Origin of the sequence: Sorangium sp. So ce362 (genome assembly GCF_051519845.1) — a bacterium.
Lineage (GTDB): Bacteria > Myxococcota_A > Polyangia > Polyangiales > Polyangiaceae > Sorangium.
The window spans coordinates 3,287,501-3,748,873 of record NZ_CP150332.1; the positions used below are offsets into that span (position 1 = coordinate 3,287,501).

Sequence of the window (461,373 nt, forward strand, 5' to 3'; positions counted from 1 at the left end):
TGCGCTACCAGGCGGATCGGGCCGCCGACGGCTACGGGGCGTCGCTCACGATCGAGCAGGTTCGACCCACGTGGGCTGGCATCTCGCTGAAGGGGGTGGACGTCCGGCTGCGGGGCGCGCCAAGCGTGGCCATCCGGCTGGACGAAATCGCCGTCGCGCTCGGCTTTTCCGGGCGCCGAGTGGCGATGTACGGGGGAACGGTCTCCGCCGTCGGCCCGCGAGAAGCGATCCTCCACGAGCTCGAGACATGGCGGGCTGGGCAGCCTCCTGGACGCGCCGGCGCGGCCCCGAGGGAGGGGGGCGGGAGCACCGAGCTGGAAGGGCTGAAGGTCGTCTGGACCGATCGGGCGGACTCGCCCAAAGAGAGCCTGTCCGCGACCGGAGTATACCTGTCGCGCGCTCAAGGGCGGACGTCCATCTCCGCGCACGAGGCGATGCTGTCCCTGGGGCGCGCCGCCTTCTCGGTTCGAGAGGGCCGGCTGGTGCTCGTCCGGGAACAGGCGCGGTACCAGGTGAGCGAGCTAGCGGCTGCAGCCATCGATGCCGAAGTGGCCCTCCCGGAGGTCGAGCCCGAAGCGCAGGTGGCGCCCGAACGGGGTGGGAGCACACGACCGGTTCAGGTCAAGACAGCAGCGGAGCCCGGCGACGGGTACAGGGCGGGCCAGGACCGCGGGGCTGCGTTTCGAGAGGCGATCGTGCGGGCGGCCCGGATGATCGATCTGGCGCTCGGCGAAGGGGCAAAGGTCGAGGTCGCAGGGGTCACCGCGCGCCTCAAGCGCAAGGCCGAAATGCTCAACCTGGGGCCGGGCAGCCTCGCCGTGCGACGGGAGGCTGGCTCGCTCGTCGTGGAGCTCTCGCCCGGAGAGGCGGCGATCGCGACCACCGGCGCCGATGCCCAGCAGGCGCTCAACTTCCGGCTTCGCGTGCCCATCAGCGACGCAAAGGAGACCCCGCAGGAGATCGTCGCCGACGTGCAGGGGGGGCCCATCTGGCTCTCGACCCTCGGCGTTCACGAGGGCGACATGGGGCTGTTCGATGTGGCGCGGACCTCGATCGTGAGCCGCGCGCGGGTCGTCCTGTCGGCGGACGGTCAGACACTGGGCGTCGACGGCGAAGGGAGGCTGAAGAACCTCTCCCTGCGGAGCACGGCCCTGGCGGACGAGCCCATCGCCGGGCTCGATCTGGCGTGGCGAGCCAAGGCGAACGGCAAGCTCGACGGGTCCAAGCTCGTCGCCGAGGACGCCGAGATCGATCTCGGCGCGCTGAGGCTGATCGCGCGCGGCGAGTACGAGCACGCCGGGGCTTCGCACCGGGTCCGCGGCAGCTTCGAGGTGCCTCTCTCGGCGTGCCAGTCGATGCTGGATTCGGTGCCCAAGGGGGTCGTGGCGAAGCTCCACGGGATGAGGCTCGCCGGCTCGTTCGGGATCGAAGGGAAGCTCCGCTTCGACACCGCCAACCTGGATCGGACCTTCGCGCTGGACTGGGGCATCTCCAACACCTGCCGCGTCACGGAGATGCCGCCGGAGCTGAGCGTCGACCGCTTCAAGCGCGCGTTCCGGCGTCTGGTCTACGGGCCACGCCGCCAGCGCGTCGAGATCGAGTCGGGGCCGGGGACCGCCGAGTGGGTGCCCTACGAGGACATCTCCCGCTTCATGGAGGTCGCCGTGCTGACCACGGAGGACGGCGGCTTCCATCGGCACCACGGGTTCGACGAGGAGGCCATCAAGAACTCGATCCGCGAGAACCTCCGGAAACGGCGGTTCGTGCGGGGCGCGAGCACTGTCAGCATGCAGCTCGCCAAGAACCTCTACCTCGAGCGGACCAAGAGCGTGGCGCGCAAGCTCCAGGAAACGCTGCTCACGATGTACCTCGAGCAGGAGCTCACCAAGGAGCAGATCATGGAGCTCTACCTGAACGTGGTGGAGTTCGGGCCGCTTGTCTACGGCATCGGCGCCGCCGCGCGGCACTACTTCAACGCGTCGGCGGCGCAGCTCTCGCTGGGGCAGGCGCTCTACATCGGGTCGATCCTGCCCAACCCGAGCGTGCAGCACTTCAATGCCAGCGGCGAGGTCACGCCCACGTGGAGCGGGTACCTGCGCAAGCTCATGCAGATCGCGCACAGGCGCCGTCGGATCTCCGACGAGGAGCTCGAGAAGGGGCTGCAGGAGACGGTCGTGCGGGGCTCCCCCGCGCCCCATCTTGCGCCCAGGCCGCCCACCGGGGACGGCAGCGAGGCTGTCGACGAGCGACCAGAAGAGGAGCAGGGCGGCGCCTGGGTGGCGCCCTGACCCGCGCCCGGGCGGGCCTGGACGTCAGCGCCTCTGGGCAGCGGTCCGGAGCTTCGCAAAGAACGCGCGGAGCAGGGCGGCGCACTCGTCCGCGAGCACGCCCGACGTGACCGCAAAGCGATGGTTGAGCCGGGTGTCGCGCCCGATCGCGAAGAGCGTGTCGACCGCTCCTGCCTTCGGGTCCGGACAACCGTAAACGAGCCGCGCGATCCGGGCATTGACGAGCGCGCCCGCGCACATGGGACACGGCTCGAGCGTCGCGTAGACCGTCGCGCCTTCGAGCCGCCATCGACCCAGCTGCCTTGCCGCGGCCCGCAGCGCGTCCACCTCGGCGTGCCCGGTCGGATCCTGATCGATCTCGCGCCGGTTACGGCCGCGCGCCAGCACGACCCCCTCCGCGTCGACGATGAGCGCCCCCACGGGCACGTCGCCGGCAGCCGCCGCAGCCTCGGCCTCCGCGAGCGCCTCGCGCATCCGCAGCGCATCGACGCCGCCGGCACCTTCGTCGCCGGCATCCTCCGATCGCGGTATGGCGGAGGAGAGCACATCGGCTCCGTCATCGATCATGACGGTCTCAGGATCTGTCACACAACCAATCAGGCGCGCCCAGGAAGATTCGAACTTCCGACCCCCGGCTTCGTAGGCCGATGCTCTATCCAGCTGAGCTATGGGCGCTCTGGTGAAACAAGTAGCAAGACGTGGCTACGCCACCGCACTCCTCGCGTCGCGCTCGTTTGCGCGAAGTGAGTGCCGGCGTTTATACGCCCCCGAGCGGCCTGTCAAAGGAAAAGTGATCGGAACCTGAGGGCGCTCGCTCAGGGGCGTGACTTTCGCGGGCAAATAGCGCCGATTCTCGCTGCTCCCTCGGGGGCTCTGCTCCCGCCTCGTGGCGAGCCACGCCTCCATGGCTGAGCTCGCCTTTGTCGTGAGCCGTCCACACGACCGAGCGAGCGAGCGGCCCGCGCCGTCCCCTGGCCGGCGATGCGCACGGAGCCGGCCGCCGGGGCAGCCGACCGCAGGACAAAACAATGGCGCGCGGCGATTCCACCACGGAATGGCCGCGCGCTCTCACACGCTCTCGAAGGCAAGCGAAGCTCTGAAACGCTAGAAAGGGCGAGCAGGCCAAGCAGACAAAACGGTAGAAGGCGTAAGCCAAGCAGCAGCTGAGCGATGGACGAGGCGAAACAGCGCCAGCCGAACGACGAAGCGCAAGCTAATGAGGCCCGTCAGGAGGGAGGAGGACCGCGACACGCTGCAGCCCACAGCGAAGAACACGGTCAATTCCGCCTTGAGCAGCCTCCGTGCCATTTCGCCGCGTCGGCCCCGGTGCGCCCTCGGCACGGGGCGTCCGGCGGAATAATCACGTTTCACCGCGGTTTCTTCGGTGGTCACGGAATCCCCTCCAACGAGAGCTCGGGCGGCGATGTCGCGCTGGGCGCCGTGCTTCGCAATCTTTGCGTAGTTGAGCCACCGACCGCCGGCGGGTCGCGACGCACTGCGCTATCGCGGGCCTCCGAAGAGACGATCGTGCGGGGCGTCTGCATGGCAACGTTTGCAGAGGGATAAGGCGCCGCGGTGGGTGGACGTGCCCTGCGGTGTGAGGACGAGGTACTCCCAGTCGCCGCCGTCAGGGTCGTAGCCGGCCGAGCGCTTCACCATGGCGAGCAGCGTCACCGGCTCCGACGCGCCCGCCGGGTAGTGGAGCTCGACGACGGCCGCGCCGGGCGGGAGAACGCGAGCCGGGCCGAGCGCCGGGTAGGGAGCGGCGGCCGCGTTGATCCGCACCTCGGCTTCCATCTCGCCGGTGAAGTGCTGGGAACGAGCCCGGCCCGTGGCAGGCGTGAAGCTCGCGAGCTGGCCGGCAAGCTCCCAGGCCGACGGCGCCGCGGGCGCAGGCGCAGCGGGCGCAACGGCCGATGCGCGCGGCTCGGCGGCGGCGCTGGAGCCGCGCCCGATCCACGCCGTTGCCCCCTCGGGGTGCGTCCGGGAACGCGTCGGCGCACACCCGAGCGGCAAGGGAGCCGACCCCCAGGGGGACCGCGCCCCCGTCGAGAGCATCGGCAAGGCCAGGGCCGCCGCAGCGAGCGCGCTCCACGCAGAGAGGCGGGGTCGGGACCGCACCGGTCGAGATGCTACACTGCCAGGATGCACCTGGCCTCTTCCAGGCGAGGCCGCGTCTGGCGCGCCCTCTTCGCTGCGACGTTTGTCGCGCTGTCGGGCACCGCGCTGATGGGAGGTGCCTCACAGGCGGCCGCCGAGGAGGCGCCCCGCCGCGCCTGGCTGGGCGTGGAGCTGGAGCCCGGGCCGGCCGGGGGGGTGCTCGCGAAGCACGTCGTCACCAGCTCGCCGGCGGCCAAGGCCGGCATCGTGGACGGGGATCAGGTCGTCGCGGCGGATGGCGTCCCGCTCGAAGATCCGAAGCAGCTTGTCGCCCGTGTCGCGCTCGCCGGGCCGGGCAACGTGGTGAACCTCCGGATCCGGCGCGGCGGCCAGGAGCGAGATGTCGCGCCGACGCTGGTGCCGTTCCCAGGGCGCGATCAGATCCTTCGCCTCGACAAGATCGGCACCTTCGCGCCCGCCTGGAAGCCGCTCGCCACCGTCGCGGGGACCGTTCCGGCGAACGTCGGGGCCCTGCGTGGAAACGTGGTGCTGCTCGATTTCTGGGCCACGTGGTGCGCGCCGTGCCGCCTGATGGCCCCGCAGCTCTCGAAGTGGCACGCGGCGTACGCCGCGCAGGGGCTGCGGGTCATCGGCCTGACGAGCGACAGCGTGGGCGTCGCCACGAAGACAGCGCAGGCCCTGTCCATGCGCTACGCGGTCGCCGCGGACGCCTCGGAGTCGACCTCCGCGGCGTACGGCGTCAACGCGCTCCCCACGATGTTCGTGATCGACAAGAAGGGCGTCATCCGCGATGTGGTGGTCGGGTACGACCCGTCCCGGCACGCCGAGATCGAGAAGCTCCTCAAGGCGCTGCTCGCGGAGCCTGCGCCGGTGCCGTAGCCGCCGCGGGGCCGGTAGCTCCCCATGCTGCTCTCCATCGACGAATTTCTATGGGCGCTGCGGCGCGACGGCTTCGCGGTGTCGACGGCGCAGGCCATCGACGTCGCGCGCGCGTGCGCCCTCGTCGGGTTCGGCGACCGCGCGCGGCTGCGGGACACCATCGGCGCGGTGGTCGTCGAGCGCGCCGCCGATCTCCGCCGGTACCATGCCTCCTTCGACCGCTTCTTCTCACCGGAGGGCGCGCACGTCGGCGATCTGTGGGCGCGCCTGCGGGAGCGCGGGTTCTCGGAGGGGGAGCTCTCGGCCCTGCGCGATCTGCTGAGCGCGGCCGCGGAGCGGAGCGGCGCGTTCGGCGACGCGATCGGGTTCCAGGCGCTCGCGGGGACCGCAGGGGAGCTCGACCAGGCGCTCCGGTCGGCGGGGATCGCGCGCGTGCTCGCGCCGATGACGAGCTCGCTCCAGGTCGGGTTCTTCGCGCAGCGGGTGATGGATCAGCTCGGGGTGCCGGCCGTCGCCGGCGCGCTGCGGAGGATCCGGAGCGCGCTCGAGGAGGCGCTCGGCGAGGACCGGGGGAAGGCCCTCGCCGAGGCGCTCGCCGCCGAGATGGAGCGGATGCGGCACCGCGTGCGCGAGCACGTGACGCTCGCGCTCCGGCGCCTCGAGGGGGAAGAGCCCGCGGCCCTCGGCCGCATGGACGTGCCGTTCGCCTCGCTCAGCGAAGGCGAGATGGACGAGGTGCGTCGCGCCGTGAGGGCGCTGTCCCAGAGGCTCCGGGGCGCCGAGAGGCTCCGGAGGCGCCGCGCGCGGCGCGGCAGGATCGATCCCCACCGGACGCTGCGGCGCAGCCTCCAGACCGGCGGCGTGCCCTTCCAGCCGGCCCGGCGGGCGCGCCGGCGCGACAAGCCGCGCCTCATGGTCCTCTGCGACGTGTCGGACTCGGTCCGCGTCGCCGCGCGGTTCATGCTCGAGTTCGTCTGCGCGGCGCAGGAGCTCTTCGACCGGACACGATCGTTCGTCTTCGTGAGCGAGCTCGCCGAGACGACCGAGCTCTTCGCGACGATGCCGGCGAGCGCGGCGCTCGAGCGCATCCAGCGCGGCGAGGTGGTGAGCCGCGCGCACAACTCGAATTACGGGCGCGTTCTCCACGCCTTCGAGGAGCGGTACGGGCGCGACGTGGACCGGCGGGTGACCCTCGTGATCCTGGGCGACGGGCGCACGAACTACTTCGCGGACGGGGCGGAGGCCGTCAGGAGGCTCCGCGACCGGGCGCGGGCGCTGCTCTGGCTGTGCCCCGAGGGGCCCGGCGCCTGGGGGACGGGAGACAGCGCGATGCTGCGCTACGCCGCAGCGTCGACCAAGGTGCTGGTGGCCCGGACCGCGCGGGAGCTCGAAACGGCGGCGCGGGAGGTGGTCGCCCGGCGCGCTTAGGGCTATGGGTCGCGCCATGTCGCTCGATCAGAAGCTGAGGGAGCTCACGGCGCGCATCGAGAAGGGGGGCGCGCAGAAGTACCACGAGAAGAACGCGGAGCAGGGCAAGCTGTTCGCGCGGCAGCGCGTCGCGCTGCTCCTCGATGAAGGGAGCTTCATCGAGGATGCGGCGCTCGCCAACGCGCTGGATCCCGAGCTGCCGGCCGACGGTGTCGTCACGGGCACCGGGACCATGGGCGGACGCCCCGTCTGCGTGATGGCGAACGACTCGACGGTGAAGGCCGGCTCGTGGGGGCGCCGCACCGTCGAGAAGATCCTGCGCGTGCAGGAGACCGCGCGGCGCCTCCGGTGCCCGCTGCTCTACCTCGTCGACTCCGCGGGGGCGCGGATCACCGACCAGATCGAGATGTTCCCCGGGCGGCGCGGCGCGGGCCGGATCTTCTACAACCAGGTCGAGCTGAGCGGCCTGGTGCCGCAGATCTGCCTGCTGTTCGGCCCGTCGGCGGCGGGGGGCGCGTACATCCCGGCGTTCTGCGACGTCGTGTGCATGGTCGAGAGCAACGCGAGCATGTACCTGGGCTCGCCGCGGATGGCGGAGATGGTGATCGGCGAGAAGGTCACGCTCGAAGAGCTCGGCGGCGCGCGCATGCACTGCTCGGTCTCGGGGTGCGGGGACGTGCTCGTGAAGACCGAAGAGGAGGCGATCGCGTTCGCGAAGCGCTACCTCGCGCTGATGCCGCAGAGCTCCGCGGAGGCCTCGCCCCGCGTCGAGCCGCGACCGGAGAAGCCAGGGCAGCGGCCGCTCGAGGAGGTGATCCCCGCCGACGAGAACAAGCCGTTCGACATCATGGCCGTGATCGACGCGGTCATCGACGAGGGCAGCTTCGTCGAGATCAAGAAGCTCTACGCGAAGGAGATCGTCACGGGGCTCGCGCGCATCGAGGGGCGCGCGGTCGGGATCGTCGCGAACCAGCCGAAATACAAGGGCGGCGTGCTGTTCGTGGACTCGGCCGACAAGGCCGCGCGGTTCATCTGGCTGTGCGATGCCTTCAACATCCCGCTGCTGTACCTCGCCGACGTGCCCGGCTTCATGATCGGGACGGTCGTCGAGAGGCAGGGGATCATCCGGGCCGGCGCGAAGATGATCGCCGCGGTGAGCGAGGCGACCGTGCCGAAGCTGTCCGTCGTCGTGCGCAAGGCGTACGGCGCCGGGCTCTACGCGATGTGCGGGCCGGCGTTCGCGCCGGACGAGTGCATCGCCCTGCCCTCGGCGTCCATCGCGGTGATGGGGCCGAGCGCCGCGGTGAACGCCGTTTACTTCAACAAGATCCAGGCGATCCCGGCGGGGCCCGAGCGCGAGGCGCTCGTCCAGAAGCTGCGCGACGAGTACCGCGCCGACGTCGACCTGGAGAAGCTCGCGAGCGAGCTCGTGATCGACGCGATCATCCCGACGGCGAACCTCCGCCGCGAGGTGGCGCGCCGCTTCGAGCGATACGCCGGCAAGGTCGAAGAGCGGCCGCGCAAGAAGCACCTCGTGCCGCCGGTGTGAGCGGCGCGCCCGCGCGTTGCGCGTGGCTCCGCGGCGCGATCCGGAGAGCGCGCGGCGCGGGCGACGCGCTCCGCGGGCCCGGCCGCGTGGGAAGAAGGTGGTGTAGACTCGTCGCGTGCTTGCCCGCAGGCTCCCGCTCCCCCTCGCGCTGCTCGGCCTCGCTCTCGCGGCGGGTGATGCGCGCGCCGACGTCCCGGCCCCGGCGGTGGCGCGCCTGCTCAGCTCGCGCCTTGGCCGGCACCCGCTCGCCGATCCGCGCGGGCGCATCCCCGTGCTGGTGCCGCTCCCCGCCGGCGCCGACGCGCGGTCGCTCGGGCTGCTCCCGGTCGCGCCGGGCTTCGGGGCCGTCCGTCTCGCACCCGGCGACGTCGGCGCCTTCGCCGCTGCGCGCCCGGAGCTCTCGCTGCTCACGGGACCGCCGCGACAGCCCCTCCTCGATCGATCCAAGAGGTGGATCCACCTCGAGCCGTACCGGAAGGCCACCGGAGCGGACGGCCAGGGGGTGATCGTCGGCGTGGTCGATACCGGGATCGACGTGGCCCACCCGGATTTTCGGGACAAGAACGGCAAGACACGGATCAGATGGGTGCTGCAGGCCGGGCGCCCCAGAGGGCTGCACGGATCGCTCGAGCAGCGCTACGGGTGCGATGATCCGGAGCAGTCCTCGTGCGCGATCTTCTCCGGCGCCGATATCGACGCCATGCTCGCGAAGGGGGATACGGGCATCCTCCGCGACATCGCGGGGCACGGTACGCACGTGGCCTCCATCGCGGCGGGCAACGGCGGGCCGATGCTCCCGAAGCTGTCGCGGTACGTCGGGGTGGCGCCCGCCGCGACCCTGATCATCGCCGCTCCGTCGCGGCCCGGTGAGGGCTTCGAGGATCCGGACATCCTCAACGCGGTGAGGTTCATCTTCGATCGCGCCGAGGAGCTCGGCATGCCGGCGGTCGTCAACCTGAGCGTCGGCAGCGACTTCGGGCCCCACGACGGGACGAGCCCGCTCGAGGCAGGGCTCGCCGCGATGGTCGGCGACGCTCACCCGGGACGCGCGATCGTCGTCGCCGCCGGCAACAGCGGCGCGATGTACGAGCTCGACGGCGAAGGACCGATGGGGATCCACACCGAGGCGCACATCTCGAAGTACGGCGAGACGCGCGTGCCCATCCGTACGCCGAGCGCGTCGAGCGGGCAGGGATACGTCTGGATCACCTTCAGGCCCGGGGACGAGGTGTCGGTCGGCCTCGAGGGGCCGGGCGGCGAGACGTGGATCGGCCTTGTCGAGCCCGGAGAAGACGCCGGCTACACAAGCGACGACGGCGAGACGACCGGCGCCGTGATCAACCGGCTCGCGAACGGGAAGTCGCCCATCACGGCGGACACGAACAGCGCCGTCGTGGCCTTCAGCGGGGCGTGGAAGGCGGGCGAGTTCGCGATCCGCCTGCAAGGCCACGGGGACGCGCAGCTCTGGGTGACGGGGCTCGGCGACGTCTCGGTAGCGCACGATCTCGGGCTCCAGTTCACGCGCGGCATCCAGCAGGGGACGATCAACGTGCCCGCGAGCCACCCCGGCCTGCTCGCCGTGGGATGCACCATCAACCGCGTCCGCTGGGAGCCGTACGAGAGCTCCACGAGCGTGCGCTTGACGAGCCTCGACGGCGAGGCGATCAAGGAGGGGAGCGCCTGCTACTTCAGCGCGACCGGCCCCACGCCGTTCGGGGTGGCCAAGCCCGAGATCAGCGCGCCCGGCGGCCTGGTCGCCGCCGCGATGGGGAGCGAGGTCGACCCCCGCGACAGACCCGGAGGGCTGTTCGATACGCCCGGGTGCCCCGACGACACACCCTGCTTCGTCGTCGACGACCACCACGCGATCGCGTCGGGCTCGTCGATGGCGGCGCCGCAGGTCGCAGGCGCGATCGCGCTCCTCTTCCAGAACAACCCGAACCTGAGCCAGGCAGAGGTCACGGAGGTGCTCCAGGCCGGCGCGCGGCGCGCAGAGGACGCCGAGCCGTTCGGCGCGCAGCTCGGGCCCGGCGTGCTCGATCTGGAGGGCGCGCGCCTCGCGCTGGAAGCCGCCGAGACCGGGGACACCGCGCCGGCGCTCGACAAGAGCTGGTACGTCCTGTCGAGCACCTACGCGAGGCCCGACCCGTCCTGGCCGGTCTGGGGGACGATCGAGCTGCGGCGCGCGGACGGAGCCCCGGTGAGGGTCCCCGCCGACAAGCTCACGGTCGCGCTCCGCGGCGGGGTGATGCACACGCCGCTCAGAGAGGTGCGCCGCGGGCTGTGGCGGTTCGCGTTCGCAGCGCCGCGCGGCTCCGGCGGAGCCGCGCTGGCCGTCGACGTGCTCTACGACGGCGCGTCGCTCGGCGCGCACGAGCTCTCGGTCGGGAGCGACGTGTGGATGGCGAACGGGGAGCTCGAGGCAACGAGCGGCGCGTGCTCCTGCGCTGCCGTCGGTGCGGACCGCGCGCCGCCGCCGAACCGCGTCGCCTTCGGGCTCGCAGGCGCCCTCGCCGCCGCGTTCGCGGCGCGACGGCGGCGCCGCGGCTGAGCGCCGGCCCGGGCCGGGGCCCGACCTCGGCCCCAGGAGCCCGCGCCCGGCTGCAGTCCGGCGGCGTCCGTGTCACCGTGGCCGGGCGGGCACCAGGGCAGGGCAGACCACGATGACGATGGAGCAAGGGACCATGGAGAGACAGGTGAGCGCCGATCGACCTCCCACGGCAGAGGCGGACACGGGGCGCATGCCCGCGCCGAGGCCGCTCCGGTTCGCGGCGCGCACCGGCTGGGACCTCTCGGAGAACCGGCTCGCGTCCGTCCTCGTCGAGGCACGCCGGGCAGGGCGCGCGCTCGTCGACTTCACCGAGTCGAACCCGACGCGATGCGGGATCATCGAGACGGCTCCCCTCATCGCGCGGCTGGGCGAGCCGCGCGGCTCCAGGTACGCCCCGCTGCCGCTCGGCGACCCCGCCGCGCGCGCCGCGGTGTCGCGCTACTACCAGGAGCGCGGGATCGACGTGGATCCGGCGGGCGTGGTGCTGACGGCCAGCACAAGTGAAGCGTACGGCTGGCTGCTCAAGCTGCTCGCCGAGCGCGGCGACGACGTGCTCGTCCCGGTGCCGTCGTACCCGTTGCTCGAGTACCTGGCCTGCCTGGAGGACGTCGCGCTCACGCCGTACCCGCTCCTCAAGGAAGAGGGGTGGCGCATCGATCTCGGCGCGCTGGAGCGCGCCGTCGGCGAACGGACGCGCGCGGTGGTGCTCGTCCACCCGAACAACCCGACCGGCTCCTTCGTGCGCCGCGACGACGCCGCGGCGCTCGAGGCGTGCGCCCGGGAGCGCGGCCTCGCGCTGATCGTCGACGAGGTCTTCGGCGACTACGCGCACGGAGACCTCGCCCCGGACCGCCTGCCGAGCTTCGCCGGAAGGCGGCAGGCGCTGACCTTCGTGCTGAGCGGGCTCTCCAAGGTGATGGCGCTGCCGCAGCTCAAGCTCGGCTGGATTGCGGTCTCGGGACCGCCGGAGCTCGCCGCCGCGGCGGTGGAGCGGCTCGAGATCATCGCCGATACCTACCTCTCGGTCGGCACCCCGGTGCAGCTCGCGCTGCCGGAGATCCTCGCCGCGCAGGCGCCCGTCCAGCGCGCGATCCTGTCGCGCGTTCAGGCCAACCTGGCGGCGCTCGACGCGGCGATCGCGGCGCGCGCCGGGGGCGCGGTCAGGCGGCTTCCGATCGACGGCGGATGGTACGCGACGCTGGAGGTCCCGCGCGTGCACGACGAGGACGGCTGGGTCGAGCTCCTCGTGCGCGACGAGGGGATCATCGTCCACCCCGGCTACTTCTTCGACATGCCGCGCGACGGCTTCCTCGTGGTCGGCCTGCTGCTCGAGACGGAGGTGTTCGCGGAGGCCGCGCCGCGGCTCGTGGACCGGATGGCGCGCGCGATCAGCGGTGAATGAGGACGACCGTGGAGCGGCCGGCGTCGCGAGAGGCCCGCAGACCGTGCCACCCATCCGGAACCGGCGGGTCGGTCCAGGCGAACATCTGCTTCGCGTCGATGGGGGAGAGGTTGACGCAGCCGCCGCTCTTCAGCTCGCCCCAGGCGTCATGCCAGTACGCGCCGTGCAGCGCGTGAGGGCCGTGGAAGTTCTGCACGAACTGCACCTCGGAGTGGACGATGTTGTCGTTCGAGCTCGACACCATCGTCGCCGTCACGAACTTCCCGTCGATGCGGAAGCGCCCCGTCGGCGTCGCCGCGGTCTCGATGGCGGGGATGCCCTTCTGCGGGACGCCGCCGCGCCCCGGTGAGATGAGCGTCGCGAAGACCGGGGTGAGCTCCTCGTAGGCGACGAACCAGCCGCCGAGCACGCTGATCTCGATCCACTTGCGCGGCGGTGAGGAAGGCTCGTTCTCGCCCTCGAGCGGCGAGCGCTTCGCCGCCTCGATCACCACGGCGTCGTCCGCGTGCACGTAGATCCCCGGCTCCTGCGTCTCGAGGAACCGCTCGCCGTCCTCGACCTCGGCGCGGCTCGTGAGTCCGACCGAGGCGAGCCGCGCGAACGACGCGCCCATGGGCTCGAAGCGGCCGCCGGCGCCCCGCTGGTACTTCGGTCGATCGGTCTTGCGGAAGAACGCGAGCGGGAGCGAACGCTCGCCCTTCAGCCACACACCCTGGAAGCTCGAGCGCGGGTACGGCCTCAGCCGATCCTTCGGCATGTACGCCTGGTCCGACGTCACCACCCAGGTCCGATCCTGCGCGTCGAACACCCGGGTGAACGCCACCGTCGAGCCGTTCACGATCCTGTCGCGCCCCTCGCGCACGAGAGCGCCAAAGGGAAACAGCGCCGGCGCGGCGACGCCCGCGGGCTTCAGATCGACCCCGACGAGGGCCTGGTCGATCTCCCCGATGGCTTCGTCGCTCAACCCCTCGGCGGCGCGCACCTTCGCGGCGTTCGCGAGGTGCTTCTCGATGTCCCACTCGGAGCGCCGCAGCTCTTTCGCGCTCGGGAGCTGCCGGTAGCGCGGCGCGCCGGTCGACTCCGCGTAGTCGTAGGGCCACGGCGAGTCGATCCTGGGCGCGTGCGGCCGCAGCGCGGCGACGACCGGGTCGTTCGGGTCGACCGTGGCGCTGGCGCCGGCGCAGACGTAGCCCCGCGGCTCGACTGCGTACCACGCGTCGCAGCCCTCGCCCGGCGTCCGCGCGGTCTCGACGCTGCCGCCGCGGAGCGCGACGGAGCCGCCGAGCCCCAGGTAGCCGCTCCAGCCCCGTGTCGGGTACGGGCCGGGGTTGATCCATGCAAACCGCGCCTTCGAGTGGATGCGCGCGCCTTCCTTCGCCGCGCTCGGCGAGGGCGTCGCTCCGGCCTCCGCCTGGACCGGGGTGGGTGCCGTCGCGAGGTGCGCCGCCTCGACGACCGCGGCGCGCGGCGCCTCGGCGGCGGCGGCGCGCGGCGCCTCGGCGGCGGCGGCGCGCGGCGCCTCGGCCGCGGCGGCATGCGGCGCATCCGCCTCGAGCGAGGCCGGCGCCGCCAAGGCGGGGCTCTCTTCGGAACAAGCCGCGGTGCCTCCCGACGCGATCACGCACGCCAGGGCGGCGAGGAGCAAGGAGGAAGGTGACCTAGCCATGCAAGCGGGAGAGACTACTTGCCGGAAGCCGCCGCGGACAAGCCAGCGGCGCCCGCGCCGCCCGCCTGTCCCAGGAGAACCGCCCTACAGCCTGCCGAGCACGGCCACGACGAGCAGGATCACCCCGACGAGCGCCGCGGTGAGCATCATGAACCTCGCCAGCCGCGGCTTCAGCCACCTCCACAGGACGAGGCGAGCCACCTTCCACAAGAGCACCAGGATCTGCCGGAGGACCTTGCCCACGACCGGAGCGTAGCTCAGTCGCGTGGCGCGCGCCCCCAGCAAGGGCGGGAGATTTCGCGCCCGATGGACAGGCCCAGCGACAGCCCTCCGCGCCGGACGGGGCCGGGACACAGCGGCAGGCGGCGCGCTGGCCGGCCCCTCCGCCGGCGCTGGCCAGCGGGCGGACGGCCGGCAGCGAGCGGCGTCAATCGATGTCGACGCTCACCTTCGAGGCGTAGCTGCCAGGGGAAGGGAAGGTGATCTCGCGGAGCGCGCCGGCGACACACTCGGCCGCCTCCTCGCCCCGTTCGTCGGCGCTGGAGACGCCCACGCTGAGCGGCTTGCCGTCGGTGTCGATGTAAAGCGTCGCCTTGAGCTGGGCGCCGCCCGCCTGGCTCCGGCAGGAGTTGAGCGCCGGCCGCGCCTTCTTGTACGGCGTCCCGAGCTGGTCGGGCGTCCACGGCACCGGCGGGCGCTCGTCGCTGCTCGGCTCGAAGGTGAAGCTGTTCTCCGCCAGGCCCTCTCCGCCGACCGGCTTCGGCCACCGCGCCGCCTTCAGGACGCCGAGCATGCACGTCTCGGTCTCGCGGTCTCCCAGGGTCGAGTCCTTCACGAACGCCCAGCGCGCCGTGCCCTCCTCGGTCACCCGGACCTTGAAGCGGATCTCGCCGCCGAGATAGGGGATCCGCTGGACGCCCCTGTGATAGCAACGCGAGAGCCGCGGAGCGGCGCGCTCGAACGCCGCCTGCACCTTCTCCTCGTTCATGCCGCCGATCTCGGACCGCGCGCTCATCGTCGAGCGCGACGCCTCGATAGGCTCGGCGTCGCGCATCACCGGCGCCGCGGGCGTGGGGTCGGCGCCGCCGCAACCCGGGAGGGCCGCGGACGACAAGACAGCAACGAGGGGGACGGTGCCCCTGAGCAAGCCAATGAATTTCATGATCCGGCGAGGACTCTATACGAGCCACGTCTCCGGCGAAAAGAGGGCGGTGAGGGGCACCGCGCCTCCAGTGCATGTGAGAGATTCTACGCCAGCGCGAACGCCGACGCGCCGCTCCGGACGCGCGCCCCTCCGCCCTGCCGACGACGAGGCGCGCCGTGACGCCCCCACCGCTCGCTCGCGACGCGGTTGTGACAGGGGCCGGCGGCGCTCTACCATCGGCCGCCATGCGGGGTGCCGCAACCATCTCGGACGTGCTCGTGCGGGTCGCGTCGTCGGGCGCCCTCGGGATCGGCATCGCCGCCGCGCTGCTCCTCGCGCTGCGGTTGCTGATGCCGCCAGCGCAGCGCGGGAAGCTGCGCCTGCCGGTCGCGCTGCTCGGCCTCCACGTGGCGGCGCTGCTCGCCCGGCTCCCGCTCGAGCCGACCTCGTCGCTTCGCGTGGGGCTCTCGGCCGTCGCGCTCTTCTTCCTCCTGACCGCGCTCGGTCGGGCCGCCTTCCTCCTCGTCGTCGACCTGATCTTCGTGGTGCGCCTCGGGCGGCCGATGTCCCGGATCATCCGCGACATCCTCCAGGGGCTCGTCTACGCGAGCGTCGCGCTCATCACGCTCCGCGCGGCGGGGGTCGAGCCGGGCTCGCTGCTCACCACCTCCGCGCTGCTCACCGCGGTGATCGGCCTGTCGCTCCAGGAGACGCTCGGGAACCTGTTCGCCGGGCTCGCGATCCAGGCGCAGCAGCCGTTCGAGGTGGGGGACTGGATCCAGATCGAGCCGGATCCTAGGCTCATCGGGCAGGTGGTCGAGATCAACTGGCGCGCGACAAAGGTCCTCACGAACGATCAGATCGAGTTGACGATCCCGAACGGCGCGCTCGCGAAGAGCACGATCCGGAACTTCACGAAGCCCACCGTGACCGCGCGGCGGACGATCGAGGTGCGGGGCCCCTACGACGTGTCGCCGCGGCTCGTGGAGCAAGCGCTGCTCGGCGCGGTGGCCTCCGCGCCGGGGGTGCTGCTCGCGCCGCCGCCCTTCGTGCTCGCGGCGAGGTTCGACGAGAGCAGCATCGGCTACCAGGTCTGCTTCTTCACCGACGACTTCGCCCGCCGCGACCGCGTCGATTCCGAGGTTCGTCAGCGGATCTGGTACGCGTTCCAGCGCGAGGGCATCGCGGTCCCGTTCCCCACCCGCACCGTCCGGATGGCCGAGACGTCGACCGAGTCGCAGGCGCGCAGCGCGGCCGACGAGCGGCAGCGCCGCCTGCTGTCGCTGCGCGTCGTCGACTTCCTCGCCGCGCTCCCGCCGCCGCTCCTCGACCAGCTCGCGAGGCTGTCGACGACCTGCAGCTACATGACCGGTGAGGTCGTGATCCGGCAGGGGGCCGCGGGGCACGAGCTGTTCATCGTGCAGTCGGGCGAGGTCTCGGTGATCGTGGGGCGGGAGGGCGGCAGCACGGCCGAGGTGGCGCGCCTCGGCCCGGGCAAGTTCTTCGGCGAGATGTCGCTGATGACCGGGGAGCCGCGCAGCGCGACCATCCAGGCGGTGATCGATTGCGAGCTCGTGAAGGTCGACAAGGAGGCTTTCCACGAGATCCTGGCGGCGGCGCCGGGCCTCGCCGAGAAGATCACCGAGGTGCTTGTCGCGCGCCAGTCAGCGCTCGACGAGAACGTGTCGGTGCGCCGCGCCCGCGCCGGCGCGGAGGAGGCCAAGACGACCGCGCTCCTCGGCAAGATCCGGCAATTCTTCTCGCTTTAGTTACACGGCGGGGGCGCGTCACGGGGCGGGCGCGGCGCTGCTCGGGACGGGGAGAGCGCCGGCGGTGACACGATCGCTCTCCTGGTTGCCCTCGAAGGTGTTGTCCTGCGAGAGCTTCGGCGCACGCGCGCCCTGAAGGACCAGGCCGAACCGGTTGCCCGTGGAGCGAGAGCGCGCGAGCGCACCGTGGCTGTCGCTGAAGAGCAGCCCGGCGCGCGCGCAGCCCTCCGCCTGCACCGAGCTCACCTGCGCCGCCGAGCGGAGGACGAGGAGGCCGTCGCCGATGTCCGGCACCGATTCCTCCTGCCCGCCGGCGCTCGGGGGGGAGAACGTCCCGCTCTCGACGCCCCGGATGACCGTGTCCTCCACCGTGCTCGGCGACGCGAGCAGCAGCATGCCCGCCACGCGGCTCTCCAGCACCGCCGACCTCCGGACGACGACCCCCGCCGCCCCGGCGCTCAGCAGGCCCACGCCGCCGGTGCCGTCGCGCTCCTCCGGCAGCGCGCGCTCGATGAGGCTGTCCGTGAGCTCGAGCTCCGCTCCCCGGGACGCGGCCACGCCGGCGACATGGGCCTCCAGGACATACGTCGACGCCAGCGTGGCCCGCGCGCCCTGCACCACCACGCCGGCTGCGCGATCCCGGTGGATCGGGCGCGCGCGCGTGCCCGCGATGACCACGCCCCTGGCCGAGAACGTCCCGCCCGACACGAACAGGCCCGCGTCGCCGGCCTGACGCACGAGGCTCGACGACAGCGAGAGCGCTCCGCCCCGCTGCTCGATGGCGTACCCGAGGCGGCCCTCCTCCGCGGTGGCCGCGCCCTGGAAGAGGGTCCCGGACACCTCGACCGCCGTGCCGGCGTCCGCGACCACGAGCTGCGCGTCGCACGCGCCGGACAGCACGCTGGACTCGAGCGTCGCGCGAGCGCCCTGCTCCACGATCACGCCGCCGGCCTCCAGCGCCCCCTCGGGCCGGGCGGCGATGAGGCTGCGCGTCGCCACGAGCTCGGCGCCGGAGCCCGTCACCAGCGCGCCCAGGCGGTGGTGGACGAGCGCGCTCGCGTCGAGCCTGAGCGTGCCCGCGTCGAGGAGCACGCCGACCGCATCGCTCGTCTCCGTCTGCAGGGCGGTGGCCTCCAGCAGGTTGCCCTCCGCGACCACCTCCGCGGCCTCGGAGGTGATCCGCAGGCTGACCGTGCCGTCGACCAGCGCGTTTTCCGTGAGCCGCGCGCGCGCCCCGGATGCGACCAGCACGTTCGTCCAGAGATCGCCCGTGCCCTCGCCCGCCCACGACGCCTGGACCAGGCTGCGCGACATGTCGAGGCTCGCGCCCGGGAGCGCGACGACGACGCCGTTGCCGCTCCCGCCCGTCACGCGGACGTCGCGCACCGATACCTCCGCTGCCTGGATGAACAGCCCGATGGAAGGGCTGATCACGCTCACGCCGCGCACGCCGGCGCCCTCGACGTCATGAATCCAGACCGCGCTGACGTTGCCGCTCGAATCGTCCTGCTCGCCCCGGAGCACGACCCGGGACGCGCAGCGCCCGACGAGCTCGATAGGCTTCATGATCTCGACCGGCTCGTCGTACTCGCCCTCGGCCAGGACGACGCGCCCCCCCGCCTGCGCCGCCGAGAGCGCGCCCGCCAGCGTCGTGAACGGCCTGTCCCGCGACCCGTCGCCGTCCCCACCCGCGTAGGTCAGATCGACATGGATGTCGCCGGGCACCTCGACGACTTGGCCCCACGGCCCCGCGCCGCAGCCGTCTGGGCCGTCGATGGAGATACACCCCTTCTGCGGGACCGCGAAGGTCCCTTCCGGGCACCTGGCCATGGTGGGATGACAGCCGCCGCCCTCCACGAACTCCGCCGCACAGCCGGGGATCCCGACTTCGACGCAACCCTCGTCCACCCTCGGGACCGTCCCGGGTGAACACTTCTCGAGCGCCGGACGGCAGAAGCCGTCCTCGCCGACGAAGTCGCCGGGGCAGCCCTGAATGCCCGCCGAGACACATCCGCTCACGCCGCTGAGTTGCCCCGGTGCACACCCGGGTCCGCCGGCGTCGTCCCCCGGCAGGTGAGAATACGGCGGGAGCTCGGAGCCCTCGCAACCGAGGAGCGACGCGGCGCACAGGCTGACAGTGAAAGAGAAGAGACACAGGAGCGCTGAGAGTCCAAGCTTTGCGCACAACACCCGATCAACGTAGCAGATGAGCCGACGCGCATGCCGGTAATGCGCTCTTTTCCTCGTCGCTCCCGGCCGCTCGAGACCGGACATTCACAGGCGTGACCCGGACAGCTGCACGTCGGCTCGCGCCCAGGCGCGCTCGAAGCGCTCGTGTGCGGCGGTTGCCTCCTCTTCCCTGCCCTGTGCGCGCAGGCTCTGCTCGAGGCCGCGGAGCGACAAGCCATTGTCGGGGTTCCGGGCCAGATCCTCCCGGTACGTCGCCTCGGCGTCGCGCGGGCGACCCGCCCTCGAGGAGCGCCGCGCCGAGCGTGTGGCGGACCGGCTCGGGCCGGCCGTCGAGCGTCCAGAGATCCCACGGGCGCAGGTCCATGAGCGCCTCGGCGAAGAGGGCGCTGGCATCGAGGTCGTCGGGGAAGCGGCGGGCGAGCTCGCACATTGCGCTCGCGTGGGCGCGATCGAGGGCCGTCCGCTGGAGCTCCGATCGACGCGGGCTCCGACGGTTGTACATCCCCTCGCGGGGTCGCTTTGCCTCGGCTCCGCTCTCCGGCGCGAGCGCGGAGGTCGAGCCGGACGACGGTCACGCACGCGCGATTCCCCACCGGCCGGGAAGGCAGCGCACAGAGGACACGGCGCGCGCCCGAGCCGATCCTCGCACCTGCTGCATCAGCGCGGTGTGCGATGGACGGACGGCGCGACTTGCGGCAACCTCGAGACATGACGACGTGCAGGGATGAAGCTCTTCGCTGGGTTCACCGCTACGCAATTGGCGGCGCTGCGTTCGCCGCGCTCCCGCTCCCGATCTCGACGTCCACCGGGCTCGTCGCGATCGAGACCCACATGATGGGGATGGTCGGCGAGATCTACGGCGAGACCGTCGGATCCGTGGCGACGACCGCCGCTGGCGGGAGCTTCGCGATCCTCGGGCAAGGCTTGAAATTCCTTGTCACCCGGGCCGTCGGCTTCGTCCCACTGATCGGGCCGGCCATCAAGATGGGCATCGCCGGGCTCACGATCGAGGCGATCGGCCGCGGCGTCGTGGGCCATTTCGAGCGCAAATATCCGGGCAAGCTCTTCCAGGAAAGGTGAGCTACCCGCGCGCGAGGGCCGCGCGCGGGACGGGGGCGCTGCGTGCGCGCAGCAGGTCGTCGCGGCGCGCGACAGGCCGGGAGGCCCGCGCACGGCACGCAACGCGCCGACGCGCTGCGCCCCCGGATCGTCCGGGCACGCCGCGCGCCGCCGCGTCGCTATCGATGTCCGTCAGCTCTCGCAGCCGCTGCAGGCAAGGGGACAGGTCCCGTTCACCGGCGCCTGGCAGTGCACGTCAGGCGCCTCGGCGCTGGTCCCGTAGTCGCAGCAGATCGTGCCGTCGTTGCAGCACGTCACCCCGCAGCAGATGCCCTCTTCGCACCCGAAGTCGGGGTCGCAGGGATCCTTGCACTCGCCCTGGATGCACGCCTGCGCCTCGGCGCAGCGCGTGTCGCACGAGCCGCAGTTGAGCGGATCGTTGGCCAGGTTGACGCAGGCCGGGCCACAGCACGAGAGCCCGGCCTCGCACGCGCACGCCATGCCTCCCGCGCCGCCGTCGCCGCCCGCGCTCGTCGTGGAGACGGTGGTGGTCGTCCCGACGTCCTCCCCGCCCGCGCCCCCGCCGGAGGAGCTCGATACGCTGATGTAGTTCGGCAGAACGTTCACGGTGCCCGGGTCCGCTTCACATCCAGCAACGGCGAACAACGCGGCCAACGACACCAATGCGATCACCCGATGACAGGGCATGAGCACCTCCAAACCAACCATGACACTACCACGGCGGGTCGCGGTCACACGAGGAGTATGGCGCAGGACGCGCGGCGCGCGCCCTGTGCACTGCGTCGCGCGGGGCGCGCCGCGCGTGACGCGGGCGAACGCAGCAGCGCCTGCCACATCAGGGGTTGATGAGCTTGCAATCCGACAAGAGCCCCGTGTACCAGTCATCGGTCCGGTCGAGCCATGCGCCCTCGCTGGTCCAGCGGATGCCGGGCCGCTTCATCTTGCCTTCGACGGTGTAGGTGCACTTCACCGCAAACCGTGCGGACGGCAGCTTGCCCGCGGTGAGGGCGGGCTCGCTCCAGAGGCCGGCGGCGAGGAACTGGACGCGGTCGGTCGTGGTGTAAGGACGGAGCAGCTTCTTGTCGTCCGCATCCCCCTTGGACCAGCCCTTGGTGGCCGACTCGAACGCACAGTGCCGGCCGGCGACCTCTTCGGCCGACCAGCAAGCGAGCTCCTTGATGTCGCTGGACACCAGGGTGACCTCGACCTGCGCCTTGTCCCCGGGCTTCCACTTGGGGCCGGCCGCGCCGGGCGCGGGCTCGCGCCCGAAGTAGGCGAAGGCCGCGGCCAGGCCGCCGATGATGATCAGGAACAGGATCATGCTCTTGCCGAGCGATCCGCCCTGCGGTTGGGTGGCCGCTCGCGGCCGCGCCCCGGGCTTCTTGCCCGCCGGGCGCCGGGCGGCGCCTGCCTGCTTCGCCGGGCGCGAGGCCCTGGCGGGGCTGGCGGGGGCCGCTGCGTCGGCGCGGGCATCGGCGCGGCCCTCGCCGTCGTCCTCCTCCCTGCTGGTGTCCTGCGCGTCGGCCTCGCCGGAAGGTGCGTCGTCCGTGTCGGGGCGGTCTTTGTCTTCGGAGCTCGTAGCCATCGCGGCGCTTTATGTACCGGAGCGCGTCCGCGACTCAAGCATTCCGTGTACCGGGCCCGGCGCTCGATCGCCGGTCCCAACGCGCAGCCCATGATGTAGGCTGCGCTCCCAATGACTTTCGATGCCAGAAATCCCCGCGCGCGCATCCTCGGCACAGGCCGCTCCCTGCCGCTCGCCGCCCCGGAGAGCGCCGCGCCCGCAGGCGCGCCGCCGGCGGACGGCGCGGCGCGCGACGCGAGCGCGGGGGGCGGCGCGCCTGCGGGCGCCCGCGCGGAGGACGCGCGGCGCCGCGGCCCGGCCGGCGAGACGACGAGCGATCTGGCGACGAGGGCGGCGAAGGCGGCCCTCGACGCGGCCGGCCTCGGGCCGCGCGACCTCGAGATGATCATCCTCGCCACGTCGAGCGGCGACGCGCCGATGCCGGCGACGGCGGTGTACGTGCAGCAGAAGCTCGGCGCAGAGCTCATCCCGTCGTTCGACCTCTCCGCGTCGCTGACGGGTCTCCTCTACGGGCTGTCGGTGGCGACCCAGTTCGTCACGGCGGGGACCATGAAGCACGTCCTCGTGATCGGCGCGGACCTGCTCTCGCGCCGCATGGATCCGCGCGATCGGGCCTCGGCCCAGCTCTTCGGCGACGGCGCCGGCGCGGTCGTGGTCGGGCCGGCGGCCGGCGACGGGCGCGGGATCCTGAGCGTCAGCCTCCGGGCCGACGGGAAGAGGGCCGACGTGCTCCAGGTGCCCGGCGGTGGATCCGCGGAGCCGCTCACGCTCGAGCGGCTCGCCGACCGGCGGCAGTACCTGCGCGTGAAGCAGCCCGAGCTGCGGCAGGCGGCGGAGGAGCACCTCGGCGCGCAGGCCCTCGCGGCGCTCGGGGCGGCCGGGCTCGCGCCCGCGGACATCGACTGGGTGATCCCGCACCACGCCGACCCCCAGCTCGCGGCGCACCTCGCCGATCGCCTCGGGTGCCCGCGGCAGCGCGTCCTCGGCGCGCTCGACGGCGAGGGCGCGGCCGGCGCCAACGCCGGCTCGGTCGCCGCGGTGCTCGACGAGGCGCTCCGCGACGGGCGGATCCTGCCCGGGCATCACGTGCTGCTCTGCGCGCTCGGCGGCGGGCTCACGTGGGGCAGCGCGGTCGTCCGCATGTGATCCGACCGGGGTGAGGTCGAGCGCGGCCCGCCCGGCGCGCGCGTCGATGCGGCGCGCCCCGGGCTTCGCTGAACGGCTGCTCGACGCCGATCGCCTCGGGTGCCCGCGGCAGCGCGTCCTCGGCGCGCTCGACGGCGAGGGCGCGGCCGGCGCCAACGCCGGCTCGGTCGCCGCGGTGCTCGACGAGGCGCTCCGCGACGGGCGGATCCTGCCCGGGCATCACGTGCTGCTCTGCGCGCTCGGCGGCGGGCTCACGTGGGGCAGCGCGGTCGTCCGCATGTGATCCGACCGGGGTGAGGTCGAGCGCGGCCCGCCCGGCGCGCGCGTCGATGCGGCGCGCCCCGGGCTTCGCTGAACGGCTGCTCGACGGCGGAGCGCGCGCAGCAGGTGTCGTCGCGCGCGACGTCCTCCGCGTACGCCGCGACCTCCGCGATGGACGCTGCGGGGCCACGCGTGCCCGGCTCGGCCTCGAGCCGCTCGTGCCAGAGCGTCCCGACCCGCGCGACGGCCAGCGCGCTCAGCGCGGGCGCGCGGGGTTGAGCGCGGGCGCGCGGGGCTGGAGGATGCAGAGCTCGCCGCCCGCCGCCGCGGGGGAGCGAGGCTGTCACGGCAGAAGCGATGACGCGCGCGGCGGCGGTCGAGCGCAGGGCGCGCGATCGTCTGTTGTGCTCACCCAGCCTCGCACGCCCGGCCCTGCACGGTAGAAGTCCCCCGTCTTGCGCCAGTGGGGGGACCTGTTATCGTGCGCCCTTCGTCCTGTTCAGGAGAACTCATGATCGACGCTCCCCTTTACAAAGATGCCAAGCAACCCGTGGGCAAGCGGGTGGAAGACCTCCTGAGTCGGATGACCCTGGACGAGAAGATCGGCCAGCTCATGCAGCTGGACGCGCAGGGAGATCTCGAGGACGCGATCGGGCGCATGAAGGTCGGCAGCCTCCTGCACTGCAACGGGAAGGACGCGGACGCGGCGATAACGCGCGCGCTGGGCACCCGGCTCGGCATTCCGGTGCTGATGGCCGATGACGGGATTCATGGTCACTCCTTCTGGGCGGGCGCCACGATCTTCCCGACGCAGCTCGGCATGGCGTGCAGCTGGGACACAGGCCTTCTGGAGCAGGTCGCCCGGGTCACCGCCGCCGAGATGCGGGCGACAGGGCTCAAGTGGACGTTCTCTCCTGTCCTGTGCCTGACGCGTGATCTGCGCTGGGGCAGGGTGGGGGAGACGTTCGGCGAGGATCCCTACCTCATCGGGGAGCTCGCGTGCGCGATGGTCAAGGGCTATCAGGGGAAGGGCCTCGACGATCCGGACGCGGTGCTGGCCACGGCAAAGCACTACGCGGGCTACTCGGAGACGCTGGGCGGCCGTGACGCGTCGGAGGCGAACATCTCGCGGCGCTACCTGCGCTCCTATTTCCTGCCGCCCTTCGAGAAGGCCGCGCAGAGCGGCTGCATGGCGTTCATGACAGGATATCAGTCCATGGACGGGATACCGGCCACCGCCAACCGCTGGCTCCTGACCGAGGTCCTCAAGGAGGAGTGGGGCTTCGCGGGGATCGTCGTGACCGACTGGAACAACGTGGCCAATCTCGTGCTCGATCAGAAGGTCTGCAAGGACATGGCCGAGGCGGCCACGGTGGCGATCCGGAGCGGCAACGACCTGATGATGGCGACCCCGCAGTTCCATGAGGGGGCGCAGGAGGCGGTGCGCCGCGGGCTCCTGGCCGAGGCCGAGATCGACGCGGTGGTGCGGCGCGTCCTCTCGCTCAAGTTCTCCCTCGGGCTCTTCGAGGACCCCGGGTACAGCAGCGAGCGGCGGATCGAGGAGATCATCGGGTGCGCGGCCCACCGGGAGCTCAACCTGGAGGTGGCGCGGGCGTCGCTTGTGCTGCTGAAGAACGACGGCCTCTTGCCGCTCGCGGACGGCGCGGGCTCCCCGGCGGCGAGCGACGCCGCTCGCGGGGCGGGCGCGGCGCCGGGGCCCTTGCGGCGGATCGCGGTGATCGGTCCCAACGCGGACGACCCGATCGCCCAGCTGGGCGACTGGTCGCTCGGGTCGGGCCAGATGAGCGGCGGCAACGGCCCCCAGCACCCTCGCTCGAGCATCGTCACGATCATGGAGGGGATACGGGAGCTCGCTCCCTCGGGGTGCGAGGTCGTCCATGCTGCGGGGTGCTCGGTCGTCAGCGAGGACGAGTCGGACATCCCCGTGGCGGTCGAGCTGGCCCGGGGCGCCGACGTGGTGGTCCTGGTCCTCGGGGATCGGATCGAGCTCATCGGCGAGACGAAGAGCACGGCGACCCTGGAGCTCATGGGCGGGCAAAGGGCCCTGGCGGACGCGATTGCCAGGACGGGCGTGCCCACGGTCGTGGTCCTCGTCAACAGCAAGCCGCTGGTGATGCCGCGCTCGGTGCTCGGCACGTCGGCCATCGTCGAGGCGTTCAATCCGGGGATGATGGGCGGGCGGGCGGTGGCCGAGGCGCTGTTCGGGCGGATCAACCCCTCGGGCAAGCTGACGATCTCGTTTCCCTACCACGTGGGCCAGCAGCCGGTGTTTTACAACCAGGCCCGCGGCCAGCACGGGAGCCGCTACGCCGACCTCACGCAGGAGCCGGCGTTCGCGTTCGGCTTTGGCCTGAGCTACACGCGCTTTGCGTACAGCGACCTGAAGGTCCTGACGCCCAGCGTGGGGCGAGGCGGCGTGGCCTCCTTCGAGGTGACGATCACCAACACAGGAGAGCGCGAGGGCGTCGAGATCGCCCAGCTGTACATCGAAGATCGGGTGACGTCGTCCACGTGGGCGCTGAAGGAGCTCAAGGCGTTTCGCCGGCTGCGCCTGGCCGCGGGCGAGGCGCGCACGGCGCGGTTCGACGTCCCCGCATCGGCGCTGTCCCTGATCGACGCCGAGGGGCGCCGCGTGGTGGAGCCGGGGGAGTTCCGCGTCCACATCGGCTCGTCGTCCCGGCCACAGGACCTGCTGAGCGCCGGCTTCGACGTGGCGTAGAGCATGAGGACGTGTGAAACGTCTCCGGGCCAATGACAGCCCCACCCTTCCGACGGCCTCCGGTAGATACGGGGGCTAGACGACGTTCAACGGCTCGATGCTCTAGCGCCGCCCTGCGCTCTCCGGCCGCGCCCCGGGTCCGGCCGCCGCCGCCGGCTGGCCGCTCATGTCCTGCGGCGTGGGCAGGTACTCGAGCGTCACCCATGTCTCGCCCCCCGCCGCGCGCAGCGCCCCGCGGTACAGGTGGTAGTCCACCGATTCGAACGTGGCCGTGACGGTCTCGGCCGCGGCGCCCGGCGCGGGGGCGAACGTGCCCTCGAACCGGATGCTGCGGTGATCGATCGGGGTCAGCGCCCCCTCGATGCGCCGGGGCTCCCCGACGCTCTCGAGCCGCCGCCCGCCATCGCCCGGATCGATGATCCGGCACGGGAGCCGCGGCTCCTCGCGGTCGCCGTGGTGGAACCGGCAGAAGAACTCGCCGGCCCTCACCTCGAAGAGAGGCCGCTCCGGCGGGCTGATCCCCCGCGAGTCCACGAGCGCCGCCGTGGAGGGCCGGGCCGCGGCGCAGCCCACGAGACCGACCAGCGCGAGCCCGGGCAGAGACCAGGGATGACCGAATGCCGTATTCTCCCGCGGCATCTCGGCTATTCTAGATGCCGCCCGGCCGATGTCGACCCCACGCAAGCGCACGCGCCTCGGGCCTGGCTCGCCAGCGCCCGTCCTGCTCGTCGCGCTCCTCGCGGGGTGCGCCGCCAGCCCGAGCAGCGCCCCCGGTCATCCGGACCGCGCGGCGCTCGCCGGGAGCAGGCCCGCGGCGCAGCGAGGCCAGGTGCCTGTGACGGTCACGGCCGACCGCGGCGCCCTGCGCGACGGCATCGTCTCCCTCGGCGTGCCGTTCCCGTCCGGCGTGCTCCTCGACCCGGCGCACCTCCGCGTCGTCGACCCCGCCGGCGCTGAGGTGAGCCTCCACGCCGCCTCGATCGCGACCTGGCCCGCGGACGGCTCGCAGCGCGCCGTGCTGGTGGCGTGGCGCGCCTCCCTGGACGAGGGCGCCTCGGCGACCTTCTCCCTGGAGTACGGCGCGCCGGGCCGCCGCGACGCCGGCGCGCTCGCGCCCAGCCCGGACGGCCCCGCGGTCGCCCGGCTGCCGCCGTCCTGGTACGCGAGGAGCCGCGTGATCGGCTACCAGATCACCGCGGACCAGAACACGGCGTTCAAGGTCTGGGAGGACAAGAGCGAGCGCTACCTCGCCGAGATGACGCCCGCCTGGCAGGCCTATGGCATCGGCTGCGGCGCGACGGCCATGGAGCGCACCTATTACGACGCGCCACACGCGCTGTTCCAGCGCTTCATCCACCACGGCACGCCCGGCGCGTACCGGCGCGCGCGCGAGGAGTCGACCTGGTACCGCGGGAACGAGCTCCGCTGGTTCGCGGGCGGCGAGGTGGCCCTCTACGCGTGCGCCGATCGCTGGGACCCGGCGACGCCCATGGCCTGGAGGCACCTGCGCAACATGCTCGGCCAGGGGATGCTCGACGACTACCTGCTCACGGGCGATCCGCAGGCGCTCCGCGCGCTCCGCGGGCTGGGCGAGGCGTACCTGCGGAACCTGCCCGCCCTGAGGGCAGGGGACAAGCCGCAGATCAAGGGCACCGAGCGCAACCTCGCGTGGACGCTGATGGGCCTCGCCAGCTACTACGCGGTCGAGCCGCGCCCCGACGTGCGCGAGGCCCTCGTCGCGCTGATCGGCACGGCCTTCGAGTGGCAGCGCGCGAGCCGGAGCGGCGCCTTCGAGCACGACATCCACGCTCCGGATCCCGAGGAGTGCGGGCGGGGCCCGCGCGGGGGCTCGCCGTTCATGACCTCGCTGCTCGTCGAGGGCCTGATGGACGCGTGGCTGCTCCTCCGCGATCCGCGCGTCCCCGAGGTCGTGGTCAGGGCCGCGGCGTGGTACCGCGACCACGCGATCAACCGCGATGGGGTCGCCTTCCAGTATCTCTGGGGCTGCGAGGACGTCGCGTACCAGAGCAGCGCGTGGGGGACGCTCAACCTGCTCATCTCGCACGTCTTCGGCGCGGCTTATCTGGTCTCGGGCGACACGTCGTGGCTCGACTTCGGCGATCGCATCGCCCGCCACGGCATCGATCACCTCTATGCCGGCCGCCCGAAGAACTGGACCCAGGGCACGCGCGGCTTCCTGAAGTACATGGGCTACCGCGCAGAGGGCCGTTCTCCCTAGCCATGCTGAACACCCTTCTCCGCCTCTCCCCGCTTCGCCCCGCCGTTCGCCTCGAGACCGTGCAGCGGCGCGACTTCACCGAGCAGCGCCTGCGCGAGCTCCACGCCCTCGCGAGCGCGCTCATGGCCGAGGACTTCGATCACTTCCGCGTCCACGCCGAGACAAACGATGTCGTTCATGTCTTCCGCCGCGTCGACTCGGGGGTGATCGTCGGATTCCAGTTCTGGAAGACCGCGCCCCTCGCCCTGCCGCGCAGCCGGGCCATCGTCGGCGGGAAGCTGCGGATCTCGCCCGAATTCCGGACCCGCGGGCTGCACCTCGCCTCCGGACTCCTGTTCTTGATCGAGACGAAGCGCCGCGCGCCGCGGACTCGCCTCTACCGGCTCTCGCTCGCCAGCCTCTTCGGGTTCGTCTCCATCACCGAGGCGCTCGCGCGCTACGAGCTCTTCGATCCGAAGCGCCGGGGCACCGCGGAGGACGAGGCCGTGCGCGAGGCGCTCCTCACGCTCGCCAGGGAGAGCGACTACCGCGTGGACGACGAGACCGGCCTCGTCTTCGTCGACATCTTCATCACCGAGGAGACGCTGCGCCGCTATCCAGCGCGCTACTTCGACCGCCCGGCCGCGAGGCGTTACGCCGCGGTCAACCCGGGCTTCCGCACGAACGGCTGCTACGTCGGCTTCTGGTTCCGCTTCACCGGCGATAACCTCCTCGCCATGACCCGCGCGGTCGTGAGGAAGCTCTTCCGCCAGGTCGCCCCCGTCAATCCGCCGCCCGACGCTCGATAGCGTATCGCGATGGTCCTGCAGAACAGGCGGCCATCCAATCCGGCCACCATGGGGTGGTGGGGGCATTTGCCCGGAGAGATGTCACATGAAGTCGGGAAGGCGGGAAGATCATTGACGATTTCCTTCCTGCCTTCCCGCCTTCGGGGGCAAATCGCCCCCCGCACCCACCCTTGCGCCGTACGGGATCGGCCATCCGGCGCGAAGATCCCCGGGACCTCCTCCGATCCGCCACATCTCGCGCGCGGCCCGGCCACGGCGCCGCGCCACGCTCCGTCTCATGACCGACCTCTCTTCCACCGGCGTCGTGGTCCGCCCTGGGGCCGCTGGCCGCCTGCGCCGGCTCGGCGCCGTCGCGCTGTCCCTGCTCGTCGCGACGGCCGTCTGGCTTCCCAGTCTCCAGCTCTTCTTCCGGCACGAGCCGGGCGAGCACCGCGCTTCCGGCGCGCTCTCGCCGCGCGGAGAGGCGCTGCTCGCGCATCAGCTCTCGCTCTGGGACGAGGACGGCGCCGCGCAGGACGCGGCGCTCGCGCGGATGCGGGCCACGAACGCCGAGTGGGATTTCATGGGACGGACCTTCCTCGTCCTCGGCCTCGCCAACGCCGCGCTGCGGGATCCAGGCGCCGAGGCGCGCCACCTCGCCGTCATCGACCGGATCGTCGACGAGACCCTCGCGCTCGAGCGCGAGCGGGGGATGCTGCACTTCATGATGCCCTACGCCACGCGGGGGCCGTTCGTGCAGCAGCCTGCGCGCAGCCTCTTCGTGGACGGCGAGATCGCGCTCATGCTGGGCGCCCGCGCGCTGGTCGCGCGGCGCGCCGATCTCGAGGCCGAGCTCGACGCGCGCGTCGCCGAGATGCGGTCCCGCATGGAGCGGAGCCCCATGCTGTCGGCCGAGAGCTACCCCGACGAGTGCTGGACCTTCTGCAACACGCTCGCCCTCGGCGCGATGCGCATGGCCGACGCGCTGCGCGGCGAGCGCCGAGGCCTGGATCTCGGTCGCCGCTGGCTCGCGGCGGCGCGCGCCCGCCTCGTGGACCCGAGGACAGGGCTGCTCGTGTCGAGCTACACCCACGACGGCAGGATCCTGGACGGCCCGGAGGGATCGTCCCTCTGGCTTGTCGCGCACGCGCTGCTCCTGATCGACCCTGATTTCGCGCGCGATCAGTACGCGCGGGCGCGCCGTGAGCTCGGCGCGGAGCTCCTCGGCTTCGGCTGGGCGCGCGAGTGGCCGCGCTCCTGGTCCGGCCCGGAGGACGTGGACTCGGGCCCGATCGTGCCCCTCGTCGGGGCCAGCGCCGGATCGAGCGGCCTGGCGCTGCTCGGCGCGGCGGCCTTCGGCGACGCGCCGTACCTCGGGGCGCTGCTCACCTCGCTCGACCTGGCCGCGTTCCCGATCCGCGAGGGCGGCCGGCTGCGCTACGCCGCGAGCAACCAGGTCGGCGACGCGGCGCTGCTCTATGCGCTGAGCTTCGGCCCGCTCTGGGAGCGGATCGCCGCCGCGGGAGGCGCCCCGTGAGCCGCCTGCTCGCCCTCGGCGCCGCGCTGCTCGTGGCCGCCTTCGCCGCCTGCCACCTGCTCGGCCTGCGCGAGCACGTCTCCGTGCTGAGCGGCACCGCCCCGCCCGGCAGCGGGGGCGACGCCTCGCTCGGCGTCGCCTACGCGCTCTCGTGGTTCGGCGGCGTGGTCTGCGCGCCGATCCTCGCGATCGCGGCGGGCGTGCTCGCGGCCGTCGATCGGCTCCGATCGCGATAGGCGGGCTGCTGTGCCCGCAGCACAGCGGCAGCAGCCTGCTGCCTGCGAAACAGGCGAGCCGCCGGGCGGGCTTGCGTGGCGCGATGCCGCCCGGAGGCGCGCCGCGCAGGACGACAGGGCGCCGCGCAGGCCGGCGTGTGTCATCTCACCTGCGGAGGTGGGGTGAGAAGAGCATGGAATGAAACGTGCTCTGCCGCGGCTCCCGCGACGCGCGACGACCCAGGCGTCGTGTCTGCGGATGAAAGGGAGCTGATCTTGGACCTCGAACTCACCGGCAAGCGGGCCATCGTCACCGGCGGTAGCCGCGGCATCGGCAAGTCCATCGCGCGGGAGCTGGCGCGCGAGGGCGCGGACGTCGTGATCGCCGCGCGCGGCAAGGACAAGCTGGAGGCGACCGCCGCCGAGCTCTCGGCGGAGACGGGCCGCCGCGTCGTCCCGCTGGTGGTCGACACAGGCAACGAGACCTCGGTCAACGCGCTCGTCGAGCGCGCCGTCGCCGCGCTGGGCGGCGTGGACATCCTGGTCAACAACGCCGCCTTGCCGGGCGGGATCTCGCCCGCCACCCGCCTCGACCAGATCCTCGACGCGCAGGTGATCGAGGACATCAACATCAAGGTCGTGGGCTATCTGCGGACCGCGCGCGCCGTCGCGCCGCACCTCATCGCGAACGGCTGGGGCCGCATCATCAACATCGGCGGGCTGGCCGTGCGCAAGACCGGCCGTCCGGTCGCCACCCTGCGCAACGTCGGCGTGGCGGCGATCACGAAGAACCTCGCGGACGAGCTGGGCCCGAAGGGGATCAACGTCACGGTCGTGCACCCCGGCGCGACGCGCACCGAGCGCACCCGGTCCGAGTCCGAGAAGGATCTCGCCGCCTCGGTGAGCATCGGCCGCATCGTGGACGCCCGCGAGGTCGCGTGGGTCGTCACGTTCCTCGCCTCGCCGAGGAGCGTCGCGATCAACGGCGATGCCGTCGTCGCCGGCGGCGGGAGCGTCGGGCCGATCTATTACTGATCTGCCGCCGCTCGGCCATCTCCTTTCTTCCCAAGGCGCTTCACTCCGCTCGGCGTGCCCGATTGACATCCCGAGCCACCCTGCCCACAACCCTACGGGCCACTCCCGAAGAAATCACGGAACACCATGACCCTCCCGACCACCCGCCTCGGCCGTACCGGCCTCACCGTTTCTCGCCTGTGTCTCGGCACGATGACGTTCGGTTTCCAGACGGACGAGGAGACCTCCCGATCCATCCTCGACAAGGCCGCCGGCGCCGGCGTCAACTTCCTCGACACGGCCGACGTCTATCCGCTGGGCGGCGGCCTGCCTACCGCCGGGCGCACCGAGGAGATCGTCGGCCGCTGGCTCAAGGGCAAGCGCGACCGCTTCATCCTCGCCACCAAGTGCGTCGGCCGCGTCGGCCCGAACGAGTGGGATCAGGGCGCCTCGCGCAAGCACATCCTGGACGCCATCGACGCCTCCCTGCGCCGGCTCGGCACCGACTACGTGGATCTCTATCAGCTCCACTCAGACGACCGCAACACGCCCATCGACGAGACGCTGGAGGCGCTCGACACCGTGGTTCGCTCCGGCAAGGCGCGGTACATCGGCGTATCCAACTACCTGGCGTACCGCCTGGCGCGCGCGCTCGGCCGCTCCGAGGCGCGCGGGCTCGCGCAGCTCGTGTCCGTGCAGCCGCGCTACGCGCTGCTGTTCCGGGAGATCGAGCGCGAGCTGCTCCCGCTCGCGCAGGAGGAGGGGCTCGGCGTCATTCCGTACAACCCGCTCGCCGGCGGGTTCCTCACGGGCAAGCACCGCCGCGGCGAGCCGACGCCGGGCACGCGCTTCACGCTCGGCGCGGCGGCGAGCAACTACCAGCAACGCTACTGGAACGAGCGCGCGTTCGCGACCGTGGAGAAGCTGCAGGGCATCGTCGCCGAAGCAGGCCAATCGCTCACGACCGTCGCCGTCGCGTGGGTGCTCGCGAACCCGGTCATCACCTCGGCCATCATCGGCGCCAGCCGGCCCGACCAGCTGGACGCCACGCTCGCCGCGGCCGAGCTCGCGCTCGATCCGCAGCTCAAGGCCCGGCTCGACGAGGCGACGGCGGAGTTCCGCCGCGGCGACGCGCAGCGCTGAGCCTGCGGCACCCCGCTCGACCCGCTCGTCAACCCCCGAGCGGCGTGTCGAGCGCCTGCCTGCGCGACAGCGTCCGCAGCTTGCTCAGCGCGTTCTCCTCGATCTGCCGGATCCGCTCCCGGCTCACCGAGAACATGCCGCCGATCTCGGCGAGCGTGTGCGTCTGCTCGCCGTCGAGGCCGAACCGGAGCCGGAGCACCTCGCGCTCGCGCGGCGTCAGCGACTCGAGCAGCGAGCGAACCTGCGTGTGGAGGCGGCGGTGGACCAGGAGCTCGTCCGGCGCCGCATCCTCGCTCGCGAAGGAATCGCCCGCGCGCGGGCCGTCGTCGTCGTCCCCGACCGGGGCGTCCAGGTACACGAGCGGCAACGCCATCTCCCGCAACGTCTGGAGCTTCTCCATCGACAGCCCGCTCCGCTCGGCGACCTCCTCCGGCGCCGCCTCGCGCGCGTTCTCCTGCTCCAGCTCCTTGCGCGCTTGCAGCGCCCGACGACGGGTCTCGGCGAAGTGGACCGGCACCTTGATGACCTGGCCCTGATAGATCAGCGCGCGCGCGAGCGACTGCTTGATCCACCACGTGGCGTACGTGCTGAACCGATAACCGCGCCGGTAATCGAACTTCTCCGCCGCGCGCATCAACCCGAGGTTGCCCTCCTGGATGAGGTCGAGCAGCGGCACGCCGCGGTGCCGCAGCTGCCGGGCGGCCGCCGCCACCAGCCGCAGGTTCGCGCGGACGATGTCCGCCCTCGCCGCCGCCGCCGCGTGACGGGCGACGCGCATCGCCGCCAGCGTCCCGTCGATCGCCTCCCGGCCGGGCCCGTCGGCCGCGGCCGCGGCCTCGCACAGCGCGCGCTCGAGGCGCTCCTCCACCGCGGGGCCCAGGCGCACGTCGGTGAGCCCGGCCGACAGGTCGGCCCGGGCGCGCTGCCCGCCCGGCTCGGTCTGGCCGGCCTCCGCCGCGGCTCGCGCGAGCCCGAGCAGCCGCGCGAGCCGCACGGACGCCGCGTCGCGCAGCTCGTCGTCCGCGTCCGCATTCAGCAGCAGATCGCCCACGCCCACCCGACCTTCCTGCAGGTCATCCGCGAGCGCCGCGAGCTCGCGCAGCGCGACGGGCGACGCGACCCAGGCCTCGATCCCCGCGCGATCCGCCGACTCGATCCGCCGGCCGATCTCCACCTCGAGATCCCGGCTCAGCGGCGCGTTGCGCGAGATCTCCTGAAGGTAGATCTCGGTCACGTCCTCGCCCGGCCGCGCGGACGGCGCAGCTTGCCCGCCAGCGGGCGCCTCCCGTCGCGACGGCGCAACCCGGCCGAACCCGGCGTCGAGCTGCACCTTGGCGCGCGCGTCCCGCTCCTCTGGAATTGTCGTTTCGGTCTCGCCCGCCAGGAGCGAGCTCATGGGCTTCTCCTTCATCTCGATCGCTCCACCAGGGTGCCGCGCCGCGGTGGTCCGCCCGGCCGCTCACCGGAGCACGAAGCCCTGGAGGACATCCCCCAGGAGAAACCACCAAACGACGCCGGCCGTGCCGCGGCAGAGCAAAGGGGCTCCGCCGGTCCGTGCACCGTAATCATTCGCCGCGCTCGGGAAAGGGGCCAGCGCAAGGAGGCTCCAGATTGCCTGTCAGAGCAGCCCCGCGCCAGGTCGCTCCTGGTTCGCGCTCGCGTTCGCGTCCGCGTCCGCCTTGGTCTGCCCGGTCGAGAGCCGCCGGACGTCACAGCAGCACGGCGAGGGGGAGCACGGCAGGGCGCCGCGAGGCCTCGCGCCGGAACACCCGCCGCACGCCGCGGCTGAGCGCGTCCTCCAGCGCCGGGCCCAGGGTGCGCGCCGCCGGCGACAGCGCCGCGAGCGCGTCGCGCGCGCTCGCGAGCGCGGCAGCGAACAGCGGGCCGCCCTCCTCGAAGTGCGCCACGCCGCGCCCGAGGAGCTCGGGGCCGCGCAGGACCTCGCCCGTCTTGCGGTCGGCGACCACGAGCACCATCACGAGGCCCTGATCCGAGATCTGCTCGCGCTCGCGCAGCACGATCTGGGAGACGTCGAGCCCGCCGCGCGCGTCGAGCCACACCCGCCCGCTCTTCACCGCGTCCCCGGTGCGCATCTGGCCCTCCTCGATGACCAGCGACTCGCCGTCCTCGATCACGAAGACCCCCGACGCCGGCACGCCCATCCGGAGCGCCGTGCGCGCGTGGGCGAGCAGCATCCGGTACTCGCCGTGGATGGGGACGAAGTGCTCCGGCCGGACCGCGTCGAGGAGCATCTTCTGCTCCTCGGCCTGGGCATGGCCGCTCGCGTGGATCGGATCGAGGCCGCGATCGATCACCACGGCGCCGCGCCTCGCCAGGCGGTTGGCGAGCTGGCTGACGGCGATCTCGTTGCCGGGGATCGCGCGCGACGAGAAGATCACCGTGTCGCCCGGGTCGACCCGCAGCCGGTGGTGGTCGCCCACGGCCATGCGCGCGAGCGCGCTGTTCGGCTCGCCCTGCGCGCCCGAGGCGAGCACGATGAGGCGCTTGGGCGGGAGCGTGGCCGCCGTGGCGTCGTCGACGAGCACGCTGGGGGGGATGGTCAGGATGCCGATCTCCTCGGCGATCCGCGTGTTTGTCGCGAGGCTGCGCCCGGCGAGCACGACCTTGCGGCCGAGCTGGGCGGCGAGGTCGAGGACGCTCTGGACCCGGTGGACGTTGGAGGCGAACAGCGCGACAAGGATGCGCCCCTTCGCCTCGCGAAACGGCCGGACGAACCCCTCGGCTACGGCGGTCTCGCTCACCGACCAGCCGTCGCGCTCGGAGTTGGTGGAGTCCGACAGGAGGGCCACCACGCCGGCGCGGCCGTACTCGGCGAAGCGGCCGAGGTCGAGCCGGTCGCCGCCCACGGGGGTGAGATCGATCTTGTAGTCGCCGGTGTGGATGACGATGCCCTCGCCCGTCTCGATCGCGAAGCCGACCGCGTCGGGGATGGAGTGGGTCACGCGCAGGGGCTCGGCGCGGAACGGGCCCGCCGTGAAGTGCTGCTGCGGCTCGACCTCGCGGAGCGGCACCTCGATGCCGTGCTCGACGAGGCGCTCGCGCACGAGCCGGAGGGTGAAGCGCGTCCCGTACACGGGGACCGGGAACTCGCGCAGCAGCGACGGCAGGCCGCCGATGTGATCCTCGTGGCCGTGCGTCACGAGCACCGCGTCGATCCCGCCCACCTCGCGCACGTAGCTGAGGTCGGGGATCGCGACCTCCACGCCGAGCACCTGGTCGTTGGGGAACATGACGCCGCAGTCGACGAGCACGCGGCGGCTCCCCTCCTCGATCAGCATCGCGTTCATCCCGACCTCGCCGAGGCCGCCGAGAGGAATGATCCGGACTCCCATGGGCGCGCAGCCTAGCATCGTCGATCGCGCGAATACTCCCCCACCGCCATCGCGGCGCGCGCGACCGGCCCTCGCGCCCGCTGCGGCCCGGTCGGCGCCGGCCCTCGCGCCCGCTGCGGGCCGGTCGGCGCCGGCCCACGCCGCGCCGCCGGCGCGGGTGAGCCGCGCCGGGAGAGCCGGCTCGCCCGCCTGGCGCGGGTGTGTGCTCCGGTCTGCGGATTACCTCTCCCGCCCCACCGGAGGGGCTCATCCTCGGCGCCCTGCCCCTCGCACGCATCGTCCCCAGGACGTCCACTCCGCCATCGATGGCTCGAATGACCTCATCGTCGCCCTCACCCGCCTGTCCGCGCGCAAGCCGTCGGCGAAGATCGCCGGTGTGATCCTCGGCGCGACCGATCTCTCCGACGTGCTCACTCGCCTCGATCCGAGGCCAACCGTTCTCTGGCTCACCCACGCTCCGCGAGCCGCGGTATCGCGCCGACCGGACTCGCGATAACCGCGCCGCGGCGAACATCACCCGCTTTGCCGCGGCGAGCTTACACGCTTGCCACAGGCGTTCTGCCCATGCAAGCATCGACAAACCATGCGCAAGACCAGGATCGGAGATCTACCCTTCACACTGGTTGAGCTGATGTGCGAAACCGCCGATACCGTAATCTACCGCGCACGACGCGACGCAGACGGTACCCCGGTGACGATCAAGGTGGTGAAGGGTGAGCACCCCGGTCAGCGGCACGTCGCGCAGCTCCGGCACGAGCTCGAGATCTCGCGCCACCTCAACCTCGATAGCGTCGTTCGCGCCGACCGGCTGGAGAGCATCCCGGGCGGGGCGGCGCTCGTCATGGAGTACTTCGCCGGGGTGCCGCTCGACAAGCTCGCATGTCCGAGTCCATGTCCGCTTCCACCTCCACGCCGCTGATGTAGGCGTCGACAGGAATGACGCGTCATCGCGGCTGGTCGCGTGTGTGAGGCGGGAGGCGGGAGGCGCGGAGGTGAGGAGGCGCGGTTGCTCGTCAACGTGTCAGTCGCGCGCACCGCGCGGATCGCCGGTGTTCCGCCTCGAGTCGCCTGTGCCCCGCCGCCTACCGGCCGCGGCGGGGCACAGGCAGGGCGGGGGGACGGGCTCGTGTGTGGTGGGGAATACGAATGGCGCTCACGGGTCGCGCCTCGGTCGAGGGCTCTCCGACGCGCGTCCCGCCCACATACCCCCCGGACGGCGGCGGGTGCAGGAGGGGATTGGATCCGGCCCGAGGACGCCGTAGGCTGGAGGGCTCGTATCGACCACCGGACCCAACATCTTCGATCGCCGACGCATGAGCCGAGAGCCTGAGGTCATGTCGAGGAAGCGCCGGACGATCGCGTTTCTGATCAACAACGTCGTCGGCGACTACCAGTCGGAGCTGCGCGCCGGGGTCGAGCGCGCCGCCGAGGTGCACGACGTCAACCTCTTGACGGCCTTCGGCGACCCGTCCAGCGGCCTCCGGCCGGATGAGGCGGACCGGAGCACGTTCTATCACCTCATCGGCCAGGACACGGCCGACGGCGTCATCGTCGCCTCGTCGACGCTCTCCCACCACTACGGCGGCGTCGACGTCATGCGGGCGTTCTGCCGGTCGTTCGCGCCGCTGCCGGTGTGCAGCCTCGGGATGGCGATCGATGGCGTGCCGAGCCTCATGGTCGACAACGCGCTCGGCAGCGAGATCTCGGTCGCGCACCTGGCCGATGAGCACGGGCGCCAGCGCATCGCGTACATCGGCGGGCCGGTCAACAGCGAGGAAGCGCAGCTGCGCGCCGGCGGGTACCGGAGGGCGCTCTCGACGCGGGCTCTCCCGTGCGACGAGCGCCTCATGGCGGTCGGCGCGTTCACGATACCGACCGGGCGCGACGCGATGCGCGAGATCCTGGCGCGCCGGGTCGGCTTCGACGCCGTGGTGGCCGCCAACGACAGGATGGCGCTCGGGGCGATCGAGGTGCTCAAGGAGGAGGGGCACCGCATCCCGGAGGACGTCCTCGTGTGCGGCTTCGATGACGTCGGCATCGCGCGCTTCACGAAGCCGTCGCTCACCACCGTGCACCAGCCCATCAAGCGGCTCGGGAGGATCGCCGTGAGCACGGTCCTCCGCATGATCGGCGGCGAGCCCGTCCCGGCGCTGGAGCTCGTCCAGGTCGAGCTCACGCGGCGCGAGTCCTGCGGCTGCTGGGTTCACGCGGGCGACACGACCCCGCCGCCGGCTCCGTCGTCGCGGGGCTATCCGGGCGCGGTCGCCGAGCAGCGGGCGTCGCTGGAGAGCGCGCTCAGGAGGAGCGTGGCGATCCCGATCGGCGCCCTCGACGGCTGGGCGGGCGAGCTGCTCGCCGCGCTGGAGGAGGAGCTCGCGGGCGACACGGGCCGGTTCCTGCGCGCGCTCCAGGAGCTGCTCGACGAGGCGAGGCACGAGGGCGTGCTCCTCGACCAGTTCCAGGCCGTGATCTCGCTCCTGCGCGCGCGGGTCCACCCGTCGCCGGCGGGCGGCGACGCGGCGGCCCTGGAGCAGCTCTGGCACGCCGCGCGGATCCTGATCGGGAGCGAGTCCGTGCACGTCGAGGGAGAGCAGCGGCTGAGCGTGGAGCTCGCCGCGATCGACGTCACGTACGGCGCGCGGGGCTTCGCCGCGTGCTTGAGCCTGCCCGTGCTCAAGGGCCTCCTGGCGTCGGAGCTGCCGAGGATGCAGTTCTCGCAGGTGGCCGTGTCGCTCTACGACGATGCCCAGCGCGCCACGCTGAAGCCGCTGTTCCTGATGGAGGACGGCCGCGAGGTGGAGGCGCCGCCGGTGAGCTTCCCGGCGCGCAACCTCGCGCCCCCGGGGTTCCTGGACGACGCGGAGCGCAGCAGCATGGTCCTCCTTCCGGTCGCGTTCGGCGATGTGGAGAAATTCGGCGTCGCGGTGCTCGACAGCCATGCCAGCGAGATGAGCTACGACGTGCTGCGCCTCCAGCTCGGCTCGGCGGTCAAGGCGGCGGCGCTGCACCGGGACGTCGTGCGGGAGGTGGAGCTGCGCGAGCGCCTGGAGCAGGAGCGGGTGCGCCAGGAGAGCCAGGTCGCGGCGCGCATCCAGACCACGCTGGTGCCCAAGCAGCTCTCGATCGAGGGGCTCGATCTCTGCGCGGTGATGAAGCCGGCGGCGGAGGTCGGCGGCGACTACTACGATGTCATCGCGACGCCCGGGGGCGGGTGGCTCGGGATCGGCGATGTCGCCGGGCACGGCCTCGCGGCGGGCCTCATCATGCTGATGATCCAGAGCATGGTGTCGGCGCTGACGTGCAACGACCCGAGCGCGAGCCCGGCGAAGATCGTCGCTGTGCTCAACAAGGCGGTCTACAAGAACGTCCGCGATCGCCTGGACCGCGACGAGCACGCGACGCTCGTGCTGCTCCGGTACGAGCGCAACGGGCGGGTGACGTTCGCCGGCGCGCACGACGACATGATCGTGTGCTCGGCGCGCACACGGCGCTGCGCGTGCATCCCGAGCTCCGGGGTCTGGATCGGGGCGCTGCCCGAGATCGGCGCGATGACGCGGGATGCCGAGCTCTTCCTGGGGGACGGGGACGTGCTCGTGCTCTACAGCGACGGCGTGACGGAGGCGCGCAACGCCCATCACGAGCAGTTCGGGCTGGAGCGGCTGTGCGCCGTCATCGAGGCTGTCCAGACGGCGCCCGTCGACGCGATCCGCGACCGGATCCTCGAGGAGGTCGCGGGCTGGTGCCCGAGCCCGGACGACGACATCACGATCGTCGTGGCGAGGTACCGCGCGCCCTAGCGCGCCCGAGCAGCGCGACGGGGGGTCGCAGCGGCCGGGATCGAGCATCGCGGCGATCGATCGAGGTGGCGCGGTGCGCCCGGCGCGCGGGTCACCGCGAGCCGGTGGTCTCCTGGATCAATCGACGATGGTGTGGCACCCGAGCTCTCTGCCGCGTTGATGGCAGGACGGGAAGTCCATCGGCGCCGAGCCGCCGAGGCGCATTCGCTGACAGACCCCCGGGGTACGCGTCATGTACACCTGCCCCCATTCTCTCCCGGTCGGGCTGAACCCCGACGACATGGTGCACTGGAGCCCTGCTTGCCGGAGCGAGGTGTCTTCGCTCGCAGGTGCGGCATCGTCTGCCGAGGCGGATGCGGTCAGGGACGCGAACGCCGTCACGAGCGCGAGCGCGAGCCCAGCTTGGATTTTCCGAGGAGTGCCCATACGTAACCTGCCTTTCGATGGAGGGACGGGGTGCGCGATGCAGCGCCCGCCGCATCGTCGCGATCCCTCGCCGTGGTCCCCCGCCGTGGTTCATTGCAACGGGAGTGCCCGGGGCGTGCGTCACCCGGAGGCACGGCGCCCGGGAGTCTCTCTCGGTGGTCGCTCCATTCGCTCAGCTGGCGAAAGCGCGTGATTGCCGGTGAGCGGCAGACGGGGAGATGCGTGGCGATTCGAGCGGACAGGGAACGTGGGTGAGTCCCGGAGGATGGGCCTTGATGTGGCGCCTCCAGCGCGAAGGGCAGGTCGACGGGGGGCTCTGGGCAGTCGAGGTCCTCGTCCGGGGTCGAAGCGCGATCTGCGCTGTCAACGCCGCTCGGCCCTGATTGCCTGGCGCGCCTCATGAAGCCGCGCTTTCCTGATTCAGCGCGAGGTGCGCGAGAAAGCCGCTCAGGCGCGGGCGATCCATCGATAGAGCTCCGCGGTGACTGTGCAGGCCTTGATTCGAGCCCGCTCCTCCGGCGTCAGCGACAGGCACGCGTGCGTCGAGCACAGCGAGCAGAGCCTCCTGCTTGCCTTCGATCTTGCCTTCAGCCTTGCCCTCGGCCCTCCCCCGTTTTTCAAAGAAGAGCCGGAAACGTCGAGACGCTGGGGCTTCAGGGGCTTTGCTCGGATCCATGGCCAGCTCCCTGAGCGAGGCGAGCATGGCCTCGCTCAGCACGGCGCGAATTTGGCGAGGCATCAAGTCTCGAATTCGATCCTCGTCCGATGAGGTCCGCCCATCAGACGAAAGATCCGCGAGAGCCTCTTTCTTGCTACTCCTGACGAAATAGGTCCGGCGCGCGTAAGACTTACGGAAGGCGCCAAGTCGCCACCCATCCGAGGAACGGCGAGCGGCGGCGCTGGCCTGTCGCGAAGCCGACGTTGGTTCGCCGGGCTGGGGACGAGCGCCTCGGTCACGGCGACTTCCCCTGGCGGCCGCCACCCCCTCCGCCGCGTCCGCCACCCCTGCCGCCTCGTAAGTCCCTGAAATCGCGTCCATCCGCGCCTGGCACGTTGTTCGCGAAAGGGGTTCGGCATGCAGGCCACGGCGCTCACGTTCTCTCTGCTCGGGCTCGACGCCCACCCCATCCGCGTGGAGGTCGACTCGGGCCGCGGTCCGTCGTTCTTCCAGATGGTCGGCCTCGCCGAGGCGAGCGTCCGCGAGAGCCGCGTGCGCGTCCGCGCCGCGCTCCAGCAACTCGGCGTCGAGCTCGACGAATACGTGATCACCGTGAACCTCGCCCCGGCAGACCTCAAGAAGAGCGGCGGCGCGTACGACCTCGCCATCGCCATCGCCGCGCTCGCGGCGCTAGGCAAGGTCCCCGCCGAGGGGCTCGACAAGATCGGTTTGCTCGGCGAGCTCTCGTTGAGCGGCGCGGTGCGCCCCGTGCGCGGCGTCCTGCCGGCGCTGCGCGGCGCGGCGGAGCAGGGGATCCTGCGCGCGATCGTGCCCCACGGCAATGCGCGTGAGGCGGCGAGCGTGGCCGGCGTCGACGTGCTCATCGCGGAGCACCTCGGCCACGTCGTCGCGCACCTCCGCGGCAACAAGGCCCTTCCCGGCGCCGGATCCATGGCCACGGTCGCCGCCGAGCCGGGCGGCGCGGCGGTGGACCTCGCCGAGGTCCGCGGCCAGCACGGGGCGCGGCGCGCCCTCGAGATCGCGGCTGCCGGTGGACATAACCTCATCATGATGGGCCCGCCGGGCAGCGGGAAGACCATGCTCGCTCGCCGACTGCCCACCATCATGCCGCCCATGTCCTACGACGAGGCGCTGGACATCACGGCGATCCACTCGGTCGCCGGGCTGCTCTCTCCGGACAGGGGCCTTGTCGCGGCTCGCCCCTTCCGCGCCCCGCACCACACGGTGAGCGCCGCGGGCCTCGTCGGCGGCGGAGATCCGATCCGCCCAGGCGAGGTCTCCCTGGCCCACCATGGTTGCCTGTTCCTCGACGAGCTCCTCGAGTTCCGCCGCGGCGTCCTCGAGGCGCTGCGCGAGCCCCTCGAAGAGGGCACGGTCGCCCTCTGCCGCGCCCGCGCCCGCGTCATCTTCCCTGCGCGTCCGGTCCTCGTCGCCGCCATCAACCCCTGTCCGTGCGGCTTCTACGGCGATCGCGGGAGCCGCTGCGTCTGCTCTCTCGACCGGGTGCGCGCCTATCGCGCGCGGCTGAGCGGGCCGCTGCTCGATCGCATCGATCTGCACATCGCCTTGCCTCCCGTCGATGTCGCTCACCTGTGCGCGCCGCTCCGGGCGTCGGGGGTCGACGGCCGGTCGTCGCTGCACGCGCCCGAGAGCTCCGCGGCGGTGCGGGCGCGCGTGGTCGAGGCCCGGGCCGCGCAGCGCGCGCGCTTCGAGGCGGGGGAGGTCGCGGCGACGCACAACGCCGAGCTCGGCCCGCGCGATCTCGCGCGCGTCGCCATGCCGGACGTCTCCGGTGCGCGCGTGCTCGCGTCGGCGGTCGAGCGGCTCGGCCTCTCGGCGCGGGCGTACACAAAGGTGCTGCGGGTCGCCCGGACGCTCGCCGACATGGACAGGACCTGCGCCGTGCGCGCGGCGCACGTGGCCGAGGCGATCGGCGCGCGGCTGTTCGACCGCGAGGCCGCCTCCGGCCCTCCGCCTGCCACCGCCGCAGCGGGCGCCTGAGCCTGCCGCGCGATCCAAGACCATTGCGCCCGCGGTGACGCAGGCGCGATCGCGGCCGCCCCGACGGCCGCGCTGAATCGGCTGTTCGCGCGCTCGGGGACGCGCACGTTCAACACGCAACACGCAACACGCAACACGCAACGAACGCACGTCGAGAGGAAGAGACCAACATGATGACCGAGATCGCTGAGAAGCTCCGCACCGTGAAGACCGTCGTCGGCAGCATCGAGAAGCAGTTCGGGAAAGGGGCAATCATGGTATTGAACGATGAGAACGAGACCCGCGACATCGGCCTGATCCGGACCGGATCGCTGTCGCTCGACGCGGCGCTCGGGATCGGCGGCTACCCGCGCGGGCGCATCGTGGAGATCTACGGCCCGGAGTCGTCGGGGAAGACCACCCTCACGCTCCACGCGATGCGGGAGGCGCAGCGGATGGGCGGCGTCGCCGCGTTCATCGACGCCGAGCACGCGTTCGACGTCACGTATGCGCGCTCGGTCGGCGTCGACATCGACAGGCTCCTCGTCTCGCAGCCGGACAACGGCGAGCAGGCGCTCGAGATCGTCGAGATGCTCGCGCGCTCGAGCGCCGTCGACGTGATCGTCGTCGACTCGGTGGCTGCGCTGACGCCCAAGGCCGAGATCGAGGGGGACATGGGCGAGTCGCACATGGGCCTCCAGGCGCGGCTGATGAGCCAGGCGCTGCGGAAGCTCACGGGCATATGTCACCGGACGGAAACGACGCTCATCTTCATCAACCAGCTCCGGCAGAAGATCGGCGTCGTCTTCGGCAACCCCGAGGTGACGACCGGCGGCAACGCCCTCAAGTTCTACGCGAGCGTGCGGCTCGACGTGCGCCGGGTGGGTCCGGTGAAGGTGAGCGATGAGGCCATAGGATCGAGGACACGGGTCAAGGTGGTCAAAAATAAGATGGCACCGCCCTTCAGAGAGGCCGAGTTCGACATCCGCTGGGGAGCGGGCATCGACGGCGCGGCGGACCTCATCGACTTCGCCTGCCAGCTCGGGGTCGTGGAGAAGAGCGGCGCGCACCTGTCGTTCGGGGGCGAGCACATCGGGCAGGGGAGGGAGCGCGCCCGCGAGGCGCTGATCGGCAAGCCGGCGCTCGCCACGTCGCTCCGCGCCGCCGTCGACGCGGCGGCGCCGGCGCGGCCCGGCGCCGCCCCGGCGATGGATGCATGAGCCCAAGCGGGCGGAAGACGACAGCAACGACAGCAAACGACAGCAAACGACGGCGACGACAGTAACGACAGCAAACGACAGCAAACGACAGCAAACGACGGCGACGACAGCAAACGGCAGCAACGACGTCAAACGACAACAACGTTACGATCTGGAGCACGTCATGAACGAAGGACTGAACAAGGTGATTCTCATGGGCAATCTCGGCTCGGATCCGGAGCTGCGCTACACCGGCAACGGCACGCCGGTGCTCCAGCTGCGCATGGCGACGAACGAGTCGTTCGTCGACAAGAACAAGGAGTCCAAGGAGCGCACCGAGTGGCACAACATCGTGTTCTGGGGGCCGCGCGCCGAGGCGCTCGCGAAGGTGCTGACCAAGGGCGACGGCGTGCTCATCGAGGGCGGGCTGCGGACATCGAGCTACGACAAGGACGGGATCCGGCGCTACCGCACCGAGGTGATCGCGCGGGATCTCCGCTTCACCGGGCGCCGGTCCATGGCGCAGCCGCCGCCGGGGCTGGAGGACGAGGGCGAGGCGACGCAGCCCGGGGTGGGGGTGCCGACCACCGCGCGGCTCGGGATGAACGGCGCGCGGGGACGGCCGCCGGAGGTGCCCGTGCTGGATGAGCTGCCGTACTGAGGGCGGAGAGACGGGCGGGGGCGGCTGTCGCAGGCCGCCTCGCGTGCCTCCGCTCACGCGGAGCGCGCCGCTGACCGGGAGCTCGCGCCCCGCTCGGGCGGCTGGAGCCGCGCGACTCACCGTCAACCGCCCCTCGCTCCTCTCGCGCCCTGGGACCCACCCCATCGCAGATCCATTGAGCCCCAGCGTACAGCGAGTGGAGTGTTGCTGGATTCCAGCGGGACCTGTTTCCGGGATCGATGTCTCACGAGGTCGTCCCTCACGGACGCCGGCGCGCGGCGTCTGCCGCAAGGTGCCAAAAGATGTCTGAGTCGATGACTCGCGGCGGCGATCATACGGTGGACACTATCCGGCGGTGCCGGCGGAAGAGCTCTTGTGTCCTACATGAGCGCATGAAAATGAATCAGTGAATCGGGAAATGCTCGAAGTGTGTTGACGGAGACCATGTTTGGGAAGTAAACATTGGACGCTAGGCTCGACGCGACCAGGTGCGATTCTCTGGCTACGACCGATCGACATCCTCTACCGAATCTGCTCGGCCTGCGGAACTGCAACGTAGTAACCGTCAACCGAGGTAATTCATGTTCAGCAATGTGGCTCGTTTCCTGATGGCGTCTGCTGCTGTTTCGCTCGTCGCTTTCGGCTCCGCCCCCGCGGATGCGTGCGCGGACATCTCCGACGGCGCGCTCGATATCATCAATGGTGTCCTCGCTCCCCCCACGGGGACGACGATCGGCGTCGGTGCTGGGTTCTTCACGTGGACTCAAAAGCTCGTGTACGGGGTCGGGGACGCGGATATCAACAACCTCTGGGGCTCGAATAGCCCGAGCTCGTTGACCTACTACGGCGAGTTCACCTCCGGGACCAACGGCTATGTCTCGCAGGTCACGAACGTCAGCAATATCGCGGCGGGCGACGTCCTCGTCATCGGCAGAGGCACGACGGGATCGTACAGCGGGCACACCGTGATCATCAGGGATGTGGCGACCGAGCTGCCCACGGCGTTGAACCCGAAGTATTCGAACACGAGGCAGTGGGCGCTGCCGATCGCCGACACCACCAGCTCAGTCCATGGCTGCAACGCCGCGTATCCCGACAGCCGGTGGACGGGCACTTGCGCCGGCGGCACGTTCACCCCGGGGGCGGGGACGGCGTCTATGCGGATCTACAGCGATTCCTCGGGAAATCTGTCGGGGCTCTCGGGAAATCTGCTGAGCACGCCGGGATCCGCGCCGGCAACTCTGACGGGCCAGGGCCACAGCTGGAGCGTCACCTCGGGCGCGACCGTTTACGATCCCACGACGCGACCCTACGTGATCGGTCGGGTGACGCCCTGTCCGCTCTTCCCGTGATCTGAGCCTCTCCTCCACGAGCCGCGTCGCCGCGCGTTCCAGGAGGCTCGCGCCTCCTGGAACGCGCCTCTCGTGCCCACTTCGACGGGAACAGGCGCTCTCCGGAGCGGCTCTCTCTGACGAACGCCGCGAGCGGTCCGAGACCGGTGCTCGTGGCACGACGTGCCCCGTCAGACGCGGCCTATCGCATGCCCTGCTTCTGATCTGCCGCGGGCACGCGGCAGAGCTGGGCGATGCCCTTCCCGCTCAGCTTCTCGCGCGTCAGCTCGAACTGCGGCACATACATGCAGAAGCGTCCGCCCTTCTCGGTCGCGATGCTCGCTCGACGCGCGATCATGCCCTCGAGCTCCGAGCGGGTGACGGCCGTGTCCGTCTTCAGCGTGTCCGTGACCCGGAGCTCGGGCGCATTCGGGCAGCTCATGGAGGCGGAGACGGTGAGGTTGGGCTTCACCCGCTCCTGCTCGCCAGCCGTCGATCCGGCCTGATCACCGCCTTGCGCTCCGCCGGCCTGGGCGCCTGCGCGGGCCTGGCTGCCGTCCTGAGCTGCGCCGGCCTGGTGGCCGCCGCCTTGAGCGCCGCCGGCCGGGGCCTGGCTCCCGCCGGTGTCGCGGCCGCGATCCTGAGCGCCGCCGGCCTGGGCCTGGCTGCCGCCGGCAGATCCTTGCGCGGCGCCGCCGGTCTGGCCCTGCGCACCCGTGCCGCCCCGTCCCTGGCTACCGCCACCGGGCTGGCCACCCGACGGCTGCTGCGCCTTGCCCGCCGCGGCGGGCTCGATCCGGCCGTTCACGGAGGCCGTGTAGGTGCACCCTTCCTCGACCTGGAACGAGATGTGCTCCTGGAGCTTCATCGCCTGCTTCTTCTGGCCTTGCCCCTGTTGCTGCTGCGCGCGCTTCCCGCTGCTCGCGCCAGGCTGATCGCCCCGCTGCTGCTGCGCGCCGCCACCCTGCGCCGCCCCGTGGGCGCCGCCCTGCTGCTGCTGCGCGCCGCCCTGCTGCGCGCCGCCCTGCGGCGCTCCCGGCGTGCCCGATTCGCGCTGCTGCGGCGGGCTGGTGCTGCCCGTCTGAGCGGCCGCGAGCGCCGGCGCGATCGCGAGCGCGCCCATGGCGAGCGCGAGCTGGATGGACCGATTCGATTTCATATTACCCCCGTGGAACCTGCTTCCGATCGTGTTCGTCGCCGTCGCGGGCCGAGCGCCCACTATGCAGCTCGCTCCCAGACCTTCCTCGACAGCGCGTCCTTGATCCACGCGAGGTGCCGCTGCTCATCGGTGTAGTTGCGCTCGACGATGGTCCGCGCCTCGGTCGTGAGCGTCTCGTCCAGCGCCGCCTGGTACTGCCGGTTCGTGAGCTCCTCGTTGCCGCGCATCGCGAGGAGCGCGCTCTGGTCTCCCATGCTCGTGATCGCCGTGAACCCTTCGATGAGCTTGCCCTTGAGGTCGCGGGCCTGCGGCGGGGTGCCGCCGAGCGACGCCACGTGCGCGCTCAGATCCACCACGTGACGCCCGTGATCGTCCCTGAACCTCGCGAGCATCTCCCTGGAATGAGCGTGCTCGCACGCCTCGATGGCCTGGTCGTAAGCGGCGATCGCGTCGCGATCGAGCTGGATGAGACCGTTGAGCACCTCGATAACGTCTCTCGCCATGATCGACACTCCTTTTCGGGGTCGCGCTCCGCGCACGGACCCCCTCGCCGACCACCTTGGGCATTTGCGCGGGGACGCAAGCCGTGCGCAGGCCGCGAGCCGAATCGGGCGCCGCTCTGGCCGCGCTCGGCTCGACGGCCCCGCGGGGCCGCGGGGGGCGGCCGGGAGCGGCGGCCCGGCGGTATGATCGGCCCGGCAGCCTCGACCTGGCACGGACCGTGAACCCTGTCGGGAAACCCTGACAGCTTCCGTGGACCGGCGCGACCAGCGCCGGCGCCGCGGGGAGATGGGATGTGCCTATGAAACGCTCTCTTGGCTCCTCGATCCGCGGCGCGCTCGCGTTGCTCCTCGTCGCCGCCTCCGCGGCGTGCGCCGAGGGGCTCGCGAACGCGCCCAGCATCAACCGCGAATGGACCCCGGACGACCGCGAGCACGACGCCATCGCGAACGGTCCGCGCTCGTGCCCGAGGGAAGGCCAGGATCCGCTCGCGCCCCCCGGCGAGCAACGCGCGATCTGTCCCAAGGTCGCTCCGCCGACGATGCCCAACATCGCCGCGTCGCCCTGACCGCCGGCGGCGCGCCGGAGAAGGCCTCCGGACGCGCCCGCTCGCACGGACGCGCCCGCTCGCGCGGGTGCAGGAGCTCGCCCCGAGCGCGGCAGCCGAGAGGCCCTTCTCATGCAGTGAGCCGGTCGCGCACCGCTGCGCCCGTCACACAAGGCAGAATGTCGCGGCTGAGGCGAACTGCCTCATGCAGCAGGAATGATCGCCTGGGGCTCTCGTCCCGCTCACAGCTCGGGCGCGCCGGCCTCCGCCGTGGAACCGGCCGCCGAGGGGCGGCTCCGCGGCTCGCCGGCGGGGCACTCGCGGAGCCCGGCGGCCGCGGCGGCGGGGGTGGACTGGCCGGTCCGGCGATGCTGCGGCGCGGCCGGGATCGTGACGGGCTGCTCGATGAGCTCCGGCGCGAGCGCGCCGCAGGCGGGGACGAAGCGCGGCTCGCCGGGCTTGCGATCCTCGGCCACCTTCCACGTGCGCGGCACCGCTCTCAGTCCGACGGGGTAGACGGTGAGCCCCTCGCGGTGGACGTGAATCCGCAAGAAGTTCTTGTAGTCCTCGATCTGGAGCGCCGAGAACGCCTCGTTCCCGTGTCGCCGCGCGAGGTTGAGCGAGATCAGGAGATAGACGCCCATCAACGTCGACCCGACCACGGCGCCGGTCACGCCGACGAAGAGCATCACGCCGACGAGGCTCCACATGGACTGGAGATCCCGGACATCGACGCCCAGCAGCGCGGCGCCGGCGTAGGCGAGCCCCAGCGCGGCCGCGAGGTGCGCGAGCGCGTGGAGCGAGCCGGCGAGGTAGCGATACCAGCTCTTGTGCGTGTCGGTGAAGACGATGAACACGAGCAGGACGACGAGGACCCACGCGACGGCGCCCGGACCGGGGCGGGGCAGCGTCAGCGAGGAGAGCATGTAGACGAAGGCAGCGGCGGGCCAGAAGCCGAGGTTGTACCGGGCGAACAGGAGGTTGCGCCAGGTGAGCCGGCGCGACTCCGACTCTGATGGAAACGAGGCCTTCAGGGTGTAGGGGCGCTCGTCCGCGCCCTCGCCGGAGCGGACCACGGCGACCGGATCGCCGTGGGTCGGGTGGAGGAACGCGCCGCCGCCGCCGGCGATGATGTTCTGCCGGCCGTCAGCGGACTCGTGGCGTCGATAGTGGTGCAGATCTCCGGCGATGCGCGCGACGATCTCGACCCCGGGCCGCGTGACCTTGAGCTGCTTCTCGAAGAACGCGAGGTTGTTCTGGAGATCGGTGCTGTAGAGCGCGCCCTTCACCCAGTCGGGCTCGGCGGTGCAGAGGACCACGCGATCGCCGTCGCGCATGTCGTGCCTCGCCAGCTTGCAGAAATACTCGATCTGCGGTTGATCGATGTCGGACTCCAGGTGGATGTCCACGCCGAGCAGCCAGAAGCCGTGGGGGAGCCTCAGCGCGAAGTAGCTGCGCGACTGGAGCGTCTTCCACGCGCCGAGCGTGCGCTTCTGGCCGAAGAGGCGCATGAAGCTCATCAGCCCGTCGTACCAGTCGTGGTTGCCGGGGATGGCGAACAGGTGCGGCGCCTCCGTCACGTCGCCCTTCGGGAGCGCGGCCGCGTAGGGCTCGACGAGGCGCGTCCAGTACGCCTGGCGCGTGGCCGAGGGGTACACCTGGTCCCCGCCCATGATCAGCACCTCTCCGCGCCTGGTCTCGCGGCCGTCGAGCGAGAGCGTCGGCCGGGCGAGCAGGCTCGCGATCGCGTAGGTGGGGTTGAAGCCGTCGCCCATGTCCGCCACGTAATCGATCCAGATCTCGTCGCGCGGGAGGCCGTTTCGGACGGCATAATCGAAGGGCGGCTGCGGTCCGGCGATCGCCTCGATGAGCCTGAAGTCGCCGCGCGCGCCCATCAGGTGGGAGACGGTCATGTCGAGCGCAGAGCGGGCCAGCTGGAAGGGGCTGTACCAGCTCGTCATGGTGCTCGCCTGGAGCCTCTCGAGCTGCTCGTGATCCGGGCGATCGGTCATCTATCCCCTCCCGTCGCTCGACGCTATCACCGCCGGAGCGCGGCGTCGCCTCCGCGCCGCGAGCCGCCACGCTGCGCGGCGGCATCGTCGTCAATCGCGCGACGCGAGCTCACCCGGGTGAGCCGGACGACCCAGGAGGCCGCGGCGGCGGCGCGCGATCAGGCGCCGTCCTTGAGGCAGCTGGCGAGCTCGTTGAGGAGCTTGTCGGCCGCCTCCAGCCCGCTCGTGAAGACCTCGCCGTCCCTGGCGCGACGGGAGAGCCGCATGTCGGGCGAGATCCGGTACGGCGAGCCCTTCAGCTGGACCAGCCTGAGGACCTTGGCGTGGTCGAGCGGGGTGTCCTCGCGCAGGTGCAGCGTGACCCCCTTGGCGCTCGCCTCGCACGCGAGCGCCTTCAGCCGGCGCAGCTCGGTCTTGAGCCGCATGAGATGCACGAACCGGCGCGCCTCGATCGGCGGCGCGCCGAAGCGGTCCTCCACCTCGACCGCGAGATCCTGCACGTCCTCGGCCGAGCCGGCGCCCGCAAACCGCTTGTAGAGGGAAAGGCGTACGCCTACGTCGGAAATGTACTCCTCTGGCAGAAGCGCGTCGGCGTCGAAGGAGAGCTCGGTGTCGACGTCGTGGATGACGGGCTCGCCGCGGAGCTCGTGGACGGCCTCGTCGAGCATCTGGCAGAAGAGCTCGAAGCCGACCTGGGCGACGGTGCCGCTCTGCTCGGCGCCGAGGAGGTCGCCGGAGCCGCGCAGCTCCAGGTCGAGCGAGGCGATGTGGAAGCCGGAGCCGAGCTCGGTGTGGCGCTCGAGGGCCTCGATGCGGGCGCGGGCCTCGTCGGTCATCGCGTTCGGGGGCGGGACGATGAGGTAGCAGTAGGCCCGCTCCTTGGCGCGGCCAACGCGGCCGCGCAGCTGGTAGAGCTGCGAGAGGCCGAACATGTCGGCGCGGTCGATGAGGATGGTGTTGGCGCGGGGGATGTCGAGGCCGCTCTCGATGATGGCGGTGGCGCAGAGGACGTCGTAGCGCCCCTCGACGAAGTCGAGCATGGCCTGCTCGAGGTTGTGCTCGCTCATCTGGCCGTGGGCGACGCAGATGCGGGCGCTCGGGACGAGCTCGGCGAGGCGGGCGGCGCGCTCGTAGAGGCCCTCGACGCGGTTGTAGACGTAGAAGACCTGGCCGCCGCGGCCGAGCTCGCGGAGGAGCGCCTCGCGGATGACGGCCTCGTCGTGGCGGGTCACCACGGTGCGGATGGCGCGGCGGTCGACCGGCGGGGTGGTGATGATCGACATGTCGCGGAGGCCGGAGACCGCCATCTGGAGGGTGCGGGGGATGGGGGTGGCCGAGAGCGTGAGGACGTCGACGTTTGTCTTGAGGGCCTTGATGCGCTCCTTGTGGGTGACGCCGAAGCGCTGCTCCTCGTCGACGACGAGCAGGCCGAGCCGCTTGAAGTGGACGTCCTTGGAGAGGAGGCGGTGCGTGCCGATCACGACGTCGACCCTGCCGTCCCGGAGGCCGCGGGAGACCTCGTCCTGCTCCTGCTTGCCCTGGAAGCGGGACATGGCGCGGACCTCGATGGGGTAGGAGGCCATGCGGGATTTGAAGCTGAGGTAGTGCTGCTGCGCGAGCACCGTGGTTGGGCAGAGGACGGCGACCTGCCTGCCGGCGCAGGCGGCGCGGAAGGCGGCGCGGATGGCAACCTCGGTCTTTCCGAAGCCGACGTCGCCGCAGACGAGGCGGTCCATGGGACGGCCGGACTCGAGGTCGGCCGCAACCTCGGTGATGGCCCGGGCCTGGTCGGGCGTCTCGTCGAAGGGGAAGGTCGCTTCGAAGGCGTGGTAATCGTCGTCCGTGGGCGGAACGGGCTCGGCGGTGGCGGCACGGCGCTCGGCGTACAGGCGCAGGAGCTCGTCGGCCATCTTGCGGACGCTCTTCTCGACCCGCGCCTTCGTCTTGGCGAAGGTCTGCCCACCGAGCCGGTCGACCTTGGGTGCGCCCTCGCCGCCGCTGAATTTCTGGATCTGGTTGAGGCGGTAGACCGGGAGGTAGAGCTTGTCGCCCCCGGCGTACTCCACGGCGATGAGGTCGACCGTGGTTGAGCCGACCTGCTTGTGGACGAGGCCGAGATACCGGCCGATGCCGTGCTCTACGTGGACGACGTAGTCGCCGACACCCAGGTTGCGGAGGTCCTCGAGGAAGGCCTGCGCGGGCTTCGTGGACGAGGCGGCGGCGCGAGCGGCCCGGCGGTGGGCGCGGGCGCCGAAGATTTCCTCCTCCGTGACCAGAGCGAGCCCTTCGGCCGGAGCGATGACGCCACGCGCAAGGGAGCCTGTGACGACGAGGGCGGTGTCGCGCGGAGAAGCCGAGCTGCTGCCATCGAGGAACCCGGGGTCGAACGGACCGAGGTTGGCCTTTACCCGCACGTCTCGGTGGCGGAGCAGGGTGACCAGGCGCTCAACCTGGGTCTGTGCGCGCGCGGCGATGAGCACCCGCAGGCCCGCCTCTTGCCAGGCGACCACGCGGCGGACGAGCGGGTCCAGGGCGCCGTGCTTGCCGCGTGAGGCGCGGGTCGCCTTGATGGCGCGCTCGAGGTCCGACTGGTCCCGCATGGCGAGCGAGGGGGCATCCTCAGGAACCACCTCGAAGCGCTCCAGCGAGTCCTGATTTTCCACAGCGCCCTCAACCCCGGTGCGGTGCAGCGCAACCCCGGTGCGGTCCCCTAGCCACGATGCGACGTGCGCCTCGTCCTCGTAGAAGGCCCCGAGCGGGAAGTGCGGCTCGCGATCCTTGTGGCTCCGGTCGGCGGCGGCGCGGCCGAGCTCGTCGCGCAGGGCGGCGGTGAGGGAGGCCGGGTCCTCGAGGACGACGAGCGCCTCGCTGGGCAGGTACGAGGCAAAGGGCGCGAGATCGACGTAGGCGGGCAGGTAGCCCTCGGCCCCGAAGAAGGCGCGGCCGCTGGCAACGTCGTCGACCAGGGCGCGCGCCTTGATCGAGGGAAAGTCGATGGCGTCGCAGGCGGCGCGGACACGCTGGCGGGCGCGCTCGACGTTGTCCGCCGTGAGGATTGCCTCGCGCGCCGGCGGGAGCCAGACCTCCTTCACGTCGGCGACCGTGCGCTGATCGTCGGGGTTGAAGGTCTTGATCGACGCGATGACGTCTCCGTAAAAGTCGATGCGCACCGGCAGCTCGGCGGAGGGCGCCCAGACGTCGAGGAGGGCGCCGCGGACGGCGAACGTCCCGGGGTCCTCCACGAGGGGGCTGCGCACGTAGCCGGAGGCGCCGAGACGCGCGGAGAGCGCGTCGCGATCCATCTCCTGTTCGGAGATGACGAGCTCGGCGTGCTCGGTGACCTCGTCCTTGGGAACGACCTTGCGGGCGAGCGCGGTGATGGGGCAGACGAGGACCGACCACGGTAGGTCCATGCCGAGGTGGAAGAGCGTGGCGAGGCGGGTCTGGGCGCCGCGGCGGTCGGGGTTGACGTCCGCGTAGGGGCTGGCCTCGTTGGGCACGTAGAGAAGGACGCGGCCGGATGCCATGGCGCCGGCGGCCTCGGCGGCGTCGGCGTCCCGGTCGGCGAGCAGGAACGAGGTGTCCGCCGCCAGGGCGCGGGCACTGTCGACGTCGGGGGTGAAGGCAACGATGGGGCGGCCGACGGCGGCTGCGGCGAGGCGACGGATGACGAGGGCGCCGGCCGAGCCGGCCGAGCCCGTCACGTGGCGTGTACCATGCGCCGCTGCGGCGAGCTCTGCGGCGAGATCGCGGGGCGTCACGACGCGGCGGTCCGCGGGGAGGTCGAACGACGGGAGCGGCTCGTGGTCGGCCGGCGTGGAGGCGAGGGGGCCGCTGGCGGCGGTGTCGTTCGAGGCGAGCTCGTCGAGGTCGCCTGCGAGCTCGCCCATCGTTGCGGTGAGTGGGGAGCTCGTGGAGGAGGGAAGGGAGCGCTCGGGGGGCATCGGCGCAGCGCGGTCTAGCATGGCGAGGGTGAGCTGTGAGCCGTGAGCCGACCGTGCTGGGCGCGTGGGCGTGTGAGTACGGCCGGACCGGAGCCGAGGAGGTCGACCTCGCCCCCGAGCCAGCCCCCCGACCCGAACCGCCCCGCCGAACCGACCGTGGTTGAACCGCCCCGCCGAACCGACCGTGGTTGCGCCCGCCCGTACCGCCCGCCCCGCCCGCCCCGACCGTGGTTGCGCCCGCCCGTACCGCCCGCCCCGCCCGCCCCGACCGTGGTTGCGCCGTTGCCGACCCGTGGTTGCGCCGTTGCCGACCCGATCGCGCCCACCCGACCGTCACCCCAACCCGGCCCGGCCCGGCCCGGCCCACGGCCCACCCGACCGTGGTTGCGACTCGAATTCGAATTCGGTATCCGGATCCGGGATCCGAACCGACCGTGGTTACGCCGAGCCAGCCAGCCTGCCTGCTTACGCCGAGCCCAGTCCCGATCCCGGTGCCCGGACCGAGTAAGGCGAACGGGTAGCTACGCCGACCCGCTATGATCACGCGGCCTGAAACGGACGTTGTGAGCCCATGAGCAAGCCTAGGTGAGCGTGAACGTGTGGTCCTGCGTGCCACCCCTACAGTACGGCAATACGACCTGGACCCTGGTTGTACGACGGGAGAGGCACCACCCGTGGCATCCGCTTACCCCTCGTCGATTTCGAGCCGTGCTCGCTCTGCGCCTATGCTGCAGCGCGCTCGCCCTCATCAACGGAAGCTCCGTGGAACACACGCATCCACCACGTCCCTGTAGGGAAGATTATGCTGCGCGCGCCCGCACGCCATTGCTCGAGTGATTTGCGATACGCGGCGCGGAAGGCGCGCACGGCGGCGATGGCATTGTTTAGCGCGTCGGTTCGCCCGCGACCAACCGCGAATGTCGGATTGAGTTCGCGAAGCGGCTCGATGGTCTTCGCGCGCTTGTAAGGGGAAACCTTGCTTGCACGTGCACGTCCGAGGAAGCCGAGCCCCTGTTGTTCCAGGCTCGCGCGAGCCCGTCGCTCGTATTGATCGAGCTTTGCCGCGACCTCGTGACGAAAACCATCCGTCTCGCTGTTCGCGATCACAGGTGGAATTGTGATCGAAATGGCAGCTTCCTCCGGCCATTCGGTGTTTTTCGAATTGAAATAAATCTCAGGGCGTTGGGCTCGCAGTGCACCGCAGCCGAGTTCTCCGACGAGTACCTTCGCCCCTGGCCATTGGTGTGCATGCTGCACGAGGCCAGCCACCACCGGATTCGCGAGCGTGTAGGCGATCTTCTCAACCAGCGCGTCCCTTGTTGTCAGGTGTACCGCGCTCGTCGCCCCGTGGTCCCATACCGGGCCTTCCCACGCTCGCAGGACCTTGGTCCCGAGCGCGACGAGGCGATGAAATCGCTGAAGAAATCGTGGGAGCTCGCCACGCGTGTCTGTGACGACAAGATGAAGATGCGTGGACATCACGCAGAGCGCATGCACGAGGATCCCATAGCGCTGGGCCGAGAGCGCCAGGGTATAGATCACGAGTTGTGTGATGGCGGAATCGGGGCGGAGGAGGAAGTGTCTCCGCAGGACACGGCGGGTGAGGAGGTAGGTAGCGCCGGGGACGATAGCGCGGGGCTGGCTCATGTTCATCGGCGATATCAAGAGCCGTGCCATGCGAGAATGCGGTTGTTCCGGGCGACTGCCGCGCTTGGGCGGGTGGCGGCCGCCACCCTTTCCGCCAGCTATCGCTGCTGTCGCGCAACATGGATCGGGTCCGGCACGGCACACGCGGCACACGGCACACGCACGGCACACGCAACGTGGGTCGGTTCCGGCAGGTCCGGCAACGTGGGTCGGTTCCGGCGCAACGTGGGTCGGGGATCCGGGGATCCGGGGTCGACCGCGCTGCGCCCCCGGCCTGCCTTTCTCTACAAGCGGACCCCGCCTCCCAGCGACGCCCCCCACACGGTTGCCCCTCGCTGGCCAGCCAGCCCGGAGGGGGCATCCAGGTTGACGGCAACCTGGGAGCGCACGAACATCGCGTCGAATTCTGCGTTCGCGTACAAGATCGCCGCCCACTGCGAGAAGTCCCGTCCGGCGAGCGGTGCCGTTTGGGCGAACATCTGCACCCGCAGCCCGGGCGTCAGCGGACCCATCCTGAAGCCCGCGTACGCGGCGGCCATGATCGCCAGCCGCGACGGATTGGAGTTCACGGAAATGAGCACGGCCGGATCCAGCTCGGCGCCAACGACCACCGGCGTAGACAGCTCCATCCGGCTGCGGAGCAGCAAGGCGATCGGGATCGCATTCGGCGCCCACAGCCAGTAATCCGCGAACCCGCGCGCTGCCGTCGCGACCGCGTAGTTATACTCGGTTTCCGTGTTCTCCGGGATCGTGCCAGGGAAAGTCGTCAACGGCGGTGCAACCCCGATCCCGGCGCGGAACGAGCGCTGGCGTTCCTCGACCAGCGCCGCCTGCACGGTAATGAACGGGTTCCCGAAGCGAAACGACGAGCGCCTCGTCTCGCCCTCCACCTGAAACGTGGTCCAGGCCGAGGTCACGTCCGTGGTTGCGCTCAGCCAGCCGTTCAGACGAACGCCCGCCGACACCTGCGGCGCGACATGGATCGTCGCCAGCTCCCTATCCTGCGGCGAGGCCGTAAATATGCCGTACAGCGCAACATGGCCGCGGTCCTCGAGCCGCTCCGGCATCTCGCCCGTCCCCTGCGCCCAGCTCGGCGCTGCCGCGAGGGCGCCTACTCCTACTACTCCTGCTGTGGCAACCACGGTCAACGCGAGCGTGCGCCCGCTCACCTCGTCCTCCTGAACTTCTGCACGCCGCGACCCCGCAGGCTGGTCACGTAGACGCTCCCGTCCTGCCCGACCGCGATCCCGTGTCCCCAGTCGATCTCCCCGGGGCCGTCCCCCGAGGTTCCCCATCGGTCCACGATCTCTCCATCGAGGTTGATCCGCACCACATGCCCCCGCGGCCGCTCCGGATCCTGGTCCCCCCCGTCGACCACATAGATGTGCCGATCGGGCCCGAAGGTGATCGCCCACGGTCGCCCCAGCGCGGCGCTCTTCCACTGCGCAAGGTAGTCGCCGTCTGCGCTGAAGACCTGCACGCGCGCGTTTTCCCGGTCCGCCACGTAGACCCGCCCCTCGTCGTCGGTGACGATGCCGTGGGGCGTGTCGAGCTGCCCACGCCCGAACCCCTTCTCGCCCCACTCCATCAAGAACTCGCCGTCCTCGGAGAAGCGCGCGATGCGAGCATGGTTGTAGCCGTCCGCCACGTAGATGTCGCCGTCCAGGCCGAAGGCGACGTTCGTCGGCCGGTCGAGCTGCTCCGGGCTCGCCGCGCACCCGAGCCCCGCAAGCGACGCGAGGATCCACGCGCCTCGTCCCCTCATGGCGCCTCGCCGAGGGTCATCACCGTCTTCCCCTCCGCCGTCAGCTTGAACACCCGGTTCTGCTCGGAGTCCGTCACCCACACGAAGTCGTTCCGATCGACCTCGATACCGTGCGGATAGACGAACAGCCCCTCTCCCCACGCATCGAGCAGCTCCCCCGTCCCGGCATCGAACACCAGGACGGTCGCCTCGCTGATCGGCGCGTCGTTTCCCGACGTGCGCCCCGCCGCATGGCTCACCAGCACGCGCCCGCGCGCGTCCACCGCCACGTCGAGCACTGGCCCGAACACCATCCCCTCCGGGACGCGCGGCCACCCGTCCACCACCTCATACGGCCCCGCAGGCGCGTCGTCCGCCATCGGGGGCCGCGACGTGCACGCTCCCGAGAGCGCGCCCACCGCGAGCGCCAACCCCACCGCCAGGCCGCGGCAGCCGCGCTGGGCCCCGGAAGCGGCCGTCTCGTCGTAAAGGAATCCCATCCCCTCCAGGGATAACAGTGTTATGCTGAGCGCGTCAACAGGCGAAGCGCGGACGTGGCAGGATCGTGGGTATGGGTGTGACGGAGGCAGATGAGCCGGTGGAGCGCGTGTTCCAGGCGCTCTACGACGGCCGGCTGGCGCGCGACGATCTGACTGCCCGCAAGATCGCCGCGTTCCTGGGCCAGACGACGATGGTGCTGTATCACCACTTCGGCTCGCTCGACGGGTTCCTCATCCGCATCGACGGGGCCGGGTGGCGGCGGCTCGCGGAGCTCCTCGAGGCGCGGGCGCGCGCCGGCGCCGACGCGCGGTCGCTCGCCGTCGGTTATGTCGAGTTCGCGCTGCGCCACCCGGATCTCTACTGGCTGATGGCCGAGCGCCGCTTCGACCGCGCCCGCCTGCGCGAGCAGGGGCGCCTGCGGCTCACGCGCCCGCTGTGGAGCGGCTTCGTCGAGCTCTTGCGCCGCTACGGCAGCGCGCGCCCTGCGGAGGACACCCACGTGCTCTTCGCGGGCCTCCACGGCATCGCGATGCTCGCGCTGAGCGGGCGCGCCAACCTCGGTGAGGGCTCCGTCAACCCCGGCGCGGGCCCCGCCAACCTCGGTCAGGCTCCCGCCAACCTCGGTCAGGCTCCCGCCAACCTCGGTCAGGACCTCGCCCCGGACGAGGAGGTGGCCTTCGTTGCGGCGCGCCGCCTCGCGGATCTCGTGCTCCCCGCCCGTCCCCCCGACCCGCCCGCCGCGCAGGCGATCGACGGCTGCGGCCCGCGGCGCAGCGCCTGAGCCGGCCCCCTCAGGCAACCGCCGGCGCCCGAGGACCCGACCGGCCATCCGCGCGCGACGCACGGGGCGCCCCGCTCTCCACGGCCGGGAAGAACGGGAAAGGACGTCGAGGCGAGCCTTCGCGCCGGGCGCATCTGCCGCGCCGACGCGCGGCCTGCGTCGATGTCGCCCGAAAACGACCGCAGCGCATCGGGCCGCGCCGCTGGACGGACCGTGCGATGTCGGGGAAATCGGCACGTCCTGCGAGCTCGCGGCATCTATCTCGGTTCGGAGGTGCTTATGCGCGCGCGACGCAGGGTCGCTTGGTTGCTCGGTGGGGGGCTGCTCACCGCCGGCGTGGGTTGCGGCAGCGACGAACTGGAGGCGTCCGGCGCAGCTCGGCTCGCGATCGCCGCGAGCGCGGACCGCGCCGTGCATTCCCCCGACGCGCTCGGAGCCCAGAACCAGGCGACGATCGCCGCGAACGCGGACGCGAGCATCCTCGTCGCGACCTACACCGATCCGCGCGGCGCGCTCGCGAGCCCGCTCAGCCTGTCCGGGGTTGCGCGATCCGCCGACGGGGGCAGGACCTTCGCCGAGGTGGTCGGCCCGAACGGCGAGCGCGCGCTGCCCTCGGTCCCCGGCGGCCAGGTGCTCGGCGCGCCCCGCGTCGTCCACGATCCGGGCCGCGACGTGTTCATCAGCGTCTCCACCTACGCTCGCCCGGCCGATGGCCTCCAGGGCCTCTGCATCCATGGCTCGAACCCCGGCAGCGCGGCCGGGACCTCGTGGTCCGCGCCGGTGGAGGTCACTCCCACGTTCGTCGCTGGGGAGAGCGCCGAGCAGGCCTCCATCGACGTCAACGGGGCGACCGGGCGCCTGTCCGTCACCTGGGTCCAGCGCGGCGGCGCGCCGCCGAGGATCCTCTACAGCCACTCCGACGACCTCGGCCTGACCTGGTCGCCCGCGGCCGTGCTCGCGCAGGCGCCGGCCGGCGGCGATCTCGACGGGCCGGGCGCGCGCATCCTCGCCGGGACGACCGACCGGGATTCGGTCGTCTATGCCGTCTTCCGCTCCATGGAGCCCGGGACCTCGCTGCGCAACCTCGGATGCCGCCGCTCGACCGACGGAGGCGCCACCTGGGAACCGCTCGTCCTCCTCGACGCGACAAGCTACCCCCCTGAAGACCAGGTCCTCGGCGTCGACCACGCAAGGAGCTCCCCGTCGATCGACATCGACCAGGTCACGCGGCAGGTCTACGTCGTCTATCAGCGGAGCGGCGACCGGGGGACGGGCGACATCGCCCTGCGCTCCTTCACGGAACGGTGCGCCGTCGGCAGCGCCGTCCTCCTCAACAGCGATCCGGGGCGCGATCGAGCCCAGTTCTTCCCCTGGGTCGCCGTCGACCGATCGACCGGCACCGCGCACGTCGTCTATTACGACCAGGATGTCGCCGGCTCGGGCGACCTCACCGAGATCATGCACACCGCGTCGAGCGATCAAGGCGCCTCCTGGAGCCCGCCGGCGCCGATCTCGGACCGCCCGTTTCACGCGGGCCACGGCAACGACGCCTCGCGGCAGAACCTCGGCGAGCGCATCGGCGGCGTGGCGCTCGGCGGCGAGCTCTACAGCGTCTTCAGCATGACGGCCGCCCCACCGCGGTTCGATGAGGGACAGCCGACGTCGACCTCCATGATCGCGCCGAACGTTTACCTCGATGTCCTGGACGAGTTCGCGCGCGTCGCGCCGCTGCGCGCCGCCGGCACCCGGGTCGCGGATACGGCGTGCGGCGCCCTCGCGAACGAGCGCATCGATCCGGGAGAGCTCATCGAGGTCGGCGTTTACCTGGAGAACTACGTCGCCAACCCGGTCTCCGGCAGGACGACCCTCTCCGAGATCACGGCCACGCTCGCCACGGAGACGCCCTCCGTGACCGTCGTGAGGGCGAGCGCGACCTACCCCGATCTCGAGCCGCTCCGCGTCGCCGCCAGCGACGCGCCGTTCCTCCTCACCACGGCCCGGGACTTCACCCCGGGATCGCCTATCGAGCTGACGCTCACGGTGCGCTCCGCTCAGGGCTCGATCGCGCTGCCCATCGAGCTCGAGACGGGCGTGCCGGGCGCCGCGGACGTCCTGCTCCGCGAGGACTTCGACGCCGCGAGCGCGCCCGCGCTGCCCTCCGGCTGGCAGTCGGTGCGCGACGGCGGACCGGCCTCCGCCGCGCCGTGGGTCGTCGCGCGGACGCTGACGCCCGACAACAACGCGGCATTTCACGACGAGGAGCCGGCGACGTCGCACGTCGCGCTGGTGTCTCCCGCCGTGACGATCCCGGAGAGCCCCGGGGAATCCCATGTCACGCTCGACTTCGATCTCATCTACGAGCTGGAGGACGATCCGCACAGGCTCGTCCAGGCGTTCGACGGCCTGACCTTGCGCCTGGAGGATCTCACGCCCGGCGCCGCGCCGCGGGCGGTCCTCGCCGAGGCGTTCGCCGAGCGGATCATGACCGGCGCGAGCCACCACTTCCCCAAGCACCTGCCCGCCCGGGACGACCCGGGCTACTTCGGGGATCACTCGGTCTGGTCCGGCAGCTCCGGCGGGAGCAAGCGCGTGTCGATCCGCTTCCCTGGCGCGGGGCTGCGCGGGCGGACCGTCCAGCTCCGCTTCGACTACACGCAGGACGACAGCCTGGTCTGCACGGACATCGGGCGTCCCGGGCCGTGCGGCGTCGCGATCGACAACGTCGTGCTCGCGGCGGTGCCGGTCGCGTCCGGGACCTGCGGGGCGGATCTCGCCATCACGCTGGCGGATGCGCCGGATCCGGTGTCGCCCGGCGCGCAGTTCGTCACGACGATCGGCGTCTCCAACGAGGGGCCGGGCGACGCGAGCGACCTCGTCGTGACGCACGTCCTGCCGTCCGGGGCGAGCTTCGCCAGCGCCTCCGGGACCGGCTGGACGTGCAACCCGACCACCGAGCGGCTCGTGTGCCGGCGCGCGTCGCTCGCCGCGGGGGAGAGCTCGTCGATCGCGGTCACCCTGGTCGCGCCCGCGCTCACCCCGCCCGCGGTCGCCCTCGAGATCGACGGCAAGGCGGAGGTCGCCGCGAGCGAGCACGATCCGGCGCCGGAGAACAACGAGGGCGAGACGCACACGACCGTCTCCGTGCCGACGCGCCTGATCGGCTTCCTGACCGTGCTCAGCGAGCGCACCGCCGGCGGGGAGGTCGTCTACACGTTGCTCATCAACAACACGGGCGGCCGCGCACAGCGCAACAATGCAGGGTTCGAGTTCGTGGACGTGCTCCCGCCGGAGCTCCTGCTGCAGGGTGCGGTCGCGGACGAGGGCGCGGTCACGTCCGACCCCGTGACCAACACGATCGGCTGGGACGGAGAAGTCGTGCCCGGGGAGTGGGTGATCCTCACGATGCAAGCGACGATCCGGCCGCTCACCGAGGGGCTCGTCATCACGAACCAGGGCACGCTCTCCTTCGACGCCGACTCGGACGGGGTCAACGAGTCGAGCGTGCTGACCGACGAGCCCCTGTTCGCCGGCGCGGCCGATCCGACCGTCTTCACGGTGAGGCCCGCGATCTGCGGGGACGGCGTGCTCGGGCGGGGTGAATCGTGCGACGACGGCAACCTCCTTGACGGCGACTGCTGCTCGGCGCTGTGCGCCGCCGAGCCGACGACGGTGCTCTGCCGCATCGCGAGCTCGCCCTGCGATCCCGGGGAGTACTGCGACGGCGCCGGGCGCTGCTCCGCGGACGTGATCCTGCCGGACGGGGTCATCTGCGACGACTTCGATCTCTGCAATGGCATCGAGCTTTGCTTCGAAGGGAACTGCGTGAGCGACATCCCCCTCGACTGCGATGATGGGGATCTGACGACCACGGACGAGTGCCACCCGCTCTTCGGCTGCCGCAATCTACCGATCACGTCGCCGGACACCCCCATTGAAGGGACCGGGGGCAGCGGCGCAGGCGAGGGCGGCAACGCAGGAGTGGGCGGCGGCGCGAGCGGCGGTGGCGGCGGCAGCGCGAGCGGCGGCGGCGCGAGCGACGGTGGTGGCGGCGGCGCGAGCGGCGGCGGCGCGAGCGGCGGTGGTGGCGGCGCGAGCGGCGGTGGTGGCGGCGGCGCGAGCGGCGGTGGCGGCGGCGCGAGCGGCGGTGGTGGCGGCGGCGCGAGCGGCGGTGGCGGCGGCGCGAGCGGCGGTGGTGGCGGCGCGAGCGGCGGCGGCGGCGGCGCGAGCGGCGGCGGCGGCGGCGCGAGCGGCGGCGGCGGCGGCGCGAGCGGCGGCAGCGCAGGACCTGGCGGCAGCGGCGCGAGCGGCGGCACGGGAGGCGGCGGCGGCATGGCCGCAGCCGGGGGAGAGGGCGCCGGCGATGGTGGCGGCGCCGAGGCCAGCGGAGCGGGCGGCGACGGCGGAGGCCGGGATGCGGCGGGCGGGGCAGGGGGAGGAGACCACGCCGAGGGAGGAGCGCCGCCGGGGGCGTGCAGGTGCTGCTTCAGCTTCAACTGCACGGTTGCCGCCGTGGGCGGCGAGGCGGGGCACGCGTCGGGCACCTCCCGCGCGCTCGCGCTCTTCGGCCTCCTCCTTTCGCTCGGCAACGCGCGCCGCGCCCGCCGCCGTCGCTGCTGAAGGCGGCGCCCCCCGCGCCCCCGCGCCGCGCGCGCCCCCGCGATCACTGGTAGAGGAAGACCCCCTTCAGGTCCTCGGTCTGCGAGATGGGCGTGCCGTCCTTCTTCGAGGTGGCCCTGAACTGATAGATCATCCCCGGGTCCAGCGCTGGACCGTCGTACGCGACAGAGACGTTCTTGCTCCCCGACACCCTGGGCACCTCGAGGTTCTCCCAGATCTTCGCCCCGAGCGCGTCGAACAGCGTCACCTCGTAGAGATCTTCGCTGGAGTCGTCCTCGAAGACGAACGTCGGTGCCCCGCTCACCTCGTCGAGCGAGCTCGCGCCGGGCGAGACGACGGCGAGCGCGCCGGTCACCTTGAACGACTCCTGGACAGGGTGGTCCTCGCCGGAGACCGTGATGCGCACGATCTCGGTCCCGCCGATCGACGTGTCAGGATCCCGCACGAGCGCGTCGTTCTCGAACGCGGCGAGGATCACGTAGTCGCCGTCAGGCACCCCGGCGATCGAGAACTCGCCGGTCACGTTGCCCTGCCGGAGCCCGCGCGGGGTCTCGCCGCGGGCGGTCCTCTCATCGAACGTATCGGCCACGACCAGGATGACCGAGGTCACGCTCCCGCCGGACGCATTCACGATCTCGACCTTGCCGCTCACGATCGCCGTGGCGTCTCCCGTGGCGTGCAGATCGACGCCGGTCGTCTCCTTGCCCGCGCTGACGGTCGCGCTCGCCGTGTCGAGCGCGAGGCCGGCGCCATAGCCTTTCACCGTGACCTCGCCCGCGGCCACGTTGAAGATCGTGTAGCTGCCGTCGAGATCGGCCGCGCCGGTGGCGCCGCCCGCGACGAGCAGCGTCCCGCCGGGCTGGTCGGCGAGGACGACCCCGGAGATGGAGCCGAGCCCCTCGCTGTCCGGCAGCGGCAACAGCGCGATCTCGGTGGCCGCCGACGCGACGGCGAGCGGCTTGCCCGACGCGGTCGAGAGGTCGATGGGCAACGCGACCCGCGGCGCCTTCGGGAAGGTCTCGTGAGCGAGCGCGTCGGCGCGCAGCGTGACATCGGTCTTGACCGGAGCCCCGCTCGCGTCGCGCCGCGCCGGCACGGCGAGCTCGTAGCTGCCGTCGGCCCCCGTGATCGCCACCCGGGAGATCACGGCGTCGTTCGGGTCCCGCGCGAGCACGCGCGCGCCCGCGATGCCCTTGTCGTCGAGCGAGTTGTAGACGCGGCCCTTCAGCGTCACCGGCTCGAAGCAGGCGGGCTCGGCGCCCTCCACCTCCTCGCACACCTGCGGCGCGGTGCACCCCGTCTGCTCGGCCACCGAGCAGCTCTTCGGCTGATCCTCGTCGTCGCCGCCACACCCCATCGCCGTCACGGCGCAGAGCATCCCAACAGCCATCGAGCGCATCCCCATTGACTCGTCTCCTTTCAAACCCTGTGTCGTCACCGCAGGCACAACTTCTCAGCTCGCGGGCGTTCAGCGCTGCGTCCTCGCTCACGAAACCAGGGATGATCGTGGGCGATGCGATCGCTAGTTCACGATGGGCTGGCAGCAGCCGGTGATGCAGTAGTGGTACGCGTCACAAGGCTCCTGGCCGGCGAGCCCGCACGGCTGCACATCCGGCGCGCACTGGCCTCCGCTGTCGCCGCCGGTCCCGCTGCCGCCGGTCCCGGCCGCGCCGCCGCCGGTCCCGCTGCCGCCGGTCCCGGCCGCGCCGCCGGCGCCGGTGCCGGCCTCGAAGCAGTCGGCGGGCAGCGTGTCCTTGCCGAGGCACAGCTCGCAGCGGCCGCAGTCGTTGAGGCAGGCGTCCACGGGCATGCACGGCTCGCAGCGGCTCGGGTCGGAGATGCCGTCGCGCGAGCACGAGCCTTCGCCGGTGCCGTCGGCGTCGGAGCCGAGCCAGACATACTCCCCGCTGCCTGCCGGCAGCTCGCAGCAACCGAAGCAGTCGCAGCCGTTCGGCGTGAGCGGACCGCAGACGTCGTGGCAGAGATCGGACTGCGCCATCTTGAGCTGGCTGCAGCTCCTGCCCTGGGCGCCCGGCGTCGAGGCCGCAGAATCATAGGCGCACATCGCCCCGTTGCTCGACTCCGGGTGATATCCGGGCGCGACCTCGTTCGGATCGCACTGATGGTTCCAGTGGCAATCGTCGTTGCCGGCCCCGGAGTCCTGGTCGAAATAGCAATCGACGGTGCACGCCGGCCCTGCCTGGCCGGGGATCCCGCCGTAGTAGCTGTCCTCGGTGTTGTCGCACGGGCCGAGGCAGTCCGGATCCTGCGCGTCGAGGAGCCCGTCCTCATCGTTGTCGATGAGATCCCCGCACTGGTACACCTTGCCCTGGCACTTCACGATGCTCGTCGGGAGCGCGACGCCTCCGCCGCCCGCGGCGCCCGTGCCGGCCCCGGCCCCGCCGCCGCCGCTCGCGCTGCCGCCGCTGCTCGCGCTGCCGCCGCCGCTCGCGCTGCCGCCGCCGCTCGCGGCGCCTCCGCCGCTGTCCCCTGCGCCTGCGCCCCCGGACGGGGCGGCGCCATCCACGGCGCTGTCGCTGCAGCCGGCGCCCAAGGAAACTCCGAACAGCGTGGTCATCAGCAATGAAAGAGAGAGCGGGAGAGCAAGGCGCATGGTGTCTCCAAAGGTGGCTCAAGCCGCCCCCGCTCGCAGCACGGGCTGCGCAGCGGGCGTACCGGCGCGTTCAGTCGGAGCAGTTACACCGACGCGACGTCACAGCTCAGGAAAATGCGCGGACCGAGATAATAGCGAAGCCCGCCCGGAACCGGCGTGGGGTGATGGGTGATAACCCACCCCGTGCTTGCAGCCATTCCCAGGTAGCCACCGAGCGGGCGCTCGCGTCGCTCCCCTCTTCCTTGTCGTGCAATAGGGAGGAATTTGAATCACAGAGGCACAGAGGACACAGAGTTTCCTTGTTCTCTCCTCTGTGTCCTCTGTGCCTCTATGGCTTCTTCTCTCAGAAAACCAGGAACGAGCGTGGATGATACGGTGTTAGCGTAACTCCTACCTTCTCGCCCTCGTGTCCATGGGACGGAGCTGCCGTGCCGCGCGCCGACAGCCCTTCAGGGCTCCTGGCGCAGCTGCGCGGCCGTGCCGCGCGCGACGGCGCTCACGCCGCCCGACCGCGACGCCGGCGGGAGCCGAGGCCCAGCGCGCCGGCGAGGAGCGTCACGAGGCCGACGAGCGCACCGCCGCTGCCGTCGCCTCGCTGCATCGCGCAGACGAAGCCGGACGAGACCTCCGGCGCAGTGGTCCCGCCGCCGCCCGTCCCGCCGCCGCCCACGCCGCCGCTTCCGTCGCAGACGTCGCCGAGCCCATCGGCGTCGCCGTCCGCTTGATCCGCGTTGGCCGTGAGCGGGCAGTTGTCGTCGCCGTCCGGGACGCCGTCATCGTCGTCGTCCGCGTCATCGACGTCGCAGGCGTCGCCCAGATCGTCGTCATCGCCGTCGGCCTGATCGGCGTTCGGGACGGCGCCGCAGTTGTCCGCCGCGTCGGGCACGCCGTCGTTGTCGTCGTCCTCGTCGCAGGCGTCGCCCTGCCCGTCCCCGTCGCTGTCGGCCTGATCGGGGTTGTGCTCCTCGTCGCAGTTGTCCGCCGCGTCGGTCAGGCCGTCGCCGTCGCCGTCCGCGCAGGCGTTGCCCACGCCGTCATCGTCGGCGTCCGTCTGATCGGGGTTCGGGACCTCCGGGCAGTTGTCGACGTCGTTCGGGATGCCGTCGCCGTCGATGTCGGCTTCGGCGTCGAAATCGCAGGCGTCGCCGCGGCCGTCGGCGTCGCCGTCGGACTGATCCTGGTTCGAGACGTGCGGGCAGTTGTCGCGCTCGTCCGCGATGCCGTCGTTGTCGTCGTCTTCCTCGCAGGCGTCGCCGATGCCGTCGCCGTCCGTGTCTTCCTGGAAGATGTTGGAGTCGACGGGGCAGTTGTCCTCCTCGTCGTCTTGGCCGTCGTCGTCGCTGTCCGGATCGCAGGCGTCCCCGAGGCTGTCGCCGTCCGTGTTCTCCTGGTCCGGGTTCCGATCCGCAGGGCAGTTGTCCTCGGCGTTGACGAGCCCGTCGCCGTCGGCGTCGACGTCGGGCTCGCAGAAGTCGCCGATGCCGTCGCCGTCGCCGTCCTCCTGGTGCGGATTGCGCGTCGCGGGGCAGTTGTCGCAGACGTCGCCGACCTTGTCGTCGTCCCTGTCCTCCTGGCGCGGGTTCGCCACGAAGGGGCAGTTGTCGACGTCGTTCGCGATGCCGTCGCCGTCGTCGTCCCCGGACTCACAGACATCTCCGATGTCGTTACCATCGGTGTCCGCCTGGTCGGCGTTCGCCGCGAAAGGGCAGTTGTCGTCAGCGTCGATGACACCGTCGTTGTCGTCATCGTCGTCGCAGCTGTCGCCGGTGCCGTCCCCCTCCGCATCGCCCTGGTCCGGGTTCACCGTGACAGGACAGTTGTCGCAGGCATCGCCGAATTCGTCTCCGTCGGTGTTCTGCTGGTCCGGATTGAATACAGACGGGCAGTTGTCGTTCGGATCGGCGATCCCGTCAGAATCTGCATCCACCCCCGCCCACCCCGCGACCGGCAAGATCAGCCCGATCACGCCCGCCGTGAGCCCCATCGCCAGCCGCCGCCCGCGCGACCGCACGCCCCTTGTCCCCGCACGTTTCATCGCGCCTCCATCCTTCCTGGCGACAGCCGCTTCACGGCGACAGCTTGGCCACGAACACGTCCGTCCCCGCGCCGCCCTCGAGCTGCTTCTCCCCGAACATCACCTCGCCGGTGAACGCCCCCGTGACGAACACCTGCCTCTCCCGGTCGATGGCCACCCCCGTCGCCCGGTCCGCGCCCGCCCCGCCGAAACGGTGGCTCCACCGGTAGCCGCCCTCCGGATCGAGCTTGGCCACGAACACGTCGTCGTCTCCCGCGCTCGTCACGGGCCCCTCCGCGAGCGACGCCTCCCCGCGGAACCCGCCCGCCACGAGCACGTCCCCCGTCCCGTCGACGAGCAGCTGGCCCAGCGTCGCGCCCTCCTCGCCGATGACCCGGCTGTAGAGGTGCTCGCCCCTGGCATCGAGCTTGGCCACGAACACCGCCGCGCGCGCTCCGGCCACCCGCGGGCCCCCGCCGAGGTCGATCGCCCCGGCGAACTCCCCGCCCACGATCACGTTGCCCGCGCCGTCCACCGCCACCGCCCTGGCCCGCTGCAGCGCCGCGTCGCCGAAGCGTCTGCTCCAGCGGTGCTTGCCGAGCGCGTCGAAGCTCGCCACGAACACGTCGAGATCCCCCGCGCTTTTCAGCGGATCGCCGCCGAGGTCGAGCGTCCCGGCGAAGTCCCCGACCACGATCGCGTTGCCGAGATCGTCCATCGCGACCGCGCGCGCCTGCTGATCGAAGCCGTCGCCGAACCGCTCGCTCCAGAGCGGCGTCCCGTCGGCCTCGAGGCTCGCCACGAACACGTCGCTGCCGCCGGCGCTCTGGAGCCGGTCCTTGCCGAGGCTCAGCGCGCCGGAGAAGCGGCCGGCCACGACGATGCGCCCCGTCGCGCTCGCCGCCACGCCCGTCGCCGCCTGGAAGCCGATGCCCCCGAGCGGCTGCAGCCACAGCTCCCGCCCCTCGGCGTCGAGCCGCGCGACGTAGCCGTCCCGCCCGCCGGCGCTCGTCCGCGGCGCGCCGCCGAACTCCAGCTTGCCGGAGAACTCGCCCGCGACAAGGAGGCCCTCGTTCCCGTCCGTCGCGAGCCCGTTCACGATCTGCGGATCGAACGCCCCGAACCGCTTCAGCCCGAGCCCCGCCCCGTCGCTCGCCGCGAGCCGCGCCCAGAAGACGTTCTCCACGCCGATCGGCGTCACGCGCTCGTCGTCGAGGGCCACGCCCTCCGCCGCCGTGAGCCGGCCGAGGAGCGCCGCGCTGCGGTCGTCCGCGACGGCCACGCTCGCCCCGGCCTGCTCCCCGTCGCCCCCGAGCGCGCGCGCCCACTGCACCTCGCCGCCCGACTGCGGCGCGCGGCCGCCCTCACCCCCGGAGCCTCCGGCACCCCCGGAGCCCCCCGAGCCCGTCGCGGCCGAGAGGCTGAGGTCCGGCGCGCAACCGAGCGCTGCGCCGCCGAGCACCACGCCGCCGAGCACAGTCGTGATTGCAATGATGGCGTAGTTTGACATTGACATCAGAACGCTCCCCGCCACACCACGCCCTGCGTCGTGGGGGTCAAGAGCGGCACGAGCGACGCCGCCGCCCGCTCGTCGCCCGTCCTGGGCCGCAGCAGGATGCCGCCGAGCGCCGCGCCGACGCCGGCGAGGCCGACCGCGCCGAGCGTCAACGACAGCCCGAGGCTCCGGTTCCACCGCGCCCGGAGCGCCTCCATGCTCTCGAGGTCGTGGGCGCGCCGATCGCACACGGACCCGGGGCAGTCCTTCTCGACCTTGTCGCGCGCGGCCGCGTGGTCGATCGCGAACGCCGCGCTCCCCGCGAGCGCCGCGAGGCCCACGCCGCCCGCCGCCCAGGCCCACATCGGCACGGGCGCGCGGGGCTCCGGCGGCGCGCCTCCGGGCGGCGGCTGCCCGCCACCCCCGGCGGCCTCCGGCTCGGCCCCGCGCCCGGGGACGAGGGCGATGCGGACCTCCACCGGCGCGCGCTCCGCCTCCTTCAGCGTGATCTCGCGCCGCTCCGTCTGGAAGCCGGGCGCCGCCACCACCACCTCGTGGCGACCGGGGTTGAGCTTGCGCGGGTAGGGGAGCGCCGCGCGGGGGATCGGCTGGCCGTCCACCTGCGCATCGAGCTGGTCCAGCGACGCGCCCTCGACGCGCAGCACGAGCGACGGAATGCGCGCGTCGAGCTGCTCGACCATGGCCGCGGCCGCCGCCCGCGCCTGCGTGAACGCCTGGGGCTCGTCCTTCCCGAGGGGCAGGTGGACGACCTCGTACGCCGTCTCCCGGGCCTCGAGCAGGCGGCCCAGCGCCTTGTCGGCGCGCGCCAGGTCGAGCCCCGTCGTGGGGACGCGCATGAGCGCGTGGGCGGCCTGGAAGTCGGCGCGGGCGGCCGCGACGTCCCCCGCGTCGCGCTTCTTGCGCCCCTCGATGAGGAGCGTCCGCGCTGTCTGTCGATCGGCCGCCGAGGGCTCGGCCCACGCCGGAAGCGCCCCGGCGACCGAGAGGACAGCCAGGGCCATGCCTGCGGCGCGGGAGGCACGAGGGCGCAGCAATTTCATCTCATCACCAAGCTGCCGGGAACCGTCCCGGACCACCTGGTCATGATCGCATGCGGCTCGCGCGGGGGTCAACTGCGCCCTCGCCCGCGTATCACGCGCAATCTCTCATGACGCGCTCAAGCATTCGTGGCGCGCTCATCCTGTGTCGTGCGTCGCGCGCCCGCCGATCAGCTGGCCGGGCGATTCTCGGGCAGGCTCACGGCCGTCACCGGGACGGCGACGACCTCCGGCGCCCTCGGCGGCGCCACGGAGTCTCCGGCGCCGGCGGGCGCCTCGACCGGCGCGACCGGCGCGAGATCGGCCGTCGCCGGCCCGCGGAGGACGCGGCCCATGGCGTCGAACCGGGCGCCGTGACAGCGGCAGTCCCAGCTGCGCTCCGCGGGGTTCCACGACACGATGCCGCCGAGGTGGGAGCACATGGCCGACCTCTCGTGGATCTGCCCCTGCGGATCGCGATAGACGGCGAGCTTCTTCAGGCCCCTGCGCACGACGGCGCCGGTGCCCGGCGCGATCTGCGCCACGTCGCCGACATCGCCCTTGCCGAGCCACGAGGCGTACTGGCAGGCGACATTGACGTTCTCCTTCACGAGCTCGGAGACCGCGGCCAGGCTCAGGTTGACGCGCGAGGGATCGAAGAGCGACGCCATCCGGTTCTCCCGGTCTTGCACGAGGTCCGAGATCACGAGCCCGGCGATCGTCCCGTGCGTCATGCCGTTGCCGCAGTCGCCCGTGGCGATCAGGATCCTCGAGTCCCTCTTGACGCGGCCGATGTACGCGAGCCCGTCGACCGTCTCCATCACCTCGCCGGACCAGCGGTGCAGCACCTCGCCGGCCTGCGTGAAGCGCTCTCTCGCCCACGCCTCGAGCCGCGCGTAGCGCTGGTCTGCGTCGCTGGCCTGGCCTGTCTTGTGGTCCTCTCCGCCGACGATGAGCACCTCGTCCGGGCCGTCGGCGCCGTCGACGTTGGCCAGGCGGACATAATGGAACGGCTCGGCCGTGTCCCAGTAGAGGCCCGGCGGGACGGCGTCCCGGGGCATGCGCAGGCCGATGACGTAGGTCCTGTATCCGGCCTGCTTCATGTGCACGCTGATGCGCGGGATGAAGGGGGAGCTCGTGGCGAGCACCGCCTCGCTCGCGATCACCTCGAGGCCCCGCGCCGTCCTGACGACGACCTCGTGGGGCAACGCGTCCTCGTCGACGTCGACCACGTGCGCCAGCGTGTAGAGCTTGCCGCCGTCGCGCTCGATCGCCCGCGAGAGCCCTGCGAGGTACCTGCGGATATGAAACTGCGCCTGATCGGGGAAACAGACGGCGGGGCCCGTGTCGAAATCGAGCAGCGGGGCCCGGTCGACGTAATGGGTCGAGCCGAGCCCGGCGCGGTGCGCGGCCTCGATCTCGTCGCGGAGCGTCATCGAGGGCGACCCCGGGGCCGCGAAGAGATAGCCGTGGACGCGCTGGAAATCGCAGTCGATCTCCTCTTCCTTGACGATGCGCTCGATGGTGTCGATGGCCGCCGTGTGGCTCCGCGCGGCGAGGCGCAGGCGGCTCACCTCGTGGAGCTTCGCGAGCGAGGCCCAGCGCCTGTCGAGCGCGTGGGTGATGTGCGCGGTGGTGAGGCCAGACTCGCCCCCGCCGACCGCGCCGTTGTCGAGGACGACGACGCGCTTGCCGGCCTTCGCGAGGAGATACGCCGTCGTCAGCCCGGCGATCCCGGCGCCCACCACGCACACGTCCGCCGTGTGGTCGGTCGCGAGGGGGGCCATGGGGGGGAGAACGGCGTGGGTCCAGGCGGTGTTCTTATCGCAGGCTCGATCCGTCATAAAATCTCCGCGTGTGGACGCCAAGGGCTGCATCCCGGCGCTCGGTCTCGGTGATCGGTCGTCTCGCCCGCCTCCCGCGAGGCGTGGTGCTCTGTCGCCGCCGGGGAGGCACGGTAGCAAGGCGTGCTGGGTCAAGCCGGCACAGGCCTGCGGCGCGACGCCGCCCTCGGGGGCGCCGACGCTCTCGCGGGCGCGGCTCTTGTCGCCGCTGCACGCGGAGAGCGCGAGCGCACAGAGGATCGTCGCGCGCTGAAGCCAAGCCGTCTGCATCGGGCTGCTGGACGATGCAGATCGCATACCGCGACCGCCCGCTGCTCCAGCACGGCGCGCTCGCCCAGAGTCGCCGCGCTTGTCGCGCGCCCGCGGTGAGGCATTCCGCCACGATGAGACAAACCTGCACCGCGCGGGGCGGACGTGCCTGTCGCGCGCCGGAGCGGATCACCTGTGTGGGGCGCGACGCGCGGGCGCGCTGTCGAGGCGGGGCGGGCTGTGGAAAAGGGATGTGTTGTGGAGGCGGAATCGAGAGGTAGCAGGTTGTCGCCCCGGATTTCGCCGAGACAGCTGTTGATTCGATCGGCGGGCACGCGTACTCCAGCTCCACGACACAGCGGATAGGACGTTCGACACCCCACAACGATGGGTACCGGACCATCCTCGGCTCCACCGAACGCCCCGCGGCGCGGGTTCTTCGTCGAGACATGGAGGAATGAGTGAGAGAGCACATCGTGACGAGAGTGGCCCAGATTGCTCTTCTGACGAGCATGGGGTTCCCCCTGGGCTGCGACGGCTGCGACTCGGAGCCTGGCGGCGGAACCACCGCGTCATCGAGCAGCGCCGGGGGTGCCGGCGGGGAGGGCGGCGTCGGCGGCGAGGGCGGTGACGGCGGCGCGGGCGGCACCGGCGGGCAAGGCGGCGCCGGCGGGCAAGGTGGCGCCGGCGGGCAAGGTGGCGCCGGCGGGCAAGGTGGCGCCGGCGGGCAAGGCGGCGCCGGCGGGCAAGGCGGCGCCGGCGGCAGCGGCGAGGGCGGAAGCGGCGAGGGCGGCGCCGGCGGGCCAAGCGGCGTAGGGGGCGCCGGTGGGCAAGGCGGGCAAGGGGGCGCGGGCGGCAGCGGCGAGGGCGGCGCCGGCGGGCCGAGCGGCGTCGGCGGCGCGGGCGGCAGCGGCGGCGCTGGCGGCGCGGGCGGCAGCGGCGGCGGCGAGCCTCCCGCGTTCCTCGGAGAGGCCCTCTGGGGGTTCGGCGTCGGCGAGGAGAAGAAAGAGAGCGTCGAGGCGATCGCGGCGGATCAGGACGAGAATGTCGTCCTGGTCGGCGGCTTCGAGTCGGCGATCAACTTCGGCGGCGAGGCCGACCGCCTCGTGAGCGAGGGCCAACACGACATCTTCGTGGTGAAGCTCGATGCGGCGGGCGGCCACGTCTGGAGCAAGCGCTTCGGCGACGGGTCCGAACAGAACGCGCTCGCGGTGGCCACGGACTCGAGCGGCAACGTCCTCGTCGCCGGCGAGTTCGAGGGGACCCTCAACTTCGGCGCGGACCCGAGCACGGCGCTCGTGAGCGCCGGCGGGCGGGACCTCTTCGTCGCCAAGCTCGATCCCGACGGCAACCACCTCTTCAGCAAGCGCTTCGGCGACGCGCTCGGCCAGTCCGCCACGGCCGTGGCCGTCACCGCGGAGGACGAGATCGTGGTCCTCGGCATCGTCGACGGCGCCATCAACTTCAGCGAGGATCCCGGGGCCGCGCTCACGGGCACCGGCAGCGCCAACGTCGTCGTCGCGAAGCTCGACGCCGCCGGCGGCCACCTCTGGAGCAGGCGATTCGGGTCGGCGAACAGCTGGCAGCGCTTCCGCAGCATCGCGGTCAGCGACTCGGCCCTCTACGCGACCGGCGCGTTCGGCGGCATCCTCGAGATCGACGGCCAGATCGTGGAGAGCGCCGTCGACGGCGAGACCTCCGGCGCCGGAGGCGCCGGCGGCGGCGGCGTCGAGCCGATCTACGGCATCGACGGGCTCGTCGTCCGGTTCGATCTGGCGTCGGGCAGCCTGGTCTGGGCGCGCCCGCTGGGCGCCGCCGGCGAGCAGTACGCGAAGTTCGTCAGCGTGGGCCTCGACGGCCATCCCGTCGTCCTTGGCAACCACGGGGCGGCGTTCCGGGTCGGCTCCACCGACGTCGAGCACACCGAGGCGGCGGGATACGACCTCTACGTCGCCCGGCTCGACGCCGCGGCGGGCGAGCCGCTCGCCGCGCGCGCGTTCCTGTCCGAGGGCGACGAGTTCGTCTGGGGCTTCTCGCAGGATCCCTGGGGCAACCACGTGCTGAGCGGCTACTTCACCAGGTCGCTGGCGCTCGGCGGAGCGCCCGTCTCGATCGGGGCGCCCGCCACGGGCGACGCGTTCGTCGCGAAGCTCAGCCCGGACTTCTCCGAGGAGCTCTGGTCCGATGTCTACCGGGATCAGTTCTTCTCGTACACCACCGCTCAGGCGATCACCGGCGGCGGGAACACGGTCGTGGCGGGCCTCTTCTTCGGCGAGCGGCTCGATCTCGGCGAAGGCCTCCCCGCCCTCGAGCACAGCGCGCCCGCGCGCAATCGCGGCAACGGCGACGTCTTCCTCGTCACCCTTTCGCCCTGACGCATCCGATCGAGGGCGCGGCGCTGCCGTGCGCTCCGGGCGCCGCATCGCGGCGGTGCACGCGAGCAGCTGGTGAATCCAGCTGCCGCGCGTACCCGGGCGCCGGCGTCCGCTGGGCCGCCGCGCGGATCAGTGGGCGCGGCTCTGCGGGCCGGCCTCGACGTGCTGCTCGTCGCCGTCGCCCTGCTCGCGCTCGCCCTCGCCGTCGCCCTGCGCGGTGCTCGCGTCGCTCGCGCCGTCGCCCCGCGCCTCGCCGCCCTTGCGGCCGATCTGGGCCATGTGCCCGCGGTTCTGGCTCACGGCCGCGCCACCCTTGCGGCCGATCGCGGCCATGTGCTCGCGGTTCCGGCTCACGGTCGCGCCGCCCTTGCGGCCGGCCGCGCGCGCCTCCTCGGAGCTGAACTCGTGGGCCGTGCCCTTCTCGTGCGCGGCCTTGCCGCCCATGCTCGCGATCGAGCGTTGCTGCTTCTGATCCATCGCCGCGAACCCACGACTGCTGCTCTGTCCTTGTTGCTGTGCCATGAGATGTCTCCTTGGTGTCTGGCGCATCGCTCAGCACCGTCACGGGGCAACCCAGGTGGCGTGCCCCGTCGGATCTCCGCTGAACGATGTCGGCGGGGAGGGGTGACTGCAACGTGGATGCCATGGAGAAGAACCCATGGATACTGGGCGCCTCCGACGCAGATCCTGCGAGGTGCCCCCGGATTTCCGTGCGAGCTCGCGCGTGTCCAGGATGCGTCCCGCCCGCCTCGAACGACAAGGTTGCGTGCGGGCGCAAGCGCGTCGCGGCCCAGATCGCGATCCCGCCGCCGGCCTGCGCTGCTCAGCTTGCGCCGCGCGCTCCTCAGCCTGGCTGAACCCGGTTTCCAGCCAAGGAGCCGCCACGCGGCAGACTGCCTCACCGGCCGTGGGCGCGCGGGCCATCGCGCCTCGTCCGCAGTGCGATCCGCCCCGAGAGCCGCGACGAGCGGATGAACCCGAGCTCGCGAGCTCAGCGCATTTCGTTGGACCTTCAGCGCGCTTCAGGCGCAGACGAGCCCGGCCATCGGCTCGCATCGGCGCCGCGCAGTCGCGGTGCGCGGTCGTTCGCTCGGAAAGATCTCACATGAAGACGATAAATAAGTAATGCATGAAATAATCGGAGTTTTATCAGCCCCCTCACCCTCCTGTCCTGTTCAAACCATGGTTGCTGCACAGCGCCGCCGTCACGGGGGTCGATCAGGAGCCGTTGACGATCTCGTGGGGCAGGGGCTCGCCGTCCACCTCGATGCTCGCGCTGGTCGGCCGATGGGAGAAGGCCGGCGTGGCCGCGACCGGGGGTGATCCAGACGTCATTGAGCTGTTCACGATCTCCATCACCGGTCTCCGACTGGCGCGGTGGGTGCAGCACGCGCGCAGATCCTGCGGAGCGCGCAGTCGCGCAGATTCTGCGCGCTCCGGAGCTCGGCAGCGCGGCGCCGGAAGCGAGAGAGCAAGGGGGAGAGACGCGTAGCAGCTGCTCCGCTGCGTCGCCGCGTTCGCACGCGCGCGAAGCGGCGTCCTGCGCGTGCGAACGCGCACGCGGCCCGCCGCGGCGGTGGTGGGCTGCGCCGCCGCGGCGATGGGCTGCGCCGGGGCCGACGCGCCGGAGCGCGGCGGCGCCTTGCGGCTGTCACGCAGCGCGAAGCAAGCCCGTCGAAAACTCGACGACCGCGTGGCCCCCGGGTTGCTCCCCCGAGCTGCTGGCGCGTCGCGGATGTCACGGCGACGCCACACGTGATACAGAGCGAGCTGACGCAACGGACGCACCTGACGCCAACTGACGCCAACTGACGTAAGCGACCCGCGCGCGCACCATGCCATCCCTGGAACCTTCCCGTATGCAAGAGAGGCTTACAACGGACTGTGATAAGGACGCCGGCTCCCGCGGCCTGGTCGACGTCGAGCGCGCCGGGGCGCTCCTCAGGGACGCGCTGCGCGGCCTGGTCGCCATGTTCGCCCTCCAGGACGCGATCCTCATCGGTTACCTCGTCGTGACGACGGTCTGCTTGCTCGGCGCGCCGCCGAGCGAGGTGCGAGCGGAGTGCGTGCTCCGCAATCTGGCCGGCATCGCCGCGCTCGTGTCCCTCTGCGTGTTCGTGCGCCGCGCGACGTTCGTCCCTCGCCTGCTGCGGAGCGTGGTTTACCGGCTCTCGCTCGTCGGCGCCTTCCTCCTCAACTACCTCTCGCTCCGGACCATCCTGCCGACGGTCCGGAGCGACAGCCTCGACGCGCAGCTCCTCCACCTCGATCTCCTCCTCTTCCGGGTCGAGCCGGCGCTCTGGATGGAGCGCTTCAACACGCGTCCTGTCGTGGAGTGGTTCTCCTTCTTCTACTTCAGCTACTTCTTCATCTGCTTCCTCTCGATGGCGCTGGCGGTCTGGGTCGCCCGCCTCGGCCGCGGCACGACCGAGTACGCGGTCGGCACCTCGCTCGTCTACTGCATTGGCCAGCTCGGCTACATGGCGGTCCCCGCCTACGGTCCCATCCAGGCGCTGAGCCACCTCTATCAGGGGCCGCTCGACGGCGGCTTCTTCTGGGGCTGTGTGAGCAGCGTCGTGCAGGCCGGCGGCGCCATGAAGGATGTCTTTCCCTCCCTGCACACGGCCGCGCCGCTCTGGTTCGCCCTGTACACGTTCCACCGCGCCCGCACCGACAGGCGCCTCTTCTGGCCGGCCGTGGTGGCCGCGTTCTTCTCCCTGAACATCATCATCTCCACCATGCTCCTCCGCTGGCACTACGCGGTCGACGTGGTGGCCGGCGTCGCTCTGGCCGTCGGAGTCGCGTGGCTCACGCCTCGGCTCGTCCGCTGGGAGGAGGGCTTCCGGGCCCGGATGGACCAGCCGCAGCCGTGGAGCTTCAGGTGAGCTCGGCCCATCCCACTTGCGCGCGGAGGCGGTAGGCCGACGGCCGAGGCGCGGCCCCGCCCGAGGCGCCCGTGGCTCCCGGCCTGCTCGGGCCGACGCCGCTCAGACGAGCGGAGCCTCCCACGCCTTCAGGGGCACGGACAGCGGTAGTCCGTCGGCGCTCCCGGCCGCCGGCTGCGGGCGCGGCGCCTCGTGGACGCGGACAGCCGGCGCCTCGCTCGGCGGCGCCTCGCTCGGCGCCGGCTCCCCGGTGGGGCTCTCCACCAGGAAGCCGTCCGACTGCTTGCTCCAGAGCCGCTGGTAGGCCCCGTTCCGCGCGAGCAGCTCGGCGTGGGTGCCGTCCTCGATGATCCGGCCGTCCTCGAACACAAGGATGCGGTCGAGGTGGACGATCGTCGAGAGGCGGTGGGCCACGACGAGCACCGTCTTGCCCTTCATGACCCCGTCGAGCGTGTCCTGGATGGCCTTCTCGGTGATCGAGTCGAGGCTCGACGTCGCCTCGTCGAGGATCAGGATCGGCGCGTCCTTCAGGATGACGCGCGCGATGGCGATGCGCTGGCGCTGGCCGCCCGAGAGCTTGACGCCGCGCTCGCCGACCATGGACCGATAGTGCTCCTTCATCTGCAGGATGAAGTCGTGCGCGCGCGCCTTGCGCGCGGCCTCGACGACCTCCTCCTCGGTCGCGTCCAGGCGCCCGTAGCGGATGTTGTCGAGGAGCGTCCGGTGGAAGAGGCTCGGGTCCTGCGGGATCAGGCTGAGCTGCGCGTGCAGCGCGTCCTGCGTCATGTCGCGGAGGTCCACGCCGTCGATCAGGATCTGACCCGAGTTGATGTCGTAGAGGCGCAGGAGGAGGTTGACGAAGGTGGATTTGCCGGAGCCGGAGAAGCCGACGAGCCCGACGCGCTGGCCGTGCGGGATCGTCACGTCGAGGCCCTCGAAGATCGGGCGATCGGGCGTGTAGCCGAAGGTCACGTTCCGGAGCTCGATCCGGCCGCGATCGAGGCTCGGCGCGACGGCCTCGGGGCGGTCGACGAGCTCGTGGGAGCGGACGATGGTGTTCACCCCGTTCGCGACGTTGCCGACGAACTCGAAGAACTCGAGGAAGCGGCGGCTGAGGTTGCGCGCCTCGTTGATGATGAGGAGCGACAGGCTTGTCGCCATGACGAACTCGGCGACGCCGATGGCGCCGCGCTGCCAGAGCCTGAGCGCGTAGTAGAGCGTCCCCACCTTGAGCAGCGCGGCCGACGCGAACTGGAACCAGCGCACGCGCTCGGAGTACCAGTTCGACCGGCGCACCGCCCGGAGCTCCCTGACCAGCTGCTCGTCCAGGTACTCGCGCTCGAAGCCGAGCCGGGCGAAGAGCCGCGCGCTCGTGAGGTTCGAGACCGAGTCGACGAGCTTGCCCGTCGTCTCGCTCCGCGCGCCGGCGGCGCGCACCGCGTGCGGCTGGCAGCGGGTCGCGAGCCAGTAGGAGATGCCGACGAACAGCACCGCCCAGACCGAGACGAGCGCCGCGAGCTCGGGGTGAGCGCGGTAGAGCAGGCCGATCGAGACGGAGAAGACGATGGCGATGGGCCAGAAGTCGAACAGGATGGCCCACAGCGTCTGCGAGACCCCCATCGACGTCTCGCTGATGCGGTGGGCGAGCGCCCCGGCGAAGTTGTTGCTGAAATATCGGTGGGAGTGGTGCTGGAGGTACGCGTAGAGGTTGCGGGTCACGTTCTGGCGCTGCCACGGCCCGACGAGGATCTGGCAGAGCCCCGCGACGCGGCTGAACAGGAACTCGCCCGCGATGAGCGCGACGAACAGCGCCAGCGCGTCGCGCAGCCGGCCGCTCAGCGCGGCCCGGCCGGCGCCCGACGTCTCGGTCACCCCCTTGATGACCTGCCCGATGGCGTAGGGGATCATGATCCCGAACGAGGCGTGGGCCGACTCGAACACGAACATCGCCAGATACCAGGCGCGGTAACGACCGACGAAGTGAACGATGAACCGGAAGGGCGTGTCCGGGAGCGCCGGAGCGCCGGGGGCGCGCTGCAGAGAGGTCTTGGGTTCCACCGAGTTGTCCTGGGCGGGACGGGAGCCCGCCGGTGCCGCCGTCGGCGTATGCATGAATCGGGCCAGTGCGGTCGCCGGCGTGGCGGAGCGGTGGGTGGCTCCGCTGCTGCCCTGGCAGCAGCCGGTGGTGATCGGCTGCTGCCCCGGGGGCGGCGGGGGCTATCCCCGGCTCGGAAGGCGAGCGCCCCGCGGGGGATGAGCCACGCTCGCCGCGCACACGCCCGAGGGCTGGGAGGTGGAGTACCGCGAGCTCGACGCCGTGACCGAGGCGGACGTCGCGCGCCTCGTGGACGGCCGCTACGATGTCATCGCCGTCTCGTCGCTCGCGGCGCGCGTGCTCGACGCGTACGCGCTCGCCGACCGGCTGCGCGCCGAGGGCGTGACCGTGGTCCTCGGCGGCCTGCACGCCTCCGCGCTCCCGGACGAGGCGGCGCGGCATGCCGATTCGGTCGTCCAGGGCGAGGGGGAGCTGCTCTGGCCGGCGCTGCTCCACGACCTCGACGAGGGCCGGCTGCGCCCCCGCTACAGCGCCCGGAGCGGCGCGTCGCCCGCGTTCTGGCTCGAGGATGCGCGGACGCCGCGCTACGACTTGCTCGATATCGCGCGGTACAATCGGCTCACGCTCCAGACCACGCGCGGGTGCCCGCTCGCCTGCACCTTCTGCGCCGCCTCCCGGCTGATCAGCCCTTACAAGCGCAAGCCGATCCCGCTCATCCGCCGCGAGCTCGACGCCATCGTCGCGGTGTGGCCGCGGCCGTTCATCGAGCTCGCGGACGACAACACGTTCGTGCAGAAGCCCTGGGCGCGGGAGCTCGCGCGGCTCTTCGCCGAGTACAACGCGCGGCGCACGCAGGCGATCGCGTGGTTTACCGAGACGGACATCTCGGTCGCCGACGATCCGGAGCTCCTCGACCTGCTCGCCGAGGCCAACTGCGCCGAGCTGCTCATCGGCCTCGAGTCGACCGACCCCGCCGCGCTCCGGGCCGCGGAGCCGCGGGGGTTCAAGGCCGCCGAGCGGGCCCGCTACGTCGACTCGGTCGGCCGCATCCAGGAGCGTGGGATCCCGGTGAACGGCTGCTTCGTGCTCGGCTTCGACGAGGACGACGGCGGCGTCTTCGAGCGCACGCTCGCGTTCGCCCGGGAGTGCGATCTCGCCGAGGTGCAGATCACGGTGCTCACGCCGTTCCCGGGCACCGCGCTCCACCGCGCGCTCGAGGCGCAGGGGCGGCTGCTCCGCCCCGTGTTCTGGGACGCGTGCACGCTCTTCGACGTGACCTTCAGGCCTGCGCGGATGAGCGTGGAGGAGCTCGAGCAGGGGTTCCGCTGGCTGATGGGCGAGCTCTATCGTCCGGAGGAGGCCGCGCGCCGGCGGAGCCGGTTTCGGCGCGCCACGCGCGCCCGCAGAGGACGACATGCGCAACCCTGATCGACCTTCGTTCGCCCGCGCTGCGGGGCTGCTGCTCACCTTCCGGCTCTCGCGCGAGGAGCTCGCGCGCCTCGACGGGCGGCACCTCGCGCTCGGTCTGGCCTGCACCTGGCTCGTCGGCGTCGGGCGGTACTGGGACGACCCGGCGGCCAGCGTCTGGCGCAAGACCGGCCTCGGCTCGATCGTCTATGCCGCCGTCCTGTGCGCGTTCCTGTGGATCGTCGTGGCGCCGCTCCGGCGCCCGGGCGAGCCGTGGCTCTCGTACACGAAGCTCCTGACCTTCATCACGATGACGGCGCCCCCGGCGGCGCTCTATGCGATCCCGGTCGAGCGCTTCGTCTCCATGAGCGCGGCCATCCAGGTGAACCTCTGGTTCCTCGCGGTGGTCGCCAGCTGGCGCGTCGCGCTGCTCGTCCACTATCTCTCGCGCGGTGTGGGGTTGCGCTGGCCGGCGGTGATCGTCGCGACGCTCCTGCCCCTCGCGCTGATCGTGACGGTCCTCACGTACTTCAACCTGGCCGACGGTGTGATCTCGATCATGGGAGGGTTGCGCGAGCGGGGCGAGAGCGCGGACGACGGTGTCAACGGCGTCCTTCTGGTGCTCGCGCTGCTCTCGTATCTCGCGGTGGTCCCGCTCCTGCTCGCGTACGGGGTGCTCGTCGTGAAGGCGCGGTGGTGGCAGGGCGGGCCGAGGCGCGCGCTGCCGCGATGAGCCCCGCCGCGTCAGCCATGCTCCGCTGCTGCGCGGAGGACCTGTCGGCATGCGGTGACGAGGGGCGCTGACCGCCTCGAGCGGCGGCGAAGGGGGTATTCAGGGCATCAAGTGGAGCATCGCCATCATCCCCATGTCCGCGTGATCGAGGATGTGACAGTGGAACATCCACATGCCGGCGCGGTCGTCGAACGGGATGGCGATCCGCACGGTCTCTCCGGGCACGAGGTTGACGGTGTCGTGCCATGCGCGCACGGGGGGCGCGGCGCCGTCGATGTCGAGCACTTGAAAGAAGAACCCGTGCAGGTGGAATGGGTGATCGTAGTTTGTGGTGTTGGTCAGCGTCCAGACCTCGACCGTGTTCGTCTCCGCAAACAGCATGAGCGAGCCGTCGGTCTGGCCGTTGATCCCGAGCACCGAGCCGTCGGCGCTGCCCTGCTCCATGAACTCCACCGCCTGTCCTCGCGCGCCCGTGGTGTCGATCGAGGCAATCTCGGTCAGACGCCTGGGAAGCGGCGGCGCGCCGTGCCCCGGAGGCTCGTCGACCAGCTCGAGACGCATGAAGTCCCTTGGCGCCTCCTCGGCCGGCAGGTGGAATCGGTTCGCGTCGAGGAGCGGGATCACCACCGACTCGCCCTCGACGGGCAGCATGTAGAGCTCCCTGCGCTCCCCCGGCACGAGCGTCACCTCGTCCACCGGTAGCGGGCGCTCCAGGAGGCCCCCGTCTCCGCCGATCTGCACGAGCGGCTGGCCGGGCACGGCGAAGCGGAAGTAGTGGGCGCGCGCCGCGTTCACGACGCGCCAGCGCTGCGGCACACCCGCCCGCGCCGCGATCGTCGGCAGGATCTTCCCGTTGACCAGCACGGTCGAGCCCTCGCGCCCGAAGTAATCGCCGAACCATCCGCTCTCGTCGGCAGGGGCGAGCGAGCCGTCGTCCTTGATGCCGATGTCGCTCAACACGAGCAGCAGATCGTCGCCGAGCTGCGCCTCCTCCGCGGCCTCCTCGACCACGAACGCACCGTAGAGACCCGCGCCGACCTGGGGGCTCGAGCGAATGTGCGGGTGGTACCAGAAGGTGCCCGCGTCGTGCACGTCGAAGGAGTACTCGAAGCCTTCACCCGGCTCGATGGGCTTCTGCATGTGCTCCGTCCCATCCATCGTCGCCGGCACGCGCAGGCCATGCCAGTGGACGGTCGTCGCCTCGGGCAGGTGGTTCTGGACCTTCACCACCACGCGGTCTCCCTTCTTCGCGCGGATGGTCGGGCCGGGGAGCATCCCGTTGTAGGTCCAGACCTCGGTCGTGAGCCCCGGAATCACCTCGATCTCGACCGCCTTCGCCTCGAGGTGCACCTCGACAACGTCGGGCGCGGGGTCGTGATCCTCGGCGTCCGGCAGGCGCAGCGCGTCGTCCCAGCCCGCCGGCTGCCGGAGGTCCGGCGGCGCGACTTCCTCGCCGCAACCGGCGAGCAGGGTCACGAGCAGCAGGAAACCCGCAATATCTGCGCCGTAGCGCGCCGGGGACACGCATCCTTTGCGCCTTGCGCGCGGCCCTTTGCGCCTTGCGCGCGGCAAGGCGCCTCCAATCCAAAGCATGCGCCTCGCCTCTGCAAGGCGTGATCCGCGCGCAGCTCGGTGAGCTCCGCCGCCGCGAGGGGCTGCACGAGGCTGTGCGTGTGGGGTCAGGGGGCGCAGCCGATCCGCTCCGACGCGACCGCCACGTCGTCGTACCACATCGAGCGCGCGGGGCCGTGGAAGCCGAGGTAGCCGAAGCTGAACGTCTTGAAATCGAGCTTCTTCCAGCCGGTCTTGTCGATGATCTTGTCGCCGTTGGCGTAGACTTGCACGTTGCCCTGGGGGCCGTCGAAGTAGGCCTCCATGCAGTGCCAGGTGTCCTTGGGGAGCTTCGTGCCGCTCCCGCACATCGCGGTGGCCCCCTCGGAGAGGACGAGTTCGTCGTGCAGGTTCAAGAGGATCTGGCAGAACTGCTCGGCGATCTCCACGTTGTCGCCCGCGTTGGGATCGCCGTCGCCGGTCATCGCCTGGAAGTAGGCGTTGTGACCGGACTGGCCGATATCCACGCTGCTGCGCATGTAGAGCCGGACCCAGAACGTCGGCCCGGGCGCATCGACGGAGAGCATCCTCCAGTCGTATCCGCTGCCGCCCGGCTTCACGTGCAGCGAGCTCGCGCCGGCACGGAAGGTGGCAGTGTCGATCACCATGTTGTTCGCCGCCTGATCCGCCTGGTACGAGGGGCGGTAGGTGGCGCCCTCGGGGAGCCCCGCATCCTCGAACCCGGAGCAGAACGTCGCGCTCGGCGGGCACGCGCCGGTCGGCGTCCCGCCGCCGCTGGTCGACGTGCTGGCTGCGCCCCCCGAGCCGCTGCTGGCGCTGCTGGCGCTGCCGCTGCTGGCGCCGCCGCCGCTGCCGGCGCTGGCGCTGCTGGCGCTGCCGCCGCCGCTGCTGGCGCCGCCGCCGCTGCTGGCGCCGCCGCCGCTGCCGGCGCTGCCGCTGCCCGCGACGGGGGTGCCCGAGCTCACGCTCTCGGAGCCGCCTGCGCCGCCTGCGCCGCCGTCCCCTCCGCCGCCCGATCCGTCGCAGCCCGCCGCGACGGACATCGCCCCGACGAGGGCAACACAGGAGATCCAACCCGAAGTAAAGCGTGCAGTCTCGCGATGAAAAGTCATGTGAATACTCGAAGGTGAAGGGACCCGTCGACCGAAGATGCGCGCTGCCGCAGCGCAGCACATTCGCCGGTAGGTCTGAGTGAAACCGCTGCTTGCGCCGGAGCGGGATCAGCGCTCCGGCGCGGCAGGCAGCTCTTAGCAGAACCGGCCCCTCCCCGGGAGTCGTTCTGGCGGGTTTGCGGCAGATCCTGGGGCGAGTCTACCCCCGCGCGCTCGCCGACACGTCGGCCGTGGACCGGGCCGCGCACGACGACCGCCCGCCGCAGCGCGGCGTCCGCCATATCGCGCGACGCGCCGTCGCGGAGCGCCTCCGCCGGCCCGCCAGGCGGCCGGCCGGGCCGAGCGCGCGGGGGTAGACTCGCCCCGATGCCCCGCCCGCCCGCGCGCCTCGGCGCAGGCCAACTCCACACAAGCTCGCCCGCCCGGGGCAAGGCGATCAGACCTTGCGCGGTTCTCCATGTCCACTATGCGCTTCAGGATGGGCTGTTTCCTCTGTGGGGAGCGATCGCAGGCGTGATGAGCGACGGGATGAAACAGCGGTGCAGCGAGGAACGAGCGGAAGGGCGCGACTTCATCGAACGCCTGGAAGACCTCACGATCGTGAGACCCGTGGACGACTCCGAGGAACGTCTCCTCCAGGACACCGAGCTCCTGAAGCAGGAGCTCACGCGCGCGAGCTCAGGGCGCGAGTCCGGGCTGATGCGGCTCCTCGCGGCGCGGGTCGCGATGAACTGCGCCTTCCAGTTCTGGGGCCTGCTCGACGCCGACGGCACGAACTGGGAGTCGAACTATGCCTCGGTCCGCGGCGCCGGCGTGGAGCGGAGGGAAGTGCACGGAGTGCCCTTCTGGGACTGCCGCTGGTGGCAAGGCGCGCCGGAGGCCCAGGAGCGGCTGAAGGACGCGGCGCGGCGCGCGGCGCGCGGCGAGTTCGTCCGGTACGACGTGGAGATCCTCGGGGGCAACGAGGGAGAGGAGATCATCACCATCGACTTCAACCTCAAGCCCGTCAAGGACCGTCAAGGCAACGTCGTCTTCATGATCGCCGAGGGGCGCGACGTCACCGAGCAGCGGCGGCTCGAGCGGGAGGTGGCGCGGCACAGGGACGAGCTCGCGACGCTCGATCGCCTCAAGACGGAGTTCGTGGCCAACGTGAGCCACGAGTTCCGCACCCCGCTCACCCTCATCCTCGGGCGCGTGGAGGACGCCCTCTCCCGCCCGGCGGGGTCGCTCTCGGGCGAGGCCCTCGCCGCCGTACACCGGAGCACCCTCCGGCTCCTCCGGCTCGTCAACACGCTGCTCGACTTCTCGCGCATCGAGGCGGGGCGCCTCCAGAGGTCGTTCGAGCCGACCGACCTCGCGCAGCTCACCGCGGAGCTCGCGAGCTCCTTCCGCTCGCTGGTCGAGGGCGCGGGCCTGTCGCTCGTCGTCGACTGCCCGCCGCTGCCGGAGCCCGTCCACGTCGACAGGGCGCAGTGGGAGAAGATCGTGTCGAACCTCGTGTCGAACGCCTTCAAGTTCACGTTCGAAGGGGAGATCGCGGTCTCGCTCCTGCCCCAGCCGGCCCACGTCGAGCTGTGCGTGCGCGACACCGGCACCGGGATCCCGGCGGACGAGCTCCCGCGCATCTTCGAGCGGTTCCACCGCGTGCAGGGCGCGCGCTGCCGGAGCATCGAGGGCACCGGGCTCGGGCTCGCCCTCGTCCAGGAGCTCGTCCAGGTGCACGGCGGCGCCCTGCGCGCCTCGAGCGAGCCGGGTCGGGGGAGCGCGTTCACCGTGTCGATCCCGAGGGGCCGCGCGCACCTGCCGCCCGAGCGGGTCGCCGCCGCGGCGGCTCCCGCGCCCTCGCCGGCGAGCACGAACCTCCACGTGATCGAGGCGTCGCAGTGGTCCCCGCGCGGATGCAACGGCGCGGCGCCCAGGGGCCCGGACGCGCGCGCCGGGGCCGCGCCGGGGCCGTGGCCGCGGGAGGGCGAGGGCCGGATCCTCGTCGCCGACGACAACGCGGACATGCGCGAGTACCTCGTCCACCTCCTCGCGCCCCGGTGGAGCGTGGAGGCGGCCTCCGACGGGCGGGCGGCCCTCGCGGCCGCGCTCGCGCGCCCGCCGGACCTCGTGCTGAGCGACGTGATGATGCCCGGGCTCGGCGGCGTGGCCCTCGTCCGGGAGCTCCGGGCCGACCCGAGGACGAGCATGGTCCCCGTGGTGCTCGTGTCCGCGCGCGCGGGCGACGAGGCCGTCGTCGAGGGGCTCGACATGGGGGCGGACGATTACCTGGTGAAGCCGTTCTCGGCGCGCGAGCTCCTCGCCCGCGTCAGGACGCAGATCGAGATGGCGCGGATGCGGCGGAGGGCGGCCGAGGCCGCGGAGCGGGAGCGCGCGCTGGAGCTGCCCCGCTTCCTGGACGCGGCGAGCGTGGTGCTCGCCGATTCGCTGGACTATCCGACGACGCTCGCCCGGGTCGCGCAGCTCGCGGTACCCGTGCTCGCCGACTTCTGCCTCGTCGACCTGCTCGACGAGGAGGAGGGCGCCTTCCGGCGGGTGGGCGTGGCCTTCGCGGATCCCGCGCAGGCCGCCCTGGCCGAGGAGGCGAAGCGCTTCACGCCCAGGTTCGACGGCAACCGCGCGCACCCGCCGACCCGGGTGTTCATCGAGCAGGAGTCGTTGCTCATCGAGCATTTCACGGACGATGACATGCGCGCCATCGCGCATGACGAGGAGCACCTCCGGGTGATCCGGGCCATGGGGGGGCGCTCGTCCATGTGCATCCCGCTGGCGCGGCGGGGTCGGCTCTTCGGGACGCTGACGTTCATCGCCGCGCAATCCGGGCGCCGGTACACCCGGGACGACCTCTCGGCCGCGGAGGAGCTCGCGCGCCGCTGCGCGCTGGCCGTGGACAACGCGCGCCTGTACAAGGACGCCCAGAGCGCGATCGCCCTGCGCGACGAGTTCCTCTCGATCGCCTCTCACGAGCTGAAGACGCCGCTCACCCCGCTCTCGCTGCAGATCCAGATCCTGGCGCGCCGGGCGCCGGAGCTGTGCCCCGACAAGGAGCGCCTCGCGTGGCTCACGGACCGGCTCGGGCTCGTTCGCCGTCAGGGCGAGCGGCTGAGGCGGCTCGTCGACAACCTGCTCGACATCTCCCGCATCTCCGCGGGGCGCATTGCCCTCGAGCTGGAGCCCGTCCGGCTGTCCGAGATCGTCCGGCAGGTTGTGTCCCGCTTCCACGAGGGCGGCGAGATCGCGGAGTCGGCCTCCCGGGTCACGGTGAGCGCGGACGACGACGCCGCCGGCAACTGGGATCGGCTGCGGCTCGAGCAGGTCGTCGACAACCTCGTCTCGAACGCGCTCAAGTATGGTCAGGGCAAACCCCTCGAGATCGTCGTCACCTCGACAGGCTCGATGGCCACGTTCACGATCGCGGATCACGGTATCGGGATCGCGCCCGAGCACCTCGGGCGGATCTTCGGGCGGTTCGAGCGGGCCGTGTCGGCGCGGCACTATGGTGGTCTGGGCATGGGGCTTTACATCACGAAGCAGCTGGTCGAAGCGCTGGACGGCTCGATCGAGGTGAGCTCGGTCCCTGGCGAGGGCTCGACCTTCAAGGTCACCTTGCCGCTGGCCGGCCCTGGCGCCTCGGGCCCGCGAAGCCGGCCGGACGCGGGGATCGGCTGAGGCGACCTTCGCGAGCGGGCTTCGCGGGCCCGCCCGCGGGCGCAGCGCCGCTGGACCCTGCTGCCTCGGGAAGAGAGCGACTGCGCATGACGATGAGCCGCCCCACCAAGCGCATCTTGATCGTCGATGACGACGCCGCGATCCGCCGGACATTGAGCGAGCTCCTGGAAGACGAGGGCTATGGGGTCGCGTCGGTCGCGAACGGGCGTGAGGCCCTGGAGTATCTGCGGGACGATCCGTCGTCGATCTCGCTGGTCCTGCTCGACCTGATGATGCCCGTCATGGACGGGTTCCAGTTCCGGGCCGAGCAGAAGAGCGACCCGATGCTTGCCTCGATGCCCATCGTGGTGATGACCGCGCGCGGCGGGACGGAGCGCGCCGGCATCGACGCGGACGCGGTGATCAGCAAGCCGTTCGATGTCCTGAAGCTGATGGACACCATCGAGCGGAGCTGTCGGAGGGCGTGAGAGCCGGCGGCGGAGGGGTCTCGGCTACAGTCCGGAGGGGTCTCGGCTACAGTCCGAGCTCTTCTGATCGCTCGTCGGACCGTTCCGCCAGCAGAGCAGCGTCCCAGGGCCTCCACGCCAATCCGGTCGGCGCCCTACGAGTCCCCCCTCGATCCGGCGATGTTCGCGAGCACCGCGAGCAGCTCCGCCGTCTCGATGGGCTTGGGGACATGGGTGTTGAACCCGGCCCGCAGGGCGCGCATGCGGTCCTCCGTGCGCGCATAGGCGGTGAGCGCGATCGCCGGGGTCCGCCCACCGCTGCTCGCCGGGAGCGCGCGGATCTCGCGGATCAGCGCGTAGCCGTCCTCGCCGGGCATGGCGATGTCGGACACGAGCACGTCAGGCCGCAGCGCCTTGAGCGCGAGCAGCGCCTCGGCGGTCGACGCCACGGCCGTCACGTGCGCGCCGCACTGCTCCAGCATCGTGACGAGGAGCTCGCGCGTGTCGTCCTCATCGTCCACGATGAGCACGTTCAGCCCCTCGATCTCCGGAGGACGATCGCTCCCGCCGGAGGTGCCCGGCAGCGACATCATCCGGCGATCCCGGGCGTGGCTCGGCACCACCGCGAGCGGCAGCCGGACGATGAACGTCGCGCCCCGCAGCTCCCCGTCGCTCAGCGCCTGGACCGTGCCGCCGTGCATCTCCACGAGGCTCTTCACGATCGTGAGCCCGAGGCCCAGCCCCCCGTGCTTGCGGGTGGTGCCGCTCTCGGCCTGCCGGAACTGCTCGAACACGTAGGGCAAGAACGCAGGATCGATGCCCTGACCGGTGTCGGAGACGACGATCTCGGCCGACGCCTCGGAGCGCTCGAGCCGGATGCGCACGACCCCGCCCCGCGACGTGAACTTCACCGCGTTGCTGAGGAGGTTCCAGATGACCTGCTGCAGCCGGCCCGCGTCCCCCGCGACAGGGCCCACCCCGGGATCGAGGAGCGGCTCCAGCCGCACCCCCTTGGCGTCGGCGGCCGGGCGCACCACCTCGAGCGCGGCGTCGATCACCGCCACGAGCTCCATCGGCTGGACCTCCAGCCGGAGCTTGCCGGCCATGATGCGCGAGATGTCGAGCAGATCGTCGATCAGCTGCGCCTGCGCCTGCGCGTTGCGCTCCACCGTCTCCAGCGCCTTCTCGCGACGATCCTCGGCGAGCTTGCCGGTGCGCAGCATCCGGATCCAGCCGAGGACCGCCGTGAGCGGCGTGCGAAGCTCGTGGCTCATCGTCGCCAGGAACTCGTCCTTCAGGTGGCTCGCGGCCTCGGCCTCCTGCCGCGCCGTCTGCGCCGCGGCGAGCAGGCCTTGCCGCTCCTCCTCGGCGCGCCTGCGCGCGGTGATGTCGAAGAACGAGGAGACGACGCCCACCACCGCGCCGTCCGAGCTGCGGAGCGGCTGCGCGTTCACCGACAGCCACAGGTCCGAGCCGTCCTGCCGCTCCAGGCGGAGCAGGACGGCCGACTGGGGCGCGCCGGTCCGGAGCGCGACCTGCGCGGGGTACATCTCGAACGGGAACAGCGAGCCGTCCTCGCGCACGATCTTGCTCGACGGATCCAGCAGCGTCGACCCGACGAGCTGCGCCAGAGGCCGCCCGAGGATCCGCTCGGCGCTCGCGTTCGCGGTGCGGATGACCCCGCGCTCGTCCTGGAGCGTGATGCCCTCCTCGAGCGCGCTGATGATCACGCGATAGCGCTCCTCGCTGTCCCGGAGCGCTCGCTCCGCCTCGAGCGCGTCGGTCTCGTCGCGCGTGATCAGCACGGCGCCGGCGGGCGATCCGTCGGCGTGCCGCAGCGGCGACGCGGTCCCGGCGAGCGCGCGGATCGAGCCGTCCGGGCGCGTCACGAGCCAGCGCGCGTTCTCGACCTTCTCGCCCTGGATCGCGCGGTGGAGCGGGTCCTCGTCGGGCCGCAGCGGCCGGCCGTCCAGCGCGAGCAGCCCGTTCGCCCGGAGCGCCTCGATCGCGGCGCTCGCGTCGCGCGCGTACACGCCGTGCTGGCGCTGGGCCTCCCCGTTGCAGATGCGCAGCGCCCCGCGCTCGTCCGTCGCCATGATGCCGTCGCCGCTCTGCTCGATGAGCGCGCGCAGCAGATCGCGCTCCACCGCCGCGATCCGCTCGGCGCGCTCGGCCCGCTCGCGGAGCCGCTTCGAGCGGAGGAGCGCGCCGACGCGCGCCGACAAAGCGGCCGCGGGGCAGGGCTTGACCACGTAGTCGTCGGCGCCCGCGGTGAGCCCCTCGACGAGGTCCTGCTCGTGCCCGGCCACGGTCAAGATGAGGATCGGCAGCCCGACCGTGGCGGGGCGCGACCGGAGCAGGCCGCAGATCTCGTTGCCCGACATCCCCGGCATCACCTGGTCGAGCACGAGGACGTCCGGGAGATCGCTCCCCGTCACGCGCTCCAGCATCACCGCGGCGTCCGTGAAGACCTGGACCTCGTAGCCGGCCGCGAGCGAGCACGCCGCCATCTCGGCCTCCAGCGGCGAGTCGTCGAGGATCCACACGACCGCGCGCGGCGCGCGCTCGCTCGGAGGCGGCTCCGTGCCCCCGCCCCGGGCGCCCCGCGCGGCCGGAGCCGCATGGCGCCGCGGCGTGGCGTTCGCTTCGCGCGTCGCGTCGGCGAGCACGGAAATCATCGTTGTCGGCCGATTCATCGTTCTCCAGGAGCAGCAGGGGCCGTGAGACTCCTCCTCCTCCTCCCGCGAGGAGCCGCTCTCCGGATTGAACCGGGGCGCGGAGAGGCATTGGCTCTCCAAGCGTCGTTGCCGCCCAATCTCATCTGATCGAGCGCCTGTGGCGATGCAAGCCCAATGCGCGGAAATGCGTGCTGTCGCGTTCTGCTACATTCCGCGCCCACCGCGCGCCGCCCGAGAACGCGCCTCTCCACCCCCGGCGCCGGCCGGACGCGCCGCCGGACGAGCGCGCCTCCGCCGCGCATCAAGCGCGGCGCTCGGGGCCGATCCGACGGGAATTCCCTGATTCGCTCGGGTGTGCACCGGCGGGCAATTGACACCCAGCGGGCATGCCAGCTATTCCCTCGACCGAGTACCGCTGTGGCAGAGATCCTCGTCGTCGATGACAGCAGGGTGATGCGTGAGATGGTCGTGGCCTGCCTGCGGGCCGAGCAGTACAGGTTCGCTCACGCGGCGAGCGGGCTCGAGGCGATTGAGACGCTATCGCTGAGACCGTTCGATCTCGTGGTGCTCGACCTGAACATGCCCGATATCGGGGGACTCGAGGTCATCGAGTTCGTCCGGGGCCAGGACAAGCTGCGGAGCCTGCCGATTCTGGTTGTGACCACCCGGGGTGATGAGGAGTCCCGGGCCCGCGCGCTCGGCGCGGGGGCCTCGGAGTTCATGACGAAGCCCTTCACTCCCGACGCCATCCTGGCCAGCGTGCGAGCGCTCCTGGGGGAGGGCGTCGCGAGCGCCGGATGAGCGACGGGCTCGATGTAAACGAGTTCGTGGCCGGCTACCTCGTCGAGGTGGAAGAGCACCTCTCCGCGTCCACCGCGAACCTCCTCGCCGTCGAGGCGGCCGTCCGCTCCGGGGAGTCGAACCCCAGGGCAATCCGCGAGCTCTTCCGAGCTCTTCACACCATCAAGGGCCTCTCCGCCATGGTCGGCGTGGAGCCGATCGTGGACATCGCCCACGCGATGGAGACCGTGCTCCGGGCGGCGGACAGGGCGGCCGGGAGCCTCTCCACGTCGTCGATCGAGGTGCTGCTCCGCGGGCTCAGGGCCATCGAGGAGCGGACCCGCGCTCTCGCCGGCAAGCAGCCGGTGCCGCCCGCGGCGCCCGCGCTCCTCGACGCGCTCTCCGCGCTCGAACTCGCCGCCTTGCCGTCGCCCCCCGCGCCGACGATCAGCGCCGATCCCGAGATCCTCGCGAAGCTCGGGCCCGGCGAGCAGGTGCAGCTCGCGCAGGGCGTGGCCGGCGGGCGGCGCGCGCTGCGGGTCGATTTCATCCCGTCGCCGGCGCGCACGGCCGAGGGGATGAACATCACGACCGTCCGCGAGCGCGTCGGCAAGCTCGCCGAGATCGTCAAGGTCGTCCCGCTCTCGGTCCCGGCCAGCGACAGGGCGCCGGGCGGCATCACCTTCGCGCTCCTCGTCCTCACGAGCGCGACCGACGAGGAGCTCGCGCGGGCGGCGGGCGCCGATGGCGTCCGCGCGCTCACGGTGGAGCCCCCCGTCCCGCTGGCCGTCGCCGCCTTCACGGCGGACGATCCGGACGATCCGGCGGACCGGGAGCCCCAGCTCCGCGGCGTCGTCCGCGTCGAGGTGGCGCGCCTCGACGACGCGCTCGACAAGCTGTCGGCGCTCGTCGTCACGCGGTTCCGGCTCGCCCGGGCGGCCGCGGAGCTGCGCGCCCGCGGGGTGGACACCCGCGACCTCTCGGAGATCCTGCGCGAGCACGACCGGCAGCTGCGCGACCTGCGCGGCGCCATCATGCGCGCGCGCATGATCTCGGTGACGGAGCTCCTCGAGCGCGTGCCGCTCGTGGTCCGCGGCCTCGGCCGCGCGACGGGCAAGCAGGTCCGGATCGAGATCGACGCGGGCAAGGCGGAGCTCGACAAGGCGGTCGCGGAGCGCATCTTCCCGGCGATCGTGCACCTGCTCCGCAACGCGGTCGATCACGCGATCGAGCCGCCCGCCGAGCGGCGGCGGCTGGGCAAGCCCGAGGAGGGCGTCGTCCGGGTCTCCTGCTTCGAGCGCTCCAACAACCAGCTCGAGCTCAGCGTCGCCGACGATGGGCGCGGCATCGACCGCGCGCTCGTGGCGGCGCGGGCCGGCCGCCCCGCGCCCGACGGCGACGCGGGCCTGCTCGATCTCATCACCTTGCCCGGGCTGTCGACGCTCGACCAGGCGACGAAGACCAGCGGCCGCGGCCTCGGGATGGACATCGTGCGGCGCATCGCCGTGGAGCAGCTCGGCGGCGAGCTCTCCGTCAGCACGGCGCGCGGCGCCGGCACCACCTTCATCCTGCGGATCCCGCTCACGTTGACCATCGTGGACGCCTTCTCTTTCCTGTGCGGAGGCCAGCCGTTCGTGACGCCCGTCGCCGGCGTGGAGGAAGTCCTGGAGATCGACGCGGCCCGCATCTTCCGCGGCCCGGTCGCGGGCGCGACCCGGGGCGGGGCGGAGCTGCCCGCCGCGGGCCGCGACCGGGGGCCTGTCGCGGGCCGCGCCCGGGGCGGGGCCGAGCTGATCGAGCGCCGCGGCGAGGTCGTGCCGCTCGTCGACCTCGCCGCGCTCTTCGAGCTCGGGGCCTCGTCCGCGAGCCGGGCGCTCGTCGTGCGGCGCAACGGCGCGCCCTTCGCGTTCGGCGTGACCCGCGTGCTCGGCCAGCAGGAGGTGGTCGTGCGGCCGCTCGAGGACCCGCTCGTCAAGGTGCCGGGCGTGTCCGGCTCGACCGATCTCGGCGACGGGCGCCCCACGCTCGTCCTCGATCTCGTGAACCTCAGCGGCAGGCTCTCCTCCGGCCACGGCGGCCGCGACGGCCTCGTCCGGGTGGCCTCATGAACGACCTGCACGTGGTCCTGAAGGTGGCGGACACCGAGTACGCGATCTCGGCGGCGGACGTGCTCCACATGGAGTCGTTCACCGGGGCGACCCGGGTGCCGGGGACGCGGTCGTACGTCGGCGGCCTCATCCAGATCCGGGGCCGCGTCGTGCCGGTCGTGGATGTGCGCACCCGCTTCGGGCTCCCGACCGTGGAGCCGACGCTGGACTCGCGGGTCATCGTCGTCCAGAGCGGCGGCCGCACCGTGGGCCTCCTGGTGGACAGCGCGCGGGAGGTCGTCAACATCGGCGCCGACGCGCTGCGGATGCCCCCCGAGGTCATGGCGGAGGAGAGCGCCGGGTTCGTGAGGGCGGTCGCGCAGCTCGGGAAGCGGCTCGTCATGCTCGTCGACGTCGGCAGGATCATCGGTGAGGAGCAGGATCATGGCAGTTGATGCAATCGCGGACATCGACGGAGCGCTCGCGCGGGCAGAGCAGACCGAGCACTCGTTCCGTCAGGCGATCACGGCCGTGGCCGGCGCCGAGCAGGCGGCCACGCGGCTCGCCGCCGCCGGCGCCGAGCACGCCGCCTCCGGCAGGCAGCAGGGCGCCGCGGCGGGGGCGCTCGCCGGCGAGCTCGAGGAGGCGGGGGCGGCGGCGCAGGCGCTCGCCCGATCGGGGCAGCGGATCAGCGACGCCGTCGCCGAGGCCGCGCAGGGGTCCGAGGTGATGACGAGCGGCCTCGGCGCGCTCGCCCCGGCGTTCGCCGGCGTGAAGGGTGACGCCGACGCGCTCGCCGGCTCCGCGGAGATGACGGCGGCGGCGCTCGAGGAGCTCGCCCGTTCGGTGAAGGCGGTGAGCGCCAGCGCCGAGGAGCTCGCGTCCTCCAGCGAGGAGCTCCTCGGCTCCGTCTCGGTGACGAGCGGGGCCGCCGACGAGGCGGCGGCCCGCGGCGAGAGCAGCGCCGCGGCGCTCGAGGAGATCGGCGCCACCATCGAGGAGATGTCGAAGGGCGTCGCGCGCCTCTCGGCCGACGCCAGGGCGGTCGGGGCGCAGATCTCGACCATGGCCGGCACCGTCGCGGGCGTGAGCGGCTCCCTCGACCGCGTCGCGCGGGACGCCGCCGAGATGGCGAGCGCGGTCGAGGAGACCGCCGCGACCGCCGAGCAGATGGCGCGGTCGATCCGCGGGGTGGCGGAGAGCGCCAAGGGGCTCGACGCGAGCGCCTCGCTGACCGCGAGCACGATCACCGAGATCGCGAGCTCGGTCGAGGAGGTCGCGGCCACGGCCGAGAAGAACGCGGCGACCATCGAGGCCAACGCGGTCGCCGCCGAGCAGCTCGCGCGGACCGCGCAGCAGGTCTCGCAGAGCGCCGAGCAGATCAGCGGGCTCGCGTCCGGCAACGCCGCCGCCTCGTCGCAGGTCGAGGCCTCCACGCGGCGGATCGTCTCCATCGTCGACACCGCGCGCACGACCGCCGAGCAGGGCATCGCGACCGCGCGCCAGGGCGCCGCGACGGTGGGCAGGTCCATCGCCGGCCTCGGGAGCATCCGGCAGGCGATGGCCGACTCCGCGGCGGTCATGAAGGAGATGGGCAAGCGGGCCGAGGAGATCGGCGACATCGTCCAGACGATCAACCTGATCGCCGACCGCACGAACCTCCTGTCGCTCAACGCGAGCATCGAGGCCGCGCGGGCAGGGGAGCACGGCCGGGGCTTCGCCGTCGTCGCCGAGGAGATCAGGAACCTCGCGGACCGCGCGGCTGTCTCGAGCGCCGAGATCGCCAAGATCGTCCGCGCGCTCCAGTCGAGCGCCCGCGAGGCGGTGGCCGCCTCGACCGAGGGCGTGAAGGTGGCCGACGAGGGGACCCGGCTCGCGGGCGACGCCGAGCGGGCGCTCGCGTCCATCCTGCAGGGGGTCGAGGAGCTCGGCCGATCCATCCGCGAGATCGACCGAGCGAACGCCGATCAGGTGCAGGTGGTGGGCTCTCTCACCCAGACCGCGTCGCGCATGAGCGAGGAGGGCAGGGCGGTCGCGCGCTCGGCGGCCGAGCAGACGAAGGCGGTCCAGGCGCTCGCGCAGGCGAGCTCCGAGATGCGGCGCATGGCCCGGCAGACGAAGGAGGCGACCGCCGAGCAGGCGCGCGCGCTGCGCGACGCCGTGAAGGCGAACGCGCAGCTCACGTCGAGCGCCGAGCGGGTGTCGCGGGCGATGGAGGAGCAGGCCACGGGCGCATCGCAGCTCGCGAAGGTCGCCGCGCAGATGCGCGCGCTGACCCATCAGACCAGCACCGCCATGGTTGAGCAGACCCGCTCCCTGGCCGGGATCACGGCGCTCACGCAGGAGGTCTCGGGCGCGTCGCAGCGGATGGTCGCCGGCCTCGCCGAGCAGGCCGGCGGCGCGACCGAGGTGTCGCGCGCCATGGATGACATCCGGAAGCTGTCGGTCCAGTCGGCGCGGGGGAGCGGCGAGCAGGCGCGGGCCGCGAAGCAGCTGGAGGCGTCCGCCCGCCAGGTCGCGCGGCTCGCGGCGACGGTGACCGCCGCCACGTCGGATCAGAGCAAGGCGACGGCGTCCCTCGCGAAGGAGGGGGAGTCCGTGCGCCGGATCGCCAAGCAAATGGCGCGGGCGGTGGCCGATCAGGCGGAGTCCGTCGCGGCGCTCGCGTCGGGCGCGAGCCGGCACGCGTCGTCGCTCCAGGGCATCGCCAGGGGGGCCGCCGAGCTCTCGGCCCGGAGCGAGCAGCACGCCGCGTCGCTCGCCCGCCTGCGCGACCCGGTCCGGGAGATCGTCGCCGCCGCGGCCAGGCAGGCGAGGGAATCCGGCGCGGTCGCGGCCGACGCCGGCCACGTGCTCGAGCAGGTCGGCAGGATCCGGCACGCGAGCGCCGAGCACGTGGACGCGGTCGCGGGCGTCGCCGCAGCGATCGCGCACCTCAGGGCGAACGGAAGGCAGCCCCACGCCGCGCCGGAGACCTCGTGATCTCTCGGCGGCCCGCGCTCGCGGTCTCGGAGGCGGAGCGGCGGCGCGTCGATCAGGTGGATCGGCTCGCCGCCTCCGGGACGCTGGGGGTGCCGTCGCTCGTCGAGATGCTCGCGGATCCGAGCTGGACCGTGCGGCGCGCCGTCGTCGCGTCGCTGGCCGCGCTCGGCGACGCGGCGGTGGCGCCGCTCTGCGCGTGCCTCTCCGCGTGGCGCGACAGCGAGGCGCGCATCGCCGCCGCGGTCGACGCGCTCGTCGCGTCGCTCGGCGACGTCGACGACGCCGTGCTCGCGCTGACGCGGGACCCTCGCCCCGCGCTCGTCGCCGACGCGGCGCAGATCCTCGGGCGCCGCAGCAGCGCGAAGGCGGTCTCCCGGCTCGCGGAGCTCACGTCGCACACCGACGACAACGTGGCGGTCGCCGCGATCGAGGCGCTCGGCCGCGTCGGCGGCAGATCGGCGGTCGACGCGCTCGTGGTGGCCGTCACCAGCGGAAATTTCTTCCGTGTCTTTCCGGCGATCGACGTGCTGGGCCGGAGCGGCGACCCGCGCGCGATCGACCCGCTTGTGGCTCTCCTGGACGATCCGCGTTACCTGCTCGAGGCGGCGCGGTCGCTCGGCCGCACATGCAGCCGGAGCGCCGTGGCGCCGCTGATGCGCCTCCTCGGGCGCCCGAGCGACGCGGTCGCGCGCGTCGCCGCGGTGGCGCTCGCCGAGCTGCGCGAGCGGTACCGCGAGCGCTACGGGACGGCCGCGCCGATCGACGAGGCGCTCCGGGGCGAGGCGCCGGCGCCCGGCGCGGCGCGGCGGCTCTCGCAGAGCCTCGCGGGGGCGGATCCGGCCGAGCAGGCCGTCATCTGCAGCGTGCTCGGCGCGATCGGGGGCGAGGACGTCCTGCTCGATCTGACCCGCCTGCTCGACGCCGATCCCCCCGTCGCGAGCGCCGCGGCGGAGGCGCTCTTCCAGCTCTCCCGGAGCGCGGACTCCCGGGTGCTCGCGGCGCTGCGCGACGGCGACAGCTCCCGCAGGCTCCTGCTCCTGCCGCTCGTCCGGGGCGTCGCGGCCGCGGGTGACGTGGAGCAGTGCCTCGCGGATCCGGACCCGGAGGTCCGCGCGGCGGCGTGCGACGCGCTCGCGCGCATCTCGGAGCCCGGCTCGGCGCGCGCGCTGTTCCAGCTCCTCGACGACCCGAACCCCCGCGTGGTCCACGCCGCGACGACCGCGATCCAGTGCCTGGGCGGCCCCGACGTCGAGGCGCTCGCGCTCGCCGCGGCCCGCGAGGGGACCCCGGCCGTGCGGCGGACGGCGCTGCGGATCCTCGGCTACTTCGCGCCCCCCTCGGCGCTGCCGGTCTTCCTCGACGGCCTCCGCGATCCCGATCTGCGGGCGCGCGAGCGGGCGATCCACGGCCTCGCGTCTTTCGCGCAGCCGGAGGCGATCGAGGCGCTCGCCGTGCTCGCCGCCGACGCCTCGGAGCGGGTCCGGGCGGTGGCGATGCGGGCGCTCGGGCAGGCGCAGCGGGCGCCACGCGTCATCGAGGTGCTCCTCGTGGGGCTCCGCGACGACGACGCGTGGGTCCGCTACTACGCGTGCCAGTCGCTGGGAAAGCTCGGGTGGGAGGCGGCGGCCGGGCTCATCGCCGAGCGGCTCCGGGACGAGAGCGGCCAGGTGCGCGTGGCGGCGATCGAGGCACTGTCGGCGATCAAGGGCGACCTCGCGCTCTCGGCGCTGGAGAACGCCGCCCGGGCGAGCGACACGGACATGCGGCGCTCGGCGCTGATCGGGCTCGGCATCGCCGGGCGGGAGGCGTCGCTGCCGACCTTGCTCGGCGCGCTCTCGTCCCCGGACGTGGCGACCCGGCTCGTCGCGGTCTCGGCGATCTCCGGCTTCTCGTCGCCCGAGGTCCTGCCGGCGCTCGTGCGCGCAGCGGGCGACCCCGACGAGAGCGTGCGCGCGGCGGCGACCAGCTTCATCGCGGGGCGGCCCGGGGTCGACGCGACGAGGAGCCTCATCGCGCTGCTCGTCGCCTCGCAGGCACAGGGACCGCTCCCCGCCGCGCTGTCCACGCCCGTGCCGGGGCGCATCGAGGGCATCCTCGACGCGCTCGCGGCGGCGGACGACGAGCTCGCGCCCGTCCTGACCGCGGCGCTCGCGCGGATGCGGCTGCCGGCGGCGCACACATCGCTCCTCGATGCGCTCCGGCTGCCGCACGCGCCGGCGCGGAAGGCGGCGGCCACGACGCTCGCCGCGGTGGCCACACGGGAGGGCTTCGCGGCGGTCGAGCTCACCTCGCGGGCCGATCCGGATCCGGAGGTGCGACGCGTGGCCGCGTCCGTCCTCTCGCAGTGGGCATGACGCCGTTGTCATGACGAGCCGCCTCCCCATCTCTCCGCAGGTCTTCGCGATCTTCAGCGCCCTCATCGCCGAGAAGATCGGCGTCCACTACGACGCCGGCGATCGCGAGCTGCTCGGCGACAAGCTCGCGGTGCGCGCCCTCGACGCCGGCTTCGACTCGCTGCTCGATTACTACTACTTCCTCCGCTACGACCCGGCGGGCGCGGCCGAGATGGACGCGCTGATCGACGCGCTGGTCGTGGGCGAGACGTATTTCTTCCGCGAGCTCGCGCAGCTCGAGGTCGCGGTTTCGGAGCTCGTCGCGCCCCGCGTGGCGGCGGGCGAGCGGCCGCGGATCTGGTCGGCGGCCTGCTCGAGCGGCGAGGAGCCGTTCACGATCGCGATGCTCCTGGCCGAGCGGGGCCTGCGTGACAAGGTCGATCTCGTCGCGAGCGACATCAGCCCGCGGGCGCTCTCGCGCGCCCGGGCCGGCGTGTTCGGGCCGCGCTCGCTCCGGAGCAACGCCCCGCCGCCTCCGTTCGCCCGCCGGTGGCTGGAGGTGACGCCCGAGCGGGTCGTCGTGCGCCCCGAGCTCCAGGGGGCGATCGACTGGCGGCGGATCAACCTGCTCGCGGCGCCCGACGTCACGTCGCTCGGGCCGTTCGACGTCATCGTTTGCCGCAACGTGCTCATCTATTTTCATGACAACACGGCGCGGTGGGTGATCAATAACCTCTCTGGGGCGCTCGCCGCGGGCGGGTTCCTCCTGGTCGGGGTCTCCGAGTCGCTGCTGCGGCTCGGCACCGCGCTCAGCTGCGAGGAGCGGGGCGGCGTGTTTTTCTATCGGAAGACCGCGCAATGAAGATCCCGCCTGTCCGCGTGCTCGTGGTCGACGACTCTGCCTTCGTGCGCAAGGTGCTGCGGCAGGTCCTCGGCGCGAGCGCCTCGATCGAGGTCGTCGATACGGCCATGGACGGCCTCGACGCGCTGGAGAAGATCGAGCGCTACAAGCCGGATGTGGTCACGCTCGATCTCGTGATGCCGAACCTCGACGGCATCGGCGTGCTCAGGTCGTTGCCGCGCGAGGGCGCGCCGCGGGTCGTCGTGGTCAGCAACTCCGAGGCGGACAGCGAGCTCGGCGTCGAGGCGCTCCAGCAGGGCGCGGTCGATCTCGTCGAGAAGCCGACGTCGCTCGCGACCGATCGTCTCTTCGAGCTCTCGGACGAGCTGGTCCGCAAGGTGCTCGCCGCGGCCGGGGCGAGGGTCCACCCGGCAGCGCCTCGCCCGCTGCCGCCGCCCCTGCCCGGCGCGATCCCCGCGCTGCCGCGCACGCGCCTCGTCGTGGTCGGCACGTCGACCGGCGGCCCTCAGGCGCTGACGCGGCTCTTCGCGGCGATGCCCGGCGATTTCCCGGTCCCTGTCGTCGTCGCGCTGCACATCCCCCCGGGCTACACGGAGTCGCTGTCGCGCCGCCTCAACGACGGGAGCGCGCTCGCGATCGTCGAGGCATCGGACGATCTCCAGCTCCGGCCCGGGCTCGCGGTCATCGCGCGCGGGGGGACGCACCTCGAGGTCCGGCGCCAGCGGGAGCGCGCCAGCGTCCGCTTCGCCCAGGCGGTCAGGGCGTCCCTTTATTGCCCGTCGGTCGATCTGCTCTTCGCGAGCGCCGCGGCCGAGTTCGGGTCGGGCGTCCTCGGGGTCGTGCTGACGGGCATGGGGGACGACGGCCTGGAGGGGTCCCGGGCGATCCAGAAGGCCGGCGGGAAGATCCTCGTAGAGGCCGAGTCGTCCTGCGTCGTCTACGGCATGCCCCGCCGCGTGCTGGAGGCCGGGCTCGCCGCGGCGCAGGCGCCGATCGACGAGATGCCCGCGGCCATCGTGCGGCACCTCTGACGCCGGGCGACGTCGCGCCCGTCAGAGCGGCCAGTAAACGACCTTTCCCTCGATCTCCTGGAACGTGGCCGCGTTGCCGTCCTGGGAGACGATGAAGGCGATCCGGTCCGGGTACCCGGCCACGAACGCCGCCGCCGCGCGGTGGCGGGTGCCGCGCGCGTCGAGGCTCAGGCTCGCATCCATCCTCTGGTCGGGGGTGGCGGCGAAGACCTCGGAGATGATCGCCCTCGGCGGGGGCAGCTTCGCCCCGAACGCGAGCACGTCGAGGGCATGGCTCATCACCACCGCGCCGTCGACGGTCGTCAGCCGCACGATGAGGTCGAGCAGCCGGTTGATGCGCTCGGCGCCCTCGATCGCGTGGTCCGAGCCGCGCGCCTGTCTGTGCGCCGCGGGCTGCTCTCCGTGCGACTGCCGCCGCTCGCTCGGCGGATGGCTCTCGTGGACGTCGAGGATGGCCGCGCCGAGGCACAGGGAAGGCTCCAGCCGCTTGACCTCGGTGTCGAGCTGATTCCCCTCCTCGCCGAAGAGCTGCGGCAGGCCTTCGCCCGGGCCCAGGACGGCGACGAGCCCGCCGCGCCCGAGCTCGACCATCCCGTCGACGATGCGCAGGAGATAGCTGCGCACCTGGCGGACGAGCGGCCTGCCGTGGTCCCCGAGGACGGTCCTCGCGATGGATTCCAGCTGCGGCCGGCTCTTGGACATCCATGTCCGCACGGCGCCGCGCTCGTAGCGGACGATCTCCCACTCGCCGCGGTACACGGCCACGACACCGGGCTTCGGGACGACGACGCGCACGAGCTGATCGCTGTCGAACGAACGCCGGCCGTGCGGCGTCGCGATGCCAGCGATCACGAGCGACCCGCCGAGCGGCACCACGGACAGGAAAGAGCGCGGCCATGCGCACGCGGAGGCGAGGTTGGCCACGTGCTCCACGTCGAACGCCACGGCGGACCCGAACCGCACGAGATCCCACGCGGGCTCGTCGAGCTCGAGGTCGGCGAGGCTCCCGGCGAACACGATGCCGACCGGGTTCAGCCGCCCCTCTTCCGTCGCCATGGACGCGAAGAACATCGTCTCGATCAGCTCGGTCAGGATCGTCGCGAAGGGGGGCGGCGACGCCGCGTCGGGGGCGACGCCGGCGCTGCAAGCCAGCTGCTGCGCCGTGAGCTCGGGCTGCTCCTGCAGCTCGAGAAATGCGGCCGTGACATCCGCAGGATACTTGAGGCGCATGAGCTCGTTCTATCATCCCGAGCGCCGCCGGTCAGGCCGACGGGCTGCATATGGGCTCGTTCTCAGCGTCGCAGCGCGGCGCGCTACGTCGCGATGCCTGCGCAGGCCGGTATTGTTACGCATTCTCACGAATCGTTACGAGACGAGCCGTGTGGCATCACGCGGCCCGGCGCGAGCGCTCCTCTTTACTCTTCGGGGTCTCTGCTTTTCGCACCTTCGAGCGGGCGTCGTCGGCCCGCTTGTCGTCGTTTGCGACGTTGGCAGCCTTCGCGCCCTTCTGGCCGAGCCTTCGCGATGCCGACCTTGCCCGTCTTCCGCAGGGCCTCGCGCAGGAGCACGTACGCCGTGACCGACGATTTCTTCTTGCTGTTCGGCGACGCGGGGGCGAGGTAGTACGGCTTCTCGTAGTACATCGGGTCGATCTTCGAGGCATCGACGAAGTCGAGGATATCCACGGTCTGCGTCGCCTCCACGTTCGCGCGGCGCAGGTCCTCGTCGGACATGACGACATACCCCGCGCGTCGCGCCCGTCCCGGCTGCTCGGCGCCCGCCGCGCCGCGGCGCCGCCGGGGCCGGCGTCGCGCTTCGCCACAGCGGGCCTCGGGCGTGGCGATTGCTGCCCCGCTGGTCCGGGCCCGCTATAAACAACGGTCGACATGCCGCGCCGGACCCACGACCTCCACGGAGCTGCGCCGGACAACAGCCGGACCGCGCTCCTCCTCATCGACGTCATCAACGACCTGGACTTCCCGGAAGGCGACCGGCTGCTCGCCCATGCCCTCCCGATGGCGCACCGCATTCGCGCGCTGAAGCAGCGGTGTCGCGACGCCGGCATCCCCGCGGTCTACGTGAACGACAACTTCGGCCGCTGGCAATCCAACTTCCACCGGCAGATCGAGCACTGCCTCGAAGAGGGCACCCGCGGCCGGGAGATCGCGGCGCTGCTGCGGCCAGGAGAGGAGGATTATTTCGTGCTCAAGCCCAAGCACTCGGGCTTCTACGGCACCACGCTGGAGATCCTGCTCGAGTCGCTCGGCGTGCAGACGTTGATCCTCACCGGCATGGCGGGGAACATCTGCGTCCTGTTCACGGCGAACGACGCCTATATGCGCGATTACCGGCTGCTCGTCCCGTCGGACTGCATCGCCTCGGAGGGCGAGGAAGACAACGGCTATGCGCTCCGCCAGATGCAGCGCTTCCTCAAGGCCGACATCACGCCGTCGGACGAGGTCGACCTCGAGCGGCTGCCCGCCTGACGCCTCCGGGGGGGCCGGGCGTCCGGCGGGCAGCTGCCCGAGGTCACGTGTCGCGTCAGGGCGTCACGCTCAGGCGAGCGCCCGCTGCTTCGACGAGATGCCCTCCTCGCTGAGGACCGCGATGTCGGTCGCGCCGCCCCGCTCCAGGACCTGCTTGGCGAGCGCGCGCTCGTTGCTGTCCTCGACGTGGACGGAGATGAGGATGTTGCCGCCCTTGATCTTTCCCTCGTACTGCTTGGCCTCGACCTCGGGGATGCCGAGCCCGATGAGGGCGCCGGTCACGCCGCCGACCGCCGCGCCCGCCGCGGCGCCGCTCAGCGCGGCCATGATCGGGCCGGCCGCGATGAAGGGCCCGAGCCCGGGGATGGCGAGCGCGCCGATGCCGGCGAGCAGGCCGATGGTCCCGCCGAGCGCGCCGCCCGCGCTGGCGCCCGCGGTCGCGCCCTCGGGCGCCTTCGTGTTCTTCTCGTGCGCGAAGTCCCGCGTCCCGTGCTTGTCGGGGAACAGCGCCGAGATATCGCTTGTCATGAAGCCGGCGCGCTGGAGCTCGCCGACGATGATGTCTGCCTGCGCGAGCGTGCTCACGAGGCCCAGGACCGCTTTCTTCGTTGCCATGGTGTCTTCCTTTCAGAGTGGTTCAGTCAACGTCAACTTCGAGCTGGTTATCGACCCGCTGGACGCCCGGGATCCCCTGCGCGATCGCGGCGATGTCGGCCTTCTCCTTGTCGCTCTTCACCGGGCCGCGCAGCGTGACGACCTGCCCGCTCGTGATGATCTTGACGTTCTTGGCGTTCATCGACAGCGCGTCGCTCGCGACCACCGCCTGGCGGATCTTCTGCGTGATCGTGCGATCGGCCTCGTTCTCGCCCTGATCCCCGGGGGTCAGCGCGGCCGGGTCGCGATCGCGATCGTTCTTGTCCGTGTTGTCGGCGGCCACCGGCGTGGGGTTGTTCGCGCGCTGGGCGACCTCACCCGGCACCGTCGCGGTGTTGTTGTTCGAGCGAGGCGTGCCTTCTGCTCTGTCGCAGCCGACCGCGGCAGCGATCGAGAGAGACGTCATGAAGAAGAGTTTCGCTGTGTCCATGACCCGATGCCCTCGCAAGCCTTGGGCCATCTCGGGCAGAGAGCGCCTGTCGGCGCACGGCTGCGGTCGGGGCGGACCATGAACCCCGTCACTTCTGATAATGAGTTGTCTTTTTCGCGCTGCACCGTGGACGCGTCGCCCGCGCGCGTGGCAGCGACGCGAAGCGACTGGCAGCCTCATGCGTGGATCGAGGCCGGGCTGCCCCAGGTGAGGCGAACTGCCCCGTGCCGGCCGCGCCAAGTCAGGAGAGCTTGACTTCTCGGACGAAGCGGAGCTGTGCTGTTATGCCTGCGGCGGACACGGACCTGCGCGCGGAGGCGCTCAGTCGTCGCGAGGGCTCGCCGGGCGGCCGCTCGGGTGCTTTGTCGGGCGTTCTTCTGAGCGGTCCGTTGGACGTTCGTGCGCCAGGCCAAGCCTGGGCGAGGAGGATGCGATCAGCTGAAACTTCGCGAAGAAACCCGGCGGGTGAGAGTCCCGCCCGGCAAGGTTGGCCCACCAGCCGGAAGCGAGTCTTGCGTGGCGCTGGGTGACCGGCGGCGCGAAGCGTAGACAGCGAGCGTGCGGGCCGTGGGATAGAGCCTCGAAAGAACGGAAGTCGTGGGGCCGACGTCGTGAGCGTAGCGGAAGGCAACATCGTCGCGTCAAGAGCGAGCCCGGGTAGCCCCCACTCGCAGGGCCTGGCGCGGCGACCCACCGGGGTCAGAGACCAGGGCACGTACGCAAGGGTTTCCCGAGGAACCTGGGAGGTCCCGCCGCCTCCACCGAGAGGTGGAACCGCCGAGCGGAGCGCAAGCGAGCGGAGCGGGGGCGACGGGAAGTCGGAGTGCACTCGTAGTACCGCGGAAGCGGGGGAACCAACCCGAGGGACCCCGTGGAGGGAAGGGGAGCACCGGGGCACGGGATCGTTGGAGGGAAAGATGAAGGAGACATCGGGCTCCGAAACCGTCTGCACGAAACTCGAACGAATAGCGGAGCTGGCGCGGCAGGCACCCACCATGGTGCTGACGACGCTCGCCCATCACATCGACCTGGACTGGATGCGCGAAGCCTACCGGCGAACGCGCAAGGACGGCGCGCCCGGCGTGGACCGGCAGACCGCGGAGCAGTACGCGGAGCAACTGGAGGACAACCTCCGGTCGCTGCTGGAACGAGCCAAGGCGGGCACGTACCGCGCGCCGCCGGTGAGGCGGGTCCATATCCCGAAGGGCAACGGGGAAACACGCCCGATCGGCATCCCGACCTTTGAGGACAAGATCCTGCAGCGCGCGGTGGCCATGGTGCTGGAGGCCGTCTTTGAGCAGGATTTTCTTGACTGCTCGTACGGTTTCCGGCCCGGCCGTTCGGCACACCGAGCGCTCGCGTCGTTCTGGGACAAGGCGATGGAGATGGCGGGCGGATGGGTCATCGAGGTCGACATCCGAAAGTTTTTCGACACGGTGGACCGTCAGCACCTGATGGATGCGCTGCGCCGCAGGGTACGAGACGGCGTGCTGCTCCGTCTCATCAGCAAGTGGCTGCACGCGGGCGTGCATGAAGACGGTAGCCTCAGCTACCCGGAGGCCGGCACACCGCAGGGCGGCGTGGTTTCGCCGATCCTGGCGAACATCTACCTGCACGAGGTGCTCGACACGTGGTTCGAGCGCGACGTCCGACCCCGGCTTCGAGGCAGGGTACACCTCATCCGCTACGCGGACGACGCGGTGCTGCTGTTCGAAGTGGAAGAAGACGCGCGCCGGGTGATGGCCGTGCTACCGAAGAGATTCGGCAAGTACGGGCTGAGCCTGCACCCGGACAAGACGCGCCTGTTGCCGTTCCAGCGGCCGCCGAAGAGACCCCCGCCGAGCGGCGGGGCGTCGCCGATGTGGCCGTCGACGTTCGAGCTGCTCGGCTTCATGCATCACTGGGGCAGGTCGCGGCGAGGCAACTGGGCGATCAAACGCAGGACCGCCAAGGACCGCTTCAGCCGCGCGCTGCGGCGCGTGGCGGAGTGGTGCAGGGACCACATGCACGATGAGCTGAGCAGCCAGCAGGAGGGCCTGGCCATGAAGCTGCGGGGTCACTACGAGTACTACGGGATCACCGGGAACTCGGAGGCGCTCCGTCGCTTCGCCTGGGAGGTCGTGGCGGTGTGGCGCAAGTGGCTCGATCGCCGCTCGCAGAACGCCAAGATGACCTGGGAGCGGATGCACCGATCGCTGGAGAGGTACCCCCTTCCGCGGCCGCGCATCACGCACCCCGCTCCTGCCCGCTCGTAGCGAACCCGTGTCCCGAAGAGCCGGATGCGGGAATTCCGCACGTCCGGATCTGTGGGGGGCCGGGGGGTAGTCGACCCCGGCCTACCCGACTGTCGGACGCTGGATCCCGAGGCGCCGCAGCTTCCGGTAGAAGGTCGCCCTCGACATGCCCGCCTCGCGCGCGGCCTGCAGCGCGTTCCAGCCGGTGCCCTCGAGCGCCGCGAGCAGCGCGGCGCGCTCGTCCTTCAGGGGGCGCGGCGCGCCGCGGCCGCTGCCTTCCCGCGCGCGGGGCAGATCCACGTCGTCGGGGCCGATCCTGCGGCCGTCACAGAGCACGACCGCCTTCGTGATCACGTTCTCCAGCTCGCGCACGTTGCCCGGCCAGCCGTGCTGGCTGAGGCGCCGCAGCGCCTCGCGGGAGAGCTGCGGGGCCGGGCGGCCGAGCTGCTCGGCGGCGCGGCGCACGAAGTGGAGCGCGAGCTCCGGCAGGTCCTCCAGCCGGTCGCGCAGCGGCGGCAGCTGGATCTGCACCACCGCGACGCGGTAGTAGAGGTCCTCGCGGAAGCGCCCGCGCGCGGTCTCGGCGAGCAGATCGCGGTTCGTGGCGCAGACGAGGCGGAAATCCACGCGCACGGCCTCGGCGCTGCCGACCGGGCGCACCTCTCGCTCCTGGAGCACCCGGAGCAGCTTCGCCTGCACCTCGAGCGGCATCTCGCCCAGCTCGTCGAGGAACAGCGTGCCGCCGCGCGCCGCGACAACGAGCCCGGTCCGGTCCCGGTCGGCCCCCGTGAAGGCGCCGCGGACGTGCCCGAAGAGCTCCGACTCGAGCAGCGCGGCGGGGAGCGCGGCGCAGTTGATCCCCATGAACGGGCCGCTCTTGCGCGGGCCGGCGAAGTGGATGGCGCGCGCGACGAGCTCCTTGCCGGTGCCGCTCTCGCCGGTCACGAGCACGCTGACCGGCGTGTCGACAACGCGGTCGAGCGTCGCGAACACGGCGCGGAGCGCGGGGCCGCGCCCCACGATGGCGCCGTAGTCGTAGCGGTGCTCCAGGGCCTGCTGGCGGACGAGCACCTCTTCTTGCAGCCGGTCGATCTCGGCGGCCTGGCCGCGCAGGAGCTCCTCGACGCGGCGCCGCTCGGCCTCGAGCTCCACGGTGCGGCGGCGCAGGTCGTCGACGAGCCGCGCGTTGCGCAGCGCGAGCGCGACCTGATCGGCGAAGGCGAGGAGCAGGTCGACGTCGTCGGGGGCGAAGCGTGCGCGCCGGAAGCGGTTGTCGAGGTAGAGCGCGCCGAGCACGCCGTCCGGCGAGCGGATCGGCACGGCGATCACCGACCGGAGCCGCATGGCGTGCACCGACGCGTGCTCGCGGAACCGCGGGTCGTCCTGCGCGTCCACGGTGACCACGGGCTCCTGCGTCGCGATGGCGCGCTCGGCGATGCTGTAGCTGAACTTGAGGTGGCTCCTGCCGACCTTCTCGCGGTCGACGTTGCGCGCGACCGTGACGCGGAGCTCGCCGCCCGGCTGCTCGAGCAGCAGGAACCCGCGCTCCGCGGCCGTGAGGTCGATCGCGGCGTCCATGGCCATCGCGAGGATGTCGGCGATCTCGACGGATGAGTTGAGCTTTCGGAACATCGCGAGGAGCCGCTCGAGCTTGGCCGCGCGCTCCGCCGCCGGCTGCGTCTGGGCGCCGGCGGCCCCGGGCGGCGCAGCTGCCTCGGCCGGCGCGGGCCGGGCGGCGCGGCGGCGGGGGTGCATCCAGAAGGCGTGCTGGAGCGCTTCCGGGAGCGAGCGCGCCATGGTGGTCCACGCGGCGGTCGCGCGCTCCCGCTGCGCCGCTGCGACCTCGGGCTCGCCCGCGAGCTCCTCGGCGTCGGCGAGCGCGAGGCGGACGTCCGCGACGAGGTCGGGCTGGGCTGCGCGCTCGGCGAGGCCGAGGGCGCTCTCGAGGAGCTCCTGGGCCGCGGCGAGGTCCTGACCGGGGTTGGGCTGACCGGGGTTGAGGCCGGCCTGACCGGGGTTGGGCCCACCCAGGTTGGGGTTGGCGCCGCCCTGACCGGGGTTGAGGCCGGCCTGACCGGGGTTGGGCCCACCCAGGTTGGGGTTGGCGCCGCCCTGACCGGGGTTGAGGCCGGCCTGACCGGGGTTGGGCCCACCCAGGTTGGGGTTGGCGCCGCCCTGACCGGGGTTGAGGCCGGCCTGACCGGGGTTGGGCCCACCCAGGTTGGGGTTGGCGCCGCCCTGACCGAGGTTGCCGTCGCCCTCGCCGTCGAGCAGCGCGAGCCGCCCCTCGAGCAGCGCCGCGCGCGCGCCGAGGTCGGGCGCCTCCCGGACCGCCCCGTGCTCGCGCGCCCGGGCCAGCGCGGCGCGCGCGTCGCCCAGCGCGCCCCGCGCGAGGTGCGCCCGGCAGAGCTCCAGCTCCTCCTCCACGACCTCGCGCTGCGCGCCCTGCGCCTCGAAGCCCCCCCGCGACCGCTCGAAGCAGCGCGCCGCCTCCTCGGCGTCGCCCGCCGCGAGCGCGCAATCCCCGAGGACCGACGCCGCGGCCGCCGCGAAGAACGGGGCCCCCCGCCGCGCGGCCTCCGCCTCCACCCGCGACGCCACGCGCGCGGCCCGCTCGAACGCCCCCACGTCCGCCCAGAGCTTCGCCAGATCGAAGTCGAGCACGAGGACCAGGTCCGCCTGGCCCAGGGCCGAGGCGAGCCGCGCTCCGCGCTCGTAAGCGGCGAGCGCCTCGCCCAGCTCGCCCGACTGGTGGCACGCCGTACCCACGTTGAGGCTGCAGCGCGCGACAAGGTCGCCGAGGCCGTGCTCCTCCGCCGTGGCGAGCGCCTGCCGGTAGCCGGCGAGCGCCGCCTCGACCTCCCCCGCGCGGAAGGCGTCGATCGCCTGGTACGACAGCGCCCGCACGAGCGCCCGCGGCGCGCGCCGGTCGCGGTGCAGCCCGGCGGCGAGCCCGAGGTGCAGCCCGGCGAGCCGCCGCTCGCCCAGGTAGCTCGCCGCGACGCCGACGTCCTCGTGCAGGCTCGCCAGCACCTCCGGGTCGTCGCACAAGGCGAGCGCCGGCTCGGCGCGGGCCCGCGCCTCCGCGTGGGACCCGAGCCGCAGCAGCGCCCGGCCCGCGAGGTCGGCGAGGCCGGCGCGCTCGCGCGGGCTGAACGGCGACAACGGCGACGCCTCCCCGCAGGCCTGCTCCGCCTCGTCGACCCGCGCGAGCGCCGCCGTCGGATCGCCCAGCTCGAGCAGGCACGCGCCCAGCCGGACGAGCGCCTGCCCCCGCCGCGCCCCGAGCGCGGCGGCATGGCCCTCCGCGAGCAGCTGCTCCAGCGCCTCGCGGGCCCGCGCCGCGCGGCCCCCGCGCTGCAGCGTGGACGCGATCTCCAGCCGCGTCTCCGCCGCCGTCGCCGTCTCGAGCAGCGCCTCGGCCGCCGCGGCCCACGCCCCCGGGTCCGCCTCGCGCTCGGCGCGGCGCGCGAGGAACAGGCGCTCGGCGGCCGCCGCGTCGCCCGACAGCGCGAGGTGCAGCGCCTGCTGCTCGACCCGCGCCGGGAACGCCGCCGCCGCCCGCGCGTGCGCCGCGCGGACCGCCTCGCCGCCGAGCGCCGCCAGCAGGGCGGCGCTCGGCCCGGCGCGCGTCAGCGTCCAGCCCCCTGCGGCGCGCGCGGCCACGCCGCGGGCGGCGAGCTCGGCCAGGTGCGCGACCGGCAGCCCGAGCGACGGCAGCTCCTCGTCGGCGACCGCGCCGCCCTGCACGGCCAGCGTGGCCACGGCGTCGCGCAGCGGCCGCCCCAGCCCCCGCAGCCGCAGCGCGTAGCGCGCGCTCGCCCCGGGCGTCGTCGCGTCGAGCCCCGCGATGTCCCCGCTCTCCGCGAGCCGCCCGGCGATCACCACGAGGTCGGCGGGCCACCCGGCGCTCGCCCGCAGCACAACCTCGGTCGCGTCGCCCAGCCCGATGTCGTCCATCCAGCGTTGCACCGCCTCGCGCCCGAGCGGCGGCAGCGCCACCTCGCGGGCGCTCCGCCCCGCCTCGGCGGCCACGGCGGCGAGCGGCGCCCGGCCGCCGCCGTGCGGGATGCGCTCGGCCGCCAGGACCAGCACCGGATCGTCGGGGCCCAGCAGCCGGACCAGCGCCTCGAGCATCTCCCGGTCCGCCCCGGTCACCTCGTCGGCGTCGTCGAGCACGAGCACGAGCGGCTCTGCCCCCGTGCCTGCCCGCGCGCGCGTGAGGCGCTCGTGCGCGCGCAGGGCGCCGAGCGCGCCGGCGGGGAGCGCCTCCTCGCCGGTCGCCCGGCCGAGCATCGAGGCCACCGGCGCGCCGGCCCGCGCGAACCCCTCCACGGCTTCCATCCTGAGCTCGGCGCTCCACTTCGCCTCGCGCAGCAGGCGGCTCTTCCCGCAGCCGGGCTCCCCGGCGATCACGCAGAGGCGCGGCCCGCTCTCCCCGCGCTCGAGCGCGGTGATCGCCTCGGCGACGGCGCGCAGCTCGGCATCGCGGCCGACGAGGTGGGGCGGCTCCGGCGGCGGCGGGGCCAGGGCGCGCGGCGACGCGCCCACCCAGTCGAGCGCCTCGCCCGCGTCGGCCGGGCGGTCGCGCGGCTCGGGCCGGACGAGGCGCTCGACGAGCGCGGCGGCCGCCTCCGGCAGCGGCTCCGCGAGCAGCGGGGCGATCGCGCCGAGGGTGCGGCCGAGCGAGAACAGGTCCGCGCGGCCGTCGGCCGGCTCGCCGCGGATCACCTCCGGCGCGACGAAGCCCTGGGTGCCGGAGACGCCGTCATCGGTCCTCCCGCCGACCCGCGCCGCGCACGACAGGTCGATCAGGACCGCGCGCCCCGACGCGCCGACGAGGATGTTGGCCGGCTTCACGTCGCCGTGCCGGATGCGCGCCCGGTGGAGGAAGCGCAGGGCGTCGAGCACGTCGACGATCGCGGCCCGCACCTCCTCGAAGCGCCGGCCTGTCACGTACGCGTCGAGCGGCGCACCGAGCACCGCCTCCGACGTGAAGTAGAAGCGCGCCTCTCCGGTCTCCCGGAGCATGCCGAAGTCGTGCACCCGGACGAGGTGCGGATGGAACAGGCCCGCCAGCATCCTGAACTCGCCGCGGAGCGCCGCCCGCTCCGCGGTGCGCGCGCGCCGGAGCAGCTTGAGACAGAGATCGCGCCCGAGCGCCTCGTCGCGCGCGAGCCACGCCGTCGCAAGGCCCCCTCGCCCCAGGGGGCGGAGCAGGCGGTAGCGGCGGGCGACAAGCGTCCCCTCGGCTGGGATCATCCGCACAGTGTCTCACGGATGTGCCATCTGAGACAATGAGACAGTCAACGAGACACCTGTGCCTGAGGTTTCACGATGATTTCTGCCGTTTTTCCGTCGTAACCTTGTTCGGCATCGTGTTTGCTGAGGGGGCAAGCATGGCGATGCGGACGACAGGCAGACACGGGGACCGGCGGGGCGCGGTCGTCTCGGCGCTCCTCGCGCTGCTCCTCGGCGGCTGTGTCGTGAGCCCGCAGCCGAGCCCGCCTGTCCACGAGCCGATCCTGGACGGGGGGCTCGTCGGCGTCTCGGGCGAGGTCATGCTGCTGGCCGACCAGATCTCGCTCCTGGGCCAGGCGGGCGCGGTCACGCCGGCGGGCGGCGTGATCGTGGTGACGAACCTCGACACCCTCGACGCGCCGGTGCTCGCCGACGTGAACCCCGACGGGAGCTTCGTCGCCACCTTGATCGCCCGGACGGAGCAGGTCCTGCGGATGCAGGTGAAGCAGGGCGAGCTCCGGTCCGCGCCGGCGGATCTGCTGCTCGCGGGGTCGCCCATCAGCGGGACCCACAAGACGCTCGAGCACCTGCTGTGCCTCGAGATCGAGCCGGCCGCCTGGGTCTCGTTCGAGGGCGCCGGCGGCGCGCGCGACGTGGTCGTCCGCAACACGTGCGCCGGCGACGTGTCCATCGACGCGCCGCGCCTGCGCCGCGGCGATGCGCCGTTCAGCGTCAGCCCGGAGGCGCCGTTCGTGGTGCCGGCGGGCGGGTCCACCGTCATCACCGTGCGCGCGGACGGCGGCGGGGACGAGCTCGAGGACGTGCTCTTCCTCGACGTCACGGCGCCCGAGCCCGGGCGCCGCGCGCTGACGCTCACGCTCCCCGACTGAGCGGTCGGGGGAGCGATCCACGGATCACGCGCCGCGCCTGTGCGCGGCGCAAGAGCGCCCTTCCTCACGAGGGGCTCGTGCATGTCGTTCGCCTCGCCGGTGACGGCGAGGCCATGTTGGAGGAACATCATGAACGTTCAGAATCGCATCAAGAGCAGCCGTATCGGTTCCGTTCTCTGGCTCGCGCTGTCGATGATCCCGCTCGCTGTGGGCTGTCAGGTCGAGATGACCGGCGACAACACCGGCTCCGACTCCGACGAGGTGCGGGGCGGCAGCCGTGCCTGCGGCGGTCTCCTCGGCCTCGAGTGCAAGAAGGGCTTCTTCTGCGACTACGAGCTCGAGGCCATGTGCGGCGCGGCCGATCAGACGGGCACCTGCGAGCGCATGCCGGAGGCGTGCACGGAGGAGTACAAACCGGTCTGCGGCTGTGACGGCAAGACGTATGGCAACGAGTGCGCCGCGAACTCGGCGGGCGTGTCGATCTCGTCGCGCGGCGAGTGCAAGCCGCCCCCGGAGCAGCAGTGCGGCGGCATCGCGGGCTTCGCGTGCGACCCCGGGTTCTTCTGCGACTATGCGCCCGACGCCATGTGCGGCGCGGCCGATCAGATGGGCAGCTGTGCGCCCATCCCGGAGGTGTGCACGAAGGAGTACAACCCCGTCTGCGGCTGCGACGGCAACACCTACAGCACCGCGTGCGTCGCGAACGCGGCGGGCGTCTCGGTCGCGTCGCCCGGCGAGTGCGAGAAGGCTCCGGGAGCGGTGTGCGGCACCCGCGGCGCCGAGGCGTGCGGGCCCGGGCTCTTCTGCAGCTTCCCGCCCGAGGCCGAGTGCGGGATCTCCGACAAGCCGGGCACCTGCGCGCCCATGCCGGAGGCGTGCACGTTCCAGTACGATCCGGTCTGCGGCTGCGACGGCAAGACGTACGGCAACGCGTGCTCCGCTGCCTCGGCGGGCATGTCGGTGGCGTCGCGCGGCGAGTGCGAGAAGGCTCCGGAGCAGCACTGCGGCGGCATCGCGGGCCTCGCGTGCGACCGCGGGGAGTTCTGCAACTACAGCCTGGAGGCCCTCTGCGGCGCGGCCGATCAGACGGGCGTCTGCGAGACCCTCCCGGAGGTATGCACGGAGGACTACACCCCGGTCTGCGGCTGCGACGACAAGACGTACAGCAACGCGTGCAACGCGCACGCGGCGGGCGTGTCGGTGGCGCTGCTCGGCGAGTGCCCTGAGCGCCGGTGAGCGAGCGCCGATAGCGGCCGGCCGCGCCGCGCTTCCCGTGACGCCGACGCGGCAGGTCCTGTGTCTCTTCCTTCGCGGGGCTCTCCGGCAGAGCCCCGTCCCCGCCTGATCGGGGAACGCCGGACCGGTCTGGGCGATTGAAACGGGGGGGCGCGCGGCGTATGCCTGCGTTGCCCTCCTTCTCCCATGCATCCCGTGCAGACCTCGTCCTCGCCACCGCCCCGGTCGCTGCGCCTCGGGCTGGTCTGGCTGATGGCGGCGGCCTCCGGCGCCACCGTCGCGAACCTCTATTACAACCAGCCGCTGCTCGGGGACATCGGCCGGGAGCTCGGCGCTTCGGGCGGCTCGCTCGGGCTCGTGCCCACGATGACGCAGGTGGGTTACGCGGCGGGGATGCTCCTGCTCGTGCCGCTCGGCGACAGCCACGAGCGGCGGCGGCTCATCGTCGTCATGGCGGCGCTGGCGAGCCTCGCGCTGCTCGGCGCGGCGCTCGCGCCGGATCTGCCGTGGCTCATCGCGGCGAGCTTCGCGGTGGGCATCACCAGCGTTGTGCCCCAGCTGCTCTTGCCGTTCGCGGCGCAGCTCGCGCCGGACGAGCAGCGCGGGCGCGTGGTGGGGATGGTGATGAGCGGTTTGCTCATCGGCATCCTCCTGTCGCGCACGGTGGCCGGCTTCGTCGGCACGCAGCTCGGCTGGCGCGCGATGTTCTGGATGGCGGCGGGGCTGATGCTCGCGCAGGGCCCGATATTGCGCCTGGCCTTGCCGGCGCAGCCGCCGGTCGCGGCGATGTCGTATCCGGAGCTCCTGGGCTCGCTCGGGCGCCTTGCCCGGACCGAGCCCGTGCTGCGGCTGCACTCCGCGCTCGGCGCGCTCACATTCGGCGCCTTCAGCGCGTTCTGGGCGACGCTCGCGCTCTATCTCCAGAGCATGCCCGAGCGCCACGGCCCGCAGGTCGCGGGCCTCTTCGGCCTCGTGGGCGTGGCCGGCGCCGCCGCGGCGCCGCTCGTGGGCCGGTACGCGGACGTGCGCGGCGATCGCTGGATCAACGCCCTCGCGATCGGGGTGCTGCTCGGGTCCTTCGGCGTGCTCTTCGGGCTCGGATCCTGGCTGTGGGGCATCGCGCTCGGCGTGGTGCTGCTCGATCTGGGGGCGCAGGCCAACCAGATCTCGAACCAGGCGCGCGTGTACTCGCTGCGTCCCGAGGCGCGCAGCCGGATGAACACGATCTACATGACCACGTATTTCGTGGGCGGGGCGGCCGGGGCGTGGCTCGGCACGGCGGCCTGGACGCGCTGGGGGTGGCTCGGGGTGTGCGCGGCGGGCGGGGCGATGTCGGCGACGGCGCTGGTCTGGCTGAGGCTCGGGGCGGCGCGGGGCGCGCGCGCTGCGCGCGGAGGGGGAGGGGCTGGCGCGGGCTGAGCAGGCATCGCGGTGACCTGCGCTTCTCCGGGTCGCCGCGGGTGAGGCGGCGGCCGCGACGTCACGGCGTCATCGGCAGCGCGACAAGGATGTTCAGGTTGCACATCTCGTTCTGCGTGCCCCAGCCGGGAAGGACCGGGGCCTCGGCGTCGCGCGTGTCGAAGGTGCATGTCACCTCGAGCGACGAGCTCGGGTCGAGCAGCGGCCGCGTGCGGTACCAGTACATGCCCTGCCAGTGGACGTCCCAGTCCTCCACGCGCGCGATGCAGCTCTCCTGCTCTCCCGACGTCACGCGCGTGTCGAAGGTGCGCCCGCGCTCGTGCATGTGCGGCATCACGCCGAGCACCTCGATCGGGGGCAGCGCCGGGTCGAGCGCGAGCTCCGCCCGCGTCCTGCGCCACGTGGTGCTGGCGTCCTTCTGGCCGGGCGGAAGCGAGTCCGGGCCGTCCGGCTCGAAGAGGGTCGTGAGGAAGCCGTCGTCCCCGAGGAACACGGCGCGCCGCTCCACGGTGTCCTCGTAGCGGAGCCGGACGCGCGTCGAGTCCTCGGCTCCGGCGCCCGCGTGATCGTGGATGTTGTAATGCACCTGGACGACGAAATGGTCCTTCGCGCCGACCGGCGCCCCGGTGCCGCCGGGGAGCTCGACAACGACCTGTCCGGGCGCCCAGGCGAGCAAGGGCTGGAACGGCATCCCCTCGGCCGGCCCGCCGAAGCACTCCCAGCCGGGCCGGTCCGGCGAGGCGTCGTCGAGCTCCGTCATCAGATCCTGGTTCGTCTTGCCCTCCACGAGGGACGCCTCCGTGGGCGTCACCCGGTAGATCGTGACGTGATGAACGATGGCCCGGACCCCGGGCGTCACCTGATATCCGGTGATGAAGCGGTCGGCGTCGAGGCCCGGGTCCACCTGAAAGCACCTCCACTCGTCGTGCGCCGCGAGGGGGTTCTCGGGGTCGGCCACGGGGGTTATCGGCGGTGTCATGTAGTCGACCCCGCCCTCGAGCGCGGGCGCGGGCGGGGCGGGCGGCGCGCCCGCGGGATCCCCCTCGGCGCGCGCCCCGGTCGCCCAGCGATGGATGATGTCGAGCTCCTCGGCGGTGAGCGTCTCCTCGTCCTCGAAGTCGCCGCACGAGCCGTCGTGCGTCACGAGGAACGGGGGCATATGGCCGCCCTGCACCGCGTCGTCGATCGCGCCGGCGCGCGCCTTCGCCGAGATGTAGTCGTCCAGGCGGAAGGGCGCGAGCCCGCCCTCCTGATGACATGCGGTGCACTTGGACGCCGTGATCGGCGCGACGTCCTGCCAGAACGTCGGCTCCGGCGCCGTCTCCGGCTCCTCTGCCGCGCATCCGAGGGAAAACGCGAGCGGCACGAGGGCCGCGAGGCCGCGCGCGTGGAGGGGCATGGTCGTCGTTCGCATCGATGGCCTCGGGTCGTGCAGCTTCAAGCGGACCTCCCTGGGCTGTGTATAATGTACACAGTTATGTGTGTGGTATACGCAGTTGAGCGATGGCTGTCAAACCAAAGAGGCGTCGAAAGACGGCGACGGAGTACAGCGGGGGCGGCGACGCCGTGCGCAGCCTCGAGCTCCTCTGGGGGGCCAGGAAGCGGCCGAACCGGGGGCCCAAGCCGGGCCTGAGCCTCGATCAGATCGTGCGGGCGGCCATCGAGCTCGCGGACGGCGAGGGGCTCTCGGCGCTGTCGATGCAGCGGGTCGCCGCGAAGCTCGGGTTCACCACGATGTCGCTCTACCGGTACGTGCCGAGCAAGGCCGAGCTCCTGGATCTCATGCTGGACGCCGTGGCGGCGGAGCTGCCCCTCGTCGACGGCGTCCCCGGGGGATGGCGGGCCAAGCTGGAGGCGTCGGCGCTCGCGGACTGGGCGCTCTACCACCGCCACCCGTGGTTCTTGCTCGTGACGCCGGTGCGCCCCGTGATGGGCCCGAACGGGATGGCGGCGTACGACGCGGAGCTCCGCGCGGTCTGCGGGATCGGCCTCACCGACCGCGAGGTGCTCGCCGCCGTCCACCTCGTCGACGGGTACACCCGAGGCGCGGCGAGGCTCTCGGTGGACGCGGTCGAGGCCGAGCACGAGACCGGCGTCACCGACGAGCAGTGGTGGTCCGAGCGCGCGTACTTCTGGGACAGGCTCTTCGACCCGGGCCGCCTCCCGACGATGGCGAAGCTGATGCGCTCGGGCGCCTTCGACGCGCACCCCTTCGCGGAGGACGTCTTCCTGTTCGGCCTGCAGCGCGTGCTCGACGGCATCGAGGCGCTCGTCCGGACGCGCGCCGGCCAGTGTGATGAAAGTCCCGAAGCGTCACGATCCCCGGCGCGCCTCTGTGACGAAACTGCCGACGATGCCTCTCCGCGTGACGAGGGGCCGACGTGCGCGCAGTGCGGCGGCGAGATCGCCCAGCCTGCCACGGGGCGGCCGCGGGCTTACTGCTCGCGGGCTTGCCAGCAGCGCGCGTACCGGGCGCGCAACGCGTCGGACGGACGGTGATCGTCGCCCGTCCGCGCCCGCCGCGCCCCGGTGGCGGGCGCGGCGGCGCCCTCTCAGCGCGCCGCCAGCATCCAGGCCGGCGCCCACCAGTAGCGGTGCAGCAGCCGGCGGTCGACGCGCGCGAAGCCGGCCTCGCGCAGCAGCGCCGCCCAGTCGTCGATGGGGTGCTCGAACGTGGTGCGGGTGGCGCCGCGGTCCGCATAGCCGAAGAGCACCGGCATCAGGAAGCCCTGCGCCACCGTGTCGAGGTCGGCGCCGGCATACTCGGCCAGCCCATCGCGGTAGCGCTCGAGCACGTGCCGCGCGGTGTCCGGCGACAGCGGCTCGTCCATGCGCGGCGCGTCGAACTCGGCGAGGAGCAGCAGATCGCAATGCGCGCGCGCCCAGCGGAGCAGCGCCGGCCTCTCCGCCGGACCGAGCGCGTGCAGGCAGAAGGTCGCCTGCGCCACCGCCCAGCGCCGCGACGCCATGTCGGGGTCGGCGACGAGATCCTGGAGACGCCCTGGGAATGCCTCGAAGTCGACCCCCCGCGCGGAGAGCGCCGCGGCACATCGCTCGAGCAGCGGCGCCGCCGGCTCCACCACGGTTGCCCGCCGCACCGCCGGCGTCAGCGCGGGTAGCAGCGCCATCCCATCGCCGGCGCCTATATCGAGCAGATCGAACGGCGCCTCCGGGTACTCGCTGGCCAGCGCCGCGCTGGTCTCCCGGTAGAGCGGCACGTTGCCGCCCCCGCGGATGAAGGCGGTGAATCCCTCCGCGGACACGTAGACGTTGCGCTTCCCCTCTTGGGCGACCCGCTCGAGGTGCGCCGCGGCCGCATGGAACAAGAGATCCCCCGGCGAGGCCTCGCGGGCGCGCGCGGCGAAGGCCGCGGCGTCCGCGTAGCGCTCGTCGGAGAACGCCAGCATCGCGAGGTAGCCAAGGTCCTCCGGCGACGGCGCGGCGACGGCGGCCGCCGCCTCGTCGAGCCCGGCGGCGCGGTAACGATCCCAGATCCTGTCCAGCATGGCGGAAGCTTACCGTCGCACCGGCGACCTCGTGGGCTGGATTCGGGGCCAATCGAGGCGGAGCCGAGTCGCCGGATCGATCATTCCGCCCGGCGAGCTTACCCGAAACGAGGTTCCCTCCGGCGTGATCCATGAATCCATGGAATCAGCGTCCCCATCCACAGCACGTGGACGGGCTGGCGCTCGGCGGGCGAGGGGACGCCGGCGCCCGCCCGCGACGCGCGCGTGACGCCATGACGGCACCTCGGGGCGGGTCGAATGAACCCCAAGGGTCGTGCCGCTCGCTTCCGCTTGCATCAAATATTTACACCTCGTACCCTCGGCGCGCGCTCGTATCGCGCCTGATGTGGGGGTGCCGTCATTTGCCCAGAGCGGTTCATATGAAAACAACTCCGACGATCGCCGAGCTCGAGCACGAGATTGCCGCGCTGCGGCAGCGCGTTGCCGAGCTGGAGATCCCCGCGCGCCGCTATCAGGCGCTGCTCGACGGGGGCATCGTGAGCATGATGATCTACGATCGCGAGAGCCGCGCGCTCGAGGTGAATCGCCGGTGGGAGCAACTCTGGAATCTGCGCCTCGGGGATCTCACCGAGTGGCGGTTGCTGGCGGATGAGCAGGTGTCCGCCAATGGGTCGATGCCCCTCGTCGAGCGGGCGTTCTTGCGGGGCGAGGCCACGGCGTTGCCTACCATACGCTATGATCCGGTCCAGGCGGAACCGCTCCAGGTCGATCCCGGCGGCCAGCCCCGAGATCAGCGCTTCACCACGGGTGACGCTCCGTGCAATTTCCGGATCGAAGCGGCCTGATCATCAAAACGAGAGGCCGGCGCCGAGGTGGAGCGTCCAGGTGACCGCGGGCACCTCGTGAATGAGCTGCGCCGGGCTCTCGAACACGAACGAGCGCCGCACCAGCGAGAACTGCGGTCCACCTTGCACGTCGACGCGCACGAGCGCGCCGGGCGAGACGGTCACGCGCGCGAGGAGCCCGAGGCTGGCCCAGGGCACGGTGACCTCGTTCACCTCGACGATCGTCGCGCCGACCAGCCCGCTGCCGTGGAGAAAGCCGGCCTCGGCGCCCGCGCAGGGCGCGAGCGCGAGCCAGCGCGCCGGGCGGAGGAGGTCCGCGCAGGCGTCGAGCCGGCCGATGCCGCGGGTGAAGCGGGCGCCGCCCGGCCCGGCGTCGACGGCGCCGGAGGCGGCCATCTCGGCCGCGACGCGGAGCGAGGCGCTGACGCCAAGATCGGCGCGCAGCTCGAGGAAGGCCCCCCCGCCGAGGAGGACCTCGGGGGCGACCCCGGTCGCCGCGCTCGCCTGGAGGCCGAGCGTCCACCGGCGCTCCTCCAGCCGCGGCGGAGGCGGTGGCGGGGAGCGCGGGGCGACGGCGGCCGGTGACGCTGGGCGGGCCGGGAGGGCGGCGCGCGGCGGGCTCGCCGGTCGCGCCGCGTCACCGCCGGCGAGAGCCGCCGCCCCGGCGGGGTTTGCAGCCGCGGCGGACCCGGCCGCGGCGCTCGCCGCCCCGGCGGGGTCCGGAACCTCGGACGAGCTCGGCTCCGCGGCCTGCAGCTGCGGGGCGAGGGAAGCGGTGGGGTCGATCCTGAGGGCCGTGATGAGCGCCAGCGCTGCGACGACCTCCGCGCAGGTGGAGCCGCCGACCTCCCGGACACGCGCTCTCTCCTCCCTGCCGAGGGTGATCCGGCCGCGGCTCGCGCCCCCGCTCCGCGTGATGTGCACGCGCACCTCGAGCGCCGCCTCGTCCGGCGCGGCGGCTCGCGCGCGGCTCGTGCGCGCGAGCAGCTCGCGCAGGAACGCCTCGGCGCTGGGACAGCCCTCGTGGGCCTCGTACGAGATGCGCAGGTGCGGGACCTCCGCGCGCGCGTCGGACCCGGCCAGGGCGCCGGCGAGCACGACGGCGGCTGCGAGCCAGCGCGGGTGGAGCACGGCGCTCTCGAACGGTCGCACGGCGGGGCAGGGTACACCGAGCCGCCGTCCGTGGCGGCGCCGATGCGACGGCAAGCGCGACAGGCCGCAGGAAGACGCCGTCCTCTCCCCGGGGCGTTTCCAGCACCTGATCCCACGTCGCCTCAACAATCGCTCGCTCCGGTGAGGCGCTCGAGCCGAGCCTCATGAAAGCAGAGGGCGCCGGCAACCTCCATCCTGTCTCTTCTCTCCTTCATCACGCCTCTGTCCACCAGCGTGCCCTCGTGTCTGGATCTCCTCTCCTGTTCATGTCGCGGCGCCAGAGCCGCGCTGACGAGGGCGGCTGCGCTCTGTGCGCATCACCCTGGCCGCGAGCTCCCCGCCAGCCATGGCCCCTGTTCCGTGCTCCGGCCTGCTGTGGCTGGAGCTGCAGGCCGCGCGCCGCGCAGGCTTGCGATGGGTTTCGAATATTCTGTACAGAGCGGATTGGTGGCGACCGCTGCCGCTCTGCGGCATGCCGCGGCGTTTCGAGGTAGGACCTGCGCGGGACACCGCCTCCGGAGGGAAAGCGCTGCCGTTCGATCGGCTCACGGTTTTACCGAAAGTGGCCGGCGGCGCGTGAATAGAGCATCCTCTCTGCGCCATGTCTGTTTTATTACAGCCGAGCGCCTCGCCCGAGCCCGGCATGAAGGAGGCGCTCCGCCAGAGCGAGGAGCGCTTCCGGCTGCTCGTCGAGAGCGTGAAGGACTACGCGATCTTCATGCTCGATCCGCAGGGCGTCGTCACGTCCTGGAACCTCGGGGCGGAGGAGCTCAAGGGCTACAAGGCCGACGAGATCCTCGGCCAGCATTTCTCGCGGTTCTACCAGGAGGCGGACGTCCGCGCCGGCAAATGCGCCTGGGAGCTCGCGACCGCCGAGCGCGATGGGCGGGTAGAGGATGAGGGATGGCGCATCCGCAAGGATGGCACGCGGTTCTGGGCCAGCGTCGTCATCACGGCGCTCCGCGGCCCGGGCGGGGAGCTCGTCGGGTTCGCGAAGGTCACGAGGGACCTCACCGAGCGGCGCCGCGCCGAGGAGGAGCGCCTCCGCCTCGCGCAGGAGCAGGAGGCGAATCGCATGAAGGACGAGTTCCTCGCGACGGTCTCGCACGAGCTCAGGACGCCGCTCAACGCGATCCTCGGGTGGTCGTCGCTCCTGTGCGACAGCGTGACCGACCCCGCGACAGCGAAGGCCCTCGAGACGATCCGGCGAAACGCGCAGGCGCAGGCCAGGATCGTGGAGGACGTGCTCGACGTCTCGCGCATCATCACCGGCAAGATGCGCATCGAGACCAGGCCGATGAGCCTCGCGGCCGTCGTGACCGAGGCGCTCGAGGTCGTCCGACCGGCCGCGCAGGCGAAGAGCATCGAGCTCTCGGTGCAGGGCGCCGAGCGCCCCCTCCTGCTCCTCGGGGACCCGACGCGGCTCCAGCAGGTGATGTGGAACCTCCTGTCCAACGCGGTGAAGTTCGCCGAGACGGGGGGACATGTCCGCGTGCGCCTCGAGCAGGTCGGGTCGAGCATCGACCTCGCCGTGCACGACGACGGACGCGGAATCGAGCCCGCGATGATCCCCCACGTGTTCGAGCGGTTCTGGCAGGCCGACAGCTCGATCACCCGCAGGCTAGGCGGGCTGGGGCTCGGGCTGTCGATCGTCCGCCACATCGTCGAGCTCCACGGTGGCACCGTCTCGGCCCAGAGCGCCGGGCTGGGCCAGGGGGCGAGCTTCTTCGTCACGCTGCCCGTGCGGGAGACGGCGCCCGTCGCCGAGCAGGGCCCGAACACCGTTGCCGGGGCGGCCGCTCGGCAGGCAGCGCGAGAGCAGCTGGACGGCCTCCGCGTGCTCGTCGTGGACGACGAGCCGGACGCGCGCGAGCTCGTCAACGCCGTGCTCTGCCAGAGCGGGGCGGAGGTGCACGTCGCGGGCTCCGCGTCCGAAGCGCTCGGCGCGCTCGCCGCGGCGAGGCCGCACGTCATCGTGAGCGACATCGGCATGGCCGAGCAAGACGGCTACGCGTTCCTGCGGAGCGTGCGGGCGATGTCGCGGGACGCCGGGGGGGAGACGCCGGCGATCGCGCTCACGGCCTACACGGGCGGCACGAGCCAGCGGCTCGCCTTCGAGGCGGGCTACGACGAGCACCTCGGAAAGCCGGTCAACCCGGAGGACCTGGTGAGGCTCGTCCAGAAGCTCGGGCATCGCGGGCCCTAGCCGGAGCTGTCGCGCGCGGGTATCGCCGAGCAACGCCGTGACGGTCGGCCGGTAGACGTCGAGGGGGATGCGGGGATCGAGCGCGATATCGCCGACGACCGCCGGCGTCCGATTCTGCATCACCCACCCGCTGACGCAGCTCGACATCGGGAATCGTCTTCCCTGCCAGAGCGAGGAAATCGCATCTTCCTGGGCATCATGGCAGAGCTCACCGTCGCGGAGGACGAGCGACGCACCGTCGGCGCCGGTGAGCTCCCTGACGGCTCGGGCTGCGATTGTCAGACGCGATCCATTGAATGGTATTTGTCCTTGGAGTTCGCTCACGGAACGTGCTATCGTGTCAAGTCAGCCTTCTTGATTCAAGAGTCCACCGGGGGTTCGCGCCTTCACGCCGGTCCCGCGCCTGATGTCATCGTGATCCTGGGGTCTGCGGTCCACGCGCGACGGTGAACCACGGTGAAAGGAGAGCTATGCTCAGGTCCTTTGCATTCGTGCTTGCTGGTACGGTAGTCCTCGGGGTCTCGTCGCCGGCACACGCGACGTCGTCGGTCCTCGTCGAGGGGGCGCGGCTGCACGGCGCCAACGGGATGAACGTGGGACCGGACGGCCGGCTGTACGTCGCGAGCCTGCTCGGCGATGAGATCGCCGTCGTGAACCGCAAGAGCGGGGCTGTCGTGGGGCGGCTCGACGGGTCGGACGGGGTCGACGGTCCGGACGACCTCACGTTCGGCCCGGATGGCTCGCTCTACTGGACGTCGCTCCTCACCGGGAACGTCGTGCGGCGCTCGCCGTCGGGCGCCATCACCCAGCAGCACGTCGCGCCGGGGGTCAATCCCATCACCTTCTCCGATACGGGGAGGCTCTTCGTGGCGCTCGACTTCCTCGGGGACGGGCTCTACGAGCTCGATCCGGATCTGTCGGATCCGCCGCGCTTCATCGCGGGGAACCTCGGCTTCCTGAACGGCATGGACTGGGGGCCTGACGGCAGGTTGTACGGGCCAATCTGGACGCAGGGCAGGGTGGTCAGCATCGATGTGGACTCCTGCACCGGCGCGGTCGACCCGGAGGTGGAGTGCGATCTCCAGACGGTCGCCGACGGCTTCTTCATCCCCGCGGCGGTCAAGTTCGACGGGCTCGGCCGGCTCCACGCGGTCGATCAGGACGGCGAGGTGGTGCGGATCGACGTCCTGACCGGCGACAAGGAGGTCCTCGCGGTGCTCCCGGTCGGCCTCGACAACCTCGCCTTCGACGCGCAGGACAACCTCTATGTCTCGAGCGCCGCCGACGGCTTCGTCGTCCGGATCGCGCCGGACGGGCAGGTGCGCACGCTGCTACGGGGCGGCCTTGTGCTGCCCGGCGGCCTGGCCGTGCTGAGCGAGGGAGGGGCCGAGTCGGTCTATCTCGGCGACACGGCCTCGCTCCGGAGGTTCGACGGCGACACGGGCGAGCAGCTCGGCGTCGAGCCGTCGTTCCTGGGCTTCTCGGAGCTGCACGGGCCCTCCACGGTGTCGGCCGACGGCCCGGAGTTGATCTTCAGCTCGTGGTTCGCCAGCGTGGTTCAGGTCTACGACACGACGACGGCCTCGGTCGTCGAGACCTACAGCGATTTCGCGACGCCGCTCAACGCGGTCCGGCTCCAGGGAGATCTCGTGGTGGCCGAGCTCGGCGCGGGGCCGGGCGCGGGGCGCGTCGTCCGCCAGACCAGCGGCGGGCGCGTGACGCTCGCGCCGGTGGCCGTGCCATCGGGCCTCGCCGTGGCGGGCGGCGACCTCTGGGCCGCCGACTGGGCCGCCGGCGCGGTCCTCCAGCTGGTGTCCGGCGGCGTGACGCTCTCTCCGCCGCTCGAGGTGGCCGCCGGCCTGTGGCAGCCCGAGGGAATGGCGGTCGATCTGGACGGCTCCCTGCTCGTCGTGGAGAGCGGGAGGCGCCGCCTCCTCCGCGTCGATCCGTCGACGGGACACACCTCGATCGTGGCAAAGCACCTCGCGGTGGGGCTCGAGGCGATCACCGGGACGGTGCCGACCTACGGGATGAGCAGCGTCGCCGTCGGCGCGTCGGGCGCGATCTACGTCTCCGGCGACAAGGGCAACGTCCTCTATCGGTTCTGAGCGGTCGGACCATCCGTACGGCGCGGCGATCGCGACGGAGCGCCTGCTCGGGCTCGCGGGCGGTCCCCCTGTCGGCCCGGGCCTCCACCACCCGGAGAGCGTGCTCGACCCCGCGAGCGTCGTCGCGCGGCTCGAGGAGCTCGGCGCGCGCGTTCGCCGCAGCGCGAACCGCCACGGAGCGTGACGCGGGAGGGTCCCGGCTTGACAGGTCTCGGCGGCGCGGAAGATCCTCCGCCGAGATCGCGCGCCACGTCGCCGCGATCGACCGGGGGAGGGATGCATGCGTGGCTTTGCTGTCGAGTGGCTTGCCCTGCGGGAGCCGGTGGACCAGCGCTCGCGGAGCGGGGACCTGTCGAGCGCGCTCGCCGCCCGCCTGGGCGCGCGCGCCCAGATCTCCGTGGTCGATCTCGGCGCCGGCACCGGCTCCAATCTGCGCGCGACGGCGCCGCTGCTCGGGCCTGAGCAGCGCTGGACGCTCGTCGACCACGACGGCGCGCTCCTCGCGGCGGCGCGGGCGGCGCTCACGCAATGGGCCGAGACAACCGTCGAGGACGGCGAGCCGCTTGTCGTCGAGAAGGCGGGCAGGCGCATCACGGTCTCGTTCCAGCGCGCCGACCTCGCCGCCGATCTCCCCGCCGCGCTGGGCCGCGCGCCGGACCTCGTCACGGCGTCGGCCCTCTTCGATCTCGTCTCCCCGGAGCGCATCGTCCACTTCGCCGCTCAGGCCGCCGCGCGCCGCGCCGTCTGTTACGTCGCGCTCACCTACAACGGCGTCCAGCGCTGGTCGCCGAGCCATCCGGCGGACAGCGCCATGGCGGCCGCGTTCCACCGCCATCAGAGGACGGACAAGGGCTTCGGCGCGGCCGCCGGTCCGGCGGCGCCCCAGCACCTCGCCGAGCAGCTCCGGCGGCGGGGCTACGAGGTGCTGGAGGGCGACAGTCCCTGGGTGCTCGGCGCCGCCGACGCGGCGCTCCTCGGGGAGCTGCAGAGCGGCTTCGCGCAGGCCGTCAGCGACGTGGGCACCCTCGATGCCCTCGATGCCCTCGATGCCAGAACGCTCGATGCCTGGTCGCGGCTCAGGCGTACCGGCGGGGTGGTCGGCCACACCGATCTGCTCGCGTTCCCGCCCTGAGCCGTCTTGCTTTTTCTCGACCCTCGGACTAGAGGACCAGGCCGACCTCGAGGCGTGGAATGCGTTCCGGCGCGCGCGATGCCGCCCGGGGGGCCCACGCGGGCAGGTGCGACGTTCGAGCGTCTCGGATCCGCGAGATGACCATGCCTGTCGGTCTCTGCTCGTCGCCCGCGAAGAGACTGCGACGGTCGGGCGGTTCGGGCTCAGCAAGGAGGCAATCGTGATGGATCGCCAGTTCATCCATGTGCGCGGCGCGCGCGAGAACAACCTCAAGGACGTCTCGCTGAACATCCCCAAGCAGAAGATCACGGTGTTCACCGGCGTCTCCGGCTCCGGCAAGTCCTCGCTGGTCTTCGACACCATCGCCGCCGAGGCGCAGCGCCAGCTGAACGAGACCTTCACCGCGTTCGTGCAAGGCTTCCTGCCGCACCACGGCCAGCCCGACGTCGATCACATCGAGCACCTGAACGCGCCGATCATCATCGATCAGAAGCGGGTCGGCGGCGGCTCGCGCTCGACGGCGGGCACCTACACGGACATCGCCGCGCTGCTGCGGCTGCTCTTCTCGCGGGTCGGGCAGCCCGCTGCGGGGGCGGCCTTTGCCTTTTCGTTCAACACCCCGCAGGGGATGTGCCCGGAGTGCGAGGGCATCGGCAAGACCGTCCAGCTCGATCTGGACAGGCTCCTCGACCGCAGCAAGTCCCTGAACGGCGGGGCGATCCTGCACCCGGACTTCAAGGTCGGGAAGTGGATGTGGAAGATGTACCCGCTCTCGGGCCTCTTCGACAGCGACAAGCCGATCGAGGACTACACCGAAGAGGAGCTGCGCGCCCTCTTGTACGGCGCTGACGTGAAGGTCTCGTTCGGCGAGTTCGGCTCGAAGTACGAGGGCCTCGTCGAGCGCTTCACCCGCATGTACATGAAGAAGGACGCGGCGGCGATGTCCGAGCGCAACCGGGCGGTCTTCGAGCAGTTCACCACCTCGCAGACGTGCCCGGTGTGCCACGGCGCGAGGCTCAACCAGGCGGCCCTGAGCTGCAGGATCCACGGCCGGAACATCGCCGAGCTCTCCGACCTGGAGGCGACGGAGCTGATCAAGCTCCTGCGAGACCTCACCGACCCGGTCGCCATGAGGCTGGCCGCCAGGCTCATCGAGCGCTTGCAGCACCTCGTGGACATCGGCCTCGGTTACCTGAGCCTCGGCCGGGAGACCTCCACCCTGTCCGGCGGCGAGTCGCAGCGCTTGAAGATGATCCGGCACCTCGGAAACAGCCTGACCGACATGCTGTATATCCTCGACGAGCCCAGCGTGGGGCTGCACGCGCGCGACGTCGCCCGCCTGAACCGCCTGCTCCAGGAGCTGCGCGACAAGGGCAATACCGTGCTGGTCGTCGAGCACGATCCAGACGTGATGGCGATCGCCGATCACGTGGTGGACATCGGCCCGAAGGCAGGAGTGCACGGCGGTGAGGTGGTCTTCGAGGGGAGCTACGAAACCCTCAAGAATACCGATACCCTGACTGGAAAATTCCTGAAACAACACCTGCCGATCAAGCGGAAGGTCCGGCAGCCCACCGGGCAGAGGGTCATCAAGAACGCCACCCTGCACAACCTGAAGAACGTCACGGTGAGCATCCCCACCGGCGTGCTGACCGTCGTGACGGGGGTCGCCGGCTCCGGCAAGAGCACGTTGATCAACGATGTCTTCCTGGAGCAGCACCCGGAGGCGATCGTGATCGACCAGTCCCGGGTGACGGCCAACAGCCGCTCTGCTCCTTGCACCTATACCGGGATCATGGATGATATCCGGCAGGCGTTCGCCAAGGCGAACAAGGTGAGCGCCTCGCTCTTCAGCTTCAACTCGGAGGGCAGCTGCCCGAGCTGCAACGGTCTGGGCGTGGTCTACACCGATCTCGCGTTCATGGAGGGCATCGTCTCCACCTGCGAGATCTGCGAGGGCAAGCGCTTCAAGTCCGAGGTGCTGGCGTACAGCCTGCGCGGCAAGACGATCAGCGACGTGCTGGACATGACGGTGGAGGAAGCCCTGGCCTTCTTCGCCGAGAAGAAGATCAAGGCCGTGGTGCAGGCCATGAACGACGTGGGGCTGGGCTACCTGAAGCTCGGTCAGCCGCTCAGCACGATGTCGGGCGGCGAGGGGCAGCGCCTGAAGCTCGCCACCGAGCTCCACAAGCAGGGCAGCGTCTACGTGATGGACGAGCCCACCACCGGGCTGCACCTCTCCGACATCGGGCTGCTGATGGGCATCATCGACCGGCTGGTGGACGCCAGGAACACGGTGGTCCTGATCGAGCATCACCTGGACGTCATCCGGCAGGCCGACTGGATCATCGATCTCGGCCCGGAGGGCGGCAGGGCGGGTGGCGAGGTGCTGTTCGCGGGGCCGCCGTACGAGCTGAAGGGCTGCGAGCGGAGCATCACGGCGAAGTTCATCTGAGGGCGCCTCCACGCCGGGACCCCCTGTGCGTGACAGGCACATGCCGACCCCATCGACCGCCGGAGACTCTGTTTCTTCCTGGGCAGCGCCGGGGAGCCGGCGGCCGCGACCCGACCGGGGTTGAGACGAGACCGGCCGGGCGATCACTTCCTTCGATACGCGCCGGGCGTCGTCCCCGTGCGACGCTTGAACGCCGTCGTGAGATGCCCCTGATTGGAGAAGCCACAGGCCAGAGCGATCTCGGCGATGGACAGCCGCTCGTCCCGGAGCATGGTCATCGCCATCTCGATGCGGCGTGAAAGCACGTACTGATAGGGAGTCTGGTGAAAGGCGTGCTTGAACAGGCGCGAGAAATGGTCCGGCGAGTAGCCCACCAGCCCCGCCAGGTCGACGAGCCCGAAGTTCGAGGAGAGCTCGCTGTCCACGAACTTCTCGATCTGAGCGCGCTGGCTGCTCGAGAGGCTCGCGGCGCGCAGCGAGATCTCCGCCTTGGCCCCCGCGCCGTACCGAGCCGAAAGGTAGGAAGCCAGCGCCAAGGAGAGCGACTGCACGTAGACGGCGCCAAAGTACTCCTGCCCCTCGGCCTGGGCCTGCAGGCGATGGACCAGGTCGACCACGTGGGCGTCGATCAAACCAAACCGTGGGCCCCGCTCCAGGACCAAGACGGCGGAAGGAGACGAACAAAGAGCCGACATGGAGGCCTGGGGAAAGTTCACCGACGTGCACACGGACGGCCGCCCCCGCCACGCGACGCTGTGGAGCGTGGTCCTCCGCGGCAAGAGGTCGATCATGCCCGAGAGCCGCTCGAAGGAATGCTCCCGGACCTCTCCCGAGTTCGGCTCCGCGAAGCGAATGTCGATCTGCGAGGGGCCTCCCGCCCAGACCAGGACCGCATCCGACTCGCTGGAGAGTCCCTCGACCCGGCCGCTTTCGCGCATGTACCCGATCCGGAGAGGCAGCCCCACCCAGTCCGATCCGGTGAGAGCCGCTCCGTACTTCGCTGAAATTTCCGCTGTCATGCTCGGGGTCGACCCAGAGCATCGTCGACCTCGAGGAACACAGGGGTCAAGCCTTTCAGGCACGGGGCGTGCCCCAGCCCGCGCCTCAGCCCGCTTGCGCCGAGCGGATCGGACCCCGCGTGTCGAGATCCTGAAAACCTTCGCCGGGAATTTGAACGACGTCGCCGCGAGCGCTGCGTAGCCTTCCGCCACTTCCTCACACAGGCCGCGCGGGCGGTGGGGCATCGAGCCAAGCGCTCGCCAGTCTTCTGCCCAATATACAATTTTCTACCTTCGGTCGCCTGCGACCGGGAGCTCTGCTCACATGTCTACCTCGACCTCTCCGCTGCTCGTCCGCCGTGGTGCATCCGGCGCCTTCGCCCGCGGGATTTCGCTCGCGAGCCTCCTCCTTGTCGGTTCCCTGGCCTGCTCCAGCTCTTCGGATGGGTCGTCCGATGGCTCGGGTGGGTCTGGAGCGGCCTCCTCCGGCGGCGCCACGACGGGCGGGGCTGGGGCCACGGGAGGCGCCTCGACCACGAGCGGGGCGGGCAGCACGACGGGGACCGGTGGCTCCGCTTCCAGCAGCTCGAGCGGAGCCGGAGGGGGCGGGGACGGAGGAAGCGGCGGCGGCGCGACGGGAACGTCGAGCGCGGGTGGGGGCTCTCCCGATCCAGGGTTCCAGCCTTGCCCCGCGACGGGCCCCTGCAAGGTCCTGCCCCTCGGGGACTCGATCACCTTCGGTCTCGGCTTCGATGGCGGGTACCGGGTCGAGCTCTTCCGCCTGGCCCGGCAAGACGACCACGAGATCACCTTCACGGGCACGCAGCAGATGAACGGACCGTCGATGGTCGATGGCGCGCCGTTCCCCCGCAATCACGAGGGGATCAGCGGACAGACCATCGCCCAGATCGCCGGTCGTGTGCCGAGCCCGGCGCTCAACGAGATGCCGCACATCGTGCTGCTCCACGCGGGCACCAATGACATGTATCAGTCCCCGAACGGCGCCGACACCCGCCTGGGCGCTCTCCTGGACGAGCTGATCGCCGAGGCGCCCGACGCGCTGATCGTCGTGAGCAACATCATTCCTTTTCCGGGCGGCGCAAGCGCGGTCAATACGTTCAACGCCACCGTCCCCGGGCTTGTCGAGGCGCGAGCCAGCGCGGGCGCGCACATCGTTTACGTCGACCAGTTCGCGGGTTTCCCCACGTCCGAGCTCGGCGACGGGGTCCATCCCAATCAGGCGGGTTACGCCCGGATGGCGGGCGCCTGGTACGACGCGATCTCCGACTACCTGAGGTGAGCCGGCCGGGGGTCGGAGGCGAGCGCGCCTGGGCCGCGTGCGGCTCACGGCGCCCGAGCCGCGGCCCTCGGTTGCAATTGCAATCGAGGCACCTCCACTCCACCTGGCCTTCGGCTGGCACGCCGAACCGCTCCGCCGTGTGCTTCTCGAGGTCGCTCAGGTCCCCCGACGGCCGGGCGTTCTGGGTGCAGCAAGAGGATGGACGCGGTGGGGCGTCGTGCGCTCTCGGAGCACCGGCTCAGCGGATCCTTGCGATGCAGCGCAATGAAGGGTGGATCCGCGCGATCACCCCCCCGGCGGAGATGGCTCGGCCAGCACCGGTGGGGCGATCTCCGGGATCGCCCCACGCTACCGCGCGGGCGCGATCTCGGCGAACAGCCGCTCGTGGGCGGCGAGCATCGCCCCGAGGCTGAAGCGCGCGTCGAACGCCTGCGCGTTGCGCGCGCCCATCGCGGCGGCGGCCGCCGGATCGGACAGCAGCGCGAGGAGCCGATCGGCGAGCGCCCGGGGCTCCTCGGGGGCGACGAGGTAGCCGCCCGCGCCGTCCTCGAGCGCCTCCGGGACGCCGCCGACGCGGGTCGCGACGATCGGCTTTCCGGCGGCCATGGCCTCGAGGACCGCGAGCGGGAGCCCCTCCCAGCGGGACGAGAGGACATAGGCGTCGAGGCTCGCCATCACGTCGGGCACGTCGCTGCGCAGGCCGAGGAAGTGCACGCGCTCACGCGCCGCCATGCCGGCGCGCCGGGCCTCGAGATCGGGCCGGGCCGGCCCGTCTCCCGCGATCACCAGGTGGACGCGCGGGTCGCGCGCGAGGACCTCGCCGGCGGCGTCGAGCAGGACGTCGATGCCCTTCTGGCGCGACAGCACCGCGACCGTGCCGAGCACACGGGCCCCCTCGGGCAGCCGCAGCTCGGCGCGGAGGCGGTCGCCGCGCCCGGCCCGGACGCGCGCGCCGTCGATGCCGTTGTGGATCACCCGGATGGGCCTCCGGACGCCGAGATCGCGCCGGAGCCTGGTCGCCAGATCGTCGGAGACCGCGATGACCGCGTCGGCGAGACGCACGTAGTACCTGAACTTGCGCAGCGAGCGGGGGCTCGCGCTGTTGATCTCGTTGTGCTCCGAGTAGACGACGCGGGGGCGCGGCAGGAGCAGGCGCGACGAGACGCCGCCGAAGATGAGCGGGGCGAAGTTGTGGACGTGCACGACGTCGGCCCGGACGTCGCGGAGAAAGCCGCGGATCGCGAGGGGCAGCTCGGGATCCACGCGGGCGAAGCCGAGGTTCAGCCGCGGGCGGCGCCGCAGGACGAGCCGGCGCTCGGGCGGGAGGTCGACCTGATCGAAGAGCTTGCCGGGGGCGTCCAGGCAGACGAGCGACGGGTCGAAGCGGGCGCGATCGAGGCCGTTCAGGAGGCTGACGGCGACCTTCTCGAGGCCCCCGACGTCGAGGTTGATGACCACCGTGCACACGCTGATCTTCCGCATGGGGCCCGCCTCCCGCGGTCGTACCATGGCGCCGCGGCGCCGGGGAAATCGGGTGCGGCGCGCGCGGCGATCATGTAAAGCGGGGGCTCTGCGGCGGCTCCGGATCCTCCACCTGATGCCCTGTCGCTTCTGGGGCGGCCCGGAGCGGCAGACCGTGCAATCGGCGAGGATCCTGCGCGATCGCGGCGCGTGCGACGTCTCGTTCGCCGTGATCCCGCACCGGCAGGCGAAGGTCGCGGACAACCCGCTCGTCGTGGGGGCGCGCGCGGAGGGGTTCGAGGCCGAGCCGCTCGCGATGGCGCGGGGCTACGACCTGCTCGAGGGGGCGCGCCGGCTCCGCGCGATCGCGGCGCGGCTCCGGCCCGACGTTGTCTGCACGGTGAGCTACAAGGCGGACCTCCTGGCGCTCGGGCTGCGCGGGCGCGGCGCGCCGCGGGTGCTGGCCGTGGCGCGCGGGTGGACGGGCGAGGACCTGAAGGTGCGGCTCTTCGAGTGGGCCGATCGACGGACGCTGCGCTGGCACGACGGGGTCGTCGTCGTGTCGGAGGCGCAGCGCGCGCCGGTGCGGGCGTGCGGGGTGAGCGAGGCCCGGATCTTCCGGGTGCCCAACGCGATCGACCTGGATCGGATGCCGCCCCCGGTCCCCCGCGCGCAGCTGCTGGCGGAGCTCGGGCTCGGCGCGTCGACGCGGCTCATCGGCGCGGTGGGGCGGATCAGCCCCGAGAAGGGGCAGCGCTCGCTCGTGGAGGCGTTCGCGGCGGTGGCGCGCGCGGACGCGCAGGCCGCGCTCGTGCTGGTGGGCGACGGGCCGGACGAGGCCGTGGTGCGGGAGGAGGTGGCGGCGCGCGGGCTCGGCGAGCGCGCGCGGCTGCTCGGCCTGCGCCGGGATGGCGCGCAGCTCATCGGGGCGCTGGACGTGCTGGCGCTGCCGTCGCGCACCGAGGGGCTGCCGAACGTGGTGCTGGAGGCGTTCGCGTACGGGACGCCGGTCGTCGCGAGCGCCGTCGGCGGCGTGCCGGAGCTCGTGCTGGACGGCGAGACGGGGTGGCTCGTCCCGCCCGGGCAGCCGGACGCGCTGGCGCGGGCGCTGCTCGACGCGCTCGGGCGGCCGGAGGAGGCGGGGGCGCGGGCGACCCGCGCCAGGGCGCGGCTCCTGTCGCAGTTCACGGCGGAGCGGCAGGCCGAGGCGTGGCTCGAGGCGTTCGCCGCGGTGACCGGCGCCGCGGTGACCGGCGCCGCGGTGGCCTGAGCGGGCGGCGGGCGGCGCCCGCGTCCGCCGCGGCGCGCGGCCGATCTCCCGGGGGAGAGCGGGTCAGCTGGGCGGCGCGGCGAGGCTCCCGTGCATGGACGCTGCGGGGGCGCCGCGGCGCTGCTCGGCCAGCTGCTCGTAGATGCGGGCGAGCGTGTCGCCCACCACGCTCCAGTCGTACCGGCTCTGGACGAGCGCCCGGCCGGCCGCGGCAAGGCGCGCCCGCAGCGCCGGATCCGCGTCGAGCTCGAGGAGCGCGCCGCGGATCTCCTCGACGGTCCGGGTGATGATCGCGTGCTCGCGATCGCGCAGCGCGAGCCCCTCCGCGCCGAGCTGCGTGGAGACGACGGGCACGCCGGCCGCGAGCGCCTCCAGGATCTTCAGCCGCGACCCGCCCCCGATGCGCAGCGGCACCACCGACGCGAGCGCGTCGGCATAGTAGGGCCGCACGTCGGGCACGGTCCCGGTCACCTCCACGCCGGGCAGCGCGCCGAGCGCGCGCACCTCCGGCCCGGGGCTCCTGCCGACCACGGTGAGGCGCCACGCGGGCCGCGCGGCGTGGATGGCGGGCCAGACGTCGCGCGCGAAGGCGACGATGGCCTGCGCGTTCGGGCGGTAATCCATCGAGCCGACGAAGACGATGCGGCGGCGCGGCTCGGAGCCGCCCGCGCCTGCGGGGAAGGCGTCGACGTGGACGCCGTTGTCGACGGCGAAGGCGCGCAGCCCGGGGCGGAGCGCGAGGAGCTTCGCGCGATCCCGCTCGCTGACCGTGAGGTGCGCGTCGAACTGCTCCAGCACCTTGCGCTCGAAGCCGGCGAGCTGCGAGGCCAGCGCGAACGCCGCGAGCCCGCGGAGGGGATCGGGCGCGTGCTGGCTGTAGCGAGAGAGCACCTCCGACTCGATGTTGTGCCAGTCGCAGAGGAGCAGCGGTCGATTGCGCGCCGCGCGCAGCAAGGGCAGGTAACCGGCGAGATGGACGCTCTCGACCTGCACGGCATCGAACTGGCCTGTGTCGAGGACGCGCGCGAGCTCCTGGCGCATTGCGTCCGTCGTGTAATTGAGGACGACGAGCGGCAGCTGCCCCACGGCCCCGCGCAGGATCTTGCCCAGGGAGTTCGGCCGCTCCTGGGTCAGCGTCAGCACCTGGTCGGTGATCTGCGCGATATCGTTCATCGATTGAGGAGCGGGGCCGGCTCCGCCCATCCGCGCCCGCCCGTTCCTGACGGCGCCGTCGTCGGCGAAGCTCAGGTAAGTGACCCGCGCAAAGCGCGACAATTGCCGGACAAAATGCCAGTTGCGTAGCTTGGCCCCGGTATCGAGCGGCCAGCAGGCGCGAGGTGCAAAATAGAGAATACGCATCTGTCGCATGGCGGTCATGGACACCTCCGGCTCGCGCGCGACGCGCAGGCGGGTTGGACCGGTGCCTCGCGGCGTCGCGCGGCACGTTCAGGGCGATGAGCGGTCCGAGCCTTCCGGCGCCGGCTCGGCGATGGGATTGGATGGTCAACGCCCAGAGAGCGGCGACCATGACCTGGAAAGCTAACATGGCTCACCAGTGCGATGTACAGAAATCAGCGCTGGTCGGGTCGCGTGAGCGTGCGTGGCGGCGGACGGAGGAGGCCCTGGCGCGTCGGCTGACGCTGGCATTGGGCGACGGAGGCGACGCTCGGCGACGTCGCCTGCTTGACGCGCCGCGTCCCGCGGGGCTCGCAAATGATACTGTGAGGAAACGTGGCTCTGCTCGGATCACCGCGGGGCCTCTCGGGCATATAGGACGCCCGCTCGCGGGCGCCTGCTTCGGGCACCGCCACGGGGCCGCACCCCTACGATTGAGGATTTCAGCGATGAACAGGGCACGAGGTTCGACGATCGGCGTATTGCTCGCGGTTTTCTTCGTGGCGTGCGGTTCCTCGAACAGCACGACAAAACCTGAGGGCTCGGGGGGCTCGGGGGCGGGGGCGGGCGGCTCGGGGGCGGGGGCGGGCGGCTCGACCGGCTCGGGCGGCTCGGGCGGCTCGACCGGCTCGGAAGGAACAGGGGCGGGCGGTTCGACCGGTTCGGGCGGTGCCGGCGGCGATCCGACCGGAGACGGCGGCGCTGGCGGCTCGTCTACCGGAGACGAGCCCCCCGTGATCGAGCCCGTGTTGGTCACTTCCGGGCCGAACGACTACTGGAAGACAGGGGCGCCGACGGAGGTGACGAGCGGCAATGCCGACGTGACCGTCAACGACGCGACGACGTACCAGCGATGGGACGGCTTCGGCGGCACCTTCAACGAGGCGGGATGGCACGTGCTCTCGATGCTCGGCGATGCCGAGAGGAGGCGAGCCATCAAGCTGCTCTTCGACACGCACGAGGGCGCGGCGTTCGCCTACGGGCGCGTCCCCATGGGGGCCAGCGACTATGCGATGGATCGCTATACCCTCAACGAGACGCCGAACGATACGACGATGGCGAGCTTCTCGGTCGCTCGGGACAGGGAGAGGTTGATTCCGTACATCAAGGCGGCGCTCGCCGTGAGGCCCGACCTCCACCTCTGGGCCAGCCCGTGGACGCCCCCCACCTGGATGAAGAGCAACGGCGCGATGGATGGCGGCCGCATGAAGGACGACGCGAGCGTCCTGCGGGCGTATGCCCTGTACTTCGCGAAGTTCGTGGAGGCGTACGCCGACGAGGGCATCACCATCGAGGCGGTTCACCCTCAGAACGAGCCGAACTACGAGACGAGGTACCCGAGCTGCCTGTGGACGGGGCCGCTCATGGCCAAGTTCATCGGCACCTACCTCGGGCCGACGTTCGACGAACGAGGGCTCACGACCCGGATCTATCTCGGCACGATGTCCAACGCCGACAGCGGGAAAGACGGGACGATCATCAGCGCGGTGACCGGCGATTCCACCGCGATGAAGTACGTCAAGGGCTTCGGGCTGCAGTGGAACATGCTGGGCAGCGTCTCCGGCTTGCGGTCGCGCGACATGCCGATCGTGCAGACGGAGCACAAGTGCGGCAACTACCCCTGGAACCCTGCGGGCATGCCGCCGTTCAACGAGGATATGCCGCCGAACGATCACGCCTACGCCGAGGAGAGCTGGAAGCTCATCCGCGACTGGATCCAGGCAGGGGTGACCTCGTACAGCGCCTGGAACATGGTGCTGGACACGGCGGGGAAGAACCTGGACTCGCAGCGGCCGTGGCCCCAGAACGCGCTTCTTACCGTGAACACGGGGACGAGCACGCTGAACGTGACCCCCGCCTACCACGTCTTCCGCCACGTCTCCGGATACGTCGATCCAGGCGCGGTGCGCGTCGGCACGACCGGCGGCGATGCGCTGGCCTTCAAGAACCCTGACGGCACCATCGTCACGATTCTTTACAATTCCGGCAATGCAGAGAAGACGACCGTCCTCGGCGTGGCGAGCAAGAAGCTCCAGTTCAGCATTCCTGCCCACGGATGGGCCACCGTCAACTGGAAGTGAGGCGAGCTCTGGTCATGGCGGCGGATCATGCCTAATGTCCGCCGCCGATGGCTTCCACCCCGCTCGGCCTGGCCGAGTCACGCGACCAGCGCATCGCCCAGGTCCTGCTGTTCGTCACCCCGGCGCTGTTCACGGCCAACATGGTGCTGGCGCGCGCCACGGCGGATTTCATTCCGCCGGTGGCGCTGGCGGAGCTGCGCTGGCTGGGCGTCGTGCTGGTGCTGCTGCCCTTCTGCGGCCGCGAGCTCTGGCGCGGCCGCGCCTCGCTGCGCCGCGACTGGGCCCGGTATGCCCTGCTCGGCCTGCTCGGCATGGGCATCTGCGGCGCTGGCGTCTATCACGGCGCCGCCAGCACCACGGCCACAAATATCGGCCTGATTTACGCCGCGTCGCCGGTGATCATCCTCCTGCTGTCGCGGGCCATGTTCGGCGACCGCCTCAGCCGGCGCCAGGGCCTGGGCGCCGGGCTGGCGCTCACCGGCGTGCTGGTCATCGTGTTGCGCGGCGACCCGGCGGCGCTGCTGGCGCTCAGCTTCAGCACCGGCGACCTTGTCATCCTCGTCGCCGCGATCTCCTGGGCGCTGTACACCGTGCTGCTGAAGCGCTGGCCCGATCCGCTGGGGGTCAGCGCGCGCCTCACCGCGATCGCGCTGGCCGGGGTGATCGTTCTGCTGCCGCTGCTCGGCTGGGAGCTGGCCACCCGCGGTCCGCCGGATTTCGACCTGCGCACCGTCGCCGCCGTGCTGACCCTGGTCCTGGTGCCAGGCGTCGGCGCCTACGCCACCTACGGCTACATCACCCAGCACCTCGGCCCGAGCCGCACCGGCCTGCTGCTCTACATGTCGCCGGTCTATACCGCCGTGATGGCCTGGATGCTCCTCGGCGAGGCGTTTGCCCTCTACCACTGGCTCGGCGCGGCGCTTGTGTTGCCGGGCCTCTTCTTCGCCACCCACAAGCCGGCGGCGACCTGAATGCCTGTGCCTCGCGGAGGGGCGAGCTTTGCGGACGCTGGGCTAGCCAGCTCGCCTCTCCGTCCTTCAGGACGTCACCGCAGGCCGTTCTTCACCGCCGCGATGAGCTCGCCGTTCGTCGTGTCGCCGCTCAGCTCCCAGAACATCGCGCCGCCCAGCCCCTTGTCCTTGATGTAGCGCATCTTGACCCCGAGCGACGCCGGGGTGTCGTAGCTCCAGAACTCGGTTCCATTGAAGGTGTAGAACGCCTTCGTGTCCGGGTGGGTGTAGCCGGGGTGCCCCTTGGCCTTCAGGATCTTGTAGTCCTCGATGCCCGCCTCGTACGTGCCCGGGGCGGCGCCGGCGGCCGACTGCCACACCCCCTGGCCGGCGCTCGTGACCCCGGTCCAGCCGCGGCCGTAGAAGGGCACCCCGACGACCAGCTTGCTCGCCGGCGTCCCGCCGTTCAGCCAGGCCGAGACCGCCTCGTCGGTGCTGTACTTCAGGGCCTTCGCGGGGTTCGAAGCGGAGTTGTAGAGCGGCGCGTGGAAGTTCGTGGTGCGCTCCCACGCCCCGTGCATGTCATACGTCATCAGGTTGATGAAATCGAGGTGTTGGTGGATCGCGCCGACCTGGATCTTCTCGATCTTGTCGAGTCCGGCGGGCGCCGCGATGGTGAGCTGCAGCCCGGGGCGCACCGCGTTGAGCTGGCTGCGGAACTCGGCGAGCAGCGCCGTGAAGTTCCGGGTGTCCTCGGGGCGCTGGTTGCAGGTGCTGCCGCACGCGGCCGGGTACTCCCAGTCGACGTCGATGCCGTCGAACACGCCGGCCCAGCGGGGATCCTTGATGAAGAGATCGACACACGAAGAGACGAACGAGGCGCGGTTCGCGGGCAGCGCGGCGTCGGAGAAGCCGGCGGACCAGGTCCAGCCGCCGAGCGAGATCATCACCTTGAGGTGCGGGTGCTTGCGCTTCAGCTTGCGGAGCTGGTTGAAGCTGCCGCGGAGCGCGCCGGTGTCCCAGGTGTCGGCGACGCCGTCGACGCTGTCGGCGGCGCTGTAGGCCTTGTCGTAATCGGCGTAGGTGTCGCCGAGCGCACACCGGTTGCCCACCACGTTGCCGAAGGCATAGTTGATGTGCGTGAGCTTGGCGGCCGAACCGCTCGTGTCGATGTTCTTGACGTGGTAGTTGCGGCCGTAGATGCCCCACTCCGCGAAGTAGCCAATCACCTTCTTGCCGCCGCCGCTGCCGCCGGAGCCGCCGCTGCCGCCGGAGCCGCCGACTCCGCCGCTGCCGCCCGAGCCGCCGCTGCCGCCGGAGCCGCCGCTGCCGCCTGCACCGCTCGTGCTGGCGCTGGTGGTGCTGCTGCTGGAGCTTGTGCCGCTGCCGCTGACCACCCGCCACAGCGCCGGGACGATCGGCGGCTCCCAGCCCGGAAGAGAGGTGTGCCCCTGAATGCAACTGTATGTGACGCCGCCGTAGGTCACCTCGGAGTTCACGGCATACGCGGTGTACGGCGCCCAGGCAGCGGCGAGGGCGGCTTGCTCCGTCTCCTCGATCTCTGCTCCATCCGGGCCGATGCGCCCCACGTCGTCGCCATCGAGGCCGCCGCACGCGGCCAGAGCCATCACGGCAAAGAGCGGCAGGGTCGTGAGAGGATAAAGCTTCATGGCAGATCTCCTTGAGTGTGCCGGTTTCCGGTCGTCGCAAACCTCATCAGCAACTGGCGTACCGCACGCGGCGATGACCTCGATGATCGATGCCAATGAGCCGCCTCAGCGCGTTTTGTGCTCCCCGAGGCGGACACACGCCGCGATCGCGCCCGGCGATCCCGGCGCGCACGGGGGGTGATCCGGGAGATCGCCGGGCGATCCTCCCGATCGCGGGAGAGCTCCCGGATCGCCCCCCGGAGCCTCCCGGCGATCCCCGGGAGATCGCCCGGCGATCGCCCGGCGCAGCGCTCTTCTTCGCTTCCTCCCTCCCGCAGCAAGCGGCCCCGGAGCAGGGCATGACGCTTGCTTTTGTCGGGATCCGTGGATGGAACCATCGAGCCCCTCGGCCAGGAACCTGTCGAGCCACATCCGGGTAGCATCGCGGTCGAAATGCTCACCAGCGAACCGCTGACGCTCCTCGCCCCGCTGTCCGGTCCCATCGTGCCCATCGAGTCGGTCCCCGACGCGGTCTTCGCCGACAAGATCGTCGGCGACGGCATCTCGATCGATCCGACCTCCCAGACGCTGCTCGCCCCGTGCGACGCGACGGTGACCCTGCTCCACGCGGCGCGGCACGCCATCACCCTGAGCGCCGCGGGCGGGGTCGAGATCATGATCCACGTCGGCATCGACACCGTCGGCCTGAAAGGCGAGGGCTTCACGGCACGGGTGAGCCAGGGAGACAGGGTCTCCGCCGGCCAGGCGCTCCTCGAGTTCGACGCCGATCTCCTCCTCCGCAAGGCGACCAGCCTGCTCACGCAGGTCATCGTCCTGAGCGGCGAGACGAGCGCCATCGTCGAGCGCGCGAGCGGCGTGGCCAGGGCCGGCGCGAGCCGCCTCATGACGGTGAGCCCCAGGCGGCGGACCGGCGGGGAAGCGCCACGCGCGTCGAGCGCGGGAGAGACGAGCGCGTCCAGGCCGCCGCCGCGGGCCACGGTCGGGATCACGTCCGCCCTCGTCGTTGTGCCCAACCCGCACGGGCTGCACGTGCGTCCGGCCGCGGTGCTCGCCACCGAGGCCAAGTCGTTCGCCGCCGACATCGGCGTGGAGCTCGCCGGCCGCAACGCCAACGCGAAGAGCGTCGGCGCGCTGATGAAGCTCGGCGCGGGCCCGGGCGCCGAGCTGCGCATCGTCGCGAGCGGCAGCGAGGCGGCGCGGGCGGTGGCCCGCCTCGTCGAGCTCGTCCGGAGCGGGCTGGGCGAGGATCTCTCCGCCGCGCGTCCTCCATCGCCCCCGGCCGATCCCGGGCGCGCCGCCCCCGCCGCCGCGCCGCGCCCGAGCGACGACGCGCGGCACCTCCACGGCGTGAGCGCCTCGCCGGGGCTCGCCATCGGCCCGATCTGCGCGATCGACCCGCTCGCCGCCCCGGTCGACGAGCACGCGACCGACACGGAGGCGGAGCTCGCGCGCCTGCAGAAGGCGCTGCTGCACACCCGGCTGGAGCTGAAGCAGCTCGTCGCCGCGTCGGGCAAGCGCGTCGAGCAGGCCCAGATCTTCAGCGCGCACCTCGCGATGCTCGACGATCCGGAGATGATCACCCGCACAGAGGTCGCCATCGTGGAGGGCAAGTCCGCGGCGTTCGCGTGGCGCGAGGCGGTGATGTCGTCGTACCGGGAGCTCGCTCGCCTCTCGAACCCGCTGCTCGCCGCGCGCGCCAACGATCTGCGGGACGTGGGCGGCCGCGCGCTGCGGCACCTCGTCGGCGTCGACGAGGCCCAGGCCGTGCCGGCCGGCAGCATCGTCGTCGCGGAGAGCCTGACGCCCTCCGAGGTGGTGCGGCTCGCGGATCAGCGGATCGCCGGCCTGGTCAGCGTGCTCGGCGGCACCACCTCGCACGCGGCGATCCTGGCGCGCTCGCTCGGCGTGCCGTACCTCGTCGGCGTTTCGCCGTCGCTGCTCTCCGTCGAGGCGGGGGCGGCGGCCGTGCTCGACACCGACGAGGCGGTGCTGCTGCTCCACCCGGGCGCGGCCGAGCTCGACGCCTACCGCGGCCGGCTCGGCGCGCGCCAGGCGCTGCGCGAGCGGCAGGAGGCGGCCGCGGGGGAGCGCGCGGTGACCCGCGACGGGGTCCACGTCGCGGTGCTGGCCAACATCGCGAGCGCCGACGACGCCCGCAAGGCCGTCCGGCTCGGGGCCGAGGGCGTGGGCCTCCTGCGCACCGAGCTGATGTTCTTCGATCGCGACAGCGCGCCGACCGAGGCGGAGCAGACCGCCGCGTACCAGGAGATCGCCGACGCGCTGGGCGAGCGGCCCCTCGTCATCCGCACGCTCGACGTCGGCGGCGACAAGCCGCTCTCCTACATGCCCTTGCCCGCGGAGGACAACCCGCTCCTCGGCATCCGCGGCCTGCGCATCGGCGCGCTCCACCCGACGATCCTGCGCAGCCAGCTCCGCGCCATCCTGGCGGCCCGGGCCCCGGCCGGGCACCGCGTCCTCTTGCCCATGGTCGCGGGCCTCGAGGAGCTCGAGGAGGCGAGGCAGGTGCTCGAGGAGGAGCGCCGGCGCGCCGGATCGCCGCCGGTGGAGCTCGGGATCATGGTCGAGGTGCCGTCGGTCGCGGTCCAGGCCGACCGGTTCGCGGCGGAGGTCGATTTCTTCTCGATCGGCACGAACGATCTCACCCAGTACACGCTGGCCATGGACCGCACGCACCCGCGGCTCGCCGGCCGGCAGGACGCGCTGCACCCGGCGGTGCTCCGGCTCATCGACGCGACCGTGCAGGCCGCCAAGAAGCGCGAGCGCCGCGTGGCGATCTGCGGCGCGGTGGCGAGCGATCCCGAGGCCGTGGCCGTGCTGATCGGCCTCGGCGTGACCGAGCTGAGCGTCAGCGTCCAGGCGATCCCGGAGGTGAAGGCGAGGATCCGCGAGCTCGACGCCGCGAGGTGCCGCGAGATCGCCAGGGCTGCGCTCGATCTGGGGACCGCGGCCGAGGTGCGGGCGCTGCTCTCGCCCGGCGCGCGATCCGGATGATCTCACCCGCGCAGCATGCAGGCCGGGGGCCGGCCGCCAGCGCGACGCGAAAACCGCCCCGCCCAACGGAGAAGGAGCTTCGGATGAGAGGATTCAACGAGCTGCAGCGCGTCGGCAAGGCGCTGATGTTGCCCATCGCGGTGCTGCCGGTCGCGGGCTTGCTGCTCCGGCTGGGGCAGCCCGACGTGCTGGACATCGCGTTCGTCGCCCAGGCCGGCGGCGCCATCTTCGACAACCTGGCGCTGATCTTCGCCGTGGGCATCGCGGTCGGCCTCGCGCGCGACATGAACGGCGTGGCCGGGCTCTCCGGGATGATCGCCTACCTGGTGATCACGAACGGGGTGAAGAGCATCGACGAGAAGGTCAAGATGGGCGTCCTCGCCGGCATCCTCGCCGGCGTCCTCGCGGGGGCGATGTACAACCGCTTCCGCGACACGAAGCTGCCCTCGTTCCTGGGCTTCTTCGGCGGCAGCCGCTTCGTGCCCATCGTCACCGGCGGCGCGAGCCTCGCCCTCGCGCTCGTCCTCGGCTTCGTCTGGCCGCCCATCCAGGCCGGCATCGACGCGCTGGGCGGCTGGGTCGTAGCCTCGGGGCCGATCGGCGCCTTCGGCTTCGGCGTCCTGAACCGCCTGCTCATCCCGACCGGGCTGCACCACATCCTCAACAACCTCGCGTGGTTCGTCGTCGGCTCGTTCCCGGGCGCCAAGGGGGCGGCGACCGGCGATCTGAACCGCTACTTCGCCGGCGATCCCTCGGCGGGCGTGTTCATGGCCGGCTTCTACCCGGTGATGATGTTCGGCCTGCCGGCGGCGTGCCTGGCGATCTACCGCACCGCCCGCCCCGAGAACCGCAAGGCCACCTTCGGCGTGATGTTCTCGGCCGCGCTGACCGCCTTCTTGACCGGCATCACCGAGCCCATCGAGTTCGCGTTCATGTTCCTCGCGCCGGCGCTGTACGCGGTCCACGCCGTGCTGACCGGCCTCTCGCTGGCGCTGCTCGACGTGCTCGGCGTGCGGCACGGCTTCAGCTTCTCCGCCGGGTTCATCGACTACGCGCTGAACTACGGCCTCTCGACCCAGGGCTGGATGATCGTGCCTGTCGGCCTCGCCTACGCGGTCGTCTATTACGGCCTCTTCGTCGTCTTCATCGAGCGGTTCAACCTGGCCACGCCGGGCCGCGAGGCCGCGGCGGGGCCCTCCGCGGTCCCGTCCGAGGGCGTGCCGGGGGAGGGGGCCGAGGCCGGCGCAGGCGGGCTCGCCGGGCAGCTCCTGCGGGCGCTTGGCGGCCACGGCAACCTCCGCGAGATCGACGCGTGCATCACCCGCCTGCGGCTGGTCATGGTCGACCGCGATCGCGTGAAGGACGCGGACCTGAAGGCGCTCGGCGCCAAGGGCGTGGTGCGCCCGGGGACCGACAGCCTGCAGGTGATCCTCGGCCCCATGGCCGAGTCGATCGCCCGGGAGATGCGGGAGCTCAGGGACGGCGCGCCGGCCGCGGCGCCGCAGCCCGGCGCGCCCGCGGCGCGGCCGGCAATGCAGCCCGGCGCGCCCGCGGCGCAGCCAGCAATGCAAATCGAGCGCTGGCTCGCCGCGCTCGGCGGCGCCGCCAACGTCCGGTCCGTGGAGGGGTTCTCGAGCGGGCGCGTGCGCGTCGAGCTCGCCGACGTGGACACGGTCGACGACGCGGCGCTGGAGGCCGCGGACGTGATGGGCGTGATGCGCCTCCCGGACCAGGTTGTCCACCTGCTGGTCGGCCCGGAAGCGCCGCAATACGCCGCCGCGCTCGCGCGGAAGCTCGAGGGGTGACGGGCGTGGAGCTCGAAGGCAACGTCCTCACGCCGGACGGCTGGCTCCGCGGGCGCGTCTGCTTCGACGCGCGGGTCCGGGAGATCGAGGGCGCGCCGGTCCCCGAGCCCGCCCGGGGGCCGCGGATCCTGCCCGGCTTCATCGATCTGCACGTGCACGGCGGCGGCGGCCAGGACGTCATGGAGGGCGGGGACGCGGCCCGGGTGATGGCCCGCGCGCACGCCACGACCGGGACCACCAGCCTGCTCGCCACCACGATGACGGCGCCCCTTCCGGACATCGTCTCCGCCCTGCGCGCGATCCGGGCCGCCATGAACGCGCGCCGCCGCGGCGAGGCGCGCGTCCTCGGCGTCCACCTCGAGGGCCCGTTCCTCAACCCGGGTCGGCTGGGCGCGCAGCCTCCGTGCGTGCTGGGCGGCGACCTCGGCGTCGCGCTCGCGCTCCACGCCGTGGCGCCGATCCGCGTGCTCACGCTCGCGCCGGAGCTCGCGGGCCACCTGGCGCTCATCCGCGACCTGTCCGCCCTCGGGGTGCGGGTCCAGATCGGGCACACGCTGTCCAGCTACGACGAGGTCGTGGCGGCCCTCGAGGCGGGGGCGAGCGGCTTCACCCACCTCTTCAACGCGATGAACGGGCTGCACCACCGCGAGCCCGGCGCGGTCGGGGCGGCCCTGGCCCACGGCGACTTCGCCGAGCTGATCCCGGATCTCGTCCACGTTCATCCGGGCGCCATCCGGGCCGCCCTGCGCTGCGTCCCCCGGCTCTACGCCGTGACCGACGGCACCGCGGCCTCGGGGATGCCGGACGGGCCGTACCGGCTCGGCGCGCACGCCGTCGCGAAGTGCCAGAACAGCGTGCGGCTCCCCGACGGGACCCTGGCAGGGAGCTGCCTGACCATGCACCAGGCCTTCAAGAACCTTGTCGGCCTCGGGCTCTCCGTGCCGGAGGCGTCGCGTCGCTGCAGCCAGTTTCCGGCCGAGCACCTTGGCCTCGAGGATCGAGGGCGCGTCGCGCCGGGCTGCTTCGCCGATCTGCTGGTCCTGGACGAGGATCTCGCCCTGCGGCAGATCCTCGTGGAAGGGGAGCCCCTTGAGTAATCGAACGAGCTCGATCATGGCCGAGGAGGCCCGCTCCGCCGCGCAGATCGTGGCGCAGCAGCTCACGCAGGACGAGCCTGCCTACCGTGACCTGGGCGCCCGCCTGCGGGCGGCGCCGCCGCCGTCCGTGGTCACGATCGCCCGCGGCAGCTCGGATCACGCCGCGGCCTACCTCGCTTACCTCGTGATGACGCAGCTCGGCTGTCCGGTCGCGAGCCTGCCTCCGTCGGTGGTGACCCTCTACCGCGCGCCGCTGCGGCTCTCGGGCAGCCTGGCGGTCGCTGTGTCGCAATCGGGGCAGAGCCCGGACGTGGTGACCACGCTCTCGGCGTGCGGCGCCGCGGGCGCGGTGACGGCGGCCCTCGTGAACCAGCTCGGCTCGCCGCTCGCCCAGGCGGCCGGGTCGACGATCCCCCTGCGCGCCGGTCCCGAGCGCAGCGTCGCCGCAACGAAGAGCTTCATCGCCAGCCTGAGCGCCATGGCCAGGGTGGTGGGGAGCTGGAGAGAGGACGCCGCCCTGCTCGACGCGCTGAAGGCGCTGCCGGACACCCTGTCTGCCGCGAGCGAGAGCGACGTGAGCCCGCTCGTGGGCGCGCTGGCCGGCGAGGAGCGCCTGCTCGTGCTCGGGCGGGGCCCGGGCTTCTCCATCGCGCTGGAGGCGGCCCTCAAGTTCAAGGAGACGTGCGGCGTCCACGCCGAGGCGTTCACTGTCGCCGAGGTGCAGCACGGGCCGATGGCCCTCATCGACGAGCGGTTCCCGCTCCTGATCTTCGCCCCGCGGGGCCCGGCGCAGGTCGGCCTCGCCAGCATGGCGGCGGAGTTCCGGGGGCAGGGCGCGAAGGTGATCCTCGTCGGTCCGGCCGGGCTGCCGGGGGTGGATCTCGTCGTGCCCGCGTCTCCCCACGAGCTGCTCGACCCGCTCTGTCAGATCCAGGCGTTCTATCTGGCCGCCGCTGCGTTGGCCGAGGCCAGAGGGCTGGATCCCGATGCGCCGAGGCGGCTCAAGAAGGTCACGAAAACGCTGTAGGAGTGCGTCATGAGGAGGCCTGTTTCCGATTTGGGCTGCTCACCGCCGCCCTGTTCGTGGCAGGGTGCGCCGGCGACGGGACGCCCTCGTCCACCGGGAGCACCACGATGAGCACCAGCACGGGCAATGAGGGTGGCGGCGGCGGCGCAGGAGGGGACGGCGGCGCGGCGCAGCAGCGCCCGTCGGGCGCCGAGCTCGCCGTGAGCTGGGGAGTTCTGGACAACACAAAGAACCCCGCGGTGAGCTTCGGCTCGGAGCTGACGATCACCAACCATGGGACGGTCCCGCTCGGGAACGGCGGCTGGACGCTCTATTTCAACTTCGCCCGCACGATCCTCCCCGAGAGCCTGCCGGCGGGGGTGAAGGTCACCCATATCAACGGCGACTTCTTCAAGATGGAGCCGACCGAGGCGTTCCAGCCGGTGGAGCCGGGGCAGAGCGTCGTCATTCCCTTCGATGGATCGTACTGGGCCATCAAGGAGACGGACGCCCCCGCGGGCTATTACTTCGTATTCACGGACGCCGAGGGCGTGGCCTCTGCGCCGGAGGCGGTGGGCTCCGAGACCGTCAAGCCGTTCCTGGAGGAGAAGCAGACGGACCGTTTCCCGGGCGACATCACGCCCGTGCCGACGGCGGCGTCTCGCCATGACGAGAACCAGGCGGTCCGCTTGCTCCCCGCGGGCGATGTCGACAGGGTCGTGCCCTCGCCGGTGCTCCTCGAGGCGGGCGCCGGAGAGCTCGTGTTGACGTCTGCCGTGCCCGTCGTTCATGCCGCGGGGCTCCAGGGCGAAGCGGCCTTTCTGGCAGAGGCGCTCGGGGTCCTCCTCGGCGGCGCGCCGGAGGTCCGCGAGGGCGCGCCGCCCGCGGGGACGACGGCGATCGTGTTGACGACAGGCGCGCTCGACGTCGGCGGCCAGCCGAAGCAGGCGGGCGACGAGGCGTATCGCCTCACGGTCACCGGGGAGGGCGTCGAGATCGTGGGCAGCGACGCGGCCGGGGTCTTCTATGGGATCCAGAGCCTGCGCGCCCTCGCGCCCGTGGAGGCCTACCGGGCCGCCCAGCCGGAGCTCGCGATCGGCGCGGTGACGGTGGAGGACGCCCCGCGCTTCGCGTACCGCGGCATGCACCTCGACGTCGCGCGCAACTTCCAGCGCAAGGAGGCCGTGCTGAAGCTGCTCGACGTCATGGCCTTCTACAAGCTGAACAAGTTTCATTTCCACCTGACCGACGACGAGGGCTTCCGCCTCGAGGTGAGCGGCCTGCCCGAGCTCACCGAGGTCGGCGCCCGGCGCGGCCATACCCTGGACGACCGCGACCAGCTCGTCCCCTCGTTCGGCTCCGGTCCCGACCCGGACTCTCCGGCGTCGAGCGGCAGCGGCCATTACACCCGGGCCGAGTTCGTGGAGATCCTGCGTCATGCCAGGGCGCGCCACATCGAGGTGATCCCCGCGATCGACATGCCGGGCCACGCCCGCGCGGCGGTCAAGGCGATGGAGTCGCGTCATGCGAGGCTCGCGGCCGCCGGCGACCTCGCGAAGGCCGAGGAGTTCCTGCTCGGCGATCTGGAGGACGCGTCCCGGTACATGTCCGTGCAGATGTGGCACGATAACGTGATGAATCCCTGCCGGGAGTCGACCTACAGGTTCCTGAAGGTGGTCGTGGACGACATCGTCTCCATGTATGCCGAGGCCGGCGCGCCGCTCACCACCTTCCACACGGGCGGCGACGAGGTGCCGGAGGGGGTCTGGGAGCAGTCCCCCTCGTGCCGCGCGCTCCTCGCCGAGGCGCAGGAGGAAGGCGTCGATTCCGTGGACGACCTGGCGAGCCATTTCCTCCGCAAGGTCAGCGCGATCCTCTCGTCCCACGACCTCGTGACCGGCGGCTGGGAGGAGATCGCCTTGAGCAAGGTGCAGGCGGAGGGCGGCGTCGACAAGGAGGCCAACCCCGAGTTCCTGAGCCGCCGTTTCAGGCCGTACGTGTGGAACAACGTCCGGGGCTGGGGGGACGAGGACAACGGCTACAAGCTCGCCAACGCGGGCTATCCGGTGGTCCTCTCCAACGCCACAAACCTGTATTTCGACCTCGCCTACGACAAGGATCCTTCGGAGCCGGGGTATTACTGGGCCGGGTTCGTGGACACGCGGAAGCCCTACGAGTTCGTGCCGTTCGACGTCTACAGGAGCGCCCACGCGGATCGCATGGGCAATCCGATCGATCTGGCGGCGATGTCCCGGGACCGCGTCAGGCTGACCGACGCCGGCCGGGCCAACATCCTCGGCATCCAGGGGCAGCTCTGGGGCGAGAACGCCAAGGGCCAGCGAGCGATGGAGTACCTGATCTTCCCGAAGCTGCTCGGCCTCGCGGAGCGGGCCTGGGCGCCGGACCCGGCGTGGGCGGCGGAGGACGACGGGGCGGCGCGCGCGTGCCTGCTCGCCGAGGCGTGGAATCGCTTCGCCAACAGCCTGGGGCAGCGCGAGCTGCCGCGGCTCGACCACCTGGGCGGCGGCGTGGACTACCGGCTCCCGCTGCCGGGCGCGCGCATCGAGGGCGGCCAGCTCGTGGCGAACGTCGCTTTCCCGGGGCTCCAGATCCGCTACACGACCGACGGCGCCGAGCCCGACGCCACCTCGACCCTCTATGACGGACCGGTGGCGGTGAGCGGCGTCGTCAAGCTCAGGACGTTCGACACGCGCGGTCGCGGCAGCCGCGCTTCGGTCCTCGATCCGGACGCGTCGGGTCGCGGGCGGGCGGTGAGGTGAGGGGCGGCTCGACGACCGCAGCGCAGCGGGGGGCCGCGCTGGCGCTCCTCGCGCTGCTCCCCGGCTGTTACATCGATCTCGACGGCCTGACCGGCGGGGCCCCGGGCGGCGCCGGCGGGGCCACGGGCGGCGCCGGCGGGGCCCCGGACGGCGCCGGCGGGGCCACGGGCGGCGCCGGCTCCGGCGACCCGGGTCGCTGCGCACCGGCGGGCTGCGATGCCCCGTGCGTGGTCGCCGCGGCCGAGGAGGCCGGCGGTCCTGCCGCCATCGCCGCGGCCGGGCCGCACGTTGTGTGGACGAGCCGCGCGGGCGATCGTGTCCGCCGCCTCGATCCCGCGACGGGCGCGGTGGAGGACCTCGTGTCGTTCACGCCGTCGCCGGGCCTGCTCGCGGTCGCCGGCGGGCTCGTCGTCTGGGTCGCCGCCGACGGGCTCTGGCGGTGCCCGGCCGACGGTTGCGCGGCGGGGGCGACGTCGCTCCTCGCCTTCGCGCCGGGCGAGGCCGAGGCCGTGCGCGGCCTGGCGACGGACGGGCGGCATGTGTACTGGACGCGCGACGAGCCGAGCGGCACCGCCGGCGAGCTGCTGCGCTGCCCCGTCGCCGAGGGCTGCGGCGCGACCCCGGAGGTGCTCGCGCCGAGCCAGTCCCACCCGCGCGGCGTGGCGGTCGCCCCGGGCGACGCAGGCGACGTCGTGTGGGTCCAGCACGGCACGGGCGCCGCCTTCGGCCGGGTGCTCCGCCTCGACAAGGGCGCTCCGCCGGGCGCCCTCGCGGCGCAGATCGCGGTGTTGCTGGATTTCCCGGACCAGATCGCGCTCGGCGACACCGACGTGCTCTGGAGCTGGGCCCACCCGGACGGGTCGGCGGCCGGCGTCTCCCGTTGCGACCTCGCGGAACCGTGCGCCGCGGAGCCGCTCGCGCCGCAGACCGAGCCGACGCGGCCGCTGCGCGAGCCCGCGGCGCTCGTGATCGACGGCGCGGACGCGTACTGGGCGGACCGCGGCGCGGGCACGGTCATGCGCTGCCCGGCCGCGGGCTGCCCCGGCTATCCCGAGGTGCTCGCCGAGGGCCTGACGCGCCCCGCGGCCGTGGCGGTGCAGGGCGCCTGTGTCTACGCGGTCGACGAGGCCGACGGCGGTCGTGTGGTGCGCGCGCCGCGGTAGCGCTGTGTCTGTCGTCCGAGCTCGTTGCGTGCCCGGATGGAGGTTGCGCCGCGTCCAGGTCGTTCAGGAGGCTTTCGCGGGGAGCCGCTCCTCCCCCTGAACGGCGGCGGCGGCGATCGTCCGGCGCAGCAGTGGGCCGATGGTCAGGCCCTGCAGCACGATGGAGACGACCACCACGACATAGGTGATGGTCAGCACCATCTCGCGCTCCGGCACGAGCGTGCCGTCCGCGAGCTTTCCGGGGATGGAGAGCGCGAGGGCCACCGAGACGCCGCCGCGCAGACCGCCCCAGGTGAGGATGCGGATCGCCCCCGGGGTGAAGAGCCTGCGCCTCTTCATGAGGCTCACCGGCAGCGCGACCGCGATGAACCGCGCGATCAACACGACCGGGAACGCGAGGAGCCCCGCGATCAGCGACTGGGTGTCGAAGGCGACGATCAGGAGCTCGAGGCCGATCAAGACGAACAGCACCGCGTTCAGGATCTCGTCCATCAGCTCCCAGAAGTCGTCCAGGTGCTCGCGGGTCTTCTCGCTCATGGCGCCGGCGCGCGCCTCGTTCCCGATGAAGAGCCCGGCCACCACCATGGCGATGGGGCCGGAGACATGGAGCGCGTACGCCAGGGCGTAGCCGCCCGCCGCGGTCGCCAGCGAGATCAGGACCTCGACCTTGTAGTCGTCGACCTTCCGCAACATGGCGAGCGCCGCGAAGCCGAGCGCGAGGCCGTACAGCACGCCGCCGATCGCCTCCTGGAGGAACAGCAGCGAGAGCCTCTGTGGATCGATGCCCGACGTCCCCGACGCGAGCTCCAGGAGCCCGATGAACGCCACCACCGCCACGCCGTCGTTGAAGAGCGACTCCCCGGCGATCTTCATCTCGAGCTCCTTCGGCGCCCCCACGTGCTTGAGGACCCCGAGCACCGCGATGGGATCGGTGGGGGAGATCAGCGCGCCGAAGAGCAGGCAGTAAATCGGCCGGATCTCCACGCCCATCAGCGTCATGAGGGCGTAGGTCATGCCGCCCACGAGCACGGTGGACAGGAGCACGCCCCCCGTGGCCAGGATGCCGATGATGAGCCGCTGCTTCTTCAGATCCGCCAGGTTGACGTGCAGCGCGGCGGCGAACAGCAGGAAACCGAGCATCCCCTGCATCAACGTCTTGTTGAAGTCGATGCCCGAGAGGTGCTCTCTCGCCTTGGCCTCCACCGCCGGAAACAGCTCGCCGATGGCCACCATGACGAGGGACGTCGTCATCGCGATCAGCATCAACCCGATCGTGGTCGGTAATTTCAGGAACCGATGGTTCACGAAGCTGAAGACCGCGGCGAGCGAGAGGAGCGCTGCTGAGACTTGGAATAGATCCATGCTCCCAGATCTACAGATCGACGCGCGTCGGTTCGAACGAGGCGCGGCGCTGTCCGGGTAAAAGGTTGGACGTCAAAGTACCCTTGAAGCGGAAGGAAATCCAAGTCGATTAAAAATGTCAAGGCTCGACCGCGGGACCTGCGCCAGGGGCCTGAAATCTCGGGGGGATCGCGACAGAGGGCCCCGCCGGCCGGATCGAAATCGAAAGCCCCGCCGACCGGATCGAAAGCCTCGCCCTGCCGGGGCTGCACGGAGGGCGGTACTCCTTCGCTGCAGGCGGTCCGTGCGGCCGTCAGCGAAGGAGACGTGATGAAGACGGACGAGCACGGAGAGCACGCAGTGACATTCGATCGGGCGCGAGCATCGAGCTACGACGACCACGTGCACCGCATGTGGGCGGCCTATGGCGCCATGCACCAGATCGTCGCCGAGGTGATCGTCGCGGCGCTCCCCGACAAGGAGGCCGCGTCGCTGCTGATGGTCGGCATCGGGACCGGGAGCGAGGTGACGCCGTTCGCGCGCTACGCGGGGGCCGGCGTTCGTTTCACCGGCGTCGATCCCTCGGCGGACATGCTCGCCGTGGCGAGAGAGCGGCTCGCGGCGGAAGGCCTCCTGGAGAGGACGAGCCTGCATGCCTGCGAGCTGCGCGATCTCGCGCGCGGGCCCTTGTTCGACGGCGCCCAGATGATCGGCGTCCTGCACCACCTCCCGGGGGATGAGGCTCGCCTGGAGCTCTTGCGGGAGGTCGCCGGGCGGCTGAAGCCGGGGGCGCCCTTCGTGATCGGCTGTCGGGCTGGGAGCGATCCGCTGCTGATGGCCGTCGAGGAGCGGCGGTCCTCCGCGGTCGCGTTGCCGCCCGAGGTGGCGGAGCAACGACGAAAGGCCATGGCGTCGTTGCGGGTCCCGGCCTCGGAGGCCGAGGTCTTCGCGCTCCTCGTCCAGGCAGGCCTCGTGGCGCCTCGTTTGATCTTCGGCGAGCTGCACTTCAAGGTCTGGGTGACGCGCCACGAGCCCTCCACGCTCGGCGCGTGACGTGGCGGCACGCGGGGGGCCGCGGCTCCGTGCGCCTCACGGGCGGAACCGCCCTCACAGCAGCTCGGCGATCCTCTCCTTGAGCTCCGACAGCTCACCACGGACCAGCGTCACGCCGTCGTCCTCCTCCAGGTAGTACCCCCCGGGATCCGCCGTCTCGTGCTGCTTCACCCAGAGGCGGAGCCAGTCGCAGCCCGCCGGCTCGGCGTGCATCAGCTCGAACGCCGAGGGGATCGGTCCGCCAAAGCCGTTGTAGGTCACGACGCACGTGCCCATCGCCACGTTGGCGAGACAGCGAGTCACTCGCCCGACTTCGTTCATGAAGCGGTGCCGGGAGAGCTCCACGGTATCGTCGAGGTGATCGTCGGCCGAATAGAGGTTCTCGGCGAACGGGTTATAGAGATAGAAGCCGTCGAACCCGAACCAGGCGGGGTCGGTCGCGTCGGCCCGGAAGAACCGGACGTTGTCGAGGCCGAGGCGCTCCGCAGCCGCCCGAGCGGCCTCGACGAGGTGAGCCCGCTGCTCGACACCCGTGAAGTCGAGGTCCGGCCGGGCGCACGCGGCGACGAGGCAGAACTTGCCGGGCCCGGAGCCGATGTCGAGCACCCGTCGGGCGTTGTAGCGCGCGAACAGCGAGGCCGCCTGGTGGGCAACCTCCGCGGTGGTCCAGTATCGCCTGGACTTCTCGCGGATCGGCGCGGCGTAGAGCGCGTCGAACGTGCCGTCGTCCACGGGGCCGTGGCGAAGGTCCTCCCGGAGCTGGGCGACCTCGTCGTCGGTCAGAACGCGCGTTCTCGTCGCATCGGCGGGGAGGAGATTGAATTTGACCATCAGGGTGGGTTCGGCGGCGGGCTGGGGGTTGCCCAGAGGCTCGACCTGGGAACGCCTGTGCCTGTTCCCTGGTGTAGCACGATCCTCCGGTGGCGGTCTCTATGTGCGGCTCGGCCACGTCCGGCTGAAGCAGCTGGACGCCCCCCCAGCGCCCTCGGGAGCCGCACCGGAGCGCCAGCGACCGGCGCATGGCGGGCGGTGTCACCGTGTCATCCCACGTGATACGCGCGCATTCCAGCGCGTGACCCCCCTCGCGTTCCACCTCACCCCCGCTTCCCCGGGGCTGTTCCCCCCGCAGAACGGCGCTTCGAGCGCAACACGTGCTCTGCGCACCTCCGGCACGTGGCTTGCTCTGCCACCGCTTCGAAGACGCCGCTGCAAGCGCACCACGGTACGCGATGGGCGCGAAGCGACGAGCGATGAACGACACGTGGAGACGGGGCTTCGTACGACCTGTTCTGAGCGCACGCCGCGCAGCGGCGGCCGTGCTGTCCGGGAAGCGGGCGAATCGAGCGAGCGATGGCCGGCTGACGCAGCGCCGCCATCGCTCGCTTCCTTCGTTTCTGGCGGGCGAGCAGGCCAAGCTCCACGGCGGCTCGCCGCGCTCCCCTCGGGCTTGACGAGGGCGAGGCGGAACGCCCCGGCCGGCAAGGACCCGCAGCACGCATGCCCGCGCGGCGACCGCATCGCGAGCGGCTCGTGTCCCAAACGTCGACCCGCGAGGCAAATTGAGCTCGTTCAAGGTAATGCATGCGGGGCAGCGGAAGCGGGGCATCCTGCGCGAGATGGCCGCGGTACCACCTCGACACTGTCGGCGAGCCGGCTATGGTCATCCGCAGGTGCCACCGATGATCGGTCGAATCCAAGCCATCTGCCCCTCCTGCAGGGTAGCTCCAAGCGGCCGGGTGTTCTCCCGCGCCGGTCGCATCCGACTGATCGACGCCGAGCCCGGCAACTACTGCGTCTGCGTCTGCGGCCTCGTCCTTGTGTTCGAGGAGCGCATGCAGCTACGACGACTGACGCCCGACGAAGAGCACGCGCTCGGTCCCCACGTGCGGCGCAGCTTGCGCATCTGATCCACGCCCCCCATGGGCCGGAGCTCCGGGCGGCCCGCGATGGGCTACTCGTGGACGGCGGAGAAGCGCCCGCTGGGCGTGACGATGACGTGGGCCTAGAGCGGGACGTTCAGCGCGTGCGAGAGGTCGCGCAGCTCCTGGGTCATCGCACGATCCACCTCGGTCGGTGTCGGGTCGCCGCTCGGGTGGTTGTGGACGAGGACGAAGCTCTGGGCTGCCATGTGGGCGAGCTTCGGGCCGACGTGTCGCGCCACGCGGGCGGCGTCGTCGAGGAGCGCGCCCCGGCGAGCGCGCGCGGCGTGGGTGCGGCGGCCGAGCTCGAAGGCGGCAGCGAGCCGGGTCGCGTCGAGGAGCGCGATCTGGGTGCGCTCGGCGAGGGCCGCCGGAGAGAGGCGACCGAGCGACGGGAGGGCGGCCGCGCCGAGGATGCGCGGCGCCACGCCGGGGATGCCGAGCACCATCTCGATGAGGGCCGTCTCGGTCGCGGTCGGGATCTCGGCCGCCGTCTCGGCGGGGGCGTCGACAGGGGCGCTGCTCATCGGGGCCACCTCCGAAAGCGGGTGAGCGAGCGGGCGAAGAGGCGGCGCGCGAGGCGGAGGCGGGTGGCCACCGTGGGGCGCGGGAGCGCGAGGGAGGCGGCGATCTCGTGTGTCGAGAGGCCGGTGGCGGCGAGCGACAGGATCTCGCGAAGCGCAGGACGGAGACGGTGGAAGGCACGGAGAAGACCGCGCGCGACGAGGCGATCCTCGGGAGACGGCGCGTCGAGGGCCGCGAGGCGGTCAGGAGCGAGCGCGGGCGCCTCGTGACGCCGGTGCGCCTTGTCGCGGTCGTGAGAGGCCTGTCGCGAGGCGATACCGGCGAGCCAGATGCGGAGGGCGTCGGCGGGAGGAAGAGCGGGGGACGGCCGGAAGCGGCCGGCGCGCATGCTGCGCCAGGCGCCGAGCACGGTCTCCTGCGTGAGGTCGTCGAGATCCGCAGGGAGAACGCCGCGGGCGCGCAGCGTGCCGCGGATGAGGGCGCGCTGCTCGAGGAGCGCGGCGGCTTCGACGTAGACGGCGGGGGGCGGTTCGCCGGATCGTTGCCTCAGATCGGTCAACCGTTTCGCACGGACATAAACTGTGATTCAAATTGCCTATTGACGCCGCGCTGCGGCGAGAAAAACGTCGCTGCCGCCGGAATGCATAAGGCGGGCGGCTTTGATGCGTGAATTGAATTACGTTTTTGGACGTGCGCGCGCCGGGCTCAGACGCAGCGCCGCTCTCTCGGACGACAGCGACCTGCTCAGGGCCAAGCGTTGTCGTTCGTCGCGAAGCGCGCGGGGCGCTAGCCTGGATTTTCACCGAGATAGTTTGCCTAACGGCGCAGCATGAGGCCGTCCCTCCGGCTGGGTAACCGGAGGACGCGGTTTCACGCCGAACGGCGTGAGCCAGGCAAGCGGCGGCATCAAGGACGTCATGAGGGAAAAGGATGCGCTATGGGCGAATTTCTCGTCCGTCAGCTTCTCCCCCTCGGTGGACGTAGTTGATGCATCAGCGGTGCAGATCAACCTTGAAATCCAGCAAAAATTGGCTGCATCGCCTCTCGACGCCGCTCTCCTTACCTTGACGAGATCCCTTATGTGTGGGTCACGTTTTTCACGATGAGCGCACCAACTCCACTAACTGACCCCGCCCGCTTCTTCCGGGTGCCCGCCCAGACGCGGCACCGCCAGTACGAGGCGCTGCGCGCGTACTTTGTGGAGCATCGCTCGAGCGCCGAGGTCGCGCAGACCTTCGGCTACACTCCCGGCTCGTTCCGCGTGCTCTGCCATCAGTTCCGGCACGATCCCGAGCGTGCCTTCTTCACCGAACCGATGCGCGGCCCGCACGAGCAGCCGAAGAAGTCCCGCGCCCGGCGCCTGATAATCGCGATGCGCAAGCGCAACCTGTCGATCTACGACATCGCCGAGGAGCTCCGGAGCCAGCAGATCGAGCTCAGCCCCACGGCCATCACCGAGGTGTTGCGCGAGGAAGGCTTCTCCAGGCTGCCGCGTCGGAAAGATGACGAGCGCCCCGCCAGGACGCGTCCCGAGCGCGCCAGCCGCGCCGATGTCCGCAACTTTCAGCTCGTCCCTGCGACGTTCGAGACCCATGTCGGCGGTCTGTTCGTGCTCCTGCCTCTGCTCGTCAAGCTTGGCTTTGATCGGCTCGCCGGCGAAGCTGCCCTGCCTGGCTCGAAGGCGATCCCGGCGACCCACGCGCTGCTCGCGGCCCTCGCGCTGAAGCTGACGTCCATCGAGCGCAAGAGCCACGTGATGGACCTGGTCTTCGACCAAGGCCTGTCGCTCTTCGCGGGGCCCAACGTCATCCCGAAGACAACCTTCCTCGCGCAGTACTCCGATCGCCTGGGACGCTCGAGCTCCGTCCGACTGCTGCGCGGCTGGCTCGATCACCTGCGCACTCATCTTGCGCTCGCGGGCGCGTCGTTCAACCTCGACTTTCATGCCGTTCCCTTCTTCGGGCAGGACGAGTTCGTCGAGCGCCACTACCTTTCCAAGCGCAGCCGCCGCGACAAGGCCGTGCTTACCTTCATCGCCCAGGACGCCGACGCCGATGTGCTCTGCTACGCGAACGCCGACCTGCGCAAAGGAGAAGAGAGCGATGAGGTCCTGCGCTTCGTCGACTTCTGGAAGAAGACGTACGGCAAGGTGCCCCCGCACCTCGTGTTCGACTCGAAGCTCACCACCTACAAGAATCTGGGCCGCCTGGATGCCCAGGGGATCACCTTCGTCACGCTGCGCCGCCGCACGGATGTCCTCAAGCGCCATGTGCTGAACGCACCGGCCGCAGCCTGGCGTCGAGTGGAGCTCGATGTACCGAACCGCAAGTTTCGCAACCCCAAGGTCCTCGACGAAACGGTGCGGCTGGGCAAGGACTATCCAGCGCCGATCCGGCAGATCTGCGCGCGCGATCTCGGTCACGACGAGCCCACGATCCTGCTGACCAACGACACCCGCTCGACGCCGCGCACGATCCTCGAGCGCTACGCTCGGCGCATGCTGATCGAGAACAACCTCGAGGACCAGGTCCACTTCTTCCACGTCGATGCGCTGTCGTCCGCTGTGGCCATGAAGGTCGACTTCGACGTGACCTTGACCGTCATCGCCACCGGCCTCTACCGGCTGCTCGGTAAGCACCTGCACGGCTTCGAGCACGCCAAGGCGCGGCAGATCTTCCGCCGCTTTCTCGACACGACGGCGAGGGTCGAGGTCAGCCCGCAGCGCGTCCACGTGCGCCTCCCTCGTCGGGCTCACAACCCCATGCTGCTCGAGTCCGGCGTGCTCGCGACGCCGGTCGCTGTCCCCTGGTGGGGAGGAGCTTCGCTCGAAGTCGCGTTCCCCTGACCGGTGTCAGTGGCCTTTGTGTTAACCGATCTTCTGCTGTGAAAATCCAGGCTAGGCGCGTCTGTCAGGAATCCCGCCAGAAGAACCGGTCGATAACGAGCCACGCATCGAGTGGGCCGCGTTCACTCCACAGCCTGCGGGAGCTCGTCCAAAGGTGGGTGTCAGCGAAATTCGGATCCTCCAGGCGGAGCCGGGCCACTCGACATAACACTCCTTCTGCGCGCCGGCCCTCCTGCTCCTGCTCCCGCCATGGGCGCGGGCGCTTTCAGCGGCGGCGGTGATGCTCGGCGCGCGCGGGATCGTGCGCCGGCGTGGGGGGTCGCCTGAGCGGCCGGGGGCGCACGGCAGCGCCGCCCGGCCGCCTCGGCGGAGGCCTCTAACCGCCCTCGGGCGCGTCGAGCGTAGCTTCGCGCTCGGCCCTGGCCCGGGTATCCTCCGCGTCGATGCGCTTGACGCAGTCGGATAGCTCGGCCATGGCCGCCTTGAAGACCTTGGTTTCCTCCGGGGTCTTCGGCAGTGCGAGGCCGATCTTGCCCTTGTAGATCGCGTTGGTGCGGGACCAGCACTCCCGGGTCTCGCACCGGCAGATGTCGTCACGAATGCGCAGCGCCAGGGCGACACCCCGCTCCACCACGGGCTCCGTGGACACAGGCTCCGTGGACGGCGCGGAGGACGTCGCCTCGATCTCCGTCGCTTCGACCTCACCGGCCGGGCGAGGCCGGGGCGTCGCCGCCGTGCTTCGCCTGGCGGCGGCGCCTCCGCCCGTGGCCGGCGGAGCGAAAGACACTGTGTGCGTCTGCCGCGGGGGTGGAGCACCACCCCGCCCGGCGAGGGCCAGGATCAAGGCCACCGCAGCGCCCACGCCCACGCTCACGCCCGTGATCATCCGCCTTCGCGTCATGGTCGTCTCCTAGGGATTGCAGCTGCCCTGGTACTCGAAGAATCCGGCGAGGTAGGCCCGCGCGGGGCTCTTCCAGAACCGCTCCAGCGTGACCTCGGCGTGGGGCATCTCATGGCTCCCGCAGATGTCGCCCATGATCAAAGGTTCCAGCAAGCGGAAGTCAGAGGCCCAGTTGAATGAGTAAATGCCGCTCTGGGAGGCGTGACAACCACGGCAGTACGGCGCGATGACATCTCGGTAGATCTTCGCGTCCGCCCTCACCATCGAGCCCGTGCTGCTCGGGTCGTTCTCCCACGAGGACGGGATGTACTCGTTGTTCTGCACCCTGAGCGGTGCGTTCACGTTGCCGCCGTACCAGCCCAGAATGAGCTCCTGGGTCCGATTGGAGGCCCCGGCCCCGAAAACCATCGCGTTCAGCTTGCGGAAGTTCTCCTCCTGATCGGCGCGCGTGAAGCCCGCCGCGCCCGAGAACTCGAAGGCGTCGAGGTCGAACGCCAAGAACCGCGGGCCCTTCGAGGCCGGGTTGGCCCCAGGCACGCCGTGGTTCGTGTAATCGTAGTCGCCGCCGCCATGGCAAGCAAGGCAGTTCTGGGGGACGCTCTTGTTGTGTCCCGAGGTATCGAGCGCCGCCTCGGGGTCCCTATTACCAAGGGCGTTATAAACGACGAACCGAACGCTGTTATTCGCCGAGATCGGCCAGGTGTACCACATGGCGACCGTGGCGAACGCGCCTTGGTGGGTGCCAGAGTTGAACCCGTCCACCGTATTATCGAGGATGGTATCCTTGTCCGCCGTGCTCCGGTCGCCTGCGAAGAAGGGAACAGCAGTGTCTACGTCGTAGTTGCTCACATAGCAGGCCACGCCGTGATCCGTGGTGGCCGTCACCGGGTCGTCCGCGAACGTTTTGCAGTGCATTTCTCGGCCGACGCCGAGATCGCCCGCGTTGTAGTAGACGGCCGACACCTCATCCGAGCCCGGCGTGCCGAACCCAAATCGCTGCTTGAAGCCGGGGTCGGTTGTGCTGGTGGCGTCGCTGAGCTTGGACGGCGCGCCTATCACGCCGTAGTAGGTATTCGTCTCGCCCACGCTGCCGACCGTCTTCCTCGAGATGTAATCCGGCGGGTCGCTGTCCTGCGTTGGCGACAGAGAAGAGCTGACGAACGCGGAGCCGGTCCACGGGGACTCGCAATTGTCCCTTATGGTAAGCCAGCTATTCGCCCCGTTCAGCACTTGCTCGTTGTAGCATTCATCATAGTCCTGACCGGCGGTCGCCTGCGCGCTGTCCGCCGCGTCGAGCACACGCCAGCGCAGGATGCCCCCCGCGGGCCAGCGGTCGGCAAGCTGGGAGCTCGGCACGGTGACTGACCACGCGTAGGAAGTAGTCCCGAACTGGTCAATAATGGGGGTACTCCCGGTGGTGGTGCTGACGACCTCCTCCCAGTTCCCGCCGTAGAAATCGACGGGACCCTCAGGATCGATCAGCATCTGGACGCTGATCCCATAGTTATACTCTGAATGGCGTCCGGAGAAGGTGATGTTAAAGCTTCCGGGGGTAGCGCTGTAGACTTCACCGTCCTTGTTCTCCACGCACGCCACGGATGCTGTGCAAAGCGCCGCCAGGAGAACGAAACGCGTGAGGAAGGAAGATCTGCGTATCAGCTTCATAAACACCTCTTGCTCTGGTTCGTGTTCACGTTTGCCCTTCGGCCTGGGTTCCAGGCGCGGAGGGCGCGGGGGGTCCGGCGCCACTCATGAGGACGATGAGGAGGGGCGGGCGCGCCGGCTCACGCCGTCGCGTGTTCCGGAAGCTCGACGCTGCTGGGCCCGCTCGGAGCCGTCAATGCACGCTACGTGCCGGGCGCAGCTGCCGCTGGATGTCTCGAGCGGTCGCGTTCCACGGGCCGGAAAATGAGCCGCCCACCGCGAAATGCGGCCCCATCCCTCCGTGACATGTCACGGATCGCAGCGTGACATGTCACGGATCGCAGCGTGACATGTCACGGATCGCAGCGTGACATGTCACGGATCGCAGCGTGACATGATCCACGCGTGCATCGCGCATCGCTCGATGCGCGACGGCGGCTCAGACGATCCACCCAAAGTCGTCGCTTTTATTGGTGATTTCGCAGAGATCGACCGCATGCGAAACAAGAAGGCCTTTGCCGCGCGCCGGTTCGAGGGGCGAGGCGCTGACAGCGGGCTGCGCCGCGCGGCAAAGGCCGGTTGAACGAGCCCCTGGTGGCGGGGGCGTGACTATGCAGAAGTTGACGCGACGGCGGGCGTTCGCGACGGGCACGAGGTGTGCGCGAGTGCGCGTCACGCGCGGGCTCGAACTTGTAGTCCGGGCTCTTGCTGTGGCCGTACCGCTTGACGACCATGCCGTAGTCGACGCAGCCGCGGAACGATGCGTCCACGGCGGGCACGTACACGTCGAGCCCATCGCTCGTGAGCTGCGGGACGACGAGCACGCGGGCGCGCAGGTCGGCCAGGAACGCGTCGGTCGTCACCTGGTCGCGCTTCCCCACGGCGTACGAGATCACGAGTTTCGACCGCCTCGCGAACGCGGTGAAGGTGAAGACGTCGCCGTACTCGGCCGGGTCCTTCTCCGTGACGCGCTTGTCCTTCTTGGCGATGAAGGACCACTGCTCATCAAGCTCGATGTCGGGCTCGCAGAGGCCCTGCACGAGCCGGTTGTGCAGGCGCGCGCAGCCCTCGCCGAGCTCCACGGCGAAGCGCAGGATGGTGCTCTTCGCGACGCCGGTCTGGCGCTCGACAGCACGCACGCTCGTCCCCTCGACCAACGCGGACGCGATGCGCACGCGGGTCTCCATCGGAAGCACGTTCGGCACGGCCCCTTGCCTCTCTCCGAACGGGGGCGCATGCTGCACATGCGACGTGCGCAGGGCGGCCCTACCGCTCGGCGTTCCGCAGCCTCCTTCCGGGTACCAGCCGGGGGGGAGGCGCCTTGCTTAGGACCTAAAATAGCACCGCAAGCCTATGTTTCCCGGCTTTTCTGCGAGGCTCGGACACGCACTGTCATAGCCGCAGTGCTGGATCCCGCGACAAACGTAGGCGTTTCGAGTCGGTCAAGTGGAGCGGCGCGCGTCACGCCGCGCGCCGCTCCACTGCGACGAGCGAACCAGCGCATGCCCGCTAGCGCTGGTCGGTGCGTCCGTGGCACCATCGATCGCGATGGCTCGAAAGTCGCGAGAAGAGAAGGACCGCGAGGAGGCTATGCTGGAGGAGCGGGCCGGGCGCACATATGCAGCCGGCTTGGCCAGGCTCGCCGACCTCGAAGCAGCGCAGCAATTCGCGAACAACGGGCCATCGGGTGAGGAGCCTGGTGCGGACTACTACCACAACCTAGGGTGCTTTCTGCACCGTAACCCCTTCCGTGCGCGCAGGTGGGAGTGGGAGGCGCTCGTGAGCTTCGCTGAACGCGCGGAAGCGGCAGGCAACGCGCCCGCCGGGTTCGCTGCCGCCGCGAGGGCGGAGATGCAGTACGCCGAGGAGACGCGCGACTTCAGGCGCGGTTAGCGCTTACGGCGAGGTGGTCGCAGTTGGCGCGGGGTGGTCGCGTTTCAGGCAAACGCGACCGACCACCTGTCGGGAGCCTCCCGGGAGAGTTGAAACTCAACCCGGAGGCTGTCGGGAGCCTCCCGGGAGAGTTGAAACTCAACCCGGAGGCTGTCGAGGGTGGTGGGGTAAGTACCCCAGTCGCTTGCAAATGACCCCAGTCTGAGGGGCACCAAACGACCCCACTATGTGTTCGTCTGGTCATTCGGCGACCCGACGAACGAGCTAGACACGTCCCTGGGCGCGCCGTCGCCAGGCGAGCGAATCGAGCTGACCCGACACTTCGTACTTGGCGGGCAGTGGCCGGACCTCACGCGGTCGGGTTCGGATCGAGTTGGTTCGGGCATTCCGCCCTCACCCGATAGGATGCGACCGTGGTGTTGTTTCTCTTGTCCCAAACCAAAATGTGGGTGATCCTCTGCCCTTTTTCGGGGTAGCCCTTGTACCAGCGCCCGCACCAGCATTCCCACGCCCCCTTACCGGGGTCGCCCACGGATCGGACCACGACTACCTTGCCACACGGGCACGCGACGGTGGCATTGTTGCCGTAGACGCTGATGGGGGTTGCGGTGGGTTCTCGGTCGGGCGGGTCGGGCGTGGTTCTCGTATTCATCCGCAGAACTTTACACGCGCCCCCGTCGCGCGCCTACTTGCGCGGCGGGTCGATGTCGAACAGCGTCAATTGCTGCGGTATCCTCGGCTTCGGACGCCAGGACAGGAGATCGAGTTGCCTGGGCTGGTCCGCCGCCAGCGCGGAGGGCTCGACATGAGCCAGCGCAGCGACGGGCTCGGGAGCGGGCGGAGGCGGCGCGGGGGCGACGGGCTCGGGAGCGGGCGGAGGCGGCGCGGGGGCGACGGGCGGGCTCGGTGCGGCGCCGCCCTGGACCACGCGCAGGAAGCCACGGTTGCCAGGGAGCTCCCGCGCGGTGCCCTCGGGCTTGCGCGGGGCGAGCGGCTTCGCGCTCGGCGCTGGCGTCTCGGGCACGGAGAGCAGCGCGTCGAGCAGCTCCGCGAGATCCCACACGTGGCGAGTCACGCCAGCTGCTACTGCGGGGGTGACGCGGATCGTGCTGACGATGTGGCACAGGTTGTAGTGCGTCAGCCCCAGGGCGACGGCCGCCCGATGGTGCTCCGGCGCCTTGCTGAAGGCGCAGACGAGCCGTCTCATGCGCCCGATGTGGTGCCGCAAGGTGCCGTTGTGCCGCTCGACGTGCGCGGTCGTTGCGGCGTCGATGTTCGGAGCGCCGAACACCACGCGCTTGGTCAGGAACGGCGAGCGAGGCGGTTCGTAGCGGTGGTCGTCGTCCCGCTGGCCGCCCCGCGTGTAGTTCTTGATGACCTGCCCGTAGTCGACGCCAGGGCCGAAGCTGGCCCCGATCGCGCCCGGGTAGGCGGTGAAGCCGTCGGAGGTGAGCGACGGCATGACGACCAGCCGCGCGCGCAGGTCAGCGACGAACGCGGCGGCGCTCGTCTCGTCGCGCTTGCCGACGTGCCACGTCACGACGTAGCGGCTCGGCATCGCCAGCGCCGTGAAGGCGTACGCCTCACCGAGGCCGGCCGCGTGCTCCGCCGGGGTCACCCGCGACTGCTTCTTCTTCACGAAGGACCAGACTTCATCGCTCTCGATGAGGGACAGCGCGAGATCGCGCGCCATGGTGTTGTGCAGGCTCTGCGCCGCGGTGCCGACCCGGAGCGCGAAGCGGCGGATCGTCTTCCGCTCGACGCCCGTCATCCGCTCGGCCGCGCGCTCGCTGTTGCCGTCTACAAGCGCCGCGAGCACGGCAAGCCGCTTCTCCGCCGGGAGCACGTTCGCCACGGGACCCTTGCCTTTCCCCGGCGGAGGGCCCACGATCCGGTCTGCCAGGACGTCGGACGGGTCGCACCGCTCGGCTTCTGCCGCCCTGCCTTCGGATACCAGCCGGAGGCGGGGCGTTTTCGTCTAAGGTCCTCTGATTATACGGCTTTTCAGCGGGAAAACCGCTCGAAACGGCTCGAAAGAGGGGGCGCTAGGACAGTGGATGTCATAGCCGCACAGGCGCGTTGCGCTGGGACCGCAGAGGTCTAGGTCGCATCGGACGAGATCCCGAGCTCCGCTCGTACCAGATCGATTAACCTATTGCACGACTCTATGGCACGGTTCAAAAACTCGACGTCTGACTTCTTGTCGAATTCCGCCCTGGCACGCATTAGACTCGGCGGGTACTCATGAAGAATCTTTAGAGCTTCTTTAGAGAAGAAGTGTTGCCGGCTCCTCACCGCATAAATAAACTCATAGACTTTCTGCATCGAATCTCTGTGATCGTCCATGTGGTTAGATCTGGCGTTGATGACGGTACGCAACAGCGGCTCGCCGATATCGACCAGATATAGCAGCGCCTCCACCTTCTTCGCCGCGGCCTGCCTCCGCACCTCAGCAGCCAACAGAAGCGACGCCTTGAACGATTCAAGCTGCTGCGCCGCGTGCACTCGCTCCCGCTCCAGATCACGCGCGAACCGCCGCCTGTCCTCTTCGAGCTCGCGGGAGAACTGCGCTTTGAGACGCTCCATTGCCTCGGCGTAGCCGGCCTGGATGCGCGCCTTCTCTACTTCTAGGTCCTTTGTAAAACTCTGGCGCGTGGCCTCGATGTCTCTCGCGAACTGCGCCTTAGATGCTTCGAGCTTCAGAGCGAGCTCGCCTTGGAGGTTGGCGATCTCGCGTTTTCCCGCCTGCTCGACAGCAGCCGCGATCGCAGACTTGCTCATGTACAGCAGCAGCGCGGTCACGCCGCCACCGCCCAAGAGAAACGCGATAACCAGACTAGCTTCTCGCAGTACGGTTTCCATCGGCGCGGACCCTAGCACCGGACTTTGTGGCTGGCAGGACGCGCTCGCGCAGCCGGCGCGCCTCGGCGGAGACCGCTGGAATGCGGCGCCCGCCGGGATGCCCGCGGCGCCCGTCAGGGCCCTTTTACAGCCGCGGGTTCCTCCGGTTGGTCATCTCCCGCCGGCCGCGCCATCGGAACCGGATCCCTCCGCCCTCAGAGCCGCCGCCAGCGCCTGGGGCGCGCAGGATGGTGCAGTTAGCGCTGTTCGACACGCGAATCGCACATGCGCCCACCTGAACCGGCGTAGAATCGATCAGTACTGCGCAGTTCAGTGCGCAAATCCCTTGCCGCACAAACGCACATGGGTATACATGTGCGTGTGGTCGGTCAGATTCGATCGGCCCGACTGAAATCCACATATACGAACGGCGAGTCGCGGGGCTCATCCCGCGCTCGCCGTTCGTAACCGACCCACTGGATCGGCTGTTCGACTTGGAACCCGAACAGCGCACACATACACCTCGTGTGCGTGCCAGTCAAGGGGGTCGGCGTGGATATCTATCGCCTTCGGGTGAGGATGGTCACGCCATGAGTGATACCAGTGAAAAGAGCCCGGCCGAGCGCCGGTCTGCGTTCTACAAGGCTTGGGAGGCCCACAAGAAAGCCGGTTTCGCGGAAACCCAAGAAGAGGTGAACCGCATCGCGGCGGAGTTCGGCGTTGAGGCTCCCCAGCTGGAAGACCATGGGACGGCCGTCGCGCATATCGCGTCGCCTGGTCGGAGCATGTTCAACGGCAGAGGAAGCTTCGGCATCTTCTGACGTGGTGAGCTGAGTGAGCAAGCCGCGGCCGCCCGCGGCTTGCTCACTTGGCGTGCCGCCATTTCGGCGTGTGTGCGCTCAGCGGCGCCATCGCCGGAGCTTCAAGGCGAGGGCTTCCCGGGCGATCCGCAAGCGGCTCGCCGCCGTGCCCGGGCTCATGCCGCGCCGCTTGGCGTACGCGACGAGTGACTCCGGGTCGTCGACGGAGAGCAGCGCCTCGGCTTGCCACGGCGGCAGGCTGGCGAGCGCTTCCAGCACCTCGCGCGCCTGGAGTTGCGCCTCCAGGCTCGGCCCGACGGGCTCGTGCAGCCTGCCGAGAGGCCGCGCATGAAGTACCGCACGCCGCACCCACGCGCTGTTGACGTAGTGCCCGGCCTTGCGCCACGACACGCCGTAGAGCCACTTCCGGAGCGCCCTGCGGGCGTCCTCTGTGGGGTCGGGCCGGTACCTTCCGCCCTTCACGGAGCGCCACGCCCCCATGAGCACCTGCTGCTCCACGTCGGCGCGGTCGCGCGACGGTACGCCGCTGGCGATGAGCACGGCGAGGATGACCGAGCGCTCCGCAAGGATCGCCTCGATGCTCGGCTTCTTCCTGGGATGTCGTGCGGCAGGCGGGCTCTGCGCCCCCTTCCGCGGGCGCCTCACCCGCTCCTCCCGCATCCGCAGCAGCGATCGGCCGCCACGGGTGGGCTCAAGAGGCGCTCGACGGACGTCTTTGCGACGCGCGCCGTGAGCAGCACGAGCGCGGGCGAACCGCGCTCCGCACCGCAGGCGACGCGGCACAGCGTGCGGATGTTCACGCCGTCCATGGCTTCGGAGACGGCGCGCCACGTGCCCAGGCGGGCCTTGACGCCGCGCAAGGCGGCGCGCAGCCGTCGGGTCTCGTCGGGGGTGAGGGAGAGGGAGGGGCTTCGGTGGTACGAGCGGCGTGTAGGTACACGTCCGCCTTGCCCACCGTCGGGTGGGATCAGGTATAGCTGCACTTGTCGGACCTCGTTGACGCGGGGTTCGGCCACGCGGGGCGGACGCTGGCAGGCGTCGCGCCTCGCACTACTTCGGCCGAACTTAGCCCGTCACGCGAGGGCCGGAGTCAAATGACCCCACTATTGGGCAAACGACCCCACCACCCTGTCGAGAGCCTCCCGGGAGAGTTGAAACTCAACCCGGAGGCTGTCGGGAGGTAGTGCTGCACTTTGGTTTTGAGTGCTGCACTTTGACGCCAGACCTCGCCTGACGGGCTAAGGTCGGCCGGAAGTAGTGCAGCCCGCGTCGGCGCCAACCGACCGGGCTGCGTGGCCGAACCCCGACCTAACCGGAGTCCGACAGTGCAGCTATACCTGATCCCACCCGACGGTGGGCAAGGCGGACGTGTACCCACACGCCGCCGCCCGTGTCTCTCCCTCACCCCGACCCAGCGCAAGCGGCTCCGCGCCGCACTGCGCAACCTGCGCGCCGCGTACGGCACGTGGGCATGCCTCGCCGAAGTCATGGGCATGTCCAAGTCGAGCCTCTGCCGCATCGCGAACGGCTTCGACAACGGCTCCCCCGCGACCGCGCAGCGCGCCGCCAAGGCGGCCGGCATCACCGTCGAGCAGCTCCTCGGCGGGCTGGCAGCGGCCGACCGCTGCCCCACGTGCGGGAGGAGCGGATGAGCCGCCCGCGGAAGGGGGCCGGACGCCCGCCTGCCGCACGACATCCCCGCAAGCGCCCGCCGATGGAGGCGCTCCTCGCCGAGCGCGGCATCGTCCGCTCCACGCTCGCCGGCATCCCGAAGCGCGACCGCGCCGACGTGGAGCAGGCCGTGTTCATCGGCGCGTGGAGCGCCATCCGGCGCGGCATGTACCGACCGAACCCGAAGGACGACCCGCGCGACGCGCTCCGGAAGTGGTTGCACGGCATCGCCTGGCGGCAGGCCGCGAAGTACCTCGACAGCGCGTACGTGCGCCGCTTCATCCTGGACCCGCAACCGCTCAGCAGGCTCCGCGGGATCGTCGGGCCGAGCCTCCACGCCCAAGTCGAGGCGCGTGACCTGCTCAGGGCGATCGAACGGCTGGAGCCGCGCCATCAGGAGATCCTCCTCGCCGTCGACACGCCGGAGACGCTCTCCGCGTACGCCGCGCAGCGCGGGATGAACCCGTTCACGGCGGCGTCGCGGCTCCGCATCGCCCGCGAGGCGCTCGCGCTCCGGCTCCGTAGGTGGCGGCGATGAGCAACCGCGAGACGCGCCGCGTGCTGACCCTGGAGGACATGGCCTACCTCTCCCAGCGGGTGCGCGCCCTTGAGCCCTACGCGCTCGGCATCTGGGAGCGCGACCGGCTCTGGGCGGTCGTGCTCGCCGCCCAGATGGAGGCGAAGACCCGCGCCGAGCGCGAAGCCGTCGCCGAGGCGCGCGGCGCCTTGCAGATCCTCGACGCCATAGAGCGGCACTTCGTCCGCAGGTAGCCCGCCTCTTCCCGCCTTCATTGCTCCCACCTCTCTCTCAACGCGCCACAGCCACATCCTGAACGCCTGCCGCTGGACGGATGCGGAGTTACATAGATCTTGCGTCAACTGTATACCCAGAATTGAGGGGTATACATGGGTCTTGATGACAAGCTTCGTAAAGACAGGGCTAGCTCCGTAGACGCCGGGACGTGGGCGCGGCGCCTCGACCAAGAGTTCGCGAAGATCGCTGCGGGTATCGAGCTCAAACCAGGAACCTACGGGCCCGCTCCCATTCCTGACAGGGACATTGGCGATGGACAGGTGCGCATCAGTGGCAGGGATAACGCAGTGATGGCATCCAACAACGCTGTGGCGCGCTACAGGATCAGCGTCGGCGGGAAGCCCGTGAATGTGGATCTGGCGCTCATGCAAAAAGAGGACGGAGGGTACCATATCGAATTTGCTGAGACTCTGCGGATAATGTGCCCGGACGACAGTTCATTCTACAGCAACATAGAGGATGCGCTAATCGCGATGTCTAAGCGTTAGCGGGCAGTAGCCAACGATGCGCCCGTGATACCAGATCGGTCGATAGGCCGACGGCGGTCCTTCGATCTGTATCATCGCGACCTGTCCGTGCTTGTTCCAGGCGGGCAAGCACCCAGTGTCGGCTCTCGCCTCTTCGGCGACCCTGGAGAGCATCTCGTCGCGACTGACCTCCAGTTCATAGCCATATCCACGCAAAGCGGTAGACGTCGCGATCATGGCCTTCCCCGCATTCACGAAGGGGCAGCGAGACGCGCTCATCGCGCCACCCATTCGCGATGCGCCGCGTCGACGATGACATTCACCTTCCCTACGGACCATCCTTTGAGCCGCCCGCCACGGCGAAACTCTGCCCCGTACGACATCCCCTAATATGGACTGCCGACGATCCACCCGCAAGCAACTGTTGCTCCGGTTCGCTGACCACGCTCAGCTGCTACGAACGTTCGGCCCTAGCGTGGGCGGCTTCTCTGTGCGGATCTGCCGGCCACACGATAACTGCCGCGCTGCTCGAAGGTGAGGTGCTCTACTTGCGCCCCCGCAGCCAGCGTTTGATGAGCATGCGCGAGCCTGTGCGCACCAGAGAATACAGCCTATTGTAGACGGGTGGGGTCGGCCGCTGAGCGGTCTTCGGACCGTCGGACAACCCCATAATCTGCGCCCACCTAACCACGATCTCCTCCTCGTTCGGTGGCCGCATCTCGACTGCGTAGTGCGGATGCTCTCGCATAAATGATTCTTCTACGGCAATCGCATCCACGATCCCAGTGTCACGCATGATCACTTTTTCGTAATAGTCGCGCCTGCGGTTTATCTGATCTATGTGCGCTGGTATAAATATATAAGGCTCGTCGTGTCCCTCAAGGGTCAGCAGTTCAATGACGAGCTCAAAAAACAGAATCAGCCGGTGGCAATCCTCTACGCGGTAGTAGCTGCTGGTGCCGAGCCCATGCAGCGCGTAGTGCCTGTTTAGATACGACAAGCCAAAGTTCGCTCTGTCCGTGTTGGTCCAGAGCCATTTCTCATGGAAGTCGGCTAGCGCTGATGCATACGCAGCATGAAGACTAGGCTCGTATTTCGGTTTCCCTGAGCGGAGAAGTCTACGAATCTCTGGAGATTTGATGTCCTTGTCGCCAAAGGACCAGCCGCAGTAGGAGCGCAACGTTCCCTCCACCGCTGGGAGCAGAGTGAGTACGCAGGACACAAAGTCATGCTTGAGGTAGTGCAGAACGCCTCTCTCAACAAGATGCGAGAACGCACGAATGTGTGGGAGTTGCGACGCTCTGTACACGTAGAACGCGCGAAAATTCGGATGGTAGATGTGGGCAACCAGTATTTCGTCGACTTTGCGCTCAACGGCCGCCACTTCGGCCGGTGATGACGGAGGTTTTGCTTGCACCGATTTGCAGTATGCCGCCAGAGCATTCCATTCCCCGCCGAGCAGAAATGGCGCCACTAGGCCGCCGTATTCCATCAAGAACTTGCTGACTGTACGGTATTCGCTTGCGTATTCGTCCAGCATGCTGCGCCCCATCTGCGGCCTATGCGCCGGAACCACCGTCGCGGCTGATGGACCAGGCTTCTGGTCCATGTCCCAAGTCCCTCCGAGCCACGCGCCATGTCGGCTATGACACCCGCTGTCCTAGCGCCCCCCTCCGCGCCCTTTCGAGCGGTCTTCGCCGGTAAAATCGCTATAATCAGAGGACCTTAGACGAAAGCGCCCCGCTCCCAGCGGCAAACTGAGAGCAGGGCGGCAGAAGCCGAGCGGTGCGACCCGTCCGACGTCCTGGCAGACCGGATCGTGGGCCCTCCGCCGGAGAAAGGCAAGGGTCCCGTGGCGAACGTGCTCCCGGCGGAGAAGCGCGTGCGCGTTCTGGCTGCCCTGCTGGATGGCAACAGCATCCGGGCGGTCGAGCGCATGACCGAGGTCAACCACCGCACCATCACGCGCCTCCTGCTGGCGCTGGGTGCCGGCGCGGTGCGCCTGCATGACCGCCTCGTGCGAGACGTGCAGTGCAGCCTGGTTCAGGTGGACGAGATCTGGTCCTTCGTCCAGAAGAAGCAGTCCCGCGTGACCGAGAAGGACCCGCCCGACGTGGGCGAGGCGTACACCTTCGTGGCCATCGACGCGACGAGCCGCATGGTCATCTCCTGGCGCGTCGGCAAGCGCGAGCAGGCGACGACCGACGCCTTCATCGCTGACCTGCGGGCGCGCATGCTGGTCATGCCGCAGCTCACCAGCGACGGGTTCGCCCCGTACATCTCTGCCGTCGGGGCGTCCTTCGGCAAGACCATCGACTACATGCAGACGGTCAAGAACTACCGCTCCGGCAGCCGGGGTCGGCGCGACGATGACCACCGGTACGAGCCGCCGCGCGACCCGTTCATCACGAAGACGACCGTCTACGGCGCGCCCGACCCGGCCAAGGCGTCGACGTCGTATGTGGAGCGCCTGAACGGCTCCACGCGCCACAGCAACGGGCGCATGCGTCGCCTCTGCTACGCCTTCAGCAAGAAGGCTGACCACCACGCCGCAGCCGTGGCGTTGAACTACGTGGCGTACAACCTGACCCGCGTCATCCGCACGCTGCGCGTCACGCCCGCGATGCAGGCCGGCATCACCGACCACGTGTGGACGCTGGACGAGCTCCTGGACACGCTCCTGACCGAGGCGGAGGGGGCCGCCCCCGAGGCGAAGCCGCTCACTCATCGCGAGCCCTCCGCGCCGGCGCGGGCGCTCCCGAACAACCGGGGCTTCCTGCGCCTCGTGACCGAGCCGACGCCCGCGTTGAAGCAGCGCCGCAAGAGCGAGCCACCGCCTCCGCCGGCATCCCCGGTCCAGGCCGTTCCTCCGCCTCCTCCCGAGCCGCCGCCCGGCCCGGTCCAGTTGTCCCTGTTCGATCCCCCGGAGGGGTCGTGAGTGCTGCACTTCGCTTCCGCAGAGTGCTGTACTTTGAGCGCGAGTGCTGCACTTTGGGGCAAAGTGCAGCACCACCTGTCGGGAGCCTCCCGGGAGAGTTGAAACTCAACCCGGAGGCTGTCGAGAGCCTCCCGGGAGAGTTGAAACTCAACCCGGAGGCTGTCGAGAGGCACCGGTCAATTTTGACCAACCCGCCGCGGCCGACCTTGACGACCGGCGTAATTACAGGGGAAACGTCGACCGATCACCGGAGCGAGCGCGTAGCGACACCGAAGGCGCTGGAACGTCGAGATACGACGGCCCCCTTTCCGGTTGTCTTATTTCACTCTGGATGAAATGCCCGGTCGTGACCGCTTCGGTAACCCACACGGCGAAGGCATCGCGGCGTCGCCGCCTGGCAGCGGTTGCGGCCGGCCTGGGCGCGGGCGCTGGCCGTCTTCGGGTCGAAGATCCGGGACATGCACGGTGATCGGCGAGCCTGGCACGGCCGGGTGACGCGATTTGTGTTCGGGCCCGGGTCTGCTGACGCGACAATTCCGCCGCATGCCGCCGCCCTCCAGACCCTCCTTCGAGCTCACGAGCTCCCGCGTTGCGCAGCGCCACCCTGGCCTGGGACGCGTCCTCGGGGCGCTCGCGCTGCTCTCGATCGCCGGCCCCATGCTCGTCAGCGAGCTCGCCGCCGTCCTCGGGCGGAAGCTCGCCTCACCGCTGTTCGGCCAGATCGCCCGCGACGTCGGGGCCTGGCGTGGAGCCGGCATGCTCGCCGGCATCTTCCTCGCGCTGCTGAGCGCCGCCATCACCGCCGCTCCCCTCACCCGGCGCGGCACGGTGCGCGTGGCGGCCTGCGCGACCGGCCTGCGCCTCACCCGCGGCGCCGCGGCTCGCTGGATCCCGCGCGCCGCGATCCGCTCCGGCCTTGTCGTGCCCGAGCCGCGCTCCCACGTCACGCTGGAGCTCCGCGGCGGGCGGCTGCTCGAGGTGCAGGTCGAGCGCGAGGAGGAGGGCGCGCGGCTGCTCGCGGCCCTCGGCCTCGGCCCGGCGGCGCGGCGCGTGGCGGTCTCGCTCGGCAGCGCCAGCCGCGAGCTCGCGGCCGGCTGTGCCTTCCTGCTCGTCTCCATGCTCTGCTTCCACTGGGTGTTCTTGAGGGCCGACAGCTTCCGCGGCTCGCCCCTCGACTACGCCGCGTTCGCGGCGAGATGGCTTGTGCTCTCTCTGCTGCCTGCCTGGCTCATCAGCCGAGGCGCTCGCCCCACGCGGGTCGTGGTGGGCAGCGACGGCGTGCTCGTCGAGCGCGACTTCTCGCGCGACTGGCTCCCTTACACCGAGCTCACCGCGATCCAGACGCGCGACGACCGCCTCTTCCTGTTCCGACAGGGTCACGATGTCCCGGCCGAGCTCCGGGCGGGGCGCAGCCTGGCCGAGGCGCTCGCGCAGCGCATCCGCGAGGCGCACGAGCGCGCCGCGGGGGGCGCGGCCCCGCCAGGCGCCGAGGCGCTGGAGCGGCGCGGCCGCGATCCCGCGGCCTGGCGCGAGGATCTCCGCAAGATGCTCACCGCAGGCGACTACCGCGCGACCGGCCTGACGCCCGAGGACGTGCTCCACACCCTGGACGACGCCAGCGCCCCGCCGGATCGCCGGATCGGCGCTGCCCTCCTCCTGCGCGTCACCGGATACCCCGAGGCGCAAAGCCTCATCCGCGTCGCCGCCGAGTCCACGGCCGATGACGAGCTCCGCGCCGCGCTCGAGCGCGCTGCCGAGGACGAGCTCGACGAGGCATCGCTCTCGCGGACCGCACGCTGAGCCCCGCGCCGGGGGCCAGCACGCGCGCCGCGCGGTCCGCTCCTGCCGGGAGCCTCCCGGGAGAGCTGAAACTCGACCCCGAGGCGAGCTCGGGCGATCCGGCGTTCGACGAGCTCGGCGCTGGTCGCCTCGGCGGGCTCGCCGTAGGATGGCCGCGCTGCGAGGCAGACCGCATGGCGACGATCGTTCCCGACAAGAACAAGATCAAGAGCTTCCGTACCGAAGCCGAGCTCGAGGCGTGGCTGGCCGTAAACCACGCGCAGGAGACGGAGCTGTGGCTGAGGATCTACAAGAAGGGCTCCGGCGTGCCGACGGTGACCAACGCGCAAGCGCTCGACGTGGCGCTCTGCTGGGGATGGATCGACGGGATCCGAAAAGCCCTGGATGAAGCCTCGTTCTTGCAGCGGTACTCGCCGCGCAAGGCGCGGAGCGTCTGGAGTCAGATCAACCGCGACAACATCGCCCGCTTGACCGCCGCGGGGCGCATGACGCCCCACGGGCAGCGGCAGGTGGACGCGGCCAAGGCCGATGGCCGCTGGGATGCGGCGTACGCGCCGATGCGCAGCGCAACCCAGGACACCCTCCCCGACGATCTTCGCGCCGCGATCGAGGCGAACCCACGAGCTCACGAGACGTTTCGGACGCTCGGGCGACAGAACCTGTTCGCGCTGGCGTTCCGCGTGAGCAACATGAAGACGCCCGCGGGGCGCGCGAAGAAGATCGCGGATCTTGTGGCGATGCTGGCGCGCGGTGAGACCATCGTGCCGGAAGGGCGTCGACCGTCAAAGGCGCCCCGGTCCCCTGCGGAGTGAGCCGCCCTCGCCGATTCCGTCGGCGCCTGTCAATCGCAGCGGCAGTACAGACACCCAGGGTGGTGCGGGCCGGTGCCGCGATATCCGGCCCACCCTGTATTGCTGCACGTGCAGGGGTCATGAGGGCGGAGACAGCTGTCCAGCTTGCACGGCTGGTCCGGCGTCTCGATCGGCGAATCGCCGCTCGGGGTGTCCGCCGACGCGCCGTTCGCCGGAGCCTCGCCGGATGCCGGACTGTTCGCCGCCGGCTCCTCCACGTGCGCCGCGGGGCCCGCGGCGCCCATCCCCAGCGCGGAGAAGAGCGCCACAATCGAGAGGATCCATCGATTTCCCGAGGTCGGATCGAGGGGGCGAAAGGGCTCCGCCGGGAAGACAGGGAAGATCTGCTGCGGGCCGTTTATCGCAAGTCGGCGATGCCGCAGCGGCATGCTGTGCGTGGCCAGGTCGATCCGTTGAAATCGAGCAGCCGCCCCTCAGTACCGGCCGCCGAGCGCCGCGGCGGCGCCCCCGGGCAAGAGGACCCCATGCACGGCGGCGGCGGGCGAGGCGGCGTCGGGGCGGCGCAGCAGGAGCGCGGCCACGGCGCCGCCGAGCGCCGCCACGCCGACGCCGAACGCGATGTTCGCGGCGAGGACCTTGGTCCGCACGGCGTCGACGTCCGCCTCGGTGCAGCGCGGCGCGCAGGTCGTCCGCAGGCGTTCGGTGTCGGCGCGCGCGCTCAGGCCGAACGCCGCGTAGGCGACCCCGCCGACGACCGCGGCGCCGCCGAGCGCGATGGGCAGGAAGAGCGCGCTCGCGGGCGACGACGCGGCTCGGTCCTCGCGGGGCGCGAGCGCGCCCGCTTCCGGCGCGGCCGACCGGGCGAGCCGGGCCGAGACGCGGCGCAGCTTCTCTCCCTCGCGCACCACGAGCCGTAGCTCCACGGGAGCGCTGCCCGCGCGCTCGAAGCGGAGCACGCGCTCGCCCGGGTCGACCTCGACGGCCTTGCCGTCCAGCCGCGCGGCGAGGGGCGCGCCGTCGATCGTCAGCCGCACGTCGGCCACGTCGTGGCCCTGCTCGTCCTGGGCGCTCACGATCAGCGTCGGCACGCGCGCGGTGACGTCGGAGAGCCAGCCCGCGCAGTCCGACTGGACGAGGGCGGGACAGGCGGCGCCGCCGCACGCGATGAAGCGCGCACGCGCCTCGCGCAGCCGGCCTTCGTCGCGCAGGCGCTGGCCCTCCTCGGAGGCCGTGAAGCAGGCCTCGGCGTCGCCGGCCAGGGCGCGGGCCGGGTGGAGGCAGGCGAGGGCCGAGAGGGCGGCGGCGACGACGAGGGAGCGGCGAGGGGTGCGCTGGTTCATCCGGCCTCCGTCAGAAGCATTCGCGCTTGTAGCGCTTGTGGCCCTGTCCATCGATGACGAACGGTGGAGTGCACCCGTCGCGCGCCGGCTCGCGGCGTGGCGGCCGGCGCGGGCCGGGGCGGGCGGCCGGCGCGGCCCGCGCGGCGGGCGCGGCCTGCGCGCTCGCGGTGCCCGGCTCGGCTGACGTGCCCTGCGCGCTCGCGGTGCCCGGCTCGGCTGACGTGCCCGGCGCCACGACCGCGGCCCGCGCCCCCGGCACGCCCGTGCTGGCGCCGCCGGCCACGGACGGCGCCTGATGCGCGAGCGCACCCGGCCGCGCCGCGCCCCGCGCCCGCGCCGCCGCCGCCGCGACGCCGGCCTTCGCGCGCACGCGCAGCGGCGCCTCGGCGCGCGCGAGGCCGATCGCCGCCGCCGCGATGGTGAGCAGCGCGCCCGTCGCCGCGACCGCGCCCCAGCGCTGCCGGCTCGCGGCCTGCGGTGCGCTCGACGCGGCGGCCTCCGCCGGGCCTGCGGCGGCCTCCGCCGGGCCTGCGGCGGCCTCCGCCGGGCCTGCGGCGGCCTCCGCCGGGCCGGTCCCGAGCTCCGGCGCCGCGCTCGGGGTCGACGCCCTCGGCTCGATCGCGGCGATCAGCGCCGCGCGCTGCGCCAGCGACTCGCCCGCGAGCGAGGACACCCACCCGCCCACCTCCGAGGTCGACGCCGCGAGGCCGGTCGCCTCCAGCGCGAGCGCCATCGCGCGCGCCGTCGGGAACCGGTCCTCCGGACCGCGCGCGAGCGCGCGCAGCGTGATCGCCTCCAGCTCCGGCGGCACCCCGGGCCGGCGGGCGCTCGGCGGATCCACGCCCGCCTGCAGCAGCCGCAGGATGGAGAGCGCCTCGCCCCGCCCCTCGAACAGGCGCTCGCCCGTCAGCGTCTCCCACAGCACCACCCCGGCCGAGTACACGTCCGCGCGCCTGTCGAGCGGCTCGCCCGCGATCTGCTCGGGCGACATGTAGGCCAGTTTGCCCTTGATCTGCCCGTCGCGCGTGATCTGCGCCCGCCCGGCGGACTTGGCCACGCCGAAGTCGAGCACGCGCGCCACCCCGTCCTCGCCGACGAGCAGGTTGTGAGGCGATACGTCGCGGTGCACGAGGCCGAGCGGAGCGCCGTCCTCGGTGGTGGCCTCGTGCGCCGCGTGCAGCCCGTGGAGCGCGCCGGCGAGCACCGCGCACGTGATGCGCGGCGGGGGCGCGCCGCCGTCCCTCGTCGCCGCGCGGAGCAGGCGCGCCAGCGACTCGCCGTGCACGTACTCCATCACGAGCAGCACCTCGCCCCCGCTCGACACGACGTCGATCGTCGAGACGACGTTCGGGTGCCGGACGCGGGCCGCCACGCGCGCCTCGTCGAGGAGCATGGCCACGAGCTCGGGATCCCGGACGAACTGCGGGTAGAGCCGCTTGACCGCGACGGTCCGCCGGAACCCGGCCGCGCCGTGCTGGCGGCCGAGATGCACCGTCGCCATGCCGCCGGCCCCGATCTCGTCGAAGAGCAGGTAGCGGACGACAGCCGACGCGCCGCCCTGGGCCCGCAACATCGGCGCGACGATACCACGCCCGAGGCGGAGGTCGCGGCGACATGTCGGGTCGAGCGCCGCGCGCGCCGCATCTTCAGGTGGAACGCCGCGCGCGCAGGATCTGGAAGTACCGCCGCGCGATGCCCGACGCGGCCGCCGCGCTCCGGACATTGCCCCCGTGCTGCGCGAGGACGCGCTGCACGTAGCGCCGCTCGAAGTGCTCGACGATCCGCTCCCGCGCGCGCGGCAAGGGCAGGTCGAGCGCGAGGATCTCCTCGATGATGTCGTCCGATGTCGCAGGCTCGGCGCCCTCGCCGGCCCCGGCGCCCGCGGCCGACGCCGGGGGCACGGGCGTGGACGGCGGCATCGCCGCGGAGGCGGGCCCGCCCGCCTGGGCCGTCGACGCGGGCCCGCCCGGCTGGGCCGTCGACGCGGGCCCGCCCGGCTGGGCCGTCGACGCGGGCCCGGCCGACGAGGCCGGCGCGCCCGCCGAGGTCAGCCCGGCCCGCGTGGTCTCGATCGGCGCGGCCTCGCCGAGCGCCACGCGGCGCGCCACGGCGTTGTAGAGCTCGCGCACGTTGCCCGGCCAGTCGTAGTCCGAAAGCCGCTCGCTGAACCCCTGCGGGAACGGCGCCCCGCGATCCGCGAGCTGCCGCCAGAGGTGGTGCGCGAGCACCGTCACGTCGCCCCGCCGCTTGCGCAGCGGCGGCAGCTCGATCCGGGCCACCGCGAGCCGGAAGAACAGATCATCCCGGAACCGGCCCGCCTGGATCTCGCGCTCCAGATCGCGCCGCGTCGCCGCGAGCACCCGGATGTCGACGCGGATCCACCGGTTCGAGCCGACGCGCTGCACCTCCGATCGCTGGATGGCGCGCAGGAGCTTGGCCTGCAGGGCGAGATCGAGATCGCCGATCTCGTCGAGCAGCAGCGTGCCGCCGTGCGCCTCCTCGAAGACGCCGCGGCGGGCCTCGTTCGCGCCGGTGAAGGCGCCGCGCTCGTGACCGAAGAGCGCCGACTCCACGAGCGTCGGCGGCACCGCTGTGCAGTCGAACACGACGAACGGCCCGGCCGCCCGCACCCCTTGCTCGTGGATCGCCTCCGCGAGCACCTCCTTGCCGGTCCCCGTCTCCCCCTCGATGACGACAGGGACGCTCGAGGCCGCGAGTCGCTCGCACAGCGGATAGAGCCGCCGCATCTCCTCGCTGGCGCCGACGAGCTTGCCGAAGCGCACGGCGCGCGACAGCTCCGCCGCCTGCGTCACGCCGAGCGCCTCGACGCGGAGCACGGTCTCGCCGATCCTGACGAGCTCGCTGCCCTGCAGGTACGCGTCGCCGACGCGGATCCCCTGGACGAAGGTGCCGTTTGTCGAGCCGAGATCGGTGACGCGCAGGCGGTCGCCGGCGAGCTCGAAGGCGGCGTGGCGGCGCGAGACGAGCCGGTCGGTCAGCGGGATGTCGCAGGCGGGGCTGGTGCCGGCGAGCACGCGCGCGGGCAGCCCCGGCGCCACGGTGAACCGGAGGCCCTCGTCCGGGCCGGCCATGACGGAGAGGGCGAAGCTCTCGGCCGCGGCCGCGGTGGGGCGCATCGGCCCCGGCAGGAGCTCGGTGGCTGCGGCGTCGTCGTCGTTCCACGGGGGCATACCCCCATCTCATCAGGCCTCCGCGCCGGCGTCACGCGGCGCCGCCGCGTGACCGTTCACACGCCGGCGAGGCGGGGCCCCGAGCGCAACGCGATCTCGCCGGGGTGTTACCGATCGTAACGCCACATCGCGGCATCGAGATCAACCGCGCCTCTTCCGGGAATGAAACATGTCGTCTCTTGAGCCCCGTTGTGGCACCGTGGGCGGCGAGTGTAAGTGACATAGCATTGGACGAGGATCATGCGGAAAATTCTTTACGCACTTCTGTTTCTATCGATCACCGCCTGCGGCGATGATTCACCCGGAACCGCGGCGACGAGCGGCGCGACGACCGGTTCGGGAGGCGCGACGAGCTCCAGCAGCACGGAGGCTTCCGGCAGCACCGGAGTTGGCGGCAACGACGCTGGAGGGGGCGGCTCGACCGCGACCGGGACCGGCGGAGCCGGTGGCGAGGGTGGCGCAGGTGGCGCAGGTGGCGAGGGCGGCGAAGGCGGCGGCGGTGAAGGTGAGAAGCGCTGGGTCGGGACCTGGACGACCGGTCCGCAGCTGACCGAGCCGGGCAACAACCCGCCCGCGCCGGGCCTCGCCAACAACACCCTGCGTCAGGTCGTGTACACCTCGATCGGAGGCAGCAACGTGCGGCTGCTGCTCTCGAACGAGTTCGGCGACGGGCCGGTGACGATGAGCTCCGTGCACATCGCCGACTCGACGACCGCCGACGGCATCGAGGCGAGCACCGACAAGGCTTTGACCTTCGAGGGCGCCGCGTCGGTGACGATCCCGGTGGGCAAGACCGTCTTTTCCGATCCGATCGACTACGCGCTCAAGCCCCTCAGCAAGCTCGCGGTGACCATCCGGTTCGGCAGCGTCCCGGCCGGCATCACCGGGCACCCGGGCTCACGGACGAACTCGTACATCCAGACCGGCGATGGGGTCTCGTCGCCGACGCTGTCGTCGCCGGTGAGCACCGCTCACTGGTACTACATCACGGGCCTCGACGTCATGGCCGGCCCCTCGGCCGCGGCGATCGCCATCCTCGGCGACTCGATCACGGACGGCCGCGGCTCGGTCACGGACGGGAACACGCGCTGGCCGGACTTCCTGTCTCGCCGGCTGCGGGCCAATCCCGGGACCGAGGACGTCGCCGTGCTGAACCTGGGGATCGGCGGGGGCACCGTGCTGGCCGGCGGGCTCGGGCCGACCGCCAAGCTGCGCTACCAGCGCGACATCCTGGACCAGCGCGGGGCTCGCTGGGTCATCATTTTCATCGGCGTGAACGACATCGGCAACGACAGCGCGCCGCCCGTCGCCGACGGTCTGATCGCGGCCTATGGCGAGTTCATCGACAAGGCGCACGCGAAAGAGATGCTCGTTTACGGCGTGCCCATCCTGCCGTTCAAAGGCAACGGGTACTACTCCGACGCGCACGAGGCCACCCGTAAGACGGTCAACACCTGGATCCGCACGAGCGACAAGTTCGACGCGGTCATCGATATGGATCCGGCGGTCGTCGACCCCAGCGATCCTACAAAGCTGCAGGATAGCCTCGACTTCGAGAATGATGGGCTGCACCTGAACCCGACTGGCCTGGAGGCGATGGCGAATGCCATCGACCTCTCGCTGTTCACGAGCAAGTAAAGCGGACGCCGATCGCGGGGGGAGCCCGGTCGGGCGCGCGGAGCTCCGAGCTCCCGCGCGCCCGGCGAAGACCCCCGCTCCGCCGGCGAGGAAGGCGCCTCGACCCTCGCGTGGCGCCACGATCGGTAACTCCCGGTGACCTCGCGCCAGGATCTGTAACGCAGAAAACTGAATTGTTTCACATTGACGCGTTGCGGCGTATTTCCGCACGTGTTCAGCCGTTCCGGTCCTGAGTAGCCTTGCTCCCATGCGCGGAGGAGACGACGCGGAGGCCGGCGCGACGCGCGAGCTCACGCCGCTCGTCCGGAAGGCGCTGCGCCGCGACGTTCACGCGGGCGCGCCCGGGGCACGGCGCGGGCCCGAGGTGGCGCCGTGAGCCGGATCCTGCTTGTCGAGGACGAGGTCGTCATCCGGACGGAGCTCCGGCGGCTGCTCGCGCGCCACGGGCACGACGTTGTCGAGGCGGGGTCGATCGCCGAGGCCGAGGCGGCCGACGATCTGCGCGCGTTCGAGCTGGTGCTCGCCGACGTGCGTCTGCCCGGCGCGCCGGGCACGGAGCTCGTCGGCCGGTGCGGCGGCGCGCCGGTCGTGCTCATGACGAGCTACGCCACCGTGAAGGCGGCCGTCGACGCGGTGAAGCGGGGTGCCGCGGATTACCTCTCGAAGCCGTTCGATCACGCCGAGCTCGTCGCCCTCGTCGAGCACCACCTCGCCGGCGCGCGCTCCGGGCAGAGCGCGCCCGCGGAGAGCGCGGCGCGCCCATCGTCGCCCGCGCCTTCGTACCCGCCTTCATCCATGCCGCTCGCGCCTCCCTCCATGCCGCCCCCGTCGGCCTCGATGGCGCCTGCGCCTTCGTACCCGCCGCCCGCGTCGGCCTCCATGCCGCCCGCCCCGGACGACGACGAGCTCGAGGGCATGATCGGCGGCTCGGCGGCCATGCGGGAGGTGTTCGCGCGGGTGCGCAAGGTCGCGCCGAGCGAGGCGACGCTGCTCGTGCTCGGCGAGAGCGGCACCGGCAAGGAGACGCTCGCCCGCGCCGTGCACCGGCTGAGCCCGCGGCGGCAGTTCGCGTTCGTCCGGGTCGACTGCGCGGCCATCCCGGAGGGGCTGATCGAGGGCGAGCTCTTCGGCTACGAGCGCGGCGCCTTCGCGGGCGCGCTCTCGGCGCGCGCGGGGCTCTGCGAGGCCGCGGAGGGCGGGACGCTCCTGCTCGACGAGATCGGCGAGCTGCCGGCGCGGGTCCAGGCGCGGCTCCTCCGCTTCCTGCAGACGGGCGAGGTGCGGCGCGTGGGCGCGACGCAGGCCCGGCGCGTCGATGTGCGCCTCATCGCCGCGACGCACCGGGATCTCGCGGCGATGGTGCGCCAGGGGTCGTTCCTGAGCGATCTCTACTTCCGGCTGCGGGTCCTCGAGATCCGCCTGCCGCCGCTGCGCGAGCGGCCGGGCGACGCGGTGCGCATCGCGGAGTCGCTGCTCACGCGGCGCGCGCGGACGACGGGCCACCTGCCGCTCGCGCTGTCGCCGGAGGCGCGCGCCGCCATCGCGGCGGCCCCCTGGCCGGGCAACGTCCGCGAGCTGGAGAACGCCATCCACCGCGCCATGGTCCTCGCCGAGGGCAGCCGGATCGGGGTGGCCCTGCTCGGGCTCGACGACGCGCCGCAGCCCGCGGCGCCCGCTCCCGCCTCGGCCGCGCACGAGAGCGAGCCCCCGTCCGACTCGCTCGAGGGCTATTTCCGCCGCTTCGTCCTCGAGCACCAGCACGAGCTGACCGAGACGGAGATCGCCCGCCGCCTGGGCATCAGCCGCAAGGCCCTCTGGGAGCGGCGCCAGCGCCTCGGCATCCCTCGGCCGCGCTCCTGAGCCGCCGGTCGACCGCGCCGCGCCGCGCGGGTCGCTGCGATCCGTGCGTTACCGATCGTAGCGCCGCGCCGACGGGTGTTACCGGACGTAGCGCGCCCTCGCCAAGCAGGATACTCCGCGCGATCTCTCGCCGGTAGAACGTGTATTCTCTCGGTCCCTCGGTGAATCGAAGACTCTTGGCTTGGCAGGGTCAACATGCGTAGTTTGCTTTTGATTTCAGGTGTCTGCGCGATCATTTTGGCGGGCTGCGCCAGCGAGCCGAGCGGCTCGGGCACCAGCTCGACGACCGGCGGTACGTCCAGCAGCGTGAGCGGCGGCACGCCCGGCTCCGGCGGCGGCGGCTCCGGCGGTCAGGCAACGAGCGCCAGCACGGGCGATGGCGCGAGCTCCTCTGGCTCCGGCGGCGGCGGCGGCGGCTCCGGCGGAAGCGGCGCGGGCGGAAGCGGCGGCAGCGGCGCGGGCGGCGCGGCTGGCTCCGGCGGAGGCGGCTCCGGCGGAGGCGGCTCCGGCGGAAGCGGCGCGGGCGGAAGCGGCGGCAGCGGCGCGGGCGGCTCCGGCGGCAGCGGCGCGGGGGGCGACGGTGCCGGCGGCAGCGGTGGAGACGGCTCCGGTGCCGGCGGCAGCGGCGGAGACGGCGGCAGCGGCGGAGACGGCGGCAGCGGTCCGGGCGTGCTTTCGGGGCTGCCGGTCCCGCCTGGCGGAGGCGTGGCCAGGCCGTCCGGCACCCCGGGGAACCTGGTCGTGATCAACTGGGCGGGATTCAGGGGCGCCGTCTCGTACTCATTCGACGATGCCCAGCCGTCGCACATCACCCATTACGCGGCGCTCCAGGCCGAGGGCGTCCCGATGACGTGGTACCTCAACAGCGGGAGGAGCGGCCTGGCGAACTTCGACGCGACGTGGACGCGGGCGGCCGCGGACGGCCACGAGCTCGGCAACCACACGGCGCACCACTGCCACGCCAACATGACCGAATGCGCGGGCGGGTCGGCCGGCAGCCTGCTCGCGGAGATCGACGAGTGCACGAGCTACATTGAAGAGCACTACGGTCAGCAGGTCTGGACGATGGCCTCTCCCTTCGGGGACGCGGGCTGGAGCAGCCCCGCGCAGTCAAGGTTCTTCCTGAACCGCGGCGTCCAGGGGGGGACCATCGCCCCGAACGACAGCTCGAACCCGTGGAATCTGCCGACCAAGATGGCGAACGGGGGAGAGAGCGCGAGCACGTTCAACGCCGACATCGACGCGGCGAGGTCGGGCGGCAGGTGGGTCATCTTCCTGTTCCACTCGATCCTCCCGGGGGACAACTGGTACGCGGGGGTCCAGCTGTCGAGCGTCACCGGGAGCATGAGGCACGGCAAGGCGCTCGGCGACGTGTGGCTCGACACGGTGGTCAATGTCGGCGCGTACTGGGCCGGCCAGAAGGCGCTCTCGTCGGCCATGCGCGCCACGTCCGGCAGCAACACGACCTGGACATGGACGCTGCCGGATCACTTCCCGCCGGGCAAGTTCGTGCGCGTGAAGGTGGACGGCGGCACGCTCAGGCAGGGTGGCCGCGCGCTCGCGTGGGACGACCACGGTTATTACGAGGTCGCGCTCGACGAGCGCTCGCTCACCCTGTCACCGTAGCGGGCCCCCACGCGAATCACGTTGATGAAGCGTTGTGCTGTCACCTTTCTGTTCGCGCTGGCGGGCTGCGGCTCATCGAGCGACAACGGCCCAGCTCGGGCGGCGCGGGCGGCGCGAGCAGCTGGGGCAGCCTGGCCAGCGCTGGGAGCGGGGGGTGAAGGTGGCTCGGCGAGCACGGGAGAAGGGGGGGCCAACCCCCCAGCCGTTCAACATCAGCGTGCAGACGGTCGTCGGCGAGAACGGGCAGGGGATTCGCGCCCTCAAGAAGGGCGCGACCGACACCGGCGAGATCGGCATGCAAGACCGTATCGGCGGGTCGTGTCGGTGGTCAGACGTCCGTGCGGGGGGCACCTTCGCTCCACGGCGCGCGCGGCGACGGGGTGACTTTCACCCGCTCCGTCGGTAACCTCTCCCGTCCCAGGGAGGAACTCTCGCGATGCCGACGCTGCTCATCGTCCCCGGCTACACCGGCTCCGGCCCTCGCCACTGGCAAACGCTCTGGGAGCAGAAGCTCGCTTTCGCGCGCCGCGTGGAGATGCCGGACTGGGATCACCCTGACCGGGGCGCGTGGGTCGAGGCGCTCGACCGGGCGGTCGCCGGCAGCGCTGAGCCCCCGGTGCTGATCGCGCACAGCTGCGGCGTGAGCGCGGTGGTCCACTGGGCGGCCCTGGGCGCGCGGCCCGTGCGCGCTGCGCTGCTCGTCGCGCCGGCCGACACCGAATCGCCGAGCTACCCGCGCGCAGCGCTGACGTTCCATCCCTTGCCCGGCGTCAGGCTCCCGTTCCCCTCGATCGTCGTCGCCAGCTCGAACGATCCCTACTGCACCCTGGGGCGAGCCGAAGCCCTCGCGCGCGTCTGGGGGAGCCGGTTCATCAATGTGGGGCCGTCCGGGCACATCAACGTCGACGCCGGCTTCGGGCCCTGGCCCGAGGGCGAGCGGATCCTCGCCGCGCTGGCAGGCGAGCCCGCTGACGTGGTGCAGCAAACCTTCCTCGTGGAGCCGGTGTCAACGCGTGTGTGCTCGTGATCTCCTCGTCCGGGGTGCTCTGGTGGAGGCGGAGGTCGCACACGGCAATTTCCGCTGCCGCTGGTGCGGTGCTCGTCCGTGCTCGAGGGCACGGCGCAGCTCCTTCACGAGGTGGGCGCGGTCACCCGGACGCTCCGCGTCGGCGCCGGCCTTTCGATTCGATGATCAGGTCGCCGCGATCCGGAGATTGCAGGAGGTGTGAGCCGTGGCGAAGCGCTGAACCTGGTGCATCTCCCTGCCGCCGTTCCACCCGAGCGCCTGGCGGCGACGGGGCGCCTCGCCGCGCTCGTGGCGGAGCACTCGACCTTCGTGTGGCGCTCGCTGGTGCGGCTCGGCGTGCCGCGCGCCGACGCGGAAGACGCGGTGCAGCAGGTCTTCCTCGTGGTGGCCCGGAGGCTGGGGGAGATCGAGCTCGGCCGGGAGTCGGCGTTCCTGTTCAGCACGGCGCTGCGGATCGCCTCGCGCGCGCGGAGGACGCAGCAGCGGCGCCGGGAGGTCTTCGAGGAGGAGCCCCGCGAGCGCGTCGACCCGGCGCCGGATCCCGAGGAGATGATGGATCGCGCCCGCGCCCGCGCGGCGATCGACGCCATCCTCGACACGATGCCGCTCGATCTGCGCGCAGTCTTCGTGCTGTTCGAGCTGGAGCAGATGACGATGGCGAGCATCGCGGTGATGCTCGATCTGCCGGCGGGTACGGTCGCCTCCCGCCTTCGCCGCGCGCGCGAGCACTTCCAGGCTGCCGTGCGGCGGCTCGAGGCGCGGGCCCATTTTCGAGGTGAGTGCAATGAGTGATCCTGAGCGCCTCCTGGACCAGAAGGAGAGTGAGCTGCAAACGATGCTCCTCCGCGCGGCGCTCGACGAGAGCCCGCCGATCGGCCTGACCCGGCGTACGCTCGTCGCGCTCGGCGTCACCGCCGCCGCGACGGGCGCGTGCAGCGCGGCAGCGGCGATGGGGGCGGGCGGCGCGGTGGGGACGGGCGGCGTCGCGGCGGGCGGCGCGGTGGGGACGGGCGGCGTCGCGGCGGGCGGCGTCGCAGGGGTGGGCGGCGTCGCAGGGGTGGGCGGCGTCGCAGGGGTGGGCGGCGTCGCAGGGGTGGGCGGCGCGGTGGGGGCGGGCAGCGTCGCGGCGAGCGGCGTCGCGGCAGGAGGCGCGGTGGGGACGGGCGGCGTCGCGGGGACGGGTGGCGTCGTGGCGGGCGCGGTCGCCGCGCTGAAGCTGGCGGGCATGGGCGGGCTCTTGAGCGCATTCGGCATCGGCGCGGTAGCGGGGATCATCTCGCTCGGGGTCGCGGAATGGACGAGCGTCGACGCGCCGGCGCCGGCGCCGGCGAACCAGGCTCAGAAAGCGCCCGGCGCGCCGTCGCCGCTCGCCGCGCCGCCCGCGTCCGGCCCGGCCAGGACGGAGCCGGCGCCCGTCCCGGAGGAGCGCGCGGCCGAGGAGCCGCCCCCGCCCGCCGCGACGGCGGCGGGCAGCCCCCGGGCGCGCGAAAGGAGCGCGCGGACGCTGGCCTCCGAGCTGGCGTTGCTCGACAAGGCGCGGCGCGCGCTGCGAAGCGGCGATACGGCGGCCGCCCTCGCGCTGCTGGCGCGCCACGCGCGCGAGTTCGCCGACCCTCAGCTCGCCGACGAGGCCGCCGTGATCCGCGTCGAGGCGCTGGCGAGCAAGGGAGATCGCGCGGGCGCAAACGCGGCGGCGCGGCGCTTTCTCCAGGAGCATCCAGGCAGCCCTCACGCCGATCGTGTCGAATCGGCAGCCGGCATCAACGCGCGCGGCGAGAGCGTGATCCCGAGGAAGAAGCTCGGAGATTGATCCGGCAGGACGCTCTGTCATGAGGCTCTTCCATGCCCTGACGCCACTCTGCTGCTCTTCGGCGCTCGCGCTCCTCAACGCCGCGTGCGGGATCTCGATCCTGGGCTATGGCCCCGGCAATGACGGCGGCGGCGGTGACCATGGCACCGGCACACGGAGCGGCCCGGGAGCCGGAGGCAGCACGGGCGCTGGCTCGGTGGAGATCTCGGACTGCGAGGCTGGGTACAACGAGATCAGCGATGGAAGAGGCGGCGTGAACGTCGAGCAGGTCTGCCCGCTGCTCGTGGACAGGTCGGTCTCGCTGGCGGCCTTCACGTCGGCCCTCTATCCGCTGCTGCGCGCGAGCTGCTCCAGCTGCCACAGCACCGAGACCCGCGCCACCGCGCCCCTCATCGCCGACGTCGACGCCGAGCTGGCGCACGAATACGCGCTCACGCGCGTGAGCTTCAAGCAGCCGGCGGACTCCAAGCTCGTCGTCCGCATGGGCGTCGACCGGCACGCTTGCTTCGGATCGAACTGCATGGATGCGAACCGGCAGATGCTCCAGGCCGTCCAGGCGTGGGCCGCCGCTGTCGCGCCGACCCTCCCGGAGGCGCCGCGCCCCGTCCCGATGGACGAGGAGATCTCCGGGATGGACGTGACGGGCTGGATCGAGGCGGACAGGGCCGGGATCCCGGCGGCCGACGCGGAGTTCATCAAGTACGCCTCGCTGCACGAGCTCCACAACGCCGGCGTCTCCGCGGACGAGCTCAACGTGGCTCGCGTGGCGCTGTCGAAGGCGCTGAACTCCACCGCGCGCTGGGCGCCCGAGGTCGCGAACCCGGTGGACATCAACGGCAAGGGCATCGTGTACCGCTTCGATACCCGCGACTACTGGGGCTACAACAAGGGCGTCACAAGGCTCCATTTCGGCGGCTCGGACGACGACGTCTTCTTCGGGTACACGACCGTCAACTACCTGGGCGAGCCGGTCGGCAGCGACGTCACGACGAAGGAGAAATACGGCTACACGGCGGAGGTCCAGCGAGACCCGAGCTTCGCGCGGCTTGTGTGGGGGCGCGTCCTCGCGGGCAACGTCGAGGGCGCCTCGGCCGGCAATCCGCTGCCGCCCTTCGTCGATGGGTTCAAGACGGATTACATCGAGGCCAGCCAGCTGGTGTTCACGCTGACCCGTCCGGACGTGTACAGCGCGATCATGGCCATCCCCTGGTACGCGCACGATCTCGAGGCCGAGCTCGGCGTGATCAAGGACGAGGGCATGAAGTCGTACGAGTACATGGTGACGAAGGAGGCCCACCCCATCGACTCCCGCATGTACTGGCGCGCCAGGACGACGAGCGGCGGGTATTACTGGAAGACGTGGGACGTCTGGACCGGGCAGCTCGCTGACGGCGTGAAAACGATCGAGGAAGCGTACGCGACGGGGCAGATCCGGTTCCCCTTCTGGGCGTACCCGATCCCGAAGTTCGTCAGCGGGACAGGCGGCGGCGTGGCGCCGGCGACGTTCAGCTTCATCGCGACCCTGGCGCAGCCGTTCAACTCGACACCGCCCGGGTGCGACCCGCAGCCGAGCTACGCCGGCGCGCAGTTCTCCAACTGCCGCTACTACACAGGGACCGACGGGATGCAGCAGTCCGAGGAGGCGGTCATCTGGGATCTGCCGAACGGCTTGCAAGGGTACGCCCTCTGGGGCGGCTTCGGCCAGCGCCGGATCGATTCGATGGTCAACGCCGTGCGAGATCCCCGCCTCCACCGGGGCCTCACGGACGCGAGGCTGGCGAGCGAGATCGGCTATGCCATTCCGGACCGCCGCCAGAACGTCGGCAGCTCGTGCATCGGCTGCCACGCGGACGGCGTGAGCCGCGGGGACAACGATCTGCGCGACTGGCTGGACAGCGGAGGCCCGCTCCCGGCCGGGGAGCGCGGGGTCGACCGGTGGATCGACGACGAGCAGACCGTGGCGCAGGTCAGGGAGCTGTACCCCCCCTCCAGCGTGATGAGGCCGAAGATGGAGGACGACCGTCGCGGCTTCCTGGCGGCGATGGCGAAGATCAAGCGCGACATGATCCTGGGCGAGGACAAGAACGTGTACGTGGAGCCCGCCATCTGGACCATCGAATGGGCGCAGAGCTTCTACCGCTACCCGGTCACCACGTCGAACTGACGTCGTTCGCCCGCCGCTCTCCCGTCGCCCAGGGTCAGTCCGGCGGGAGCAGGGCGAGCAGCGCCCTGGCGGTGACCTTCTTGTCGGAGACGAGCACGCTCCGGATGAGCCTCGGGCTCCCCGTGACCTTCTCGCCCAGCGCCTCGCCTGGAAGTTCGAGCCGGCAGGCCATGAGGCGCTGTCGGTACCGGGAGAGGAGCGCGTCGCAGTCGCGATAGAAGCGGGTGCTGCCATCGTTCGCGAGAAAGAGGAGGCGAGACGCGCGGGCGTTCTGCGGGCTCTCCGGGGCCTTCCTGGCCAGCGCATCCAGCCCCTTCTGCTCGCTGGCGAGCTTGTCGGCGATGAGCTCGAGGCCGTGGCAGGCGTGCTCGGCCAGGAGCGCATTGCGAAGCTCCGTGGCCAGCGCCTCGGTCATCGGGAGGCTCGCCACCCGGTTTCGACCGCTCTCCCACAGCAACCCTGCGTGCTTCGTGAGGAGGGTGGACACCGCGTCGTGGCGCGGATCGGCGACGAGATCTTTCGGCAGCTTGAGCACAGGCACCTCGACGCGTACGCTACCAGACCGGGCGCCGGCTGACGACCACCGCACCGGCGAGGCGCGCTTTTGCGCTCCCTCGCTTGCTGGGCGGCGCGGAGGCGTGGATTGCTGTAGAACGACGGCTCAAAGGACGCTGCTGGCTCCCACCCGCCACGAGGTTCGCCGATGAAGTTCGCCTTCGACAACACCTACGCCCGGCTCCCGGACCGCTTCTACGCGCGCGTCTCGCCCGCCCGGGTCCGCGAGCCGCGCCTCGTGAAGGTCAACCGCGCGCTCGCGGAGGTGCTCGGGCTCGACGCCGAGCAGCTCGCTTCGGCGGAGGGGGCGCAGGTGCTCGCGGGCAACGCGCTGCCGGAGGGCGCGGAGCCGATCGCGCTCGCGTACGCCGGGCACCAGTTCGGCAGCTTCGTCGGGCAGCTCGGGGATGGTCGGGCCATCCTGCTCGGCGAGGTCGTCGGCAAGGACGGCAGGCGACGCGACATCCAGCTCAAGGGCGCGGGGCGGACGCCGTTCTCGCGCGGCGGAGACGGGCGCGCCGCCCTCGGGCCCGTGCTGCGCGAGTACGTCGTCAGCGAGGCCATGGCGGCGCTCGGTGTGCCGACGACGCGCGCGCTCGCCGCCGTGACGACGGGCGAGCCGGTCTATCGCGAGGAGGTGCTCCCCGGCGCGGTGCTCACGCGCGTGGCCGCGAGCCACATTCGCGTGGGCACGTTCCAGTTCTTCGCCGCGCGCAATGACCGCGAGGCGCTGGCCACCCTCGCCTCGTACGCGCTCGCCCGGCACCACCCCGAGGCGGTGGGCAGCGGCAACGACGCGCTGGCGCTGCTCGATCGCGTCGTCGAGGCGCAGGCCAGCCTCGTAGCGCGCTGGCTGGGGGTCGGCTTCGTGCACGGCGTGATGAACACCGACAACACGTCGATCTCGGGCGAGACCATCGACTACGGGCCGTGCGCGTTCCTCGACGAGTACGATCCTGCGAAGAAGTTCAGCTCGATCGATCGGGGCGGTCGCTACGCCTTCGGGAACCAGCCGCGCATCGCCCAGTGGAACATGTTGCGCCTCGCCGAGGCGCTCTTGCCTCTCCTGGCCGACGACCAGGAGGAGGCCATCCGCGTGGCGACCGAGCGCGTGGAGCGCTTCACCGGCCTGTTCGTGGAGGCGCACGAGCGCGTCCTGCGCGCCAAGCTGGGGCTCGCGCGCGAGGAGGACGAAGATCCCGCGCTCGCCGCCGATCTGCTGGAGCGCCTCGCGTCGAACGGCGTCGATTACACGGTCTTCTTCCGCCGGCTCTGCGCTTCCGCGGCCGACCCCGCCGCCGACGCGCAGGTGGCCTCGCTGTTCGCGGAGCCCGGCGCCTTCCGCGACTGGGCCGAGGGGTGGCGCCGGCGGCTCGCCAGGGAGGACGTCGACGGCGGAGCGCGCGCGAGCGCGATGCGGCTCGTCAATCCGGCGTTCATCCCGCGCAATCATCGGATCGAGGCGCTCATCCAGGCTGCCGTTCTCCGGAACGACCTCGAGCCCTTCGAGACGCTCGTGCGGGTGCTCGCGCGACCGTACGAGGATCAGCCGGAGAACGCCCATCTGAGCGAGCCCCCGCGGCTGGACGAGCGCGTACAGCACACGTTCTGCGGGACGTGACGGCGGATCGCACCCGGGGGCCTCACTCCCTCCGGTCGACGTCTCGGGTGAGGGTGGCCGTCAGTCGGCCACGAAGCCTTTCCATCGCCGCAGGTACCCGGCGAACGTCTCGGAGACGCCGCGCTCGTACAGCTCGGCGCGCGTGAGCGGCGGCCGCCGCGGTTGCCACGCGGGGTCGGCGATCCGCTGTGGCCAGTCGGGGTTGACGATGGCGGCGCGCCCCAGCGCGACCGCGGTGGCGCCCTTGTCGAGGAGCGCCTCGGCCTCGGCGCGCGTCCAGACGCCGCCGGCGGCCACGAGCGGCAGGCTCGCCCCGACCGCCTCGCGGAACAGCGGCAGCGGGTGCGTGTCCGGGCGCTTCTGCGAGGGCTTGCTCGAGTCCCACAGCGAGAGGTGGAGGAAGTCGGCGCCGTCCTCGGCGAGCCAGCGGGCGAGCGTGAGGTTCTCGTCGAGGTCGAGCCCCCTGGCCTGGCCCCAGTCCTCGGGCGACAGGCGCACGCCGACCACGAAGGACGCGGGCACCGCGGCGCGGATCGCCCGGAGGGTCTCGCGCAGGAGGCGAGCCCGGTTCTCCCACGCGCCGCCCCAGCGATCCGTGCGGCGGTTCTGGGTGGCGGACAGGAACTGGCCGAGGAGGTAGCCGTGGGCCCCGTGCAGCTCGACGCCCGCGAAGCCGGCGGAGAGCGCCCGCGTCGCGGCGTCGCGGAAGCGGCCTTTGGCGAGGAGGATGTCCTGCTCGGTGGCGGCGCGGGGGACGGGGAGGTCCGGCTCGGCGACGGCGCTGGCGCTCCACGTGGGCACGCCGGATACCTCGGGATTGGCGCGGAGGCCGCCGTGAAAGAGCTGGACGAGGCCCAGCGCGCCGTGGGCGGCGATCTCGGTCGCGAGCCGGCGCAGGCCGGGCAGCAGCCGGTCGGCGAAGACGCCGAGCTCGCCCTGCCAGGCCTGGCCGTCCTCGGCGACGTGGGCGGCGCAGGTCTCGACGACGCCGAAGCCGCCCTGCGCGCGGCAGGAGAGCCAGCGCAGCTCGTCGTCGCCCAGGGAGCCATCGTCGTGGCTTTGCCCGTTCGTGAGCGGGGCGAGCCAGACGCGGTTCCTGGCGGTGAGGCCGTTCGGGAAGGAGAAAGGGGAGAGCAGCGGTGAGGTCACGGGCAGGTGTTTAGCACTCGCCCCGACCGGAGCGCTATCGCCGGCCGGTCTTGCCGAGCAGCTCGCCGAGAGACGCGACCTCGCGCTCCGGGAAGCTCCTCCTCCGGCTCGAGGAAGCATGCACGATGTCCCAGTCTAGAGCGTGCGGGCTCCACGCCGTCCGTCCGAGGTGAGCGCGTCCCGCAGCTTTGTCCTGTCGATCGCGGCGGACGGCAGCCACTCCACGATGCCGTCGATGGCCCGCTCGATGGCGATGGAGTCGGCGCCGTCGCTGAGGAGGTACTCCTCCGCGACGATCTGTCGTGGCACGTCGAGCGCGAGCAGCGCCGCCGCAATGACAACGCCGGTCCGGTCTCTTCCCGACGTGCAGTGTACGTAGACAGGCCAGGCGAGCTCGGGGGTCGCGAGCACCGAAAGGGCCTTGCCGAGCCAGCTCCTCACCCGGCGCTGCCGCGTGTCGTAGTTCTCGACGTCATCGTCCGCGGCGACATGTACATACGTGACCCCTGTGAGATGACCAGGATCGGGGCCGCGTCGGAGATTCAGTATCGTACCGGGGGAGCCGAGGTCGCTGGCCGTCGTCATGAGGTCGAATCGCCCGCCGCGGAGCAGTCGGCCCGCTGGGATCGGCGATACGTCGAACCAGAGGCCGAGGGCTTCGCCCACATCTCGGTAGTTGGTGGGTTGGAACATCGCGCTCAACCGCCGGCCTCCATGGCCGTCCGCCATATCGGCGGGGCCGGGGGGAAGCAAGATCCTCTCGCTCGAATGCGATGAACGGCCGGTGGACGTCGACTCTCACCATCGCGTCCTTCGCGGAAGCGCGTGGCGAAATGTCGCAGTGGGGCAGGTGTGCAGGTCGCGCGTGGGAGATGACGGCGGGGGATGAGGTGCCGTCGTCGGCCGCCGGCGCGTTCGTGCAAACTCCTCGCGTGCGCTTCATCCAGCCAGCGCTCGGCTCGAACGCCTGGATCGCGCTTTGCAATCGCACGCATCATGAATCAACACGCTGCGCTCGGATTGGGAGTCATGGGTCTCGCGCTGACGCTCGGCTGCGCCGGCGAGACTGGAACGGTCGAGGCGCTCGACGAGAGCGCCCATGAATTTTCGACGGCGCCGGGGGAGCCGAACCACGAGGAGATCACCAGCACCGCGCTGGCGTTCCTGAAGCCTGCCGTGCTGAAGGCCCTGATCGCCGGCAACGTGTCCACGGACCCCACGTTCCTTCTCTTCAATGCCGCCCACTTCGATGACTGCAACTTCAGCGGAGGCGCCGCCTTCGTCGCCGAGTACCAGGCCAGGGCCGTGAAAGCGCTGGGCCCGGGCATCGCGCTGCTGGACGGAGATGCCCTGGCCCTGCTGGCCTTCTCCCGCTCGCTGCACGCGGTGCAGGACTTCTACTCCCACACGAACTGGGTCGAGCTCGGCGGCGACGCCCTCGTGGATCAGTCGCTCACCGCTTTCCCCCGGCTCACGCCGTACTCGGCGATTCCGTCGACGGGCTTCGTCGTCGTGCAGGGCGACAAGCCGAGGCAGACGGCCTTGGTTCGCGACGCCGATGCCCCGTACCCGGAGTACGCGGTCGTGACGGTCCGCCACCGGCGGACGACCGCCCATGGGCTCGTCTCGGGTACGGTCCACTACGAGCCAGGCGACGACTGTCCGGCCCCTGTCGCGATGACGCACGACGAGCTCAGCAAGGACAAGAGCTCGTTGCCGGATCGCGCGGCGCAGCATGAGGCGGCGAAGTCGCTCGCGATCCAGCAGACACGCCATGAGTGGTGCCGGCTCAATCAGCTCGCTCACGATGCGTGGGGCGATGCCGGAACCGCGCGCCTCGCGACGTGGGTGGCCGACCCGAGCTCGGCGCCCGACTGCACCGCCGAGTGACGGTCCTCCCAGCCCGTCGAGCGGCCCGTCACAAGGGAAGGGCCATGTAGCGGGCGCCGGCGACCGGGTTGTGCCGGTAGGGCGGGACGTCCTTGAACCCGAGCGCCTCGTACATCGCCGCGGCACGCGCCATCGACGGCAACGTGTCGAGGTAGATACGCCGGTACCCGATCGCGCGAGCCTCGTCGAGCACCCGAGCAACGAGCCGCCGCCCGAGCCCGAGGCCGCGCTGCCCCGGCCGCACATACAGCCGCTTCATCTCGCTGTCCTCGGCGGTGATGGCGCGCAGCGCGACGCAACCATGCGGGACCTTGTCGACGGTGCAGAGCAGGAGTCGACCCGACGGCGGGGCGGCTTGCTGCCGCCGGCCGGGACCCTGGCGCGCGCGATCGGCGCTCCAGCTCACCGAGCTGCCCGCCGACCGGGCGCTCTTGGTGGTGCGCAGGCCGGCAGCGAGCGCCCACGCACACGCCTCGCTGACGACAAGGCGCCTCTGACGACTACATCACCGCGGCGCGCTGGGTCCTCAGCGGGGCGAGCACGCCCTTCAACGGTTCCGGATCGCTCCCGCGCTTCGTCAATCTCCGCTACCCGATTGACGCGCTGCTCGATTCCGCGTGACGTATCCTCGGGGCTTCGTGTTGCAGAGGCGACGGAGCTGACGTGTCGGGCCGCCGATCGTCGCTGACATCGATGTCCCAGGAGGATCATCATGAAGCGCATCTTCTGGGTGCGGTCCGCGATCGTGGCGGCCGCATGTCTCGCCGTGCTCTGCGTCGTCCTGGGCCGCACGGCCATGGGCAGGGGGGCCGGGCGCTGGACCGTCCACGGCAAGGATCTCGCCAACACGCACTACGCGCGCGGCGAGAACGACATCGGGCCAGCGAACGCCGCGTCGCTCACCGTGAAATGGGCCTTCACCACGAGCGGCATCGTGCCCGCGACGCCGGCCGTCGACCACGGCGCGATCTACTTTCCGGACGGGGGGGGCAACCTGTACAAGCTCGACGCCGAGACCGGGCTCCCGCTCTGGACGCGCACGATCGCAGGCCTCACGGGCACGCCCGGCGCCGTCGCGCGCACGAGCCCCGCGCTCCACGGCCACACGCTGTTCCTCGGCACCCAGGCCGGCGCGCACATGCTCGCCGTCGACAGCCGCACCGGCGATCTCCTGTGGAAGACGCAGCTCGACCTGCACCCCGCCGCGATCATCACGCAGTCTCCCGTCGTGCATGGCGGCCGCGTGTACGTGGGCGTCTCCTCGCGCGAGGAGCTCTTCGCGGCGGACAACGCCTATCCGTGTTGCAGCTTCCGCGGCAGCGTGGTCGCGCTCGACGCGGGGACCGGGGCGCTGCTCTGGAAGCGCTACACGGTGCCCGCCGGCTACACCGGCGGCGCGGTCTGGGGCGGCGCGCCCGCGATCGACCTCGAGCGCCGCACGCTGTACGTGGCCACCGGCAACAACTACACCGTGCCGCCGTCCGTCTCCGCGTGCGTGGAGGCCGCCGGCGACGACGCCATCGCCGCCGAGGCCTGCCTCGCGGAAGACAACTACATCGACGCCGTGCTCGCGCTCGACCTCCGCACCGGCGCGCTGAAGTGGGCGCGGCGGCTCCAGGGCTTCGACGCCTGGACGGGAGCGTGTTACTTCGGGGGCGACTGGTGCCCTGATCCGGCGGGCCCGGATTACGACTTCGGCACGGGCGCCACGCTCTTCACGGCCGGCGCGGGGGCGGAGCGCCGCGATCTGGTCGGCGCCGGCCAGAAGAGCGGTATCTTCTGGGCGCTCGACAGGGACGACGGGAGCGTGGTGTGGAGCACGCTGGTCGGCCCCGGCGGGGAGCTGGGCGGCATCATGTGGGGCGTCGCCGTGGACGAGAGCAGGATTTACGTGCCGATTGGCAACAACGGCCAGGTCGAGTACACGCTGCAGCCGTCCGGGGAGGTCATCCACTGGGGATCGTGGAGCGCGCTTGACGCCGCCACCGGCGACATCCTGTGGCAGACGCCCGATCCCACGCCGGGCGCGCAGACCAGGGGGCCGCTGACGGTCGCCAACGGCCTGGTCTACGGCGGCTCGATGAGCGGCAACGTCCACGCGCTCGACGCCGCGACGGGCGCCGTCGTCTGGAGCCATCCGGCCGACGGCTCGGTCAACGCCGGGCCGGCGGTGGTGGACGGCACGGTGTACTGGGGGAGCGGCTACGAGAGCTTCGGTATCGGCACGCCGGGTAACACGCTGTTCGCGTTCGGCTTGCCGGAGCGCTGCCCGGGTGGGAGGTGGTTCGGCTGTCGCGGTCCACGCTGAACGGAGCACGCGAGCGGCTCATCTCGCCCCTACACTGCATGCACGGCATGATCACTTCCGCTCTGTGAGGTCGGCGGACCGCTGATCGGGATGGGGGAGGCAGGCCGTGATGAACCCCGCCCGCGCCCGGCGCGTCACCCGCCCGCCCCGCGGAGCCCCGCCGCCGTCACCGCCCGCTCCACGAGGTCGGGCGACCACGCGCCGGCGTGGCGCGTGAAGAGCGTTCGCCCCTTGAACGCGCGCCCCGCGAGCTCCGCGGGCATGTCGGGCCAGCGCGCGACGAAGCTCCCCTTCGGCGCCCCCTTGCGCGCGGCGACCCAGGGAGGGGCCCCGCCCTCGATCGTGAACCAGTCGATCACGCGATCCACGTCCTGGGACGCCTCGAGCCGCCCGATGAGCTTCGTGCTCGTGTTGCCGAACACGTTGTAATCCACCGAGCGAGGGCTCTGGGTGCACAGCAAGCAGCCCACGCCGTACTTCCGGCCCTGGGTGAAGAGCCGGATGAGCGGCTGCTTGGCGGGTGGCTTGCTGCCGCCGGCCGGGATCCAGTCGCGCGCCTCGTCGATGTAGAAGAGCAGGTTCACGCCGCCGGAGGTCGCGTCCACCGTCGTGATCATCCAGCGGTACAGCTCGGTCGCGAGGGCCGCGAGGAAGAAATGCTTCTCGTCGTCGTTGCTGAGCGCGTTCAGGTAAACGATGTTGAGCGGGACGCGCCCCGGCTTCGAGGGCCGGAGCAGCTCGGTGAAGTCGAGGCGCGTCCCCCCCGAGAACAGCCGCGCCGACGGGCCCTGCACGAACGTGTTGAGCCGGCGCGCGAGCCGCTCGCGCTCGGACTTGCGGATGAGGCTCTCCACCTCGTCCATGCCCAGGTCCTCGGGGGCGGTGACGGCGGCCACGATGTCCCTCAGCCGGACCGGCGCCGCGCGCGGCAGGTGCCGCAGCACCTGATAGAGGAACGTCCGCTGCGACTCCTCCTCACCGCCGCACGCGCACAGGCTGACGAGGTTGGCCGCCACCGCCACGAGCAGGCCCTCCTCCTCCTCGGCGCGGAGCGCGGGGTTCGCGATGTGCGAGAGCTCGCTCGCGCTCGGGAGCCGCAGGGGGTCGAGGCAGAGCCTCTGGCCGTGCGAGGACCCGGGGGTGAGGATGCGCGGCTCCATGCGCTCCTGGAGCTCCTCCCACGCGCGGCGCAGCTCCGCCGGCACGTCGGCGGGCGGGCGCGCCTCCATCATCTGGACGAGATCGCCCTGGGGGTCGATCGCGAGGACGGGAACACCGGCGCGCAGCGCCTCCTCCGCGATGATCTTGGCCATCCAGGTCTTGCCGCTCCCCGCAGCGCCGACGACCGAGACGTGCGTCCGCAGCACCGCAGGGTCCATGCAGACGGGCGAGCCGCCGTCGTCGAACCCGAGGAGCATGCCGCTGACGTTCGCGGCCCGGGCCCCCGGCGGCCTCGCTGCCGTATCGCGCTCCGCGGGGGTCGCGCGCTCACCGCTCGGCGGAGCTTCCGCCGGCGCCTTGGGCCCACGGCCCGGCGCCGGCGCCGGCTTCGGGCGCTCGGCCGCCGGCTTCACGACCGCCTGCGCCTCGTCGAGCTCGGGATCGTCCTCCACCATCGGCTCGTCCGCCACCGGCTCGCCGGCCGTCGGCCCGTCCGCCCCCGGCGCGCCGGCCGCGACGCGCTCGCGCTCCTCCGGCGCGTCGCCGCCGCGGGTGGCCTCGAGCGCCGTCCAGCGGCGGTCCCACGCGCCCCCGTCCTTGGGGCCGAGCTCCGCGACGCACGCCCCGGAGCGCTCGTGCTTGCAGCCGTCGCAGCTCGCGCGGTCGCCCGGCGGCGCCAGCCCCCCGGCGCCCAGCGCGTGGTCGGACCAGGCCACCATGCTGGCGATGAGCTCGTAGACCTTGCCGCGCTTCGCCTCGATCTCCTCCCAGCGCGCCTCCCGGACGCTGCGCGTGGGGTGCAGATAGAACACCGCCACGTCCGGTTGCGTGCCGTGCTGGTGATGGTGCATCAGCGCGTAGGTGAAGACCTGGAACAGATCGCTGTTCGGGGAGGTCGCGGGCGTGAGCTTGTAGTCCACGATGCGGTGCTTCCCGAGCCGCGGATCGAAGTACACGTAATCGATCGCCCCGGTCACGTGGACGTGGACGTCCTCCCCCACGTGGAACGTCACGTCGACCCGCTTGCGCGAGTCCCCGAAGAGCTGGCTCCGGAGCTCCGCCGCGGGCAGGCCGGCCGCCCTCGCGTGCACCGCGAGCCGCGCGAGCTCCTCCATGTAGAGCTGGACCGCGGAGATGAAGCCGAGCCGCAGCGGCACCGGGCGCGCCGCGAGCGCGTCGAGGTTCAGGCACGAGGCGTTGAACCAGCGCATCAGCGCCTGCTGGAGGCTCATGGCGTCGCGGGCGGCCTCCAGCGCCGACAGCACCTCGTCCGAGCTCCGCGCGGCGGCGTTGAAGCGCTCCACAGCGGTGTGGAACAGCGCGCCGCAGCCGGGCGCCGCGCCGCCCTTGCGCCAGATGCGGCTCACGACCTTCTTCCCGTCCTGCCGCTCGGCCGTGGCGCGGGTGTCGAACCAGTGGAGCCTCGGGCACGTCGCCGCGACGCGGAGCTGGGTCACGTTGACGTGGACGAGCCTCACTTCCTGCTCCGGAGCTGGACGAAGAGGTCGTCGTCCGTCGCCGTGGCGTGGACGTGGCCCTCGTCATGGAGCGCCTGCGCCGTCTTCTTGAGGTGCGACCAGACCTCCGGGAAGCGCTTCTCCGGCAGCTTCTTGCGGGTCGCGAAGATCTGCGCGAGCTCCTTCGCCATCAGGCCGAGGCGCCACGACAGCTCGGCCATGATGTGCTCCCGCGTCTGCTGAGGATCCCACGCCGGAGGCGGCACCGAGTCCGCGCCGCCCTTCACGATCTCCTCGGTGAGCAGCTCGCGCAGCACCGGGGGCGCCAGCAGCAGGCTCTGGCGGTGGAACGACGCCATCACCTCGGCCTCGGTCACCTTGCGGTACTGCCCGCGCGGGTGCTCGATCTCGAGGTCCTGGCTCCTCGCGGCGCCGAGGAGCCCCGCGAGCGAGTCGAGCTCCGCGTGCCCGGAGAAGTCGAGGTGGAGGTGGAGGAAGCGCTGGCGGCCCAGCTTGCAGAGCGCGTCGTACGCGGCCTTGCCGGCGCCGCCCAGCCGCAGCGGGCGGCGCTCCTCGTCGGTGACAAGGATGCGCTTGTCCGTGTGCTTCGTGTCGTCGACCATGCGCTGGAGCGGCATCCGCGCGCCGTGCCCGCTCGGCGCGCAGAGGAACGTCACGCCGGTGCTCACGATCACGCCGTCGGCGCGCTTCTCCCTGGCCAGCAGGTGATACGCCGGGGCCTTGCCCCGCTTCTTCGGGGTGAGGTGCTCGACGCTCAGGAGCGTCGAGCCGCCCTGGCCGGCGCACCTGGCGAGCAGGTGGTGCGTCAGGCTCGCGAGGTTGTCCTCGTCGGGCGGGAGCGACGCCTGCTGCAGCCGGCGGCGGTTCTTGCCTTCCTCGAGCTTCTTTCTCACCTCGGCGTCGATGACGTCCTCGAGCTTCGCCACGGGCGGCCTCGGTCTGTCGTCGCCCGGGCCGGGCCACTCCTTGAGCCAGCGCTTGCCGCCGACGGCCGCGAGCCGATCTTGCTGTGCCTCCCAGCGGTCCCGCGCCCAGAGGATCGCGTCGCGCGGCCGGAGCTCCTGCACGCCGTCGAGGCGCTGCTCGAGCCACTCGCCGCCGAGCGGGAACAGCCGATCGCGCTTCCGCGCGGCGATGACCTCCTCGATCTCCTTCTCCTCGAAGCCGGAGAGCGCGGCGTCGAGCCGGCCCTCCAGGATGGCGCGGGCTTCCTCGGGCGAGATCATGTGCAGCTCGAGGATCCGCTCGGCGATCCGGTCCCAGGCGGCCGCGGGGATCACCTCGCCCGCGCGCATGGAGAGCATGGACTGCTTCACGCCGGAGACGATGACGACGAGGTGCTTTGCCCTGTCGAGCAGCGCGTGCGCGTACGACATCAGGGCGCGCACGGCGTCCGGATCGAGGTTGTCGATCTGGTCGAGGCAGAGCACGAGCGGGAGCTCGGCGAGCGCGCAGAGGTGCGCGAGGACGTGGAGCACGCGCTCCACCGCGGCGTCGTCCGCGAGGGCGAGGCCGTCGTCTCCGGCCGCCTGGTCGAGCAGGCGCGCCTCGTCGGGCCCGAGGGTCTCGCCGGAGAGCCAGAGCACCGCCGCGTGGGCGCGCCTCTCGGCGCCGGCGTCGCCGAGGCTCCCGTGCGAGGTCCCGGTGAGGAACGCGTTGAGCGCGGGGATGACCGCGTTCTGCGGGTCGATCTGGGCGCCGAGGCGGGCCAGCGCCTCCTTGCGCGCCTCGATCGCCTTGGGCCCCGTCATCATCTTGCGGCCCTTGAGCGCGCCCGTCCGGATGAGGGCGCGGTTGAGGATGGTGTAGAGGCGCGACTGCGTGTAGTCGCTCCCGCGGTGCCCCGCGAGGTCGCTGACGGTCGCGTTGAGCACGTACCGGAGCATCCGCTCGGGCGAGGCGAGGATGTTGTGCAGGTAGACGATGGTCGCCTTGTCTTCCCCGGCCCACTGGAACAGCCGCGCGAGCAGGTGGCTCTTGCCGACGCCGGGGGCGCCGATGAGCAGCGCGCCGAGGCTCGTCGGCTCCTTCGCGGCGTCCTGCACGACGCGCACGAGCTTGTTGAAGGCGTTCTTGTGGATCGACGCGACCGTGGCCTCGGTGCTGCCGACGTCGGTGATGCGGTGGCTGCGGAACGGGTTGGTGCCCCGGACCGCCGCGAGGAAGCGCTCGAAGGTGGGTTCTTCGCTGCTCATGCGTCGTGCCTCTGCGCCACGTAGACGAGCAGGTTGCCGGCCTCCATGATGCCGGCGTCGCGCTCCGCCTCGGCCATCTGGTGGTGGCGCCCGTCGGACGGGTCGAGCGAGTAGCGCCGCTGCCGCCGGAGCGCGGCGAGCTCCGCGTCGAAGACGGCGCGCGACACGTCGGGGAGAGCGGCGCGGAGGGCGTGGAGGGTGACGTAGTTGTGGCCGCCGGCGTCGCGGTCGAGGGCGGCGAAGGCGGCGTCGAAGCGATCGGTGAAGGGGGCGGGCGCGGGGGCGGCGTCGGCGTCGGCGTCGGCGGCCGCGGGGTGGGGAGCGGCGTCGCGGGGGGCGTCGGGGACCGTGTGGCGGGGAGCGCCGTCGAGGGCCGCGTGGCGGGGAGCGCCGTCGAGGGCCGCGTGGCGGGGAGCGCCGTCGAGGGCCGCGTGGCGGGGAGCGCCGTGGGGCGCGGGCGCGGCGGGGTGCACCGGCGCACCGGCGGCCGGGAGGACGGCGTCTGCGATGAAGAAGAACAGCGGCTTCTTACCGGTCAAGGCGCCCACGGTCCGGGGGAGCCGGCGCTCGGTGATGCGTTGATCGAGCGCCGCCTTGAACGCGCGGCTCAAGGCAGGCAGGAGCCCCTTGGGGAGCTGCGCCAGAGCGACCGCGGGGGCGCCGGCCGTGCGCGCTGACTGGAGCTGCAGCTCCAGGAGCCGGTCGGACTGCGCGACCGCCTGGAGGTCGTCCGCGAGCAGCACGAGCGTGGTACCGGGCGCTGGCTTCTTCTTGCCTCCCACGCCGCGGGAAAGCAGCAAGCGCGCCTTCGCCTCCCTGGTGGTCAGCGCCTTGGCCGTCACCGCGGGCGTGTCACCGGTCAGCTCCGCGAGTCGCTCGAGCGTCGGCGGGTACGACGCGCCGCCGAGCTGCTTCTGCGACTCGAGGACCCCGAGGAGCCTCGACACCGGCGAGGGCGACGGAGCCTTCTTGCTCGCCGCAGCCCTCGGCTTTGCAGGAGCCTTCTCCTTCGGCGCGGCGGCCTTCCGGGTCGCGGCGGCCTTCTTCGGCTCCTCGGCGCTGCTCTTCCGGGCTGCCGTCGTCTTCGTTGTCGTCGCCCGCGCGCGCGGGCTCGATATGCGGTTCGTGTTCGTGACCCACCTCCCTTGTGGCCGAGACTACCCGGGCGTCCAGCCATGGGAAGGGGCTCCGCTCCACCGCGCTGACGCGGGCGGCGAGCAGCGCGTGTCGCTGGCGCTGGGAGGTGCGCACCCCGCCGTGGAGCCCGGGGCGAGGCTACCGGGTGTCACATAGTGTCATTTCGCAGGCAGATCTGTAAACGGATGGGCACACGTAGTGTCATTTCGCAGGCAGATCTGTAAACGGATGGGCACACGTAGTGTCATTTCGCAGGCAGACCTGTGAACGGATGGGCACACGTCGTGTCATTCCGCAGGCTGCTCCGTGAGCGGAGGGGCCGGGGGGTCCAGGCCCATGCGAACCCTGCGGCCAGCGAGCGCCGCTCGACGGCGTCGCGACACAGGTCGTCGAGAAAGTCGATGGGACGCATTCACCGAGCCTGGGCGTAGAGCGAGAACGGGAAATTGCCCTGCCCGTCGACGAAGGTCGCGTCAGGGACGTCGATCACGAACTCGTGCATGCCGGCGCTCGCGGCCCCCCACGGGACGATCCGGGTGTCGATCACGTCGCCAGGGCACCAATTGCTGGACGACTGCCACACTTCGTCCGACCGCGGGGACAGCCCGTAGATGCCGTTGCTCTGGGTATTGTACTTGCGAAACGGCTCGCACGACGTGCGCCCGGGCTTGTACTGCAAGGCCAGCTCGCCGTCGACGTACACGTAATGCTCGCGGCGAATATACTCCTCGCCGCGCTGGTTGGCGCCGTGATTCGACGTGATCAACACGAGCTGTGCATTCTGTGTATCTGCCGGCAATTCGAAGCTGATGGTCTTGCGGGTCGTGCCGACCTTGTCGCTGGCGCCCACAGCGTAATTGTTGAAGTCTTCGCCGATCGCCAGCGGCAAAAGGACGCTGAAGTCCTGGGCCTCCTGCGTGCTGTCGGTATACAACAGCAGCGACCCGAGCTGCGTGTCATCGCGACCAGCGCAACCGGCGACCTCGTCGTTCGCGGCGTAAGGCACGCCGAAGATGCTCAATTCGAACCAAAAATCGTGATCGGCCAGGAGGTCGGGGTCTTTCAAGATCGGCACGAGGTTGCTGGCCTCCCATTCGTAGGGGACCGTCGTCGGCTGCTTGTTCATGTTCATGAACGGCGTGACGAACCGCGCGACCTCGATCCGGTCGACCTCGCTGGAGACGTAGGTCTGGGCACCCTTGGGGACCAGCGCCAGGTTGACCGAGCCGATTCGGTCGTAGTTGTCGCACAGCGCGCCCACGACCACGCGGACCTTCAGGGTGGTCTGGACCTTGGCGAGCTGCTTCTCGGTCAACCTGGTCGCGACCAGCGAGTTGTTGTGGCGGATCACGCCGTCCGGGATCGGTTCGTCCACCGTCGCGGCGTAGCCGTCGTAGAATACGATGTTCTCCAGCACCGGCACCTCCTCGGGTCCCAGGGCCGGCTCCTCGCCGCTGCCGCCCGTGCCGCCAGCGCCGCCGCTGCCGCCAGTGCCTGCGCTGGCCCCGGTCGCTGCGCTCGCGCTCCCGGTGCTCTCGGAGGTCCCGGTGCCTCCGCCAGTGCCCACGTCAGAGCGCTGTTCATTCGTGCACGCGGCGAGCAGGGCCGACAGACAGAAGGATGGGATCGCGCGACGCAGGTTCATTCGTCGAACTTATCAGATCGCCGGCTCGATGTCGCGCTGGAGCGGCGGACCCACCACGTCCAGGTGGGGGTGTCCTGATTAGGGCATTCGAGTTATCCAAGAAGGGTCTCAGTCGAGCCCTTCCTTGCCCGGTGCCCAATAAGCTCGCGTTCGGATCTGACGGCTCGAGAGACCGAGCGACCGCAGCTGCTTGTTCAATCGCTGGATGGAGGATGCCTTCCCCGAAAGAGCGCAGCCCTTGATGGACCTGGCCTGAAGGTGATCGACGGCGACGCTCTCGATCTCGCTCCGGTGCGATTCGTCGGACGTTCGCTCGATCACGTCGTCCGCTTCAGCTTTTGCTGGTCGCGCTCGGCGTGCCCCCTCGGGGACAATGGGCTCGTCTACGTTCTGAATCACAGTGGGCAGATGCTCTCGGCAGACGGCTGCTCGCTGTACGTCTTCACCGGTTTTCCCCAAGACTGCTTGATCGGCGACGACCGCTCAGTGGCGCGTCCTGAGCAGCTCGCTTTCGGTGGGCACGCCTCGCGCGCCCGTCGCGCGGGGGACGCGCGCGCTCCGCGGCGCCCGGCGGGGGTCGGCCGGGCGCGCGGCCTGCGCGGGGAGGGGGCGCGGCGCGTCCGCGAGGACGGCGGCCTCGTCGGGCGCGGGGACGGCGGCCCCCACCGCCGCGGCGTCACCTGAGCTCGCTGCCGGGCGTGGGCTCGCCTGGGCTGCGATGCGCGCTTGCGCGGCGCGAACGATGGAGGTGGCGCGCGCGTCGACGCTCGACGCCCGCAGCGCGGCGGGGACCTGGGCCTGTGCCCGTAGCGCGCCGGTCGACAGCACGACGCCAAGCGCCACGACGAGGCCGGCCGCAAGGCCCAGCTTGCCCCGGCGCGTGGGCTCGGCTCGCGCCGGCTCACCCGACGGGCCGACCGCGGCCTTGTAGGCGGCGACCATGGCCTCGATCGAGGGGAACCGCTCCGTCGGATCCAGGGCGAAGGCGCGCGCGAACCAGGCCGAGAGCGCTGGCAGCGCCTCCGGGTACAGCGCCGGCTGAGCCGGTTGCGCTCGGGCCAGGATCGAGGCGAGCACGTCGCTCATGGTGTGGCCCGGGAAGGGCAGCCGGCCCGTGAGCGCCTCGTACGAGACGACCGCGAGCGCCCACATGTCCGAGTGCGGGCTGGTGTCCCCGTCGCACGCGTGCTCCGGGCTCAGGTACGCCGGCGTGCCCAGCACCACGCCGTCGGCGGTTCGGCGGGGGAAGTCGGCAGGCAGCTCCTTTCGGATCCACTTGGCGATGCCGAAGTCCGCGACCTTGGCGCGCACCTCACCGCTGCGCTCCTCCTCGAGCAGCACGTTCGTCGGCTTGACGTCGCGGTGCACGATGCCGAGGCCGTGCGCGACCGAGAGGGCCTCTCCGATCTGGCCGAGGAGCGGGGCGAGCTCCGCCGGGGATATCGGTCCCCGCTCCTGCATGAGCTGCCTCAGGGACCGACCTCGAACGTAGCCCATGACGAGGTACGGACCCACGGCAGGATCGTCGCCGACGTCGCGCACGGCGACGACGTGGTCCGTCTTCTGCGCCAGCTGCGCCGCGACCTGGGCCTCGAACCGGAAGCGCTCCAGCGCGGCGCCCGCCTGGCGCTCGCGCTGGACCGCGAGGAGCTTGAGCGCGACGTCGACCCGCAAGGCCCCGTCGTGCGCGAGCCACACCTCGCCCATCGCGCCGCGTCCGACCCGCCGCAAGAGCTTGTACCGCCCGGCGACGAGCTGGTTGCGCCGCGGGTCCTGCGCCACGGCGCCCCGCCCGGCTGCGGAAGAAGCGGGACCGGCGTCGCCGGAGCGGTCAGAGCGCGCCGCAGCGGCACGCGCGCTGTCCGCCATCTGGAGGTTGGCGTCAGATCGTCCACCGGAAGCCGATGCTTGCCACACGAGCGGTACCCTCCGTGCCGTCGCCGTGTCCAAGCTCATTGACGCGCTGATGCGACAACGCTCCTGGGCACCGAGACCGGGGCATGTCGGTCACAGTACCACCGGGAGGGCGAAACTGACATCAGGAACGATGGAATCGCCTGGCTCGGGAGTCTCCGGATTCACCATAAGGTGCTCAAGGGTGGTGAATCGGCGCCATGGCGAGCGCCCTCGCCCAGGTCAGAACGTGATCTCGATAGCGTCCGCCGATCGGTTCGCCGGCCGTGGTGGACGACCTCGATGTTATTTCCGTCGGGAGCGAGCTCGGACGCAGCACGCTCCGATGACTCGATCCCAAGCGAGCAGGCTTGGACGATGGTCCCCATCTCTCGCCTCTCCCCCTTGGTCTGTAGTTCTATCTCTCCTCCCCGTCTCCCCGTCTCCCTGTGTACTCTCTCTTGTTCTGGCCGCGGCGCCCTTGGCCCTTGATGCGTCCGGGGCGCCGCGCGCGCAGGAACCGCGGCCAGAATCCAGATCATCGCTGGACGAACCGCGTTCTCCGTCTATCCTCGACGGGTGCGCTCGGGGGAGCTCTTGGGGGGGCGCTTCCGCGTCGAAGCGCTCGCGGAGACCGGAGGGATGGGGGCGGTCTACCGCGCCTGTGACGTCACCACCGGAAGGCGGGTCGCCGCCAAGGTGCTGCACGATCCGTCGCCGCACCACCTCGAGCGCTTCGCGCGGGAGGCGGAGCTCCTCGCCCGTCTCGCGCACCCGGGGATCGTCCGGTACATTGCCTACAACGCGGCGCGCGAGGACACGCCCTTTCTGGTCATGGAATGGCTGGAAGGAGAGGACCTCTCCCGCCTCCTCTCGCGGCGGCGGCTCACGGTCGACGAGGCGGTGGAGCTCGGGGCGCGCGTCGCTGCGGCCCTGGACGCCGCCCACGCGCGGGGGATCGTCCACCGCGATCTCAAGCCGGCCAACATCTTCCTCGTCGGCGGCCGGATCGCGGAGCCCAAGCTCCTCGATTTCGGGATCGCCCATTTCCCGGGCAGGGTCCCGATCACCGGCGCCGGGGTGCTGGTCGGCACGCCCGAGTACATGGCCCCGGAACAGGCGCGCAGCGGAGAAGATGTCGGCACGCCCGCCGACATCTTCTCGCTCGGCTGCGTGCTCTTCGAGTGCCTCACCGGCGCCCCGCCGTTCCAGGCAGATCACCTGATCGCCCTCCTCGCCAGGATCATCTTCGACGAGCCGCCGCGCCTGTCGGAGCGCTGCCCCGGCGCGCCCCTGTGGCTCGACGCGCTGCTCTCGCAGATGCTCGAGAAGGATCCGGCGCGGCGCCCGCGCGACGGGGCCGCGGCCCACGCCGCGCTGGCGACGCAGGAGGTCCACGGCGGGTTGATCCCGGCACCGGCGAGCTCCGCGCTCACCAGCAGCGAGCGCCGCTTCCACGGCGTCGCGGTGGTGGGCCGCGCGCCAGCTTCCGCGCTGGACGCCACCCTCTCGGTCGGCGAGGTGGGCGCGGACGACGGCACGCTCCGGGAGGTCGCCGCCCGCTTCGAGGGGCGCCTGGAGCTGCTCGCCGACGGTACTGCGGTGCTCATCTTCGGCCGCCCGCACGTGCCCACCGACGTCGCCGCGCAGCTCGCGCGCTGCGCGCTGGCCCTGCGGGAGCGCGTCCCTGATCGCCCGATCGCGATCACCGTCGGCTGGGGCGAGCTCGGGTGCGGCCTGCCGGTCGGCGACGCGATCCAGCGCGCGGCGGAGCTGCTCCGGAGCGCGGGCCGCACGGGCGCGCCGCGGATCCTCCTCGACAAGATCACGGCCGGGCTGATCGAGGCCCGCTTCGAGGCCGCGATCACCACGTCCGGCGCCCTCGAGCTCCGCGGCGAGCGCGGCGCCGCCGAGCCGTGGCGCCCGCTCCTCGGCAGGCCAACGCCCTGCGTCGGCCGCGATCACGAGCTCCGCCTGCTGGAGCAGACCTTCGCCGCGTGCGCCGGCGAGCCCGCCGCCCGGGCGGTGCTCATCATCGGCGCCGCGGGCATGGGCAAGTCCCGCCTCTTCCAGGAGCACCTCGCGGCCCTCCGGCGCGCCGGTGCGCCCGCGGAGATCTGGCCGGGGCTCGGGGATCCGCTGCGCGCGGGATCGATCGGCGGCCTGCTCGCGGAGGCGCTCCGGGGCGCGGCGGGGATCAAGGGCGGCGAGCCGATCGAGGAGCGGCGCGCGCTCCTCCGGGCCCGCGTCGCCCGCCGCGTGCCCGAGGCGGATCGGCGCCGGATCGAGGAGTTCCTCGGCGAGCTCGCCGGCGTGCCCTTCCCCGACGAGGACAGCCTCCCGCTCCGCGCCGCCCGGCAGGATCCCGAGCTGCTCGGCGACCAGATGCAGCGCGCGCTCCGCGATTTCCTGCGCGCCGAGTGCGCGGCCCAGCCGGTGGTGCTCGCGCTGGAGGACGTGCACTGGGCCGATCGCGCCTCCGTCGCGGCCATTGACACGGCGCTGCGCGAGCTCGCGGACCAGCCGCTCGTCGTGCTCGCCAGCGCGCGCCCGGAGATCAAGCAGGCGCACCCCGATCTCTGGGCCGAGCGCGGGCGGCAGGAGCTCTGCCTCAGGCAGCTCTCGACGAGGGCGTGCGCGCAGCTCGCGCGGGAGGCGCTGGGCGACGCGGCCGACGGGGCCGTCATCGATCGTCTTGCCACCCAGTCCGAGGGCCAACCCTTCTTCCTCGAGGAGCTGATCCGCGCGACGGCGGAAGGCCGGGGCGACGCGCTGCCCGAGACGGTGGTGGCGATGGTGCAGGTTCGGCTGGAGGCGCTCTCGCCCCCCGCGCGCCGGATCCTGCGCGCCGCCAGCGTGCTCGGCGAGGTGTTCTGGCGAGGCGCCGTCGCGCACCTGCTCGGGGGCGGCGAGGCCGCTCCGCTCGCGGATCACCTCTCCGCGCTCGTCGCCGGGGAGCTCTGCGTCCGTCACCGCGAGGGCCGCTTCCCCGGCGAGGAGGCGTACTCCTTCCGCCAGGCGCTCCTGCGCGAGGGCGCTTACGCGCAGCTCACCGAGGACGATCGAGCGCTCGGCCACCGCCTCGCCGCCGACTGGCTGGAGGCCGCGGGCGAGACCGATCCGCTGGTGCTCGCGGCGCACTGCGAGCGCGGCGGCCTGACCGCCCGGGCGGCGTCGCTCCTCGTCCGCGGCGCCGAGCTCGCGGCCGCGCGCCGGGCCTACCTCGACGCCGAGGGCTGCTACGGGCGCGTCGAGGCGCTGCTCGGCGCGTTGCTCCCCGCGGCGCGCCGCGCGCGGGGCCTCGCTCGCTTCCGGCTCGGGCGCCACACGGAGGCCCTCGCCGACCTCGCCGCGGCGCGCGACGAGGCGGCCGCGGCGTCGGAGCCAGGGGCGGAGATCGAGCTCCTCCTCGATGAGGCGATGCTCCTCGACTGGACAGGCGAGTACCGGGCCGCGAGCGAGCGGGTCGCGGCCGCCGAGCGCCTCGCCGACCGGGTGGCCTCACCCCTGCTCGGCGCCCGCCTGCTCCTCGGCGTGGGCCGCTCGCTCCACCGCGTCGACCGCGAGGACGAGGCCGCCGCGGTGCTGACGCGCGCCGCGGCGCAAGCTGCGCGGCTCGGGGACGAGGGGCACGAGACGCACCTCATCGCCCGGCTCCTTCTCGGCTTCATCCTGGCCAGCCTCGGCCGCGTCGAGGAGGCGGCACGGGACCTGGACGCGGTGATCCTCAGCTGCGAGGAGCGCAGCGATCTCATGCACCTCGGCGCTGCGCTCAACAACCGCGGGCTCGCGCGGGCCCTCCAGGGCGACCGCGCCGGGATGATCGCCGATTTCGAGCGCACCATCACGCTCGGGCACGACCTCGGCCAGCCCGCGCTCGAGCTCGTCGGCCGCTACAACCTCGCCGAGTACCTGTATTTGATGGACGATCTCGCGGCCGCGACGCCCCATGCGTGCGCCGTCCAGGCGACAGCGCCGCGCTGCGGCGATCGCCACGCGTCGATCGCCGTGGCGCTCCTGACCGCGCGCCTGCGCCTCTACCAGGGCGACGAGGCGGGCGCTCGCGGGATCGCCCTGCGGCTCCGCGCGGCGCAGGATGAAGCCGGCTGCGAGGCGCTGAAGCCTTCGGAGGACGTGCTCTGCGCGATGATCGAGCTCGCGACCCGCGACGACGACGGCGCCGCGTGGGCCGCGCTCGAGGAGCGGTCCGCGCGCTGCTCGGTAGGGCAGGAGCGGATCGAGGTGCTCGAGGCACGGGCCCTCGCCTCCCTCCGCCGCGGCCGGCACGTCGATGCCCGGGCGCAGCTCGAGCGCGGCCTCGCGGCCGCCGCCACCATTCCGACCGTCATGGGCGGTCGCCTCCGTCGCTGGTACGCGGAGCTGACGAAGCTGACAGAAACGGACGCTCCGGACACCCACCTTGCCGCTGCATCATCGCCTTTCACCGGCGCGGCAGTGCGGGAAAAAGTAGAATAATAACTCATCAGCGAATCGAGGGAGGTGGTTGGTGGGCCCGCGCGCGCCGCGCCGCGCGCAGGGAGCCGCCGGGTCATGCGCCAGGAACAGGGGGGAATCCATGTCTCTCAAGCGGACATTCATCGTGCTTGGTTGGGCTGGGGCGCTGTCGGGCTGCATCGCCGAGGTGGGGGACACCGGCGCGCGGGATGAGCTTGTGGGGGAATCCCAGGGGGCCCTCCTGGGCGGCAACGCGCTCAGCGCGAACGCCCTGAACCTCAACGCCCTGAACCTCAACGCCCTGAACCTCAACGGTCTCAGCGCGCAGAACCTCGCCACGATCCAGGATCCCGGGCCGAACGGCACGCTGGCGCGCGAGTTCGTGCGCTATGCGACGAACTGCGCCCTGAGCAGCGCGGGGTCCTTCGACTTCTCGTGGACGGACTCCAGCGGCAACATGCACCACGAGAGCTACCCAGGGCTGCTCGGCGTCGCGCCCACCTGGGCGAGCGGGCCGCTCGACGAGCTCGGGCAGCGCATGGTCTCCAGCTGCGTGGCGGCGCGCGTGAACTACTATCAAGTACCGGTCGTCGTCTCCGCCCGCTCGCTGCGGACTCCGCTGAAGACGCTCTCCTCCAGCCGGGAGCTCATCGATTATCCGGACGTCGAGGGGGCCTTCTGGGGCAACCTGTTCGCCGCGCAGCCCTACCTCAACGCCTGCTACAACAGCGCGACGGTCAACAACTCGCGCGCCTACCAGCGCGACTGCGCCGCGGGCCACCTGACCTCCGGGGACCAGGTCGTGGAGTGCGGGGTGATCCGCATCGCCGGGCCATGCGACCGGGTCTGCCAGAGCCTCAACGGGGCCGGCCAGTACTACCCGTCCTGCGTCGACCGCCCCGGCCAGAGCACCGCGACCACGAAGGAGGTGGTCACCACCGCCTTGCCCTGACCGACGCGCCGCCGCGACCCGCGACCGGCGATGACGTACGATGCTGAAATGAACCATCCAACAAGGGGACACGAATGCCGAGCAAGCCGAATATCTTGATCATCTGGGGTGACGACATCGGCATTTCGAACCTTAGCTGTTACAGCGACGGCTTGATGGGCTACCGCACGCCCAACATCGATCGGATCGCGGCCGAAGGCGTCCGCTTCACCGACTCCTACGGCGAGCAGAGCTGCACGGCTGGCCGGGCGGCGTTCATCACGGGGCAGAACCCGTACCGCACAGGCCTCACCAAGGTCGGCCTTCCCGGCGCCTGCATCGGGCTGCGCGCCGAGGACCCGACGATCGCCACCGCCTTGAAAGCCCAGGGCTATGCCACCGGCCAGTTCGGCAAGAACCACCTCGGTGATCGCGACGAGTTCCTGCCAACGATGCACGGGTTCGACGAGTTCTTCGGCAACCTGTACCACCTCAACGCCGAGGAGGAGCCCGAGCTCGAGGACTACCCGACGCCGGAGGACTTCCCGCAGTTCCAGGAGCGCTTCGGCCCGCGCGGCGTGCTCCACGCGTGGGCCAACGGCGACGGTACCCAGCGGATCGAGGACACCGGCCCGCTCACGAAGAAGCGCATGGAGACCTGTGACGAGGAGTTCCGCGACGCGGCGATCGACTTCATCAAGCGCCAGCACGAGGCCGGCACCCCGTTCTTCGTGTGGTTCAACAGCACCCACATGCACTTCCGCACCCACGGAAAGCCAGGAAGCAAGGGCCGGGCGGGCCGGTGGCAGTCGGTCTACCACGACACGATGTGTGACCACGACGACCTCGTGGGTGACCTCCTCGCTCTGCTCGACGAGCTCGGCATCGCCGAGGACACCATCGTCATCTACTCCACGGACAACGGACCGCACATGAACACCTGGCCCGATGCCGGGATGACGCCGTTCCGCAGCGAGAAGAACTCGAACTGGGAGGGCGCCTACCGGGTACCGGCCGTGGTGCGCTGGCCGGGCAGGATCCCGGCCGGTCGCGTGCTCACCGGCATCGTCAGCCAGAACGACTGGTTCCCCACGCTCCTCTCCGCCGCAGGAGTCCCTGATATCGTCGAGCAGTTGAAGGCGGGGGCCGAGCTGAACGGCACGCCGTACAAGGTGCATCTCGACGGTCACAACCAGCTGCCGTACCTCACGGGCGAAGCGACCGAGAGCCCGAGGAAGCACTTTTTTTACGTGTCCGACGACGGCGACCTCACGTCAGTCCGGTTCGACAACTGGAAGCTCGTGTTCCTCGAACAGCGCGCTGTCGGCACCTTGAAGATCTGGGCCGAGCCCTATGTGCACCTGCGCGTCCCGAAGATCTTCAACCTGCGCACAGACCCGTACGAGCGGGCTGACATCACGTCGAACATCTACTACGACTGGTTGCTCGACCACGCCTGGCTGCTTGTACCTATCCAGGCCTACGTCGCCCAGATGCTCCAGACCTTCGTCGAGTTCCCGGCCAGGCAGAGGCCGGCGAGCTTCAGCCTCGAACAGGTGATGGCCAAGATCGAGGCTGGTATCACGAGCAGCTGAACGAGCTCGAAGCCGACCACGGGGTCGGCGCCACAGCTGCCCCGCCGGAAGCCGGCAGCCCTCGCGCCGCCGCGGAGCAACACCGCCACGGGAGGGCCCGGGGGGCCCAGGCCCATCCGGTTGTGCCTTCCGCTGCTGTCCATGAACCCGGCGCAGGGCTCCCTACCAAGACGAACCTCAACAACGATGAGGGCACGGAGACGGTCGAGGAGGGCGCCCGCGAGGCGGTGCGCCTCGCGCTGCTCGGCCCGGACGGCCCGACGGGTACGTTCTCGCACGCAACACTCGGACGGCTCCCGTGGTGACGGAGTCTCCTGGGCGCGCGCATCCAGAGTACGGGTCGCGCGAAGTGGCGCTCGATGATTCCTGCTCCCGCGCGCCGTCTTCGACCGCCTCGCCGCGCAGGAGCCGGTGAGGGGCGACTACGGTCCAGGATCCTCCGTGGTCTGGGACTTCGGTCACCTCGACAAGTCGGCGCTCGCGCCGTGAGACGACCGCGGCGCGCCCCGGCCGGATCGAGGCCGAGCCGGGGCGCGCCACCTCGTGGCCCGCCCCGCCCCGCGACCACCTGCTCGATCAGGTTGAGCCGCGGCCGCGGCTCCGGCGCGACGAGCGCCCAGCCGCCGCCCACCTCAGGCAGGACCGCCGGTCGATGCCGCGGCCGTGGGACGTGCCAGACACGACACGGTACGCCCCGGCACCGTGACATGTCACGCCTGCAGCCGTGACATGTCACGCCCCGGCACCGTGACATGTCACGCCTGCAACCGTGATTTGCCCCAACCAGCAACGTAGGGTCGTGCGGACGCGCGGCGGCCGGAGTCTCGCCCCTGTGGGACGGTGGTTGGCTTGGTAGTTGCTATGGGTCGTCGCTGAAGAAGCGGTTCACCGGTTCCTGGTTCGGGGCTTTCGTCATCGACAACAGGGCCCGTTGGAAGGCTGCGACGATCGCGTCCCCTCCCAGGGGCCCCGGTGCGAACCGGCGGCCTCGTCACGCGGGCAGCCGGCAGCACGAAGGCGCCGTGGAGAGGCCCTCGAGCCGACGCCATAGCAACAGCTCATCCGAACGGCGAATGGGCCGCCCTCGCTCCACAGCCAGCCTGAAGTTCTAGAAAAGGAGACCAATGCGTCACTGGTTAGTATTGCTGGGATCCATCATCCTGGTCGGCGTTCCAATCGTCGCCGACGCGCAGAGCACCCAATGCCGAACCGAAGCTCAGCTCTTTGCGGTCTCGCGGTTCCGTGACACCGAAGCCCACCCGTCGATCTACGTGTACGACGGCGACCACGTCTTCACCGTGCGCGGCAACAACTACGGCGAGCCCCATTACGCCACGGCCATCACGTTCGCCAACATCGACGAAGATCCGCACCTCGAGCTCATCGCGGGGCGCAACTGGCGCAACTGCGCGAACTGCGACGTCGTGCCGCGCCTGGTCGTCTACGATGACAAAACCACCCACTTCAAGCAGATCGCGACGCTGGGCAACTGGAGCACGAGCAACGGTGTGGAGGCCCTGGCAGCCGGCGACCTGGACGGCGATGGCGACGACGAGGTCGTCGTCGGGATGAGCGAGAGCACCGATGCGCTGGCGGCCAGGGTGCTGGTCCTGGATGACTTCACCCATGAGGGCGAGAGCCCCCACTTCCAGACGATCCTCGAGCAGCGCTCGGACCCGGAATGGGGCCCGGACTACTACGTCACGGGGCTCGACGTGCGCGACATCAACGGAGACGGTCGCGACGACGTCGCCATCTCCAGGGACAGGCAGTGCGGCATCGGGTGCAGCGGCATCGGGCGCCGCGTCGAGGTCGCGACCCTGGTTGGCGGCAATCTCACCACCCTCTTCAGCGCGGGCGATAGCGTGTTCGGCGACGCCCCCGTCGTGTTCGGGGTCAAGCTCCTCGACTTCGACGGCGACGGCAATGGGGACCTCGCGGCGATCGCCGAAGGAGATCACGGCGACCCGCGCGTGTTCGTCTTCCCCGGCACGCACGACTTCTTCACGAGGGAGATCGCCTTCGGTGCTCCTTTCGACCCCGGCAGCGACAACTGGGACGGCGACCTCCAGGCCATCTCCATCAGCTCCGGGGACATGAACGGGGATGAAAGGGAAGAGCTGGTGGTCGGGCGGAGCGGGGGTGACCAGCGCTCGAAGCTCGTGATCTTCAGCAAGAACGCCGACGGGACCATCTCCCAGACCACCCGCGGTCAGGAGTGGGGCGAAGACGTCGGCGCGAGCGCGGTCGCGATCGTCGACACGGATCTGGATGGCCGGGGCGAGCTCGTGTTCGGCCGCACCGAGAGCCCGAACCCGAGGTGGGGCGTCTACGACGACCTGCTCGCAGACGTTGTCTACCAGAAAGGGGGTACCAGCGACTGGGACGAGGACTACTACGTCACCGACATCGCCGTCGGCGACAAGGTGTGCGTCGTCCACGGCGATCCGCACCCGATCCCCGACTCGGTCGCGGACGCCAACGCCGAGTACGCCGACCGCGTGGAGCGCCTCTTGAAGGCGTGGATGCTCACCTTCGAAGGCGACATCACCAACATCGGAACCTGGGAAAACGCGAAGACCGCAGGCTTCCGCCGCATCGCCGCGGGGCTCGCGGCGCTCGTCCATCTGGACCCGGAGGACGATCTCAGGCCGCCGGAGGACTTCCCGCAGATCGTCGAGGACTGGCTCGTCAACAACGCGCATTTCAGCGATGACGTCGGATCGGAGGCGGACTTCGATTTCTATCTCACGAGCGCGATGACGCTGCTGAACGCGTTCGGGAATACGCCCGAGGGCTCGCAGCCGCTGCTCACAGACAAGGCCGTCAACGCGCTCCTCTTGTACCCAAGGAGTACTCGGACAGAGTGCGCCAACATGGACCTGCCACACGACGATATTGAATACCAGTGGCACTGCACCCCCTTCGCCCTCTACGCCGGAGACAAGGTGCGCAAGCTGGAATACCCGACTTTCTGGGTGACCGTCCCGGAGACCGAGAACCACGTCCTCATGATCAACGCCTGGATCTATCTGGCGAATCAGTGGATCCGCAATAACCCACGACAGGATCCGGAGCTCCAGGCCATTCACGACCGGAGCCCCGAGAAGTTCGTCAACGACGGCACGGAGCTCGAGCAAGCGCTGCTCGCCATCCTCGGCCGGTTCACGAAGAACGGCTACTTCGAGACCAACGCGCGCCCGTACCAGGGCCTCACGCTGCGCGCCTTGATGCAGCTCGCGAGCCATGCCGAAGGCGAAAAGGTGCGGACCGCCGCGCGCAACGCCGTCGATTACACGGCGGCCATGATCGCCTTCCAGTCCCACCACGGCAAGCGCTATGCTCCGATGCGGCGTCGCTTTGAGTACAACAACGTCCTGGAGCTGTACACCTCCGATTATCCGCCCATCATGTTCGGCATCCTGACGGGCGCGTATTCGTTCAACGATGATCCGTTTTGCCCGAAGACGGCTCGCAACTGCATGTGGTGGAACGGCGGAGACCAGTACAAAGGGTTCGCCCTCGACGCCGTGCTCAGCGGCTACGAGGTGCCGGAGCTGATCCACCACTTCATGCTGAAGCCCGACAATGAACAGCCCGGGTTCGGCGCATACACGCGCGCCGGGTCGCGCTACTCCACGGAGATGTATCGGGTTCACGGAGCAGCGAACTACCCGGCGCCCAACGTGATGGGCGACGAGGATCTCGACGCCATCGCGCGTGACCTCGACATCAACCCGACCGAGCAGCCGCCCGGGACGACCGGGTCCTGGCGATACGAGCCCGCGGCCGAGCACTACTTCTCCACGAGCGACTTTCTGAGCAGCTCAGGCGGCAGGTACGGGCGTTTCGTCCACGCGGGGGTGTGGCCTCACGAGCAGCTCTTCGAGCCTGAGGACAAGAAGAACGCGCACGATTTCCTCGCGAAGCCGAGCGTGCTGTTGCTCCCCGGCGATCAGGGCAACTGGGGTGTGACGGAGGCTCAGCACCTCACGCCGATGATGAGAGGGAACGGCTATACTTCGAACAACGGGCCCGTGTACAAGAACGTCACGCTCGGCTTCGATCCCCATGAAGATTGGCCGACGCGGACTCCGGATGGCTGGGCCCAGAGCGACGTCGTCATGCTGGACAACGGATCGAGGGCCAAGGTGATCACCAAGCCGGGCGGCGACCTGCACCTCGTCGTGGTCTCCTTCCCCGTCCTGCACGGCGGCCTGTGGGAGGTCGTCCCTGGTCATTGGGGCTCAGGCACCGAGGAGGCGGGCGTTCCGGCCGCGGAGGTCCTGAGCGCCGTCGTGTCCAGGAACGCCGGCCTGACGGCGCTGGGCAGCATGCTCCCCTACCAGACGGTGGTGAGCAACGAGCGGCTTGACATCGGCTTCTCGGAGGAGGAGTCCCTGATGTGGATTGATCGGATCGCTGGCCTCTCCGCGGGCGCGTTCGACCCGCAGGAGCCGCAGGACGTCATCGATTTCCCGCTGCTGCTGGTCCAGGAGGTCGACGCGGACTATCAGTTCACGGGGGTCGAGTACGTGCGCGCCACGGGCGACGGGCTCGTTACGATCCACAACCCGCACCTGAGCTCGACGTTGACCCTCGACTCGAGGGACCACCACAACCCGACCCGCATCGCTGAAGGGGACGCAGCCGTGGACCCCCCCAGCCAGATCCGGTTCGACGAGAGCTGGCTGTTCCCCGATGCCGGCTCCGCCGAGCAAAACGCCGACGGCAGCGGCTTCACCATCACCCCGGACGGCGCTGGCAACGCCCGTATCGACCGCGAGTACCAGCGCACCGGGACGAACTGGACGCCGGGGTCGGTGTCGTTCTCGGTCGGGGTCACCGGCAACCCCACGCGCAGCGCCCGACTCAAGGTCACCCTGGAGTCCGCCTCGACCGGCACCGTCCAGCTCGGCTCGACCGTGGTGCTCGCCGATGTCGTCACGGCGGGCGAGACGGACGTGCTCTTCAACGTCCCTGCCGCCGCCCTGGAGGCGCTCCAGCAGACGCAGGAGTTCGTCAACATCGCCATTGACGTCGCGGGCGCTGCCGGCGCCGTCGTGCACATCAAGTCGCTGCGGGCCACCACGTACCGCGCCACGCCGCGCGGCCAGGCCAGGATCGGCACCTGGGACGGGCTCTGGGCGACCACGGCCAGCACCTCGAAGAGCCCTGTCGCGACCGTGGGAAAGACGTCGCAGCGGGTGTGCTCCTCGGGCTCCCGTACGCTCGAGAGCGATTCCTTCGTGCCGAAGAGCTTCACCTGGATCTCTCGCCACCTCGCGCTCGACGTCCGGATCCCCACCGGGCTGCCGAACCCGGCCTGGCAGGGCTCCCTCCAGCTCTACTACCATGATCGTCCCGAGGACACCGTCGCCCAGTTCGCCGGGCAGTTCGACCTGACGGGCTATCCGGCGGGCGAGTGGGTCACGGCGCACTTCACGCTCCCCGAGCCGATCTTCGAGGCCCTTCAGGAGACCGACCGCGGCTCCACCCTGCAGGTCTCGCTCATGGCGGAGGCGGCGAACGGCGACTGCTTCCAGTTCGACAACGTGCGGTTCATGGGGGAGCTGCAGTGGAACGGGGCGACGAGCCCCGGCTTGGGCGACGGGCCGTTCGTGCCGCTCACCACCGCCGAGCGCGTGCTCGGCTTCGAGACCGAGGACGCCTGGCACGTCGTGCAGGGCACCACGGCGAGCCTCGTTGAATCGCCGACGAATCCGGAGACGAACGCGCTCTCGCTCCCCGTGTCGAACTACACCGTCATCGAGAGCACGTCGTTCCCGACCAGCGAGCTCTTCACGTTCGGGCCGACGCTGAAGCTCGACGTTGTGTCGCCGCCGCCGGTCAACCCCAGCTGGTCGGGCGATGCCACGATGTTCCTTGCGTGCATGGGAGCGAACATGTCGCACCAGGAGGTCGCGACGAACACGGTCCCGCTCCCGCAGGGGTCGGGCGCCCACGTCGTCAACTTCGTCGTGCCTCCGGCGGGTCTCGCGCTCCTCGCCCAGGACAACGAGTGCCAGCTCCGGCTCGTGCTCAACGGCCCCACGAACGCAGGCACCTACGTGCTCGACAACCTGCGCTTCTCGCTCTGACACCGCGCCCCGCAGGGCCGCGCGACCCCGCGCGGCCCTGCGCGGCCCTGCGCGCTGACCGGCGAGACGAACGCATCTATGAGCTGGAGCGGGAGAACGCCGCGCTCCGTGCCCACGATCGCCCTCGTCGATGCCGCGCGCCTTCGCCTCGGCGATCGCCCCGGCGAAGTCGCCGTCGCCCACGCGCTCGCGGAGGCTCGCTCCCGCGCGCGCCGGGGCGGCGGCGACGCGCGCTGGAGGAGCGCTCGCGCCGGCCGTACCGGCGCCGGCCGCGTCCTCGCGCGCAGCAGATACGCGCGCGGAAGGCTCGTGCGCCGGAGGCGCGCCCAGGCCCGCGGCGGGCGGCGGCGCCGCGCTGGCCGGCACCCGGAGCCTGCCGGGACGAACCCCCTGGTCGAACTCGGTGCCTGTCACGGTGACCGTGAAGGGCCCCGCCTCCGCGGCTCACGCGGCGCCCGGCAGGTCCGCGACGCGAAAGCGCGCGCTGCCACCCTCGGTGCCGCTTGTCGGTCGCCGGCGATATACCCACCGCCTCCGCCGCTTCCGTGAGCTCCAGGCCCTGGATGTTGCGGAGCACGAAGAGGAGGCGGGCCTTGTCGTCCAGCCGATCGAGCAGCTGATAGAAGCGTTGGAGCGCCTGGCGGACCTCGGGCGCGGTCCCCTCCCGCGCCTCCTCCGGCAGAACGCCGTCGTCCGTGAGGAAGATCCAGCGACGAAGGCGGCGCCGGCGCAGGTCGTACCGCGCGACGCGCGCGGCGATGCCGAGCAGGAACGGCCGGAGCGCAGCGGGGTCGCGGATGTCCTTGATCTGGCGGAAGAAGAGAAGGAACGACTCCTGGACGAGATCCTCGATGTCGCCACCCGGCCCGAGCGCGCGGCGGAGCAGCCCACGCACGACCACGGCGTAGCGATCCCAGACCGCGGCGGGAGCGCCGGCCTCGCCCTTGATCAGGCTGCGCGCCAGCGCGGCGTCGTCGAGCTCGGCGACCCGGACGCTGCGCACGAGCGCGAGCCGGTGACCGGCGAGGGGGAGAGAGGTGGAGGACACGGTGGCGCGGGGGGAGTGGCTGCGGGCCGTGTCCCGTGGCTCAACGAAATGCTCCCGACCGGGCCGGCTCCGGAGCCGCGCACGGCGTGCACCCTCTTGCAGAACCGCGCCGCCGATCGGGAGCTTCGGGTCGTCAGCGGCTACGCCGTCAACGACGGCGCCGACCGGCCGCGGCGCTTCGAAGCGGGCTACCGCGACGGGCGCTACCACCGGCTCGGGCGGGGGGTTCTCGGGTTCGGGGAGCGCGTGGTCGTCGAGGTGGATCGAATCCCGTTCACGAAGCACCCTGGACGGTGTTATTCACAGGGCACCCGCTCCAGATTTCCCACCCTTCCGGGTGCCGCGCGCCCACCTTGCTGACCAGCGTCGCGCACCCAGCCAGGCTTTAACAAGTGCCGAAACCCGTTGGGTCTCTTTCCCCCGATCGAGGCGCGTGGTTGACGCCCGGTCAGTGCTTCAACGTCCTGGGAATCGCCGCGATCCACGCAGGCGCCGTGCTCGCCCTCGTCCGGGGGGGGACCTGGAAGCTCGTCGCGCTCGCCGCGGCGGCCTACCTGATCCGGCTGTTCGCGATGATGGCCGGATATCACCGGTATTTCTCGCATCGCACCTTCAAGACGAGCCGCGCGTTCCAGTTCTTGCTCGCGCTCGTCGCGACGACGGCCGCGCAGAAAGGCCCGCTCTGGTGGGCGTCGACCCACCGGGTGCATCACAAATACTCGGACACCGATCGCGACGTCCACAGCCCCACGCGCCGTTCTTTCTGGCATGCGCACATGGGCTGGTGGATGGGGCGGGAGCACGAGGCGACCGATCTCTCGCTCATCCCCGATTTCGCTCGCTACCCGGAGCTCCGCTGGCTCGACCGGTGGCACGCTCTCTCAATCGTGGCGATGGTCGCTGCGCTCCTGATCTTCGGTGGCCTCGACGTGGGGCTCTGGGGCTATTGCGTGTCGACCTGTCTCTTGCACCACGTCATCTATGCGATCAACTCCGTCGCGCATGTCAGCGGCTCGCGCCGCTATGCGACCACCGACACGAGCCGCAACAACCCGCTCCTCGGTCTGCTCTGCCTCGGGGAGGGCTGGCACAACAACCATCATCACTACCAGAGCAGCGCGCGTCAGGGGTTCTTCTGGTGGGAGATCGACATTACCTATTACGGGCTGAAGGCGCTCGAGAAGATCGGCCTTGTGTGGGACGTGCGCGGCGTCCCCGAGCACGCGTTGCGGCGCAACCTCGCCGCGAAGATCGGCGAATCCCGCGAGCTGGTCCCCGAGGAGGCGTCCGCGATCGGCGGAGACGCTGGGGTGGTGCAGAAGCTCGACTGATGTGGTGAGGGCCGCGCCCATGAGTCGTCTTGTGCCGTTTTGCGCCATATGCTCGAGGCTCCTGCCTGGGCGTCCGGGAAATTCGTTGGCATGATTATCGCTTGTCCGGCTGCTGCGTTGCCAGGAAGGGCTGACGCGCTGCCTTGAAGGAGGATTCAAATGCTCAGGCGATGGGTGGTGATGATAGGGATGGTGGTGGCAGGGTGGGCGGTCGCAGCGTGCGGCGACGGGACCGGGGGCGGGGCCGGCGGCGCGGGCGGGGCCGGCGGCGCGGGCGGGGCCGGCGGCGCGGGCGGAAGCGGCGGTGAGGCGCCATGTGCATCCGAGTGCTGTCCGAGGGAGCCGTTTGCGTGCGCGAGCGTCGATGAGGCGGCATGCCAGGCGAAGCCCGGCTGCGTGCCGGTGCACGGTGTGCCGCTCGGCGACGACGGTGAGCCGAGCGGGTCGGCGGTCTATCTTGGTTGCAGCTCGTGCACAGGCAGCGGCGATTACCAGACATGTGTCGTCGATCCGGCACAGCCGACCGCCTGTTATCAGGTACAGAAAGCGTTGGTGCCGGACGGGTGGCAGGAGATCTTCGAGTGCAACGCCTGCACACCCGGCGGCGAGTGATGCGCCGGCGACCGGACCCACGGAAGCCATAGCGGCGTATTTCTGGGGTATCCCCCGCGCCCGCTCATTCGACCTCTTCGTCTTCGTCGTCCTCCTCGTCGTCTTCGTCTTCGTCTGTGGTGTCCGGGGCCTCGCGCTCGAGCTGCTCGGTGATGGTCTTCACCTGGACCTCCGCGGCGTGGATCTTCCGGCGGCAAAGCGTCACCAGATCCGCCGCCTCCTTCACGAGCGCGGAGAGCTCGTCGATGTCGACCTGACCTTCCTCGATGTCCTGCAAGATCTCCTCGAGGCGCGACGAGGCCTCACCATAGGAGCGCTCCTTCGAGGCGTGCTGCGGGCTTGCCGTGCTCCCGGCGGACGGTTCCTTCCTCTCGCGCTTCGGCTTTGCCATGGTCCTATTTCTCCTCCGACCCGTCCGAGCGAAGCCGCAGCACGCCCTGCTTCAGCTCGGCCGTGAGCGTCGTCCCGCGGGGCGCGCGCGCCGCGTCGGTGAGCACCGTCCCCGCCTCCGTGCGCAGGATCGCGTATCCCCGCTCCACCACGCGCCGCGGGTCGAGGAGGCGCAGGCGCCGCCCGCGCGAGTCGACGCGCTCGGACTCGAGCGCGAGCCTCCGGGAGGAGCGCGGGCCGAGGAGAGAGGCCATCTCGCCGACGTGGTGCGAGGCGGCGTCGAGATCGCGCCTCGCTCCCTGGCGAAGCTGGCGGGCCGCCTCCTGGAGCTGGCCCGCTCGGCGCGCGATGAGCAGCGACGCGGTGCGCGGGACCCGGGCCGCCCCGCGGGTGAGATCCGATGAGGCGGACCGGAGGGCCCGCCGGCCCTGGTCGAGGATGTTCAGGAGGGACGATTCGACAGCATCCCTCGCGTCCGAGACCCGCTTGACGAGGGATGCGGCCGCGGCCGTCGGGGTCTTTTCGCGCCAGCCCACGAAGTCGAGCGCGGACATGTCTCTCTCGTGGCCGATCCCGACCACCACGGGGAGCGGGAATGTGGCGACGGCCCGGGCGATCGGCTCGGAGTCGAACCAGGCGAGGTCGGTGCGTGAGCCGCCGCCGCGGCATATCAGCAGCACGTCGAGCTCCGCGGCATGCGCCCGGAAATAGTCGAGCGCGTTCAGGACCGATGGCTCCGTCTGCCGCCCCTGGACTCGCACCCCGTGCGCCACGACGCGGAACGCGAAGCCTGACTCCTTGAACGTGCCGAGCACGTCGTTGTAGGCGTCCGAGCCCAGGCTCGTCACGAGGCCGACGCGGAGGGGCAGGGTGGGGAAGGGGAGGGAGCGGTTCTGCTCGAGGAGCCCTTCCTCGGCGAGCCGGCGGCGGATCTCGTCCCTCCGCCGGGCGGCCTCGCCGAGCGTGTAGCCCACGTCGAGATCCTCGACCATGAATCGGTACGATCCCCACGGGACGTACAGCTCCACGCGCCCGCGCACGCGGATCTGGATCTCGTCCTCGATCTGGAACGGATTGCCCGCCGCGGCGAGCCGCCGCTCGATCTCGGAGCGGGCGCGGTCGAAGAGGGTCGCCTTGATCTCGGCGATCGTCTTGCCATGAGCGTCGCGCTCGACGAGCTCGAAGCCGACGGTGCTCTTGTGGGCGGCCCGGTTGTAGCTGCAGACCTCCCCGACGAGCCAGATCGAGGCTGGAAACGCTGCTTCGAGGGCGGCGCGGACCGTTCCGTTGAGCTGCGAGACGGTGAAGTCGGAGGCGGCTGGGGTGGCTGGGGTGGTTGAGCTTGGCCGGGGGGCCATCCTGTCGCGCGGCGCATCGGCGCGGATGGGCTCCGCGGCGTGGACCGGCGCGACGCGCGCTTCGTCGAGGGCGAGGGCGCCGCCGCGTTCCCGGTAGAGGCGCTGCGTCACCTCGCAGAAGGCGAAACCCTCGAGGTGCAGCCTGTCCACCACCGCGACAACGTGCGCCTCCGGGACCCACCAGGTCTTCTGCTCGGGATTCCAGCGGCGGGCGGGGAGCAACTTCACGACCTCCACCAGCCTGCGATCGAAGGCGAAGTGGATCTGGAGGGTCCCGGTCCCGTCGTTGGTGACCCGGCGGCTCATCGCGCGACTCTATCATCGCGGGCGAGGAACGCGGGCGGGGAACGCGGGCCGGCATCGCTCGGCCGTGCGTCGAGGTGAGAAGGTCGCGACGTGGCGCCCAGGTGCCCCGCCGAGGCGGGCCTCGGCGCTGCGAGACGGGCGGTCGGCGCCGCGAGACGGGCGTCGGCGCCGCGAGGCGGCCGAGCGTGCGCTGCGCCGCGGTCCGGCGGGAGGCCATCGCAGGTCGCCCGGCCGCTCGCCGACGAGCTCTCTGGGCCGCGGCGGCTCGCCGCCTCTGCAATGCATGCACTGCATGATCACTTCCTCTGTCCGAAGTCGGCGGACCACGGATCGGAATGGGGGATGGCGTGAGACGGCGCGCGCCTCGGCGATCGACAGGCTCCCGCTGTGCTGCCCCGCGGTGCTCTGCTCATGACGTCGAGGTCGCTCCCCGCGGGGCTTGTCCCTGGCGAAAGCTCCACGGTTTCCTATCCGCGGAGCGAGCACGTTGCGGTCGGGATGGCACCGTCCCGACGATCCGATTCCTGCTTCGGGTGCCCCCGCGTCCTTGAACTCCGTTATGCTCGGCGGTGCTTTCCATCCCAGGAGGTCCAAGTTGAGTCGATCAGCACTTGTCAAGCTCGGGTTCGCGGCATTTCTTGCGGCAGCGCCGCTGCTTCCAGCATGTATCAGCGGTCCGGACGGCGCGGAAGAGGCGGAGCTCACCGGTCGCGCGAGCATGTCCCTGGTGACGCAGGCCAATGGACGTGTGTACCGGTTGAGCAACGCGCTCTTCGTCATCGATGGGCCGCTCTTCGGCTACCTCAGCAGCTCGGACAATCCAGGCGAGACGGCGCTCACGGCGGCGTTGCCCGTGGGCGATTACACGAGCTTTCTGGAGACGGGCTGGGTCCTGGAGCGCGACGACGGCGGTACGTTCGTGCCCGTGCAGGCGACGCTCGTCTCCGGCAATCCTGCGCTATTCACCGTTCACGCCGGGGCCACCACCGCGCTGGTTTACCAGTTCCAGACGGACGGCACGCTCGTCACCGTCGGGGATGGTCAGCTCGACATCTCCATCGAGGTGACCGAGGTCGGCGGTGTGTGCACGCCGTTCGGCGCGGGCTGCAGCGGCGGCGAATGGTGTGTTCCTGGAGAGGTGGCGGCCGGAGAGCCGATCTGCCTCGCGGAAGGCGATATCCCCGTTGGCGGCGCCTGTGACGACCTTTCCCGGTCGTGCGTGCTCAATGCGCTGTGCGGCGAGGTTGAAGGAACGGGCGCCACCTGCATCGCGCTCTGCCCGATGGGCAGCCTCGGATCGCCGTGCGCCAGCGGCGGGATCTGCACCGACATCGGCTACACCGAGTTCGGGATCTGCTTCTGATCGTGACCCGCCCCGTCAGGTGCCAGAGCCGCGACGTCGCCGCTCATGTGCTGCAGGCCGAATAGCCGCCCTCGCTGAGGTCGCCCGCGCAGTCCGCCGCTCCCCGCCCAGGTCACGACCGCGGTGAAGCCGTCGACGGGCCGCTCCGTGGTGGCGTGGATCCTGGAAGGGCGCCTCGCCGAGGCGCGATGTCGCCTGCGCGACACCGACGAGCTCGTCGAGATCATCGCCGAGCTCGTCGGCTGTGCCGAGTCCTGACTCTGTCATGTGACCTCCGCGAATTCGGGAGCATACCACGCCATCGTGCGTCGATGCGACCTCACGCTGAGAAGACCTCGTCCGTGCGCGCTTTCAATAGTGCGTGGGCTTCGTCGCGCAGCGGCTCTCCGTGCGCGCTGATCAGGTGTCGGAAGGGAAGCGCCAGCAGGCGGCGGAAGTCGTCAACACTCGGGTGGCACGCGAGCCGCCAGGTGGATGGGATGTTCGCGGCGCGGATCAGCCCTTGCTCCGCGAACAGCTCACCGCATCGGGGAGAGAAGAACTCATCGATGTGCGTCCAGTTCTGAACGGCGTCGCAGGTGATCAGGATCCCGCCTTCGTGGTGTAGCAGCACCGCTGCTTCGGGGAAACGCGCCGACGAAAAGACGAAGACCTCGCCGGTGCGTACTGGAAACGCTCCACCCGAGGCGAGCTCTCGATCGGGACCTCGACCGTCGAGAGGCGCTGCACCAGGTAAGGTCCACAGCGTGGCGCCGTAGCGATCCCGATAAAATGGATCGTCGCGACCATGGAAGGCGCCGAGCCGGACCACATTTCGCACCTCTCCGAGGCCTTCCAGGTCGCGCAACCCTTCCTCCGTGAGCCGCACCGTGTTCAGCAGTGTCAGCGCGCCGTCCTCACGCACGACGACCATGGTCCGACTGGTTTGGATCCCGACGCCGTCATGCTGCGTCTTGTTCGTACCGATAACGAAGAAGAGCTCGGGAAACGCGATCCGTAACTTGCCATGCGGCCAAGCAGGGCTGTACTCGAACATCTGAAGCTCCTCCACTCTCTTTGGGACGATACATTCCACGGTCGCTGCGACCCGGGGAAAAGTCGCCTCGTCTTCGGTCTGCCGTTCCATGACCAACGCCTCCAGCGCCCGCCGCATCGGCTCACGCGACCCGTTCCAGATGAGCTGAAACTAGACCATCGCGCGCTCCTGGTCGAGCCGGCCGAGGGCAACGAGCGCCGCCTGGACCACGGCGAGCCCGCTCGGCCCGTTGCCATGCGCCACCGCCGAGAGCACCGCGAGCTCGGTCTCCGCTTCCGCGTCGGTCGGGTCGGTGATCTCGGGTACGCTGGTCACCGTGCATCGAGCTTGTTGGTTCGTTCTCGTGATCATTTCGACACGGACCGGGCATAGACCGGGAATAAAAGGTGCATGCGCATGCGAACGCCAAGGCATCTGTCGTACATCGGTGCAGCAAGTTTCGCACCTCAGCACCTCTCTTCGCTGGCTGCACCGGCACCATCGCGGACAATGCCGAGGCAGGCGGACCTCTGAATCCGTGGAACGCCATGAAAGCTGAGGAACGTCGAACATGAGCAAGAAGCTGAACCGGAGAATCTTTCTTCGTGGCATGGGCGGAGCCGTCCTGGCTGCGCCGTTCCTCAGCTCCGTGTGGGAGCGCACCGCAAGGGGCGACACCCCTGCACCTGGGAAGTCGCTCATCGTGATGTTCACGCACTATGGGTGCATCACGAACAGCTGGTTTCCCGCGAAGACCCAGGGTGAGCTCACGGCGGATGACCTCACGCCGACGAGCCTCGCGCCCCTCGCTCCCCATGCGAAGAAGCTCCTCATGCCGCGCGGCATCCGCTCGATGAACGAGTGGACCGTCAACAGGTCGCGTGGACAGGGGAACGACCCCCATACACAGACCGTGGGGTCGTTCTTCACCTGCCAGCCGATCACTCCGAACAGCAACGACCCGTTCAGCTTCGACGGGGCGACTAAGTTCAATGCAAAGCCTGTCGGTCCTTCGCTGGATCACGTCATGGCCCAGCAGCTCAGCCCGCAAGGCGCTCCGTTGCTCTTGAACATGGCGGGTCAGAATCAACACCCTCAGTCGGCGATCTCCTACTCCGCCGCCGAGATCATGTACAGCGGCCTCGACGCGTCGCAGGCCTTCAGCAGCCTCACGGGCCTCTTCCACACGGGGATGCCGATGAACCCGGACACCTACGCGGCGATTCGCGGCAAGAGCGTCCTCGACCTCGTAAAGGATGATCTGCAGACGCTCCAGCGGTTCGACATGAGCAAGGCCGACAAGCAGAAGCTCGAAGCCTGGAAGGAGCTCCTCAGCTCGACAGGAGACGTGATGGTTCCCGCGCTGTGCAACGCGGAGCTCGCCGAGAGGCTCGGTGCGACGGCGGCGAACGCCTCCAGCGTGGAGGCGCATGTCCCGGGCAGTGACGCCCTCACGACCAAGGTCTCCGGCGATCTGGATGGAGCGGATATCTATTCGGCCATCGCAGCGCTCGCGGCCGCCTGCAACGTCAACCCCTTGATCTTCCTGAAATATCCGGCGAAATTACGTCTTCGCAGGGCTCGACATCCCTACGGAGTCGCACTCCCTCTCTCACCGCCTCGACAATGCAGGCATGCTGGGCGACTGCTGCGAAGGGCGGCTCCGCGGAAGTGACAAAGTTCGGCTATTCCGACAGGACCGAAGACTTCATCGGTGGCAAGGGCGCGGTCGCCGGCGCCACGAACCACGATCCGGGCGAGTTCACGGAGCTCAAAGCCTGAGCGCGCGCGGGGCGAGAGCCTGAGCACCCGGACGAGCTCGGGTCCAGAGACCCCTCTGCCTGAGCCTGGCGGCGGCGGTCCGACGTGCCGGTGGGATGCTCGCCCTCGCGCTCGCGGCATCGACTAGCGCGTGCGCTCGATCTCGGGGGTCGAGCGTCGCTTCATGAACGCGACCGGCGAGAGCCCCGCGAGCTCGCGGAACTCCCTGACCAGGTGCGGCTGATCGCAGTAGCCGCTCGCGAGGGCGACCTCCGACCACGACCCGCGGGGGACCTGCACGTTCGAGACGACGCGCTGGAAGCGGGTGATGCGCGCGTACTGCTTCGGCGAGACGCCGACGGTCGCCACGAAGGCGCGCCGCAGGTTCCGCGGGCTGACGTGGAGCGCGCTCGCCGTCTCTTCCACGGTGATCCCTCCGAGCGAGAGCTTCCGTACCGCGGCGCGCGCGACGGCCGCCGATGCCGGCTCGAACACGTCGGGACCGAGCATGCGGCCCTCGAGGGCGCGTTCGATCGCGTCCAGGCGAGCTCGCGTGGGGTCCAGCGTGACGCCGGCTCCGACCGCCACAAGCTGCTCGAGCAGGGCGTCGGCGTGTCGGCCCCAGAGATCGCGCGCCGGGACGAGGCGATCGGCGAGCTCGTCCATCGGCACACCGAAGAAGGGGTACGCGCCGCCGGGTCGAAAGACCACCTGCACCGCGAGCAGGAAGCGCGACATGCGCTTGTACACGGCCCGCGTCTGAGGCCCGAGGACGACGAGATCGGCGCGGTCGGCGTCGAGGAGGCGAAAGACCAGCGATGTCGTGCCATCGGGCAGCAGGTCGAGGCTCGTGACCGGCGGCGTTCTGGCGCGAACGTCGACGACGAGATTGCGGAGCACACGCGACGCCGGCGCGCCGACCGCCGGGGGCGAGGCGCGCCGCGCGATGGCCTGTTCGATCGAGCCCAGCACGATGCCATCGTGCGCTCGCCTTGGGCCGCCATCAACCCTCCCGGCCCCGTCCTGGCCGTTTCCTCCAAGATTGCACGCCGGCGCGGGCGCACGGTGGGGTCCAGCAAGGGCTCCTCAGCCGGAGCCCGCAGGAGAACCACGATGACCCTCGACAACTACGTCACCCTCGGCCGCTCCGGGCTGCGCGTCAGCCCCCTGTGCCTCGGCGCCATGACCTTCGGCGAAGACCTCGGCTTCGGATCCAGCGTCAAGGAGTCCGAGGCGATCCTCGATCGCTTCATCGAGCGCGGCGGCAACTTCATCGACACCGCCAACTTCTACACAAAGGGCCACTCCGAGAAGATCATCGGCGACCACCTCGGCCGCCACCCGAGCAAGCGCGACCGGGCGGTGATCGCCACGAAGTTCGCCGCCAACCTCTACCTCGGCGACCCGAACGGCGGCGGCGCCGGGAGGAAGGCCATCTTCGCGCAGTGCGAGCAGTCGCTGCGCCGCTTGCAGACTGACTACATCGACCTCTACTGGATGCACGTCTGGGACAAGAACACGCCCATCGAGGAGACGGTGCAAGCCCTCCACGATCTCGTGGCGGCCGGCAAGGTCCGCTACGTCGGCGTCTCCGACACGCCGGCGTGGAAGGTGGCGCAGGCGCACGGTCTGGCGGGCTTCCGCGGGTGGGCGCAGTTCATCGCGCTGCAGATCGAGCACTCGCTCCTCGAGCGCACGGTGGAGGGGGAGCTCATCCCCATGGCGCGCGAGCTGGGCCTCGGCGTCACGCCCTGGTCGCCCCTCAAGAGCGGCGTGCTCTCCGGCAAGTACACGCGGGAGAACGCCGGCAAGCACAAGTCCGATCGCGGCCCGTTCGTGCTCTCCGCGCTCACCGACAAGGCGTACGAGATCGTCGACAAGCTCGTCGAGATCGCCAGGGATCTCGACACGACGCCGGCGCGCGTGGCGCTTGCCTGGGTGGTGGCCCGGCCGGGCGTCACCTCCACGATCATCGGCGCGCGCACGCTGGCGCAGCTCGACGACAACCTCAACTCCCTGGAGGTCAAGCTAACGCCCGATCAGGTGGCCGCGCTCGACGCGCTCTCGGCGCCGGTGCTCGACTTCCCCGCCGGCTTCCTGCGCATGGCCGGCGCGTTCATGAACGGCGGCACGACGATCAACGGCGAGAGCGCGCCGGCGCTGCCGATGGTGCCGCAGAACGAGAGCGAGCGGTACTGAGCACGTACGCACGCCGCGGCGCTACGTGCGCCGCGTACTCCCGTTGCCTCGCGCCGACGCCTTTTTGGGCCTGACGACGCCACCGACGAACGCCGCCAGGTGCTCGCCGGTCAGCGTCGACCTCGCCGCCACAAGGTCGGCCGGGGTGCCTTCGAACACGATCCGCCCGCCGTCGTGGCCCGCGCCCGGCCCGAGGTCGATGATCCAGTCGGCGTGCGCCATCACCGCCTGGTGGTGCTCGATCACGATGACCGACTTGCCGGAGTCGACAAGTCGGTCCAGCAGGCCGAGCAGCTGCTTGAGGTCGGCGAGGTGCAGCCCGGTGGTCGGCTCGTCGAGCACGTAGACGCCGCCGTCGGCGCCCATGTGCGTCGCGAGCTTGAGCCGTTGCCGCTCGCCGCCCGACAGCGTGGGGAGCGGCTGGCCGAGCCGCAGGTAGCCGAGCCCCACGTCGGCCATGCGCTGCAGGATCGCGTGCGCGGCCGGCGTACGCGCCTCGCCGGCGCCGAAGAAGGCGACCGCGTCTTCGACGGGCAGGTCGAGCACCTCGGCGATGTGGAGCCCGCCGAGCCGGTACTCCAGCACCGACGCCTGGAATCGCCGGCCCTCGCACTCCTCGCAGACCGTGCTGACACCGGCCATCATGCCCAGGTCGGTGTAGATCACCCCGGCGCCGTTGCAGGTCGGACAGGCGCCCTCCGAGTTCGCGCTGAACAGGGCGGGCTTCACGCCGTTGGCCTTCGCGAACGCCTTGCGGATCGGCTCCAGCAGATCGGTGTACGTCGCCGGGTTGCTGCGCCGCGAGCCATGGATCGCGCTCTGGTCGATCGACACGACCCCGTCTCGACCGGACACGGAGCCGTGGATGAGGGAGCTCTTGCCCGACCCGGCCACGCCGGTCACCACCACCAGCACGCCGAGCGGGATGTCGACGTCGACGTTCTTCAGGTTGTGCCTGCGGGCGCCGCGCACCTTCAGCACACCCGACGGCTTCCGCACCGACGGCTTCAGGGAGGCCCCGTCGCTCAGGTGACGCCCGGTGAGCGTGCCGCTCGCCCGCAGCCCGTCGACGGTGCCCTCGAAGACCACCTTGCCGCCCGCGGTGCCGGCGCCGGGGCCGAGGTCGACGACGTGGTCGGCGATCACGATCGTCTCCGGCTTGTGCTCGACCACGAGGACGGTGTTGCCCTTGTCGCGCAGCCGAAGCAAAAGGTCGTTCATCCGCTGGATGTCATGCGGGTGCAGCCCGATCGTCGGCTCGTCGAAGACATAGGTCACGTCGGTGAGCGACGACCCGAGGTGGCGGATCATCTTTGTGCGCTGCGCCTCACCGCCCGAGAGCGTGCCGGACGGTCGGTCGAGGCTGAGGTAGCCGAGCCCGATCTCCACGAACGATTCGAGCGTGTGGCGCAGCGCCCCGAGGAGCGGCGCGACGGACGGCTGGTCCAGACCGCGCACCCACTCGGCGAGGTCGCTGATCTGCATCGCGCAGACATCGGCGATGTTCTTGCCCTTGATCTTGGAGGACCGGGCGGCCTCGCCGAGCCGGGTGCCGCCGCACTCGGGACAGGTGGTGAACGTGACCGCCCGCTCCACGAATGCGCGGATGTGTGGCTGCAGCGAGTCGACGTCCTTGGAAAGGAACGACTTCTGGATCCTCGGGATCAGACCCTCGTACGTCAGGTTGATGTTGTCGACCTTGATCTTCGTCGGCTCCTTGTGGAGCAGGTCGTGCAGCTCCTTCTTTGTGAACTTGCGGATCGGCTTGTCCGGGTCGAAGAAGCCGCAGCCGTTGAAGATGCGGCCGTACCAGCCGTCGATGCTGAAGCCGGGGATCGTGAGGGCACCCCCGTTGAGCGACTTGCTGTCGTCGTACAGCTGAGACAGGTCGATGTCGTTGACCGAGCCCCGGCCCTCGCAGCGAGGACACATGCCGCCGGCGCGGGTGAATGTCTGTTTCACGGTCTTGCTGCCGGCGCCGCGCTCGACCGTGATCTCGCCGCTCGCCCGGACCGAGGGGACGTTGAAGGAGTACGCGTTGGGCGAGCCGATGTGCGGCTTGCCGAGGCGGCTGAAGAGGATGCGCAGCATGGCGTTGGCGTCTGTGGCGGTGCCGACCGTGGAGCGGGGGTCGGCGCCCATCCGCTCCTGGTCGACGATGATCGCCGTCGTCAGCCCGTCCAGTACGTCGACCTCGGGCCGGGCCAGCGTCGGCATGAACCCCTGCACGAACGCGCTGTAGGTCTCGTTGATCAGCCGCTGGGACTCCGCCGCGATGGTGCCGAACACAAGCGACGATTTGCCCGATCCCGAGACGCCGGTGAACACGGTCAGCCGCCGCTTGGGGATCTCGACGCTGACGTCCTTCAGGTTGTTCTCCCGGGCGCCCTGGATGCGGATCAGGTCGTGGCTGTCTGCGGAGTGCTGGTTCTGGGAGGTCATGTTCGCAATCATGTCATCGAGCATCGACGGTTTGCGGTTGTGCGGTCCTGTCCGTGGAAGTCACTCGTCCATCTTCTCCAGCAGCTGTTCAAGGCGATCGACGTGCTCCGTCCAGAAGGCGCGGTAGTGCGCGATCCAGTCGATGAGCGGCTTCATCCCGCGCGGCTCCACCCGGTAGTAGACACAGCGCCCCTCGCGCCGGCCGTTCACCAGGCCGGCGTCCTTCAGCGTGGCGAGGTGCTGCGAGACCGCCGGCTGCGAGATGTTGAAGCGCGCCGTGAGCTCCTTCACGGCCGCTTCGCCACGCGTGAGCGACTCGAAGATCGCCCTGCGGCTGGGGTCCGCCAGCGCATGAAAGATCTTGTCCTCGGCCACGGCCGCGCTCTGCATCCCTTACGTATAAGCTGTCGCTTATTGGTTGTCAAGCGCGCATCGGGCTTCTCGGCTCGAAGGTTCACTCGTCGCTGTGTCCCTCTTGGACGGGACGCTCTCCTTCAGTCGTGTCGTCGAGCTGCTGCGCGCCGAGCTTCCTGTTGAGAGAGCGTCTCCTCTCCAGGAGGGCGGCGGTTCGCATAGACGGCATCTGCGCGTACAGCCTGCTTCATTGCAGCGCGGGCGCGGGCGACCCGATCCAGGTGGAGCTGCGGCGCCCCTCGGGGCTCGAGCTCGCCTCCACCTCGCGCGGGTCGGCCGCGCGTGATGCCGCGTACCCGCGCGGCGCGGACTCTCGATCGCGCGCCGCCGCTCGGCTCGGAAGGGGATTCACGCTAGCATGCCGCAAGGCTCATGCCCGAGGTCCTGCGCAACGCTCATTTCATCGTGGCCGTCGATCGCATCGCGAAGATCGTGAGGGTCACGCGGACCGCCGAGCCATTCGATTCCATCGAGCAGATCGAGCAGGAGTGTCTGGAGATCACCGCGGCGCTCGCGCCGGTCGACCGGAGCGCGATGTCGCTGCTCCTGGACATCCGGGCGGCCCCGGGGCGAAACGATCCCAGGTTCGAAGACGCGACGCTGCAGCTGCGGACCGCGGCCGTGCGCGGCTTCGGGTGCGTGGCCGTCCTCGTGGGGACGCCCGCCGGTGCGCTGCAGGTCCGGCGCCATAGCCGCGAGGACGGCATCGATCGCCTGATCAGCGACAACGAGGGCGAGCTGCTCGCCTATCTCGCCGCCTTGCCCTCGCGCCACCGCTGATCGCGGTGGCCGCGATTGAGCCGCGCCCAGCAGAGCGCCTCCGCGAAGGCGCTCGCGGAGGCCCTCGCGGCCCACGCGCCGCCGCGGAGCGACACCGCCACGGGGGCGCCATGAGCGACGCGGCCGACAGCCCCCCCGTCGCCACGCTCGTCGACGTGGCGACCGCCCCGGAGGCCACGCTCGTCGACCTGGTGCTCGGCACCGGCGCGGCCTCGCGCGTGCTCGGCATGCACGGCCTGCTGGAGCTCGGGCGCCTGACGCCCTACGCGCTCGCGCAGCGGACCGAGCTCGCGCTCCACGACGCGCAGCGGCTGCCCGCCGCCCTCGAGCTCGGCCGGCGCGTCGACGCCGCGCGCTCGCGCCGCACAAGGCGCCTGCGCTCGCCGCGCCACATCGCCCGCTTCTTCGAATCCATGCTCGCACAGCTCGTGCACGAGGAGCAGGTCTGGATTGACGGCGCTCGACGTCCATCACGGCGAGTGCAGCGTCCGCCTGCTCTCCCGCGGCGGCCTCGGCGCTACCGTGGTCCAGCAGAGCGACGTGCTGGCGAGCTGCGCGTCGCGCTCGCTGGCAACATGGTGGCGTCCGCGCACCATGCCCTCCTGAGACTGCAAGGGCAGACCGTCGTCGCTCACCACGCTAACGCAGCGTCCGTCAAAGGCTACGAGCTTACACCCATGGCAACGAACCAGGTGCTCGAGGAGCTCGGATCCGGTACAATGGATACATGCACATTGACGATCTCATTGAAGCCAGATGGCTGGTCTTGTATCGGTCATTGTCGTACCGTCTGGCCTACCCGGCTAACGTGATCGCGATGTGCCGTGGGTCGCCGTGCTGGGCGCAGCTCGGCGCGGGCGCATCGTCGGAATCAGCGCGCAACTGGGCGGCAATGTAGCGATGGCATCAGGAATCTCTCTTTCCTACGAGGATTCTGCCGATCGCTCGCGCATCGAGCGCATCGAGCACACCGGTAAGCTCGCGCAGCGACACCACGACGCGCTCGCAGAAGAGATCAAGCTCGCGTGTCGCCTGGCGCACGGCGCTTTGCAGCGCCTCGGGGTTCATGGCGAACTCCCTCGGATGCGTCGGCAGGTTGCACTCTGCTTCCTCTCGAATGTGCAGCATCGGGGCGTGGTACCAGACTGTGAGGCATGGGTGACCGATCCACAACATTTCCGGTAATTCAGTCCGCTGCTCGGTCGCGATCTGCCAATTGTCGAGAGCACCAAGATCCCCGCAACAGGTCGGGAGTATCAGTAATTCGCTGTCGTCGACAAGTGCGAGCCCGCCACAGAAGGGGTCGATTCCATCAAGATCGGCTGGAACTCCGCCGGCAAAGTGGACCTGCAAGACCCTGTGGAGCAGATCGGGGGAGTTGAGCGCGTCCAGCGCCACCAGCCACGAGCCCTGAACGACGGGGGCCACGCCGACGACGCCACCCGCTCGAAGGCAGGCCCGCCAGTAGGTATCACTCTCCTCTGCCGTCCATGGACTCGTGCCCGGCTGAGGCGCGGATCCATAAGCTCCTGGCTCGAGCTCGACGACGGGCAACAGGCGGAGGTTGTCCGAAATGGTGCGCACGCGGCGCTGCACGCCAGACTGGGCTTTACCTGAGGAAGCCATCATCTACGTCCGCCCAACACCATGGAAACCAGCCGTCGGCTGCACTGCCTTGTTGGGCGGCCGTTCCTGACACCGCCTTCAGCACGGCTCGGCGAGCGACGCGCGACGATGGTCCCGCTCATACCAGCGCTCCAGTTACTCGGGCCCTCGCCGAGCATGACCTTCCTGGCCGCTCGCATGGCACCGGCGTCCAGCACGTGACCGGCGCGGTATTCCCGGCGGGTTCTGGCTCGGCGTAGCCGGAGCATCGTTCGTGGGCCGGCCAGTCGTCAGCTCGGCGCTCCGACGCGAAACGAGAGCCACGCGGTGCTCGGATCGATGCCGAGCACGTCGAGGCGGGCGCGCAGTCGCCAATCGTGCTTCGCGTATTTGCCCTTGTAACTCGGCTGAACGCCGATCGGCAGTCGGAAGGTGCCCTTGAACTTGCGCTCCTCCCCGGGAGACAAGGTCATCCCTGGGGTCACCGCGACCTTTGCTTCGAACGTCGTCTCCGAATGTCGAGCTACCTGCGGGGTCGCTTGAGCTCGCGGTTTGGGCCCGGATTTCGCGGCGGCGTCTGCGAGCACGTTGGCCCAGCTCGCGTTTCGCGGCAGTTCGATCTCCTCGACTGATTTGACCTCGAGCAGCACTGCACGCACATCGAGCGCCGCAGGGCCGTTCTTGATGGTGATGTGGACCGAGATGGTTTGACCGGGGACAACGAACTGCGGTTCCATCTCCAACGAGACATTCGCTGCCGAGCCGGTCACCCGATCCACGGTCGTTCGCACAGAGTCCCAGAAGCCCATGTCTACCTCGTCCAGCCAGTATTACACCACCGCGCGTTCGGTGAAAAGACCGCACTCGCGAACGCGGCGCGGTGGCGCCTGGACGCACCGCGCCGGGTCGAGGCCGGCGGGCAGATTTCCCTTACCGATAAGCTTCTCCGCGCCGCCCATGTCGGGCTGTACACGTAGCGCGATGCTTCTCCCGAGGCTGGTCTTGATCTCGCCGGCACCGTGTTCCCTCTCCGAGTGCGCCGACAGTACACAGGAAACGGTAGGGGCCCAGGCGCGCCAGGATTTCGCCCTCCGGACCGGGCGTCTCGTTCGGCAGCGGTGGTAGCGGGCGGCGCCTCGGCGACTATATCTGCGCTCGTCACGCCTGGCGACTACGGCCTCTGTCTGCCTGACGTTGCAGTCTGCTGCGGGTGGGCGAAGGCCGACCGTCAGCAACAGTGCTGAGTTCGACGATGGTCCGTCGAGGCCGTCAGCCGCCACTGACGGACTGCGCCATCACCTTCACCAGCTTGGGGGGCGCCGTGCCCATGGAAGCGGAGGTGCTCCACGATCGTCCGGTGCCTGCTCCCCGGGCCTGGACGCGTCTCGGGCTCTCGAGGTTCAGGCGCCGGGGTCGCCCCGTGGCGGTCGTCGTGTCCCGGGAGTGGATCGACGAGCCACGGGGCCGGTATGCCGGTCGCCTTCGCGGGATCGTGCGTGTCGCTGCTGACGATCACGATGCGCCCTCCGGGCGTGAAGCAGGGCAGGAGCAGGTTGACGAGCAGGAAATGTCCGAGGTGGTTCACGGCGAAGGTGGTCTCCACGCCGTCGTCGGTGGCGCTCGCCTCGCTCACGAGCTGGACGCCGGCATTGCAGAGGAGGGCGCGGACCGGCGCGCCCTCGGCAGCGAGCTCCTGCGCGAAGCGACGCACCGACCGGAGCGACGCGAGATCGAGCTCCCGCGACCCTGCCCGCGCGCGGGCTGCGCTGCCGCAGACCGAGCTACGAGCGCTCGATCTGGCGCCTCTTTCATTCGCGGAGGCCGAGCGCACTGCGCTCATCCAATCGCTAAAGAAGCTCGGCACGTCAGCCGAGCAGCGGCTAACCAACCGGTCACGCCGTGCCACACGGACCGAGGAGCAAGACAATGTTCAATGGGCTCTCTTTGTCATCGCCTTACAACAGCCGCGCTTTCGCGCCGGTCCAGCAATCTAGTCATCGTGGACGCGACGAACTTTGGCGGAAGGCCACAGGCCATCATCGAGCTGCCGGCGCGCGTGCCCGCCGGCTTTCACGGAACCTGGGTTCCCGCCAGCTGATCCTGTCACTCGTCGACGGGCGAACAACAAAGACGCCGGGGGCTGCGCAGAGCGGGAGGGGCCGCGCCTACTCCCTGGTGAAGTCCGACAGGCGGCGCATCAGCCCGGAGAGCTGGGGATACATGTCCCTGTAGATCCCCAGCAGCGCCGCGTAGCGCCGCCGGCGCCCGGGATCGGGCTGGAAGGTCGCTGTCGCGGTCCCGCGCATCGCCTTCGCGGCCGCCTCGATGCTCCCGGCCAGTCCGGCGCCGGCGGCCGCGCACATGGCGGCGCCCAGGCAGGCCGCCTCGACCGTCTCGGACCGCTCGACGACGACGCCCGTCGCGTCGGCCATGACGGCGCACCAGAGGTCGCTGGCGGCCACGCCCCCGACCGCGGCGAACTCGGCGACCTCGATCCCCGCCGCGCCGCGCATCCGATCGAGCACCAGCGCCTGCTCCAGCGCCACGCCCTCGATCAGCGCGCGGTAGACGTGCCCGCGCCCGTGCGCGTCCGTCAGGCCCAGGATCGCGCCGCGGGCGTCGGGATCCCAGTGGGGGTTCATCGCGCCTTCCCAGTAGGGCAAGAGCAGCAGGCCGTCGCTGCCGGGCGGCAGCGACGCCGCCTCCGCCTCGATCGCGCCCATTGCGGCCTCATCGCGTGGATCGACGCCCAGGAGGCGGCGCAGGAACCAGTCCGAGAGCAGGGCCCCGCTGCGCAGGCTGCTCTCCAGCACGTAGCCGCGGCCGGAGGCGCTGGTCATTGTGCGCCACGCCGGGTCCTGCCGCGGCTCCGGGCAGAAGACGCCGAAGACCACGGCCGTGCCGAGGTTCAGGTAAGCGCGCCGCGGATCCAGGGCATCGACGCCGAGCCCGGCCACCTGGCCATCGCCACCGCCGGCCAGCACCGGCGTGCCCGCGCGCAGCCCGGTGGCCGCCGCGGCGGCCGCCGACACCGCGCCGAGCAGCGCGCCGGGGGGAAACACCTCGGGCAGGCGGTCGGGCGTGATGCCGACGGCGCCGCAGAGCTCGTCCGACCAGCGGTGCGCGCCGATGTCGAAGAGCGCGAGCGGGTCGGCGCTCGCCCAGCTGGTGCGGGCGCGCCCGGTCAAGGACTGCACGAGATAGGCCTGCACGTCGCAGAAGAGGGCGGTGCGGCGGTGGATCTCCGGCTCCTCCTCGGCCAGCCAGGCGATCTTGGGCAGCGCCGGACCGAAGTCCGCGGCCTTTCCGGACAGCGCCCTCAGCCGGCCTTCCCCGATGCGGCGGACCAGGGAGCCGAGGTGCCCCCGCGCACGCCCGTCCAGCCACAGCATGGCGGGGCGGAGCGGCTCGCCGTCAGGACCGAGGCAGGCGAAGGTCTCGCGCTGGTGCGCGATGGCGAGCCCCGCGATGCGCCCCGGGTCCACCGCGGCGGTGACCTCCGCGAGCGCCGCGCACAGGGCGCCCCACCACGCCCGGGGATCCTGCTCGAACCGGTCGGGCGCCGGACGCTCCAGCGAGAGCGGCGCCCGGCCGGCGGCCTGCAAGCGCCCCCCGGCGTCGAAGACGGCCGCCTTGGCGGCGGTGGTGCTCAGGTCGATTCCGAGGACGAGGTCGGCCCGCATGGCGAATCGGCCCCCTCAATCCCCGCCGCGCGCAGCCGGAGCGCCGCGGCGGTCGTCGAACCCGGTCAGCCGCACCGCCGTCATCAGCGCTCTCCCGCGCTCAGGCCATCAGCAACCCGGAACGTGTGTTGACAATCGATCACCGAGGCAGATTACATGCGGAGCCGCGCCGGCACAATTGTCCGCCTCGGCGCGGTCGGGTACCGGCGGGATCGCGAAAGGGAGAGTGAAGCTGTGCGCGCAACGTTCATTCACGGGATCCGCGACGTCCGGCTCGGCGAGGTCGAACCGCCGCAGCCGCGCGAGGGCATGGTGACAATCCAGGTCGCGGGCTGCGGGATCTGCGGCAGCGACCTGCACTATTACCTGGAGGGCGGGATCGGCTCGGCGAGGATCCACCACGCCTTCGTGCCGGGGCACGAGCTCGCCGGCTGGGTCCTCCAGGACACCCCGGAGCTGGGCCTGTCCAGGGGGCAGCTCGTCGCCGTCGACCCCGCGCACGCCTGCGGGCGCTGCGAGTGGTGCCAGCGAGGTCACGTGAACCTCTGCCCCTTCGTGGAGTTCCTGGGCGCGCCGCCGCTCCATGGCGGCATGGCGGAACGGGTGGTGGTGCATCCCGACCAGGTCGTGCCGGTTCCGCGCGGCTTCTCGGTGCGCCGGGCCGTGATGCTGGAGCCGCTGGGCGTCGCGGTCCACGCCATGGACCTGGCGCGGCCCCGCCTGCAGGAGACGGTGGTGGTGCTGGGCTGCGGGCCGATCGGCCTGTGCCTGGTCCAGCTCGCGCGCCGCTCGGGCGCCGACCGCGTCTTCGCCGTCGATCCCGTCGCCTACAGGGCGGAGGCCGCGCGCCGGCTGGGCGCGCACGACGCGGCGCCCACGTTCGAGGCCGTCGCGGCGTGGACGGGCGGCCGGGGCGTCGATCTCGTCCTCGAGGCGACGAACTCGCCCGATGGCTTCCACCACGCGGCCGAGTCCGCGCGCATCGGCGGGCGGATCCTGCTGGCGGGCATCCCCGACGGCGATCGCTATTCGCTGCCGGCGGCGCTGTGCCGTCGCAAGGGGCTGAAGGTCAAGTTCTCCCGGCGCATGGGGCATGTGTACCCGCGGGCGATCCGCCTGGTCGCCGAGGGGGCGGTGGACGTCGATTCCATCGTCACCCACCGCTTTGACCTGTCGAACGCCGAACAGGGCTTCCGCCTGCAGGCGGACTGCCAGGACGGAGCGCTGAAGTCGATCATCGTCCCGGAGGACGGGGACGCGCCGTTCTGATCCAGATCGACGGCAACTCCACGCATCGAGGGGGCCGCCTTCGCTCGACAGCCCGAGGGATCTCGCCCAGACAGAGCGTTTGCTCGAGCGCGCGCGGACGACTGCACGCCGGTTTCGGCCGAGCAAACGCCTGTCCGGTGGACGCCGCCCTCGGTCGCCCAGGATGACGCGGAAGGCTGCACAGCTGTCGTGTGCCTGTCTTCGCTCCACGACCTGCGGAACCTGCGGGCACGAGCCGGTGACAGAGAGATAGCGTGTGCCGTTGTCGCACCCTGGCGCGCGCTGTCCGCTCGCTCGATGTCAGCGCCCCCGGGACCAAAGGATCCTGCCATGTGTACGGCAACACACCGGAGACGGCGATCGACGCGCGCCTGGGAGCGAGGCGGACGTGCTCGCTGCTGCGTGTGGCCGCAGCGCAGCGGGCGAGCGGGCGAAAGCTCTCCAGGGGCGAGAGGCCGGGGCCTCACTCCTCGACACGGATCCTCGACATCGACAGCGTGATCGATGTAGTGTGTCAAGCTGGACATGGCGCAGCCCGACAGCACCACCAGCACGCTTGACGACTTTTTCCTGAACTGTACGGATCTGGTGTTCATCGCCAGCGAGGGCGGGGCGCTCCTCCGTAGCAGCCGCGCGCTCACGAGCGCGATGAGCGCCGAGCTCCTCGATGCGTCCTCGCGAGCGGGGCTCGCCCCGCTGGTCCACCAGGACGACAGGCGCTCGTTCGACGAGGCGTGGGAGCGCCTCCGCGCCGCGGCCGAGCCCATGGCCGTCGATCTGAGGCTGAAGACGGCGGATGGCTCATTCAGGTACTTCCAGTGCACCGCGCGATGGGTGCCCGAGAAGGAAGAGGTGTATGGAACGCTCCGCGACGCCGAGGAGCGGATCAAGCACGAAATACAGCTCAAGCTCCTCAACGCGATCAACGACCACCTCCCCATCTGCCTGTGGGCGATCGACGAGCGAGGGGTCTTCGTCCTCCACGAGGGGAAGGGGCTCGGAGCCGCCGGGCTCAAGCCGGGGCAGTTCGTCGGTCTCGACATCTTCGAGCTCTACCCGGTAGAGGGCTTGGTGATGGTGCGCAAGGCGCTCGAGGGCACGATGTCCTACTTCGTGGTCGAGATCGACGGCGTTCACTGGGAGTCCTGGTATCTGCCCATCCAGAACGAGCGCGGTGACGTCACCCACGTCGCGGGGGTCACCCTCGACATCACGGCCTCGAAGCGCACCGAGCAGGAGCTCCGCGGGAAGCTCCAGCTCATCGAGCGGCAGCAGCAGGTCATCCGCGCGCTGTCGACGCCGATCCTCCAGGTGTGGGACCGCGTGCTCACGCTGCCCCTCGTGGGCATGTTCGACACCACGCGCGCGGCCGACGTGATGGAGGGCGTCCTCCGCGAGGTCGTCCGGACGCAGGCGCGCTATGCCATCCTCGATCTCACCGGGATCGAGGCGATGGACACCGAGACGGCGAACCACCTCTTGAAGCTCTCCTCGGCCATCAGGCTCCTCGGCGCCGAGGGGATCATCACAGGGATCCACCCGGCGATCGCCCAGACCCTCGTCGGGCTCGGCGTGGATCTCTCGTCGATCGAGACGCGCTCGACGCTGCGGCAGGGTCTCGAGCACTGCATTCGAAGGATGGGCCGCTAGGTCAGGTAGCGCGGCTCACCGTCGCCGGCCGCCCGGCGCGAGCTCTCCCGCCTGCGTCCCCGCGTGAGACGCGCGCCTGCGCCCCCCGCGCGGGGGACGCGCGCCTGCGCGCCTGCGCGACCGCGCGGTCTGGCAGCGTGCGTCGACGTCGCCGGCCAGCGCCGCACAGGCGATGATCCCGCACGTGCGCCTGAACCGGCAGGGCGCCGATGTCGAATGTGCGATAGGAACATATGACAAGAAACCCTGGCGCCCGAGTCACGAGCATTCGTGATGAACTGTGCTTGACTCGATTTGTTAAGACATTTATATAATATCATTGTTCCTTGGCGACGTGCGCGCGCCCAGCGAAAGAGGTGAGATCTATGAGCACGAACGGCGGTCGTTTCAGCAGCTTTCTGCGTCGTGTCCTGCCGGTGGCCTCCACGCTCGCGCTGGCGGGCGCTGCCATCGTGTCGGTCGCGACGCCCGCGGAGGGCACGCCCCCGAACGGTCTCCCAGAGCTCAAGGCGCTGCAGGAGATCGAGCAGCTCGAGTACTGCTATGCGGCCGGGACCGACGCGATCGGTCGCGGTGATCTGGCGACGGGCAAGCAGATCTACGCGAAGTGCTTCGCGCCGGACGCCCCCGTCGTGATCTGGGAGGCCGGCGCCGCGCCGGGCGATCCGCCGGTGATCTCGGTGCCCAGCGCCGAGGCCTGGGCCGATCTCATCGACGTCCTGTTCGCTGACTCCGGTTATGTGGGCACGCAGCACCTGATCAGCAACGTTCGTATCGACATCCTCCCCGGCGGCCAGCAGGCGAAGATCACCTCCTACCTGATCGCGACGCACGTCTACGACCCGGTCAGCAGCGCCCATATCGCGTACGGCACGTACGAGAACGAGGCGGTCCGGACGCCCTCGGGCTGGAAGCTCAGCAAGCGCACGTTCCGCACCCTCTCGTTCATGCGCGTCGACTCGCCGCCTCCCTGAGCGCGCGCCGCGAGCGCCCGTGGCCGCCGCGCGCCGCCGGCGGTCACGGGACGAAGGCGATGTCGTCGACGAGCAGAGCGAACACGGTCGACTTCGCCGTGTGGAACTCCACCGAGTCGACGTGCGCGGCGTCGAGCGCGGAGGGCGCCGGCACGCCCCAGCCGTCCGGGCTGAGAGCGGAGAACATGACCGTGTACTGCGCCCACTCGGTCGTGAGGTCGAGCCCCTCGCCGAAGTGGTCGCCGCAGCCCGAGCCCTCGCACACGCCGCCTTCGCGATCGGTGTTGCGGTCGGGGAAGTTCACGTAAATGTGGGTCGGCGCTGCCGCCTTGGCCCAGAAGGTCAGGCCCGCGTAGGCGGAAGCGTCGTAGCTCGACTTCGCTCCCCCTGGGGTGAGGTTCAGGTCAAATCCCATCCCGGCCCCCCTCGAGACGAAGCCGCTTCCGGCGACGTGGGCGGCGTAGTTGCTCGGGTCGTGCCCGGGCGATACCGGCACGAACGGGCGGCCGGGTAGCGGCGTTTGCGTGCCGCTCCGGGTGCCGTCGTTGTACGTGTACCAGCTGCCGACGCGGCCCTCACACCGGAGGATCGCGCTGTCGCCGTCCTCCAGGTCATCCAGGAGCGCCGTGCAGGGAGGCGGCTCGGCCCCGGCGTCCGATGCGCCGGCGTCCGATGCGCCGGCGGCCCCCGCGGCGCCTCCGGCCCCCCTGGCGCCCCCATCGAGGTCGAACGGATCGGGGTCGTACTCGCCGGATGAGATGCCGAGGACGAGACCGCATCCGGCCGCGACCATCGACGCGCAGAGGCCGACGATGAGCGCCTGGAGACGCATCAGAAGCTGCCTTGCACGAGCGCGCCGCCCACCGTGGGCGTCAGCCCGACCGACGCGCCCTTCGTCGGGCTCTTCGCGGTCGGCCAGAGCACGCCGCCGCCGGCGATGGCCGCGAGGCCGACGCCGAAGACCACCGTCGCGACGTTCGCGCGCGCCACGGCGCTGTCGCGGATGTCCATGCCGCGCCGATCGCAGCGGTCGCCGTTGCAGAACGCGCTCGACTCATCGAACCTCGATTTGGCCGCGAAGCCGAGCGCCGTCGCGACGCCGACGGCCACGATCCCCGCGCCTCGTGCCGAGCGGCGCGATGGTGAGCGCTCCCCCGTCGAGGGGCATGGTCGCCGCGGAGATCGCCGCCCCGGCCGTCGAGGCCGCGAGGGGAGCGCCGCCCGGCGGGGCCGCGACCGGGAGCGCGCCGCGCAGCGCGCCGAAGACGCGCTCGGCGGTCGCTCGCAGGTGAGGCGGGGCGAAGGGCGCAAGCGCGAGCGCGAGGTCCGCGATGGTCTGGAAACGGCGATCGCGATCCCGCGCGATCGCCGCGAGGATCACCCGCTCCAGCGGCTCCGGGACGTCCGGGCGCAGCGCGCGCAGACGCTGCGGCTCACCCTGCGTGACCAGGTAGACGAGCTGCGCGAGCTCCTGCGCGACGAACGCTCGATGGCCAGGGGCACCTGGAGATATCCGCTCTCCGCGAGCACGGCGGCGAGGTCCTTCCCCTCGAGGTGGTCCATCACCATGTACGGCGCGCCGTTCTCCAGCGTGCCGACGTCGGTGACGCGCACGACGTGCGGGCTGCGAATGCGCACGGCGGCGCGCCCTTCTCTCAGAAAGCGCTGGAGGACCTCTGCGTCTTGCACGTACTTCGGCAGGAGCACCTTGATCGCGACGCGATCGTCGAGCGCGAGGTGGCGCGCAGCGACGACGAGCCCCATCGCGCCCCGTCCGAGGACGTTCTCCACGCGGTACTTGCCGAGGAGCACGTCTCCGGGGGCAATCGGGTACTCGTCGGGGGTGAACACGATGAACCGGGCATGGTGGCGAAGGAGCGTCCAATATGCTACGGTCAGAGGTTTTGGTAATTCCACCGCATCGGCTCCCTCCCTGTCTGAATCGCGGTCACGCGGCGCGCGCGCTGGACGAGAGCGAGCGTGAACAGGGGGGCGGACGCGAGGGCCGCCAGCGTCCTCCATCCGTGGTCATGGCTTCTTGCCAGAGGCCTGCTTCACGACCCAGGCGTCGACGGCGGCGAGGATCTCGGCGAGCACGCTGTCCCCCGTCCGGCCCGCAGATTTCAGGAGCTCGAGCGAATGGTCGCCGCCCTCCACCACATGCAGGCTCGCGCGCCTGCCGAGGCGCTTCAGCACCGGCCGGAGGAGATCGAGCTGGCACAGCGGATCGCGGGTGCCCTGGAGGAAGAGCATCGGCGCCTCGATGGTCGAGAGGTGCTCATCGCGGAGCGGGGCGCGCTTGCCCGCGGGGTGCAGCGGGTAGCCGAGGAACACGAGCCCGTCGCAGGGGACGGCCCGCGCCGCGAGGAGCGAGGCGATCCGCCCGCCCATGGATTTGCCGCCGATCACCAGCCGATCCGGCTTCTCCTCCCGTAGCCGCGCGATGGCCGCCTCGTAGGCGCTCTCGAGCTTCTCCGGCCTGTCGGGCGCCTTGCGGCCGAGCTCCTTGTACGGGAAGTTGAAGCGCAGCACGGTGTGCCCGCGGTCGTTGAGCCCCCTGGCGACGTCGACAAGGAGCGGCGCGTGCATGTCGCCGCCGGCCCCGTGGCCCAGCACCACGGCCACGCCGGAGCGCTTCGCGCGCGCAGCGGGCGCGTGGAGCACGCCCGAGACCGCGTTGCCGCCTGCGATGGGGATCGAGAGCGCTCGCTCGGGCATGGAGCCCTCATGCCATGGTGGAGGGGCCCATGTCGAGGCGTCGCTCGCGCGCGGCTCTGCTTGCCGATTCTACATGTCCGCGCTCTCGGGAGATGCGGAGATCGGCGTCTCGTCACGGCGCTATTTCCCCGGCGCGAACGGACCCATCGACGCCCGCCGCATCCAGGTCGCGCGCTCTCTCACCATGCGCCGCACGTGGATCTGATAGCTGACCTCGCCGCCCACGCCGTCGCGCGCGATCTCGAGCTCGTTGTACCCGTTGTGCTCCTGCACCTCGCGGCTCGAGAGCGACGGCGCCGCGGCGATCCGGATCGTCCAGTCCTCGTGCCGCTCCGGCCATTGCTCCTTGCCGAACCAGCCGGTGTGGCTGTGGCCGTGGAGCACCAGGCAGAACTCCCTGTGGGCCGAGGTCATCGTGGAGCAGATCTCCCGCGATGTGTTGGTCTTCTGCGTGGCCCGCGATCGCGCGGCAGAGCCCCCGTTCCTGTGGAACTTGTCGACTGGCCGCCCCACGGCCGCGCTCGACGGCCTGCGTTCAGAGGCGATGGCCGGCTGGCCCGCGGGCGTGTACGAAGGCCCGCGCCTGCTGCTGACCGCCGTCGTCGTGCTCGCCGAACTGCCCCGCGTGCGCTCGACCGTGCTGATCCGGCTGATGGGCGGTGGGCGTGTGCTGCGAGAGGCGATCGACGATTTCAGCCGGTTGCGGAGGATGCGCCGGAGCGGGCTGTCGCGCTCGGTCGTCTGCTACGCTTCCGCGCGGAGGTCGCCAAGCGCGGGCCGGCGACGCCGGAGGAAGCCGGAGGAAGCGGAGTTCGTGATGACCACCCAGGCGCTCGTCGAGCAGTTCATCGAGCAGCGCGCACGCAGGGGATCGCGCAGGGCGCCATCGCGCTGTACGAAGCTCGCTTCGGCCCCATGCCGCCGTTGCTGCGCTCCGCCGTCGAAGCCATGCGCGACCTGCCGACGCTGCGGACAGGGCTCGTCCTTGTCCGCACCGGGACGCGCGAGGAGGCGCACGACGCCATCACCGCCGCTCCCGCCGGGCATTCGTCCTGACCCCCGCGCCGGCGCCTCGCGCGCCGCCACGCTGCGAGGTGACGGCGCGCCCCTGCGCGGCTAAGCTCTCGCCCGTGCCGAGCCTCCGGAAGATGAACCCCCTGCGCCGCCTGCCCGCGCTCGCGCTCGCAGCGCTGGCGGCGATCGCCGGTCCCGCCTGCGTCAGCAAGCCGACGATGCAGCTCGATCACGCCGAGATCACCGGCATCCGCATCGCCTTCCCGCCGAGCCTCGGCGTCCTGATGACCGTGGTCGTCAACGTCCACAACCCGAACTCGTACGACGTCGCCGTGCGCGCGGTCCGCGGTCAGGTCGTGCTCGCCGGCCGCTACACGATGCCGGTCGACTTCCGCGCCAGCGGCGACGGGGTCTGGCTCCCCTCCGACCGCACGACCCAGGTCCGCGTCCCCGTCAACCTCCCCGTCGATCTCGGCTTCCAGCTGGTCCGCGAGTCGTTCTCCTCGCCCGTCATCCCGTACCGCTTCAGCGGCCGCGCGGACGTCACGGCCACGCGCACCTTCCGGCTCGAGGCAGACGATTACTCGGTCGACGACCACGGCGTCGTCTCCCGCCAGCAGATCGAGGCCGCCCTCGGCATCCTGCGATAGGCTCCGCGGCGCGCCGGGCGACGAGACCCGCACGACACGCTCTCCTGCCCGCAAGACACGCTCTCCTGGAGGACGTCAGTCCACTTCGCCGCTGTCCGGCGGCGGCGGCGCGCCTCGCGAAGAACGCCCGCGGCGCGCCTCGCACGGGCTGCTGGGGCCGCCGGGGGCGACCCGACAGCAGGGGTTGACGTCGGATCGAACAGCGCCGCAGTGGCGCCGTGGGCCCCGCAAGGGGACAAGAAGCACGCCCCTTCGTCGTGACGAGGAGCGTTGGTGCGCTGGGCGATGCGGTGCTAACGCGTGCCGGCGCCCAGGTTGGCGACCATGGCGAGGCGCTGAGGACCGTCGCCGAACCGCGCCTGTAGCCGGGCGAGGATCGCCTCGCCGAGCTCGTCCCAGCGCGCCGCGCCGAGCTTGTCCCGCAGGAGCACGAGCGGCGCGTTGCTCCGGCGCATCGAGCGCCAGAGCTCCTCGGTCGAGGTCGCTTCCAGCGCGTGCTCGACCTCGCGCACCGAGACGTCGCGAAACCCCGCGGCCTCCATCTCGGCGCGGAACTCGCCCAGGTCTCCGAGCGGCGCCTTGCCGTCGCCGAAGGGCAGCCCGGGCAGCTCGGCGCGGAGCGCCGCGAAGAGCTCCTCCAGGATCGGCGTCCTGTCCATCAGCGCCCAGCTCCCGACGACGGCCCGGCCGCCGGGGCAGAGCACCCGGAAGAGCTCGCGGAAGCCGCGGTCGCGTTCCGGGAAGAACATCAGCCCGAACATCGAGAAGGCGGCGTCGAAGGAGCCGTCCTCGAACGGCAGCGCCATGCCGTCACCGACGCGGGCGTCCACCGCGAGCCCCGCGCGCGCGGCGCGCTCGCGCAGCCGCTCGACCATCGCCGGGGAGAAGTCGATGGCGGTCACGCGCGCCTCCCCGGCGGCGAGGAGGGACAGGGTACCTGGCCCGGCCGCCACGTCGAGCACGCGGGCGCCCGGCCCGATGCCGGCCAGACGGAGGGCGTCGGCGGCGTACTTCTCGAAATGCGGGACGAGATCGACCGCATAGTCCTCGGCGACCATGTCCCAGGCGACGGGGATGGCGAGGGGGCTCGTGGGCTGGGTCATGGGCCACGTGCTACCACGTGCGCGCCGAGCAGATCCAGCCGGCACCGCCCGGCGACAGTCGCAGGATATCGAGAAGGAAGAGGAGAAGAGACCTACGGCAGAGATGCTGTATGGAACAGGGCGCTCACCGACATCGTGACGCTCCCTGGAACGCCCGCGACCGCGCGGGTGTCACCGCGCGGGCGCGCTCTCGCGCCGCTTCGCCACACGCGCCTGCGCCAGCGCCTTCGACCCGCCCCTCGCGCCGGCGGTGCCCGCGGCCGCCTCCGGCGAGCTCGGAGCAGCAACCGAGTCCGCGTCCTGCGCCTCATCCGTCTTGTCCTCCGTCTTGTCGGCGCCGGCCTCGGTCGCGTCGTGCGGCGGCAGCACGGCCTTCGCGGTCGACACGAGCAGCACGCTGGTCAGCCCGACGACGCTCGCCGATCCGGCGACGAACACCGCGATATGCATCATGGTGCGCTGGAGGAGGCTGCCTTCATTCAACTTCCGGAGGATCTTCAACATCGTGCTACCTGCCTCGTTCGCGAGCGTCCGCTCGCCGCCAGCGTCTCTGCGACATCTCCTGTGAATGCGAGCGTCGTGCCAGCAGCCATCTGCTGGATCCACCGCATGGGTCGCGGGGGTTTTGGCGCCGTTCTGCCAAAGTGGACACGTCGGCCGCATGTACAATGGCGCATCCTGCCAAAATGACAATCCGTTCTGCGGGAGCGTCGCCACCGCGGCGTGTCGAGCGTGGCGCACGGAACACGGCGTACCCCCGAGGGAGCTGCCAGGCCTTCCGTGCGCTCGGCGCGCCTCCTGTCCCGTCGACCTGACCCCCATCGACGAGGTGTCCGCCGGCTTCGTCGGGAGGTGCCTCTCAGCGCGAATTCGGGGGCTCGTCAGCCGCCGCGGGAGCGGCGGGTGAGGCGCCGGCGAACGCGCGCACGGCCTCCGGGTGCTCCGCGATGAGGCGGAGCGCGCGGCCGAGGAGCGAGATCCCCGGCTCGGTCTTGTGCCAGGTCGACGCGCCGCTCGGGTGCGGCAGGCAGATGACGTCGGCCTCGACGCCGTGAAAGCGAGCCCGGCGCGCCTCGCCGATCACGCCCGCGAGCGGCCCTCGGTGGCCGAGCACCTGCTCCACCGCCAGGCCGCCCACCGGCAGGATCAGCCTCGGCTCCAGGATCCCCACCTCCCGCTCGAGGTGCGTCCGGCAGCGCAGGATCTCCTCGGGATCGGGCTTCCGGTCGCCGCCGCCCTTCGCCTTGCCGGGGAAGCAGCGAGCGACGGCCGACATGTAGACGCGCCGCCGGAGCTCGTCCTCGCGCACGCCGAGCGCCGCCTCGAACCAGCGGAACAGGGTGCGGCCCGCGGTCCACGCGAACGGGCGGCCGAAGCTGCCCTCGCGCGGGCCGGGCGCCTGGCCGATGAGCAGGATCCGGCTCGGGACGGCCGGACCATGGACGACCGGGCCGATCATCTTCGGGCAGGCACGGCACGCCTCGAGCTCGCGATGCAGCGCCGCAAGCCTCTCCTCCGAGCTCAGGACGGGAAGACGGATCGCGGGGCCCCTCATCGCGCCGACATCAAGCGCCCTCCGGCGCCGGGGGCCTGCGCGGCCTGCGCGCGCAGGCGCCCCCCGAGGAGGCGCGCCGCGAGCACGCCGCCGAGGAAGCCGAAGAGATGGCCCTCCCAGGAGATGCCGACCTGCGTCGGGAGCACGCCCCAGAGCATCCCGCCGTAGACGAAGCCGACCACCAGCGAAAGCGCGATCGAGAGGACGCTCCGCTCGAACCAGCCGCGGAGGAGCAGGAAGCCGAAATAGCCGAAGATGACGCCGCTCGCGCCGATATGCACCGAGCTGCTCGACCCGATGAGCCAGACGCCGAGGCCGCCCACGAGCGCCGAGAGGAGCGTCACGAGGACGAGGTCGCTCGTCCTGCGGAGCAGGATGAGCCAGCCGAGCGCGACGAACGGGACCGTGTTCGCCGCGAGGTGGGCGAAGCCGCCGTGCAGCCATGGCGCGAGCGCAATCCCGAGGAGGCCCTGGATCGTGCGAGGGCGGATCCCCAGGGCATCGAGCGATCCGCGGAACATCAGAAAGTCGAGGATCTCGATGGCCCAGAGGAGCGCGACGAGGCCTCCGAGCAGCGCCGCATGCTGCTTGAGCTCACGGGTGATCGTCTTGGTTTCGCTTGTGCTCATGCTTGTCCTCGCCGGGCCGCTGGAGAGGGGCCCACCCCTCGAGCGTAGCTCCTGAAACCGTCACGCGCGCGTGGTCTTCCCGCGAGGCGCGTCCTCGGCGCCGATAGCTGCCCCGTCCGGCGAACGGCGGGGTAGAGATCGGGCGTCATGCTGCTCACCCGCGCCGAAGCCACCGGATTCCGCGAGACCTCCCTGCACGCCGACGTGATGCGGTTCGTCCGCTCGCTGGAAGCCCGCAACGACCCGCGCCTCTCCGTGACGACCTTCGGGACCAGCCCGGGCGGACGGGAGCTGCCGCTGCTCGTGCTGTCGAAGGACGGCGTGCGTTCCCCGGCCGAGGCCCGCCGCGCCGGACGCCCCGTGGTGCTGATGCTCGACGGGATCCATCCCGGCGAGGTGGAGGGCAAGGAGGCCAGCCTCGCGCTCGTCCGCGACCTGCTCGACGGCCGGCACCCCGACTGGCTCGACACGCTCGTGCTCCTCGTCGCGCCGCTGTTCAACCCGGACGGCAACGACGCGCTGGACCCGCGGAACCGCCGCCTCGACCTGAAGAAGCTCGCCGGCCAGCCCGGCCCCGTCGTGGGCACCCGCACGCAGAGCCAGGGCATCAACCTGAACCGCGACTACCTCCGCCAGGCCGCGCCCGAGATGCGCCTGCTCCAGGAGCGCGTGTGCATCCCGTGGGCGCCCGATCTCACGATCGACAACCACGCGACAAACGGCTCGGTGCACCGGTTCCACATGACGGTCGACGTGCCCCACACCCACGAGTCCGGCCGCGCCGAGCCGATCGCGATGATGCGCGATCGCCTGGTCCCCGACGTGATGGCGGCGGTCCGGAAGCGCGGCTTCGAGAGCGGCTGGTACGGCAACTTCGTCGAGGACGAGCGCGTGATCGACGCGGGCGGCGACGTCGATCCGACGGCGCCCGTCGGCCTCGGCTGGATGACGTACCCGCACCATCCGCGGTTCGGCTCCAACTACCGCGGGCTCACGGGTCGGCTCGACCTGCTGCTCGAGTGTTATAGCTACCTCCCGTTCGAGGAGCGCGTCCAGACCGCCTCGGCGTGGCAGATCGAGGCCCTCTCCTGGGTCGCCGCGCACGACGGCGCCATCCGCGAGGTCGTGGCCGCGAGCGCGCGGCCGCCGGAGCGCGTCGCGGTCCGGTACCGCCTCGAGCCGACAGGGACCCCGATCGACATCCTCACGCGCAGCCCGCGGGCGTTCGACGGCGAGCCCGTCACCGTGCGGATCCCGCACCACGCGCGCTTCGTCGGGACCACCGTGGTGGACCGGCCGCGGGCCTACCTCGTGCCGCCGGCGCTCGCCGAGGCCCTGCGCCGGCACGGCCTCCGCGTCGAGCTGGCCGAGGGCGTCCACGACGTCGAGGTGGCGCGGGTGGCGTCGCTCGGCGCCGAGGGCGGCCGCGCGATCCTGGAGGCGGCCCGGGTCGGCGAGGTGGCCGTGCAGTGGCGCGAGGAGGCCCGGCGGGCCCCCGAGGGCTGGTCCCGGGTCGACACCGAGCAGCCGCTCGGCGCGATCGCCGTGTACCTGTGCGAGCCCGAGAGCGACGACGGGGCGGTCGAGAACGGCCTCGTCGAGGCGCCCGCCGTCGGGGACGAGCACCCGGCCTGGCGGGTCCGATGAGCCCGGAGGCTTGGCATTTCTCCGGCGTTCTGCTTTTTCACGAGGCGGCGATCCGCTCCACGCCTCGCTGCTCGATGCTGCTCGCTGACCTGAAGCTGACCTGAAGGAGAGCGATGAAGGACCAGATTCCCGGCTTTCTGTTCATCGACCACATCGCCATGGCGGTGCCCGCCGGGCAGCTCGACGCGCAGGTGACGGCCTACGAGCTGCTCGGCTTTCGCGAGGTGCACCGGGAGGAGGTCCGGGGCACGGATCAGGTCCGCGAGGTGATGCTGCGCGTCGGCGACAGCGACAACCACATCCAGCTCCTCGAGCCCCTCTCTCCCGAGTCTCCCGTCCAGAAGCTCATCGACAAGAACGGTGGACGCGGGGGCTTCGCCCACGTCGCCTACCGGGTCGGCGACGTTCAGGCCGCCTTCGACGAGCTCAAGGCGCGGGGCTTCCGCATCATCGACGCGGCGCCCCGGCCCGGCTCCCGGGGCACAACGATCTTCTTCATGCACCCGAAGTCGCGCGAAGACGCGCCGTTCGGTCACCTCATCGAGGTCGTGCAGGCTCATGGATGACAGGCTCTTCGCCGAGTTCGCGCCGGTCGCGCTGGAGACCTGGAAGCAGGCGCTCCAGCGGGATCTCAAGGGCAAGACCGCGGACGATCTCTCCTGGGCGAGCGCCGAGGGGCTCCTCGTGCCGCCGATCTTCGGGCCGGACAGCCCCCCGCTCCCCGCGGCCGAGGGCGGACCGCTCGTTGCGTCGCTCGTCGCCGAGCTCCGGAGCGGCGCGCCGGAGCTGCGCTTCACGCTCGGCTGCAGCTACTTCTTCGAGATCGCCCGCCTCCGCGCCGCGCGCCTCCTCGCCGCGCGCCTGCGGCCGGGCGCCACCCTCACCGCCGTCATCCCGTCGGCCGCCGTGCCCGGCGACGAGCAGCACAAGAACCTCCTCCGCGGCATCGTGGCGATGATGGCGGCCGTCGCCGGCGGCGCGGACGACGTCGTGATCACCCCGCCCGAGCGCCTGCTCGGCAACGCCCGGGTCATCCTCCGCGAGGAGGCCCGCTTCGAGGCCGAGGGCAGCCCCGCCGCGGGCTGCTGGTACATCGAGCAGCTCTCGCAGAGCTTCGCCCGGGCGGCGATGCGGCAGCTCGATGACACCGTGGATCTCCCCGCGCCGGCCGCGGCCCCGCAGGACACCGCGCCTCCCGAGCACCTCGGCTTCTCCTCCGGCATTCCGCCGTTCCTGCGCGGGCCGTATACCAGCATGTACGTGGTCCGCCCGTGGACCCTCCGCCAGTACGCCGGGTACTCCACGGCCGAGGAGTCGAACGCGTTCTACCGGCGCAACCTGGCCGCCGGGCAGACGGGGCTCTCGGTCGCCTTCGACCTCGCGACCCACCGCGGCTACGACTCGGACCACCCGCGCGTGGTCGGCGACGTGGGGAAGGCCGGCGTGGCCATCGACACCGTGGAGGACATGAAGATCCTCTTCGACCAGATACCGCTCGACAGGATGAGCGTGTCGATGACCATGAACGGCGCCGTGCTCCCCGTCATGGCGTTCTACATCGTCGCCGCCGAGGAGCAGGGCGCGCGGCCCGAGCTCCTCTCCGGAACCATCCAGAACGACATCCTCAAGGAGTTCATGGTCCGGAACACGTATATCTACCCGCCGGCGCCGTCGATGCGGATCGTCGCCGACATCTTCCGCTATACGGCCGAGAAGACGCCGAGGTTCAACTCGATCAGCATCAGCGGCTATCACATGCAGGAGGCGGGCGCGACCGCCGAGCTGGAGCTCGCCTACACGCTCGCCGACGGCCTCGAGTACCTGCGCACCGGCATCGCGTCGGGCATGGATATCGATGATTTTGCCGGTCGATTCTCGTTCTTCTTCGGGATCGGCATGGACCATTTCACCGAGATCGCCAAGCTGCGGGCGGCGCGGCTGCTGTGGGCGAAGATCGTGAAGGGGTTCCACCCGAAGAACCCGAGATCGATGGCGCTGCGGACTCACTGCCAGACGTCGGGCTGGAGCCTCACCGAGCAGGACCCGTTCAACAACATCACCCGCACGGCCATCGAGGCGCTCGCGGCCGTGCTCGGCGGCACCCAGTCGCTCCACACGAACGCCCTGGACGAGGCGCTGGCGCTCCCCTCGGACTTCTCGGCCAAGGTCGCGCGCGACACGCAGCTCTTCTTGCAGAGGGAGACCGATGTCTGCCGCGTCATCGACCCGTGGGGCGGCTCTCACCACGTCGAGCGCCTCACGGAGCGGCTTTCGCGGAGCGCGTGGCGGTTCATCCAGGAGGTGGAGTCGCTGGGCGGCATGGTCAAGGCCATCGAGAACGGCCTGCCCAAGCTGCGCATCGAGGAGGCGGCGGCCCGCAAGCAGGCCCGCATCGACGCGGGCCGCGACATCATCGTCGGCGTCAACGCGTACAGGCTGGAGAGGGAGGCGCCGCTCGAGCTCCGCGAGGTGGACAACACCGCGGTGCGCGAGACGCAGGTCGCGCGGCTGGTCGCGGTGAAGGCCGCCCGCGCGGAGGCCGCGGTGGGCGAGTCGCTCGCCGCGCTCACCCGCTGCGCCGCGACGGGCGAGGGGAACCTGCTCGCGCTCGCCGCCTCTGCCGCGCGCCGCCGCGCGACGCTCGGCGAGATCTCGGGCGCGCTGGAGCGCGTCTTCGGCCGCTACGAGGCGCCTGTCCGCACCGTCAGCGGCGTTTACGGCGCCGAGATCCGTGAGGCGGGCGCGGGTCGCGAGGTGGAGGCGCTCGTCCGCGAGTTCGCCGCCCTCGAGGGCCGCCGCCCGCGCATCCTCGTCGCCAAGATGGGTCAGGACGGGCACGACCGGGGCATGAAGGTGATCGCCACCGCCTTCGCGGATCTCGGGTTCGACGTCGATATCGGCCCCCTCTTCCAGACGCCGGAGGAGGTGGCCCGGCACGCCGTCGAGAACGACGTCCACGTGGTCGGCATCTCCTCCCTCGCGGGCGGCCACAAGACCCTGGTGCCCCAGCTGATCGACGCGCTCGGGGCGGCCGGCCGCGGGGACATCCTTGTCGTGGCGGGCGGGGTGATCCCGCCGCAGGATTACCGTTATCTCGAGGAGCGCGGCGTCGCCGGCGTCTTCGGGCCAGGGACGGTCATCCCCGACGCCGCGGCGCGGATCGTCCGTACGCTCATGGACAGGCTCTCCTCGCAGGAGGCTCGCTAGGTTGAAGCCGGGTCCGAGACAGCTCGTCGACGGCCTCCTCGCGGGCGACCGCGCGGCGCTCGCGCGCGCCATCACGCTGGCCGAGAGCGCGCTCCCCCGCCATCAGGAGCTCGCCGAGGAGGTCCTGGAGCTCTGCTTGCCTCACGGCGGCGGCGCCGCGCGACTCGGCATCACCGGCGTGCCCGGCGCCGGCAAGAGCACGTTCGTCGACGCCCTCGGCGTGCACCTCGTGCGCGAGCGGCAGGAGACGGTCGCGGTGCTCGCGGTCGACCCCACGAGCCCTGTCCACGGCGGGAGCATCCTCGGCGACAAGACCCGGATGCCGCGCCTGGCCAGCGATCCGCGGGCCTTCATCCGCCCGTCGCCGTCGGGCGGCTCGCTCGGCGGCGTGGCGCGGGCCACGCGCCAGGCCATCGTTCTCTGCGAGGCGGCCGGCTACCGCAACATCCTGGTCGAGACGGTCGGTGTCGGGCAATCCGAGGTCGCGGTCGCCGACATGACGGATTGCTTTCTGCTCCTCCTGCTCCCCGGGGCCGGCGACGAGCTGCAAGGCATGAAGCGGGGCATCATGGAGCTCGTCGATCTCGTGATCATCAACAAGGCCGACGGCGGGAACGAAGGCCGGGCCGCGCGATCGCGCCGCGATTATGAGAGCGCCTTGCACCTGTTCCCGCCGGCGCCTCACGGCTTTCCGCCCGTGGTCTCCGTCTGCTCGGCCCAGGAGAACCGCGGCGTCCGCGAGGCGTGGGAGCTCGTGCTGCGCCACCGCGCGCACATGCAGGCGAGCGGCTGGCTCTCGCGCCGCCGGGCCGCGCAGGCGCGCCGCTGGCTCGTCGAGCTCATCGAGGGGCACCTGCGCGAGACGTTCCTGCGCAGCGCCGCCGTGCGCGAGCGGATGCCCGGGCTGGAGGGCCTCGTCGAGGCCGGCGCGCTCAGCCCGCTGCGGGCCGCGCGGCAGCTGCTGGCGGCCTGGGATCCGGCCGGAGAGGGCTGACGATGCGCGACGTCTGCTGGCGCTGCCGGCGCCCCGGTTCCGTCTGTTACTGCGCGCTCCTGCCCTCCTTGCCGACGAGGACGCGGGTCGTGCTCCTCCAGCACCCGCGCGAGCGGCGGGTGGGCATCGGCACGGCGCGCATGACCCACCTGTCGCTGCCCAACTCCGAGCTGCACGAGGGGGTGGTCTTCGAGGAGGACCCCCGGATCGCCGCCCTCGCCGCCGATCCGACGACGGCCGTGCTCTATCCCGGGGGCGACGCGCACCCGGCGGACGGGGCGCCGGTGCGCTCGCTCATCGTGGTCGACGGCACGTGGTGGCAGGCGAGGAAGATGCTCGCGCTGAACCCCCGCCTGGCCGCGGTGCGCCGCATCGGCGTGACGCCCCGGGCCCCGGGCAACTACCGCATTCGCAAGGAGCCGCGCCCCGAGTGCCTCGCCACGGTCGAGGCGGTGGCCAGCGCGCTCGGCGCGCTCGAGGGCGAGCCCGCGCGCTTCGACGCGATGCTGCGGGCCTTCGAGTTCATGGTCGACCGGCAGATCGAGCACCAGGCGAAGAGCGACGCCCCGCGGCGGCGGCGCGCGCAGGCCGCCCCGCCGCTCTCGCCGCTGCGCCCCTACCTCGCCGATCCGGCGAGGGTCGTGCTCGTCGATGGCGGCGCCAACGCCGGGTGGCCGGCAGCCGCCGGCGCGGCCGAGCCCAGGACCGAGCTCGTGCACCTCGTGGCCTGCCGCGCGTCGGGCGAGCGCTTCGAGGCGTTCCTCCGCCCGCGTCGCCCGCTGGGCGAGAGCGTCGCGCACCAGCTCGAGGTGCCCGAGGCCCGCCTGCGCGACGGCGAGGACGCGGGCGCGGCCGTGGCGCGGCTCCGCGCCTTCGTCGGCCACGGCGGCGTGCTGGCCACCTGGGGCGCCTTCACGGTGGACCTGCTCGCGCAGGAGGGCCTCGGGCGCGCGCCGTTCCTCGACCTGCGCGACCTCTGCGCGCGGCACCTGCGACGGCGGCCCGGCGGCATCGCCAACGGGGCGCGGGCGCTCCAGGCCGGGGAGCCGGCGGCGCGGGGCAGCGGGCGGTGCGGGCGCACGGTGGGGTGGCTCGAGGTCGTCCTCGCGCGGCTCTTCGACCTCGCGCGGGACGAGGGCGTTGCGGCGCCACGCCCTGCATGAGATGCTCCGGCCGTGGCATTCTCCCGGCTGCGCTGAGCTCGGCATCCTCGTCCTCCCTCTAGCCCCGGCGCGGCCGGAGCGACGTGGCGAGCGCGCGGGTGCCTGTCCGTGCCCTGTCTTCCTGGGATCCCCCCGCAACATGGAAGACCGGGGCGCGGAGCCTCACGCCCGGCAGCCTGGAAGGAACACGCCACGCACGCCTGAACGGTCGTGAGCTCGCGCCGCGAGTCTTCCCCATGCACGCGCGCCGTCGCCTGGCTCGACGGCGCGCGAAGAGGCTCGCGATCATGACCGAACGTACAAGCACCCCGTCTCCGGCTCCTTCCTCCTTCGCGCCGATCGACTCCGTCGGCGCGCTCCTCGATGCGGCGCGCCGCGAGGGGCTCCGGCTCGTCACGTCGCACGCCGACCTCGACCAGACCGGGCTCGACTTCCTCGTCGTGCACGCCCACGACGAGGAGGGCGTGCCGTGGGTCGTGCGCACGCCGCGCCGGCGCGCGGTCGTCGAGTCGGCCCGCGTCGAGGCGCGCGTGCTGGCCCTCGTGCGCAAGCACCTGCCGGTCGCCGTGCCCGACTGGCGCGTGCACACCGACCAGGTGATCGCCTATCCACGGCTCGGCGACGTCCCCGCGGTCTCGGTGGATCCCGAGGCGGGTGTGCGCTGGACCCGCGTCGATCCGGCGGCGCCCTCGGCGGCGTTCATCGCGTCGATGGCAGAGGCCCTGGCGGCGCTGCAGCGCGTGAGCGCGGCGGCGATCGAGGCGGCGGGCGTCCCCGCGAAGTCCATCGATGACGTGCGCCAGCTCCACGCCCGGGCCATGGACGAGACGCGCGCCGCGCTGGCGCCGCCGGACGTCCTGTGGGCGCGGTGGCAGCGCTGGCTCGCGAACGACGCGGTGTGGCCGCGCCACCTCGCCCTCGTGCACGGCGACCTCCACCCCGGGCACATGCTCCTCGACGAGGGCGGCCGGCTCACCGGGATCCTCGACTGGACCGAGGCCCACCTCGGCGATCCCTCGGTCGACTTCGCGCTCTTCGCCGGCGCCTTCAGCAAGGCCGCGCTGGACGCGTGCATCGCGCGCTTCGAGGAGGCCGGCGGCACGACATGGCCCGGCTTCGCGGCCCACGCCGCCGAGCGCTGGGCGGCGTGGCCCGCGCTCGCGGCGAAATGGGGGATCGAGTCGGGCAACGAGGGCGTGATCGCGTACGCGCGCTCGATGCTCGACCAGCTCGCGTCCGAGAGCGGGTGAGCGGCCCATGTTAGCTGGAACCAACGAAAATCATTGAGATTTTCCACCTATTTCGCCGCCTCCGAGTTCGCATGACAGCGCGACCCGGCCCTGGGTAGCCTCTTGCCCATGCGCGGAGGACACGACGCGGAGGCCGGGGCGGCGGATCGCGCGCTCGTGCTCGTGCTGCTGGGCGCGTTCCTCCTCGTGTCGCCGGCGCGCCTGCTCTGGGCGCGCGGCCCGCTCGCGGTGGCGGCCGTCTTCGCGGTGTGGATCGCGCTGATCGCGCTCGCCTGGCTCGCGACGCGCGCCGACCGCGGCGACGCCGGCCGCGGCGACGGCGCCCGCGGCGACGCCGGCCGCGGCGACGGCGCCCGCGGCGAGCGGGAGCCGCCGCCGTGATCGACATCGGCGTCCTCCTGTTCGCCACGGTGGCCTGGCTGGCCGTGCTCGCCGCCATCGCGCTCGCCGCGCAGCGCGAGCGCATCCCCCGCGCGCTCGCGCGGCACCCGCTCGTCCTCGCCCTCTCGCTCGGCGTCTACGCCTCGTCGTGGACCTACTACGGCGGCGTCGGCTTCGCGCAGCGCCACGGGCTCGTCTTCCTCGCCGTCTACCTGGGCCCGACGCTCGCGTGCGTGGCCACGCCGCTCCTCTGGTCGCGCGTCCTCCACATCACGCGCGAGCAGCGCCTCTCCTCGCTCGCCGACCTGCTCGCGTTCCGCTTCCAGAGCCCCGCCGCCGGGGCGCTCGTCGCCGCGTTCTCCCTCGTCGCCAGCGTCCCCTACGTCGCGCAGCAGTTCCGCGCGACCGAGCAGTCGGTCCGCGTCTTGTCCGGGCCGGGGCACGAGGAGGCCGTGGGCGCCGTCTTCTGCGTGCTGCTCGCCCTCTTCACGGCGTTCTTCGGCGCCCGCCCGTCCGCCGAGCAGGGGCGCGAGGACGGCCTCGCGGCGGCGGTCGCCTTCGAGTCGGCGGCGAAGCTCGCCGTGCTCGCGGCCGTGGGCCTCATCGCCGTGCTCGGGGCGTTCGGCGGGCTGAGCGGCCTCGCGGGCTGGCTCGGCGATCACGCCACCGAGGTCGAGGCGCTCGCCCGCCCCGTGCGCGAGGACAGCGGCTGGACCTCGATGCTCGTCATCAGCTTCGCCGCGGCCTTCCTCCTGCCGCGGCAATGGCACCTGGCCTTCGCCAGCGTCGCCGGGGACCGGGCGCTCGCGAAGGCGGCCTGGGCCTTCCCGCTGTTCCTGCTCGCGCTCAACCTGCCCGTGCTGCCCATCCTCTGGGCGGGGACCCGCATCGCCCCGACCGAGCCCGCCGACAGCTACGTGCTGCTCGTGCCCCAGCTGCTCGACCTGCCCTGGCTCGCGCTCGCCGCCTTCATCGGCGGCATCTCCGCGGCGAGCGCCATGGTCATGGTCACCGCCGTCGCCCTCGCGAACGACAGCGCGACGCACCTGCTCCTGCCGCTCGCCCGCAGGACGCTGCGCCGCAACGTCTACGCGCGCGTCCTGTGGATGCGGCGCGGGCTCCTGACCGCCATCCTCGTCGGCGGGTGGCTCTTCCACCGCGCGCAACCGCACCGCGGGCTGCTCGTCGAGAGCGGCATCGTGTCGTTCATCGCCTTCGCGCAGCTCCTGCCAGGGCTCTTCGCCGTGCTCTTCTGGGAGCGCGCGACGCGCGCGGGGTTCATCGCCGGGCTCCTCGCCGGCATCGGGATCTGGACGGCCATGTGCCTCGCGCCGCTCCTGCCCGGCATGCCAGGGCTCGATCCGGCGTGGGTCGATCTCCTGCGCGAGGGCGCGGACCACGGAGGCCGCGCCGCGCGCGCGGCGTCCCCGGACACCTGGTCGCTGCCGACGTTCGTGTCGCTCGCCGTCAACGGCGCGACGCTCGGGCTCGTCTCGCTCCTGCGCCCGCCGGCCAAGGCGGAGCGCGAGGCGGCGCGCCTGTGCAGGCGGCGCGAGATCGGCCCGTCGGTGGAGCGCGCGACCGTGGCCACGAGCGTCGGCGCGCTGGAGGAGCGGCTCGCCCGGCTGCTCGGCCGCGAGGCGGCGGGCATCGAGGTCACGCGCGCCCGGATCGAGCTCGACATCCCGCGCGACGAGACGCGCCCCACCGAGCTCCACGCGCTGCAGGAGCGCCTGCACCGCAACCTGTCCCCGCTGGTCGGCCCGGTGCTCGCGAGGACGGCCGCGGAGGAGGAGGAGGCGCACGCCCCCGCGGCGGCGCCGCGTGGGACCGTGAGCGGCGCGCTCACCGAGGAGCTCCGGTGGCTCGAGCGCCGGCTCGCGCGCGGGGAGACGCGGCTCGTCGGCGCGGCGCGGGAGCTCGACCTCCTGCGGCGGTGGCTCCGCTCGGTCCTCGCGCAGCTGCCGCTCGGGGTCTGCGCCGTGGGCTCCGACGGCGCGATCAGCCTCGTCAACCGGCGCCTCGAGGCGCTCGTCGGCGTCGAGGAGCGCGACCTCGTCGGGGCGCCGCTCGACCGGCTGCCGGCCCCGTTCGCGGAGCTGTTCGCCCGCGCCGCGCGCGCGGCGTCCGCCGGCGAGGCCGGCGCGGGCGCCGAGGAGATCGAGGCGCACGTGGCCGGGCGCGCGCGCTCGCTGCGCGTGCACCGCGCCGCGCTCGACCCGCTCGACGCGCGCGCCGCCTCCGGGGGCGTGGTCTTCCTCGTCGAAGATCGCACCGAGCGGCGCGCGCTCGAGGCGCAGCTCGCCCACCGGGATCGCCTCGCCCAGATCGGCCGCCTCGCCGCGGGCGTGGCCCACGAGGTCGGCAACCCGCTCACGGGCATCGCCTGCCTCGCGCAGAACCTCCGGGCCGAGGCCGACAGCGACGAGATCCGCGCGCGGGCGGGCCTCATCCTCGGCGAGGCGGCGCGCATCGAGGCCATCCTGCGAACGCTGCTCGAGCACAGCCGCACCGGCGCCGTGCCGTCGCCCGGCGAGAGCCCGCGCGCGCGGGTCGGGCGCGTGTCGCTCGCCCAGGTGGTCGCCGAGGCCGAGCGGCTGCTCCGGCTCGACCGCGCGGCGCCGCACGTCCTCGTGGAGCAGGCCTGCCCGGAGTCGCTCGTCGTCATCGGGGATCGGCGCGAGCTCGTGCAGGTCTTCGTCAACCTGCTCGCGAACGCCCGCGACGCCTCCGGGGCCGGCGCGACCATCGCCGTCCGGGGGCGGCTCGAGGCCGGCGAGATCGTCGTCGAGGTCGAGGACCACGGCAGCGGCATCCCCGAGGAGCTCCTCGCCGCGGTGCTCGAGCCGTTCGTTACGACGAAGCGCGATCCGAGCGGCACGGGCCTCGGCCTGCCGCTCTCGCGCTCGATCGTCCAGGATCACGGCGGCACCCTCACGCTGCGGAGCGCGGTGGGGCAGGGGACGACGGTCGTCGTGCGGCTCCCGCTCGCGGGCGCGACCGGGGCGCGGCGCGGGCCCGAGGCGGCGCCATGAGCCCGTGCCTGCGCGCCGACGACGAGAGGGGCACCTGGAGCGCTGCTGGGTGTTACCGATCGTAACGGAGCGTCATCGCACGAACCGGCCTACGTGATTGGCCGGTGACGGAACGGGTATTCTCTCGGCTCTTTGCGTGATATTCGGATCCTGGAGAGCTGGAGACGGAAAAGCGGGGTGACATGGCATCGCACCACGCGTTGCCGTGCGCTGCCCGGCCTCTCGTCCTCCGCGCGCGACGGGCACGCCGTCAACGCCGTCGCGCGCGGGGGACGAGAGGCCATGAACGACACCGTGGCTCTCTCTCCACGGCTCGACGCCGGCTCTAGGCCCGACTTCAGCCCTCCCGACAAGCGCTGGAACTCCTTCGAGGAACCGCTCCCATGGCACAGACGTCTCCCGAAATCCTCGCCGTGAACCCCACGAGCAGCGCCAGCAAGGGCGCGCGTGAGGTCGTCGACAGCCGCACGCTCTGGAAGGTCATCTTCGCGTCCGCCGGCGGCACAATGATCGAGTGGTACGACTTCTACATCTTCGGGAGCCTCGCCGCGATCATCTCCACCCACTTTTTCCCGAAGGACAACCCGACAGCGGGCTTCCTGCTGACGCTGGGCACGTTCGCCACAGGCTTCGTGGTCCGTCCCTTCGGCGCGCTCGTGTTCGGGCGCATCGGCGATATCGTCGGTCGGAAGTATGCGTTCCTCGTGACCTTGCTGCTCATGGGCGGCGCGACGTCGCTCATCGGCTTCTTGCCGACGTACGACAGCATCGGGATGCTCGCTCCGATCGCGCTCGTCCTGATCCGGCTCGTGCAGGGGCTCGCGCTCGGCGGCGAGTACGGCGGCGCGGCGGTGTACGTCGCCGAGCACGCGCCCGACGAGAAGCGCGGCTTCTACACCTCGTTCATCCAGATCACGGCGACCCTCGGCCTGTTCGTCTCGCTGGCGGTGATCCTCGGGACCCGCCTGCTCCTCGGCGAGGAGGCCTTCAAGGAATGGGGCTGGCGCGTCCCGTTCCTCCTGTCGGTCCTCCTCGTCGGCGTGTCCTTCTACGTGCGTGTCCGTCTCAAGGAGTCGCCGATCTTCGCCAAGCTCAAGGCGGAGGGGAAGACGTCGTCCGCCCCCATCAAGGACAGCCTCGGCAACAAGCGCAACTGGAAGGTCATCCTGATTGCCCTCTTCGGCGCCACGGCCGGCCAGGGCGTGGTCTGGTACACGGGGCAGTTCTACGCGCTCTACTTCCTGCAGAACACGCTGAAGGTCCCGTTCATCACGGCCACGGTCGTGATCGCCGCCGCGCTCGCCCTCGGCATGCCGTTCTTCGTGTTCTTCGGCGCGCTCTCGGACCGCATCGGCCGGAAGAAGATCATGCTCGCGGGCAACCTGTTCGGCGCGATCGGGTTCTTCCCGGTGTTCTGGTTGATGAAGCAGAACGCCGACAGCCCGGTCATCCTCACCGCGCTCGTGTTCGTGCTCGTGATCTTCGTCACGATGGTCTACGGCCCGATCGCGGCCTACCTCGTCGAGGCCTTCCCCGCGAAGGTACGCTACACGTCGCTCTCGATCCCGTACCACATCGGCAACGGCGTGTTCGGCGGGATGCTGCCGCTCATCGCCTCCTCGGTGACGGTCGCGACCGGCAACATCTACGCGGGCCTCCTCTACCCGATCACGGTGGCGCTCATCACGGTGGTCGTCGGTGGGATCTACCTGAAGGAGCGGAGCGACGTCCGCATCTGGGACGAGCTCGATCAGGCGCGCGAGTCCTGACGCCAGGACGCGACGCCTCGCCGGACGGCGCGCCGCCGCGCGCCGTCGCCTCCGCCTAGCCCCGAGATGACCGAAGCGGACCGCGCTCCCGCGGGACCGCAATGCGCCCGCCGAGATCAGCGGCATCGCGTCGCAGCGCGCTCGATGCCCATCCGCGCGCCATGCGCGCTCGCGAACCCGCGTGTCGAGAACATGGATTTCTCGAACCCGCAGGGCGCCCGTCTCGGGTTCGCTCCACGACTCCCCTCCGTCTTGCCGCGTCGCCGGTACCTCGTCACCTGAGTCCGTCCCTGGTTCCGTGGTGTAGAAGAAGTTGAACCACAGAGGCACAGAGGACACAGAGAGGAGAGGACAAAGAAACTCTGTGTCCTCTCGTGAACTACGCGGTGGCGTTCGAGATGCAGGTGCCCTGAGACGCGCCGGCAGGGCGGTTCCATCCAGATCTTCGCTGCCGAGCGCGGGCAGTCAGACGTCTGACCCCGGACGGCCAGATGTCCGACCCCGGACGGCCAGATGTCCGACCCCGGACGGCCAGACGTCGAATGATGGCATTGAGGTGCGCGCCGCGTCGCTGAAGACCGGCGCCTCGGCGCGCGCCCGCGGCAGGACCACGTCCCGCGAGCGAGCGCGCGTCAGGAAAGGGACATCAAGACGATTCGAGGATGTCGAGGGCGAAGCGCCACGCCAGCGTCACGGCGACAGCGTGACGGACTTCGGGTCGAGCGCCATTTCGTAGTAGCCGTGCGGATTCCAGCTGAGCGGGACGCCGTTCTGCTTGAGCGTGCCGCCGGTGACCGTCACGCGCACGTACTTGCCCGGCGGGAAGTGGTCGGGCAGCTGCCACGTCCAGGTCGTGTCGGTGCCGGACTGAGTGCCGGCGTTGGGCTTGATCGCCTTCTGGCCGAGCCAGTAGGCGCCGACGTTGACAATGCTGTCAATCCACACGTCGCCATGAGCCTTTGTGTGCTGGACGTGCTCGATGAGGCCCGCGAGCGGGATGGCGTTATAGGCGCCGTCGCTGCCGCCGGTGAAGCCGTGGATACAGAAGGTGCGCCACTTCTTTTCCGACCGCGCGCTCGTAACCTGCTGGTCCATCGTCGACGCGGAGGCGTTGGCCGGCGGAATGTAGCTGGGAAGCGTGAACGGATCGGTCGAGTCGTTCGGGGCGATCAGAGCGTTGGACACGCCGCGGTTGATGAGGAAGCGCGTCTTGGCGATGTTCGTGTACACCGACGAGCCGTTCGGAGCCGCCATCGTGTACGGCGTGATGCCGAACGTGTCCTTGATGAATTTCGTCGCGGCGTCCGTATCGGCGCCGCCGTTGTCCTGGTCCATGTGCCGCTGCGTGTGGTTGCCGAGCTCGTGCCCGTCCATCAGCGCCTTTTTCCACACCGGATCGTTCGATTCGCTCTTGCCGGTCTGGAGGTAGAAGGTGAACGGCACGTCGAGCGCGTTCAGCGCGTCGTAGTTCCGGATCTGGCTCGAGTTCGAGTCGTCGAAGCTGTACGACACGGCGCCCGCGAAGCCGGCCCAGTCGATGACCTTGAACCCGCCGACCGCGCCGGACGGCTTTGCCACGTTGTCGGGGCCGGGGGGCGTCGGAAGGCCGGAATCGACCGGCGTTCCACCGCCCGATCCTCCACCGTCCGATCCTCCGCCGCCCGTTGCGCCGTCGCCGCCGGTGCCGGTGCTGGTGCTGGTATCGGCGCCGGTGCTCGTGCTCGCGCCGCCGGTGCCTCCGGTCGACGCCGAGGTCGTGCTGCCGGGATCGCCGGTTGTGGCGCCTCCCGTCGTGCCGCTGCCGCTCGTCGCCGGCTGGCCGCCGCTGCCGCCGGCGCCTCCGTCACCCCCACCCCCACCGTCATCGCCGCAGCCGGTGCAGTGCAGCGCGCCTAACAACAGCATCGCACCGAGCACTGGTGACGATGATGCAGTAAAATTTCTGAGATGGCGAAATTGCGATCGTTTCAGCATAGTTTAACCGCAAAGATTCCCGCAAGGCGCTCGGATGATCATGGCGCATACGGATCGACGCAGCGCATGAACCGCTTGCAGGTGGCAGGAGGGAGCGAGGGCCGCGTCGACGGAGCGCGCCGTCGACTTTTTTCCAACGACACGGCGATTGCGGGAGCGTCCCGAGCTTCGCGTCGGCATCTTGTGCAGCGCCGTGCTCGGTCTCGCTACCTCGTTCGTCGTGCCGTTGTTGTCGCATTGTCGGCGCTCGAGGTCAAGAGGCGCTGCGGCGCAGGTACTGCCGTTCGGTGCGCGGCAGCCGCCGCCAGGTCGGACGGGGGGCGAGCCTCGTCAGCCGTCCGTCCGCCGATGCGGGGTGTGCGGCGGACATCATAGCTCGCGGCGGCGCGATCGCCGGGACGCCGAGGAGAGCGCCAGCTGCGCCAGCGCCGCCGCGCAACCGCGAATCCTGGCCCGAGCGTCGATCCCGGCCGTCGTTAGAAGCTCGAGATCACCCGCAACGCGCGCACCGCGTCCACGAAGCCGAAGCCGGTGTCGAAGTCGAAGCCGGGGGCTCCGGCGACCGGCGTGGGACCGATGTCGCCTCCGAGGTTCCGCAGCCGCATGTCGTCCGCGGTGAGCCTCAGCACCGAATAAACCAGGAACGGTGGGAGGCGCTCCGAACCGATGAAGTTCGTGCCGGCCGCGATGTCGCGCGCGTGTGCGTCGAGCATCAGGGCGGCCACGGCCGCGACGTGCGGTGCAGACGCCGAAGTGCCGAAGAAGTTCGGGAACCCGTCGGGCTCGGTGCTGCCGGGGATCTCCGTTGCGAGCGTGGAGAAGAAGAACGTCGTGTTTCCGCCGTCCGGTCCGGTCACGCCGGGCTTCAGCCGTACCTGGGGTACCGGCAGGCGCCTGCCGTGATCGTCGAACAAGACCGGCGTGCCGCCCGCTGAGGAGAAGGAGTTCAGGCATGCGGGCCGGCACGCCGGTTCGAGCGGGCTGCCCCACTCCTCCGTCTGGAACCACGCCGCCGCGCCGACCGCCTCGGCGCCAGCTGCGTTCGCATGACCGTACGTCGTGGCGCTCTGAGTGTCGAACTCCTCGACGCTGAAAGTGCCATTGAGCTCGAACCACACGTATTTCATGAGCCTCGGCGCCGGGCCCGCGGACAGCTCGAGACCGATCTGGAAGTCCAGATCCTCGTCAGAGTCGTTGATGAGCACGGCGACCTCGACCGCATCCCCGCCGAGGTTGTCGGCGACGCCTGGGATCTGGCAGACGACCTGCGAGACGTCCAGGGTGCACCCCTCCACGGGCTCGCCGTTCCTGTGATAGAAGATCAGGTCCATGTCGCTCTGAGAGCCGCGCCTGCCGTTGGCCGAGATCGAGGGTTGATCCCAGTTGAACGCCATCAGCGTGGTCGAGCCCGCGCCGGCCGAGACGCGCTGCAGGTCGTCGACGCCCGCGCCCGGATCGAAGTCGTGGCGCTGCCCGCCGAGCAGACCGAATCGGCCAGAGTCGCGGAACCTCGACTCATAGGACTGGCGTGCCAGGTTGCCAGCGGCTGAGAAATACGCCACGCCATGTTTGACCACCTCGTCCACCGCGTCGGCGACCAACCCGTCCTCGAACATCGGCTCGGCGAAATAAATGATATCGTCGACGATGACCTTCGCGCCGTCCTCGGCGAGCTCCACGATCCCGGCGGCGAAGTCCTCCTCGCTGATGGCCGCCGTGTGAAAGGACAGGCTCGCTCCCGGCGCGACGTCGTGAATGATCTGCATCATGGCGCGGCCTTCATCGATGCATTCGGCGTCCTCCAGATCCTCCAGGACGTGGATATCCGAAGGCAGGTCGCCGCGGGCGATGTCTAGAGCGGCGTCGGTGAACATCTGCCCGGGTACGAGCGGCCCACGCGCACAGTCGAAGCTGTCAGACAGCACACCGACGCGGACGCCTCGGCCGTCGACCCCGAACCGCTCGCGCGCGACGTCGCTCCGCAACGAGCGATCACCTTGCGTCGTGACCCGACCTGCGCTCGTCATCGCCATCGTGGGCCTAATGAACCTCAGGCCGCTCGTCGCAGCGATGGCGTCAAGGCCCGAGATCGGGGCGCGGCCCGACACGGACTGGCCATGGACCTTCGCGTCCAGCATGCCCTGGCCGACGAGCTGCGCCGCGAGCGCCACGCCGTCGTCACCATACGCGCTGATGTAAACATAGCCGTCCCGCACGCGGAGCTCCGGGAACTTACTGTCGAACGCGATCTCACTGGAATGCGGACGCGCCGCCGCGGCTCGTTGAAGCGCGAGAAGGTGAGGCCCAAGCTTCGCGCCCGGTCCAGACATCACGTCGCGCTTGAGCTGGCCCAGCCCCTGCGCGGTCTGCTGCAGATCCGTCGCCTCCTCTTCACCGCTGGGCTCAACCATGCACCCTATCAGTGCCATCGAGAGAGCACACGCAGAGATCCCCCCGAGCTTCATTGTAATCCCCCTTGGGCGGCTTGATTCGCGGTCGCGGACGACAAGCCTCGTTCAGTTCAAGGAATGATGTTCATCCAGGGCATCTCGGTTGTGTCATCACCGCGATGACAGGCTTCGACCCCCATGATGCCGGTTCATCATCCCACCCCTTCCTCCTCGTGCAACGGGTTTTCTTCGTTGTCCAAGGCGGCACGACCGGTACGGAATCGGCTGAGCCTCTCAGCGCGTTCACCGGCAATGCGAACGTCATGCTGAGGTGTTGAGCGGTCGGTGTCCCTGCGGAGTGTGGAGTGAAGGAGGCCCCTTCGGTGACGTGATCTGCACTGCTCTTTCGATGTGGAGGAGCAAGGTAGAGCGCCGAATCGGCTCACTCCCTCTCTCGCCCTCGGTCACAGCCGAGGATCGATGGGCTCGCTCTCCAGCGCGAGCACGCCGAACACGCACTCGTGCACGCGATAGAGCGGCTCGCCCTCCACGAAGCGGTGGAGCGCCTCCAGGCCGAGCGCGTACTCCCGGAGCGCGAGCGCGCGCTTCGAGGAGACGCTGCGGCTCCGCAGCCGCGCGAGGTGCGGCGGCATCAGGTACTCCGGGCCGTAGATGATGCGCAGGTACTCCGGCCCACGGCACTTGATCGCCGGCTGGACGAGCCCGCGCGGGCCGCGGACCACCCACTCCCACGACTTGACCACCATCCCCTCGCCGCCGCGCTCGACCCGCTCGGTCCAGAAGGCCACCCCCTGCGCCTCGCTCTGCGGGTCCGAGAGGTCGACGACGCGGTGCGGGGTCGGCACGAAGAACCCCGGATCGACCTCGCAGAGCCGTCCGAGCTGCCGCAGGTGGAAGCCGTGATCCCGCGAGGCGTGCACCGCGCCCTCGCTCGCGAGCAGGTGAAACGGGGCGAGCCGGAGATCGGCGAGCGACCGCACCGGCCAGCAGTAGCGCCGGTAGGCCGCCACGTACCCGTCCATCGCCGCCTCGCGGGCCGCGTGGCGCTCGAGCAAGGGTCGCGCGCTCTCGTCGCGCGCGGCCGCCATCGAGAGCGCCCGGACCGCGGCGCCGAGCGACGCGCGGCCCGACGCGCCCACGGCGGCGTACTGCCCGCGCAAGAGGTCCTGCGCCTTCGCGGACCAGGGGAGGAGCTCCGCGTCGAGGCAGACCCAGTCGGTGCGGAGCTCGGTCCAGAGGTCCGCCCGGTCCATCGCCGCGCGCACCCGGTCGATGAGCTCCCGGCTCCGCGCCTCGTCCGGGAAGAACGGCCTGCCCGTGCGCGTGACGCACACGCCGAGCGGCCCCTCGTCGACGCGGAACCGCCGCTGCCGCGCGGCCTCGTCGCGGCACACGACGAGCACCGCGCGCGACCCCATGTGCTTCTCCTCGCACACGACGCGGCCCACGCCGTTCTGCCGGAAGTACGCGAACGCCTCGCGCGGGTGCTCGAGCAGGCCCCCGTCCTTCGCGGTCTCGCTCGGCGACATGGTCGGCGGCAGGTAGATGAGCCACCGCGGATCCACGGCGAAGCGGCTCATCGCCTCGAGCGCCGCCGCGGCGTTCTCCTCGCGGATCGTCACCATGCCGTGCACCCGCGTCCGGATCGCGCGCCGGCCCCTCACGTCGTCGATGTCGAGCCCATCGCCGGCCTGCCCGCGCGACTCGGCCCTCGGGTCGCCGCCCCCGCGCGGCGCGAGCGGCTTCTGCGGCTCGTAGTACACGCGGCGCGCCTTGACCTCGACGAGCTCGCGCTCCGGGTAGCGGAGCGCCGTGAGCGCGCCGCCGAACACGCACCCGGTGTCGATGCAGATGGTGCGGTTCTCCCACTCGGCCACGGTCGTCGGCGTGTGGCCGTAGACCACCATCGCCTTGCCGCGGTACTCCGAGGCCCAGTTGTACCGCACCGGGAGGCCGTACTCGTCGGTCTCGCCGGTGGTCTCGCCGTACAGGCAGAACTCGCGCACCGCCCCCGAGCCGCGGCCCTGGAACGCCTCCTTGACCCCCGCGTGCGCGACCGCGAGGTTGCCGTCGTCGAGCACGTAGTGGCTGACGAGCCCGTCGATGAAGTCCGCCGCCTTCGCCTTGAACTCGTCCGTCTCCACCTCGAGCTGCGCGAGCGTCAGCTCGAGGCCGTGGGTCGCCCGCACGTCGCGGCCCCGCAGCTTCTTGAGCAGCTTCACGTCGTGGTTGCCGGGCACGCAGATCGCCGCGCCCGCCTCGACCATGCCCATCGCGAGGCGCAGCACGTCGGGCGAGCGCGGCCCGCGGTCCACGAGGTCGCCGAGGAAGAGCGCGCGCCGGCCCTCGGGGTGCGACGCGCGCGGCGCGTCCGGCAGCCCCTCCAGGCGGTAGCCGAGCGCCTCGAGCAGCTCGACGAGCTCGTCGAAGCAGCCGTGGACGTCGCCGATGATGTCGAACGGCCCGTGATCGTCGCGGCGATCGGTCCACAGGCGCTGCCGCTCGATCGTGGCCGCCGCGACCTCCTCGGGCGAGGAGAGCACGTGCACGTAGCGGAAGCCCTCGCGCCGGAGCTCCCGGAGCGAGCGGCGGAGCTCGCGGCTCTGGCCCCGCACCACGTGCGGGCCGAACTGCCGGTCCGGGCGGCCGGCGTTGCGCGCGCGGCAGAGCTTCTCGGGCAGGTCGAGCACGATGGCGACCGGCAGCACGTGGTGCTCGCGCGCGAGCGCCACGAGCGGCCTGCGCGCGTCGGGCTGCACGTTTGTCGCGTCGACGACGGCGAGCCGCCCGGCCGCGAGCCGCTTGCCCGCGATGAAGCGCAGGACCTCGAACGCGTCCGCGCTGGCGGCCTGGTCGTTCTCGTCGTCGGACACGACGCCGCGGTAGTGGTCGGACGAGAGGATCTCGGTCGGCTTGAAGTGCGCCCTCGCGAACGTGCTCTTGCCGGAGCCGGACGCGCCGACGAGCACGACCAGCGAGAGCGAGGGGACGACGAGGGGCTTCGGCTCGCTCACGACGCCACCTCCGCCGTCGGTGCCGCGGCGCCGCCCGTGTCGTCCGCGCCGCCGGCGCCGCCCTCGCCGGCCGCGCGCGTGAAGATCGCCATCTGCGTCGGCGCGCCGAGCGACGGATCCATCGGGCCGATGGGCAGGTGCTCGACGGCGTAGCCGTGCGCCGCCGCGACCTCCGCGCAGAAGGTGTGAAACTCGGCGCGCGTCCACTCGAAGCGGTGGTCGCCGTGGCGGAGCGCGCCGGGCGGCAGCCCCTCGAACCGCACGTTGTACTCGGCGTTCGGCGTGGTCACGACGACGACGCGCGGCCGCGCGTGCTCGAAGACGGCGCGGGTGAGCGCGCCGAGGCGCGAGAGGTCCACGTGCTCGATGACCTCGACGAGGGTCACGGCGTCGTGGCCCGAGAAGCGCGCGTCGCGGTACGTGACCGACGCCTGGAAGAGCTGGATCCGCCGCTTCTGCTTGTCGGGGAGGTCGTCGAGGCGGAGCCGGTTCCTGGCGATCTCGAGGCTGCGCATCGAGACGTCGGCGCCGGCGACGCGCTCGAAGACGCGCTCGTCGACGAGCCGCTTCAGCAGCTTGCCCTCGCCGCAGCCGAGGTCGAGCACGCTCCTCGCCTCGGCCCGGCGGAGCGCCGCGACGACGGCCGCGCGCCGCTCCTCGTCGAGGCTCATCCGCGCCTCGGCCCTGTCCTCGGGCGCGGCCTTCTCGTCCTCGGCCTCCTCGGGGCTCGCCGCCTCGTCGGCCACGAGCCGGGCGAGCGCAGCGCGGAAGAGCGGCCGGCTATGCTTGAGGTAGCGGAGCGCGATCGCCTCGCGCTCGGGGTGCTCCGCGAGCCAGCCCTCGCCCTTGGCGAGGAGGTTGTCGACCTCGGCGTCGCCCACGTAGTAGTGCTTCTTGTCGTCGAGCACGGGCACGAGCACGTAGAGGTGCGCGAGCAGCTCCCGGAGCCGGCACGTCCTCGCGAGCGAGACGCGCAGGTAGGCGCTCTGGCCCCACTCCGGGAACGTCTCGTCGAGCGGGAGGCGCTCGGCCGCGACCTCGTAGCCGAGCGGCTCGAAGAGCCGCCGGAGCAGCGCCTCGCCGCCGCGGCACGGCAGCGCCGAGAGGGTGGCGGAGAGGGGGAGCGGCACGTCGGCGAGCTCCGGGCGGTCGCGGCACTTGCCGCCGAGCGCCGAGCCGAAGACCTGCGCGATCGCCACCGAGAGGAACGACGAGCCGACATAGGGCCGGTCGTTGACGTACTGCGCGAGCGTGCCCGGCTCGCCCGCGCCGCGCCCGCGCACGAGGTCCACGGGGTCGACGTCGAGCAGGAGCGCCGCGGTGCACCGGTCCTCGGTCGCCTCCGGATAGAACACGTGCGCCTTGCCGAACGAGAGCGCGAACGACTGCGTGTGCGCCGGGTTCTTGACGAGCAGGTAGCCGAGATCGGTCGCCGGCCTGTGCGTGGTGGTGAGCGTGAGGAGCATCGGGGGCCGCAGTCTACGTGAGCGGGGCAACTCGCGACAATCGCGGTCGCGCGGCGCTCGCCGCGCAGCGCGCGCCGCGCCCGGGCGCGGCAGACAGGGGATCTCCCCAGCTCGGTTGGCTGAAGTCGAGTGCTCGCGGAGGAGACGGTGGTGATGTGGGCGCTCGTGGGGCGCGATGTGGGGAATCGACGCCTGTGCAGGTGCTTTGCCAGAGGTGAAATGTTCGATGAAACAGCGGCCTTCTTCGCTCGGGGGAGATCATTCCAGAGTGCTTGTCTGCCAAAATGATTTTTCTGCGTGTTCGAGCGATGGCGAGCTCATGAGTTTGCATTCATGAAGATGCTGCCGGTCGCGCTCTCTCGGCGCGCCGATGACGTGGAGACTCAGGATGCGATCTTTGGCTTATGGATCTGCTGTCGCGCTATCTTTCTTTGGCCTCTTCGCCGCCGCGTGCACCGCCGAGGTGCCGGGCGAGGAGGAGGTCGCGGGGGACCTCACCAGCGCCGTGGTGACGACCGACGGGCTCGGGGTCGCGGCGCTGACGAGGTCGTCCGACTGGGGCAGCGGCTACTGCGTGAACGTGAACGTCGTGAACGAGGGGATCACGCCGGTGACGTCGTGGACCGTCGTGATCGATCTCAAGCAGTCCTCGGTGACCAGCCTGTGGGGGGGCCAGTCGAGCCGGAGCGGCTCGATCCTGACGGTGACCCCGCCTTCCGGTAACGCGCCGATCCCGGTGGGCGGCTTGACCAGCTTCGGGTTCTGCGGGAACGCGACCGGGGGCGACTACCGACCGGTGATGGTGTCCATGACCCAGACCGGCGCGACCGGCTCGGGTCAGACGACGGGCTCGGGTCAGACGACCGGCTCGGGGGCCACGACCGGCGCCGGCGGCTCGGGCGCGGGCGGGGCAGGGGGGAGCGGTGGGGGCGCGACGACCGGCGCCGGCGACAGCTCCGACGGCGGCGGCACCTGCTCGATCCCGCTCCCGAGCTACGAGGACGGCGACGGATCGGCGACGTGGTACACGCTCAGCCAGGGCTCGGGCGCGGTGAACTGCAGCTTCCCGGTCCTCGGGCGCAGCCCGGACCGGATTGCGCACGTGGCGACCGGCGGAGGCCGGTATTTCGCGGCCATGAACACGGCCGACTACGACACCGCGGCCGCGTGCGGAGCGTGCGTGGAGGTGAGCCGCGACGACGGGCGGAAGGTCGTGGCGACGGTCGTCGATCAGTGCCCGATCGGCAGCAACCCGAAGTGCACGGCCGGGCACATCGATCTGAGCAAGGAGGCCTTTCAGCAGATCGGGTCGACCGAGGAGGGCTATCTCGGGACCGGTAACGGCGGGGCGAGGGGCAAGATCTCCTGGAAGTACGTCCCGTGCCCGGTCGAGGGGAACCTCTCCATCTCGCTCAAGGAGCAGAACAGCTGGTGGAACGAGTTCCGCGTGCAGGGCCATCGCAACCCGATCGAGCGGGTCGAGGTCCAGCTCGGCGGGACGTGGAGGGAGGCCACGCGGCAGTACTACAATTACTGGCGCGTCGGCAACGGCAACATGACGCCAGGGCCGTGGCGCGTGCGCGTGACCGACGTCTTCGGCGAGACGATCGAGACAACGGTCCAGGTCAGCACGGCCGAGCAGACAGCGTCCTCCCAGTTCTCGACGTGCGAGTGAGCCGGCCGCTCTCCGGTCCGCTCCAGCCCTCGCCACCGCTGCTCCGGCCTCACCCCCGAGGGGCTGTCACGGACGTGCGCGCCTGCGCGAATCCCAGATTGACGTCTTGGCCGGATCGGTGCCAGTCGCGGCGTGCCCGTCGGGGGCGACGCGTGGCGGGCTGAGCCGGTACACTCCGGCAGACGGGCACGCGAGCTCGTGGACTCGGAGGATTTATGAGCACAAGCTCTCAGCTTTCGGGCGAGAAGATCCGCGTCGACGTCGGGGGAATGCCGATCGAATGGGATGTCGACAGCGGCCAGTGTACCTGGGCCGGTGTTCCCTCGGTGTCCATGTTCGTGCCGAGCAGCGTGCTCGGGCTGATGTCCGGCTTCCAGCGGATGGCGGGGACCGAGCGCTTCAACCTCGCCGTGGAGAGCGGGGGGCGGCTCAGCATCGAGGACGACTGGACGTTCCTCTCCGGCTACCCGACATTCGAGGAGGGCTTCAGGGCGCTCGGCATCGGGGCGGCCACCGCGGGCTGGGGCCGGTGGCAGGCGGTCTCGGTGGACCGGGAGCGGAAGGAGGCGCGCTTTCGCGTGGTGAACGGGTGGGAGGCGCTCTACCAGAAGGAGCTGGATGTCTGCTGGGGGAGCAGCATGATGGCGGGCAAGCTTGCGGGATTCTGCACGAGGCTGTTCGGGCAGGAGTGCGAGGTCGAGCAAACGTCGTTCGCCGCGCGGGGCGATCTCCACGACGAGTTCACGGTGCGCCGCGCGACGATCACCCTGGAGGAGCGGCTGCAGCGCCTGCTCGACGAGGAGCTGGCGACGAAGACGGATCTGGCCATCGCGCTGCACAAGCTGAAACGCGAGGTCGAGGAGCGGGTCCGCATCGCCGAGGAGCTCCAGAAGACCGAGCAGGAGCTCCGCGAGAAGCTGTCGTTGATCGAGCGGCAGCAGCGCGAGCTGCGCGCGCTCGCCACCCCGATCCTCCAGGTGTGGGACGGCGTGCTGACGGTCCCCTTGATCGGCACGCTCGACGGCGTGAGGGCCGGGGTGATCACGGAGGAGCTGCTCGACGCGATCGTCCGGACGGGCGCCCGCTATGCGATCCTCGACATGACCGGCGTCGACGGCATCGATGAGGCGACCGCCGACCATGTGATCCGGATCGTGCGCGCGGTCGGGCTGCTCGGCGCCAAGGGGGTCATCACCGGCGTGCGCCCCGCTGTGGCGGTGCTGATGACGTCGCTCGGCCTCGACATGTCCGCCGTCGCCACGCAGCGGAACCTCCGCGAGGGGCTGCGGATGTGCATCCGGTCGCTGGCCGGCGCGACCGCTGGGGGGAGCGGCGGCAGGTAAGCCTGGGGCGGTGGAACCGCTCGGCGAGGACCGAGAACACCCTGGGGAAGGCGGTGGAACCGCTCGGCGAGGACCGAGAACACCCTGGGGAAGGCGGTGGAACCGCTCGGCGAGGACCGAGAACACCCTGGGGAAGGCGGTGGAACCGCTCGGCGAGGACCGAGAACCCCCTGGGGAGGGCGGTGGAACCGCCCCAGGAGCACCGGATCCGTGATGGGGAGGCGGTCTGATGGAGAGCTACCGGTCAGCCGGCGCCGCCCGCACCGCCCGCGCCGCCGATACCGCCCGCACCGCCCGCGCCGCCGATACCGCCCGTACCGCCCGCGCCGCCGATACCGCCCGTACCGCCCGCGCCGCCGATACCGCCCGTACCGCCCGCGCCGCCGATACCGCCCGCACCACTGGTGCCGCCCGCGCCGCCCGTGCCTGAATTGCTCAGCGGGTATCTTTCGTCGAGGCACAGCCGGCCTTGAGGCGTCACCGTGCAGACCTCGCCTTCTTCCGTGCATTGCCTCTGGCCCCGCGGGCAAGCCGTCGGTCCGAAGAAGCAAAAGCCGTTGCCGTCCAGCCCCACGAACCCGCACGAGGCGTGCGGCATCGGGCAATCGCCGTGGCTCGTGCACGCCTTGGCGCAGGCACCGGCGTCGCCGATGCCGGGATCGTCCGTCAGCGGGTAGGCGCACAGACCGCTCTCCTGCCCTCCGCAGTCCTCGTTCGCGACGTCCCCGCCGAGCGCGCACAGCCCGGCGCAAACGGCGAACGACGCGCTGAAGCGGATGCACCACCCCGCGCAGGGATCCGTGCCCTCGTCCCCGACCTTGCACGCTGAGCCCGCAGGGAGCCCGGCCGTCGGCTCGTCGACGCAAAGGTTGATCCGGGGGTCGCACACGCGGCCGGCACACTGGCTGTCCGAGCCGCAGCCAGGCATGCACACGGTCACATCCTCACCGATGCTGTCACAGCGAAGGTCCTCGCGGCCGTGGCACTTCGCCGGATCGAGCTCGTCGACGATGCTGACGAAGGGGGGGTCTCCCAGGGGGCAGCCCAGAAGACAGATGCCTTCGAGGCACACGCTGCCCTCGCCCTCACAATCGCCGTCTGCTGCGCACGACGTCGTGCAGTACCCGCCCGCCGGCCCTCCGCCGAAGAACTCGTTGCCCGATTCGGAGAGGCAAAGGCCGCGCGGGCCGCAGTCGGCGTCCACCTCGCACCGAGCGCCGAGCCCCCCATTGCCGCCGCCGTCACCGCCGTCACCGCCGCTGCCGCCGTCACCGCCGCTGCCGCCGTCACCGCCGCTGCCGCCGTCACCGCCGCTGCCGCCGTCACCGCCGCTGCCGCCGTCACCGCCGCTGCCGCCGGCACCGTTGCCGCCGTCGCCGCCCACGCCCGAGCTGGCGCTCCCGGAGACGGAGCTCGTGCTCGGCGAGCTCGCTCCCGAGCCGTCCTCCGCGTCGTCAGAGCAACCGAGGAGCCCTGTCGAAAAGGCGAGCGTGGCGAGAAAAACGGCCGAAAGTGTTCGCGTTTTCATCGATGTCTCCCGCGCCAGGAGGCCCTGCCCACAGCGGGCGCGCCCTCGACTGATCTCGAGACAGTAACGGAATCGGCGCTGCTCCAATATCGGCAAACGGCCTCACGCCGTCTTCCGATGTCGCCGCCGGCGGGCGACCCGATCTCGCCTCAGAGCCGCACGAGCAGCCCCAGATACCCCGCGAACGCCGGCCTTCCCGCCGTGCCGAGCCGCTCGCCGCCCAGCGTCACGACGGCGCGGGGCTCGGCGAAGATCGCGTGCGCGTCCAGCAGGAGCGCCGCGCGCTCGGTGAGACGCAGCCCGGCGCCCCCGCCAAAGGTCGCGGCGATCGACCAGACCTCGCCCGTGGCGCTCCGGAGCGGGGGCAGGGGGTCGCCGCTGATGAACAGGTGGAATCCGCCCAGGCCGGCCGAGAGCACCGGCGAGACCGCGGTGCCCGTCTCCAGCGCCCACACCGCCTCCAGCAGCGCCATCTCCTGCCGGACCGACACCGCGCCGAGCGCGCCCTCCAGCGCCGGCCCCAGCGCCGGCCCCGCGAACGTCAGCCGCGCCGCGAGCCCCGCGGGCAGCGCGCCCCCGCCGCCGCCCGCGCCGGTCCCGTACGACAGCCGCAGCGCCGGCCCCAGCGCCGGCCCGATGCCGCCCGCGCTCAGGAGCGCCACGAGCCCGGCCTCCACGCCGACGCCCGCGAGCATCCCGGCCCGCGCCGCCGCCGGATCCGCGCCGGCCCGCCGCCGCACGGGCGCCATCCACCGCCGCACGTCGTCAGGGACGGCGACGCGCTCGCCGCCCGCCGCGCCCTCGGGCGGCGCGCGCGTCGAGAGCAGGTTGGCCTCCAGGAGGCTCGCCTGCAGGAGCTCGACGGCGCGCACGGCCATCACCGAGGGGGCCGCCGCGCCGGACACCTCCACCGTGCGCACCACGGTCTTCTGCGTCACCCGGTCGACGATCCAGAGGTCCGCCGTGGCGCCCGCGCGGGAGCGGAAGATCGCCGCGGCCGCGAACGCGCCCTCGTCCCGGGCGGCGCGCTCCAGCGCGTCGCGCGCGTCTCCCTGGCGCCCCCGCGGGACGCGCACCACCTCGAACCCCGCCGCGCCGAGCTCGGCCCGGAGCCGCGTGGCCGCCTCGCGGACCAGCGGGTCGTCCGCGTCCGCCTCGACGATCACGACCCGCGAGGCGGCCGCCGCGGCCTCCGGCGGGGGCGCCGCCTCGGCCCGCGCGGGGGCGAGCGCCGGGGCGAGCAAGAGCCAGGTCAGAAGGGGAAAGGAGCGCACTCGCCCAGGGATTTACCAGATCGCGGGCGGGGCCGGAGACGCGTCACGGCTTCACGAGATCGCGCGCCACGGGCGCGTGCGCGCCGCGCGGGTGGCGCTTCAGGTAGAGCTCCGCCACCGGGCGCGCCGCCGACCGGCCGCCGGTGCGCTCGACGGCGACCATCTTGCGGCCGAGCGCCTCGGCCGCGAACGGGCCGCCCGGCGACTCGGCGAGGTACGCGTCGTACCAGGCCACCGCCGCGCCCGGCGCGCCGCCGTCGTCGACCATGCGCCCGAGCAGGAAGGCCGCCGCCTTCCCGTGGCTCGTCCCGGGGAACCGCTTGCGCGTCGCGGTGAGCGCGCGCTGCGCGACGTCGCCCCGCCGCGCGTACCGCGCCGCGTCCGCCAGCGCGACAAGGTCGTCGAGGGGGCCGTGATCGAGCACGCCGCCCAGGCCGCGCTGCTCCGCGTCGGCCAGGACCGACCGGAAATCCCCCGCCGCCACGCGCTTCGCCCAGCTCGGCGCCGCCGCCGCGCCGTCCGGCGCCGCCGCCGAACCGTCCGGCGGAAGGCCCGCGGGCGCCCCTTCAGCCCGCGAGCCCTCCGGCCGTGCGGCCCCGGCGTCGCCTTCGTCGCCAGGTCCGGTGTTCCTCTCTCCGCCGGGCAGCGCCGCCCCGGCGGACGACGGCCCCTGCTGCGCCGGCCCCGCCGCGCTGCCGACCGTGCTGGCCGCGTCGCCGCTCGAGATCTGCACGTCGCCCTCGCGCATCCGCGCCACGAGCCGCTGTCCGGCGCGGAGCGGCAGCCCGTCGAGCGCGAGCGGCCCGCGCACGGTCACGCTCCCCTCGTGCAGATCGACGCGCAGGGTGCCGTCGCCGCGCGTCCACGACACGTCGAACGCCGTGCCGGTGACCAGCACCGCGAACGGCCCCGCCTCGACCGACCAGCGCGCCTTCGGCCGCGGCGTCACGCGCAGCGACGCCCGGCCGTCCTCGAGCAGCATGCGCGCCCCGACCGCGTCGACCTCCGCCACGCGCAGCGCGCTGCCCGGCGAGAGCGCGACCGTGGTGCCGTCCGTGAAGCGCAGCCGCGCCTCCTCGGCCGCCGCGGCGATGTAGCCGCCCGCGGCGCCGGGCGCGCCCTCGACCGCGTAGTCGAGCCGCCGCGACGGCCAGAGCGCGACGAGCGCGAGCGCGAGCGCCGCCGCGCCGGCGAGCGCGAGGCCCCACCGCGCCCGCCCCGCGTGCAGAGGCCAGAGCCCGAGGGAGCGCAGCCACGACGCGACGCGGCCCAGGTCGCCCTCGCGGCGGCGGGCGGCCCCGCGGCTCACCGCCTCCACGAAGCGGGCGCGCTCGGCGGCGTCGTGCGCCGCGTCGACGTCGGCGGGGAGGCCCTCCCGCGCGAGGTCGGCGAGCCGGCTCAACTTCTCCGCTTCATTCATCGTGCTCTCCTCCGCAGGCAAGGAGGCTCCCGGGCTGATCGAGCGCTTGCGGGGCCTTCGCGAGGTAGGCCGAGAGCGCGGGATCGCGCTGCGCGGCGGTGAGGATCCGGTGAGAGGCGCGCGCGAGGTGGCGCTTCGTCGTGGCCAGGGAGCACCCGAGCGCGCCGGCGATCTCGGTGAGCTCGAGCCCCTCGATGAACCGCAGGACGAAGAGCGTCCGCGACCGGTCGTCCACCTGGTCGAGGATGCCGTAGAGCCGCGTGAGCGCCGCGCGCCCCTGCGGATCCTGCTGCGCGCCGCCGACGTCCGGGAGCTCGCCCGAGGGCGACAGCTGGAGCCAGCGGCGCAGGCGCCGGCGCCGCAGCTCGGCGCGCGCGACGCGCACCGCGATGCCGATGATGAAGCTCGAGAGCAGCGACGGATCCCGCAGGTCCTTCGCCACGCGGAAGAAGCGCAGGAACGTGTCCTGCACGTGATCGTCGACCTCGTCGCCCGGCCCGAGGGTGCGCGTCAGGATCCGGCGCACGAGGGGCGCGAACCGCTGCCACACGACCGGCGCGGCGCCCGGGTGTCCCTGCGCCGCGGCGCGCGCCAGCGCCACGTCGTCGGTCGCGGACAGCGGCAGCGCCTGCACGCTCCCCCTTTGCGTGGAGGGCGCGACCGCTGTCAAGGGCGGGACGGTCGAGCGGCGCGTTCGGATCACGCCCAGCAGTGCTCCCCGGGGGGGCTCCGCGGCTCAAGATTCGGCACATGGACGGAGCGGCCCCGCCGCGACCTCCGGGGCCGCTCCGGCGCGACCGCGGGGCGCCAGGAGCAGCACCTCCACGTCGAAGAGCCGCGACGTCGAACGCCGCCACGGAAGGTGTCATATCGGTTGTAACCTGAACGCATGACGAAACTCGGCGCGGTTCATGCTACTGGATCAGCGAGCCCGCTGCAGGGCTACGCCGCGGACGCCATCCTCCACGAGGGGCCGATGAGCACCGTGCGCCGCGCGCGCCGCGCGTCGGACGGGCAGCCCGTCGTGCTGAAGGGACCGAGCGCCGGGCGGGCGTCGCCGCGCGCGATCGCGAGGCTCCGCCACGAGCAGGTGATAACGCGCGAGATCGCGCATCCGGGCGTCCTCCGCATCCTCGACGTCGAGGAGTGCGATGGGGGGCCCGTGCTCGTCCTGGAGGACTTCGGCGGCGCGTCGCTCGACATCGTCCTGCGGAGCAACAGGCTCGGTCTGGCCACGATCCTGCGGATCGGCATCCACGTTGCGGACGCCCTCGCGTCGCTGCACCACGCGGGCGTCATTCACAAGGACGTCAAGCCGCACAACCTCCTCGTCCGCCTCGATCCGCTGGTGGTCAAGCTCTCCGATTTCGGGATCGCAACGCGCCTGTCGCAGGAGGCGCCGCGGGCCGAGAGCCCGGACGCCGCGGAGGGGACCCTGGCGTACATGTCACCCGAGCAGACGGGCTGGATGAACCGCAGCCTCGACTGCCGGACGGATCTCTACTCCCTGGGCGTCACCCTCCACGAGATGCTCACGGGCGCTCCCCCGTTCACAGCGCCGAGCGCCATGGAGCTCGTCCACTGTCACCTGGCCAGGACGCCGACGCCGCCGCACGCCGCGTCGGCCGAGATCCCGCGCGTCGTCTCCGATCTCGTCATGAAGCTCCTCTCCAAGGCCGCCGAGGATCGGTATCCGTGCGCCGAGGCGCTGCGCGCCGATCTCGAGGAGTGCCTCCGGAGGTACGAGGCCGACGGCCGCGTCGATCCTTTCCCGCTCGGCGAGCGCGACGCGGGCGGCCGGCTCTGGCTGCCGGAGAAGCTCTACGGGCGCGAGGCCGCGACGCAGGCGGTCGTGGCCGCGTGCGAGCGCGTGGCGGCCGGCGCCGTCGAGCTGTTCCTCATCTCCGGCCACGCCGGCGTCGGCAAGTCCGCCCTCGTCCGCGAGGTCTACAAGGTGCTCGCGCGGCGGCCCGGGTACTTCGTCTCGGGGAAGTTCGGCCAGCTCAAGCAGCGTACCCCCTACGCGGCCATCGCGCAGGCGTTCGGCGAGCTGTGCGAGCGCATGCTGTCGGAGGGCGAGGAGTCCGTGGCGCGCTGGAAGGCCCGGCTGAGCGCCGCGCTCGGCTCGATCGGGCAGGTCGTCGTCGACGTCATCCCCGAGCTCGCGCGCATCATCGGCCCCCAGCCCGCCGTGCAGCCGCTCGGGCCGAACGAGTCGAAGAACCGCTTCAGCCTGGCGTTCCAGACCTTCGTCCGCGCCGTGACGGAGGAGCACCTCCTCGTGCTCTTCATCGACGACCTCCAGTGGGCCGACCCGGCCTCGCTGAGGCTCCTCGAGCTCCTGATGACCGATCCGGACGCCCGCGGGATGCTCGTGATCGGCGCCTACCGCGACCAGGAGGTCGACGACGCCCACCCGCTGGCGAGGCTCGTCCGCGACCTGCGGGCGGCGGACGCGCCCGTCTCCGATGTGTGGCTCGGGCCGCTCGAGCTCGAGGACATCCGCCGGCTCCTCGCCGACGCCCTGCGCTGCCGCCTCGAGGACACGGACGCCTTCGCGGCGCTGATCCTGGAGAGGACCGCGGGCAACCCGTTCTTCATCCACCAGCTCCTGCAGGCCCTCGCCGGCGAGGGGATCGTGCGCTTCGATCCGGCCGCGGGGGCGTGGGCGTGGAGCCTCGACCGCGCCCGGAGCGCGGAGGGCGCGGAGGGCGTCGTCGAGCTGATGGCCGCGAAGATCCGGCGGCTCGCGCCCGGCGCGCAGCGCGCCCTCCGGCTCGCCGCCTGCGTTGGCCACCGCTTCGACCTCAGGACGCTCGCGCTCGTCGCCGAGCAGCCCCCGGGCGAGGTGGCCGCGGCCCTCTGGGAGGCCCTGCGGGAGGGCCTCGTCGTACCCCTCGATCCCGAGTACCGCTTCGTCCACGCCGGCGACGCGGCGGTCGCGGGCAGGCTGCTCGAGGACCCCTCGTTCCGCGTCTCGTACCGGTTCCTGCACGATCGCGTCCAGCAGGCGGCGTACGCGCTCATCGACGAGCCGGAGCGGAGGCGGCTGCACCACCGCATCGGCCGGCTGCTCGCGGCGAGCCTCGGCGAGGACCCGAGCGACGAGGAGCTGTTCGTCGTCGTCGGCCACCTGAACGTCGCCGCGGCCCTGATCGAGGATCCGGCGGAGCGCGGCGAGCTCGTGCGGCTCAACCTGGCCGCGGGGCGGCGCGCGCAGGCGGCGACCGCGTACGACGCCGCGTTCGGCTACCTGAGCGCCGCGGCGTCCGCGCTCGGCCCGGATCCATGGGCCGGCGAGCCTGGCCTCGCCCTCGACGTCTTCGACATCCATGCCGCGAAGGCCGAGTGCGCGCACCTGAGCGGCCGCTGCGACGAGGCGGAGGCGCTCTTCGACGCCCTCCTCGAGCGCGCCGCCTCGGACGTGGAGCGCGCGCGCGTTTACTGCATGCGGATGGTCCTCTACAACGCGCAGCACCGCTGGGCGGACACGCTCGCGGTGGCGCTCCAGGGCCTGCGCCGCTTCGGCATGGAGGTGCCCACCGAGGGCGAGGCGCTCGCCGCCGCGCTCCGCGCGGAGCTCGCCGAGGCCGAGCGCGGCTTCGCCGCCCGGCGGGGCGAGGACGTCGGCGCGGGCCCGGAGCTCGCCGATCCGCGCGTCAGGGTCGTGGTGGAGATGCTCGGCTACGGCTCGCCATCGGCGTATTTCCTCAACCCGCCGCTGGCCCAGCTCCTCGCCGTCAGGATGACGAACCTGTCGCTCCGGCACGGGAGCTCGCCGATGGCCAGCGTGGCGTACGCGCTCCACGGCTTCTACCTGGCCGCGTTCAGGGGCCAGCCGCACGAGGGCTACAGGATCGTGCGGATGGGCGTCGCCCTGAACGACAGGTACCGGATCGATGCCATCAGGGCGAAGGTCGACTTCAACTACGGGGTCGTCATGAACCTCTCGAGGCCGCAGCGCGAGGCGCTCGAGGTCCTCCAGCGGGCGCGGGTCGCCGGGATGGAGACCGGCGACTTCATGTTCGCGTCGGCGGCCTCCAACATCGTCGCCCAGATGAAGCTCAGCCTGGAAGGCGAGCTCCGGCGCGTGCGCGAGGACGTCGGTGGGTTCCTGCGCTTCACCTCCCGCACGAAGGACGCGCTGTCGACGGCGGTCCAGACCGTCGCGCTGCAGGTGATCCAGAACCTCGAGGGGCGCACGCTGGACCGCGGCACGCTGAGCGACGCCGGCTTCGACGAGGACGCCTTCGTGCCGAAGCTCGATGGGGTCGCCTTCGCGATCGTCGCTGGCTTCTACTACACGAACAAGCTCGCGCTCGCGTACCTCTACGGCGATCACGAGGGCGCGCTGCGGATGGCGCGCCGCGCGCACGAGCGGGCCCGCGCCCTGACGGGCCAGTACATCGGCGTCGTCGATCTGCCGCTCTATACCTGCCTCACCCTCCTGGCGCTCGGGCCTCGGGCGAGCGGGGAGGAGGGCGGCGCGCTGGCCGAGATGCTCGCGTCGAGCCACGACAAGCTCGCCGTCCTCGCGCGGGACTGCCCCGAGCTCCGGCACCTGGAGCTGCTCGTCCGGGCGGAGCGCGCGCGCGTCGCCGGGGAGGCGCTGGAGCCGATCCTCGAGCTCTACCAGCAGGCGAGCGGCGCGGCGGAGCAGGCGGGGTACGTGCGCTACCGCGCGCTCGTCAGCGAGCTCTGCGGCAGGTTCCTCGCCTCGAGGCGCATGCCGTGGCTCGCGCGGTCGTGCCTCGTCGAGGCCTACCAGGCCTACGCGCGCTGGGGCGCCACGGCCAAGCTGCGGCAGATGGAGGAGGCCTACGTCGAGCTGCTCCCCCGCGCGGCGGCGGGCCAGCCCGCGTCCGCGGACCTCCTGTCGAACCTGACCTCGGTCGTCTCGTCGACGACCGAGATGGTCGCGCGGCGCGTGGCGCTGCTCGACGCGGCGGCGCTGATCCGCGCCGCGCAGGCCGTGGCGCGCGAGATCGACCTCGGCCGCGTCATGACGCGGCTGCTCCGGCTCGCCATCGAGAGCGTCGGCGCCCAGCGGGGCGCGCTGATCCTGGACCACGAGGGCGGGCCGCGCGTGGAGGCCGTCGTCGAGGACGAGGGCGAGGTGCGCGTCGGCCCGTCGACGCCCGTGCGCGAGAGCGGCGCCGCGGCCGCGCGGGTGATCGAGCTCGCGATGAGCAGCGGGGGCGCCGTCGTCGTGGCGGACGCCGCGCAGGACGCGCGCTTCGACGGCGATCCCTACGTCGCGGCGCGCAAGCCGCGATCCGTGCTCGCGCTGCCCATGGTGAGCCAGGGGGACGTCTCGGGCATCCTCTATCTGGAGAACAACGCCGCGCCCGACGTGTTCTCGCGCGCCCGCCTCGACGTGCTCGAGCTCGTCGCCGCGCAGGCCGCCATCGCCGTGAAGAACGCGCTGCTCTACGCGCGCGTCCAGGCGGCGAGCGACGAGCTCCGCCGCGCCAACGGCGCGCTCGAGGCGGCTGTCGCCGCCCGCACAGCGGAGCTCTCCTCGGCGAAGGCGCAGCTCGAGGAGGAGCTCGCCGAGCGGTCGCGCGCCGAGCAGGAGCGCGCCGGCCTGCAGGAGGACCTCATCCGCATGCAGCGCGAGCGGCTCGCGGAGCTGTCGACGCCGCTCATCCCGATCACCGACAGGATCATGGTCATGCCGCTCATCGGGACCGTCGACGCGCAGCGCGCGGACGAGGCGCTCGCCGCGGCGCTCCGCGGCGTGTCGGAGACGGGGGCCCAGGTCGTCATCCTGGACATCACGGGCGTGCGGGGCGTGGACAGCGGCGTCGCGGCGACGCTCCTGCGCACCGCGACAGCGCTGCGCCTGCTCGGCGCCGAGGCGGTGATCACAGGGATCGCCCCCCGCGTCTCGCAGACGCTCGTCGGCCTCGGCATCGATCTCGGCGAGACCGTCGTCCAGGGGACGCTCCAGCGCGGGATCGCCTACGCGATCCGGAGGACCGGCGAGGCGCCGCGGCTCGCCAGCGTGGCGTCTGGCGGCCGTGGCTGAGGGCGGCCCGGCTGGCGCGCCTGCGCGACGCGCCGCGGCTCGCCAGCGCGGCGTCCGGCGCCGTCGCCGAGGGCGCCTCAGTTGGCGAGCTTGTTCTCCTCGCGGTGGCCGAAGATCGCCTCCCAGTTGGAGCGGTAGGCGTCGGTCGCGACCTGGGCGGGGCCGGACCGGGACGCGTCGGCCCCGCGGGGCGCCGGGAGCAGCACCTCCACGTCGAAGAGCCGGGTGTGCTCGGACCGCTGCGTCAGCTTCACGAGCTCTCCGGCCAGCGGGCGCCCGTGCTCGGTGGGCCGCAGCTCACCGATCTCGAGCCGGTCCTCCCGGCTCCGGATGACCCGGAAGCCCTCTCCCTGCTCGACGGGGCTGTGGATGAAGACGACGTCCTGGTTCGCGGGCGGCGCGGGCTTGTCCTGGTTCTGCGGCGGCTCGTCCTTGCCCATCACCGAAAGCTTCCCACGTTTGCCCCCTGGGGCGCCAGGCGAAGCGAGCGGCCGATCTCCACGCCGCGCCCGCGTCTCGCCGCCTCGCGCGGCCTCCAAAATTTGGCCAGCACGGGGCTTAGGCCGTACTGCCGGCCAGAGGGCCCTCTGCACCGCGGAGGTCCCGCGATCGCGGACGCGGCTTCGCGGCGAAGCGGAGGAGTGGGCGTATGAACGTTCGAGGCGCAGAGGGAGATGGCGTTCGCAAGGCGCCGGAATCCTTGGAGAGAGATCGCGAGAGCGGCGGCGGCGAGCGGCGCGCCGGCGCGGGGCAGCGGGTCCGTATCGAGGCGCTCGTCGCGGTCGGCGAGACGTCGGGCGGCGGCTTCGAGGCCGAATCGATCGACATGTCCCCCGAGGGGATGCGCCTGCGCACGGCGTACCTGCCGCGGGTCGGCGACGCGCTGATCTGCCGCTTCGACGGGCTCGGCAAGGAGCTCGTCGTCGAGGGTGAGGTGTGCTGGCGCGCCGAGGAGGCGCGCGGCGGCGAGTTCGGCCTGCGCTTCACCGGCCTCGACGCCGAGGCGGAGGAGGCGGTGCGCTCGATGTGCTCGTCGATGGATGCCGGCGCCGGCGCCGCCGCGCCGGCGCTCGCGGTCCCCTCCGGCGCGGCGCAGCGGGGCGCGCGCGTGCGGCTCCACATCGACGGGCTGAGCTCGCCCATGAAGGCGCGCGTGCGCGCGGGGGGGCTCGACGATCTCGAGGTCGGCTCCAACCTGGAGTTCCTCAAGGTGGGCCGCTCCCTCGAGCTGGAGGAGGTCGAGCAGGGCACGCGCCGCGAGGCGTACATCGACCACGTGAAGGTCGAGGTCGACCCGGCGACGAGCGTGCCGCAGCTCGTTGTCACGCTGCGCTACGAGGCGCCCCGCGCGGCCAGGGCGTCGCGCCCGCGGGCGGCGTCGTCCGAGTCCCTGCCCCCGGCGAGGCCGGCGGCGGCGCTCGACGCGGGAGCGCCCGCGCGGGCGCCGTCGGTCCCGCCGCCGGGCGAGAGCCCGCGGGCGTCGTCGGCGCCGCAGGGCGAGCGCGCGGCGGGGCGGGCGTCGTCGGCGCCGCCGGCTGAGCGCGCGGCGGGGCGGGCGTCGTCGGCGCCGCCGGCTGAGAGCGCGCCGGCGCGGGCGTCGTCGGCGCCGCCGCGCGATCCGGGCGAGCGCGCGCCGGGGCGGCCGTCCGCGGCGCCTGCGCGCGATCCGCAGGGCGAGCGCGCCTCGGTCGGCGCGAGCGCCGCGCGCGGCGGTGCGGCGGTCGAGGGGGACGACGATCACGACGGCGACCTGTCGCCGGCGCCCTCGGCGGGGGAGGCGCGCGCGGCGGACGCGGCGCCGGTCTCGGCGCAGGACGCGGCGCCCCTCTCCGCGCGGGAGGGGTCGGAGGACGCGGGCGCAGCGCCGGCGGCCGACGCGCAGCCGAGCCGGCTGCGCGACGTCGGCGAGAAGGCCGCGATGGCCGGCAAGGCCGCGGCGGGCAAGATCGCCCCGGCGCTCGCCGGCGTCGGGGCGCGCGCGGCCACCGCGATGGCCGGCATGGTGGCGCGGATCAAGGAGCGGCGCGCCGCGCGCGCGGCGGGCGAGGGGGACGGGTCCAAGGAGGGCGGCCATCGCCGCACGACGGCGCCGCCGCCGGCCGGCGCGCTGAAGTCCGGCGGCCGCCGGCTGGTGCGCGAGGAGGCCGACGAGACGGCGGGCGAGGGGGCCGAGCCGCCGCGCTTCAACAAGAAGGCGGCCGCGGCCGGGAGCTTCCTCGGGCTGGCGGCGGTGCTCGTCGTCTTCGGGGCCGCGCGCCTCCTCGGCCTGCAGGGCGGCGACGCGCCCTCGGCCGGGACCGCGGCGACCGCTGCGGGCGCTCCGGCGCTGCCGGCGTCGCCCGGCGCGCCTGCGCTGCCGGGGGCCGCGGCTGCGCCGGGCGGCGTGCTGACGGCGAACATCCCCCTGTTCGGCGCGACGCCGCTGTCGACGACGGAGCCTGTGCCGCCGACGCCGCCGGCCGACCCGAGCGCCCTGGCCGGCGACCCGCTCGCGCGGGCGGCCGCGGTCCCGGGCGGCCCCGGCGAGGACGACGAGGCGGAGGCGGACGACGACGAGAAGGAGGGCCCGAAGGAGTGGGGTCAGGGGACCGTGAGGAGCCCCGTCGTGCTGAAGCTGAAGATGGACGGCCCCATCGAGGAGCTGAACGGCGCTGCCGGCGCGATGGGCTTCACGGTGTCGCTGCCCGACCGTCGCGCGCTGTCCTCCGGCAGCGGCCTCGCCCGGAAGGACAAGCGCATCGCGTCGGTGCGCGTGGTCAACACGCCGCACGGCGCGGAGATCACGCTGCAGTTCAAGGACGGCGTGCCCGCCTACAAGGCCAAGGCGCGCGGCGATCGCCTGGAGATCGCGCTCGGCCGCGACGAGCCGAAGAAGGTGGCGTCGAAGTCGAAGAAGGACGACGACAAGAAGAAGAAGAAGGGCGGGAAGGGGAGCGACAAGAAGGACAAGGCGCGCTGACGCGCTCGCGCGCCCCCCGCGGCTCGAGGCGCTGAGCGACCCTCGGCGCCTCCCTGCCCGGGCGGTCCCGCTCCACGAACATGTAAGGCGAAGGCGAGAAGAACAGACACATGTTCTTCTCGCCTTCGCCTTCTCGCCTTCGCCTTCTCGCCTTCACGATCAATCCGACCATCACCTGCAGTTGACCAGGGAGGCGGACATGGAGGCATGGGCCCCGTCGACGCCCCCCGGTTGCCCGGCCTCCCCGCGAGCTTTGCCTGACAGGGCATGAAATCCGCCGCTGCGATGCACAGCCGAGCCGCGCTGTCGTCGAGTTCAGCAGGTTGTGATGTCCGGTAGCGACACGTGAGCGTCTCCGGAGGTTCTGTCATGGAGTAAAGACCGTTTCATTTGTTCTTTGAATTGCGTCTGTCTCGGATATATACATTGGTTCGAGGGGGTGCCTCTGGGCCGTGGGGGCAAGAGGCGCTGGTCCTCGCAGGATGTGCGTCGGTTGCGCGGCGGCTGACGGCTCGGCCACGGCCGGTGAAGCCGCTGCCTCGTCTCGGTCCCACTTTGCCCTTCGCGCGCGGAGCGAGCGCCTACCCCCGCGGGCGCCCCTCTGCGGACAGGAGCATTCGATGTCCAAACCACGTCATCTGAGACCGCGTCACGCCGGGTTCGTGCTTGTGTTCGGCGCCGGCGTGCTGACGGCCGGCTCGTCCGGCGTCGCCGGCTCCCCTGTGCAGGCGCAGTCGGGAGGCGATCATCGTGAAGGTTTCATGAAGGTCCCTCTCTACCGGGGCGCCGGCGTCCCGCCGGAGGCCACGGTCATCGCGCTGCCCCACAACTGCGAGCGCGAGATGCAGGCCACCCTGCGATGGAGCGAAGAGGACAACTCGGTCCGGATCAAGATCACCGGCAAGGGGGTGCTCGTGCCCTCTCCGAGCGTCGATCGCACCCCGGGGGTGAGCTTCTTTCCAAACCCCTTCTGGCCCGAGAGCGAGGACATCGTGAACGGGCGATATCAGTTCTGGGTCGTCAGCCAGGCAGGGCTCCTCAAGTTCTATTACGACGCCGCCACGCGGGATCTGCTCGGCAGCGAGCTCGATTTCGCGGCGCCCCCGCCCGGCTCGATCGCCATCGAGCTGCCGACGGTGAGGGCCATCGGCTCGCCGCTCTTCCAGCCCGACGCGGACGGCGACGTCGATCTGGAGTTCACCCTCGCGTACGACAAGACGGTGCGCGCGGATCTGCCCGAGTACGCTCAGGTCGTCGAGGGGTTCCCGCCGCCGAACCTGTGCCTGTCGGACCCGAACCGGATCGATCTGTCGACGATCCGGGGCTACGCCAAGACGCTCCCCGCCTCGGAGGCGGTCAGCTTCTCGGACTACCTCCGGAGCGGCTTCTTCCTGAGCGTCACGATCGAGCCGACGGAGTACTACACGTTCCCGCCGCGCGGGCACCTGTTCTCCACCTACAGCAACGGCACCCAGTTCGGCGGCGTCATCCCGCGGGGCTACGCGTGGGATATCGACGCGACCTTCGGCAACGTGGCGCCGCCGATCCGGCCGTTCGCAGGCGCCGGGACGTGCGAGGACTTCTTCACCGGGGTGCACACAAAGGGCCTGAACTTCTGCAGCCCGGAGGGGAGCTAGCCATGACGACGAGACTCCTGCGACTGCTCTTCGCCGTCGGCCTCGCGGCGTCCCTCTCGGCGTGCACCGGATCACGCGACGACCTGGAGCTGCTCGGCGCGGCAGGGTCCGAGATCAAGGTCACGAACAGCGGCACCCACAACCTGCATCTGGAGGAGTCCCTGCGGTTCAATCCGACCCAGCCGGGGGCGGATCCGGTGCGGGGCCGCGCCCTCTTCGGCCTGGCCGCGGACAGCGACGCGGAGGACAAGAGCCAGGCGATCTTCGAGGGGCCCTCGGTGGCCTTCGGGGGCACGGTCGTGAGCAACCAGCGCACGTGCTTCACGTGCCATCGCGGGCTCGAGGTGGAGCTCGGGCTCCCGCCCCCCCCGCTGTCCGCGTCGGTGTCTCTCGACGACGCGCTGTTCACGGGCCTCCACGGCGACGCGCAGGGCGACCCGGACGGCCTGCGCAACCTCGACGAGCTGGCCCTCATCAAGTATCGCCCGAACCGCTTCAACCTCCAGCGCGCCGAGGACGACCCGTTCCGGCAGGTGTTCTTCTGGCGCAAGTCCATCCGGCTTGTCAACCTGGCCTTCTCGAACGGGTTCCTCCATGACGCGCGCGCGCGCACGATGTTCGAGACCGACCGGGGCGCCGTCTTCAGCCACACGCAGGAGTCGGACAAGCGCTTCGACGACCTCTTCACGGTCCAGGACGGCAACGACCTCGAGGCGTTCCAGTTCTCGCAGCTCTCGGATCCGCGCCTCGCCGCGCTCCGCGACCCGTCGCACCCGATGTTCCGCGTGCTGGCGCGCGATCCCTTCCACACGGTCCGGATCCGGACGCGGGCCGAGGAGCGCGGGAAGAAGGTGTTCGAGCGCTCGTGCATGACGTGCCACAACGTGCCCAACGTGTTCAACAACCTCTCGAACGTCGAGGCGCTCGGCAACGGCGAGACGGACGTCAAGAACCCGGTGTTCGGGCCGAGCGTGACACGGACGTTCAACGTGGGCGTGTCCGAGCGGAACAGGCACGGTCTCAGGTTCTCTCACCACGCCGGTGGGGGCGTCTTCGAGCCCATCGTCCTCCCGCTCGTCCGCGAGGACGGCGTCATCGTCCCCTTCAAGGTCACGAAGGACGTCGGGCTGGCGGCCACGACCGGGCGGCTCGAGGACGTCGGCCGCTTCAAGGTCCCGCAGCTCCGGCGCCTCGCGCGGAACGCCCCGTACTTCCACGACAATTCGGCGATGTCGCTCGAGGAGGTCGTCGACTACTTCAACAGCGATTTCTACAACAAATCGAAGGACGGCAGGCGGTTCCCGATCCGCCTCTCGCGCGCTCAGCGCTCGGATCTGATCGCGTTCCTGAAGGTCCTCTGACGCCGCGCCCGGACGGCGGCCACGCGCCGTCGTCCGGGCAGCCCGCCTCGTCCACGCGCCGAGGGGCAGCCCGCGCCGACGGACCCCCATTGGTCGCGCGCGGGGATCACCGCCGGTCTTGTGCGCCTGCGGGCCGCGCCGCTGCCGCGCTCGGCCCCGGCGAGCGGGGGGCGGTCGCGGCGCGCGTGGTCGAGGCGACCGCGTGGCGGAGCGCGTCCTTCAGGGTGCCGAAGGTGACGAGCCCCTGCGTCTCGGCGCCGAGCTCCGTCATGGTGGCCGCGATCTGCGGCGAGATCCCCGACACAACCCCGCGCGTCCCGAGCAGCTGGACGGCTCGCATCATGTCCAGGAGGTGCTTGGTGGTCGCGATATCGACGCTCTCGATGCCGGTCAGATCCATGATCGCGACCCTGGCCTGCGTGCGCACGACCTCGTTGAGGAGCGTCTCCGTGATGCGCGACGCGCGGACGTCGTCGATCGCGCCGATCAGCGGGAGGGCCAGGACGTGCTCCCAGACCTGGACCACGGGGGCCGACATGAGCCGGATGGCCTCGTTCTGGGTGCGCAGGCTGTCCTCGCTGCGCATGCGCTCGAGGATCTCGTTCTCGAGGAGCCGATTCTGCTGCTCGACCTCCTCGGCGGCTGCCTTGAGCTGGATCATCGACTCCTGCACCTGCGCCTCGAGCCGTCGCTGCTCGGTCACGTCCGAGACCGCGCCGACGACCTTGACCAGCTTGCCCTCCGCGTCACGGAGGATCACGCCGCGGTCGATGAGCACGGCGTACTCGCCGGTCGCCCGGCGCAGGCGGTACTCTGCGCTCCAGGTGCTGGCGCCGGAGCCCATCGCCGACCCGAGCGCGTCGCTGACGTTGTTCACGTCGTCAGGGTGGATGTGCTCGCGCCACCAGCCTGCGTCCGCGTAGAGGTCCTTGGGCGCGCCCGAGACCTTCTCGAAGGTATCGCTGCGCCAGACCGCGCCGGTCGCGACGTCGAAATCGTAGATCGCATCCTGGACGGCGAGGACGACCATGCGGAAGCGCTCCTCGCTCTCGCGGAGCGCGTCGTTCGCGCGCGTCCTCTCGGCGGAGCATTCCGGCGTGTGCTTCTCGCGGGTCTCCCTGACGACCGCCATGAGCCCGGAGGCGGCGCCGGACGCGTCGCGCTCCACCACCACCGGCGTGATCTCCAGATCGATGCGGGCGCCGTCCTTGCGGAGACCTTGCGCCGCGAGCGGAGCCTCCTCGTCGCCCGGGCGCTTCCAGCACGCGTCGACATCGTCATGGCGCAGGCAGGGCAGCTCGCGGCCGAGCACCTCCGCTTCGGTCCACCCGAACAGCCGCGACGCCTGCCGGTTCCAGAAGCGCACGACGCGCTCACGGTCACACACGATCATCGCAACCGGCGCCACCTCGGCCATGACCGCCAGCTTCGCGTCGTTCCAGCGAGATCGGTCCGAGGGTTTGACAGAAGGATCGATCACCTGTTCCGTTGTCATATCCGCTTCTTTCGCAGGTGCAGCTGCCCGGCTCCTCGGAAGACGGCGCGCGATCGGCGGTCGCCTGGCCCCCCCAGGACATCGCATCTTGCCCGTGCGCGTCACGAAAAGGCAAGGGGTTCGTAAGGACTTTTGCCTGCGCCCGCCCGGCAGCCGACCAGCCGTCGACAGCCGACAGCCGACAGCCGACAGGGGCGCCCGGAAGCTGTCCGTTCACGCACACGCGGTCCGCGACGGCTCTGCACCGACGGCACGTCGGCGCGTGGCGTCGCACGTCTCGTTCAAGAATTCCACGAGGCTGCTGCCGCCCGTGCCCTGAGCCTGCTTCTCGTCCGATTCCCGGAGGATATAGCGGACCGTGATCTCGGCGTGCACCTCCCGGACGCGGACGAGGGCGTTCACGCACGCGTCGTGCGCGTCGCACAGCGCGGGGTGGCTCGGCGCGTGCTGTCGAACGAAGCGCCGGAGCGAGGGGCCGCGCTCGACGACCTCGAGAAAGCGGCGGTGGCCCGGTAACATCGAGACGCGCATCTTGAGGAGGAACGAGCGCACCCCGTCGGAGGGCGAGACCCCGAGGATCGCGTCAAAGAGCTGTAGCAGGGGGCTCTGGGCGCCGCTCGAGCCGCCGAAGCGCCGGGGCGTGTCGTCGACCCCCGCGTAGATGACCCCCGGCTCGGGCCAGCCGCTCAGGAAGCGACGGAGCCGCCGGTAAAAGATGTAAGGATCACACTGCTCCGGCATGCGGGCAAGGAGCTCGCGGATATCGTTCAGGGCCGCTGTCATGACGTCGAGGGCGCGCGCCACCTCCTCCACGCGCCCGTCCGCGCAGGCGCGCCGGGCCTGCACGATCGCCTGGATCGCGGGCGCGCACGCGGCGTCCATGGCCACAGCGATCCGGAAGAACCAGTGCTCATCCATGCCCCCGTGGAACAGCTGCAGGATGGCGAGGTTCGACAGCGTGATGCCCGCGTCGTCCTCGAGGCGCCGGAAGTTCCAGAGCGTCATCGTGGCGTGGACAAGGGTCGGCGGCAGGCCATGGCGCTCCGAGAGCTCCCACAGCGGCACGGCGACGCTGCGCGGCAGGACGGTGGCTGGCTCGCTCCCACCCCAGACGTGCGCCGACGCCAGCATCGAGACGAGCAAGAGGCCGCGCCGGGCCTGGCCGACGTCCTCGAGCCGGTCGAGCGGCAAGAGGGGCATTCGCTCCAGCGCCTTTCCGAGCTTCTCCGCCGAGAGGAGCGCGGGGAGGCTCGCGGCGATGCGCTCCCACGCATCGTATGCAGGCGGGAGCCGGACGACCGGATCCGTGGCGGGGAGATAGCCCCGCACCGCATCCATGTCGAACGACGCGAGGTCGTCGAGCTCGCCCGCGTCGAAAGGCGCCGCCGAGGGGGCCCCCTCGGCGGCGCTGGCCGGGTCCGTCGCGCCCCTCATTGGCCGTGTATCTGCCGGAGGAGCTGGTAGTTCGAGGGCAGCGTGGAGAGGAGGTGTCGCTGCTTCTGCGCCACCCTGCCGAAGACCGCCTCGGCTTCCCCGATCGACGCTGTCTTGTAGGTCAACGCCGGCATCGGGCGCTCCGGGAGGAGGCCCAGGCCGGCGAAGATGGCGTAGTAATTGCCGTTGGTCCAGAAGCTCCGGAACTCGGCCTCGAAGTTCCCGTAATAGCTCGTCTCGTCCGTCACCGGCGCGTTCACCGGCATGCCCGCCTGGTAAAGCGCCATCTTCTCCTTGATGCCGTCGGTCAGGGCCAGCGACTTGTTGGCCTTCCAGAACGGCGTGTCCGCGCGGGGAGCGAGGTAGAAGTGGGCCTGGATGAAATCCCGGGTGTCGTCGAACATCGTCTCGATCTGGTACCAGTAATGCGACAGGGGGATGTGATCGTGCTCGGGCAGCAAGCCGAACTGGTGATAGAAGTGGTCCGACCTGCCGTCGAGGGGCCTGGACGTCGCGGCGCCTTCGCCGGGGGTGCGCCAGTTGATGAACTTGACCGCCATCTTGAAGGCGGCGTTGCATTCGCGCATCCACTCGTGCTCGGCGACGCCGAGGTAGTCGAAGAAGGTCTTTTGCAGGTTGGGGATGGTGGCCTCGCCGACGCCGATCCTGGGGATGGACGGGGCCGTCAACACGGTGATCCGCACGCTGCCCTGGAGGGCTTTGCCGAGGTATGCGGCCGCCATCCATCCGGCGGTCCCTCCACCGAGGATGACGACGTCTTTGATGCGATTATCCATGGTCAAGAACCCTCCCCTTCTCCAGCGCGTGCCCCAGGCGGCAGACGTCCTCGAAGCTACAATACAGCGGCGCGACAGCGATCCGCACCACGTCCGGCGCCCGTGTGCCCACGAGGACCCCGTGGCTCCACAGTCGTCGCGAGATCTCGGCGGGGCTCTCCCCGCGCACGCGCAGCGAGATCTGCCCGCCTCGAGAGCCCCGCGGCGTGATCACCTCCACCCGCTCCCGCGGCAGCCCGTCCACGTGGGCGAGGAGCTCCGCGACCAGCGCTTCGCGCTTCTCGACAAGCCGATCCATCCCGGCCTCCTCGAACGCCTGCAGCGCCCCTGACAGCGTGGCGATGCTGGCGATCGGCGGCCCGCTCTGCCGGAAGCCCCACGCGCCGACCTCGGGCTCGAAGGGGTCCGGCATGGCCAGGCGCGTCTCCCTCCGCTGCCCCCACCAGCCCGAGAGACGCGGCAGCCGCGTGTCCCGCCCGTGACGCTCATGCACGAAGAGGCCGGCGACGCCGCCGGGATCGGCGTTCAGGTACTTGTAATGGCACCACACGGCGAAATCGACGTCCGAGTCGTGCAAGCTCAGCGCCACGTTGCCGATCGCGTGCGCCAGGTCCGCCCCGACGAGGCAACCGGCTGCGTGGGCGGCCCGCGTGATCGGCTCGAGATCATAGGCCTGTCCGCTGAAGTGATTCACGCCGCCCAGCAGGACGAGCGCGATCTCGTGGCCGCGCGCCGCGATGTGCGCGACGACGTCCTCGGTGGTCGCGTACGATTGCCCTGCCGGGACGGGGATCTCGCGCACGCTCGTCGCCGGATCGACGCCCGCGAGCCTCGCGTGCGAGGCGACGACGTAGCGGTCGGACGGGAATGCATCGGGCTCGAGCAGGATGGCGTGACGTCCGGGCGTCGGACGGTAGAAGCTGCGCATCAGGAGGTGCAGGTTCGCGGTGACGCTGCCCATCACGGCCACCTCCTCGGGCGCGGCGCCCACGATGGGCGCGAGCCTGCGGGCGAGCAGCTCGTCGGCGTCCAGCCATCTCGGCGTCGCGTCGAAATACGCCCGGAAGCCGAGGTCGCGCCACTGGTCGAGCGCCCCCGCGAGCGCCGACTCCGCGTCCCTGGAGAGCAGCCCCAGCCCATTGCCGCAGAAATAAGCCGCCCCCACGCCGTCCGGCCCCGGCGGTCGATGAAAGCGCCCCCGCAGCGCGGCGAGCGGATCCTCCGCGTCGCGGCGGCGCGCGGCTTCGAGGCGCTCGCGCCACGCGGGGCTCGCCAGCGCCTCACGCGCGAGCGAGTGCGTGGGCGCCGCGCTCGCCGGCCCCGGGGAGCTCGTCGTGAAGACGGCTGGGCCCTCCACGAGCCGCTTCAGCAGGGCGAGCTCCTCCTCCATCTCGCGCTTCATCGCCGCGAAGCGCTCGTCCGAGATCCCCGGCCGCTGGAAGAAGGTGTAGAGAAAGACGGCCCCGCCCGCCGCCGGCATCACCCGCGTCGGCGAATAGCGCCACGCGCCGTCGGCTCCAAGATGGCCGAAATCCACGACGCCCAGGGCGCGGTCGGCGCGCATGGCGAAGCGCACCTCGCCGCGCGCGGTCGCGGCCCAGAGGGCGTCCCCGTCGGCGCGCACGCTCGAGCAGAAATGGACCGCCCAGCGGGGGATCTGCGCCGGGTCGGAGACCACCCCGAAGACACGCTCCGCCGAAGCTGCGATGAAGACCGAATGTGTGCTGCTGTGCATGGGGAAGATTCACTCTTGGAGTGAGAACAAGCCCACTGATCGCAGAGATCGATACGCCAAGAGCGTATCATACGTGCTCGAGTGCCCCGGTAAATAAAATGTATTTCCTTTCCGTGCGACGAGCTTCGCCAGGCGCGCGGCGCTGTGCTCCGCGTCTTTGCGTCTCCGCGTCTCCGCGTCTCCTCGTCTCCTCGTCTCCTCGTCTCCTCGTCTCCGCGTCTCCGCGTCTCCTCGTCTCCTCGTCGATTACGAGAGCCCGACGGGCTGCGGCCGACTCGTCCTTGATGGCCTGTCCACGCACACCACCGGCGAGGTGTGGCGTGGGTCGACGGACACCCGCGCTGGGCGCCGCGCTTCTCCCCCGTCACGCGTCTCGCGACGAGGATAGGCCCTCGGAGACCGTGTTCGTGGCGCGGGGAGGCCGATGTCCGAGCGGGCCGTGCAGCTCGGCACGGCCTCCCGCGCAGCCAGGGACGCGCCTGGCTAGGCTCCGCCCGGCCCCACCGGCGGCGGGATCGACCACTCCGCGCTGTCCGACAGCCGCGGCTCCGCCTCCTCCGCCGCGCTCCCGAAGAAATCCGCCACGTCGTGCCGCCTCGCCTCCGCGTCCGCCCGCCCGAGCTCGATCAGCTTCCGCGTGAACGAGCCGTCGAACAGGAGATAGCTCGCGAGATCCGCGTCGTTCGCCGCCCCCACGTCCACCAGGGAGAGCAGCCGCCGCATCATCGCCGGCCCGCCCTGCACCTTGCCCGCCCTCACGTGCTCCGCCGCGAGGCGGCCGAGATCCACGCTCGGCCGCATGACCAGCGTCTCCACCCGCCGGTACGGCAGCGCCCCGCGCTGCGCCGCCGCCGCGTTGATCGAGTGCAGGAAATCCGGGCCGAACGCCTGCTCGCCGTCCTCGATCATGTGGTTCACCCGCGTCAGCACCTCGAAATCGGTCTGGATGTGGTCGAGCAGGAACGCGTTCAGCACCTTGCCGAGCACCAGCGCCATCCCAGGCGGCTTGCCGCTGTCCCCCGCGTCGATGCTCCGCACCTCCCGCGACAGGCCGATCGCCAGCACGTGCGTCGCCCCCAGCCGGAGCGCCGGCGCGATCGGCGTGTTCTGCCGCACGCCCCCGTCCATGTAGAGATCCCGGCCGATGCGCACCGGCGGGAACAGGATCGGGATCGCCGCCGACGCGAGCGCGTGCTGCGGGCCGATCAGCGCGCCGCGGATGATCGTCCGCGGCGGCGCCGTCGTCGGCAGCGCGCCGTCCGGGCCGGTCTGCATGAAGATGACCGTGCGGCCCGTCCCGATCTCGGTCGCCGACACGCTGACCGCCGAAAGGTAGCCGTGGCGCAGCGTGCGCGCGATCGCGCGCCACGGGATCTCGCGCTCGACGAGCCTCTGCATCGGCGAGACGTCGAACAGGCCCACGCCCTCCGAGCCGCCGCCGAACATGAGCTTCGGCAAGGAGATCGCCTGCCGGACCCCGAAGCCGAGCACCGTCTCGAGCTTCAGCTGCGTCCACAGGTTGACGAGCCGCCGCACGCCCAGCGTCGGATCGTCGAGGTGCGCCGCGAGGTAGCACGCGTTCACCGCCCCGACCGACGTCCCGCACAGGATGTCGATGCGCGGCGGCGCCCCGCGGCGCCGGGCGAACACGTCGAGCACGTACGACATCACCCCGACCTCGTACGCGCCCCGGGCGCCGCCGCCCGAGAGGATCACCGCGACCTTGCGCCGCGGCTTCGTCCCTGTCCTTCCGCCGGTACCGCTCATGCCATCTCCCCGCGGCGGAGCGGGTCCAGCCCCGCCGCCGGACCCTCGGCCTCCGCGGCGAGGATGCGCCGCACAACGGTGCGCTCCAGGAACAGCGCCCGGAGCCGCGCGTCGCGGATGTAGCTCGCCACCTGCCGCACGTGCATCCCGGCGCGGTGGTACGCGTCCCCGGCGCTCGCCGGCGCGCCCTTCTGCAGCGCCTCGCAGCAGAGGTCACGCACCTCGATGCCGTACTCCGAGCTGCCCGCCTCGACCGCGCCGAGCGCCGTCCGGGCGAGCAGCACCCCCGAGTGCACCTCGCCCGCGTCCACCCGCGCCCCCGCCTCGATGGCCGTCGCGTACGCGTGGTAGCTCATCAGCCCCTGCGACTCGGCGAGCTGCCGCGCCTCCGAGGCGTTCGCGATCGCGCCCTGGACGTCGCCCTGCACCTTCGCGAGGAGGCCGCGCACGTTGCGCTCGTGGATCATGTCGTAGACGCTGCCGGTCACCGCGATGAGCGCGCCCGCATCGGCGCAGAGGGTGTGCGCTGCGTCGAGGTCGCCCGCTTCGAGGAGGATCCCCGCCGAGCAGAGGAGCGTGTCGGCCCGCGCGTCCTGATCATCATAGCGCTCGTGCGCCTCCCGCGCCCGCTTCATGTAAGCGAGGCTGCGCAGGAGATCCCCGAGCTTGGCGTACGCGTGGCCGATGTTGCTCAGCGTCTTCGCGATCTGGAACCGACCCCCGATCGCGAGATCGATGGAGATCGACGAGAGCCCGACCGCGATCGCGTCCTCGAAGCGCTCGAGCACGAACATCGCCACGGCGAGCGAGTTCTTCGCGCGGGCCTCGCTGCGGCGCGCCCCCACCGCGCGGAACACCGCGATCGCCTCGGCGTAGGCCTCGACCGCCTCCTGCACGCGGCCGACCCGGCGCAGCAGCACCCCCTTCGTGCGCAGCACCTCCGCGCGCGCCCGCGGCGTCAGGCCGCCCATCTGCGTCACCCGGAGGGCCCGGTCGGCCGCGCTGATCGCGCCCTGGACGTCGCCGAGCTCGCGCAGCACCTCCGACAGGATCGTGAGCGCCTCGACCTCGAGCGCGGGGCGGCGCGCGATGCGCGCGATCTCGGCGGCCCGCTGCGCCACCGGCAGGCCGCGGGCGAGGTGGCCGTCGTCGAGGTCGAGGCGCGCGGTGCGCACGAGCGCGAGCGCCGCCCAGCGCGCCTGGCCGCTCTCCTTCGCGAGCTGGCGCAGCGCCGCGAGGTGCTTCCTCCGCTCGCGGCGGCGGCCGAGGTGGCGGAAGATCGCCTCCAACGCCTCGTGCGCGATCATCACGCGGGTGTCGCCGGTCGGCAGGAGCGCCAGCGCGCGCTCGTAGTACCGGCGCGACAGCTGCGCCTGGTGTCCGGCGCGCGCGGCCCGCGCCGCGTCGAGGTAGAGCTCGGCCGCCGGCCCGGGCGCCTCGCCGCGCGCGAGGTGCTGCGCCACGATCGCGGCCGAGAGCCCCTGCGCGAGCGGCGTCGTCGAGAGGTGCTCGCCGAGCCGCCGGTGCATGCGCACGCGGCTCGCGCCGTCGAGCGCGAGGTAGGCGACGTCGCGCGCGAGCGGGTGCCGGAAGTCCACCGCCCCGGCGCGGCGATCGCACAGGCCGCGGGCGCAGAGGCGCGTCACGGCCTCGTCGTCGGCGAGCCGCGTCAGGTTCATGATGTCGTCCTTGAGCAGCGGGCCCCCCGCGACCGCCAGCCAGTTCACGACGTCGTGCTCCGCGGGCGGCAGCTCGCGCAGGCGATCGCCGATGAGCTGCTCCAGCGTCGAGGGGAGCGGCTCGCCGCGGTCCCCGGTCCGGTCGTGGCGGACGAGCTCGTGCCGCCCGTCCGGGTGCTCGACGATCTCCAGCGTGCCTCGCTCGAGGAGCGCATCGACCATCTCGAGCAGGAAGAACGGGTTGCCGGCGACGCGCGGCACGAGCTCGCCGCAGACGGCCGCCACGCCCTCGCGCACGCCGAGCCGCGCCTCCACGAGGCGCATCTGCTCCTCGGCGCTGAGGCCGCGGAGCTCGATCCGCACGAGCCCCTCGATGAACGGGGTCACGCGCTCCTCGGGGCGGGTGAGGAGCAGCACGAGGATCGGGAGCCGCTCCGAGCGCTGCTTCAGGAGCTCCGAGATGAGCTCCAGGCTCGGGCGATCGGCCCACTGGAGGCCGTCGATGACGACGACGAGCGGCTGGTGGCGCGCCAGCGAGCCGAGCAGGTACTTCACGCCGCGCACCACCACGTCGCGGCCGTAGGCCGCGGCGTCGTCCTCGGGGTGGTCGAGCTGCTTGCCCGTGACGAGCTCGGCGAGGCGCGTGACGATGCGCGCCCCGAGCGGCGAGCGGGCGATGGGCCCGAGCAGGGCGCGGATCACGTGGGCGGCGTCGTCGATCGCGTGGTCGAGCCCCATGCCGGTGACGTCGCGGAGCACGTCGCAGACCGTGGCGAGCGGCAGCTCGCTCTTCACCGGCGAGCACTCGACGTGGAGCACGCGCGCCTCGCCGGGGAGCTCCGAGAGGAACGTCGAGATGAGCGCGCTCTTGCCGATGCCCATCTCGCCGACGAGGACGCGCGCCACCGACTGGCCCCGGAGCGCGCCGCCCGGCGGGCCCGGCGGCTTGCTCTGCCGGCTCGGCGGCGGCTTGCTCTGCCGGCTCGGCGGCGGCGGCTCGCTCTCGCCGTAGCGCGGCGACGGCGGCTCGGCGAGCCCCTTCACGGGCGGCGAGACCGCGCGGTGGTAGGCGGCGTGCAGGTCGGCCCGCTCCGCGTCGCGCCCCACGAGGTCGTTCGGCGAGAGCGCGATCTCGGCCATCCGCTCCTCGCGGGTGAGCGGGCGCTGCAGCGCGTAGAGCCGCATCTGGTGCGGGACCTGGTAGCCGCCGGCGTCGTTGAGATCGAGCGACGGCGCGTCGCCCCAGCGGAAATCGCGCCGGACGAGGCGGTAGACGCCGCCCGCGACCCAGGTCTTGCCGAACGGGGTGCGGCTGCCGAGGCGCTCGGCGAGGAAGTTCGCGGGCTCCTTGAGCGCGTGGTTGATGAGGTGCCCCTGCTCGTCGCGCTCGCCGTACGCGATGCCGCGGACGATGCCGATGGCGGCGCGGAGCTCGACGGGCAGGTCCTCCGACGCGCCCGCGAGCGCCTCGTGCACGTCGACCGCCAGCGAGGCGGCGTCGGCGGCGGCGCGCGAGGGGTTCGCGAGCAGCCCCACGACCGCGCGCGCGCCCGCGTGCGACTCCCAGGACCAGATCGCCCCGTGCTTGAAGGCGATCGCGTCGAGGGTCGTGCGGATCGAGCGCCCGCTGCGCCGGCCGGCGAGCCGCCCCTGCGCCCCGAGCAGCTCGTCCACGCCCTCGATGCGCATCGTCACCACGGCCACGTGGCGCACCTCGCGCACGACGCGCGGCGCGCCGGTGTTCTCGTGCTCGCCGCCCGTGCGCGCGGCCGGCACCGCCGCGAGCGTCTGCGGCTGCGCCACGGAGCCGTCGCCCTCGGCCGCCTCCTCCGCGCCGCCGGCGGCGTTCTCGCGCGCCTCCTGCTCGCGGTCGCGGCCGAGCAGGTGGGCCACGGTCTGCTCGACCGACGCGTTGTCGACGAGCTCCTGCTTCGCGAGAAGGACGCGCGCGATCGCGCCGGCCAGGTCGCGCGCGGTCTGGAAGCGGTCCTCGGGCGCCTGCGCCATGGCGCGCATCACGATCGCCTCGAGCTCCGCCGGGACGTCGCGCGCGTGCGTCGACGGGGGCTCGAAGAGGCTCTCCTTGACGGCCTGGAGCAGCGCCTCGTCGTCGAGCTTGCCGTAGGGCGAGCGCATGGCGAGCAGCTCGTAGAGCACGACGCCGAGGGCGTAGATGTCGCTCCGCCGGTCGACCCGCTCGCCGCGCGCCTGCTCGGGCGACATGTACCCGAACTTGCCCTTCAGCACGCCGGGCTCCTCGCGGAAGAGGTTGGCGCTGGCGATGCCGAAGTCGGCGATCTTCACGACGCCCTCGTACGACAGCAGGATGTTCTGCGGCGAGACGTCGCGGTGGACGATGGCGAGCGGCATGCCGCCCTCGTCCCTGCGCTCGTGGGCGTAGTGCAGCCCCTTGGCGGCCTCGGAGACGACGAACGCCGACACGAGCGGCGGGATCCGCGACTCCTTCTGCTGGGCGGCGCGCATCAGCTTGCCGAGGTCGTAGCCCTCGACGTATTCCATCGAGAGGAGCAGCCCGTCCTCGCCGTGGTCGGAGAACTCGTAGACCTGGACGATGTTCGGGTGGTTCAGGCGCGTCGCGAGGTGCGCCTCCTCGACGAACATCGCGCGGAAGCGCCGCGACGCCCCGTGCGCGGGGAGGATCCGCTTGACGACGAGGAGCTTGTACGTGCCCTCGGCGCCGCGCTTCTTGGCGAGGAAGACCTCCGCCATGCCGCCAGCGCCCAGGCGGCGCTGGATCTCTAGGTCGGCGAGCTGGGACGGGTGCTTGGCCATGCAGCGAAGCGGCGCGCGGGCGCCGTGGCTGGGAGGCGCCGGGCGCGGTGGATCGGGGTGACCGATGAGATGAAGGACCGCGCGCGGTTCCCCCGATCCATGGGAGGACTACGGGTTGACCTGCATGGTAGCGTCCCGCCCGCGTCTTCGGGGAGACAACCATGCTGGAAAGGCGAATCTTTCTGGGCGGGTCGGAGATCCGCACGGGCGGTGAGCCCGCCTGCGCGCAGCGGCTCCTCGGCCTCGGCGCCGTCCACGATCGACCCTGAGCTTTCGCTTGCATGGCGCCCTCACGGCGGGCCACCGGCCGCCGCGGTCGGGCGAGGGCCACAAAGCGATTGCCCAGGGAGGCGCTGTCTGTTAAAACGGATGCTGCGTCCGTGATGGAAGACGCGGTGCGTCCGACCCCTGGCTGCCGGGCTGATCGGCGGCGGGGTGGTCGTGTGCGCGCTTGAAACCTCGAGGATTCGCAATGGACATTCGCGTGACAGAGGCGGACGTCGTCGTCGTGGGCGGCGGCAGCGCAGGCTCCACTGCAGCGGTGGAGGCGCAGCAGCGGTTGCCGCGGGGGCGGGTGGTGCTCCTCGAGAAGGCGCATATCAAGCGGAGCGGCGCGATCGCGATCGGCATGGACGGGCTGAACAACGCGATCATCCCCGGACATGCGACGCCCGAGCAGTACGTGAAGGAGATCACGGTGGCCAACGATGGCATCGTGAACCAGCGCGCCATCTATGAATATGCTCGGAACAGCTTCGCGATGATCCAGGAGCTCGACTCGTGGGGAGTCAAGTTCCAGAAGACGCGCTCGGGCGATTTCGACGTCAAGAAGGTCCACCACAACGGGAGCTACGTCCTCCCGATGCCCGAGGGCTACGATCTCAAGAAGATCCTTACGCGCATGGTGAAGCGCGCCGGGGTGCGGGTCATCAACCGCGTCATGGCCACTCGGATCCTCGTGGCCGACGGGCAGGTCGCCGGCGTGATGGGCTTTGACACCCGCGAGGGCCACATCGAGGTCATCAAGGCCAGGGCGGTCATCCTCTGCTGCGGCGCCTCCGGGCGGCTCGGGCTGCCGTCGTCCGGCTATCTCCACGGGACGTACGAGAACCCCTCGAACGCCGGAGACGGCTACTCGATGGCCTACCACGCCGGCGCCGAGCTCTCGGGCATCGAGTGCTTCCAGATCAACCCGCTCATCAAGGACTACAACGGTCCGGCGTGCGCCTACGTGACCGGTCCGCTCGGCGGACACACGGTGAACGCGCGGGGGCACCGCTTCATCGAGAGCGATTACTGGAGCGGGCAGATGATGCTCGAGTTCTACAGGGAGCTCCACTCCGCGAACGGCCCTGTGTACCTCCAGCTGACCCACCTCGCGCCGGAGACGATCACCGAGGTCGAGCGGGTGCTCCACCAGACGGAGCGGCCGAGCCGCGGTCGCTTCCACGAGGGGAGGGGGCACAGCTACGGGAGCGATCTCGTCGAGATGCACATCTCCGAGATCGGCCTGTGCAGCGGCCACAGCGCGTCGGGGGTCTGGGTGAACGAGAAGGGCGAGACCACCGTGCCCGGGCTCTACGCCGCCGGCGACATGGCGTGCGTGCCGCACAACTACCTCCTCGGCGCGCTCACCTACGGGAAGATCTGCGCCCAGAGCGCCCTCGACTACCTCGATCGCGCGCCCGCGGTCGAGCCGCTCCCCGCCGCGGTCGACGCCGAGCGCGAGCGCATCCTCGCCCCGCTCTCGCGCAGGAGCGGGGTGGCGCCTCACCAGTACGAATACAAGGTGCGGCGCCTCGTGAACGACTACCTGCAGCCGCCCAAGACGGGGAACCGGATGACGCTCGGGCTCGAGTACTTCCTGCGGGCGAAGGACGAGCTCGAGGAGGTCACGGCGACGAGCCCCCACGAGCTCATGCGGGTGATGGAGTGCCACTTCATCCGCGACTGCGCGGAGATGGCCGCGCGCGCCTCGCTGTACCGGACCGAGAGCCGCTGGGGGCTCTACCATCACCGGCTCGATTTCCCCGAGATGGACGACCGCAGCTGGTTCGTTCACGTCAACCTGAAGAAGGGCGATGACGGCGAGATGGTCGCCTTCAAGAGGCCCGTCGAGCCCTATCTCTTCCCGATCGACGACGGCGAGCTCAAGACCTACCACCAGCTGCGCATCCCGGCCGAGGATCAGCGCGCGCCGCTCTGACGAGCAACGAGGTTCAATCGATGGGTCACCTTCTCAACCGCGAATCCGTCAAGGCGCAGCGCGCCAGGACCGTGGGTCACGCCGAGGCCGCCGTCCGGCTCGATCTGCCGGTCGTGATCGACGAGGCGTCCTGCATCAAGGGCTGCCGCATCTGCATCGAATCGTGTCCGGTCGACTGCCTCGCCATCGATCCAGAGACGAAGAAGGCGCACATGGCCTACGACGAGTGCTGGTATTGCCTCGCGTGCGAGATCGATTGCCCCAAAGAGGCCATCACCGTGAAGATCCCCTTTCTCATCCGGTAGCGTCCCGGAGGCGGAGAGACGATATGACACAGCCTTCGCTCGCACAGGAGCTCGTGAGCGTCCTCAGGGATCCCGACCCTGGCGCGCGCCAGCTCGCGCTGACGCAGATCGAGGACCTCTCGGATCCGGAGATCCTCCACCCGCTCATCGAGGCCGTCCGCGACGCCGACCCGACGGTGCGGGCGCTCGCGCTGGGGCACCTCGAGGACCTCGGCGACCCCCGCGCGGTGCCCGCCATCCTCCGGGCGCTCGACGACGAGGAGACCCACGTGCGCGAGGCGGCCGCCACCGCGCTCCGCGAGCTCCGCGCGACGGACGCCGCCACGTACCTGGTTGACGCAGTGCGTCATGATGACCCGTTCGTGCGGATGTCGGTGATCGTGGCGCTCCGCGAGCTCCGCGATCCGCGGGCGCTGGAGCACCTCGAGGGCGCGCTGCTCGACCCTGCGCCCGAGGTGCGGCGCGAGGCGGTCGTCGCCCTGGCCTACCTGCGGCGGCCCGAGACGGCGGCTGCCCTCCGCGGCAGCCTGCGCGACCCCGACGCGCGGGTGCGGCAGGTCGCGATCGGCGCGCTCGAGTCGCTCGGCGCGGCGGCGCAGGTCCAGGACTTCGTCGGGCTGCTCTCCGACCCCGACTGGCGGGTCCGCGTCGAGGCCGCCATCGTGCTCGGCCGCTCGGCGCACGCCGTCGCCGCGCCGCACCTCCGGAGCGCGCTCGAGGACGGCGCCTGGCAGGTCCGGAAGGAGGCGGCGCTCGCGCTGGGGCGGCTCCGGGCCGCCTCGGCCACGCCGGAGCTCGTCGCGCTGCTCGGGAGCGACCTCCCGGATCTGCGCAAGGCCGCCGCGCAGGCGCTCGGCGAGCTGGCGGCGGCGGCCGCCGAGGCGCCGCTCCAGCGGCTGCTGGGCGACACCGACGTCGAGGTGCGGAAGGCGACGGCCCGCGCCCTCGAGGCCATCCGGGCCGGGGCCGGACGACGTGGAACCTTCGCGAGAGATTGAGTCGATGAACCAGGCAGCGCGCGTGCTCTTGCTCCTCGTGGCGGTCCTCGTCGGCCTGTCGTGCACCCCGGACGCGAAGCGGACGATCCGTGTCGCGATCGGGACGCAGGACACGACAATCAACTGCGCCACCGGCGGGCTCCTGATCCGGGAGCTCAAGCTGCTCGAGAAGCACCTGCCGAAGGACGGCAAGTACAAGGACGTCTCCTACGAGATCGAGTGGAAGGACTTCACGTCAGGGCCGCCGCTCACGACCGAGATGGTGGCCGGGAAGCTCGACATCGGCGGGATGGCCGACTTCCCCGGCGTGCTGAACGGCGTCGCCCACCGGAAGCAGGGGAGCCGCAGCCTCTACATCGCCACGCTGTCCGGCAGCGCGCTGGGGAGCGGCAACGGCATCGTCGTGCCGAGCGACGCTCCGGCCCAGGGCCTGAAGGACCTCAAGGGAAAGCAGATCTCGGTCCCGTTCGGCTCGTCCGCCCACGGCATGCTGCTCCGGGCGATCCGCGATCTCGGCTGGGATCCGGAGAAGGACGTGACGGTCGTGTCGCAGTCCCCGGAGGTCGGCGGCTCCTCGCTGAAGGCGAAGAAGATCGACGCGCACGCCGATTTCGTCCCGTTCGCGGAGCTGTTCCCCTTCCGCGGCTTCGCCCGGAAGATCTACGACGGCTCCAGCGTCAAGGTGCCGACGGCGCACGGCGTCCTGGTGCGCGCGGCGTACGCGGAGGAGCACCCCGAGATCGTCGTGGCCTTCCTCAAGGCGGCGCTCGAGGCGGACCGCCTGTTCGCGGAGGAGCCCGAGAGATACAGCGAGCTCATCGAGGAGGTGACCGGCGTGGACGCCGAGGTCGCCTACATGTTCCACGGGCCGCTCGGCATCCAGACGCGGGACTTCACGATCAAGCCCGAGGTCCGCCGCGCGCTCCAGGTGGCCGTGGACACGCTCACGCTGCTCAAGCGCACGGACACGACCCTCGACGTGGGCGCGTTCGTGGACGACCGGTACATCCGGCGCGCGGCCCAGGAGAGCGGGCTCGACTACGAGGCGCGGCTCGCGAGCCACGCGAAGCTCCCGCTGTCCGGGAGCGACGCCCTGTCCGGCGGTCCGATCGCCGAGCCGGCGCTGGCCGCGCAGATCTGGGTCGGGGGCGAGCCGAAGGTGCGCGCGTACGGGAGCCCGGGCTCCGCGCTCGCCGCGCTGAAGCAGCTCACGGCCGAGGGCAAGGAGATCCGCGTCGTCTTCGTGCACGATCGCCTCAGCGGGGTGAAGCTCCTGGCCGATCGCGCGTGGTACGCGCGGCACCCCGACGGGGGCCTCTCGGCGTTCCTGGCGAAGGAGGACGCCGAGCGATGGGCCGCGGAGAACGCGTCGGCGGTCGTCGACTTCGCGACCCTGCGGGGCGACGTCACGAAGCTCACGGCGGCGGCGCCATGACGATGCTCTCCGAGCGCAGCGCGCCGACCGGACCGGAGCTCGGCGGCCGCGCCGCCTTCGCGCCCGCGCTGGAGAGCGCGGCCCTGCGGCGCGCGTCCCCGGCGCCGGGCGGCGCGCTCCGCGAGCGGCGCCCGCGGCGCGACCTCGGCCGCGCCTGTCTGCGCGCCCTGTCGGTGGCCGCGTGCATCGGCCTCTGGCAGTGGGCGTCGACGTCGCGCGTGGACCTCGGCCTCGTCACGTTCATCAACGTGCCCGCGCCGACGGAGGTCCTCGTCGCGGCCCGGGAGCTCTTCGGCTCGCCGAAGCTCTGGCTGCACCTCTGGAGCAGCGTGCTCCGCGTCCTCGCGGGCTTCGCCGTCGCGGGCGTCACGGGCGTCGCGCTCGGGCTCCTCATCGGCAGGTCGCGGCTCGCCGAGGACACGCTCCTCCCGCCGCTCGAGGTCCTGCGCCCCATCCCCGGCGTCGCCTGGCTCCCGCTCGCGATCCTGATGTTCCCGTCGGCCGAGCTGAGCATGATCTTCATCACGACCCTGGGCGCGCTGTTCCCGATCCTGCTCGCGACCATCCACGGCGTGGGCGCGCTCGATCCGCGGCTCATCGCGAGCTCCCGCAGCCTCGGCGCGCGCCCCTTCCGCCTCTTCCTCGAGGTGATCTTGCCGGGCGCGCTGCCCAGCATTCTCACGGGGATGAGCATCGGCATGGGCACGTCCTGGTTCTGCCTCGTGACCGCCGAGATGATCGGGGGCCAGTACGGCGTCGGCTACTTCACCTGGGAGTCGTACAACTTGCAGCGCTATCCGGACATCGTCCTCGGCATGCTGCTCATCGGCCTGTTGGGCATGCTCAGCTGCGCGCTCGTCCAGCGGATCGGCGCGTGGCTCACCCCCTGGCACCGGCCGGAGGAGAAGGGCCGATGACGCCCGCCGCGCGCGCGCCGCGCCGGGAGAGCCCGGGGGGTGCCGTCGAGATCCGCGGCCTCTCCGTGGCGCTGGGGACGGGCTCCCGCCGCGTCGAGGCGGTGCGGGATCTCGATCTGACCGTCGAGCGTGGCGAGCTCGTGAGCCTGCTCGGCCCCTCCGGGTGTGGCAAGTCGACGATCCTGAACGCCGTCGCCGGGTACGTGGCGCCGGAGCGCGGCAGCATCGCGGTCGGCGGCGAGCGGGTCGAGGCGCCCGGGCCGGAGCGCGGAATGGTCTTTCAGCAGTGCTCGCTGCTCCCCTGGAAGACGGTGCTGAACAACGTCGGCTTCGGCCTCAAGATGCGCGGCGTCCCGGAGCGCGAGCGCCGGGAGGCGTCCCGGCGGCTGCTCGATCTCGTCGGGCTGTCGGGGTTCGAGGACGCCTATCCGGCGCAGCTCTCCGGCGGCATGCAGCAGCGGGTCGAGATCGCGCGCGTCCTGATCGCGGAGCCGCGCGTCGTGCTGATGGACGAGCCGTTCAGCGCGCTCGACGCCCAGACCCGGCTCTCGATGCAGGCGCTGCTCCTCGGCGTCATCCGTCACGTGCGCACGACGGTGCTGTTCGTCACGCACGACATCGACGAGGCGATCTTCCTGTCCGACCGCATCGCCCTCATGACCTGCCGTCCGTGCCGCGTCGGCGCGCAGATCGCGGTGCCGTTCGAGCGGCCGAGGAGCGCCGCGATCGTGGGATCGAGCGAGTTCGCCGCGATCAAGCGGCGGTGCCTCGACGCCCTCGGCGACGGGCGCTCGAGCGCCGCGGCCCCCGCGCGCGGGCACGGACAGCACACCGACGCGTGAAGCGTGGACCAGCGCGCCGGCTCGCCCCCCCGGCCAGCGGGGATCCGGGCGCGACGCCCCGGATCACGGCGCGTCGTGTTCCGGTGAGCGAGCTTGATGTTCCCTGCGTTTTTCCTTACTAACGAGCCGAGAGGAGTGTTCCCCGATGCTCAAGAGATTCCTGCGGGTGACCGACGTGCCGTTCTCGGCCTCGGTCGCGCTGCTCGTGCTTCGCGTTGTCACCGGCATCGCGTTCATCCTTCACGGCTGGGGGAAGATCCAGGCCCCGTTCAGCTGGATGGGGCCCACCGCGCCCGTTCCGGGGTTCCTGCAGGCGCTGGCCGCGATCGCCGAGGTCGGCGGAGGCCTCGCCTGGATCCTCGGGCTCCTGACGCCGCTCGCGTCGCTGGGCATCGCCGTCACGATGGCGGTCGCGGTCGCGACGCACGTGATGCGCGGTGATCCGTTCTTCGCGATGGGCGGCTCCTCCTACGAGGTGGCGGCGGTCTACTTCTCCATCTCCCTCGTGCTCCTCCTCGTCGGGCCGGGGAGGCTCTCCGCCGACGCCGCGATCTTCGGGACGAAGCGCTGAGCTCCTCCGCGCGCCCTCGCTCGATCGACCGCACGAGGGCGTCGCCGCCCGAGCTCGGGCGACAGATCTGAGCTTCGCCGCGTCCTCCGTCCGGCTCGGCGCAGGAGGCCGGCACACCCTGGAGCGCGCGGTTCCATCGAGAGCGGACCGCGAGCGCCTGGCCCATTTTGCGCCTGTGGAACCGCGCCGCGCCGATGGCCCCGGTACTATGGTGTGGCCGGGAGGGCACCATGAGAGACGGCGGGGCCACGGCGCCTTCAAAAGGCGCGCCGCGCGGTATTGCCATCGCGGCCGCCTGCTCGTTCGCCCTTGGGTGCGCGACCCTGCTCGGCTGGTGGATCCAGGCGACCGCCCTCATTTCCATCGTGGACGGCCTGCCGATCATGGTGCCCAACACCGCGATCGCCCTCGTCCTCGCGGGGGTGTCGCTCTGGGCGCTGGGCGCGCGGGAGCGTCCGGCGCCGCTCCGCCGGCTCGGACAGGTGTGCGCCGCTTTCGTCATCGCGTACGGCGTCGCGGTTCTCGCGCAGTACGTCTTCGGGTGGGATCTCGGCATCGACCGCCTGCTGTCGCCGGCGCGCGTGGAGTCCTCGAGCAAGTTCCCCGGCAGGTCCCCGCCGTACATCGCGCTCTGCTGCATCCTGATCGGCTCGGCGCTCCTCTCGCTGCCCGTGAAGACGCGGCGGGCCTGCTGGCTCTCGGACGGCGGCGCGCTCTCGGCCGCGGCGCTCGCGCTGACCGCGTTGACCGGTTACGTGTTCGGCGTCGGCTACGCTTACGGGCTGCTGCCGCTGTTCCCGTTCACGGGCATGGCGCTCCACGCCGCGATAGCCTTCCTCGCGCTCTGCGCCGGGCTCTTCATGGCGCGGCCGGATTGCGGGGCGTTCGCCGCGCTGACGGCCAGCGGGCCCGGAGGCATCCTGTTGCGGCGCTTCCTGCCCTTCGTCGTCCTGGCTCCGCTCGTGATCGGCCGTCTCTTCCTGATCGGCGCAGATCTCGGGGCCTACCCCCTCGCGGCGTCGTTCTCGCTCTCCTCGGCCATCACGACGCTCCTGCTCGGGGCCCTGCTCTGGGTCAGCGCGGCGCGCCTGGACCTGCTCGACGAGGCGCGGCGCCGGGCCGAGGAGGCGCGCGCCTTCCTCGCGACCCTCGCGCACTCCTCGGACGACGCCGTGATCGGCACCGACCTCGACGGGACCATCCAGAGCTGGAACCCGGCCGCGGCGCGCCTGTACGGCTACAGCGCCGGGGAGGCGATCGGGCGCGCGGTGCTCGTCCTGTACCCGCCCGAGCGCGTCGAGGAAGCCAAGGAGAGCCTGGCGCGCCTGCGCCTCGGCGAGCACCTCGATCACTTCGAGACCGCAGGCCTGACCAAGGACGGGAGGACCCTCGATGTCGAGATCACGGTGTCGCCGATCGCGGGCGACGCGGGGCGCATCACCGGCTTCTCCGCGATCTGCCGTGACATCGCGCGCCGCAAGGCGATGGAGGCCGAGGTCGCGAGCGCCCACGAGGCGGAGCGGCGCATCCGCTCGCAGATCGAGGCCGTCGGCGCCGCGAGCGCGGAGGTCTCGGAGGCGCTGGCGAGGCTGCCGCGCTCCGAGTCGGGGGTGCGCTCCGTGCTGGAGGTCATCACGCGGCACGCGAAGGAGATCTCGGGCGCCGACTACGCGGCGCTCGGCATCGGAGAGGACTGCGGGCGGCCGTTCGATGCCTGGGTCTCGAGCGGCGTCACCGCGGAGCAGATCGCGCGGATCGGCGCCCTCCCGCGCCCCATCGGCGTCCTCGGCGCGGTGGCCCGCGGCGGCCGGTCGATCCGGCTCGACGATGTCCGCGCGCACCCCGAGTTCATCGGGCTACCGCCGCATCACCACCCGATCGAGGGGTTCCTGGGCGTGCCGCTCCGCTTTCAGGGCCGGAGCGTTGGCAACCTTTATCTGGGCAAGCGCCCCGGCCGTCCGCCGTTCACCGACGACGATGAGCGCGTCGCGGAGCTGCTCGCCGACCGGACCTGCGGCGCGATCGAGACCGCGCGCCTCTACCGGGTCGAGGCGAACGAGCGAAAGCGGCTCGAGGCGGTCGTCGAGCAGATGCCCGAGGCGGCGATCCTTGTCGACGCCGAGGGGCGGCTCATCACGTGCAACAGGCTGGCGCTCGAGTACGCGATCTGTTGCGCGGGCGAGGTCGATCCCTGGGGCAATGCGGTGAGCTTCGAGCTCGGGTACCCCTCGGGGGAGCCCATGGACTGGCCCGAGCGCCCGCTGATCCGGGCCCTCAGCGGCGGGGAGGTCGTGACGAGCGCCGAGGCGCAGATGCGCCGCGCCGCCGACGGCGCCGTCGTCCCGGTGCTGGTCAACGCCGCGCCGGTGCGCTCGGACGACGGCGAGCTCCAGGGCGCCGTCGCCGTCTTTCAGGACATCTCGGCGCTCAAGGAGATGGAACGGCAGCGCCAGGAGTGGGTAGGCGTCATCGCTCACGACCTCCGCCAGCCCATCCAGGTCATCGCGACCGCGAGCCAGCTCTTGCGCGTCCGGTCCGGCGAGCAGCTCGTCGCGGACGGCCAGAAGCAGCTCGGGAGGATCGCCTCGTCCGTCGAGCGGCTGCGCCGCATGATCGACGACCTCCTCGACGCCTCGCGCATCGAGGCGCGGCAGCTCGATCTGGAGCGTGTTCCGGTCGATCTCCGCGCGCAGCTCCGGGAGATCATCGACAGGTCGACCGCGGCGACCGCGGGCCACGCCGTGCATCTGGACGTGCAGGGCGACGTGCCCGCCGTCCTGGCGGACCCCGGGCGGCTCGAGCAGATCGTCACCAACCTGCTCTCCAACGCGGCCAAGTACGGCGAGCCGGAGCGCGACATCGTGGTCTCCGCCGGCGTCTGCCAGGCGAGCGCGCAGGTCTGCGTGACCAACTGGGGCCGCGGCATCGCGGAAGCGTCTCTACCGCACCTGTTCAAGCGCTTCTGGCGGGCGGCCGAGGGCGATCCGCGCCGCGTCCGCGGCGTCGGTCTCGGCCTCTACATCACGAAGGGCCTCGTGGAGGCCCACGGCGGCAGCATCTCCGTCGAGAGCAGCCCCGGGGCCACGACGACATTCCGCTTCTCGCTGCCGTTCGCGGGGGCCCCACGCGCCGCCGGCGCGTAGCGCGTCTCCTGCCCTGCCGGCCCCCCTCGTCCCGGAGAGAGCGCCCGCGGCGAGCTCGGCAATTCGGGGTCAGCGAGCTCGGCAATTGACCCTCAGGGGCGCAAAGGGAGTTTTGTTACCTCGATGTCTCTTCTCCGCGTTCCGTTTTTCGGCACCACCACCCTTTCGCAGTATTCTGTGCTCAGGCCGCTCAGAATGATCGCAGAAGGAACTTCCTGAGGTTCTTATCCTTGCTACACCTGAGATTCGCTCCGGCCCAATGCTGGAGTAGTGAGGTGGCGCAGCAGTGAATTCCTGGTTCTTGCACGTGGGTAGGCGGCTGGGGCCCGCGGGTCGTCGGCTTTGGGTACTCGGGATCATGGGGGTGGTGCTTGCGGTGACTCTCGGGTTCGCGCTCCGTGCGGCGCCGAAGGAGCGCGCGGCGACGTACACCGAGCTGCTCCAGATCGCGCAGGCGGGGCAGGCGACCGCGGTCGAGGTGAGCGGCGATCGCTTCTTCGTGAGCCAGGCGGGCGGCGTGATGGTGACCGCCGTCGTCGACGAGCCGACGCTCCGGCAGGAGCTGGTCTCGCGGTTCGTGGGCGCCGGCGCCTCGGTCGACTTCGCCTCCCGGGAGGAGCCGTCGCGCGCCGCGTCCGCCGTGCTGCCGGTGGTCGTCCTCGCCGCGGTCGGGTTCGCGCTCTTCATGGTGAGCCGGCGCCGCAGCCCGAAGGTCTTCTCCGACGTGAAGGCCGGGGTCGTGCGGTCGCCCGTGCGGTTCGCCGACGTCGCCGGGATGCACGAGGTCAAGCAGGAGCTCGCCGAGACGGTCGAGTTCCTGAAGAGCCCCGATCGCTTCGCGCGCCTCGGCGGCCGGCCGCCGCGCGGCGTGCTGCTCACGGGCGAGCCGGGGACCGGCAAGACGCTGCTGGCGCGCGCCGTCGCGTGCGAGGCGGACGTGCGGTTCCTCTCGGCGTCCGGATCGAGCTTCCAGGAGATGTTCGTCGGCGTCGGCGCCTCCCGCGTTCGCGCGCTCTTCGCCGAGGCGCGCAAGGCCGCCCCGTGCATCGTCTTCATCGACGAGATCGACGCCGTGGGGCGGGCGCGCGCCAAGGGGCAAGGCGACTCCGCCTCCGCGGAGCATGACCAGACGCTGAACCAGCTGCTCGTCGAGATGGACGGGTTCGACCACGCGACCGGCATCGTGGTGATCGCGTCGACCAACCGCGTCGACATGCTCGATCCCGCGCTGCTCCGGCCGGGGCGCTTCGATCGCAAGGTCACCGTGCCGCTGCCCGACGTGCGCGGCCGCGAGGAGATCCTCAACGTCCACGCCGGTCCGATCCCGCTCGAGGGGGAGGTCGATCTCGGCACCATCGCCCGCAGCACGCCGGGCTTCTCGGGCGCCGACCTGGCCAACCTCCTGAACGAGGCGGCCATCCTCGCGGCCCGCGAGGGCGCCGACGCGGTGGACCCGACGCACATCGACCGCGCGCGCGACCGCGTGCTCATGGGGCTCGAGCGCAAGGGGGTGCTGGTCGACGAGGAGGAGCGCTACGCGACCGCCGTGCACGAGGCCGGGCACGTCGCGGTCGGGCTGCTCGCGCCGAGCTGCGATCCGGTGCACAAGGTGTCGATCCTGCCGCGGGGCCGCGCGCTCGGCGTGACCCAGGCGCTGCCCGAGAAGGATCGGCTGATGTACCGGAGGGAGTACCTCGAGGATCAGATCTGCATGCTGATGGGCGGCCGCGCCGCCGAGATGGTCATCCTGGGCACGATGACGGCCGGCGCCTCGGACGACATCCAGCGCGCCGCGACGATCGCCTGGAAGATGGTCGCGGAGCTCGGCATGAGCCACCTCGGCCCCATCTGCGTCGGTGACGGGCACCCCGCGCGGAGCCCGGCCCTGCTCGACCGCGTCGACGAGACGGCGCGCGCGCTCACGGACGCCCAGCTCGCGCGCGCCGTCGAGATCGTGAAGTCCCGGCAGCGCGAGATCGACACGCTCGTCAAGGCGCTCCTCGTGAAGGAGACGCTCGGGATGGACGAGATTCAGGCCTGTTTCCCGGCCGATCGACGGCCGCGCGCTGCCCACCAGGCCGCCTGAGGCCGCGCAAGGATCGAGGGCGCCGGGAAGGGAAGCCCCTTTCTGGCGTCCCCGGCGACTCCAGCGATTCCACCTCCACACGGTCGCTCATCCGCGCTCTGCCGGGCTCCCCTCTCCCCTCCACTCCAGCCCTCTCCCCGCGTCACCGGCGCTCCTGGATCCGTCAGGGAGGCTCCTGGATTGGCGGCTGGCTCACCAGGTGCCCGTTGTCTCGGGCCTTCGGCGCGCAGAAGAGCTCGCCAGGGGGCATATCGCGCCGGATTGAATGCGTCGCGGCGCCTTTGAACCATGGCGCGCTGCATCGTTCATTCCGTCCAGAGAGCGCAAATCTCCCCTTGCGATTGCCGGGCAAGCTGGTGAAGTGGCGCCACTTGCATGCATGGATTCCGTCGCGTTCGTATGTCCTTCGACGGGGCGCTCTCTCCACATTCCGGCTCGGACAGCCCTGCCGCGGGTCGCTCCCCGAGGTCGGCGCCGCCGTCGCGCGCTCTCCCGCCCCGCGCGGGCGTGCGGCGCTGCGGCGCGGAGGCGCGCAGTGCCTGAGCCCCGGATACTGCTCCTGTCCAACAGAGATCCGGAGGAAGCCGTCGACGAGCCGCCACTCGCGCAGCGGGTGGGGAGCGGCCGGCTCCGGCTCGGCCGGGTGGACGGCAGCGCGGCCGTCGCCGAGAGCGTCCTCGCGGCCCTCGCCGCGGCCCCCGGCGTGCGCGTGGCGCACCGGCCGGTGCTCCGGCCGAGCGAGGTGCTCGCGGCCATCGGCGATCATCGCCCCGACGTGATCTTCAACCTGTGCGAGGCGCTCGACGGCGACAGCCGCCACGAGGTCATGTGCGCGTGGCTGCTCGCGGGGCTCGATATCCGCTTCACGGGCAGCGATCACGTCGCGCTCCGGAGCTGCCTTCACAAGGCCGAGGCGAACTGGATCCTCGCGCGCGCCGGCGTGCGCGTGCCCGAGACGGTGCGGGTCGACGGCCCGGATCGCCTCCCGGACGTCGCGTTCCCGGTCATCGTCAAGCCGGAGCGCGAGGACGGCTCGACCGGGATCGATCGGGGCTCGGTCGTCCACGATCGCGCCGCGCTCCGCGACCAGGTCGCCGCGGTCGTCGCGCAGTGCCGCCAGCCGGTCGTGGTGCAGCGCTACGTGCACGGGCGGGAGCTCTCGGTCTCGCTGCTCGGATGGCCGGCGCCGCGCGTGCTGCCGCCCGGCGAGATCATCTTTCAGGGGCTGCCCGAGGGGCACCCGCATGTCGTCACATACGAGTCGAAGTGGCGCCCGGAGACGGCCGCGTGGCTCGGTACACCCTCCACGGCGGCGGTGCTGCGGCCGCTCGACCTGCGCCGGGTGGTCGCCATCGGCCGCCGCGCGTTCGAGGTGCTCGGGCTGCGCGACTACGGCCGCGTCGACGTGCGGCTCGACGAGCGCGGCACGCCGTACGTCATCGACGTCAACCCGAACTGCGACCTCTCGCCGGACGCCGGCTTCGCGCGGGCGGCGGCGCGCGCCGGGCTCTCGTACGCCGACGTCGTCTGGGAGATCCTCCGCGCCGCGCTCGCCCGCGGTGCGCGCCAGGGCGATCTGCTGCGCGCGCGGGGCCGCCCTCCGGCGCGCGGCCGCGCCGCCGTGCGCCCCGCCGCCCGCGGCGCCATCGCCGCCGCGCCCGAGGCGCCGTGAGCACGCAGCGCGGGCTCCGCCCCGAAGACCGGCCGCTCATCGCGGAGCTGCTCGACTCGCTCCCGGCGTTCACCGACGACGAGCGCGCGGTGGCGCTGGAGCTCGTCGACGTGGCGCTGGCCCAGCCCTCGTCGGACGGTTACCGGTTCGTGCTGAGCTTCCACGGCGCGCCGCGCGACGGCGGGGCGCCGCGGCTGGCGGGGTATCTCTGCTATGGCCGCACGCCGATGACGCAGTCCACGTACGATCTGTACTGGATCGCGACCTCGCCGGATTTCGCGCGCTCGGGCGTGGCGCGCGGGCTCGTCTCGACCATGGAGAGCGAGATCGCGCGCGAGGGCGGCGGCCTCGTGCGCGTCGAGACGGGCAGCCGGGAGGGGCACGGCGCGGCGGTGCGCTTCTACGACGCGGTGCAGTTCACGCGGGCGGCGGTCATCGCCGACTTCTACGCGCCGGGCGACGATCTCATGATCTACACGAAGCGGGTCGCACCGGTGCGCGCCTCGGCTGCGCCCCCGGCCGTCGAGGGGGCGCGCGCCGCCTGGCCCGGCGCGCGCGGCGAGGCGCCAGCGCGCGGTGAGGCGCCGGCGCCGGGCGAGGCGCCGGCGCCGGGCGAGGCGCCCGCGCCGGGGGAGCCTGCGCTCTACGATGCGGCCTTCAGCTACCGCGACTACGCTGCGGAGCGCGACTTCCTGCTCGCGTGCGCGCGCCGCTTCGGTGCCCGCCCGGTGCAGCGCGTGCTCTCGTGGGCCTGCGGGCCTGCGCGGCACCTGGCGGCGTTCGCGGAGCTCGGCGTCGGCTGCGTCGGCGCGGACGGCTCCGCGGCGATGATCGCCTACGCCGAGCGCGCCGCGTGCGCCCGCGGCGCCGGGGCGGGCATCCGCTTCTGCCGTGCGGAGCTCGACGAGCGCCCCGACGTCGCGCCGGTCGATCTCTCGTTCGTGCCGCTGTCGGCGATCCACCAGCTGGCCACGCCGGCGGCGCTCGAGCGCCACCTCCGCCTCGCGGCCTCGCTCCTCTTGCCGGGCGGCGTCCACGTCATCGAGGCGACCCACCCGGTCGATCTCACGCCGTCCGGCGTGAACCGGACCGAGTGGACCGAGCTGCGCGGCGAACAGTCGATCGACGCGCGGTTCCGCATCCACATCGAGAAGGCGACGCCCGATCGCGTGGTGCCCGTGAGCCTCGAGGTCGTGTGCTCGGCCCGGCGCAACGGCGGCGCGCCGCGGGAGCTCTCGTCGTTCCGGCAGGTGGCGACCTGGCACATCCCGGATCTCGCCGGCTGGCGGCGCGTCGCGGAGCGGGTGCCGGAGCTCTCCCTGATCGCGACGCTCGGCGACTTCAACGTCGACGTGCCGTTCGAGCGCGCCGCGGCGTGGCGGCTGATCCTGGTGCTCCAGCGCCTCTGAGCGCGCGCGGGCGCTCGGAGGCGCGCCGGTCAGTTCAGGTCCCAGAAGTACTTGCCCCCGCTCGGCGGCGGCTCGTCTGCGCCACCGTCGGGGCCTCCGCCGTCTTCGGAGCGGGTCAACTGGAGCACTTCTTCGAGCGAGCTCGCCTCGTCGCGCCAGTACGCCTCCGTGCCGAAGTGCGGGAAAGTCCTCGGGAAGATGGGGTCGTGCCACCGCCGCGCGATCCAGGCGGCGTAGTGGATCATGCGGAGGCCCCGGAGCGGCTCGATCAGCCCGAGGGTCGAGCGGTCGAAGCGGCGGAGCTCCTCGTAGCCCTCGATGAAGAGCTCGCGCTGCTGGCGAGCGGCCGCGTCGCGGCCGGGGAGGACGAGCCAGAGGTCCTGCACGGCGGGGCCGACGACCATGTCGTCGAAGTCGAGCACGCGGAGCGCGCCGTCGCGGAGGAGCAGGTTGCCCGGGTGCAGATCGCCGTGGATGCGGTGCACGTCGACGCCGCGCAGGCGCTGCTCGGCCGCGTCGGCGACGGCGCGCGCGGCCGCGAGGTACCGCGGCGCGACGGCGGCGGGGAGGACCTTGCGCTCGGCGAGCCAGCCGAGGTCCTCGCGCGCGTACGTGTCGGCGGAGAGCCGGACGCGGTGCTCGGCGGTCCGCTGCGCGCCCACGTTGTGGATGCGGGCGGCGAGCCTGCCGAGGCGCACGAACAGCTCGTCTCCGAGCTCGTCGGGGGCGCGGCCGCCCATGCGCTCGAAGAGGCAGTACTCGATGTGGTCGATCTGGTGGAGCGTCTCGCCGTCGGGGAAGAGGCGCGTCGGGCACACGGGGATCTCGGCGTCCGCGAGCTCCGCGAGGAACCGGTGCTCTTCCAGGATCTGCTCGCGCGTCCAGCGCCCTGGTCGGTAGAACTTCGCGATGATGCGGGTGCGGTCCTCGAGCTCGACCTCGTAGACGCGGTTCTCGAACGAGTTCAGCGGATAGCAGACGCGGTTGCAGAGGACGCCTGCGGCCTCGACGGCCTCGATCACCTTGTGCGGGGTCAGCGAGAGGAAGAGGTCGGTCGGGGTGGTGGAGCTCATGGTCGGGGAGTCGAGGTGGGGGGAAGACCGAGGTGGAGGGGGAAGACCGAGGTGGAGGGGCTGATCTGGAGGAGGAGTTGAGCACCAACCGGCGGTGGTGGTGGCCGGATTTGAACATGCAGGCGGGAAGCCGGGAAGAAAAGATCAAGGATCTCCCTGCCTTCTCGCCTTCATGGGATTCACTCCGGGGCAAATCCGAGCGCCCCGGTGGCGCCGAGCGAGCGGGCGCGCGGGCGCCGTGTCCGGCGGGGTCGTGATACGCTAGCCTGAGGACCTCATGATGGAAGAGACGCAGCTTTCCTTTCCTCACCTCGAGATCAGCAAGCTCGAGGCGATGGTCGAGATCATGTTCCTCGCCGCGTACGCTGACGGATCCATCAACGAGGCTGAGCGCGCCGAGCTCACGGCGCACGCGGCGGCGATGAGCGCGGGCCGCCTCGGGGCGGATGTCGTCGAGTCGCTCATCGCCGTCACCGAGCGCTCGGTGCGCGAGGAGGGCAGGCACGGTCGCTTCTCGGCCCTCCGCGAGCGCCTGCCCGACGTGCGGATGCGCGAGGCCGCGATCGAGCTGGCGGTCCGGCTGATCGCCGCCGACGGCGTGATCCACGAGAGCGAGCACGCGCTGCTCGTCGAGGCGGCCAGGGAGCTCGAGGTCCCGATCGCGTTCAAGGGGCGCGTCCTGTCAGGCGCGCCCCGCTGAGCCGTACGAGGCGCGCGGGAGGCGCGATGGGCGCGAGGATCGGGCGCAGCTCGGCCTCGTGCCGCTCGGGACAGGCAACGACCTGGCCCGCACGCTCGCGATCCCGTTGAGGGGCAGAGGGCTGACACCCGACGCCGATATGCTCGCCGCCCCGAGGCGCCGTGCGCAGGGAATGCGTTGCGCGACAACCCTTGCGCCGGCGGCTCGGTCGCGCGCTGTCCCGGACCGCTGGAGCCGGCGGCGCGCCGCTGGTCTGAGGCGACCTGACGGCGAAGGGCGCTGGATCTGAGGCCTCGGCCCCGCACCGCGGCGCCGAGCGGGCGCGAACGAGGCGCAGTTGCGGCGTTTTTTGTCGGCCTGTTCCTTGCAGTACCCGTGGGCAAGGCAAGGTCATGGACACCCGACGAACTGACAGCTCCACGACGCCACATGGCGCATCGATGGAACCCGCGTCGAATCGATCCCGTCCCCCGAGCGGGGGCAGAGCTTCTTCTCCGCGCGCGTACCGCTCGCCGCGATCTCCGCGCTGGCCTTCGCCGCACCGCTCTCCGTTCGAGCCTGTCGACATCCGGACGCCGGGCAGGCTGTCGCGGCCGTCCGGCTCGGTATGGCGCCCTGGTGGGGATGTCGTGCCGCTGGACCCGGCGAGCGACGCCCCGGCCGCCCCGGCGAGCGTGTCGCCCGCCACGCTGCGGGCCGGGCTTGCCGGTATGTCGCCTGTTGCCGCCCTGTCGGTTCCGTCGAGCGATGCGCCGGCCGTCGCGCTGCGGCGCTACGCCCCAGGCGACGTCCTGGCGGCGCGCTATCGCCTCACGGAGATGCTCGGGGAGGGCAGCATGGGCGCCGTGTGGAAGGCCCGGAATCTCGCCCTGAACCTCGATGTCGCGCTGAAGCTCATCCGTCGTGACTGCGCGGTGCCGGAGGCTGCCTCGCGGCTGCTCAAGGAGGCCCAGGCGACGGCGCGGGTGTCCCACCGCGCTGCGGTGCGGGTGTTCGATCTCAGCTTCACGGAGGAGGGGGAGCCGTTCGTGGTGATGGAGCTCCTCCAGGGCCGGTCGCTGGCCCAGGCGCTGGCCGAGTCGGGCGCGATGTCGCCCATCTCCGGGGTCCAGCTGCTCCTGCCGGTGATCGGGGCGCTCAGCGCCGCGCACGGCGCCGGGGTCGTGCACCGGGACGTGAAGCCGGCGAACATCGTGCTCGTGCGCGACGGCCGCCGGATCGTCCCCAAGCTGATCGACTTCGGCATCGCCTTCACGGCGACCCGCGCGCTCGACGACGGGCCGAGGGAGGCGCTGGTCGGGAGCCCTGCCTACATGGCGCCCGAGCAGGTTCGCGGCGGGCCGGAGTCGGACGCGCGCTCTGACGTGTGGAGCGTCTGCGTGGTGCTCTACGAGCTCGTGAGCGGCCGGCGCCCGTTCGGCGGGCCGGAGAGCATCTCCATCGTGCACGACGTGCTGCGCGTCGATCCGCAGCGCCCGGAGGTGCTCGAGCCGCACCCGCGGCTCTGGGAGATCATCGAGCGGGGGCTGGCCAAGGCGCCCGACGGGCGCTTTCCCACGATGGCGGCGCTGGGGCGCGCGCTGGCCCAGTGGGCGATCGCGAGCGGGGTCGCCCACGATGTGACGGGGGCGTCGCTCGTCGACTACTGGCTGCCTCCCTCGTAGTCCAGCGCCGCGGCGCCGATGCTGTTCCAGGGGCGCCGAGGAGAAGAGCTCCTCGGTGCCTTGTTTTTTCCCCGGCTCAGTACTGTACGTCGCAGCCCTTCGAGTCGGCGAAGGCCTTCATCGTCTCGAGCTCGGTCGTTGTCGCGTCGCCGTAGGCCCAGCTGATCGCGCCAGCGTATCCCTGGCTGTACCAGCTCTCCAGGAGGATCGACAAGGTGGCGGTGGCCAGGCCGGCGATGGGGAAATCGGCCATGACAACCGGCTTGTCGGTGATGCCGTAGTCCGCGGGCGACTGGTTGTAAGGCCAGTAGCGGTTGACCCGGTCGTTCATGTGAAATGTGTAGAAATCGAGGTCGGCGGTCGTCCAGGCGCGCGCCCACTTCATCGAGGCCGAGCCGATCGTGATGAGCGCTTTGCTCTCCGCGCGCAGCACCCCGATCGTGTCGCGAAGGAAGGTCTCCATCGGCTCGTGCGCGATCGGCTCCACCTGGGGGTCCGGGGCGTAGTCGGGGTCGCCGTACGGGCTCGAGCCGGTCATGGCCAGCTCGGGCTCGTTGATCACGTCCCAGGCGACCATCCGGTGCCGGTAAGGGCTCTGCTCGACCGCCTGGGCGAGCGGCTTGACGACGTTCTCCAGGAGCGCCGCGCGCCTCTCGGCGTCCGTCACGAGGGAGGCCAGGCCGACGGTCTTCACGTCGGCGTCGACCCGGGTCGCGTGGAAGTTGTCGAACGAAAAGAGACAGAACATGAGGTGGACGTCCGCCTGCTCGGCGAGCTCGAGCGCCTTCTCGACGTCGCTCCGCGTCGTCCCGCCGAGGCCGATGGGGTTGTCGTTCGCGTCGAACACGACGCTCTCGCCCCGGAGCTCCGGCAGCATCCACCACCGCACGACGCTGGCCCCGTGAGCGCGGATGCCAGCGAGGTTCTTCGCATGCGTCTCCGCCTCGGCCGCGACGCCGCGCTTGTCCCACGCGGCGATGCCGCCGAAGTCGCCGGCGAAGTTGTGCCACGCGTAGTTCATTCCGAACATGAAGCGGGTCTCGCAGCCGATCTTGATTCCACCCTTCTCCGCAGGGCACTCGTCGACACACTCCATGACGCCGCCCTGGCCGCCCTGGCCGCCCTGGCCGCCCTGCCCGCCGCCCTGTCCGCCATGGCCGCCCTCGGCGGAGACGCTCCCCCCGCCGCCGTCCTTGCCCGCCGCCACGCCGTCAGGCGATCTGGCACCCGAGCAGGCGGCGAGGACCAGCGCGGCTGCTGTGATGAGAGCGCGGTGACCGAGTGGACAAGGAGGGGTGCGCATAAGGATAACGGAGCGATGGTACGCGCGCCGGTCCACGAGCGCCATCCGATTCACTGCCAAGCTGGCCGAGAGCAACCTTTCGTGACGCCGCGTGAACGGCGGGCAATTCCTCGCGCAACAGAGGTTGTCTGCCCCACGCGCGGCGCGCGTCGTCTGTGGGGTGGAGTGGGAGCACGCCCCGCCGGGCGCGCGGGCGGGGCCCTCGTCGCGGGAGGGGGCGAGCGGGCCGCGTCGGCGGCGCGGCGCGGCGCGGCGCGGCGCGGCGCCGGCCGGGTCCCCCTTGAAACCTGCTTCCCCGGCCGGCTATTGGAGGGGCTCGGGCGCCGCTCAGGCCCCGAACGCCCCGCTTGCGGGAGGAGAACCACCGATCATGAAAGCGCGCGCAGCCGTGGCCCACAAGGCCGGCGAGAAGCTCACGGTCGAGGACGTCCAGGTGGAGGGCCCTCGCGAAGGCGAGGTCCTCATCGAGATCAAGGCCACAGGCGTCTGTCACACCGACGCTTACACCCTCTCGGGCAAGGATCCGGAGGGCCTCTTCCCCGCGATCCTCGGCCACGAGGGCGCCGGCGTCGTCGTCGACGTCGGCCCGTCCGTGAAGAGCCTCAAGAAAGGCGATCACGTGATCCCTCTCTACACGCCCGAGTGCCGCCAGTGCTCTTATTGCACCAGCGGAAAAACCAACCTCTGCCAGGCCATCCGCGCGACCCAGGGCCGAGGGCTCATGCCGGACGGAACGAGCCGCTTCTCGATCGGCAACGAGCGGATTCACCATTACATGGGCACGTCGACCTTCTCGAGCTTCACCGTCCTGCCCGAGATCGCCGTCGCCAAGATCCGCGAGGACGCGCCGTTCGACAAGGTCTGTTACATCGGCTGCGGCGTGACGACGGGCATCGGCGCCGTCATCAACACCGCGCAGGTGCGGCCCGGCGACAACGTGGTGGTCTTCGGCCTCGGCGGCATCGGGCTGAACGTGATCCAGGGCGCCAGGATGGCCGGCGCCGACCTCATCGTCGGCGTCGACATCAACCCGAAGCGCCGCGAGCTGGCCGAAAAATACGGCATGACCCACTTCGTCAACCCGAACGAGGTGGCGGGGGATCTCGTGCCTTACCTCGTCGACCTGACCCGGGGCGGCGCCGATTTCAGCTTCGAATGCATCGGCAACGTCAAGGTGATGCGCCAGGCGCTCGAGTGCTGCCACAAGGGCTGGGGAACGAGCATCATCGTCGGCGTCGCCGGGGCCGGCGAGGAGATCTCCACGCGCCCCTTCCAGCTCGTCACCGGGCGCGTCTGGAAGGGCACCGCGTTCGGCGGCGCCAGGGGGCGCACCGACGTCCCCCGGATCGTCGACTGGTACATGGAGGGCAAGATCAAGATCGACGAGCTCATCACCCACACGATGCCGCTCGACGACATCAACCGCTCCCTCGACCTCATGCACTCGGGCGAGTCGATCCGCAGCGTCGTGCTCTTTTCCTGAAGCGCCTCTCCGTCTCTCATCTCCCTTCCGCTCTCCTCCCTCCATCGCGAGCGCTCTCCCGTCCCGCGCGAGGAGGGAGGGCGGTCAGTCGCCGTCGCACGTGGCGCTCGGCGCCGCCGGCTGCGCGTGACCGCCGGGGCGGACGCGCGCGAGCGATGGCGCCCCGCGGGTCAGGGGCGCGGCGCGGGCGCGCGGCGGCCGGCCACGTCCGGCCAAGCTGCCTTGGGGGGGACGATGTCGGTTCTCTGCCGGCGGCGACTGGTGCTGCAAAAATGCTGACCCCTGTGACATCATCCGCCGCCATGGTCCATGTCACTTCCCTTGCGGGGCTGCCCGCCAACGCCCTCGTCGAGTCGACCGCGGCGACCGCGGGCTGCGATGCTGTCGTCCTCGTCGCGCCGTCGCCGATCGCGAAGCACGCGGGGGGGCTCGGGCCCGCCCTCGGCGCGGTGGTCGAGGCGGCCGCGCGCGTCGACGGCGCGCTGGAGGGCAAGTGTGCGCCGATCGTCCTGCCGGCGCCCGGGGTGCCCGGCGGGCGCCTGGTGCTCGCGCCGACAGGGGCGCTCTCGGAGGACGTCGACGACGTCCGCTCCGTCGCCGAGGCGGCGGCGGCCGGCTTCGCGCGGGCGGTGGACGCGGGGGCGAGCCGGCCGCTGCTCGTCGTGCGCGCGCCGGCCGCGCCGCGGTTCGCGCGGGCGATCGAGGTGGGCGCCCTCGCCGCGCTCGGGAGCCAGTGGACCCCGCTGGAGGCGCGGGAGGCGGAGATGGCCCCGCGCTCGGCCGAGTCGCTCGCGGTGCTCGGGCTGCCCGAGGCGCGCGCCCGCGAGATCGCGGCCATCGAGGTCGGCCGCGCGCTCTGCCGCGACATCACCGGCACCGAGCCGGAGCGGATGGCGCCCCGCCGCGTCGCCGAGATGTGCGAGGCGGCGTTCGCCAGGACGGGCGTGCTCGTCAAGATCGAGCGCAACGTCGACGACTACCCCCTCATCAGCGCGGTCTCGCGGGCGTCGCGGGTCGTCGAGCGGCACCGGCCGTGCGTCGTGCGGCTCGACTACCGGCCTCGCGGGGAGATCCGGCGCACCGTGCTGCTCGCGGGCAAGGGCGTCACCTACGACACCGGCGGCGTCGACCTGAAGACCGACGGGCACATGGCCGGGATGTCCCGCGACAAGGGCGGCGCCGGCGCGGTCGCCGGGCTCGTGCGGGCGGCCGCGGCGCTCGGCCTGGAGGGCGTGCGCATCGTCGGGCTGCTCGGGCTCGTGCGCAACAGCATCGGCGAAGAGTCCTACGTCAGCGACGAGATCATCCGCAGCCGCGCCGGCGTGCGCGTGCGGATCGGCAACACCGACGCCGAGGGGCGCCTCATCCTGGCCGACCTCCTCGCGCTCGCGCGGGAGCTCGCCATGAGCGGCGCCGCCGACCCGATCTTGTTCTCTGTCGCGACGCTGACGGGGCACGTCTACCGCGCCCACGGGCCCTACACCGGCGCGATCTGCAACTCCGCGGCGCGGACCGAGCTCGACCGGCTCGACGTCCTCGCGGAGCGCTGGGGCGAGCCGATGGAGCGCGTGCGGCCGCGGCGCGAGGACTACGCGTTCGTCGCGCCTCGGTCGAGCGCCGAGGACGTTGTCTCGTCGAACCGCCTCGCCTCGGTGAACACGCCGCGCGGGCATCAGTTCCCCTTCGCGTTCCTCGACATCGCCTCGGGGCTCAAGGGGGGGACGCTCCCGTTCATCCACCTCGACATCGGCGGCGTCGGAGTCGAGTCCGCCGACTGGCAGTTCGGCCGCCCCACCGGCATCCCGATCCCCTCCCTAACCTCCTACCTCTCTGGTGAAGCTTAGGGGCTCACCCGCTTCGGATACGGGCCCATCTCGACGTTTTCGGTGCTCGGCGTACAGGAGTACGCCTCCGCGCCGAAAACGCCGATCTGGGCCCGTCTCCTGTGCGGGTGAGCCCCGGCAACGGTTGGGGGGGATGGATTGAGAGAGGGGGGCTTCGGGATTTTGGGGGCGGGGGGCAGGGGGCGCTGATTTTGGGGCGGGGGCGGCGCTCGATGGGGGGGATCCGTTCGGGGTGGCGGGGGCGGGGCCTGGGCGCGGATGTGCGGAGCGGTGTCAGGGGCGGGGGGGCGGCGGCGGGCACGTCGCTGGCAAGCTCGGCGGGTATGGGGAGAACTCGCTCGACCAAGACCGTCCATCGCGCCCTGAGACGGACCGCGCTCGCCGGAGGACTCGCTCTCGCGACGGCGGCGTGCGGGGGCGGTGAACGGGGAAACAACCTGGATTCACCGCGCCTGCCAGTGGCGCAGCGCGATAGCGGCGATGTGCTCCTGGCCGCCGCAGGGGACGACGGGAGGAGCGAACGCGCGCAGCCGGCGCCCGACACGGCAGGGATAGCGAGCTCGGCGATCCCGATCGGAAACACCGGGTTCTCGCGCGGTAGAGCGACGGCGGTCGTCAAGGCGCCGGTGGAGCGCGTGCGCGCCACGGTGCTCTCGTTCGAGCGCTATCCGGAGTTCATGCCGCACTACAAGAAGTGCCGCTTGCTCGGGCGCACGCCCGCTGGCGGATGGGATATCTACATGGAAGTCTCGGCGCTGCAGGGCGCTGTCACGATGTGGGCGCGCATCGAGATCCAGAAGCCGGTCGTCGTGGACGGGATCGAGACCTACTCGTCCCGCTTCGCCTCCGGCAACGTGAAAGATCTGCAAGCCACCTGGCGGCTGGAGAAGATCGACGCCCAGACGACACGCCTGTCCCTCGATGTCTTCCTCCGGCCGAAGCTGCCGCTGCCGAAGAGCCTCCTCAACGCGGAGAACCTGGACGGCTCGGCGCGCGCCGTCGCGGCCATCCGGGCGCGCGTCGAGCAGGCACCGGACGGAAACCGCTGACGCGCGCCGGAGCGAGGCAGAGCGGCAGCGCGCGCTCCGGGGCCCCCGGCCGAGCGCTGCTCCGGGCGGCGCCGGCGCTGTCCTCAGGGCAGCCGGATGCTGAGGTTGTCCATCGGCCCCGAAGGGCCGTCGGGGGGAGGGGAGCCGAGCGTCCATTGGCGGACCGGCGTCCCGGGGGGCAGACCGACGTAGTTGTGGCGATGACAGGACCCGTTCAGGTGCGCCCGGTTGCCCGTGAAGGCGCTCAGCCCGGCGGGGTCCTCGTTCTGGATGCCGTAGAGCGTGTTCCTCGACAGCGTGTTTCCCTCGACAAGCGCGCGCGCGCAGGCCCGCAGCCAGATCCCTTTGCCATCGTTGTTCGCGGACTGGCACCCGACGATCCGCGCGTCCTTCTGGCGATCGAGCAGGAACCCGGCCCCCTTCTGCGGGTCGCCGCGCGACGGACCGGCGTCGACCGGCGGGGCCGGCGGCTGCACGAACAGGGGGGTGCGGTGGACCGTGTTGCCGTCGGCGATGCAGTCGACGAACGCGTTGTCCTCCCCTCCCACGAGGCCGCCCTCCGGGGCCGCGAGCGGCGCCGACGCGATGAACCCGGCCGCGAGCCCGTCATTCTCGGCGGCTCCGCTCGCGTTTCTGTTGCCCACAGCCACGCAGCGCCGGAGCACCACCTGGCGGGTCGAGTGGAGCGCGAAGCCGGCGGCGGGCGCGTTCGCGCCCACGCTGTGGTTGCCCATCGCGCGGCAGCTATCGAGCAGCCCGCGGTACACCGCCCTGCCGATGCGGAAGCCGAGCGCGGAGAAATCGCGGACGACATCGGCGGACGCGACCGGGTTCGCGTTGTAATTCCCGTCCGCCTCGCAGTCGACCATCTCCAGGTTGCTCGTGGTCGAGATGTTGAATCCGCACGCCCGGTTGCCGGTGAGCGTGAAGTTCCGGTTCGCCCGGCAGCGCAGGAACTTGTAGTTCTCCCCCCACGCGAAGAAGCCGGCCGGCTCTCCGCCCGACGTGTTGTCGTGCGCCTCGCAGTCCTCCACGAGCACGTTCCGGCAGATGACGAAGTCGGCGCCGACGACGTTGAACTGCACGCCGCTCGGCTGAGCGCTTGTGTTCGCCGTGTGGTTGAACACGCACCGCTTGACCTCCACGTTGTCGCAGAACAGGACGAGCGCGCCGAGCGTCACGACGAAGTCGAGCCGGCTCGCGTTCTCCGAGCACACGCAATCGAGCATCCGGATGTCGGACGCAAAGGCGATGTTGCCGTCCGCGTCCTGGGCGCCCATCACGAAGATCCCGCCGTTCCGGCACAGGAAGCTCGTGTCGAACACCCCGTCGCCGCCGCACCGCCTGACCGACAGATCGCGCAGATCCACCTGGCTGCACGCCTTGACGGCGATCCCCACCCCCTGGATCCCGAGCACGCTGCCGTTCTTGATGACGAGCCGCCGCCGCCCCTCGGCGTAGACGCCCACGTTCCCGGAGACGACCTCGCCCCGGCACGGCCTCGCGCTCGGGCCTCGGGCGAGGGCGGGCGCCGGAGGGGCGAGCTGCCGCAGCGTCCTCCCGCACAGGTCCAGCGTGACGTCGTCGCTCGCGATCGTGATCGCCCGCGCGTCCTCGCCCGCTGCTACCCAGTCGACGTCCTCCGCCAGCGCGTACTGGCCGGGCGCCGTGATGACGAAGGGGACACGGTGGCTCGGGTCCGGTCCGCCGTTGATGTCCTGCGCCGTGATCGGCGTCTTGCGGCAGCACGCGTCGCCGTGGGGGAGCTCGCTCATGGTCCTTCGCCGCGAGTCTACGCTAGTCCGCGCCGCGCCGCGCCGGGCCCGGCGCGCCTCACTGGATCGGCGCCGCGCGCAGCGACTCGGCGAGCTTCGCGTAGAGCGAGCTCCGCGGGTCGTCGCGCCGGTACACGAGCCGGAAGTGATCGCGCGCGAGCGCCGCCGACGGGAGGAGCCGCTTCAGCTTGCCGCCGCGGAGCTCGGCGGCGACCATGTGGAGCGGCAGCACCGCCACGCCCTCGCCGGCGAGCACCAGCGCCTTCATGGCGGCGCCGAGCCCCACCCAGCGATGGCGCGCGAACGCGAAGCGGCCCACGCCGCCCATCTGGTCCGCGAGGTACCGGAAGAGCGGCATCGTCGCGTCGATGTCGAGCAGGCAGTGCCGCGACGCGTGCTCCGGGCGGGAGAACGCCTCGCGCCGCAGCAGCCTGGGCGCGGCCACGAACGCGTAGCGCTCCTCGTGCAGCGTCTCCGCCGCGAGGCTCGCCGCGCTCCAGCGGGCGCTCGTGACCACGCAATCGACGCTGCGGTCGTGCAGGCGCCTCAGCAGATCCTCGGAGGCGCCGAAGTAGAGGTGGAGTACCACCTCCGGACGCCGCCGCGTCAGCGGGCCGAGCTGGGGGACGAGCCACGACATCCCGAGCTCGAAGCGCGTGCCGAGCGTCAGCTCGACCGGGGTGGGCGCGGGGCTCATCACGCTGCGGAGGCAGTCCTCGGCGAGCGCCAGGCACTGGCGGGCGCGCGGCAGCAAGGCGAGCCCGACCGGCGTCAGGTGCACCCGGCGGGTTGTCCGCTCGAACAGCGGCGCGCCCACCTGCTCCTCGATCTGCCGGATGCGCTGGCCGAACGCCGCGGGGCTGAGCGCGACGGCGCGCGCCGCGGTCCGGAAGTTCAGCGTCCTCGCTGCAGCCTCGAAGCAGGCGAGGTTCTCCAGCGACGGGAGCAGCATGGCCGCAGTGTATCGTCCACCGCAACAATCCCGTCCGTGAAAACTCCGTTTGCGCTACGCGGGGGCGCTGCAGGCCGTGCGTGCGCGCGGGAGATGGCCCGGGGCGCTACCGGGGATCCTCGACCGGCGCGGTCCCGACCGCGACGGTGCCGCCGTTCGCGACCCACTTGAAGCCGTCGACGAGCGCGGTCGAGTCGAGCGCGTCGTCGCCGGTGTCGAAGATCATGAACCGCAGCTTGAGCTCTTCGCCGCCGGTGACCGGGGCCTGCGTGCGCAGCCAGCGGGTCGCGCCGGCGTCGTCCCACAGCCCGAAGCCGGTGCCCTCGAGCTCGTCCGGCCCGAGGTCGCACCCCTCGCAGACATCGAAGAAGCCGATGTTGACGCTGACGGGTTTGCCCAGGCTATCGAACGAGAGATTGCCGTTGAGCGACCCGGGCGGGGCCGGCGTCGCCAGCGCGAGGAACTGATCGTTGAAATGGTAGCAGATGAACTCCGGGTACTCGAAGGTGTAGAACTTGAACGCGAACTCGTAGCCGGTCGCGTTCGTCGGCGTGCGGATGACGAGCTCCAGGCCGATGTCGTCGTTGATCGTCGACGAAGGAGGGCAATCCGGGTTGTCCTGCGGGAAGCCGGGCGGCGCCTCTCCCGGCCCATAGTTCGTGCAGCTCGACGTGTTGCACGCGCCTGGCCAGTGGGCGATCCGGGCGCGACCCGTGGACAGGACAAGCATGCGGGTCCCGCCCTGCGCGTGCACGTTGGGGCCGAACGAATCGAGCACGCCCACAGCGGGCGTGGGCTCCGCGGGCGAGCCGTCGCCGCGCACGTACTCCGCGCTCAGCACGCCCCACTTCCTGTCGCCGGGCGACGCCTTGGCGCAGAGGTCGACGGCGTGGGCCCCATGAATGGCGTCGAAGTCGGCGGGAGCGATGTTCCTGTCGCACGTCGGCAGCACGTTATCGATCTCGCCGTCGCAGTCCTCGTCGGCCGGCTCGGGCACGACACCGGCGTCGTCTGGCTCCGTGATCGCGACCTCGATGGCGCCCGGATTGACGTTCGTGTCGGCGTCGTTGCAGTCGCCCTCCTCCACGGTGAAGCCGTCACCATCCTTGTCGGGCTCATCGAACTCGTCGACCGGCGCGCCGCCCTTGCCGAAATCGTCCCCGGAGCTCGTCGATGCGGGGCTCCCGCCGGCGCCGGTCTCCGCCGTCGTGGCGCGGGTCGCGCCCCCGCCGCCGTCCGCGCCGGGCGCCGGCGGGCTGGGCGATACAGCGGAGCACCCGCCCGAAATCCAGAGCGCCGCCCCGACGCTCGCACAGAGACCCAAGTAGATGAAGCGCCGGCCTCTCATGGTGCATCGACCTCGACGATTGCTCGAGACCGCCGGCGAGCCCTCTTGTCCGCGGCGGCCAATCGCACATGCAATCACATCATGGCCGAGGCTCTTTGTCTGCTGTCCCCTGCTGCGGTGGCACAGGCTCGTCGTCGGGGGGTCGCGCTCCCTGTCGCAGGAGCCGCGCGGCCCACGCCGAGAGCGCCAGCAGCCCGAGGGCCAGCGCGGCCCCGATCGGCGCGCGGTGTCGCTCGGTGAACGGGAGATCGCGCGCGAGCCGGGCGGCGCCGAAGCTTGGGTTGGCCTGCGCGGCGCCGAGCCGCGCCGCCGCGGGCGGATGCTCGCGCTCGACGCTGTCGAGGACGTCGGCCAGGTCGTAGCGAGGGCGCTGGCCGAGGGGGTCGCCGAGGTAGAGCCGGTGCGGGCCCGGCTGGCCGGCGCGGAACACGATCTCGCGCGCCCGCACCTCGCCCTGCACGCCCGAGAGGGAGAGGGGCGCCGAGTCGCCATCGTGGATCGTGAGGCGGAGAAAGCGCTTGCGGGTGGGGCTCAACGGGACCCGCGTCGACGCGAGCGCCGGCCCGGATTCGCCGAGTGGACGGACTCGATGGATCCGGCCGCTTCCCACGGAGGGCCAGACCGCGCGGTAGGTGGTCGAGGCCACGTCGACCCGGCGGCTGAACTCCGGTGTGGCGACGTCGAGGAGGACGGCCTGCAGCGGCGCGCCGTCGGCGCCGGCGTCGAGCGTGACAAGGGTCGCCTGCGCGTCGCTGTCCCGCTGCGTCTCGATGATCGCGAGCGGCAGCAGCGCGGCCTTCTGGGCGGCGGCCGGCGGCTCGCACGCGACGGTGCCGCCCGTGATCCGGACGTCCGCGGCCGCGCCGCGCGCCGGGGCGCCGTCGGGGACGAGGCGGATCCGCACGAGGGCGGCGCGCGAGAGGGGATAGGCGACCGAGAGGTGCTCGACGGCCTCCGAGCCCTGGGGGATCCGGTACACGTGGGCGCCGCGCGCCACCTCGCTGAGCGACCGCGGGTCTGCGCCTGTGTCGACGCGCGCCTCGCGGAGGAAGCTGCTGCCGAGGACGCTCAGCTCGATCCGGCAGTGGCGCGTGCCGGGCGCGTCGAGGGCCCAGGTCGCGTGCGCGACGCCGGCGGCGTCGACCCCCGGATCGAGCATCGTTGCGGCGATCCGCCCGGAGGAGGGCGCGGCGCCGGCCTCGCGCAGCACGTACGGCACCTCGGCGCCGTCGGGGCCGGCGATGCGGACGTCGGCGAGCAGCTCCTCGGCGCGGCTCTCGCGGTAGAGGTCGAGATCGACGTCGATGCGGTGGTCGCCGGCCGCGTCCACGCCGTCGAGGGGCCGGACGAGCGCGTGCTTCTCGGTCGGCAGCGCCGCGCCGGTCTGCGCCTCGGAGGGCCGCGCGAGGCCGGTCGCCGCGAGCAGCGCGAGCAGCCCGGCCGCGCCGCTCGGCCCGACGCGCAGGAGCGTCACGAGGCGCCGGCCGAACCGCGCGTAGAGGAAGCCGCCGCCGACGAGCAGCGCGCCGACGCCTGTGAAGAGCGCGATCTGGTAGATGCGCTCGACGTGCCAGACGTCCCAGGCCACGAGCTTCGCGATCGTGACGGCGAACAGCGAGAGCCCGGCGTAGCGATGGAAGGCGTCGCGCGCCGCGAACCCCGCCGTGAGCAGCGCGATGGCCGCGAGCGCCAGCACGAGCGTGGTCGCCATCGCGAGGCTCCCCTGCTGGTCCTCGAGGGCGGCGCGGTGCTGCACGGCGAGCTCGGTGAACTCGGCCGCGTCGAGCGGGGCAGGGGGCGCGGGGGGCAGCGCGGTGACCGCGCTCCGCACCTCGATGACCACGGTCGCGAGGAGCAGGGCATACCCTGCGCCGACCGCCGCGAGCCCTGAGGCGCGCAGCTCGGCGCTCACGGGGCCGACGGCGCTCGCAGGGCGCGCTGCTCCGGCGCGCGACAGCAGCCGGCCCGCGGCGAGCAGGGCCGCGCTCAAGCCCACGAACGCGTAGGCCCTCGCGTTGAGCAGGACGGGGACGGCCATCGCCCCGTCGCGGCCGTGCGTCTCGAACCAGGTCGTCACGAGCGCCTCGGCCTCGACAGAATCGACGCCAATCGCCCGCGCGAGGGCGGCGAGGAAGAGCAGCAGGGTGACGGCGAGCCAGGCGCGCTCGCCGGTGCGCGCCGCGATCGCGGCCGCCACCGCCGCGAGGATGCCCCAGACCACGGTGACCGTGGCCCCGCCGAGCCCGAACGCGACGGCCGCGGCGAAGAGGGCGAGCGCCTGCCCGAGGAGCAGGGCGACGCGATCGGCGGCCGGAGGCGCGGCGGGGGCGCGGGCCGCGCCGGCGCGCAGGAGCGCCACGCCGAGCGCGAGATCCAGGGCGCCGGCGGCAGCGGTGAGCAGCGCGCGGAGCGTCGGCGCCTCCTCGGACGTCGCGCCCAGCGCCGCCGCGACGAACCCGAGCGTCGCCACGCTCGCGGCGAGCGCGCCGTACCAGGGGAGCGTCGGCGCGCCGGGCGCGCGCGGGCGCCACGCGGAGGCGCCCACGGCGCCGAGGAACACGAGCGTGACGAGCGACGATGCGCCGAGGAAGTCCGCGTCGACGGCCGCCGCCGCGGCCGCGTCGTCCCGCGCGAGCGCGCCTGGAGCCGCCGCCGCGATCGCGCCCGCCGAGACGACCGCCGCGACGAGGAGCAGCCCAGGGAGCTCGGCCCGCGCGGCCATCCACGCGGCGACGGCGGCGGCGCCCGCGATCGCGAGCGCGAAGAGCGTCGCCTCGGTCTCGAGCAGCAGCATGCCCGCGGTGCAGGCGAAGAGCGCCGCGCCGGCGGAGCACGCGACGGCGATCCTCCGCTCGAGGCGACCTGCGAGCCCGGCGCCGCGGAGCCAGCCCGCGAGGTAGACGGCGGTCCAGACCGCGACAAGCGCGGCGAGCGCCGTCCGGTGCGTCGCCGGCGCGTCGGCGAACGTCCCGGCGAAGGCGAGGAAGGCGGAGCCCATCGGCGCCAGCAGCCAGCCGCGCTCGCCGAGCGCGCGCAGCGCGACGGTCGCCGCGATCGCGAGCGCGACGGCGGCGGCGGCGAGCGCGCGCGGGGCGTCGAAGAGCAGCGCGCCCGCGCCTGCGTGGGCGAGCACGAGCGCGGCGACCGCGAACGCGGTGGCGTCCGCGGACGCCGCTCCGGGGAGGCGGCCGGCCGGCGCGGGGCCCCTCGGGGCCGCGCCGGCGCCGGCGCTCGGGGCGGGTGCGGCGCCGGCGGCGGCGCTCCGCGCGAGCGCGCGGCGCACCCACAGCGCGCGCAGGATGCCCTGCAACGCCGCGAGCACGACGAACGCGAGCGGCGCGGCGCGGGCGGCGAGCGCGAGGTAGGGCCCCGCGAGCGCCTCGGCCGGCTGGTCGAGCCAGGGCGCCGCGGTCGGGTCTCCCGGGAGGGCGCTCGCGTCGAAGTGCCGATCGTACCAGCCCCAGAACAGCGCCGTGTGGCCTGCGAGCGCGAGCCAGGGGGCGACGCGGAAGCCGAGCTTCGCTGCCACCGCGTGGACGACGCTCGTCACGAGCAGGAGGTAGCCGAACAGGGCGAGCGGTCGGTCCTGCCCGGTCGACAGCACGACGGGGTTGAGGAAGCCGGCGACGAGGGAGAGGATCAGGATCGCCTCGCCGCGGTGGCGGAGCGCGAGCGCGGCGCCGAGCAGGAGGAGCACCGCATCCGCCGCGAAGGCGGTGCGGATCGGGATGAGCTCGTACAGCACCGCGCTCGCCCACACCGACGCGATCAGGACCGCGAGCCCGAGGCCGATGAGCGCGTGGACGAAGCGGCGCTGCGCTCGCCCGCGGAGCACCTCGGCCGCCGCGAGGAGCGCGGCGCCGGTCGCGGCGCCGATCGCGACGCGCCCGAAGGGCCCGATCCAGGCGTTGTCCGAGGCGTACTTGAAGAAGAAGAGCGCGCCGAGCAGGAAGGTGGCCGCGCCTGCGCGGGTGAGCCAGGTGAGGCCGAGCCGCTCCTCGATGGTGGGGGTCTCCTGGGCTCCGTGGCGCGCGGCTGAGCCGGCGCCAGCGGCGCTCTCGCCGAGCGTCGCTGCGGGGCGAGGCACCCGGGGGGCGGCGGTGTCCGGGAACGCGATCACGGGCGCCGCGCCGGCGGCCCCCTCGTCGACCGCGGGCGCCGCGCCGGCGGCCCCCTCGTCGACCGCGGGCAGCGCGCCCGCGGTCCCGGCGGCGGACGCGGATGGCGCGACCGCCGGGGTCGTGAGGGCGTCCTGGGCAGTCTGCTCCGGCTCCAGGGGTTGCGCGCTGCGTGGGCGCTGCGCCGCTGGGGTCAGCTCGGCGCGGGCGCGCTGCCCGGAGAGCTCGGCCAGCCGGTGCTCGAGCGCGTGGATCCGCAGCAGCAAGTCCTCGTTGCGCCGGTTGGCCCGGACGGCGAACACGAAGGCCACCACGGGGGCAACCAGGAGATAGCCGGCGAGCGCGAGCCCGAAAAAGACGACAATTCCTGCCCCCATCCAGGCTTCGTAGCATGGGGCGCGTGCCGCAGGCGCCGCCCGTCCGTGCGATCACGCCTGCGCTGTTCATGCGGTTCCTGCCGACAGCCCATCGCTCCTGCGAGGACCTTTCGGCTCGCGCTGGGACTGGAGTAAGGTGCACCCCCATGAGGAACACACGCCTGCCTGATCGCCCGGCGCCAGGCGCCTGCTATCTTCCCTGTGTTCCCGGACGGCGGCGTTGCTCGGGGGGGGAGCGCGGCCATTCGGGAACAGTTCTTTTGTGCTCTCGACCTGCTCAGGAGATCTCGCGATGCTGAAGCACCCGACCGTCTCCGCATGGCAGCGAGATCACGAGGACGGTGGGTATACGGCCGAGATGAACGGCTGGACCTTGCGGGTCCGCTGGATACCCGAGCGTCCGGGCGAGCTCCGTGGCTTCGTGTGGGAGGCCGTCGATCCTTCGGGAAACAAGGTCACATCGAGCGAGATCCACGAGGAGATCGAGGTGGCCATGGCGTACGCCGAGGAGCTCGCGGCCCCCGATCCGAAGAAGCACGGGTCGAAGACCGTCGACTGAGGCGCGCGCCCCGCGGCGGCGCCGGGCTCAGCCTGCCTTGTCCGCCGCCGCCTTGCGGCTCCGCCGGGTCGTGTAATTCCGGATCACGATCTCTCCCACGCGGCCCCTGGCGTCGCTCTTCGCGTTGATGCTCCGGAGCGCCGCGACGCGGTCGATCTTGAACCTCTTGTAGAGCGGCGGGATCTCGGGAACATCGGAGTTCGAGAGCATCACCTGGACCCCGCGCTCGTCGAGCGCCGCGAACAGGGCCGCGAGGCGCTCCTGGTCGCGGAAGCTGAAGCCGCCCGCGCTGTACGAGGTGAAGTTCGCGGTCGACGAGACCGGCGAGTACGGCGGGTCCAGGTAGACGAAGTCGCCTTCGGTCGCGTGGTCGAGCACGCGCTCGAAGTCGCGGACCTCGAGCTCGACGCTCTGCAGCGCCGCCGAGCAGGCCCGCAGCTGGGGCGGGTTGCAGATCGCCGGCTTGACGTAGCGGCCGAAAGGCACGTTGAAGCGGCCGGCGCTGTTGACCCGGTAGAGCCCGTTGAAGCCCGACTTGTTCAGGAAGATGGTCCTCGCGGCGCGCTCGGGCAGCGTGAGCGAGGCGGGGTCGAGATCGCGAACCCTGTAATAATGCGCCTCCTCGTAGGCGTGGCTGCCCAGCGCGGCGATGACCTCCTCGACCCGGTCGCGCACCGCCCGGTAGCAGTCGACGAGCTCGGCGTTGACGTCCGTCAGCGCCGCGCGTTTCGGCTGCAGGCAGAAGAAGAGCGCGGCTCCTCCCACGAACGGCTCGAAGTAGCGCCCGTACGACGTCGGCAGGAGCGGCTGGAACTGTCGTAGCAGCTGGCCCTTGCCGCCCGCCCATTTGAGGAACGGACGTGGTGGCAGGGGCGCGGCGCTGTCGGGTTGGGTGACAAGGGCGGTGGTCATCGCGCAATACTGGACGGCAACCTACCAGGGCGCGCGATCGTCCTCAACCGCCGAGGTCATCGCCGGCGATCTCCCGGGTCCAGGGCGCCTCGCCGGTCCGCCCCCGGCGCGCGCGTCCCCCCCCCCCCCCGGGCGTTACGGACCGCGCCACGCATCGCTCCAGGCTAGGTCGTTCTATGTCCACTCCTCGGCGCCGTCGGCGGCGAAGTGCCCTGTGGACGAAGGCGGTTATTGGTCGTTTTTATTAATAATTACAGATGTTTATAAGTGTGCGTGAGCGTGCGCGCCCCGGCGGGGACGCTGCCCGGATCATGGCATGTCGCGGCTTGCGCGATCGCCGAGCGAGGATAGGTTGAAGTCTCGACACGCGGGCTGAACAGCCGCCGGTTGAGCGGGGTTCTCCCGAATTCACGCACCGCCGCTTCAGGCCATCTCGCCGGTGGACCTCGGCGGCGCGGCAGGGGCTCGTCCGGGCGCAGGGCGCGGGCGCCCCGGCCGGCTTTCGGCTCTCGTGGGAGCCTCCGTTCCATCTCGTCCCTCTCGCCAGGAGGAATGCCGCCATGATGCTTGCCTTCGACCTCGATCGCGACGACGCCCCGCAGCAGCGCGGCCCCGCTCCGGCGGACGGACCGGGCTGCTTCGGCGAGGCAGCGGATTACCGGGCTCAGCGGATCCTGTACGCCGCGCGCGGCTGGATCGCCGAGCAGGACGGCATCACCACGGACGGGCGCTCGCTCATCCTGCTGCACGCCCAGAGGACGCCCCCGGAGCGGCGCGAGACGCTCGTGCGCTGCTTCGAGCGCGTGCTCCTGCACGCCCCCCGACCGGAGCTCCCTGCGCTCGCCGCGTCGCTGCGCCAGGCGGGCCTCTCGGTGGACGAGGGGCTCTCGGTGATGGGCGCCCCGGCCGGCGAGGTGCGCGCCGCCGTGCAGGGGCTCGGCCGGTTTCGCTCCTTTCCGGCGGGCCTCCGCGCGTCCCGGGTGTCGCCGGACGACGACGTCACGATCCGGGCGATCCAGGAGCTCCAGTCCGAGAGCGGCCACGCGCCGCTCCCGGCCTGGACCCTGCGCGGCGGCGAGGGGCGTTCCTTGACCCTCGCGCTGCGCGACGGCAGGGGCGCGCTGGTCGGCTGCACCACCCTGTGCGTCCTGACGCAGCCAGATGCCGCCGAGGACGGCGGGCATCGGGCGCTCTCCCAGCTCGGGCAGCTCGGCCTGCTGGGCGCCCCGCCGCTCTGGATCTCCGATGTGGGCGAGGCGCCCTCGTGGACGGGCATGCCGATCTGCACCTGCCTGCGCGAGGAGTATCGCGGCCGCGGGCTCGGGGCCCCGCTCCAGGCCGCGGCGCTCCAGGAGGGGCACGATCGCTTCGGGATCCGGTGGTTCTACGCGCTCGTCCGGGCCGGCGACGAGATCGCGAAGCGCATGAACGCGCGCTGCGGCCTCGCCCCACACCGGGCCGAAGGGTTCCTCGTCGCGTCGGTGGGCCTCTCGGAGAAAGCCCGGCGGCCCGCGGAGGGGGCCGCGTCTCAGGCTGACCAACGAGAAGCTGGCGAGCAAAAACGACGAAAAAGTAGCGATCCCAGCGGGAATCGAACCCGCGTTACCGGCGTGAGAGGCCGATGTCCTAACCGCTAGACGATGGGACCTTGTTCTGTCGAGACGGTCGATAGCAGAGCTGATCGACCTGGCTGGGGGACAAGGATTCGAACCTTGATAGCAAGAGCCAGAATCTTGCGTCCTGCCGTTAGACGATCCCCCAAGGGGTCAGCGCCGTGTTCATCAGCGCCACGGGCCGCGGAATCTACTCGGGCCGTCTGGTATGTCAAGCGAACAAAATCGGGCCCGCCCAAGAAAAAGTCCCCGGGCCGAAAATCCCCGGTGTTTCGCGCTGTTCGCCCCGCCCCTGCGCCCCCGTCTCCATCGCGCCGCCCTCCGCCGGCGCATCGCACCCGCGGCCGAGCTGCCAACAAATTCCGCTTATACCGTCCTCTTGCCATTGACCTGGCTCGCCTCCCGCTGCATGGCTCGACGGTGGCGGACGGCGCCCCGCGACATCGCGCGGGGTCCGGTCGCTCTATCCGGGGTCTCCAGCTTTGCGGCGTGTGGGCGCCGCCCGCGGAAAAGTCGCGACTGTCTGGCGCGCGCCCTTGACGCGCCGGGCGACTGATTTACCTTCGGCCGCGGTTTAGCCACCGGCCTAGGAGAGTGCCAAGCGACTGTGATCCTGGGCACTTAGCTCTCGTCGTGTGGGCGGAAGGCCCTGCGGGGGGGCGAACGGGACCTCCGGCGAGCCGATGGTCAGTCAACCAGCCGAGGACGAGGGAGCCACCATGAAAATCAGGCCGCTGCAGGATCGGATTGTCGTCAAGCGTGTCGAGAGCGAGACGAAGACCAAGGGGGGCATCATCATCCCCGACGCCGCGAAGGAGAAGCCGATCGAGGGGCGCGTCGTTGCGGTGGGCAACGGCAAGGTCCTGAAGGACGGCAAGGTCCGGCCGCTCGAGGTGAAGGTCGGCGACAAGGTGCTGTTTGGCAAGTACAGCGGCACCGAGGTGAAGCTCGACGGCGAGGAGCACGTGCTCCTCCGCGAGGACGACGTGCTCGCCGTGACCGAGGCCGCTTCCGCCGCGAAGTGATCCGGATCCAGGGCAACCGAACGCAAGCGTTGCAGATGCGGCCGTGCGCGGCCGCGAGGGGATTGAGAGATGGCTGCGAAGCAGATCGTTTATAGCCGCGGCGCCCGTGCCGCGATCCTGAAGGGCGTCAACACGCTCGCCGATGCGGTCAAGGTGACCCTCGGGCCCAAGGGGCGGAACGTCGTCATCGAGAAGAGCTGGGGCTCGCCGGTCATCACGAAGGACGGCGTCACGGTCGCGAAGGAGATCGAGCTCGCCGGGAAGCTCGAGAACATGGGCGCCCAGATGGTGCGCGAGGTCGCCTCGAAGACCAGCGACAAGGCGGGCGACGGCACGACGACGGCGACGGTGCTGGCCCAGGCGATCTACGGCGAGGGCCTCAAGCTCGTCGAGGCCGGGCACAGCCCGATGGACCTGAAGCGCGGCATCGACGCGGCCGTCGTGAAGGTCATCGAGGCCGTGCAGCAGGTCGCCAAGCCGACCAAGGACAAGGACCAGATCGCCCAGGTCGCCACCGTCAGCGCGAACGGCGACAAGGAGATCGGCCAGATCCTCGCCGACGCCATGGAGAAGGTCGGCAAGGAGGGCGTGATCACGGTCGAGGAGAACAAGCGCATGACGACGGAGCTCGAGACCGTCGACGGCATGCAGTTCGACCGCGGCTACCTCTCGCCCTACTTCGTGACCGATCCCGAGAAGATGACGGCGATCCTCACGAACCCGCTCATCCTCGTCCACGAGAAGAAGATCTCGTCCATGGCCGACCTCCTGCCGCTCCTCGAGCAGGTGGTGAAGCAGGGGCGCGAGCTGCTCATCCTCTCCGAGGACGTCGAGGGCGAGGCGCTCGCCACGCTCGTCGTGAACAAGCTCCGCGGCACGATCAAGGTCGCCGCCGTGAAGGCGCCCGGCTTCGGCGATCGCCGCAAGGAGATGCTGAAGGACATCGCGATCCTCACGGGCGCGACCGCGTTCATGGAGGACCTCGGCCAGAAGCTCGAGAGCGCCACGGTGCGCGACCTCGGGACGGCCAAGCGGGTCGAGATCGACAAGGACAACACCGTCATCGTCGACGGCCAGGGCGAGAAGACCGCGATCAAGGGCCGCATCGAGGCGATCCGCAAGCAGATCGCGGACACGTCGAGCGACTACGATCGCGAGAAGCTCCAGGAGCGGCTCGCGAAGCTCGCCGGCGGCGTCGCGGTGGTGAAGGTCGGCGCGGCGACCGAGACGGAGATGAAGGAGAAGAAGGCGCGCGTCGAGGACGCGCTGCACGCGACCCGCGCGGCCGTCGAGGAGGGCATCGTGGTCGGCGGCGGCGTGGCCCTGCTCCGGGCGGCCTCTGCCCTGGAGGCGCTCAAGTTCAACGACGAGCGCGACGTCGGCGTGCGGCTCGTGCGCCGCGCCCTCGAGGCGCCGCTCCGCCAGATCGCCCAGAACGCTGGCGTCGACGGGTCGGTGGTCGCCGAGAAGGTCCGGTCGGGCGCGCCCACGTTCGGCTACAACGCCGCGACCGACACGTACGAGGACCTGCTCGCCGGCGGCGTCATCGACCCGGCGAAGGTCGTGCGGCACGCGCTCTCCAACGCGGCCAGCGTCGCGGGGCTGATGCTCACGACCGAGGCCCTCATCGCCGACAAGCCCAAGAAGGAGAAGGCCGCGGCCGGCGGGGCCCCCGGCGGCATGGGCGGCATGGGCGGCATGGGCGGCATGGGCGGCATGGGCGGCATGGGCGGCATGGGCGGCATGGGCGACTTCGACATGGGTTGATCGCCTGTCCGGCCGCGCTCGGGCTGTCGCCGCTCTCCGGCGGCGCCGGCCCCGAGCGCGCCGCTCCCGACGAAGCGGGCCGAGGGGTCCTCCAAAGCATGCTGGCTTGGAGGGCCCCTCGCGCTTTGTGAGGACGAGAGCTTTTGCCTCGGTTTTTGACCGGCGGTCACGCTGGGCGCTAGACTATCGAGCAATGTCGGAGTCGTCGTTTGCCCGCTATGGCCGCGCGTACGCGCCGGGCGACGTGCTCTTCCGCGAGGGCGACCCCGGCGATGTCCTGTTCGTCCTCCAGACCGGCGCTGTGCGGATCACGAAATCGGTCGAGGGCGAGGACAAGGTGCTCGCCGTGCTCGGGCCCGGCGAGTTCGTCGGCGAGATGGCGATCCTGAACGGCAAGCCGCGGATCGCGACGGCCACCGTCAGCGAGCCGTCCCGCTGCCTCGTGGTCGAGGCGCGCAAGCTAGAGGTCATGCTGCAGCGGGACGCCGAGATCGCCTTCCGGCTGATCAAGAAGCTCGCGAAGCGGCTCGACGCGGCGGACGCGCTCGTCGAGATCCTCATGCACCGGGACCCGAAGGCGCGGGTGATGCTCGCGCTCGCGCGCCACGCCGAGGCGTTCGGGGAAGAGACGCCGGACGGGATACGCCTCCGCGCCTCCCCCGCCGACATCGCGCGCGAGGTCGACGTCGAGCAAGGAATCGTGGACGAGGTGATGACGCGGCTCCGCCGGCTGAAGCTCCTCTCGGACGGGCCGCCTGCGCACGCGGCGATCACGGTGACCGACATGCGTCGATTCCGGGACTTCATAGAATTCTTGGAAACGCCGCAGAAGTTCGGCGGAGAGAGCTGAGCCAGTGGAGCTGCGCGTCATCGGCTGCCACGGCGGGGAGACTCCCAGGCATCGCACGTGCGCGTTCGTCGTGGACGACGTCCTCGCGATCGACGCGGGCTCGCTGACGAGCGGGCTCGAGGTGAAGGAGCAGGCGCGGATCGAGGCGTGCCTCGTGAGCCATGCGCACCTCGATCACATCCGCGATCTGGCCACGATCGCGGACAACCGCTGCCAGCTCGGGTGCCCGCCGCTCGTGATCGCGGGCACGCGCGAGACGCTGCGCACGCTCAAGAAGCACTTCTTCAACAACGTGCTGTGGCCCGATTTCGCGGTGATCCCGACGCCCGCGCAGCCGACCATCCAGTACCTCGAGCTCAAGCCGGAGCGCCCCACGATGGTCGCCGGGCGGCTCGTGCGCGCGGTCCAGGTGACGCACACGATCGACGCGTCGGCGTTCGTGATCGAGGGGAACGGCGGCGCGATCGCGTACAGCGGCGACACCGGGCCGACCGAGCGGCTCTGGGAGGTGTTGAACCAGCAGCAGAACCTCCGCGCGCTGCTCATGGAGGTCAGCTTCCCCGACCGGGAGCAGCGGCTCGCGACCGTGAGCGGCCACCACACGCCGCAGACGCTCGCCGTCGAGCTCCAGAAGTTCCACGCGCCGAAGGATCTGCCGACGATGCTCTACCACATCAAGCCGGTCTTCCAGGCCGAGGTGGAGCGGGAGTGCGCCGCGCTGAAGGGGCTGAACCTCGAGGTCCTTCAGCTCATGGATCACTTCGTCCTGTAACCGGCGCGTCGGCGCGAGGCCGTGCCGCGCTGCCCGACCCGAGGAGCCCCTCGGTCATCGCGCAGCGCGGGGACCCCGCCGGGCTCGCCTGAGCAGGCATCGAGACGCCCCGCGCGGCAACCAGGGCTGCCGCGCGGGCGGGGACGAGCCGCGGGGCTAGCGGCTCTCCTGGGTGGGCTCGTCGGTGAAGGCGCGCTTGCCGTCGGGGACCTCCTCGACGCGGGCGAGGACGACCGTGATGTTGTCGGTGCCGCCGAAGTAGTTCGCCCGATCGATGAGCGCCTTGCACGCCGCGTCCAGCGAGCCGCTCGACATCACGAGCTCGAGGATCTGATCGTCGCTCACCATCCCGGACAGGCCGTCCGAGCAGAGGAGGTACACGTCACCGTGGCGCGTCTCGTCCGTCACGAGATCGACGAGGACGTCCTCGCGGATGCCGAGCGCGCGCGTGATGACGTTCGCGGGCAGCTGCCGGACCTCCTCCTCGGTCATCCACGGCGCCATGTGCGCCGCGTCGCTGACGAGCGAGTGATCGCGGGTGAGCTGCGTGATCTGGCTGTCACGCAGGCGATAGCAGCGGCTGTCGCCCACGTGGCCCACCGTCACGTGCTCGGCGTCCTTGGAGAACATCGCCGCCACGATCGTCGTGCCCATGCCGAAGTCGGCGAGCGTCTTCAGCGAGCGGTCGAAGATGCGCCGGTTCGCCAGCCTGAGGCCGGTGACGACGTAGTTCTCCTCCTCGGTGAGGTTCGGATCGGCAGGGAACGGCCAGGTGGCGTCCCTCCCGACCGTCACGGACAGGAAGTCCGAGAGGGTGCTCACGGCAAGCTGGCTCGCGACGTCGCCCGAGCGGTGACCGCCCATTCCATCCGCCACGGCCACGACACGGTACTCCTCGCTGACGAGGAGGTTGTCCTCATTGTGGTCCCGGAGGAGCCCGGTATCCGTCATCCCGGCAAACCGGGTCCGCAACATGGGCAGAGAGTAGACGCGGAGCAGGGGGGCAGCGCAAGTTCAAGGCGAGGGCAAAGCTGAAATCCTGGGCCGGATCTCCCGCAGCAGCCCGTTCACGCCGGCAAGAAGCGGCCGGCGAGGGGGCGGCGGACCCGTCCGGAGGCGTCCGCTCGCCGGACGCACTTTGCTCTTGAAAGATGGAAGTGGACGTGGGGTTCCCCGCCGCGCGGCGCGTACCGGAGCGACGGGCGCGAGCCGGTTGACCGCCGCGCGCGCGAGCTCAGAGCCAGCTCTCGCCGATCGCGAGCCCGATCGAAGCCGCGATCGTCTCGGCGGCGCGCACGCCGCACGCCTGCGCCTCCTCGAAGAGCGCCATCCCGGGCTGGTCGACGTGCGCCCAGGCGACGCGCTCGGAGAGCGCGCAGACCGGCTCGAACGGCCGCGGGCCGAGGAAGCCGGGGCGAGGGCGCGGCATCGCGTGACCCCAGATCATGACGTCCATCCGCTCGATGTCGTCGCGCAGGTGCGGGTGCGCCGGCGCGAGATCGCGCAGCACGCCCTCGGCGAGCGACTCCCACGGCGCGCCGAGCAGCGCCGCGCGCGCGCCGGCCACGTCGGGCCCGCCGTACGCGCGGTAGTAGGTGAGCACGGTGCGCTGCATCGGCGTCGCGAGCCGCGAGCGCTGCGTCGTCCCCGCGGCGAGATCGGTGAGCTGGTGGCGCGCGTCGACATAGCCGAGCCCCTCGGCATCGTAGAGGACGGAATCCCAGGCGTGGTTGGGATCGATGCGCCGCTCGACGTGCAGGTTCGCCACGAGCCACGACGACGCGACGCGCGCCGGCAGCTCGCCCGCCGCGCTCCCCTCGAAGATGCGACGCACGACGAACGCCGGCGCGGCGAGGATCGCGGCGCGCGCCTCGACGCGGCGCGCCTCGCCGCGCTGCACGTCGACGTAGCTGACCTCCACGCGGCCGCCCGGCTGCGGGCGCACCGACGTGACCAGCGCGCCCAGCGACACGCGCGGCGCCGCGCGCTCGAGCAGCGCCTTCACGAGCCGGCCGTTGCCCTCGGGCCAGATCAGGTAGTGGCTGCCCGCGAGCTCCGGGGTGCGCGCCTTCCGCCCGGCGAAGTAGTGCAGCCCGGCCCAGGCCGAGATCTCCTCGGGCGTGCCGCCGAAGTCGTCGAGCATCGCGTAGCGCACGTACCAGCGCAGGAACGGCGTGCGGTACCCCTCGCGATCGAGCCACGCCGCCATGCTCATCCGGTCGAGCTCGAGGAGCTCCGGGTCGCGCGACGAGCGATCGAGCGGGATCTGGAACGCCGCGCGCCCGTCGCGGCCGGTGAGCTCCGTGAGCTCCTCCTCGAGCGCGTGGAACCGATCGAGCTCCTCGAGCGCGTCGTCCGGGAGCGCCTCGGCCGGCGCGAGGCCTGTGTGCCACGCGCCCTCGTAGAACAGCCGCTCGGCCGGCGCGTGGCAGAGCCGCCGCGGATCGAACGTGGGGCGCCCGGCCGCGTCCCAGCCGGTGACGACGCCCATCTGATCGAGCAGCCGCAGCGTCGCGCGCGCCTCGACGTTCGGCGCGGCCAGGTAGTGCGCGCCCCACGGGTAGGGCACGACGCCGTCCTCGCCCCACGCGCTCGTGCCGCCGGGCCGCGGCTCGAGCTCGAGGACCCGCAGATCGAGCCCGGCGCCGGCGAGCCGCCACGCGGCCGACAGCCCGCTCACCCCGCCGCCGACGATCACGACGTCCGCGCGCTCCGCGGGGCCGAACGTCGAGGCGCGCGGCGCGCCGCCGCGGAGCAGGTGCCCCGCGCCGTGGGCCGCGCCCACGATCTCGCCGGCGAGCGGCGCCCGCCCCGGGGAGGCCGTGTGCACGAGCCAGCCCGCGCCCACGGAGCTCAGGAAGGCGCGGCGGTTCACGGGATCACCGCGACCACTCCGCCCACTCGCGCGTGTACACGGAGACGAGCTTCTGGTCGTTCAGCCGGTTGATCGGCGCCTCGACGCGGCCGAGATCGCGCGGGAACCGGAAGAGCTCCGGCAGGCCGCTCGAGTCGAGGTAGCGGAGCTTCGACGCGTCGAGCCGCAGGGCGCCGGGCGCGGTGAGCCCCTCGCCGCCCGCCAGGATGAAGCCCCACTCGCCGAAGCTCGGCACGTACACGTGCAGCGGCGCGGTCCTGAAGCCGGCCGCCTCGAGCGTCGTCACGACGCACCAGTACGACTCGCGCGCGTAGTGCGGCGACGTCGCCTGGACCACGGCGAGCCCGCGCACGGAGATCCGCTGCCGGAGCAGGTGGTAGAAGGCGTCCGTGTACAGCTTGCCGACGGCGTAGTTGCCCGGATCGGGGAAGTCGACGACCGCGAGATCGAACGACTCGGTCGACTCCTCGAGGTACTTGAACGCGTCCTCGTTGCGGATGGCGACGCGCGGATCGTGGAGCGCGCCCCCGTTCAGGTCCGCGGCGAGCGGCAGATCGCGGAAGGCGTCGGTGACGGCGGCGTCGAGGTCGACGAGGAGGATCTGCTCGATCGACGGATAGCGGAGCAGCTCGCGCGCGGCGAGCCCGTCGCCGCCGCCGAGGATCAGCGCGCGCCGCGGATCGCGGCCCAGCGCGGCGACGGCCGGGTGCACGAGCACCTCGTGGTACCGGTGCTCGTCGTCCGACGAGAACTGGAGGTTGCCGTTCAGGAAGAGGCGCGTCGTGCGCGGGCTCCTCGTGATGACGAGGCGCTGGTACGGCGACTGCGCCGCGTAGACGATGGGCGCCCCGAAGTAGAGCGCCTCCGAGCGCTCGACGAACCGCGAGACGAGCGCGAGGGCGACCCCGAGCCCCGCGATCACGACCACGCAGAGCGCCCGCAGCCGGATGACGACGGCGCGCTCGAGCGGGAAGAGGAACGTGCTCGCGAGCGCGACCGCCGCGTTGAGCAGGCCGAAGAACAGGCTCGTCCGGTGGATCCCGAGGCGCGGCAGGAGGAGCGACGGGAAGAGCAGGCTCGCGGCGAGGGCGCCGATGTAGTCGAGCGTGAGCACGCGCGCGACGAGCCGCTTGAGATCCAGGGAGAAGTTGAGCAGCCGGATGAGCAGCGGGATCTCGAGCCCGACGAGGACGCCGATGAGCAGCACGAGCGAGTAGAGCAGCGCGCGGAACGCCCCGAGCGCGGTGTAGACGCGGAAGAGCATCGGCGCGGAGAGCCCGCCGACGAGCGCGAGGCCGAGCTCGATCTCGACGAAGCGCTCGAGGAGGCGGGTCTCGATGTACTGGGACAGGTACGAGCCGATCCCCATCGCGAACAGGTAGAGGCCGATGACGAAGCTGAACTGCGTCACCGAGTCGCCGAGGACGTAGCTCGCCAGCGTGCCGGTGATGAGCTCGTAGATGAGCCCCGACGTGGCGATGACGAACACGCTCGCGAGGAGCGCCGGGTGCACGAGCGGGGGCAGCGCCTGCGCCGCAGGGAAGGGCGCCGCTGCGTCCCCGCGCGGGGCGCCCGCAGCTCCCGTCGAGCTCTCCTCGGTGGCCGGCATCGGCGCGGTCCTAGCACCGCTCGCGCTGGACCACAGCCTGTTCGGGCGAGCCCCCGCGCGGCCATCGCGCTGCCCCGGCCACGCCGGAGCGACGCGTGAAACGCTTCCTCTTCCGTGACCGGGGCTTCTAGTATGGTGCTCGCGTGAGCACGCCCTTCGACCGAGCCGCCGCGTGCCCCTCGTGCGGTGCGCCGATCACGTTTCGCTTCGCGGGCGCGATGGCCCAGGTGTGCAAGCACTGCAAGTTCGTTGTCGCACGCACCGACCGCGACCTCCGCGCCGTCGGGCGCGTCGCCGACCTTGTCGAGATCCCGACGCCCCTCCAGCTCGGGGCCACGGGGCGCTGGGGCAACGAGCCCTTCGTTGTCGACGGCCGCATCCAGCTCGATCGCGCCAGCGCGCCGGGCGCGCCGTGGCAGGAGATCTTCATCGCGTTCCCGGCCAGCGGCCGCTGGACATGGGTCGCCTTCGCCCAGGGGCGCTGGTACGCGACCACCGAGGCGCCGCTCCCGCTGAACGGCCTGCCCCCGTGGACCTCCCTCCAGCCCGGCGGCCGCGTCCACCTCGAGGGGCACGGCATGTTCACCGTCGTCGAGGTCGGCCGCCGGCGCGTGATCTCGGCCGAAGGTGAGATGCCCTCCGTCGCCGCGCCGGGCGTGGTGACCGGCTTCGTCGACATCGCGGGGCCGCGGGGCGAGTTCGGGACGCTCGACTACGGCGACGGGCGCCTCATCCCGCCGAAGCTCTACCTGGGCCGGCAGATCGATCCGGCCGTGATGCAGCTCGACTCCGGCGCGCCCGTCGAGAAGCCCGCGGCGCAGGTGGCGGCCGTCGCGTGCCCGAGCTGCGGCGGCAACCTGCCGCTCGCCGCCCCCGGCACCGCGGAGCGCATCGTCTGCCGGTACTGCGGCACGGCGAGCGACCTCACGAACGGCGCGCTCGTCGCGCTCGGCCAGGTGCCCCGGCCGCCCGTGGAGCCGTACGTCCCGCTCGGCGCCGAGGGCCAGCTCCGCGGCATGCGCGTGCTCTGCATCGGCTTCGTCATCCGCAGCTGCACGGTGGAAGGCGAGCGCTACAGCTGGCGGGAATACCTGCTCTACGGCGGGCCGAGCGTCGGTTACCTGTGGCTCATGGAAGAGGACGGCGCGTGGCAGCTCGTGACCCCGCTCTCGCCCGGCGAGGTCCAGCCGATGGGGTCGAGCGCGAGCTACCAGGGGCGAACGTACGCGCTCAAGCAGAGCGTCTACGCCGAGGTGGAGTACGTCATCGGCGAGTTCTACTGGAAGGTCGAGATCGGCGAGGGGGTGCAAGCCACCGAGTACCAGGGCGCCGACGGCAAGGTCAGCATCGAGCAGGCCCCGACCGAGGTCAGCGTGTCGTTCTGCTCACCCTTGCCGGGCAAGGAGCTCGCCGCCGCCTTCCACCTGCCGCCCCCGCCGAGGCCCGGGGTCGGCGGGGGAACGAGCCTGAGCGGCGGCACGATGATCGTGCTCATCGTCGTCCTGATCATCGCGCTCCTTATCCTCACCTCGCTCAGCGACTGTGGTGGGGGCGGTGGCCCCGGCGGCATCCTCTTCGTTCCGACCGGCGGGAGCAGCCCGAGCTTCGGGGGCGGGAAGTGATCCAGCTTCACTACCCGATTCGGTTGAACTTGAATTGAACGGCATCGCGGGGGCGCGACTGGCGTGATCCCGGGTGGTGTCGAGTCGGACGCGTGCGGGGCTGGACATCTCTATGTCCACTGCCGCCGCGAGAGCGACCTCAGGTCGAATGGAACGGTCGAATCCGGGCAGGTGATGGTCAGTTTCGGGTATCGGTCGCCGCCGGCCGCTCCCGGCGGTCGAGTGATTTCAACGGCTTACACCATGGCCTGCGGCGGCCCGTGACGTGCAATGTGCCGTCCGAAGCCGGCGCGGACCGGCGACGGAGGCCCATGCAAACCGTGAATACGGTCGACCCGCACGCGCAGCTGCGTGCTCTCTACATCTCGCTGCTCCGGAACCAGGAGCACTTCGACGAGTTCAAGCAGCTGCTCTCCCTCTACATCGTCTCGGCCGAGGCCGACGAGGAGCCGGCGGATGCGACCGCGGTCCGCGCGCTGCTCAACAGCCGCATCCGCTCCTGGATCGGCGGCTTCTTCGACGGGCTGAGCGCCTCCCAGGTGCTCCAGTGGCGCGCGATCGTCGTCGAGGAGCGCATCAACGTGTGCCTGTCGCCCTGGAAGGAGTCGAACATCTATTGATGCTGCGGCGCAGGCGACAGGCGGGGTTGCACCGCCATCGGCGTACGTCCCACCGGCGCGGCTCTGCCCCGGTGCCATCTACCGGCGCCCGGCGCGGCGCGCGCGGCCCGGCGAGCGCCGCGCCGCGCGCGCCGCGCCCGTCCATGGAGGTGCCCGCCCATGGATGACGCGCTCTGGGTGGACGAGCTCTACAAGGCGTTCTGGCGGACCCTCCCCGGGATGCTCCACGCCGAGGCGCAGGGGCTGGCCTACACGCTCGGCCTGGCGCCGTCGCGCGACGTGCCCTGGAGCGCCGTGTTCAGCAACGAGATCACCCTGGCCGCGCCCGCGCTGCTCGCCGAGGCCATGCCCGGGGTCCGCGGGGCGACCGTGCAGGACGCCCTCCTCGCGCACCTCCTGGCCGTCATCGAGGCGTTCGGCACCGATCGCATCCAGGACGCGCAGGTCCGCCCGACCTGGCAGCTCGAGGCCATCCTGGCCCACGCGCGCCGGGCGCGCGACGAGGCGCTGCGCCGCGTGGCGCCCGGCGTCGACGATCCGGCCATCGACTTCGCCCGCGCCGACGAGGCGACGCTGCTCGCCATCGAGACCGAGCGCAGCCTCCTCGCGAGCGGCGAGCCCGCCGGCTTCAGCCGCTACTACGCGCTCTCCCTCGGCAAGCAGAGCGTCGGCTTCCCGGCGTCGATCGCCCTCGCGCACGCCGCGGGCTGGACGGCCGAGCAGCGCGAGGTGCTCGCGCGGCTGCTCTCGTCGGTGTGGCTCGGGCTGCAGCTCCACGACGACGTCATGGACTGGCAGGACGACTACCAGCGGGGCGGCGCCTGGGCCGTCGTCCTCGCCTCCGAGCTCCGATCACGGGCGCAGGGGGAGCCCGACGTCGCGTCCACGGGCGCGCGCGATCAGGACCGCGCCTCCGGGTCGCACCACCGCGGCGCGGTCGCGTACGGGCCGCTCGGCACGCCGCCCTGGGGCATCGCCGCGACCGCGCGGGCGAAGAGCGAGCCGCCGGCCTCCGCCGCGATCTCGTCGCTCCTCCCCGTGCGCCGCATGGTCCTCGACTCGGGCGTCCTCGCGGCGATGCTCGACGGCGAGCGCCGGTGCTTCCGCGCCGCGCGCCGGCGCGCCGCGGCCATCGGCGCCCGCCGCATCGGCGCCTGGGCGGCGTCGCGGGAGGCGCAGGCGCAGGAGCTCGCGCAGTGCGAGGCCGAGAGCCCCGGCTTCGCGAACCGCGCCCACGCGCTCAACGCCTGGGCCAAGGCCGTCCTGGCATGAGCCGGGGCCGCGGCGCGGCCTCGGGGGGGGCCTCAAGGGGCGGAGCAAGCGCTCCGGAGGAGGGGCCCGCGCGCGGCCGCCCGAGCGCGCCGCCCCCCGCGTCGACCGCCTCGCCCAGGGCGCGCCCCCCGCGCCCGCCGTGGGACTTCGGCTATGCCCCGGTGCCCACCGCCGCGGGCGACGACGACGGCGGTCCCCTCGACCTCGTCGTGGCCTTGCGCTGCGCCGTGACCCCCGGCGACCTGGCCGGCGCGCTCTCGGCGCGCTGGTCCGCGGTCGAGGTCGAGCGGGTCATCGAGCGGCCGCCCATCTTCTGGCTCCGCGTCCGGTCTCCCGACCGCGGGCGGCGCGCCGAGGTCGCCGCGGCGCTCTCGGCCGCGGCGCTCCCGGTGCGCTACGTCGCGTCGGCCCGGCGCCCGAGCCCCGCCGTCGCCCCGCGCTTCGACGCGGCCACCGGCGCCGCGGCGCGCCCCGACGGGTGGAGCGTCCGCAGCGCGTCGTCCGAGGACGATCCCGTCACGCCCGGCCGCTGGTTCCTGCGCGACGAGGAGGGCGGGATCGGCGTCGACCGCCGCCGCTGCGGAGGCGGCGCCGGCATGCGCCTCGGGGTCATCGACGACGACGCCTGGGCGGCCGACGAGCTCGGCCTCGACCGCGAGGTGCTCGTCATGATCGAGCACCCCCCGCGCAGCCAGCCGCACGGCTCGTTCATGGTCGCGTGGGCGGTCGGGGGCCGTCGCCCCGGCGGCTTCCGCGGCGTCGCGCCGGACGCGTCGCCGCGGCTCTACCTGATCCCGAAGCCGGGCTCGTGCGTCCTCGCCCTCCCGGTCGCGATCATCCAGGCCGTCAGCGACGGCGCCGACGTCGTTGTTTGCGCCGCGTACGTCGAGGGCTCGACGACGCCCATGCTGGACGACGCGCTCGAGTTCGCCGCTCGCCTCGGGCGCCGCGGTCGGGGCTGCCTTGTCGTGTTCCCCACCGGCCGCGAGGCCTCGAGCCCGCCGGAGTCGCTGCACGCGAGCTTCTCGCTCGGGTTCGGCGAGCCTGCGAGCGACCCGCGGGTGATCTGCGTCGCTCCGGGCGCCCGCGGCGACGGGTGGTTTCTCTGGCGGGATCGCCGGGGGCGCAGCCGCCCCTTCGCCAACCGAGGCCCGGCGGTGCGGTGGCTAGCGCCCGGCGACGATATCACCTGCCCGCTCCCGCCGGCGTCCAGCGCGGCGCCCGCGTCCGGCGCGGCGCCGGCGTCCAGCGCGGCGCCCGCGTCCGGCGCGGCGCCGATGTCCGAGCGGCTCTGCCACGCCGAGTCGAGCGGGGCTTCGGCCCTCACCGCGGGCGTCCTGCTCCTCGTCCTGTCGCGCAACCCCGCGCTCCGCCTGCCCGAGCTCGACGCCCTCGTCCGGCGTACGCTCGCGCCGGTGCCCCCCGCGGCCCCCGCGTCGGCCGAGCCGATCGCCGATCCGTGGGACATCCTCCCCGACGGGCGCGATCGCGACGGCCACAGCGCCAAGCACGGCTACGGCCGCATCGACGCGGGCCGAGCCTGCCTCGCCGCCGGCGACCCCATCGCGCTCGCGCTGCTGCTGATCGGCGAGGACGGCGCCGCGCGCGCCTGGCACGACGCCCGCGCCGCGGATCCGCTCGCCCGCGGCCTGTACTCGCGCCGCCTCGCGCGCTGGGCCGTCCGGGGGCTGCTCGCCGACCCGAGCCTCTGCCACGGCGTCTGCGCGCTCGCGCGCCACGCCCGCCTCACCGCCGGCGACGCCGCGCGCCGGCGCGCCCACGGCGCCGGCGTCATCCTGCGGCAGCTCTCGGTCCTCGTCCGCGGCCTCGCCGCAAGCCGCCAGGCGCCGGCGCCGGCGCCGCGCGTGCGCGACGAAGTCGCCGCCCTGCTCGACCGCCTCGAGCGTTCGGCGACCGACGCCGCCGCCGTGCAGGCCGTCGAGTCGCGCTTCGGCGAGCTGGCCGACGCCGTGTTCGCGGACGCCGCGGCGCGCGGCAGGGCGCCGCCTGAGCGCGCTTCCTCACCGCGTTTCACGGCGTGATCCCCCTCTCATCTCCGCGTGAAACGTAATGAACATCGCGTAACGGCGCCGCCGCGGTCGCCGTTACGCGGGCCATCGCGGCGGCGCGTGCCGTCCAGCGCGTGAGCCCCGTTGGTTCACCCAGGGTTCCAGCGTATCGTGGGTGGCTCGCGGCGCAATTTACGCGCCGTCGAGTCTCCCGATGCCAGCTATCGAGAATCGGCGTTGGCTCCTTGCTGCGGTCGTCATCGCGGCGCTCGTTCTGGGCGGCTCCGGGATCAGCAGCGCCTTGAGCTGGTACGAACGCCCGTTTCCTGGCGTCCTCGTCGACCCGGACGGCGTGATCTCGAGCCTGGGCCTGCCTTCCTGGGAGGGCTTCCAGAAGGGCCTCCGGTTCCCCGATCGCGTCGTCGAGGTCAACGGCTGGCCCCTCGAGAGCACGGCGGGGCGCTACCGCGCCAGCACCTGGGACGCCGCCATCGAGCAGGCGGCGGGCGCGGGGGAGCGCTCGGTGCGCGTCCGCGTCGAGACGGGCGAGGGGATGCGCGACGTCGAGCTCTCCCTCGTCCCCTTCGATCCGCTCGCATGGTGGTTCTACGCCGGCGGGCTGATGGTCGTCGCCTCGCTCTACGTGGGCGCCGCGCTCATCGCCCTCAGCGCGAGCCCGCGCGGCAAGCTCGCCCGCGCGTTCGCGACCGCCGCGCTGTTCGCCGCGCTCTTCCAGCTCGCGCTGTTCGACTACCACAGCTCGCGCGAGCTCGTCCCGTTCTTCCACGTCGCCTACGCGCTCGTCCCGATGAGCCTGTTCGCCCTGGCGCTGCGGCTGCCGGACGACGTCGCGCTCATCGCGCGCTACCCCGTCTTCGCCCGGATCGCGCATGGGATCGGCGGCCTGCTCGCCGCCGCCCTGCTCGCCTCGCACGCCATGGGCTGGACCACCGTCGGGCTCCGGAGCATCTGCGCGACCCTGGTCGTCGCCTCGTTCCTCTTCTTCGCGATCACCCTGATCCTCCGCTTCGCCGCGGCGGAGGGGGATCGCCGCCGCACGCTGCGCGCGCTGCTCCTCGCCATGGCGCCGCCGCACGTCGTGATCGCGATCGGGTTCATCCTGGCCATGCTCGGCGTCCCCGCGTCGGCGCTCGCGTGGTTCGCGATCCCGGCGCTCGCCCTCACGCCCGTCTCGAGCGTCGTCGCGTTCATCCGCTACGACCTCTGGGGGAGCCGCGCGCTCCTGTCGCGCCCGCTCACGCGGATCATCATCGCCGCCATGATGGTCGCGCTCACGGTGATCCTCTGCTCCGCCTGCGCGGGGTACGCCGGCCTGCCGCTGCTCGGCGCGATCAAGGTCGCCGCGCCGGCCGCGATCATCAGCGCCGCGCTCGTCGTGTTCGCCCTCGGCGCCGGCGACCGGACGCTCTTCCCGGCGCGCGCCGAGTACAAGCCCACCGTCGAGCAGCTCAGCGAGGAGCTGACGCTCGTCGCCGATCCCGACGAGGTCGCGGACGCGGTCGAGCGCACGGTGGCGCGCTGGCTGTCCTGCGAGCGGGTCACCTTCCGCCGCATCGCGGTCGAGGCCGTCGACGCGGCCGGCGCGCCCGGCGAGCAGGACCCGAGGGCCGCCGAGCCGAGCGGCGAGCGGCTCATCGGGATCGGTCCGCCCGAGGAGAGCGCGAGCGAGCTCTCGCTCACGGTCATGTTCAGCGGCCGGCTGCTCGGCGTCCTCGAGGTGGGCAAGAAGCGCGGCGGCGCCCTGTTCACCAGCGAGGACCTCGACCTGCTCCGCACCATCGGCAACCAGGCCGCCCTCGCCCTCGCGCACGCCCACAGCTACGCCGAGCTGGAGCGGCGGCGGCGCGAGCAGGCCGCCGCCTGGCGCGACGAGCGCGCGGCGCTCATCGAGACGCTCGCGGCCGAGATCACCCACGAGGTGCGCTACCCGATCAACTTCTTCCGCTCGGTGTTCAAGCGCGGCTCGAGCAACCAGAGCCTGGACGCCGAGGAGGTCGAGATCGGCTGCGAGGAGGTCGAGCGCCTCGAGCGGCTCGTGATGGGCCTGCGCCGCGTGACGCACAGGAGGCTCGAGCGCCGGCGCCTCGCGGTCGGGGAGCTCGTGAGCCGGGCGGAGATGCTCCTGCGCGATCAGCTCGGCAAGCGGCGGATCGAGGCGCGGGTGAGCGCGACGCCGAGGCTCCACTGCGACCCCGATCAGGCCACGCAGGTGCTCGTCAACCTCCTCTCGAACGGCCTCGACGCGGCCGGGGACAAGGGGGCCGTCGGGGTCATCTGGGCGCCCTCGGAGAACGGCGCCGAGCTCGTCGTGTGGGACACGGGGCCGGGCATCTCGGCAGACGCTCCGCGGATCTTCGCGCCCTGGTACACGACGAAGCCGGGCGGGACCGGGCTCGGGCTCGCCATCACGCACCGGATCGTCCGGGCCCACGGGTGGTCCATCGACCCGGAGCGGCGCGACGGCAGGACGCGGTTCGCGATCTCGATCCCGGCCACCGATGTCACCATGACCGCAGAGGATGAGGTCGCGTGAAGATCCTGATCGTCGATGATCAGCGGAGCGGCCGCCGCACGCTGCGGCAGATCCTGAGCGCCCTCGACGGGGTCGAGGTGCTGGAGGCGGTCGGCCTCGACGACGCCATGGCCGCCGTGGAGCGGAGCGCGCCCGACCTCCTGCTCCTCGACGTGCGCCTCTCGGACGATCCGCGCGACCGCGGCGGCCTGGAGATCCTGCGGCGGGTGCGGGCCTCGGGGCGGAGCACGCCGGCGTTGATGGTCACCTCGGTCAGCGAGCTCTCCGAGATCCGGGAGGCCATGCGGCTCGGCGCGCAGGACTACGTGCTGAAGGACGAGCTCTGCCCCGAGATGCTCCTGCCGATCATCGAGGGGCAGCGCGAGCGGCTGCTCCTCAAGGGCGAGGTGGTGCGGCTGCGCGAGCGGGTCGACCGCACGTTCGGCACGAAGGCGCTCCTCGGCTCGTCCGCGGCGATGGATCGCGTGCGCCGGATCGTCGAGCGGGTCGCCGAGTCGAGCAGGACCGTGCTCATCCGCGGCGAGACCGGCTGCGGCAAGGAGATGGTCGCCCGCGCGCTGCACGAGATGAGCTCGCGCCGCGGCGAGCCGTTCGTGGCCGTCAACTGCTCGGCGCTGCCGGGGACGCTCATCGAGTCGCTCATCTTCGGGCACGAGCGCGGCGCCTTCACGGGCGCCGAGAAGCGCATGCGCGGCCAGCTGGAGCTCGCGGGCGCGGGCACCATCCTGCTCGACGAGATCGCCGAGATGCCCGGCGAGCTCCAGGCGAAGCTCCTCCGCGTGCTCGAGGATCGCCGCTTCCGCCCGCTCGGCGCCGAGGCGGAGATCCCGCTGCGCGCCCGCGTCCTCGCCGCGACCCACGTCGACCTCGAGAAGCGCATCGGCGAGGGGCGCTTCCGGGAAGATCTCTTCTATCGGCTCAACGTCGTCACGGTGCACGTCCCGTCGCTCGCCGAGCGCGACGCGGATCTCATCGAGCTCCTGCTCGCCTTCAGCGCGGAGGTCCCGCGCAGGCTCCGCTACACGGACGACGCGATCGCGTGGCTGGTCCGGCGGCCCTGGCCCGGCAACGTGCGGGAGCTCCGGAACGTCGTCGAGCGGCTGGGGCTGCTCGCCGATGACGATCTCATCGACGTCCCGACGCTCGAGGAGCTCGCGCGCGAGCGGCCGGTCGTGGACGCCACCGCGGAGATCGACCGGCTGGCCCGCGCGCTGCTCGCGCTGCCCGAGCGGCTCGGCTCGAAGCTCCGCGTGATCGAGCGCGCGGTCCTGCACCACGCGATCGAGAGCTGCGGCGGCAACAAGGCGGCCGCGGCGCGGCTCATCGGCGTCGACCGGAAGATGCTCGAGCGGCGCTGGGACCGGCACACCGGCGAGGAGCCGCCGAGCAGCCGGCGGATGTCGCTGCCGACCGCGGCGCGCCACCTCGGCGAGGAGCCGCCGAGCAGCCGGCGGCTCACGCCCGCGAACGCGCAGCGGTACCTCGGCGAGGAGCCGCCGAGCAGCCGACGGATCTCGGTGCCGTCGCCGGACACGGACGACAGCTGAGCCGCGCCCGACGCTGACGGCGCGGCGCGCTGAGCCGCGCCCGACGCTGACGGCGCGGCGCGCTGAGCCGCGCCCCTGCTCGACGCCATGCAGCGCGCGGCGCGCTACTTCCTGCCGATGCCCGCGTAGAGGAAGCCCATCCCGCGGAGCTCGTCGGGCTCCCAGACGTTGCGCCCGTCGAAGAGCGCCGGGGAGCTCAGGATGCGCTTCAACCGGTGGAAGTCGGGTCGCCGGTACTCGTGCCACTCGGTGACGACGACAAGCGCGTCCGCGCCCTCGGCCGCGCCGTACATGTTGTCGCTCAGGAGGATGCGGTTCCCGTAGATGGCGCGCACGTTCGGCATCGCCTGCGGGTCGTGCGCCTGGACGGTCGCGCCCGCCTCGAGCAGCGCGTCGATCAGGGTGAGCGCGGGCGCCTCGCGGATGTCGTCGGTCTGCGGCTTGAACGCGAGCCCCCAGACCGCGATCGTCTTGCCCTTCAGCGCCCCGCCGAAGTGGGCGCTCACCTTGCTCGCGAGGAGCCGCTTCTGCCGGGCGTTGACCCGCTCGGTCGCCCGGACGATCTCCAGGTCGTGCCCCACCGAGCTCGCGGTGAAGAGGATGGCCGAGAGGTCCTTCGGGAAGCACGACCCGCCGAAGCCCGGGCCGGCGAAGAGGAACTTCGTGCCGATGCGCGGGTCGGCCCCGACGCCCTTGCGCACGAGCTCGATGTCCGCGCCGACCTTCTCCGCGAGCACGGCCAGGTCGTTCATGAACGAGATGCGCGACGCCAGCAGGGCGTTGGCCGCGTACTTGGTGAGCTCGGCCGAGCGGGCGTCCATGAGCTGGATGCGATCGCTCGCCCGGACGAACGGGTTGTAGAGGTGGCGGAGGATCTCGCGCGCCTTCGGGTCGTCCGAGCCGATGATCACGCGGTCGGGCTTCATGAAGTCGTTCACCGCGTCGCCCTCCTTCAGGAACTCCGGGTTCGACGCGACGGCGAACGGCTGGGCGGTGTGCGCGCCGATGATCTGCCGGAGCCGGTCCGCCGTCCCGACAGGGACCGTGCTCTTCGTGGCGATCACCTTGAAGTTGTTCATGTTCTTGCCGATCGTCTCGCCGACGGCATCGACGGCGGACAGGTCGGCGGAGCCGTCGTCGGCCTGCGGCGTCCCGACGGCGATGAAGACGATCTCCGCGTCGCGGATGGCGCTGGCGACGTCGGTGGAGAACCTCAGCCTGCCATCGCGCGCGTTCTTCGCGATGAGCACGTCGAGGCCGGGCTCGTAGATCGGCACCTCTCCGCGCTTCAGCATCTCGATCTTTGCAGCGGACACGTCGACGCACGCCACGTCGTTCCCGAAATCCGCGAACCCCGCGCCGGCCACGAGGCCGACATACCCTGTTCCCACGACGGCAAGCTGCATGGGCCGGACGCTACCACGACTCTGCTGCTGTTCGAGCCGGCAGTCGCGCGAAGTGTGATCCGCGATCGATCTGTCCTGCTCCTCAAGCGCACGCGCGGGCGGGGGCGGGGATGCAAGCGAGCGCGGCGGCCGGCCGCGGGGCGCGCGGTCTCCGGGCGCCCCGCGGCTCAGGGGTGCACGAACACCACCGTTCCGGTCAGCGAGCGCGCCGCGCCGTGCCATCCCGGCGGGACGGCCGGCTCGGTCCAGAAGAAGATGCGGCGGGCGTCCTCCGGAGAGAGGTTGATGCAGCCGTGGCTCTTGGGGCGGCCGAACTTGTCGTGCCAGTAGGCGCCGTGGAGCGCATACCCCTCCTCGAAGTACTGCACGTAGGGGACGTCGCGCAGCTCGAACTCCTCGCCGACGGCGTCCGAGTCCATGGTGATGGAGGTGTACTTCGTGTGGATACGGAAGATACCGCGCTTTGTCGCGGTGCTGGACTTGTGGTCCTCGAGCCCCGCCTCGCCGCTGGAGATCAGGGTGGCGTAGACGGGCTTCGTGCCCTCGTAGGCGACGAGCACCTGCTTCGTGAGGCTGATGTCGAGCCACTTCTCGCCGTTCTTGCCCCAGGCGGGCATCTTCTTGGCGGGGTCGATGCGGCCGGCGTGGCGATCGTCGACCCAGTCGCCGTCCTTTGTCTCGTAGTGCAGCTTGCCGCCGAAGAACTGCTGCTTGCCGGTGAGGGGCACGGCGGAGCGCCACTCGAGCTCTCCGCCGTCGACGAGCTTCTTGCCCTCGACGCGCCACCGCTTGCCGCCCTGGCGGCGCACGAGCGCGAACGGGAAGTCGATGTCCTTGCCGATCTCGACGCCGTGGAAGTCGGACCCGCGGATGGGGCGGAACCTGTCGGCGGGGATGACGCGGAGATCGGTTGTGACGTTGTAGCGCCGGCCCTCGTGGAGGAACGACTCGATGAAGGCCATGCCGTTGCGCCGCGAGACCTCGTCGATCTTCACGGCGTCGTCGGACTTGATGAGGCCGGAGAGGTTGGGGGCGCGCCGGCCGTCGCGCAGGAACCAGGGGATCTCGCGATCGGTGATGCGCTGCGCGAGCGCGTCGAGCGCGGGCGGGGCGGGCTCGGCGCTCCATTTGAGCCACACGTCGAGGCCGTAGGTGGCGCCGCTCTCCTCGTCCTTGGCCCAGCGGTCGAGGTGCTTCTTGAGGCCCGGCTCGAAGCGCGCGACGTCGTCCTGGGAGGGGATGCGCGCGTAGACGGGGCCGCCGCGCGTGACGGTGCCGTACATGTACGGGAGCTTGTGGGTGACGTCGGGGCGGCGCGCCGCGGCGCGGACGATCTCGTGATCGAGGTCGAGCGTCGCGTCGGGGCCGAGGCACACATAGCCGAACGGCTTGATCTTGCGGAAGCCGCCGGGGCAGCCGGCGGTGCCGGCGGGCTCGGGATCCATCTCCACGATCGCGCCGGCGCGCAGGAAGCCGACGCGCTTGGCGTCGGTGCTGGGCCGGGCGTAGACGCGGGTGAGCATCGCGATGCTGGCGAGCCGTGGGCTGCCCTCGCGGGCCGGCAGGGGCGGGGTGGAGACGCCGCTCAGCGAGACGATGGGCGGGGCTGCGGGCTGGCCGGGCGGCGGCTCGTCCTCGGCCGGGGCGGGGGAGCCCGGGGGAGAGGGAGACGCGGTGGAGGCGGGGCCCTGCGCGGAGGCCTCCTTGGCGCCGTCGCCCTGGGCCTCGACCGGGGAGTCGGGGGTGCTCCTGGACCGGGACTGGCCGCAGCCCGCGAGGAGCGCGGCGAGGGCGAGGAACGCGAACGCAGGGCGGCGCGCCGCGGGTGAAGCTGCGGCGCACGGTCGGGGCGGCGTGTCCATGGCGGGCAGACCGTAATGCACAGGCGGGGGAGGGGGGCCAGTTTTCGGCGGGGCGCGCGCCGGGGGCGGTCCGCTCCCGCACATCGCCCGGTCCTCGTGGAATGGTGGCGCTCACCACGGACTGCGGCGCCGAGACGAGCGACACGTGAGCGCGATGGCGACTGTCGCCGAGCGCGGAGCCGCGCGATCCACCGCGCTGCGTCGACGACGACATTGGCTATCGCATTCTCGGTCATTCCGACCGCGAGGTTTCGCCACCGATGCTCTCGATCGGACATCGCATCAGCCCCACCGGACTCCATCCACGCGAGCCACTCGTTCGCTCCGTGCAGGGCATCGGCCACGGCGACGAGCGCGCTGTCGCCGCCCACCCGTGCCACGAGAGGCGCGAGCATCTCCACGCCTCCCCAGCCGCTCAGGGTCGACACGAGCGTGACCGCGCCGGCGGCGTCGCCGAGGCTGAGGGCCTCCTAAGACTGTCTCACTGGGGGATTTCGAGCTGCTGGCACACGCCGCTCGAGCACACGTCGCTGTCCGAGCAGCAGTCCGCGTTCGCCGTGCACTTTCCACCTGACTCCTTGCAGGCCTCGCCCCCGCCCGCATCCTCCCCTGGAGCTCCGCCCCCGTCGCCGGCCGGCGGGTCCTCGCCCTCGCACGTCGAGGGAATGCACGGCCCCGGCGTCACGGTGAGCGTGTCCGACGGGTACTTGCTCGGAGACGCGTGCACGTAGCTGATTGTCGCGTCGCCAAAGCCCGCCGCGCCGAAAGCGGAGGCGCTCACCCACACGTCATAGACGACGCGGTAATCCCAGCCCGGTGTCTCCGGGTTGGGGGTGTACTCCTCGTCCGTCTCCGGGGAGTCGACGACGTACGCGCCGTACCCGCACGCGTTGAGATCGCGGTCGAGCGAGGTGGTCGCCGCGACGATGGCGCCCGGGTCTCCGAGGAGCATCTTGCCCTCTCCGCCGAGCACGCCGAGCGACCCGTAGCCCGAGGGCATGGCCTCGGCGGCCGAGAGATAGTCGACGAAGAAGTCGAGCACGAGCTCGCCCCTCCCGTCCGTCATCTGGAACTGGGCCTTGTCGCTGCCCACGAGATCCTTGAACGTGTGTCCCCCATGGCCTTTCGGCTTCGGCTTGTCGCCGGGCTTCGGCTTGTCGCCGGGCTGCGGGTCGCCGGGCTGCGGGTCGCCGCCCCAGCCGACGGCCGTCGCGCCGTACGTGTTGTCGACGAACGCGGGGTTGAGCGTCAGCCGCACGTGCACGAGCTCGTCGCCCTCGGCGATCTCGACGACCCGCTCGACGAACGCCATCGGGGTCGTCGGGTCGCTGTTCGTATAATAGCAGTCGACCTGGGCGGTCCCGTCCACCGGGATGCCCCGGCGGCTCGCCCCGCACGACATCGGATCGAGGTCCGCCGTGATGGGATCGCCGGCGCCCCACGTGCCAGACCCCGGGAAGCTCGGCGCGGGCGCGCTCCCCCCCTCGTCCGACGGGACGCAGTCATCCCCGTCATCCCCGGAGACCACGCTGCTGCCGGCGAGCCCCGTGGTCAGCCCGGTGCAGGCCGAGCCGACGACCGCGAGAGACAACAGCCCACCACAGAACCACCCTGTCAACACGAACGAACGCATCGGCATCCTCCTGCTCGAAAGCAAGCACGACCTGGAGCGCGGCCGGCGAACCCGATCGCCGGCGCAATGATCTCCTCGATGAAGTGGAAGTCGCCGGAGGCGCCGAGAGCAGGCAGGGTTTGTCAGAAATCGAAGAGCGGCTGTCGCGAGACATCGAAGAGGCGGCTGTCACGCGCGGGCGCTCACGGGCGAGCGCCGCCGGCGCGGGAGGCGGACGTGGCTTCCTCGCGCCCGAAGCCCTGCGGGTAGTCCCTGAGGTACCGGCGCGCCTCCGCGGCGGTCCGGTCCTTGTCGCCCAGCGCCTCGATCGCGCGCAGGCGCTCGACGCGGGCGATCTCGGCGAGCGGCGAGTCGGGGTAGCGGCCGAGGAGGATGTCGAGCCGCTCGATCGCCCGCCTCGGCTGCCCCCGCCGCCGCGCCGCCATCGCGCTCTGGAGCAGCTCGTTCTCGGCCGTGAGCGAGGTGCGCGCCGGGGCCTCGCGCGGCGCGCGCGGCTCCCCCTCGACGCCGCCGCCCTCGCCGCCTCGGCTGCCCCCGCCGCCCTCGCGGGCGGCGCTGTCCTGCTCGGCCTCGCGCGGCGGCGCCTGCGCGTCGCCCGGCCGCCCCCCGGCGGGCCGGTCCGTCCGGCGCTCGTCGCCGAGGGACGACCACGTCTCGCCCGGGCTCAAGAAACGCTCGACAACGCCGCGATGCACGGCGACCCGCCCCTCCTCGACCGACACGCGCGTCTCGGCGGGCTCTCCCGCCGCGCCGGGCCGCCGCTCGACGGAGAAGCGCGTCCCGTGGACCGTGACCACGGCGTCCAGGGTCCGCACCGACAGGCTCACGCCCGCCGGCAGCGGCGGCACCTCGACGGCGATCCGGCCCTGATCGAGGGTGACGATGTCGCCGAATCGGGCGCGCCCGTCCCCGGCCGGCGCGAACCTCACGCGGGTCGAGGGCCCGACCTCGACGGTCGTGCCCGTCGCGAGCGACGCCTTCGCCCGCGCGCCCTCGCCGGTCCGCAGCTCCTCGTCGCTCGCGAGCGGCACGAGGGCGAGCGACGGCGGCGAGCGCGTCGCGCCGCCGGCCGCGATCTCGACCGAGCCCTGGAGCGCCGTCACCTGCGCCACGGCGGGCGAGGCGTCGCGCCCCCGGACCCCGATCAAGACGCCGGCGACCGCCGCGGCGAGCGCGGCCGCCAGCGCGGTCGCGGCGAGGACCGAGCGCCTCCGCCGGGCGACGCGGGCGCGCCGCTCCGCCGCCTCCGCTGCGAGCTGATCGATACGGCCGGCGATCCGCTGCTGGAGGTACCTCGCCTGGGCCCTGGGCAGCGGGGGCACCGGCTGCTCGACAAGCGCCCGCAGCGAGGCCTCCACGCCCGGCGCCGCGGCGCGATCCTCCGGGGCGGCGTCAACGTCGTCCTGCTTCATCGTGGCTCCTCGGATCGAGCGGGGTCGCGTTGCGCCGCCGCGTCGGGTTCACAGCGCGCCTGGAGCTCCCGCCGCCCCCGCGACAGCCGCGACTGGGCCGCGGCCACGGAGACGCCGGTCAAATCCGCGATTTCCTTGAGTGAATAGCCCATGGCGTGGAGCAGCAGCGCGGTCGCGCGGTCGCCGTCCATCGCCGCGAGGTGCCGGCGCAGGGCCTCGAGATCGCGCTGCGCGCTCACCTCCCGCTCGGGGTCGGCGCTGCGCGCGGGCGCCTCGGCCCCGGCGTCGAGCTCCGGCGGCCCCTGCGCGCGATCGATGACCCTGCGCTCGCGCCGGCGGGCGCGCAGCGCGCTCAGCCCGACGTGGCAGGCGATGACGGCCGCCCAGCCCGCCAGGCTGCACTCCCCCGCAAACCGGCGTTTTGTGAGTGTGCTTACTATTTGCTCGAACGCGCCCTGCACGAGGTCGGCATGGTCCTGCTCGCGGCAACCCAGGATCCGGTACAGGGTCCGGTCGACGATCGGGAGCAGGTGCTCGTAGAGGCGCAGCCCGATCCCTCGCTCGCCTCGCTGGAAGGCGAGCAGGATTTCCTCGTCGCTCGCGGGCGCGGGCGCGGGGGGCTCGGCGCCCCCGGTGGAGACGAGCCTGAGCCGGCGGCTTGCGGGTCGTGGCTCGACGGTTCCCATGCTTGTGCAGTAGCCGGTCCGTCCGAAAGCAGGCTGAGCCGCGGATCTTCCTCGATGCCCGCCGCGCCGCCGCCCTGTTGGATGCCCGCCGCGCCGCCGCCCTACCGGAGGCGTAGCTGCACCCCCAGCATCCCCGTGAAGCCGCCCTTCGGCAGCGTCGCCTTGGGCTTCGGTCGTACGTGGAGGTCGGTCTGATGGATCCTCACGAACGCCTCGGCGCTGCCGAGGAGAGCGACGCTGCCCTCGGCGGGCCACACGAGATCGATCGCCGTGCGGGTCCCGAAGGCCCACCCGTGCCCGGTCTCCTCCGGCTTCTTCGGGTCGCGGGGGGAGGCCATCACCCAGTCGACGGTGCCCTCGAGCCTCGCCCGCGCGAGCGCGTCGAGCGGCGCGATCGGCGCGGCGATGCCGCCGCCGCCTCCGAGCGCGAGCCACTGGACGGACACCCCCGGCGCCGGCTCGCCCAGGGCCGTGGCATAGGACGCCGACAGCGCCCCGAAGAACCCCGAGCGCCGGTCGAGCGCCGTGGCCATGATCCAGGCGCCGGCGCGGGCGGGGCCGCCGTCGAGCCCGTTGCCGGCGAGCCCGCCGGCGCCGACGAACCAGCCCAGCGGGCGCGGCGGCGGCGCGCCCGCGGCCGGCTCGACGTCCTCCGGCGCGGGAGGTGGGTCGGGCGGCGCCGGGGCGGCGGCGCGCTCCGCCGCCAGGGCCGCGACGACGAGCCCGGCGGTGCGGTAGCGGTCGGGCAGGGGATCCTCTTCGCGGAACTCGATCTCGCGCGATGACAGCGTGCCTTCAGGGGCGCCGAGCGAGGCGACGTCGACCCGCAAGCGGCGATGGTCCGGCCCGTCCAGCCAGACCACGGCGAGCGCCCGGATCGGGGTCCCGGTGCGCTTCGGGTCGCCGAGCGCGCACCTGCCGCCCCCGGCGGCGCCGGAGCACGCCTCGACGAGGAGCGCCGGGAGTTCGCCGTGCACGGCAGGGCCCGACGCGATGTCGACGACGATCGGGGCTGCCACGAGAAGTTTACCCGCGGCCGACGCTACCGAGGGCGAGGGGCGAAGGCAAGCCGGAGCCGGGCCCCCTCGTCGGGCGACGCGGTACCAGAGCGACAAGCGGGTTGAGACCGCCAGATAGAGAGCAGAATTTCGAACCGCCAAGGGTCCAAGGACGCCAAGAAGAGAACAGGATGCTGGCGTCCTTGGCCCCTTGGCGGTTCATTTCTCGCTCGATCAACGTGATCGGTGCTTAGAGCGCCGAACAAAACCTCCCGTCGCCAGGCAGCCGAGAGCGGGCGCATCGCGTCGTTGCTCCTCGTCGCCCTACTTCAGTAGGGCTCCTCGTCGCGCCTAGCGCTGCACCCACCCTCGGCTGCCTGGCTCGGTCCGGTTTTGTTCGGCGCTCTTAGGGCCGCCCGAACCTGAGGAGCAGCCCGAGCCAGCCCCTCGCCAGGTAGAGGCCGTTGATCAGCACATAGATCCAGAAGAACACGTCGAGCCGGTCCGCGAGCGCGAACGCCCAGATGTGGCTCGGATAGTGGTTCAAGAAGCGCAGGAACGTCGTCACGAGCGCCGCCGCGCGGGCGGCGGGCGACCGGGGGCGCTCCTCGGAGGCGGTCTCGTAGTACGCCGAGACCGACGTCTCCTTGCCGCTGATCTCCGGGCGGCGGACGAAGTTCGTCAGCGAGATCGCCGAGGCGATCACCGCGACCCCGACGACCCCGGCGAGCAGGAAGCGCGGGTCGCCCGCGGGCCAGAGGCCGCCGTCGAGGCCGAGGCCGCCGCCGTGGAAGAAGCGCACCGAGAGGGCGCCCGCGAGGAGCACCGCCTTGAGCTCGTCCGTGAAGAAGTCGAAGAGGTGACCCTCCTTCGACGCGATCTTCTTGTGGCGCGCGAGCATCCCGTCGACGCAGTCGAGGAGGTAGCTCAGCTCGAGCACGCCGATGGCGATGAGGCCCCCCGCCGTCGTGGGCAGCGCGACGAGCAACGCCGCCGCGACGACGAAGACGGCGAGGTTGAGCAGCGTGACCTGGTTCGGCGTGATCGAGGTCGGCGCGAGCAGCGCGACGACGCCGCCGGCGAGCGGGCGCATGACGTAGGTGTTGAAGAGCTGATCGTGCTTCTTCCGCGTGGCCAGGTAGATCCGCTTCGCTTCGCCGAGCATGTCGGGCGCATCCTAGAGCGGGCGGTCCGGCGAGAAGGAGACAAACCGCCAGGGCCCCAAGGAAGCCGCTCCGCGCGCGGCACAGGCCTCGTTTCGCCCTGGCTTCGCCCCGGCAGCGCAGAGCCCGCCTGCCGCTGCCGCCTCGCTCCGCCGTGGCCTCTGGAGCCGGGGTAAGACCCGTCCGGAGCCGCCGAGCGGCTTCCCTCGTGCGGCGGGAACGTCTATCAAGGGATCTTCATTCATTGGGCCGGTTCCCCCGGGGAACGACGCGATCCAGCGGCAGGACCGCTGTCCAGTCACGCACGGAGAAGATCGGATGAAGCGTTCCATTCGCGGTCTCACGCTCTCGCTCGCCCTCTTCGCCGGCTCGCTCGCGCACGCGCACCCCGGCAAGCGGCCCGACCTCGACGCCTACCTGCGCGCGCCGAAGGCGGCGAGCGCCCTGGCCGACGCGCGCGCCTCGGCCGGCGCTCGCGCCGCGCGCGCGGGCGGGATCGTCACGTCCATCGACGAGCAGCGCGGCGCCCCGACCTTCCTGTGGGCCGCCAGCGGGGCTTCGCCGGCCGGGGCCGCGGCGGCCGTCGTCGCAGGCGGCACCCCGGAGGCCGCCGCCCGGCTCCACCTCGGCCGCTTCGCCGCGGCCTACGGCCTCACCCGGGCCGCGCTGGGGACGGCGCAGGGGGTCCACGTCCACGACCAGGGTCAGGGGCCCGTCATCGTCGTCCTGCGGCAGCGCGTGGACGGCGTCGACCTCTTCCAGACCGAGGTGAAGGTGCTCATGCGGCAGAACCTCGAGCTCGTGGCCATCTCGGGCAACCTGCACCCGGCCGCCGTGGCCGCGAAGGCGCGCTCGGGCCGCCGCGCGTTCCGCCTCTCGCCAGGGCAGGCGCTCGCGCGGGCGCTCGAGGACCTCTACGGGATCCACCCGGGGCCGCGAGGCGTCGTCGATCTCCAGCGCCCCGCAGGCGACTACCAGACCTTCGACCTCGCGCCGGGCGGCGCGCTCCGGGCCGCGAGCCTCCACCTCGTCGAGCCGGCCCGCGTGAAGAAGGTCTATTTCCCGATGCCGGAGACGCTGGTCCCGGCGTACTTCGTCGAGTTCATCTCGGGAGAGGTGAAGTCGGTCTCCTCGGACGCCTACGACTACGTGATCGCGGCCGACGACGGGCGCATCCTCTACCGCCGCAACCTTGTCGACAGCGACGCGTTCACCTACCGCGTCTGGGCCGAGACCACGGGCGACGGGCGGCCCCTCGACGGGCCCCAGGCCGACTTCCTGCCGCACCCGACCGGCATGCCGGACGGGTCCCAGCCGGCGTTCATCCCGGCGCCGCTCGTCTCGATGGAGGGGTTCAACAAGGGCCCGGGCGGCGCCGTCGACCCCTGGCTGCCGCCGGGCGCGGTCGAGACCCTCGGCAACAACGTGGACGCCTACGCGGACCACAATGACCCCGACGGCTTCTCGAACGGCGACCTCCGGGCGACCCTCACCGCAGCGAGGACGTTCGACCACGTCTACGATCCGCTGCTCGATCCGGTGTCGAGCGAGACGCAGATCATGGCCGCCGTGACCCAGCTGTTCTACGTGAACAACTGGCTGCACGACTGGTACTACGACTCGGGGTTCGACGAGGCCGCCGGCAACGCCCAGCAGGACAACATGGGCCGCGGCGGCCTCGGCGGCGATCCGATGCACGCCGAGGCGCAGGACGGCGCCGGCATGCCGGACGCCAACCGCAACAACGCGAACATGACCGCGATGTCCGACGGCGCCTCGCCGCGGATGCAGATGTACCTGTGGAATAGCCAGGACCTCCGGCGCACGCTGACGCTCGATCCGGGCGGCGCCAGCCTGAGCACCAACACGGCCGAGTTCGGGGCCGCGAGCTTCAACGTCACCGCCGAGATCGTCCTTGTCGACGACGGCGTCGACGCCACCCCCGACGACGCGGTGGATGGAACCCGGGACGGGTGCGAGGCGCCGCTCTCCAACGTCGCTGGCAAGATCCTGCTCGTTGACCGGGGCGGCTGCACCTTCAAGCAGAAGGCCGTGAACGCCGAGGCCGCCGGCGCGGTCGCGCTCGTCCTCGCCAACAATACGCCCGGCGACCCCGCGCCGGGCATGTCCAACGGCGCGCCCGACGTCGAAGTGACCCTCCCGGTGCTCTCCACGTCCTTCGAGGAGGGGACCCGCCTCAAGGCCGCGCTCCTGGAAGGGCCGGTCACGGCCGCGATGGAGCGCGTGCTCGGGCTCGTGCGCGACGGCACGATCGACAACACGGTCACCGCCCACGAGTGGGGGCACTTCATCCACCGGCGCCTGACCCGGTGCGGCACCGCGCAGTGCGACGCGCAGAGCGAGGGCTGGGGCGACTTCATCGCGCTGCACATGGCGCTCCGCGAGGACGACGACCTCGGCGGGACCTTCGCGACCGCGATCTACGCGGCGGAGGAGAGCGGCGACAGCGCCTACTACGGCGGCCGCCGGGCGCCCTACACGGTCGACTTCGCGAAGAACGGGCTCACGTTCAGGCACATCTCCGATGGCGTCGCGCTCCCGGAGCACCCGCTGTCCGAGGGCCTCGGGCTGCCGAACTCCGAGGTCCACAACGCCGGCGAGGTCTGGGCGCTCATGCTGTTCGAGGCCTACGTGGGGCTGCTGACGCGGGAGGAGGACGGGAGCCGCGTCTACACGTACGAGGAGGCGCGGCGGCTCATGTCGGACATCGTGGTGGCGGGGATGAAGCTCGCGCCGACCGACGCGACCTACACAGAGCAGCGGGACGCGCTGCTCGCGGCCGCGTACGCGCGGAGCGAGGCCGACATGCTCGCGCTCGCCGCCGGCTTCGCGCGGCGCGGGGCGGGGACGTGCGCGGTGTCCGCGCCGCGCGATTCGAGCGATTTCGCCGGCGTCGTCGAGGGGTTCGAGCTGAAGCCGTCGAGCGCGGTGTCGGTGGGGCAGCCGGACGACGGCGTGGAGGCGTGCGACGAGGACGGCCTCCTCGACGCGGGCGAGCGCGGCCGGGTGGCCCTCGAGGTGCGGAACGCGGGCCCCGTGCCGCTCGTCGGGGCCGCGGCGACCGTCTCCACGACGAACGGCCACGTGTCGTTCCCGGGCGGGACCACGTTCGCGGTGCCGGAGGTGCCGCCGTTCGGGGCCAGGACCATCGAGGTCGAGCTGAGCGTGGACGAGGCCGCCGAGGGGATCGAGACGCTGGAGCTCCACGTGGAGATCGCCGCCGACGGGGCGTGCGAGACGACGGTCCTCGGCGTCGCCGGGGCGCGCCTCAACGTCGACGACGTGCCGGGCGCGTCGACCGTCGATTCGGTCGAGAGCGAGGCGCCCGTCTGGGCGAAGGAGGGCGAGGAGGCGGACGCCATCTGGTCGCGCGAGAAGACGGACCTGACGAACCACGCGTGGCGCGGCGTCGACTACTCGGGCCTCTCCGACACGCAGCTCGTCTCGCCGCCGCTCTCGGTCGGCGAGGGCGAGCCGCTCGTGATCGCGTTCAACCATCGGTATTCGTTCGAAATTTCGCCGGAGACGGAGGCCGAGGCGGCGATCTACTGGGACGGCGGGCTCATCGAGATCAGCGACGACGACGGCGCGACGTGGGAGGACGTCGCGGTCCATGCGGCCCCGGGGTACCGCGGCGCGATCGGCAACACGGTCGACGAGCCGTCCGTGAACCCGCTCGCCGGCCGGCAGGGCTTCGTCGGCGCGAACGAGGCCTGGCCGGATCCGGAGCCGGTCACGCTGGATCTCGGCGCCGCGTTCGCGGGCAAGACGGTGAAGGTCCGCTTCCGCATCGGCACCGACGCCTACGCGGGCGATTTCGGCTGGGAGATCGACGACATCGAGGTCCGCGGCATCGAGAACAAGCCGTTCGGCGCGCTCGTCCCCGACGCGCCCGGGTGCGGCGCGCCGCCGGTCGGCCAGGGCGGCGCCGGCGGCGAGGGCGGCGTCGGCGGCGAGGGCGCCGCCGGCGGTGCGGGAGGGGCCCCGAGCGGCGAGGGCGGAGCAGGCGGCAGCGGCGGGGCCGACGCGCCGACCGACGGCCCCAGCGTGGTCGCCGAGGGCGACGGCTGCGGCTGCGATGTCGCGGGCGGCGGCGCGACCACGACCGCGGGATCGCTGGCCACGCTCCTGGCGATGGCGATGCTCGGGCTGCGGCGGCGCCGGGGGGCGGCCTGAGGGGCCCCGGGCCGTCAGCGCCGGGCGCGGTGCGACGCGGGCGCGGCCGCGTCCTGCGGCTCGTCGCTCCAGTCGACAGCGATCGAGTCCTCCCTCACGCTCGCGGGGCCGTCCCACTCGACGGTGACCGAGTTGCCGCTCATGGACGGATCCTCGCTCCAGTCGACGGCGATGGCGTCGGCGACGGTCGGGCGGCTCGCGGGGCTCGTCGGGATCGTGATGGGCCCGTTGTCCTCGTCCGAGGCGGCCGGTGATCGCTGTCCGTGCAGCGTGATCGCGTCGGGATCGAGCGCGTGCGCGAACCGCGACGCGTACGGGGGCGGCTCGCCGCGCAGGAGGGCGAGCACGTCCTCGAGCATGCGGCGCGCGTCGGGGTAGCGCTGGTCGCGGTCGAAGGCGAGCGCGCGGTCGACGACGAGGCACACGTCGCGCGGCGCGAGCGGCGCGAGCGGCGCGAGCGGCGGCGCCGGCTCCCTGCCCATCTTCAGCAGGAGATCGAAGTCGGTGCTCGCCTCGTGCACGTGGCGGCCGGCGATCAGGCGGAACATTGTGGCGCCGACCGCGAACAGGTCGGCGCGGGTGTCGATGTCGCGGCCCTTGGCCTGCTCCGGCGGCATGTACGGCGTCGTGCCGAGCACGAGGCCCATCCGCGTGAGCTCCCCCTGGAGGCTGGAGTCCTGCCGGATGCGCGCGAGCCCGAAATCGAGGACCTTGATGCGCACGCCGCCGCCGGGCAGGGGCGTGGCCGCGGCGTCGTCGCGGACGACGTACAGGTTGGGCGGCTTGATGTCGCGGTGGATGATCCCCTGCGCGTGCGCCGCGCCGAGCGTGTCGAGCACCTGCGCGGTGAAGCGGAGCACCTCGCCCAGCGGGATGCCGCCGAGGCGGCGCTCGCGCTCGGCGAGCGACTCGCCCTCGAGCAGCTCCATCACCAGGAACGGCGCGCCGTCCTCGGCGACGTCGATGTCGCGGATCTCGACGGCGCCCGGGTGATGGAAGCGGTTCGCGGCCTGCGCCTCGCGCTCGAACCGGTCGCAGATCTCCTTCGACTTCGCGGCCTGGGGGTGCAGGATCTTGAGCGCGTCGCGGCGCCCGATGCGGTGGACGCCGACGTAGACGGCGGCCATGCCGCCGGCGCCGAGCAGCCGCTCCAGCGTCCACTTGTTGCGGATGGTGATCCCCACGCGTCGTAGGGCCGTGTCGCTGCTCATGAGGTCCTTGCGCCCATGGAAGCGGCGCGGCCGCACGCGGTCAAGCGTATGCTCCGCGCGCGCGGCGAAGGTAGAGAGCGATGGCGAAACCGGACAGGCAGAGCGGGCGGCGGTACACCGAGGCCGAGGTGCGGGCCATCCTGGGGCGCGCCCTGCGGGACGCGCAGGCGCGTGACGTCAGCCATGACGAGCTGGTCGCGGCGGCCGAGGAGATCGGCATCTCGCGGGACGCGATCGAGGCCGCGTCGCGCGACGTCGAGCATGTCCGGGGGGAGGAGGAGGCGCGCGCGGAGATCCTCGCGCGCCGGCGCAGGGGCTTCCGCTCGCACCTGTTCTCGTTCGTCGCCGTGAACGCGTTCCTCTTCGCGGTCAACGCGCTCACGCCCGGGCCGTGGTGGTTCTTCTGGCCGCTGCTCGCGTGGGGCCTGGGGCTCGCCTTCCATGCGCGCGCCGCGCTCTCCAGCGACGTGTCCCCGCGGCGGCTCCGGCGGGAGCTCGAGCGCAGCGCCGCGCGGGCGCGGCGGGAGCAGGAGCGGCGGCTGAAGGAGCAGCGCAGGGTCGAGCGCCTCGAGCGCAAGCAGCGCCTCGAGCGGAGCGCGGAGGAGCTCGGGCACGCCGTCGAGGAGGGCGTCGCGACGGTGCTCTCGCGGATCGCGCAGGAGATCCGCGGCAGCGCGCCGCCGGCGCCGCCGGAAGACGCGGCGCGCCGGTCGCGGATCGCGCCGCTCGACGAGGACGGCGCCGAGTCCGAGGCGCGCGGCGAGGAAGAGGAAGAAGAGGCGGATCGCGCGGCGCGGCAGGGTCGCGGCCGGCGCTGACGGCGCGGCGCGGCCGGCCGGCCGGACGTTGGCCGCCGAAGGAGAGACTCATGCGATTGATAGGAATGCTTGACTCGCCGTATGTCAGGAGGGTTGCCGTATCTCTGGAGTGTCTCCGCGTCCCGTTCGAGCACGAGGCGGTCTCGGTGCTCGCTACGTTCGAGAAGTTCCAGAGTATCAACCCGGTTGTGAAGGCGCCGACGCTCGTCTGCGACGATGGCGAGATCCTGATGGACTCGTCCTTGATTCTTCAGTTCATCGAGGCCTCGGCGACGCAAGGAAGAACCTTGTGGTCCGCAGATCCCATGGCAAGACAGCATGAGTTCCGGGCTGTAGGTCTGGCGCTGGCGGCCTGTGAGAAGAGCGTGCAGCTGATCTATGAGCGGAATCTCCGTCCCAGGGAGGCGCAGTACGAGCCGTGGTTGGAGCGTGTGACGGGCCAGCTGCTGGCGGCGTATTCGGGGTTGGAGGGCGAGGTTCAGCGCAGGCCGGAGGTGTTTTCGGCTCTGCACTGCCAGGCATCCATCTCGGCCGCCGTGGCGTGGCAGTTCACGCAGTCCATGCTGGCGTCGATCGTTCCGGCTTCGCGTCACCCTGGCCTGGTCAGCTTGTCGACGCGGCTTGAACGCACTCCCGAGCTCCAGAAGTATCCACCCGTCGGTCCCGGCGTGTCGGCGGCCAGCAAGTGACCGCGCGGCGCTGCCGCTACTCGGTCTCTCGCGCGCCGAGCGGCGCCTCGCCGGATTCAGGGCCGAGCCGCTCGACCTCGCTCCAGAGGGAGTCGAGGTCGAGCGTGAGCCCCTCGAGGCCCGGCACGCCGGAGACCACGCCGTCCGCCGCGGCGAGCGCGTGCACGTAGCGGCCGTCCGGGCCGAGCTCGAGGAGAGCGAGCGTCGCTGCCTGCGGGTCGATGAGCCAGTACCAGCGCACGCCGAAGCGCGCGTATTCGTGCAGCTTCTCCACGCGGTCCCGGCGCGCGTCGCGCGGCGAGGGAGAGATCACCTCGACCATGATGTCGGGCGGGACGTGGATCACGCCGCGGCGCGGCGGCTTGCGGCTCCCAGGCAGGTACGCGGAGGCGTCGGGCTTCCGGCCGGAGGAGGAGGTCACGGCGAACTTCGCCTCGGAGCCCAGCACAAGCCCGCCCCGCGAGATCAGCCAGCTCCGGAGCACCCCGATGACCCAGGTCACGATGACCTCGTGAACCGCGTCCGGCACCTCTTCCTCCGCGAGCACGCCATCCACGAGCTCGCCCGGCTCGTCTTCCGGCAAACAGGTCCAGCCGGCGAGGGTCAGCCTTGGCCTGGCCGGCGCCTCGCTGTCCGCGCTCTGCCTGATCACGACTGCGCGTTGCACCCTCACGACGGTGTCCAGCGTAGCACGCCGTCGTCGGCCTCCGAGAGCCTCGTCGTCCCGGCCCAGCGGCCGCCCGGCGCTCTCCTCTCCTCTCCTCTCCTCTCCTCTCCTCTCCTCTCCTCCCGCCCTCCCGCTTCCGCCCCACGGCCGCCCCGGCTACCCTCGACAGGATGTTTCACCCCGTCGTGGACCGGTGGTTCCGCGGTCGCTTCGGCGCCCCCGCCCCCGCGCAGGAGCGCGCCTGGCCGGTCATCGCGGCCGGACACGACACGCTGATCAGCGCGCCGACGGGCGCCGGCAAGACGCTCGCGGCCTTCCTCTTCTGCCTCGACCGGCTCGTCCGTGACGCGACGCGGGGCGCCCTCGAGGACCGCACCGACGTCCTCTATATCTCGCCGCTGAAGGCGCTCTCCCACGACGTCCACCGCAACCTCGAGCAGCCGATCGCCGAGATCTCGGCGGCCATGCGGGAAGCGGGCCTGCCCGCGCCGGGCATCCGGGCCGTCGTGCGGACCGGCGACAGCCCCGCGCAGGAGCGGCGCGCCATGGCCGCCCGGCCGCCGCACGTGCTCGTCACCACGCCGGAGTCGGCGTTCATCCTGCTGACGAGCGAGTCGGGGCGGCGCGCGCTCTCCGGGGTGCGCACCGTGATCCTCGACGAGGTCCACGCGATCGCCGGGGACAAGCGCGGCGCCCACCTCGCGCTCACGCTCGAGCGGCTCGAGGACCTTGTGGTCAGCCGCGGCGGCGCCCGGCCGCAGCGCGTGGGCCTCAGCGCCACGGTGCGCCCGATCGAGGTCGCCGCCCGGCTCGTCGCCGGCGCGCGCGAGCTGCCCCGGATCGTCGACGTCGGGCAGCGGCGAGACCTCGACCTCGCCGTCGAGGTGCCCCGCGACGAGCTCGGCGCGGTCTGCACGAACGAGCAGTGGACCGAGATCTACGACCGCATCGCGGCGCTCGCGGCGGGAGCGCGGTCGACCCTGGTCTTCGTCAACACGCGCCGCCTCGTCGAGCGGGTCGCGCACGCGCTCGCCGAGCGGATCGGCGAGGACGTCGTGGCGGCCCACCACGGCAGCCTCTCGCGGGCCCGGCGGCTCGCGGCGGAGCGGCGGCTCAAGGCGGGGGAGCTCCGCGTCGTTGTCGCGACCGCGTCGCTCGAGCTCGGCATCGACGTGGGCGCGGTCGACCTCGCCTGCCTCGTGGGCTCGCCGCGGTCGATCAACGTCGCCCTCCAGCGCATCGGCCGCTCGGGCCACGCGCTCGCCGCGACGCCGCGCGGGCGGCTCTTCCCGCTGACGCGCGACCAGCTCGTCGAGTGCGCGGCGATCGTGCGCGCGGCGCGGCGCGGCGAGCTCGACCGGATGGCGTCGCGCGAGGGGCCGCTCGACGTGCTGGCGCAGCAGATCATCGCGGCGTGCGCGTGCGAGGAGCGGGACGAGGAGGGGCTCTACGCGCTCGTCCGCCGGGCCGCGCCGTACGAAGGCCTGTCGCGACGCGACTTCGACGCGGTCGTGGCCATGGTGTCGGGCGGCGCCGCGGGCTCGGGCGACGAGGGCGCCTCCGCCGCCCGGGGCGCGCGGCAGCGGGCCGGGGCGCTCGTCTACCGCGACGCCATCGGGGGGCGGCTGCGCGGGCGGCGCGGCGCGCGGCTCGCGGCGCTCACGTCGGGCGGGGCGATCCCGGACATCGCGGCCGTGGACGTGGTGCTCCAGCCCGACGGCACGAAGGTCGGCACGCTCGACGAGGACTTCGCGATCGAGTCGTCCGGCGGCGACGTGTTCCTGCTGGGCAACACGTCGTGGCGCGTGCTCCGGCTGGAGGGCGGGCAGATGTGGGTCGAGGACGCCCACGGCGCCGCGCCGACCGTGCCGTTCTGGCTCGGGGAGGCGCCCGCGCGCACGCCGGAGCTCTCGGCCGAGGTCGCCGCGCTCCGCGCCGAGGTCGCCGCGCGCCTCGAGGAAGAGCGGGCCGAGGGCGCGCGGCCCGGGGCTCCGCGCGGCGAGGGCGGCGGCGAGGACGCGCGCGCGGCGCGATCGCGGGCGGCGCGCTGGCTCATGCAGGCGTGCGCGCTCGACGCGCGCGGGGCGCTGCTCGTGCGCGACTACATCGAGGCGGGGCGCGCGGCGCTCGGCGCGGTCCCGGGCGGGGCGACCGTCGTGGTCGAGCGCTTCTTCGACGAGGCCGGGGGGCAGCAGATCGTCGTCCACGCGCCGCTCGGCGGCCGCGTGAACCGCGCGCTCGGGCTCGCGCTCCGCAAGCGCTTCTGCCGCTCGTTCGACTTCGAGCTCCAGGCGGCGGCGACCGACGACGGCGTGCTGCTCTCGCTGTCGGCGGAGCACGGGATCCCGATCGAGGAGGTGCTGGATCTCGTCCGCCCCGAGGGCCTCGAGGAGGTGCTCGTCCAGGCGGCGCTCCAGGGCCCGATGTTCCGCACGCGCTTCCGCTGGGCCGCGTCCCGCGCGCTGGCGCTGCTCCGCTTCCGGGGGGGCCGGCGGGTGCCGCCGGCGCTCCAGCGCATGCGCGCCGACGACCTGCTGCTCTCGATCTTCCCCGAGCAGCAGGGGTGCCAGGACAACCACGGGCTCTTCGCGCACGTCGAGCCGCCGGACCACCCGCTCGTGCGCGAGGCGCTGCGCGACTGCCTGACCGAGCTGATGGATGTCGAGGGGCTGCGCGGGCTGCTCGTCGGCCTGCGCAGCGGGGCGATCCGGGTCGTGGCGCTCGACACGCCGGAGCCGAGCGTCTTCTCGCACGAGATCCTGAACGCGAACCCCTACGCGTTCCTCGACGACGCCCCGCTGGAGGAGCGGCGCGCCCGCGCGGTCCGGGTGCGGCGCGGGCTCCCGGCGGAGGTCGCCGAGCGGCTGGGCGGGCTCGATCCGGAGGTCATCGCCGAGGTGATCGCCGAGGCGCGGCCGGACGCGCGCGACGCGGACGAGCTGCACGAGCTCCTGCTCGACCGGGTCGCGCTCCCCGCCGAGGAGGGGGGCCGGAGCGGCTTCGCGCGGCTCTTCGAGGCGCTCTGCGCCGCGGGGCGGGCGGCGGAGGTGCGCGCCGCGACCGGCGCGGGCGCGGGCGCGGGCTCGCCGCGCGCGCCGCGCTGGGTCGCGACCGAGCGGCGGCCGCTGGTCGAGGCGATCTGGCCGGAGGCGGTGTTCGCGCCCGACGTCGCCGTGCCGCCCGCGCTGCGCTCGGCCGCGGGGCCGGCTGACCGCGGCGCCGCGATCACGGCCCTCGTGCGCGGCTTCCTGAGCGCCGCGGGGCCGGTCTCGACCGAGGAGCTCGCGCGGCGGCTCGACGTGCCCGCGGACGAGGCGCTGTCCGCGCTCGCGCGGATCGAGCTCGCGGGCGGCGCGCTGCGCGGGCGCTTCCGGTCGAGCGCGCCGGCGCGCCCGGCGCAGGCCGGCGCGGGCGAGGCGGGCGCGCCGGGCGATCGGCGCGACCCGTGCGATCTGTCGATCGAGTGGTGCGACCGCCGCCTCCTCGCCCGCATCCACCGCCGCACCGTCACGGGCTTGCGCAAGGCGATCGAGCCGGCGACCGCGGCGGAGCTCCTCCGGTTCCTCCTTGCGTGGCAGGGCGTGGCGCCGGGCACCCAGGCGCGCGGGCCGGGGGGCCTCGGGCGGGTGATCGAGCAGCTGCAGGGCTTCGAGCTCGCCGCCGGGGCGTGGGAGCGGGAGGTGCTGCCCGCGCGCGTGGCCGGTTACGACGAGGGGCTGCTCGACGCGCTCTGCCTGTCCGGCGAGGTGGCCTGGGGCCGCGTGGTCCCGCGCGACGCGGCGGCGCCCACGCGCGCGGCGCCGATCACGCTCGCGCTTCGCCGCGATCTCCCGTGGCTCCTCGCGCCCCGGGAGGCCGACGGCGAGCCGCCGCCGGCGTCGCTCTCGGAGGCGGCGCAGGGCGTGCTGTCGTTCCTGTCGCGCGCGGGCGCGTCGTTCTTCGAGGACATCGTCGCGGGCGCGGGCCGGTCCCGGTCCGAGGTGGAGGAGGTGCTCTGGGAGCTCGTCGCCGCCGGGCTCGTGACCGGCGACGGCTTCGCGGCGCTGCGCTCGCTGCTCGGCGGCGGCGCCGCGTCCGTCGCGCTGGGCGCCGGGCGGCTGCGGGGCGGGGCGCGCCGGGCGGGCCCTGTCGCGTCGGGCAGGTGGTCGCTCCTGCGGGCGCGCCCGGAGGCGTCCGCGCCCGCCACCGGCGCCGCCGGGGACGGGACCGACGGCCCCGACGTGGTGGAGGCGCTGGCGCACCAGTACCTCCGCCGCTACGGCGTGGTCTGCCGCGAGCTGCTCGCGCGCGAGCCGCGGCCCCCCGCGTGGAGGGACCTGCTCCGGGTCTACCGGCGGCTCGAGATGGCGGGGGAGCTCCGCGGCGGCCACCTCATCGCCGGCTTCGTGGGCGAGCACTTCGCGCTGCCGGAGGCGCTCGACGCGCTCCGCGCCGTCCGGCGAGCGCCCCCGTCCGGCGAGATCGTCCAGCTGAGCGCGTGCGATCCGCTGAACCTCGTGGGCATCGTCACGCCCGGGCCCCGCATCCCGGCCGCGCTCGGTCATGGGGTGATCTACCGGGATGGAGTCCCGCTCGCGCCCATCGCCCCGGCGACGGGCGAGCGGCCCCGGGCGCTGGCGGCGTTCTCGCGAGCAGCGGTGTGAGCTGCGCGCCGCGCTCATCGCCTCCTCCCCGACAGCGTCGAGCGGCAGCGCGCGGTTTCAAGGAAACCCCGCGCCCGCACCCTTTATATACTCCAGGGATGCGCTCACTCGACAACGGCATTCATGTCCGCGCCCTCGTGGTGCTCTCGATCGCCGCCCTCGGCGCCGTGGCCTGCTCGCCCAAGGTGAGAAATTACGGCGATGGAAGCGGTGGCGTCGGTGAGGGTGGGGAGGGCGGCGGCGGCGCTGGTGACGGCGGCGCTGGCGGCGCTGGCGCTGGCGGCGGAGAGGGCGGCGCTGGCGGCGGAGAGGGCGGCAGCGGCGGCGAGGGCGGCGCCCCGGTGGGGCCGGGGCGGTTTCAATGGGCGCTCCAGATCGGCGAGAACGGCTTCGACTCGGCCGCGAGCGTCGCCGTGGACTCCGACGGGAACCCGATCGTCATCGGGCGGTTCTCCGGCGCGATCGATCTCGGCGGCGGCCCCATCGTCGCGCAGGGCGGCTCCGGGTCGTATCTCGCGAAGTTCGATCGCGACGGCAAGCACGTCTGGAGCAAGTCGTTCGGCCTGAACCTCGCCGGCGGCCAGCACGTCGCCCACGGCCTCGGCGACGCGGTCTTCGTGGGAGGGAGCTATTTCCGGAACCTCGATTTCGGCGGCGGACCGCTGCCCGAGAGCAGCGGCGGGCTCGGGCTCGCGAGGTTCGAGAGCGGCACCGGCAACCACGTCTGGAGCAAGGGGTTCGGCGATCAGTATGTGAAGGAGCTCAAGTACGTCGCCTTCGGCGGCATGGGGACGGTCCTCATCTCCGGTTCCATCGGCGGCACGGCCGATTTCGGCGGCGGGCCGATCGGTGACGAGATCAGCGGCAATGCGGTGTATGTCGCCAAGCTGGACTCGGGGGGCAAACACGTCTTCACGATATACATCGATGACGAGAGGGCGTCGCTCGGGGCCGGCGGGCTGGCCGCGGACGCGGAGGGCCATGTCGCGATCGCGGGCACGTTCGATCAGAACTTCAACCTCGACCCGAGGGCGAGGCCCTTCGTCTCCAACGGAGGACGCGATATCTTCTTTGCCAAGCTCGATCCGAAGGGCGCGCTGCTCTGGCAGAAGGCGTTCGGAAACAGTCTTTACGACGCGGCCTCTCAGGTGGCCTTCGACGCCGCAGGGAACGTGTTCCTGGCCGGGATGTTCCAGGGGAGCGTCGATTTCGGCGGCGGGCCGCTCGTCGCGCTCGGCACGAAGCCGAATTTCTTCGTCGCCAAGTTCGATCCGGCGGGGAAGCACCTTTACAGCCGGGGCTTCGGCGACTCCGAGCAGCAGGACGTCGCGTCGATCGCGGTGGATCCGGCGGGCAACGCGGTCATCACGGGGACCTTCCTCGGGAGCATCGATCTCGACGGCACCGTCCTCGAGAGCCAGGGCACGGTCGAGGATCCGAACGGATCCCGCAGCGGAGGCGATATCTACATCGCGAAGCTCGGGCTGGACGGCAAGCACCTCTGGAGCCGCCAGATCGGCGATCCCGATGTGCAGGCGGCGGGGGGCGTGGCCCTCGGTCCCAAAGGCGAGGTGTTCGCCGTCGGCTCGTTCCGCGGCACCGTGGATTTCGGCGGCGGCCCCGTGACCACGCGCGGCGAGACCGATGGCTACCTGGTGAAGCTTGGCCCCTGAGCGCCGCCCGCCGCGGGAGCTGCCTCTCCGCCGCCCGACCGGAGCTCGCGCCCTGGTCCAGAACGATCGCGGCGCGGCCAGCGCATCGGCGACAACCGCCTCGGCGTGCCTGCGCGTACGTTGCGCCCCAACGATGATGCGTCAATATCCTGTCGCAACACACGCTCGGGGGGGCGTTCTTGGTGATTCGAGGCCACCGACATGTGGATTGCCCCCCCCGCGCTCCGCCGATCCTTTACCTCCGTCCGCCGCTCCCCCAGTCAGCTCAGGGTGTTCTGGACATCCTGGGCCGCGCTCCTGGCTGTACTTCTGCAGTGCGCTGCGTGCGACAAGGAGGCAGCGCCTCGGCCTGAAGGCGCGAAGGCGGAGAAGCCTGGGGCCGGCGCCAAGGAGGTGACGCTCGCGCCGGTGACGGAGCTCGTCATCGAACAGACCATCGACATCTCGGGGACCCTGGACGCCGATGAGCAGGTGACGCTCGGGGCCAAGGTGCCGGGCCGCCTCGCATCGATCTCGGTCGACCTGGCGAGCCCGGTCAAGAGAGATCAGGTCGTCGCCCAGCTGGAGGCGAGGGATTACGAGCTGCGCATCGAGCAGGCCGGGGCCGCGCTGGCGCAGAGCCGCGCGCAGCTCGGCTTGCCGGCGGACGGTCCCGATGAAGAGCTCGATGTCGAGGGCACGGCGATCGTGAGGGAGTCGCTCGCGACGTCGAAGGAGGCGCAGGCCAACCTTGTGCGCGCGCGGAGCCTCGCCAGGGAAGGGCTGATGTCGGGCATGGACCTCGACGCGGCCGAGGCGGGGGCGGTCCGCGCGGAGGCGGCCGTGCAGTCGGCGCGGGAGGAGGTGCGGATCCGCCAGGCGGCGGTGCGCCAGCGGCGCTCGGAGCTGCGCATGGCGCGGCAGCAGCTCGCCGACGCCATGGTGCGGTCGCCGCTCGACGGCGTCGTCCAGGTGCGGAGGGCGAGCGTCGGCCAGTACCTCGCCGCGGGGGCGCCGATCGTGGAGGTCGTCCGGATCGACCCCCTGCGGCTGCGCGTGGCGATCCCGGAGCTCGAGGCGGCCGCCGTGCGCGCGGGGCAGGCGGTTCGCGTGAAGATCCCGGGAGACGACGTGAGCTACGAGGGGACGGTCGCGCGCCTCGCGCCCGCGCTCGACCCGCAGAGCCGGACCTTGCTCGTGGAGAGCGACATCAAGAACCCCGGCCACCTGCGGCCTGGCAGCCTCGTCAGCGCGCAGATCGCCGTGACCGCGAGGCCGGTGCCGACCGTGCCGGCGACCTCCGTCGTCCGATTCGCCGGCCTCACGAAGGTGATCACGGTCGAGGACGGCAAGGCGAAGGAGAAGCAGGTCACCACCGGCAAGACGGCGGGCGATCGGGTCGAGATCGTGTCCGGTCTCGCGGTGGGAGAGTCGGTCGTCGCACGGCCCGGGTCGCTCCAGCAGGGGCAGCCGGTGCGCGTGGTGGAGGGCGGCTAGGATGCAGACGCTCGCCAGGATCTGCATCCAGCGGCCCGTGTTCGCCGCCATGCTGGCGCTCGCCCTCGTGGTCGTCGGCGCGGTGGCCTATTTCAAGCTGGGCGTGGACCGCTTCCCCGCCGTGGATCTGCCGACGGTCTCGGTCCGCACGACGCTCCCCGGCGGCGCGCCCGAGGACGTCGAGGCGGAGATCTCGGAGGAGATCGAGGCGGCGGTCAACACCGTCGAGGGGATCACCGAGCTCCGCTCGATCTCGTCGAGCGGCACCTCGGTCGTCATCGCCACCTTCAACCTCGATCGCGACGTCGACTCGGCGGCGCAGGACGTGCGCGATCGCGTGCAGGCCGCGCTGCGCCGCCTGCCGGTGGGCACCGATCCGCCCATCATCGCGAAGCAGGACAACGACTCGACCCCGGTGATGTCGATCGCGCTCTCCGCCGATCGATCGATCCGGGAGCTCACCGAGGTGGCCGACAAGCTCGTGCGGGTGCAGCTCGAGCGCTCGTCGGGCGTCGGCGAGGTGCGCGTCGTGGGCGGGCAGGAGCGCGCGATGAAGATCTGGCTGAACGCTGACCGGCTCGCCGCGTACGGCCTCCCGATCACGGCCGTCCGCGACGCCATCGTCCAGCAGAACGCGAACATCCCTGCGGGCAACGTGACGGGGAAGGAGGAAGAGCGGACGCTGCGCACCATGGGCCGCCTCGAGAGCGTGGGGGCCTTCAACGACATGGTCGTCGCCAGCGTCGACGGGCGGCCCGTCCGGGTGCGCGACGTCGGCCGCGCCGAGGACGGCACCTACGAGCAGCGCTCGCTGGCCCGCCTCGACGGCAAGCCCACCGTCGTCCTCCACGTCGTGCGGCAGTCGGGCGCGAACACCGTCGCGGTGATCGAGGCCGTGAAGGCCAACCTGGCGGCGCTCTCCGAGCAGCTGCCCGAGGACGTGCGGCTCGAGGTGATCCGCGATCAGTCGGGCTACATCTACACCGCGCTGCGCGAGATCAACGTGCACCTCGTGCTCGGCAGCATCCTGGCGTGCGCGGTCGTCCTCTTGTTCATGCGGTCGTGGCGGTCGACGATCATCGCGGGGATCGCCATCCCGACGTCGGTCGTCGCGACGTTCGGCATGATGTGGGCGCTCGACTTCACCCTGAACAGCGTGACGATGCTGGCGCTCGTGCTGATGGTGGGCATCGTCATCGACGACGCCATCGTCGTCCTCGAGAACATCTTCCGGTTCGTCGAGGAGAAGAAGATGGATTCCTTCGAGGCGGCGCGGGCCGCCACGCAGGAGATCGGGCTCGCCGTGCTCGCGACGACGCTGTCGCTCGTCGTCATCTTCGTCCCCGTGTCGTTCATGTCGTCGATCTCGGGGCGGTTCCTGTTCCAGTTCGGGATCACGGCCACGGTGGCGATCCTCGTGAGCCTCCTCGTCAGCTTCTCGCTGACCCCGATGATGAGCGCGCGCCTGCTCCGCAAGGAGGGGACCCACGCCCACGGCGCGGGCGAGGCGGGGGGCGGGGGCGAGGCGGCGGCGCGCCCGGGCTTCTACGGGCGGCTCGAGGCCGGGTACCTGCGCGCCCTCGCGTTCGCGATGCGGCACCGCGTGCTCGTGTCGGCCGGCGCCGTCCTGGTGATGGCCTCGGCGGCGCCGCTCTACGGGCTCGTGAAGCAGGAGTACATCCCCTCCGGCGCGGACGACGCGGAGTTCGAGATCCGCGTCACGGCCCCGCTCAGCGCGAGCATCGACGCGATGGACGACGTGATGCGGCGCATCGGCGACGACGTCCGCGGGGTGCGCGGGGTGCGGAGCGTGCTCGCCACGGCGGGCGGCGGCTTCATCGGCGGGGTCAGCTCGGGCGAGGCCTTCGTCCGCATCGCCCCGCACGACGAGCGCACGTTCTCCCTGACGCGGCTGTTCCGGGAGACGTTCTCCGGCAATCCCCTCCGCGCGTTCAGGGACAACTACTCGCAGAACGAGGTGATGCAGGAGGTGCGACGCAAGCTGCGCAAGTACTCCGATCTCCGGATCTCGGTCCGCAACGTGCCGTCGTTCAACATCGGCGGCGGGAATTTCGAGATCGACTTCGCGATCCAGGGGCCCGACATCGAGGCGCTCGAGCGCTACGCGAACGAGCTCCGGGAGCGCTCAGCGCAGCTCGGCGGCATCGTCGACGCGGACGTGACGCTGAAGATCGACCGGCCCGAGCTGCGGGTGCTCATCGAGCGCGAGCGCGCGGCGGAGCTCGGGGTGCGCACGCAGGACATCGCGACCGCGCTGCGCCTGATGGTGGGGGGAGACGACGCGGTCTCGCGCTTCCGGGACGAGGCCGCCAACGAGAACTACGACGTGCAGCTGCGGCTCGTCGAGGAGGACCGCGATCGGCTGTCGGCCGTCCGCCGCCTGTACGTGCCCCGGTCGGTGCGCGCGACGGCGGCGCCGCAGGCGGGCGGCTCAGGCGGCGCGACCGCGTCGGCCGGATCGCCGCTGCTCCGGGGCGATCTGGTGCGCCTCGACAACCTGGTGCGCATCGAGGAGGCGAGGAGCCCGTCGCGCATCGACCGGCTCGATCGCCAGCGGGTCTCGAGCCTGCGGGCCGGCGTGGCGCCCGGCTACGCGCTGGCCGACCGGCTGGAGGCGCTGCGCGGGGCGGCGCGGGAGATGGACATGCCCGCGGCGTACACGACCAGCGTGCGCGGCCGCGGCGCGGAGCTCGAGCGCACGTTCGGGGAGTTCATCTGGGCGTTCCTCCTGTCGATCGTGCTCATGTACATGATCCTGGCGTCGCAGTTCGAGAGCCTCGTCCACCCGGTCACGATCCTGCTCTCGCTGCCGATGGCGGTGCCCTTCGCCCTGCTCAGCCTGTGGGCGACCGGGAACACCCTCAACCTGTACTCGGCGCTCGGCTTCCTGGTGCTGTTCGGCGTGGTGAAGAAGAACTCGATCCTCCAGGTCGACCACATGAATAAGCTCCGCGCCGAGGGGGGCATGCCGCGCGCTGAGGCGATCCTCCAGGCGAACCGCGATCGGCTGCGGCCGATCCTGATGACCACGCTGGCCCTTGTCGCGGGCATGCTCCCGCTCTGGCTGGGCACGGGGCCCGGGGCCGAGGAGCGCCACGCGATCGCCGTGGTGGTCATCGGCGGCCAGTCCCTGAGCCTGCTGCTCACCCTGATCGTCACGCCGGTCTCGTACTCGCTGCTCGACGATCTCGCGCACAGCGAGCGCTGGGGGCGCGCCCGGGCCCGCATGGCCTCCTTCCGCGAGCGGGCGTCCGCGCGGCTCGGCCGGCTTGTCGCGCGCAGGACGATGTAGGCGGGGCGCTGGGCCCGGGCGCCTCAGCCCTTCGCGAGCCCGAGCGCGGCCACCGCCACCGCGCCCCAGCCGGCGAGCAGGAATACCCCGCCGATCGGCGTGACCGCGCCGAGGACGCGGACGCCGGTCAAGGTCATCACGTAGAGGCTGCCGGAGAAGAGCAGCACGCCGGCCGCGAAGCAGAAGCCGGCGGTGGTGGCCGCCGCCCCGCCGGTGCGCGCGGCGAGGTGGGCGGCCAGCGCCAGCGCGAGCGCGTGGAGGAGGTGGTACAGGGAGCCCGTCTGCCACCAGGAAGCGCGCAGCGCGCCGTCCGGGAGCGCGTCCAGCTTCGCCTTGAGGCCGTGAGCGCCGAAGGCGCCGAGCGCCACCCCGAGGAACCCGTAGACGCCCGAGAGCAGGAAGAAGAGCCGTTCCATATCGGGCGTGGAGCTTAGTCCATGACCGGAGCGCGTCACGAGGCGCGCTCGGCCTCCACGCGCCCGCGACGGGCTCGCGTCGACCTTCGAGGTGCAGGAGGACGGCTCGTCGACACGGACGAGCGGGAGCGCGAGGCGCGTCAGCCGCCCTGCGCCGGCCGTCGCGGGAAGATCGTCTCCCGGATCTCGGCGGTCGACGCGCCGGACTGCGCCGCGAGGCGGCCGAGGACGAGGCGGTTCAGCCGGCCGTCCGGCGGCGTCTTGACCGCGATCACGAAGGCGGCGTCGACCGCCACGCCGGCGTGCCTCGCCGCCCGCTCCGCGAGCGCCGCCGCCTCGCTCTCGGAGAGCGCCTGCCGCCGCGCGACGCGGATCTTCACGTAGAGCGCCGCCCGCATCAGCGTGTGGTAGCCGTGTATCCACGCCATCCAGCGCTCCTCCGCGCCCCCGGCGAGGGCCCGCGCCAGCGCGTCGTGGCGCCGCTCGATCTCGTCGAGCGGCAGGTTGTCGAGCTCGTTCAGCGCGCCGGGGAACTCCCCCGCGAGCGCGCGGAACACCTCCTTGGCCGGGATCGCCTCGCCGGCCGCCCGCGCGCGCCGGAGCTCCGCGAGCGCGCGGTACTTGCGGGCGAGCTGCGACAGGACCTCCGGCGAGAGGCGCTCGCCGCCGTCGGGGGGCGTCGCGGCGCTCACAGCCAGCCGTGGGGGAAAGCGAGGACGTCGCCGATCGACGCGGCGCCGAGGCACAGCGCGACGAGGCGATCGACCCCGAGCGCGTTGCCCGCCGCCGGCGGCATCCCCTCCTCGAGCGCGTCGAGGAAGCGCTCGTCGATCGGGTAGACCGGCTTGCCCTGGGCCGCCCGCGCCGCCTGATCGGCGAGGAGCCGCGCGCGCTGCTCGACCGGGCAGGTCAGCTCGCCGAAGCCGTTGCAGAGCTCGACGCCCGCGACGTAGAGCTCGAACCGCTCGCACACCCGGGGATCGCCCGGCTTGAGCCGCGCGAGCGACGCGAGCGGCGCGGGGAAATCGACCAGGAACACCGGGTGGGGCAGCGCCGCGATCGCCGGCTCCACCTGGTCCACGAGCAGGCGGAAGAACCGCTCCTCGTCGCGCGACGCGAGCGCGATCGCGTCGTCCGCGGGCACGCCCGCCCACCGCGCGAACGCGTCGCCGACCGAGATGCGCGGGAACGGCGGCGTGAGGCGCACCTGCCTGCCGGCCGCCGAGAGCGTCCCGTCCGCGTCGAGCGCGGCCGCGACGCGCTGCACGATCGCCTCCGTGTCGGCCATCACGTCGTCCACCCCGGCGAAGGCGCGGTACCATTCGAGCATCGTGAACTCCGGGTTGTGCCTGTCCCCGAGCTCCCCGCGCCGGAAGCAGCGCGCGAGCTGGAAGCAGCGCGGGACGCCGCCCGAGAGCAGCCGCTTCATCTGGTACTCCGGGCTCGTGATCAGGAACGTCGGGCGCGCCGCCTCGACCGCGAACGCGTCGAGGTGCAGGTCGAGCCCGGGGGAGGGGACCATGCTCGGCGTCTCCACCTCGAGGAACCCGCGCTCGGCGAACAGCGCCCGCACCGCCGCGAGCGCCGCCGCGCGCCGCGCGAGCGCCGCGCCGCGACCGCGGTGGATCGCCCGCTCCGTCTCGCTCGACGGCGGCGCCGCGGCCCCCGCGCGCCCCCGCGGCGGCCTCCGCGGCGCGATCCGCTCGACGAGCCGCGCCGCGGCGAGCGCGCCGCCGGCCGGCGCCCCCTCGACGACCGCGAGATCGCCGGCCTCGATCGGCGACGCGGGCGCGCCCTCCAGCGCGACACGCACCGCGCCGAAGGCGTCCCCGAGCACGACGGCGCCCTCCGCGACCTCGAGCACGCGGCCGCCGACGCGCACCCTGCCGGGCAATGTCGCACCGCCGGAGACGATGTCGCTCGGAGCGAACGTCGACGGGAGCTCAGTCAAGAAGTTTGTTTCGGGGAGAGCCACGGGATCCTGCGCCGGGTGTGCCGGAGACATAACACGCATGTTGACCCAAGACGTCAGGCAAGGAGCCAACCGCCGCTACAACTCGTTACTTTCCGAGAGGACGCCGCGTCGCGCCTCCTTGATGACCCAACGTAACTCGATACGTTGGTCGCGCTCGTCGGTCCGGCCCCGCCGCGCCTCACGCGAGCGCCGCTAGCAGAAATCCAGCCGGAGAGAAGAACCATGAGACGACAGCTGATCTTGCTTCCGTTGACCGCGCTCGCAGCTCTGGCCGCTGCGGGGTCGGCTGCCGCGTCCGACTGGCACACCGTCACCGCGGCGCCGGGCGCGCCCGCTGCGGACCTGTCCTCCCGCCGCACCAGCGGCGGCGCGCGCGGCGCGGCGGAGACGTATCTGAAGCACGCGGCTGCCGAGCTCCGGATCGAGGGCGTCTCGCTGGGTTACGAGAGAGAGCTCCAGGACGGCGATCACCGCACCGTCCGGTTCGCGCAGTTCCACGCCGGACACCCCGTGCTCGGCGGCGCCGCGGCGGTCCAGGTCGCCCCGGAGGGCCGCGTGGAGGTCGTGGTGCTCGACGTGGCGCGCGGCCTGTCGGTCCCGGCGGCGCCGAAATACAGGGAGGAGGCGGCGCGGAGCGCGGTCGAGGCGACCTACGGGATGACGCTGGCGGAGCGGCCGAGCGCGGCGCTCGCGGTGTTCCCCGAGGCGGAGACGGGCGGCAAGCTCGTCTGGGTCGTCGATGTCCGGTCGGAGCTCGGCGGCGAGCGCTTCCTCGTGGACGCGCACGCCGGCAAGATCGTCCACCGGCGGTCGCTCGCCGTCCACGCGCGGGGGCGCGTCTACCCGATCAGCTCCGCGGTCACGCCGCAGCTCGAGGATCGTGAGCTCGTCGGCCTCGACGCGGCGGACCCTCAGACCTTGAGCGGCTGGAACGGCAACTTCAAGGTGGCGAACTACGTGGGTGGCGACCTCGTGGGCGGCGTCTCGCTCACCCTGGAGCAGAGCGTCGGGCCGAACGCGGGGGAGGACTTCCTCTACGATCCGCCGACGAGCGCGGACGACGCGAAGGACCAGTTCGCGCAGGTCGGCGTCTATTACCACCTCACCCGGATGCGCGATTACTTCACGAAGGCCCACCAGCTCGACATGGGGGCGCCAGGCTGGAAGCTCGTCGCGGTCGCCAACATGCTGGAGTCGGGCCGGCCGATGGACAACGCGTTCTTCTCGCCGCAGGGCACGGAGGCGCCCTTCCGCGCGCCGAACCTCATCGCCATCGGCCAGGGCTCGCGCTTCGACTTCTCGGACGACTCCGACGTGTTCCTCCACGAGTTCACCCATTACGTCACTGCCAACGCGGTCGGCTACAACGATGGCCAGTTCGCCGTCAACGAGTACGGGCTCTCTCCCTGGGCCGGCAGCATCGATGAGGGCATCGCGGACTACTTCGCCTGCACCGTGAACGGCGACGCCACGCTCGGTGAGGCGTCGCTCGCGCCCTTCGGCGCGGAGCGCGATCTGTCGGACAACGTCAAGACATGCCCCGACGATCTGGTCGGCGAGGTGCACGAGGATGGCGAGCTCATCGGCAGCCTCGCGTGGTCGTTGCACGAGAAATTCGGGGCCGATCTGGGCGACAGGCTCGTGTGGAGCGCGCTGACGCTGCTGACCCGCAACGCCTCGCTCGGCGACTTCGCCAAGGGGCTGAAGAGGGCGGCCGACAAGCTGGTGAGCACCGGCGAGCTCACGGCGGCGGACGCCAGCGCCGTCGAGGCGCTGATCGAGAGCCGGGGCCTGGACGACTGCGAGGAGGTGCTCGACCTGAGCGGGGGCAAGCTGCGCAGGACGCAGATGTTCGGCATCGACTCGCTGGTCTACGGGACCGGGGCGTCGTGCACGGAGTGGCGCCGGCAGCTCAGCCTCCAGAGCCTCTTCCACTTCAAGAGCACGCCGGATCGGACCGCGAAGGGCATCCGCTTCACCGTGCAGCTAGAGCCCCACGGCGGCGCCGACCTCGAGTGGGGCATCTACGTGAGGACCGCCCGGCACGTCGGCTTCACGATGGGCGACATGCTGCCGGAGGCCACGAGCTACGATTACAGCGTCGAGGCGATCACGGACACGTACGGTGAGATCGTCATCGACGAGACGTCCGATCCGCCGTTCGATCCCACGCAGACGTACTACATGGTGATCGGTCACGGGAACTGCCCGGCCACCGCCGTCACGGTGGAGAGCGCCGATCTCGGGGTCGAGCCGCCGCCGGTGGACCCGGTCGAGCCGGAGCCGGAGCCCGGCGCGACGGGCGGCGCGACGCCGGACCCGACCGACCCGGCCGAGGAGACGCCTGCAGCGGGGTGCGCGTGCCGCGCCGCCGAGCCGAGCGCGCCGCTCGCCCCGTGGACGGCGCTCTCCGGGGTCGCCCTCGCCGGAGCGGCCGTGCTCAGGCGCCGCGTGCGCGCGCGACGGACGCAGGGCTGAGGCGGCCGCGCGACGTGGGAGGTGGTGCGACGCACCGGCGCGCCGCCCCTCGCGGCGCTTGCCCCTACCGCGAGGGGCGGGCGCTCGGCTAGAGTGCGGCCTCCCCCTCGTCTCGACACGGGAGCGCCCATGCCTCTTGATCCCAAGTCCCAGGTGCTGCTTGACATGCTCTCGGGACCGCCGATCTTCTCGGTGCCGGTCCGCGAGGCGCGCGCCGCCGCGATCCAGCTCGCCGCCGCGATGCCGGCCAGCGAGGCGGTCGGACGCGTCGAGGAGCGCGCGATCCCGGGCCCGCTCGGCGACATCGCGGCGCGGATCTACTGGCCCGCGGGCGCGACCGCGGGCGCCCTGCCGATCGTCGTTTACTTTCACGGCGGCGGCTGGGTGCTCTGCAACCTCGACACGCACGACGGCGTCTGCCGCTCGCTGACGAACCTCGCCGGCTGCATCACGGTGTCCGTCGACTATCGCCTCGCCCCCGAGCACAGGTTCCCGGAGCCGCTCGGGGACTGCCTTGCGGCGGTGGGATGGGTGGCCGACAACGCCGAGCGCCTCGGGGGCGATCCGGCGCGCGTCGCGGTGGCCGGCGACAGCGCGGGGGGCAACCTCGCCGCCGCCGTCGCGGTCGCGTCGCGCCAGCGCGGCGGTCCGGCGCTCGTCCACCAGGTGCTGTTCTACCCGGCGCTCGACGCGCGCTGCGACATGCCGTCGTGCCGGTCGCTGAGCGAAGGCTACATGCTCACGGCCGCCGAGATGCGCTGGTACTGGGACAGCTACCTCACGAGCGACGCCGACCGGGAGAACCCGCTCGCGTGCCCGCTGCGCGCGCGCGACCTCGGGGGGTTGCCCGGGGCGACCGTGATCACCGCGGAGTACGATCCGCTGCGGGACGACGGCGAGACGTACGCCGCCCGCCTGAAGGAAGCAGGCGTCCCCGTGGAGCTCAAGCGGTTCGACGGCGTGCTCCACGGCTTCGTCCTGGTGGCCCCCCTCGTCGATCTCGCGCAGGGCAAGGAGGCGCTCGCCTTCGCGGGCGCGTCGCTGCGGCAGGCCTTCGCGCAGCCGGCGCCTCGGGCCTGAGGCGGCCGTGCCGCGCGCCGGGAGCGGCCTGCCGGCGGAGCGAGACGCCCTGACGAGGCGGGCCAGGACGGCCGGCGCACGGCACGGAGCGCCCGTGCGCCTTGCTTCCGTGACCGTGATGCGGCGTCCGCGTCCGCTGCGCTAGCGTCCGCCGTTGCCGCCGCTGCCTCCGGAGCCGCCGTTGCCTCCGGAGCCGCCGCTGCCTCCGGCGCCGCCGTTGCCGCCGGCGCCGCCGCTGCCTCCCGCTCCGCCGCTGCCGCCGGAGCCGCCGCTGCCTCCCGCTCCGCCGCCGGTGCCCGCCCCGCCGCCGGCGGTGCCTGCACCACCCCCCGTGCCGCTCGCGCTGGTCGTCGTGGTGCTCGTCGTCGGATCCTGGGTGGGATCGCAGACCTGCGTTATCACGTCGGGCCTGCAGCAACGGTGTTGTTGCTGCTGCTGGCCGATACCCCTGCACTCGAGGCCATCCGCGCAGTCCTCGTTGCCGTTCGCAATTTCGCAGGGCTCGCCCTCTTGCTGGTCGCTGCAGCTCGCGGCGGAGGCGACGATCGCCGCGGCGAGCGCGGCCAGGAGGAGCGCGGGGCGCAAGGCGTTGCGCGATGTCTTCAGGGCTTTCACGCGCGCTGGTCTAGCAGAACCACGCGGGCTTGCCTATTGCCCATCTACGGCGGAGGAGCCGGCCGGTTCTTCGCGTCGATGGCGTCGATGAACAGGCCCATGTACTGCGCGGCGCTCGTGATCGAGAAGACGAGCGATAGATAGATGAGCAGCCGGCCGACGTGCACCACGTCGACCTCCCCGAAGTCGACGCCGAGGTGGATGTGGTACGGGTAGCCGAGGATCAGGCAGATGATGCCGATCATCTGCAGCGCTGTCTTGATCTTCCCGCCGTCGCCCGCCGCGATGACGAGCCCCTCCGTCGACGCGATCGAGCGGAGCGCCGTGATCGTGATCTCGCGCGAGATGAGCAGCACCACCGCCCACGCCGGGATCCGGCCCATCGGGACGAGCCACACCAGCGTGGCGGAGACGATGAGCTTGTCGGCGAGCGGATCGAGGAACTTGCCGAGCACGCTCACGAGGCCCTGCCGCCGCGCCAGGTAGCCGTCGAGCATGTCCGTGATCGCCGCGAGCGAGTAGACGCACGCGGCCCAGAAGCAGTCCCGCGGCGTGCCCCTCGAGAGGAGCAGGAGGACGGCGGGGATCATGAGGACCCGCGCGAACGTGAGCAGGTTCGGGAGGTTCTTCGCGTCCTCCCAGAGCGTCCTCCGCCGCTGCGCCTTGATGCCCCGCAGGGACGTGCCCGCGCTAGCGACCATCGACAAGAACCATCCCCTCTCCACCGAACGTCACGAAGCCCTGCTGCCCTCCGGGCGCCTCGGCCGCGGGCAGCGTGCGCGGCAGGAGCCGGCCCATCCACCCGAGCACCGCGGTCGCGCGCGTCGACGTCGGCCGCGACGGGGTGATCTCCAGCGCCGCGGCGCGCTCGGGCACCGAGATCACCATGTGGCCGCGGCCGCGCAGCTGCACCATCGCGACCGCCTCGCCGTCGCCGGCCGGCAGGCGGCCGTTCTCGTAGCCGATCGGCAGCTCGAAGCCGACGAGGACGTCCTCGCGCAGGTAGATCGGCTCTTCCCCGAGCGTCACGGCGTGGAGCCGCCGCCCCTCCGGCGCGCCGAGCACGAGCTCGCAGCGCGCGGCGATCTCGACGAAGGGCGTGCTCGGTCCGCCGAGCGGCTCGTCGAAGATGCGGCCGCGCGCCTGCCGCTTCAGCACGTGCGTGGCGGTCCCGGGGTGCATGCTCATCGTGCGCAGCGCGTCGAGCCGGGCCACGAAGCCCTTCGTGGCCTGCACGAGGACGACGCCGCTCGCGTGCCGCGCGACCGCGACGTCGCGCGGGAAGATGAGCAGCCGCTCGCGCGCCACCGCCAGCAGCGTCTCCGGCGGCTGCACCGCGAGCGGCGTCGTGGACGGCGGCGGCGTCCCAGGCGCCACCGTGGGGGGCGGCAGCGACGACGACCGCGCGGCGGCCTTCCTGCTCGCCAGCGCCGCGTCCCCGGTCGCGGGGACGGCGACCGTGAAGCGGCCCGTGATCGAGTGCTCCTCCGGCCCGATCGAGCCGCGGCGCACGCCAGGCGCAGCGCCCCCTGCGGGCGGCGCCTGGACCGCCGGCATGGACGGGACCGTCGGGGCCGCGCCGCCCCGCGGGCCAGGCGAGCGGGACGCGCCGGCCGCGCTCGCCGCGCCGGCCGCGCGGCCGTCCGCCCCGAGGCTCCGGAGCGACGGCGGCGCCGGGATGGTCGGCATCGTCTCGCGGCCAGGCTCGATCGCCGACCAGGTCCCGGACGGGATGCGCGGCAGATCCGAGTCGTGCCGGAAGCCCGCGCTGGCGCGATCCAGCGCCTGCACCGCCTCGCCCGCGGCGCGCTGCACCTCGGCCCTCGCCTCGGCCCTCGCATCGGCCCTCGCCTCGGCCTTGGCCTCGACCGGCGGCTGGTCCTCGGTGTCGGGCGGCTCGATCGGGTACCTTCCCGTGGCGCCGCTCGTCATGTCGAGCAGGCGGCGCGCCATCGCGTCATGGCCGCCCGCCGCGAACGCGTGGCTCGCGCGCTCGTAGTCGCCCATGCGCTGGAACGCGAGCCCGAGATAGCCCCAGGCGCGCTGGTGCTTCGGGTTCTGCTCGAGCGCCCTCTCGAGCTCGGAGCGCGCCTGCGCGGGCTGCCCGGTCTTGAGGTACGAGAGCGCGAGGTTGATGCGCGGCTCGACCGCGTCCGGGTGGGCCTGGATCAGCCGCTCATAGATCGCGATCGCCCGCGGATAGAGCCCCAGCCGGAAGTAGACGATCCCGAGGAGGTCCTGCCCCTTGGGATCGCTCGGCTGGAGCGAGAGGGCGCGCTCGAGCTCCGCCTTCGCGGCGTGGACCCGGTTGTCCTGCAGGAGCTCGCTGCCCCGGTGCAGGTGGAACAGGAACTCTTCCGCTGCGACTTCGCGGGTGGAAGGCCGGGGGTCGTCGCGCTCGGGCATCGTCGGGTGGAGCGTACACGAAAACGCACACGCGCCGTCAGGCGCTCGCCGCCTCGATCGCCTCGGCGAGCGTGAAGGCCCCCTCGTAGAGCGCGCGGCCCACGATGACGCCGCTCACGCCGGGGATCTGCGCGAGCGCGCGCAGATGAGCCAGCGAGCCGACTCCGCCGGAGGCCAGCACGGGGAAGCCGCACGAGCCGGCGAGCTCACGGGTGGCCTCCAGGTTGGGGCCGACCTGCGTCCCGTCGCGGGAGACGTCGGTATAGAGTAGCGCGGCGATGGGGGAGCCGGCGAGCGCGTGGGCGACGTCGAGGGCCGTGACGGACGAGACCTGCTCCCAGCCCTGCACGGCCACGCGCCCGTCCTTGGCGTCGACGGCGACCACGACGCGCCCCGGGAAGCGGCCGGCGAGGTCGCGCACGAGCGCGGGATCGTTCACCGCGGCGGTCCCGAGCACGATGCGATCGGCGCCGAGCTCGAGGTAGCTCTCGGCGGCGGCGGCGGAGCGGATGCCGCCGCCCACCTGCACGCTGCCCCCGTCCACGCCGAACGCCGCGACGACGGCGCGGACCGCGTCGGCCTGCACGGGGCGGCCGGCCCGGGCCCCTTCCAGGTCGACCACGTGCAGCCGATCGCAGGCGCGGCGGAGGCGGGCGGCGAGCGCGGCCGGGTCCTGGTCGTAGACGGTGACCTGATCGTAGCGTCCTTGATGGAGGCGCACGGCCTGGCCTCCGAGAAGATCGATGGCGGGGATGAGCTGCACGCGGCGGGTCTAGCGCGCCTCCGCGCCGGCGGGTAGAGGCGGCGAGGGCGCGCGCGGCCGCCGCGTCACCACACCCCGCTCGCCCCGAGCACCACGCCCTGCGGCCCGGCCGCGAGCACCCCTGCGCGGATCCGCCTTGACGTCGCGCCGGCGGTCGGCTCGCGCTGCGTCGGCTCGGTCAGGTAGAGCACCGCGGCCGCCCCGAGCCCGGCCAGCCCCACGCCGAAGCCGATCGTGCTCACGAGCCCCGTGGTGCTCGCGCTGTCGGCGGCGTCCATCCCCGCCTGATCGCAGGCCGTCTCGTCGCTCACGCCGATCCCGCTGCCGCAGTGCTCCTCGACGACGCTCTTCTTGCCCAGCGTGAGCGCGCCCGTGATCCCGCCGATCACGAGCCCCGCCGCGCCGACGCCGCCGGCCACGACCATGGCCGCTCGCCGGCCCGAAAGGCCGCCAGCGGGGGGCGCCGATGTGTCCTTCACCTGCAGCTCGACCCGCTTCTTCTCGCCCTGGGCGAGCTGGATCCGCGTCTCCCAGACGGGCCCTCCCGGCGCCTGGGTCGACACGACGTGCTCTCCCGGCTCCGCCGGCACGCCCGCGCCGAGCGCGGCGCTGTCCACCACGCGGCCGTCGCGCTTCACGACCGTCCCTGCGGGGGCGCCCGGCGGGAGGGCGAGCGAGAGCTCCGGCACGAGCCGGGCCAGCTTGTCGTGCTCCTGCCTGGCCACCTTCGGTCGCTCCCCTTGCCGGCTCTTCTGCTCCGGCGTCAGCTGATCGACCTGCGCGAGGTACTCGCCGAAATGCGTGAACGCGGCGGCGATGCGGCCCGAGCGCGACTCGCAGATCGCCAGCGTGAACAGCGCCCCCAGCTTGGGCTCGATCCGATGGCTCTCGGCGATCGCCTCGCAGCCCGTCTCGTACCGGCCTGCCTCCATGTCGGCGAGGCCTCGGTTGAAGAGGGCCTCCGCCGCCGCGCTGTCCTGCGCCGCGGCGGGGGCCGCGGCGGCGAGCGGGCAGAGGACGAGGGCGAGAGCGGCAATCCGGCGCAGGCATCGTGTCATGTTCTGGCGCATCCACAGGGCGAGAGGTCGGCCGGCGTGGGCGAGGAGAGGGCCGGCATCGCGGCGGACATGGATCTCAATCCCGTCCGAGCAAGGGGACCTTGGGGCGCGTCGAGGAGCCCCGTCGCTCGCTCGAGGCTGGCCTCGGTGGAGCGCTCGCCGGCCGGCGCGGGGCTGGGCCCGCGACGGCGCTCGCGCTGGCGCTGGGGGTCGCGGCGTCGGGCGCCGCCGCGGAGGGCTCTGCCGCCGCCGCGGAGGGCTCTGCCGCCGCCGAGGGCACTACCGCCGCCGAGGGCTCTGCCGCCGCCGGGGGCTCTGCCGCCGCCGGCGGCGTTGCGCTCGGCGCAGGGGTGACGACGGCGCCCGCCGTGCCGGCGTCCTGCGCAGCGGCCTCCGGCGACGCGGCCACCGCCGGCTCGGCCCCGGCGCGGATCAGGAGCCAGCTCCCCGCGGCGCTCAGCGCCCCGAGCCCGACGACGACCGCCGCGGCGACGAGCGGCGTCCGGCTCGGCCTTGCAGGGACGAGCGCCCCTGCGGGGATGGAGGTCATCGAGGTCTCCGTCATGGTCGCCGCGAGCGGCACGCCCGGCGAGCGGGCCGGGTGATCCGGACCGAGCGGGGCGACGCTCGTCATCGCGGGCGTCATCAGCACGGGCGCCGTCATGCCGGGCGCTGGCATCCCGTGCGCGGCCGTCCCGTGCGCCGTCATGCCGGGCGCCGTCGAGGTGGGCGTCATCGTCCCGGGCGTCGGCGTCGCGAGCGCCGTCATGGGGGCGCTCGCCAGGGACCAGGGCGGAGCGCTCGGGTGGGGCAGAGGTCCGCTGCTGGCCGCGGCGAAGCCGAGCACCTCGGAGAGCGCCTGCGCCGCCTCGCTCGCGGTGCGGAACCGCGCCGCCGGGTCGACGGCCGCGACCCGGGCGAACCACGCATCGAAGCTCTGCGGCAGCAGCACCCGGTGCCCCATCGCCCGCTGCACCGGCGCCTCCTGCGGCCCGTGGACGACCACCAGCGCGAACGCGATCACGTCGCCGGCGCTGAGCGCCTCCGGGCTCCAGTACGGCGTCCCCACGAGCAGCGTGTACGCGATCATCCCGAGCGCGTAGATGTCGACGGCGCTGGTGAGCTTCGTGTCGACGCGGAACTGCTCGGGCGCCATGTAGAGCGGCGTCCCGAGGCTCCGCGTGACGCCGGCCGCGTTCCCCCCCTCGGCGAGCAGCTTCGCCACGCCGAAATCGAGGATCTTCATGCGGGGCGTCCCGTCGTCCCGCTGGGTCACGAACAGGTTCTCGGGCTTCAGGTCCCGGTGGATGATGGATGCGGCGTGGGTCCGGTCGAGGGCCGACCCGGTCTGCTGGAGGTACGTCGAGACCTCGCCGGGCGGCAGCCTGCCGATGCGCTTGAGGCGCTGGCCGAGCTCCTCGCCGCGGAGCAGCTCCATCACCAGGAACGGCATCCCGGTCGCCTCGTCGATGCCCGCGTCGAAGACGTCGACGATGTACTCGCTCTCGATGTCCGCCGTGATCTGCGCCTCGCGCTTGAAGCGGCCGCGCATCTCCTCGCTCTGGAAGAGATACGCGTGCATCACCTTCAGCGCCCGGCGGCGGTTGGTCTCGATGTGCACCGCCTCGTAGACGGACCCCATCGCGCCGACGGCGAGGAGGCGCACCACGCGATAGCGGTTCGCAAAGACCGTTCCGTCCGCGAGCGTGGCCGACACGGCGGGAGGGTCGCGCGCGGCGGCGGTCGCGTCAAGGATTCAGGGACCAGCGAAGGGCACCTCGGGCGAGCGTCTCGCCCGACCCGCCGGACGCTGTCGCTCCCGTCCCGAGCATCGTGGCCGAGCGCGGCCATGGGCGAGGGGCCCGGCGGCGGGGCGAAGCGTCCTGGCCGAGCGGGCGCCGGTTGCGTGAGGTCGACGGGCGGATACCATCGCTCGCGACGATGGCTGTGCTGACGCTCGAGCAAGCGGCGGTCCCGCTCCGGCAGGCGTACCGGGAAGGACGCCTCATTCCTTTTCTGGGCGCAGGCTTCTCCGCCCCGCTCCAGCTGCCCATGTGGAAGGAGCTGGTCGGGTGGATGGGCGAGGCGCTCGGCTTCGAGCCTGCGCTCTTCGAGCTGCACGGCCTGCCCCCGCAGCTCGCCGGCTTCTTCGCCCGGGAGTGCACGGGCGGCCTCGACAGCTTCATCGCCGAGATGCGCGCGCGCTTCCACGCGCGCGCGGTCGACGAGCGCCGCAAGGGCTCGTGCCAGCACAAGGCGCTGGCGCGCCGCCACTTTCCGACCATCTACACGACAAACTTCGAGCACCATATCGAGGAGGCGCTCCGGGACGCGGGCAAGCAGGCCGTGGCGCTCTCCACGTTCGACGACTTCGCGCGGTGCCCGGCCCAGGGGGCATGCCATGTCATCAAGTTTCATGGCGACCTCGACCGGCCCGAGACGGTGGTGCTGACCGAAGCCCAGTATTTCAGCCGCCTGAGGCTCGAGGCCGCGCCCGATCAGCGCCTCCGGGCCGATCTGCTCAGCAACAGCTTTCTCTTCCTCGGCTACAGCTTCGGCGACGTCGACATCCGCTACATCTGGTATCGCATGGAGCAGATGCGCATCGAGGGCCGCTCGCCCGGCGCGCAGCGAGCGCCGAACCGCCGCGGCTACTGGGCGACCTTCGGCGCCGGGCTTGTCCAGCCGGCGCTGCTCGAGGCCTGGCACGTCGACGTCATCGAGCTCGACCCCAACGACAAGACGCAGAGCGTGGTGGCGCTGCTCGATGCGCTGGACGGGTGAGGGGCGCGGGTCATGGTCTATTTCGTCTGCTCGAACGAGCACAAGCTCGAGGACATGGTCCATGGTTGGAAGGACGGGCCGACGCCGCTTCGGGTCCTGCGGCTCGAGGTGCCCGAGGTCCTCTCCTCGGATCTCGACGTCGTCGTGCGGGAGAAGGCCCTCGCCGCCTACCGGCTGGCGCTCGTGCCGCTCTTCGTCGAGCACGGCGGGCTGTTCATCGAGCACCTGAACGGCTTCCCGGGCCCGCTCGTGAAGCCGTTCTGGGAGCGGCTGCAGGACCGGATCTGCTGCCTCATTCCCCCGGGGCTGTCTCGCGCCGCGCGGGTCGTCCAGAAGGTCTGTTACTGCGACGGCCGGACGCTCCGCGTCTACACGGGCAGCATCCTCGGGGAGATCGCCCGCGAGCGGCGGGGCGACGAGGGCACCCACTGGGAGCCGATGTTCATCCCGGCCGGGCAGACGCGGACGCTCGGGCAAATGCCCCGCGAGGAGCGGCTCCGCTGCTCCGCGAGCGCGGAGGCCCTGCATGCGTTCCGGAGCGACATCGGGCTGTGATCGGCGCCGGCGCGCGCCCCGCCTCGCGACCGCGCCGTCCGCGCGTCGCGATGGGGCTTGACTTCCGGATCGCCCTGGAGTTCCTGACCGTGCACGACCGCGGCAAAGGGGCAAGAGCCTGGTGTCCGGCGACCCTCTCCCCTGCGTCGAAGGTTATCCCCATTGGGCACAGCGCGGAGGAGATACATGGATTTCAGGCTGCTTGGCGGGTCAGGGTTCAAGGTGCCGGTGCTGAGTCTCGGGACGGGGACGTTCGGCGGAGGCAACGAGTTCTTCCAGGGCTGGGGCTCGAGCGACGTGGCGGAGGCGACCCGGCTGGTCGACGTCTCGCTCGAGGCCGGGATGAACATGTTCGACACGGCCGACATCTACTCCGACGGCCTAGCCGAGGAGATCCTCGGCCAGGCGATCAAGGGCCGGCGCGACCGGGTCATCGTCTCCACGAAGGCGACCTTCCGCCTGGGCTCGGGCCCGAACGACGTCGGCTCCTCGCGGCATCACCTGATCCGGTCGGTCGAGGGGAGCCTGCGCCGGATGCAGACGGACTACATCGACCTCTTTCAGCTCCACGGCTTCGACGCGCTCACGCCGATCGAGGAGACCCTCGGCGCGCTCGACGACCTCGTGCGGGCGGGGAAGATTCGCTATCTCGGCTGCTCGAACTTCTCCGGCTGGCACCTGATGAAGTCGCTCGCCGTCTCGGAGAAATACGGTCTTTCCCGGTACGTGGCGCACCAGGCGTACTATTCGCTCATCGGGCGCGATTACGAGTGGGAGCTGATGCCGCTCGCGCTCGATCAGAAGGTCGGCGCCGTGGTCTGGAGCCCGCTGGGCTGGGGGCGCCTCACCGGCAAGGTCCGGCGCGGACAGTCGTTGCCGGAGGTCAGCCGGCTCCGGAACAAGCTGTCTGTCGAGGGCGGGCCGCCGGTGGACGACGAGTACCTCTATCGCGTTGTCGACGCGCTCGCCGAGGTGGCGAAGGAGACGGGCAAGACTGTCCCGCAGATCGCGATCAACTGGCTGCTGCAGCGACCGAGCGTCGCGAACGTGATCATCGGCGCCCGGAACGAGGAGCAGCTTCGACAGAACCTCGGGTCCGTCGGGTGGACCCTGGCGCCGGAGCAGATCGCGAAGCTGGACGCCGCGAGCAAGACCAGGCTGGCGTATCCCTACTTTCACCAGACCGGGTTCGCCGAGCGAAACCCGTTCCCCGTCGCGATCTGACCGTCGGCGCTGGCGGGACGGCGTGAAGGGGTGCAGAATCGTCGGTCGTGCTCATCCTCAGCGACTTCGACGGGACCATCACCTGCGCCGACCTGACGAACCAGATCTGGGACGCTCACCTCCGCTATGACTGGCGGCAGGCGCTGCTCACGCCTTCTGCCAGCGGCGAGATCACGCCGTTCGAGCTCCTCCGGCGCGGCTATGCGGATGTGGATCGCGCGGCGGACGAGCTCCTGGCCGAGCTCCGTCCCCACGCCGGGCTGCGCCCGGGCTTCGAGGAGCTGCTGTCGCTGTGTGCCCGCCGGGGGTGGGTGTTTCACGTGGTCAGCCACGGGCTACCGTTCTACATCCGCGAGTTCCTGCCCCCGGGCACCGCGTTTTCTTGCTTCGATGCCGTCTTCGACGGGCGCTGGCGCGTGACCGTGCCGGCGGCGGTGCCGCTCGGTCCGGGGGACGACTTCAAGATCCGCGTCCTCGACCAGCTGAAGGCGGCGACCGGCGAGACCGTCGCGGTCTACATCGGCGACGGGCGGCTGGACTATCCCGCGGCGCGGTGCTGCGACCGCGTGTTCGCGGTGCGGGGCAGCGCCCTCGACGCGCTCTGCGGGCGCGACGGGATCCCGTGCACGCCGTTCGACAGCTTCACCGAGGTCTGTGCGGCGCTCGACGGTGGCGGCGCCCGCGGCGGCGAGCGCCCCCCGGGCGCGGCCGATGCCGGAGGGCGATCTCCCGGACGCGGGTGACGCGAGCTCGCCCGGTCTCTCTCTCGATGTCTTCGCCGGGGCCCGAAGGGTCCTGACGGGGAGATCAGCGCTCTGACTAGATGCCTGGACGTCTGGACGCCTGGACGCCTGGACGCCTGACCACCCGACCACCCGACCGTCGGAATCCAGCTCAGGCCCCGCGCCGCGTGGCGCGCATGTCAGCTGAGTGCTAGGTTGCTGCTTTTACGGGCAGTCCGTGCGCCGCCCGTGTGCAGCCAGGCAAACCAGATCGCTTGAGAGGGCGTCTGTGATCGCCGGTGTACAGCATGGCTGTATAAGAGACGCAGATGACGAATAACTTGACTTCCGAGCTGCATTGGTTAGTTCCTATCCGCTTATCTCGTGCGTATGAAAGCAACGTAGGAGGCGCGCCCGTTCGTCTTGTCCGCTGCTTGTCAGCGATCACTCTGCAATTCGCCTGGTTTGTTTCGGGCGGCATTTTGTACTGACAGTCGCGCGCCGCGCACTCCCATGGGACGCGGCCGCGACTCGGGGTGAGCGTGGCGCACGTGACCTGCAAATTGCGGCCCTGCGAGAGGGCCAGCAGAAGGAGATCGGCATGATCAAGCGAATGACCGGCGTGGCATTCCTGCTGTCTGCTGCCGCGTGCAGCGTGGCCCAGGATGAACAGGTGTTGACAGAGCAAACCGCGGCGAAGGAAACCGCGGTTCAGATCGGTGGGCTCGACGCGGCGTACATCCGCGTGGACGATCGGGGGATGTCGCACGTCACCGCGTGGGACGAGAAGGCAGGTTATGCCGGCCTTTGCTATGCGATGGCGCGCGACCGGCTCTTCCAGATGGACGTGCTGCGCCGGAGCGCTCAGGGGCGCCTCGCGGAGATCTACGGGCCCGGGGACGACGACAGCATTCTCGGCCAGGATCTCCTCGTCCGCGCGCAGGACCTGCCCGCGTTCGCGGCGGCGCGCTATGCAGCGGCGGCCACGCGGACGAAGCGCGTGTTGCAGGGATGCGCCGAGGGCGTGAACAAGTACATCTCCGTGGCCAAGACATCGAGCGGCGGCCTGCCGATCGAGTTCCAGACCCTCGGCTATGAGCCGGCTCCTTGGACGCCCCAGGACAGCGTCCTGGCCTACATCTATGTGGGTGTCACGTTCGACACCCTGACGTGGTTCACCAAGCTGGAGCGCGCGGCGGTGGCCTCCATCGCGGGCACGGAGGTCGCGACGACGCTGATCAAGGAGGCTGCGGACGGGGTGTCGATGTTCGACGCGCAGGGCAACCTGAATCCGGTCTCGCAGTTCCTCGTGCCGCCCGGCCCGACCGCGCCGGTCGCGACCATCGTCGACCCGCCGCCGCCGTCTTGCCTCGAGGGGTCGCGTCAGCTCTCGCAGCAGCTCCTGCGAATGACGCCTGCGAGCGGACGCGCGAGCAATGCGTGGGCCGTCGACGGGCACCTCACCTCGACCGGAAAGCCCCTCCTCGCGACCGATCCGCACTTCCCCCACGCGACCCCGTCCGCCGTCTACATGGCCCAGCTCAAGGTGAGCGGTCAGTACAACGTGGCGGGCTGGATGATGCCCGGGTTCCCCGGGTTCATCAGCGGCCACACCGAGCACATCGCCTGGGTGCCGACGTATTCGCTCTTCGACAGCGTCGATCTGTACGTGGAGACGCTCCGCGCGGCGAGCGGAGGAGGCGAGGAGGTGCTCATCAACGGCCAGTGGAAGCCGGTCAAGAGGCGCGTCGAGACCATCCGCGTGAAGGGGCAGCCGGATGTGCAGCGGACGTTCCGCTCGACGCCCCACGGGCCGGTCCTCAACGACGGCCTGGATGGGCTGGAGGCGTTCGGCACCCTCGCGCTCAAGTCGACCGCGGGGCAATCTCAGTGGAAGGTCGACGGCTTCTTCGAGATGCCGGCGGCGCAGAGCTGGCCGCAGTTCAAGGCGGCGGCGCTGAAGCAGAGCATCGGCTGGAACTTCATCTTCGCGGACTACACGGGCGCCCACGGCCACATCGGCTACCAGAACTCGGGTCTCGCGCCGCAGCGTGAGAGCCCGCTGAACGCGCTCTATCCGGTGCCGGGGACGGGTGGACACGAGTGGACCGGGTACGCTACGAACGCCGAGCTGCCCTCGGTCTACGATCCGCCGTCGCATATCCTGGTGACGGCGAACAACCGGATGGTCCCGCGCAGCTACGCGCCGCAGGGGCGGACGGTGCACCTCGCCAACTATTGGGACATGCCCTGGCGCGCTCAGCGGATCATGACCCGGTTGACCACGGCGACGCAGCCGCTCACGCCGCAGGACATGGCGTCGATCCAGCTCGACACGCAGACCACGATCGGACTGCCGCTGCGCGACAGCTACCTGGCTGCGCTCGGGCGCGTCGGGCTGCCCGGGGACGATCCGAGCGCCCTCGCGGCGGTGGAGGCCCTGCAACAGTGGGATGGAAATGCGGCGGCGAGCAGCCGCGGCGCGGCCGTCTACGAGATGCTCACCTTGATCCTGTTGCGCAACACGGTGAGGGGCGTGATCGGTCCCGATGAGTACGCGTACTTCGCGTCCAACGTGTTCCTCACGAATCAGCTGAACGGATTGATGGACGTGCTCGAGAACCCGCGCGCGCCCTATTTCGGCATCAGCGAGGGCGTGGATCCGGGGGTCGCCCGGGATGAGGCCGTGCGCACGGCGCTCGGCGAGGCGGACGCGATGCTCCGCGGGGCCCTGGGGTCGGACGTGAGCGCGTGGACCTGGGGCGGGATCCACGAGCTGACCTACAACCATCCGCTCGCGGGCGAGGACCCGCGCTTCGACATCGGCACCTTCCCGGCGACCGGCGACGTGGAGACGGTGAACATCGGCGGGTGGTTCGGGAAGGTCGGGATCCTGGCGCTCCCGCCTGGCGAGTTCGAGGACGCAGGCGGAGTGCGAGCCGCGCTCGATCAGGACTCGCTCAGCGCGACGCGGCTGATCTGGAACCTCGCGCCGCTCGACGGCTCGCTCGGGGTGATGAGCACGGGCATCAGCGGGGATCCGCGGACGTCCCATTACGCGGATCATGCCGAGGCGTGGAGGGCGGGGCAGATCTTCCCGATGCCGTTCACGTCCGCAGCGATCCCCTGAGTCGACCGCCGCTGACGGCCGACCTGACTGCGACTCACCGACCCTGACCGCGACTCGCCACCCGCCGCCGCCCGCCACCGACCGCCACCCGCCGCGCGGACCTCAACGTGAGTCGAGGACCCGCCCCGAGGCGGACTGCCGGCAGCCGACAGGTCAACCCGGGGCACACCGCTGCCCACCGAACCCGCGTCAGCCCCCGCCGATCAGGTCGCCAGGTCCTGCTTGACGTGGCCCGCCGTCGTACCAGACGAGCAGCGATGGCGGCGATCCGCGACGCGCCCCCGGCATACGGGAACTCCAAGCGACATGAGATGTATTCGGTATTACGGTTTGTGCGCTCCCGCCCTGTCTAAAGGTCGGTTCATGGGTGGAAACAACGAAACAGGAGACATCACATGACAGCAACGACACGGGGAGCCGGGGACATCACGGTGAGAGCTTGCGGGATCACCGACCTGGGGCGGGTTCGCGAGAACAACGAGGACACGCTCCTCATCGCGCACCTCTCATCGGTCGCCAAGACCGCGCCGCCTGCCCAAGCGGTTACCTTTGAAGCCTCCTACCCCGTCCTGCTCGCCGTCTCCGACGGCATGGGCGGCGCGGCGGCCGGCGAGGTCGCGAGCGCCCTGGTCGTGGAGGCGCTTCGACGGGCGATGGCCACGGCGCGCGGCAACTGGGACGAAGCGACCCTCCTGGCTGTACAGCGAGCCAATCGCGAGGTGTGGCAAGCCTCGCAGCAGCCGGGCCGCCAGGGCATGGGAGCGACGCTCACCGCGATATGCGTGCACGGGATCGAGGCGCACGTCGCCGAGGTGGGCGACTCGCGCGCCTACCTGATTCGCAACGGACAGATCCTCCAGATCACGCACGATCAGAGCTTCGTGCAGGCGCTCATCGACGCAGGGATGATTCAACCTGAGGAGGCCGAGCAGCACCCGATGAGGAGCATGCTGCTCCAGGCGATGGGGCTCGATCCCGACGTCAAGGCCAGCGTCGCCCGGCTCGAGCTGCGGCGCGACGATCGCCTCCTGCTCTGCTCGGATGGACTCTCGAACAAGCTCTCGGCCGGCGACATGCTCGCCGTGATCGAGAGGGGCCCGTCGATCGAGGCCGCATGCCAGAGGCTCGTCGCGCTGGCGAGCGAGCGCGGCGGGGAGGACAACATCACCGCCATCGTCGCCGAGCTGCATGGAGAAGGGCTCACGCCGCCGAGGAGCGGCGAGAAGGTGGCCCAGACGCTTCACACGGTCACCGAGTTCAATCCGAGAGAGAAGGCCTGACGTCGAGCCACGCCGGCTCCGCCGAGCTCCCAGCTCAGAGCCCCGGTCCACCCGCGCGCGCCTCACCGCGGAGCTCGTCATCTCTCCACCGCGCGCGGCGAACGACCTCCGGAGAGCTCGGGCGCGTGCGCTCGGCTGTGGTACTGGCGAGAGGAAGGACAGGAGAGCGCGCATGGTGCCAGGAAGCTTTCGCGGCGTTGCCTTCGATCTGGACGGGACCCTGCTGCGGTCCGACCATTCGGTCTCACCCGAGGCGCGATCGCTGTGCTCGGCGTTGACGGGGAGGGGGCTCCTGCTCACGCTGATCAGCTCGCGCCCCCCTCGCTCCGTGGAGCAGATCGCCGACAGCCTGGAGCTGCAAGGCCCGTGGGCGGCGCTGAACGGCGCCTTCGTCTTCAGCTCCGGCAGGAGAATCCTCGACCGCTCGCCCCTGCCGGAGGGCACCGTCGAGCAGATCCTGGCGCGCTATGGACGGGACGAGCGGGTCAGCCTGAACCTCTACGCCGGCTTCGACTGGATCGTTCAGGCAGCGGACCGGCGCGTCAGGGCCGAGGCCGACATCGTCGGCTTCGCGCCCACGGTCGATGCCGGCTTCGCGAGCCGCCCCGTGACCGAGAAGCTCCTGATGATCACCGACGAAGGGCACTGCGATAACGCTCGGCTCGCGGAGGAGCTCGCGGCGCTCGACGACGGCATCGCGGTAGCGCGTTCGAAGGACAACTACATCGAGGTGACGCGCAGCCGGATAGACAAGGGGCGCGCGCTCGCGTTCATCGCCGAGAGGCGAGGGCTGTCCGCGCGGGAGATGGTCGCTGTCGGCGACGGCGAGAACGACATTCCCATGCTGAAGGCCTGCGGTCTTCCGATCGCGATGGGTCACGGCCCGCAGGCGCTCAAGCAGGTGGCCGAGCTGGTCGTCGGCAGCAACGACGACAGCTCCCTCACCGACGCGCTCAGCCGCATCTTCGGGGCGGCTCCGGCGCGCTAGATCGGGCGGACGCGCGGGAGAGCCGGCCGCTGCGGCAGGCGCGGCGCTCAGATGTGCTTCGGCGGATTCAGCTTGTCGTTCGCCGGCTTTCTCTGAACGAGCGCCTTGGCCTTCTCGTACAGGATCCGGAGCCGCCCGCCCTCGGGCTCCCAGTACTCGGCGCGCTCCACGATCAGCCTCAGGATCGCGGCGTGAGGGTGAGCGGGGCCGTCCGGCAGCCACGCCTTCCACGAGGGCTTCCAGAGGCTCCGGATCTTCTCCTCGTTCCTGTCGATCGTCGCGCGCGCCGAGATCGAGATGTACGCCCGATCCCGCGGCCGGTAGCAGCAGACCGCCACCTGCTGCTCCCGGGCGATCTCGCCGGTCTTCGCCGTCTCCTCCTGCGTCACGAACCAGAGATCGCAGTCCATCAGCTCGGCCGGCTCCTGGATCTCCATCGGCCGACCCCGCATCAGCCCCTCCGGGGTCATGGTGACGAGCATGGCCGTCTCGAACTCCCTGAGCAGCGCGTGCAGCTCACCCATGGATCCGCGGGCCTGAGCCCTGGCTCCTGGCTCTCCACTCTGGTGTTGCTCTCCGCTCTGGTGTTGCATGCGGACAAAGCTGCTCCGCGGGCCCTGGCCCGCAAGCAAGGGCGCGCCCGGACCCGCCTGCGCCGCGGCCCGGCGGCGCTCCGGAGCCGCCCGAAGCGCCGCGCTCGGCCTGACCGTCCAGGCGGCTCACGCCGTGAGGTTTTGCGCAGTTGGCAGCGCGGTGCGACGCCGCGACGCGCGTCCGCCCGGCAGAAGTGGCCCTGTTCTGCCGCCGGAAGTGCCGATCCGCGAACAGCCGTGAGCGGCACGAACCATGCTTTGCGTGATCGTGACCGAACTCCGCCAGCAGGCTCTGCCATGACCGCGCTTTGCGACAACCTCGACGACCGCGTCCCCACCGTGCCGATCCGGGAAGACACCGCCCGGCTCCGGGAGGACTTCCTCGTGCTCGCCGCGCACGAGATCAGGACGCCTGTCACCTCGCTCCTCCTGCAGCTCCAGCTGACGAAGCGGATGAGCGAACGGGAGCCGGAGAACACCCCGGCGTGGGCGGCGGCGATGCTGGCCGTCTTCGACCGGCAGCTCGGCCGGCTCGCCAGGCTGTGCGACGACATGCTCCAGGTCCGGCGCGCCGATCCGGCCCGGCGCGCGCCGGCCCGCGAGCTGGTCGATCTCGTCGTGCTCGTCCGCGATGTGGTGGCGGCGGCGGTCTCGCATCGGCCGGCCGCGCGCGGCGCCATCGCGGTCGCGGCCGAGGGCGCGGTGATCGGCCGCTGGGACCGGTCCCAGATCGAGCGCATGGCGTTCCACTTGATCAAGAACGCGATCACCTTCGGTGAGGGCAAGCCGATCTCGATCGAGGTGCGCGCGACGCGCGCGCGGGCGCGGCTCATCGTGCGCGATCACGGCATGGGGATCGCGAGGGAGGACCAGGAGCGGATCTTCGCGCGATTCGAGCGGGCGGTCCCGGATCGCTTCGGCGGCCTGGGGCTCGGCCTCTACATCGCGCACGCCGCGGCGCGCGCGCACGGCGGGGCGATCCGCGTGGAGAGCGAGCTCGGCCGGGGCGCGGTGTTCGTCGTCGATCTCCCCCTCGCGCCGCGGTCACCGGAGCGCGAGGGGCGCGCGGGCCGAGCGCACCCCTCACGGCGCGGCCTTGCCCGGCGGCCGTCCGAGCTGCCCCTGAGCGCGCACCTCAAGCTCGCGCACGTCAAGCACCTGTACCACCGGGCGCAGCGCCCGCACCCGTGACAGGCCAGCGCCGCGGTCGGCTCACCCGTTCAGGAAGCGGACGAGCAGGCGCAGGCCCGTCTCCTGGCTCTTCTCGGGGTGGAACTGCGTCGCGGTCACGTTGTCCCGCTCGATCGCCGCCGTGATCCGGTGCGGGCCGTGCTCCGTCGTCGCCGCCACCAGCGCCGGGTCGAGCGGGACGGCGTGGTAGCTGTGGACGAAGTAGACGAACGGGCGCTCGCCAGCGAACACGCCGAGCGGGCCCTCCACGTCGCGCGTGATCGCGATGCGGTTCCACCCCATGTGGGGGATCTTGATCCCGGCCCAGGGCTCGCCGGCCGCCGCCTCGGCCGCGCCCGGCTCCGGCGTGAGGCGCTTGACGATGCCGGGGAACACGCCGAGCCCCCGCGCGCCCGCCGCCTCCTCGCTCGAGTCGAAGAGGGCCTGCATGCCGAGGCAGATGCCGAGGTACGGCGCCCCCTTCCGGATCTGCTCGCGCAGCGCCTCGCCGATGCCGCTCTGCAGCGCGGCCGCGCAGTCGCGGAAGGCGCCCTGGCCTGGCACCACCACCTTGTCGGCCCGCGCGATGACCTCCGGATCGCCCGTGCGCGTGACCGCGCACGGCTCGCCGGCGTCCCCGGCGGCCTGGAGGAGCGCCCGCTCCACGGAGCGCAGGTTGCCCATCCCGAAGTCGACGAGCGCGATCGATTGCATGGCTCAGAGGCTCCCCTTGGTGGACGGAATGCCGGCGACGCGGGGCTCGATGCGGGTCGCCTTCATCAGCGCCTTGGCGAACGATTTGAAGCAGATCTCGACGATGTGGTGCAGGTTGTCCCCCTCGATGAGGCGGACGTGCAGGTTCGCGCCGACGCCGCGCGCGAAGCCCTCGAAGAACACGGGGGCGAGCTCGACGTCCCACGTGCCGAGCTTCGCCTTGGGCAGCGGCACGCGCCAGACGAAGTACGGCCTGCCGGAGAGGTCCAGCGCGCACTGCGCGAGCGCCTCGTCCATGGGGAGCGTCGCCTCGCCGTAGCGCGCGATGCCCGCCTTGTCGCCGAGCGCCTGCTGCACGGCCGTGCCCAGGGTGATGCCGCAGTCCTCGGTGGTGTGGTGGCCATCGATCTCGATGTCGCCCTCGGCGTGGATGGTGAGGTCAAACAGGCCGTGGCGGGCGATCTGATCGAGCATGTGCGTGAGGAAGGGGAGCGGCGTCCTGATCGACGAGCGGCCCTGGCCGTCGAGATCGATCTCGATGCGGATGTCCGTCTCGCGCGTCTTGCGCTCGACTTTGGCGATGCGGGGCATGGCGCGTAGGGTAGTCGCCCCGGGCGACGATGGGGAGCACCACGGATGAGCCGGCCGCCCGGCTTGCCCCGCCCCGCCTCGGTCCAGCGCACGGCCGGCAGCACGGCGACCGAGCGTGGCGGGCGGCCTCTGGCGTGGCCTGACGTGGCCTGACGTGGCCTGAACGGCCGAGGCGAGGCCTTGGACGAAAGCGGTGGATGGAATAAGGTGGCCCTCTGGATAACGTGGCGGTGGTGGCGCCCTGAAGGCCGCACCAACGCAGGAGTGTCCGTGAGCGCACCGGTTGCCGAAGGTCAAGTTCTGTCGGGGAAATACCGGGTCGAGCGCATCCTCGGGCAAGGGGGCATGGGCGTCGTCGTCGCCGCCTTGCACGAGCAGCTCCACCAGCGGGTCGCCATCAAGATGCTCCACCCCGGCGCCAACGCCGAGATGGTGGAGCGCTTCGTGCGCGAGGCGCGCGCGGCGGTGCGCCTGAAGAGCGAGCACGTCGCGCGCGTGCTCGACGTCGGGACGCTCGAGACCGGCGCGCCGTTCATGGTGATGGAGTACCTGGAGGGGAGCGACCTGCAGGAGACGCTGCGGCAGCGCGGCCCGCTCGAGCTGGAGGAGGCCGTGGGCTACGTGCTCGAGGCCTGCGAGGCCATCGCCGAAGCGCACGCGGCCGGCATCATCCACCGCGATCTCAAGCCGGCGAACCTCTTCCTCACGCGCGGAGCGGACGGCAGCGGCATGGTGAAGGTGCTCGATTTCGGCATCTCCAAGGCGCTCGCCGAGTCGTCCGCGGCCGGGGCCGAGCCCGAGCTCGGGCTGACGAAGACGGCGATGGTGCTCGGCTCGCCGCTCTACATGGCGCCGGAGCAGATGCGCTCGGCGCGCTCGGTGGACGCGCGCGCGGACATCTGGTCGCTCGGCGCCATCCTTTATCAGCTGCTCACGGCGCGGGTGCCCTTCGACGCGACCTCGCTGTCCGAGCTCATCCTGATGATCAACACCGAGGCGCCGCCGTCCCCGAGCACCTTCCGGCGCGACCTGCCGCCGGGCCTGGAGGCGGCGATCCTGCACTGCCTCGAGAGGGACGTCGCGAAGCGCTTCAAGTCCGTCGCCGAGCTTGCGGGCGCCATCGTCGATTTCGGCCCTCCGCTCGCGCTGGCGTCGCTGGAGCGGATCGAGCGGACGCTGGGGCTCGTGCCCGCGGTCAGCTGGCGCGACCGGGCGAGCTCGGCGCGCGATCGGATGAGCGTTCCCCCCTGGCCGACGACGCAGGAGCGCGTGAGCGGCGTGCCCGCGGCGACGGCGCAGGGGCGGTCCAGCGCGCCGCCCGCCGGCGCGACGTCAGGCGCCGCGGTCGGCCACACGGCCGGCCCGGTGGGCTCGGCTCCCGGCTGGACGGCCACGAGCCCCGCGTCGGCTGGCCGCAGGCGGAGCGGCGTGGTGCTAGCGATTGCCGGGGTGGGCGTCGCGGCGGTGATCGGCGGGGTCCTGCGCTTCGTCACGTTCCGGGGCGACGCGGGGGATCCTGTGATCGATCCGCTGGCCGCGACCACCTCCGCCGAGCCACCGCCGCCCGCGACGACGTCCGTGCCGCCCCCGCCGGTCCCTCCACCGGAGGTCTCCGCCGTGGCCACGGTCGCCACCCCGGCGCCGACGACGACCGCGGTGGCGACAACGGCGCCGGCGCCGTCGTCGAGCGCCCGGACACCGACGACGGCGACCGCGAAGGCGCCCACGACGTCCACCCCCCCGGCGCCTCGACCGAGGGCCTCCGCGGTGCCTTCGGCCCCACCGGCCTCGACAGCGGCGCCCTCGGCCGCGTCGACCACGACCGCGTCACAGGGGAACGACAGCCCCAGCATCTTCGATGTGCTGAACGACAAAGGTAAGCCCAGATGAATTGGCCTGGAAGCGAACGACTCCCGCCGCGGAGCCGCAAGAGCGCGCGCGTCTGTGCCGCGCTCGCGCTCGGCGGCGCCGTGCTGGCGGGGCTAGCGCCCGCCGCGGCCCAGCCTGCGCCGGCCGCCGGCGCGCCCGCCGCGGCCCAGCCTGCGCCGGCCGCCGGCGCGCCCGCCGCGAGCGCTCCTGCTGCCCAGGGGCCGCTGTCCGAGACCCTCACGGGGGAGGCCAAGGCCGAGTATGAGGCCGCGCGGATCCTCTTCAACGACGGCGACTACCGCAACGCCATCATCAAGTTCGAGCGCGCCCACGAGCTCTCCCGCGACCCGCGGCTGCTCTGGAACGTCGCCCTCTGCCAGAAGAACCTCAAGCGCTACGCGCGCCTGCTCGGAACGGTCGAGAAGCTCCTCCAGGAGGCCGGCCCGCAGCTCACGGAGCAGGATCGCAAGGACGCGGCGGCGCTCATCGAGGCGACGAAGGCCTACGTGAGCCGCCTCGACCTCCAGGTCAGCGAGGCGGGCGCAGCCGTCTTCGTCGACGGCGAGGAGGTCGGCCGGACCCCGCTGCGCGAGCCCGTGCTGCTCGACGTCGGCACCCGGAAGATCCGGGTGACCAAGAAGGGCTTCAAGGACGTCGAGGTCTCCCAGCCGGTGGCGGGCGGCGACGTGGTCACGGTGAAGGCCACGCTCGAGCGGGAGGTCCACCAGGGGCGGCTCATCGTCGCGGCGCCGCCGAACGCCGTCATCTCCATCGACGGCCGCGTGGTCGGTCGCGGCAGCTACGACGGGCCGGTGCCGAGCGGCGGCCACGCGCTCCGCGTCACGGCGTCCGACATGGTGTCGCACCAGTCCGAGGTCATGATCCACGATAACCAGACACGCCGCGTGCAGGTCTCGCTGGTGCCGAAGCCCAAGGAAAGCAACATCGAGCGCTGGATCTGGATCGGCGGCGGCGCGGCCGTGCTCACGGGCGCGCTCCTGGTCGGCCTGGGCGTCTTCGCAGCGGAGCCGCCGGTCGACGGCAACCTGTCGCCCGGCTCGGTCGCCCTGTCCGCGCGGGGCGGCGCCTCGTTCGCGATCCCCTTCGGAGGAGGCCGATGATCCGCGGCCGCCGGTTGGTCCTCGCCGCGCTCCTCGCGCTCGCGTGCGGGGGGTGTTCTTCGCCGGACGAGATCGTCGTCGCCATCTCGACGGATCTCGCCCTTCCCAAGGACTTCGACGTCCTTCAGGTCCAGGTGTTCAAGAGCGGCGGAGGCGGGTTCAATCAAGCCTACCTGCGGCTTGGCGAGTCCGATGCCGACGCGCAGCTCCCGGCGACAATCGGGTTCTACTCCTCGGACAGCGGGGGTGAATCCATCCGGATCAGGGTCAGCGCGCGCGTCAAGGACGCGCTTGGCTCGGTGCGCATCGTGCGTGAGGCGGTCACGACGATCCCGAAGAATCGCGTCGCGTTGCTCTCCCTACCGCTCGACTTTCTCTGCGACGGCTCAGGGGAGAGCGCGGGGAACGACGTCGAGAACACGCTCTGCGGCGACGAGCAGACCTGCGTCGCGGGGGCGTGCGTGTCGAACAAGGTCGACTCGAGCACGCTGCCTGACTATTCGTACGGCGACGTCTACGGCGGCGGGAGCGGGGACTGCTTCGACGTGACGGCCTGCTTCCAGAAGGCAACGGCGGCGGAGGTCGACGCGGCGGCTTGCACGATCGCGGGCGACGGCGGGGCTCCACGGAACGTGGCGCTGGAGACCGTCGGTGGCGACGGCATATGCGACGGCGAGGGCGACGACCACCGTTGCCTGGTGGCGCTCGACGCCGCCAGCGACGACGGCTTTCGGGTGGAGGAAGACGGGCGCATCCAGCTGCCGCCGGAGGTGTGCAAGCAGATGGCGAGCGGCAAGATCGCGGCCGTGTTGACGGCGCCGGCGACGGACTGCGCCCAGAAGACCTCGGGGCTGCCGACGTGCGGGCCGTGGCTCGCGTCGGGGTCGGAGGAGCCCTGACGAAGGGCACATCGCTGCCGGGATCGCGCCCGGCAGCGTCAGCATCGAGGGCGAACGCTCGTCTTCGCGCTCCCGCCCCGCCAGCGCATCACCGCGGCTAGGTGGGCGAGCCGCGCGACGGCGGCGATGGGCGAGCCGCGCGACGGCGGCGATGGGCGGGCCGCGCGGCGGCGGCGATGGGCGGGCCGCGCGACGGCGGCGCGGTGGATCACCCCCGCCGTCGCCGCCACCCGGCGAGGAGCGCCGCAGCGGCGAGCCACACCGCAGCCGAGATCGCCGACGCGTCGGCGCGCACCGCGAGGCCGCAGCCGTTGCCGTGCGCCCGCGGCTCGCCGCCACCGGGCCGGGAAGCCGCGCCGCCGACGCCAGCGCCGCCGCCGCCGTTGTCACCGCCGCCGACGCCAGCGCCGCCGGCACCCGCATCGCCGCCAGCGCCGCCGCCGCCGTTGTCACCGCCGCCCCCGCCAGCGCCGCCCCCGCTGCTGGCATCGTCGGGCACGCAGCCGCCGGCCACGCAGGTGCCGCCGGGGCAGCGGGCGCCCTCGTTCGGGAACAGCGCGCACTCGCCGTAGCTTGGATGGCACTGCGCGGAGGTGCAGGCGTTCCCGGAGGGCGCGCACGCGAGCGGCTCGCCGCCCCTGCAGATACCGTCGTCGCAAGCATCGGCCAGGGTGCAGGGGTTGCCGTCGTCGCAGGGCGTGCCGTCGGGCTTCGGCGGCGCGTCGCAGTCGCACGCGTCGCCCACGCCGTCGCTGTTCTCGTCCTCCTGCCCGCTGTTCGACACGACCGGGCAGTTGTCGGCGCCGTCGAGCGCGCCGTCGTTGTCGTCGTCGTCATCGCACCGGTCACCCTGGCCGTCGCCGTCGGTGTCGCTCTGGCTCGGGTTCGCCGACAGTGGGCAGTTGTCGGCGCCGTCGGGCACGCCGTCGTTGTCATCGTCGCCGTCGCACGCATCCCCGTCGCCGTCGCCGTCGATGTCGGCCTGGTCGGGGTTGGGGGTCGAGAGGCAATTGTCTGCGCCGTCCTCCACACCGTCGTCATCCCTGTCGAGCGCGCTCGCGTCGCAGGCGTCGCCTGCGCCGTCGCCGTCGATGTCGGCCTGATCGGGGTTGGGGACGAGAGGGCAGTTGTCGGCGCCGTCGAGCGCGCCGTCGTTGTCGTCGTCGTCGTCGCACGCGTCGCCCAGTCCGTCGTTGTCCGTGTCGGTCTGGTCGGAGTTCGGCACCGACGGGCAATTGTCGGCCTTGTCGCCCAAGGCGTCGTTGTCGTCGTCGTCGTCGCACGCGTCGCCCAGTCCGTCATTGTCCGTGTCGGTCTGGTCGGAGTTCGGCACCGACGGGCAGTTGTCGCCGTCGTCGTTCGCGCCGTCGCCGTCAGCGTCGCCGTTGAGGTCCCAGTTGACCACGCTGGCCTGTTCGGCCGCCGTCATCCCGAGCAGCGCCCTCGCCGGGAGGGCATCGAGGCGGATCGCGGTCGCGTGCGCGTCGGCCTGGCTCGCGTGCTGCCCGCCGAAGTGCATGAGGATCCGCGTCCCCCTGGGCGGCACCGAGAGGGCGAACTCGACCATGGGCCCCTGCGTTGTCGCGCAGTTGTCGGTGGTCATCCCGACGCTCCCCGGCGCGATCGCCGCCGAAGGCCCGTAGAAATTGAAATGGAGGCTCGGATCCGCGCCCGCGTCGACGTCGTCCGTGGCGAGCCACCGGTCCACCGGGGTGAACTCCAGATCTCCGCTGTGCGACTGCGTGATCGTTGTGTCGTTATCGGAGCCGACGTTCGTCTCGATCCGCACGACCGCCGGCAGCTCGGAGGCGGTGGGGTTGTGGAGGATCTCCAGGAACCGCGCCCACCCTTCGTCGGTGGGCACGTACACCTTCCTGGTGACCTCGAGGCGGCCGAGGAGCACCGGCCCGTGGGCGAGCTGCCTCCCGTCCATCTCCGCCACCCGGGTCGAGGGAGGGAACCTCGCCCCGTCCACCCGCAGCATCATGCCGGTGTCGAAGGCGTCGATGGTCCCGTTGTTGACCACCCCGTCCGTCCCGACATCCCACACGAAGGTGAGGCCATCCACGAGCTCCTGAACGAGGCCCGAGGCACCACACTGCGCCGCCGCGCTCCGCGGGGCAGCCACGAGCGCCAGCGTGACGCCGAGCCCTGTGGCCATGACGATTCGCTTCATTCTCTCTCTTCTGCTCCCCGGGTGCGCGTCTCGCGGCACGATCGCGCTCGTCATCGCCGCAGCGCTGCGCGGTTGCCGCCGCCCGCGGATCACTTCGTCTCCAGGACCAGGAGCTCGATCCGCCGGTTTTTCTCCCGCCCGGCCGCGCTCTTGTTGTCCGCGATCGGTTGGCTCGCCCCGTATCCCTTTGCGACCAGCCGCTCGGCCGCGATCCCCTTCTCGACGAGCCACCTGCGCACCGCCTCCGCGCGCGCGGTCGAGAGCGTCTCGTTGAACCGGGCGTTGCCGGCGCCGTCCGTGTGCGCGGAGACCTCGATCTTCACCCACTCCGGGTGCTGCGCGATCACGTCGCGCACCTTGGCGAGCACCGCCTCGCTCTTCGGATCGATCGGCGCCGGATCGTTCTTCAGCACGCGGAACACGACGGGCTCCAGCAGCACGACCCGCTCGCCCTGCACCCGCACCCGCGTCGGGCAGCCGCGCGCGGTCGCGTCCTCGCTCGCCGGGCCCTTCTCGCGCGGGCATGCATCGACGTCGTCCAGCAGGCCGTCGCCGTCCTGATCCGCGGGCTTGCTCGGCGCCGCAGGGGGGCAGCCCGGCCGCGTCGCGCCGCCCGCCGCGTCGCCCTTCTCCGCCGGGCACGCGTCGAGCGCGTCGGGCAGGCCGTCGCCGTCCTGGTCCGCGGGACAGCCGCGCCGCGCCGGATCGCCGCCCCCGCCGCCTGCGGCCGTGTCGGGGCACACGTCGTCCGGATCGGCGACGCCGTCCTCGTCCCGGTCCTCCACGGGGCAGCCGTTTCGCCGCGCGTCGGCGCTGGCCAGCCCGTGCGTGTACGGACACGCGTCCTGGGCGCCGGAGATGCCGTCCGCGTCCGGGTCCGGGTCCGCCGCGCGCACGGGAGGGCGCGCAGGCGGAGCCCACGCCACCGTCCCGATCGCGCGGAACGACGGCGCGCCGATCGCCTCCCCGAGGCCCGGACCGGCGGCCGCCCCGACGACGAGGCCCGCGAGCGGGCGGAGCCGAGCGCCAAGCAGGAGCTCGGCGCTCGTGGTCCTCTCCACCGCGACCCGCTCGCGCGCGGTGAGCGACAGCGAGCCGCCCTGCAGCATCGTCTCGGCGTACACCTCCGGGCCGATCTGCAGCCGCTCGTCCCAGAGGAGCACGGCCGCGCCGCCGCCGTACGCGAGCGTCGACGGGTTCTCGGAGCTCCGCATCACCGCGCCGCCCGCGACGCTCCACACCACCCGCGCGACCCGCCCGCCGAGCAGGAGCTGCGGCGTCACGCGCACCGCGCCCTCGCCGACGTACGCGTCCGAGCTGCCCGTGGGCAGGTGCAGGGCCGCGCTCGTGCCGATCTGGAGCGCGTCGCGCTCGTCGCCGAGCAGCCGGACGCGCACGCCGAGGCGCAGGTCGCCGAGCGCGGGGGACGACGGCGCCTCGGGCGCGCCCGCGTCGGCGGCCGCCGCGGGGCCGTCGCCGCTCTGGGCGAGCGCGAGCGGGAGAGAGGCCGAGACGAGCAGCCGATCCCAGAGCGAGAGCGAGCCGCCGACGTGCAGGTGCGACTGGCCGCCGACGATCACCCGCTCGGGCGAGGCGCCGTCCGAGAGGGTGAGCGGGTCCTCCGCGTGATCGAACAGGACGAGACCGCGCGGAACCAGGTGTCCGCCGATGAACGGCGACGGCACGCCGAAGAGCGGGTCGCCCGGCGGGGTCGGCTCGAACCGGCTCAGCGCGACGGCGCCGGGCCCCTCCGCGCGGGCGGACGATGCGCCCAGGGCGATGCCGAGGAGCGCGCTCGCGAGCGCCGCGCCCACCGTGATGAGGCCTCTCATGGGCGCCGGATGGTATCCTCGCGAGCGCAAGCGGAGCAAAGGCGATTTGTCCGCAACGTTTCCATGTTGCTCGCCCGGCGTGCGCATCGGTTAGCATCGCGCTGAGCGGAGCGCGGCCCTGCGAGCCCTGCCTCCGCCAGAAGGAGCATCGATGCGAGGGAAGCGTCCGGGCCAGTGGGGGTGCGCCATCGTGGCCGCGCTCAGCGTGGGGCTCGCGGCGGGCGCCGCGGCGGCCCAGCCCGCGCCCGCCCAGCCCGCGCCCGCCGCGCCCGCCGCGCCCGCAGACAAGCCGCTCGCGGAGTCGCTGACCGGGATGGCCAGGGCCGAGCACGGGGCGGGCGCCGCGCTGTTCGACGACGGCGACTACGCGGGCGCGCTCGCGCGGTTCGAGCGCGCTTACGAGCTGTCGCGCGATCACCGCCTGCTCTGGAAGACCGCGCTCTGCCAGAAGAACCTGCGGCGCTACGCGAAGATGCTCGCGACGCTGCGCCGGATGGAGGCGGAGGCGGGCGCCGCGCTGTCGGCCCGCGACAAGCAGGACATCGCCGACCTGATCCAGGCCGCCGGGGCGTTCGTGTCGCGCCTCGAGATCGTGGCCAGCGAGCCGGGGGCCACGGTGTTCGTGGACGACGAGCCGGTCGGGACGACGCCGCTCGCGGCGCCGGTGCCGATCGACATCGGCGAGCGCCGCATCCGCGTGTCGAAGCCCGGCTTCGTCGATTTCGTCCGCCGGGAGAAGGTGGTCGGCGGCGGCAGCATCGCCCTCGTGGCGCGGCTCGACCGGGCGGTGCACCGGGGTCGGCTCGTGGTCGCCGCGGGACGGGACGACCTCATCGCGATCGACGGCAAGGTGGCGGGCAAGGGCCGCTGGGAGGGCTCGGTGGCGAGCGGGACCCACGCGCTGCGCGTGACGGCGCCCGGGATGACGCCGCACGAGGTGCAGGTCCTGGTCCGCGACGAGGAGCTCCGCCGCATCGACGTCTCGCTGGAGCGCGCTCCGGGGCCGGGCGGCGCGAGCAAGTGGCTCTGGATCGGCGGCGGCGCGGCGATCTTCGCCGGCGCGCTCATCGCCGGCGCGCTGCTCGTCGAGCCGGGGACGCCGGCGGAGCAGGGCAGCCTCGGCACCGTTCCGCTCGGATTTGGAGGGAGACGCTGATGCGCACGAAGCGGACGAGCTCGATGTCGGCGGCGGCGGCGTTCCTCGCGCTCGCGGGGGCGGCGGGGGTCGCGTCCTGCGGCGGGGAGAAGGGGCAGCTCATGGTCGTCTTCCAGACGGACATGTCGCTGCCGAAGGACATCGACACGATCCGGGTCGAGGCGACGCTCGACGGGTCCATCGTCTACGACGAGACCTTCGAGCGGCTCGGGGGCGAGGGCTCGATCCGCCTGCCGGCCACGCTCGGCTTCCTCACCCCCGACGATCCTGCGCAGGCGCTCCGGGTGCGCGTCATCGCGAGCCGCGGCGGCAAGGACGGGGTGCGCCTGCTCCGCGAGGTGCTCACGACGGTGCCCGAGGGCCGCACCGCGACCCTCCACATGCCCATCCAGTTCCTGTGCGACGGCTCGGCCGAGGTCGAGCGCGACGAGCATGGCAACGCGCTGCGCGACGCGCAGGGCAACGTGCTCGTCAAGAACAGCTGTCCCGAGGGCCAGAGCTGCGTCGCCGGCTCGTGCGTGCCGCGCGAGATCGACTCGCGCGCCCTGCCCGTGTTCGAGGCGAAGGCCGTGTTCGGCGGCGGCGACGGCGACAGCGACGGGCTCTGCTTCGACACCGTCCAGTGCTTCGCCGCCGCCACGTCGGCGCCGGTCGATCTGGAGCGGTTCGCCGCGAACCCCGGCGACTGCGTGGCGCACGCGCCGGGCGGCGAGGTGAACGTCGCGCTCCTCACGCAGGGCGGCGGCATCTGCGGCGAGAGCGCGTGCTACGTCCCGCTCGACGCCGAGAGCGACGCGGGCTTCCGGGTCGAGGACGGCAACGTCCTCCGGCTGCCCCCCGAGGTGTGCAAGCGAGCGCAACAGGGCAAGCTCGCGGGGATCGCCATCGCGGACGCAGGCGAGGGGAGGTGCCGCAAGAAGGGCACGGACCTGCCGACGTGCGGCCCGTGGTCGGCGTCGGGTGGAGGGCACTACACGGGGCCTGACGCATCGGCGCCGATCCCGGTCGCGGTCGCGCAGGTCCACCCGGTGTCGCTGCGGGTGACCGCGGGCGGCGTGGCCTGGATCTCCGGCACCACCTTCGACGAGGCCGGCATGGCCCGTGCGGACGGCGAGCTGAAGACCGCGCCGCCGGGCGGCGGCGAGCCGCTGTCCCTCGGCGCGGCGCAGGCCTCGCCGAGGGACCTCGCGATCGACGAGGTGCGGCAGCTCGCCTTCTGGACGAACGCGGGGGACGGCACCCTGATGGCGGCCCCGCTCGCGGGCGGCGAGCCGCGCGTGCTGCTCGCGGATCTGAAGCAGCCCGAGGGGCTCTCGCTCTCCGGCGACGCGCTCACCTGGACCGAGCTCTGGGGAGGCGGCGTCTTCCGTGCGCTGCTGAGCGGCAGCGGCGCCGAGGTCGAGCTCGGCACGCCGGAGGACCTCATGCCGCCCGGCTCGGCGTTCGCGTCCCCGTACCGCGTGGCCAGCGCGGCGGACGCCGTGTGCTGGACCTACCAGGGCACGCTGGGCCAGCAAGACGGCGCGGTGGCGTGCCGCGTGCGAGCGGAGACGCATACGATCGCCGCCGAGCAGCTCACCCCGCGGGAGATCGCGCTCGACGTGGACGCCCAGGGGAACGCGGTGGCGGTCTACTGGGCGAGCTTCGAGGGCGGCAGCGTCTTCCGGGTCGACCTGAGCGGAGAGGCGATCGGCGAGCCCGAGGAGATCGCGTCGGATCAGGGCCAGCTGAACGGCGTCGCGCTCGACGCGGAGCACGTCTACTGGACGCGCCGCGACGAGGGGACGGTCGTGCGCATGCCGAAGGACGGCGGGGAGCAGGAGGTGCTCGCCTCGCAGCAGAAGCGCCCCGGCGACATCGCGCTGGACGAGACGACGGTCTACTGGATCAACGAGGGATCGCCGGATCAGGAGGACGGCACCCCGGTGAAGGACGGGGCCATCCTGAAGCGCGCGAAGTGAGGGTGACCGCGGCCCGCGGGGGCGCGCGCTCGCGCGGCGCGGGGCTCGCGGCGGGCTCGCGCCGCTCGGCGCCTGCGCGCTCGGCGCCGCGTGTGCTATGGCCCGACCCGTGAAGCGCACGGCCCTTCTCCTGTTCACCCTCGCGCTCCCCGCGTGCGGATCGAGCTATGCCCAGCAGGGCCCGAGCGACACGCTCCGGGCGTACGCGCAGGCGCTCCAGGAGGGGCGCGTCGACGCGGCCTACCGGCTGCTCTCGGACGAGGCCAAGCGGTCGATGTCGCTCGAGGCCTTCCGGCGCGCGGTCCGGGACAACCCGGACGACGCGCTCGAGATCGCCCGCGCCATCGCGCGGCCCGCGGCCGATCCGGTGGTGACGGCGACGGTCACCATGCCGAACGGCGAGGAGCTCCTGCTCGTCTTCGAGGGGGGCCGCTGGCGGCTCGACGCGGCGGCGGTCGATCTCTACGGCCAGGCGACGCCCCGGCAGGCGCTGGTGGGGTTCCTGCGGGCGTTCGAGCGAAAGCGCTACGACATCATCATGCGCTACGTTCCCGACGCCGAGAAGGAAGGCCTCGTGGAGCCGGCGGGCGGCGCGCCCGGCGAGGCGGGCGATCTCGGCGAGGCGGGCGCGCTGCGCGGGGAGGGCACGGCGCAGCCCGCTGCCCCCGGAGGCGCGGCGGGGAGCGCGGGCGCTGACGCAGCGCAGAAGCCTGGCGGTCGGCCCGGGACGGTCAGGGGCGCGGCGGGCGCGGCGCAGCTCACCCCCGAGAAGCTGAAGGCCGCCTGGGAGGGGCCGCAGAAGGAGCAGATCAACCGGGTCGTCCAGGCGATCAAGGCGGCGCTGCCGACCGCGACCATCGAGGAGACGGGGGACAGCGCCTCGATGGCGTACGGCGCCGGTGGCACGGTCGCCTTCACGCGCGAGCACGGGGTCTGGAAGATCAAGGACTTCTAGCGGCTCGCCCGCGTCATGGCTTCGAGAAGAGCGCTGTACTAGGGTTGTCTGCATGCCGACCGGCGATCCTCCTTCGCGAACGCCCCCCTCGCCCGACGCCGACAGCGTCCCGATCCTCCCGCTCCGCAACTCGGTGTTGTTCCCCATGTCGGTCGTGCCGATCAACGTCGGCCGGCCGCGGAGCGTGCGCCTCGTCGAGGATCTCCTCGGCCGCGAGCGCGCGCTTGTCGGCGTGATCAGCCAGCGGTCGCCGGACGTGGATGAGCCGACGTTCAAGGAGCTCTATTCCGTCGGGACCATCGCCCGCGTCGTGAAGGTCATCCGGCTCGGCCCGAACAACTACTCGGTCGTGCTGAACGGGCTCGGCCGCTTCCGCATGAAGGCGGCGTTCTCGCTGGAGCCGTACATGCGCGCGCGGATCGAGCGCATCCCGGAGTCGCTCGTGCGCGACGTGGAGCTCGAGGCGCTCGGCGCGGGCCTGCGCGAGGCGACGCGCGAGGTGCTCGGCCTCATGCCGAACCTGCCGCGCGACACCGCGGGCATCCTCGACAACGTGCGCGAGCCCGGCGCGCTCGCGGATCTCATCGCCTCGAACTTCCCGCAGGCGCAGGCGTCGGTCGGCGACAAGCAGGAGATCCTCGAGGCGTTCGACGTGAAGGCGCGCGTCCGCCTCGTGCTCGCGATGGTCGGCCGGCAGCTCGAGGTGCTGCGGGTGAAGAAGGAGATCTCCTCCATGGTGCAGGAGGAGATGGGCAAATCGCAGCGCGAGTACATCCTCCGGCAGCAGATGAAGTCGATCAAGGAGGAGCTCGGCGAGGGCGGCGACGACGACGAGATCGAGGAGCTCCGCGAGCGGATCCGCCGCGCCAAGGTGCCGGCGGAGGTCGACAAGGTCGTGCGCAAGCAGCTCAGCCGGCTGCGCTCGATGGCGCAGCAGTCGGCCGAGTTCAACGTGACGAAGACCTACCTCGAGTGGATCGCGGATCTGCCGTGGTCCAAGACGACGGTGGACAAGCTCAGCGTCGAGAGCGTGCGGCGCTGCCTCGACGAGGATCACCTCGGGCTGGAGAAGGTGAAGAAGCGGGTCGTCGAGTACTCGGCGATCCGGCAGCTCCGCTCGGACAAGAAGGGGCCGATCCTGCTCTTCATCGGGCCGCCCGGCGTCGGCAAGACGTCGCTCGGCAAGTCGATCGCGCGCAGCATGGGGCGGCGCTACGAGCGCATCGCGCTCGGCGGCGTGCGCGACGAGGCGGAGATCCGCGGGCACCGGCGCACGTACGTCGGCGCGCTGCCCGGGCGCATCCTGCAGGCGCTCAAGAAGGCGGGGACCAAGAACCCGGTGCTCGTGCTCGACGAGGTCGACAAGATGGGCGTCGATCTGCGCGGCGATCCGGCGGCCGCGCTCCTCGAGGTGCTCGATCCCGAGCAGAACTCGACCTTCCAGGATCACTACCTCGACCTGCCGTTCGATCTGTCGCAGGTGATGTTCCTCGCGACGGCGAACAACTGGGACGGCATCCCGGGGCCGCTCGTCGACCGCATGGAGGTCATCGAGGTGCCCGGCTACACGCGGACCGACAAGCTCGGGATCGCGCGGGAGTTCCTGGTGCCGAAGCAGCTGTCGGCGCACGGGCTCACGGACGAGCGGCTGGAGTTCACGGAGCCGGGCATCGCGGCGATCATCGATCACTACACGCGCGAGGCGGGGGTGCGCGGTCTCGAGCGGCAGATCGCGGCGGTGTGCCGCTCCACGGCGGTGAAGGTCGCGGAGGGCCAGGACGTGCGCGAGGTGGCGGCGCCCGAGCACGTGGAGCAGGTGCTCGGTCCGCACAAGCACCGCCCCGAGCTCGCCGAGCGGTCGCTCCAGCCCGGGGTCGCGACCGGCCTCGCGTGGACGCCGGCGGGCGGCGAGATCCTCTTCATCGAGGCGACGAAGATGCCGGGCAAGGGCAACGTGGTGCTCACCGGCAACATGCGGAACGTGATGCAGGAGTCGGCGAGCACGGCGGTGAGCTTCGTGCGCAGCAAGGCCGAGCGGCTGCACCTCGATCCGGAGTGGCTCAAGGAGATCGATCTGCACGTGCACATCCCGCAGCACGGCACGCCGAAGGACGGGCCGAGCGCGGGGGTGACGATGTTCTCCGCGGTGGCGTCGCTGCTGCTCGGCGCGTCGGTGCGCAGCGACATCGCGATGACGGGGGAGATCTCGCTGCGCGGGCGGGTGATGCCGGTCGGCGGCATCAAGGAGAAGCTGCTCGCGGCGCACCGGGCCGGCATCCGGCACGTGCTCATCCCGGCCAAGAACCGGCGCGACCTCGAGGATGTGCCGCAGGACGTCAAGGACCAGGTCATGATCACGATGGTGTCCTCGATGGAAGAGATCCTGCCACTCGTCCTGGAGCCGCCGCGGCGCGCGCCGGTGCAGAGCGCGTCGGCGGACGAGGTCGAGGAGCAGGCCGGGGCGTAAGCGGGAGCTTCCGGGCGGGTCGGCCCAGGAGCGCGGCCTCGCGCGCGCCGCGGCCCGCGCCCGCGCGGCGGCTAACCGTGGCACGCGCGGACGAACCCGCAGCGCAGCCTGCGGCACGCCTCGACCGGGATCCCGTCGAAGCGACCCTCGGCCCCCGCCTCGGAGAAGCGCTCGGCGAGCCGGGCGAGCTCGCGCTCGAACCGCGCATGCTCCTCGTCGGCGATCGAGCCCACGGGGCCCGAGGCCTTGAGCCACACGGGCTCCACCTCGGCGCCGACGAACAGCACACCCGCGCGGATCGGGCGGTCCGGATGGCGCCTCCGCAACGCGAGCGCGTACGCCCGCAGGCGGAGCTCGTAGGGCGCGAGATCCGCCCGAGGTCGCGCGCGCTTGTACTCGATGACATCGACGAGCCCGCTCGGATGCAGCACCACCAGATCGAGCGCGAGCGCCAGCGCGAGCCTCGCCCCGCGCCGCTCTCCGGCGCTCTGGGGGTCGATATCGAGCACGAGCGCCTCCTCCCGGAGGAGCGCCGCCTCCTCGCCGCGCACCTCCCGCGCATAGGGCCCCCCCAGGAAGCGGGCGATGCCTTCGGCGATGCGCGGCGTGTCCGGGCCATGAGGCGCGAGCCCCTCGAAGGCGAGCCGCGCGACGATGTCCGCAGCCTCGGTCGGTTCACCCCAGCGCGCGCGCGGCCAGCGCTGGAGCACGCGGTGCGCGGCGCGGCCAGGAGGGCGAGGGTCGGCGCCGTCGTCGAGCTCGACACGCTCCTCGCCCGGCAGCTCAGGCGGGCCCTCGACGTCGAACAGGCCGAGCTGACCCTCGCCCGGGGGCTCGCTGATCCCGAGGAGGTGCCTCAGTCGGAAGCGGCGCGAGCACGCCTGGAGCGTCGCGAGCGACGCGGTCGCGATCAGCACGGTCTGCGCGCGCGCGGGCTCCGTCGCCGGCGCGGCCCGGGGGAGCGGCGCGGCGCGCGCGTAAGCGTCGGTGCCAGGCGCCGGCGGCCTGGCCTCCGCGAGCAACGCGCGGGCCTCGAGCGTTGCGCCGATCGTGCCGGCGAGCGGCGAGGGAGCCTCGGCGTTCGCCGTCCCCTTCAGCGTGAGCCACGCCGAGCCGCCGCGCGGCTTGACCGCGGCGCCGACGAGCACGAGCTCGCGTCGGGCACGGGTGATCGCGACGTACGTGAGCCGCTGTCGCTCGGCCCGCTCCCGCGCCCGCGCCTCGGCGCGCGCCGCGTGGAGCGTGGGCGTGCTGAGGGGCAACGACGGCCCGTGCGCCGACCCCTCGACGTCGTGGAGCGAGCCGAGCCGCGACGACCTGTCGACGCGCCGCGCGTGGTGGCGCACGAGCAGCGCGGCTGGGCGGTCGCTCGCGCCGGGGATGTAGCTCAGGCCGGGCAGATCCGCGCGGGGCTCCGCGTTGAGATCCAGGAGCACCACGGCCGGGAAATCGAGCCCCTTGCTGGCGTGGATCGTCGTGAGCCGCACGGCGTCGTCCTCGGGTGAGAAGACGGCGGCCTCCGGCTCGTCCGCCTCGTCGCGGATCCGGCGCTCTAGCCAGCGAGCGAAGCTCGCGAGCGAGCCCCCCCGCCGGCGGGCGATGGAGATCAGCCGATCGACGTTGCCGAGCCGGGCCTGGGCGCGGGGGAGCGCGGCGAGGACGCGGTCGAGATCGAACGCGGAGACCGCGGCGCGGATCGCCTCGCCAGGCGTCGAGCGGAGCGCCGCGCGGCGCAGCCCGGCGAAGCGGGCGCGGAACGCCTCGAGGCGCTCGCGATCCGCCGCGGACAGCCGCGCGAGCGCGGGGAGGGGGCGCGCGTCGCCGGGCCCATCGTCCTCCGGCCAGGGTGCCCGGCCCCCCTGCGCCCCGGCGGCGCTCGGCCAGCGGCCGAGCAGCGGGACCGTGAGGCCGCGGCCAGGAGGCGCGAGGACCGCGAGCGCCGTGTCGGAGAGCGCCACCATCGGGCCGCGAAGGACCGTCGCGAGCGCCAGTCGATCGCGCGGGTCGAGGAGCAGGCGGAGGATCGCGGCCACGTCGCGCACCTCGGCCGCATCGAAGAGCGCGCGACCCGCCACCACGTACGGGATCTCGAGGCGCGCGAGGGCGAGCTCGACGAGCGGGATCGTGCTCCGGCGCCGGGCGAGCACGGCGACGTCGCGGAAGCGCAGATCGCCGCCCGCTTGCTCGGCCGCGCCCGCGCCGCGGACGCGCCGCGCGATGTATGCGGCCGCGATCAGCGCCTCACGCAGCTGCCCCCGCGCGTCGCGGACGAGCGCGTCGACCCCGTCCGCGGCGCTGCCGTCGTCGTCGATGAGCGCGACCTCCGTCGGGCCCTGCGCGGCCCCGCCCGGCGCCGCGACGAGGTGCTCCGCCGCGCTGTAGGCGATCTCGAACTCGCGCGGCGCGCCCGGGCTGCCGTCGCGCGCCTCGAGGGCGCGGTCCTGGGCGAAATCGCGCGCCGAGAACGCGTTGATGAACGCGAGCAGCTCGGGCGTCGACCGGCGGCTCTCGCGGAGCGCGACGAAATCGGCGCTCGGCTCGGGCGACCACAGGGAAGGCGAGAGCTCGAGCGCGCGGCCCGCGGCGGCGCCCGCGAGCTCCGCGCAGACGCGGCAGAAGATCGACACGTCGGCCCCGCGGAACCCGTAGATGGATTGCTTGCGATCGCCGACCAGAAACAGCCCATGGCCCCACAGGCCGGCGGCCGTCGGGGCGACGCCGGCCGGGCGCGCCAGCGCAGCGTCGTCCCGCTCGCGCAGGAGGTACACGAGATCGCGCTGCACAGCGCTCGTGTCCTGGAACTCGTCGACGAGCAGCACGTCGACCGACCCGCGGACCGCGTCGGCGATCGCCGAATCGTCGCGCAGGCCGTCGCGGGCGGCGCGCAGGAGGTCCCCGAACCCGAGGCCGCCCTCGGTGCGGCGGATGGCCGAGAGCCGCTCGCGGATCTCCTCCAGCAGATCGACGATCCGCGCCTCGCGGCGCGACAGCGCCGGCGCCTCGCGGAGGAAGCCGAGCAGCTGCTGCGCCTTGTCGCGGTGGGTCTCACCCGGCAGCGCTTCCCGGAAGGCGAGGAGCGCCTCGTCGGCCGGCGTGCACTTGCTCTTGTGCGGCCTGCGCTGCGTGAGCAGCTCGACCAGCGGGGCGCTCGCCGCGCTCGCGGGGAAGGGCGCGCCGCCCTCGCGGCCGAGCGCCGCCGCGAGCGCCGCCGCCGGCTCGCGGAACGCCGCGCTGCCGAGCGCCGCGCTTTCGGCCGCGAGGCGGTGGAGCTCCCGCGCGAGCGCGCTAGCCTCGGCGGCGTGGTCGGGCAGCGAGAGCCGGCGCGGCGCGAGGCCGTCCTCGTCGAGCCGGTCGAGCAGCCGCGTGACCTCGCTCCGCGCGGCCTCGACGCTGCCCGTCGCGGCGACGAGCGCGCGCGCGGCCTCGGCGCGCTCGCCCCCCTCGGCGAACGCGCGGCTCAGCGCCTCGTCGACCGCGAGGTCGCTGAGCGCCTGCGCCTCCTCCTCGTCGAGGATCCGGGCGGAGGGCGAGAGCCCCATCGCGATCGCGTGCCGGTCCACGATCTGCTTGGCGACGCCGTGGAGCGTGTCGATGCGCCCCGCCGGGAGGCGGGCGAGCGCCTCCTCCGCGCGCTTGCGCAGCTCGGCCACGGGCAGCGCTGCGCCGCCGCCCGCGCCGCGCGGGGCGGCGACCGCCGCCTGCCGCGCGCGGAGGATGTCGGCGAAGGGGATGTCCGCCTCGCCATCCCACCGGGCGATCTCCCGGAGCGACCGCTCGATGCGGTGGGCGATCTCGCGCGCCGCCGCGCGCGAGAACGTCGTCGCGACGATGCGGTCCGGCGGCACCGGCGGCGCGGGGGACGCGGCGTCGGGCTGGCCGGCGGAGGTGAGGCCCAGCGTGAGCAGCACGTAGAGCGCCGTGAGGCGGTGGGTCTTGCCGGTGCCGGCGCTCGCGGCGACCACGACGTTGCGGCGGAAGGCGTAGATGAGCGCGTCGCCCTCGGTGAGCTCCGCCCCGTGCGGCGCGGGGCTCACGCGACCTCCTCCGCCGCCTCGTCCATCGGCACGACCGCGGGCCGCCGGCACACATCGCGCGCGTCACAGCGCGCGCACATCGTCGCCAGCGCCGGCCGCGGCGCGGCCTTGCCCTCCCAGAGCGCGACGACCGCCGCGCGCGCCGTGCGCGCGGCCTCCGCCCAGCCCTCGGCGAGCGCGCGCTGCTCCTCGGCCGTGCGCGGCCACAGCTCGATGAGCCCGCGCTGGCGCACGCCGATGTAGACGGCGCGCACCTCCTCCGCGCCCAGCGCGCGCGCCGCGATGGCGCTGTACAGCGGCAGCTGGAGCGCCCGCCGCCGCTCCTTGGCCTCGGGGAGCTTGCCGGTCTTGTAGTCGACGACCCGCACGACGCGCTGATCGGTCGACCGATCGATCCGGTCGATCTGGCCGTCGACCCACAGGCTCGGCGCGCCCGCCGTGCCCTCCGCGTCGTCGTCCGACGGGGGGAGCTCGAGCGGCTGCCAGGGGGCCGGCTCACCCGCGCCGAAGCGCCGCTCGGCCAGGAAGAAGCGGAGCTCCGGCGACGACTCCTCCCCGTCGATGGCGCGGACCACGACCTCCAGCACGTCGGCGATCGCCTTCTCGACCGCCTCGCGGCGGAGCGGGGCCATGGGCGCCGAGGCGCCGAGCGCCGCCTCGGCCGCCGCGCGCGCGGCCGAGAGCTGCTCGGCCGGATCGCGGTCCGGGCCGAGCTCGCGCAGCGCCTCGAACGACGCCTGCAGGGCGCGGTGGATCAGCGTGCCGCGCTCCCGCGCGTCGGCCGACTCGGCGAGGTCCTCCGCGCGGCGCACGTGCAGCACGCGGCGGGCGAACCCCGCGAACGCGCAGCCCACGGCGCGCTCGATGTGGGTGACCGCGATCGGCCTGTCGGGGTGCGCCCCGCCGATCGCGGCCCGGAGCTGCGCGCCGAGCGCGGGATCCTCGTCGAGCGAGACCCGCCCCGTGTGGAGGTCGATCGGCGCCCGCGGATCCAGGAAGAAGTCCGCGCGGGCGCGCTCGATCCGGATCCGCTCCGCGATGTCCGCCGCCGGCCGCCCGCCGCCCGCGAGGGCGATGAGCTCCGCGTCGCGCGGCCCGAGCGTCGCGGCGTCCGGGGCGACGCGCGAGGCCGGCTCCGTCCGCTGGGGGGCGCCGGCCGCGACGGCCGCCGCGAAGAGCGGGTGCGGCTCGTTCGGCTCGCTATCGTCCCCCCGCGTGAAGCAGAGGGCGACGCTCCTCGCGCCGGCGAGCGCCCAGCCGAGCTCCGCGCGCTGGGCCGCCTGGCGCTCGCGCCCCGACGCGGGGCGGCACGGCGCCGGCAGCCTCGCGCGGAGCGCCTCGCCGAGCAGCGTCTCGTCGGCGCCCGGGCTGCCGCCGTAGGCGCGCGCCTCGAGCCCGGTCACCACCACCACGTCGTGCTCGAGCGCCGTGACCCCGGCGGCGACGTCGACGCGCACGGCGCCGGCGCGGCCCGCGTCGCCGCGCGGCCCCGCGCCCTGCTCGCCGGCGGCTCGATCGAGCTCCGCGTAGACCTCCGCCGCGGACGCGGGGCGGTCCTCGCAGCCGAGATCGCGCGCCGCCCGCGCGAGCGCCTCGGCCTGCTCGCGGATCGCGCGCGCGGCCCGCGCGCCCTGACCCATCGCCTCGAGCGCGATCGCGCCGCCGCTCCGCCGATCGCCGCGCAGCGCAGCGCGGAGCTCCTCGACGCCGGGCTCCCCGAAGCTCAGCTTGTCGAGGAGCGACAGGAAGCGCCGCACGATCTCGGGCCGCGTCGTCGCCTCGCCGATCCAGCGGGCGCTGGCGAGCAGCCGCTCGAGCGCGTGCGGCATCCACGCTTCATCGTCGTCATCGCCGTGCGCGTCGCCCACGCCGTGCAGCGCCGCCAGGCCGAGATCGAGCTCCGCCTCCTCGAGCCGCGCGCCCCGCCCGGCGGTCCGCGGCGGCCCCGCGCGGCGGCCTTCGCGGCGGGCCGCCACGACCGAGATGAGGCTCTCGATGAGCAGCCGGCCCGTGCGATCCACCTCGACCGGCACGTCGCGCAGCCGGTGGGCGAGGTCGGCCGAGCGCTTCTCCGCCTCGGCGACCGAGGCGCGGTCCATCCAGGCGCCGGCGTGGACCCCGGGCGCGCGGAGGATCTCGATCGCCTGCTCGCGGCGCACCGGGCCCACGGCGAGGCGGAGGATCGCGAGCGCGACGCGCCCGTCGGGGCAGCTCGCGGCGGCGCGGCCGCGCGGCTCCGAGAAGCGGACCCCCGCGTCGGCCAGCGCGGCCCGGAGCGGCTCGAGCGCGGCGTCGTCGAGCGCGGGCACGACGACGGCGATCCGCTCGGGCGGCACCCCGCGGCCGAGCGCCGCGGCCACCTCGGCGGCGGCGGCGCGCGCCTCGCCCTCCGCGGTCCTCGCGCCGATCGCGGCGAGCGGCTCCGCCTCTCGGTCGGGCACCCACGCGATCTCCGGCGCATCGTCGAGCGAGGCCCAGCGCCGTTCCAGCGCGTCGGCCACCGCCGCCGCGCCGTCGCCCTGGAGCGCCGGCAGCTCGACGGTCACGCCCGCGCCGTCCCGCGCGCGGACGGCGGCGTGGAGCGCCTCGATCCAGGCGAGATCGTCGGGCTCCCAGGCGGCGGCGCCGCGGATCGTGACCTTGCGCGGGAGCGGCAGCGCGCTGGCCGCGCCGGCCGCTCGGAGCGCCCGCGCGAGCAGGAACCCTGCGCAGCGCGGATCCACGAGGTGCGCCACATGCAGGGCAGCGTCCGCCCGCTCGAGGACCTCGGCGATGGCGAGCGCATAAGCGGTGCCGAGCGCCCGCAGATCCGCCGGGGAGGTCCCGGCGCGCCGGAAGCTCCCGAGGGCGCGGTCCAGGGCGTGCGCGAGCGCGACGCGCGCGGCGGGCTCGGGCGGCTGCCGGAGCCGATCCGGCGGCAGCGCATCGAGGGCGAGCCGCGTGGCGAGGCGGGTCGCCTGCGGGCTCGCCATGGCGACGTCCGGTGCGAGCAGGGCGAGCGCCTCGGAGACAAAGCTCCACCGTGAACGGACTTCCTGACCCGCGGCGCGCGGGTCGCGCAGGTCGAGCGCGGCGAGCTCGCGCTCGACGTGTCGCTCGGTCGGGACGATGAGCAGGGATGTCCTGATCACCACCACGAGACGGCCAGCTGCCGCTCCTGGGAAGCGCAGGCGCCCCACGCGGCAGGACGCTGGGCGGGCGCCGGCGCGCGTGGATGCTCGTCCGGCAAGGGATACCTCACCGCACAGGCTTTACTTCATGCATCCGTCCCCTCGCAACCTCCGCCGGGCGCATGGCTTGTTGAAAAACTCCCGCAGAATGTGGGAATTCTTGTGGGAAGCTCGGAAAGCGTGTTGAAAAGCCTGTTGAGAACCACGGACGGTCCGGGCAGCGATCCTCTGTAAGCCCGCGGAATTGCAAGCAAGCGGGCGCGCCGCGGCACGCCCGGGGCGCTCCTCGGTTATCAACAGGCTCGGCGGTGCGCGGCGGCGGTTCGACGGCGACGGGGCCTCACGACGAGAGTCATGAGCAGCTTTGACGGCGGCAGCGGGGAAGGCGGGCGGCCTGGGCGCTCTGTCGGGAGATGCCCAGTCGGCGAAAGGGGAGCTACCGGCGCGCCATGTCCTTCTGCCGGCGCACGCTGTCGTCATCGGCCGGCGGCCGCTCGGACACGGTCGCTGGCGGCGGGGCGGGAGTCGCCGGCGTGCGGCTCTGCTCGTCGGCTTGCGTGGCCGGGGCGGAGCCGCTCGGGGCGGTCGCGGGCGCGCTCGCGGCGGCGCCGGGGGCGGCGGCGGCCGTGGTGCTCGCCCGCGCGCTGGCGGGCGCCGCGGCCTGTGCGCGAGTCCGCACCGCGGTCACTGCCCTGTCGGCCGCCCGGACGAGCTGCGTGGTGACGACCGAGGCCGGGAAGGGGAGCTTCGGGTCGACGAAGAGCTCGAGCTTCACGATGGTGTGGTGCTCATCGACGGCGCGGAGCCGCCACCGGGCGCGGAAATCGGAGACGTTGCCGCGCTTGTAACGCCCGGAGATCACCTCGTCGGCGCCGTCCTTCGTGGGCGGCGACATGTCGGCGACGGTCCAGATGTGCGCGGCGCCGTTCAGGATCGGCACCTGGAGATAGACCTCGCTCGTGCCTTTGCGCTTCGCCAGCACGCGGCTCTGGTCAAAGGAGCTGATGAAGGTCTTGTAGCTGCCGTAGGAGGTGACGAGCTTCCGGACGGCCGGCAGGGGCGCTTTGACGAGGATCGCTGCGCCCCCTGTGTCGATCGCGGAGGCCGGCCCGGTGGTCTTCAGGGTGTACCGGAGCGCCTTGCCGAGCGACGCGAGCTTCTCCGACTCGGCGTCGGCGGCGCGGGCCATGCGTGGCGAGAGCGAGAGGGCGAGGACGGCGAGCGAGAAGGCGATCAGGGACAGGGACCACAACTTCTTCATGGACTCTCCTGTGCGAGCAACGTCCGTCGGTGTGTGGGCTGCCGGTCACGTCGTGGGCGTGCGCCTCGGGCGGGCGAGAGCGCAGCCACTCACTACATGTACCTCGCTGAGCGGGCAGCCGCACCCCTGCACGTTACAGAAACTGTGCGATCCTCGACGGAGGTCGGAATTCAGCGGTCGGCGTCGGAGCGCTTCGCGGCCGCGCCGCGCTGCGCGGCGCTGCCGCTGTCCTCGGCGGCCCTCGCAGCTTGTCCGACGGCGTCGGCGTCGGGCTCGGAGGACGCCGCGGGCGGCCGCAGAGGCCGCTCGCCCGGCTCCTCCTCGAGAGGCGCCATCTTGCAGGAGCCGTCGAACTGCACGCCGCGATCGATGGAGATGGCGGGCGCGTGCAGCGCGCCGGTCACCTTGGAGGGCGCGTAGAGCTCGATGGCGTCGCGGGCGCGGATGCTCGCCTGGACCTCGCCGCCCGTGACGATGCACGTGACCACGTGGATCTCCCCGATCACGAGCGCGCCGTCGCCGATCACGAGCACGTCTTCGCCGCGGATCTCGCCGCGGAAGCTGCCGTCGATGCGCACCCGGCCCTCGAAGAAGAGCTTGCCTTCGAAGTGCGTGCCGCGGCCCAGGAGGGCGTTGATCTCGGTGGGCCGGAGGCCCCCCGCGTCGTCGCCGCGGGGGCCTCCGGGGGATCGCGACGAGAGGGGCGAGTCCCTGTCGCCCGGGAAGGACATCGGCTCCATGGCCCGTTGGCTTACTTCAGGCATCGTCACATTCGCAACGGGGGCGCGCGTCAGCGGGGTAACGCGCCCTCGGATGTAGCCATAAATACTCAATTATTTCCATTCATTGGCGTACTATTGGGGCAGGGTACGTTTTCTGCAGAGGGGGCCGACCGAGCAGGGTTCCCGGCGGGCTGAACGCCGGGGGGCGTGCGGAGCGCGGGCGGACGTCTGGCCGGGCGCGCGGTGGAGCGTGAGGGTCCGAAGCGACCAGGAGAGGGAGTGGAGATGACGTTCCGATCGTTGCTTGTGGCTGCCGGTATCCTGGGCAGCATCTCGGTGGCGTCCGCGCAGACGCCGCCCGAGCCGCCGAAAGCTCCGCCGACCGATCCGGTCCCGCCCGCCGAGCAAGCTCAGCCGACCGCTCCGGCGCCTGCTGCGCCGCAAGCCTCCCCGCCTGCTCCCGGCGCCCCTGCGGCTCCCGGCGCCCCTGGCGTCGCTGCTGGGCCCGTTGCTGCTCCGCCCGCCGAGCCGGCGCCACCCGCGGAGCCCGCGCCTCCGGTGCAGCCGCTGTCTCCCAGGGCGACCCCGCGACCCGAGGCAGGGCCGGCCGCTTCGCCTGCGGTGCGGTGGAGCCAGGTCACCGCGGCCGACGCCGTGCTGGAGGACGAAGAAGAGACGACCCTGCGCTGGCGCGGGTCGACGTTCACCTGGAACCAGGGCGGCAGCACGACCCTCTTCGGCGTAGGCGGGGAGTACATCCCTGCCATCCAGGTCTACGGCTGGGACTTCACGTTTCGGCCGAACTTCTACGTGCTCGATCGGCCCAAGGACAAAGTCGCGGTGTCCGCCGACATCGGCTGGGTCACCGAGCTCACGAACAGCGACATCACGACGCACTACCGGGAGCCGCAGTTCAAGGACGTGGCCCTCAACGCCCGGTACAGCCGCGAGCTCTGGGAGAGCGGTGGCGCGGAGCGAGGAGAGTACAAGACGGACGCCGCCATGCGGCTGCGGTTGACCCTGCCGACCTCGCCGGCGAGCTGGAACGCTGGCAAGTACTTCACGGTGTCGGTCGGCCCGCAGATCATCCAGAAGGTCAAGCTGCTCGGCGCGAAGGCCGACGGGCTCAACAACCTGACGGCGACGCTCGGCGTGACCTACGCGCACCTGTTCGCGCAGTCGTACACGCCGGTGAAGGGTGGCTTCGGGCGAGAGCGGATGACCCCGAGCGGGGAGGTGGCGCCCGACGATCAGCTGACCGGGGCATCCTTGGCGCTCGATCGCCTGTCCACGAGCCTCCAGGTCGACCTGCCGCTCTACAAGGACCTCTCCCTGGCGACGAGCTTCGGGCTGCTCAGCGACTTCAAGCACGAGTTCGAAGAGGGGTGTGTCGCCACCCAGACCGGCTGCGCCCCGTACGACGGCTCCCAGGGAACGACCTACGTCCCCCAGACGGCCTTCGACGTCAGCTTGAACTACCCGATCTTCGAGGTCGTCGACCTCACGCTCGGGTACAACAACACCAACCTGCAGCTCGGCTATGACGGCCAGCGGCGGAGCTTCTTCTACAGCCCAGAAGCTCAGTTCTATCTGGACATCACCGCCAACCTCGACGTCATCTACTCGAAGGTGACCGGGCGCGGTGAGAAGGTCGAGAAGCCGGGCACCGCCAGCGCCCCCGGCCGGCGGCAGCTCTAGCGCTGCGTCACGCGCGCCCGCGGCTCTCGCCGGTGGTCAGCCCGCCGGCGATGAGGTGCGCGGCGCGCAGCGGCTCGGGGAGGTGGCCGTGCACGGAGAGCCGCGCGATCAGCGCGCTCGTGTCTTCCAGCGAGATCCCGGCGCGCTGCACGTACACGCCCGCGACGGGCTCCATCGGGCCGGCGCGCTCGATGAGCGCCCACTTGCGGCGCCCTCCCCGGACGCGCGACAGGAGCGCGTCGCGGATCGCGTCGAGGTTCGGGAGGCGCCGCGCCACCACCACGATCGGGAGGGCGAGGGCGTCGCGCAGCGCCGCGACGTCGACCACGTTGAACCCCGCCACCGCGATGCCCTGGAGCATGACCACCTGCGCCTGAGCGTAGAAGCGGGAGCCGCGGATCATCGCGGCGATCGCCGGCGTGGCGTTCCGTCCGTCGCGGCGGACGCGGGTCGAGAGCACCCCCTCGAGGCGCAGCCCCGCGAAGACGGTCCCGACGATCGGCACGTCGCCGCGGTGGTCGCGGGCGAACGGCGCGTCGTCGACGCCGATGACGTGCGAGAGGCGGGCGACTCGAGGCGGCACGCGTCGAGCTTAACGTGCTGCCGTCTTCTCCGGGCCAGGCGGTCGTGCTGTACTGGTCCGGTGCGACCTCCCCGGCATCTCTCGCTGAGCTTCTCGCTGAGCCTCTCGCTGGCCCTCGGCCTCGCCGCGCCGCTGGCCCTCGCGCAGGGCGCTCCGGCCGCCCCGAAGGCCGCCGCCCCGGCGCCGGCGAAGCCCGCCGCCCCGCAGAAGGCGGCGGCCGGCGCCGCGCAGGCCCCCCGGAAGCGCGCCCCGCGCGCGCGCAAGCCGAAGCCGAAGGAGGCGCCGGTGGATCTCACCGGGCGGCCGGTCGCCACCTTCCCCGGCTTCCGCATGCTCCCGACCGGGGGCTCGCGCGTCTTCGTGCAGATCCACGGCGGCAAGGTCGACGTCGCCGAGTCGAAGGCCGCGGGGCGCCTCGTCTACCGGATGAAGGGGGCGGGGGCGATCCAGACGAACCGCTTCCCGCTCGTCACCTCGTTCTTCGCGACCCCGGTGACCCAGGTGCAGCTCGTCGACCAGGGCAACGACCTCGACATGGTGATCGACCTGCGCGCGCAGACCGACGCGACCTACCGCGTGGTCGAGACCGATCAAGGGATCGTGCTCCAGGTCGACTTCCCCCCGTCCCTCCCCGAGCAGCGCGCCCCGACGCAGGCCGAAGAACAGCGAAAGCGCGCCGTCCGCAGCACGATCTCGCAGGAGCCCGCGGGCAGCGACGAGAGCTCGAGCGAGCTCTAGTCCTCGCGTCGGGCTACCCCAGGGTGGCGACCGCCTCCGGCTGCGTCTTCTCCCCGCGCGGGCCCGCGTCCGCCGCCCCGGCCGGCTCGCTCAGCGCGGCGGCCGCGAGCGTGACGAGGACCATCCACAGCGCATCGGCGAGCAGGAGGTGGACGAGCTGCATCCACACCGGCGCGAGCAGCAGGAGGTTGAGGACCCCCGCGCCGATCTGCAGCAGCACGAGCCCTCCGGTCGCCGCCGCGAGCCGCTCGACAAGCGGCGAGGGGCGCCGGGCCGCGATCGCGCCGCGGGCGTAGAGCAGGTAAACACTCACGACCGCCGCCACGACCGGGTGCAGCACGCGCAGCGACACAAGGAAGTGCGCCGTGGGCGACAAATGCTGCGCGAGCCCCTCGCGGAGCGAGCCCACCGCGAAGAGCGTGTCGCCGAGCGCCGCGATGGCCCCCGTCACCCCCACCGCGAGGACGCCCAGGAGCGCGGCGGCGAGCAGCGCGCCCGTCGCGCCCTGGCCGCGCAGGCGCACGCGCCGGCCCCCGCGCGCCCAGTAGAGCGTGCACGTCATGGCGCCCACCAGCAGGAACGTGTTGATGAGGTGCACGGCCATCCAGAGCGCGCGGGCCGCCGACGCGTCGTTGGCGACGTACTCGAGCAGGACGATGCCGGCGCCGACCGCCGCCTCGGTGACCATGAGCAGCATCGACGCGGCCGCGCCGCCGCGCACCGGGTGGCCCGTCGGGTAGGCGACCAGGGCCCAGACGAGCTGCAGCGCGACGAGCAGGAAGGCGACGCCCGAGGTGGCGCGGTGCGTGAACTCGATGAAGGTCGCCGCGCTCGGAGATCGTGGGATGACGTCGCCGTTGCACGTGGGCCAGTGGCTGCCGCAGCCGGCCCCCGAGCCTGTCGCGCGCACGAACGCGCCCCACACGATCACGCCGAGCGTGAAGGCCAGCGCGACCGCCGCGAGCTTCCAGAACCGCGCCTGATTCATGCGGAGGTCCTTACCGCGAAACCGGGGCGATGACAGCTCGCGCGCGACAGGCAACGCGCGCGCGATTCATGCGAGGGCCCGCGCGGCGCGGTGCCGACGAGCGGACGGCGTGCCCGGCGACGAGAGGCGGCCTCCGCGAGCGTGCGATCTCGTTGCGCCCGGCCCCGCCCGAAGGGAGGATGTGACCGTGCCGAACAGCGAGGACATCCGTGGCGCTCCGCTCTCTGTGCCGGTCGAGCTCCTGAGCAGCCGACCGGCCAGGATCGTTGTCGCCGACGACGACCGTCTCGCGCGGCAGATGCTCGTGAGCATCCTCCAGAAGGCCGGCTTCCAGGTCGAGGCGGTCGACGATGGCCAGGAGGCGATCGAGCTCATCGGTCGGGGAGGGGTCGACCTCGCCCTCCTCGACATCGTGATGCCCCGGCTCACGGGCCTCGAGGCGTGCCGGCTGCTCAAGAGCATGACCGCAGAGACGTTCCTCCCCGTCGTGCTGGTCACGGTGAAGACCGACACCGCGAGCCGGGTCGAGGGGCTCAAGATCGGCGCCGACGATTATGTGTGCAAGCCGTTCGAGGAGGAGGAGCTGCTCGCGCGGGTCGGGGCGATGCTCCGGATCAAGCGGCTGCACGACCACGTCGCGGCGCAGCGCGCCTACCTGGAGCAGCTCTCCATCCACGACGAGATGACGGGGCTCTACAACTACCGCTACCTCTTCACGCGGCTCAACGAGGAGTTCAAGCGCGCGGAGCGCTACCACGAGCCGTTCGCCTGCGTGCTCGTCGACATCGATCGGCTGAAGGCGATGAACGACATCGGGGGGCGCACGCTCGGCGACGCGGTGATCCGGCGCATCGCCGACGGGATCCGCCGCTCGGTCCGGGAGGTCGACGTGATCGCGCGCTACGGCGGCGAGGAGTTCCTCATCGTCCTGCCGAGCACGCACTTCGCCGGGTCGCTGACCGTGGCCGAGCGGATCTGGCGCGAGGCCTCCGGCAACCCGGTCGAGTTCGGCGGCGCGTCGAGGCCGTGCAGCGTGTCGATCGGCGTCTCGCTCTACCCCTCGCGCGACGTCCGCTCCAAGGACGCGCTCATCCGCGCCGCGGAGAGCGCGCTCCACCAGGCCAAGCGCGAGGGCGGCAACCGGATCTGCGTCTTCCAGCAGCACGGCCAGATCTACACGCCGACCGGGAGCGCCGAGCCGCCGCCCCCGCCGCCCCCGGGCAAGCTCCGGCGGTCCAGCGATCCCGCCTTCCCCGCGGCCCAGGACGAGCCGAGGGAGCCGCAGACGCGCCGGGGCGCCGATCTCGCGCCGCTCACCTCACGCAAGCCCATCTAGTCCTGCCCCGCCGCCCCGCCTCGTGAACGCCAGAGCTCGCGCCCGTATCCTCCTCGTCGACGACGAGCCCGCCCAGCGCCGCGGCCTCGCGCGCGCGCTCGTGCGCGACTTCGACGTCCTCACCGCGGAGGACGGCCCCGCGGCGCTCGGGCTGCTCGCGACCACCCGCGTCGAGGCGGTGCTGCTCGACCTCGCCATGCCGCGCATGAGCGGCGCCGAGGTGCTCGACCAGATCAAGGCGGCGTACCCCGACGTCGAGGTCGTGGTGATGGCCGGCCACGACGAGGTCGACGCCGCGGTCGCGGCCGTGCGCGCCGGCGCATATGCGTTCGTGATGAAGCCCGTCGAGCCGGAGGCCGCGCTCTCGATCGCGATCGAGCGCGCCGTCGAGCGCCGGCGGCTCGCCGGGCGCGCGAGGGCCCTCGAGGAGCGCGTCGGCGAGCACGAGCAGCTCGGCGAGGTGATCGCGAGCTCCGCCGCGATGCAGGACGCGTATCGGAGGGCGCTCGGCGTGGCGTCCGTGGGCGCGCCCATCCTGCTGTCGGGCGAGCGCGGGACGGGCAAGGAGCTCGTCGCGCGCGCCGTCCACCGGCGCGGGCCGCGCGCCGGGCGGCGGTTCGTCGCGGTCGACTGCGGCGCGCTCCCGGCGTCGCGCGCCGAGGAGGAGCTCTTCGGCGGGGAGCGCGAGACCTCGCCGGACGGGCGCGCCGGCGGGGGCCTGATCGAGGCGGCGGACAGCGGCACGCTCTTCCTCGACGAGGTCTCGGCGCTGCCGCTCGCGGCGCAGGCCAGGCTGCTGCGGGTCCTCACGCGCGGCGAGGTCGCGGGGCCGGGGGGCGAGCCGCGCCGCGTCGACGTCCGTGTCATCGCGTCGACGTGCGCCGATCTGAGGGAGCGCGCCGCCGCCGGACAGTTCCGGGAGGATCTCCTGTACCGCCTCGGCGTCATCGTCATCGAGCTGCCGCCGCTCCGGCGGCGCCGGGAGGACATCGCGCTGCTCGCGAGCCACTTCCTGCACCGGTGCGCGCGCAGGCACGAGCGCGACGTCAAGCGGATCGGCCCCGAGGCGGCGCGCCTCCTGCGCGAGCACGCCTGGCCGGGCAACGCGGGCGAGCTCGAGAGCGCGATCGAGCACGCCGTGCTCTCCGCCCGCGGCGACGCCGTCCTGCCCGCGGATCTGCCGCCCTCGGTGTCGGGGCGCGCGGGGCCGGATCGGCGCCCTCCGAGGGACGCGCTCGTCCTGCCCGCGCAGCTCTGCGAGCTCCCGTACGCGGAAGCCAAGGAGCGCGCCATCGACGCGTTCGATCGGATCTACATCGGGCGCCTGCTGCAGCGCACGGGCAACAACCTCAGCGAGGCGGCGCGCCAGGCGGGCATGGATCGCTCGAATTTCCGGAGGCTCAAGAAAAAGGTCGCGTCGAGGGGAGACGAGGCGGCCGAGGGGGACGGGGCGGGGGACGGGGAAGGCGCGGGGGCAGCGGCGGCGCCGGACGGGGACGAGGCGGGCTGACGCGCGCGCGCCGCGCGCCGCGCAAGCGCGTGGCCGGCTCGTGCTACGTTGCGCCGAAAATGGCCCGACGCGCTGCACGAGGTGCCCTTGCCGCCGCCGTCTCCCTCGCGGTCCGGCTCGCCCCGCTCCCCGCCGCCGCCGACACCGGCGCGGCTCCCCCGAGACAGGCGGCGATGATCCACGATCTCCCCCGCGTCCTCGCGCTCGCCGACCGCAATCACCCGCACGTCCTCGCCGCCCGCGCGAAGCTCAACCAGGTCCGCGCGCAGCTCGACGAGGCCCGCTACGCCCCGTTCTCGCAGTTCAAGCTGACCGGCGGCGTCGCCCTCGCGCCGACCGTCCGCGGCAACAACATCTTCAGCCCGAACACCGACGTCTCGCTCACCTCGAGCCTCGGGGTCGCCTGGCGCGCCAACATCGACGGCGTGGTGCCGCTCTGGACCTTCGGGAAGATCACGAGCCTCTGGGACGCCGCCGAGGCGAACGTCCGCGTGAGCCAGGCGAGCGTGGAGAAGGAGCGGGACGCGGTGCGACTCGACGTCCGCAAGGCTTACTTCGGCCTCCAGCTCGCGCGCGACTCGCGGAGCCTGCTCACGGACGTGAGGACCGAGATGGACAGGGCGCTCCGCCGCCTGGAGGAGCAGGTCGAGAGCGACGAGGGCGATCCGATCGAGCTGCTCAAGCTCCAGACCTTCGGGGCCGAGCTCGAGGCGCGCGGGGCGGAGGTCGAAAAGTACGTCTCGGTCGCGCTGGCGGGGCTGCGCTTCTACACGGGCGTCGCGGAGCTCGACATCCCCGACGTCCCGATCCGCCCGCCGAAGCACCAGCTCGGGCACGTCAGCCGATACCTGACCGCGGCGCGCCTGTACCGGCCGGAGCTCGCGCAGGCGCGCGCGGGCCTCGACGCGAGGTCCGCGCAGGTGCGGCTCGCGCGCGCGCAGCTGTTCCCCGACATCGGCATCGGCCTGCAGGTCGGGGTGAGCGCCGCGCCCGAGGTCGCGGATCAGCTGAACCCGTTCACGAGCGACCCCGGCAACTACTTCCACTACGGCGCCGCGCTCGTGCTGCAATGGAAGCTCGACCTGCTCCCGCAGTCGGCGCGCATCCGCTTCGCCGAGGCGCAGCTCGAGGAGATGGCCGCGACGCAGCGCTTCGCCATGGGCGGGGTCGCGACCGAGGTCGAGACCGCCTACGCCGAGGTCGTGGAGGCCCAGAAGCGCCTCGAGGCCTACACGAAGGCGGCCAGGTACGGGAAGCGCTGGCTCGTGATGGTGCAGACAGGGATCGACGTCGGGACGATGGCGGAAAAGGACTTGATTGATCCAGCCAAGGCGTACGCCACGAACCGCTTCAACCAGCTGAACGCGACGATGGAGCTCGACATGGCGATGTCGCGCCTCGCGAAGGCGACCGGCTGGGACGCGATCGCTCCGGATGGTACTTGACCGAGGGGGCGGCCGCGCTGAGCGAGGGGGTCGCCTCGCCGCGCCTCCCGCCCTCGCCGCTGCCTCGTCGACCTTCGCCGCCGCCTCGCCGCCCCTCGCCGACCTTCGCCCGCCCCGCGTCCGACCCCAACCGCGGCTTGAACGCGACCGTCCTTGGCACTACGGTGGCGCGCTAGCATGGGAGCCAACGACGAGCGGGCGCCGCGCAGGGTGGCTTTGGCAGCGAGCGGGGACACGGCGGCGCGCGGCGCGTCGGGAGGCTCCAGCATCGCCTTCTCGGTCCTGCTCGCCGCGTCGGCCCTCGCCATCATCGGCACCCTCCATTTCGTCGCCTACGTCGTGCCGACGGAGGCCTCGATGGGGATCGTGCAGAAGATCTTCTACTTCCACGCCCCGGCCGGGTACGCGATGTACCTCGGTGCGACCGCCTGCTTCATCGGCTCCGCCGGCTACCTCGCGCGCGGCACGCAGTGGTGGGACTCGCTGGCGAAATCCGGCGCGCAGGTCGCCGTGGCGATGGGCCTGATCGTCCTCATCACCGGCCCGCTCTGGGCCGCCAAGGCGTGGGGCGTGTACTGGACGTGGGACCCGCGCCTGACGACCTCGCTGCTCAGCGTCCTTATCTACATCGCCTATGTCGTGCTCCGCGCCTTCACGGGCGACAGCGATGCCGAGCGCAAGTTCGCCGCGGCCCTCGGCGTCCTCGGCGCGGCGAACCTGCCGATCATCCATTATTCGGTGAAGATGTGGGGTGGCAACCATCCCACGGTCATCACGGGCAAGGGCGGCGGCCTCGGGCATCCGGACATGAAGCTGGCGCTCGGCCTCGGCTTCCTCTCTTTCACCCTGCTCTCCCTCGCGCTCCTGTGGGCGCGCCTCCGCGTCGATCTCGCGTCGGCGCGGCTCGCGGAGCTCGAGCAAGAGGCCCTCGAAGTCGGTATCGGAGAGGACTGATAACGTGAAATCCCTTCATTCCTTGTTCGCCCACGCGGCCCTGCAGCAACCGACGGACACGGCCTTGGGCGACCGAGCGCAGGCGTTCCGCCCCGTGGAGGGCGGCAACCAGATGCAGAGCGGAGAGAAGCTGCTCGTCGAGGCCTACGCCGCGATCTGGCTCATCGTCTTCGCGATGGTCTTCCTCTCCTGGCGCCGGCAGAAGCAGATCGACCGGCGGATCGACGTGCTCGAGGCCGCCGTGCAGAAGGCGCGGGCCGGCGCGGGCCAGGGGACGAGCTGATGCCGAACCTCGGGGAGATGACCCCGCAGCACGCGCTCTACATCCCCGTGGTGCTGATGCTGGGGCTGATCGTCGGCTACATCCTGGGCAGCCGCGCCGTGCGCGCCGAGCTCGAGCGACGTAAGCGCAGAATGAAGGAGTGACGGGGGCGCGAGCCCTCGTCCCGCGTTGCCGGCGGGCTCGGTGAGCGCCGTCCCCGCCGCACTAGCCGGAGGTCACGTGGTCGATTTCTCTGTGAGCGAAGAGCACAAGGCTCTCATCGATACGGCGCGGCGCTTCACGAAGGAGCGCGTCACCCCGATCGCGGCCGAGTGCGACCAGAAGTCGTACTTCCCGATGGATGTCTTCGTGGAGGGCTGGAATCTCGGCCTCGTCAACCCGACCTGTCCGGCCGAGTACGGCGGCCCGGGGATGGGCGAGCTCGAGAACGCCCTCCTCGCCGAGGAGCTCTCGTACGGGTGCACCGGGATCCAGACGAGCTTCCTCGCGAACGGCCTCGCGCTCACGCCCATCAAGCTCGCGGGCAGCGAGGAGCAGAAGAAGAAATACCTCGGCATGCTCACCGCCGAGCCGATCATGGCGAGCTACTGCACGAGCGAGCCGGACGCGGGCAGCGACGTCGCTGGGCTCAAGACCCGCTTCGTCAAGCACGGGGACGACTACGTGCTGAACGGGCAGAAGTGCTGGATCACGAACGCGAGCTACGCGCGCTACTACGTCATCTTCGCGACCTCGAACCCGGAGCTCCGGCACAAGGGGATCGCGGCGTTCATCGTCGATCGCGACACGCCCGGCCTCCGCGTCGGCAAGAAGGAGGACAAGCTCGGCCAGCGGGCGAGCGACACCGCGCAGGTGTTCCTCGATGACGTGAAGGTGCCGAAGGAGAACCTCCTCGCGCCGGAGGGCCAGGGCTTCAAGCTCGCGATGGAGACGTTCAACCAGACCCGCCCCGACATCGGCGCGGCCGCGACGGGCCTGATGCGGCGCTGCCTCGAGGAGTGCGTGGCCTACGCCAAGGAGCGCAAGACGTTCGGCCAGCCGATCGGCAACCACCAGCTCATCCAGTGGATGCTCGCGGAGATGGCGATCCGCGTCGAGGGGACGCGCCTGCTCTACCAGAAGGCCGCGTGGAACCTCGATCACGGGGTGCGCGATCCGATCGTCTCGAGCTTCGCGAAGGCCTACGGCGCCGACAGCGCCATGCAGACCGCCGTGGACGCCGTCCAGGTGTTCGGCGGCAACGGCTACGTGAAGGAGTACCCCGTCGAGAAGATGATGCGCGACGCGAAGGTCCTCCAGATCTACGAAGGCACGAGCCAGATCCAGCGCATCGTCATCGCCCGCCAGCTCCTGTCGTAGCGCGCGCCGCACGCTGCGCGGCGGCGAGGGGCGAGGGTCGAGGCCGGAGGGACGCCGGCCTCGACCCTCGCCGCCGCGAGGGCCGCCGGCTTCACGTCTGCGGGTGCCAGATCAGCGTCAGCTCGGGGCCCAGGGTGAGGGCCAGACCCTCGGCGGGGATCATCACGCGGCGGACCTTCTGGCCCGCGTACCTCGTCCCGTTCGTCGAGCAGAGATCGAGGGCCATGATCTCGGTGCCGTCGCGCAGGAGCAGCAGGTGGGTCCGCGAGATGTGGGTGCTCAGGACGGCGCGCAGCCCGCGGTCCAGGCAGTTGTCGGCGCGCCCGAGCAGCACGCCGTCGTCGAGCGCCTGCTCGGGCAGCTCGACCGCGGCGCTGCGCTCGCTCGACTGGAGCGTGAGCCGAACGTACCCGGTCTTCGCGCGCGGCGCGACCATCTCCTCGATGTGCGAGACGGGTCGCACCGACGTGATGTGCGAGATCTCCCCGCGAGCGAACCGATGGCTGGTCGTGATGCCCTCGGTCGGCGCCGGGGGCGCGGCGCTGTCGGCGAGCTTCTCCGCGATGCTCTCGATCCCGCGCGGCGGCTCGCTCATCCCGCACGAGCTCACCTGCAGCACCCGCGACGAGGCGCGCGGCCCGACCGGGAGCCCGCCGACCACATGCTTGCCGATGCGCACGAGCAGCGGGCCGCTGACCACGATCGACCGCCGCGGCACGTCGTCGTCGACGAAGAACGGGATCGAGGTCTGCAGATCCATGAGCCGCAGGCCGAAGGCGCCGTCGGGGAGGTTGCAGCAGGTGGCGACCAGGTGGCGCACGCACACGTCGTCGCCCGACGCAAACTTCACGTCGCAGCGCGGGTGCGAGCCGAAGACGGCGTACGCCCCGGTGTTCGCGGGCATGTCCAGCCACGCGACGTCGCCGCCCGACACCCGGAACAGCCGGTATCCATCGAGCATCGGCGACTCGGGCGGGTTCAGCGCCATCACCGCCTCGGCGGTGGACAGGGCGCGCCGCATGGCGGCGACGTCGATCCGCGGTTGCACGGTCATCGCGCGCTCCAGATGATGCGCCAAGCCGCGCGCGCGATCGTTCGCCGCGCCGGCCCGCCGGGCTCGAGCGTGAACGGCGGAATCGCTGTGCGAGCCTGCGGCGGCGCCGCGGCAGGAGCGAGCGTGGTGGATGGCAGACAGCAGCAAGGCCTCATGCGGTCGAGCCGAATCCTACCGGAATTTTTCGTCTGGGGCTCTTTCGCTGCGCGCCCCGAATCTGCTGCGGCCGGTGGGCGCGGGCCGAGACGACGGCTGTCCGGCTCAGCTCACGCCGACGCTGACCTCCGCAACCAGCTCGCCACCCCAGCGCCAGAAGGCCACCGAGCGGCTGAACAGGAGGATGACCTCCAGCCCGAGCCCGCCGCCGAATTCGAGCCGAAAGCGCCCGACGTCCACCTCGATGAGTTGCATGCCCCAGGAAGACGCGAGAGTCGGGCCAACCGTGGATCCGTGCGCGTTGCACGCTGGTGTGTCTGCCGGGGGCACGGCCTCGCCGCGGCCGGTGCGCACGGCGCGCCGGGCCGCCGGCGTGTCCCCGGCAACGATCGCGCGGCGCGGCCCAGGGACCCGGGGGGCGAGCGCGGGCGAGCGGGCGCGCGGTCGTCAAGAGCCGCGCGATTTTGACGCCGCCCGCACGGTGTCTATCCTGGTCGCGGTGTCCCAGATCCTCCCGCGCTTCGACTATCGTATCGAGTTCGCCGCATCGACCGATGTCGGCCTCGTCCGCCCGAGCAACGAGGACCGGATCCTCTGTTGCCCCGAGCTCGCCCTCTTCGGCATCGCCGACGGGATGGGCGGCCACGCCGCCGGGGAGGTCGCCGCCCAGATCGCGATCGACACGTTGCGCGACGAGGTGCTCCGCCCGCCCGCGGCCGCCATCCTCGACGCGTACGTGGCCGACCCGAACATCGAGGCGCGCCGCGAGGTGTTCGCGCTGCTCCGCCGCGTGGGCGAGGCGGCGCACGCGGCCATCCTGGAGGCGCGCCGCACCGAGCCGAGCTACCAGGGGATGGGCACGACGCTCGACTTCGTGGTGCTCGCGCACAGCCGGGCCTTCTTCGCCCACGCGGGCGACAGCCGCGCGTACCTCGTTCGCCCGACCACCACCGTCCAGCTCACGCAGGACCACGCCCTCTACGACACGCTCCGTGCGGCCGGCAACCCGACGCCGGCCAGGAAGCCGCAGCGGAACCCGCTCGTGAACGCGATCGGGCTCGCGGGCACCGTCTCGGTGGACACCCTGTTCGTCGATCTCTCGCGCGGCGATCGCATCCTCCTCTGCACCGACGGGGTGCACAACGCGATCGACAGCGAGGCGTCGCTCTCCCGCTTCTGCGCGAAGGGCGGCCCCGAGGACGTCGCCGCGGGCCTCCTCAAGCACGCGCGCGACCGGGGCGGGCTCGACAACGCGAGCGTGATCGTCATCGACATCAAGGAGCGCTTCGTGAAGCGCGCGGACGACGCCGGTCCGTCCTCGCGCGACCTCTCGGTGATCTCCGCCTGCCCGCTCCTCGCCGGCATGAGCCCGGCCGCGGTGCTCGGGGCGCTCGCGGCGGGCGTCGAGGTGGAGCTCGGCGCGGGCGATCGCATCCCGCGCGACGTCGCGAGCGATCTTGTCGCCTACCTGGTGCTCGACGGGGCCGTGGACCTGGCCGACGGGCGGCGGATCGTCTCCTCAGGCCTGCTCTTCCCCGAGTCGCTCGTGGGCGCGCGTCGCAAGGGCGATCTGCCCGTGGCCGCGGCGCGGACGCGGCTCATCCGGATCCGCAAGGACGACTTCGCCGAGGTGTGCGACCACGACGCCGAGCTCGCGGCCGCCCTGTACCAGCGGCTCGCGCGGTACCTCGCCCTGGGGACCGGCTGAGCGCCGCCTCCGCGATGCAGCTCTCCCTGCTCCACCTGGACGACCGCGTCGCCGCCTTCGCGAAGCCGTCCGGGCTGCTCGTGCACCGCGGCTGGGGCAGCGCGCCGGTCGTGTTCGTCGATCTCGCCGAGCGGACGCTGGGCCGGAAGGTCTTTCCGGTCCACCGCCTCGACCGCGCGACGAGCGGCGTGCTGCTCGTCGCGCTCGACGCGGTCGCGGCGGCGCTGCTCTGCGCGCAGTTCGAGCAGGGCCTCGTGCGCAAGCGTTACCTGGCGCTCGTCCGCGGCGTGCCCCCCGAGCGCGGGTGCGTCGATCACCCGATCCCGCGGCGCGAGGGGGGCCCGCGTGTCCCGGCCGTCACCGACTTCGAGCGCCTCCACGCGCTCGAGCGCTACGCCGTGGTCGAGGCGCGCCCGCGCACGGGGCGCCTGCACCAGGTGCGGAGGCACCTCAAGCACATCAGCCACCCGATCATCGGCGACGTCAACTACGGCAAGGGCGAGCACAACCGCCTCTTCCGCGAGCGCTACGCGCTGCACCGCCTCGCGCTGCACGCGGCCGAGCTCGCCGTCGCCCACCCCGAGACGGGCGCCCCCCTGTGCATCGCCGCGCCGCTGCCCGACGACCTGCGAGGGCCGTTCGACCAGCTCGGCGTGCCGGCGTGGATCGGCGCGGCGCCCGCGGCGTGAGCGCGCCGGGGCCTGCGCCTCGGCGCGCTAGCCGGCTCCCGGATCGCGGCGCTTCGGGGTGACGCCGTGCCCGGCCCGGATCCCCTCGAGCGAGAGCGCCGGGCCTCGCTGGACGAAGCCGCCGTCGAAGGGGTTCTCGGCGAGGAACATCGGCGTGTCGAGATCGACGAACGAGAACCCGCCGAGGCCGGCGGCGAAGCAGGCCGACGCCGTCATCGCGAGCATCGACTCGACCATCCCGCCGATCATCAGCCCGAGCCCCGCCGCGCGGGCGACCGCCGCGATGTCGAGCGCCTCGGCGACGCCGCCCTTCATCAGCTTGATGTTGACCACGGTCGCCGCGCGCTCCGACGCGACGCGGAGGACGTCCGCCGCGCAGGCGACGCTCTCGTCGGCGGCCACGTCGACGCCGGCGCGGCGCGTGACCTCCTTCATGCCGTCCCAGTCGTCGCGCGGCACGGGCTGCTCCAGGAGCGCGACGCGCGCGCCGAGCCGGCGCGCGTGCGCGACGAGCGCGAGCGCCTCGCCCGCCGTGAGCCCGCCGTTGCCGTCGAGGATCAGCGACGCCTCCGGCGCCGCCGCGTAGATCGCCTCGATGCGCGCGGGGTCCGACGCGGCGAGGTGGCCCCCGACCTTCACCTTGAGCGCGCGGAAGCCCATGGCCGAGGCGCGCCGCGCGGCCTCCTCCGCGCGCTCCGGCGAGCCCGTGGTGATGGTGATGTCGGTGGTGAGCGCCGTCCCCGAGCCGCCGAAGAAGGCCCAGAGCGGCATGTCGGCGCGCCTCGCGAGCGCGTCGAGGATCGCCGTCTCGATCGCGCAGCGCGCCGCGCCGGCGCCGCCGCCCGCCGCGGCGCGGAGCGCGACAGCGATGGCGCGCCACGCGCGCGCGTCCGCGCCCACCACGGCCGCGCGCAGCGAGAGGGCGGCGGCGCGCGAGGCCTCCTGCGTCTCTCCGTTGAAGGCGGGCAGCGGCGCGGCCTCGCCGAAGCCGAGCGTCCCGTCGGCCAGCTCCACGGTGACGAGGAGGTTCGCCGCGCGCTCCTGCGCGCCGCCAGCGATGCCGAACGGCTCGTGCAGCGGGATGTCGAGCGCCTCGATCGAGACGCGCCGGATCAGGGTAGGGGACATGAGGGCAATCGCCGCCTTCGCACGGGGCTCACGGAGAGGAGCGGCCGTCGTCGCTCGGCGCGGGCGCCTCGGCCGGGGGAGGTGCCGCCGGCGGAGCAGCTCCCGGCGGACCGGCCGCTTCGCCGAGCAGCGCCTCGATCTCCCGGGAGATCTTCTCCTCTTCGCCGTCCTCGTAGCCCGCGTGGACGTGGCGCACGACGCCGCTCCGGTCGACGATGAAGGCGGTCGGCATTCTCCGCGGGTTGTAATTTTTTGCCGCGCTCTGGTCCTTGTCCCAGAGGATCTTGAACTTGACGCCCGCCTCGTCCGCGAACTCGACGAGCTGCTCTTTCGAGGCGTCCTCGGGGGCGTCGAGGGCGACGGCGAGCACCGCGAGATCGCCGCCGAAGCGCTCGACGAGCTCCTGGTACTTGGGGAACGACTTCCTGCAGGGGTGGCAATAGGTCGCCCAGAAATCGACGATCACCACCTTGCCGCTCGCGTCCTTCAGCGTGGACGGCCCCTCGCCGCTCACGACCTCGGCCGCGAGCTCGGGCGCCGCCGAGCCGATCAGGCCGCCGCCCGCCTGAGGCGCCGGCGGGGCGGCGGTCGCGGCGCCGCCGCAGCCGGCCGGGAGCGAGAGGGCGATGGCGGCGCAGAGGACAGCGGCGATGCGGGCGAACGACGGCGACGGGCTCCGGCTCATGGTGAGATCTTCCTCTCTGAATCAGGGCTCGCGATCGACGACGGAGGCGAGCATCTCCCCCTCGGCGCAGAGCGTGCCGTCGACGCTCGCCTCGCCGCGCAGCTTCCAGACGTTCGAGCGGTGGTGCAGCACCTCGACGTAGAGATCGAGCCGGTCGCCGGGCGTCACGGTGTGGCGGAACTTCGCCTTGTCGATGCCGAGGAAGAACATGAGGTTCGAGGTCGCGTCGAACGGGTCCGACGCGTAGGCGAGGATGCCGCCGAGCTGCGTGAGCGACTCCAGGATCAGCACCCCGGGCATGATCGGCCGCTGGGGGAAGTGCCCCTGGAACCAGGGCTCGTTGTACGCGACGCACTTGTAGCCGCGGATGCTCTTGTTGGCGGTGACCTCCGTCACGCGGTCGACCATCACGAGCGGGTAGCGGTGCGGCAGGATCGACAGGATCTGATGGATCTCGAGCGTGACGGGCTCTTGGGGTCGTTCGGGCAAGGCCGGCTCCTTTCCGCGGCGTGGAGCGCGCGGACAGCGCGCTACTTGGCGATGTCCTTCTTCTCCGCCTGGTTGCCGCCCGCGTCGTCCTCGCCGCCGCCGGTGTTGTAGAGCTGGATGATCTGCTCCGTGAGATCGAGGTCGGCGCGCACATAGGGGGCCGCCTGCTTGTCCAGGATGATCTCGTAACCCGACCTCTTCGCGATCCGGGCGACGATGATCATCATCTTCTTGACGATGGGCCCGGTCAGCTCTCCCTGCTTCTTCTGCAGCTCCTTATTGTAGTCGACGAACACGGTCTGGAGCTCGACCATCTGGCGCTGCCAGTCCTCCATCCGTTTCTGCATCGATTCGCGCGAGAGCACGCGCGACTGCTTCTCGATGTCCTCGCGCGCCCGCTGGAGCTCGGTCTGCTTCGCGTCGAGCTCCTGCTGCCGCCGGTCGAAGAGCTTCTTCAGGGTGGCCTGCGCCCGGATGCCGTCCTCGGTCTGCATCACGGCGTGCTGCACGTCGACCACGGCGATCCGGGTCTCGGCGGCGGCGACGCTCGGCGCGGCGAGGGCGAGCGAGACGACGGCGGCGCGGGCGATCCGGACGAGGAGCGACGCGGGCCGATGCACGGGGGAGCGGGCGACCATCCGAGGCGATTACCCGCCGCATGACGGACGGTCAAGGTGTGCGGGGGCAGGACCGCGGAAGGTGAGGGGGCGTCGATGGAGGCCCTTCGTCCGCCGCGGCGGAACGGCGGCGCGAGGGGCCTCGGTCAGCGGCGGCGGATCAGCGGCACTCGCCGGAGATGCAGCTCTCGCCGTCAGGGCAGGGCTCGTCGAGCGTGCACTCGGGCGCGACCTCCTCCCGTGTCTTGCAGAAGCCGTCGTTGCAGCCGACGAAGCGGCTGTCGATGAGCCGGCAGGCCTGCTCGCTGTCGCAGGGGTAGTGGCAGTAGCCGTCTTCCATGCACTCCTGGCCCTGGGCCGCGCAGGCCGTGGTGGCGCATCCGGGCTGCGGCGAAGGGTCGGCCATGCACGCGCCGGTCACCGCATTGCACACCTCGCCGGCGGCGCAGTCGTCGTGCGTCGTGCACCGGGCGGTGCAGGCGCCCTCGACGCAGAGCGCGCCGCCCTCGCACGGCGCCGCGTCGCTGCACTCGGGGTTCGCGGGGTCGGGGACGCAGACACCGCGGTCGCAGCGCGTGCCGGCCGCCGCGCAGGGGGCGCTGTCGGAGCAGCCGTCGGCGCACTCGCCGTTCACGCACACCCGGTCCGCGCCGCACTCGTAGCTGAACTCGCACGCCGCGATGCAGAGCCCTTCGACGCACCGCGTGCCGTCCTCGCACGCGTCGTCGCCGTCGCAGGGACACGTGGTGAGCTCCGCGTCGCAGGCGACCTCCTCGCCGCCAGCGCCGCCCTGACCGGCGCCGCCCTGGCCAGCGCCGCCCTGGCCGGCGCCGCCAGCGCCCACGTCGGACTCCGCCGGGCGACACCCGTAGCCGTCGCAGAGGAAACAGTTCTCGCCGTCGCGGTCGCACTGGAGCGTGGCGTCACCACAGCCGCCACAGCCCGCCGCGGTCGCGGCGATCATCAGGAACAGCGCGCCTCGACCCAGGATCTTCGCAAGGGGGGAATAAAGAAGCATCGAAGTCCTCCAGCGGCGGCCGGCACCGGCGCGGCCCTCCCGCACGACTACCATGCCGCCCGCTAACACGCAGCGTGCCAGGGGGCCGCCGGAGAGGATCGCGGGGAAGCCCGACCGGCTTCGCGCATTGTGAACCTGCGTTCACCAGCTCTCGTCGCGCGAGGTTCACTGGCCTCGGCCGCGTCTCGTCGCGCGACGTTCGCTGGGCCGAGGCGCACAACGTGAGGCGACGGAGGGTCGTCGCTCTGGGGCTGGCCTGGATCCGCCGGACGCAGCAGGCGCTTCCGGTCAGGGCGAAGACGTGGGCGCGCTCTCCGCGAGCCGCCCGGCCGATCGCCCCGCGCGGCTCACGAGCGGTAGCCGGCGTTCACGTCGACGTAGCCGTGCCCGAGGTCGCTCGTCAGGTAGGAGAAATCGCCGGGACCGCTGCCGAGCACGAGCTCGATGACGTAGGTGTCGCGCGCGAGCACCTCGTTCGCCTTGAGCTCGGCTTCCGCCCCGACGGGCGCGCCGCTCTGCACGATCGGGATCCCGCCGACGAGGATCTGGACCTCGCTCGGATCGAACGGGACGCCGGCGCGCCCCGCGGCGGCGAGCAGCCGCCCCCAGTTCGCGTCCTTGCCGAACAGCGCGGTCTTCACGAGCATCGACGTGGCCACCGTGCGCGCCACGGTGCGCGCCCCGTCGCGCGTCGCGAGCCCGCGGACGCGGATCTCGGCGACGTGCGTGCTGCCCTCGCCGTCGGCCACCATCGAGCGCGCCAGCTCGCCGCAGACCTCGGTGAGGCCCGCCGTGAGCTCGTCGCGCGACGCGCGGCGCTGGGACGCGCCGGAGGACAGGAGGAGCACCGTGTCGTTGGTGCTGGTGTCCCCGTCGACGGTGCACGCGTTGAACGTCACGTCGCACGAGGCCGAAAGCGCCGCGTTCGCCTCGCCCGGGTCGAGCACGGCGTCGGTGAACAGGAAGACGAGCATCGTCGCGTGAGGCGGCCCGACGTCGGGGTGGATCATCCCGGCGCCCTTGCCGATGCCGAGCAGCGTGGCGCCCCCGCCCAGCTTGCGCTGAGAGAGCTTCGGCCAGCGGTCGGTCGTGCAGATCGCCTGGGCGAAGTCGAGGTAGCCCCTCGGCGACAGGCGCGCCGACAGCTCGGGGACTCGCTCGACGATCCGGTGCGCCGGCAAGACGGCGCCGATGACGCCGGTCGAGGCGGGCAGGACCTCGTCCTCCTGGGCGCCGATGGCCTCGGCGACGGCGCGCGTCGTATCGAGCGCGGCCTTCCAGCCGGCCTCGCCCGTACAGGCGTTGGCACATCCGCTGTTGACGACGACGGCGCGGGCGCGCCCCGACAGGACGCGCTGCATGGCGATGTCCACGGGCGCGGCGCGCACGAGGTTCCGGGTGAACATGCCGGCGACCACCGCCGGCTGATCCGCCACCGCGAGCGCGACGTCGATACGCCCGTCTTTCCGGATCCCCGCGCTGATGGCGCCGAAGCGAAACCCTGCAACTGGCTCGAAGCTCATGAGGGCGCGGAGTCTACGCACGAACGCGCGCCGGGAGAAAGCGGCAATGGGGCCTCCAGGCCACGTTGAAGGCTGCCGGGTGGATCGCCGCGGAGCGCCGCGCTGTCCTCCGTTGTCACCGCGGCGGCGCTCCTCCTCGGGCGAAGCGCGCCGCCGAGGGGCTCGACTTCTGCGCGCTTCCCAGGACCGCTCCGCTCTTCCACCCCGTTCGCGTTGCCGCGATGAGACGCCCGGAGGCGGCCGGACTGAGCCCGGCATTTGCAATGCTTCATGCCGATGGTCACCGTCCGGATCGTCGATATCAAAGGTCTCTATCTCCCGGGCTTTCCGGACAGCTCCGCGCCGCCGGGGACGACCCGAGCGGCTGGAGTCAGGCCCGGCTACACGAGCCTGGATAACCAGGGACGCGTCTACATCAATCGCGATCTCGACGGGCGCTGGGCGAGGAATACGCAGCTCATCGAGATCACCGCCGAGGTGACGAGCCCCGACGGCGAGCTCCCGGAAGGCGCGCGGATCCGCTGGAGCGCGCGCGATCCGGACGACCCGTCCAACGAGCGGCCGGAGGTGCACCCGGACTGGGGCCCCACCCTCGACGAGAACGATTACGACGCCGCGGGAGGGTACGTGGGGCCTGTCGAAGGGGACAACGAGGGGACGCCGGACAGGAGCCCGAGCTGGGAAGAGGTGGAGGGCTACCCGCTGTCCGACGTCGCGGAGACCAGCGCGAGCACGGCAATCGTGGGGGGGCGGAGCACGATCCGGCGGCACATGACCGATATCGCCGGAGACAACCTGATCGTCCGCGCCGAGATCGAGGCCGAGGGCCTTGCGGAAGCCGCCGCCGACGAGACCGGGATCATGACGCTCTGGCGCCGGATCGACGTCGAGTACATAAGGATGGAGAGCGCGCTTGCGCTGCCGCTCGCGCAGGTGCCGAGGCACTTCGAGCTGGTCTTCACCCAGCTCGACTTCTCCGAAGAGCGGGTGATCCAGGACCTGCAGCACCTCTCGCTCGACGCGAGCACGCTCGGCGAGCAGGCGTCCCGCTTCGTGAGCGAGATCTTCTCCCACGCCGGGGAGCCGGGCTGGTTCTGCCTGATCGCCGCGCTGGAGCCGCACCCTCTGCCCGAGCTCCAGGGCGCGCTGCTGTTCACCGGGGCTGTGACGATCCTGGACGGCGGGCAGGGAGAGAGGCGCAGAGAGTACGTGGAGATCCCGGGCGAGCACCCGGACGCGAGCTACGTCACGTTCCGCTGGAATGGCGAGCAGATCGGATTTTCGGTCGCGATCGCGTCCGTCCTGTCCGACCCGCCGCGAACCCAGCTCTGGCTCGATCCGCACGACATCCAGGGCCGGTTCACCGCGGGCGACGGGTCCGTGGCGCATGCGTACAGGGACCGCCTCTTCTTCTTCCCTCGCGCCCGCCGCAGGGGCGCGGCGTGGGAGCCCCCGGGCTATGGCATCCCCGCGCGCGTCGAGGCCGTCGTGCGGGGGCCGGGCGCCGTCTACACCGCCGGCATGAGCCCCACGATCGACCTCGGAACGGCGAGGTACTTCGCCGGCAGGACGATCCTCTTCACCCATCACAGGGCGTGGTGGGACCCCGAGCGCGAGCAGCCCCGGAGCGGGTACGAGGAAGGCACGCTCCACACCATCGTTCATGAGCTCACGCACGCGTTCGGGATGCCGCACAAGTGCGGCTACTTCGATTACCTGACGCCGCGGCGGACCACGTGCTGCATGAACTACCGCTCCCACTGGATGATCGACGCCGACCAGCAGCTCATCCCGGGGACCGCCGGGCTGGTCGGCGATGACCTGTGCGGGCGCCACGTGAAGGAGACCCGGCGCGTGCGCCTCGAGAAGAACAGAGGACTGCGATGGAGATGAGAGGCTGTCATGTCGGATAATCCTGCGTGCAACGAGGGAGAGCCCGCCGGCCCGCCCGGCCTGGCGCTGCGCTCGATCGATCACGACCGCCGCTATGTGCTCGGCTTTCCCCTGCACGTGGCCATCACGGTGTGCGCCGATCGCCCCGGCGCCTGCATCAGGCGGCTGCCGCGCGCGAGCTGGGCAGGCAGCGCCGGCGCGATCGGCGTTCGCCTCACGAGGGCGGGCTCGGGCGAGGAGGTCGTGAGGACCGAGCCTTCTCCGGTCGTGGTCCGCGAGCTCGGCACGCCGGTGTTCCTGCTATCGCCGGGGGCGTGCCGGCGCATGCTCATCGACGTCTCCTCGCATCTGCCCTCGGGTCTCGAGCCAGGGCATTACACGCTGGTGATCATCTACGTGGGGCCGCCCGACCGCGTGGAGAGCCCGCCGGTGCCGATCGAGCTCGCGGCGCCGGATCTCGAGGAGCAGCGCGAGCTGCAGCGCCTCGCGCCCGAGATCGCCCGCGCAGGCTCCTGGGGCCGCTGGACGAGCCTGCCCCCGGACGGCGGCGCGCCGGTCGACACCCGCGTGGATCCGGGCGATCCGCTCCGCTTCAACCGCGTCCTGCGCTACCTGATGTACGGGCCGGAGTCGCTCTGCGACGTGGACCCGGCCGTGCTCGACGTGCTCGACGGCGTCTACGCGCCGGAGGCCCACGCGCTCCGCGCCGAGCTCCACGCCGCCCGGGGAGACGCGGCGCGCTTCGTGGAGCAGGCGGAGCGCATCCGGAGCACCTACCCGGGGCTCGCCTGGTGGATCGAGCGGATCGAGGCGGGGCAGAGCGAGATCGGCTTCGTCCGGGAATGCAGGGCGAGGCTGCGCGGCGGGTGAGCGGCGGCGCGGCGCGCGCCGTCATCGCCGTGCGCCGCGCCGGGCGGGCCGCGAGGGCGCTGGCTCCACACGCGGATCACGGGATTGCAACACGTCCGTCACCACCCGCGAGGTACTCCTCGTCGCGAAGCAATGCGTGACGACGAGGCGAGCCATGGCCGGCAGCAGCTGCCCGAGCGCGCGAGCGTGAGCGCGCTCCCCCCCGACATCGTGACGGCGCTCCCCGGCGCCGAGGCCGCCGCCGTCTCCTGGCGCACGCAGGGCCGGCGGTACATCACGATCGTCGTCAAGGCGAGCTTCGCGTTCACGCCCGGCGCGGCCATGTGGCGGACGGCGCCGCAGGAGATCCTCCGCGCCGAGGTCCATCACGGCAAGAACCCCGCGCGGAGCGTGCGGTTCACCGGCGACCTCGCGCCCTACCTGGGCCGCGCCGACGTCCTCTTCACGGGCGACGCGCATGCTCCTGACGGCGCGCAGGTCCTGTCCTTGCCGGTGCGGATCGCGGTCTTCGGCGCGAGCGGCTGCGCGCTCGACAAACGCCTCCTGGTCCGCGACGGTAAGCCGTTCCAGCGGATGCCGCTCGTCTACGAGAAGGCGGTACGCGGCGCGAACGGGTGTGAGAACCCGTTCGGCGTCGACCCGAACGGCGGCGAGGCCATCCTCGTCGATCCAGAGGACCCGGCGCGGCCCGCGGGGTTCGGCCCGATCGCGCGCGCCTGGCCCGCGCGCAAGCGGCTGCTCGGCAAGACCCGGCGCGAGACGCTCGAGGGCCCGAACGCGGAGATCCCCGCAGGCTTCGACTGGTCGTACTTCCAGGCGGCGCCCCCGGACCAGCGGATCGATTTCCTGCGCGGCGACGAGTGGATCGTGATCGAGAACCTGCACCCGGCCGCTCCGCGGCTGGAGATGCGCCTGCCGAGGGCGCGCGGGGTCGCGCGGATCGAAGGGCTCGCCGCCTCCGGTGCGACAGGGGGCGAGACCCTCGCGCTGAGCGCCGACACGCTCCGCATCGACGGCGCCGAGCAGCGCTGCACGGTCGTGTGGCGTCAGATCATCCCCGTCCCCGGCGAGGACGCCCTCGCTGCCGTGCGGATCGCCGCCGGCGTCGCGATCGACGGCGAGGAGGTCGCGTGGCCCGATCTGCGCCTCGGGCGAGCCCGGCGCGTCGAGGCCGCGCAGCCGCCCGCTCCCCGGAACGGTCCGGATGGGACCGTGCTGATGGCGGACGCGCCCGATGCCTGCGGCCCGGCGGGCCAGCGGGCGGGGGATCCGGGACGCACGATCCACCTCTCGGACGAGGACATCGAGCTCATCGACCTGCCGCAGGGCCCGTCGCCCCTGGAGACGCTCGCGCTCTCCGAGGAGCAGGGCGAGGCGGCGGTGCGCGCGCCGGCGCTGCCGTTCGCGCTCGCGCCGGGAGCGGCGCGGCAGAGCCGGCCGGGGCTCACGCCACAGCAGCGCGACGTCGCCGCCGCCGCGAGCCTGACGCTCGCCCTGTCGGACGCGGACGAGGCGCGCGCCGGCGCGCGGCTCGCGATCCCGTTCTTCATCCACCCGATGCCGGCGCCGCGCCTCGCGCCGGAGGCGCCGATCCCCGGCGCCCCGTGGTCCGGCGAGCGCGCCTCGCCGGCGCCCGGCCTGTCCGCGGGGCTCGCGACCCTCGCGCTGGACGAGGCCTCGCCTCCGCTCGGCGACGGCGACGAGGTGAGCCTCGAGCGGTGCGCTGCCGTCGCGGCGGAGCTCGAGGAGAGGCCGATCCCCCGCGCCGAGGTGCTCAGGGCGCACGGCCTCTCCGTGG

Annotated in this window: 335 protein-coding genes, 3 tRNA genes and 3 pseudogenes (2 of these 341 only partly in view); 186 read left to right on the plus strand and 155 right to left on the minus strand. The window is 71.9% G+C overall.

From position 1 onward, the window contains the following. Positions 1-2,288, plus strand: the 3' portion of a protein-coding gene (locus WMF17_RS13060; RefSeq protein ID WP_437649689.1) for a biosynthetic peptidoglycan transglycosylase. The gene continues 82 nt to the left of window position 1, outside the view; only the last 2,288 of its 2,370 coding nucleotides appear in the window; the start codon falls outside the window, past its left edge; the stop codon is at positions 2,286-2,288. Positions 2,289-2,312: 24 nt separating this feature from the next. Here the strand turns inward: WMF17_RS13060 and WMF17_RS13065 are convergent, their stop codons facing one another. The 3 genes from WMF17_RS13065 to WMF17_RS13075 form a co-directional block, all read right to left on the minus strand. Beyond that, positions 2,313-2,855 (minus strand): nucleoside deaminase, encoded by a 543-nt coding sequence (locus WMF17_RS13065; RefSeq protein WP_437602371.1) that lies wholly within the window; start codon positions 2,853-2,855, stop codon positions 2,313-2,315. Positions 2,856-2,889: 34 nt separating this feature from the next. After that, positions 2,890-2,963: transfer RNA gene (locus WMF17_RS13070), tRNA-Arg, on the minus strand. An 825-nt stretch (positions 2,964-3,788) separates the two neighbouring features. Then, entirely contained in the window at positions 3,789-4,409 is a 621-nt protein-coding gene (locus tag WMF17_RS13075; RefSeq protein ID WP_437602372.1) for a hypothetical protein, read from the minus strand. 24 nt (positions 4,410-4,433) lie between these two features. On the opposite strand from WMF17_RS13075, the gene WMF17_RS13080 reads away from it, so the two are divergent. From WMF17_RS13080 to WMF17_RS13100, 5 genes are all read left to right on the plus strand, one after another. Next, entirely contained in the window at positions 4,434-5,288 is an 855-nt protein-coding gene (locus tag WMF17_RS13080; RefSeq protein ID WP_437649691.1) for a redoxin domain-containing protein, read from the plus strand. A gap of 24 nt (positions 5,289-5,312) precedes the next feature. Continuing rightward, complete coding sequence (locus tag WMF17_RS13085; protein ID WP_437602374.1) at positions 5,313-6,716, plus strand: VWA domain-containing protein; 1,404 nt, start codon at positions 5,313-5,315, stop codon at positions 6,714-6,716. Positions 6,717-6,732: 16 nt separating this feature from the next. After that, positions 6,733-8,265: an acyl-CoA carboxylase subunit beta gene (locus tag WMF17_RS13090; RefSeq protein ID WP_437602375.1), complete on the plus strand. Its 1,533-nt coding sequence runs from the start codon at positions 6,733-6,735 to the stop codon at positions 8,263-8,265. Between the two features lie 115 nt (positions 8,266-8,380). Continuing rightward, the gene (locus tag WMF17_RS13095) at positions 8,381-10,816 is read left to right on the plus strand and encodes a S8 family serine peptidase (RefSeq protein ID WP_437649693.1); all 2,436 of its coding nucleotides are present in this window, start codon (positions 8,381-8,383) and stop codon (positions 10,814-10,816) included. A 133-nt stretch (positions 10,817-10,949) separates the two neighbouring features. Further along, positions 10,950-12,218 carry a pyridoxal phosphate-dependent aminotransferase gene (locus tag WMF17_RS13100; RefSeq protein WP_437649694.1) on the plus strand — a complete coding sequence of 423 codons (1,269 nt, stop codon included), beginning with the start codon at positions 10,950-10,952 and terminating at the stop codon, positions 12,216-12,218. Here the strand turns inward: WMF17_RS13100 and WMF17_RS13105 are convergent. From WMF17_RS13105 to WMF17_RS13115, 3 genes are all read right to left on the minus strand, one after another. Next, the gene (locus WMF17_RS13105; RefSeq protein ID WP_437649696.1) at positions 12,205-13,791 is read right to left on the minus strand and encodes a L,D-transpeptidase; all 1,587 of its coding nucleotides are present in this window, start codon (positions 13,789-13,791) and stop codon (positions 12,205-12,207) included. The genes WMF17_RS13100 and WMF17_RS13105 overlap by 14 nt on opposite strands. A gap of 177 nt (positions 13,792-13,968) precedes the next feature. Next, positions 13,969-14,127 (minus strand): hypothetical protein, encoded by a 159-nt coding sequence (locus WMF17_RS13110; RefSeq protein WP_437602379.1) that lies wholly within the window; start codon positions 14,125-14,127, stop codon positions 13,969-13,971. Between the two features lie 184 nt (positions 14,128-14,311). Continuing rightward, on the minus strand, positions 14,312-15,046 hold the full coding sequence (locus WMF17_RS13115; RefSeq protein ID WP_437649698.1) for an AgmX/PglI C-terminal domain-containing protein: 735 nt from the start codon (positions 15,044-15,046) through the stop codon (positions 14,312-14,314). Between the two features lie 227 nt (positions 15,047-15,273). Here WMF17_RS13115 and WMF17_RS13120 point away from each other — a divergent pair, with 227 nt between their 5' ends. Next, entirely contained in the window at positions 15,274-16,797 is a 1,524-nt protein-coding gene (locus WMF17_RS13120) for a cyclic nucleotide-binding domain-containing protein (protein WP_437602381.1), read from the plus strand. Positions 16,798-16,815: 18 nt separating this feature from the next. Here WMF17_RS13120 and WMF17_RS13125 read toward each other — a convergent pair whose 3' ends face one another. After that, the gene (locus WMF17_RS13125; protein WP_437649700.1) at positions 16,816-18,816 is read right to left on the minus strand and encodes a DUF1565 domain-containing protein; all 2,001 of its coding nucleotides are present in this window, start codon (positions 18,814-18,816) and stop codon (positions 16,816-16,818) included. Between the two features lie 879 nt (positions 18,817-19,695). On the opposite strand from WMF17_RS13125, the gene WMF17_RS13130 reads away from it, so the two are divergent. Continuing rightward, positions 19,696-20,067, plus strand: a complete 372-nt coding sequence (locus tag WMF17_RS13130; RefSeq protein WP_437602383.1) for a hypothetical protein — start codon at positions 19,696-19,698, stop codon at positions 20,065-20,067. A 171-nt stretch (positions 20,068-20,238) separates the two neighbouring features. On the opposite strand, the gene WMF17_RS13135 is transcribed toward WMF17_RS13130, so the two are convergent. Then, entirely contained in the window at positions 20,239-20,673 is a 435-nt protein-coding gene (locus WMF17_RS13135) for a hypothetical protein (protein ID WP_437602384.1), read from the minus strand. Positions 20,674-20,902: 229 nt separating this feature from the next. Continuing rightward, the gene (locus WMF17_RS13140) at positions 20,903-21,652 is read right to left on the minus strand and encodes a hypothetical protein (protein ID WP_437602385.1); all 750 of its coding nucleotides are present in this window, start codon (positions 21,650-21,652) and stop codon (positions 20,903-20,905) included. 111 nt (positions 21,653-21,763) lie between these two features. Between WMF17_RS13140 and WMF17_RS13145 the strand changes: the two genes are divergently transcribed. From WMF17_RS13145 to WMF17_RS13155, 3 genes are all read left to right on the plus strand, one after another. Further along, a complete protein-coding gene (locus WMF17_RS13145) occupies positions 21,764-22,798 on the plus strand; it encodes a 3-oxoacyl-ACP synthase III family protein (RefSeq protein WP_437602386.1) in 1,035 nt (344 codons plus the stop codon). Positions 22,799-22,808: 10 nt separating this feature from the next. Next, positions 22,809-23,081 carry a 3-oxoacyl-[acyl-carrier-protein] synthase III C-terminal domain-containing protein gene (locus tag WMF17_RS13150; protein WP_437649702.1) on the plus strand — a complete coding sequence of 91 codons (273 nt, stop codon included), beginning with the start codon at positions 22,809-22,811 and terminating at the stop codon, positions 23,079-23,081. 489 nt (positions 23,082-23,570) lie between these two features. Further along, on the plus strand, positions 23,571-25,799 hold the full coding sequence (locus WMF17_RS13155) for a glycoside hydrolase family 3 N-terminal domain-containing protein (protein WP_437602387.1): 2,229 nt from the start codon (positions 23,571-23,573) through the stop codon (positions 25,797-25,799). Between the two features lie 102 nt (positions 25,800-25,901). On the opposite strand, the gene WMF17_RS13160 is transcribed toward WMF17_RS13155, so the two are convergent. After that, positions 25,902-26,438 carry a hypothetical protein gene (locus WMF17_RS13160; protein WP_437602388.1) on the minus strand — a complete coding sequence of 179 codons (537 nt, stop codon included), beginning with the start codon at positions 26,436-26,438 and terminating at the stop codon, positions 25,902-25,904. A 28-nt stretch (positions 26,439-26,466) separates the two neighbouring features. On the opposite strand from WMF17_RS13160, the gene WMF17_RS13165 reads away from it, so the two are divergent. The 6 genes from WMF17_RS13165 to WMF17_RS13190 all read left to right on the plus strand — a co-directional run bounded on the left by WMF17_RS13165 (position 26,467) and on the right by WMF17_RS13190 (position 32,714). Then, a complete protein-coding gene (locus WMF17_RS13165) occupies positions 26,467-28,038 on the plus strand; it encodes a hypothetical protein (RefSeq protein ID WP_437602389.1) in 1,572 nt (523 codons plus the stop codon). A gap of 2 nt (positions 28,039-28,040) precedes the next feature. After that, positions 28,041-28,826 (plus strand): hypothetical protein, encoded by a 786-nt coding sequence (locus tag WMF17_RS13170; RefSeq protein WP_437602390.1) that lies wholly within the window; start codon positions 28,041-28,043, stop codon positions 28,824-28,826. Between the two features lie 277 nt (positions 28,827-29,103). Next, positions 29,104-30,342 (plus strand): hypothetical protein, encoded by a 1,239-nt coding sequence (locus WMF17_RS13175; RefSeq protein ID WP_437602391.1) that lies wholly within the window; start codon positions 29,104-29,106, stop codon positions 30,340-30,342. Further along, the gene (locus WMF17_RS13180) at positions 30,339-30,578 is read left to right on the plus strand and encodes a hypothetical protein (RefSeq protein WP_437649704.1); all 240 of its coding nucleotides are present in this window, start codon (positions 30,339-30,341) and stop codon (positions 30,576-30,578) included. Before WMF17_RS13175 ends, WMF17_RS13180 begins: the two co-directional genes overlap by 4 nt. A gap of 255 nt (positions 30,579-30,833) precedes the next feature. Further along, positions 30,834-31,592, plus strand: a complete 759-nt coding sequence (locus tag WMF17_RS13185) for an SDR family NAD(P)-dependent oxidoreductase (protein ID WP_437579931.1) — start codon at positions 30,834-30,836, stop codon at positions 31,590-31,592. 126 nt (positions 31,593-31,718) lie between these two features. Continuing rightward, entirely contained in the window at positions 31,719-32,714 is a 996-nt protein-coding gene (locus WMF17_RS13190) for an aldo/keto reductase (protein WP_437602393.1), read from the plus strand. A 28-nt stretch (positions 32,715-32,742) separates the two neighbouring features. On the opposite strand, the gene WMF17_RS13195 is transcribed toward WMF17_RS13190, so the two are convergent. Both WMF17_RS13195 and WMF17_RS13200 read right to left on the minus strand, forming a co-directional pair. Then, a complete protein-coding gene (locus WMF17_RS13195; RefSeq protein WP_437649706.1) occupies positions 32,743-34,110 on the minus strand; it encodes an RNA polymerase sigma factor RpoD/SigA in 1,368 nt (455 codons plus the stop codon). 313 nt (positions 34,111-34,423) lie between these two features. Further along, complete coding sequence (locus WMF17_RS13200; protein WP_437649707.1) at positions 34,424-36,067, minus strand: ribonuclease J; 1,644 nt, start codon at positions 36,065-36,067, stop codon at positions 34,424-34,426. A 583-nt stretch (positions 36,068-36,650) separates the two neighbouring features. Between WMF17_RS13200 and WMF17_RS13205 the strand changes: the two genes are divergently transcribed. Together WMF17_RS13205 and WMF17_RS13210 are read left to right on the plus strand one after the other, a co-directional pair. Continuing rightward, positions 36,651-36,986 (plus strand): hypothetical protein, encoded by a 336-nt coding sequence (locus WMF17_RS13205; protein WP_437649709.1) that lies wholly within the window; start codon positions 36,651-36,653, stop codon positions 36,984-36,986. Positions 36,987-37,380: 394 nt separating this feature from the next. Then, positions 37,381-39,864 (plus strand): SpoIIE family protein phosphatase, encoded by a 2,484-nt coding sequence (locus WMF17_RS13210; RefSeq protein ID WP_437649711.1) that lies wholly within the window; start codon positions 37,381-37,383, stop codon positions 39,862-39,864. A gap of 823 nt (positions 39,865-40,687) precedes the next feature. Here WMF17_RS13210 and WMF17_RS13215 read toward each other — a convergent pair. Then, positions 40,688-41,032 (minus strand): hypothetical protein, encoded by a 345-nt coding sequence (locus WMF17_RS13215; protein ID WP_437649713.1) that lies wholly within the window; start codon positions 41,030-41,032, stop codon positions 40,688-40,690. A gap of 333 nt (positions 41,033-41,365) precedes the next feature. Between WMF17_RS13215 and WMF17_RS13220 the strand changes: the two genes are divergently transcribed. The 4 genes from WMF17_RS13220 (at position 41,366) to WMF17_RS13235 (ending at position 46,161) form a co-directional block, all read left to right on the plus strand. After that, complete coding sequence (locus WMF17_RS13220) at positions 41,366-42,970, plus strand: YifB family Mg chelatase-like AAA ATPase (protein ID WP_437602399.1); 1,605 nt, start codon at positions 41,366-41,368, stop codon at positions 42,968-42,970. Between the two features lie 170 nt (positions 42,971-43,140). Further along, positions 43,141-44,169: a recombinase RecA gene (gene recA, locus WMF17_RS13225; protein ID WP_437602400.1), complete on the plus strand. Its 1,029-nt coding sequence runs from the start codon at positions 43,141-43,143 to the stop codon at positions 44,167-44,169. Positions 44,170-44,332: 163 nt separating this feature from the next. Beyond that, positions 44,333-44,809 (plus strand): single-stranded DNA-binding protein, encoded by a 477-nt coding sequence (locus WMF17_RS13230; protein ID WP_437602401.1) that lies wholly within the window; start codon positions 44,333-44,335, stop codon positions 44,807-44,809. A gap of 581 nt (positions 44,810-45,390) precedes the next feature. Next, a complete protein-coding gene (locus WMF17_RS13235; protein WP_437649714.1) occupies positions 45,391-46,161 on the plus strand; it encodes a hypothetical protein in 771 nt (256 codons plus the stop codon). Positions 46,162-46,342: 181 nt separating this feature from the next. On the opposite strand, the gene WMF17_RS13240 is transcribed toward WMF17_RS13235, so the two are convergent. Continuing rightward, positions 46,343-47,299, minus strand: coding sequence for a hypothetical protein (locus tag WMF17_RS13240; RefSeq protein ID WP_437649716.1), 957 nt, complete (start codon positions 47,297-47,299; stop codon positions 46,343-46,345). Positions 47,300-47,358: 59 nt separating this feature from the next. Further along, on the minus strand, positions 47,359-47,802 hold the full coding sequence (locus WMF17_RS13245) for a PA2169 family four-helix-bundle protein (protein WP_437649718.1): 444 nt from the start codon (positions 47,800-47,802) through the stop codon (positions 47,359-47,361). A 299-nt stretch (positions 47,803-48,101) separates the two neighbouring features. Here WMF17_RS13245 and WMF17_RS13250 point away from each other — a divergent pair, with 299 nt between their 5' ends. Beyond that, positions 48,102-48,368 carry a hypothetical protein gene (locus WMF17_RS13250; RefSeq protein ID WP_437649720.1) on the plus strand — a complete coding sequence of 89 codons (267 nt, stop codon included), beginning with the start codon at positions 48,102-48,104 and terminating at the stop codon, positions 48,366-48,368. 221 nt (positions 48,369-48,589) lie between these two features. Here the strand turns inward: WMF17_RS13250 and WMF17_RS13255 are convergent, their stop codons facing one another. The 6 genes from WMF17_RS13255 to WMF17_RS13280 all read right to left on the minus strand — a co-directional run bounded on the left by WMF17_RS13255 (position 48,590) and on the right by WMF17_RS13280 (position 58,194). Next, a complete protein-coding gene (locus tag WMF17_RS13255; protein ID WP_437649722.1) occupies positions 48,590-50,359 on the minus strand; it encodes a metallophosphoesterase in 1,770 nt (589 codons plus the stop codon). 158 nt (positions 50,360-50,517) lie between these two features. Further along, entirely contained in the window at positions 50,518-54,249 is a 3,732-nt protein-coding gene (gene mfd, locus WMF17_RS13260) for a transcription-repair coupling factor (RefSeq protein ID WP_437602407.1), read from the minus strand. A gap of 777 nt (positions 54,250-55,026) precedes the next feature. Continuing rightward, positions 55,027-55,950 carry a transposase gene (locus tag WMF17_RS13265; protein ID WP_437649723.1) on the minus strand — a complete coding sequence of 308 codons (924 nt, stop codon included), beginning with the start codon at positions 55,948-55,950 and terminating at the stop codon, positions 55,027-55,029. Positions 55,951-56,234: 284 nt separating this feature from the next. Beyond that, a complete protein-coding gene (locus WMF17_RS13270) occupies positions 56,235-57,017 on the minus strand; it encodes a hypothetical protein (RefSeq protein ID WP_437602409.1) in 783 nt (260 codons plus the stop codon). Positions 57,018-57,115: 98 nt separating this feature from the next. Further along, a complete protein-coding gene (locus WMF17_RS13275) occupies positions 57,116-57,715 on the minus strand; it encodes a hypothetical protein (RefSeq protein ID WP_437602410.1) in 600 nt (199 codons plus the stop codon). Continuing rightward, complete coding sequence (locus tag WMF17_RS13280) at positions 57,712-58,194, minus strand: hypothetical protein (protein WP_437602411.1); 483 nt, start codon at positions 58,192-58,194, stop codon at positions 57,712-57,714. Before WMF17_RS13280 ends, WMF17_RS13275 begins: the two co-directional genes overlap by 4 nt. A 71-nt stretch (positions 58,195-58,265) precedes the next feature. Here WMF17_RS13280 and WMF17_RS13285 point away from each other — a divergent pair, with 71 nt between their 5' ends. Then, positions 58,266-58,976, plus strand: a complete 711-nt coding sequence (locus tag WMF17_RS13285) for a TetR/AcrR family transcriptional regulator (protein WP_437602412.1) — start codon at positions 58,266-58,268, stop codon at positions 58,974-58,976. A 279-nt stretch (positions 58,977-59,255) separates the two neighbouring features. Further along, the gene (locus WMF17_RS13290) at positions 59,256-63,593 is read left to right on the plus strand and encodes a hypothetical protein (protein ID WP_437649725.1); all 4,338 of its coding nucleotides are present in this window, start codon (positions 59,256-59,258) and stop codon (positions 63,591-63,593) included. 43 nt (positions 63,594-63,636) lie between these two features. Here the strand turns inward: WMF17_RS13290 and WMF17_RS13295 are convergent, their stop codons facing one another. The 6 genes from WMF17_RS13295 to WMF17_RS13320 form a co-directional block, all read right to left on the minus strand. Then, a complete protein-coding gene (locus tag WMF17_RS13295; RefSeq protein ID WP_437602414.1) occupies positions 63,637-64,983 on the minus strand; it encodes a hypothetical protein in 1,347 nt (448 codons plus the stop codon). A 132-nt stretch (positions 64,984-65,115) separates the two neighbouring features. Further along, a complete protein-coding gene (locus WMF17_RS13300) occupies positions 65,116-66,171 on the minus strand; it encodes a hypothetical protein (RefSeq protein ID WP_437649727.1) in 1,056 nt (351 codons plus the stop codon). A 532-nt stretch (positions 66,172-66,703) separates the two neighbouring features. Then, on the minus strand, positions 66,704-68,242 hold the full coding sequence (locus WMF17_RS13305; protein WP_437649729.1) for a thrombospondin type 3 repeat-containing protein: 1,539 nt from the start codon (positions 68,240-68,242) through the stop codon (positions 66,704-66,706). Between the two features lie 31 nt (positions 68,243-68,273). After that, the gene (locus WMF17_RS13310; RefSeq protein WP_437649731.1) at positions 68,274-69,737 is read right to left on the minus strand and encodes a hypothetical protein; all 1,464 of its coding nucleotides are present in this window, start codon (positions 69,735-69,737) and stop codon (positions 68,274-68,276) included. After that, positions 69,737-70,738 (minus strand): hypothetical protein, encoded by a 1,002-nt coding sequence (locus tag WMF17_RS13315; RefSeq protein WP_437649733.1) that lies wholly within the window; start codon positions 70,736-70,738, stop codon positions 69,737-69,739. Before WMF17_RS13315 ends, WMF17_RS13310 begins: the two co-directional genes overlap by 1 nt. A 206-nt stretch (positions 70,739-70,944) precedes the next feature. Beyond that, a complete protein-coding gene (locus WMF17_RS13320) occupies positions 70,945-72,597 on the minus strand; it encodes an FAD-dependent oxidoreductase (RefSeq protein WP_437602419.1) in 1,653 nt (550 codons plus the stop codon). 761 nt (positions 72,598-73,358) lie between these two features. On the opposite strand from WMF17_RS13320, the gene WMF17_RS13325 reads away from it, so the two are divergent. Then, complete coding sequence (locus tag WMF17_RS13325) at positions 73,359-75,221, plus strand: PE-PGRS family protein (protein ID WP_437649735.1); 1,863 nt, start codon at positions 73,359-73,361, stop codon at positions 75,219-75,221. 129 nt (positions 75,222-75,350) lie between these two features. On the opposite strand, the gene WMF17_RS13330 is transcribed toward WMF17_RS13325, so the two are convergent. Then, complete coding sequence (locus WMF17_RS13330) at positions 75,351-75,743, minus strand: KGG domain-containing protein (protein WP_437649737.1); 393 nt, start codon at positions 75,741-75,743, stop codon at positions 75,351-75,353. Positions 75,744-77,080: 1,337 nt separating this feature from the next. Here WMF17_RS13330 and WMF17_RS13335 point away from each other — a divergent pair. After that, positions 77,081-78,106 carry a phosphatase PAP2 family protein gene (locus tag WMF17_RS13335; protein ID WP_437602422.1) on the plus strand — a complete coding sequence of 342 codons (1,026 nt, stop codon included), beginning with the start codon at positions 77,081-77,083 and terminating at the stop codon, positions 78,104-78,106. A 102-nt stretch (positions 78,107-78,208) separates the two neighbouring features. Here the strand turns inward: WMF17_RS13335 and WMF17_RS13340 are convergent, their stop codons facing one another. Next, complete coding sequence (locus WMF17_RS13340; protein ID WP_437649739.1) at positions 78,209-80,218, minus strand: ABC transporter ATP-binding protein; 2,010 nt, start codon at positions 80,216-80,218, stop codon at positions 78,209-78,211. 166 nt (positions 80,219-80,384) lie between these two features. Here WMF17_RS13340 and WMF17_RS13345 point away from each other — a divergent pair. The 3 genes and pseudogenes from WMF17_RS13345 to WMF17_RS13355 form a co-directional block, all read left to right on the plus strand. Further along, positions 80,385-81,257: pseudogene (locus WMF17_RS13345) on the plus strand (B12-binding domain-containing radical SAM protein); the annotation flags it as partial. 78 nt (positions 81,258-81,335) lie between these two features. Next, complete coding sequence (locus WMF17_RS13350) at positions 81,336-81,590, plus strand: DUF4070 domain-containing protein (RefSeq protein ID WP_437651335.1); 255 nt, start codon at positions 81,336-81,338, stop codon at positions 81,588-81,590. Next, positions 81,577-82,302 (plus strand): hypothetical protein, encoded by a 726-nt coding sequence (locus WMF17_RS13355; RefSeq protein ID WP_437649741.1) that lies wholly within the window; start codon positions 81,577-81,579, stop codon positions 82,300-82,302. The genes WMF17_RS13350 and WMF17_RS13355 overlap by 14 nt, the downstream gene beginning before the upstream one ends. A 99-nt stretch (positions 82,303-82,401) precedes the next feature. Here WMF17_RS13355 and WMF17_RS13360 read toward each other — a convergent pair whose 3' ends face one another. Further along, positions 82,402-83,826, minus strand: coding sequence for a multicopper oxidase family protein (locus tag WMF17_RS13360; RefSeq protein WP_437649743.1), 1,425 nt, complete (start codon positions 83,824-83,826; stop codon positions 82,402-82,404). Between the two features lie 155 nt (positions 83,827-83,981). Further along, a complete protein-coding gene (locus tag WMF17_RS13365; protein WP_437649745.1) occupies positions 83,982-84,521 on the minus strand; it encodes a hypothetical protein in 540 nt (179 codons plus the stop codon). A 40-nt stretch (positions 84,522-84,561) separates the two neighbouring features. Between WMF17_RS13365 and WMF17_RS13370 the strand changes: the two genes are divergently transcribed. The 3 genes from WMF17_RS13370 to WMF17_RS13380 all read left to right on the plus strand — a co-directional run bounded on the left by WMF17_RS13370 (position 84,562) and on the right by WMF17_RS13380 (position 89,125). Then, the gene (locus WMF17_RS13370) at positions 84,562-84,978 is read left to right on the plus strand and encodes a hypothetical protein (protein ID WP_437649746.1); all 417 of its coding nucleotides are present in this window, start codon (positions 84,562-84,564) and stop codon (positions 84,976-84,978) included. 536 nt (positions 84,979-85,514) lie between these two features. Then, the gene (locus WMF17_RS13375; RefSeq protein WP_437649748.1) at positions 85,515-88,658 is read left to right on the plus strand and encodes an ATP-binding protein; all 3,144 of its coding nucleotides are present in this window, start codon (positions 85,515-85,517) and stop codon (positions 88,656-88,658) included. Between the two features lie 92 nt (positions 88,659-88,750). Then, positions 88,751-89,125, plus strand: coding sequence for a response regulator (locus WMF17_RS13380; protein ID WP_437602429.1), 375 nt, complete (start codon positions 88,751-88,753; stop codon positions 89,123-89,125). 134 nt (positions 89,126-89,259) lie between these two features. Here the strand turns inward: WMF17_RS13380 and WMF17_RS13385 are convergent, their stop codons facing one another. Beyond that, positions 89,260-91,800, minus strand: a complete 2,541-nt coding sequence (locus WMF17_RS13385; RefSeq protein WP_437649750.1) for a hybrid sensor histidine kinase/response regulator — start codon at positions 91,798-91,800, stop codon at positions 89,260-89,262. 399 nt (positions 91,801-92,199) lie between these two features. On the opposite strand from WMF17_RS13385, the gene WMF17_RS13390 reads away from it, so the two are divergent. The 7 genes from WMF17_RS13390 to cheB are packed head-to-tail and all read left to right on the plus strand — an operon-like array spanning position 92,200 to position 101,857. Continuing rightward, the gene (locus WMF17_RS13390) at positions 92,200-92,583 is read left to right on the plus strand and encodes a response regulator transcription factor (RefSeq protein ID WP_437602431.1); all 384 of its coding nucleotides are present in this window, start codon (positions 92,200-92,202) and stop codon (positions 92,581-92,583) included. Beyond that, complete coding sequence (locus WMF17_RS13395) at positions 92,580-94,670, plus strand: chemotaxis protein CheA (RefSeq protein WP_437649752.1); 2,091 nt, start codon at positions 92,580-92,582, stop codon at positions 94,668-94,670. Before WMF17_RS13390 ends, WMF17_RS13395 begins: the two co-directional genes overlap by 4 nt. After that, positions 94,667-95,104 (plus strand): chemotaxis protein CheW, encoded by a 438-nt coding sequence (locus tag WMF17_RS13400; protein WP_437602433.1) that lies wholly within the window; start codon positions 94,667-94,669, stop codon positions 95,102-95,104. The genes WMF17_RS13395 and WMF17_RS13400 overlap by 4 nt, the downstream gene beginning before the upstream one ends. After that, the gene (locus WMF17_RS13405; RefSeq protein ID WP_437649754.1) at positions 95,094-97,631 is read left to right on the plus strand and encodes a methyl-accepting chemotaxis protein; all 2,538 of its coding nucleotides are present in this window, start codon (positions 95,094-95,096) and stop codon (positions 97,629-97,631) included. The genes WMF17_RS13400 and WMF17_RS13405 overlap by 11 nt, the downstream gene beginning before the upstream one ends. Beyond that, entirely contained in the window at positions 97,628-99,985 is a 2,358-nt protein-coding gene (locus tag WMF17_RS13410; RefSeq protein WP_437602435.1) for a HEAT repeat domain-containing protein, read from the plus strand. The genes WMF17_RS13405 and WMF17_RS13410 overlap by 4 nt, the downstream gene beginning before the upstream one ends. Before the next feature lie 10 nt (positions 99,986-99,995). Next, entirely contained in the window at positions 99,996-100,826 is an 831-nt protein-coding gene (locus WMF17_RS13415; protein ID WP_437602436.1) for a CheR family methyltransferase, read from the plus strand. After that, positions 100,823-101,857, plus strand: coding sequence for a chemotaxis-specific protein-glutamate methyltransferase CheB (gene cheB, locus WMF17_RS13420; RefSeq protein ID WP_437649755.1), 1,035 nt, complete (start codon positions 100,823-100,825; stop codon positions 101,855-101,857). Before WMF17_RS13415 ends, cheB begins: the two co-directional genes overlap by 4 nt. 21 nt (positions 101,858-101,878) lie before the next feature. Here cheB and WMF17_RS13425 read toward each other — a convergent pair whose 3' ends face one another. Both WMF17_RS13425 and WMF17_RS13430 read right to left on the minus strand, forming a co-directional pair. Continuing rightward, entirely contained in the window at positions 101,879-103,087 is a 1,209-nt protein-coding gene (locus WMF17_RS13425; RefSeq protein ID WP_437602438.1) for a putative sensor domain DACNV-containing protein, read from the minus strand. 185 nt (positions 103,088-103,272) lie between these two features. Beyond that, positions 103,273-103,590, minus strand: coding sequence for a Ku protein (locus WMF17_RS13430; protein WP_437602439.1), 318 nt, complete (start codon positions 103,588-103,590; stop codon positions 103,273-103,275). Between the two features lie 153 nt (positions 103,591-103,743). On the opposite strand from WMF17_RS13430, the gene WMF17_RS13435 reads away from it, so the two are divergent. Then, a complete protein-coding gene (locus WMF17_RS13435) occupies positions 103,744-104,343 on the plus strand; it encodes a cysteine hydrolase family protein (RefSeq protein ID WP_437602440.1) in 600 nt (199 codons plus the stop codon). Positions 104,344-104,412: 69 nt separating this feature from the next. On the opposite strand, the gene WMF17_RS13440 is transcribed toward WMF17_RS13435, so the two are convergent. Further along, positions 104,413-104,958, minus strand: a complete 546-nt coding sequence (locus tag WMF17_RS13440) for a DUF3341 domain-containing protein (protein WP_437602441.1) — start codon at positions 104,956-104,958, stop codon at positions 104,413-104,415. A 22-nt stretch (positions 104,959-104,980) separates the two neighbouring features. Then, positions 104,981-105,427 (minus strand): BON domain-containing protein, encoded by a 447-nt coding sequence (locus WMF17_RS13445; protein WP_437602442.1) that lies wholly within the window; start codon positions 105,425-105,427, stop codon positions 104,981-104,983. 995 nt (positions 105,428-106,422) lie between these two features. On the opposite strand from WMF17_RS13445, the gene ltrA reads away from it, so the two are divergent. Next, positions 106,423-107,682, plus strand: coding sequence for a group II intron reverse transcriptase/maturase (gene ltrA / locus WMF17_RS13450; protein ID WP_437643507.1), 1,260 nt, complete (start codon positions 106,423-106,425; stop codon positions 107,680-107,682). A gap of 81 nt (positions 107,683-107,763) precedes the next feature. On the opposite strand, the gene WMF17_RS13455 is transcribed toward ltrA, so the two are convergent. After that, entirely contained in the window at positions 107,764-112,923 is a 5,160-nt protein-coding gene (locus WMF17_RS13455; protein WP_437649757.1) for a sigma 54-interacting transcriptional regulator, read from the minus strand. 137 nt (positions 112,924-113,060) lie between these two features. Between WMF17_RS13455 and WMF17_RS13460 the strand changes: the two genes are divergently transcribed. The 3 genes from WMF17_RS13460 to WMF17_RS13470 all read left to right on the plus strand — a co-directional run bounded on the left by WMF17_RS13460 (position 113,061) and on the right by WMF17_RS13470 (position 116,447). After that, positions 113,061-113,792, plus strand: a complete 732-nt coding sequence (locus WMF17_RS13460; protein ID WP_437649759.1) for a hypothetical protein — start codon at positions 113,061-113,063, stop codon at positions 113,790-113,792. Between the two features lie 129 nt (positions 113,793-113,921). Further along, positions 113,922-115,028: a Kazal-type serine protease inhibitor family protein gene (locus WMF17_RS13465; protein WP_437649761.1), complete on the plus strand. Its 1,107-nt coding sequence runs from the start codon at positions 113,922-113,924 to the stop codon at positions 115,026-115,028. Positions 115,029-115,223: 195 nt separating this feature from the next. After that, entirely contained in the window at positions 115,224-116,447 is a 1,224-nt protein-coding gene (locus tag WMF17_RS13470) for an MFS transporter (protein WP_437651337.1), read from the plus strand. Between the two features lie 61 nt (positions 116,448-116,508). Here the strand turns inward: WMF17_RS13470 and WMF17_RS13475 are convergent, their stop codons facing one another. Continuing rightward, on the minus strand, positions 116,509-117,861 hold the full coding sequence (locus tag WMF17_RS13475) for a hypothetical protein (RefSeq protein WP_437649763.1): 1,353 nt from the start codon (positions 117,859-117,861) through the stop codon (positions 116,509-116,511). A gap of 89 nt (positions 117,862-117,950) precedes the next feature. On the opposite strand from WMF17_RS13475, the gene WMF17_RS13480 reads away from it, so the two are divergent. Next, complete coding sequence (locus WMF17_RS13480; protein WP_437602447.1) at positions 117,951-118,946, plus strand: TetR/AcrR family transcriptional regulator; 996 nt, start codon at positions 117,951-117,953, stop codon at positions 118,944-118,946. A 53-nt stretch (positions 118,947-118,999) separates the two neighbouring features. On the opposite strand, the gene WMF17_RS13485 is transcribed toward WMF17_RS13480, so the two are convergent. Continuing rightward, a complete protein-coding gene (locus tag WMF17_RS13485) occupies positions 119,000-119,953 on the minus strand; it encodes a class I SAM-dependent methyltransferase (protein WP_437649765.1) in 954 nt (317 codons plus the stop codon). A 362-nt stretch (positions 119,954-120,315) separates the two neighbouring features. Here WMF17_RS13485 and WMF17_RS13490 point away from each other — a divergent pair, with 362 nt between their 5' ends. Next, complete coding sequence (locus WMF17_RS13490) at positions 120,316-120,759, plus strand: hypothetical protein (RefSeq protein ID WP_437649767.1); 444 nt, start codon at positions 120,316-120,318, stop codon at positions 120,757-120,759. 3 nt (positions 120,760-120,762) lie between these two features. Here WMF17_RS13490 and WMF17_RS13495 read toward each other — a convergent pair whose 3' ends face one another. Then, on the minus strand, positions 120,763-121,911 hold the full coding sequence (locus WMF17_RS13495; RefSeq protein WP_437602450.1) for a hypothetical protein: 1,149 nt from the start codon (positions 121,909-121,911) through the stop codon (positions 120,763-120,765). 601 nt (positions 121,912-122,512) lie between these two features. Here WMF17_RS13495 and WMF17_RS13500 point away from each other — a divergent pair. From WMF17_RS13500 to WMF17_RS13515, 4 genes are all read left to right on the plus strand, one after another. After that, positions 122,513-124,117, plus strand: a complete 1,605-nt coding sequence (locus tag WMF17_RS13500) for a hybrid sensor histidine kinase/response regulator (protein ID WP_437649768.1) — start codon at positions 122,513-122,515, stop codon at positions 124,115-124,117. A gap of 491 nt (positions 124,118-124,608) precedes the next feature. Then, complete coding sequence (locus tag WMF17_RS13505) at positions 124,609-126,225, plus strand: hypothetical protein (RefSeq protein ID WP_437649770.1); 1,617 nt, start codon at positions 124,609-124,611, stop codon at positions 126,223-126,225. Positions 126,226-126,505: 280 nt separating this feature from the next. Then, on the plus strand, positions 126,506-127,357 hold the full coding sequence (locus WMF17_RS13510; protein WP_437649772.1) for a class I SAM-dependent methyltransferase: 852 nt from the start codon (positions 126,506-126,508) through the stop codon (positions 127,355-127,357). A 223-nt stretch (positions 127,358-127,580) separates the two neighbouring features. Continuing rightward, a complete protein-coding gene (locus WMF17_RS13515) occupies positions 127,581-129,812 on the plus strand; it encodes an ATP-binding cassette domain-containing protein (RefSeq protein WP_437651339.1) in 2,232 nt (743 codons plus the stop codon). 143 nt (positions 129,813-129,955) lie between these two features. On the opposite strand, the gene WMF17_RS13520 is transcribed toward WMF17_RS13515, so the two are convergent. Then, complete coding sequence (locus WMF17_RS13520) at positions 129,956-130,750, minus strand: helix-turn-helix transcriptional regulator (RefSeq protein WP_437649773.1); 795 nt, start codon at positions 130,748-130,750, stop codon at positions 129,956-129,958. Between the two features lie 385 nt (positions 130,751-131,135). On the opposite strand from WMF17_RS13520, the gene WMF17_RS13525 reads away from it, so the two are divergent. Next, positions 131,136-132,110, plus strand: coding sequence for an SGNH/GDSL hydrolase family protein (locus WMF17_RS13525; protein WP_437649775.1), 975 nt, complete (start codon positions 131,136-131,138; stop codon positions 132,108-132,110). 348 nt (positions 132,111-132,458) lie between these two features. Here WMF17_RS13525 and WMF17_RS13530 read toward each other — a convergent pair whose 3' ends face one another. After that, positions 132,459-133,592 carry a glycosyltransferase gene (locus WMF17_RS13530; RefSeq protein WP_437649776.1) on the minus strand — a complete coding sequence of 378 codons (1,134 nt, stop codon included), beginning with the start codon at positions 133,590-133,592 and terminating at the stop codon, positions 132,459-132,461. A 115-nt stretch (positions 133,593-133,707) separates the two neighbouring features. Between WMF17_RS13530 and WMF17_RS13535 the strand changes: the two genes are divergently transcribed. Beyond that, a complete protein-coding gene (locus WMF17_RS13535) occupies positions 133,708-134,841 on the plus strand; it encodes a glycosyltransferase (RefSeq protein WP_437649778.1) in 1,134 nt (377 codons plus the stop codon). A gap of 63 nt (positions 134,842-134,904) precedes the next feature. Here WMF17_RS13535 and WMF17_RS13540 read toward each other — a convergent pair whose 3' ends face one another. Continuing rightward, positions 134,905-136,014, minus strand: a complete 1,110-nt coding sequence (locus WMF17_RS13540; protein WP_437649779.1) for a glycosyltransferase family 4 protein — start codon at positions 136,012-136,014, stop codon at positions 134,905-134,907. Positions 136,015-136,982: 968 nt separating this feature from the next. On the opposite strand from WMF17_RS13540, the gene WMF17_RS13545 reads away from it, so the two are divergent. Together WMF17_RS13545 and WMF17_RS13550 are read left to right on the plus strand one after the other, a co-directional pair. Next, positions 136,983-138,317, plus strand: a complete 1,335-nt coding sequence (locus WMF17_RS13545) for a glycoside hydrolase family 30 protein (RefSeq protein WP_437649780.1) — start codon at positions 136,983-136,985, stop codon at positions 138,315-138,317. Between the two features lie 47 nt (positions 138,318-138,364). Further along, positions 138,365-139,288, plus strand: a complete 924-nt coding sequence (locus WMF17_RS13550; RefSeq protein ID WP_437649782.1) for a DMT family transporter — start codon at positions 138,365-138,367, stop codon at positions 139,286-139,288. A gap of 74 nt (positions 139,289-139,362) precedes the next feature. Here WMF17_RS13550 and WMF17_RS13555 read toward each other — a convergent pair whose 3' ends face one another. After that, entirely contained in the window at positions 139,363-140,937 is a 1,575-nt protein-coding gene (locus WMF17_RS13555) for a glycosyl hydrolase family 18 protein (RefSeq protein WP_437649784.1), read from the minus strand. A gap of 432 nt (positions 140,938-141,369) precedes the next feature. Here WMF17_RS13555 and ptsP point away from each other — a divergent pair, with 432 nt between their 5' ends. From ptsP to WMF17_RS13585, 6 genes are all read left to right on the plus strand, one after another. Continuing rightward, positions 141,370-143,949, plus strand: coding sequence for a phosphoenolpyruvate--protein phosphotransferase (gene ptsP, locus WMF17_RS13560; RefSeq protein ID WP_437649786.1), 2,580 nt, complete (start codon positions 141,370-141,372; stop codon positions 143,947-143,949). Between the two features lie 83 nt (positions 143,950-144,032). Next, positions 144,033-145,754, plus strand: a complete 1,722-nt coding sequence (nagE, locus tag WMF17_RS13565) for an N-acetylglucosamine-specific PTS transporter subunit IIBC (protein WP_437649787.1) — start codon at positions 144,033-144,035, stop codon at positions 145,752-145,754. Continuing rightward, entirely contained in the window at positions 145,751-146,851 is a 1,101-nt protein-coding gene (nagA, locus tag WMF17_RS13570; protein WP_437649788.1) for an N-acetylglucosamine-6-phosphate deacetylase, read from the plus strand. The genes nagE and nagA overlap by 4 nt, the downstream gene beginning before the upstream one ends. Before the next feature lie 16 nt (positions 146,852-146,867). Then, positions 146,868-147,878 (plus strand): SIS domain-containing protein, encoded by a 1,011-nt coding sequence (locus tag WMF17_RS13575; protein ID WP_437604252.1) that lies wholly within the window; start codon positions 146,868-146,870, stop codon positions 147,876-147,878. Positions 147,879-147,985: 107 nt separating this feature from the next. Further along, on the plus strand, positions 147,986-150,637 hold the full coding sequence (locus WMF17_RS13580; RefSeq protein ID WP_437649790.1) for a family 20 glycosylhydrolase: 2,652 nt from the start codon (positions 147,986-147,988) through the stop codon (positions 150,635-150,637). Then, positions 150,634-151,800 carry a hypothetical protein gene (locus WMF17_RS13585; RefSeq protein WP_437649792.1) on the plus strand — a complete coding sequence of 389 codons (1,167 nt, stop codon included), beginning with the start codon at positions 150,634-150,636 and terminating at the stop codon, positions 151,798-151,800. The genes WMF17_RS13580 and WMF17_RS13585 overlap by 4 nt, the downstream gene beginning before the upstream one ends. A gap of 63 nt (positions 151,801-151,863) precedes the next feature. Here WMF17_RS13585 and WMF17_RS13590 read toward each other — a convergent pair whose 3' ends face one another. After that, the gene (locus WMF17_RS13590) at positions 151,864-153,162 is read right to left on the minus strand and encodes a cation:proton antiporter (protein ID WP_437649794.1); all 1,299 of its coding nucleotides are present in this window, start codon (positions 153,160-153,162) and stop codon (positions 151,864-151,866) included. A 309-nt stretch (positions 153,163-153,471) separates the two neighbouring features. Here WMF17_RS13590 and WMF17_RS13595 point away from each other — a divergent pair, with 309 nt between their 5' ends. Next, positions 153,472-154,194: an SAM-dependent methyltransferase gene (locus WMF17_RS13595; protein ID WP_437602468.1), complete on the plus strand. Its 723-nt coding sequence runs from the start codon at positions 153,472-153,474 to the stop codon at positions 154,192-154,194. Between the two features lie 54 nt (positions 154,195-154,248). Here WMF17_RS13595 and WMF17_RS13600 read toward each other — a convergent pair whose 3' ends face one another. Further along, positions 154,249-155,025 carry a methyltransferase domain-containing protein gene (locus WMF17_RS13600; protein ID WP_437649796.1) on the minus strand — a complete coding sequence of 259 codons (777 nt, stop codon included), beginning with the start codon at positions 155,023-155,025 and terminating at the stop codon, positions 154,249-154,251. Between the two features lie 848 nt (positions 155,026-155,873). On the opposite strand from WMF17_RS13600, the gene WMF17_RS13605 reads away from it, so the two are divergent. Further along, the gene (locus tag WMF17_RS13605; RefSeq protein ID WP_437602470.1) at positions 155,874-156,101 is read left to right on the plus strand and encodes a hypothetical protein; all 228 of its coding nucleotides are present in this window, start codon (positions 155,874-155,876) and stop codon (positions 156,099-156,101) included. A 95-nt stretch (positions 156,102-156,196) separates the two neighbouring features. On the opposite strand, the gene WMF17_RS13610 is transcribed toward WMF17_RS13605, so the two are convergent. Then, entirely contained in the window at positions 156,197-156,640 is a 444-nt protein-coding gene (locus WMF17_RS13610) for a JAB domain-containing protein (protein WP_437649798.1), read from the minus strand. Continuing rightward, positions 156,637-157,026: an RNA polymerase sigma factor gene (locus WMF17_RS13615; RefSeq protein WP_437651340.1), complete on the minus strand. Its 390-nt coding sequence runs from the start codon at positions 157,024-157,026 to the stop codon at positions 156,637-156,639. Before WMF17_RS13615 ends, WMF17_RS13610 begins: the two co-directional genes overlap by 4 nt. A 714-nt stretch (positions 157,027-157,740) precedes the next feature. On the opposite strand from WMF17_RS13615, the gene WMF17_RS13620 reads away from it, so the two are divergent. After that, positions 157,741-159,483: a hypothetical protein gene (locus WMF17_RS13620; protein ID WP_437644531.1), complete on the plus strand. Its 1,743-nt coding sequence runs from the start codon at positions 157,741-157,743 to the stop codon at positions 159,481-159,483. A gap of 376 nt (positions 159,484-159,859) precedes the next feature. Here WMF17_RS13620 and WMF17_RS13625 read toward each other — a convergent pair whose 3' ends face one another. The 3 genes from WMF17_RS13625 to WMF17_RS13635 form a co-directional block, all read right to left on the minus strand. Further along, complete coding sequence (locus tag WMF17_RS13625) at positions 159,860-160,384, minus strand: hypothetical protein (protein WP_437649800.1); 525 nt, start codon at positions 160,382-160,384, stop codon at positions 159,860-159,862. Between the two features lie 9 nt (positions 160,385-160,393). Beyond that, the gene (locus tag WMF17_RS13630) at positions 160,394-162,049 is read right to left on the minus strand and encodes a hypothetical protein (protein WP_437649801.1); all 1,656 of its coding nucleotides are present in this window, start codon (positions 162,047-162,049) and stop codon (positions 160,394-160,396) included. 446 nt (positions 162,050-162,495) lie between these two features. Next, on the minus strand, positions 162,496-163,233 hold the full coding sequence (locus WMF17_RS13635) for a hypothetical protein (protein WP_437649803.1): 738 nt from the start codon (positions 163,231-163,233) through the stop codon (positions 162,496-162,498). Between the two features lie 325 nt (positions 163,234-163,558). On the opposite strand from WMF17_RS13635, the gene WMF17_RS13640 reads away from it, so the two are divergent. Continuing rightward, positions 163,559-163,921, plus strand: coding sequence for a hypothetical protein (locus WMF17_RS13640; RefSeq protein ID WP_437649805.1), 363 nt, complete (start codon positions 163,559-163,561; stop codon positions 163,919-163,921). 685 nt (positions 163,922-164,606) lie between these two features. Here WMF17_RS13640 and WMF17_RS13645 read toward each other — a convergent pair. Together WMF17_RS13645 and WMF17_RS13650 are read right to left on the minus strand one after the other, a co-directional pair. Next, complete coding sequence (locus tag WMF17_RS13645; RefSeq protein ID WP_437649807.1) at positions 164,607-165,776, minus strand: IS1 family transposase; 1,170 nt, start codon at positions 165,774-165,776, stop codon at positions 164,607-164,609. 245 nt (positions 165,777-166,021) lie between these two features. Then, the gene (locus tag WMF17_RS13650; RefSeq protein ID WP_437649809.1) at positions 166,022-166,783 is read right to left on the minus strand and encodes a hypothetical protein; all 762 of its coding nucleotides are present in this window, start codon (positions 166,781-166,783) and stop codon (positions 166,022-166,024) included. A 569-nt stretch (positions 166,784-167,352) separates the two neighbouring features. Between WMF17_RS13650 and WMF17_RS13655 the strand changes: the two genes are divergently transcribed. Beyond that, positions 167,353-167,583, plus strand: a complete 231-nt coding sequence (locus WMF17_RS13655; RefSeq protein ID WP_437649811.1) for a hypothetical protein — start codon at positions 167,353-167,355, stop codon at positions 167,581-167,583. Positions 167,584-167,661: 78 nt separating this feature from the next. Here WMF17_RS13655 and WMF17_RS13660 read toward each other — a convergent pair whose 3' ends face one another. Beyond that, complete coding sequence (locus WMF17_RS13660; RefSeq protein WP_437649813.1) at positions 167,662-168,228, minus strand: RNA polymerase sigma factor; 567 nt, start codon at positions 168,226-168,228, stop codon at positions 167,662-167,664. Continuing rightward, positions 168,225-168,443, minus strand: coding sequence for a hypothetical protein (locus tag WMF17_RS13665; RefSeq protein ID WP_437649815.1), 219 nt, complete (start codon positions 168,441-168,443; stop codon positions 168,225-168,227). Before WMF17_RS13665 ends, WMF17_RS13660 begins: the two co-directional genes overlap by 4 nt. A gap of 633 nt (positions 168,444-169,076) precedes the next feature. On the opposite strand from WMF17_RS13665, the gene WMF17_RS13670 reads away from it, so the two are divergent. From WMF17_RS13670 to WMF17_RS13685, 4 genes are all read left to right on the plus strand, one after another. Next, a complete protein-coding gene (locus WMF17_RS13670) occupies positions 169,077-169,235 on the plus strand; it encodes a hypothetical protein (RefSeq protein ID WP_437649817.1) in 159 nt (52 codons plus the stop codon). A 62-nt stretch (positions 169,236-169,297) separates the two neighbouring features. Further along, a complete protein-coding gene (locus tag WMF17_RS13675; protein ID WP_437649819.1) occupies positions 169,298-169,792 on the plus strand; it encodes an RNA polymerase sigma factor in 495 nt (164 codons plus the stop codon). Beyond that, the gene (locus WMF17_RS13680; RefSeq protein ID WP_437649822.1) at positions 169,789-170,025 is read left to right on the plus strand and encodes a hypothetical protein; all 237 of its coding nucleotides are present in this window, start codon (positions 169,789-169,791) and stop codon (positions 170,023-170,025) included. The genes WMF17_RS13675 and WMF17_RS13680 overlap by 4 nt, the downstream gene beginning before the upstream one ends. 135 nt (positions 170,026-170,160) lie before the next feature. Next, a complete protein-coding gene (locus WMF17_RS13685; RefSeq protein ID WP_437649823.1) occupies positions 170,161-170,556 on the plus strand; it encodes a hypothetical protein in 396 nt (131 codons plus the stop codon). Between the two features lie 523 nt (positions 170,557-171,079). Here the strand turns inward: WMF17_RS13685 and WMF17_RS13690 are convergent. Next, positions 171,080-172,144, minus strand: a complete 1,065-nt coding sequence (locus tag WMF17_RS13690; RefSeq protein ID WP_437649825.1) for a hypothetical protein — start codon at positions 172,142-172,144, stop codon at positions 171,080-171,082. Between the two features lie 243 nt (positions 172,145-172,387). Here WMF17_RS13690 and WMF17_RS13695 point away from each other — a divergent pair, with 243 nt between their 5' ends. From WMF17_RS13695 to WMF17_RS13705, 3 genes are all read left to right on the plus strand, one after another. Next, positions 172,388-173,473, plus strand: a complete 1,086-nt coding sequence (locus WMF17_RS13695; protein ID WP_437649827.1) for a transposase — start codon at positions 172,388-172,390, stop codon at positions 173,471-173,473. 543 nt (positions 173,474-174,016) lie between these two features. After that, positions 174,017-175,273 (plus strand): hypothetical protein, encoded by a 1,257-nt coding sequence (locus WMF17_RS13700; protein WP_437649829.1) that lies wholly within the window; start codon positions 174,017-174,019, stop codon positions 175,271-175,273. A 173-nt stretch (positions 175,274-175,446) separates the two neighbouring features. Beyond that, positions 175,447-176,085, plus strand: a complete 639-nt coding sequence (locus WMF17_RS13705) for a YdeI/OmpD-associated family protein (protein ID WP_437649831.1) — start codon at positions 175,447-175,449, stop codon at positions 176,083-176,085. A gap of 29 nt (positions 176,086-176,114) precedes the next feature. Here the strand turns inward: WMF17_RS13705 and WMF17_RS13710 are convergent, their stop codons facing one another. The 4 genes from WMF17_RS13710 to WMF17_RS13725 form a co-directional block, all read right to left on the minus strand. Continuing rightward, the gene (locus WMF17_RS13710; RefSeq protein ID WP_437649832.1) at positions 176,115-176,393 is read right to left on the minus strand and encodes a hypothetical protein; all 279 of its coding nucleotides are present in this window, start codon (positions 176,391-176,393) and stop codon (positions 176,115-176,117) included. A gap of 165 nt (positions 176,394-176,558) precedes the next feature. Further along, complete coding sequence (locus WMF17_RS13715; RefSeq protein WP_437649834.1) at positions 176,559-177,425, minus strand: hypothetical protein; 867 nt, start codon at positions 177,423-177,425, stop codon at positions 176,559-176,561. Between the two features lie 10 nt (positions 177,426-177,435). After that, the gene (locus WMF17_RS13720; protein ID WP_437649836.1) at positions 177,436-178,998 is read right to left on the minus strand and encodes a serine/threonine-protein kinase; all 1,563 of its coding nucleotides are present in this window, start codon (positions 178,996-178,998) and stop codon (positions 177,436-177,438) included. Positions 178,999-179,071: 73 nt separating this feature from the next. Next, the gene (locus WMF17_RS13725; protein ID WP_437649838.1) at positions 179,072-180,616 is read right to left on the minus strand and encodes a sigma 54-interacting transcriptional regulator; all 1,545 of its coding nucleotides are present in this window, start codon (positions 180,614-180,616) and stop codon (positions 179,072-179,074) included. Between the two features lie 240 nt (positions 180,617-180,856). Between WMF17_RS13725 and WMF17_RS13730 the strand changes: the two genes are divergently transcribed. From WMF17_RS13730 to WMF17_RS13765, 8 genes are all read left to right on the plus strand, one after another. Next, complete coding sequence (locus WMF17_RS13730) at positions 180,857-182,254, plus strand: SGNH/GDSL hydrolase family protein (protein ID WP_437649840.1); 1,398 nt, start codon at positions 180,857-180,859, stop codon at positions 182,252-182,254. Between the two features lie 247 nt (positions 182,255-182,501). Then, entirely contained in the window at positions 182,502-182,630 is a 129-nt protein-coding gene (locus tag WMF17_RS13735; protein ID WP_437602498.1) for a hypothetical protein, read from the plus strand. Further along, positions 182,627-184,114: a sigma-54-dependent transcriptional regulator gene (locus WMF17_RS13740; protein ID WP_437649842.1), complete on the plus strand. Its 1,488-nt coding sequence runs from the start codon at positions 182,627-182,629 to the stop codon at positions 184,112-184,114. The genes WMF17_RS13735 and WMF17_RS13740 overlap by 4 nt, the downstream gene beginning before the upstream one ends. Positions 184,115-184,420: 306 nt before the next feature. Further along, positions 184,421-185,740, plus strand: coding sequence for a polysaccharide deacetylase family protein (locus WMF17_RS13745; protein WP_437602500.1), 1,320 nt, complete (start codon positions 184,421-184,423; stop codon positions 185,738-185,740). Positions 185,741-186,176: 436 nt separating this feature from the next. Then, positions 186,177-186,767, plus strand: a complete 591-nt coding sequence (locus WMF17_RS13750; protein WP_437602501.1) for an RBBP9/YdeN family alpha/beta hydrolase — start codon at positions 186,177-186,179, stop codon at positions 186,765-186,767. Positions 186,768-186,965: 198 nt separating this feature from the next. Then, complete coding sequence (locus WMF17_RS13755; protein WP_437602502.1) at positions 186,966-187,559, plus strand: RNA polymerase sigma factor; 594 nt, start codon at positions 186,966-186,968, stop codon at positions 187,557-187,559. Next, a complete protein-coding gene (locus WMF17_RS13760; protein WP_437649844.1) occupies positions 187,552-188,577 on the plus strand; it encodes a hypothetical protein in 1,026 nt (341 codons plus the stop codon). Before WMF17_RS13755 ends, WMF17_RS13760 begins: the two co-directional genes overlap by 8 nt. A 19-nt stretch (positions 188,578-188,596) precedes the next feature. Further along, the gene (locus WMF17_RS13765; RefSeq protein ID WP_437649845.1) at positions 188,597-190,741 is read left to right on the plus strand and encodes a hypothetical protein; all 2,145 of its coding nucleotides are present in this window, start codon (positions 188,597-188,599) and stop codon (positions 190,739-190,741) included. A 34-nt stretch (positions 190,742-190,775) separates the two neighbouring features. Here the strand turns inward: WMF17_RS13765 and WMF17_RS13770 are convergent, their stop codons facing one another. Next, on the minus strand, positions 190,776-191,282 hold the full coding sequence (locus WMF17_RS13770; protein ID WP_437602505.1) for a hypothetical protein: 507 nt from the start codon (positions 191,280-191,282) through the stop codon (positions 190,776-190,778). Positions 191,283-191,444: 162 nt separating this feature from the next. Between WMF17_RS13770 and WMF17_RS13775 the strand changes: the two genes are divergently transcribed. Then, positions 191,445-192,917 (plus strand): protein adenylyltransferase SelO, encoded by a 1,473-nt coding sequence (locus tag WMF17_RS13775; protein ID WP_437649847.1) that lies wholly within the window; start codon positions 191,445-191,447, stop codon positions 192,915-192,917. 60 nt (positions 192,918-192,977) lie between these two features. Here the strand turns inward: WMF17_RS13775 and WMF17_RS13780 are convergent, their stop codons facing one another. Both WMF17_RS13780 and WMF17_RS13785 read right to left on the minus strand, forming a co-directional pair. Further along, positions 192,978-194,066: a HisA/HisF-related TIM barrel protein gene (locus tag WMF17_RS13780; protein ID WP_437649849.1), complete on the minus strand. Its 1,089-nt coding sequence runs from the start codon at positions 194,064-194,066 to the stop codon at positions 192,978-192,980. A gap of 135 nt (positions 194,067-194,201) precedes the next feature. Beyond that, a complete protein-coding gene (locus WMF17_RS13785; protein WP_437651342.1) occupies positions 194,202-194,759 on the minus strand; it encodes a tyrosine-protein phosphatase in 558 nt (185 codons plus the stop codon). Between the two features lie 336 nt (positions 194,760-195,095). Here WMF17_RS13785 and WMF17_RS13790 point away from each other — a divergent pair, with 336 nt between their 5' ends. Further along, positions 195,096-195,956: a hypothetical protein gene (locus WMF17_RS13790; protein WP_437649851.1), complete on the plus strand. Its 861-nt coding sequence runs from the start codon at positions 195,096-195,098 to the stop codon at positions 195,954-195,956. A gap of 28 nt (positions 195,957-195,984) precedes the next feature. Here WMF17_RS13790 and WMF17_RS13795 read toward each other — a convergent pair whose 3' ends face one another. Continuing rightward, positions 195,985-196,362 (minus strand): GNAT family N-acetyltransferase, encoded by a 378-nt coding sequence (locus WMF17_RS13795; RefSeq protein WP_437649853.1) that lies wholly within the window; start codon positions 196,360-196,362, stop codon positions 195,985-195,987. 306 nt (positions 196,363-196,668) lie between these two features. Between WMF17_RS13795 and WMF17_RS13800 the strand changes: the two genes are divergently transcribed. Continuing rightward, the gene (locus tag WMF17_RS13800; RefSeq protein ID WP_437649855.1) at positions 196,669-198,264 is read left to right on the plus strand and encodes an outer membrane protein assembly factor BamB family protein; all 1,596 of its coding nucleotides are present in this window, start codon (positions 196,669-196,671) and stop codon (positions 198,262-198,264) included. A 134-nt stretch (positions 198,265-198,398) separates the two neighbouring features. On the opposite strand, the gene WMF17_RS13805 is transcribed toward WMF17_RS13800, so the two are convergent. Genes WMF17_RS13805 through WMF17_RS13815 form a run of 3 tightly spaced genes read right to left on the minus strand, consistent with a single transcriptional unit; the run spans position 198,399 to position 204,045 of the window. Then, positions 198,399-200,903 carry a helicase HerA-like domain-containing protein gene (locus WMF17_RS13805; RefSeq protein ID WP_437649857.1) on the minus strand — a complete coding sequence of 835 codons (2,505 nt, stop codon included), beginning with the start codon at positions 200,901-200,903 and terminating at the stop codon, positions 198,399-198,401. Beyond that, positions 200,900-203,098 (minus strand): P-loop NTPase fold protein, encoded by a 2,199-nt coding sequence (locus tag WMF17_RS13810; protein WP_437649859.1) that lies wholly within the window; start codon positions 203,096-203,098, stop codon positions 200,900-200,902. The genes WMF17_RS13805 and WMF17_RS13810 overlap by 4 nt, the downstream gene beginning before the upstream one ends. Then, on the minus strand, positions 203,095-204,045 hold the full coding sequence (locus tag WMF17_RS13815) for a hypothetical protein (RefSeq protein ID WP_437649861.1): 951 nt from the start codon (positions 204,043-204,045) through the stop codon (positions 203,095-203,097). The genes WMF17_RS13810 and WMF17_RS13815 overlap by 4 nt, the downstream gene beginning before the upstream one ends. A 22-nt stretch (positions 204,046-204,067) precedes the next feature. Here WMF17_RS13815 and WMF17_RS13820 point away from each other — a divergent pair, with 22 nt between their 5' ends. Then, positions 204,068-204,391 (plus strand): hypothetical protein, encoded by a 324-nt coding sequence (locus tag WMF17_RS13820; RefSeq protein WP_437649862.1) that lies wholly within the window; start codon positions 204,068-204,070, stop codon positions 204,389-204,391. Between the two features lie 256 nt (positions 204,392-204,647). On the opposite strand, the gene WMF17_RS13825 is transcribed toward WMF17_RS13820, so the two are convergent. Together WMF17_RS13825 and WMF17_RS13830 are read right to left on the minus strand one after the other, a co-directional pair. Continuing rightward, positions 204,648-205,880, minus strand: coding sequence for a peptide-N-glycosidase F-related protein (locus tag WMF17_RS13825; protein WP_437649864.1), 1,233 nt, complete (start codon positions 205,878-205,880; stop codon positions 204,648-204,650). 483 nt (positions 205,881-206,363) lie between these two features. Then, entirely contained in the window at positions 206,364-207,662 is a 1,299-nt protein-coding gene (locus WMF17_RS13830; RefSeq protein ID WP_437649866.1) for a protein kinase domain-containing protein, read from the minus strand. A gap of 690 nt (positions 207,663-208,352) precedes the next feature. On the opposite strand from WMF17_RS13830, the gene WMF17_RS13835 reads away from it, so the two are divergent. From WMF17_RS13835 to WMF17_RS13855, 5 genes and pseudogenes are all read left to right on the plus strand, one after another. Beyond that, positions 208,353-212,249, plus strand: coding sequence for a serine/threonine-protein kinase (locus tag WMF17_RS13835; RefSeq protein ID WP_437649868.1), 3,897 nt, complete (start codon positions 208,353-208,355; stop codon positions 212,247-212,249). 124 nt (positions 212,250-212,373) lie between these two features. Next, positions 212,374-213,180 (plus strand): hypothetical protein, encoded by an 807-nt coding sequence (locus WMF17_RS13840; protein ID WP_437649870.1) that lies wholly within the window; start codon positions 212,374-212,376, stop codon positions 213,178-213,180. 74 nt (positions 213,181-213,254) lie between these two features. Beyond that, positions 213,255-214,754 carry an arylsulfatase gene (locus WMF17_RS13845; protein ID WP_437649872.1) on the plus strand — a complete coding sequence of 500 codons (1,500 nt, stop codon included), beginning with the start codon at positions 213,255-213,257 and terminating at the stop codon, positions 214,752-214,754. 164 nt (positions 214,755-214,918) lie between these two features. Beyond that, positions 214,919-215,059, plus strand: a pseudogene (locus tag WMF17_RS13850) (dehydrogenase); the annotation flags it as partial. An 819-nt stretch (positions 215,060-215,878) separates the two neighbouring features. Beyond that, positions 215,879-220,855, plus strand: coding sequence for an FG-GAP repeat domain-containing protein (locus WMF17_RS13855; protein WP_437649874.1), 4,977 nt, complete (start codon positions 215,879-215,881; stop codon positions 220,853-220,855). Between the two features lie 76 nt (positions 220,856-220,931). Here WMF17_RS13855 and WMF17_RS13860 read toward each other — a convergent pair whose 3' ends face one another. Further along, positions 220,932-221,903 carry an RNA polymerase sigma factor gene (locus tag WMF17_RS13860; protein ID WP_437649876.1) on the minus strand — a complete coding sequence of 324 codons (972 nt, stop codon included), beginning with the start codon at positions 221,901-221,903 and terminating at the stop codon, positions 220,932-220,934. 437 nt (positions 221,904-222,340) lie between these two features. On the opposite strand from WMF17_RS13860, the gene WMF17_RS13865 reads away from it, so the two are divergent. Then, positions 222,341-223,234 carry an acyl-CoA desaturase gene (locus tag WMF17_RS13865; protein ID WP_437649878.1) on the plus strand — a complete coding sequence of 298 codons (894 nt, stop codon included), beginning with the start codon at positions 222,341-222,343 and terminating at the stop codon, positions 223,232-223,234. A gap of 159 nt (positions 223,235-223,393) precedes the next feature. After that, positions 223,394-223,846 carry a hypothetical protein gene (locus WMF17_RS13870; protein ID WP_437649880.1) on the plus strand — a complete coding sequence of 151 codons (453 nt, stop codon included), beginning with the start codon at positions 223,394-223,396 and terminating at the stop codon, positions 223,844-223,846. A gap of 64 nt (positions 223,847-223,910) precedes the next feature. Here the strand turns inward: WMF17_RS13870 and xseB are convergent, their stop codons facing one another. Continuing rightward, positions 223,911-224,237, minus strand: a complete 327-nt coding sequence (xseB, locus tag WMF17_RS13875) for an exodeoxyribonuclease VII small subunit (RefSeq protein WP_437649881.1) — start codon at positions 224,235-224,237, stop codon at positions 223,911-223,913. Between the two features lie 4 nt (positions 224,238-224,241). Further along, positions 224,242-225,900 (minus strand): exodeoxyribonuclease VII large subunit, encoded by a 1,659-nt coding sequence (gene xseA / locus WMF17_RS13880; RefSeq protein WP_437649882.1) that lies wholly within the window; start codon positions 225,898-225,900, stop codon positions 224,242-224,244. A 559-nt stretch (positions 225,901-226,459) separates the two neighbouring features. Here xseA and WMF17_RS13885 point away from each other — a divergent pair. Continuing rightward, positions 226,460-227,263 (plus strand): hypothetical protein, encoded by an 804-nt coding sequence (locus tag WMF17_RS13885; RefSeq protein ID WP_437649884.1) that lies wholly within the window; start codon positions 226,460-226,462, stop codon positions 227,261-227,263. Between the two features lie 123 nt (positions 227,264-227,386). Further along, positions 227,387-227,521, plus strand: coding sequence for a hypothetical protein (locus WMF17_RS13890; RefSeq protein ID WP_437649886.1), 135 nt, complete (start codon positions 227,387-227,389; stop codon positions 227,519-227,521). Positions 227,522-227,582: 61 nt separating this feature from the next. Here WMF17_RS13890 and WMF17_RS13895 read toward each other — a convergent pair whose 3' ends face one another. Then, the gene (locus tag WMF17_RS13895; RefSeq protein WP_437649887.1) at positions 227,583-228,389 is read right to left on the minus strand and encodes a hypothetical protein; all 807 of its coding nucleotides are present in this window, start codon (positions 228,387-228,389) and stop codon (positions 227,583-227,585) included. Positions 228,390-228,449: 60 nt separating this feature from the next. Beyond that, on the minus strand, positions 228,450-228,614 hold the full coding sequence (locus WMF17_RS13900; RefSeq protein WP_437649889.1) for a hypothetical protein: 165 nt from the start codon (positions 228,612-228,614) through the stop codon (positions 228,450-228,452). 235 nt (positions 228,615-228,849) lie between these two features. Here WMF17_RS13900 and WMF17_RS13905 point away from each other — a divergent pair, with 235 nt between their 5' ends. Further along, complete coding sequence (locus WMF17_RS13905; protein WP_437649891.1) at positions 228,850-229,953, plus strand: DUF1552 domain-containing protein; 1,104 nt, start codon at positions 228,850-228,852, stop codon at positions 229,951-229,953. Between the two features lie 230 nt (positions 229,954-230,183). On the opposite strand, the gene WMF17_RS13910 is transcribed toward WMF17_RS13905, so the two are convergent. Continuing rightward, positions 230,184-231,011: a helix-turn-helix domain-containing protein gene (locus WMF17_RS13910; RefSeq protein WP_437602530.1), complete on the minus strand. Its 828-nt coding sequence runs from the start codon at positions 231,009-231,011 to the stop codon at positions 230,184-230,186. 141 nt (positions 231,012-231,152) lie between these two features. Between WMF17_RS13910 and WMF17_RS13915 the strand changes: the two genes are divergently transcribed. Continuing rightward, on the plus strand, positions 231,153-232,238 hold the full coding sequence (locus WMF17_RS13915; RefSeq protein ID WP_437649893.1) for an aldo/keto reductase: 1,086 nt from the start codon (positions 231,153-231,155) through the stop codon (positions 232,236-232,238). 21 nt (positions 232,239-232,259) lie between these two features. On the opposite strand, the gene WMF17_RS13920 is transcribed toward WMF17_RS13915, so the two are convergent. Together WMF17_RS13920 and WMF17_RS13925 are read right to left on the minus strand one after the other, a co-directional pair. Then, a complete protein-coding gene (locus WMF17_RS13920) occupies positions 232,260-234,680 on the minus strand; it encodes an ATP-binding cassette domain-containing protein (protein WP_437649895.1) in 2,421 nt (806 codons plus the stop codon). A gap of 60 nt (positions 234,681-234,740) precedes the next feature. Continuing rightward, positions 234,741-235,070, minus strand: coding sequence for an ArsR/SmtB family transcription factor (locus tag WMF17_RS13925; RefSeq protein ID WP_437649897.1), 330 nt, complete (start codon positions 235,068-235,070; stop codon positions 234,741-234,743). Between the two features lie 396 nt (positions 235,071-235,466). Here WMF17_RS13925 and WMF17_RS13930 point away from each other — a divergent pair, with 396 nt between their 5' ends. Beyond that, positions 235,467-235,874 (plus strand): hypothetical protein, encoded by a 408-nt coding sequence (locus tag WMF17_RS13930; protein WP_437649899.1) that lies wholly within the window; start codon positions 235,467-235,469, stop codon positions 235,872-235,874. 110 nt (positions 235,875-235,984) lie between these two features. Then, positions 235,985-236,686 carry a hypothetical protein gene (locus tag WMF17_RS13935; RefSeq protein WP_437649901.1) on the plus strand — a complete coding sequence of 234 codons (702 nt, stop codon included), beginning with the start codon at positions 235,985-235,987 and terminating at the stop codon, positions 236,684-236,686. Positions 236,687-236,780: 94 nt separating this feature from the next. Here the strand turns inward: WMF17_RS13935 and WMF17_RS13940 are convergent, their stop codons facing one another. The 3 genes from WMF17_RS13940 to WMF17_RS13950 form a co-directional block, all read right to left on the minus strand. After that, positions 236,781-237,503, minus strand: coding sequence for a hypothetical protein (locus tag WMF17_RS13940; RefSeq protein WP_437649903.1), 723 nt, complete (start codon positions 237,501-237,503; stop codon positions 236,781-236,783). 266 nt (positions 237,504-237,769) lie between these two features. Continuing rightward, positions 237,770-238,288, minus strand: coding sequence for a hypothetical protein (locus WMF17_RS13945; RefSeq protein WP_437649905.1), 519 nt, complete (start codon positions 238,286-238,288; stop codon positions 237,770-237,772). 419 nt (positions 238,289-238,707) lie between these two features. After that, on the minus strand, positions 238,708-239,319 hold the full coding sequence (locus WMF17_RS13950) for an SDR family NAD(P)-dependent oxidoreductase (protein WP_437649906.1): 612 nt from the start codon (positions 239,317-239,319) through the stop codon (positions 238,708-238,710). 93 nt (positions 239,320-239,412) lie between these two features. Between WMF17_RS13950 and WMF17_RS13955 the strand changes: the two genes are divergently transcribed. Beyond that, on the plus strand, positions 239,413-239,577 hold the full coding sequence (locus tag WMF17_RS13955) for a carotenoid oxygenase family protein (RefSeq protein ID WP_437649908.1): 165 nt from the start codon (positions 239,413-239,415) through the stop codon (positions 239,575-239,577). Between the two features lie 67 nt (positions 239,578-239,644). On the opposite strand, the gene WMF17_RS13960 is transcribed toward WMF17_RS13955, so the two are convergent. Then, positions 239,645-241,162, minus strand: a complete 1,518-nt coding sequence (locus WMF17_RS13960; protein ID WP_437649910.1) for a xylulokinase — start codon at positions 241,160-241,162, stop codon at positions 239,645-239,647. 234 nt (positions 241,163-241,396) lie between these two features. Here WMF17_RS13960 and WMF17_RS13965 point away from each other — a divergent pair, with 234 nt between their 5' ends. The 3 genes from WMF17_RS13965 to WMF17_RS13975 all read left to right on the plus strand — a co-directional run bounded on the left by WMF17_RS13965 (position 241,397) and on the right by WMF17_RS13975 (position 245,055). Then, complete coding sequence (locus WMF17_RS13965) at positions 241,397-242,431, plus strand: zinc-dependent alcohol dehydrogenase (protein ID WP_437602535.1); 1,035 nt, start codon at positions 241,397-241,399, stop codon at positions 242,429-242,431. A 525-nt stretch (positions 242,432-242,956) separates the two neighbouring features. Further along, on the plus strand, positions 242,957-244,081 hold the full coding sequence (locus WMF17_RS13970) for an STAS domain-containing protein (protein ID WP_437602536.1): 1,125 nt from the start codon (positions 242,957-242,959) through the stop codon (positions 244,079-244,081). A gap of 365 nt (positions 244,082-244,446) precedes the next feature. Beyond that, positions 244,447-245,055 carry a nuclear transport factor 2 family protein gene (locus tag WMF17_RS13975; RefSeq protein WP_437602537.1) on the plus strand — a complete coding sequence of 203 codons (609 nt, stop codon included), beginning with the start codon at positions 244,447-244,449 and terminating at the stop codon, positions 245,053-245,055. A 43-nt stretch (positions 245,056-245,098) separates the two neighbouring features. Here WMF17_RS13975 and WMF17_RS13980 read toward each other — a convergent pair whose 3' ends face one another. The 5 genes from WMF17_RS13980 to WMF17_RS14000 all read right to left on the minus strand — a co-directional run bounded on the left by WMF17_RS13980 (position 245,099) and on the right by WMF17_RS14000 (position 248,187). Next, on the minus strand, positions 245,099-245,887 hold the full coding sequence (locus WMF17_RS13980; protein WP_437649912.1) for a hypothetical protein: 789 nt from the start codon (positions 245,885-245,887) through the stop codon (positions 245,099-245,101). Further along, on the minus strand, positions 245,887-246,165 hold the full coding sequence (locus WMF17_RS13985; RefSeq protein ID WP_437649914.1) for a hypothetical protein: 279 nt from the start codon (positions 246,163-246,165) through the stop codon (positions 245,887-245,889). The genes WMF17_RS13980 and WMF17_RS13985 overlap by 1 nt, the downstream gene beginning before the upstream one ends. Before the next feature lie 267 nt (positions 246,166-246,432). Continuing rightward, positions 246,433-246,906 (minus strand): protein kinase domain-containing protein, encoded by a 474-nt coding sequence (locus tag WMF17_RS13990; RefSeq protein ID WP_437602540.1) that lies wholly within the window; start codon positions 246,904-246,906, stop codon positions 246,433-246,435. Between the two features lie 177 nt (positions 246,907-247,083). After that, complete coding sequence (locus tag WMF17_RS13995) at positions 247,084-247,773, minus strand: alpha/beta hydrolase family protein (RefSeq protein WP_437649916.1); 690 nt, start codon at positions 247,771-247,773, stop codon at positions 247,084-247,086. Positions 247,774-247,893: 120 nt separating this feature from the next. Further along, positions 247,894-248,187 (minus strand): hypothetical protein, encoded by a 294-nt coding sequence (locus WMF17_RS14000; protein WP_437649917.1) that lies wholly within the window; start codon positions 248,185-248,187, stop codon positions 247,894-247,896. A 1-nt stretch (position 248,188) separates the two neighbouring features. On the opposite strand from WMF17_RS14000, the gene WMF17_RS14005 reads away from it, so the two are divergent. Further along, positions 248,189-248,893: a hypothetical protein gene (locus tag WMF17_RS14005; protein ID WP_437649919.1), complete on the plus strand. Its 705-nt coding sequence runs from the start codon at positions 248,189-248,191 to the stop codon at positions 248,891-248,893. Positions 248,894-248,903: 10 nt separating this feature from the next. Continuing rightward, positions 248,904-249,437 carry an LEA type 2 family protein gene (locus tag WMF17_RS14010; RefSeq protein ID WP_437602544.1) on the plus strand — a complete coding sequence of 178 codons (534 nt, stop codon included), beginning with the start codon at positions 248,904-248,906 and terminating at the stop codon, positions 249,435-249,437. Positions 249,438-249,730: 293 nt separating this feature from the next. On the opposite strand, the gene WMF17_RS14015 is transcribed toward WMF17_RS14010, so the two are convergent. The 4 genes from WMF17_RS14015 to WMF17_RS14030 all read right to left on the minus strand — a co-directional run bounded on the left by WMF17_RS14015 (position 249,731) and on the right by WMF17_RS14030 (position 252,724). Next, positions 249,731-250,540: a class I SAM-dependent methyltransferase gene (locus WMF17_RS14015; protein ID WP_437602545.1), complete on the minus strand. Its 810-nt coding sequence runs from the start codon at positions 250,538-250,540 to the stop codon at positions 249,731-249,733. A gap of 171 nt (positions 250,541-250,711) precedes the next feature. Continuing rightward, positions 250,712-251,044, minus strand: coding sequence for a hypothetical protein (locus WMF17_RS14020; protein ID WP_437602546.1), 333 nt, complete (start codon positions 251,042-251,044; stop codon positions 250,712-250,714). Between the two features lie 355 nt (positions 251,045-251,399). After that, positions 251,400-252,095, minus strand: coding sequence for a uracil-DNA glycosylase family protein (locus WMF17_RS14025; RefSeq protein ID WP_437649921.1), 696 nt, complete (start codon positions 252,093-252,095; stop codon positions 251,400-251,402). Beyond that, positions 252,092-252,724 (minus strand): rhomboid family intramembrane serine protease, encoded by a 633-nt coding sequence (locus WMF17_RS14030; protein ID WP_437602548.1) that lies wholly within the window; start codon positions 252,722-252,724, stop codon positions 252,092-252,094. Before WMF17_RS14030 ends, WMF17_RS14025 begins: the two co-directional genes overlap by 4 nt. A 147-nt stretch (positions 252,725-252,871) precedes the next feature. On the opposite strand from WMF17_RS14030, the gene WMF17_RS14035 reads away from it, so the two are divergent. The 9 genes from WMF17_RS14035 (at position 252,872) to WMF17_RS14075 (ending at position 266,170) form a co-directional block, all read left to right on the plus strand. Further along, on the plus strand, positions 252,872-254,371 hold the full coding sequence (locus WMF17_RS14035) for a M14 family metallopeptidase (protein WP_437649923.1): 1,500 nt from the start codon (positions 252,872-252,874) through the stop codon (positions 254,369-254,371). Positions 254,372-254,484: 113 nt separating this feature from the next. After that, entirely contained in the window at positions 254,485-254,937 is a 453-nt protein-coding gene (locus WMF17_RS14040; protein WP_437602550.1) for a VOC family protein, read from the plus strand. Then, a complete protein-coding gene (scpA, locus tag WMF17_RS14045) occupies positions 254,930-257,578 on the plus strand; it encodes a methylmalonyl-CoA mutase (RefSeq protein WP_437649925.1) in 2,649 nt (882 codons plus the stop codon). Before WMF17_RS14040 ends, scpA begins: the two co-directional genes overlap by 8 nt. Before the next feature lies 1 nt (position 257,579). Next, complete coding sequence (meaB, locus tag WMF17_RS14050; RefSeq protein WP_437649927.1) at positions 257,580-258,572, plus strand: methylmalonyl Co-A mutase-associated GTPase MeaB; 993 nt, start codon at positions 257,580-257,582, stop codon at positions 258,570-258,572. 2 nt (positions 258,573-258,574) lie between these two features. Next, a complete protein-coding gene (locus WMF17_RS14055) occupies positions 258,575-259,735 on the plus strand; it encodes a DTW domain-containing protein (RefSeq protein WP_437649929.1) in 1,161 nt (386 codons plus the stop codon). 287 nt (positions 259,736-260,022) lie between these two features. Further along, positions 260,023-260,985: a macrolide 2'-phosphotransferase gene (locus WMF17_RS14060; RefSeq protein ID WP_437602554.1), complete on the plus strand. Its 963-nt coding sequence runs from the start codon at positions 260,023-260,025 to the stop codon at positions 260,983-260,985. 108 nt (positions 260,986-261,093) lie between these two features. Beyond that, on the plus strand, positions 261,094-261,366 hold the full coding sequence (locus WMF17_RS14065) for a hypothetical protein (RefSeq protein WP_437649931.1): 273 nt from the start codon (positions 261,094-261,096) through the stop codon (positions 261,364-261,366). After that, positions 261,363-264,401 carry an ATP-binding protein gene (locus WMF17_RS14070; RefSeq protein ID WP_437649933.1) on the plus strand — a complete coding sequence of 1,013 codons (3,039 nt, stop codon included), beginning with the start codon at positions 261,363-261,365 and terminating at the stop codon, positions 264,399-264,401. The genes WMF17_RS14065 and WMF17_RS14070 overlap by 4 nt, the downstream gene beginning before the upstream one ends. Before the next feature lie 383 nt (positions 264,402-264,784). Next, on the plus strand, positions 264,785-266,170 hold the full coding sequence (locus tag WMF17_RS14075) for an MFS transporter (RefSeq protein WP_437649935.1): 1,386 nt from the start codon (positions 264,785-264,787) through the stop codon (positions 266,168-266,170). Between the two features lie 690 nt (positions 266,171-266,860). Here WMF17_RS14075 and WMF17_RS14080 read toward each other — a convergent pair. The 4 genes from WMF17_RS14080 to WMF17_RS14095 all read right to left on the minus strand — a co-directional run bounded on the left by WMF17_RS14080 (position 266,861) and on the right by WMF17_RS14095 (position 275,035). Beyond that, positions 266,861-268,144, minus strand: a complete 1,284-nt coding sequence (locus WMF17_RS14080; RefSeq protein ID WP_437649937.1) for a polysaccharide deacetylase family protein — start codon at positions 268,142-268,144, stop codon at positions 266,861-266,863. Between the two features lie 476 nt (positions 268,145-268,620). Next, positions 268,621-270,609 carry a S8 family peptidase gene (locus WMF17_RS14085; RefSeq protein WP_437649939.1) on the minus strand — a complete coding sequence of 663 codons (1,989 nt, stop codon included), beginning with the start codon at positions 270,607-270,609 and terminating at the stop codon, positions 268,621-268,623. Between the two features lie 389 nt (positions 270,610-270,998). Further along, positions 270,999-273,569, minus strand: a complete 2,571-nt coding sequence (locus tag WMF17_RS14090) for a polynucleotide kinase-phosphatase (protein WP_437649941.1) — start codon at positions 273,567-273,569, stop codon at positions 270,999-271,001. Further along, positions 273,566-275,035 carry a 3' terminal RNA ribose 2'-O-methyltransferase Hen1 gene (locus WMF17_RS14095; RefSeq protein WP_437649943.1) on the minus strand — a complete coding sequence of 490 codons (1,470 nt, stop codon included), beginning with the start codon at positions 275,033-275,035 and terminating at the stop codon, positions 273,566-273,568. Before WMF17_RS14095 ends, WMF17_RS14090 begins: the two co-directional genes overlap by 4 nt. Positions 275,036-275,423: 388 nt before the next feature. On the opposite strand from WMF17_RS14095, the gene WMF17_RS14100 reads away from it, so the two are divergent. Then, positions 275,424-276,710: an expansin EXLX1 family cellulose-binding protein gene (locus tag WMF17_RS14100; RefSeq protein ID WP_437649945.1), complete on the plus strand. Its 1,287-nt coding sequence runs from the start codon at positions 275,424-275,426 to the stop codon at positions 276,708-276,710. Between the two features lie 215 nt (positions 276,711-276,925). Next, positions 276,926-278,053, plus strand: coding sequence for an STAS domain-containing protein (locus WMF17_RS14105; RefSeq protein ID WP_437602564.1), 1,128 nt, complete (start codon positions 276,926-276,928; stop codon positions 278,051-278,053). A 244-nt stretch (positions 278,054-278,297) separates the two neighbouring features. On the opposite strand, the gene WMF17_RS14110 is transcribed toward WMF17_RS14105, so the two are convergent. The 4 genes from WMF17_RS14110 to WMF17_RS14125 form a co-directional block, all read right to left on the minus strand. Beyond that, positions 278,298-279,581: a hypothetical protein gene (locus tag WMF17_RS14110; RefSeq protein WP_437649947.1), complete on the minus strand. Its 1,284-nt coding sequence runs from the start codon at positions 279,579-279,581 to the stop codon at positions 278,298-278,300. Positions 279,582-279,730: 149 nt separating this feature from the next. Then, on the minus strand, positions 279,731-280,855 hold the full coding sequence (locus WMF17_RS14115; protein ID WP_437602566.1) for a hypothetical protein: 1,125 nt from the start codon (positions 280,853-280,855) through the stop codon (positions 279,731-279,733). 43 nt (positions 280,856-280,898) lie between these two features. Further along, a complete protein-coding gene (locus WMF17_RS14120; RefSeq protein ID WP_437602567.1) occupies positions 280,899-282,275 on the minus strand; it encodes a FecR domain-containing protein in 1,377 nt (458 codons plus the stop codon). After that, on the minus strand, positions 282,268-282,978 hold the full coding sequence (locus WMF17_RS14125; protein WP_437602568.1) for an RNA polymerase sigma factor: 711 nt from the start codon (positions 282,976-282,978) through the stop codon (positions 282,268-282,270). The genes WMF17_RS14120 and WMF17_RS14125 overlap by 8 nt, the downstream gene beginning before the upstream one ends. Before the next feature lie 186 nt (positions 282,979-283,164). Between WMF17_RS14125 and WMF17_RS14130 the strand changes: the two genes are divergently transcribed. Next, positions 283,165-288,306 carry an AAA family ATPase gene (locus WMF17_RS14130; protein ID WP_437649949.1) on the plus strand — a complete coding sequence of 1,714 codons (5,142 nt, stop codon included), beginning with the start codon at positions 283,165-283,167 and terminating at the stop codon, positions 288,304-288,306. Between the two features lie 77 nt (positions 288,307-288,383). On the opposite strand, the gene WMF17_RS14135 is transcribed toward WMF17_RS14130, so the two are convergent. Continuing rightward, positions 288,384-288,746, minus strand: a complete 363-nt coding sequence (locus WMF17_RS14135) for a hypothetical protein (RefSeq protein WP_437649951.1) — start codon at positions 288,744-288,746, stop codon at positions 288,384-288,386. Positions 288,747-289,006: 260 nt separating this feature from the next. Here WMF17_RS14135 and WMF17_RS14140 point away from each other — a divergent pair, with 260 nt between their 5' ends. From WMF17_RS14140 to WMF17_RS14150, 3 genes are all read left to right on the plus strand, one after another. Further along, positions 289,007-291,265, plus strand: a complete 2,259-nt coding sequence (locus tag WMF17_RS14140) for a PilZ domain-containing protein (protein ID WP_437649952.1) — start codon at positions 289,007-289,009, stop codon at positions 291,263-291,265. Positions 291,266-291,885: 620 nt separating this feature from the next. Continuing rightward, positions 291,886-292,902 (plus strand): hypothetical protein, encoded by a 1,017-nt coding sequence (locus WMF17_RS14145; protein ID WP_437649954.1) that lies wholly within the window; start codon positions 291,886-291,888, stop codon positions 292,900-292,902. A gap of 2 nt (positions 292,903-292,904) precedes the next feature. Beyond that, positions 292,905-294,263 (plus strand): hypothetical protein, encoded by a 1,359-nt coding sequence (locus WMF17_RS14150; protein ID WP_437602573.1) that lies wholly within the window; start codon positions 292,905-292,907, stop codon positions 294,261-294,263. A 106-nt stretch (positions 294,264-294,369) separates the two neighbouring features. Here WMF17_RS14150 and WMF17_RS14155 read toward each other — a convergent pair whose 3' ends face one another. The 6 genes from WMF17_RS14155 to WMF17_RS14180 all read right to left on the minus strand — a co-directional run bounded on the left by WMF17_RS14155 (position 294,370) and on the right by WMF17_RS14180 (position 305,963). Next, positions 294,370-295,758 carry a PAS domain S-box protein gene (locus tag WMF17_RS14155; RefSeq protein ID WP_437649956.1) on the minus strand — a complete coding sequence of 463 codons (1,389 nt, stop codon included), beginning with the start codon at positions 295,756-295,758 and terminating at the stop codon, positions 294,370-294,372. A 213-nt stretch (positions 295,759-295,971) separates the two neighbouring features. Next, the gene (locus tag WMF17_RS14160; RefSeq protein WP_437649958.1) at positions 295,972-297,192 is read right to left on the minus strand and encodes a hypothetical protein; all 1,221 of its coding nucleotides are present in this window, start codon (positions 297,190-297,192) and stop codon (positions 295,972-295,974) included. Beyond that, the gene (locus WMF17_RS14165) at positions 297,189-297,989 is read right to left on the minus strand and encodes a tryptophan 7-halogenase (RefSeq protein WP_437649960.1); all 801 of its coding nucleotides are present in this window, start codon (positions 297,987-297,989) and stop codon (positions 297,189-297,191) included. The genes WMF17_RS14160 and WMF17_RS14165 overlap by 4 nt, the downstream gene beginning before the upstream one ends. Next, complete coding sequence (gene kynU, locus WMF17_RS14170) at positions 297,982-299,724, minus strand: kynureninase (protein WP_437602577.1); 1,743 nt, start codon at positions 299,722-299,724, stop codon at positions 297,982-297,984. Before kynU ends, WMF17_RS14165 begins: the two co-directional genes overlap by 8 nt. Before the next feature lie 483 nt (positions 299,725-300,207). Then, positions 300,208-301,491, minus strand: a complete 1,284-nt coding sequence (locus WMF17_RS14175; RefSeq protein WP_437602578.1) for a patatin-like phospholipase family protein — start codon at positions 301,489-301,491, stop codon at positions 300,208-300,210. Further along, positions 301,488-305,963: a protein kinase domain-containing protein gene (locus WMF17_RS14180; RefSeq protein ID WP_437602579.1), complete on the minus strand. Its 4,476-nt coding sequence runs from the start codon at positions 305,961-305,963 to the stop codon at positions 301,488-301,490. Before WMF17_RS14180 ends, WMF17_RS14175 begins: the two co-directional genes overlap by 4 nt. A 472-nt stretch (positions 305,964-306,435) precedes the next feature. On the opposite strand from WMF17_RS14180, the gene WMF17_RS14185 reads away from it, so the two are divergent. From WMF17_RS14185 to WMF17_RS14235, 11 genes are all read left to right on the plus strand, one after another. Continuing rightward, a complete protein-coding gene (locus tag WMF17_RS14185; protein ID WP_437649961.1) occupies positions 306,436-308,169 on the plus strand; it encodes a fumarate reductase/succinate dehydrogenase flavoprotein subunit in 1,734 nt (577 codons plus the stop codon). 20 nt (positions 308,170-308,189) lie between these two features. After that, positions 308,190-308,474, plus strand: coding sequence for a 4Fe-4S dicluster domain-containing protein (locus WMF17_RS14190; RefSeq protein WP_437602581.1), 285 nt, complete (start codon positions 308,190-308,192; stop codon positions 308,472-308,474). Between the two features lie 23 nt (positions 308,475-308,497). After that, positions 308,498-309,472 carry a HEAT repeat domain-containing protein gene (locus WMF17_RS14195; protein ID WP_437649963.1) on the plus strand — a complete coding sequence of 325 codons (975 nt, stop codon included), beginning with the start codon at positions 308,498-308,500 and terminating at the stop codon, positions 309,470-309,472. A 4-nt stretch (positions 309,473-309,476) separates the two neighbouring features. Beyond that, a complete protein-coding gene (locus WMF17_RS14200; protein ID WP_437602583.1) occupies positions 309,477-310,907 on the plus strand; it encodes an ABC transporter substrate-binding protein in 1,431 nt (476 codons plus the stop codon). Positions 310,908-310,909: 2 nt separating this feature from the next. Then, positions 310,910-311,824 (plus strand): ABC transporter permease, encoded by a 915-nt coding sequence (locus WMF17_RS14205; protein ID WP_437651344.1) that lies wholly within the window; start codon positions 310,910-310,912, stop codon positions 311,822-311,824. Further along, positions 311,821-312,666, plus strand: coding sequence for an ABC transporter ATP-binding protein (locus WMF17_RS14210; RefSeq protein ID WP_437602584.1), 846 nt, complete (start codon positions 311,821-311,823; stop codon positions 312,664-312,666). Before WMF17_RS14205 ends, WMF17_RS14210 begins: the two co-directional genes overlap by 4 nt. Before the next feature lie 145 nt (positions 312,667-312,811). Continuing rightward, positions 312,812-313,237 (plus strand): DoxX family protein, encoded by a 426-nt coding sequence (locus tag WMF17_RS14215; RefSeq protein ID WP_437602585.1) that lies wholly within the window; start codon positions 312,812-312,814, stop codon positions 313,235-313,237. A 230-nt stretch (positions 313,238-313,467) separates the two neighbouring features. After that, a complete protein-coding gene (locus WMF17_RS14220; protein ID WP_437649965.1) occupies positions 313,468-316,380 on the plus strand; it encodes a PAS domain S-box protein in 2,913 nt (970 codons plus the stop codon). Between the two features lie 358 nt (positions 316,381-316,738). Then, positions 316,739-318,466 (plus strand): ATP-dependent zinc metalloprotease FtsH, encoded by a 1,728-nt coding sequence (ftsH, locus tag WMF17_RS14225; protein ID WP_437602587.1) that lies wholly within the window; start codon positions 316,739-316,741, stop codon positions 318,464-318,466. A 535-nt stretch (positions 318,467-319,001) separates the two neighbouring features. Further along, on the plus strand, positions 319,002-320,138 hold the full coding sequence (locus WMF17_RS14230; RefSeq protein ID WP_437649967.1) for a D-alanine--D-alanine ligase family protein: 1,137 nt from the start codon (positions 319,002-319,004) through the stop codon (positions 320,136-320,138). Further along, entirely contained in the window at positions 320,135-321,547 is a 1,413-nt protein-coding gene (locus tag WMF17_RS14235) for a GNAT family N-acetyltransferase (RefSeq protein WP_437649969.1), read from the plus strand. Before WMF17_RS14230 ends, WMF17_RS14235 begins: the two co-directional genes overlap by 4 nt. A gap of 29 nt (positions 321,548-321,576) precedes the next feature. Here WMF17_RS14235 and WMF17_RS14240 read toward each other — a convergent pair whose 3' ends face one another. Then, positions 321,577-322,620, minus strand: coding sequence for a serine/threonine protein kinase (locus tag WMF17_RS14240; RefSeq protein ID WP_437649971.1), 1,044 nt, complete (start codon positions 322,618-322,620; stop codon positions 321,577-321,579). A 277-nt stretch (positions 322,621-322,897) separates the two neighbouring features. Here WMF17_RS14240 and WMF17_RS14245 point away from each other — a divergent pair, with 277 nt between their 5' ends. From WMF17_RS14245 to WMF17_RS14255, 3 genes and pseudogenes are all read left to right on the plus strand, one after another. Next, a complete protein-coding gene (locus WMF17_RS14245; RefSeq protein ID WP_437602591.1) occupies positions 322,898-323,320 on the plus strand; it encodes a tellurite resistance TerB family protein in 423 nt (140 codons plus the stop codon). A gap of 43 nt (positions 323,321-323,363) precedes the next feature. Continuing rightward, positions 323,364-323,609: pseudogene (locus WMF17_RS14250) on the plus strand (hypothetical protein); the annotation flags it as partial. Positions 323,610-323,949: 340 nt separating this feature from the next. Continuing rightward, entirely contained in the window at positions 323,950-324,984 is a 1,035-nt protein-coding gene (locus WMF17_RS14255; RefSeq protein ID WP_437649973.1) for a serine/threonine-protein kinase, read from the plus strand. A gap of 76 nt (positions 324,985-325,060) precedes the next feature. Here WMF17_RS14255 and WMF17_RS14260 read toward each other — a convergent pair whose 3' ends face one another. Beyond that, entirely contained in the window at positions 325,061-326,191 is a 1,131-nt protein-coding gene (locus WMF17_RS14260; protein ID WP_437649975.1) for a hypothetical protein, read from the minus strand. A gap of 466 nt (positions 326,192-326,657) precedes the next feature. Between WMF17_RS14260 and WMF17_RS14265 the strand changes: the two genes are divergently transcribed. The 3 genes from WMF17_RS14265 (at position 326,658) to WMF17_RS14275 (ending at position 330,663) form a co-directional block, all read left to right on the plus strand. After that, positions 326,658-327,770 carry an S-(hydroxymethyl)glutathione dehydrogenase/class III alcohol dehydrogenase gene (locus WMF17_RS14265; RefSeq protein ID WP_437602594.1) on the plus strand — a complete coding sequence of 371 codons (1,113 nt, stop codon included), beginning with the start codon at positions 326,658-326,660 and terminating at the stop codon, positions 327,768-327,770. A gap of 302 nt (positions 327,771-328,072) precedes the next feature. Then, positions 328,073-329,614, plus strand: a complete 1,542-nt coding sequence (locus WMF17_RS14270) for an aminopeptidase (RefSeq protein WP_437602595.1) — start codon at positions 328,073-328,075, stop codon at positions 329,612-329,614. A gap of 458 nt (positions 329,615-330,072) precedes the next feature. Next, complete coding sequence (locus WMF17_RS14275) at positions 330,073-330,663, plus strand: type II toxin-antitoxin system RatA family toxin (protein WP_437602596.1); 591 nt, start codon at positions 330,073-330,075, stop codon at positions 330,661-330,663. Between the two features lie 83 nt (positions 330,664-330,746). On the opposite strand, the gene WMF17_RS14280 is transcribed toward WMF17_RS14275, so the two are convergent. The 4 genes from WMF17_RS14280 to WMF17_RS14295 form a co-directional block, all read right to left on the minus strand. Further along, positions 330,747-332,438, minus strand: coding sequence for a right-handed parallel beta-helix repeat-containing protein (locus WMF17_RS14280; protein WP_437649977.1), 1,692 nt, complete (start codon positions 332,436-332,438; stop codon positions 330,747-330,749). Between the two features lie 58 nt (positions 332,439-332,496). Next, positions 332,497-333,390, minus strand: coding sequence for a LysR family transcriptional regulator (locus tag WMF17_RS14285; RefSeq protein ID WP_437602598.1), 894 nt, complete (start codon positions 333,388-333,390; stop codon positions 332,497-332,499). Positions 333,391-333,496: 106 nt separating this feature from the next. Continuing rightward, positions 333,497-334,738: a choice-of-anchor L domain-containing protein gene (locus WMF17_RS14290; protein WP_437649979.1), complete on the minus strand. Its 1,242-nt coding sequence runs from the start codon at positions 334,736-334,738 to the stop codon at positions 333,497-333,499. Between the two features lie 79 nt (positions 334,739-334,817). Then, positions 334,818-339,233, minus strand: coding sequence for a DUF2339 domain-containing protein (locus WMF17_RS14295; RefSeq protein ID WP_437649981.1), 4,416 nt, complete (start codon positions 339,231-339,233; stop codon positions 334,818-334,820). A 292-nt stretch (positions 339,234-339,525) separates the two neighbouring features. Between WMF17_RS14295 and WMF17_RS14300 the strand changes: the two genes are divergently transcribed. Further along, positions 339,526-339,792: a hypothetical protein gene (locus tag WMF17_RS14300; RefSeq protein ID WP_437602601.1), complete on the plus strand. Its 267-nt coding sequence runs from the start codon at positions 339,526-339,528 to the stop codon at positions 339,790-339,792. Between the two features lie 27 nt (positions 339,793-339,819). Here the strand turns inward: WMF17_RS14300 and WMF17_RS14305 are convergent, their stop codons facing one another. The 4 genes from WMF17_RS14305 to WMF17_RS14320 form a co-directional block, all read right to left on the minus strand. After that, a complete protein-coding gene (locus WMF17_RS14305) occupies positions 339,820-340,704 on the minus strand; it encodes a DNA adenine methylase (protein ID WP_437602602.1) in 885 nt (294 codons plus the stop codon). Between the two features lie 664 nt (positions 340,705-341,368). Then, positions 341,369-341,842 carry a hypothetical protein gene (locus tag WMF17_RS14310; protein ID WP_437649983.1) on the minus strand — a complete coding sequence of 158 codons (474 nt, stop codon included), beginning with the start codon at positions 341,840-341,842 and terminating at the stop codon, positions 341,369-341,371. A 438-nt stretch (positions 341,843-342,280) separates the two neighbouring features. After that, positions 342,281-342,352: transfer RNA gene (locus WMF17_RS14315), tRNA-Glu, on the minus strand. A gap of 39 nt (positions 342,353-342,391) precedes the next feature. After that, positions 342,392-342,465: transfer RNA gene (locus WMF17_RS14320), tRNA-Gln, on the minus strand. A gap of 571 nt (positions 342,466-343,036) precedes the next feature. On the opposite strand from WMF17_RS14320, the gene groES reads away from it, so the two are divergent. The 4 genes from groES to WMF17_RS14340 all read left to right on the plus strand — a co-directional run bounded on the left by groES (position 343,037) and on the right by WMF17_RS14340 (position 346,731). After that, positions 343,037-343,342: a co-chaperone GroES gene (gene groES, locus WMF17_RS14325; RefSeq protein ID WP_437490737.1), complete on the plus strand. Its 306-nt coding sequence runs from the start codon at positions 343,037-343,039 to the stop codon at positions 343,340-343,342. Between the two features lie 69 nt (positions 343,343-343,411). Then, positions 343,412-345,109 carry a chaperonin GroEL gene (groL, locus tag WMF17_RS14330; protein ID WP_437602604.1) on the plus strand — a complete coding sequence of 566 codons (1,698 nt, stop codon included), beginning with the start codon at positions 343,412-343,414 and terminating at the stop codon, positions 345,107-345,109. 193 nt (positions 345,110-345,302) lie between these two features. Further along, a complete protein-coding gene (locus tag WMF17_RS14335) occupies positions 345,303-345,959 on the plus strand; it encodes a Crp/Fnr family transcriptional regulator (protein ID WP_437649985.1) in 657 nt (218 codons plus the stop codon). Positions 345,960-345,963: 4 nt separating this feature from the next. Beyond that, a complete protein-coding gene (locus WMF17_RS14340) occupies positions 345,964-346,731 on the plus strand; it encodes an MBL fold metallo-hydrolase (RefSeq protein WP_437649987.1) in 768 nt (255 codons plus the stop codon). Between the two features lie 156 nt (positions 346,732-346,887). On the opposite strand, the gene WMF17_RS14345 is transcribed toward WMF17_RS14340, so the two are convergent. The 3 genes from WMF17_RS14345 to WMF17_RS14355 form a co-directional block, all read right to left on the minus strand. After that, positions 346,888-347,706: a PP2C family protein-serine/threonine phosphatase gene (locus WMF17_RS14345; RefSeq protein ID WP_437490747.1), complete on the minus strand. Its 819-nt coding sequence runs from the start codon at positions 347,704-347,706 to the stop codon at positions 346,888-346,890. 259 nt (positions 347,707-347,965) lie between these two features. Next, positions 347,966-349,606, minus strand: a complete 1,641-nt coding sequence (locus tag WMF17_RS14350) for an FAD-dependent oxidoreductase (protein WP_437649988.1) — start codon at positions 349,604-349,606, stop codon at positions 347,966-347,968. A gap of 4 nt (positions 349,607-349,610) precedes the next feature. Continuing rightward, entirely contained in the window at positions 349,611-351,215 is a 1,605-nt protein-coding gene (locus tag WMF17_RS14355; protein ID WP_437602608.1) for a polyamine aminopropyltransferase, read from the minus strand. Between the two features lie 143 nt (positions 351,216-351,358). Here WMF17_RS14355 and WMF17_RS14360 point away from each other — a divergent pair, with 143 nt between their 5' ends. The 6 genes from WMF17_RS14360 (at position 351,359) to WMF17_RS14385 (ending at position 360,839) form a co-directional block, all read left to right on the plus strand. Beyond that, positions 351,359-352,837, plus strand: a complete 1,479-nt coding sequence (locus WMF17_RS14360; RefSeq protein ID WP_437602609.1) for a DUF4178 domain-containing protein — start codon at positions 351,359-351,361, stop codon at positions 352,835-352,837. Positions 352,838-353,148: 311 nt separating this feature from the next. Further along, positions 353,149-353,457, plus strand: coding sequence for a hypothetical protein (locus WMF17_RS14365; protein ID WP_437602610.1), 309 nt, complete (start codon positions 353,149-353,151; stop codon positions 353,455-353,457). Between the two features lie 159 nt (positions 353,458-353,616). Next, positions 353,617-354,729, plus strand: a complete 1,113-nt coding sequence (locus tag WMF17_RS14370; RefSeq protein ID WP_437602611.1) for a hypothetical protein — start codon at positions 353,617-353,619, stop codon at positions 354,727-354,729. Then, the gene (locus tag WMF17_RS14375; protein ID WP_437649990.1) at positions 354,726-356,771 is read left to right on the plus strand and encodes a S8/S53 family peptidase; all 2,046 of its coding nucleotides are present in this window, start codon (positions 354,726-354,728) and stop codon (positions 356,769-356,771) included. The genes WMF17_RS14370 and WMF17_RS14375 overlap by 4 nt, the downstream gene beginning before the upstream one ends. Positions 356,772-357,039: 268 nt before the next feature. Beyond that, on the plus strand, positions 357,040-359,292 hold the full coding sequence (locus tag WMF17_RS14380; RefSeq protein ID WP_437649992.1) for an ATP-binding protein: 2,253 nt from the start codon (positions 357,040-357,042) through the stop codon (positions 359,290-359,292). Further along, positions 359,289-360,839 carry a sigma-54-dependent transcriptional regulator gene (locus tag WMF17_RS14385; protein ID WP_437602614.1) on the plus strand — a complete coding sequence of 517 codons (1,551 nt, stop codon included), beginning with the start codon at positions 359,289-359,291 and terminating at the stop codon, positions 360,837-360,839. Before WMF17_RS14380 ends, WMF17_RS14385 begins: the two co-directional genes overlap by 4 nt. A gap of 104 nt (positions 360,840-360,943) precedes the next feature. Here WMF17_RS14385 and WMF17_RS14390 read toward each other — a convergent pair whose 3' ends face one another. The 7 genes from WMF17_RS14390 to WMF17_RS14420 form a co-directional block, all read right to left on the minus strand. Beyond that, positions 360,944-362,245 carry a UDP-glucose dehydrogenase family protein gene (locus WMF17_RS14390; RefSeq protein WP_437602615.1) on the minus strand — a complete coding sequence of 434 codons (1,302 nt, stop codon included), beginning with the start codon at positions 362,243-362,245 and terminating at the stop codon, positions 360,944-360,946. A 167-nt stretch (positions 362,246-362,412) separates the two neighbouring features. Next, a complete protein-coding gene (locus tag WMF17_RS14395; protein WP_437649994.1) occupies positions 362,413-364,107 on the minus strand; it encodes a L,D-transpeptidase in 1,695 nt (564 codons plus the stop codon). 481 nt (positions 364,108-364,588) lie between these two features. Further along, complete coding sequence (locus tag WMF17_RS14400) at positions 364,589-365,740, minus strand: hypothetical protein (RefSeq protein WP_437602617.1); 1,152 nt, start codon at positions 365,738-365,740, stop codon at positions 364,589-364,591. 182 nt (positions 365,741-365,922) lie between these two features. Then, complete coding sequence (locus WMF17_RS14405; RefSeq protein ID WP_437649996.1) at positions 365,923-367,152, minus strand: FecR domain-containing protein; 1,230 nt, start codon at positions 367,150-367,152, stop codon at positions 365,923-365,925. After that, positions 367,149-367,838 carry an RNA polymerase sigma factor gene (locus WMF17_RS14410; protein WP_437649998.1) on the minus strand — a complete coding sequence of 230 codons (690 nt, stop codon included), beginning with the start codon at positions 367,836-367,838 and terminating at the stop codon, positions 367,149-367,151. The genes WMF17_RS14405 and WMF17_RS14410 overlap by 4 nt, the downstream gene beginning before the upstream one ends. Before the next feature lie 101 nt (positions 367,839-367,939). Further along, positions 367,940-368,857 (minus strand): hypothetical protein, encoded by a 918-nt coding sequence (locus WMF17_RS14415; protein WP_437649999.1) that lies wholly within the window; start codon positions 368,855-368,857, stop codon positions 367,940-367,942. Positions 368,858-369,242: 385 nt separating this feature from the next. Next, positions 369,243-370,001 (minus strand): CDP-alcohol phosphatidyltransferase family protein, encoded by a 759-nt coding sequence (locus tag WMF17_RS14420; RefSeq protein WP_437650001.1) that lies wholly within the window; start codon positions 369,999-370,001, stop codon positions 369,243-369,245. A 316-nt stretch (positions 370,002-370,317) separates the two neighbouring features. Between WMF17_RS14420 and WMF17_RS14425 the strand changes: the two genes are divergently transcribed. Continuing rightward, complete coding sequence (locus tag WMF17_RS14425) at positions 370,318-374,196, plus strand: M36 family metallopeptidase (protein ID WP_437650003.1); 3,879 nt, start codon at positions 370,318-370,320, stop codon at positions 374,194-374,196. 14 nt (positions 374,197-374,210) lie between these two features. On the opposite strand, the gene WMF17_RS14430 is transcribed toward WMF17_RS14425, so the two are convergent. After that, entirely contained in the window at positions 374,211-375,407 is a 1,197-nt protein-coding gene (locus WMF17_RS14430; protein ID WP_437650004.1) for a serine/threonine-protein kinase, read from the minus strand. Positions 375,408-375,487: 80 nt separating this feature from the next. Between WMF17_RS14430 and WMF17_RS14435 the strand changes: the two genes are divergently transcribed. Continuing rightward, the gene (locus tag WMF17_RS14435; protein ID WP_437650006.1) at positions 375,488-376,225 is read left to right on the plus strand and encodes a 2TM domain-containing protein; all 738 of its coding nucleotides are present in this window, start codon (positions 375,488-375,490) and stop codon (positions 376,223-376,225) included. Between the two features lie 50 nt (positions 376,226-376,275). Beyond that, positions 376,276-376,914 (plus strand): glutathione S-transferase, encoded by a 639-nt coding sequence (locus WMF17_RS14440; RefSeq protein WP_437602625.1) that lies wholly within the window; start codon positions 376,276-376,278, stop codon positions 376,912-376,914. 16 nt (positions 376,915-376,930) lie between these two features. On the opposite strand, the gene WMF17_RS14445 is transcribed toward WMF17_RS14440, so the two are convergent. Further along, positions 376,931-377,566 (minus strand): Uma2 family endonuclease, encoded by a 636-nt coding sequence (locus tag WMF17_RS14445; RefSeq protein ID WP_437650008.1) that lies wholly within the window; start codon positions 377,564-377,566, stop codon positions 376,931-376,933. Positions 377,567-377,751: 185 nt separating this feature from the next. On the opposite strand from WMF17_RS14445, the gene WMF17_RS14450 reads away from it, so the two are divergent. The 4 genes from WMF17_RS14450 to WMF17_RS14465 all read left to right on the plus strand — a co-directional run bounded on the left by WMF17_RS14450 (position 377,752) and on the right by WMF17_RS14465 (position 388,686). Beyond that, positions 377,752-382,224 (plus strand): DEAD/DEAH box helicase, encoded by a 4,473-nt coding sequence (locus WMF17_RS14450; RefSeq protein ID WP_437650010.1) that lies wholly within the window; start codon positions 377,752-377,754, stop codon positions 382,222-382,224. A 98-nt stretch (positions 382,225-382,322) separates the two neighbouring features. Next, on the plus strand, positions 382,323-383,897 hold the full coding sequence (locus tag WMF17_RS14455; protein ID WP_437650011.1) for a hypothetical protein: 1,575 nt from the start codon (positions 382,323-382,325) through the stop codon (positions 383,895-383,897). Positions 383,898-384,167: 270 nt separating this feature from the next. Next, entirely contained in the window at positions 384,168-385,373 is a 1,206-nt protein-coding gene (locus WMF17_RS14460; protein ID WP_437650012.1) for an efflux RND transporter periplasmic adaptor subunit, read from the plus strand. Position 385,374: 1 nt separating this feature from the next. Further along, positions 385,375-388,686 carry an efflux RND transporter permease subunit gene (locus WMF17_RS14465; protein WP_437650014.1) on the plus strand — a complete coding sequence of 1,104 codons (3,312 nt, stop codon included), beginning with the start codon at positions 385,375-385,377 and terminating at the stop codon, positions 388,684-388,686. Positions 388,687-388,709: 23 nt separating this feature from the next. On the opposite strand, the gene WMF17_RS14470 is transcribed toward WMF17_RS14465, so the two are convergent. From WMF17_RS14470 to epmA, 3 genes are all read right to left on the minus strand, one after another. Beyond that, positions 388,710-389,102 carry a DUF423 domain-containing protein gene (locus tag WMF17_RS14470; RefSeq protein ID WP_437602631.1) on the minus strand — a complete coding sequence of 131 codons (393 nt, stop codon included), beginning with the start codon at positions 389,100-389,102 and terminating at the stop codon, positions 388,710-388,712. 140 nt (positions 389,103-389,242) lie between these two features. Then, positions 389,243-389,794 carry a hypothetical protein gene (locus WMF17_RS14475; protein WP_437602632.1) on the minus strand — a complete coding sequence of 184 codons (552 nt, stop codon included), beginning with the start codon at positions 389,792-389,794 and terminating at the stop codon, positions 389,243-389,245. After that, positions 389,791-391,077 carry an EF-P lysine aminoacylase EpmA gene (epmA, locus tag WMF17_RS14480; RefSeq protein WP_437650016.1) on the minus strand — a complete coding sequence of 429 codons (1,287 nt, stop codon included), beginning with the start codon at positions 391,075-391,077 and terminating at the stop codon, positions 389,791-389,793. Before epmA ends, WMF17_RS14475 begins: the two co-directional genes overlap by 4 nt. 222 nt (positions 391,078-391,299) lie before the next feature. Between epmA and WMF17_RS14485 the strand changes: the two genes are divergently transcribed. Next, complete coding sequence (locus tag WMF17_RS14485; RefSeq protein ID WP_437602634.1) at positions 391,300-393,555, plus strand: hypothetical protein; 2,256 nt, start codon at positions 391,300-391,302, stop codon at positions 393,553-393,555. Between the two features lie 129 nt (positions 393,556-393,684). Continuing rightward, the gene (locus WMF17_RS14490; protein WP_437650018.1) at positions 393,685-394,635 is read left to right on the plus strand and encodes an alpha/beta hydrolase; all 951 of its coding nucleotides are present in this window, start codon (positions 393,685-393,687) and stop codon (positions 394,633-394,635) included. Between the two features lie 141 nt (positions 394,636-394,776). On the opposite strand, the gene WMF17_RS14495 is transcribed toward WMF17_RS14490, so the two are convergent. The 6 genes from WMF17_RS14495 to WMF17_RS14520 all read right to left on the minus strand — a co-directional run bounded on the left by WMF17_RS14495 (position 394,777) and on the right by WMF17_RS14520 (position 401,194). Next, positions 394,777-395,250 (minus strand): hypothetical protein, encoded by a 474-nt coding sequence (locus WMF17_RS14495; protein ID WP_437602636.1) that lies wholly within the window; start codon positions 395,248-395,250, stop codon positions 394,777-394,779. A 44-nt stretch (positions 395,251-395,294) separates the two neighbouring features. Continuing rightward, complete coding sequence (pgsA, locus tag WMF17_RS14500; RefSeq protein WP_437602637.1) at positions 395,295-395,951, minus strand: CDP-diacylglycerol--glycerol-3-phosphate 3-phosphatidyltransferase; 657 nt, start codon at positions 395,949-395,951, stop codon at positions 395,295-395,297. Next, on the minus strand, positions 395,941-397,656 hold the full coding sequence (locus WMF17_RS14505; RefSeq protein ID WP_437650020.1) for a tetratricopeptide repeat protein: 1,716 nt from the start codon (positions 397,654-397,656) through the stop codon (positions 395,941-395,943). The genes pgsA and WMF17_RS14505 overlap by 11 nt, the downstream gene beginning before the upstream one ends. Positions 397,657-397,693: 37 nt before the next feature. Further along, entirely contained in the window at positions 397,694-398,419 is a 726-nt protein-coding gene (hisA, locus tag WMF17_RS14510) for a 1-(5-phosphoribosyl)-5-[(5-phosphoribosylamino)methylideneamino]imidazole-4-carboxamide isomerase (protein WP_437580247.1), read from the minus strand. Between the two features lie 65 nt (positions 398,420-398,484). Further along, positions 398,485-399,477: a hypothetical protein gene (locus WMF17_RS14515; protein WP_437650022.1), complete on the minus strand. Its 993-nt coding sequence runs from the start codon at positions 399,475-399,477 to the stop codon at positions 398,485-398,487. Positions 399,478-399,553: 76 nt separating this feature from the next. Then, positions 399,554-401,194: a serine/threonine-protein kinase gene (locus tag WMF17_RS14520; RefSeq protein WP_437650024.1), complete on the minus strand. Its 1,641-nt coding sequence runs from the start codon at positions 401,192-401,194 to the stop codon at positions 399,554-399,556. A gap of 224 nt (positions 401,195-401,418) precedes the next feature. Between WMF17_RS14520 and WMF17_RS14525 the strand changes: the two genes are divergently transcribed. The 7 genes from WMF17_RS14525 (at position 401,419) to WMF17_RS14555 (ending at position 410,160) form a co-directional block, all read left to right on the plus strand. Next, positions 401,419-402,261 (plus strand): SIR2 family NAD-dependent protein deacylase, encoded by an 843-nt coding sequence (locus WMF17_RS14525; protein WP_437602642.1) that lies wholly within the window; start codon positions 401,419-401,421, stop codon positions 402,259-402,261. A gap of 12 nt (positions 402,262-402,273) precedes the next feature. Continuing rightward, complete coding sequence (locus WMF17_RS14530) at positions 402,274-402,816, plus strand: non-canonical purine NTP pyrophosphatase (protein ID WP_437602643.1); 543 nt, start codon at positions 402,274-402,276, stop codon at positions 402,814-402,816. A 186-nt stretch (positions 402,817-403,002) separates the two neighbouring features. Further along, positions 403,003-404,040 (plus strand): aldo/keto reductase, encoded by a 1,038-nt coding sequence (locus tag WMF17_RS14535; protein ID WP_437602644.1) that lies wholly within the window; start codon positions 403,003-403,005, stop codon positions 404,038-404,040. A gap of 47 nt (positions 404,041-404,087) precedes the next feature. Further along, complete coding sequence (locus tag WMF17_RS14540) at positions 404,088-404,783, plus strand: HAD-IB family phosphatase (RefSeq protein ID WP_437602645.1); 696 nt, start codon at positions 404,088-404,090, stop codon at positions 404,781-404,783. A gap of 580 nt (positions 404,784-405,363) precedes the next feature. Then, on the plus strand, positions 405,364-407,892 hold the full coding sequence (locus WMF17_RS14545; protein WP_437602646.1) for a penicillin acylase family protein: 2,529 nt from the start codon (positions 405,364-405,366) through the stop codon (positions 407,890-407,892). A gap of 395 nt (positions 407,893-408,287) precedes the next feature. Continuing rightward, a complete protein-coding gene (locus tag WMF17_RS14550) occupies positions 408,288-409,172 on the plus strand; it encodes a PP2C family protein-serine/threonine phosphatase (protein WP_437602647.1) in 885 nt (294 codons plus the stop codon). 172 nt (positions 409,173-409,344) lie between these two features. Continuing rightward, complete coding sequence (locus WMF17_RS14555; RefSeq protein WP_437650026.1) at positions 409,345-410,160, plus strand: Cof-type HAD-IIB family hydrolase; 816 nt, start codon at positions 409,345-409,347, stop codon at positions 410,158-410,160. Positions 410,161-410,207: 47 nt separating this feature from the next. Here WMF17_RS14555 and WMF17_RS14560 read toward each other — a convergent pair whose 3' ends face one another. Next, positions 410,208-410,684 carry a pyridoxamine 5'-phosphate oxidase family protein gene (locus WMF17_RS14560; protein WP_437602649.1) on the minus strand — a complete coding sequence of 159 codons (477 nt, stop codon included), beginning with the start codon at positions 410,682-410,684 and terminating at the stop codon, positions 410,208-410,210. A 366-nt stretch (positions 410,685-411,050) separates the two neighbouring features. Between WMF17_RS14560 and WMF17_RS14565 the strand changes: the two genes are divergently transcribed. After that, positions 411,051-411,944 carry a sensor histidine kinase gene (locus WMF17_RS14565; RefSeq protein WP_437602650.1) on the plus strand — a complete coding sequence of 298 codons (894 nt, stop codon included), beginning with the start codon at positions 411,051-411,053 and terminating at the stop codon, positions 411,942-411,944. A 21-nt stretch (positions 411,945-411,965) separates the two neighbouring features. Here the strand turns inward: WMF17_RS14565 and hisH are convergent, their stop codons facing one another. Next, positions 411,966-412,637 carry an imidazole glycerol phosphate synthase subunit HisH gene (gene hisH, locus WMF17_RS14570; protein WP_437602651.1) on the minus strand — a complete coding sequence of 224 codons (672 nt, stop codon included), beginning with the start codon at positions 412,635-412,637 and terminating at the stop codon, positions 411,966-411,968. A gap of 3 nt (positions 412,638-412,640) precedes the next feature. Beyond that, on the minus strand, positions 412,641-413,228 hold the full coding sequence (gene hisB / locus WMF17_RS14575) for an imidazoleglycerol-phosphate dehydratase HisB (RefSeq protein ID WP_437602652.1): 588 nt from the start codon (positions 413,226-413,228) through the stop codon (positions 412,641-412,643). Between the two features lie 270 nt (positions 413,229-413,498). Between hisB and WMF17_RS14580 the strand changes: the two genes are divergently transcribed. The 3 genes from WMF17_RS14580 to WMF17_RS14590 are packed head-to-tail and all read left to right on the plus strand — an operon-like array spanning position 413,499 to position 417,117. Further along, complete coding sequence (locus WMF17_RS14580; RefSeq protein WP_437650028.1) at positions 413,499-415,118, plus strand: serine/threonine-protein kinase; 1,620 nt, start codon at positions 413,499-413,501, stop codon at positions 415,116-415,118. Continuing rightward, positions 415,115-416,218 (plus strand): PEGA domain-containing protein, encoded by a 1,104-nt coding sequence (locus tag WMF17_RS14585; RefSeq protein WP_437602654.1) that lies wholly within the window; start codon positions 415,115-415,117, stop codon positions 416,216-416,218. Before WMF17_RS14580 ends, WMF17_RS14585 begins: the two co-directional genes overlap by 4 nt. After that, complete coding sequence (locus WMF17_RS14590; RefSeq protein WP_437650029.1) at positions 416,215-417,117, plus strand: hypothetical protein; 903 nt, start codon at positions 416,215-416,217, stop codon at positions 417,115-417,117. The genes WMF17_RS14585 and WMF17_RS14590 overlap by 4 nt, the downstream gene beginning before the upstream one ends. A gap of 208 nt (positions 417,118-417,325) precedes the next feature. On the opposite strand, the gene WMF17_RS14595 is transcribed toward WMF17_RS14590, so the two are convergent. Beyond that, positions 417,326-419,293, minus strand: a complete 1,968-nt coding sequence (locus tag WMF17_RS14595) for a thrombospondin type 3 repeat-containing protein (protein ID WP_437650031.1) — start codon at positions 419,291-419,293, stop codon at positions 417,326-417,328. 89 nt (positions 419,294-419,382) lie between these two features. Beyond that, positions 419,383-421,125 (minus strand): OmpA family protein, encoded by a 1,743-nt coding sequence (locus WMF17_RS14600; RefSeq protein ID WP_437650033.1) that lies wholly within the window; start codon positions 421,123-421,125, stop codon positions 419,383-419,385. 151 nt (positions 421,126-421,276) lie between these two features. Between WMF17_RS14600 and WMF17_RS14605 the strand changes: the two genes are divergently transcribed. The 4 genes from WMF17_RS14605 (at position 421,277) to lon (ending at position 427,664) form a co-directional block, all read left to right on the plus strand. Further along, the gene (locus tag WMF17_RS14605; protein ID WP_437650034.1) at positions 421,277-422,281 is read left to right on the plus strand and encodes a PEGA domain-containing protein; all 1,005 of its coding nucleotides are present in this window, start codon (positions 421,277-421,279) and stop codon (positions 422,279-422,281) included. Next, positions 422,281-424,242 (plus strand): hypothetical protein, encoded by a 1,962-nt coding sequence (locus tag WMF17_RS14610; protein WP_437650036.1) that lies wholly within the window; start codon positions 422,281-422,283, stop codon positions 424,240-424,242. Before WMF17_RS14605 ends, WMF17_RS14610 begins: the two co-directional genes overlap by 1 nt. Positions 424,243-424,351: 109 nt before the next feature. Continuing rightward, positions 424,352-425,197 (plus strand): hypothetical protein, encoded by an 846-nt coding sequence (locus WMF17_RS14615; RefSeq protein WP_437602660.1) that lies wholly within the window; start codon positions 424,352-424,354, stop codon positions 425,195-425,197. 52 nt (positions 425,198-425,249) lie between these two features. Next, complete coding sequence (gene lon / locus WMF17_RS14620) at positions 425,250-427,664, plus strand: endopeptidase La (RefSeq protein ID WP_437602661.1); 2,415 nt, start codon at positions 425,250-425,252, stop codon at positions 427,662-427,664. 71 nt (positions 427,665-427,735) lie between these two features. Here the strand turns inward: lon and WMF17_RS14625 are convergent, their stop codons facing one another. The 4 genes from WMF17_RS14625 to WMF17_RS14640 form a co-directional block, all read right to left on the minus strand. After that, positions 427,736-431,698 (minus strand): UvrD-helicase domain-containing protein, encoded by a 3,963-nt coding sequence (locus tag WMF17_RS14625; RefSeq protein ID WP_437650038.1) that lies wholly within the window; start codon positions 431,696-431,698, stop codon positions 427,736-427,738. After that, positions 431,695-434,829 carry a PD-(D/E)XK nuclease family protein gene (locus WMF17_RS14630; protein WP_437650039.1) on the minus strand — a complete coding sequence of 1,045 codons (3,135 nt, stop codon included), beginning with the start codon at positions 434,827-434,829 and terminating at the stop codon, positions 431,695-431,697. The genes WMF17_RS14625 and WMF17_RS14630 overlap by 4 nt, the downstream gene beginning before the upstream one ends. A 475-nt stretch (positions 434,830-435,304) precedes the next feature. After that, positions 435,305-436,129, minus strand: a complete 825-nt coding sequence (locus tag WMF17_RS14635; RefSeq protein WP_437602664.1) for an SRPBCC family protein — start codon at positions 436,127-436,129, stop codon at positions 435,305-435,307. A 170-nt stretch (positions 436,130-436,299) separates the two neighbouring features. After that, complete coding sequence (locus WMF17_RS14640) at positions 436,300-436,869, minus strand: bactofilin family protein (protein ID WP_437602665.1); 570 nt, start codon at positions 436,867-436,869, stop codon at positions 436,300-436,302. Positions 436,870-437,472: 603 nt separating this feature from the next. Here WMF17_RS14640 and WMF17_RS14645 point away from each other — a divergent pair. Continuing rightward, positions 437,473-438,549 (plus strand): hypothetical protein, encoded by a 1,077-nt coding sequence (locus WMF17_RS14645; RefSeq protein WP_437650040.1) that lies wholly within the window; start codon positions 437,473-437,475, stop codon positions 438,547-438,549. 7 nt (positions 438,550-438,556) lie between these two features. On the opposite strand, the gene WMF17_RS14650 is transcribed toward WMF17_RS14645, so the two are convergent. Next, a complete protein-coding gene (locus WMF17_RS14650; RefSeq protein ID WP_437650042.1) occupies positions 438,557-439,132 on the minus strand; it encodes a DUF99 family protein in 576 nt (191 codons plus the stop codon). Between the two features lie 60 nt (positions 439,133-439,192). On the opposite strand from WMF17_RS14650, the gene WMF17_RS14655 reads away from it, so the two are divergent. Then, a complete protein-coding gene (locus WMF17_RS14655) occupies positions 439,193-439,870 on the plus strand; it encodes a hypothetical protein (protein WP_437650043.1) in 678 nt (225 codons plus the stop codon). Between the two features lie 13 nt (positions 439,871-439,883). Here WMF17_RS14655 and WMF17_RS14660 read toward each other — a convergent pair whose 3' ends face one another. Continuing rightward, positions 439,884-440,858 (minus strand): COX15/CtaA family protein, encoded by a 975-nt coding sequence (locus WMF17_RS14660; RefSeq protein ID WP_437602670.1) that lies wholly within the window; start codon positions 440,856-440,858, stop codon positions 439,884-439,886. A 187-nt stretch (positions 440,859-441,045) separates the two neighbouring features. Here WMF17_RS14660 and WMF17_RS14665 point away from each other — a divergent pair, with 187 nt between their 5' ends. The 7 genes from WMF17_RS14665 (at position 441,046) to WMF17_RS14695 (ending at position 447,745) form a co-directional block, all read left to right on the plus strand. Beyond that, on the plus strand, positions 441,046-442,194 hold the full coding sequence (locus tag WMF17_RS14665; protein ID WP_437602671.1) for a diguanylate cyclase: 1,149 nt from the start codon (positions 441,046-441,048) through the stop codon (positions 442,192-442,194). Between the two features lie 22 nt (positions 442,195-442,216). Then, positions 442,217-443,704 (plus strand): sigma-54-dependent transcriptional regulator, encoded by a 1,488-nt coding sequence (locus WMF17_RS14670; protein ID WP_437602672.1) that lies wholly within the window; start codon positions 442,217-442,219, stop codon positions 443,702-443,704. Positions 443,705-443,877: 173 nt separating this feature from the next. Then, positions 443,878-445,149, plus strand: coding sequence for a TolC family protein (locus WMF17_RS14675; protein WP_437650045.1), 1,272 nt, complete (start codon positions 443,878-443,880; stop codon positions 445,147-445,149). A gap of 177 nt (positions 445,150-445,326) precedes the next feature. After that, positions 445,327-446,103, plus strand: a complete 777-nt coding sequence (locus WMF17_RS14680; protein ID WP_437602674.1) for a cytochrome c biogenesis protein — start codon at positions 445,327-445,329, stop codon at positions 446,101-446,103. Positions 446,104-446,107: 4 nt separating this feature from the next. Beyond that, on the plus strand, positions 446,108-446,386 hold the full coding sequence (locus WMF17_RS14685; protein WP_437602675.1) for a CcmD family protein: 279 nt from the start codon (positions 446,108-446,110) through the stop codon (positions 446,384-446,386). Next, positions 446,386-446,529 (plus strand): hypothetical protein, encoded by a 144-nt coding sequence (locus WMF17_RS14690; protein WP_165373172.1) that lies wholly within the window; start codon positions 446,386-446,388, stop codon positions 446,527-446,529. The genes WMF17_RS14685 and WMF17_RS14690 overlap by 1 nt, the downstream gene beginning before the upstream one ends. Positions 446,530-446,605: 76 nt before the next feature. Next, complete coding sequence (locus tag WMF17_RS14695; RefSeq protein ID WP_437650047.1) at positions 446,606-447,745, plus strand: acyl-CoA dehydrogenase family protein; 1,140 nt, start codon at positions 446,606-446,608, stop codon at positions 447,743-447,745. A 91-nt stretch (positions 447,746-447,836) separates the two neighbouring features. Here WMF17_RS14695 and WMF17_RS14700 read toward each other — a convergent pair whose 3' ends face one another. Together WMF17_RS14700 and WMF17_RS14705 are read right to left on the minus strand one after the other, a co-directional pair. After that, positions 447,837-448,799 carry an FHA domain-containing protein gene (locus WMF17_RS14700; protein ID WP_437602676.1) on the minus strand — a complete coding sequence of 321 codons (963 nt, stop codon included), beginning with the start codon at positions 448,797-448,799 and terminating at the stop codon, positions 447,837-447,839. 261 nt (positions 448,800-449,060) lie between these two features. Next, the gene (locus WMF17_RS14705) at positions 449,061-449,210 is read right to left on the minus strand and encodes a hypothetical protein (protein WP_020735437.1); all 150 of its coding nucleotides are present in this window, start codon (positions 449,208-449,210) and stop codon (positions 449,061-449,063) included. Between the two features lie 244 nt (positions 449,211-449,454). On the opposite strand from WMF17_RS14705, the gene WMF17_RS14710 reads away from it, so the two are divergent. Continuing rightward, the gene (locus tag WMF17_RS14710; RefSeq protein WP_437602677.1) at positions 449,455-450,663 is read left to right on the plus strand and encodes a protein phosphatase 2C domain-containing protein; all 1,209 of its coding nucleotides are present in this window, start codon (positions 449,455-449,457) and stop codon (positions 450,661-450,663) included. Between the two features lie 14 nt (positions 450,664-450,677). After that, positions 450,678-451,352 (plus strand): pseudouridine synthase, encoded by a 675-nt coding sequence (locus tag WMF17_RS14715; RefSeq protein ID WP_437602678.1) that lies wholly within the window; start codon positions 450,678-450,680, stop codon positions 451,350-451,352. Between the two features lie 27 nt (positions 451,353-451,379). On the opposite strand, the gene WMF17_RS14720 is transcribed toward WMF17_RS14715, so the two are convergent. The 6 genes from WMF17_RS14720 to argJ form a co-directional block, all read right to left on the minus strand. After that, positions 451,380-452,480 (minus strand): dipeptide epimerase, encoded by a 1,101-nt coding sequence (locus WMF17_RS14720; RefSeq protein ID WP_437650049.1) that lies wholly within the window; start codon positions 452,478-452,480, stop codon positions 451,380-451,382. Between the two features lie 28 nt (positions 452,481-452,508). Continuing rightward, complete coding sequence (locus tag WMF17_RS14725; RefSeq protein ID WP_437650051.1) at positions 452,509-453,165, minus strand: TlpA family protein disulfide reductase; 657 nt, start codon at positions 453,163-453,165, stop codon at positions 452,509-452,511. A gap of 21 nt (positions 453,166-453,186) precedes the next feature. Continuing rightward, positions 453,187-453,654, minus strand: a complete 468-nt coding sequence (gene fabZ / locus WMF17_RS14730) for a 3-hydroxyacyl-ACP dehydratase FabZ (RefSeq protein WP_437602683.1) — start codon at positions 453,652-453,654, stop codon at positions 453,187-453,189. A 41-nt stretch (positions 453,655-453,695) separates the two neighbouring features. Continuing rightward, on the minus strand, positions 453,696-454,292 hold the full coding sequence (locus WMF17_RS14735) for an OmpH family outer membrane protein (protein WP_437602684.1): 597 nt from the start codon (positions 454,290-454,292) through the stop codon (positions 453,696-453,698). Between the two features lie 139 nt (positions 454,293-454,431). After that, on the minus strand, positions 454,432-455,289 hold the full coding sequence (locus WMF17_RS14740; RefSeq protein WP_437650053.1) for a hypothetical protein: 858 nt from the start codon (positions 455,287-455,289) through the stop codon (positions 454,432-454,434). 347 nt (positions 455,290-455,636) lie between these two features. Continuing rightward, complete coding sequence (gene argJ, locus WMF17_RS14745) at positions 455,637-456,812, minus strand: bifunctional glutamate N-acetyltransferase/amino-acid acetyltransferase ArgJ (protein ID WP_437602687.1); 1,176 nt, start codon at positions 456,810-456,812, stop codon at positions 455,637-455,639. Between the two features lie 270 nt (positions 456,813-457,082). Between argJ and WMF17_RS14750 the strand changes: the two genes are divergently transcribed. The 3 genes from WMF17_RS14750 to WMF17_RS14760 all read left to right on the plus strand — a co-directional run. Continuing rightward, positions 457,083-458,705, plus strand: a complete 1,623-nt coding sequence (locus WMF17_RS14750) for a hypothetical protein (RefSeq protein WP_437650055.1) — start codon at positions 457,083-457,085, stop codon at positions 458,703-458,705. Between the two features lie 9 nt (positions 458,706-458,714). After that, complete coding sequence (locus WMF17_RS14755) at positions 458,715-459,575, plus strand: hypothetical protein (RefSeq protein ID WP_437650057.1); 861 nt, start codon at positions 458,715-458,717, stop codon at positions 459,573-459,575. 132 nt (positions 459,576-459,707) lie between these two features. Continuing rightward, on the plus strand, positions 459,708-461,373 hold the 5' portion of the coding sequence (locus WMF17_RS14760) for a DUF2169 domain-containing protein (protein ID WP_437650059.1). The gene runs 365 nt beyond the window's last position; 1,666 of the gene's 2,031 nt are visible here — the first part of the coding sequence; its start codon is at positions 459,708-459,710; its stop codon lies off the right edge, out of view.

Coding starts and splice junctions, on each gene's coding strand:
- WMF17_RS13065 (WP_437602371.1), bottom strand. CDS start 2,855: ATGATCGATGACGGAGCCGATGTGCTCTCCTCCGCCATACCGCGATCG.
- WMF17_RS13080 (WP_437649691.1), top strand. CDS start 4,434: ATGCACCTGGCCTCTTCCAGGCGAGGCCGCGTCTGGCGCGCCCTCTTC.
- WMF17_RS13085 (WP_437602374.1), top strand. CDS start 5,313: ATGCTGCTCTCCATCGACGAATTTCTATGGGCGCTGCGGCGCGACGGC.
- WMF17_RS13090 (WP_437602375.1), top strand. CDS start 6,733: ATGTCGCTCGATCAGAAGCTGAGGGAGCTCACGGCGCGCATCGAGAAG.
- WMF17_RS13100 (WP_437649694.1), top strand. CDS start 10,950: ATGGAGAGACAGGTGAGCGCCGATCGACCTCCCACGGCAGAGGCGGAC.
- WMF17_RS13115 (WP_437649698.1), bottom strand. CDS start 15,046: ATGAAATTCATTGGCTTGCTCAGGGGCACCGTCCCCCTCGTTGCTGTC.
- WMF17_RS13120 (WP_437602381.1), top strand. CDS start 15,274: ATGCGGGGTGCCGCAACCATCTCGGACGTGCTCGTGCGGGTCGCGTCG.
- WMF17_RS13130 (WP_437602383.1), top strand. CDS start 19,696: ATGACGACGTGCAGGGATGAAGCTCTTCGCTGGGTTCACCGCTACGCA.
- WMF17_RS13140 (WP_437602385.1), bottom strand. CDS start 21,652: ATGGCTACGAGCTCCGAAGACAAAGACCGCCCCGACACGGACGACGCA.
- WMF17_RS13145 (WP_437602386.1), top strand. CDS start 21,764: ATGACTTTCGATGCCAGAAATCCCCGCGCGCGCATCCTCGGCACAGGC.
- WMF17_RS13155 (WP_437602387.1), top strand. CDS start 23,571: ATGATCGACGCTCCCCTTTACAAAGATGCCAAGCAACCCGTGGGCAAG.
- WMF17_RS13160 (WP_437602388.1), bottom strand. CDS start 26,438: ATGCCGCGGGAGAATACGGCATTCGGTCATCCCTGGTCTCTGCCCGGG.
- WMF17_RS13165 (WP_437602389.1), top strand. CDS start 26,467: ATGTCGACCCCACGCAAGCGCACGCGCCTCGGGCCTGGCTCGCCAGCG.
- WMF17_RS13170 (WP_437602390.1), top strand. CDS start 28,041: ATGCTGAACACCCTTCTCCGCCTCTCCCCGCTTCGCCCCGCCGTTCGC.
- WMF17_RS13175 (WP_437602391.1), top strand. CDS start 29,104: ATGACCGACCTCTCTTCCACCGGCGTCGTGGTCCGCCCTGGGGCCGCT.
- WMF17_RS13190 (WP_437602393.1), top strand. CDS start 31,719: ATGACCCTCCCGACCACCCGCCTCGGCCGTACCGGCCTCACCGTTTCT.
- WMF17_RS13195 (WP_437649706.1), bottom strand. CDS start 34,110: ATGAGCTCGCTCCTGGCGGGCGAGACCGAAACGACAATTCCAGAGGAG.
- WMF17_RS13200 (WP_437649707.1), bottom strand. CDS start 36,067: ATGGGAGTCCGGATCATTCCTCTCGGCGGCCTCGGCGAGGTCGGGATG.
- WMF17_RS13205 (WP_437649709.1), top strand. CDS start 36,651: ATGCGCAAGACCAGGATCGGAGATCTACCCTTCACACTGGTTGAGCTG.
- WMF17_RS13210 (WP_437649711.1), top strand. CDS start 37,381: ATGAGCCGAGAGCCTGAGGTCATGTCGAGGAAGCGCCGGACGATCGCG.
- WMF17_RS13220 (WP_437602399.1), top strand. CDS start 41,366: ATGCAGGCCACGGCGCTCACGTTCTCTCTGCTCGGGCTCGACGCCCAC.
- recA (WP_437602400.1), top strand. CDS start 43,141: ATGATGACCGAGATCGCTGAGAAGCTCCGCACCGTGAAGACCGTCGTC.
- WMF17_RS13230 (WP_437602401.1), top strand. CDS start 44,333: ATGAACGAAGGACTGAACAAGGTGATTCTCATGGGCAATCTCGGCTCG.
- WMF17_RS13235 (WP_437649714.1), top strand. CDS start 45,391: ATGTTCAGCAATGTGGCTCGTTTCCTGATGGCGTCTGCTGCTGTTTCG.
- WMF17_RS13240 (WP_437649716.1), bottom strand. CDS start 47,299: ATGAAATCGAATCGGTCCATCCAGCTCGCGCTCGCCATGGGCGCGCTC.
- WMF17_RS13245 (WP_437649718.1), bottom strand. CDS start 47,802: ATGGCGAGAGACGTTATCGAGGTGCTCAACGGTCTCATCCAGCTCGAT.
- WMF17_RS13250 (WP_437649720.1), top strand. CDS start 48,102: ATGAAACGCTCTCTTGGCTCCTCGATCCGCGGCGCGCTCGCGTTGCTC.
- WMF17_RS13255 (WP_437649722.1), bottom strand. CDS start 50,359: ATGACCGATCGCCCGGATCACGAGCAGCTCGAGAGGCTCCAGGCGAGC.
- mfd (WP_437602407.1), bottom strand. CDS start 54,249: ATGGGCGAGCTCGCAGGCGACCTCGACGAGCTCGCCTCGAACGACACC.
- WMF17_RS13265 (WP_437649723.1), bottom strand. CDS start 55,950: ATGAGCCAGCCCCGCGCTATCGTCCCCGGCGCTACCTACCTCCTCACC.
- WMF17_RS13270 (WP_437602409.1), bottom strand. CDS start 57,017: ATGCCGGAGCGGCTCGAGGACCGCGGCCATGTTGCGCTGTACGGCATA.
- WMF17_RS13275 (WP_437602410.1), bottom strand. CDS start 57,715: ATGAGGGGACGAGGCGCGTGGATCCTCGCGTCGCTTGCGGGGCTCGGG.
- WMF17_RS13280 (WP_437602411.1), bottom strand. CDS start 58,194: ATGGGATTCCTTTACGACGAGACGGCCGCTTCCGGGGCCCAGCGCGGC.
- WMF17_RS13285 (WP_437602412.1), top strand. CDS start 58,266: ATGGGTGTGACGGAGGCAGATGAGCCGGTGGAGCGCGTGTTCCAGGCG.
- WMF17_RS13290 (WP_437649725.1), top strand. CDS start 59,256: ATGCGCGCGCGACGCAGGGTCGCTTGGTTGCTCGGTGGGGGGCTGCTC.
- WMF17_RS13295 (WP_437602414.1), bottom strand. CDS start 64,983: ATGGCTGTTGGGATGCTCTGCGCCGTGACGGCGATGGGGTGTGGCGGC.
- WMF17_RS13300 (WP_437649727.1), bottom strand. CDS start 66,171: ATGACCACGCTGTTCGGAGTTTCCTTGGGCGCCGGCTGCAGCGACAGC.
- WMF17_RS13305 (WP_437649729.1), bottom strand. CDS start 68,242: ATGAAACGTGCGGGGACAAGGGGCGTGCGGTCGCGCGGGCGGCGGCTG.
- WMF17_RS13310 (WP_437649731.1), bottom strand. CDS start 69,737: ATGTCAATGTCAAACTACGCCATCATTGCAATCACGACTGTGCTCGGC.
- WMF17_RS13315 (WP_437649733.1), bottom strand. CDS start 70,738: ATGGCCCTGGCTGTCCTCTCGGTCGCCGGGGCGCTTCCGGCGTGGGCC.
- WMF17_RS13320 (WP_437602419.1), bottom strand. CDS start 72,597: ATGACGGATCGAGCCTGCGATAAGAACACCGCCTGGACCCACGCCGTT.
- WMF17_RS13325 (WP_437649735.1), top strand. CDS start 73,359: ATGGGGTTCCCCCTGGGCTGCGACGGCTGCGACTCGGAGCCTGGCGGC.
- WMF17_RS13330 (WP_437649737.1), bottom strand. CDS start 75,743: ATGGCACAGCAACAAGGACAGAGCAGCAGTCGTGGGTTCGCGGCGATG.
- WMF17_RS13335 (WP_437602422.1), top strand. CDS start 77,081: ATGCAAGAGAGGCTTACAACGGACTGTGATAAGGACGCCGGCTCCCGC.
- WMF17_RS13340 (WP_437649739.1), bottom strand. CDS start 80,218: ATGCATACGCCGACGGCGGCACCGGCGGGCTCCCGTCCCGCCCAGGAC.
- WMF17_RS13355 (WP_437649741.1), top strand. CDS start 81,577: ATGCGCAACCCTGATCGACCTTCGTTCGCCCGCGCTGCGGGGCTGCTG.
- WMF17_RS13365 (WP_437649745.1), bottom strand. CDS start 84,521: ATGGTGATCGACACTGCCACCTTCCGTGCCGGCGCGAGCTCGCTGCAC.
- WMF17_RS13375 (WP_437649748.1), top strand. CDS start 85,515: ATGAAACAGCGGTGCAGCGAGGAACGAGCGGAAGGGCGCGACTTCATC.
- WMF17_RS13380 (WP_437602429.1), top strand. CDS start 88,751: ATGAGCCGCCCCACCAAGCGCATCTTGATCGTCGATGACGACGCCGCG.
- WMF17_RS13385 (WP_437649750.1), bottom strand. CDS start 91,800: ATGAATCGGCCGACAACGATGATTTCCGTGCTCGCCGACGCGACGCGC.
- WMF17_RS13395 (WP_437649752.1), top strand. CDS start 92,580: ATGAGCGACGGGCTCGATGTAAACGAGTTCGTGGCCGGCTACCTCGTC.
- WMF17_RS13400 (WP_437602433.1), top strand. CDS start 94,667: ATGAACGACCTGCACGTGGTCCTGAAGGTGGCGGACACCGAGTACGCG.
- WMF17_RS13405 (WP_437649754.1), top strand. CDS start 95,094: ATGGCAGTTGATGCAATCGCGGACATCGACGGAGCGCTCGCGCGGGCA.
- WMF17_RS13415 (WP_437602436.1), top strand. CDS start 99,996: ATGACGAGCCGCCTCCCCATCTCTCCGCAGGTCTTCGCGATCTTCAGC.
- cheB (WP_437649755.1), top strand. CDS start 100,823: ATGAAGATCCCGCCTGTCCGCGTGCTCGTGGTCGACGACTCTGCCTTC.
- WMF17_RS13425 (WP_437602438.1), bottom strand. CDS start 103,087: ATGCGCCTCAAGTATCCTGCGGATGTCACGGCCGCATTTCTCGAGCTG.
- WMF17_RS13430 (WP_437602439.1), bottom strand. CDS start 103,590: ATGTCCGACGAGGACCTGCGCCGCGCGAACGTGGAGGCGACGCAGACC.
- WMF17_RS13435 (WP_437602440.1), top strand. CDS start 103,744: ATGCCGCGCCGGACCCACGACCTCCACGGAGCTGCGCCGGACAACAGC.
- WMF17_RS13440 (WP_437602441.1), bottom strand. CDS start 104,958: ATGGCAACGAAGAAAGCGGTCCTGGGCCTCGTGAGCACGCTCGCGCAG.
- WMF17_RS13445 (WP_437602442.1), bottom strand. CDS start 105,427: ATGGACACAGCGAAACTCTTCTTCATGACGTCTCTCTCGATCGCTGCC.
- ltrA (WP_437643507.1), top strand. CDS start 106,423: ATGGTGCTGACGACGCTCGCCCATCACATCGACCTGGACTGGATGCGC.
- WMF17_RS13455 (WP_437649757.1), bottom strand. CDS start 112,923: ATGATCCCAGCCGAGGGGACGCTTGTCGCCCGCCGCTACCGCCTGCTC.
- WMF17_RS13460 (WP_437649759.1), top strand. CDS start 113,061: ATGGCGATGCGGACGACAGGCAGACACGGGGACCGGCGGGGCGCGGTC.
- WMF17_RS13465 (WP_437649761.1), top strand. CDS start 113,922: ATGAACGTTCAGAATCGCATCAAGAGCAGCCGTATCGGTTCCGTTCTC.
- WMF17_RS13475 (WP_437649763.1), bottom strand. CDS start 117,861: ATGCGAACGACGACCATGCCCCTCCACGCGCGCGGCCTCGCGGCCCTC.
- WMF17_RS13480 (WP_437602447.1), top strand. CDS start 117,951: ATGGCTGTCAAACCAAAGAGGCGTCGAAAGACGGCGACGGAGTACAGC.
- WMF17_RS13485 (WP_437649765.1), bottom strand. CDS start 119,953: ATGCTGGACAGGATCTGGGATCGTTACCGCGCCGCCGGGCTCGACGAG.
- WMF17_RS13500 (WP_437649768.1), top strand. CDS start 122,513: ATGTCTGTTTTATTACAGCCGAGCGCCTCGCCCGAGCCCGGCATGAAG.
- WMF17_RS13510 (WP_437649772.1), top strand. CDS start 126,506: ATGCGTGGCTTTGCTGTCGAGTGGCTTGCCCTGCGGGAGCCGGTGGAC.
- WMF17_RS13515 (WP_437651339.1), top strand. CDS start 127,581: ATGGATCGCCAGTTCATCCATGTGCGCGGCGCGCGCGAGAACAACCTC.
- WMF17_RS13520 (WP_437649773.1), bottom strand. CDS start 130,750: ATGCGCGAAAGCGGCCGGGTCGAGGGACTCTCCAGCGAGTCGGATGCG.
- WMF17_RS13525 (WP_437649775.1), top strand. CDS start 131,136: ATGTCTACCTCGACCTCTCCGCTGCTCGTCCGCCGTGGTGCATCCGGC.
- WMF17_RS13530 (WP_437649776.1), bottom strand. CDS start 133,592: ATGCGGAAGATCAGCGTGTGCACGGTGGTCATCAACCTCGACGTCGGG.
- WMF17_RS13535 (WP_437649778.1), top strand. CDS start 133,708: ATGCCCTGTCGCTTCTGGGGCGGCCCGGAGCGGCAGACCGTGCAATCG.
- WMF17_RS13540 (WP_437649779.1), bottom strand. CDS start 136,014: ATGAACGATATCGCGCAGATCACCGACCAGGTGCTGACGCTGACCCAG.
- WMF17_RS13550 (WP_437649782.1), top strand. CDS start 138,365: ATGGCTTCCACCCCGCTCGGCCTGGCCGAGTCACGCGACCAGCGCATC.
- WMF17_RS13555 (WP_437649784.1), bottom strand. CDS start 140,937: ATGAAGCTTTATCCTCTCACGACCCTGCCGCTCTTTGCCGTGATGGCT.
- ptsP (WP_437649786.1), top strand. CDS start 141,370: ATGCTCACCAGCGAACCGCTGACGCTCCTCGCCCCGCTGTCCGGTCCC.
- nagE (WP_437649787.1), top strand. CDS start 144,033: ATGAGAGGATTCAACGAGCTGCAGCGCGTCGGCAAGGCGCTGATGTTG.
- WMF17_RS13575 (WP_437604252.1), top strand. CDS start 146,868: ATGGCCGAGGAGGCCCGCTCCGCCGCGCAGATCGTGGCGCAGCAGCTC.
- WMF17_RS13580 (WP_437649790.1), top strand. CDS start 147,986: ATGAGCACCAGCACGGGCAATGAGGGTGGCGGCGGCGGCGCAGGAGGG.
- WMF17_RS13590 (WP_437649794.1), bottom strand. CDS start 153,162: ATGGATCTATTCCAAGTCTCAGCAGCGCTCCTCTCGCTCGCCGCGGTC.
- WMF17_RS13595 (WP_437602468.1), top strand. CDS start 153,472: ATGAAGACGGACGAGCACGGAGAGCACGCAGTGACATTCGATCGGGCG.
- WMF17_RS13600 (WP_437649796.1), bottom strand. CDS start 155,025: ATGGTCAAATTCAATCTCCTCCCCGCCGATGCGACGAGAACGCGCGTT.
- WMF17_RS13605 (WP_437602470.1), top strand. CDS start 155,874: ATGATCGGTCGAATCCAAGCCATCTGCCCCTCCTGCAGGGTAGCTCCA.
- WMF17_RS13610 (WP_437649798.1), bottom strand. CDS start 156,640: ATGAGCAGCGCCCCTGTCGACGCCCCCGCCGAGACGGCGGCCGAGATC.
- WMF17_RS13615 (WP_437651340.1), bottom strand. CDS start 157,026: ATGCGCGCCGGCCGCTTCCGGCCGTCCCCCGCTCTTCCTCCCGCCGAC.
- WMF17_RS13620 (WP_437644531.1), top strand. CDS start 157,741: ATGAGCGCACCAACTCCACTAACTGACCCCGCCCGCTTCTTCCGGGTG.
- WMF17_RS13625 (WP_437649800.1), bottom strand. CDS start 160,384: ATGACGCGAAGGCGGATGATCACGGGCGTGAGCGTGGGCGTGGGCGCT.
- WMF17_RS13630 (WP_437649801.1), bottom strand. CDS start 162,049: ATGAAGCTGATACGCAGATCTTCCTTCCTCACGCGTTTCGTTCTCCTG.
- WMF17_RS13650 (WP_437649809.1), bottom strand. CDS start 166,783: ATGGAAACCGTACTGCGAGAAGCTAGTCTGGTTATCGCGTTTCTCTTG.
- WMF17_RS13655 (WP_437649811.1), top strand. CDS start 167,353: ATGAGTGATACCAGTGAAAAGAGCCCGGCCGAGCGCCGGTCTGCGTTC.
- WMF17_RS13670 (WP_437649817.1), top strand. CDS start 169,077: ATGTCCAAGTCGAGCCTCTGCCGCATCGCGAACGGCTTCGACAACGGC.
- WMF17_RS13675 (WP_437649819.1), top strand. CDS start 169,298: ATGGAGGCGCTCCTCGCCGAGCGCGGCATCGTCCGCTCCACGCTCGCC.
- WMF17_RS13680 (WP_437649822.1), top strand. CDS start 169,789: ATGAGCAACCGCGAGACGCGCCGCGTGCTGACCCTGGAGGACATGGCC.
- WMF17_RS13685 (WP_437649823.1), top strand. CDS start 170,161: ATGGGTCTTGATGACAAGCTTCGTAAAGACAGGGCTAGCTCCGTAGAC.
- WMF17_RS13690 (WP_437649825.1), bottom strand. CDS start 172,144: ATGGACCAGAAGCCTGGTCCATCAGCCGCGACGGTGGTTCCGGCGCAT.
- WMF17_RS13700 (WP_437649829.1), top strand. CDS start 174,017: ATGCCGCCGCCCTCCAGACCCTCCTTCGAGCTCACGAGCTCCCGCGTT.
- WMF17_RS13705 (WP_437649831.1), top strand. CDS start 175,447: ATGGCGACGATCGTTCCCGACAAGAACAAGATCAAGAGCTTCCGTACC.
- WMF17_RS13715 (WP_437649834.1), bottom strand. CDS start 177,425: ATGAACCAGCGCACCCCTCGCCGCTCCCTCGTCGTCGCCGCCGCCCTC.
- WMF17_RS13720 (WP_437649836.1), bottom strand. CDS start 178,998: ATGTTGCGGGCCCAGGGCGGCGCGTCGGCTGTCGTCCGCTACCTGCTC.
- WMF17_RS13725 (WP_437649838.1), bottom strand. CDS start 180,616: ATGCCCCCGTGGAACGACGACGACGCCGCAGCCACCGAGCTCCTGCCG.
- WMF17_RS13730 (WP_437649840.1), top strand. CDS start 180,857: ATGCGGAAAATTCTTTACGCACTTCTGTTTCTATCGATCACCGCCTGC.
- WMF17_RS13735 (WP_437602498.1), top strand. CDS start 182,502: ATGCGCGGAGGAGACGACGCGGAGGCCGGCGCGACGCGCGAGCTCACG.
- WMF17_RS13750 (WP_437602501.1), top strand. CDS start 186,177: ATGCCGACGCTGCTCATCGTCCCCGGCTACACCGGCTCCGGCCCTCGC.
- WMF17_RS13760 (WP_437649844.1), top strand. CDS start 187,552: ATGAGTGATCCTGAGCGCCTCCTGGACCAGAAGGAGAGTGAGCTGCAA.
- WMF17_RS13765 (WP_437649845.1), top strand. CDS start 188,597: ATGAGGCTCTTCCATGCCCTGACGCCACTCTGCTGCTCTTCGGCGCTC.
- WMF17_RS13775 (WP_437649847.1), top strand. CDS start 191,445: ATGAAGTTCGCCTTCGACAACACCTACGCCCGGCTCCCGGACCGCTTC.
- WMF17_RS13785 (WP_437651342.1), bottom strand. CDS start 194,759: ATGTTCCAACCCACCAACTACCGAGATGTGGGCGAAGCCCTCGGCCTC.
- WMF17_RS13790 (WP_437649851.1), top strand. CDS start 195,096: ATGGGTCTCGCGCTGACGCTCGGCTGCGCCGGCGAGACTGGAACGGTC.
- WMF17_RS13800 (WP_437649855.1), top strand. CDS start 196,669: ATGAAGCGCATCTTCTGGGTGCGGTCCGCGATCGTGGCGGCCGCATGT.
- WMF17_RS13810 (WP_437649859.1), bottom strand. CDS start 203,098: ATGAGCAGCGAAGAACCCACCTTCGAGCGCTTCCTCGCGGCGGTCCGG.
- WMF17_RS13825 (WP_437649864.1), bottom strand. CDS start 205,880: ATGAACCTGCGTCGCGCGATCCCATCCTTCTGTCTGTCGGCCCTGCTC.
- WMF17_RS13845 (WP_437649872.1), top strand. CDS start 213,255: ATGCCGAGCAAGCCGAATATCTTGATCATCTGGGGTGACGACATCGGC.
- WMF17_RS13855 (WP_437649874.1), top strand. CDS start 215,879: ATGCGTCACTGGTTAGTATTGCTGGGATCCATCATCCTGGTCGGCGTT.
- WMF17_RS13870 (WP_437649880.1), top strand. CDS start 223,394: ATGCTCAGGCGATGGGTGGTGATGATAGGGATGGTGGTGGCAGGGTGG.
- xseB (WP_437649881.1), bottom strand. CDS start 224,237: ATGGCAAAGCCGAAGCGCGAGAGGAAGGAACCGTCCGCCGGGAGCACG.
- xseA (WP_437649882.1), bottom strand. CDS start 225,900: ATGAGCCGCCGGGTCACCAACGACGGGACCGGGACCCTCCAGATCCAC.
- WMF17_RS13885 (WP_437649884.1), top strand. CDS start 226,460: ATGCTCGGCGGTGCTTTCCATCCCAGGAGGTCCAAGTTGAGTCGATCA.
- WMF17_RS13895 (WP_437649887.1), bottom strand. CDS start 228,389: ATGGAACGGCAGACCGAAGACGAGGCGACTTTTCCCCGGGTCGCAGCG.
- WMF17_RS13905 (WP_437649891.1), top strand. CDS start 228,850: ATGAGCAAGAAGCTGAACCGGAGAATCTTTCTTCGTGGCATGGGCGGA.
- WMF17_RS13915 (WP_437649893.1), top strand. CDS start 231,153: ATGACCCTCGACAACTACGTCACCCTCGGCCGCTCCGGGCTGCGCGTC.
- WMF17_RS13920 (WP_437649895.1), bottom strand. CDS start 234,680: ATGACCTCCCAGAACCAGCACTCCGCAGACAGCCACGACCTGATCCGC.
- WMF17_RS13925 (WP_437649897.1), bottom strand. CDS start 235,070: ATGCAGAGCGCGGCCGTGGCCGAGGACAAGATCTTTCATGCGCTGGCG.
- WMF17_RS13930 (WP_437649899.1), top strand. CDS start 235,467: ATGCCCGAGGTCCTGCGCAACGCTCATTTCATCGTGGCCGTCGATCGC.
- WMF17_RS13935 (WP_437649901.1), top strand. CDS start 235,985: ATGAGCGACGCGGCCGACAGCCCCCCCGTCGCCACGCTCGTCGACGTG.
- WMF17_RS13940 (WP_437649903.1), bottom strand. CDS start 237,503: ATGATGGCTTCCTCAGGTAAAGCCCAGTCTGGCGTGCAGCGCCGCGTG.
- WMF17_RS13945 (WP_437649905.1), bottom strand. CDS start 238,288: ATGGGCTTCTGGGACTCTGTGCGAACGACCGTGGATCGGGTGACCGGC.
- WMF17_RS13950 (WP_437649906.1), bottom strand. CDS start 239,319: ATGAGCGCAGTGCGCTCGGCCTCCGCGAATGAAAGAGGCGCCAGATCG.
- WMF17_RS13955 (WP_437649908.1), top strand. CDS start 239,413: ATGGGCTCTCTTTGTCATCGCCTTACAACAGCCGCGCTTTCGCGCCGG.
- WMF17_RS13960 (WP_437649910.1), bottom strand. CDS start 241,162: ATGCGGGCCGACCTCGTCCTCGGAATCGACCTGAGCACCACCGCCGCC.
- WMF17_RS13970 (WP_437602536.1), top strand. CDS start 242,957: ATGGCGCAGCCCGACAGCACCACCAGCACGCTTGACGACTTTTTCCTG.
- WMF17_RS13975 (WP_437602537.1), top strand. CDS start 244,447: ATGAGCACGAACGGCGGTCGTTTCAGCAGCTTTCTGCGTCGTGTCCTG.
- WMF17_RS13980 (WP_437649912.1), bottom strand. CDS start 245,887: ATGCGTCTCCAGGCGCTCATCGTCGGCCTCTGCGCGTCGATGGTCGCG.
- WMF17_RS13995 (WP_437649916.1), bottom strand. CDS start 247,773: ATGCCCGAGCGAGCGCTCTCGATCCCCATCGCAGGCGGCAACGCGGTC.
- WMF17_RS14000 (WP_437649917.1), bottom strand. CDS start 248,187: ATGACCTCGGCCCACAGGGAGTTCTGCCTGGTGCTCCACGGCCACAGC.
- WMF17_RS14015 (WP_437602545.1), bottom strand. CDS start 250,540: ATGACCCAGCCCACGAGCCCCCTCGCCATCCCCGTCGCCTGGGACATG.
- WMF17_RS14020 (WP_437602546.1), bottom strand. CDS start 251,044: ATGTTGAAGATCCTCCGGAAGTTGAATGAAGGCAGCCTCCTCCAGCGC.
- WMF17_RS14025 (WP_437649921.1), bottom strand. CDS start 252,095: ATGAGGGGCCCCGCGATCCGTCTTCCCGTCCTGAGCTCGGAGGAGAGG.
- WMF17_RS14030 (WP_437602548.1), bottom strand. CDS start 252,724: ATGAGCACAAGCGAAACCAAGACGATCACCCGTGAGCTCAAGCAGCAT.
- WMF17_RS14035 (WP_437649923.1), top strand. CDS start 252,872: ATGCTGCTCACCCGCGCCGAAGCCACCGGATTCCGCGAGACCTCCCTG.
- WMF17_RS14040 (WP_437602550.1), top strand. CDS start 254,485: ATGAAGGACCAGATTCCCGGCTTTCTGTTCATCGACCACATCGCCATG.
- scpA (WP_437649925.1), top strand. CDS start 254,930: ATGGATGACAGGCTCTTCGCCGAGTTCGCGCCGGTCGCGCTGGAGACC.
- WMF17_RS14055 (WP_437649929.1), top strand. CDS start 258,575: ATGCGCGACGTCTGCTGGCGCTGCCGGCGCCCCGGTTCCGTCTGTTAC.
- WMF17_RS14060 (WP_437602554.1), top strand. CDS start 260,023: ATGACCGAACGTACAAGCACCCCGTCTCCGGCTCCTTCCTCCTTCGCG.
- WMF17_RS14065 (WP_437649931.1), top strand. CDS start 261,094: ATGCGCGGAGGACACGACGCGGAGGCCGGGGCGGCGGATCGCGCGCTC.
- WMF17_RS14075 (WP_437649935.1), top strand. CDS start 264,785: ATGGCACAGACGTCTCCCGAAATCCTCGCCGTGAACCCCACGAGCAGC.
- WMF17_RS14080 (WP_437649937.1), bottom strand. CDS start 268,144: ATGCTGAAACGATCGCAATTTCGCCATCTCAGAAATTTTACTGCATCA.
- WMF17_RS14085 (WP_437649939.1), bottom strand. CDS start 270,609: ATGAAGCTCGGGGGGATCTCTGCGTGTGCTCTCTCGATGGCACTGATA.
- WMF17_RS14095 (WP_437649943.1), bottom strand. CDS start 275,035: ATGCTCCTCACGCTCACCACCACGCACAGGCCGGCGACCGATCTCGGC.
- WMF17_RS14100 (WP_437649945.1), top strand. CDS start 275,424: ATGCGATCTTTGGCTTATGGATCTGCTGTCGCGCTATCTTTCTTTGGC.
- WMF17_RS14105 (WP_437602564.1), top strand. CDS start 276,926: ATGAGCACAAGCTCTCAGCTTTCGGGCGAGAAGATCCGCGTCGACGTC.
- WMF17_RS14110 (WP_437649947.1), bottom strand. CDS start 279,581: ATGAAAACGCGAACACTTTCGGCCGTTTTTCTCGCCACGCTCGCCTTT.
- WMF17_RS14120 (WP_437602567.1), bottom strand. CDS start 282,275: ATGAATGAAGCGGAGAAGTTGAGCCGGCTCGCCGACCTCGCGCGGGAG.
- WMF17_RS14130 (WP_437649949.1), top strand. CDS start 283,165: ATGACGAAACTCGGCGCGGTTCATGCTACTGGATCAGCGAGCCCGCTG.
- WMF17_RS14135 (WP_437649951.1), bottom strand. CDS start 288,746: ATGGGCAAGGACGAGCCGCCGCAGAACCAGGACAAGCCCGCGCCGCCC.
- WMF17_RS14145 (WP_437649954.1), top strand. CDS start 291,886: ATGTCCAAACCACGTCATCTGAGACCGCGTCACGCCGGGTTCGTGCTT.
- WMF17_RS14150 (WP_437602573.1), top strand. CDS start 292,905: ATGACGACGAGACTCCTGCGACTGCTCTTCGCCGTCGGCCTCGCGGCG.
- WMF17_RS14155 (WP_437649956.1), bottom strand. CDS start 295,758: ATGACAACGGAACAGGTGATCGATCCTTCTGTCAAACCCTCGGACCGA.
- WMF17_RS14160 (WP_437649958.1), bottom strand. CDS start 297,192: ATGAGGGGCGCGACGGACCCGGCCAGCGCCGCCGAGGGGGCCCCCTCG.
- WMF17_RS14165 (WP_437649960.1), bottom strand. CDS start 297,989: ATGGATAATCGCATCAAAGACGTCGTCATCCTCGGTGGAGGGACCGCC.
- kynU (WP_437602577.1), bottom strand. CDS start 299,724: ATGCACAGCAGCACACATTCGGTCTTCATCGCAGCTTCGGCGGAGCGT.
- WMF17_RS14175 (WP_437602578.1), bottom strand. CDS start 301,491: ATGAGCGGTACCGGCGGAAGGACAGGGACGAAGCCGCGGCGCAAGGTC.
- WMF17_RS14180 (WP_437602579.1), bottom strand. CDS start 305,963: ATGGCCAAGCACCCGTCCCAGCTCGCCGACCTAGAGATCCAGCGCCGC.
- WMF17_RS14185 (WP_437649961.1), top strand. CDS start 306,436: ATGGACATTCGCGTGACAGAGGCGGACGTCGTCGTCGTGGGCGGCGGC.
- WMF17_RS14190 (WP_437602581.1), top strand. CDS start 308,190: ATGGGTCACCTTCTCAACCGCGAATCCGTCAAGGCGCAGCGCGCCAGG.
- WMF17_RS14195 (WP_437649963.1), top strand. CDS start 308,498: ATGACACAGCCTTCGCTCGCACAGGAGCTCGTGAGCGTCCTCAGGGAT.
- WMF17_RS14200 (WP_437602583.1), top strand. CDS start 309,477: ATGAACCAGGCAGCGCGCGTGCTCTTGCTCCTCGTGGCGGTCCTCGTC.
- WMF17_RS14205 (WP_437651344.1), top strand. CDS start 310,910: ATGCTCTCCGAGCGCAGCGCGCCGACCGGACCGGAGCTCGGCGGCCGC.
- WMF17_RS14210 (WP_437602584.1), top strand. CDS start 311,821: ATGACGCCCGCCGCGCGCGCGCCGCGCCGGGAGAGCCCGGGGGGTGCC.
- WMF17_RS14215 (WP_437602585.1), top strand. CDS start 312,812: ATGCTCAAGAGATTCCTGCGGGTGACCGACGTGCCGTTCTCGGCCTCG.
- WMF17_RS14220 (WP_437649965.1), top strand. CDS start 313,468: ATGAGAGACGGCGGGGCCACGGCGCCTTCAAAAGGCGCGCCGCGCGGT.
- ftsH (WP_437602587.1), top strand. CDS start 316,739: ATGGGGGTGGTGCTTGCGGTGACTCTCGGGTTCGCGCTCCGTGCGGCG.
- WMF17_RS14240 (WP_437649971.1), bottom strand. CDS start 322,620: ATGAGCTCCACCACCCCGACCGACCTCTTCCTCTCGCTGACCCCGCAC.
- WMF17_RS14245 (WP_437602591.1), top strand. CDS start 322,898: ATGATGGAAGAGACGCAGCTTTCCTTTCCTCACCTCGAGATCAGCAAG.
- WMF17_RS14265 (WP_437602594.1), top strand. CDS start 326,658: ATGAAAGCGCGCGCAGCCGTGGCCCACAAGGCCGGCGAGAAGCTCACG.
- WMF17_RS14270 (WP_437602595.1), top strand. CDS start 328,073: ATGGTCCATGTCACTTCCCTTGCGGGGCTGCCCGCCAACGCCCTCGTC.
- WMF17_RS14280 (WP_437649977.1), bottom strand. CDS start 332,438: ATGAGCGAGCTCCCCCACGGCGACGCGTGCTGCCGCAAGACGCCGATC.
- WMF17_RS14285 (WP_437602598.1), bottom strand. CDS start 333,390: ATGCTGCTCCCGTCGCTGGAGAACCTCGCCTGCTTCGAGGCTGCAGCG.
- WMF17_RS14290 (WP_437649979.1), bottom strand. CDS start 334,738: ATGAGAGGCCGGCGCTTCATCTACTTGGGTCTCTGTGCGAGCGTCGGG.
- WMF17_RS14295 (WP_437649981.1), bottom strand. CDS start 339,233: ATGGGGGCAGGAATTGTCGTCTTTTTCGGGCTCGCGCTCGCCGGCTAT.
- WMF17_RS14300 (WP_437602601.1), top strand. CDS start 339,526: ATGCTGAAGCACCCGACCGTCTCCGCATGGCAGCGAGATCACGAGGAC.
- WMF17_RS14305 (WP_437602602.1), bottom strand. CDS start 340,704: ATGACCACCGCCCTTGTCACCCAACCCGACAGCGCCGCGCCCCTGCCA.
- groES (WP_437490737.1), top strand. CDS start 343,037: ATGAAAATCAGGCCGCTGCAGGATCGGATTGTCGTCAAGCGTGTCGAG.
- groL (WP_437602604.1), top strand. CDS start 343,412: ATGGCTGCGAAGCAGATCGTTTATAGCCGCGGCGCCCGTGCCGCGATC.
- WMF17_RS14335 (WP_437649985.1), top strand. CDS start 345,303: ATGTCGGAGTCGTCGTTTGCCCGCTATGGCCGCGCGTACGCGCCGGGC.
- WMF17_RS14345 (WP_437490747.1), bottom strand. CDS start 347,706: ATGTTGCGGACCCGGTTTGCCGGGATGACGGATACCGGGCTCCTCCGG.
- WMF17_RS14355 (WP_437602608.1), bottom strand. CDS start 351,215: ATGCCGGCCACCGAGGAGAGCTCGACGGGAGCTGCGGGCGCCCCGCGC.
- WMF17_RS14365 (WP_437602610.1), top strand. CDS start 353,149: ATGCAAACCGTGAATACGGTCGACCCGCACGCGCAGCTGCGTGCTCTC.
- WMF17_RS14370 (WP_437602611.1), top strand. CDS start 353,617: ATGGATGACGCGCTCTGGGTGGACGAGCTCTACAAGGCGTTCTGGCGG.
- WMF17_RS14375 (WP_437649990.1), top strand. CDS start 354,726: ATGAGCCGGGGCCGCGGCGCGGCCTCGGGGGGGGCCTCAAGGGGCGGA.
- WMF17_RS14390 (WP_437602615.1), bottom strand. CDS start 362,245: ATGCAGCTTGCCGTCGTGGGAACAGGGTATGTCGGCCTCGTGGCCGGC.
- WMF17_RS14395 (WP_437649994.1), bottom strand. CDS start 364,107: ATGGACACGCCGCCCCGACCGTGCGCCGCAGCTTCACCCGCGGCGCGC.
- WMF17_RS14400 (WP_437602617.1), bottom strand. CDS start 365,740: ATGCGTTCGTTCGTGTTGACAGGGTGGTTCTGTGGTGGGCTGTTGTCT.
- WMF17_RS14405 (WP_437649996.1), bottom strand. CDS start 367,152: ATGAAGCAGGACGACGTTGACGCCGCCCCGGAGGATCGCGCCGCGGCG.
- WMF17_RS14410 (WP_437649998.1), bottom strand. CDS start 367,838: ATGGGAACCGTCGAGCCACGACCCGCAAGCCGCCGGCTCAGGCTCGTC.
- WMF17_RS14420 (WP_437650001.1), bottom strand. CDS start 370,001: ATGCTCGGCGAAGCGAAGCGGATCTACCTGGCCACGCGGAAGAAGCAC.
- WMF17_RS14425 (WP_437650003.1), top strand. CDS start 370,318: ATGAAGCGTTCCATTCGCGGTCTCACGCTCTCGCTCGCCCTCTTCGCC.
- WMF17_RS14430 (WP_437650004.1), bottom strand. CDS start 375,407: ATGAGCAGCGACACGGCCCTACGACGCGTGGGGATCACCATCCGCAAC.
- WMF17_RS14435 (WP_437650006.1), top strand. CDS start 375,488: ATGGCGAAACCGGACAGGCAGAGCGGGCGGCGGTACACCGAGGCCGAG.
- WMF17_RS14440 (WP_437602625.1), top strand. CDS start 376,276: ATGCGATTGATAGGAATGCTTGACTCGCCGTATGTCAGGAGGGTTGCC.
- WMF17_RS14450 (WP_437650010.1), top strand. CDS start 377,752: ATGTTTCACCCCGTCGTGGACCGGTGGTTCCGCGGTCGCTTCGGCGCC.
- WMF17_RS14455 (WP_437650011.1), top strand. CDS start 382,323: ATGCGCTCACTCGACAACGGCATTCATGTCCGCGCCCTCGTGGTGCTC.
- WMF17_RS14465 (WP_437650014.1), top strand. CDS start 385,375: ATGCAGACGCTCGCCAGGATCTGCATCCAGCGGCCCGTGTTCGCCGCC.
- WMF17_RS14470 (WP_437602631.1), bottom strand. CDS start 389,102: ATGGAACGGCTCTTCTTCCTGCTCTCGGGCGTCTACGGGTTCCTCGGG.
- WMF17_RS14485 (WP_437602634.1), top strand. CDS start 391,300: ATGAGACGACAGCTGATCTTGCTTCCGTTGACCGCGCTCGCAGCTCTG.
- WMF17_RS14490 (WP_437650018.1), top strand. CDS start 393,685: ATGCCTCTTGATCCCAAGTCCCAGGTGCTGCTTGACATGCTCTCGGGA.
- pgsA (WP_437602637.1), bottom strand. CDS start 395,951: ATGGTCGCTAGCGCGGGCACGTCCCTGCGGGGCATCAAGGCGCAGCGG.
- WMF17_RS14505 (WP_437650020.1), bottom strand. CDS start 397,656: ATGCCCGAGCGCGACGACCCCCGGCCTTCCACCCGCGAAGTCGCAGCG.
- WMF17_RS14515 (WP_437650022.1), bottom strand. CDS start 399,477: ATGACACGATGCCTGCGCCGGATTGCCGCTCTCGCCCTCGTCCTCTGC.
- WMF17_RS14525 (WP_437602642.1), top strand. CDS start 401,419: ATGGCTGTGCTGACGCTCGAGCAAGCGGCGGTCCCGCTCCGGCAGGCG.
- WMF17_RS14530 (WP_437602643.1), top strand. CDS start 402,274: ATGGTCTATTTCGTCTGCTCGAACGAGCACAAGCTCGAGGACATGGTC.
- WMF17_RS14535 (WP_437602644.1), top strand. CDS start 403,003: ATGGATTTCAGGCTGCTTGGCGGGTCAGGGTTCAAGGTGCCGGTGCTG.
- WMF17_RS14545 (WP_437602646.1), top strand. CDS start 405,364: ATGATCAAGCGAATGACCGGCGTGGCATTCCTGCTGTCTGCTGCCGCG.
- WMF17_RS14550 (WP_437602647.1), top strand. CDS start 408,288: ATGACAGCAACGACACGGGGAGCCGGGGACATCACGGTGAGAGCTTGC.
- WMF17_RS14555 (WP_437650026.1), top strand. CDS start 409,345: ATGGTGCCAGGAAGCTTTCGCGGCGTTGCCTTCGATCTGGACGGGACC.
- WMF17_RS14560 (WP_437602649.1), bottom strand. CDS start 410,684: ATGGGTGAGCTGCACGCGCTGCTCAGGGAGTTCGAGACGGCCATGCTC.
- WMF17_RS14565 (WP_437602650.1), top strand. CDS start 411,051: ATGACCGCGCTTTGCGACAACCTCGACGACCGCGTCCCCACCGTGCCG.
- hisH (WP_437602651.1), bottom strand. CDS start 412,637: ATGCAATCGATCGCGCTCGTCGACTTCGGGATGGGCAACCTGCGCTCC.
- hisB (WP_437602652.1), bottom strand. CDS start 413,228: ATGCCCCGCATCGCCAAAGTCGAGCGCAAGACGCGCGAGACGGACATC.
- WMF17_RS14585 (WP_437602654.1), top strand. CDS start 415,115: ATGAATTGGCCTGGAAGCGAACGACTCCCGCCGCGGAGCCGCAAGAGC.
- WMF17_RS14590 (WP_437650029.1), top strand. CDS start 416,215: ATGATCCGCGGCCGCCGGTTGGTCCTCGCCGCGCTCCTCGCGCTCGCG.
- WMF17_RS14595 (WP_437650031.1), bottom strand. CDS start 419,293: ATGAAGCGAATCGTCATGGCCACAGGGCTCGGCGTCACGCTGGCGCTC.
- WMF17_RS14600 (WP_437650033.1), bottom strand. CDS start 421,125: ATGAGAGGCCTCATCACGGTGGGCGCGGCGCTCGCGAGCGCGCTCCTC.
- WMF17_RS14605 (WP_437650034.1), top strand. CDS start 421,277: ATGCGAGGGAAGCGTCCGGGCCAGTGGGGGTGCGCCATCGTGGCCGCG.
- WMF17_RS14610 (WP_437650036.1), top strand. CDS start 422,281: ATGCGCACGAAGCGGACGAGCTCGATGTCGGCGGCGGCGGCGTTCCTC.
- lon (WP_437602661.1), top strand. CDS start 425,250: ATGCCGACCGGCGATCCTCCTTCGCGAACGCCCCCCTCGCCCGACGCC.
- WMF17_RS14635 (WP_437602664.1), bottom strand. CDS start 436,129: ATGAAGAAGTTGTGGTCCCTGTCCCTGATCGCCTTCTCGCTCGCCGTC.
- WMF17_RS14640 (WP_437602665.1), bottom strand. CDS start 436,869: ATGGAGCCGATGTCCTTCCCGGGCGACAGGGACTCGCCCCTCTCGTCG.
- WMF17_RS14660 (WP_437602670.1), bottom strand. CDS start 440,858: ATGAATCAGGCGCGGTTCTGGAAGCTCGCGGCGGTCGCGCTGGCCTTC.
- WMF17_RS14675 (WP_437650045.1), top strand. CDS start 443,878: ATGATCCACGATCTCCCCCGCGTCCTCGCGCTCGCCGACCGCAATCAC.
- WMF17_RS14680 (WP_437602674.1), top strand. CDS start 445,327: ATGGGAGCCAACGACGAGCGGGCGCCGCGCAGGGTGGCTTTGGCAGCG.
- WMF17_RS14690 (WP_165373172.1), top strand. CDS start 446,386: ATGCCGAACCTCGGGGAGATGACCCCGCAGCACGCGCTCTACATCCCC.
- WMF17_RS14700 (WP_437602676.1), bottom strand. CDS start 448,799: ATGACCGTGCAACCGCGGATCGACGTCGCCGCCATGCGGCGCGCCCTG.
- WMF17_RS14705 (WP_020735437.1), bottom strand. CDS start 449,210: ATGCAACTCATCGAGGTGGACGTCGGGCGCTTTCGGCTCGAATTCGGC.
- WMF17_RS14715 (WP_437602678.1), top strand. CDS start 450,678: ATGCAGCTCTCCCTGCTCCACCTGGACGACCGCGTCGCCGCCTTCGCG.
- WMF17_RS14720 (WP_437650049.1), bottom strand. CDS start 452,480: ATGTCCCCTACCCTGATCCGGCGCGTCTCGATCGAGGCGCTCGACATC.
- WMF17_RS14725 (WP_437650051.1), bottom strand. CDS start 453,165: ATGAGCCGGAGCCCGTCGCCGTCGTTCGCCCGCATCGCCGCTGTCCTC.
- WMF17_RS14735 (WP_437602684.1), bottom strand. CDS start 454,292: ATGGTCGCCCGCTCCCCCGTGCATCGGCCCGCGTCGCTCCTCGTCCGG.
- WMF17_RS14740 (WP_437650053.1), bottom strand. CDS start 455,289: ATGCTTCTTTATTCCCCCCTTGCGAAGATCCTGGGTCGAGGCGCGCTG.
- argJ (WP_437602687.1), bottom strand. CDS start 456,812: ATGAGCTTCGAGCCAGTTGCAGGGTTTCGCTTCGGCGCCATCAGCGCG.
- WMF17_RS14750 (WP_437650055.1), top strand. CDS start 457,083: ATGCCGATGGTCACCGTCCGGATCGTCGATATCAAAGGTCTCTATCTC.
- WMF17_RS14755 (WP_437650057.1), top strand. CDS start 458,715: ATGTCGGATAATCCTGCGTGCAACGAGGGAGAGCCCGCCGGCCCGCCC.